We start from the raw sequence: 457,999 nt of genomic DNA, 5'->3' as shown, positions 1-457,999 counted from the left end.
CCTTGCCGTACCACATGGCGAACACGCCTTCGACGGTACGCTCCGGGTCCGCTTCCACGCGCTGCGTGCCGAGCACGGCCGTGCCGCCCAGTTCCTCGTTGATGGCGGGCAGGAAGCGCACATCGGCGGCTTCGAGCAGTTTCTTCGCCTTCCACGCCTGCTGATCGACCATGCCGAGCGGCGAGCCGCGATAGCCGCTGATGAAGCCCGCTGTATTCAGCCCGTGCGCGCGGTCGAGCGCGCGCTGCATGAGCGGCAGACGGATCAGCGCCTGAGTGCCGGTGAGGAAGATGCGGCCGCGCGTGGCGGTGAGATTGTCGGTGAGTTTGTAATCGGCGAGGGGCGGCGTGGAAGGCGAGTCGCCGAAAGCGGGGCGCGCAGTCATGGGGGGAGTCTCCGTTTTTTTGCTTACGCGTCGTTCGATGCGTTGGAGACTCTATTTTTTCTCGCCAATGACGGAAATTTTTTGCTAACTGACCTGGTGCGCCACCTGTTCGCGCGACAGGCTGCCCACGTTCCGCTAATTTTGAGAGAGATTTCCCTGGGCGTAGTGCCGGGGCCGCCTGAATGGATCAGATCACGCGCGGCCCATAAGGCTTCGTGTCCTCGAATGCCACTACATCGTGAAAGCGCGTGTAGTCCATCACGCTGGTGCCGTCTGTGTCGGTCATCAGGTCGACGTAACGGTAATGCCAGCGGATCTCGGCGTCGGTCCAGATGTGGCGCGCCTGCATGGTCTGGGCGGTGGACTCGTCCGAGCCTTCGATCACCATATGCAGCGACGCGTGCTGGCGCGCGAGCGATTCGGCGGTGGCGCCGTACAGCGGGCTCGATTCGTCGATTACGTGCATCAGATTCCAGCCGAGCGTGAAAAGCGGATGCTCCGCGCGCACGAGATCGAGGTCGTAGATGCGCCGGGCCGTGTAGCCGTCGGAGGTGGTTTCGATGCGGATCAGGCGCAGTTTTGCGTAGGCTTCGGCGATCACGTTCTGGCGCGCGTTGGCGGCGCGCACCATCAGCGTCATGCGCCCTTCGAGCGGGTGCACGACCGCCTGGCGGGCAAACCAGATCTTCGCGCGCGGTCGCGAGAAGCGCGCGAACACCAGCCCCGTGGCCAACGCGACGCCCGACATGCCGACGAAGATTTCGAGCGTGGCGACCAGGTGCGCGTAGACGGTTTGCGGATGCATGTCGCCGTAGCCGACCGTCGCGAGCGTTTCGACGCTGAAGAAGAACGCACCCATGAAGCCGTGCGGAAACTGGTTGGCGATGGGCGCGGTGCCCAGTTGGTAGAGGCACGCGAACAGCGCATTGAGGACCATGAACAGGCCGGCCAGCGAGGCGAAGAACGTGGACCAGCGCATCGTCAGCGCGAAGTGATAGAAGTCGCGCCAGGTCTGCACCGGCATCCCGTAGACGAACACATCGCGCGAGCCGACGCGGACCTTGCGCGCGCCGCGCGGGCGGGCATTGGCGGACGCTCTGGAGGCGGGATTCGGGAGCGTGTCCGAGGAGGCTTCGGCGGGTGCGTCGGATGGCGCGGTGGTGGGGGCGGGTGATCGGGCTTCAGCGGCGCAGTGTTCGCGCGCACCGCGCTCCGGCGTGTCGGATGTCATGGCAGTCCTGCTGCGGGGTCGAATGCCCGCAAGCGTAGCAATGCCGGTCAAGCGGGACAAGCGCACGCGCGCACAGCCTTGCCGTGCGGCATCGGGACGTGGTTTTTTACTGCGTTGGCGCGACTTTTATGCAGCGCTGGCGCTCATCACGGAAACGCGCGGGGCCTGGGAATGCCCGCGCCGTGATTGATATCGGCGATGGCCTGGCGGCGCGCCGCGTCGATCGCCTCGGCGCTCTGCGGAAAGCCGCTGCTGCCGCCGATCGTGATCCACGGCTGGACGGGCTTGTCGCGATGCGTGATCTGATATTCGGCGTCCCAGCGCGCACCCTGTAGTTCGAGCGGATGAACGTGAATGGCGTAGACGCCGTAGAGGAAAAGTTGCTCGGTCATGATGGCCTCCTGACCGTGGTTGCCTGACTTCGCCGCGCGCCGGATGGGCTGATCGTTGATCGTGTGGCGCCGGACCGGCGCGAGGGACAGGGTCGCCGCCCCGCGCGCGCATACAGGAAGTACTGCGAGGAAGTAACTGCGGCGTGAGCCTTAAAGCTCCAGTTCGCCGAGAAGGCGATGCGCCAGCGCCTTGGCTTCCTCCAGCGCTTCTTCGGGCGTGCCCGAGGCCGCATCGACTTCGTAGAGGGCGTTTTCAAGCTCCTCGCCGTCGTCGCGTGCCAGCGAGACCATGCCCTGATACTGGCCGGCGTTCATCGGTCGCACCGAGGCGACTGCCGTGTAGATCCCCTTCGTGTAGCTGACGTCTTCCATAGCCTGCTCCTCGCGCAAGGAAAACTTATGCTAGCACGTTGATCGCGCGGCTGCGGGGCACGCCCGTGACGCTGGCGCGGCGCTTTCGTGTCAGCAACGTCCGCGCACGGCGCGCGCCCGTACAACCCGCGAATGCGGTTCAATCCGCGATCAAGGCGACGACTTCGTCGAGCGTCGGCGAATGCGCGCCGGGCCGGCGACATGCGGCCGCGCCCGCTGCGAGGGCGAACGCCAGGTGCTGCGGCCAGCTGCGCTGCGGCGTGCTCATCAGGCTGAACAGCAGCCCGCCGATGGACGCGTCGCCCGCGCCCACGGTGTCGGCGACTTCGACGCGCGGCGGCGCGGCCTCGAACATCTCGTCGCCCACGTAGAGCGTCGCGGCCTGCGCGCCGCGCGTGACCAGCAGCGTCGCGGCCGGGTTCAGCGCGCGCATCGCCGCGATGGCTTGCGGCTCGCTCCTGTCGGCGAACAGCATACGCAGGTCTTCGTCGGAGACCTTGATGAGGTCGGCGAGCGCGGCCATGCGGTGCAGGATCGGCTCGTAGCCGTGCGCCATCAGGTTGCGGTAGTTCGGGTCGAAGCTGATCTTCACGTCTTGCGCGCGCAGGTCGGCTGCGAGCGTCGCGAGGGTTTCGCCCAGCGGTTGACGCACGAGGCTGATGCAGCCGAAGTGCGCCCACTTCGCGTGCGCGCGCCAGCCTTCGGGCAGCTTCGCGGGATCGAAGGCGAGATCGGCGCTGTTGTCGCCGATGAAGTAGTACGCGGGCGGATGCGTCTGATGCACGATCGCGAGCAGCGGCGCGCGCTCGACGCGCTGCATGAAACGCATGTCGAGACCGGCGGCGACGCTCGCGTTCCAGAGTTCGTCGGAGAAGTTGTCGGTGCCGAGCGCACCCGCGCAGGCCGTGGGCAGGCCCAGCCGCGCGACCGCGCGCGCGACATTCCAGCCCGCGCCGCCGGGATGGGCGCGCCAGTGCGAGTCCGTGCCGGGGACGCCGGAAGTGCCTTCGGGCGCTGCGCCGCGCACGAGATCGGTGAGGATGTCGCCCGCCGAGATGAACGCGGGAAAGCCGGACGAGAAGTCGGGGCCAGTGCTGCAGGTGCTCATCGCTTGATCCTTCGCTGTTTGCCTTCGCTACCGGGTTTGCTGCCAGGTTTGCTGTGGGTTTGCTGATTGTGTCGATGGCTCAGGCGCCGTCGGTGCCGTTCGCGCGAGCCTCGGGCTCAGTCGCGGCTTCACGCCCGATCACCGGCGCCATGCCGCGTCCCGGCAGCGCGTTGAGCGCCTCGTAGCATGCGCCCATCGTGTGATAGTCGGTCTTGCCCGCGGGGCTTTTCTCGTCGCTGTACTTGCGGTTGTCGCAGGTGAGGATGCGATACCACGCGCCATAGCGATGATCGACGAAATGCGCCCAGCTATAACGCCAGATCTCGTCATACCAGTCCCAGAAACGCTCGTTGCCGGTGCGCTTGCCGAGCAGCGCGGCCGTCGCGAAGGTTTCGGCCTGCACCCAGAAGTATTTGTCGTGATCGCAGACCGTGCCGTCCGGGCCGAAGCCGTAGTAGAGGCCGCCGTGATCGTTGTCCCAGGCGCGCGCCATGGCGGCGTCGAACAGTTCGATCGCGCGCGGCAGCAGCCACGGCAGCGGACGATGGCGTTCGAGGATCAGCAGCAGCTTCGCCCATTCGGTCTGATGGCCCGGCTGGAAGCCCCACGGACGGAAGATGTTCGAGCTGTCCTCTTCGTTGTAGTGCCAGTCCACCGACCAGTCGGCGTGAAAGTGTTCCCACACCAGACCCTGCGAGAGCTTCGCCTGGCGCAGCGTGATGTTCGACGCGACGCGCTCCGCGCGGTCGAGATAGACGAGGTGGCCGCTTGCCTCATAGGCCGCGAGCAGCGCCTCCGTCGTGTGCATGTTGGCGTTCTGGCCGCGATAGCCGGACACGACCCAGTCCGCGCTCGCTTCGTCGGCGTAGAGGCCCGCCGCGCCGTCCCAGAAGCGGTGCTCCATCAGCTCGAAGGTCGCGCCGATCATCGGCCGCGCTTCCTCGATGCCGGCCATCGCCGCGTGCGAGTACGCGAGCAGCACGAAGGCGAGGCCGTAGCAGTGGCGCGTGGCGTCGAGCGTGCGCTTCTTGCCGTCGCGCCAGTCGATCTCCCAGTCGTAGCCCTGATGCTGCGGGTCCCAGTGCGCCTCGCGCAGGAACTGCAGGCCGTGGCGCGCGTATTCGAGATGCTGCGGATCGCCGGATTCGCGATACGCCATCGCGTAGTTGAAGACAAAGCGGCAACTGCTTACCAGATGGCGCGAATGCGCGTTGTAGACCGAGCCGTCGTCGCGGAAGTAGTGGAAGAAGCCGCCCGAGGCGTCGTACACGTTGGGCGCGTAGAAGCGCAGCGTGTCCTCGACATGGCCGAGCAGGAACGCGCGGTCGCGAAAGCTCGCGACCGCGGGCGCGCCGTTGGCAACTGCGGTGCTGGCGCTGTCGTTGGCGTGTTGGGTGTCGATGGGCTTCGTCATGGTGTTCTCAGGTTGACTGGGCTTGGGTGGCGAGCGCTTGCAGGGTGGCGGCGCTCGCGTTGGCATCGTCTGGATTCGCGGCGGTGCTCGCGCGTGCGATCAGCCGCACGGGCAGCACGATCTCCGGCGTCGCGGGCGTTTCTTCGAGCAGCAGTTCCACGCCGCGCCGCCCGAGCGCTTCCTTGTCGACGGCAATCGTCGAAAGCGCCGGCGCGGCATGGGAGGCGCCCGCGATGTCGTCGAAGCCGATGATCGCCACGTCCTCGGGCACGCGCAGGCCGTTGGCCAGGCACACGCGCAGGGCGGCGAGCGCGGCGGCGTCGTTGTAGGCGAACACGGCGTCGGGCGGCGCATCGCCGCGCGCCCGCGCCGCGTCGAGCAGGCGTTGCATCGCCTGCGCCGCGCCGGTGTCGGGATCGAGGCCGCCGTCGATGGTCGTTTCGAGCGACGGATCGAACAGCAGCCCGGCTTCGAAGAAGGCGCGCCGGTAACCGAGCGCGCGCTGCGCGATGCTGTAGTGCGCGAGCGACCCGCCGATGAACGCCACGCGCCGCCGTCCCATGCCGAACAGATGGCGCATGGCGAGCGCGGCGCCCGCGGCGTTGTCGATATTCACCGAGCGCAGGCCGGCCGCCCAGAGGTCGATCAGCACGAGCGGACGTTGCAGCGCGACCAGCGCACCCAGGGTTTCCGGCTCGACGAAACCTGCCACGGCGATTGCATCGGGCGCGTGCAGGCGCAGTTGCTGGATGGTGTCGTCGGCGGGGCCGGCGGTGAGCAGCGCGGGCACGATGGCGTGCTCGCGGCAGGCTTCCTCGACGCCATGCAGGACGTGCGAGAAGAACGGGCTGGCGGAAAAATTGTTGTGCTGACGATGCAGCAGGAAGGTGAGGCGGCGAATGCGCTGGCGCAGTTGCGCGCTGTCATAGCCGAGCGAGCGCGCGATTTCGACGATGCGCGTGCGCGTGGCCTCGGAAAGGCCGGGCTGGTTTTTGAGCGCGCGGGAGACCGTGCCGATCGACACGTTGGCCGCCTGCGCGACGTCGCGAATGGTTGTCCCCATGGTTCCTGTTCTTGCCTGCAAGCGTCATGGTCAGCTTTGCGGCGATTGTATAGTAAAAACATGGGAGAACAACGTTGTGTCAGGCTATAAAGCCCCAGTAAATACCCGTAAATGCGTAGATAAACGTAAATTTACTTGTTTAGTAAAAGCAGATAAACAGGACCGCCGGGAACGCGGTTTGCGCGACGAGTCGAGTCATCTTTCGAACCGTACGGGGGCATCATGCTCGGCACCTTGCTTCTGGTTATTCTGATCCTGCTGCTGATCGGCGCTTTTCCTGCCTGGCCTCACAGCCGCTCATGGGGCTACGCGCCATCCGGCACGCTCGGGGTCGTCGTCATCGTCGTGGTCGTGCTCGTGTTGATGGGGACCATCTAGCGGCACAGGCCATGGCTCGCGGTGGAGAACGAAAAAGGCCGGCGCGAAGTGGTTCGCGCCGGCCTTTTTGGTGCGTGCGGCTGCGGCGTTATTCGTGCGTCTCGCGTGCAAACGTGGTTGTCGCGGCTGTCGCGGGAATCGTGTGAATCGTGGGAATTGCGAGCTGCGCCTCGGCGTAGACCTCGCCGTGCGAGCGGGCGGGCAGCAATTGCGCGCTCTCGCGGCCGTCGATCACCACGAGTCCCGTCGCCTCCTGTTTGGCGCGGCGCTTGGCGATGGCGGCCAGCGACGCGATCGCTTCGCTGCGGTGCTGCGCGCCTTCGCCCGCCGCGATGCGCACGCAGCCGATCGCCATCGTCACGAAGCCGAAGAAGGTCGGATTACCGTGGCGGTCCTCGCCGTGGATGCCGCCCGCGAGCCGGTCGGCGCTCGCGTAAAAGCGCAGCGCCTGGGCGTTGAACGTTTCGATGGCGTGGCTCGCGCGCTCGTGCCACGTCTCGCTCTGGAACAGGATCAGGAAATCGTCGCCGCCGACGTGGCCGAGAAAGTCGCGCGTCGGGTCGCACGCGTCGGCCAATACTTGGGCTGCGAGCTTCAGCACCTCGTCGCCCTGCCAGTAGCCGTACTGATCGTTGAACGGCTTGAACTGGTTGAGATCGACGTAGCACGCGTGAAAGCCCGAGTCGTGCGACAGCAGCCGCTCGATATGCGAGCTGATCGGGATATTGCCGGGTAAAAACGTGAGCGGATTCGCGTATCGCGCCGCCTGGATGCGCACCTCGGTGACCGCGCGCACGAGACTCTCGCCGGTGCCGAGTCCCGCGTAACGGCCGTTGTCGGTGATGACGAAACCATCGGCCAGATAGCGTTGATCGTCGCTGGCGAGCAGCGCAGCCATCTGCTCGACGCTCATCGATTGTTCGATCAGCACCGGCTGCGCGTTGGCGAATTGCAGACAGGCCTTCTTGCCGAACAACTCGCGGTGATAGGGCAGCGCGTAGCGGTCCATGAACGCGCGCCGGTTGATGAGCGCAACGGGCGTTTCGCCCTCGACGACGGCCACCGCATGCAGATCGGGCATCCGGGTGAAGAGGTCGAGCACGTCGTTATTGGTCGCGCGGCGCGGCAGCGCGGGCGCATTCACCTTCATCTTCTGCGCCGGCGCGCCGCCGCCCGGACTCGCGCCGCTGTTGCGCGTGAGCTCGGGAAACACCGCGATGTGCTGCGCGCTGATCGCGGCGCGCGTGCGCTCGTCGAGCTTGCGCGGCGGCTGCGCGTCGGGGCGGCCCAGGAAGAAGCCCTGGCCGCTTTCGATGCCCATGTCGCGCAGCACCAGCAGATCGGCCTCGTTTTCGATGCCTTCGGCCACCAGCCGCGCGCCGCTCGCCTGGGCGAAATGCTGCATGGCGCGCACGGCTTCGAACTTGAGCGCGCTGTTGGCGATGTCCTGGATGAAGAAGCGATCGATCTTCACGACGTCGGGCTGCAACTGCACCCACACGTTCATGCTGGCATTGGCGCTGCCGTAATCGTCGAGCGCGAATTGCGCGCCCGCTGCGCGCAAGGCCGCGACCACCGGCGCGAAATTGCGCAGATCGGCGATGGCGCTTTGCTCGGTCAGCTCGATCACGATGCGATGGGCGTCGATGCGCGCGAACAGTGTTTCGACGCCCATGCTGGCCAACTGGCCCAGCGCGCTCGCGCTGAAGTTCAGGAACAGCTTGCCGTTGCAGCCGAGCTGCGTGAAGGCGTCGATGCAGACTTCGGCGGCGGCGTGTTCGAGCGCGATGGCGCAGCCTGCCTCGGCGGCATGCGCGAACAGCGCGGCGGGCGACTCGAGCGGCGAGCCGGCCGGACCGCGAATGAGTCCCTCATAACCGAGGATCGCACTATCGTCGAAATCGACGATCGGCTGGAAAACGGCGCGCAACTGGCGTTGAGCGATCAATGCCTCGATGCTGGTCGAGAGCGGGGCGCCACCGGCGATCGTTGGGGCGGGCGGCGTGGACGCGCGTGCTGACATGGGTAGAGCCAGGATGGCTTTAACGACGGGAATATCGGCAGCAGGTTCGGACAATTAAATGAACTTTTAATGACACTTCGAGGAAAAGCGATGCGGGTTGGGTAGGCCAACGTTTGCGCGATGGTCTGTTGTTGTTTGTAGGTGTTCTACAAACGGGAGACCGACGGGAGGCGGGGGAAAGCCCGAAGCGGCGAGGGTTGCCGTTCGATGCGCAAAAGCGGGGTGAGGCGGGGCAGGCGCGAGCGGGGAACGGTGTAGAACCGGTCCCCCGCGAGCGATGTGGGTTGCGCGAAGCCTTATCTGCGCCCCGCCGCCGCCGCGCCGCGCTCGCCGCCATTGAGCGATTCGTCGCCTGCATCGGCGGCGCGTTCCGCGCTCATGTCGCGCGCGCCCCAGCGCTGCGCGAGCGCCGCGCACACCATCAACTGGATCTGGTGGAACAACATGAGCGGCAGCACGACCGCGCCCACGGCGTTCGACGCGAAGATCACCTTCGCCATCGGCACGCCGGCCGCGAGGCTCTTCTTGGAGCCGCAGAAAATGATCGTGATCTGATCGGCGCGCGAGAAGCCGAGCTTCCTGCTCGTGAAGATCGTGATACCCAGCGCGAGCGCGAGCAACACCGCGTTGACGATCAGCAGGCCGCCCAGCGCCGCGAGCGGCGTGTGATGCCACAGGCCTTCGTTGATCGCTTCGGAAAACGCGCCGTACACCACGAACAGGATCGAGCCCTGATCGACGAATTTGAGCACGCCGCGGTTGCGCTCGATCCAGCCGCCGATCACCGGCCGCAGCAATTGACCCGCGACGAACGGCACGAGCAGTTGCAGCACGATGTTCCAGACCGTGTGCCATGCCGAGCCGCCGCCGGCCGTCTGGCTCGTCACCACCAGACTCACGAGCGCGGGCGTGACGAAGATGCCGATCAGGCTCGACGCCGAGGCGCTGCACACGGCTGCGGGCACGTTGCCGCGCGCGATCGAGGTGAAGGCGATCGACGACTGGACGGTCGAAGGCAGGGTGCAGAGGAACAGCACGCCCATATAGAGCGCGGGCGTGACGAGCGGCGAGAGCACCGGCTTGAGCGCCAGCCCGAGCACCGGAAACAGGATGAAGGTGCTCGCCAGCACGACGAGATGCAGCCGCCAGTGCGTGGCGCCCGCCACGATCGCTTCGCGCGAGAGCTTGGCGCCGTGCAGGAAGAACAGCAGCCCCACGGCGATATTGGTGAGCCAGTTGAACGCGGTGGCGGCCTGGCCGTGCACCGGCAGCAGGCTCGCGAGAATCACGGTGCCGACGAGGCAGAGCGTGAAGTTATCGGGCAGGAATTTCGGACGTGCCATCGGACAATCTCAAGTGCGCGTGTCGGCGCCTGGCGGTGCGCGTCGTGGAACGCCACACTGCGGGTCATCGGGAAGCCCCGTGGGAACCCTATTGTCGGCGCAAGCTCATTGAAAAAGCAAATTCATTCGAAACATCGATTAATGAGCGCCGCGCATGATGGGGCGGATATCGCGAGGCGTCACTGCGGCCGGTCGATTACCGTTTGTTCGCCCGGTCGTCGTGCAAAAGACCGCTTCTCAAGTACGACGAAACAGGCGCATCGCGATGCGCCAGGAGGCCGCGCCATGACAGGCCCAACACGGCTCGAAAGAGCACGAAACAGGCCCGTCCGACAACCCTCCAAAACCCGAAAAATCGTGCAGTAACATGGTGTTACAACCCTTCCGAGGGCATAACATTTTTTGGCTCGACACCCTGGGCGGGCGCCCATAAATTACCGTCAAGGAACCTGTGCAGACCGTTGTGGTGGCAATCGTTACGCATTGAGGCGCACGTTTTCCGGGAACTGGCCCGCCATGGCCCGAATGGCGGGTGGTCATGCGGATCGTCGGGCAGGTGATCGACACAATGCGCGCAGGGTTGTTACGGATGGGACAGTGGATGTTGGGGGCCGGTTTCGCGGTCCTCTGCGCGCTCGCCCATGCCCAGCCCTCGTTTGCGTCTCATGGCGGCGGCTTTCACGGCGGCGGCGGTGGTTTTGGACGCGCGCCGATGATGCGCGAGTCGTCGCCCATGCGCTGGGGCGGCGGTGGCCATTTCGGCGGCGGCACGCAGGCTGGCGCGAGCAACCGTCGCAACAGCATCGCACCGATGCGCGTGGCCGACCAGGGCGGCTGGCGCGAGCGCGGCGCCTCCGGCGGCCGTCAGGCGGAGCGCCACGAAACGCCCGGCTTCAGCAGCAACCCTTATGGCAATGGCTTCGGCGGCTATCGCGGTCCGATCCAGCCGGTGAGCGCGGAGGCGCGTCAAGTGCCGCATCCGCCTGCCGATTCGCCGGTGCGCACGGGTTCCATTCGCGAAGACGTCGCACGCTATAACGAAGAGCGCGGCGCATTGCGGCCCTTCACGCGCGGTGGCGGTGACGTGCCGCGTCCGCCGATGCCTTCGCCGTATCGCAACTAACTGACCCGCGCGTCAAGCGCGGGCCAAGCCCTTCCCACGCAATGCTGCACCGCAGCGCGTTTGCCCATTCGCCGCGAATCGCTCTCGACTTCGCGCTCTAGCAGCCTCTTTCCCCGCCTTTTCCTGCGACGCGCCCCGGCGTCACTCCGCCGCTCAAAAACCGCCTGATTGGCTCGTTGCTCGCCGGGAGCCATTTTTCGCTTTCAGACTGACGCGTGGATACCACACTTTTTTGGAAATCACTCGTCATACAGAACCCTTTCGTCATCAAATCCTGACTTCGCTGTGGCGGCGCGTCAACGGCCTCGCCATTTTGCGCGAAAGCCGGGCAGAAGCCCCGCCCATGCGGGCCACGAGCCCCACGTCGTTCGTGTTGCGTCGCAGCAAAACGGGCTGCGGAATCGCCTGCTACAGATTTTGTGGACAACAAACTAATCGGGCCGATATACCGGCGATAACAGCCGATATTTTTGTCCATAAAAATGGTTCGCGAAGATGGTTCCGCCCAGAACGGCCACGCCTGCGAACGACGAAAAAACAAACGGTTTGCGCGAGCGCCACAGCCGCCAGTCACACCTTTTTTGACAAAGACAGGAGAACCCATGAATACAGCCGTCAGCCGCGCGCTGCGCTCCCCGCTGCGTACGTCTCTCAAGGCCGGCGCCATCGCCGCCGTGCTCGCCGCCGCTTCTTCGTCGGCCTTCGCGCAGTCGAGCGTGCAGCTTTACGGTCAGGTCGACGAGTGGGTCGGCGCCACGCGCTTTCCGGGCAGCCAGACCGCATGGAATGTCGGCGGCGGTGGGATGTCGACGTCCTACTGGGGCTTGAAGGGCTCCGAGGATCTGGGCGGCGGCTACAAGGCCATCTTCACGCTGGAGAGCTTCTTCCGCGCGCAGAACGGCCAGTACGGGCGCTTCCAGGGCGATACCTTCTTCGCGCGTAACTCGTACGTGGGTATCGAATCGCCCTACGGTACGGTGACGGCGGGCCGCCTGACGACGCAGCTGTTCGTGTCGACGATCCTGTTCAACCCGTTCATCGATTCGTACACCTTCTCGCCGATGGTGTACCACGTGTATCTGGGCCTCTCGACCTTCCCGACCTACACCACCGACCAGGGCGTGGTGGGCGACTCGGGCTGGAACAACGCGGTCCAGTACTCGACGCCGAATTTCAACGGGCTGTCCGGCTCGGTGATGTATGCGCTCGGCAACCAGGCGGGCGAAAACGGCCAGAAGAAGTGGAGCGCCCAGGCGCTGTACTTCCACGGCCCGTTCGCGGCGACGGCGGTTTATCAGTACGTGAACTTCAACAACTCACCGGGCGACATCGGCAGCATCGTGAGCGGCAACGCGACCATCGTGGGTCTGCGCAGCCAGGGCGTCGCGCAAGTCGGCCTGTCGTACGACCTGAAGTACGTGAAGTTCTTCGGCCAGTACATGTACACGAACAACAACAGCGACATCAACAGCTGGCACGTCAACACGGCGCAAGGCGGCGTGTCGGTGCCGGTCGGTCCGGGCACGGTGATGGCCTCGTACGCGTATTCGCGTGACAGCGGCGGCCTGAATCAGACGCACAACACGGCGGCCGTCGGTTACGACTACCCGCTCTCGAAGCGCACCGACCTCTACGCGGCGTACATGTACGACCACTACGACAACATGTCGACGGGCATGACCTACGGCGTGGGCGTGCGCGCGAAGTTCTAAACGCGCATTGCGGCTTCGCCCATGCAAAACCCCGTGCTGCTCGCAGCGCGGGGTTTTTCTTTTATGCGCCTCAAAGGCATCGAGTGAAAGGCGAAGCAAGGCGCGCAGCTGCCCGTTTGGCTACCAGCAATTGATAAAGCGCGCACAATGACGCCGATTGTTTCCTGAATCCGATGTACCGATAAGAGCGAAGAGCAGCGCGATGGATACCCTCGTCAGCATGAAAGTTTTCCGGCAGGTGGTGGAAGCGGGGAGCTTCGTCGCGGCGGCCGAACGGATGGGCATGTCGGCGGCCATGGCCAGCAAGCACGTGATGCACCTCGAACAGCAACTCGGCGCGCGTCTGTTGAACCGCACGACGCGCCGCGTCGCGCCCACCGAAGCCGGCCGCGAGTACTACGAGCGCGTCGCCCAGGCGCTCACCGAACTCGACGAAGCCGGCCAGGCCGTCGGCGCCGCGAGCGTGGTGCCGCAAGGGCGGCTGCGCGTGTCGTCGCTGACGGCTTTCGGCCTGCGCCACGTGATGGGCGCCGTGGCCGACTATGCGGCGGACTTCCCGCAGGTGACCGTCGATATCACGCTGTCGGACCGTGTGGTCGAACTGATCGACGAAGGCTTCGATGTGGCGATCCGCGCTTCGCCTTCAGGGTTGAAGTCGTCGTCGCTGATCGCGCGGCCGCTGGTCACCGCCCATATCGTGCTGTGCGCCGCGCCGGAATATCTGCGCCGCCACGGCGTACCGAAGTCGGTCGCCGACCTCGCGAACCACAAGTTCGTGCATTACGCGGGGGCTTCGGCGGCCGAACTCGCGCCGTTCCTGGAAGCCGGCGCGCGTCCGAAGCCCGGCGGCAACCTGATCGTCAATCACCTCGAAGCGTTGCGCGTGGTGGTGCTGCAGGGCGGCGGGCTGTCGATGCTCGGCACGGAAGTGGTCGGCGAGGATATCGCCGAAGGCCGTCTCGTGCCGCTGCTCGTCGACGCGCTGCCGCCGCGCGAGCTGCCCATCTACGCCGTCTATGCGAGCCGCCGTCACCTGTCGGCGAAGGTGCGCTCGTTCGTGGACTTTCTTGCCGCGCGCTTTGGCGAGCGCGCGCTCTGGCCGAACGCCGACGAGATCCGTGCGCTGGCGGCAAGGGCCGCGCAGCGCGGCAAGCCTTAAGCATGGGCTGCACTCAGCGCGCGATTCCCAGCTTCGCTTTCGCCTCGTCGTATTCGCTCTTCAGGCGTGCGACCAGTTCCGCGACCGAGGGCACGTCGTCCATCAGGCCGACGCCCTGGCCCGCGCCCCAGATGTCTTTCCAGGCCTTGGCCTTGTCGCCGCCGAAGTTCATCGACGATTTGTCCGACTCGGGCAGCGCGTCCGGGTCGAGGCCCGCGTTGACGATGCTCTCGCGGATGTAATTGCCGTGCACGCCCGTGAAGAGGTTCGTATAGACGATGTCGGCGGCCTTGGCGCCCAGGATCGCGTGCTTGTAGCCCTCGACGGCGTGCGCCTCCTGAGTGGCGATGAAGCGTGTGCCCATGTAGGCGAGATCGGCGCCCATCGCCTGGGCGGCGAGGATCGAGCCGCCGTTGGCGATCGCACCCGACAGCACGATCGGCCCGTCGAAGATGCGCCGCACTTCGCCCACCAGTGCGAACGGCGAGGTCGTGCCCGCATGGCCGCCCGCGCCCGCCGCGACGAGAATCAGACCGTCCACGCCGGCTTCCAGCGCCTTACCCGCATGGCGCAGGTTGATGACGTCGTGCAGCACGATGCCGCCATAACTGTGCACCGCGTCGAGCAGTTCCTTCGGCGGCGCGCGCAGGCTGGTGATGAAGATCGGCACGCGATGCTGCACGCACACGCGGATGTCGTGCTCCAGACGCGCATTCGACTGATGGACGATCTGGTTCACGGCAATCGGCCCGATCGTGGCGTGCGGATTCGCGGCCTTGTGCGCGGCCAGTTGCTCCTGGATCTGCGTGAGCCATTCGTCGAGCAGTTCGGCGGGGCGCGCGTTGAGCGCCGGGAACGAACCGACGATCCCCGCCTTGCACTGCGCGAGCACGAGCTCGGGGTAGCTCACGATGAACATCGGCGAGGCGACGACGGGCAGGCTCAGGTTCTGCAGGACGGCGGGCAAGGCCATAGGGGTGTCTCCTTGGGTGCGCGGGTTCCGCTCATACGCGGGCATCAGGTGGGGCGCCGGTCTTGATCGGGATAGATCTTGCTTGATGTACGTCAGGTTTCGTCTGATTCGCTTGAACGAAAATGACTTCGAAACGGTCGTTCGATTATAGGCACGGCGTAGGAAGGGTACCGCCCATCTGACATTCGAGGGAGTGCTCGGTTTCTAGCGCTATGGGCCCCAAACCACGGTTTGCGCTCGCGCGGGCCTCATACAATGGCAGCAGACCAACAGGGACAAGAGAGAGACAAATCATGCCGTTCGAGGGATACACGCCTTTCACCGTCCGCACCGCGGGCGGCGTCGAAATCAACGGGATGCGCGGCGGCGAAGGCCCGCCGCTGCTGCTCCTGCATGGCCATCCGCAGACGCACATGATCTGGCATCGCTGCGCGCCGGATCTGGCGAAGCACTTCACCGTGATCGCCACCGACCTGCGCGGCTACGGCGACTCGTCGAAACCGCCGAGCGACGTCACCCACGCCGCCTACTCGAAACGCGCGATGGCCGCCGATCAGGTCGAGGTCATGCGCCACTTCGGCTTCGAGCGCTTTCTGGTCTGCGCGCACGATCGCGGCGCGCGCGTGGCGCACCGCATGGCGCTCGATCACGCGGATGCCGTCGAGCGGCTGATGCTGCTCGACATCGCGCCCACGCTCGCCATGTACGAGCAGACCGACCGCGAATTCGCCACGCTGTATTTCCACTGGTTCCTGCTGATCCAGCCCGAGCCGCTGCCCGAAGCGCTGATCGGCGCCAATCCCGACGCTTATATCGAGCGCGTGATGGGCAGCCGTCACGCGGGTCTCGCGCCGTTCGCCCCGAAGGCGCTGGGCGCATACCGCGCGGCGCTGCGCCAGCCGGGCGCCGTGCATGCGATGTGCGAGGACTACCGCGCGTCCGCGACGATCGACCTCGAACACGATCGCGCCGACATCGAACGCGGCCACAAGGTCGGCTGTCCGCTGCGCGTGCTGTGGGGCGAGCATGGCGTGATCCAGCGCTGCTTCGACCCGCTCGCCGAATGGCGCAAGGTCGCGCGCGACGTGAGCGGCCGCGCGCTGCCGTGCGGGCACTACATCCCCGAGGAAGCGAACGAAGCGCTCGTCACCGAAATGCTGGCATTCTTCGAGGCGACCGAGCGCTAGGCAGGCCGCCTTAAGTGCCATTCGGCGAGCTTTACGCGAGCGGCGGCAGGCGGCGCGGCACCGGCGTCGATTTGACGATGGCGGTGCTGGTCTCCGCGCGTTCGGTGACCTTGGTGAGAATTTCGTCGAGCTGTTCGATCGAATGCAGATAGAGGCGGGCGATGAAGCAGTCGTCGCCCGTCACCTTGTCGCATTCGATGAATTCCGGGATACGGCGCAACATCTCCTCCACCAGATGCAACTGGCCCGGCAGCGGCTTCACGCGCACGATCGCCTGCAGCGTATAGCCGAGCGCGCGCGGATCGATGCGCACCGTATAGCCGCCGATCACGCCCTGGGCTTCGAGCCGGCGCAGCCGCTCCGACGTGCTGGGCGCCGACAGCCCGACCTGACGCGCCAGATCGCTTACGCTCGTGCGCGCATCTTCGGCGAGCGCCGCGAGCAGCGCGCGATCGATCCCGTCGAGCGGCGCAGGCGCGGGCGTGTTCACGCCATTCGGACGCTTGTTCATGATTTCACTCATCATCAGGAAAGTTCGCCTTCGATTTTAAGGCGATGAAAGGTTCTCGCCTTCCGTTAAGCATGTATTCCTCGACGCGCATTCAGTAAACTAATTCGCAGGTTCTTTCGAGGAAACACTCATGGCTTCCCCAGAAGTGCGTCGCGGTGCGGTAGAGATGACCGTCGCGATGCTGATGTCCGGCACCATCGGCTGGCTCGTGGTCGCGTCGAAGCAACCGGCGCTCAACGTCGTGTTCATGCGCTGCGTGCTCGGCGGCGCCACGCTCGCGCTGGTGTGCGCGGCGCTGGGCCTGTACCGCCGCGCGCTGTTGCCGTGGCGCACGCTCGGTCTCGCGGTGCTGGGGGGCGCGGCCATCGTCGCGAACTGGGTGCTGCTGTTCGCGGCCTATTCGCGCGCGTCGATTTCGATGGCCACGGCCGTCTACAACACGCAGCCGTTCATGCTCGTGGGTCTCGGCGCGCTGCTGCTGCGCGAGCGCGTGAGCGCGTCCACGGTCGTGTGGCTGGCGCTGGCCTTTGTCGGCCTGGTCGGCGTGGTCGAGGTGCCGCCCGCCGTGCTCGCGGTGCCGGGCGAGTATCTGATCGGCGTGGCCTGTGCGGCGGGCGCGGCGTTGCTCTATGCGATTTCGGCGATCATCACGCGGCATCTGAAGGGCACGCCGCCGCATCTGCTGGCCCTCGTGCAGCTGGCCTTCGGCGCGCTCGCGCTGGCGCCGTTCGTGCGCTACGGCACGCTGCCCGACACGCCCGTGCATTGGGCGCAGATCGTCACGCTCGGCATCGTGCATACGGGCGTGATGTACGTGCTGCTGTATGGCGCGATCCAGAAGCTGCCCACGGCGATGACGGGCGCGCTCTCGTTCATCTATCCGGTGATGGCGATCCTGGTGGACCGGTTCGCGTTCGGCCAGCGGCTCGCGTGGATTCAGGTGGCGGGCGCGGCGCTCATCCTGGTCGCGGCGGCGGGCGTGAACCTGGGCTGGCGGATCGTGCCGCAGCGGGAGAAAGCGCGCGCGGTTTGACATCGGCGCGGGGCGGGGCGTGAGGCGGTGCGCCCAGGCGCGCGGTTCGGAGAGTGCCCGCATAATGTCGCGGATCGCATTTACAACCCTCGCCAACGCTTGCCAACGCTTTATCCGCCCATCCCGCCCGCGCATGCCCACATCTGAAATCAGCCGCGACGAAGCCGAACTCATCCGCGCCAAACGGCGCGCGCTCCTCCTGCTGATCGCGGCCGCCGTGGTGTTCGTCGTCACGGCGCTGTCGCCGCCGGGCGTCATCGTCGACGGCATCAAGGCCGTGAGCGAAGCCTCGATGGTCGGCGCGCTGGCCGACTGGTTCGCCGTGGTCGCGCTGTTCCGGCGCGTGCCGATTCCCTTCGTGTCCGCGCGCACGGGCGTGATTCCGCGCAACAAGGACCGCATCGCCGACGAGCTCGCCGTGTTCGTGCAGGAGAAGTTCCTCGACGTGAATTCGCTGGTGGGCTTGATCCGCCGCCACGATCCGGTCGAGCGGCTGTCCGGCTGGCTCACCGCGCCGCAGAACGCGCAGCGCCTGGGCGACTACGCGGTGCGGATGATGTCGGGGCTGCTCGGCCTCACCGACGACGCGCGCATTCAGGCCTTTATCCGCGACGGCTTGCACGCGGCGCTCGACAAGGTCGATCTTTCGAAGTCGGCGGGCGCGATCCTCGACACGCTCACGAAGGACGGCCGCCATCAGGAACTGCTCGACCGCATGCTCGATCAACTCGGCCTGCTGCTGGCCGAGGAGAGCACGCGCGCGTTCGTGGCGACGCGCATCGTCGATGGCCTCAAGGGCGAGTTTCCGAAGACCGAGCGCTATCTGCCTTCCGAATGGCTAGGCGACAAAGGCGCGCGCGTGCTGGAGAGCGCCGTGAGCCGTCTGCTGCTGCAGGTGAGCGAGGATCGCGAACATCATCTGCGTCAGAAGTTCGACGAGGTGATGCAGAAGCTGATCCTCCAGTTGAAGAGCGATCCGGCGTTTCTGCGCAAGGGCGAGGAGCTAAAGGCGAGCCTGCGCGCCGGTAGCGCGCTCAACGACTACACGCGCGAACTGTGGGACAGTCTGCGCACATGGCTGCGCGACGACCTCGACCGGCCCGATTCGACGCTGCATGCGAAAGTCGCGGCGACTGGGCAATGGCTGGGCCAGGCGCTGGCCGCCGATGCCGATTTGCGCGCCTCGCTCAACGGCCATCTGGAAGACGCCGCGCGCGCGATGGCGCCGGAGTTTTCACGCTATCTGACGCATCACATCCGCGACACGGTGCGCAACTGGGACACGCGCGAGACGGCGCGCCTCATCGAATTGAAGATCGGCAAGGACCTGCAGGAAATCCGCGTAAACGGCACGGTGATTGGCGGCACGATCGGGCTTGGGCTGTATCTGTGCTCGCATCTGTTCGAATGGTTGCGCCTGCAACTCGGCGGGTGATTGGTCGTGTGACAGGGCGTGTGACAGGTCGATGACCGCAGCGCACATAGCTTCGGATCGCGAAGCAATTCTGGCGCGGCCGAAGGCTGTTTTTGCGGGGATTTTCAGGCCGCGCGTTGTGGCCGGTTTGTAGGGAAATCACCAATGCGATGCACAATCCCGCACGAGTATGATCGGCTCGAACGTTTGATCACGTCAGAGCAAGATACTCTCGCTCGTCCTCGAAAAGGGACGAGCGTTTTTTTTGGTGCATGCTCAGGTTGCGTTAGCCGGCGCTTCGATGCCGTCCTCGCGCAGGACGAGCGCACCGCTTTTCGCCAGTTCGCCGGTTAGCTCGCGCAGCAGCGCGGGCCACGCGCTCTCGGGCGCGAGTTGCCGCGCCGCCGCGTGCAGCACGGCGGCATTGGCGAGCATGGCCTCCAGCGCCGCGAAACGCAGTGCGCGCACTTCCAGCAGCTTGAAGACGATCAGCACCTTGAGCGCATTTTTCGCGTTGCGCGCGGGATCGGCGCGCAGCCAGGCCAGGCGCGAATAGGCGCGTTCCAGCGCCGCGCCGACGTTAGCGAACGGCGCGCCGTGACCCGGAATGACCGTCGCTACATCCCGCTGCGCGATGGCGTCGAGCACAGCCTGTTGCTCCGCGAAACCGCTTTCTCCTTCGAGTTCAGGGAAAATCACGCCGAAGCCATGCTCCCAGAGCGCGTCGGCGCTGATGAGCACGCGCGGCTCGCTCGCGTAGAGCATCAGCGAATCGGGATCGTGGCCCGGCGCGCCGATCACCTCCCAGTCGAAGCCGCCCAGTTTCAGGCGCTGGCCCGGCGCGAGCGTGCCGGTGAACGCGAAGCGCTCGCACGTCTGCCCAGTCGCGCGGAAGGTGAGCCGCGCTTCGTCCCATTCGCGCACGGCGGATTCGCTGGCGGCGGGAATCAGGGTTTCGCACGACCATTGCGATTGCAGTTGCGCGTTGCCGCCGCAATGATCCGAATGCAAATGCGTGTTGACGATGGTATCGAGCGTGCGGCCCGCGAGCGCATGCTGCACGAGCGCGACCGTTTGCGCGGCGTGCGTGGCATAGCCCGTATCGACGAGCGCGCTGCGGTCTTCATCGACCAGCAGGATGTTGTTCGACGACAGCCAGCCGCGCTCGAACACGCGTATCGATGCAGGTAATGCGATGGCGGCCGCGTCGCTCACGATGTCGAATCCTTTGCGGCTTCGGCGGCAGGCTTCGGCATCACGAGTATCGTCGAGTGGCCCACGATCAGCGTGTCGCCGTGCTGGTTCTTCGCCGTCCCTTCGAGCTTCACGAGATCGCCGTTAAGGCTTGATTTCCAGTACGCATCCACGACGCGCCATTCGAACGTCAGCACGTCATGCGCGCGCGCGGCGCGTTTGAGCTTCATATCGAATTCGAGGCCGAGCGGCTGCGTGTTCTGCGAAAAATGCGTCGCGATCATCGCCATGAAATGCGCGGTGGGCTGCGTGCCCGAGGCGATCAAACCGCCGAAGCGGCTTTGCGCGGCGTAGGCGTCGTCGTGATGCAGCGGGTTGAGATCGTTCACGAGCGTCGCGAACGATTTCACCGAATCGGGCGAGAGCGCCAGCGTGGCCGCAAACGTCTCGCCGATCTTCACGATGCGGGCGGGCGCGGTCATGCTGCGTCTCCCTGTTTCGTTGTGAAAGCAACGTTTTGTGAATCACGCAACGCCAGCCATTGCGCGTGGCGGATTTCGATTGCGTCCCACACCGCGTGCTTCGCTTCGTCGTCAAACGTGGACCACGACGCGATTTCGTCGATCGTGCGCAGACACCCTTCGCACAGGCCACTGGCCTCGTTCATGCGGCACACGTTGATGCAGGGAGAAGGCGTGTTCATGCCGTCGTCAGACTTCACGCAGCGCGACATCCACGACCGGCGCGCCGGTCATCGCCGCGAGTTCCTGCGGCGACAGATTGAACACCGCATGGGGATGACCCGCCGCCGCCCACAGGCTGTCGAGCGCGAACAGATCGGCGTCGATCAGCGTGACCGGGCGGGTGGCATGGCCGATCGGGCACACGCCGCCGATCGCGTAGCCGGTCATCTCGCGCACGAATTTCGCATCGGCGCGGCCGATTTCGCCGACGTGCGCCTCGACCTTCTTCTCGTCCACGCGGTTCGCGCCGCTGGCGATCACGAGCACGGGCGCGTCGTCCTTGCGGCGGCGAAACAGGATCGACTTGGCGATCTGCGCGACTTCGCAGCCCAGGCCCGCAGCCGCTTCCGCCGAGGTCTTGCCGGTCTCGGGCAGCAGCACGACCGGCTTCGCATGGCCCTGTTCGCGCAGCAGCAACGCGACGCGGCGCGCGGAGTCGGGCAGGGCTTCGATGCCGTCTTTTTCGGAATTGATGAGGGTATCTGTCATGTCTTTGTATTCCTTCGTACTACGGATCGTATCCGTTTCATGCACAGGCGGCGGCGCTCTGTTTGGCAAGCAGCGCCTTGCCCGCGCGCGAAACGTTGGTGCGGCCGATCGCACGCGAAATGAAATCGCCGGCGGCAACCACCTGGCCGAGATCGACGCCCGTATGAATGCCGAGGCCGTTCAGCAGATACAGCACGTCTTCGGTCGCGACGTTGCCGGTTGCGCCCTTCGCATAGGGGCAGCCGCCCAGACCCGCCACCGACGCGTGAAAGATCGCGATGCCTTCTTCGAGCGCGGCGTAGATGTTCGCGAGCGCCTGGCCGTAGGTGTCGTGGAAGTGGCCCGAAAGACGCTCGCGCGGGAACACCTTCAGCACGGCGTCGAATACTTCGTGCACGCGCTTCGCGGTGCCCACGCCGATGGTGTCGGCGATATCGATCTCGTCGCAGCCGAGCGCGGCGAAGCGCTGCACCACGTCCACTACCGACTCCACCGCCACCTCGCCCTGATACGGACAGCCGAACGAGCACGACACGCTGCCGCGAATGCGCACGCCATTGGCCTTCGCCGCTTCGGCCACCGGTGCGAAACGTTCGATGCTTTCGGCGATCGAGCAGTTGATGTTCTTCTGCGAGAACGCTTCGCTCGCGGCGCCGAAGATCACGATTTCGTCGGCGCGCGCGGCGAGTGCGCCTTCGAAGCCGCGCAGATTCGGCGTGAGCGCCGAATAGATCGCGCCTTCGCGGCGCGCGATGCCGTCCATGACCTGCGCGCCATCGGCCATTTGCGGAACCCATTTCGGCGAGACGAACGACGCCGCTTCGATATTCGCGAAGCCTGCCTGCGTGAGACGGTCGATCAGTTCGATCTTCACGTGAGTGGGCACGAATTCCTTTTCGTTTTGCAGACCGTCGCGCGGGCCGACTTCAACGATCTTGACCGCGCCGGGTAGGGTGTTTGATGCCATCTTCGTCTCCTGATTTTGTCTTTTCCTGATTTTTCCCGAGGCAAACCCGCGCTCAATAGCCGCGCTTGATGTGCACGACGCCGCTCACGGTTTCACCGCGCGCGAGCGTCTCGATCTTGTCCGCGATCTGCGAGACCGCTTCGTCGCGCAGCGTGAGCGCCGAGCTATGCGGCGTGATCGTGATGCGCGGCTCTTGCCAGAACGGATGGGCGGGCGGCAGTGGCTCGGTGCGGAACACGTCGAGCGTGGCCGCCGCGAGCGTGCCGGTCGCCAGCGCGTCGAGCAGGTCCTGTTCGACCAGATGCGTGCCGCGTGCGACGTTGACGACATACGCGCCGCGCGCGAGCTTGCCGAAGGTGGCCGCGTCGAGCACGTCCTCCGTATCGGGCGTGGCGGGCAGCAGGTTCACGAGCACTTTCACGTCGTCGAGAAAGGCATCGAATTGTGGACTGCGCAATTCGCCCGAGAAAGTTTCGATGCCTTCGATCGCTTTCGCGCTGCGCGAAAACCCGCGCACCGGCACGCCGAGCGAGGCCACGGCGCGCGCGACTCGCGCGCCCAGCACGCCCAGGCCGAGCACGCCGACCGTAAAGGTTTCGAGCGGATGCGGCGCGAGCACATGCCATTCGCTGCGCGCCTGCTGCCGCGCGTAGTCGTCGAAGCGGCGCAGATAGCGCAGCACCGCGTATTGCACGTATTCGGCCATCTGCGGCGCCATGCCCGAATCTTCGAGACGCACGAGCAGCGCATCTTGCGGCAGCGTGCCGGGATGCTCGCGTTCCAGCGCGAGGATCGCATCGACGCCCGCGCCCAGGTTGAAGATCGCACGCAGCCCGCGGGGCGCGGCGAACATCTCGCGCGGCGGATGCCAGACGACGGCGAAATCGGCGGGGGCGGTGTCGCCGGGCTGCCATTCGCGCAGTTCGGCGTCGGGCAGGGCGCGCGTGAGGGCGGCGAGCCAGGCGGAAGCATCGGACTGCGGGAGCCAGAACAGAATTTTCATCGTGATACGTTTTCCTCGAAATCGCCGCTTGAGGTGGCTTGATGTGGCCTGAGGTGGCGATAGGGCGAATTGACGCGAATGAGTCCCCGGATCCGTCACATTCTACTTTTTCGTGCCCGAAGCCGCCGCGCTTTCTCGGTGAAAGCCGAATCCACCACGCCCCGCACCGCACCATCGCGGGGCCGCGAAAAAGCTAAGCAAAAAAAATTGGTTCGGCGCGCGCGCGGTGCAGATCACAATCGCTCCACGATCCGTCGAAGCGAGGAAAAAATCATGCTTTCGTGCGCACAATCACGTTGGCCGCCGAGACTCGTCACCGTGCCGGGCCTGCACGGCAGCGACGGGGCGCATTGGCAAAGCTGGCTGGAGCGCCAGTTCGCGCGCTCGCTGCGCGTCGAACAGGACGATTGGGATGCGCCCGATCTGGCGGTATGGAGCCGCTCGCTCGCGCAATTGCTCGCGCGCGAACGCGGGCCGTTCCTGCTCGCGGCGCACAGCTTCGGCTGCCTCGTGACGGCTTACGCGCTGCAACAGGGCTTGTTGAGCGCCGACGTGGCGGGCGTGCTGTTCGTCGCGCCCGCGAGCCCGGAGAAGTTTCGCTTTGCGGGACCGTTCGAGCCTCGCCGCCTGAGTGTGCCGTCGATCCTGATCGGCAGCGAAACGGACCCGTGGATGTCGCTCGACGGCGCGCAGCGTCTCTCGCAACAACTGGGCAGCGCGTTCGTGAATCTCGGCGATGCGGGTCACATCAACACGGCGGCAGGTTTCGGGCCGTGGCCGCGCGCGAAGTATTTCGTCGATACGCTCGTGCATTGCGAGGCGCCGCGCCGGTTGCGCGACGAGGACGACGCAGCCGGTGCCGACGACTCCGATGCAGGCGTTGCGCACACTAACACTATCGAGGCGCGACTGAAATACGCCTGATTTTCAGCGGGCGTTTCGTGCTGCTTTCGTGCTTTGGCGCTTTAGCGTTCAGTGAGCGCGCGCGTTACGCAGCAATCGCGCGGTATGCAGCGCGATCATGCCTTCCTCGTCGGTGCGCACCGCAAACACCGGCACACGGCTGTCACGCGCGGACACGCGCTCCTTGCCGGCATCGTTGGCCTGCGTGTCCAGCACGATGCCGAATAGCGGCGCAAGCCGCTCGCACGCCTGCGCACGAATCTGCGGTGAGTGCTCGCCGATACCGGCAGTAAACACCAGCGCATCCAGCCCGCCCAGCACCACGGCGAGCTTACCCACTTCCTGCGCGATCCGGTACGTGTAGTAGTCGATCGCAAGCTTCGCCTGCGCGCTGTCGCTTGCCAGCAGCTCGCGCATGTCGCTGCTCACGCCGGACAGGCCCTTGAGTCCCGAGTCGTGATACAGCAGCTTCTGGATCTCGTCGTGGCCCATGCCGCGCTCCATCATCCACAGCACCGCGCCCGCATCGAGCGCGCCGCAACGCGTGCCCATCGGCAGGCCGTCGAGCGCGGTCAGCCCCATGGTCGTCTCCACGCTCTTGCCGTCTTTCATGGCGCACAGGCTCGCGCCGTTGCCCAGATGCGCGACCACCACGCGCCCGCGCGCGATATCGGGCGCGACTTCGTGCAGATGATGCGCGATGTACTCGTACGAGAGGCCATGAAAGCCGTAGCGGCGGATGCCTTCCTCGTAGTAGTGATACGGCAGCGCGAAGAGCTGCGCCATGACATCGTTGCCCGTGTGAAACGCCGTGTCGAAGCAGGCCACCTGCGGCAGCTCGGGCGCGGCGATGCGCACCGCGCGGATCGCCGCGAGATTGTGCGGCTGATGCAGCGGCGCAAGCGGCGTGAGCGCGTCGAGTTCGGCGATCACCTGGTCGTCGATGAGGGTGGCGTCCTTGAAGTGCGCGCCGCCATGCACGACGCGATGGCCGATCGCGGCGGGCGGCGTATCGCGCAGACCCACGGCGAGCACGAGGCGCAGCAGGCGGAACGCGGCGTCGTGATCGGCGACCTGAGCGACGGGAAACTTCTCGTCGACGATCAGGCGGCCGTCGGCCATATGCGCTTCCACACGCGGCGCCACGCCGATGCCCTCGATCTGGCCGCCCGCGCCGTGTATCGCCCGCGCGCCGCTCGCCACATTCGGATCGTCGATCACGCGATACACCGAGCACTTGATGCTCGACGAACCGGCGTTGACGACCAGCACGATCTGGCCTTCGCCGTTGTGGTGAGCCGCGTGCGAGGGGGCCACGCTCGTATCGACGCTCATTTACAGCACCTCCGCGTTCTGGCGCGCGCGACGCGCATGCGCGAGCAGCACGGCGATCGCGCAACTGCCGATGCGTGAGCGCACGGTATCGGCGCGGCTCGTGAGGATGATGGGCACGCGCGCGCCCAGCACGATGCCCGCGGCTCCCGCGCCCGCGAGAAAGGTCAGTTGCTTGGCGAGCATGTTGCCCGCTTCGAGGTCGGGCACGAGCAGGATGTCGGGGTCGCCCGCGACCGGCGAATGGATGCCCTTGATGCGCGCGGCCTCGGCGCTGATGGCGTTGTCGAAGGCCAGCGGACCGTCGAGCAGGCCGCCCGTGATCTGGCCGCGATCGGCCATCTTGCACAGCGCGGCGGCGTCGATCGTCGAGGGCATCTTGTCGGAGACCGTTTCGACCGCCGCAAGGATCGCCACCTTCGGCGTGGCAATGCCGAGCGCCTGCACGAGATCGATCGCATTGCGCACGATATCGGCCTTGTCGGCGAGCTTGGGGAAGATGTTGACGGCGGCGTCGGTGATGAAAAGCGGCTTGTGATACCTCGGCACGTCCATCGCGAACACATGCGAAAGGCGTCGTTCCGTGCGCAGGCCGTTCGTGCCGGACGCCACTTCGTGCAGCAGTTCGTCGGTGTGCAGGCTGCCCTTCATGAGCAGTTCGGCTTCGCCCGATCGCACCGCGAGCACGGCGCGCGCGGCGGCCGCATGGCTGTGCGGCGCATCGACGATCACCACGTTGTCGAGCGAGAGATTCGCTTCCTGCGCGACCGAGCGGATTTTGCCTTCCGGGCCGACGAGGATCGGTGCGATCAGGCCGAGATTGGCGGCGTCGATCGCGCCCGTGAGCGACGACACGTCGCAGGGATGGGCGACGGCCGTGGGCACGGGCGCAAGACCCGCGCAGCGCGTCAGCAGGATCGAGTACTTGTCGGGCGTTGCAGTCATTTCAGGCTCCACGCAATGCATGTTCGAACGCGAATGTGACGACGGCCTGGGCCACGCCTGAGAGCACGCGGGGCCGCACTTCGGCGCGGTCATGCTGCGCCGCGCAAAGCGCCAATAGTGTAGTCCAGCCCGCCTCGCCCAGCGCCGAAAGTGCGCGGCGGCCGTTGTCCACATGCGTGACGCATGATTGCGCGCAGGTCTCGCGGGGGCCATGCTACAAAGCGTCGCGCGCGTCGACAGGCTTCTGTCACGCCGCATTCACGGCGCGGCGCGATCATGCATTGCTCATGATCCCGCAGTGCGATCCGGCCCGCCTTGACTTTCGGCGAGGCGCTGCCTAGATTGGACTTTTGCAGTGCAGCATGACTGCCGCGTGCGCTCGCCTGTGTTTTGACTGGCTGCGCGACGCGCGCCCCGTTAAAGGAGATTCGTGTCGTGGCAGTTTCCGCCCTTTCGCCCGCTTCCTCGTCTGCAACTTCGTCCACCGCTTCGCCCGCCACTGCGGCGGCTTCCGCTGCGGCCTCGCCGTTCTGGCCCCTCTGGCCGCTTTCGTCTTTCCCCGCCTTTCAGACGCTTCCACCTTTCCAGCCCATCGCCGATGCGTTCGCCGAATCGGCCGAAGCCGCGCAGTCCGCGCTGAGCAACGTGCTCGGCAATGCGTGGCAGACGGCGATCTCGCAGGCCTCGGGATTCAGCGGTTTCGCGCCGACGTGCGAAGCCACGGCGGGGGCCAGCCTGCCCGCCGCGCCGAAACTGCCCGATGCCGCGCCCGCCGCGATCCAGCCGCTGTTCGACTACCTGTTCGACGCGTGGCAGCGCAGTGTGCTGTTTCTCGACGTGCTGCGCGAGCGCGGCAACCAGACGTATATCCACGAAAAAGCGGGTATGCCGCCGGTGCTCGCGTTCGACTACGACGTGATCGTCGATGGCCGCGAACTCGAGGATCCGTGCAATTACGCACTCCTGCGCATCAAGCCCGAAGAGGGCGTGCAGACCGATGCGCGTATGCGTCCGTTCGTCGTGATCGATCCGCGCGCGGGGCACGGCCCCGGCATCGCGGGCTTCAAGATGGACAGCGAGGTGGGCATCGCGCTGCGCAAGGGGCACCCTTGCTACTTCGTGACCTTCTTCCCCGTGCCGACCGAAACGCAGACGATCGAGTCGGTCGGCAAGGCCGAAGCCGTGTTCCTGCGCAAGGTGCGTGAACTGCACGCCGACGCGGACGGTCTGCCGTTCGTGATCGGCAACTGCCAGGGCGGCTGGGCGGCAGCGCTGCTCGCGGCGTCCGCGCCTTCGCTGGTTGGCCCGCTGATGCTGGCAGGCTCGCCGCTTTCGTATTGGGCCGGCGTGCGCGGCAAGAACCCCATGCGTTATTCGGGCGGCTTGCTGGGCGGTTCCTGGGCGTCGTCGCTGGCCGCCGATCTGGGCGATGGCCACTTCGACGGCGCGTATCTGGTGCAGAACTTCGAGAATCTGAATCCCGCCAACACGTTCTGGGGCAAGCTCTACAACCTCTACGCGCGCGTCGATACGGAGCGCGAGCGCTTCCTCGAATTCGAGCGCTGGTGGGGCGGCCATTTCCAGCTCAATCGGGCGGAAATCGACTGGATCGTGCAGAACCTGTTCGTCGGCAATCACCTCACGCGCAACGAGGTGTACGCGAAGAATGCGCGCGCGCCGGTGGATCTGCGCAACATCCGCACGCCGATCATCGTGCTGGCGTCGTGGGGCGACAACATCACGCCGCCGCAACAGGCGCTCAACTGGATTCCCGATCTGTACGCGAGCGTCGATGAAATCGTCGCCAACGAACAGGTGATCGTCTATTGCCTGCACGACAAGGTGGGACATCTGGGCATTTTCGTATCGGCGAGCGTGGCGAATAAGGAGCACACCGAACTATTTTCGGCGCTCGATCTGATCGACGTGCTGCCGCCGGGACTCTACGAAGCGAAGATCACCGACTCGACGCCGGACGCGGGCCGTCTTGAAGCGCTCGAAGGGCGTTACGAGATCCGCTTCGAGCGCCGCACGATCGACGACGTGCTCGCGCTCGACGATGGGCGGGACGACGAGCAGCCGTTCGAAGTCGTGCGCCGTTTCGCCGAGAACAACCAGCGTCTCTACGATCTGTTTGTTTCGCCGATCGTGCGGGGATCGAGCAACGCGCTCACGGCGCATGTGCTGCGCGAGACGCATCCGTCGCGCGTGGAGCGCAGCGTGTTCAGCGATGCCAATCCGGTGCTGGGCGTGTTGCCCGCCGTCGCCGATGCGGTGCGCGCGCATCGCAAGCCCGCCGCGCCGGACAATCCGTTCACGCTGATCGAAAAGCAGGTGTCGGCGAGCATCGAGGGCGCGTGGGACGCGTACCGCGATGCGCGCGACGCATGGGGCGAACGCACCTTCTACAGCCTCTACACGGCGCCGTGGGTGCAGGCGTGGGTGGGCGTCGCGCCCAATTCGCCGCTCGATCCGATCGCGCCGCCGCTCACGGCGCTGCGCAAGGAACTCGCGCAGACGCGTCTGCGCGCGGCGCGCGCGCATTTGCAGGACGGCACGCTGCTCGATGCGTTCATGCGCATCCTGGCCTACCTCGCCGACGAAATGCACGTCGTACAGTACCGTCCGTTCCAGCGCATGCGTGAGCTGGGCCGCGAATATCTGGGCGAGAACCAGCCGAGCATTGCCGAACTCAAGGAAGCGGCGCGCCGTCAGGGGGCGATCGTGCAGCTCGATGCGCAAGCGGCGATCGAAGCGCTGCCGGGTCTCGTGCCGGACGCGCGCACGCGCCGCACGCTGCTGGCCGTGGTGTATCAGGTGGCGACCGCGCAGGAGCCGCTCGAAGGCGAACGCGCCGAGCGTTTTGCCGAAGTGCAGCGTGTGCTGGGCGTCGAGCCTGGCAGCGAGAAGGAAGCGCTGCCGCCGCCCCCTGGAAGCGGCGGTGCGGGGAGCGCCGGGGGCAGCGAAGGCGGCAAGTCGGGCGCGGGTTCCCAGGGCGCTGCGCCGGCTTCGGCGTCCACGGCTTCTGCCGCGCACGTCGATGCGCCTGCCGCACCGTCGCGCACTCGCACGCGCGCACCAACCGCGACGGCCACCGCGGCCGAACCCCCCGCGCCCGCAGTGGTGGAGAAGCCCAGGCGCGCGGCTCGTCCGGCCCCGAAGGTGAAGGCGGCCGCAGCGGCGGCAGCGCACGCGGTCGCGGCGCCCGAACCGAAGGCGCCTGCGACGAAAGCATCCGCCGCACGCGGCGCGCGCACGACCAGCGCACCGTCGGCCACGCGCACGGCGCGTCCTGCGGCAGCGCGTCGCCGGGCTTCGCGCGCGGGGGATTAAGCGAAACGACGAGCAGTACGACGATGCATCGCGCGAGGTGGCTGGCACACGCAAGCCGCCTCGCGTTTTTCGTCTGGTTGCCAGCACAACCACCCACCGTCAACGAGGTAAGCCATGCAGACTGCTCCCGACCGACCCCTCGCCGGTATGCGCGCGCTCGTGACCGGCGTGGCAAACGCCGAATCGATCGCCTACGGCTGCGCGCGCGCGTTCGCCGAACTGGGCGCGGAACTCGCGCTCACCTATCTGAACGACAAGGCCAGGCCCTACGTCGAGCCGCTTGCGAAGGAACTCGGCGCCACGCTGCTGTTGCCGCTGAACGTCGAAGACGACGCGCAACTCGATGCCGTATTCGACGCGTTGCGCGAACAATGGGGCACGCTCGACATCATGCTGCACTCGATCGCCTACGCGCCGAAAGCCGATCTGCAGGGCGGTCTGCTCGATTCGTCGGCGCAAGGCTTTGCGTATGCGATGGATGTGTCGTGCCATTCATTCATTCGGATGGCTAAACGATCCGTGCCGCTGATGAAAAACGGCGGCACGTTGTTCGCGATGAGCTATGACGGCGCGAATCGCGTCGTGCCGAACTACAACCTGATGGGACCAGTGAAGGCGGCGCTGGAAGCTTCATGCCGCTATCTGGCCTATGAACTTGGGCCGCGTGGCATCCGCGTGCATGCGGTGTCGCCGGGGCCGCTCAAGACGCGCGCGGCGTCCGGTCTACCCGATTTCGACCGCATGCTGGCCGATGCCGTCGAGCGCGCGCCGCTCGGCGAACTGGTCGACATCATGGACGTCGGCTACGCGACCGCGTACCTGGCGACGCGCTACGCACGCCGCCTGACCGGCAATACGGTCTACATCGACGGCGGCGCGCACATCATGTCGTAGCGCGCTTGGGTAACGCTTTAGCGCGTTGCCTGCTTGCTAGCGGCGATAGCCGTAGTCGTCATGGCGATCGTCCCAGCGGCGCTCGCCTCCCCAGCGTCGATCGTTCCAATGGCGCTCCTGCCATTGATGCTCGCGCCAGCGATGTTCTTCCCGGCGGCGATCGTCGTGCTAGTCCACATCGGTCGGGCCATAAGCCGGCGCAGGCGCGGCGATGAGTTTCCTGTTCATTCGGCCTCCTGGCGTTCGATGAATGGACGGCTCCAATCTAGCGTGTGCCGGCACGCTTTAAATTACGAATCTGAAACAACGATCTCGACTTGAAGCAATTCAGTAAGGGGCTGATTGCCGCTCCGAATACCGGAAAATTCAGAAAAGAGCCGTATTCATGGGGCTTAAAGAGGAAAACTCCGAAAGGGTCTGCGCCGTTGATGCGATGCAAAATTTTGCGCAATACCGCAGCGCGTTACGTTCCGCTTTCGTACGGAAATCGCAATAATCCGTAAATAAGCGTAATAAGCTGCGAGTCAGATGTAACCTATGTAACGATCAAAGAACCTAGACTCGCGCTTTACTGTGGTGCAAGGCAGCCAGCCTCGCGCCCTTGCAAGGCAGAGCAATGATCATCGAAGGCAACGCCCTCCGTTCGTCGCCCACCCGCGCCGAAACGGAAAATGTTGCGCGAGCAACTATTTCGCCGGGCAGGCGTGCCGGCAATACATTTTTCAAGCTGCTGTACCGCTATACGCATACGCGCGCGTGGCGCCACAACGAACGCCTCGCGCATGGCGTGACGCTTGAACGCGACGAGGCGGGGCGGCTTGCCGGCATGCGCATTCGCGGGCAGCGTCTCCCGGCTGTGAATCGCCTGCCGATCTCACAGCCCGAAAGCGGCAATGCATCGCGCGAATTCCACGAATTCCACGAATGCCATCTGATCGCCACCGGTCCCTCCGTCAATCACATCGACTACCGTGCGCTGCCGATGCAGCACGTACTCGGCGTGAATGGCGCGATCGCGCTGGCCGCCAGGCAAGGCGTGCGCTTCGATTACTACTGCATCGTCGATACAGGCTTTGTGCGCAATCGGCCCGATCTGGTCGAGCGCGTAATCGGCGAGCCGCTTACGCTGTTCGCCACGCCCCTCGTTCTCTGGCATATCGCTGAGCGCTTCGGCATCGAGCGCATTCGCTGCCGCGTGTTCATCCTCGACGACATGCTGTTTCCCGCCGGACGCCGTGCGTCCGGGCAACGCGAATTGCGTGCGCTTGACGATGCGCACGCGCTCGCGCTGTTCGATGCGCCGCAGCCGCTCGGCTTCAGTCTCGACTTGCGGCGCGGTGTTTTCGATGGCCGCACCGTTGCCTATGCGGGCTTGCAGGTGCTCGCGGCGCTGGGTTTCAAGCGGCTCTATCTGCATGGCGTCGATTTGAGCGCGGCAAAGTGCACGCCGCGTTTCTACGAATCGGCGCTCGACATGCAGCCGAGCTATCTGGACGAAAACTTCGCGGACTTCATCGAGCCGTCGTTTCGCCATGCCGCCGTGTTGCTCGCGCGACGCGGCATCGACGTGCGCAATCTGTCGCTGGATAGCGCGCTTGGCGAGGACATTTTCCCGAAGCTGCGCTGGCAGTCGCTCAAGCGCGACGCCGCGCGTGCGAAGGTAAGCGCAAGCGTGCGCGAGCCGGCGCGCGAATCCGCACTGGCGTTTGCCTGATCGCCATGCGGGTCGTCCATGTTTCGAATACGCCGGTGGCGGGCAGCCCCGGCAACATCGTCGCCGCGCTCAACCGGCATACCGACATCGAAGCGCGTCATGTCGTGTTCAACGCGCAGGCTTATGGCACGCGCACCTTCGCCGTCGATATCGACTGGCGCACGCAGCGCGTGGAAGCGCTGGCCGTCATCGATGCCGCCGACGTCGTTCATCTGCATCAGCACTTCTCCATCGACGAAACCTTCGGCGCCGACATGGCGCGCCGTATCGGCGGGCGCAAGCTGATCCGCCAATACCACTCCGCGCCCGCGTTGTGGGCGAAGCACGATCGCGAACTGCTCACGCGCATCGTCACCGATCCGGTGCCGCAACTCGTGATTGCGCAAGGGCCGGAGCGCTACTATCCGCTCGCGCGCGTGGTGCCGAATATCGTGCCGATCCACGACGAGCGCTATCGGAACGCCCCGGAGGCCGACGATGGTCCGCCCATCGTCGTCTATGCGCCGAGCGGGCGCGCGAGCGCCTGGAAGACGCGCTGGGAGACCAAGGGCGCGCCGCAGACGCTCGCGCTGCTGCGGCGCTTCGAGCGCAAGGGGCTGTGCCGCGTGCGCACGATCATGAACACGCCGCACGACGAATGCCTGCGTTTGAAGCAGGGCGCGGCGCTGGCCGTCGACGAATGCGTGACCGGCAACTATCACTTGAGCGGTCTCGAATCGCTGGCGCAGGGCAAGCCTGTGGTCGGCCATCTCGATGCTCGCGTGCAGGCGCAATTGCGCGCGCTCACGGGCGCCGTGGAGCTGCCATGGGTGGATGTGAGGCTGGAAGAGGCCGAGCCCGTCCTGCACGCGCTGCTCGCCGATAAACGCCTGCGCGAGGAAATCGGTCAGGCGTCGCGCCGCTGGATGGAGGCGCACTACGACGATGCCACGCTCGTCGAGCATTATCGGCGCGCGTATTTCGATCTGTTCGAAGCGCCCGGGAGCTTCGGCGTGCCGCGTTTTCGCTCTCATGCGGAGCAGTGGCGCGCTGTGGCGCTGCACGATCACGCGTGGGACGTGCGCCGGCGCGCGGGCACGCCATGGTGGCGTCAGGCCGCCGACGCGTTCAAGCGCGCGGTGAAGGGCACGCAGGCGCGCCCGTAAAAGTAAAAAAGCCGGGGTATGCCCCGGCTTTTTGCATTCGGCGATGCGGGGCTTACTGCACCGTCACCGCGCCGAAGTTCTGGCGTCCGAACGGACTCACCTGATAGCCGTTCACATTGGTGCGTGTGATGGCCGAGGCGGTCGGATAGCCGAGCGGAATCCACAGCGCCTGATCGTGAATGATCTTCTGCGCGGCGTCGTAGAGCTTCGCGCGTTTGGCCTGATCGGCGGTGGTTTTGCCTTCGGTGATCAGCTTGTCGAGCTGCGGGTCGCAGAAGCGCGCGAAGTTGATGCCCGACTGCACCGCGTTGCAGCTAAAGAGCGGCGAGAGATAGTTATCCGGATCGCCGTTGTCGCCGGCCCAGCCCATGAAGAGCGTGTCGTGCTGGCCCTGCTTGGCCTCCTTGATCAACTCGCCCCATTCGATCACCTTGATGTCCGCCTTCACGCCGATCTTCGCGAAATCGGCCTGCAGCAGTTCGGCGCCCGCGCGCGGGTTCGGATTGAGCACGCTGCCGTTCGGACGAACCCAGATCGTCGTCGCGAAGCCGTTGGGCACGCCTGCTTCGGCGAGCAGTTGCTTCGCCTTCGCGATGTCATGCGGATACGGCTGGATGGACTTGTCGTAGCCCCAGGTCGTGGGCGGCCACGGATTGGTCGCGGGCGTGGCCGTGTTGTCGAACACCGTCTTCAGATACGTCGTGCGATCGAACGCGAGGTTCAGCGCCTGGCGCACCTTCGGATTGTCGAGCGGCTTCTTCTGCGTGTTGAGCGCGACGAAGGCGGTCATGAAGGCCGGCGTCTGCACGACCTTGAGCGATTTGTCGGCACGGGCGTCGGCCACGTCCTGAGGCTTGGGCGACAGCGCGATCTGGCATTCGCCGGCCTTGACCTTCTGCGCGCGCACGGCGGCGTCGGGCGTGATCGCGTAGATGAGGCGCTCGACCTTGGGCTTGGGTCCCCAGTAGGTCGGGTTCACGTCGTAGCGGATCACGGCGTCCTTCGTATAGCTCTTGAGCGCGAAGGGGCCGGTGCCCACGGGTTTGGCGTTCAGGTCGACCTGCTTGCCGGCCTTGAGCAACTGATCGGCGTACTCGGCCGAGTAGATCGACGCGAAGCCCATCGACAGGATCGGCAGGAAGGTCGCGTTCGGCTCGTTGAGTTCGAACCTGACCGTGTTCGCATCGACCCTGGTGACCGATTTGACGAGCTTGGCCAGGCCCATCGACTGCGCGTGCGGGAAGCCGCTCGCGCCCGCCACTTTGTGCCACGGGTTGTTGTCGTCGAGCATGCGGCCGAAGGTGAAGACCACATCGTCGGCGTTCAGCGTGCGCGTGGGCTTGAACCATTCGGTGGTCTGGAACTGCACGTTCGGACGCAGATGGAAGGTGTAGGAGAGGCCGTCGGCGCTCACGTCCCACGATTGCGCGAGCGCGGGCACGACCTTCTTCTGCGGCTCGTCGTAAGCGACGAGCGAATTGAAGATCACGTCGGCGGATGCGTTGGTCGTCACGAGCGAGTTGAATTGCACGATGTCGAAGCCGTCCGGGCTCGATTCCGTGCAGACCGTGAGCGGTTTCGCGAGCGCGGGCGTGGCCGCGCAGGCGAGCGCCGCGCAGAGCGCGGCGGCGAGCACGGAAGCGGGCGAGGTGAAGCGCATGGGATCTCCGTTGGTCCGGTATGCCGGGGTTGTGGCAAAGGTGGGCGGTCGAAGGGCCTCTGGGCGCGCAGGCGGTGTCAGCGCGCCACGCGGGGCCCGATCGGGGAAAGCTTATCGAAGGGAAATTGCCCAGACAACAAATTAATCCGCATACCCATATGGGGTGCAATCTGGCGGGGCGATGCAGGAAGAGAGTGATGCGCGGCGCATGGGGAAAGCGCCGCGCGAGATCAAGGCTGGATCAGTGCTCGGCCGCGCGCGGCTTGCGCGGCGCGCGCTCGAATGCGCGGTCGTAGAGCCAGCGCGGCAGGGCGCCCAGCAGCGTGGCGACCACGCGCATCGGCCACGGGAACACCGCGAAGGTGGTGCCGCGTGCGATCGCATCGGCGCTGGCTGCGGCGAAGCGGTCCGCGTCCATCAGGAAGGGCATGCGGTACGGGTTCTTCGCCGTCATCGGCGTGCGGATGTAGCCGGGCGCGATCGTGACGACGGGCACGTTGAACGGCCGCATCTCGACGCGCAAGGCTTCGAGATAGGCGAACGCCGCCGCCTTCGAGGCGCTGTACGCGCCCGAGCCCGGCAGCCCGCGCACGCCCGCCACGCTCGCGATGCCCACCAGCGTGCCGCGCTTCGCCTCGGCCATCGCCTGCGCGAACGGCTCGAAGGTGGCGACCATGCCGAAGTAATTGGTGTCCATCACGTCGCGGAAGGTGGCGAGATCGCCATGACCGGTGAGCGCGCCGCGGCTCACGCCCGCATTGGCGATCACCACGTCGGGCATGCCGTGCTCCGCCACGAAGGCATGCGCTGCGGCGGCGAGCGCATCGGCGTCGCGCACGTCGGCGCAATAGAGCGAGATGGGATGCTGCGGATGGGACTGGCGGAACGCCTCAAGCGCGTCCGTGCGGCGTGCGACCAGTCCGAGGATGGCGCCGCGCCGCACGTATTCGGCGGCGAGGGCGGCGCCGATGCCGCTCGACGCGCCGGTGATGAAGACCTTCAAGGGTTGTGTCATACCGGCGCGCGCGCTCACATCTTCTTCGCGCGGATCTGCGAAATGATGTAGTCCATCACCTGCAGCGTGGCCGGATCGGCCTTGTCTTCGGAAACCTGCATCAGCGCCGGGCCGGTTTCATACTTGCCCTGGATCGCGATGGTCGGCACGCCGTCGATCTTGTAGGCGTCGAGCAGACCCTTGTCGCGTTGCAGCGCGCTTTGCGTCGAGAACGAGTTGTACGCGTCCATGTACTTCTTCGGATCGACGCCCTGCGTGGCGAGGAACTTCGCCTGGTCTTCCGGCGTGAGCAGGTAGTTCTTGTTGACGTGGATCTCATGGAACACGGCCGGCGTGAGCTTCTGCGCGAGGCCCAGCGCGTCGAGCGCGTAATACATCTTCGAATGCGGGATGAAGTCGTCGCGGAACGCCACCGGCACGCGCTTGAACACGATGTCCGGGCCTTGTTTGGCGATCCAGCTTTCGAGGAACGGATCCAGCGCGTTGCAGTGCGGGCAGCCGTACCAGAAGAACTCGACCACTTCGATCTTGCCCGCGGGCACGTCGAGCGGCTGGGCTTGCTTGAGGACCGTGTATTCCTTGCCCGCGACGGGCGCGGTGGGCGATGCGTGCGCCGCGCCGGCGAGCATCGAGAGCGAGAGCACAAGCGTTCCGAGAAGTCGTTTCATAGCGTGTTATTCCAGTGAACGGGACCGGCGGCGACCGGCCAGGCAACGCCGGCGCGCGGCGTGCGAGTGTTGCGGTTTGTGACGGACGCGCGTGCTGCGCGCGCCGCCTGCATGGCGCGATGGATTTCGCGCCGAATTTTCGCGCTTGGTTTTCGCGCTGAGTTTTCGCGATTACTGCTTCGTGAAACGGATGACGGCAGTGTCGATCCCGGCGTCTGACAGACGCTGACGGGTCGAGTTCATATCGTCGAATTTCGAGAACGGCCCGATGCGCACGCGGAAGTAGGTGACACCGCCCGCGTCACGCTGCGTGACCTTCGACTCGAAACCCTGGAACGCCAGACGCGCGCGCTGCTGCTCGGCATCGCCCGAAGTCTTGTACGCGCCCACTTGCAGGAAGTAGCCGGTGTTGGCGTCGCCGGCCGTCGGTGCGGCCGAACCCGGCTGCGCGGGCCTGGCGGCGGGCGGCGTGGCGGCGCTCGGGGCGTTGGACGACTTCAGCGGCTGGTTATTGGCGAACTGCTGGAGCGCCTGGTTCGCCTGACTGGACGGTTGCGGCTGCGGCTTCTTCGCGATGGTCGTGCCGTTGTCGCCGGTGGACGGCTTCGGTGCGACGGCGACGCCGTTGTTCGCCGCGTTGTTCGTCGGGTTATTCGCGACGTTGCCGTTGTCGCCGGCATTGCCTGCATTACCCGCAGGCGGCACTTCGACGATCTGCGGCTCTTCGAGCATCCCCGACGACTGCGACTGGTTCGTGGTCTGGCCCGGCGCCGTGTTGGGCGGCGTGCTTTGCGCGGCCTGCGGCGTCACCGGCTGACCCGGCGACTTGCCCTGCAGCGGGCGATTCGGATCGTACTGCTCGCTTTGGCTCGCGTCCGAAGCGGCCGGCGGCGCAACCTTCGAGACGAACGGCGTGGGCGAGCGCGTGATGTAGAGCGCCACGACCACCGCGATCGCAAGGCCGACAATCAGGCCCAGCACGACACCGAGAAACGTGCCCCCGGACTGTTTCGACTGCTGTTTTGTAGTGCGGCGCGCTTTTGCAATCGGTTGTGCCATCGTCTGAATCACCTGCAAACAAGAGTATTCCGGAACGGCGCGCCCTGGCGGGCACGCCCCAAACATGTCGTCATGCGTTTTGGACGGAGCGCCCGCGCGACGGCTGCCGCGCGGGCCGGGCCTGGGGACCTGAGGGTCCGCGGGCCGTTTTACATGCGCTCGGGAGCCGAGACGCCGATCATGGCGAGGCCGTTCGCCAGCACCTGGCGCGTGGCCGCGAGCAGCGCGACGCGCGCATCACGCACGGGGGCATCGTCCACGAGAACGCGTTCGGCATTGTAGAACGAGTGGAATTCAGCCGCGAGTTCGCGCAGGTAGAAGGCGACCGCGTGCGGCGCGAGTTCCGTAGCGGCATGGGTGAGCATGTCGGGGTACTCGCCGAGCTTCGCGATGAGCGCCAGCGCCCGCTCGCTCGACAGCGGCGAGAGATCGACCGTCGGCAGCGCGGCGAGGTTGCCGCCGTGCTTGCCCTGCCAGTCGCCGAGAATCGACGAGATACGCGCGTGCGCGTACTGCACGTAGTACACGGGGTTTTCGTCGTTCTGCTTGAGCGCGAGGTCGATGTCGAACACGAATTCGGTGTCGGCCTTGCGCGAGATGAGGAAGAAGCGCACGGCGTCGCGGCCGCGGCGCACGGTCGCTTCGTCGAGCTGGTCCGGCGCGACTTCGCTGCCGGCGGGGCTTACATCGGCGCCGCCCGACCATTCGATCAGGTCGCGCACCGTCACGTAGCTACCCGCGCGCTTGGAAATCTTCACTTCCTGGCCGTCGCGCATCACCGTGACCATCTTGTGCAGCACGTAGTCGGGATAGCCCTTCGGGATGCCCACGCCGAGCGCCTGCAGACCGGCGCGCACGCGCGCGATGGTGCCGTGGTGGTCCGAGCCCTGGACGTTGATGACCTTGGTGAAGCCGCGTTCCCACTTGGTGACGTGGTAGGCGACGTCCGGCAGGAAGTACGTGTAGGTGCCGTCGGACTTGCGCATCACGCGGTCCTTGTCGTCGCCGTAGTCGGTGGTCTTGAGCCACAGCGCGCCGTCCTGCTCGTAGGTCTGGCCCGAGGCGACCAGCGCCTCGACGGTCTTCTCGACACGGCCTTCCGAATACAGCGACGATTCGAGGTAGTAGCGGTCGAACTTCACGCCGAACGCCTGCAGATCCAGATCCTGCTCGTGACGCAGATAGGCCACGGCGAAACGGCGGATCGATTCGAGGTCCTCGGGGTCCTTCGCGCCCGTGACGGGTTCGCCGTCCTTGGCCGCGACGGTTTCGCCCGCGAGGTAGTCGCGCGCGATATCGGCGATGTATTCGCCGTTATAGGCGGCTTCCGGCCAGCCCGCGTCGCCCGGCTTCAGGCCGCGCGCGCGCGCCTGGGTCGAGACGGCGAGGTTGCCGATCTGCACGCCCGCGTCGTTGTAGTAGAACTCGCGGTGCACGCCCCAGCCCTGCGAGGCCAGCACATTCGAGATGGCGTCGCCGAGCGCGGCCTGACGGCCGTGGCCGACGTGCAGCGGACCCGTGGGGTTGGCCGAGACGAACTCGACCAACACGTGCTTGCCCGCGTCGCGCTGCGACTGGCCGAACGCGGCGCCTTCGGCGAACACGGCGTTCAGCACGTTGCGCTTCGCCTGCGCGGACAGGCGCAGGTTGATGAAGCCGGGGCCGGCGACTTCGGCATCGGCGATCAGGCCGGCTGCGGCGGGCAGCGCCTTCACGGTGTCGACGATCTGCTGGGCCAGCGCGCGCGGATTGGCGCGCAGCGGCTTGGCGAGCTGCATCGCCACGTTGCAGGCCACGTCGCCGTGCGCGGCGACCTTCGGACGCTCCAGCGCGATGGCGGGCATGACGAATGCGGCTTCGGTGGCGCCGTCGGTGGCCTTCGCCACTTGGGCGACGGCGTCGGCGAGCAGAGTCTCCAGGGTGTGTTTCTGTGCGGGCAGCATGCTTGTTGCAGGTCCTGTGCGGGTAGTTTGGGTGCGGGGCCGCCCGCGTAGTCGCGGGGCCGGCGCGGGCCATCGAATTTGGGTGAGGGCGGGGCTTGCCGGGTCTTTCAACCGTCCGCAGCGTGCGCCTGCAACGCGCCGTTGGGGCGTCTGCGGTGGCGCTACGGCGTGCCGGACGGGCGTGCCGCGCCCTGCGGGTAATTCCGTTCAGACGGATTTTAGCAGGTGCTAATATGTGAAATGAGAAGCCCGGCAAGCGCGGCCGCCCGGCTCCTTCAAGCATTGGGCTCACCGGATGCACGACAGCCCGCATCGGCGGCTCGTGCGAATGTTCCGGTTGCGACGCGCTTAACCTAAAAAATCAAAAGGGAACAGTCATGCTGATTACTTTCAAATGCCACGCGTCGCCCGATGTTTTGATGCTGGATAGTCTCGCTCAATATCTCCTCGGCATTATCGGCAAGCGGCTGGGCGAGCGCGGCGTCATCACGCATGAAGAACTCGACGGCGCCATCAGCAAGCTCGAATCGGCCATCGCCGTCGACAAGAAAGATCGCTCCGAGCACGAAGGCCACTTCCACGAAGGCGAGGAAGGGCGCGAGCACCACGAATTGCCGCCGGGCCTCGCCCAGCGCGCGTTTCCGTTTCTCGACATGCTGCGCGCGGCGAGGAAGGAAGACAACGACATCGTCTGGGGCGTCTGACGCACCCGGCGCCGCAGCAAGCGCATCAAAGCAAAGAGCCCGCACAATCTGCGGGCTCTTTGCTTTTGCGGCCTGATGCAACGCCGGCGTAGCGCTTACTGGCTGGCGGCGGTCGGTTCCGCCGTGTCTGCGGCCGAAGCGGCGCCCTTCTTGACCTTCTTTTTCTTCGGCTTCTTCACGTGCTTTTCGGTGGGCGCCGAATACGACGACACCGCGCTCGACTCGTGCGGCGCTGCGGCCGGCTGCGCGAACGACGGCTGCGCGAGAGCGGCGACGCCGAAGGCGGTCAACATCAACATCAGCTTCTTCATACGATTGTTCTCCGTCGAGGTTGCTTCGATCTGGTTTTTTAAGGACTTGCTGATGAGCGAGCCGGCGCGGCGCCGGGCGATGCCTGCCGCGTTTGGCCGTGGGTGATGCGCGGCCATCTTACAAAGCCGAAAAATTCCGTGCGCGAAATATTCAGGCTATCGCTTTGCGTATGTCGGGCCGCAGCAACGATGCGCGGCCCGAGCGCGTGACATAGCCGCGCGGCGTTAAAGCCGTTAAAGCAGCGGCGCGAGCGCGCGGCGCGCGTCGTCGGCGGAAAGCGCCATGCGCGTGGCGAAATCGGCAAGCTGATCCTGGCCGATCTTGCCGACCGAGAAATACGTGCTGTCCGGATGCGCGAGATAGAAGCCCGAGACGCTCGCCGCCGGCAGCATCGCCAGCGATTCGGTCACGCTCATGCCGATCTCGGTGGCCTGCAGCACGTCGAACATGTCGCGCTTGACGAGGTGATCCGGGCAGGCGGGATAGCCCGGCGCCGGCCGGATGCCCGCGTACCTCTCGGCGATCAACGCGTCGTTGTCGAGCGTTTCGGCGGCCGCGTAGCCCCACAGATCGCGGCGCACGCGCGCGTGCAGCGCTTCGGCGAAGGCCTCCGCGAAACGGTCGGCCAGCGCCTTGAGCATGATCGCGCTGTAGTCGTCGTGATCCTTCTCGAACTGCGCTTCCTTCACATCGACGCCGATGCCCGCCGTGACCGCGAACATGCCGATGTAGTCGGCCTTGCCCGAATCCTTCGGCGCGATGAAGTCGGCCAGACAGCGGTTCGGGCGCATCACGCCGTCGACCACCGGACGCACCGACTGCTGACGCAGATTGCGCCAGGTCATCGCGACTTCCGTGCGCGATTCGTCGGTGTAGATCTCGATGTCGTCGTCGTTGACGGTGTTGGCGGGCAACAGCGAAATCACGCCGTTGGCCTGCAGCCAGCGGCCCTGGATCAGGCGCGAGAGCATCGACTTGGCGTCGGAGAACACCTTGCGCGCCGATTCGCCGACGATCTCGTCGTTGAGAATCTGCGGATACGGGCCCGCGAGATCCCACGTCTGGAAGAACGGGCCCCAGTCGATGTACTGCGCGAGGTCGTTCAGATCGTAGTTCCTGAACACGCGGCGGCCGATGAACTTCGGCTTCACCGGCTCGAAACCGCTCCAGTCGATCTTCGTCTTGTTGGCGCGCGCTTCTTCGAGCGTCACCATCGGCTGCGCCTTCTTGTTGGCGTGCTGGTCGCGGATGCGCTCGTAATCGCTCTTGAGTTCGTCGATGTACTTCGTCGCGCCTTCGTCGGACAAGAGGCTGGACGCCACCGACACCGAACGCGACGCGTCCGGCACATACACCACCGGGCCTTCGTAGTTCGGCGCGATCTTCACGGCCGTGTGCACGCGCGAGGTGGTCGCGCCGCCGATCAAGAGCGGAATCTTCTTCACGCGGAAGTAGTCGTCGCGCTGCATTTCGGAGGCCACATAGGCCATCTCTTCGAGCGACGGCGTAATCAGCCCCGACAGGCCGATGATGTCCGCGCCCTCGACCTTTGCCTTGGCGAGGATCTCGTTGCACGGGACCATCACGCCCATGTTGACGACTTCGAAGTTATTGCACTGGAGCACGACCGACACGATGTTCTTGCCGATGTCGTGCACGTCGCCCTTCACCGTCGCAATGACGATCTTGCCTTTCGCGCGCACGTCGGCGCCCGATTCGGCGAGCAGGCGCTTTTCTTCCTCGATGAACGGAATCAGGTGGGCCACGGCCTGCTTCATCACGCGCGCCGACTTCACCACCTGCGGCAGGAACATCTTGCCCTGCCCGAACAGGTCGCCGACGACGTTCATGCCGTCCATCAGCGGGCCTTCGATTACGTTGATCGGGCGGCCGCCGCCGCCCATGATCTTCGCGCGCGCTTCTTCGGTGTCTTCGACGATGAAGTTGGTGATGCCGTGCACGAGCGCGTGCGCCAGACGCTTTTCGACGTCCTGATTGCGCCACTCCAGGTTCTCTTCCTTCTTCGCCGCGCCGGTCTTGAACTTGTCGGCGATTTCGAGCAGACGGTCGGTCGCGTCGTCGCGGCGGTTGAGCACCACGTCTTCCACGCGCTCGCGCAGTTCCGCGTCGAGATCGGCGTACACGCCCAACTGCCCCGCGTTGACGATGCCCATGTCCATGCCCGCCTGAATGGCGTGGTAGAGGAACACGGTATGGATCGCCTCGCGCACCGGATCATTGCCGCGGAACGAGAACGACACGTTCGACACGCCGCCGCTGATCTTCGCGTGCGGCAGGTTCTGTTTGATCCAGCGCGTGGCCTCGATGAAGTCCACCGCGTAGTTGTTGTGCTCCTCGATGCCCGTGGCGACCGCGAAGATGTTCGGGTCGAAGATGATGTCCTCGGGCGCAAAGCCTACCTCGTTCACGAGCACGTCATACGAGCGCTTGCAGATTTCGGTTTTGCGCTCGAAGGTGTCCGCCTGGCCTTTCTCGTCGAAGGCCATCACGACAGCGGCCGCGCCGTAGCGCCGGATCAGCTTCGCGTGATGGATGAACGGCTCGCGGCCTTCCTTGAGCGAGATCGAGTTGACGATGGCCTTGCCCTGCACGCACTGCAGCCCTGCCTCGATCACGTCCCACTTCGACGAGTCGATCATGATCGGCACGCGCGCGATGTCGGGTTCCGAGGCGATCAGATTCATGAAGCGCACCATCGCCGCCTTCGAATCGAGCATCGCCTCGTCCATGTTGATGTCGATGATCTGCGCGCCGTTCTCGACCTGCTGGCGCGCGACCGCGAGCGCCTCGTCGAACTGGCCGTTGAGGATCATGCGCGCGAACGCCTTCGAGCCGGTCACGTTGGTGCGCTCGCCGACGTTGATGAAGAGCGTGCCTTCGTTGACGTTGAAGGGTTCGAGGCCGGAAAGGCGCAGGGTATGGTCAGTCATGGTCGTGAAGGTGCGTCAAAGGGGTTGCAGGGCGGTCAGCTTGTCGAACCATTGGCCGAAGTGTGGACAGGCCGCACGAATGGCGGGAAGTCCGATTCGCCTGGCGATGACCGGGCCGTGCGTCTTCTTTTTGTACGGTGGGTTAAGCAAACTCGTCAAACGTTTCGATGGTGCGGTGACTGGCGAATCGTTGATGTGCTCGGGAGTTTCATAACGGCTGCGAATATCTTCGAGTGCGCGATCGTGCCGCGTCCACAGTGGATTCGCCTCACAGATCTTGCGAACGTCTGTAAACAACAGCGCTTCAAATTCATGAGGCTGCACATGCGGGATGAAGCGCTCGCGCCGGCAGCCGGTGTGGGACACGATGTCATCTGACAGGCGCCGTTCGATACGCGCGGCCCGCGTCGCCGGGTCTTGATGTCTGGATTCGACGAATTCCGGAAATGTCGGCCCGAGCGCATAAAGGTCGAACAACGTACTCACGTAGGTGTCGCCGCGCTGCGCGAGTATTTCCCTGAGGTTCAGCCTCACCCGGTCGAGGTTGAGCGCTCCGCCGCGGCCTGTCCGCGAGGTCTTGACCGGCTGCGCATGAGCGAATATGCCTCGCGCCCCGAGTTCGGGCGCCAGGACTTCGCGGACGAATACTTCCTCGGTTTGCCCTTCGCCGAGAATGACGAGATCCACCATTACGCGGGCCTCCCGCCAAGTACGTTCATTTCCCACAGTTCGCCGAGCGAATAGCTGTCCAGCCAGGAACCCAGTTCTGCTTCGCTCAAACGCCGGAACCGGGATGCATGGTCGATGCGATCCACGACTATCACGTCCTCGGGCTGGAGAGCGCTCAACAATTCGACGGATTGGGTCGCGACGATCAATTGTGTCTGTTCGGCGGCGAGTTCGAGCAAATCGGCAAGAATGTTGATCGCGAATGGATGTAGCCCGAGCTCCGGCTCGTCGAGCAGGATGACAGGTGGCATCAGCGCGACGGGTTGCTGGAGCAATGTCGCCAGGCAGATGAAACGCAGCGTACCGTCGGACAACACGTGCGCCTTGAACGGGGTGTCCGGATTACCCTTTTCGAGCCATTCGAGTTCGACGGTTTCGGGACAGTCTTCACGGTAAACAAAGTCTTCAAAGAACGGCGCAATCAACTGGATCGAGTCGACGATCATCCGGTAGTGACCTTTGTGCTGTTCGCGCAGCATGCGCAGGAATGGCGCAAGGTTGGATGCGTCGCTTTTCAGGCGCAGATTGTCGTTTGTCGGGTGGACCTGTTTGACTTTCGCCGATTCACTGGTGTCGTGGAAGTGATAGACGCGCAGGCGATCGATAGGCGGAAGCTGATCGATCAGGTATTCATGCGCGGCTGGGTCGATCGCCAGTCCGGCACTTCGCCACCTGTTCAGCAATTCGTCGGGGTTCGCAAGCCACGATTCTTCACTCGCGCGATTGCGCAGGCTTGTGCTCTCGCCGTAGCCAACGCTTTCTTCGTCGAAGATCAGCCGGTTATCCGACGTGGGATCGAGCTTGAAGAAATAGCTGCCTGCATGGCCCGCGAAGTTCAGCGCGCCTTCCATGTGCGATGTGCGCTTTCGCCCGTAATGCAGCAGCGCGTCCGGGCCGCCCTGTTTGGCGACATATAGCTGAAAGCGCTGTTGCGACATCTCGGCCAACATCCGGAAAAAGCCGATGAAGTTCGATTTTCCCGAGCCATTGGCCCCGATGAGCACGTTCAGATTGCGCAACTCGAACTCGCGCAGTTCGCGTATGGATTTGTATCCAGCGATCGTGAGTTTCGAGATGGCAAGCATGGTCAGTTTCCCTTGCACGGCGCGTAACACAAGTGTTCTCCACTAGCATGGTCACGCGCCCATTGTGTCTCCTGGCCGAACCTTTATCGCTTGGCCAGATGGCCAACGATGCAGGCTCGCCAGGTCACGCCGCGTCGCGATACTGTCCCGGCCAGCGGCGCGGCTTGATCGTTTCGAGCGCCTTGGCGATGGCGGCGATGTGCTCGGGCGTCGTGCCGCAGCAGCCGCCCGCCACGTTCACGAGGCCGGCGCTCGCGAATTCCTTGAGCAGCGCCGAGGTATCGGCGGGCGTTTCGTCGAAGCCGGTGTCGCTCATCGGGTTCGGCAGGCCCGCGTTCGGGTAGCACGAGACGTAGGTATCGCAGAGCTTGGCGAGTTCGGCGATGTACGGGCGCATCAGCGCCGCGCCCAGCGCGCAGTTCAGGCCGAACGTGAGCGGCTTCGCGTGGCGCAGCGAATTCCAGAAGGCCTCGACGGTCTGGCCCGAGAGAATGCGGCCCGAGGCGTCGGTGACCGTGCCCGAGATCATGATCGGCAGGTTCTCGCCGGTATCCTCGAACAGCTGGTCGAGCGCGAACAGCGCGGCCTTGGCGTTGAGCGTGTCGAAGATCGTCTCGACGAGGAACAGGTCGCAGCCGCCGTCCATCAGCGCCTTGGCCTGCTCGTAATAGGCGCGGCGCAGTTCCTCGAAGGTGACGTTGCGCGCGCCCGGATCGTTCACGTCCGGCGAGATGCTCGCGGTCTTCGGCGTCGGGCCGATCGCGCCGGCCGCGAAGCGCGGCTTGTCCGGCGTCGAGTATTTGTCGCACGCGGCGCGCGCGAGCTTTGCCGATTCGATGTTCATCTCGACGGCAAGCTCGCCCATGCCGTAGTCGTCCTGGGCCACCGTGGTCGCGCCGAACGTATTGGTCTCGATGATGTCGGCGCCCGCGGCCAGATACTGCTCGTGGATCTCGCTGATGATCTGCGGCTGCGTGAGCGAGAGCAGTTCGTTATTGCCCTTGATGTCGCGCCCGTAGTCCTTGAAGCGCTCGCCCCGATAGGCGGCTTCGTCGAGCTTGTAGCGCTGGATCATGGTCCCCATCGCACCGTCGAGGATCACGATGCGCGAGGCAAGCAGCGCGGGCAGCGAGGCTGCGCGCGTGTACGGCGTGGCGCGAGGAGGCGTAGCGTGTTCGGCGGGCTGGTTCATGGGTGGCGGGCGCGCGTGAGCGCCGGTCGAGCTGGGAAACCCAATATTGTATCCGCAGCCGGGTTGCGCCGCTGGCGCGGGCGCGGCCGTTGCGCCCCGGCGCAACATCCGGTGCGGCCAAAAGAAAGCCCCGCTCGGCGCGTGGCCTCACGGGGCTTTCTGCGGGGATTTCCTTCAGCGGGCGCCGCCATGGATCCGGCGGAGCGGCTTTACTGCAATTTCACTGCATGAGCGTGGGAGCCGTCATGCTGCGCGGGCCGCCACGTGTCAGTGCAGCACGACGGGTTGCTGCATGAGACTGTCGAACTGTCCGAGGAATTCGTCCACCTCGTCGAGCGACTGATCCTCGTCCATCAGCTTTTGCACGTCTTCGCGAAAACGTGCCGCCATCACGCCGTCGATAAACAACTCGCGGCGCGCATTTTTGTCGACGATTTCATAGCCGCCCGAGCGCATGGCGACGTGACCGTCCTGCGGGGGAAACTCGACAACGCAATAGTTCGGACTGTTGTAGATCATCTGCATGGCGACACTCCTTTTTCCTGTGCTCCCTCACTGCTTATGTCGATACATGGAGCGTTCGATCTGGAATTCAAGGGGTGGGTCCCGCATCACCTCTTTTCGGACTGCTCTCCCTCTACTTCCCATCTTTGATGCCTGCTTCCCGGAAACTTCCCGGAAACGATCGATAGAACTACGGATGCAACTCCTGGGCCTGCTGGCGTAAAAACGTTTCGAGCAACGCCGCGAAGCCATGCGAGTCTTCTACCGGGGCCAGATGCGCCGCATCGACGATTTCGAAACGCGCATCGGGAATCGCATGGGCGAGCGCCTCGGTGAGCGCGGGCGGCGTGCCGCTATCGTGGCGTCCCGCGACGGCGAGCGTGGGCACGCGCAATTGCGCGAGTCGTTCGTGAACGTCGAAGTCGCGCAGGGCTTCGCAGGCGCGCGCGTAGCCTTCTGAAGGTGTCCGTAATAAAACGTCACAGATGCGTGCGACGGTATCGCGATGGGTGCGGCGGAAGTCTGGCGTGAACCAGCGCGCCATCGTCACGTCGGCCAGTGCGCCCAGGCCTTCGCGGCGCACGAGCGCGGCGCGTTCGTTCCAGGTTTCGCGCGCGTCGGGCGAGGTGCGGCTCGCGGTGTCGCAAAGCGTGAGCGAAAGCACGCGCGAGCGCGAAGGGTGAGCCGATGCGCCCGCATGATCCAGCGCGAACTGCTGCGCGATCATGCCGCCCATCGACATGCCGACGAGATGCGTCTTCTCGATGTCTTTCGCGTCGAGCAGGGCGGTGAGATCGGCGGAAAGTTCCTTGAAGCCGAAGGCGGTATTCGATACGGCGCTCGCGCCGTGACCGCGCACGTCGTAGCGCAATACGCGAAAACGATGCCGGAAATGACCCGCGAGCGTGTCCCACACGGAGAGGTCGCCGCCCAGCTGATGAATGAAGGTTAGCGCCGGACCGCCGCTGCGGTCTTCGAAGACGTAGCGCGTATCGATGCCATTGACAGTCGCTTGCATGCGTTCCTCCTTGGCCGGTGCGGTCGGGAGTCAGGCTGGTTGCGAGGTACTGCGTGGACGTCGTACGGCTTTTCGCAAGCCGCGCGCCTGAAAGGCACAAAGGGGTGATTCGCGTGGCCGGATGCGCCGGTGCAGCGCGCGGATCGAGCCTCCCTTCGAACGCTTTCCTCTGTTGTTTCTTGTGCTCGTCTCGGGCCGCGCGCGCATTCGATGCAGTTCGGATGCAGGGCGCTTATATGATTTCCAGTATGCGCCATTTCGCGCGAACGTGCGGCTAGAAAGGCCGGTTTTGTGGCCTGCACGCGGATTCGTTGTGCGTGTGTGTGCGGGAGGGCGCTTAAGGGTGTAGCGGGGCGTCGGCGGGCAGCTCGGCAGGGTTCTCTGGGGCGGCCGTGGAGGGGGCCGCAGGCGCGCTTGATTCAGACGATTGGTCGGCAGGCGGCGGCGTTTGTGCCGGTGCGGAAGGAGTTGGTGCGCTTGAAGTATCCGGAGCACCCGAAACATCCGGAGCTTTGGGCACGCTCAACGCGCCGTGCCATAGCAGTTCGACTTCGGTGCCGTTCGGCTCGGTTTGCACGAGGCGCACCGGCAGCCAGCCGAGCGAGGGCGCGAGCCACACGTCGATGCGGCGCTTGTCGCCGTCGTGGCGCGGCAGTCGCATGAAGTGACGCGCGCTCACGTAGCCGCGATCCGTGCTCACGGTTTCGTCGCCGATGGTGGTGATGGGCCAGGTCTCGCCGCTGTCGTTGTCGGCGACGTAGAACTCGCGCGTGACGCCCGGTTTATAGGTGTCGGGGTCGCCGCGCACGAGGCTCGCGAGCTGCATCACCATGCTGAAGCGATCCTGTGCGCCATCGGGCAGCGCAAGCGAATTCGGCGTGCGCGTGAAGATGATCTGCTTGAGATTGCGATTGAAGACCGTGAAGTCCTCGGGCCGGTGGCCGCGCTTTTCGATGTATTGATCCGGCGCGAGTCCGAAGGCATCGACATGCCCGCGGCTCGTCCAGCTAAAAGCCCCGACAAAGGGCAGCGGAATCGACACCACCATTTCGTAGTGCTGGCCATCGCTCTTCCAGTGGATCGTGCCCGGCGCGTTGCGCGCGCCGTTGAAGAAGGTGTCGTATTCGAGTTCGCCCGACGGCGGGACCTGGAATTTGACGCCGTGCGAGGCCTGCGCCGCCTGCGCGGACGGGGTGTTGCCGTTGCCGGGCGCGGCGGCCTGGGCGGCCCCGCTCGCGCCGCCCGATGCGCTTGCGGACGACGCCGAGGCATCGGACGCGACGGGGCTCGACGCAGCGTCTTCAGGCGCGGCGGCAGTCTTGGGATGCGCTTCGGGCAGCGCGAGCGCCTGGAGCGTGTGCGGCGGGCTGGGGGCCCGTTTGGAGTGAGCCGGCGGGGCAGGGTTTGGCGCGGGTTTTGCGGCAGGCGCGGCGGGTTTGGCCTGCTGCTCGATACGTTCGGGCTTGAGCAGGCGGACCTGTACGGGCACGTGCGCGGGCGTGACCGGCTGCGCCGTGTGGTGCCGCTCGAACCATTGCGCCGCGAGCCAGTGCAGCACCGTTACCAGAACGAACACGGCCACCCAGCGCCACGCGTGGGAGCGGCGGGAGAGTGTGGCGGCGTTACGGTCGGTGGCGGAGGTGGGCATCGTTCCCGGTCGGGTCATGTTGAAATGCGGGCCAGACGTTACTGTGACACGTCGGGCATATCCACTGCAGAAAGCGCGAGCGGGTCTGCAGGCCGATCAGCGCTCCGCGGGGCTGTACCCCAATTCGTACGAGAGCTTGCGCGCGCATTCGCGCAAGGCCGTGTCGACGGCGCCGTTCCAGCCGCTCTCGAATGCGCCTTCATGCCCCAGCGCGATCAGCCCCAGCGCGAGTTCGCCGCTCGCGTCGAACACCGGCGTGCAGAACGCGTGGATGGTCGGCAGCAACATGCCTTCCACGCGCGCCGCGCCGCGCTCACGCACCTCGGCGAGCGCGGCTTCGAGCGCCTCGGCGCTGCGCGGCGTCGCGCCCCACGAGTAATGCTGCGCGCTGCCCAGCTCGCGCTCGATCATCGGCGCGGTCTTGCTGCGCGGCAGATAAGCAGCGAACAGCAGGCCCGTCGCGGAGCTGAGCATCGGCATGACGTCGCCGAGCTTGAGCGACGCCTTGGCCGGATGGCTCGATTCCATCCAGTGCACCACGGTCGGCCCCTGGTTGCCCCACACGGCGATGCCCACGGTGATGTCGAGCGCGTCGCGCAATTCGGCGAGCGCGATGCGCGCAAGCTTCACGCCGTCCACGCGTGCGAGACGCGCCAGGCCCAATTGCAGCGCGAAGCCGCCCAGTTCGTAGCGGCCCGATACGGGGTCCTGCGCCACCACGCCCAGGCGCAGAAAGCTCACCAGATAGCGATGCGCCTTCGCAGGGCTCATGCCCGCGCGCTGCGCGAGGTCGCGCAGCATCATGGCGCGCGGCTCGTTGGTGAGCACGTCGAGCAGGCGAAAGCCCACCTCGATCGACTGAATGCCCGAGCGCAGCTTTTCTTCGCCGCCGTCGTTGACACTTTCTTGAGCGTCGTTGGCCTCGTCGGGATCCAGGCTTTCTTCGACGGAAGCGTCGGCGGAACGGGACGATGGGGCAGAGCGGGTAGACGGCGGCATAAAGAGCGTTCGGGAGAGCGGTTGGGTTTTGAAATTCGCGAAGTTCGGCCTGGGCGCGCTCCTTCCCTTGGGCCGCGCCGATTCACCATCGTAGAATACATTTCCTCTATCGTCATCCACGCCTCAATCCATGAAACTCGCCACGCTGAAGGACGGCACCCGCGACGGCCAACTGATCGTCGTTTCCCGCGACCTGCGCAGCGCCGCCATCGCCGATGCGATCGCGCCCACATTGCAGCGCGTGCTCGACGACTGGCGCTTCTATGCGCCGCAACTGCTCGATCTGTACGACGCGCTCAATCAGGGCCGCGCGCGCCATACCTTCAGCTTCGATGCGCGCGACTGCATGGCGCCGCTGCCGCGCGCCTATCAGTGGGCCGACGGCTCGGCTTACGTGAATCACGTCGAACTCGTGCGCCGCGCGCGCGGCGCCGACATGCCGCCCGAGTTCTGGACCGATCCGCTCATGTACCAGGGCGGCAGCGACGACTTCATCGGCCCGACCGACGACATCGTGTGCGGGTCGGAAGCGTTCGGCATCGACTTCGAGGCGGAAGTGGCCGTCATCACCGGCGACGTGCCGATGGGCGCGAACGCCGACGAAGCGCTCAAGGCCGTGCGCCTCGTCGCGCTGGCCAACGACGTGTCGCTGCGCAACCTGATTCCCGCCGAACTGGCCAAGGGCTTCGGCTTCTTCCAGAGCAAACCGGCGACGTCGTTCGCGCCGGTCGTCGTGACGCCCGATGAACTGGGCGAGCACTGGCGCGAAGGCCGCGTACATCTGCCGATGCTGGTCTACTGGAACGGCAAGAAAGTGGGCCAGCCCGACGCGGGCACGGACATGGTGTTCCACTTCGGTCAACTGATCGCGCACGCGGCGAAGACGCGCAATCTGCGTGCGGGCGCGATCGTGGGTTCAGGCACGGTGTCGAACAAGGACGCGAAGCGCGGCTATTGCTGCATCGCCGAAAAGCGCTGCCTCGAAACCATCGAGCACGGCGAGGCGAGCACGGAGTTCATGAAGTTCGGCGACAGTGTGAAGATCGAAATGCTCGACAGCGCGGGTCAGTCGATTTTCGGCGCGATCGATCAGGCCGTGGCGGCGCTGTCCGACGTGCAGTGAGCGGGTGGCGGGCGATTTATCGGCGGCATCGGCAATACGATCGGCGCAAAAGCGGCCTATAAGACAAATAGACAAATACGACAAGAAAGACAGGACACAGGAGACAGTGCCATGAACGATCCTTTTTACGCCCGCTATCACGCCCTGCGCGTGCGGCGCCACGAGCACGGCATCGTCGAGATCGTGATGAGCGGCGAGGGCGCCAACAAGAGCGGCCTCGCTACCGCCGACGCCAACATGCATCGCGAACTGGCGGAAATCTGGCGCGACGTGGACCGCGATCCGGACGCGCGCGTGGCCGTGATTCGCGGCGAGGGCAAGGGCTTTTCGGCGGGCGGCGATCTTGCGCTGGTGGAGGACATGGCCCTGCACTTCGACGTGCGCGCGCGCGTCTGGCGCGAGGCGCGCGACCTCGTCTACAACGTCATCAACTGCAGCAAGCCGATTGTTTCCGCGATGCATGGCCCGGCCGTGGGCGCGGGCCTGGTCGCGGGTCTGCTTGCCGATATCTCGATCGCCGCGAAGACCGCGCGCATCATCGACGGGCACACGCGCCTGGGCGTCGCGGCGGGCGATCATGCGGCGATCGTCTGGCCGTTGCTGTGCGGCATGGCGAAAGCGAAGTACTACCTGCTGCTCTGCGAACCCGTGAGCGGCGAGGAGGCGGAGCGCATCGGCCTCGTGTCGCTGGCCGTCGATGAAACCGATCTGCTGCCGAAGGCATTCGAGGTGGCGAAGCGTCTCGCGAGCGGCTCGCAGACGGCGCTGCGCTGGACCAAGTACGCGCTCAACAACTGGCTGCGCCAGGCGGGGCCGAATTTCGATACGTCGCTGGCGCTCGAATTCATGGGTTTTTCCGGGCCCGACGTGCGTGAAGGTGTGCAGTCGCTGCGCGAGCGGCGCGCGCCGGAGTTTCCGGGCGGCGATCCGTTCTGAACGCTGAATGCGCTTGCAGCAAATGCAGCGCAAATGAAGCACATGAGGCAGAACGCGCGTGAAGCGTGGGATCGCGCGGTATGATCGAAACGAGGCGTGCGTACGCCGCCCCCGTCCAACACTGATTGCATTGCGAGGGAGATTGGCATGACCGATTCAGCAGGCTCCGTACCGCCGTTCCCGGGCTTTCCCGGCTTTCCGCCCGCCGAAATGCTCGACCGCATGTGGGGGATGATGCGGCTTACGCCGTTTGGCAGCGCGTTCCCCGGCAGCGAGCCGGGCGCGGCGCAGGGACTCGGGCCGTCGCTGTCGATGATGTCCGACATGATGACGCCGCTCACCAATATCGAAGAACTCGACAAGCGCGTGACCGATCTGCGCGCCGTCGAGCAGTGGCTCAAGCTCAACCTCAACATGTTGCAGTCGGCGATCCAGGCGCTCGAAGTGCAGCGCGCGACGCTTTCGACGCTGCGCGCGTTCGGCGCGTTTGCGCAGTCGCAGATGGCCCCGCCGCCCGCGCACGAGGCGGCGCGGGCAACGCATTCGACTTCTTCTGAGCGCGAAAGCGCACAGGCAGGCGATGCCGATGCGTCGGCCGATGCGCCGCCGCCGGGCTTCGACGCATCGGCATGGTGGAACCTGCTGCAATCGCAGTTCAACCAGCTTGCGCAGTTCGCGATGGCGCAGCCCGCCGCAGCGGCTCAAGCGGCGCAGGCCGCAGCCGAGGCGGCAGCCGGCGCGGGCGAGTCCGCAGCGCAAGCCAAGCCCGCGGCGAAGCGCAGCGGTGGCGCGAGCGCCGGGGCGGCGGCAGGCAAGACGACGGCTGCGCGCGGCGCGAAGAAAACGCCCGCGCGCTCGGAGTAAGGCTCGCGTGCGCCGCGTGGGCGGCGGCGCACGAAGAACAGGCAGGAACAAACCGGAACAGGCAGGAACAAGCGGGGAGGTCGGCGCCATGCGGCTGGCACTCGTGATGATGGGCGGCGGCGCGCGCGCGGCCTACCAGGCCGGCGCGCTGCTCGCCCTCGCGGAACTTGCCGCGCAGGCCGAGCCCACGCGGCGCGCGATGCCGTTCACCGTGATCTGCGGGACCTCGGCGGGCGCGATCAATGCCACCTCCATCGCGAGTCACGCCGATCAGTTCCTGACTGGCGCCCAGCGCCTTGTCGAGGTCTGGGCGCATCTGTCCGCCGATCAGGTCTATCGCACCGACTGGCCCGGCATCGCGGCAGCGGGCGCGCGCTGGCTCGGCGCGCTGGCGTTCGGCTGGGCCACCTTCGGCATGACGGCGCGCCGCACGCCCCGCACGCTGTTCGACAACGCGCCGCTCGCGCACTTCCTTGCTCGCACGCTCGACTTTCACCGCATCGAGCAGATGCTCGACCGGCGCGTGCTGCACGCGCTCGCGGTGAGCGCGCTCAGCTATTCGTCCGGACGCCATCTCACTTTCTACCAGGCAAGCGAGCCGATCCGCGCGTGGCGCCGCGCGCAACGCACGGCACGCATGGTCGAACTCACGCCCGCGCATCTGCTGGCTTCGGCGGCGATTCCCTATGTGTTCCCCGCCGTGCGCCTCGAACTCGACGGTCATCACGAGTATTTCGGCGATGGCTCGATCCGGCAGATCGCGCCGCTTTCTCCGGCGATCCACTTCGGCGCCGAGCGCATCGTCGTGATCGGCGCCAGTGCGAGCGCGCCCGAAGTGGCGCATACCGATATCGACGCCTATCCGACGCTCGCGCAAGTGGGCCAGCAGGTGCTCGCGAGCGTGTTCCTCGACGCGCTGGGCGCCGACATCGAGCGCGTCGAGCACGTCAACCGCATGGTGCGGCACCTGCCGCACACGGTCGAACCGGAAAGCGGCTGGCGGCACGTCGACGTGCTGGCGATCGGCCCGAGCGAGCGCGTCGAACTGATCGCGGCACGCCATCTCGGGCAACTGCCGCTTTCGGTGCGGATGCTGCTGGGCGCGGTGGGCGGCAATCGCGCATCGGGCGCGGCATTTGCGAGCTATCTGTTATTCGAGCGCGCCTTCACGGGGGATCTGATCGAACTCGGTTATCGCGACACGCTAGCAAAAAGCGACACCCTTTTGACTTGGTTCAAAGAGCCGTCAGAGATGCGCGCGGGCGTGGCGCTGGGCCACCCGCAGGCGCCCCGGAACTGAAAGATCGCCGTGCTATCATCGTGTAAGGTTTATCCGACCGTCTCGTGGGCGTCAGGTTGTATTTGCGCATGCCGACCGACTCCCGAGGCGTTCCCCGTCTGCTTGCGGTCAAAGAGAGCCCGCGCGTGCGCTTACGCCGCGGCGGCCGACAGCAGCAGTCGAAAGAGGCGGGGGCGGCGAGGGTGCCGTGCCGCGACAATGTGTCGCGGCATGTGCGGGCGCCCCTCGCCGGGCAGTCCGTCAGGTCCGCCGCGTGCCACGCGGGCGGGGCGGTCAGACGGCGCGGGCGGCTCCCCGCGGATTTCAGGCAGCCGGGTTCCAGGCATGGTTGCAGCGACCCAGAACTCACCACGGCGCCTTCCATTCCGGCATGGCGGATTGCTGCTCGACAGGAAGTAATCTGTTTAGCGCCTGTGCAATTGCGTCCAGAGGGCCGGTTACCGCGTAAAATTAAATGCTTTTCGCCTGCCGGCCGCGTGAGGACACGCCGCCGCGGGCAGCACGCTACGAAGTTGTCATGCGCAGAACAGGGGCGGGACTATGAACACGATGCTTTATCCGGAACTTTACAAATCGCTCGAATCGGTCCGTTGGGACATGGAGAAGGATATTCCCTGGGACAAGTTCGACGGCTCGCTCCTGACCGACGAGCAGGCCGCGACCATCAAGATGAACGCGATCACCGAATGGTCGGCGCTGCCGGCCACGGAAATGTTCCTGCGCGACAACCATCATGACAGCGACTTTTCCGCCTTCATGAGCGTCTGGTTCTTCGAGGAACAGAAGCACTCGCTCGTGCTGATGGAGTACCTGCGCCGCTTCAAGCCGGAAATGGTGCCGACCGAAGAAGAACTGCACGCCGTGCGCTTCACGTTCGACCCGGCGCCGCCGCTCGAAACGCTGATGCTGCACTTCTGCGGCGAGATCCGCCTGAACCACTGGTATCGCCGTGCCGCCGAATGGCACACGGAGCCGGTCATCAAGGCCATCTACGAAACCATCTCGCGCGACGAAGCCCGTCATGGCGGCGCTTACCTGCGCTACATGAAGAAGGCGCTCAACAACGCCGGCGACGTGGCGCGCGCGGCATTCGCGAAGATCGGTGTCCTGATGGCTTCGGCGCGCCGTACCGAAAAGCCGCTGCATCCGACCAACCTGCACGTCAACCAGTCGCTGTTCCCGCGCGATACCATCCAGTCGCGCCTGCCGGACCCGGAATGGCTTGAGCGCTGGCTCGACGAGCAGATCCGCTTCGACGACGGCTGGGAGAAGAAGGTTGTCGAGCGTATCCTGCACAACCTGTCGATCCTGTTCGAGCGCACCTTCAGCACGGCGCAGGAACTGAACCGCTACCGCAAGGAAGTGGTGCTGCGTCTGCAGGCCGAACAGGGCGCGCAGCCGGCTTAAGTGCCGGCATGATCGCCACGCGCGTCCACGGCGGCGCGCGGCAGAATACCCACGAAGCTACCCGCAAAACGGCCCGGCACGCGCAAGCGTCCGGGCCGTTTTGCCGATCCGATTCACCTCTATCCGAGTCTCATCCGATGCCCGCATCCTTCGAACGCAAGATCACGACCCGCGACGCGCTCGCGCAACTGCGCGCCTCGCTGCCGGGTCCGGTGGTGTTCACCAATGGCGTCTTCGACATCCTGCATCGCGGCCACGTCACCTATCTCGCCGATGCAAAGGCGCTGGGCGCGACGCTCGTTGTCGGTGTGAACAGCGATGCGTCGGTGAAGATGCTTGGCAAGGGCGACGATCGTCCCATCAACAACGAGAACGACCGCATGGCGCTGCTGGCGGCGCTGGAAAGCGTGGACTGGGTAGTGCAGTTCACGGAGCGCACGCCGATCGAGCTGATCGAGGCCGTGCGTCCGGACATTCTGGTGAAGGGCGGCGACTACGACATGGACGCGCTGCCCGAGTCGGCGCTGGTGCGCGGCTGGGGCGGCAAGGCATTGGCGATCGCGTTCGAGCACGACCGCTCGACCACGAAGCTGCTGCAGAAGGTGCGCGCGCAACAGGACTGAGCGCGGGATTCACTGCCCGAACCGGCGCGCGTCCAGGCGCGCACCCGGGTTTTATCGCAGACGCTTACTGCGTGAGCGTGGTCGACTGGATGGCCGGGTCCGCGACCGGGCCGCCCACGATGGGCACGTCCGCCGATTCGGACGGCTTGATGGCCCGCACGATCAGGCCTTCTGGATGGATCTGGCGGCTCAGTTGTTTGCGATCGAGCGTGCCCGACGCGGGCAGCGGCCCGAACAGGCCGCGAATCGCCCCGAGGGCGAACAGATTGGCGAGAATCAGAATGGCGATCAGGCCGCGCAGCATCGTATGAAGCTCCGTCGATATCGTTATTGAGAGCGAGCGTGCCTTGGTACGCTCAGGATTGCATTGCGATTAGCGCCAGGCCCGCGAGGACCAGCGCATCGTGGCGAGTATGCGGCACCTTGAGCGCCGCTGTCGCTTCAGTGGCGGCTCCGCCGCTCACCACCAGCCGCACCGGCATTTTCCACGCATCCTGCAGATCGGCCCAGGCACGCTCGACGAGGCCCGCCTGGGCGAGCGCGCAGCCCGCCGCAATCGAGCGCTTCGTGTCGGTCGCGAAGAGCGGTGCGGTCTCGCTGCCGTGCGCGCCTTGCTGACGTTGCGCGGCGTCACCCAGCCCAGGCGCATTATGCGCGTCGAGCACGGGCAACTGCGCGGTGTGTTCGCCGAGCGAGCGCATCATCAGCGTCCAGCCCGGCGCGATCAGACCGCCGATGAAGGTGCCGTCGGCGCGCAGCGCTTCGAGCGTGGTCGCCGTGCCGAAAGTCGCGATCAACAGCGGTTCGCCGGGAAACGCCGCGCGCGCGCCGATCATGCCGGCCCAGCGGTCGCTGCCGAGCGCCTCGGGCGTCGTGTAGCCGTTGGTGACGCCGCATTGCTGTTGCGCCGAGCGGATCACCGTGCGCGCGAGGCCCGGCCAGTGGGCGTCGAGCGCGGCGTCGATACGCTGCGCGACGGCCGCGCCCGCCACGTTCGAGATCCACGCGCCGCCAGGCGTCGGCAGCGCCGCCCAATCCGCGAAATCGCGTGTTTCCGTGCTTGCCTGCGCGTGGGGTGCATCGGCATGATTCGCCGCGCCCGCAAAGAGGCGCGCGCCGTCGGCGGCGACGAGCGCCCACTTGATCCGGCTGTTGCCGGCGTCGATCAGAAGAAGCGGAGGAGCCCCGGCGGATCCAGCGTCCCGCGCGCCACTCATGCGCCGCCGCCCGCGAGCCTCAGCGAGACGTCGCCGGTTGCGACCGACTCGCGGCCATGCGGGGTATCGACGAGCAGTTGGCCGCGCTCATCCACGCCCACGGCCACGCCGCGCATCAATTCGGCGCCCTGTTCGTAGAGCGCGATTTCGCGGCCCGCATAGGCGTGACACGCGTTCCAGCGCGCCTGGAACGGCGCGAAGCCGTTGGCGCCAAAGCGCTCCAGCGCGCCTTCGAGCGCGTTGAGTTCGGCGGCCAGCACATCGGTGAGATTGGCGCCGGGCCACACGCGCGAGAGCGCGGTGGGCGTCGTGCCGGGCACCGGCGCGGCCTGTTGCGCCGTGGCGTCGGCGTTGAGCGCCTCCACCTTCTTTGCGAGCGCGTCCGCGCCGCGCACATTCGTGCCGATGCCGATCACCACCGCCGAAGCATCCGGCGTGCTCCACGCGCTTTCCACGAGGATCCCCACCAGCTTGTCGCCTTCGAGCAGCACATCGTTCGGCCATTTCAGCGCGATCTGGCCGGGCGCGGCCACGGGCAGCGTGCGCAGGCCGTCCACCAGCGCCGAACCGATCGCGAGACTCAAGCCCGCAAGCCCCTCGAGCGGGCGCGGCAATACGCAGGCGAGCGAGAACAGCAGCGCGTCGCCGGGCTGGGCGACCCAGCTGCGGCCGCGCCGGCCACGGCCGGCGGTCTGCAGATAGGCGACCCGCACGATCGGCCGCGCGAGCGCGTCGGCGCGACGCGGCAGCGCCTTGAGGCGCGCCATCAGGTCGGCGTTGGTCGAGCCGGTTTCCTCGACGATCTCGATGGGCCAGTCATTCGCCGCTGGGCCGAACAGCGTCACCGCGCGGTCGCGGTCGATGCGCCAGTCGTCGGCGCGCGGGGTCTCGGGGGACGTGGAGGTAGCGTTCATGGTGCGTATTGTAGTGGCTCGCCTGTGCTCTGACGGAAGCATTCCGCACGCAGGCAGCGGCGCTGGGGAGGGCCGCCCGCCGGCCCGCCTGGCGGCTCAAATCTGCTTGCTTTTATGCAATTCACAGCCAATCCACAAGCAGCCAACAGGAAATCCACAGAATCATCCACAGGCGGAGATTCAGGTACACGGCGAGTGCCCGCTGACTGTCTAATCGTTCCACATCGCGCCCACAGGCTGCCAACAGGTTATCCACATCATTGCCCACAGCCCTGCGCAGGCGAGCGCGGCGGTGCGCGTCGGGTGCGCGTCTCTACCGCCGAAACAGGGCGCGTTCGCTACAATGACTGATCATCTCTCCCCGCCCGAGCGCCCCGCCTTGACTCAAGAGACACCGCCCGGCCTCGATATCGCGGCCGGCAACCAGGGAAAAATCGTGCGCCTGTCCGGCCAGTGGACTGCGCTTGCGCTCGCGCGCGACCGCGAACAGGGCGGCGCGGTGCGCCGGCTGCGCGCGCTGGCCGGCGAGCGCATCGGCCAGTGGGATCTGTCGAACGTCGAGCGCATGGATCACGTGGGCGGCCAGGCGCTCTGGCGCTTCTGGGGCCACAAGCTGCCCGCCGATCTGGTCGCGCTCTCGGACACCCAGCGCGACATCTTCGAGCGCATCGCACTGCTCGATTCGGTGCGCGAGCCAGTCGAACGCGTGGTGCACGTCGATCCCGTCACGCAGCTCGGCCTCGGCATCTTTTCGTTCTGGGATCATCTGTACGGCGGCCTGTCGATGCTCGGGCGCGTGGTGCTCGATCTGCTCTTCATCCTGCGCAGGCCCAAGGCCACGCCGTGGGTGGAGATCTCGGCGAACGTCTATAACGCAGGGGCGCGCGCGTTGCCGATCACGGCGATGGTGGCGTTCCTGATCGGCATCGTGCTGTCGTATCTGTCCGCGCAGCAGCTTCGGCTCTTCGGCGCGAACCAGTTCATCGTCAACATCCTGGGCCTCGCGGTGATCCGCGAACTGGGTCCGGTGCTGGCGGCGATTCTCGTGGCCGGGCGCTCCGGCTCGGCGATCACGGCGCAGATCGGCGTGATGCGCGTGACCGAGGAACTCGACGCCATGCGCGTGATGGGCATCTCGCACGGGCTGCGCCTGATCCTGCCGCGCGTGATCGCGCTGGGCGTGGCCATGCCGCTGCTGGTGATCTGGACCGATATCATCGCGCTGCTCGGCGGCGCGCTCGCGGCCAAGGCCGTGCTCGGCATCGACATGTCGTGGTTTATCCGTTCGCTGCCGGGCGTGGTGCCGATCGCGAATCTCTGGATCGGCCTTGGCAAGGGGGTGGCGTTCGGCATGCTGGTGGGTATCGTCGGCTGTCACTTCGGCTTTCGGATCAAGGCGAATTCGCAGAGTCTCGGCGAAGGCACGACCACCTCGGTCGTGACCTCGATCACCATCGTGATCCTCGCCGACGCCGTGTTCGCCATCCTGTTCCAGAACGTGGGGCTGTCATGAGTACGTTGGGCGCGATGAGTACGGTCAGCACGACGGGCGCGATGAGCACGCCGCTCAGGAAAGCGGTGGAAGACCTGCCGTTGCCGGCCATCGGCGAGCCGATCATCGAGGTGCGCAATCTCACCAAACGCTATGGGCGCAACATCGTCCATCAGCATCTGAACCTGGATATCCGGCGCGGCGAGATCGTCACCATCGTGGGCGGCTCCGGGTCGGGCAAGACCACGCTCGTGCGCCAGATTCTCGGGCTGGAAAAGCCGACTTCCGGCACGATCAAGATGTTCGGCGAGGACATTGCGACGATCGAGCCGGAGCGCGCGCGCCTCATGCGCACGCGCACGGGCATGCTGTTCCAGCACGGCGCGCTGTTCTCGTCGCTGTCGGTGTTCGACAACATCGCGCAGCCGGTGCGCGAGCTTGGCAAGGTGCCTGCCGATCTGCTGCGCGAAATCGTGATGCTCAAGCTGGAGATGGTGGGCCTGCCGTGCAAGCACGCCTCCAAGATGCCGGCGGCGCTGTCGGGCGGCATGGTCAAGCGCGTGGGCCTGGCGCGCGCGATCGTGCTGGAGCCGGAGCTGCTGTTTCTCGACGAACCGACGGCGGGTCTCGACCCGCGCTCGTCGGACGAAGTGGTGGAACTGATCAGCACGCTGCACCGGGCGCTGGGCCTGACGGTCGTGCTCGTCACGCACGATCTGGACGCGATGGTCGCGCTGTCCACGCGCGTGGCCGTGCTGGCCGAGCGCAAGGTGCTGGTCGCCGCGCCCGTGGAGGAGGCGGCCTGCGTGGACGATCCGTTTATCCGCGAATACTTTCTGGGCATGCGCGGACGGCGCGCGCTGCAGGCGCTGCCGCCCGAGCGCCGCGCGAAACTGCCTGCGGCGGCGCTCGCGCCGGCGTCGGTCGGCGTGAAGCCATGTTGAACATGACGGGCGTGTTGAGCGTATTGAGTGTGTTGGGGCGGGGAGCGGCCGCAGCCATCGAAATAGCCGTCAACGAGGAAATCTGACGATGGAAAACAAACCGCATGCGTTCTGGGCCGGTCTCTTCACGATCGGCCTGCTGGCGGCGATCGCGCTGGCGGTCTTCTTCTTCAGCGCCGATCATCGGGTGCGCGTGCCCTACGACCTGATCTCGCACACCAGCGTGACGGGGCTTTATCCGGACGCGGCCGTGCGCTATCGCGGCATCGACGTGGGCAAGGTGCAGTCGATCCAGTTCGACGCGAACCATCCGGGCCAGATCCGCATCCGCGTGCTGATCGACCAGAAAGCGCCGATGACGCGCTCGACCTTCGGCACGCTCGCGCTCCAGGGCGTGACGGGCATCGCCTTCGTGCAACTCGACGATAACAATCTCGATCTTTCGCCGCTGCCGTCGTCGGACAAGAACATCGCCGAGATTCCGCTGCGCCCCGGTCTGCTCGACCAACTCCAGCGACGCGGCGACGCGCTGCTGCGCAAGCTCGACAATATCGCCAGCGACGTCGATCAGATGCTCAGCGAAGACAACCGCAAGCAGGTGATGGCGACCGTCGCGACCCTGCAGCAGGCCGCGAGCAGCGTGAACGTGCTCGCGCAGCAACTGCAGCCGACGACGCAGCGCCTGCCGGGCGCGGTCGCCGATCTGCAGAAGACGCTGCAATCGACCAACCAGCTCATCACCATGGTGAATCGCCCGGACGGCCCGTTCCAGGTCAACCTGAACAAGGCCGGCACGGCGGCGCAGCAGACGGGGCAGGCGCTGGCGTCGATCAACGAGTCGATTCAGGAGCTTTCCGCGCGCGTGGGCTACGACACGCTGCCGCGCGTCGATTCGCTGACCGACGATGTGCGCTCCGCGATGCGTTCGGTGGACCGTGCGGCGGGCACCTTCACGACCAGCCCGCGCAGTCTGCTGTTCGGCGGCGCGCCGCTGCCCGCGCCGGGGCCGGGCGAGCCGGGCTTTTCGTGGCCTGCGGGCGCGGCGGGAAAGTAGCCGTCGCCGGGCCGCAGCAACCCAGGCCGCAAGTCGCCATCCGCAGCACACAGCGCAGCACACAGAAGGAATCGTCATGTCACGCCAAGCCACTTCGTTACGCCCGCTTTTCAGCCTTGGCCGCGTCTTGCTGGCGGCGCTCGCCATCGGCGCTGTCGGCACGCTGGTCGCGGCGTGCGCGGGCAACCAGGCCGCGCTCTCGGATATCCGCTACGACCTCGGGCCGCTCGAAGCCCAGGCCGCGCCGCCCGGGTCGCCGTCGTTGCCGCCGCTCAAGATCCTTGAAGTGAGCGCGCCGCCGCCGCTCGATAACGACGGCATCCTCTATCGCATCAGCGGCGACGCCCAGCGCGAAAGCCGCTACGCCAACAGCCGCTGGACCATGTCGCCCGCGCGCCTGCTCACGCTGCGTCTGCGCACCTCGCTGTCCTCGCGCGCGACGGTGCTCTCGGGCGCCGACGCCGTGCCCGCGCCCATGCTCAAGGTCGAGCTGACCCAGTTCGAACAGGTGTTCGACAGTTCGACTTCCAGCTCCGGCGTGCTGGCCGCGCGCGCGACGCTCATGCAGGGCGGCAAGGTGATCGCGCAGCGCTCGTTTGTTGCGCGCGCCCCGGCTGGCTCGCCCGATGCGGCAGGCGGCGCAGCGGCGCTGCGCGCGGCAAGCGACGATTTCGCGGGCCAGGTCGGCGCGTGGCTGAGCGTGCAGTCGTTCGCCGGCACGCCTTGAGGTACGCCTTGCCCGCCGCGTGCGGCGGGCTGCGGCAAGAGCAGTGAAATGAGCGGCGACAGCGCTTCCCGTCCACCCCCCGATATTTCACCGAGCGGCGATCGCGAAGCCCGCGCGCCCGAGGTGCTGCCGCGCCACGCCTCCACGCTCTCGCGGCAGTCGTTGGCGCTTTACGCCGCGCTGATCGTCTACGGGTCCTGGTATCCGTTCTCGGGCTGGCGCTCGCTCGGCCTGGGGCCGTTTGCGTACCTTGGCGATCCCTTTCCGCGCTACTGGACCGCTTTCGACGTCATCACCAACGTGCTCGGCTATATGCCGTTCGGGGCGCTGGCGGTGCTCGCGGTATGGCCGCGCTGCCGTGGGCTGCGGGCGGTCGCGCTGGCGACGCTCGGCGGCACGCTGCTTTCAAGCGTCATGGAGGCGGTGCAGACGTATTTGCCCACGCGCGTCGCCTCGAATCTCGATCTCGCCACCAATGCGTTCGGCGCGCTGCTCGGCGCGGCGCTGGCGGCGCCGTTCACGGGCGCGCTGCTGGAGCGCGGCTTCCTGCGGCGGCTGCGCTTTCGCTGGTTCGAGCGCGATGCCGGAGCGCTGATGGTGCTGGCCGCGCTCTGGCCGTTCGCGACGATGTTTCCCGCGCCGCGCCTGTTCGGCATGGGCGACTGGCCGCGCGCGATCTGGCAGCGCTTCGACGCGTCGATGCAGGATGCCGTGCTCGCGTGGACGCCCGCCGGCTGGCATCTGCGCGTGTTGCCCGATGCGCTCGCCGCGCGCCTGCCCGAGAGCGACTGGGAAGCGCTCGTGACGATGCTGAATCTGTTCGGCGCGGCGGCCTTCGCCTCGCTGTCGATGCGCGAGCGCGCGCCGCGTGCGCGGCTCATCGTGCTGCTGCTCGCGGCCACGGTGGTGGTGAAGGCGGGCGCGACCTTCCTGCAGTCGCAAAGCGGCCTGCTGTTCGACTGGGCGACGCCGGGCGCGCTCGCGGGCCTCGTCTGGGGCACGCTCGCCGCTTTTCTGGCGCTGCGTCTGCCGCGCACGGCACGCGCGGCGGCGGCCACGGCGGCGCTGGCGGTCGCGCTCGTGCTGGTGAATCTGCTGCCTGTGAATCCCTATTTCGATGTCGTGCTGGCCGACTGGCGCCAGGGCCGCTATCTGCATTTCAACGGCCTGGCGCGCTGGCTCGCCTGGATCTGGCCGTGGGCCGCGCTCGGCTGGACGGCGTTTTCGCTCGAGCGCGCATGGCTCGCCCGGCGCGCGCGAACGCGGCAGGAATGAGGTTGCAACGAGGCCGCAACGGGACCAATGCAGCAAGCTGCAACGCCCGCGCCAGGCCGGGAACGATCGCGCCGCGCTCGTTATAATCGGCGACGTCCCTTCATTGACCTCTCTCTGACAGGCAGCCGCAGCATCGCGCAGGCCGCGCCGCGCGAGCCTGGTCGAGCTTGATCGACCTTGCGGCCAGACCCGTCCCCACCGGTACCCACGCCATGACCGATTCCTTCTACAAGCACCACGTCTTCTTCTGCCTGAACCAGCGCGATCCCGGCGCCGAGCGGCCGAGCTGCGCGAACTGCAACGCCCAGGCGATGCAGGAATACGCGAAAAAGCGCGTCAAGCAACTGGGCCTCGCGGGTCCGGGCCAGGTGCGCATCAACAAGGCGGGCTGCCTCGACCGCTGCGAGGAAGGCCCGGTCGTGGTGGTGTATCCCGAAGGCACCTGGTACACCTACATCGACGAAAGCGATATCGACGAGATCGTCGTTTCGCATCTGCAGAACGGCCAGGTGGTCGAGCGTCTGCTGATCGACCGCCAGGATGTCTGATCCTTGCTCAGCCCGCAAAACGTAAAAACCGCAGAACGATGAACGCACAAACCGAGAAGTTTCATATCGACGGTCCCGTCGGCAAGATCGAATGCGCACTCGACCGGCCGGACGCGGGCACGCCCGTGCGCGGCATCGCGCTCGTGGCGCACCCGCATCCGCTCTTTGGCGGCACGATGGACAACAAGGTCGCGCAGACGCTCGCGCGCACGCTCGTGCAACTGGGCTACGTGACGTATCGCTCGAATTTTCGCGGCGTGGGCACGACGGACGGCACGCACGACAACGGCATCGGCGAGCAGGACGATCTGCTCGAACTGCTCGGTTACATGCGCGCGCAGCCGGGGCAGGGCGACGTGCCGCTGGTGCTCGCGGGCTTTTCGTTCGGCACCTTCGTGCTCTCGCACGTCGCGAAGCGCTATCAGGAAGCAGGCGGCGAAATCGAGCGCATGGTGTTCGTCGGCACGGCGGCGAGCCGCTGGGAAGTCGCGCCCGTGCGCGAGGACACGCTCGTGATTCATGGCGAACTCGACGACACCGTGCCGATTCTCTCGGTGTACGAATGGGCGCGCGAGCAGGAATTGCCGATCGTCGTGATTCCGGGGGCGGAACACTTCCTGCACCGCAAACTGCACGTTCTCAAACGCATCATCGTCGACGCCTGGCGTTGAGCGTAGATAAACGTTGTTGCCGCCGCGCGCGCCTGCTGCAAGGCGCGCGTTTGCCGCGCGAAGGCGATCGTCAGAAATACCTTGAGAAAAAGTTGAGAAGCACACCGAAAAACACGAGCGGATAATTCGCGACGCGTGAAAAATGCACGACAGGTATGCGCAAACGTGCGGCTTCAACAAAAATCGCCCCTACGCGACGCGTATAATGAGCGCTCTTTTTGCGGCAGCCGCGCCCGTCTGGACTGAGTTCAGGCGCGTGAGCGAGGCGCCGCATTCCGGCTCACCCGACTGTGCGCCGCATGGCGCGCACCGTTCGTCCTGACCCCAATCCCGTCCGACCTGAACCTATGCGTTTTCTCTCCAACGGCCAACAGTCCTCTTTCGTTTCCCCTTCCATCGTTCGTACCCTCACGCTCGGCGCCACGCTGCTCGCGAGCGCATCGGCCTTCGCGCAGGTGCCGCCGCCCGCAGTGAACGCGCGCTCGTGGGTGCTCGTCGACGCGACCGCCAACCAGGTGCTCGCGTCGGGCAACGCTGACGAGCGTGTCGAACCCGCCTCGCTCACCAAGCTGATGACGGCGTACCTCACGTTCGAGGCGCTGCAGACCAAGAAGATCTCGATGGAGCAGATCGTCACGCCGAGCGAAGCCGTGCGCCGCGTGAAGACCGACGAATCGCGCATGTTCATCGAGGCGAACAAGCCGGTGTCCGTGCACGATCTCGTCTACGGCATGATCATCCAGTCGGGCAACGACGCGGCCATCGCGCTGGCCGAACTGGTCGGCGGCAGCGAGTCGAACTTCGTCAACATGATGAACGCCGAAGCGCAGAAGCTCGGCATGTCGCACACGCATTTCGCCGACGTGAACGGGATGCCCGACCCGAATCACTACACGACGGCCGGCGACCTCGCCACGCTGTCCGCGCGCCTGATTCGCGACTATCCCGAGTACTACAGCATCTTCTCGGTGAAGGAGTTCAAGTACAACAACATCAAGCAGCCGAACCGCAACCGCCTGCTGTGGATCGACCCGACGGTCGACGGTCTGAAGACCGGCCACACGCAAGCCGCGGGCTACTGCCTGATCGCATCGGCCAAGCGCCCGATGGCGGGCGGCGGCGATCGCCGTCTGGTCTCGGTGATGATGGGCGAGCAGAAAGAGCACGACCGGGTGCAGGACAGCCTGAAGATGCTCAACTACGGCTATAGCGCCTACGACACCACGCGCATCTACGGCGCGAACCAGGCCGTCGCCACGCCGCGCGTGTACAAGGGCGCGGCGGACAGCGTGAAGGTCGGCGTGAAGAAGGATCAATACGTGACGCTGCCGAAGGGCGCGGCCGACAAGGCCAAGCCGCAGGTCGAGATCACCAGCCCGCTGATCGCGCCGCTCGCGAACGGCCAGCAGGTCGGCACGGCGAAGTTCGTCGGCGCTGACGGCAAGGTGCTCGCGCAGTTCCCGCTGGTCGCGCTCGACGCCGTGCCGCAGGCCGGCATCGTGGGCCGCGTGTGGGATTCGCTGATGCTCATGTTCAACAAGAAGAAGTAATTCGCGAGCCACCCGACGCCCATGTCCCCGACTTCGACGACGAACGAAGCCGCCGAGCCCATCGTCTGGCTCAACGGCGAACTCACGCCGCTTTCCGAAGCGCGCGTGCCGGTGCTCGACCGCGGCTTTATCTTCGGCGACGGCATCTATGAGGTGGTGCCCGTCTATGTGCTCGAAGCCGGGGATGAGTCCGGTGCGCTGGAAAAGGTGCGCGTGCCGTTTCGCATCGCCCAGCATCTCGCGCGGCTCGCGCGCTCGCTCGACAAGGTGGGCATCGCCAATCCGTTTGACGAAGCGGGCTGGCGCGCGCTGATCGCGCGCGTGATCGAGGCGAACGAAGCGGCGGGGGCGCTCGCGCGCGATGCACATGCGAACGTCTATGTCCAGGTGACGCGCGGTGTCGCGAAGCGCGGCCACGCGTTTCCGGCCGGTATCACGCCCACGGTGTTCGTGATGGTCAATCCGCTCGTGATGCCCGGCGACGCGCAGCGCGCGGCGGGCGTGGCGTGCGTAACGGCCGAAGATCGCCGCTGGCTGAACTGCGATATCAAGGCGACTTCGCTGCTCGGCAATGTGCTGATGGCGCAGAACGCCGTCGAGCATGGCGTGTTCGAGACGATCCAGTTGCGCGACGGCTGGGTGACCGAGGCGTCGTCGTCGAACGTGTGGGTCGTGAAGGACGGCGCGCTCTACGCGCCGCCGCGCAGCAACAAGATTCTCGAAGGCATCCGCTATGGGCTGATCGAGGAGCTGGCGCTGGACTGCGGCCTGCGCTTCGAAGCGCGCGAGATCGACGAAGCGGCGCTGCGTGACGCCGACGAACTGCTGGTATCCTCGGCGACCAAGGAAATCTTGCCCGTGGTCGCGCTGGACGGCGCAGCGGTGGGCAACGGCAAACCGGGGCCGGTTTATGCCGCGCTCTACGAGGCGTATCAGCGTGCGAAAGCGCATGAGGCGCGTGCGGTGCGTGAAAGCCGGCGAGCCAGGCGAGCCAAGCTACAGGAAGTGGAAAAATGACTGCAACACAAGTGATCGGCGCTGGCGCCGAAGCCAGGGAATCGCTGATCGAATTCCCGTGCGATTTCCCCATCAAGGTGATGGGCAAGACGCATCCGGAATTCGAATCGACCATGATCGCGGTGCTGCGCGAATTCGACGGCGGTTTCGACGAAACGACCATCGAAAAGCGCCCGTCGAGCGGCGGCAACTACATCGGTCTCACGGTGACGGTGCGCACGACGAGCCAGGCGCATCTGGACGATATTTACCGCGCGCTCACCGGCCATCCGATGGTGAAGATCGTGCTGTAAAGACCGGCGCGAGGCGTCGAGTCGTGCAAAAAGGGTTGCTTCCGGGCAGCCCTTTTGTTTGCGCGGCGGTATCTAGACCGTATCGCCTTCGCTCGCGCGCAGGGCTGCTGCGGCGGCCGTCATCAGCGGCCCGGCTTCGCAGGCGTCCTCGTAGAGGCGCCTGAAACGCGCCACTTCGTCGAACACCCATGCGCGGAACGTCTGCACGCGCTCGGTCTGCAGGCGCTGCGGCGTGCTGATGAAGTAGTAGCGCCACGGGCTTGGCCCGTCGATGTCCTTGAACAGGCGCACGAGGCGCCCGCGCGTGATCTCGTGCATCGCGAGCGAGCGGCGCACGAGCGCGATGCCCTGGCCGTCCATCGCGGCCTGCAGCAGGTTCGACGAATCCTGGTAGAGCACGCCGCGCTTGGGCTCGGGCATGTCCTGCAGCCCAGCGGCGTCAAACCACGGCCGCCAGAGTTCGTCGTCGGAGCGCAAGAGCGGCAGCCTGGTCATTTCACGCGGGTCCGCAGGCAGCTTGCCGTCGCGGAAATCGGGCGAGCAGGCCGGGAAGAAGATTTCGTCGAGCAGCAGTTCGGCGTGGAGGCCCGGATAGTGGCCGTAGCCGAAGCGGATCGCCACGTCCACGTCGTCGCGCGCGAAATCGGTGAGCGAATTGGTGGACTGCAGTTCGACGTCCCACTGCGGATGGGCTTCGATGAAACGGCCGATGCGCGGCGTCACCCAGCGCGCCGCGAACGACGAGAGCATCGACACGACCAGGCGCCGGTCGCGGTCGCCCGCGCGGATTTCCTGGGTGGCGTGCGCAAGCTGGCCGAGCGCGTCGCGCACCTGGCCCGCGTAGCGGCGGCCCGTGTCGGTCAGGCGCACGCGCTTGCCGTCGCGCGCGAACAGCGCCACGCCGAGTTCGGCTTCGAGCGCGCGAATCTGGTGGCTCACCGCGCCGTGGGTGACGAAAAGCTCGTCGGCGGCACGCGAAAAGCTCTCGTGGCGAGCGGCGGCTTCGAAGGCCTTGAGGGCGTTCAGCGCTGGAAGTGTGCGCAGGTCCATCGTACTTTTTCTCACATAGCCGTGAAAAATGATCGTTTTGTCCGATCCCTTGTGTTGTCTACGATTGTAGCCATCGGAGCAGGGCATTCGGAGGCTGAAATGAGAGAAATTTCTTCAGATATCACGTTCGAAGTCGAGGCAAATCAAGTCGCATCGGTGCGCGTGTCGCGCAGCACCCGGCTGACGGTGCGCTGCGGCGCGGTATGGGTCACGCGCAGCGACGATACCGCCGACTACTGGCTGGAGCCGGGCCATACGCTGCGTCTGCGGCGCGGCGAGCGTCTGTGGATCGGCGCGGAGCAGGGCACGGCGGCCTGGGTGGCGTTCGCGACGCCTTCGCGCATCGGCGAGCGCGCGCTCGACTGGGCCGCGCGGCAGGCTGCGCGTGTCGGGTTTCATGCGGGCGACGGCTGGCGTACGGTCTGACCTTGCGTACAAGCATCGCCTGGCACAAGGGCGGGCGCTCACCGGACGGAGCGCCCGTTTCGCTTTTCGCGACATGCGCAAGATACTTTGGGTCGCAGACCCCTCGGCGCGCTTGTCCCGAATTGGGTAAACTCCGGAAATCATGTGCGCCACACCGGTTTCATCCCCGCTTAATCACTCCGACCCCGTCACTGCGCCGATCGCAGAACCGATCGTCCTGCGCTGGCGCGGCACCGAGCCTTACCCGATCAGTTTCGACGCCATGCGCGCGTTCACCGCGCAACGCGACGCGAACACGCCCGACGAAATCTGGCTGGTCGAGCATCCGGGCGTTTTCACGCTCGGCCAGGCCGGCAAGCCCGAGCATCTGCTGATCGCCAACAGCGGCATCCCGCTCGTGCAGATCGACCGTGGCGGCCAGATCACGTATCACGGGCCGGGGCAGGTGGTGGCCTATCTGTTGCTCGATCTGCGCCGCCGGAAGCTGATGGTGCGCGAGCTTGTCACGCTCATCGAGCAGGCCGTGATCGAAACACTGGCGGCGTATAATCTCGCCGGTGAGCGCAAGGACGGCGCGCCCGGCATTTACGTGCCAGATGACGCGCCTGGCGAGAGCGCGGCCCACCGTGGCGCCAAGGTCGCGGCGCTCGGCCTGAAGATCCGCAACGGCTGCAGTTACCACGGCGTGAGCCTGAACGTGTCGATGGATCTGAGCCCGTTCCTCGCGATCAATCCTTGCGGCTATGCGGGCCTTGAAACTGTCGATATGGCGACGCTCGGCGCACGCGCGACGTGGCGCGAAGCGGCGCAAACGCTCGCGGCGCGGCTCGAAGCGAACTTGGCTGCTCATGCCGCCGCGCTTGCCGCGAAGGACAGCGAGACGGTGCAGGCAGCGGCGCAAGCAACGGCGCGATCAACGCCGCAAGCAGAAACTCTTCAGGCAGCCGAAGCGGCTGTCGCAGACCCCGCGGCCGAAGCGGCCGCCGTGGACCCGGCCGCTCGCGCGGTCTGAAGGCGGGCAACCGCCACAACCGCAGGCTGGCGTTCCCCGGCGGCCTGACTGGATCGAAAGCATGACTGACGTGATTGCCAACCCCGCAACGAATTCCGCAGCGAATCCCGGTGCCGACGCCGTTCCCTACGACGCCACCGCGAAGCAGAAAGCGCAGGCCAAGACCGCGCGCATTCCCATCAAGATCATTCCCATCGAGAAGCTCAAGAAGCCCGACTGGATCCGCGTGAAGGCGGCCACGGGCAACTCGCGTTTCTACGAGATCAAGAACATTCTGCGCGAGCACAACCTGCATACGGTGTGCGAGGAAGCGAGCTGCCCGAACATCGGCGAATGCTTCGGCAAGGGCACGGCGACGTTCATGATCATGGGCGACAAGTGCACGCGCCGCTGCCCGTTCTGCGACGTGGGCCACGGCCGTCCCGATCCGCTCGATCCGGAAGAACCGGGCAACCTCGCGCGCACCATCGGCGCGCTGAAGCTCAAGTACGTCGTGATCACGAGCGTGGACCGCGACGACCTGCGTGACGGCGGCGCCGGCCACTTCGTCGAATGCATCCGCCAGGTGCGCGAGCATTCGCCGGAAACCCGCATCGAAATCCTCACGCCGGACTTCCGCGGCCGTCTGGACCGCGCGATCGGCATCCTCAACGCCGCGCCGCCGGACGTGATGAACCACAACCTCGAAACGGTGCCGCGCCTCTACAAGGAAGCGCGCCCGGGTTCGGATTACGCGCACTCGCTCAAACTGCTCAAGGACTTCAAGGCGCTGCATCCCGAAGTCGCGACCAAGTCGGGCCTGATGGTGGGTCTGGGCGAAACCGAGGAAGAAATCCTCCAGGTGATGCGCGACCTGCGCGCGCACGACGTCGACATGCTGACGATCGGCCAGTATCTCCAGCCTTCGGAACACCACCTGCCGGTGCGCTCGTACGTGCATCCCGATACCTTCAAGATGTACGAGGAAGAGGCGTACAAGATGGGCTTCACGCACGCGGCCGTTGGCGCGATGGTGCGTTCGAGCTATCACGCCGATCTGCAGGCGCACGGCGCGGGCGTGGTGTAACCCCGCTGCGTCTCGTTCGTCTCCTGAGAAAGCCCGCCTCGCGCGGGCTTTTTTGCGTCCGCTTTTGGGTCTGTCCTTCCGGATTCCCGGACGCATTCAATCCGCATTTCTGGAAATCCAGATTGGGCCTTGGCATGGCTCGCCCAAAAGCCTTGTAAATCAAGGCTGACGGGGCTTTGCGCCGCTGGCATCAACCTTGCAAATAAGAGCGCGCGGCCAACCCCCGGCCGCGACATAAAAAACAGCAGCGATGTATGGGACCGGAGTAAGCCGCTAAAGCGGCAATTCTGGTCCACAGGAGACAGCCGATGTCCGATTACCTCTGCCGGTTTCGCTGATTCCCCCCGTTTCGATCTGTCGCGGCATGGCGCTCGAAAAGCGCGGCCATCGGCTTAACTCATTGCAGGCACCCAAAGTGAAGAAACCTCTCCACAAAGTCCTCTACTTCCAGGTGATCGTGGCGATCGTCGTCGGCGTGGTTCTTGGCCATTACTGGCCGGCCATCGGCATCGACATGAAGCCGCTAGGCGACGCTTTCATCAAGCTCATCAAGATGGTGATCGGGCCGATCATCTTCTGTACCGTCGTGACCGGCATCGCCGGCATGGAGGACATGAAGAAGGTAGGCCGCGTGGGCGGCAAGGCGCTGCTCTACTTCGAGATCGTCTCGACCTTCGCGCTGCTGCTCGGCCTGATCGCCACGCACGTGCTCAAGCCGGGCGCGGGCTTCAACGTCGACGTGCGCACGCTCGACGCCAAGGCCGTGGCGAGCTACGCCGAAAAGGCGCACGGCCAGAGTTCGGTCGACTTCCTGATGCACATCATTCCGGACACGATCTTCTCGGCGTTCGCGCAGGGTGAGATCCTTCAGATCCTGCTCGTCGCGATGCTGTTCGGCGCGGTGCTCGCGCAACTGGGCGAGCGCGGCCGCGTGGTGACCGATCTGATCGACGGGCTTTCGGGCGTGCTGTTCGGCGTCGTCAAGATCGTCACGAAGCTGGCGCCGATCGGCGCGTTCGGCGCGATGGCCTTCACCATCGGCAAGTACGGCGTGGGCTCGCTCCTGCCGATGCTCAAGCTGATCGGCACGTTCTATCTGACCTCGATCGTGTTCGTGCTGGTCGTGCTGGGCGTGATCGCGCGCTTCGTCGGCTTCTCGATCATCCGCTTCGTTTCCTACATCAAGGAAGAGCTGCTGATCGTGCTGGGCACGAGTTCGTCGGAATCGGCGCTGCCGCAACTGATGCAGAAGCTCGAACGCCTGGGCTGCTCGCGCTCGGTGGTGGGCCTCGTGGTGCCGACCGGTTATTCGTTCAACCTCGACGGCACCAACATCTACATGACGATGGCGGTGCTGTTCATCGCCCAGGCGACCAACACCGACCTCACGTGGACGCAGCAGCTCACGCTGCTCGCGGTCACGATGCTGACCTCGAAGGGCGCCAGCGGCGTGACCGGCGCGGGCTTCATCACGCTGGCGGCGACGCTGGCCGTGGTGCCGACGATCCCGCTGTCGGGCATGGTGCTGATTCTCGGTATCGACCGTTTCATGAGCGAGTGCCGCGCGCTGACCAACATCGTCGGCAACGGCGTGGCGACGGTCGTGGTGTCGGCATGGGAGAAGGAACTCGATCGCAACAAGCTGCGCGCCGTGCTGGCGGGCGAGTCCGAAGCGGTGAAGGAAAGCGCGGGCGTGTAAGTCCGCGTGAGCGGGCGGCGCGCTGTGTGCCGCTCCGCTTCCAGGTTGCTGTACCGGTTGTACCTGCAGTAAGCGGCGCGAGCCGCTGGGCGGCGCGTTGTTCACCCCTGTCGATCCAGAGTTGGCGCTTTAGCGCCTTACTCTGGTCCCATGCAGGGCTGTCGATGCGTCGTCCGTTTCCTCCCCCGCATTCTCCGGCGTTCACCGCCTTCCACGATCGGCCGCCTCGCGCGGTATGCGTGTGCCACAATCCCATCCATCCCCGCTCGATCATCCGGAAGCCTCGCCCGTGACGCGCCGTCTCGTCCTGCTGTTTGCGCTCGCCATCGGGCTCGCACTCGTGTGCGCGCTCGCGTGGTCGCTCGCCTGGCAGACCGGCATCGACGCGCTGCGCCTGAACGCCGCCGTGCGCGGCGACCGCACGACCGCCGCGCTCAAGGGCACGCTGGAGCGCTACGAATCGCTGCCCTATCTGGTGGGCGCGCATCCGCTCGTGCAGGACGTGCTCGCCGATCCCAATCCCGAACGCGTCGCCGCGGCCAACCGCTATCTCGAAGACGTGAACCGCCACGCGCGCGCCACGACGACCTACATCATCCGCGCCGATGGCATTTGCATCGCGGCCAGCAACTGGCGCGGCGCGGACAGCTTCGTGGGCGTCGAATACCGCTTCCGGCCGTACTTCATCGAAGCGGCGAAGGGCGATGTCGGGCGTTTCTTCGGCATCGGCACGATCTCGCGCGATCCGGGCTACTACATCTCGCAGCCGGTGCGGCGCAACGGCCAGATCGTCGGCGTGGCGGTGGTGAAGCTCAATCTCGAATGGTTTCCGGGCTCGGACGCCTCCGAGCCGCTGCTCGTCACCGACGACCACGGCGTAATCTTTCTCTCTTCGGTGCCCGCGTGGAAGTACCGCACGGTGAGGCCGCTGCCGACCGACGTCGTGGCGTCGATCGACCAGACGCGCCAGTACGCGCGCCAGGACATCGCGCCGCTGCCCGCGAGCGTCGAGCGCGTGCTGGAGGGCGACGCCGATATCGTGCGCATCGGCAGCGGCTTGCGCGCGCCGCGCTATCTGGAGACGCGCCGCGCGCTGGGCGAACCCGACTGGCATCTGGTGACGATGTCGCCGGTCGCGCCGGTGCTCGACGCCGCGCGCAACGCCACCATCATGACGGGCTTCGGCTATGTGTCGCTGTGCCTGCTGGCGTTCTACTGGCGCATGCGCCGCGCGCGTGTGCGGGAAGTGGTGAAGAGCCGCGCGATGCTGCAAAAGGCCTACGCGATGCTCAACGACCGCGTGGCCGAGCGCACCGTCGATCTCTCGCAGGCCAACGAGCGCCTGCAACGCGAAGTCGCCGAGCGCACCCGCACCGAACAGGAGTTGCGCGCGACCCAGGACGAGTTGATCCAGGCGAGCAAGCTGGCCGCGCTCGGGCAGATGGCGGCGGGCATCACGCACGAGCTGAATCAGCCGCTCGCGGCGCTGCGCAGCTTCTCGGACAACACGCGCGTGTTTCTGGAGCGCGGCCAGTACGACGCGGCGCACGAGAACCTGGAGGCGATCGGCTCGCTCACGGAGCGCATGGGCAAGATCGTCAATCAGCTCAAGCTGTTCGTCGGGCGCGCGAAGCCGCGCGGACAGCGCTCGCCGGTGGCGCGCGCCGTGCGCAATGCGCTCGCGCTGCTCGGCAAGCGGCTCGAAGGCGTGCGCGTCGAACTCACGCTCACCGATGGCGACGCCGCGAGCACGGCGCTCGATCCGCATGGTGAGTATCCCGAACTGATTGCGCAATGTGACGATCTGCGCCTCGAACAGGTGCTCATCAATCTGATCGGCAATGCGCTCGACGCGGTGGCGGGCTTGCCTGCGCCATGCATCGTCATCGACGTGCGGGCGCAGCCGGCGACGCTGGAAATATCGGTGCGCGACAATGGACCGGGGATTCCCGCCGATGTCATGCCGCGCCTCTTCGAGCCGTTTTTCACGACGAAGGAAATGGGGCAGGGCCTGGGGCTGGGTCTCGCGATTTCCTCGTCGATCGCGCGCGACTGCGGCGGCGCGCTCACGGCGCACAATGCGGCTGACGGCGCGGTGTTCGTGCTGACGCTGCGGCGCTCGCGCGTGAATGCGGCGGCGGGCGATGTGACGGGAAACCGCGCGGGAAACCGCGCGGGCAACAACGCCGGCACTGCGGACGCGCCGCGCGCGTAGCTTTGACGCCGCGTTTTAAGCCGTATCGGCACAAAGAAACAAGGAAGACGGAACGAACATGGTCAGTCCAACGCCCGGCCGGGTGCTTTATATCGAGGACGACGAACTGGTGCGCCGAGCCGGCGTGCAGAGCCTGCAACTCGCGGGCCTCGATGCCACCGGCTACGCGAACGCCGAAGCCGCGCTGCCGCTGGTCGATGCAGGCTTTCCGGGCATCGTGGTGAGCGACATCCGCTTGCCGGGCATGAGCGGCCTGGACCTGCTTGCGCAGTGCCACGAGCGCGCGCCCGACGTGCCCGTGATCCTTGTCACCGGTCACGGCGATATCTCGATGGCCGTGCAGGCGATGCGCGACGGCGCCTACGACTTCATCGAAAAGCCCTTCGCTTCGGAGCGGTTGATCGAGACCGTGCGCCGCGCGCTTGAGCGCCGCACGCTGATACTCGAAAACCTCGCGCTGCGCCGCGAACTGGCGGGGCAGAACACGCTCGCGCCGCGCATCATCGGCAAGAGTCCGGCGATCGAGCAGGTGCGCCGGCTGATCGCGAACGTCGCGCCGACCGACGCGTCCGTGCTCATCAACGGCGACACGGGCGCGGGCAAGGAACTGATCGCGCGCAGTCTGCACGAGCTGTCGCCGCGCCGCGACAAGCCCTTCGTCGCGGTGAACTGCGGCGCGCTGCCCGAGCCGATGTTCGAGTCGGAGATGTTCGGCTACGAGCAGGGCGCCTTCACGGGCGCGGCCAAACGCCGGATCGGCAAGCTCGAACATGCGGCGGGCGGCACGCTCTTTCTCGACGAGATCGAGAGCATGCCGCTCGCGCTTCAGGTGAAGCTGCTGCGCGTGCTGCAGGACGGCGTGCTGGAGCGGCTGGGCTCGAATCAGCCGGTGCGGGTCGATCTGCGCGTGGTCGCGGCGGCCAAGGGCGACATGAACGAACACGTCGCGGCGGGCACGTTCCGGCGCGACCTGCTGTATCGGCTGAACGTGGTGACGATTGCACTGCCGCCGCTCGGCGAGCGTCGCGAGGATATCGTGCCGCTGTTCGAGCATTTTCTGCTGGACGCGGCGGTGCGCTACCAGCGGCCTGCGCCGCTCTTGACCGAGCGCGACCGCATGCGCCTCGCGCAGCGCGACTGGCCCGGCAATGTGCGCGAGCTGCGCAACGCGGCGGACCGTTATGTATTGGGGATTCCCGACGATGTCGCGCCGCCCTCGCAGGCTGGCGCGGACGATGCGCTGCCGCTCAAGGAGCGCGTCGAGCAGTACGAGCGCGCGCTGATCGCCGATGCCTTGCAGCAGACGCACGGCGCGGTCGCCCAGGCCGCCGAGCGCCTGCAGATGGCGAAGGCCACGCTGTACGAGAAGATCCGGCGTTATGGGCTGGTTGCGCGGCAGGACAGCGAAACGCGCGGGTGATGGCGGGCGGCGGCTCAAAAGCGAAAACGGCAGCGAAATTCGCTGCCGTTTTATCTTTGCGTGTTCCTGGATCGAATGCCGATCAGGTCGACAGCGCTTTCTTCAGCAGTTGATCGAGTTCCGCGAACTGCGGCTCGCCGACATAGCGCTTGAGGATCTTGCCGTTGCGATCGACCACGAAGGTCGTCGGCGTGAGCTGCACGTTGCCGAACTGCTTCGCAGCGGAACCGTCGTCCATCGCCACCTTGAAGGGCAACTGACGCGTCTGGGCGTAGTTGGCGACGTACATCGGCGCATCGTAGTTCATCGCCACCGCAACGAATTCCAGGCCATCGCCCTTGAAACGGTTATAGGTCTGGATCATCTGCGGCATTTCCTGCATGCAGGTCGCGCAGCTCGTCGCCCAGAAGTTGATCAGATAAACCTTGCCCTTGAGGTCGGCGGTCGATACCTTCTGGCCCGACAGCAGCGTGAAGGTCGCGTCGGGCACGCGCTGCTGGCTGCCGAAGAAGGCGAAGTAGCCGGCCACGGCGATGGCGACGACAACGATCGCCGCGGCGATCTTGCTGATCGTGCGTTTCGCGCCGGAGCGCGCTTGCGGGGAATTCTGCGATGCGGACATGGGTGAAGCCTCTGGCGCCGATGGGCGCGCAACGTTGCTGGTCTGGCGGAGCCAGTCTATCTCGCAATAGCTCGGGCGAACATTGTAGCGCCGAATTTCCCGGCATAGCGGTTGCGGCGGCACGCGCGGGCGCGAGCGCAGGATAATGGCCGGCGCTATCCCGCCTGTTCACGCGTGCTCACTATTGCGCCTCATTGACCGATCTCATGTTTATCGACGCCATTCGCTCGCGAATCCTGCCGACATCCTCGCGCTCGCTGGCCGCGAGCGCACTGCTCGCCGTGTTTTCCAGCGCACTCATCGCCTGCTCGCCGACTTACGACTGGCGCACGATCTCGAACAACGCAAACGGCTACAGCGTCGATATGCCCGCGAAGCCCGGCTCCGAGGCACGCAGTATCGACGTGGACGGCACGCCGATGCAGATGCACATGCAGACCGCCGAGGTGGGTGGCGCGGTGTTCGTGATCGGCACGCTCGACCTGCCCGATGCGCAACCGGCCACGCAGCAAAAGGCGCTCACGTTCCTGCGCGACGGCCTGGCGCGCAACGTCGGCGTGCCGCCGGACGCCCGCGCTGTGGCCGTACCGCTGGCGGCGGGCGGCAGCGTGCCGGGCTTCGACCTGGAACTCTCGGGCAAGGCCGGCGCGAAGGACGAAACGCGCACGATACACGCGCGCCTTGTGGCGAAGGGAGCGCACGCTTACCAGCTTGCGATCGTGGGGCGCGAACAGCCCGCTGTCGAGCAAGTCGATCAGTTCTTCCAATCGTTCAAACTGTATTGAGGAGAGCCGAGTGACTGCGCGCGGACGCATTGAATTGTTAAGCGTTTGCACGCCGAAGTGAAAGTGCTCCCCTGGGTTTACGAGCTATCTGCTGGATTTGATTGAGGGTTTACGGGTTACCCACAGGTCCTGTGGATAACTTTGTGGGTAAGACGGCGCCGATGCCCGCAAAAGGCCGTGCTGTGGGCTTTTTGTTAGTTTTGGCGGCTGCCTGACGCTTTTTGAAATGTATAAAAATCAATGACTTACGTTTTTGATTCCGGCGAAATGCGAATCGTGTCTCAAAACGCTGCCAATACAATGAAGTGTGCATAAGTCAAGTCTTGACTTCGATTTTTTGATCCTTCTGAAGGATGGAAGCGGCCGTGGCCGCACCGGCTATTTGCGTGCTCGGGCCGCTGGCGTGGACGCGTTGTCTTCCTGATTGATCCGCACTACTGATCGCTGAACGCGCGCCGATACTGCACCGCTTCAGCGACATGCGCCGCCTCGGGCATGGCGGCGCCCGCGAGGTCCGCGATCGTGCGCGCGACCTTGAGCGCGCGATAGTAGGCGCGCGCCGACCAGCCGAAGCGCTCGCCCGCTTCGCGCAACAGTGCTTCGCCTGCGTTATCCGGGCGGCAGACTTCGTCGGTTTCGCGGCCGCTCAGTTCGCGGTTGGTCTTGCCCTGGCGGGCGAGCTGGCGTTGGCGCGCCGCCGCCACGCGCGGGGCAATCGCCGCGCTCGGCTCGCCGGGCGTGGCGGCGCGCGAGGCCAGTTCGGCGGGCGGCAGCGCGGGCAGCTCGATCTGGATGTCGATACGGTCGAGCAGCGGCCCGGACAGCTTGCGCCGATACCGTGCCGCGCCTTCCGGCGTGCAGCGGCAGCGTCCCGACGGATCGCCGCGCCAGCCGCAGGGGCAGGGGTTCATGGCGGCAACGAGCTGGCACGCGGCGGGGAAGTCGGTTTGCCAGGCGGCGCGCGAAATGGTGATCGAGCCGGCTTCCAGAGGCTCGCGCAGCGTCTCCAGAACATGCCGATCGAATTCCGGCAACTCGTCGAGGAACAGGACGCCCAGATGCGCGAGCGTGATCTCACCGGGCTGAGGGGGATTTCGCCCGCCGATCAGCGCCGCCGCGCTCGACGAATGATGTGGCGCGCGAAACGGCCGACGCCGCCACTGTTGCGGCGAAAACCCAATCGCGCTGGCCGAAAGCAGCGCCGCGCTGGCAAGCGCTTCTTCGTCGCTCATCGGCGGCAGCAGGCCGGGCAGGCGCGCGGCGAGCATCGATTTGCCCGCGCCCGGCGGCCCGACCATCAGCAGATGGTGGCCGCCCGCCGCCGCGACTTCGAGCGCGCGGCGCGCGCCGCGCTGGCCGATCACGTCGGCCATGTCGGGCGACGGCGTCGAGCGTGTGGGATCGGGCGGATGCGCGCGCACGGGACTGAGGCGCGCATCCTCGGCGCGCGCGAGATGGCCGCAGAGCGCGCGCAGGTCGGTGACGGCGTAAACGTCCACGCCGGGGACGAGTGCAGCTTCGGCGGCGTTATCGGCGGGCAGGTACAGCTCGGGCGGTGGAGCCGGGGGATTGGCCAAATGCGCGGCCAAATCCGCGGACCCAGGCGCGGCCTCATGCGCGCGAGCCGTACCGCAGGCCATCGCGAACGCCCCGCGCATGGGCCGCACGGCGCCGGTGAGCGAAAGCTCGCCCGCGAACTCGCGCGTGGGCGTGAGCGATGCGGCGGGAATCTGCCCGCTCGCCGCGAGGATGCCAAGCGCGATCGGCAGATCAAAGCGCCCCGACTCCTTCGGCAGGTCTGCCGGAGCCAGGTTGACCGTGATGCGCCGAACCGGGAAGTCGAAGCCGCAGTTCGAGAGCGCGGCGCGTACGCGCTCGCGGCTTTCGCGGACTTCGAGGTCGGGCAGCCCGACGATGGCAAACGACGGTAGCCCGTTGGCGAGATGAACTTCGACGGTGACTTCGGGCGCGCGGCCAGCAGCCGGCGCGCGGCTTTTCACCACGGCAAGCGACATGGAAATCTCCGAAAGGCGGCGCATGCCTGAAGTTGTTTCTGCGGTTTTCCCGCAGCTTCCCGCATGCGCCAGGCTGGTGAAGCGCGTGCCCCTTTACGGTTCCATTGCTAAACCGTTACGGCTCGCTTGCCTTATGGAAAATAAAGGATGGTGAAATCAATCAGGAGGACTGGCCAGTCGAAGGTGCGGCAACCGGCAGTTTCTGTTCGAGTTCGGCGACGCGGCGCTCGAGTTCTTCCAGACGCGCACGCGTGCGCACCAGCACCTGCGTCTGCGCGTCGAATTCCTCGCGCGTGACGAGTTCGAGCTTCGAAAAGCCTTGCGAGAGCATGGCGCGCACGTTGCGCTCGACATCGCGCGCCGGCGAGTTCTGCAGGAGTTCGCTGACCTTCGAATGCAGATCGTTGAATACGTCGTTCGGTTGTTTCATTCGGTTTCCCCTTCGCTGCACAAAAAATGTGCAGATTTCGTTTCGACTGTGCCTCGACCCGGATCGTGATCGATCTTGGTGCGAGACCCGCGAAGTCCTCGATGCCCATGGGCGCAACTGGTGCGCGGCGCTCAAGCGCGAGCCGCGTGCCCGACGTGAAGCGCGTCCAGCGTGCCCGGCTGAGGTTCGCACGTGTGCTTCCCGGCCCGCCGCGCTTCGTTCTCACGCCTATCCGCGCGCATCTGAAGCGATCGTGCCGTGCCTTGATCGTTGAGAACACTCTAGCAACTCTAGCCTGGCCTCGCCACCGCTCACGGCCCACGCTGGCCGTTCGGCCAGGGGCTTGCGCGGCCCGCGCGGCGCGGACTTCGGCGTGCGGACCGGCATTGTCCACGGGATGCGCGCTTCGTGCATCGAACTTCGTCGCAAGCCCCGCAAGAAAGCCCGTCGATCCCGCCTCGATCAAATTGGCACGGGTGTTGCTAATAACCCCCCGCGCACCGAATAACGGCTGGCTCGCGGTGCGTCGGCGGGGCGAGACCCGCACCGCAGGCGCCCGTTGCAGAAGTGAATACGGGATGAAAGCAACCACAGCGAGGACTACATGAAACTGATTACAGCAATCATCAAGCCGTTCAAGCTCGATGAAGCGCGCGAGGCTCTTTCAGCCATCGGCGTGTCGGGGATCACGGTCACGGAAGTGAAGGGCTTCGGCCGTCAGAAGGGCCATACCGAGCTGTATCGCGGTGCGGAATACGTCGTCGACTTCCTGCCGAAGGTGAAGATCGAAGCGGCGGTGACCGACGACATCGTTGACCAGGCCATCGAATCGCTTGAGCGCGCGGCCCGCACCGGCAAGATCGGCGACGGCAAGATTTTCGTCACCCCCATCGAGCAAGTCATTCGTATCCGCACCGGCGAGACCGGCTCCGACGCCCTGTAACGACAAACAGCGACCAGGGGCCAGGGGGAAGCGCTAAAGCGCCGACGCTGGCCGACACAAAGAGACAAGAGGAAACCGAGATGCGCAAACTTTTGATGTCCTTGCTGATGGCCGGCTCGCTGCTGGCCGGCGGCATCGGCGCCGCCCTGGCGGACGATGCGTCCGCACCCGCCGCGGCATCCGCACCCGACGCATCGGCCGCAGTCACGGCCTTCGCGCCCGCAGCCGACGCTGCATCGGCACCGGCCGCCGCGCCTGCCGCCGCCGCAGCCAGCGCTCCGGCTGACGCATCGGCCGCCGCAGCAGCCGCCGCGCCCGCCGCACCGACCGCGCCGTTCTCGGTCGATTCGTCGAAGATCAACTCGGGCGATACCGCCTGGATGCTGACCTCCACCGCACTCGTCCTGTTCATGACGATTCCGGGCCTCGCGCTCTTCTACGGCGGCATGGTGCGCAAGAAGAACGTGCTCGCGACGCTCATGCAGAGCTTCGCCATCACCTGCGTCGTCACGGTGATCTGGACGGTGGTGGGCTACAGCCTCGCGTTCACGCCGGGCAACTCGTTCATCGGCGGCTTCTCGCGCGTCTTCCTCGAAGGCATGAACTACATCAAGGGCGACAAGGCGACCACGCTGACCGTGAGCCACCTGGCGACGACGATTCCGGAGACCGTGTACTTCGTCTATCAGATGACGTTCGCGATCATCACGCCGGCGCTCATCACGGGGGCGTTCGCAGACCGCATGAAGTTCTCGGCGATGCTGGTGTTCATGTCGCTCTGGTCGATCATTGTCTACTCGCCGATCGCCCACATGGTCTGGGAACCGACCGGCTGGCTGGCAAGCGCGGGCATCCTCGACTTCGCAGGCGGCACGGTGGTGCACATCAACGCCGGTATCGCGGGTCTCGTGTGCTGCCTCGTGCTGGGCAAGCGCATCGGTTATGGCCGCGAAGTCATGGCGCCGCACAACCTGGTTCTGACGCTGATCGGCGCGGCCATGCTGTGGGTGGGCTGGTTCGGCTTCAACGCGGGTTCGGCAGTCGCGGCTGACGGCCGTGCCGGCTTCGCGATGCTCACGACGCAGATCGCCACGGCTTGCGCGGCTCTCGGCTGGATGTTCGCGGAGTGGATCGCCAAGGGCAAGCCGTCGGTGCTCGGCATCGCTTCGGGCGCGGTCGCGGGTCTGGTTGCGGTGACGCCGGCTTCGGGTTTCGTCGGCGTGATGGGCGCGATCGTGATCGGCGTGGTGGCAGGCGTGGTCTGCTTCTGGTCGGCTACGTGGCTCAAGCACAAGTTCGGCTATGACGATTCGCTCGACGCATTCGGCGTGCACGGTATCGGCGGCATCATCGGCGCGATCCTGACCGGCGTGTTCGCGGTCAAGGACATCGGCGGCGCCGACGGCAACGTGGTCCTGCAGATCAAGGGCGTGCTCACGACCCTCATCTACAGCGGCGTGGTGAGCTTCATCCTGCTGAAGGTGATCGACATGGTGATGGGCCTGCGCGTCACGGAAGAAGAAGAACGCGAAGGTCTCGACGTGATTCTCCATGGCGAGCGCGTCGAATAAATGCGTGAGGTTGCACGGGGTGGCAACAGTGCAGTAGCGTAGTAGTGCAGTAGCAGTACTGGAGCACAGCGACTTGGGCCCGTCCTTATGGCGGGCCCTTTCTTTTTTGGGCGGGCGCGGGTGCGCGTGGGCGTGCGGCTTGCAAGGGGAATAATGCGCGCGCTCGGGCGTTACTTCGTTGACCCTTCAATTCGTGCGGCCCCATTGCATCTGACCGTGCGTGCGGTTCAGAATGGATATCCGATGTGGATAACGGGGGCAGTTCCGGCCATGCCGGGGCGAGCAGCGCCGGATCGGCGAGTAACCCTATGGAACGTAAGGGAAAACATCTTGTAATGGGCGCAATCGTCCCCAGTTAAGTTCCCGGTTTTCCTACAATCAACTAGCTTTTGTCCGCGAGTAATACCTTATGGTCCCGCATCTGGTTACGGCGTTGAACGGCCCGCTCCTCGAGCTGGAGCAGCGCATCCTCGACGCGACGCCGGCCATCGAGCGCTGGTTCCGTCTCGAATGGCAGGAACACACGCCGCCGTTTTACGCGTCGGTGGACCTGCGCAACGCGGGCTTCAAGCTCGCGCCGGTCGACACCAACCTCTTTCCCGGCGCCTTCCATTGCCTGCCGATGGAAGTGCTGCCGCTCGCCGTGCAGGCCGCCATGGCCGCCGTCGAGAAAATCTGTCCGGACGCCAAGAATCTGCTCGTGATCCCCGAGCAGCACACGCGCAACGCCTTCTACCTCGAAAACGTCGCGCGGCTGGCGACCATCATGCGTCAGGCGGGCCTGAACGTGCGTTTCGGCACCTTCGACGAGAACATCGCCGGGCCGGTCACGATCTCGCTGGCGGACGGCCAGAAGATCGTGCTCGAACCGCTGGAGCGCTCGCAGCGCCGCCTTGGCCTTAAGAACTTCGATCCGTGCTCGATTCTTCTGAACAACGATCTGTCGGGCGGCATCCCGCCGGTGCTCGAAAATCTGCACGAGCAATACCTGCTGCCGCCGCTGCACGCGGCCTGGGCGGTGCGCCGCAAATCCACGCACTTCTCCTGCTATGACGACGTGGCGAAGAAGTTCGCCAAGATGGTCGGCGTCGATCCGTGGATGATCAATCCGTACTTCGCGCACGTGGAAAACGTCGATTTCGAGGCGCGCACGGGCGAAGAGCAACTGGCCACGTCGATCGACGCGGTGCTCAAGAAGATCGCCAGGAAGTACCGCGAGTACGGCATCACCGAAAAGCCCTACGTGGTCATCAAGTCCGACGCCGGCACCGACGGCCGTGGCGTGATGACCGTGCACGACGCCTCCGAGGTCGCCGCACTCACCAAGCGCGAACGTGCGAAGATGTCGGCCACGAAGGACGGGCTGGAAGTGCGCGACGTCATCGTGCAGGAAGGCGTGTACACGTTCGAGCACATCGGCGACGAAGTGGCCGAGCCGGTGGTCTACATGATCGACCGCTACGTGGTGGGCGGCTTCTATCGCGCGCACGGCAGCCGCGAGCGCGACCAGAACCTGAACGCGCCGGGCATGCATTTCGTGCCGCTGGGCTTCGAGCACACGGCACTGCCCGATACGCGCGCCAAGCCTGGCGCCGCACCGCCGAACCGCTTCTACATGTACGGCGTGGTGGCGCGTCTGGGCCTGCTGGCGGCGTCGGTGGAGCTGGAGAAGACCGACCCCGAGGCGATCCAGGTCTAAGGCCCGATCGCCGCGATAACAACCTCTGCTGCGCCCGCCCCGAGCGGGCGCAGCCGTCATCAAGGCCGGAAAATTTCCGGCAAAACATCCAATTAGCTGCAGGGACGACATGGACATTCTCTTCATCGCCGATCCGCTCGAGCGGTTCAAGATCTACAAGGATTCGACCTACGCGATGATGGCCGAGGCCGCGAAGCGCGGTCACACGCTCTACGCGTGCGAGCCGCAGCACCTCGCCTGGGTGAACGGCCAGGTCGAAGCCGATGTGCGGCGCTTCGAGATCGTCGGCGACACTGCGGACCTGCATCGCGAAACGTGGTTCAAGGACACGCCCGATTCGCGCGCGCTGACCGGTTTCGACGCTGTCATCATGCGCAAGGACCCGCCCTTCGACATGGAGTACGTCACTTCGACGTGGCTGCTGGAGATCGCCGAACGCGCGGGCGCGAAGATCTTCAACAAGCCGCAGGCGATCCGCGATCACTCGGAAAAGCTCGCCATCGGCGAATTTGCCGAATTCGTCGCGCCCACGCTCGTCACCCGCGACGCCGCGCGTCTGCGCAAATTCCACGAAGAGCACCAGGACGTGATTCTCAAGCCGCTCGACGGCATGGGCGGCATGGGCGTGTTCCGCGTGAAGGCCGACGGCATGAACCTCGGCTCGATCATCGAGATGCTCAGTCATGACGGCGCGCGCAGCGTGATGGCGCAGAAGTTCATCCCCGAGATCAAGGCGGGCGACAAGCGCATTCTGCTGATCGGCGGCGAGCCGGTGCCGTATTCGCTCGCGCGCATCCCGCAGGGCAACGAGGTGCGCGGCAATCTGGCCGCGGGAGGTCTGGGCGTGGCGCAGCCGCTCACCGCGCGCGACCTGGAGATCGCCAGGACGCTGGGGCCGAAGCTGGTCGAGCGCGGGCTGCTGCTGGTGGGGCTCGATGCGATCGGCGACTGGCTCACCGAGGTCAACGTGACCAGCCCGACGTGCTTTCGCGAGATCATGGAGCAGACCGGCTTCGACGTGGCGGCGATGTTCATCGACGCGCTGGAGCGCGCGGCGGCCTGAATCTGGGCGCGCCAGCGCAACGTCGCGCCAAAAAACGGCTATAAATCGTTTGAGTAGTGCCTCGAAACGCGGCGGCGGGGCGCTTGATTCCTGCTGCCGCGCCGGCATCTTCTGGTTGTAAATGCGTGGGCGTGTGCTGCGAGGCACAAAACCTGCGCATTGGTAAGCGGAAACTAGAGGAAAACCGCGCGGCACACCGCGAGCAAAACTGCATGGTCGACACGAAAATGACCCTGCTACAATGCCGCGAGCCCGCGACTGGGTTTTGCGCTGCGACAGCATGAACGTTGCGGCACCGCAAAGCCCGGCGCATGTTCCGATCCTGATGGCCCACGGCTGGCCGCAGGTCGGCGCTGTCGGACGCGATCTTCGGAGATCGGCCCAAGGCATCAACCGAAGCCGTTATTTGTAGTCACGCTGACATGGCAGGGATTCTGATCATCGCTCACGCACCGCTCGCTACTGCGCTGCGCGAATGTATTGCCCATATCTACGGCGGTTGCCCGGCGCGCATCGGCGCGCTCGACGTGCTGCCCGACAGCGACCCCGCCGTGGTCGTCGCTCAGGCGAACGCCGAAATCGAGCGCCTGCGCGAGGAAAACGGGGCGCTCGTGCTGACCGACATGTTCGGCGCCACTCCTTCGAATATCGCCGCGCGCCTGGCCACGGTGCCTCAGGTGCGCGTGCTGGCGGGCGTCAATCTGCCGATGCTGGTGCGCGCGGTCTGCTACCGGGCCACGCCGCTCGACACGCTGGTGGAAAAGGCCTTGGCCGGCGCAAGCAAGGGCGTTCAGCCGATCGGCCCGAGCACGCCCCCGCCCAGCAACGATTGCGGCTGCGCGCCGACGCCCTGCGCCGAAGCGGCTTCCGAAGCCGTGGCCAAGGCGGCCGTGAGCGCCGCTGCCGCGAGCAGCGCCGCCCAGGCCGCGACGGGCACGACAGGCACGACAAGCAGCGCCAGTGCGCCGTCGGTGGCGCCGGCGCTGGCGTTCAAGCCTGCCGGCACGGCCTGAGACCGGGTCGGACCTGGACCCGGACCCGGCTTGGGCGCCTGTCAATCTGCAAGCTCCCGGCGCACGCTTACGCGTGTGTCCGAACGCCCAGCGTGCGCGTCTTGCGCGCGCGACGCACAATCCCACAGCATCACTTCTACACACAGCGCCTGGATCGACCTATGCTGCAACAAGAAACGACCATCGTGAACAAACTCGGCCTGCACGCGCGGGCGTCGGCGAAGCTGACGCAACTGGCGGGCAATTACCAGTCGGAAATCTGGATGAGCCGCAATGGCCGCCGGATCAACGCCAAAAGCATCATGGGCGTGATGATGCTGGCGGCGGGCATCGGCAGCACGGTGCTGATCGAAACCGAAGGCCCGGATGAGACCGACGCGATGAGCGCGCTGCTCAAGCTGATCGCCGACAAGTTCGGCGAAGGCCAGTAAGCACGCCATCGGCGTGTCGTGCGCCCGTTCCGATGGGCGACCGCCAGTTTGACCCGACGCCGCGTCTTGACGCGGCGTTTTCGTTGCCGGAACGAGGTGGTCGGATAAAGCATCGCAGCGCCGTGGAATTTATAATGAGAGGCGGGGTCAGAGAGAGCGCATTGCAGCGGTTTGCCGCGGCATCACATAACCAGAGGAGGTGCGCGTGCCGTTCACGCTGCATGGAATTCCCGTATCACGCGGTATCGCCATCGGGCGGGCGTATCTGATCGCGCCGGCCGCGCTCGACGTCGACCACTATCTGGTGGAACTCGCGCAGATCGACGACGAAATCGAGCGCTTTCGGGCCGCGCTCAAGCTCGTCGAGCAGGAGCTCGACACGCTGCGCGCCGACCTCGCCGCCGACGCGCCCAGCGAAATGGGCGCGTTCATCAGCGTTCACCTCATGATCCTGAACGACGTGATGCTCGTGCAGGAGACCATCGACCTCATCCGCACGCGCCGCTTCAACGTGGAGTGGGCGCTCACCGAACAGCTCGAACGCCTCTCAAAGCACTTCGACGATGTCGAGGACGAATACCTGCGCGAGCGCAAGGCCGATATCGAGCAGGTCGTCGAGCGCGTGCTCAAGGCGCTCGCGGGCGCGTCGCCGCCCGCGCTGCACGGCAGTTGCGACGAAATGATCGTGGTGGCGCACGACATCGCGCCCGCCGACATGCTGCAGTTCAAGGGGCAAACGTTCCAGGGCTTCGTCACCGATCTGGGCGGGCGCACCTCGCACACGGCGATCGTCGCGCGCAGCCTGGGCATTCCGGCCGCCGTGGGCGTGCAGCAGGCGAGCGCGCTGATCCGCCAGGACGATCTCATCATCGTGGACGGCGATCATGGCGTGGTGATCGTCGATCCCGCGCCCATCGTGCTGGAGGAGTACACCTACCGGCAAAGCGAGATGGCGCTCGAGCGGCGTAAGCTCCAGCGCCTGAAGTTCTCGCCCACGCAGACGCTGTGCGGCGCGAAGATCCAGCTTTACGCGAACATCGAACTGCCCGAGGACGCGCAGGCCGCGCTCGATTCGGGCGCGACGGGTGTGGGCCTGTTCCGCACCGAGTTCCTGTTCATGAACCACAAGCACCACTTGCCGGAAGAGGACGAGCAGTTCGAGGCTTACAGGCGCGCGGCGCAACTGATGAACGGCCTGCCCGTGACGATCCGCACGATCGACGTGGGCGCGGACAAGCCGCTCGATTCGATGGGCGGCGGCGACGGTTACGAGACCGCGGCGAACCCGGCGCTGGGCCTGCGTGCGATCCGCTGGAGCCTGTCCGAGCCGCAGATGTTCCTCACGCAGCTGCGCGCGATCCTGCGCGCCTCGGCGCTGGGCACGATCAAGATCCTGATTCCGATGCTCGCGCACGCGCAGCAGATCGACCAGACGCTCGATCTGATCCGCGAGGCGAAGCGCCAGCTCGACGATGCGGGTCTCGCCTACGACCCGAACGTGCAGGTGGGCGCGATGATCGAGATCCCGGCGGCGGCGCTGGCCTTGCCGATGTTCCTGCGGCGGCTGGACTTCCTCTCGATCGGCACCAACGACCTGATCCAGTACACGCTCGCGATCGACCGCGCCGACAACGCCGTGGCCGATCTCTACGATCCGCTGCATCCGGCCGTGCTCCAGCTCATCTCGCACACGCTGCGCGAGGCGAAGCGCGCGGGCGTGCCGGTGTCGGTGTGCGGCGAGATGGCGGGCGATCCGCAGCTTACGCGCCTGCTGCTGGGCATGGGGCTCACCGAGTTCTCGATGCATCCGAGCCAGTTGCTGGTGGTGAAGCAGGAGATCCTGCGCTCGCAGCTCAAGGCGCTGGAGAAGCCCGTGGCCGATGTGCTTGCGGCCTACGAGCCTGAGGAACTGGAAGCCGCGCTGGGGCGTCTGGTGCTGGCCTGAGCCAGCGCCCCATAGACGCATCGCGATGTAAAAAAGCCCCGGCGTGCCGGGGCTTTTTTATGCGTGGCGCTCGCCGCAGACGGGACAGTCGGGCTGGCGCGCGATGCGCATCGTGCTCCACTCCATGCGCAGCGAGTCGAGCATCATGAGCCGCCCGACCAGCGGCGTGCCGATGCCGCCGACCACACGCAGCGCCTCGGCCGCCTGCATCGCGCCGATGATGCCGACCGTCGGCGCGAACACGCCCATGGTCGAACACGCGACTTCCTCGAACGGTTGATCCTCGGGGAACACGCAGGCGTAGCAGGGCGAGGCCGGGTCGCGGAAATCGAAGGTGCTGATCTGGCCGTCGAAGCGCAGCGCCGCGCCCGACACGAGCGGTACGCCGTGCTTCACGCAGGCGCGGTTGATGGCGTGGCGGGTGGCGAAATTATCGGTGCAGTCGAGCACGACGCTCGCGCGCGGCACCTGCTCGTCGAGCCAGGCGTCGTCGATGCGCGCCTGCACGGCGTTCACCTTGACCTCGGGATTCAGGCGCGCGATGGCGTCGCGGCCCGACTCGACCTTCGCGCGGCCGATCGATGCCGTCTCGTGCATGATCTGCCGCTGCAGATTGGTGAGATCGACGGTGTCGTTATCGACGAGCGTGAGCGTGCCCACGCCCGAAGCCGCCAGATACATGGCCGCCGGCGAGCCCAGGCCGCCCGCGCCGATCACGAGCGCGTGCGCGTCGAGAAAGCGCTGCTGCGCCTCGATGCCGATCTCGTCGACGAGGATATGGCGGGAATAGCGGAGGAGTTGGTCGTCGTTCATCGCGTTGCGCACGGTGCTGGCGCTGCGATTGGGCCGGGAGGCCGTGACGCGCGCCGAAAGTACAGACTGCTCATTGTACCGGCGCTTGAGGGTTCGTCCTTGCGGCCCCTGGCGCGCGATGCGCAACGGGCCGCAAGGACGGGTACTACCCAGGCTTGCTTACTTCGCCGGAGCCGAGGCCGGAGCCGGCGTGGATGCGCCCGGCACGGCCGAGGCCGAAGGCTTCACGGCGATCGGCGCCGAAGCGGACGTAGGCGGCTTCGCTTGCGCGAGGCGGCGCTCCATCGGCGACTTCGATTCGGTCACCGGCTTGCCCTGGAGCTTGTTGAGCGCCTGCTGGAGCATGAAGTCGTCGTTCGAGCCGAACTCGACCGGCTTGCGGTCGCGATCCTTCTGGCGCTGTTCCGGCGTCTTCTTGTCGTTCTGCTCTTCGAGCTGACGCAGCATGTCCATGCGCTCCTGCTCGCGCAGATCCTGTTCCTTCTTCTCGTCCGGATCCTGCGTGTTCGCAAGGTGGTTCGAGTAGTCGACTTCGCGCGTGACGAGTGCGTCGTCCGGATCGCCATCGGCGTATTGATCGACCGCGACGTCAGGACGGATGCCCTTGTTCTGGATCGAGCGGCCGCTCGGCGTGTAGTAGTACGCCGTGGTCAGACGCAGTGCCGTGTCGGCCGTCATCGGACGCACCGTCTGCACCGAGCCCTTGCCGAACGTCGTCTTGCCGATGATGAGCGCACGCTTCTGGTCCTGCAGCGCGCCCGCCACGATTTCCGATGCCGACGCCGAATAAGCGTTGGTCAGCACGATCATCGGCACGGTCTTGAACTCGGCCGCTTCGCCCTTGAGCGGGTCGCCGTCGAACGAAGGCAGGCGGTAGTTCTCGTAGTTGTCGCGATAGACCTGCTTGGAGTCCGGGATCTGGCCGTTGGTCGAAACCACGACCGAATCCGCCGGCAGGAACGCGCCCGCGACGCCGACCGCGCTTTGCAGCAGACCGCCGCCGTTGTTGCGCAGGTCGAGGATGAGGCCCTTGAGGTTCGGCTCCTGACGCGCGATGTCCTGCAGCTTGGCCGCGAGGTCAGGCGTGGTGCGTTCCTGGAAGCTCGTGATGCGGATGTACGCGTAGCCCGGCGCCAGGATCTTCGACTTCACGCTCTGCACCTTGATGATGGCGCGCGTGATCGTGAGCGGGAAGGTGCGGTCGTCGGTCTTGCGGAAGATCGTCAGCGTGACCTTCGTGCCCGGGTCGCCGCGCATCTGCTTGACCGCCTGGTCGAGCGTCATGCCGCGCACGGGCTTGTCGTTGATGCGCGTGATGAGGTCGCCCGGACGGATGCCGGCGCGGAACGCGGGCGTGTCTTCGATAGGCGAGATCACCTTGATCAGGCCGTCTTCCGAGGAAATCTCGATGCCGAGGCCCGCGAAGCGGCCCTTGGTCTGTTCCTGGAGTTCCTGATAGTCGGTCTTGTCGAGATACGACGAGTGCGGGTCGAGGCTCGACACCATGCCCTTGATGGCGGCGGTGAGCAGCTTCTTGTCGTCGACCGGCGTGACGTACTCATGCTTGATCTGGCCGAACACTTCGGCGAAGAGCCGGAGCTGGTCGAGCGGCAGCGGCTCGATCACGGTTTGCTGGGTCTGCTGCGCCGAGGCGGAAATCTGCAGGGTGGCAAAGACGCCGGTCGCGAGGCCAGCAGCGATCAGGCCGATATTTTTAAGGTTCTTTCGCATAGAGATTGTTGCGTGCGGTCGAAAGGCGCGTGGCAGCGTCTAATGGAAAAGCGACGGACAAGTATAACTGCACACTCGGCCGCCCTGTGTATAAGGCGCGATGCAGGGGCGAACGTTGCGGGTTCGACAGTCGGAACGCCATCCAGTTCGCAAGGCGCGTGCCGCAAAGCCTTGCCGGGCGCGGGACTGGCGGGAGCGTGACGTGAAGCTGGCAGGTCTGCCAGATCGGGGCGCACAGAGGCGTGGAATCCGGATTCGAAGCGGGAGCGTGCGGGAAGGCGCAAGACGAACCCGCCGGCCCACGCGAATGCGAGGGCCGGCGGAGGGATGCGCGTCAGGAAAAGAAGGGCTTAGGCCTTCTTGCCCTGGTTCGCCACCGCGGCCTGAGCCTTGGCGATGGCGTCGGCGTCGCCCAGGTAGTAGTGCGTGATGGGCTTGAGGTTCTCGTCCAGTTCATAGACGAGCGGCACGCCGTTCGGAATGTTCAGGCCGACGATGTCGGTGTCCGAAATACCGTCGAGGTATTTCACCAGCGCGCGGATCGAGTTGCCGTGCGCGGCGATCACGATCTTCTTGCCTGCCTTGATGGCCGGGGCGATCGACTCGTTCCACAGCGGCAGCACGCGCGCGACGGTGTCCTTCAGGCATTCCGTGAGCGGCAGCTCTTCGCGCGGCACCTTGGCGTAACGCGGGTCGTTGTAGGCCGTGCGATCGTCCGTCGGCTCCAGTGCGGGCGGCGGCGTGTCGTAGCTGCGGCGCCAGACCAGCACCTGTTCGTCGCCGTATCTGGCGGCGGTTTCCGCCTTGTTCAGGCCCGAAAGCGCGCCGTAGTGGCGCTCGTTCAGACGCCACGAGTGGACGACCGGCAGGTACATCTGGTCCATCTGGTCCTGGACGTGCCAGAGCGTGCGGATCGCGCGCTTGAGCACCGAGGTGTAGGCGATGTCGAACGCGTAGCCGGACTCCTTGAGCAACTGGCCGGCCTGCTGGGCTTCGCGGTTGCCCTGTTCGGTCAGGTCGACGTCCACCCAGCCGGTGAAGCGGTTTTCCTTGTTCCAGGTCGATTCGCCGTGGCGGATAAGTACGAGTTTGTACATGTGGATGACGGTCGGTAGTGAGGGAAGCGGTAATCGGGGACGGGGAACGTCGGTGATACGGCTACTGGGCGTTCGCTGCCCGGTCCAGCAGGCTGCGCGCCCGGGCAAGGGGGCGTCAACCCTGCGACAAACGGTTATTTTATAATGAGCGGATTGTCTGAACTGGATTTCCCTCGATTTCTCTTTTTCCCGGCGGTTCATCCGTGACGTTCTTTACCAATTACATCAACCTTGTACTCATCGCGATCGTCCTCATCTCTGGAGGGTTGCTGCTGTGGCCGACGCTCAAACGCGGCGGCCGGGGCGGTGTTTCCGCCGCCGAGGCGACGCAGATGATCAATCGCCGCAACGCGGTGGTGATCGACGTGCGTTCGGCCGACGAATTCGCCAAGGGCCATCTGCCCGCTGCCCGCCACCTGCCGTTCGGCGAGTTGCAGGGCAAGGTCGCCCAGTTCGTCAAGAACAAGAGCAACCCGGTGTTGCTGGTCTGCCAGACGGGCCAGCAGTCGCACAAGGCCGCGAGCCTCGTGAAGGAAGCCGGTTTTTCCGAAGTCCACGTGCTGGACGGCGGCGTGAACGCCTGGCAGCAGGCCGGTATGCCGGTCGTGAAACAAGGAGGTTCGAAGTGAGCAAGGTTGTCATGTACAGCACCCAGGTGTGCCCGTATTGCCAGATGGCCGAGCGTCTTTTAAAGTCGCGCGGCGTCGAAAACATCGAAAAAGTGCTGATCGACCGGGATCCGGCGCGGCGCGAGGAAATGATGACGCGCACCGGCCGTCGCACGGTGCCGCAGGTTTTCATCGGCGAGACGCACGTGGGCGGTTACGATGACCTCTCCGCGCTCGATCGCGCCGGCGGCCTGATGCCGCTGCTCGAAGCGGCCGCTTGAGTTTTGCGCACGGCAGGGCGCTCGCGCGCGCTGCCCGGCGTGACGCCGCGTCGCGGCTGGCGCCGTGTTTTTTTCGCCCGTGCGGGCCAGTCAGGCGCGCGCGGGCTTGCTGTCGTTTGTTGCTGTCATTGCTGCTCATTGCGGCTGCGCAGCGGAGTTTCGACTTTGTCCGATTTCCGGCAGGGCGAAGCGCCGCGATACTGCGCAACTGCAACTTCATTTAATCAGGAAGCCAAACACCATGTCTGACGAGAATAACCAGCCGTTCTTCAACATCCAGCGCATCTACCTCAAGGACCTTTCGCTGGAGCAGCCGAACTCGCCGGCCATCTTCCTCGAACAGGACATGCCTTCCGTGGAAGTGGAAGTCGACGTCAAGGCCGAGCGCCTCGCGGAGTCGGTGTTCGAAATCCTCGTGACCGGCACGGTCACCGCGAAGGTCAAGGACAAGGTCGCTTTCCTGATCGAAGCCAAACAAGCGGGTATTTTCGACATCCGCAACATCCCGGCTGAACAGGTCGATCCGCTCGTCGGCATCGCCTGCCCGACGATCCTGTTCCCGTACCTGCGCTCGAACATCGCCGACGCGATCACGCGCGCCGGTTTCCCGCCGATCCACCTGGCCGAAATCAACTTCCAGGCGCTCTACGAGCAACGCCTGCAGCAGCTCGCGCAGCAACAAGGCGCAAGCAACGCCACGCATTGATCGACCGCTGAACCTCACAACCGGTGCGGAGTACTGGAATGAAAGTCGCCGTTCTCGGCGCCGGAGCGTGGGGCACCGCGCTGGCAGGGCATCTCGCCCAGGCGCATGACACGCTGTTATGGGCGCGCGATGGCGCGCTCATCGATACATTGCGCCAGACGCACGAGAACGCCCGCTATCTCGCGGGCGTCTCGCTGCCCCATACCCTCAAGTACGAAACCGATCTGGCCGCTGCGCTCGACCATGCTTCGGGCGACGCGGATCTCGTCGTGCTCGGCACGCCCGTCGCGGGCCTGCGCGGCATGTTGCGCACGATGCGCGACATGGGCCGCGTGCCCGCGCACTTCGTCTGGCTCTGCAAGGGCTTCGAGGCCGATTCGCAACTCATGCCGCATCAGGTGGTGGCGACCGAACTGCCCGGCCACGCGAGCAACGGCGTGCTGTCCGGCCCGAGCTTCGCGCGCGAAGTGAGCGAAGGCCTGCCCGTCGCGCTGACGATCGCGAGCGCCTCGGCCGACTGCCGCGAGCGCACGCTCGCCGCGTTCCATCATCGCGCGATGCGCATCTACACCGGCGACGACGTCGTGGGCGTGGAAGTGGGCGGTGCGGTCAAGAACGTGCTGGCGATCGCCACGGGTATCTCGGACGGCCTGGGTCTCGGCCTGAACGCGCGCGCCGCGCTCATCACGCGCGGGCTGGCGGAAATGACGCGGCTGGGCGTGACGCTCGGCGGACGCGCGGAAACCTTTACCGGTCTCACGGGCCTGGGCGACCTGATTCTCACCGCGACGGGCGATCTCTCGCGCAACCGCACCGTGGGCAAGCAGCTCGCGAGCGGGCGTACGCTCGACGATATCCTCGGCGCGCTTGGCCATGTGGCCGAAGGCGTGCGCTGCGCGCGCGCCGTGGCGGCGATCGCGCGCGCGCATCAGATCGACATGCCGATCACCGAGGCGGTATGCGCCGTGCTGTTCGATGGCGTGGCGCCGCGCGACGCGGTGAGCGCGCTGCTCAGGCGCGACGCGAAGGCGGAGTAGGGCGCGCTTCGGCTTTCGCCGCCGCTGCGCCCGGCAACAGCGCGTGACAACGCGTGACAGCGCAGGAGGCCCATCATGCTCACCGTCGGAAATTGCCGCATCGAAGCCGAAGTCGTCGACATCACGACTTTGGATGTGGATGCGATCGTGAACGCCGCCAATACGTCGCTGCTAGGCGGCGGTGGCGTGGATGGCGCGATTCATCGCGCCGCCGGCCCGGACCTGCTGCGCGAATGCCGCACGCTCAACGGCTGCCCGACCGGCGACGCCAAAATCACCGCCGGCTACGAACTCCCCGCAAAACACGTGATCCACACCGTCGGCCCCGTCTGGAACGGCGGCGCGCGCGACGAGGCGTTTCTGCTCGCCTCGTGCTACCGGCGCTCGCTGGCGGTGGCGCGCGAAGCGGGCGTGACGAGCATCGCGTTTCCCGCGATCAGTTGCGGCGTGTATCGCTTTCCGCCCGATGAGGCCGTGACGATTGCGCTCGCAACCGTTGTCGATGCGTTGCCCGCTTACCTCGCGCTCGAACGGGTGATCTTCGCCTGCTTCGACGATGCGATGCTCGCGCGTTACCAGGGCGAACTCGCCGCGTTTTGACGTGCTTTGAGGCGTCCGCGCGCCCTTATCGCTTATTCTCCGCCTTCGAACCCCGCCTGCCGCCACGCCTCGAACACCACCACCGCGACCGTGTTGGACAGATTCAGGCTGCGGTTGCCAGGCCGCATCGGCAGGCGCACGCGCTGTTCGGCCGCGAAACGATCGAGCACCGCGTCGGGCAGCCCGCGTGTCTCCGCGCCGAATACGAACCAGTCGCCGGGCAGGAACGCGTGATCGTGAAAACGGCCCGAACCGCGCGTGGTGAACGCGAACATGCGCGCCGGGTCAGGCGTTTCCTTCGCGAGGAACGCGTCCCAGTCGGGATGCACATTCATCTGCGCGTATTCGTGATAGTCGAGGCCGGCGCGGCGCAGCTTGGTGTCGTCGAGCGGAAAGCCGAGCGGCTCGATCAGATGCAGCCGTGCGCCCGTGTTGGCGCACAGGCGGATGACATTGCCGGTGTTCGGAGGAATCTCCGGTTCGACGAGAACGACGTTGAACATGACGATAAAAACCGTGAAGAGAACTGGATAACGAAAGAAGGACCGTCAGTCCTTCGGTGTGCGCAAGGCGACGAAATTCGTCACGCGACGCGCGCCCGCGGCCTTGAGCTTCTGCGCGAGCGCGTCGAGCGTCGCACCCGAAGTCATGACGTCGTCGACCACGCCGATGTGCAGGCCGCGCAGCGTGGGACCGCCATCCTTGAGCGCAAACGCGCGGCCCACATTGCGGCGGCGCGTGTCGCGATCGAGCCGCGCCTGCGCCGCCGTGTGCAGCGTGCGGCGCACGAGCGTGGCATCGGCGCGCGTGCCGAGCGCGCGGGCGAGCGGCTTCGCGATCTGCCACGCCTGGTTGTAGCCGCGCTCGACCAGGCGCTCGCGCGAGAGCGGCACCGGCACGATCAGCGTGGGCGCGTCGGCCGGATCGAGCAGGTCGTCGGCGGCGTGCGCCAGGCGCATCGCGAATTCTTCGCCTAGCCCAAGCCGCGCACGATACTTCAGTCCGCGTGCGAGCGCGTCGAGCGGCGCGCGGTAGTCCGCGAGCGCGATCGTCGCGTCGAAGGCGGGCGGTGCTTTCACGCAGGCGTCACATGGGTAGCGGCCCGCTCCATGCCCGCCACGCGTGCCGCGAGCGCTTGCGAGCGGCAGCGCGCAGACCGCGCAGCGCAGCCGCGCCTCGTTCCAGTACGCCGCATCGCAGGCCGCGCAGAGCAGCGAATTCATCCCCAGGCGCCGCCCGGAAAGCGCGCCGGATAGGCCTGCTCCTGCATTGCGCACCCCGCGCGAGCGTCGCGGCAAATTGCCGCATAATGGGCAGGCACTGGGTAGCAGATTCGGCAGCAGATCCGACAGCACTAACTGAACGAGCCGTGGCCAACGCGCCCGCCCGTCCTGCTTATCCCGATACGCGCGCATCGCCATGTGCTGGCAGGCGCGTCGCGGGACAGGCGACGGGGTGGACGTCGCTGAAGACGTCGAGGAATCCGACAGATCGGGCGGCAGCGGCATCGTAGGACGGCCCTGAACGGGCCCTAAGCGCGCGAGTGAACTGAAAGGATGGGAGTGAGCGAGTATACTTCGCAGACTTCGCCAATACGACCGACATGTCCCCGTCTCACCCCAGACCCGGCCGTCCGGCCTATGATCCGCGCTATCTGCAGCGGATTTTCGACCGCCGCGCGGCCACTTTCGACGACGTCGCGTTCCTGCCGCGTGAAATTGCTGAGCGCATGCGCGAGCGCCTCGAATACATCAAGGTAAGCCCTTCGTGCGTGCTCGACCTGGGCTGCGGCCCCGGTGCCGATCTCCCGGCGCTGCGCGAGCGCTTCCCCGAAGCGCCCGTGTTCGGCGCCGACCTCTCCTTCGCCATGCTCGAACGCGCCCGCGCACACGACTTGGGTGACACGAGCTGGCGACGCTTCCTTCCTGCCTCGATCGGACGCGCGCTCGGCTCGCGCGGGCCGCGCTTCGCACAGGCCGATTTCGCCGCGCTGCCGTTCGCGCATGGCGCGTTCGAGCTGCTGTGGTCGAACCTCGCCTTGCACTGGCATCCGCGTCCGGACCTCGTCTTCGGCGAATGGCAGCGTGTGCTCAAGGTGAATGGCCTGCTGATGTTCAGCACGCTCGGGCCGGACACGCTCAAGGAACTGCGCGGCGCGTACGCCGAAGTCGAGGCCGCGCACGGTGAGCCCATGCAGCCGCATGTAATCGATTTCGTCGATATGCACGACCTCGGCGACATGCTGGTGGAGAACGGCTTTGAGATTCCCGTGATGGATCAGGAAACGCTCACCGTCACCTACAAGACGCCGGAAAAGCTGCTCGCCGATGTGCGCCGCTGGGGCGCGTATCCGTTCGCGCGGGCTTTCGGCGCGAGCGATGAGGCCGCCCAGCCTGGCGCGTCGCGACGCCTTTACCGCGCGCTGCTGGCCGCGCTCGAGGCACGGCGACTGAGCGACGGACCGAACGCCGGCACGATCCCGCTCACCTTCGAGATCATCTACGGACATGCGTGGAAAGCCGTGCCGCGCACGACCGCCGAAGGCCACGGCATCGTGCGGATCGAAGATATCGGCCGAGGTTCGGCAAGGAATCGTTGACGTAATAAGGGGGCTTTCGTTATGCCTGAAATTAGCGCCTGAAAAGCCCTCGAAAATTTGTTGAAAAATCGCTGGAAGGCCCGTCCGTATTGGGTTTTCGGCCGATTGCACCTTGCTTGTGGGTGCCTGGGATCGCGCCTATAATGCGTCGGTCTGCAGGTGGTGGGGCGGGATGCTGATCCGCGCAACACCGTGGCGACTCCGGATGTCCCGCAGTTGTGCAAGGCGCAAAGCGGCGATAGTCTGAGGATGTTGCAGTGGGGGAAACGAGCGATGCAGACGTCTGATCTGCTGGCGAGTCCGGAGCCGGTCCTCAAGGACTGGACGATGAAGCGCAATTGTTCGGTTTCGCCCAGGCAATTCGTGTTGTTCTATTTGTCGCTGGCGCTGGTCTCCATCGCGATCGCCGTTCTGCTGTTGATCCACGGCGCCTGGTTGGTTTTGCCGTTCACTGGTATCGATCTGTTGGTCGTTGGGGGCGCCTTCGCCATCTATGCGCGCCATGCTGTCGATTACGAACGTATCAGGCTTTATCCGAACCGGCTGGTGATCGAGCAGATGAGCGCCGACGCGCTCACGCAGTTCGAATTCAATCCCCGCTGGGTCCGGGTCGAGCCGGGCGCCACCCCACGCGACCCGGTGCGTCTCGTGTCCCGCGGCCAGGCGGTCGCGGTCGGTTTGCATTTGCCGCAGTATCGGCGTGCGCAGTTCGCGCGGGAACTGCGCTCGTGGCTTGCGCGCGCGATTTGAATGGATGCGTGCCGTGAGCGAATCACGGTGCGGCGTGTGCGCCCCCCAGGGCGTGACCTGGTTGCAAAACCTTCCTGCGGGGTCGAGGGTTTGAATGGAAATTATGGGTAAGGAAGCTATGAAAACAATCAAGCGAGCCCTACAGGGCGTGCTGGCGTGCAGCGGACTTCTCGTCGCCGGCGCGGCACTCGCAGTCGGAGACAGTCCGGGCGGCCCAGCGGTCAACGAGATCAATCTCCAGCCGCCCGTCACGCGCATCGCAGAAGAGCTTTACGACCTCCATACGATGATGCTGATCCTATGCACGGTGATTTTCATCGGCGTATTCGGCGTCATGTTCTATTCGATTTTTGCGCATCGCAAATCGAAGGGCCATCAGGCTTCGCATTTCCACGAAAGCACGACCGTCGAAATCATCTGGACGATCGTGCCGTTCATCATCGTCGTGCTGATGGCGCTGCCGGCCACCAAGGCCGTCGTCGCAATGAAGGACACGTCCAACGCCGATCTCACCGTGAAGGTGACGGGCTATCAGTGGAAGTGGGGCTACGACTACGTGAAGGGGCCGGGCGAGGGCATCAGCTTTCTTTCGACGCTCACCACGCCGCGCGGCGAAGTGAACGGCCTCGCGCCGATCACGGATACGTATCTGCAGGAAGTCGATAACCCGCTGGTCGTGCCGGTCAACAAGAAGATCCGCGTGATCACGACGGCCAACGACGTGGTGCACTCGTGGTACGTGCCCGCGTTCGGCGTGAAGCAGGACGCGATTCCGGGCTTCGTGCGCGACACGTGGTTCAAGGCCGAGAAAGTGGGCACCTATCGCGGCTTCTGTACCGAACTCTGCGGCAAGGAGCACGCGTACATGCCGGTCGTGGTCGAAGTGCTCTCCGACGACGACTACGCGAAGTGGGTGAGCACGCAGAAGGCGAAGATGGCCGCGGCCAACGACGACCCGAACAAGACCTACACCCTGGCCGAGCTTAAAGAGCGCGGCGAGAAGGTCTACGCGTCGAATTGCGCGGTGTGCCACCAGCCGACCGGCAAGGGCGCGGGCGCATTCCCGGCGCTCGACGGCAGCAAGGTCGCCAACGGCCCGATCGCCGAGCACGTGAGCATCGTGCTCAAGGGCAAGAACGCGATGCCGTCATGGGCGCCCACGCTCAACGATGTCGAAATCGCTTCGGTCATCACCTTCGAGCGCAACGCTTGGGGCAACCATACGGGCGACATCCTGCAGCCGCGTCAGGTGGCCGACGCGCGCAACGGCAAGATGCCCGAAGGCGGCGGCACGACGGCTGCGGCGGGCGCGGATCAAGCCGCCTCCGGCGGTGCCGCGAGCGCACCTGCGGCTGCGGCAAGCGGCGCCGATCAGGCCTCGGGCGCGGCTCAAACGACGGCGTCGTTGCCGGCCAGCGTCTACTTTGAAGTGGGCAAGAGCACGCTGCCCGCCGACGCGAAGGACGCGATCCAGGCCGCCGCCGACTACGCGAAGGCACACCCCGACGCGAAGTTCACGCTGTCGGGCTACACCGACGCGAGCGGCAAGGCCGACGCCAACGCGGAACTGGCGAAGCACCGCGCGCAAGCCGTGCGCGACGCCCTCAAGGCCGCGGGCATCGCCGAAGATCACATCATCCTGAAGAAGCCGGAAACCGTCACCGGCGGCGCGGACGCGAAGGAAGCGCGCCGCGTGGAAATCGGCCCGGCTGCATAAAACCGCATCCTTTTGGGCCCACGCGGGCCACAAGCAGTCCATAACGAATTCGATAACAAGAAACTCGCAGTACGCTGTAAAAAAGCGGGCACGAGCAGCGGCGACGCAGAGCTTGCCAACACTGCAGTAAGAGACGCAAAGCAATTTGCTTCAGCAACTAAATTGCATGGGGCTAGAGTCAGGCGCTTAGGCGCCAACTCCGGCCGACAGGAGAAAGAGTCATGTCTAGCATCGGACACGATGTAGCTGGGGGGCACGGTCACGTGCATGGCGACCACGCCCACGCGACGCCGCACGGCTGGCGCCGCTGGCTGATGGCCACCAACCACAAGGACATCGGGACGCTGTACCTGCTGTTCTCGTTCGTGATGTTCCTGTCGGGCGGTGTGATGGCGCTAGCCATTCGCGCCGAGCTGTTCGAGCCGGGCCTGCAGATCATGCGCCCCGAGTTCTTCAACCAGCTCACCACGATGCACGGCCTGATCATGGTGTTCGGCGCGATCATGCCGGCCTTCGTGGGCTTCGCGAACTGGATGGTGCCGCTGCAGATCGGCGCATCGGACATGGCCTTCGCGCGCATGAACAACTTCAGCTTCTGGCTGCTGCCCGCCGCCGCCTGTCTGCTGGTCGGCTCGTTCTTCGCGCCGGGCGGCGCGACCGCCGCGGGCTGGACGCTCTACGCGCCGCTTTCCACGCAGATGGGTCCGGGCATGGACTTCGCGATCTTCGCGGTCCACATCATGGGCGCCTCGTCGATCATGGGCGGCATCAACATCGTCGTCACGATCCTGAACATGCGCGCACCGGGCATGACGCTCATGAAGATGCCGATGTTCGCGTGGACGTGGCTCATCACCGCCTATCTGCTGATCGCCGTGATGCCGGTTCTGGCGGGCGCGATCACGATGCTGCTGTTCGACCGTCACTTCGGCACGAGTTTCTTCAACGCGGCAGGCGGCGGCGACCCGGTCATGTACCAGCATATCTTCTGGTTCTTCGGCCACCCCGAGGTCTACATCATGATCTTGCCGGCGTTCGGGATCGTGTCGCAGGTGATTCCGGCGTTCTCGCGCAAGCCGCTGTTCGGCTATAGCTCGATGGTGTACGCCACGGCGTCGATCGCGATTCTCTCGTTCATGGTCTGGGCGCACCACATGTTCGCCACGGGCATGCCGGTCACGGGTCAGCTGTTCTTCATGTACGCGACGATGCTGATCGCGGTCCCGACGGGCGTGAAGGTGTTCAACTGGGTCGCCACGATGTGGCGCGGCTCGCTCAGCTTCGAGACGCCGATGCTGTGGGCCGTGGGCTTTCTGATCGTGTTCACGTTCGGCGGTCTGTCGGGTCTGATGCTCGCGATGGCGCCGCTCGACATCCAGTATCACGGGACTTACTTCGTGGTGGCGCACTTCCATTACGTGCTGGTGGCGGGGTCGTTATTCGCGCTGTTCTCCGGATGGTACTACTGGTCGCCGAAATGGACCGGCTGGATGTACAACGAGATGCGCGGCAAGATCCACTTCTGGTGCTCGCTGGTGTTCTTCAACGTCGCGTTCCTGCCGATGCACTTCGTGGGCCTCGCCGGGATGCCGCGCCGCTATGCCGACTATCCGGCCCAGTTCACCGACTGGAACCAGGTCATCACGATCGGCGCATTCGGGTTCGGGCTTTCTCAGGTGTACTTCCTGTTCTTCGTCGCGCTGCCTGCGTATCGCGGCGGCGGCGAGCTGGAAAAGGCCGGCGACAAGCCCTGGGATGGCGCGACCGGCCTCGAATGGACCGTGCCGAGCCCGGCGCCGTTCCACACCTTCGAAAATCCGCCGACGGTCGAATAAGACCCGCTCGACCTACGGTGTCCGGTCAATCGCTTGATGGACCGGACACGAACCGAAGCCACGCTGTTCACGCATGGAGCGATTCACGATGCAGGGAATCACGCAAATTGCGCCGGACAAGGAAGCCACGGCCAACCGCGCCGCTAACCGTACTGCAAGCATGACCCGCAACTCCCAGAAACGTCGCACGCCCGAGCAGATCCGTGCGGGCAATCTGCGGCTCGGTTTGATTTTGCTGGCGGTCGCCGCCGTGTTCTTTCTGGGCGCCGTCGTGAAGCAGGTGTATTTCGCCGGACCCTGACGCGCGGGCGTCGGGCAGGCACACTGTTCGAGGAAGTCCGATGTCGACGCAGCACGCACGTAGCGACCGCGCTTTCAACCGCTCGATGCTCATCAAGCTCGTGGTGGTGGCGCTCTTGATGTTCGGTTTCGGCTGGGCGCTGGTGCCGATGTATCGCGCGATCTGCGAAGTCACGGGCGTCAACAATCTCGTGCAGCGCGACACCACCGCACGCGAGGCGCGCAACACGCAGGTGGACATGACGCGCACCGTGTCGGTGGAGTTCGACGCGAACGCGCGCGGGCTGCTGGGTTTCAAGCCGGAGCAGAACAGTCTCGACGTGCATCCCGGCGAAGTCATGACCGTGATGTACGACATTTCGAACAACGAAGGACGCACCATCGACGCGCAGGCGATCCCGAGCTACGCACCGAAGCAGGCGACCGAGTACTTCCGCAAGATCGAGTGTTTCTGCTTCACGCAGCAGACCTTGCAGGCGAACGAGACGAAGCGCATGCCGGTGGTGTTCGTGATCGATCCGAAGCTGCCGAAGGACGTGAAGACGATTACCTTGTCGTACACCTTTTTCGAGCTGAACAAGCCGGCCGTGCCGCAGGCGCCGAAGCAGGCGGCCGGGGCGTGAGGCGCAACCCATGAACGACGAAAGATGAACGACGACAGCGGCGCAGGATCGGCGAAGGCGAAGAAAAGCAGCGTGCTGCAGCTGGTGAAGGCGGTGGCGTGGTCGTTTCTCGGCGTGCGCAAGCGCGCCGACCTCGAATCCGATGCCGCGCAGCTGAATCCGGTGGCGCTGATCGCGGCGGGGATCATCGGCGCGATTCTGTTCATCGTCGTGCTGCTGCTGATCGTGCATGCGGTAGTGAGGAAGTGAGCCGCCAACAATGAATAACGTAGAGACACCGGCTAGGTCCGGGAGCAACTGGAAACTGGAGAAACACGCATGAGCGGTCAAAACGATAGCCCGTACTACTTCGTACCGCACCCGTCGCGGCATCCGATCAGCGCGGCCATTGGCCTGCTGGTCATGCTGTCGTCGCTCGCGTCGTGGATCAACGGCGACTCGTGGGCGCCGATCGGCGTGGCGGCGGGTCTCTTGTGGGTGCTCTTCACGCTCTGGCACTGGTTCGGCGACGCGATCTCCGAATCCGAAGGCGGCATGTACGGCAAACGCGTGGACGTGTCGTATCGCTGGAGCATGAGCTGGTTCATCTTCTCCGAGGTGATGTTCTTCGGCGCGTTCTTCGGCGCATTGTTCTACGCGCGCCAGATCGCGCTGCATCAGCTCGGCAGCCTCGACTACAAGCTGATCTGGCCGGACTTTTCGGCGGTATGGCCCAACAACGGCCCGGCGGCGCTGGTTTCGCACTTCCGCTCGATGACGCCGTGGCCGGTGCCGACCATCAACACGGCGCTGCTGCTCTCGTCGGGCGCGACGCTCACGGTCTCGCACCATGCGCTGCGCGACAACCATCGCAAGAAGGCCATCGCATGGCTCGCGGGCACGCTGGTGCTGGGCTTCTGCTTCCTCTGCCTGCAAGCCTTCGAATACATTCACGCGTACAACGAACTGAATCTGACGCTCGCTTCGGGCATCTACGGTTCGACGTTCTTCCTGCTGACGGGCTTCCACGGCTTTCACGTGTTCCTCGGCGGCACGATGCTCGCGGTCGTGATGATCCGGCTGATTCGCGGACACTTCACGCCCGAGCATCACTTCGCGTTCGAAGGCGCGGCGTGGTACTGGCACTTCGTGGACGTGGTGTGGCTCGGTCTCTACGTGGTGGTGTACTGGCTGTAACGCGTGCGGCGCGCGCGTCTCGCGCGTCTTTTGTGCGCGGCGCGCCTGAAAACACGAAGGCGCCGCTCCGACATGGTCGGCGCGGCGCCTTGGTTTTTGCGGGTCCGGCGCGTGCGCCGAAGTTCGAAGCGGTAGCCTGGGATGGGGCGTCGATCAGCGGCCGAGCGGAATGCCCGTCGGCTGAATCCAGCCCATCCAGTGCGCGAACAGAATGAAGAGAAAGAGCGAGATGGAGAAGCCCACGCGCGTGGCAAGCGACCAGACCATTCGCTTGGTGCGGCCCCGGTCGTGCATCATGAAATAGAGCGCCGAGATCATGCTTGCGATGATCAACGCAAATGCAACGGGAACGAGTATGTGCATGAAGTTCACTGGATCGCGCATGTCTGAAAACGCCTGTCTCATTATCGCACCGCGCTACTCCACGCGGGGTTCGATCAGCCGTATGTGCCGCATCGGTCGTGCCCGATGAAGATACGCCTGGTTCCCGCGTTGCTGATCCTGATCGTGATGGCCGTGACGATACGGCTGGGTTTCTGGCAGCGCGATCGCGCCCACCAGAAGGAAGCGCTGCAGGCGCAAATTACGCAGTACGAAAACGCCAGTCCGCAAACCGTGGGTGCCGCGCGAGTCGCGCTCAAGGACATCGAGTTTCATCGCGTGCGCGCGAAAGGCACGTTTTTGCCTGCGCGCGTGGTGTATCTCGACAATCGTCCCTATAACGACCAGCCAGGCTTTTATGTGGTGATGCCGCTTAAACTGGACGATGGCGGGTACGTGCTGGTCAATCGCGGCTGGTTGCCGCGCAGCTTCGAGGAGCGCGAGCGGATCGCGCCCTATGCGACGCCGGCAGGATCGGTGGAAGTGGAGGGCATCGCGCGCGCGGATGCTTTGCGCGCTTTCGAGCTGGGTGCCGGCGGCTCTGCAGCGCACCAGAAGATACGGCAGAATCTCGGCGTCGCTTCCTACGCAGCGGAAACCGGCCTGCCGCTGCAGCCCTTCGTGATCCAGCAGACGGGGTTTGTTTCCACCTCGGCGCCGGCCTTCAAGGACGGTCTCGTGCGCGACTGGCCCGCGCCCGCCACGGACGTCGAGCGCAACATCGGCTACATGTTCCAGTGGTGGGGCATGGCCGCCGCGGCGCTGGGATTCGGTCTTTACGCGGCCCGTCGGGCTGCGACAAAAGAGCGCATGCAAGCCGGGCAGGAGCCGGGGCCGGTTCACAGCGCAAAGGACGCCTGACGATCGGATCGACGTCGGTGCATCGGCGCAAAATGGCACGCGTCGGCACATATCGGCACGGATGAGCGCGCTGCGAAACCGCGGCGCAGGGTCAACAGGAAGCGACAGAAACGAGGTTCACGCAGTGTCGACGCAATCTCCCCATAGTACGCATACCGCGCAGGTCTCCCGCAACGCGGCGCAACCCGGCGGCGCACCATCCGCACCCGCCGCACAACCCAAGGGTTCGTGGCGGCGCGGCCGCTGGATGCTATTCCTGATCGCGCTGATCTGCGGCGCGCCCATCGCCATTTCGTATTTCACGTACTACGTGATCAAGCCGAAGGGCGGCAGCACGAGCTACGGCACGCTGATCGAGCCGCAGCGCACGATTCCATCCTCGCTGATGGTGACCGGCGACGACGGCCGCGAAGTGCCGCTCGCCTCGCTGCGCGGACGCTGGCTCATGATCTCGGTCGATGGCGGCGCATGCGACGAAGCCTGTGTGCACAAGCTCTACTTCATGCGCCAGGTGCGCGCGACGCAGGGCGCGGAGCGCGAGCGTGTCGTGACCCTGTGGCTGCGCAGCGACGACGCCAATGTGCCCGCTGTGGTGCGCAGCGCCTATCCGGACACCCGCATGTTGCGCGCCGACGGCGCGGCCGTGGCCGCGTGGCTGCCCGCCACCGATACGACGAAAGACACCGACCACATCTATCTGGTCGATCCCAACGGCAACCTGATGATGCGTTTTCCCGACCATCCGGATCCGTCAAAGATCAAACAAGACGTGACTAAGCTCCTCAAGTGGTCCAGCATCGGCTAAGGTGCGCAGCGCGAGTTCTGACAGAAAAGAGTAAGAGAGATGTTTATCCTGGAGCTGGGCCTGATTGGCCTGTGCATCGCGTTGCTGCCGCTTTCGTGGGTGTGGGTCAAAGCCGACGACAACAAATTCCGTAAGCTCGTGTGGCTCACGACCTTCATGACGCTCGACCTGGTGATGTTCGGCGGCTTTACGCGTCTGACCGATTCGGGCCTCGGTTGCCCGGACTGGCCGGGCTGCTACGGCACGTCGTCGCCGTTCATCGCGCACGCGCAGATCGCCGCGGCGCATCTGGCTTTGCCGAGCGGCCCCGTGAGCATGTCGAAGGCGTGGATCGAGATGATTCACCGCTACTTCGCGATGGCGATCGGTGTCCTCATCATTGCGCAGATGGCCATTGCCTGGCGCGCGCGCATCAAGCGCCTGCCGCTGCATGTGTCGCCGTGGTGGCCCACGGCGCTGCTCGGCCTGATTCTCGTGCAGGGCATCTTCGGCGCGTGGACCGTGACGATGAAGCTGCAGCCGGTGATCGTCACGACGCACCTGCTGCTGGGCCTCACGCTGCTCGGCACGCTGGCATGGCTTGCCGCGCGCATGACGCCGCTGCCCGCGTATGAACCCGACGCGGCGCGCTGGCGCCTGGCCGCGGCTGCGGCGCTCGTGCTGCTGATCGTCCAGATCGCGCTGGGCGGCTGGGTGAGCACCAACTACGCCGTGCTTGCCTGTACCGACTTCCCGACCTGCAACGGCGCATGGATTCCGCCGATGGATTTCCATCACGGCTTTCACCTCTGGCGCGCGCTCGGCATGGACGGCAACGGCGATGTGATTACCCAGGATGCGCTCGTCGCGATTCATTGGACGCACCGCACGTTTGCCTTCGCCGTGATCGCTTATCTGGTATGGTTCGGCCTCAAAATGCGGCGCTATGCCTCGTTGCGCCGCCCCGCGAACTGGGTTCTGATCGTGATCGCAATCCAGTTTCTGACAGGACTTTCCAATATCGTCCTGCAATGGCCGCTGCCTGTCGCGGTGGCCCACAACGGTGGCGCGGCGATCCTGTTGCTTTTGCTCGTCGTGCTAAACTTTCGAATTGCTTGTAGCCGCCCCGGCCGCGCTGTTCTCCCTGCGCGCGACACCGCTGCGGTGTGATCCCGCCCTATGGAAAGTACAACCCTCCCCCAGTCACCCGGTAGCCGGATTTCGCAGTATCTCGCGCTCACCAAGCCCCGCGTGACTCAACTGGCCGTGTTCTGCGCGGTCATCGGCATGTTCCTCGCCGTGCCGGGCATGGTGCCCTGGAAGCAACTGATCGGCGGCACCGTCGGCATCTGGCTGACGGCAGGTGCGGCCTTCGCGATCAACTGTCTCGTCGAGCAAAAAGTCGATGCGCGTATGCGCCGCACCTCGTGGCGCCCCTCGGCACGCGGCGAGATCACCAGCGTGCAGATCCTGATTTTCTCCGCGGTGATCGGCGGCCTGGGCATGTGGGTGCTGTACACCTTCGCCAATCCGCTGACGATGTGGCTCACGGTTGCGACCTTCATCGGCTACGCGATCATCTACACGCTGCTGCTCAAGCCGGCCACGCCGCAGAACATCGTGATCGGCGGCGCCTCGGGCGCGATGCCGCCGGCGCTGGGCTGGGCGGCCGTCACCGGCCACGTGCCCGGCGACGCCTGGATTCTCGTGCTGATTATCTTCGTGTGGACGCCGCCGCATTTCTGGGCGCTCGCGCTGTATCGCCGCAAGGACTACGAAGCAGCCGGCCTGCCGATGCTGCCCAACACGCACGGCGAAAAGTACACGCGCCTGCATATCCTGCTGTATTCGGTGATCCTTTTCGCGGTCGCGCTGATGCCCTATATCTCGGGCATGAGCGGCGTACTGTATCTGGCGTCGAGCGTGCTGCTCGGCGCTGTCTTCCTCGCCTACGCGTGGAAGATCTATGTCGAGTACTCGGATGCCCTCGCGCGTGCGATGTTCCGTTACTCGATCATCTATCTCTCGCTGCTGTTCGTCGCGTTGCTCGTCGATCATTACGTGCATGCGCTCATCGGAGCGTGACACTATGAATCGACGCACGCTTGCGCGCTTCGCGCGCGCGACGGTGATCGCGCTTGCCACGGCGGGCGCGCTTGGCGCGACGCTCGGCCTCGAAGGCTGCGGCCAGCAGCCGCCGTCGTTCTCGAATCTCGACATCACCGGCAACACGCAGTTCGGCAACAACTTCTCGCTGCCGGATTCGAACGGCAAGACGCGCACGATGGCCGACTTCAAGGGCAAGGTCGTGGTGCTGTTCTTCGGCTACACGCATTGCCCGGACGTTTGCCCGACCACCATGGCGGAGCTTTCGCAGGCGCTTCAGCAACTGGGGCCCGATGCTGGCAAGCGCGTGCAGGTGATCTTCGTGAGCGTCGATCCCGAGCGTGATACGCCGCAGATCCTTGGCCAGTACGTCGCCGCCTTCAATCCCACCTTCATCGCGCTGCGCCCGGCCGACGACGCGCAGCTCAAGCAGGTGACGAAGGACTTCCGCGTGTATTACGCGAAGGTGCCCGGCAGCACGCCCGACGGCTACACGATGGACCACACCGCCGCGAGCTATGTGTTCGACACCACCGGCAAGCTGCGCCTGTTCGCGCGCGACGGGCAGGGCGTGACGCCCTGGGTGCACGATCTCAAGATACTGCTCGGCTCGAACGACGGCAATTAATCGACTTGATCCGGACGGCGCGGCTTCACGCAGGCCGTTCGAAAGCCCGATGCGCCACACTGGCGCGCGCCGGCATCCCCCGCAGGCATACCAGTATGCGATTTCTATATTTCGCGGGGCCGGTGCCATATGAGACCATTTATGTCTGCCTGCTGGCGGCACACAATGCGGCTCAGCGGCTCGACAACGTAATAAACAAGCAACAAGCGGGAACATCATCTCCATGCAGCGCAGAAATCTGATCAAAGCACTCCTCGCCGGCGTCGCCGCCACCACGCTCGCAGCCAGCTTCGGCGCGCGCGCTGACGACCAGGTCATCAAGGTCGGCACCGTGTCCGGCCCGGACGCCCAGGTGTGGGCCGTCGTCCAGAAGGTCGCGAAGCGCGAAGGCCTGAACGTCAAGGTCATCGAATTCAACGACTACGTGCAGCCGAACGCGGCGCTCGATTCGGGCGATCTCGACGCGAACAGCTTCCAGACCGGCCCGTACCTCGACAGCCAGATCAAGCAGCGCGGCTACAAGATCGTCAACGCCGGTCTCACGTACATCTCGCCGATCGGCGTGTACTCGAAGAAGTTCAAGTCGCTCGCAGCGCTGCCGCAAGGCGCGAAGATCGCGGTGCCGAACGATCCGTCGAACGAAAACCGTGCGCTGCTCGTGCTGCAAAGCAAGGGTGTGATCAAGCTGCGCGCAGGCGCGGGCACGAATGGCAACAACGCCACGCCGCTCGACGTCGCGGACAATCCGAAGAAGGTGAAGCTGGTCGAACTCGACGCCGCGCAACTGCCGCGCGCGCTGGGCGACGTGGACGCCGCCGTCATCAACACGAACTACGCGCTGGCCGCCGGCCTGCAGCCGACCAAGGACGCCATCGCCCTGGAAGACACGCACAGCCCATACGCCAACCTGATCGCCGTGCGCGCGCAGGACAAGGACAAGCCGTGGGTGAAGAAGCTGGTTGCCGCCTACCAGTCGGAAGACGTGCGCCAATACCTCAAGGACGAATTCAAGGGTTCGATGATCCCGTCGTTCTAAGCGTGTGACGTTGCGCGGCCGGTGTGCCGCGCGCCGTTATCGCCAGGCGAAAAAAAGCCGCTGCCATTTCGATGGAGCGGCTTTTTGTTTTTTGGGACGTGCCCGAGCCATTTACCGCAGCAATCGCTGCACGACCTCCATCGCGTTGATCAGCTCTTCCTGTTCGGCGGTGGTCAGCTTGCCGAGGCGGTCGGCCAAACCGCCGATCGCCGCATCCTTGAGCGACGCATAGGTGCTGCGGCCCGCCTCGGTCAGATAGATGAACGTGCGGCGTGCGTCGGCCTGCGAGGCGGAGCGCGCAATCAGATGACGGCGCGCGAAGCTCGCGAGAATGCGGCTCAGATAGCCTGAATCGAGCGCGAGCGTGCGCGCGAGCGTCGCGGACGTCTGCGTACCGACGCTGTCGAGCTCGCGCAGCACGCGGATCTCGGTCAGCGAAAACGGCGAGCTGGGCTGATCGTCCCGCTGTGCCCCGAGGAACGTTCGATAAAAGCGATTGAACTGCAGGACGGCTTCGGCGCGCCGTCTCGTGTCGGAATCATTCGACAAACTGGGTACCCGTGGTCAGTTCATTGATATTGGTCAAGTGCCACTATATGGGATGTCAGGGGCGCGCGATATTGTTGACTTTCTGAATCTTCGCATTGGTTCTACGCCGGTATCAAGCCGGGATTCCAAAGCGGGTTGGCTGGCGCTTGAGTGGTTGCGAAAAAAGAGCCCAAGTGGGCTGCGCCAGGGAAAATACCGATGCGAGTCAGGCAACCCGCAGAGCCTTATAAAATTTCTCAATTCATTGATTTATAAGGAATTTATAGGGATCTGAAAAGCGGCTTCGTCTGTGTTGACTGGTATTATTGTGGTTATATAATGGGCTCGCTTTCGCACCGGACCGACGCCACGCTGTTTTTGCCGCGTTTCTCGAAGATCTGTCCGGGCGCCTCCACGATCCGTCAAACCGCTGGCCGGAGTTCCATGGAAACCCGTTGGTCTGCCCTGATGCCCGATGCGCGCAACGTGACGCCGCTCTATCTGCAGCTGGCGCGCAACCTTGCCACGGCCATACATTGCGGCGTCTGGTCCGCAGGCGAGGCGCTGCCCTCGGAGCGCACGCTGTCGGATGCCATCGGCGTGTCGCGCATCACGGCGCGCAAGGCGATCGAGCTGCTCGTCGAGCAGGGCCTGATCCGGCGTGCGCGCGGCGCGGGCAGCTTCATCACGCCGCGCGTCGAAGACCCGCTTTCGCGTCTGACCGGTTTCACCAAAAGGATGGAGCAGCGCGGCTTCACGGCCGATTCGGTGTGGCTCGAGCGCCAGGTGCGCCCGGCGCGCCGCGAGGAAATCGTGCAGCTCGGCCTGTCGCCGGGCGCTGCGGTGTCGAGTCTGCGGCGTCTGCGCCGCGCCGACGGCATCGTGATGGCGGTGGAGCATTCGGCGCTGCCGGTGCCGATCGTGCCGGACCCGCAGGCGTTCGACGGCTCGCTCTATGCGTATCTGGAAACGCGCAACATGCCGGTCGTGCGCGCCTTGCAGCACTTTCGCGCCGTCAATGCGACCGGCGAAATCGCCGCGCTGATGGGCGTGGAGCCGCGCGCCGCGCTGCTCATGATCACGCGCGTGGGCTTTTCGCGCGACCAGCACGCCATCGAGCTGACCGACACGTATTGCCGCGACGGCTACTACGACTTCGTCGCGGAGTTGCGCCAATGAACGCAGCAACAAGGAAAGCGGTAAAAAGCGCGGTAAAAAGCGCGGCTCGCGGGAACGCCGGCGCGCGCCATGACTCTCTCATGCACGTCACCGTCAAGACTGACCGCGCGCAGGCCGTCGCCGCGCGCAATATCGGAAAAATCTCATGCTGAGCGGAAACATTCTCACCCCTGATGGCTGGATCAACGGCACGCTGACGTTCGAAAACGGACGCATCACGTCGATCGAGGGCGAGGCCACCGATCCGGCGAAGAACGACGCGCCCTACCTCCTGCCGGGCTTCATCGACCTGCACGTCCACGGCGGCGGCGGCGCCGACGTGATGGAAGCGGGCAACGCCATCGAAACGATCGCGCGCACCCATGCGCGCTACGGCACGACGAGCCTGCTCGCCACGACCATGACCGCGCCGCGCGACGAACTGATGAGCGTGGTCGCGGGTCTCGGCGACGTCGCACGCAAGCGCACGCCGGGCGGCGCGCGCGTGCTGGGCGTGCACCTGGAAGGGCCGTACATCAATCCGGGCAAGCTGGGCGCGCAACCCGACGCGGCGGTGTCCGCCGTGCTCGACGAAGTGCTCAAGTACCTGTCGATCGCGCCGATCCGCGTGGTCACCGTGGCGCCGGAAATCGCCGGCCATATCGAGATCATCGGCGAGATGGCGGCGCGCGGCGTGCGCGTGCAGATCGGCCATACGCTCGCGACCTACGACGACGCGGTGAGCGCGCTCAAGCACGGCGCGTGCGGCTTCACGCACCTCTTCAACGCGATGTCGCCGCTGCATCACCGCAATCCCGGCGTGGTCGGCGCGGCGCTCGCACATGCCGAATACGCCGAAATCATCCCCGATCTGCTGCACGTCCATCCGGGTGCGATCCGCGCCGCGCTGCGCGCGATTCCGCGTCTCTACGTGGTGACGGACAGCACCTCGGCGACCGGTATGCCCGACGGCGAATATCGCCTGGGCAGCCAGCACGTCACCAAATGCCTCGGCGGCGTGCGTCTCGCGGACGGCACGCTCGCGGGCAGCACGCTCACCATGGACCAGGCCTTGCGCAATCTCGTCTCGCTCGGCTTGCCGATCGCGGACGTATCCGCACGCCTGTCGCGCTACGCGGCCGATTACCTCGGCATCGAAGACCGGGGCCGCCTGCAGCGCGGCGCCTGGGCCGATGTCAACGTGTTCGACCGCGATCTGGCGCTTACCGCGACCTATGTCGAAGGAGAATCGCTTGTCGAATATGCTTAAAGAAGCGCTGGCCTCGGCCAGCGTCGTCGCCGCGCAACTCGCGGACACCTCGCGCGTCGAGGCGCTTGCGAGCGCGCTCGAAGCCAGTCCGCGCCACGTCGCGCTCACCGTCGCGCGCGGCAGCTCCGACCACGCCGCGAGCTATTTCGCCGCGCTCACCATGAGCCGCCTCGGCGTGCCGGTCGCCTCGCTGCCGATGTCGATCGCCACGCTCCAGCAGGCGCCTTTACGAGTAAGCGGCCAGTTCGCCCTTGCTTTTTCCCAATCAGGCAGGAGTCCTGATCTCGTGGCGACGATCAAGGCGCTGCGCGACGCGGGGGCGCTCACCGCAGCAATGGTCAACGTGGCCGATTCGCCGCTCGCCGTTGCCGCGGGCACCGAACTGCCGCTGCTCGCCGGCCCCGAACTGAGCGTGGCCGCCACCAAGAGCTATATCGCGATGCTGGCGATGTCGGCGCAACTGGTGGCGTTCTGGCAGCGCGACGCCGCGTTCCTCGACGCCGTGCGCGCGCTGCCGGACGCGCTCGATCGCGCGGGCGCGCTCGACTGGTCCAAGGCCGTCGACGAGTTGCGCGACGTGAAGCAGATGATCGTGATCGGCCGTGGCGCGGGTCTGGCGATCGCCCAGGAAGCCGCGCTCAAGCTCAAGGAAACCTCGGGCATCCAGGCCGAAGCGTTCTCTAGCGCCGAAGTGCGGCACGGCCCGATGGAGCTGATCGGCCACGACTATCCGCTGCTGGTGTTCGCGCCGCGCGGTCCGGAACAGGCCGGTCTCATCGAGCTGGCGCACGACATGCAAAAGCGCGGTGCGCGCGTGCTGCTCGCCGCACCCGCCGACGTTGCGGACGCCGCGCTGCCGCTGGTCGAAACCGCCGATGCGGCACTCGATCCGATCGGCGCGATTCTTTCGTTCTACGTGATGGCGGCGGGTCTTGCCGCTGCGCGCGGCCGCAACCCGGACGAGCCGCGCTACCTGAACAAAGTCACCGAAACCCACTAGATTGGAAAGCTGATGGAACGCATCCAGGAGTCTCGCCTGATGAACCCGGAAAATTTCGCCGAGGGCACTATCGCGCTGGTCGCGCCGCTCACCGGCCCGGTCGTGCCGCTCGCAGCGGTGCCCGATCCGGTGTTTTCGGAAGGCCTGTTCGGCGACGGCATCGGCATCGATCCGCTCGCGGGCAAGCTGCTGTCGCCTTGCGACGGCACGGTCATGCACCTCGCGCGCACCGGCCACGCCGTCACGCTGGAGACCGCCGAGGGCGCGCAGGTGCTCGTGCATATAGGCATCGATACGGTCGAGCTGGGCGGCAAGGGCTTTTCGCCCAAGGTCGAGCAGGGCGCGCAGGTGCGCCGCGGCGATCTGCTGATCGAATTCGATCTCGACGTCGTGGGGTGCGGGGCGCCAAGCCTCGTTTCGGTCGTCGCGGTGGCGAACTCCGATGCGTTCGAAGTGGTCCAGCGCGCGGGCGCCGGAAATGTGGAAGCGGGCAAGACGCCGCTGCTGGTGCTGCGCGCGCGCGACGGCGCGGCTCATACGGTGGGCGCGGCCGGCAGCGCGAATCTGGTGATGGACGAAGTGCGCCGTAGCGTGACGCTCACGCACGCGGGCGGCCTGCATGCGCGGCCTGCCGCGCGGGCGCGCGAAGCGGTGCGCGGCATCGATGCGCGCGTCGAAGTGCGTTTCGGCGAGCGCAAGGCGGCGATCGAAAGCGTGGTCGGCCTGCTGGGGCTGGGAGCGGGCGAAGGCGCGACGGTCGAACTCGTCGGCATGGGGCGCGAGGCGCAGAAGGCCGTCGATGCGGTGGCCAACGAGTTGCTGCGCGCCGCGCCCGGAGAAGGCGGTGAAGGCGGCGAAGCGCCTGCGCGGCAACTGTCGCCGGCTGCGGCTGCTTCTGCCTCTGCCTCTGTCTCTGTCTCGATTGCTCCCACGGCTACGACTTCCGTAACCGCCGCGCCGGGCACGCTCACGGGCGTGTGCGCCGCTCCGGGCGTGGCGGTCGGCAAGCTGGTGCGCTGGGACGACGCGGAACTCGCGCCGGCCGAACTCGCGAGCGGTCCCTCTGCGGCGGAAAGCCGTCTGCTCGACAAGGCCGTCGCGGCGGTGGACGCGGAACTCGATGCCTCCGTGCGTGCGGCGTCGCAGCGCGGCGCAATCGGTGAAGCGGGCATCTTCCAGATGCATCGCGTGCTGCTCGAAGATCCCACGCTGATCGATGCGGCGCGCGATCTCATCAGCCTTGGCAAGAGTGCGGGTTTTGCGTGGCGCGAGTCGATCCGCGCGCAGATCGCCGTGCTCGGCAAAGTGGACGATCCGCTGCTCGCCGAGCGTGCCGCCGATCTGCGCGACCTCGAAAAACGTGTGCTGCGCGCGCTCGCGCTCACCAGCGGAGCCACGAGCGCCGCGCCGCGCGAACTGCCCGACGAAGCCGTGCTGGCCGCCGACGAATTCACGCCTTCCGACCTCGCCACGCTCGACCGCAAGCGCGTCACCGCGCTTCTGATGGCGCGCGGCGGCGCGACTTCGCACGCGGCGATCATTGCGCGTCAGGCGGGCATTCCGGCGATCGTTGCGCTCGGCGACTCGCTGCACAAGATCGCCGAAGGCACCGAAGTGGTGGTGGACGCGGGCGCGGGCCGTCTGGCCTTCGCGCCGAGCGCCCAGGACATCGAACGCGCGCGCGCCGAAAAGCAGCGCCTCGCGGGCGTGCGCGAAGCGAACCGCCTGACCTCGCAGCAGGCCGCCGCCACGCGCGACGGTCATGCGATCGAAGTCGCCGCGAACATCGCGACGCTCGACGATGCGCGCACCGCGGTCGACAACGGCGCGGACGCCGTGGGTCTGCTGCGCACGGAGTTGATGTTCATCCACCGCCAGGCGGCGCCGACGGTCGAAGAGCATCGCCAGAGCTATCAGGCCATCGCGCAGGCGCTGGGCGGCCGCACGGCGATCATCCGCACGCTCGACGTGGGCGCGGACAAGGAAGTCGACTACCTCACGCTGCCGCCCGAGCCGAACCCCGCGCTCGGTCTGCGCGGCATCCGCCTCGCGCAGGTGCGCCCCGATCTGCTCGACGATCAATTGCGCGGCCTGCTTGCGGTCGAGCCGCTGGGCGCGATCCGCATCCTGCTGCCGATGGTCACCGACGTGGGCGAGCTGATCCGCCTGCGCGAGCGCATCGACCTGTTTGCAAAAGAAACGGGCCGCACGGGCCGCGTGGAAGTGGGCGTGATGATCGAAGTGCCGTCGGCGGCGCTGCTCGCCGACCAGCTCGCGCGTCACGCCGATTTCCTGTCGGTCGGCACCAACGATCTCACGCAGTACACGCTCGCGATGGACCGCTGCCAGCCCGATCTCGCGGCCCAGGCCGACGGCTTGCATCCGGCCGTGCTGCGCCTGATCGCCGTGGCGGTCGAAGGCGCGAGCAAGCACGGCAAATGGGTGGGCGTGTGCGGTGCGCTGGCGGGTGATCCGCTCGCGGTGCCGCTGCTCGTCGGCCTGGGGATCACGGAACTGTCGGTCGATCCGGTTTCCGTGCCGTCGATCAAGGCGCGCGTGCGCAATCTCGACTACAACCAGTGCCGCGAACGCGTGTTCGACATTCTCGCGCTCGAATCGGCGCAGGCCGTGCGCGCCGCAAGCCGCGCGCACTGGCCGCTCGATTGAGTCGCGCCATTTCGTCATTGATCGGCAAATCCGATCGCTAAATATCCTGATTAAAAGTCGTCAACACACCGGCGCGCGCAGCGATCGCGCGCCGGCTTCTCTCACCTCAATACGTCACGCAAGAGACAGGGACTGGAGGCAGTTCAATGGATGGCAATCCGTTTCTTAAAATTCAGAGCCTCGGCCGCGCGCTGATGCTCCCGATCGCGGTTCTGCCCGTCGCGGGCATTCTGCTGCGCTTCGGCCAGAGCGACATGCTCAACATCAAGATCATCGCCGACGCGGGCGGCGCGATCTTCGACAATCTTCCGCTGTTGTTCGCGATCGGCATCGCCGTGGGTTTCGCGAAGGACAATAACGGCGTGGCGGCGCTCGCGGGCGCACTCGGCTATCTGGTCGAAATCGCCGTGATGAAGGACATCAACGACAAGCTCAACATGGGCGTGCTGTCGGGCGTGGTGGCCGGGGTCGTCGCGGGCATGCTGTACAACCGCTTCAAGGACATCAAGCTGCCCGAGTTCCTGGCGTTCTTCGGCGGCAAGCGCTTCGTGCCGATCATTACCGGGCTCGTGTGTCTGGGGCTTGGCGTGATATTCGGCTACGCGTGGGGACCGGTGCAGGCCGTGATCGATTCGGCCGGCCACTGGCTCACCACGGCGGGCGCGATCGGCACCTTCGTCTATGGTCTGCTGAACCGTCTGCTGCTCGTGACGGGGCTGCATCACATCCTCAACTCGCTCGTGTGGTTCGTGTTCGGCACCTTTACGCCGGCGGGCGGCGCGCCGGTGACGGGCGACCTGCACCGCTTCTTCGCGGGCGACCCGACGGCGGGCGGCTTCATGGCCGGCTTCTTCCCGGTGATGATGTTCGGTCTGCCGGCGGCGTGTCTCGCGATGCTGCACGAGGCGCCCAAGGAAAAGCGTGCGATGGTCGGCGGCCTGCTGCTGTCGATGGCGCTCACCTCGTTCCTCACGGGCGTGACCGAGCCGATCGAATTCACCTTCATGTTCCTCGCGCCGGTGCTCTACGGCATCCACGCGGTTCTGACGGGGCTGTCGCTGGCGATCTGCTCGCTGCTGAACATCAAGCTCGGCTTCACGTTCTCGGCGGGCGCGATCGACTACTTCCTGAACTACGGGCTGTCGACGCATGGCTGGGAAGCGATTCCGCTCGGCGTGGTCTACGCGGTCGTGTACTACGGGCTGTTCCGCTTCTTCATCCGCCGCTTCAATCTGCCGACGCCGGGCCGCGAGGCTTCGGCTGGTGATACCGAGATCGCTTCGTCGATGTCGGGCGTGGCGGTGGCCGGTGGCGCGCCGGCTACGCGTGCTGCGCGTTATATCGATGCGCTCGGCGGCGCGGCCAACCTCAAGGTGGTCGATGCGTGCACGACGCGCCTGCGTCTGAACGTGGTGGACCCCGCGCATGTGTCGGAGCCTGCGCTCAAGGCGATCGGCGCGCGCGGCGTGCTCAAGCGCGGTGGTGAAAGCGTGCAGGTCATCATCGGGCCGGAGGCGGACATCATCGCCGACGAAATCCGTCGTGAAATCGCCAGTGGGCGTCCGGCTGCTGCGGCGGCTGCAGCCCCGGTCGCGGCTGCGGCTGTTGCGAGCGCGGCGCCTGCGCCTACGGCTACGGCGAACCAGGCCGGTCCGCTCGATCCCGATCCTTCGCGCTGGCTGTCGGTGCTGGGCGGCACGGCGAATGTCGTCTCGCTCGACGCCATCGCGGCCACGCGTCTGCGCGTGATCGTGCGCGATCCGTCGGCGGTCGATCGTGCGCGCCTGGGCACGCTGGACGTGGTGTGGGTGTCGACCGATACGCTGCACATCGTCGTGGGCAACGCGGCCCAACGTTACGCCGACGAGCTTTCCTTGCAATCGGCCTGAGCGCTCACCTGCTCATGAAAAAACCGGCGCTCGCGCCGGTTTTTTTATTGCCGCGCTGCGCCGCCGTGCTCAGTACAGCGAATTGCGCTTGTCCTCGACGGCTTCGACCGTCACCTTGCCGCGCATGATCCGATACGCCCACGTCGTATAGGCGAGCACGATCGGCAAGAAGATGATGACGGCGACCAGCATGATTTCGAGTGTCATCTTGCTGGAGGTGGAGTCCCACACGGTCAGGCTCGAACGCGGATCGAGCGAGGACGGCATGATGAATGGAAACATCGAAAATCCCGCCGTCAGGATCACGCCGACGATCAGCAGTGAAGTGGCGAGAAACGCCGTCTTCTCCAGCCGCGACCCCGCCACCGCGAATGCGATCACGCCGCCCACGATGCCCGCGATCGGCGCGATGCCCATCCACGGATAGAGCACGTAGTTGCTGATCCAGAGTCCCGTGCCCGGCTCGACGCTTTTCAGCAGCGGATTGGCGACGGTGTCGTAGGGCGCGGGGTTGGTGATCGCAAAGCCGCCAATCAGCGTCGCCACCAGCGCGCCCGCCACGATGAACAGCACCACCGCGATGCCCGACGTGATGCGCAGCGCCTTCGACGCGCGCGCGGCCACGACCCCATCGGTCTTCATCTTCACGAATGCCGCGCCGTGCGCGGTGAGCATCGTGAGGCTCACGAGGCCGCAGATCAGCGCGAACGGATTGAGCAGCGCCCAGAAGCTGCCGTAGTAGGTCACGCGCAGGTCGCTGTCGTACTGGAACGGCACGCCCTGGAGCAGATTGCCGAACGCCACGCCGAACACGAGCGCGGGCACGAAGCCGCCGATGAAGAGCGCCCAGTCCCACGCGCTGCGCCATTTTGGGTTGTCGCGCTTGCCGCGATAGTCGAAGCCCACGGGCCGGAAGAACAGCGCGAACAGCACGAGTAGCATCGCGAAGTAAAAGCCCGAGAACGACGCCGCATAGACTAGCGGCCAGGCGGCGAACATCGCGCCGCCCGCCGTGATGAGCCAGACCTGATTGCCTTCCCACGTCGCGCCGACCGTGTTGATGACGATGCGGCGCTCGGCGTCGGTCTTGCCGATGAAGGGCAGCAGCACGGCGGCGCCCATGTCGAAGCCGTCGGTGAGCGAAAAGCCGATCAGAAGCACGCCGATCAGCACCCACCAGATCACTTTGAGCGTTGCGTAGTCCATGGTGTGGTTCCTTGTGTGGCGTTGGCGCGCGTCACGCGATGCGGTTGCTGCTGGGCACCGCGGCCGACTGCTCGTGGAAATAGCGGCCCGTATGCAGCGCGGACGGCCCCAGGCGCGCGTACTTGAACATCAGCGTGATCTCGATGACGAAGAGCGCCGTGTAGAACACCACGAAACCCGCGAGGCTAAGCCAGACATCGCCGGGCGCGAGGCTCGACGCCGACAGATGCGTGGGCAGCACCTCGGCGATGGTCCACGGCTGGCGGCCCAGCTCGGCGACGACCCAGCCGAATTCGGCGGCGAGCCACGGCAGCGGAATCGCCCAGACCACCCAGTTGAGGAACCAGCGGCGGTTCGCCTTGAGCAGCGAGCGCTGTGCGCAGAACCAGAACGCCAGCACGAAGGTCGCGAGGAACAGCATGCCCAGACCCACCATCACGCGAAACGACCAGAACACGGGCGCGACGGGCGGGATCGAGTGTCTGGCGGCCGCCTTGATCTGCGCGGGCGTGGCGTCGACCACATTGGGTGCGAACTGCTTCACCAGCAGGCCGTAGCCCAGATCGGCCTTATGCGCGTCGAAGACGGCGCGCGTGTCGTTGTCGGCATCGCCTCGCTTCATCTTTTGCAGCGCGGCATAGGCAAGCATGCCGTTCTGGATGCGCACTTCGGCGCGGCCCATCAGATCGCGCAAGCCGATTACCGGCTCGTCGATCGAGCGCGTCGCGATGATGCCCATGAGATACGGAATACGGATCGCGTAGTCGGTGCGCTCTTCCTGCTGGTTAGGGATGCCGAACAGCGTGAACGGCGCGGGCGCGGGGGCGGTGTCCCATTCGGCCTCGATGGCGGCGAGCTTGATCTGCTGCACTTCACCTGTGCGGTAGCCCGATTCGTCGCCGAGCACGATCACGCAGAGCGTGGACGCGAGGCCAAAACCCGCGGCGATCGCGAAGGAGCGCAGCGCGAATTCGGTGTCGCGGCGGCGCAGCAGATACCACGATGAAATGCCGAGCACGAACATCGACGCCGTGACATAACCCGCCGATACCGTATGTACGAACTTCACCTGCGCGACGGGATTGAAGATCACCTGGAACAGGCTCGTCAGTTCCATGCGCATGGTTTCGTAGTTGAACGACGCGCCCACCGGGTTCTGCATCCAGCCATTGGCGATCAGAATCCACAGCGCCGACAGATTCGAGCCGAGCGCGACGAAGAACGTCGTGATCAGATGGCCGCCCTTCGTCATGCGGTTCCAGCCGAAGAAAAACAGGCCCACGAAGGTCGATTCGAGGAAGAACGCGGCCAGCCCTTCCACGGCGAGCGGCACCCCGAAGATGTCGCCCACGTAATGCGAGTAGTAAGACCAGTTGGTGCCGAACTGGAACTCCATCGTGAGGCCCGTGGTGACGCCCATCACGAAGTTGATCGCGAAGAGCTTGCCCCAGAACTGCGTCATGTCCTTGTAGATCTGTTTGCCGGTCATCACGTAGACCGACTCCATGATGACGAGCAGCCACGAGAGCCCGAGCGTGAGCGGCACGAACAGGAAGTGGTAGAGCGCGGTGACGCCGAATTGCAGGCGCGAGAGATCGACGGTTTCGCTAATGGGCATGGCGGTCCCCTTGTTCCACGTTCGGCGCGGTTGCGGTTGTCGTCGCTGTAGCAGCAGGCACGGACAGGATTGCCTGTGCGACGTCGGCGGGCCGCATGGTCATGTTTTCGGCTTGCGGGTGATTGAAGAACGCGTATTTCAGCGCCACCAGCAGCAGGAGTTTGAAGGCGAGGACAAGTGCGATGTCGCGGGCGAAAGTCGGGCCGCGCGCCCACCGGAGGATGCGCGCGCCGGGCAGGGCGCGAGCGCGTCGAGACTGGCCGGAGGTGGAAAGCATGGCGACGGATGGCTCCTTGCTGTGTCCTGTTTGCGGAGCCGCGCATCGGGATGATTCCGATTGCGCTTGCCCGGCTCTCCTTTTTATGACTTGGCACTACTAAAGCATCGCGACCTTAATGTTATAGGTCAGATTGACCGGTCGAATGTCAGGAAGCGTGGCGCCTTTGCCTGATCGGGGCGCCATCGTCGTGAAAATATCTTATGAGGGAACGGAAATCTGCGGTGCGAAATTGTGCGCGGAGGGTCGTGAAGCGCGCACCAAAGAAAAAGCCCCGCTCGGTGGGAGCGGGGCTTTGCCGTGACGGATCAGACCGTCAATGCATCAGAGGTGCGTCAGGCATACTCGGCCAGCGCGGTGCGCATCTTCTTCATCGCGCTTGCTTCGATCTGACGGATGCGCTCGGCGGACACGCCGAATTCGTCGGCCAGGTCATGCAGCGTCGAGCCGCCCGATCCGTCGTCCTCGACGTTCAGCCAGCGTGCCTCGATGATGCGGCGGCTGCGCGCGTCGAGCGCTTCAAGCGCACTGGCGATGCCGTCGGACTGCAGACGGTCGCGCGAACGGGCGGCCAGCACGGCGCTCGGCTCGTTATGCGAGTCGGCCAGCCAGGCGATCGGCGCGAACGATTCTTCGCCGTCGTCATTCTGGCTTTCGAGCGCGATGTCGGCACCCGACAGACGCGTTTCCATCTCGACGACTTCTTCGCGCTTGACGTTCAGTTCCTGCGCGAGGCCTTCGATCTCTTCCGGCGTGAACGACTGCAGGCCCTGCTTGTGGCTGCGCAGGTTGAAGAACAGCTTGCGTTGCGCCTTGGTCGTCGCGACCTTCACCATGCGCCAGTTGCGCAGGATGTATTCATGGATTTCGGCCTTGATCCAGTGCATGGCGTACGACACCAGACGTACGTTCTGCTCCGGGTCGAAGCGCTTCACGGCCTTCATCAGGCCAATGTTGCCTTCCTGGATCAGGTCGGCGTGCGGCAGGCCGTAGCCCAGATAATTGCGCGCAATCGAGACGACGAGACGCAGGTGCGACAGCACCAGGCGGCGCGCGCCTTCAAGATTGTTTTGCTCGCGGAACTCGGTCGCGAACTGGCGCTCCTCTTGCGGCGTCAACATCGGGATCCGGTTCACGGCCTGAATGTAGGCGTCGATGTTGCCCAGTTGGCCGGGCAGCATGGAAGCGTTCGCGAGCGCCAGTACACCCGAACCCCCGGCCTTGGCCGACGACGGGCTAAGCATATTCGGAAGGGTCATGGTCATTGCGTTGCTCACGTAGCGAACTCCTCAGGAATCTTGCAAAAGTCAGACTGCGACTCCACGGTGGATGTTAGCACTCTGAAACAGCGAGTGCTAATACTTGGAGTCTGTAGGGGCTTCATGGTTCCGCCTGTCCTATCGAAAATTTGTTTCAATAGATTTCGACGTAAATGCTGGCAGGCAAGCTGGGCGGGGCTTGCGACCCGGACTGGCCCGCCCACACCGGCGAGCCGAAGAAAGACTCTAGAACAAGACCGCTTCCAGCAGGGAAGCGATGAAGAAAAAGGGCTGGAATAACGGGGCTTCGAAGTGATGGTTGCCACGATTCTTATCGTAGCAATGCGGTCTTAATCGGGACTTAAATCCGGCCTTTAAATCAGGCCCGATTTTTTATCCGAAGACGCATTCAATAGACATCGGAACGGTCTGAAAGTGCGGCCCTGCGACATACCGGCGCGCTTTCGTTGTGCGCGTGTGCGCTTGCGTACTCATATGGGGGCGCTCGCTTTGATCGCAAGTATCCTTGCGCGAAATCCTGGTATAGATTTCAGCGATGCGCGTGCGCTAAATCTTCAGTGCGAGTCGGCGCAATGATGCTCACTCGCGTGCAAAAGGGGCTTGAGCAATGGCGGCAAAAGTAATCGATGCGATTCGCGGGCTGGAGCGCGAGCGGTTCCGCGCGATGGTGGACGGTGACGGTTCGTCGCTGGAGCAGCTTCTTTCGGATAGCGCGACGTTCGTGCACACGAACGGCAAGCGCGAGACCAAGCAGCAGTTCATCGATGCGATCACGGCGGGCCGCCGCCGTTATCGCCAGATCGAGATCCAGTCGCAGGACGTGTTGCCCGTCGGCCGCGAGACCTGCCTGATCTCGGGCCGCGCGCTGATCGAAATGGAAGCGAACAACGGCGCGCTGCTCTATCCCATTGCCTACACGGCGATCCAGACCCAGGAGGATGGCCACTGGCGTCTGGTTGCGTGGCAGGCGACGCGTTGCGCGATCGAGTGACGACCGGTAAGTCCACTCGCCGATTCCGCCAGTTAAGCGGATCGGGCGCACGCCAGCGGCCCGTTATGCCGCCGGCGCTCAACGGCGCCGCCTCCTTTACTGCAATTACTGCTGCTTCAAACTCTTGATCCGATTCAGCTCGATCAGGCCGCCACGCGGCGATCGATCTGCGTCCATGCCGCGCGATTGACCGCGCTGACTACAGCAGCCACGACCGCCTGAGCGGCGTCGTCCGCGACGCCCACGCCGTGCCGCAGCGCCTGGCCGCCCACGCGCGCGCCGACGAACACCGCCGTGCCGCCTGGCGCCGTGCGCGCGGTTTCATATGAAGTGATCTCGATGCTTTCGTCCGCCGCCGCCGCAATCGCCGCCGCGACCGCCTGTGCATGCGCTTCGTCGATAGCGGCGGCTGCGGGCAGCGCGACATCGCGGCCCTCGAAGCGCACGCGGCCCGCACCAACCTGTTGCGCCGGCCCTTGCGTTTCGAAGTACTCGCTCGCAAACAGCGCGCAGATGGCCTCGCCCGTGATTTCCTCGCCGGAGGTATCCGTGACCGTCTGCACGGCATGGCTAAATTCGATCTGCACACGGCGCGGCGGCGTGAATCCCATGCCGCGTTCGAGCAGATACGTCGCGCCGCCCTTGCCCGACTGGCTGTTCACGCGGATCACCGCGTCGTAGCTACGGCCCAGATCGGCGGGATCGATCGGGAGATACGGCACTTCCCACACGGCGTCCGGCTGCTGCACGGCCAGGCCCTTGCGGATCGCGTCCTGATGGGAACCCGAGAACGCCGTGAACACGAGGTCGCCTGCATACGGATGGCGCGGATGCACGGGAAGCTGATTGCAGCGCTCGACCAGGCGGCGCACCGCGTCGATATCGGAAAAGTCGAGGCCCGGATCGATGCCCTGGGTGTAGAGGTTCATCGCGAGCGTGACGAGATCGACGTTGCCGGTGCGCTCGCCATTGCCGAACAGGCAGCCTTCGATGCGATCCGCGCCCGCGAGCAACGCCATTTCGGCGGCGGCCACGGCGGTGCCGCGGTCGTTATGCGGATGCACCGAAAGCACGATGCTGTCGCGATACGCGAGGTTGCGATCCATCCACTCGATCTGGTCGGCGTAGACGTTGGGCATCGCCGCTTCGACGGTCGCCGGAAGATTCACGATCATCTTGTGATCGCGAGTCGGGCGCCACGTCTGGGCCACCGCATCGCAGACTTCGCGCGCGAAAGTCAGCTCCGTCATACTGAAGGTTTCGGGCGAATACTGGTAAATCCAGTGCGTTTGCGGATTTTTATCGGCGTGTTCGCGGATAATGCGCGTGCCTTCGACGGCGAGCGCCTTGACCTGATCCTTCGACTGACCGAACACGATCTTGCGGAACGACGGGCAGATCGCGTTGTAGAGGTGGACGATGGCGCGCGGCACGCCTTCGAGCGCCTCGAAGGTGCGCGCGATCAGTTCTTCACGCGACTGCACGAGCACTTCGATGGTCACGTCCTCGGGAATGCGCTTTTCGTCGATCAGCTTGCGCACGAAATCAAAGTCGGTCTGCGACGCGGACGGAAAGCCGACTTCGATTTCCTTGAAGCCGATCGCGACGAGCATTTCGAAAAACTCGGTTTTCTGCTCGATGCTCATCGGCTCGATCAGCGACTGGTTGCCGTCGCGCAGATCGGTGCTCATCCAGATCGGCGCGCGCTCGACCGTGCGCGTCGGCCATTTGCGGCCGTTCAAACGGATGGCGGGGAAGGGGCGATACTTCTCGGCGGGATTACGCAACATGACGAGCCTCGTTCTTCATGGTGTCGTTTGCGATGGCGGTCGGCAGCGGGCGGTTGGCGGGCTGGCGACGGAGCACGATGCGCGAAACTTCATGCGTACGGGCGGCAACCGCGGACGCGAAGAAGACGGCCACGGTGACGGCGGTAGCCGGCGCGGCGAAAGCGGACGTGAACGATGCCCATGCAACGTGCATTTTGACCTCGCGACTCGTCCGAACGATAAGCGGACGAATGCAGACGACAGGTTGTAGAGATACAGCGGATTTGGGGTACTGCGAGAACTGCTTTGGGAGGACCGCGGTGACCGGAGAGGGGGTCGTTGCGGCGCTACACCAGCTTTAGGCTAGGCGTAGCGATAGGGCCGATAGTAGGCCGTGGGCAATGCGGAGGGTGTTCGGGAAGGAACGCATTCGTCCAATGTAAATCAGGGCGGATGCATGTGTCAACAAAGAATTCGCAGATTTTCGGCGCGAAGATGCCTGAAGATGGCCGACGAAGCGCGCCGATGCGCCTGAGCGCATTGCTCGAGGCGCCCGCCCCGCACGGCTTTCGGCGAGTTGGGCGGCCCGTTTGCCTGACAGACGTTCAGCGTTTCGCGATGCGCTTGACCGTCTCGATCTGACGCGCGATGGCGTCGGGCACCGGGGCTTCGCCGCGCAGCACCGCTTCGATCCACGCCGAGGTCGTGGCCGCGTCGCGGCCTTCCGGCAGATCCACTTCGGGCGCATCGGGCGACGAGCGCTCCGGCTCGATCAGCGTTTCGCAGATGCCGTCGTGCAGCCAGTCGACCTGCACCTGGCGGCGCGTATCGGCGACCGCTTCGCCTTCGGTGCCGCGCGCGAGCAATGCGCCGCCGACCGCCGCATCCGGATGCGCCGCGAACAGTGCGCTCAGGCTATCGCGATAGGGCGGATGCGTGTAATTCACCAGGCGCAGGCCCGGCTGCTCGAACGGCTGGAGCAATTTCACCAGCGTGTGCGTGGAGTTGCGCACGCCCATGCGCCGGCGTAGCGAGAGCAGCCGCGCGACCTGAGGCGCGAGCGTTTCGATGGGCGCGAACGCCACGTTGCGCTCGGCGAGTTGCGCCTCGATTTCGGCGTGATCGTGCACGGCGGGACGGTTCAGCGCCGCGAAGATTTCGGCGCTCGTGACGCGGCCCGGGTCGGTGACGACGCCGTGCACCAGCGTCGGCACGCCTTCGCGCGCGAGCAGCAGCGCGAGCAGCGGCACGAGGTTCGGCTGCTTGCGCGCGCCGTTGTAGCTCGGAATCGATACCGGCCGGTACGCGCCATCGGCCACGACGAGCGGCGCGAACGACGCATGGGCGGCCGCGAGCATCGCGGCCAGTTCCTCGGCGGTTTCGCCCTTCAGGCGATAGGCGAGCAACACCGCGCCGAGTTCGAGTTCGGGCACCCGGCCGTCGAGCATGGCCGCGTAGAGCGCGTGCGTGTCTTCGGGCGACAGCGAGCGCGCACCATGCGGTCCGCGGCCGATTTCCTTGATGAAGCGGGCGCAGGAGAAGGTCTCGGTCGATTCGGGGGAGGCGGGGGCGTTCATGGCGGCGTGAGTGCGGAGCCGAGCGGTGCGCTGCTCCGTTCAATGGGGATGTAGGGGATGAAGGAAGTATCGCACGAGCCGCGCGGCCAGGCCCGACGCAGTAGGGGCGGGAACGACCGCAGCAGCGTCGCCGCCGCTTCTTCCCTGCCTGTCATGCGCTGTCATCGGCGTTGCCGTTGCGTGTTGCCGCCCGCGCGCCGCTGCGCGTTACACTCGTATGCTGCGCCTTGGCGCTCGCGCGATTCCCTCGTTGGCGTCCAGGCATCATCAAGAAGACGGAGATTTCGATGACTTACGTATTCGATCCGGCGCCGCTCGCCGCCGTGCCGGTTGCCGGCAGCGATGCGCGCTTTCCGGTGCGCCGCATCTACTGTGTTGGCCGCAATTACGAGGCGCATGCGCGCGAGATGGGCCACGATCCCAACCGCGAACCGCCGTTCTTCTTCGCCAAGCCCGCCGACGCCGTGCTCTACGTCGCGCCCGGCGCAACGGCGGAATTCCCGTATCCGGATCAATCGCAGAACGTGCATTTCGAGATGGAACTCGTTGCGGCGATCGGCAAGGGTGGCAAGAACATCCCCGTCGAAAGCGCGCTCGATCACGTGTTTGGCTATGCGCTCGGTCTCGACATGACGCGCCGCGATCTGCAGGCCGAAGCGAAAAAGCTCGGCCGTCCTTGGGACACGGCGAAGGGCTTCGATCATTCGGCGCCCATCGGCCCGATTCATCCGGTCGCGAAAGTGGGCCAGATCGCGAAGGGCGCGATCTGGCTGGAGGTGAATGGCGAAGAAAAGCAGCGCTCGGACATTTCGCAGCTGATCTGGCCGGTTGCCGACACGATCGCGTTCCTTTCAACGCTGTTCGAGCTGAAGGCCGGCGACCTGATCTACACGGGCACGCCCGAAGGCGTGGGCGCGATCAAGCGCGGCGATGTCATGACGGGCGGCGTGGACGGCCTGGGCGAATTCGCCGTGCGCGTGGTCTAAAAAATTAGACAGGAGCATGAGAGGAGCATGAAGCTTTACAGCTATTTCCGCAGTTCGGCCTCGTATCGCGTGCGTATTGCGCTGAATCTGAAGAATCTGCCCTATGAGTACGTGCCGGTGCATCTGGTGCGCGAGGGCGGCGAGCAACTGAAGCCCGAGTACCGCAAGATCAATCCCGATGCGATCGTGCCGACGCTCATCGACGACGACAACCGCGCGATCCAGCAATCGCTCGCGATCATCGAATACATCGAGGAGACGCACCCCGAGCCGCCGCTGCTGCCGAAGTCGCCCGCCGACCGCGCGCACGTGCGCTCGCTCGCGCTCCAGGTCGCGTGCGAAATCCACCCGATCGACAATCTGCGCGTGCTGAAGTACCTCAAGCACACGCTGGGCGTGGACGATGCGGCCAAGGACGCGTGGTATCGGCACTGGATCGAGAACGGCTTCGCGACGCTGGAAGAACGGCTCGCGAACGACCCGCGCACGGGCAAGCTCTGCTTTGGCGACACGCCGACGATTGCCGATCTATGCCTCGTGCCGCAGGTGTTCAACGCGAACCGCTTCAAGATCGACACGACGCGCTACCCGACGATCCAGCGTATCTGCGACTACGCCGCCCAGCTCGACGCGTTCGCGCGCGCGGCGCCGGGCGCACAGCCGGATGCGGAATAAGCGATCTTTCGCGTGAGATCGAAGTAAAAAGGGCGCCGTTCGTGAGAACGGCGCCCTTTGCGTTTTTTCGGCGCTTTTCAGCGGTTTCAGCACAATCGCGCAGCGGATCTAGCTGCCGAGCAGCGCATCCGCGAATTCCTCGGCGACGAACGGCTGCAGATCCTCGACCCTTTCGCCCACGCCGATGAAATACACCGGCACCGGGCGTTGGCGCGCGATCGCCGCCAGAATGCCGCCCTTCGCCGTGCCGTCGAGCTTGGTGACGATGAGACCCGTGAGGCCCAGCGCATCGTCGAAAGCCTTCACCTGGGTCAGCGCGTTCTGGCCCGTGTTGGCGTCGATCACCAGCAGCACTTCATGCGGCGCGCCATCGAAGGCCTTGCCGATCACGCGCTTGACCTTCTTCAACTCGTCCATCAGGTGCAACTGCGTCGGCAGGCGGCCGGCCGTATCGGCCATCACGACGTTGATGCCGCGCGCGCGCGCCGCGTTGACGGCGTCGAAGATCACCGCGGCCGGGTCGCCGCTTTCCTGCTGCACGACCGTCACGTTGTTGCGCTCGCCCCAGATCGTCAGCTGCTCGCGCGCGGCGGCGCGGAAGGTGTCGCCGGCGGCCAGCAGCACGCTCTGGTCGAAACTTTGCAGATGCTTGGCGAGCTTGCCGATGCTGGTGGTCTTGCCCGCGCCGTTGACGCCCGCGATCATCATCACGAGCGGCTGCGCGCGGCCCAGCATGAGCGAACGCTCAAGCGGCTTGAGCAGGTCGATGAGCAACTGGCGCAGCGCGGTTTTCACCTGTTGCGGGTCGGTCAGGCGTTCGGCGCGCACCTTCTGGCGCAGTGCTTCGAGCAGATACTCGGTGGCGTCCACGCCCGCGTCGGACATCAGCAGCGCCGTTTCCAGCTCTTCGTAGAGATCGTCGTCGATCTTCGCGTTGACGAAGATGCTCTGGATATTCGAACCGGTCTTCGACAAGCCCGAGCGCAGGCGCGAGAGCCAGGATTGCCTGGCGCTGGCGTCGGGAGCGGGCGGCGGGACGATTTCGACGCGGTCGAATTCGCTGTCGTCGATTGCACTGGCCTGCGGTGTCGCGGTGCGTACGGGTGTGGCTGGCTCGGCGGCTGCGGGCGCTTGCGGCGTATCGAGCGCCTCATCGGCATCGAGCGCTTCGTCCTGCGCGGCTTCGGCTGCGTCGTTTCCGGCGCCCTTCGAGCCCCGGAGTCGTTTGAAGAAACTGAACATGATCTGGTGTGGTGGGGTCGCGTTGCGGGTCTGACCGAGGGACGGTCATCGACGGCGAAGATGCGGGCAACGCCTGGAAAACACAGCATTTTATCAGGCGGCCCCGGGTGCGTCGCCGCGACGGGCCCGGAGCGTGCGCGGCTTCTGCGGTGTTCGAGGCGCGAGCCGCGCTGCGGCGTTCGCGTGCCCCTGTGGTAACGTTCGCGCAAAGGCGCACAAGCGCGCCCAACCGCATCCATTCATTCAGTCCGACCCGCATGGCCCGTTCATCCTCCCCGCGCCCACAAGGCGCCCGCCCGGCTCACGGTGCGCAGCCCGCAGCGAAGCCTGCTTCTAAACCCGCTTCTAAGCCCGCTTCTAAACCCGTCACCAGGTCCGCTGCAGGCGGCACGCACACGATCCGCATCATCGGCGGCGACTGGAAGCGCACGCCGCTGCCGGTGCTCAACCTCGACGGTCTGCGCCCCACGCCCGATCGCGTGCGTGAGACCCTGTTCAACTGGCTCGGCCAGCGCCTCGACGGTCAGCGTTGCCTGGATCTGTTCGCGGGCAGCGGCGCGCTCGGCTTTGAGGCCGCGTCGCGCGGCGCGGCCCGCGTCGTGATGGTCGAGCGCAGCGCGAAAGCGGTCGCCCAGTTGCGCGCCAACCAGACGCGGCTGGGCGCACGCATGATCGAGATCGCGGAAGCCGACGCGCTGCGCCTCGCCGCGAACCTGGCGCCAGGCTCGTTCGACGTGGTGTTCCTCGACCCGCCGTTTGGCGACAACGCGCTGCTCGTGCGCTCGCTCGAACTGGCCGCCCCGCTCGTCGCGCCCGACGGCTGGCTCTACGTGGAATCCGGCGAACCGGTCGACCCGGCCGCGCAGCCCGCGCTGGCGGGCTGGAGCGTGGTGCGCGAGGGTAAGGCGGGGGCGGTTCGCTATCATTTGCTGCAGCGCGAAAATGAGGAATAATGCGCGTTCGATAACGAAGCGGGCGGGCGCCATCCGGTGTCACGCAGGCAAATCGCGCATGCCGTAACCAGGCGTGGCAATGCGCCCCATTTCTGTTGAGAGAGGAGAAGCCTCATGGTAGTCGCCGTGTACCCCGGTACGTTCGATCCGCTCACGCGCGGTCACGAAGATCTCGTGCGGCGCGCGTCGAGCATTTTCGACACGCTGGTGGTCGGCGTGGCCGACAGCCGCAACAAGAAGCCGTTCTTCACGCTCGACGAGCGGCTCGAAATTGCCCACGAGGTGCTAGGCCATTACCCGAACGTGCAGGTAATGAGTTTCAAAGGGCTGCTCAAGGATTTTGTGCGCAGCAACAACGCGCGCGTGATCGTGCGCGGCCTGCGCGCGGTCTCAGATTTCGAGTACGAGTTTCAGATGGCGGGCATGAACCGTTATCTGTTGCCGGATGTCGAGACGATGTTCATGACGCCGTCGGATCAATACCAGTTCATTTCGGGAACGATCGTGCGCGAAATCGCCCAGTTGGGCGGCGATGTCAGCAAGTTCGTGTTTCCTTCGGTGGAAAAGCGTCTTCAGGACAAGGTTTCGGCGCTTAACAGCGCGGCGAAGCCCTGAGGCTTTCGCGGGTCGGCAAACGCGGGGGCGTGACGCTATAATGTATTGTTTTTGAAGGGAAAAGCGAGAGAAGTATGGCCCTGATGATTACCGACGAGTGCATCAATTGCGACGTCTGCGAGCCAGAGTGCCCGAACGACGCGATCTCGATGGGCCCGGAAATCTACGTGATCGACCCGAACAAGTGCACCGAATGCGTCGGCCATTTCGACGAGCCGCAGTGCATCCAGGTGTGTCCGGTGGAGTGCATCCCGAAGAATCCCGAGCACCTCGAAACGCAAGAGCAACTGCTGCAGAAGTACGAGACGCTGACGGCGGCGAAGAACGCCTGAAAGCCGCCGCACCGCAAACAAAAACGCGCCCGAGGGCGCGTTTTTTTATGGCCTGATGCACGCCACCCAAAGTCAGCCGACGATTGCCTTGAGCGCGGCGACGAGCGTGTCGCATTCGGCGTCGGTGCCGATCGAGATGCGCAGATGCTGGTTGATGCGCGGCGCGTTGAAATGGCGCACGAAGATTTCCTGTGCGCGTAGCTTCGCCGAAATGTCCGCCGCGTCGTGTGCCGGATGTTTCGCGAACACGAAGTTCGCCGCCGATGGCACGACCTCGAAGCCCAGCGCTTCGAGCGACGCCGTGAGGCGCGTGCGGCTCGCAATCACGCGCGCGCAGGTCGCTTCGAAGTAGTCGACATCGGCATAGGCAGCGGCGGCTGCCGCCTGGGCGAGGCGGTCGAGCGGATACGAGTTGAAGCTGTCCTTCACGCGGTTTAGCGCCTGGATCAGATCGGCGTGGCCGAACGCGAAGCCCACGCGCATGCCCGCGAGCGAGCGCGACTTCGACGTCGTGTGTACGACCAGCAGGTTCGGATAGCGGTCGATCAGCGCAATGGCCGATTGCGCGCCGAAATCCACATACGCCTCATCGACGATCACGACCGAATCCGGATTGCCCGCGATCAGGCGCTCGACTTCCGCGAGCGGCAGAACGTGGCCGGTGGGCGCGTTCGGGTTCGGGAAGATCACGCCGCCGTTCGGCGTGTTTTGCGCGAGGTAATCGTCCACGCGGATCTCGAAGCGATCGTCGAGCGGCACCGTGTTGAACTCGACCTCGTACAGGCGCGCGTAGGTCGGATAGAAGCTGTAGCTGATGTCGGGAAAGAGAATCGGCTTGTCGTGCTTGAGCAGCGCCTGGAATGCGTGCGCGAGCACTTCGTCGGAACCGTTGCCCACGAACACCTGGTCCGGGCGCAAGCCGTGATGCGCGGCCACCGTGGCGCGCAGGGCCTTCGCGAGCGGATCGGGATAACGGCGCAGCGATTCGCCGCTGCCGTCCGCGCCGGCCAGTTCCGCGCGGATCGCGTCGAGCACGCGCGGCGAGGGCGGGTAGGGGTTCTCGTTGGTGTTCAGCTTCACCGGATGCGCGAGCGCCGGCTGTTCGCCGGGCACGTAGGGCACGAGACGGTGGACGATGTCACTCCAGAAACGACTCAAGACGCTCTCCTTGCTTCGATATCACTGCGGCGCGGCCGTCAATTCAGCCGCGCCGCGCGTGGAAATCAGCCGTTGCGATGCAGCAGCATCACGGCGCGTTCGGTTTCGCCTTTCACGAAGGTGGGCATGATGGCGAGCGCGCGTTCGATCGACGCGTCGATCACGTCCTGTTCCTCGCGGCGCGGCGGCTTGAGCACGAAGTTCGCCACGTCCGGCTTGGCGCCGGCGCGCGCGCCTTCGGGAATCAGGTCGCGCGGATGGCCGATGCCGATGCGCAGACGCCAGTAATTCTGCGTCGACAGATGCGCGGAAATGTCCTTCAGCCCGTTGTGGCCGCCGCTGCCGCCGCCTAGCTTGAGCTTGACGGTGCCGGGCGCCAGATCGAGTTCGTCATGCGCGACGAGGATCTCGTCGGGCAGGATCTTGAAGAAGTTCGCGAGCGCGACGACCGACTGGCCCGAGCGGTTCATGTACGTCTGCGGTTCGAGCAGATGCACTTCTTCGCCGTAGAGGCGCGCCTTGGCGTAGTGGCCATGGAAACGGCGCTCGTCGCGCAGGGTGGTGCCGGCTTCGCGCGCGAGCTGGTCCACGAGCCAGAAGCCCGCGTTGTGGCGCGTCGCCGTGTATTCGGCGCCCGGATTGCCGAGCCCGACGATCAACCTGATCATGTGTGGTGTTCCGCTTGCATAAATCGCTAACCGATCCGCAAGTGTACGGAAGAGCCAGCGAAAGACTCGGAAAGCGTGCGAAAAAAAACCCGCCGGGGCGAACCGCGGCGGGTCACGTCGTCCGTTTTATTCAAACGGATCGAGAGGATCGGCTCCTCACGGCAGCTTACTCGGCTGCAGCGTCGCCTTCAGCAGCCGCTTGCGCGCCAGCCGGAACCGGTGCCGATGCGACGACCGGGTTTTCGGCTTCAACGTGCTGAACCAGCGTCACGCCTGCGGGCAGGGTGATGTCCTTGGCGTGCAGCGATTGGCCGGCTTCGATCTTCGCGAGGTCGACTTCGATGAATTCCGGCAGTTGGCCCGGCAGGCACTGAACTTCGATTTCAGCCAGAACGTGCGAGATGATCGCGCCACCCGTCTTCACAGCCGGGTTGGTTTCCTGGTTCATGAAGTGCAGGGGCACCTTCGTGTGGATCTTCTTGCTCGGATCGACGCGCTGGAAGTCCACGTGCAGCACGAGCTGACGGAACGGGTGGTATTGCACGTCGCGCAGCAGAACCTGTTGCGACTTGCCGGCCACTTCGAGTTCGAGGATCGACGAGTGGAAGGCTTCTTTCTTCAGGGCGTGCCACAGCGCGTTGTGATCGACTTCGATCAGTTGCGGCTCGGCGCCGACACCGTAAACGATGCCAGGGGTCTTGCCAGCGATGCGCAGGCGGCGGCTCGCACCCGTACCTTGCAGGTTACGCTCGAAAGCGATGACTTTCATGGTGTTCTCTTTTCAATGCACTGCCCGCGACCAGGCAGTAAATAAAACGGGGACCTTTGAGCAAATCATTTGCCAGAAGGCCCCCGACGATACAGCGCAGACCTTCGTCCGCCTGCGCTGATTACACACAAGGCGCGGCATCCTTGCGAATGCCGCGCCTTGTGCGCGAATCTCTTTAGCTTTCCGCGAACAGCGACATCACCGAGTCGCCGCGACGGATACGCGAGAACGTTTCTGCCAGCAGACCGGCGCTCGTGAGCGAGCGGATCTTCGGGCACGCACGGGCTTCTGCGCCCAGCGGGATCGTGTCGGTCACAACCAGTTCGTCCAGAGCCGAAGCGGCAATACGCTCGCCCGCGCCACCCGAGAGAACCGGGTGCGTGGCGTAAGCGAAGACCTGCTTCGCGCCGCGTTCCTTCAGCACTTGCGCTGCCTTGCAGAGCGTGCCGGCGGTGTCGACCATGTCGTCCATGATCACGCAGGTGCGGCCTTCGACTTCACCGATGATGTTCATCACTTCGGCGACGTTCGCCTTCGGACGACGCTTGTCGATGATCGCGAGATCGCAGCCCAGTTGCTTGGCGAGCGCGCGCGCGCGCACCACGCCGCCGACATCCGGCGAAACGACCAGCAGGTTCTCGTAGTTCTGCTTGCGCAGATCGCCGAGCAGCACGGGCGTAGCGTAGATGTTGTCGACGGGAATATCGAAGAAGCCCTGGATCTGGTCAGCGTGCAGATCCATCGTGATGATCCGCTCGACGCCCGCGATTTCCAGCATGTTCGCAATGACCTTCGCCGAGATGGCGACGCGCGCCGAACGGGGGCGGCGGTCTTGACGGGCATAACCGAAGTAGGGGATGGCTGCGGTGATCCGGCCAGCGGATGCGCGCTTGAGCGCATCGACCATGATCATCAGTTCCATCAGGTTGTCGTTGGTCGGAGCGCAGGTGGACTGCAGGACGAAGACGTCCTTGCCACGCACGTTTTCCTGGATTTCGACCTGGATTTCACCGTCGGAGAAGCGGCTAACCATAGCCTTGCCGAGGGGAATACCGAGGATCTTGACGACTTCCTGTGCAAGCGCGGGATTGGCGTTGCCAGTAAAAACCATCAGGCCGTCATGGCTGCTCATCATGCACCTGCTGCGGACTTTGGGGGGCGAGAGGAACTACTTGGGCGAACTACTTTGGAATTTTTGGCAGGGGAGGAAGGACTCGAACCCTCGCATGCCGGAATCAAAATCCGGTGCCTTAACCAACTTGGCGACTCCCCTACACTCAACTTCGAGCCTGACTGACCGGCAGAGCGATCAGCCACGCAAAACTATGACGCGAAAGCGAAGAGTGGATGCTTGTCCAGACTCGAGGTGACTGCACTTCTCCAGTTCGGCTGTTCCGCAAGCAGTTTGGCCTGAGCCGCTTCTGCTTCGTTCCGACTGGTGAATGCTGCGAAAACGCTTGCACCCGATCCGGTCATCCGCGCTGGGGCGACGTTGTTTGAAACTGCATCAAACCATCGCAACACCTGCGCTACTTCCGCGTATTTTCCTGCGACAACCGCTTGCATATCGTTATGACCGAAGCTGTCTGGCCATCCCTGCTGCGTTGCTTGCTGTGCAAGAAAGAATGCTATTGTGCAGTGCTGCGTGTCCCTTGTCAACAGCTTTTCTAAAAAAATTTCAGCGGTAGGGACATGAGCCTGCGGTGTCACCACCAGAAAGTGGCGCGCCGGCAATTCTACCGCCTGCAGCGCCTCTCCAACACCCTCGGCAAACGCATTTTTTCCGAACACGAAGAAGGGCACATCCGCGCCCAGCTTGAGCGCCAGCGCCTGCAATTCCTCGCGCTTCAGATTGAGCTTCCACAGACGGTTGAGCGCGAGCAGCGTGGTCGCCGCGTCGGAGCTGCCGCCGCCCAGGCCCGCGCCCATCGGCAGACGCTTTTCGATGTCGATCTCCACGCCTTGCTGCGTGCCCGTATGTTGCTTGAGCAGCGTGGCGGCGCGCACGGTGAGATCGTGCTCGGCGGGGACGCCGTCAACTTCGGTCGTGCGCGTGATGCGGCCATCCTGGCGACGCGTGAAATGCAGCGTGTCACCCCAATCGAGCAGCTGGAAAACCGTCTGCAGATTGTGATAGCCATCGGCACGGCGGCCTGTGATGTGGAGGAAGAGATTGAGTTTCGCGGGCGCGAGGCAGTCGCGCAGCGAGTCTTGAGTTTCGGTCATGTTGCGTGGCGCCCGGCGGGCGTTCGTCGATGCCGGCGCCGAGCGGGCGCGGATAGCATGCGACGCGCGCCGGGCGCGACTCCTGAATTGCTGGATTACTGGTCGAGCACGAGCTTGATCTGCAGCGGCGGATCTTCGCGCGTGAGGTTGACGCGTTTGACGCCGGTGGCCGGCGCGTCCGCGTAAGCGAGATAGTCGATGTCCCAGCCGTCCTGCTCGATCTTCGAGAGGCGCTGCGGGTTCTGCGGGTCGAACGTCGTATGCGCGCGCGAGTCGGGCGCCGCCGACGGCTGCAGCCAGTAGCGCAGCCCTTCGACCGGCAGCGCGAAGCCAAGCGCCTGCTGCATCAGCGTGCTGACGTTGTCGGCGGTGAGCGGCGGCTTGTTCGGCAGTTCGAGCGTGGCCTGTCCGGGCGCCGACGTCACAATGGCAAGCGTCTGCCCGAGCGGATTGAGCAGTTGCAGCGTCACGGCCGAATCGGCTTCGCGCAGATCGAAGTTGCCGTAGGCGTTGCGTTGCTGGCCGTTCTGGTCGTTGTACTGGATCGCGAAGCGCCCGTGATACGCGCGGCTCGTCTGCGTGGTCAGCGAGGTCGTGGCGCGCGCGGTGGACGGCTCGTGCGGCCCTTGCGTCGCGCAGCCCGCGAGCGCGAGCAGCGCGGCGGCCGCCACGCCCAGTGTCTGCAGACGAGTTTGCAAGCGATTCTGCAAGTGAAATTCAGCCATCAGATGTCGATCAAAGATCGTTGACCTGGAAGCGCTTGAGCGTCTTCAGGAGCGTGTCGTTGTCGGGTTCGAGCTTGCGCGCCTCGCGCCAGGCATCGCGCGCGCCGGTCTGGTCGCCGTTCTTCCACAGCACTTCGCCCAGGTGCGCGCCGATTTCCGCGTTCGGCTGCAGGCTGTAGGCCTTGCGCAGCAGCTTGATCGCATCGTCGTTGTCGCCCATGCGGTACTTGACCCAGCCCACGCTGTCCATGATGAACGCGTCGTCCGGTGCGAGCGACGAGGCTTTCTCGACCAGCCTGTCCGCTTCCGGCAGGCGCTGGTTGCGATCCGCGAGCGAATAGCCGAGGGCGTTATACGCCTGCGGATTGTCCGGTTGCGCCTTGATCAGCTTGCGCAGCTGCGCTTCCATGATTTCGTAATGGCCGTTCTTTTCGGCGGCCATCGAGTAGTCATAGGTGAGGTCGGGATCGTCCGGGAAATCGGCGGTGGCCTTGGCGAGGCGCGCCTCGGCTTCAGGGTAGCGCTTCGCGTCGAACAGGATCGCGGCGTCCGTGCGGGCGATCAGCGCCTGGTCGCGCGGGTCGTCGCTCTGGATGCTGGCGAGCTGACGGCGTGCGTCGTCGATCTTGCCCTGATGGTCGAGCATCTGCGCGCGCGTGATCTGCGCAGGCACGTACTGCTGGCTGCTCGGGCCGATCTTGCTGAGCCACGCCTGCGCGCCCGCATCGTCCTTCTGTTCGATCGCGAGCTGCGCGAGGTAGATGTAGGCCTGGCCGGCGTCCGCGCCCGGCGTCTTTTCCGCCTGTTGCGCGTACAACTGCAGGTACTTCTTCGCGTCGTCGTACTTCTTCTGCTGCACGTCGATGAGCGAGAGCGCCATCAGCGGCATCAGGTCCTTCGAATCGTTCTTGTGCAGGATCTCGAACTGCTTCTGCGCATCGTCCAGACGATCGGAGGCCAGATAGGTCTGCGCGAGCGCGAGGCGCCCATCACGCGACTTCGGATTGGCCTGCACGAATTTTTCGATCGCGGCGATGCCTTCCTTGCGCTCTTCCGGGCCCATCTGCGCGAGCATCAGCGCGGCGGGCAGGAAGTCGGGCTTGATCGCTAGCGCCTGTTCGAAGGACTTGCGCGCGCCGGGCACGTCGTCGGCCAGCAGTTGCTGACGGCCGATCGCGAGTTGCGCCTCGGGCCGGTTCATGTCGTTGGACAGCAGCGACTTGAGCACATCGAGGCCGCCCGAGCGGTTCGGGCCGCGCGAGAGCAGCAGTTGCAGCGAAAGGATCGCCTGGCCGCGGCTGTCGGCGGGCACGCGGGCCAGTTCGCGCGCGAGCAGCGGCTGCGCGTCGGCGGGCTTGCCGCCGAGCACGAGCAGCGACGCGTCGAGTTGCGCCGCGCGCTCCGAATCGGGCGCGTACTGCTGCCACAGCTGCACGGCGGTCAGCGCGTCAGTCGGGCTTTGCGCGGCGAGGGCGATTTCGGTCGCACGCTGCGCCATGCGCGGATCGTGCGTGTCGCGCGCGAGCGCGAGATAAGTCTGATAGGCGGGCGCCGGCTGATCGCGTTGCAACGCGACTTCGGCGGCGAGCACCTGGAAGACGATCTGGCTGGAGAGCGCGACGCTCGGCAGATCCTTCTGCTCGTCCGCGCTGGCGGGGCCGAAGGCGTCCGGCATCGTGACGGACGTGTCGTCCGGGTCGGCGGACGGGTCCTGCGCATACGCGCTCGAAGCGGTCAATGCCCAGGCCGCGAGTACGGCGGCGCCGAGCAGGCGACGGGGTCCGAACGCACGCAGTACCGAGGTGTTGCGCGGACGCGGCGCTGCTCCAGGCAGGCGCTTCGCAAACAGCTTTACGAAAGACAGTTCCATGGAATTCCGTCGAATGTTTCGGTCGATTGTAACGCGCTGGCTACAATACGCGCACGGCGATGACGCAAGTTACAGACCAGCCCGTATGGTTCCTGAAGGTTCCCGGAGCGTCACCGGATCGTCCCCCAATCGTTTCAGTTCAATCTCAGCAGCCGCCAGTCATGCCAGAACTGCCAGAAGTCGAAGTCACCCGCAGAGGCATCGAGCCATGGGTCGCGGGCCGCCGCGTCGAGCGCGTGGACGTGCGCAATGCGGCGCTGCGCTGGCCCGTGCCCGCCACGCTCGCCCGCACGCTACGTGGGCGCACGATTCGTTCCGTGGGTCGGCGCGGCAAATATCTGCTGTTCGAAGTCGATGAAGGCTGGTTCATCGTGCATCTTGGCATGACTGGGACGCTGCGGGTGTTACGTAATTTTCCAAAGCCGCCCGCTGCCGAAAAGCACGATCACGTCGACTGGCTGTTCGACGATTTCACGCTGCGCTACCGCGATCCGCGCCGCTTCGGCGCCGTGCTCTGGCACCCGCGGGAGGCCGGCGACGTGCTCGGCCATCCGCTGCTCGTGAACCTGGGCATCGAGCCATTTACGCCCGCTTTCGACGGCGCGCTGCTGTTTCGCGAGACTCGCGGGCGCAAGGTCGCCGTCAAGCAGGCGCTGCTCGCGGGCGATATCGTGGTGGGCGTGGGCAATATCTACGCGTCGGAAAGTCTTTTTCGCGCGGGGATCCGACCGACCACGCCCGCGGGCCGCGTCTCGCTCGCGCGCTACGAACTGCTCGCGGACGCCGTGCGCGCCGTGCTCGCCTCGGCGATCGAGAAGGGCGGCAGCACGTTGCGAGATTTCGTCGGCAGCAATGGCGAGAGCGGCTATTTCCAGCTCGAATACTTCGTCTACGACCGCGCGGGTCAGCCTTGCCGCGTTTGCGGCACGCCGATCAAACAGATCGTGCAGGGCCAGCGTTCCACCTATTTCTGTCCGCGCTGCCAGCGCTGACGGGCAAGCACTTCATGTATCTCTCGACCCCATCCTCCGACACGCTCACGAGCGCCGCGCGCCAGGCCGCGCTCAAGACCACTTATCCCGCGCCGCTGCTCGCGAGCTTCGCGCCGCGCCTGATCGCGTGGCAGCGCGAACACGGCCGCCACGATCTGCCGTGGCAGAACACGCGCGATGCGTACCGCATCTGGCTCTCGGAAATCATGCTGCAGCAGACCCAGGTTTCCACCGTGATTCCGTACTACGCGCGCTTTCTCGAGCGCTTTCCGACTGTCGAGGCGCTCGCAAACGCGCCTGTCGATGACGTGATGGCGTTGTGGGCCGGCCTTGGCTACTACACGCGCGCGCGCAATCTGTATCGCTGCGCGCAGGTGGTGGCCGGGCAGCACGGCGGCCAGTTTCCGCGCACGGTCGAAGGGCTCGCCGAGTTGCCGGGCATCGGCCGCTCGACGGCGGCGGCGATCGCCTCGTTCGCGTTCGGCGCGCGCGAGACGATTCTCGATGGCAACGTGAAGCGCGTGCTTGCGCGCGTGTTCGGCGTGGAGGGATTTCCGGGCGAAAAGCGCGTGGAAAACGGCATGTGGACGCTCGCGGAGTCGCTGGTGCCGGACGCGGCGGCAACCGACGCCGACGTTAGCGCCTACACGCAAGGCTTGATGGATCTGGGCGCGACACTCTGCACGCGCGGCAAGCCCGACTGCGAGCGTTGCCCGTTCGCGAGCGATTGCGTCGCGAAGACGACGAACCGTCAGCGTCAACTGCCCGCTTCGCGCCCGAAAAAGGCCGTGCCGACGCGCCGCACGTGGATGCTCGTGCTCATGGACGGTGATGCGGTGATGCTGGAAAAGCGCCCGCCTTCGGGCATCTGGGGCGGCTTGTGGAGTCTGCCCGAAGCCGCCGACGAGGCCGCGCTCGCGGCGCGCGCAGAAGGTTTTGGCGCCGATGTCGCGTCGGTGTCGCCGCTCGCGCCGCTTGCGCATACCTTCACGCACTTCAAGCTCGACATCGAGCCGCGCATTGCTGAACTTGCTGAACTTGCCGAACCCGGGCGCAAAGGCCGCGCGCTCGTGGCGCAGGATGCCGATACAGCGTGGGTTCCACTGCGCGAAATCGATGCCTATGGCGTGCCCGCGCCCGTGCGCAAGCTGCTCGACGGTCTGCGCGGTTCGCTGATCTGACGCGACGGCTTCGATGCAGCCGCGTCAGAGCAATTGATGCTGCTGCATATAGTGATGAACGATGTCGAGGCGCGCGCCGGCGTCGTTCAGCTCCATGAGCTTTTGGCGCGCGCGCAGCGCGATCGGCAGCACTTCGGCGAGGCGGTTGGAGACCCACGTGGGGTCGTCGAAGCGGAACGGCTCCGCGAACGGGACGCTGGCCGCATCGCGCTCGCGAATCGTCGCGATGATGCGCTCCAGCACTTCGGCGCAGGCGCCGAATCGCGCCAGATGCTCGCTGCCTTCGAGTGGAATGTCATCGGGCAGCGGCTCGGCCATGCCGACCAGCAGACCGTCGGGCTGCGCGCGATGCGATAGCAGCCTGAAGCGCCGCGTGCCCTGCGCGCGAATCAGCAGCATGCCGAACGTCTCCACATCGCACTGCTCGATTTCGGCGAGACAACCCACCGCTTCGGGCACAGAAGGCTCGTCGGGCAGCGCGACTTCGCCGCCGCTCTTGAGCAGGCACACGCCGAACGGCGTCTTTTCGCGCAGACATTCGCGCGCCATGTCCAGATAACGCGCTTCGAAGATCTTCAGCGGCAACAGGCCGCCGGGGAAGAGCACCGTATGCAGCGGAAAGAGCGGCAAATCGGCGAGCACGGCAGGAGTCGAGGACATGGCGCAACGCTTTCGGTTAAGGCCGCGCGGCGCGGCCGGTTAGGCGATCAGCCGGGACGATTCTCCAACGTCGAGGGGTGCATCGCGATGACGCACGATCACGTTCGACTCGCCCGCGAAGCGCGTGGCGAGCGTCTGGGCGATAAAGACCGAGCGATGCTGGCCGCCGGTGCAGCCGATCGCGACGGTCAGATAGCTGCGGTTGTCGGCGCGAAAATGCGGCAGCCACTTGGCCACGAACGCATGGATATCGTCGATCATTTCATGCACGGCCGGCTGCGCCTTGAGGAAGTCGATCACGGGCTGGTCGAGGCCGGTGAGAGGACGCAGGCGGGCGTCGTAATGCGGATTGGGCAGCGTACGGACGTCGAACACGAGGTCCGCGTCGAGCGGCACGCCGCGCTTGAAGCCGAACGATTCGAAGGTGAGCATCAGCGAGCCGCGCTCGCCTTCGACAAACACCTTGACCCACTGGCGCAGCGCGTTGGAACTCAGATTGCTGGTATCGACCTGATGGCCGAATTCGGCGAGATTGGCGACCAGCTCGCGCTCGTGCTCGATCGCTTCTTCCAGCGACTTCAGCATGCCCACGTTGGCGTCGTGCGCGGCGGAGCCTGACAGTGGATGGCGGCGGCGGGTTTCCGAGAAGCGCTGGATCAGCGACTGCGTGCTGGCGTTGAGGAACAGCACGCGCACGTCATGTTCGGGCGCGAGACCGCGGATCATCTCCGGCATGTCTTCGAACGAGGAACTCGAGCGCGCATCGATCGCAACCGCCAGACGCTCGTAACCGTCTTCGGAAAGATATTTCGCGAGTTGTGGCAGAAAACGCGGCGGCAGATTGTCGACACAGAAATAGCCGACGTCTTCGAGCGCGTTGAGCGCCACTGATTTGCCGGAACCCGAGATGCCGGTGATCAGGATGATACGCATGGGAAAGTCGATGAACCCGATTGGGTCATCATAGCATCCGATCTGCGCCCTCGCGATGACAGGAGGGCGCGGGGCCGCATGGCAGCGGCTCTGGAGCGGCCTTAGATCAGCTTGCCGGGAAACTGGCTGTCGGGGTCCTGCATGGCGAGGCGCTGGCGGTCCATGAAGTCGCGCAGCGTGTCGATGCCGCGCAGTTGCAGGATCGTGTTGCGCACGGCGGCTTCGACCAGCACCGCGAGGTTACGGCCCGCCGCCACCTGGATCGTGACCTTGCTGATGGGCAGGCCGAGCACATCGACGGTCTGGCTTTCCAGCGGCAGGCGCTGGAATTCGCCGTCGGGGCGGCGCACCAGTTGCACGATGAGCTTGAGCTTCATCTTCCGGCGCACGGCCGTTTCACCGAAGATCGTCTTGATGTCCAGCAGGCCGAGGCCGCGCACTTCGAGCAGATTCTGCAGCAGCGGCGGGCAGCGGCCTTCGACGAAATCGGGGCCCAGGCGCACGAAATCCACGGCGTCATCGGCCACCAGTCCGTGGCCACGGCTGATGAGTTCGAGACCGAGTTCGCTCTTGCCGAGACCCGAATCGCCCGTGAGCAGCACGCCCATGCCGAGAATGTCGAGGAACACGCCATGCAGCGTCGCGCGCGGCGCGAGAATGCGCGACATGTAGAGGCGCAGGCTGTCGATCACGGTGGCCGCCGACATCGGCGTGGTGAAAAGCGGTGTCGAGGAGCGCGTGCAGCGCAGGACCAGTTCGGGCGGCGCGGTCATGCCGTCGGCGACCACGAGGAACGGCGGCTCCAGCGCGATCAGTTCGGCCATGTGGCGCGAGCGGTCTTCGTCGGTCTGGCGCTGGTAGTAGTGCACCTCGGCGTCGCCGAGCACCTGAATGCGGTTCGGGTGAATCAGATTCAAGTGGCCGACGAGATCGGCGCTGGCCGTGGCCGTGGCGACCGTTTCAGCCGAAAAGCCGCGTTCCCAGCCTTCGTGCCCCGTCAGCCAGCTGAGCTTCAGCGTGGTGGCGTTGTCGTCGAAGATGCTTTGGGCGTTGATGCTGGACGTGTCCATGAGCCGGTGACTCCGCAGTGACTCGCTTGACTACTTCTTCAGTACTTCCACCGTATTAACGGCTACCGGTCTTGCCTGGTTGTCCCGTGTTTTCACCGATGAACCGCGCACGCCTATGCACAAGCGGCGCCAGGCGGTGCTCGCCAGGCCTTGAGCCTGGCGGGCGAACGCGCGCGCCGATGCGCCTGCACGCATTACATCAAGGTTGCCACTGGGTAAGCAGGCGATGCAACGTCTCGCGATCCTCTTCCGTGTGCAGGCGCTCGCGTGTTTCGCGATCCGACAGCAGTTGGGCGATCTCGGACAGGATTTCAAGATGCTGCTGCGTGGCCTGTTCGGGCACGAGCAGGAAGATGAGGAGCGAGACGGGCTGGCCGTCCGGCGCTTCGAAGGCGATCGGTTCGGCAAGGCGCACGAAGGCGGCGAGCGGCTGCTTCAGGCCCTTGATGCGGCCGTGCGGGATCGCCACGCCCTCACCGAGACCGGTGGAGCCGAGGCGCTCGCGCGCGAACAGATTGTCGGTAACCGTGCTGCGGGCAATGCCGTTCTGGTTTTCGAAGATCAGGCCAGCTTGTTCGAAGACGCGTTTCTTGCTGGTAACGGACAGGCCGACGACGACGTTCTCGATGGGAAGTATTTTGGCTAAACGATTCATGTTGGCAGGCGAAAACGTGGCCTGAAATGCTCCTCACCCCGGCAAACGATGCGGTGGATGCACGAGGCATACATGCCTTTGCGCACCTGACGATACGTGCGCGGCCGGCGCCTTGATGGCACAACCTGCGCGGAGCCGGGACCGTGGGGACGTGGTACCCCGAAAGCGACCAGTCCATTATAGATCAAGCGTACTGCCCGATGGTGCGATGCGCCAGGCATCGGCGCAACCCTTGTTGCGTGGTTGCACCTGCCAACACCGTTCGATGCCGAACGCGCGTGACAGGCTTCCATTAAAAAAGCCGCCCTGCGGGCGGCTGCGCTGGTGCGTTGCTTCAGGCAATCGAATCCACCTTGAATCGGGGCCGTATCTGGATTTCGTCCGGCCTGCAGCCCCGCAACGCTACTGCACCAACATCTTCATCGCATCATTGCGGCGGTAGTTCGACCTGAACTTGCGGCTGATGCTTGAGCGCTTCGTGCTGATGTCCCTGCACGCGGTCCTTGTGACGCACGACCTGGCGATCGAGCTTGTCGACCACGAGATCGATGGCGGCATACATGTCGCCATTGCAGCTCTCAACGAAGATGTCCTTGCCTTTCAGATGAAGGTTCACTTCAACCTTCTGTCTCTTGTCCTTTTCCTTGTGGTTGTCGACCGAGAGGACCACATTGCCATCGATGACCTGATCGAAATGCCTTAGCACCCTGTCCAGTTTGGTGATCACATATTCTCGCAACGCTGGCGTTACTTCGAGATGGTGTCCACTGATCTTCAGATTCATAGTGCTTCTCCAGGCTGATGGCCGCGTGACGCGTGAAGTGCGGCTGTGCCGGTCGACTGACTTGCCGAAGCGTGCGGCTCCCCGAAAGGCCTGCTACGAACGGCTAGCGCGGCCGGCCATTTCCGCCAACTGGCGTTGCGGCCGGAAAACGCCTGCTCCGTAAAGACCGGAACAGGCTCAAAGAGACTTGCGCAAATTGACGGCTGGAATCCTCAGCGCCTCGCGATACTTCGCGACGGTGCGTCGCGCAACCACGAAACCCTGTTCAGCCAGCAGTTCGGCTATGCGGCTATCCGAAAGAGGGGATTTGGTGTTCTCGGCTCCTATGAGTTGCTTGATGAGCGCGCGGATCGCGGTAGACGATGCTGCGCCTCCCGTGTCCGTCGATACGTGCGATCCGAAGAAGTACTTAAATTCAAGTGTCCCGAACGGAGTCAGCATGTATTTACCGGTTGTCACACGCGAGACAGTTGATTCGTGTAGGCCCAGCGTATCAGCAATCTCCCTCAAAACCAAGGGGCGCATGGCGATCTCGCCGTGGACGAAAAAGTTCTTCTGACGCTCGACGATAGCCTGCGCCACGCGCAGGATGGTTTCGAAGCGCTGCTGGATGTTCTTGATGAGCCAGCGCGCTTCCTGCAACTGTTGACGCAGCGAGCCGCTGCCCGGGTCGCCCCGGTTGTTGCGCAGGATATTCGCGTACAGATGATTGATGCGCAGCTTTGGCACCACTTCCGGATTCAGTTCTGCGAACCAGTTCTGTCCAGTCTTCTTCACCATGATGTCCGGCACCACGTAGTCGGCTTCGGCCTTGCCGTAAGCCGCGCCCGGGAACGGTTCGAGCGAGCGGATCATCATGTGCGCGTCGCGCAGTTCGTCGTCGCCGGTCTTCAGTTGCTTGCGCAAGCGAGTGAAGTCGCGCGCCGCGAGCAGCTCCAGATGGTTCGACACGATCTCCAGCGCGAGCGTGCGCGTGGGGGACGAATTGACGCGCAGCAGTTGCAGCTTGAGACACTCGGAGGCGGAACGCGCGCCTACGCCGGCCGGGTCGAAACTATGCAGCAATGCGAGTGCCGCGTTCAGTTCGTCGCCGTCGACGTCGAGTTCTTCGGGGATATCGGCAAGAATTTCCTCGCATGTCGTGCCGAGATAGCCGTCTTCGTCGAGCGATTCGATCAGGAACGTAATGAGCGCCCGATCGCGCGGGCTCGCGTTCGTTTCGCGCAACTGCGCCATCAGGTGATCGCGCAGCGTGGTGGTGGATTCGTGAATCTGCAGTGGCGGCAGATCGTCGTCGTCCGAGGCGTTGCCCGAGCGGCCGTAGTCGTCGAGATTCCATTGGCTGGAGTCGCCGTTCGCGTCGCCGCCAAGGCCGTTGTAGTCGTCCACGCCGCGCGGTTCGCCATCGCCGTTGTCGCTTTCGCTGCTCGACGAACTCGAGCCATTGCTTGCGCCCTGCATCGACTCCGGACCCGACGACTGCGGCGGCTGCGCGATGAGCGAGCCATCCGAGGCCACGCGCAGCGGGCTTGCGATCCAGTCGTCGTCGTTTTCGAGCAGCGGGTTCTGCGAGATCGCCGTGGCGACCTCCTGCTGCAGTTCGAGCGTCGACAACTGTAGCAGCCGGATGGACTGCTGCAGTTGTGGAGTGAGCGCAAGATGCTGCGAGAGGCGGAGTTGGAGGCTGGCTTTCATGGCAATGTGCGATTCATTGTAAAGAGTTTGCCACGCTCGCGATACCACGCGACATTCGCGAAAACGCGCGTGCCCCGCCTTGGTGCCGACGGGGCGATGGGGGCGAATTTGGTGCGCAAACAGCGGCGCGCAGACGATGCCGCCGACGCTGCGCGCGCGTGTCGCGCACACACGATAGCGCATCGCGCTCACACGCAACGGCGGGCGGACACAACGGAAAACTCGGGGAAGCGTGGGGCGCGAGGCAGACGGGCGCCCAAGGATACAGCCAGGATACGGAAAGATTCAGCCAGACCGGGTCCGGGCGCGTGCTGCGCCCGGATGGCTGTGTTACATGCGGAAGTGTTCGCCGAGATAGACGCGACGCACGCTTTCGTTTTCGATGATTTCGCCGGGCGCGCCGGCTGCGAGCACGCTGCCGTCGCTGATGATATAGGCGTGATCGCAGATGCCGAGCGTTTCACGTACGTTGTGGTCCGTGATGAGCACGCCGATGTTGCGCTGCTTCAGGAACTTCACGATCTTCTGGATTTCCAGCACGGCGATCGGGTCGACGCCCGCGAACGGTTCGTCGAGCAGAATGAAGCTCGGATCGGTGGCCAGCGCGCGCGCGATTTCCACGCGGCGGCGCTCGCCGCCCGACAGCGACAGCGCCGGGTTCTCGCGCAGATGCGCGATCTGGAGTTCGTCGAGCAAGGCTTCTGCGCGCGTCGTGATGACGTCTTTCGACAGGCGCTTGCCGTTCTCGTCCGTTTGCAGTTCGAGCACCGCGCGGATGTTCTCTTCGACGGTGAGCTTGCGGAACACCGACGCTTCCTGCGGCAGATACGACAGGCCCAGCGCCGCGCGCTTGTGGATCGGCAAGAGGCTGATGGACTGACCGTCGAGGTCGATCTCGCCCGCGTCGAGCGGCACAAGCCCCACGATCATGTAGAACGAGGTGGTCTTGCCCGCGCCGTTGGGGCCGAGCAGCCCGACCACTTCGCCGCTTTTCACGTCGAGCGAGACGTCCTTGACCACGGTGCGCGAGCCATAGCGCTTCTTGAGGTTGCGCACGACGAGCGAACTCGTCTTGCCCGCGGACGGGCGCTGATGGATGGGGGAGGCGGTGGCGATGTTCACTGTTGCGGCGCTTCCTGAAGCTTCGTGGAGGGCGCGAGCGTGGCCGAGGCGCCCGAGAGCGGCTGCACGCCGCCGTTGCGCGGCGACAGCATGGCGCGCACGCGGCCCTTCGGATTGCCCGGACCCGCGACGTCCGAACCCGACTTCGCGGTGTAGAAGTCGTTCTGGCCGTCATAGGTCACGACGCTGCCGTGGACCTGATCCATCACCGTGGACAGACCCTGCAGGCGGCGCACCGTGGCGCGCGTCGTGAGCGTGGTGAGGTCCTGCTTGCCGTCGTAGTCGATGCGCTCGGCCGTGCCGTCGACGTATTCGTCGAGGCCTTCGCGCTTCTGGCGGAAGTAGGCGAGGCTGGCGTCGGGCGTGCCCGGCGCGACCGTGCCGGTGGCGTACTGATAACCCTGCGGATCCTGCGTGACGACGAGCTTGTCGGACTTGATCAGGATCGTGCCCTTGGTGGCGACCACGTGACCGGTGAAGATGGTCTGCTGCTTGAGGTCGTCATAGGTCATGTTGTCCGCTTCGATGTTGAGCGGCTTGTCCTTGTCGGCGCGTTCGGCGTGTGCGGCCGGCGCGAAGCCCGCGAGCGGCAGCGCGAGGGCGAGCGCGCCCAGCGTGGCGAACGCGGCGCGGCGCCAGCGCTCGGCGCGCGGCAAACCGGACAAGAGACGGGGAAGCGAATCGTTCATGCAATCATGCCTTGCGTGGACGGCCCGGGGGATCAGGACGAGCCGCCGGAGTCAGCCGGGGCGATCGCGCCGCGGACGTTGCCGTAGAGCTGGATGACCCGGGTGACGTTGTTGTAGTTCATGCCGTTGGTGGCCGTCATGACCGACAGGCCGCGACGAAGTTTAACCGGCTTTTCGGTCAGGATCACATCGTCGTTCACCAGCACGCGGAAGTGCTCGGAATCAGCCTGCATCTCGGGATCGCCATAGCCGGCGGCGCGCAGGATGCGCGCGTTGTCGTACAGATTGACGATCGAGGCGTCCGAGTTGACCGTGCCGCGCTTGCCGGTGGCCGTGACGACCGGCTTGCCGGGCTGGAACGCGCGCACCGCGGGCATCGTGAGGTCGCTGTCCTGATCGTCCTCGTAATGCACCATATGGGTGGCGGTCAGGCGGTACTGGGTCGCGCCAGACTGATCGAGTTCCGAGACCGAGAAGTTGTCGGCGAAGTAATCGGGCGTATGCGTGAGCGGACGCGGCGCAGCCTCGTTCTCGTGCGGCTTGACGGCCTGGAACAGCCACCAGGTGAAGCCGGCGAGCAATGCCACGCAGACGATCGGAATCAGCGAGGTGAGGCGGAACTTCTGGTTCATCGATGCGCCCCGGCGTCGGGCGAACCGGCCGCGGTTTCAGCCGAGCAGGCGGCCGCGAGCATCGCGTCATAGTGGCCCTGGGCGCGCAGGATCAGGTCGGTGACTTCGCGCACGGCGCCGTGGCCGCCGGTGCGGTCGGTGACCCAGTGGGCGCGCGCGAGCACTTCCGTGTGCGCGTTGGCAGGCGCCGCGCCGAAGCCGCACTGGAGCATCACCGCGAGGTCGGGCCAGTCGTCGCCCATGTAGCCGCATTGCTCGGGCGTGACGCCGGTTTCGGCGAGCAGTTGCCTGAACGCGACGCGCTTGTCCTCGACGCCCTGATACAGATGCGTGATGCGCAGTTCCTTCGCGCGCACGGCGACGATCTCGGACTTGCGCCCGGTGATGATGGCCGTGTCGATGCCGGCTTCGCGCAGCAGCTTGGCGCCGTGGCCGTCGAGCGAATTGAAGTCTTTCATGGTGTCGCCCGCGCCGGTAAACAGCAGGCCGCCGTCGGTGAGTACGCCGTCGACGTCGAAAATCATCAGTCGCACGCGCGCCGCGCGCGCCTTCGCATCAAGCTCGGAAGCCGCCATCAGATCACCTTCTTGGAGAACAGGTCGTGCATGTTGAGTGCGCCGATGAGCACGCCTTCGGCGTCCACCACCAGCATCTGATTGATGCGGTGGCGCTCCATCAGTTCCACGGCTTCGACAGCAAGCTGGTCGGGACCGATCGAGCGCGGGCCGCGGGTCATGACTTCGGTGATCGGCAGATCGCGGAAATCGCCCACGCGCTCAAGCACGCGGCGCAGGTCGCCGTCGGTGAAGATGCCGGCCACGTGGTTGTCGGCGGTGACGATCGCCGTCATGCCCATGCGCCTGGCCGTGAGCTGCATGAGCGCGTCGCGCACCGTGGCGTCGTCGCGCACCTTCGGCACTGCGTCGCCGGTGCGCATCACGTCGCGCACGTAGGTCAGCAGGCGGCGGCCGAGCGCGCCGCCCGGATGCGAGCGCGCGAAGTCGTCGGCGCCGAAGCCGCGCGCGTCGAGCACCGCGACCGCGAGCGCGTCGGACAGCGCGAGCGCCGCCGTGGTGCTGGCGGTCGGTGCGAGATTGAGCGGGCAGGCTTCTTTTTCGACGCCGGCGTCCAGATGAATGTCCGAAAGCTTGCCGAGCGTCGATTGCGGCCGGTTGCCCGTCATGCCGATCAGCTTCGCGCCGATGCGCTTGACGAGCGGCAGGATCGCCACGAGTTCTTCGGATTCGCCGGAATTGGACAGGCCGATGAAAACGTCGTCGGCGGTTACCATGCCGAGGTCGCCGTGGCTCGCTTCGGCGGGATGCACGAAGAAGGCCGGAGTGCCCGTGGAGGCCAGCGTGGCCGCGAGCTTGCGCGCAATGTGGCCCGATTTGCCGATGCCGGAAACGACCACGCGTCCACGGCAACCAAGGATGAGATCGACCGCACCGACGAAGCTGTCGTCGAGCCGGTCGCGAAGTCCGCGCACGGCGTCGGCTTCGATGTCGAGCACGTCGCGAGCGAGCTTCAGCGCCCGGTCGCCATTGATTTTCGCTATCATCCGGGGAGTATAGCAAAGGCGTATGCACGCCGCGCCGGCGCCCCCAGCGGGCGCGGCCTGCGGCGTCACCCCCGGTGCCGCCCTGAGCGGTCCGCCCGGCGGCGCTCGCCGCCCGCCTGGCATTTTCCGCAGTCCCTCGCAGCACTTCCCAATTCGCATTGTTTGCGCCGATCATGGACCCGACCGGCGCGGGCAAAGATTTCCACTGCCGGCCATACGCATTTCGAGATGCGCTTTCGGCAACGCATAAAAGAACGAGGACGCTTCACACGATGATCTCCCCGCTGGAAATGACGTTGTTTCTGCTGCTCGCTTCGGTGGTGGGCGTCGTGCTGTTCCGTTACCTGAATCTGCCGCCGATGCTGGGCTATCTGACGGTCGGCATTCTGGTCGGTCCGCGCGCGCTCGGCATCGTGCCGAACACCGACGGCGCGCAGAACCTGGCGGAATTCGGCGTCGTGTTCCTGATGTTCTCGATCGGGCTGGAGTTTTCGCTCTCCAAGCTGCGCGCGATGCGGCGCGCCGTGTTCGGCCTGGGGCTTTCGCAGGTCGTGGGGACGATCGTGGTGGCGCTCGCGGTCGGCATGGCGCTGGAGCCGTGGGTGCATATCACGTGGCAGGCGTGCGTGGCGCTGGGCGGCGCGCTCGCCATGTCGTCGACGGCCATCGTCAGCAAGATGCTGGCGGAGCGGCTGGAGATCGAATCGGAGCATGGCCGCAATATTCTGGGCGTGCTGCTGTTCCAGGATCTGGCCGTGGTGCCGCTCCTGATCGTGATCGCGGCGTTCGGCGGTTCGTCGAAGTCGCTGATCGAGTCGCTCGGCATGGCCGCCGTCAAGATCGTGCTGGCGCTCGGCATTCTGCTGTTCGTCGGGCAGAAGTTCATGACGCGCTGGTTCAACGTAGTCGCGCGGCGGCGCTCGCAGGAGCTGTTCGTGCTCAACGTGCTGCTCGTGACGCTGGGCGCGGCCTTCATCACCGATAAATTCGGCCTGTCGCTGGCGCTGGGCGCATTCATCGCGGGCATGTTGATCGCCGAAACGCCCTACAGGCATCAGGTGGAAGAGGACATCAAGCCGTTTCGCGACGTGCTGCTGGGGCTGTTCTTCGTGACCACGGGCATGCTGCTCAACCCGCATGTGATCTGGCAGCATCCGTTCATGGTCGGCGCTTTCCTGATCGCGCCGATCGTGCTCAAGGCGGTGCTCATCACGGCGCTCACGCGCCTCTTTGGCGCGTCGCCGGGCGTCGCCATGCGCACGGGCCTGGGCCTCGCGCAGGCCGGCGAATTCGGCTTCGTGCTGCTGAACCTCATTCTGGACAAGCATCTCGTCGATCCCACGCTGCTGCAGGCGATTCTCGCGGCGATGCTGCTGTCGATGCTGGCCGCGCCGTTCCTGATCCAGAACGCCGACCGCATCGTGCTGCGCCTGTCCTCGACCGAATGGATGCAGCAGTCGCTGATGATGACGCGCATCGCCACGCAGAGCATCAAGCAAAGCGGCCACGTGATCGTCTGCGGCTATGGCCGCGCGGGGCAGAACCTGGCGCGCATGCTCGAATACGAGGGCCTCTCGTATGTCGCGCTCGATCTCGACCCGGACCGCGTGGCGGCGGCGGCGGCGGCGGGCGAGTCGGTGGTGTTCGGCGACGCGGCGCGGCGCGAATCGCTGGTCGCGGCGGGCATCCACCGGGCGGCTGCGGTGGCGATCACCTATGCGAACACGCAGTCGGCGTTTCGCGTGCTTCACCACGTCCACGAACTGGAGCCGACGCTGCCCGTGATCGTGCGCACCGTCGACGACGCCGATCTCGAACGCCTGCTGGCGGCGGGCGCGACCGAAGTGATTCCGGAGATCGTGGAAGGCAGCCTGATGCTGGCCTCGCACATGCTGGTGCTGATGGGCGTGCCGATGCGGCGGGTGGTGCGGCGCGTGGAGGAATTGCGCGACGAGCGCTACAGCCTGCTGCGCGGCTATTTCCACGGCACCGACGATGCCGGTGAGGACGGTCACGAGCAGGTGCGGCTACAATCCGTACCGGTCGATCCGCGCGCCGACGCCGTGGGCCGCACGCTGGCCGATCTGGGCCTGTTCGACCTCGGCGTGGAAGTGACGGCGATCCGCCGCCACGGCATCCGCGGCGTGGAGCCGGACCCCTCGACGAAGCTGCGCGAGGCCGACATCGTCGTGCTGCGCGGCCTGCCCGAGCAACTCGCGCTCGCCGAAGAGCGCCTGTCGCGCCACCGCAAGGCTGGAGCGGGCGCGGCGGCCTGAGCCTGACGGGGTTCTGCCCCGTTTTTCGGCCGCTGTCATCGCCGCTATCTTATTTCTGCCTTATTTCTGTTTTCACTCTTGCTACTACCCGGAGACATCATGTCCAACGCACCTGCGAACGCGAGCGCCGATCCTGCGCAGTTCGTACACAGCCTGATTCGCACGGTGCCCGACTGGCCTCAGCCGGGAGTGCAGTTCCGCGACATCACGCCGTTGATCGGCGACCCGAAGGGCCTGCGCGTGCTCATCGACCTGTTCGTCGAACGCTACGTGGGCATGAAGGTCGACTGCATCGCGGGCCTCGACGCGCGCGGCTTCATCATCGGGCCGATCGTCGCGTACGAGCTGAACGTGGGCTTCGTGCCGATCCGCAAGATCGGCAAGCTGCCGTACCGGACCGTGTCGGAAACCTACAAGCTCGAATACGGCGAATCGACCGTCGAGATCCACGAAGACGCCGTCCGCCAGGGGGAGCGCGTCGTGATCGTCGACGATCTGATCGCCACGGGCGGCACCATGCTTGCGGGCAAGCGCCTGCTGGAGCGCCTGGGCGCCACGGTGGTGGAGGGCGCGGCGATCATCGACCTGCCCGACCTGGGCGGCTCGAAGCTGCTCACCGAAGCGGGTCTGCCGCTTTTCACCATCACCTCGTTCGGCGGACATTGATCCCACGGAGGCTCTGAGGCCATGCCCAACTTCGCGCTCTTTCTCGCCACCTCGCTCGCCATCACGTTTGCGCCGGGCCCGGACAATCTCCAGGTGCTCGCGCGCGGCATCTCGCAGGGCCGCGCCGCCGGTCTCGTGGCCGCGCTTGGGTTTGCAGCGGGTGTGACGTTCCATACGACGCTGGCCGCGCTCGGCATTGCCGCCTTGCTGCGCTCGTCGCCGCTCGCGTTCCAGATCCTCAAGCTCGCGGGCGCCGCGTACCTGATCTGGATCGGCGTGAAGGCATTGCGCAGCCAGGGGCTGGCCGCAGCGGGCGAGCGCGCGCGCCAGCCGCTCTCGACGGTTTTTCGCCAGAGCGTGCTGGGCAACGTGATGAACCCGAAGGTGACGCTGTTCTTCGTGGTGTTCCTGCCGCAATTCATCAATACCCACGGCGATCAAAGCGTGACGCTGCAGATGCTCGAACTGGGCGTCGTGTTCATGCTGCAAACCGTCGTGGTGTTCTCGGTGTTCGGTCTGTGCGCGGGCGCCATCGGCGGCTGGCTCAAGCGCCGTCCGCGCGCGGGCGTCTGGCTCGACCGCCTCGCGGGCCTCACTTTCATCGCCATCGGCATGCGCATTGCACTGCGCGACTGACGCCCGATCGACCGATCGACGACCGGAGAGTTTCACAAGATGAGCTTGCCTTGCATCACCGACGCGCGCCGCTTCGACGCTAGCGCGCATCTGCCGTTTTATTTCGGCGACGAACGCGTGGGCTGGATTCGCCGCGCCGACGTCGCGCTGCTCGCGCGCTGGCCCGACGTGTTCAGGATCGTCGATGCCGGACCGGATGCGCGCGTGGCGCTTGCGGCGCAGTTCGACAACGTGACGGCGCGCAGCGCGGCGTTGGGATCGGTGATCGGCGCGCTGGCCGCCGAGGGCCGCATCCCGGGCTGGCGCAACGAAACCTACGCGATCCGCAACGCCTTCGATGCGCCGCCGCTCGCCTTTATCGAGCGCGCCGCCTCGCGCTTCTTCGGCACCCTGACCTACGCGGTGCATCTGAACGGCGTCGTAGAATATACGGCCAGCGAACCGCAGCTATGGATCGCGCGCCGCAGCGACACCAAGGCCACCGACCCCGGCATGCTCGACAACGTCGTGGCGGGGGGGATCGGCTGGGGGCTTGGTGTCGAAGCCACGCTCGCGAAGGAATGCTGGGAAGAGGCGGGCATCGCCGCCGAACTCGCCGCACGCGCGACGCCTGGCCGTACCGTGCATGTTCTGCAGTCGCTGCCCGAGGGCACCCAGGCCGAGCAGATCTTCGTCTACGACCTCGCGCTGCCCGACGATTTCGTGCCGCACAATCAGGACGGCGAAGTGGGCGAGCACCGCCTCGCGCGCATCGAAGAAGCCGCGCGCTGGATCGAGGAAGGCCGCATGACGGTCGATGCGAGTCTCGCGACGCTCGACCTGCTGCTGCGCCGCCAATGGATCGACGAAGACGCGTGCGAGGGCATTGCCGCGATCTTCGAACCACCGACGCTGTGAAAGGGCGCCGGATTTTTCACTAGCCTCAAGCCCTTTTGAATCACCAGGAAATGACGGGAGTTACCAAGGTCATGTCGACCGATCACAGCTTTATTCTCAACCTGTCGTGCGCCGACCGGCCGGGCATCGTGCATGCCGTGTCGGGTTTTCTGTTCGAGCGCGGCAGCAATATTCTCGACTCGGCCCAGTTCGGCGACAGCCACACGGGCGAGTTCTTCATGCGCGTGCACTTCCAGCAGGTGGGCGGCGACCCGGGCCTCGAAGGTCTGCGCGCGGCGTTCGCGCCGCTGGCCGACGAGTTCGGCATGCGCTGGGAGCTGCAGGACGCGAACGTGAAGCCGCGCGTGGTCATCATGGTGTCGAAGATCGGCCACTGCCTGAACGACCTGCTGTTCCGCTACCGCACCGGCCAGTTGCCGATTGAAATCCCCGCGATCATTTCGAATCACAAGGACTTCTATCAGCTGGCGGCGAGCTACAACATTCCGTTCCATCACTTCCCGCTGCTTGGCGGCACGGCGGCCGACAAGGCCGCGCAGGAAGCGCGCGTGCTCGACGTGGTGAACAACGAACGCGCCGATCTGGTGGTGCTCGCGCGCTACATGCAGATTCTCTCGCCGCAACTGTGCGAGGCGCTTGCCGGCCGCGCGATCAACATTCACCACTCGTTCCTGCCGAGCTTCAAGGGCGCGAAGCCGTACTACCAGGCGTTCGACCGCGGCGTGAAGCTGATCGGCGCAACGGCGCACTATGTGACGTCCGACCTCGACGAAGGCCCGATCATCGAGCAGGAAGTCGAGCGCGTGGATCACAACATGACGCCGGACCAGCTCACGGCGATCGGCCGCGACGTGGAGTGCGTGACGCTCGCGCGCGCGGTGAAATGGCATGTCGAGCACCGTATCCTGCTCAACGGGCACAAGACGGTGGTGTTCCGGTGATGTTTCGCTGATCTGGGCGCTGCGCAGTACCGACACAATGGCTCCGAAAAGGGGCCATTGTCTTTTGTCAGAGCATCGCCTAATAATGACTTGTTCACATAGTCATTATCGGCCTAGCATGGGTGATTCCGACAAACGCGCGAAGAGGATACGCATGGAAGCGCATCAGGTTTCCAAGACTGAATTCAAGGCGAAGGCGCTCGAATTCTTTCGTCAGGTCGAAGCTTCCGGCGAGAGCGTGGTCGTCACCGATCACGGTCGGCCGACACTGGAATTGCGGCCCTATCGCAACCTCGAACGCGACCCGCTCGACGTCCTGCGCGGTTCGGTCGTACGTTACGACGGGCCGACGGATCCCATTGAAGTCGACTGGGACGCGGCTCAGTGATCGTCCTCGATACGCACGCGCTCGTCTGGTGGGCCACCGGGGATAAGGAGTTGAGCCGCAAGGCTCGCGCGACGATCGAGCGCGAACTGGATGGCGGTCAGATCGTGGTTTCGGCAATTTCAGGCTGGGAAATCGCGATGCTCGTGCAGCGCGAAAAGCTCGTGCTGACGATGGATGTCGCGACCTGGCTTGCGACCGTAGCGGAGATCGAGGCCGTCCATTTCGTGCCCGTCGATGTGGAGATCGGTCTGAAGTCAGTCGATCTGCCGGGAGAGTTTCATAAGGACCCGGCAGACCGGATGATTGTCGCGACAGCGCGCAAGCTGGCCGCGCCGCTCGTGACGCGTGATGAAAAAATCCGCGCATACGCCCATGTCAAAACGATCTGGTGACGACTTCACCGGACAAAAAAATGGCCCCAAACGGGGCCATTTCTCATTTCTTATTTCCCATTGAGCGACGCGCTGTCTAAACCAGCCGCAGATAAATCAGCTCGCGCTTGATATACGCATAAAAGATGGGCGCGGCGATCACACCCTGGATGCCGAACGCGGCTTCCATCACCAGCATCGCCATCAGCAGTTCCCACGTGCGCGCCTCGATCTGGCCGCCCACGATGCGCGCGTTCAGGAAGTATTCGAGCTTGTGGATCACGATCAGAAACGCCAGCGCCGTCACGGCCGCCGGCAGGCTCACCGTCAGCGCGATGGCGACGATCAGCGTGTTCGAAATCAGATTGCCGATCACCGGCAAGAGGCCCACCACGAAAGTCACTACCACGAGCATCTTCGCGAGCGGCAGCGGCGCGTGGAACACCGGCAGCACGAGCAGCAGGAACAGGCCCGTGAACACCGTATTGATAGCCGAAATCTTCACCTGCGCGAACACGATGCGGCGAAACGCGTCCGCGAAGCGCGACACGCGCGCGACGAACGCGGTCGATAGCGGCAGCCGCGTGGCGTTCTTCTGCGCGCCGATGGCGATGATCGCGCCGATGATCATGCCGATCACGATATGCCCCAGGATGCGCGCGGCGTTCTTGCCGCCCTGGCCGAGCTGCGTGGCGTGCTCGTGCATCAGCGCGAGCGCCTTGAGCTTCATCTGCGCAACGTCCACCGGCAGGTAAGACGCGATGGCCTCGGGAATGCGCGCGCGCGCCTGATCGACGAAGGTCATCATCTGCGCCATGACCTTCTGCACGCTCGGCACGTCGTTCTCGAACTGCTCGATGACGCCTACCGTGAGTCCCGTGAGCACGCCCACGATCACGATCGACACCAGCACCACCGACAGCCAGCGCGCGCGGCTGCTGGACATGCGCCGCTCGATCAGCGGCGAAATGGTGTGCACCAGCTGATAGACGAGCATCCCCGCGAGCAGGGCGCCCAGCAGGTTCAGGTGCAGCACCGTCAGCATGCCGCCGAGCGCGGCCAGATAGCTGCCGATCTCCACCGCCGAGAGCTTCGGCAGGCTCATGTCGCTCGTGAGCCTGACGGGCCGCGGCCGCAGATCGCGCACCTGCTGCTTGTCGTCCGTCGTGTCGGTCGCTTCGTTGCGCTTGGCCATGTTGCGTGTATTCCGTGGGGGCGCGCGGCCCCCGTCCCGTTGTGTGCGCAGCCCGATTGAAGAAACTGCGTTGCTTATTTGCCCGACGCCGTGTCGAGCGCCGCAATCTTGCCGTTCGCGCGCTTGAGCAGCGGCGCGAGATAGCGGCCCGTGAAGCTCGCCTTCGACTTCGCCACCTGCTCCGGCGTGCCTTGCGCCACGATCTGGCCGCCGCCCGCGCCGCCTTCGGGGCCCATGTCCACGACCCAGTCGGCGGTTTTGATTACATCGAGATTATGCTCGATGATCACGACCGTATTGCCCTGATCGCGAAGTCGATGAATCACTTCGAGCAGCAGCGCGATATCGTGGAAGTGCAGACCCGTGGTCGGCTCGTCGAGAATGTAGAGCGTGCGGCCCGTGTCGCGCTTGGACAGCTCCAGCGACAGCTTCACGCGCTGCGCCTCGCCGCCCGACAGCGTGGTGGCCGACTGGCCCAGGCGGATATAGCCCAGGCCCACGTCCAGCAAGGTCTTGAGCTTGCGCGCCACCACCGGCACGGCCTTGAAGAACTCGTAGGCCTGTTCGACCGTCATGTCGAGCACTTCGCTGATGTTCCGGCCCTTGTACTGGATTTCCAGCGTCTCGCGGTTGTAGCGCTTGCCGTGGCAGACGTCGCAGGGCACGTAGACATCGGGCAGGAAGTGCATCTCCACCTTCAGCACGCCGTCGCCCTGGCAGCTTTCGCAACGCCCGCCCTTGACGTTGAACGAGAAGCGGCCCGACTCGTAGCCGCGCTCCTTGGCCGCCGGCACGCCCGCGAACAGTTCGCGGATGGGCGTGAAAAGGCCCGTATAGGTCGCCGGATTCGAGCGCGGCGTGCGGCCGATCGGTGACTGGTCGACGTTGATGACCTTGTCGAAATGCTCCAGGCCCTCGATCGCCTCGAACGGCGCCGGTTCCGCCGACGATCCATACAGATGCTGCGAGACCGCGTGGTACAGCGTGTCGTTGATGAGCGTGGACTTGCCCGAGCCGGACACGCCCGTCACGCAGGTCAAGAGGCCAACCGGCAGGTCGAGCGTGACGTGCTTGAGGTTGTTGCCGTAAGCCTCGACGATGCGCAGATGCCGTTCGTCGGCTTCCTTGCGCTCGTCCGGATAGTCGATGCGGCGCGCGCCCGACAGATATTGCCCGGTCATCGAAGCCGGATCGTTCTCCACCTGGCTGGGCGTACCTTCCGAAATCACCATGCCGCCATGGACGCCCGCGCCCGGCCCCATATCGACGACGTAATCCGCCATGCGGATCATGTCCTCGTCGTGCTCCACGACGATCACCGAATTGCCGAGGTCGCGCAGATGCTTGAGCGTGGAAATGAGGCGGTCGTTGTCGCGCTGATGCAGGCCGATCGACGGCTCGTCGAGCACGTACATCACGCCCGTGAGGCCCGAGCCGATCTGCGACGCCAGACGGATACGCTGGGCCTCGCCGCCCGAGAGCGTTTCGGCGCTGCGATCGAGCGAGAGGTAATCGAGGCCGACGTTATTCAGGAACATCAGCCGCGCGACGATTTCCTTGACCACCTTGTCGGCGATCTCGCGCTTGGCGCCTTCGAGGCGCAGCGTCTGGAAGTAGCCGAGCGAATCGCGCAGCGGCCAGCCGCTCACCTCGTAGATGGCGCGCGCGTCTTCATTCGAACCGATCCGCACAAAGCGCGCCTCGCGGCGCAGACGCGTGCCTTCGCAGTGCGGGCAGGCCTGGTTGTTCTGGTATTTGGAGAGTTCCTCGCGCACCGCGGCCGAATCGGTCTCGCGATAGCGGCGCTCCAGGTTCGGAATGATCCCTTCGAACACATGCTCGCGCACCGAGGTGCGGCCGCGCTCGTTGATGTACGAGAACGGGATTTCCTGCTTGCCCGAGCCATAGAGCAGGATCTTGCGCACTTTCTCCGGCAGGTCCTCGAACGCGGTGTCGATGTCGAAGTCGTAGAACACCGCCAGGCTTTGCAGCATCTGGAAGTAGAACTGGTTGCGCCGGTCCCAGCCCTTCACGGCGCCCGCCGCGAGCGACAGGGACGGATGCGCGACCACCCGCTTCGGATCGAAGAAGGTGATCTGGCCCAGGCCGTCGCACTCCGGGCACGCGCCCATCGGGTTGTTGAACGAGAACAGGCGCGGCTCCAGCTCCGGCAACGAGTACGAGCAGATCGGGCAGGCGAACTTCGAGCTGTACAGATGCTCCTTGTTCGTGTCCATTTCGAGCGCGACGGCGCGGCCTTCGGCTAGACGCAGCGCGGTCTCGAACGATTCCGCGAGGCGCTGCTTCATGTCCGGGCGCACCTTCAGGCGGTCCACCACCACGTCGATGGTGTGGCGCTCGCTCTTCTTGAGCTTGGGCAGCGACTCGACTTCGTAGATCTTCGCTTCGCCTTCGTTGGCCGTGCCGCCGCCCGAGCGCACGCGAAAGCGCACGAAACCCTGCGCCTGCATATCGTCGAAAAGCTCGGCGTGCTCGCCCTTGCGGTCCACGATCACGGGCGCGAGGATCATCAGCCGGGTCTCCTCGGGCAGCGCGAGCGCGGCGTCGACCATCTGCGAGACGCTTTGCGACTCCAGCGCGATCTCGTGATCCGGGCAGTAGGGCGTGCCCACGCGTGCGTAAAGAAGTCGCAGGTAGTCGTGGATTTCGGTGACCGTGCCGACCGTCGAACGCGGATTGTGCGAGGTGGCTTTCTGCTCGATGGAGATGGCCGGTGACAGACCCTCGATCAGGTCGACGTCGGGCTTCTCCATCAGCTGCAGGAACTGGCGCGCGTAGGCCGACAGGCTTTCCACGTAACGGCGCTGGCCTTCCGCGTAAAGCGTGTCGAAGGCCAGCGAGGACTTGCCCGAGCCCGACAGCCCGGTGATCACCACGAGCTTGTGGCGCGGCAGGTCCAGATTGACGTTCTTGAGGTTGTGGGTTCGGGCCCCACGGATACGGATCTGTTCCATGAACCTGCGGGAGAGAGGGAGGCTAAACCTGCTACTATAACGACTTTTCCAGACCGCCGTTACGGCTTGCTGACGGTCTTTGAAAGGGTCCTGACGTGCGCCTGACGCATCCCACGCGGACCCTGCAAGCGAACTGACAGCTCTTGCATGCGACCCAGGCCAACGTGCCGGGCCACGGTCGGCGCCGACGGCGCGCATGACCGGCGGGCAGCGGCGGCCTAATCACAATACGCTCCGATGTCCTCCAACTCTCCCGCTACATCATCACGCATGAGCGCGCCCGAAGTGCGCGCGACCGTGTCGCTTGCCGCGATCTTCGCGCTGCGCATGCTGGGCCTGTTCATGATCATGCCGGTGTTTTCGGTGTACGCGAAAACCATTCCCGGCGGCGACAACGTGCTGCTGGTCGGCATCGCGCTGGGCGCTTATGGCGTCACGCAGTCGCTTCTGTACATCTTCTACGGCTGGATCTCCGACAAGGTGGGGCGCAAGCCCGTGATCGCCGCCGGCCTCGTGATCTTCGCGATCGGCAGCTTTGTCGCGGCGGGCGCGCACGATATGACGTGGATCATCGTCGGCCGGGTGATCCAGGGCATGGGTGCGGTGTCGTCCGCCGTGCTCGCCTTCATCGCCGACCTGACCTCCGAGCAGAACCGCACCAAAGCCATGGCGATGGTGGGCGGCTCGATCGGCCTGTCCTTCGCGGTGGCGATCGTGGGCGCGCCCGTCGTGTTCCACTGGCTCGGCATGAGCGGCCTGTTCACGCTGGTGGGCGTGTTCTCGATCATCGCGGTCGGCGTGGTGCTGTGGGTGGTGCCCGATGCGCCCAAGCCCGTGCACGTGCGCGCGCCGTTTTCCGAAGTCCTGCACAACGTGGAACTGCTGCGCCTGAACTTCGGCGTGCTGGTGCTCCACGCCACGCAGACCGCGCTGTTCCTCGTCGTGCCGCGCCTGCTCGTGGATGCGGGTCTGCCGGTCGCGGCGCACTGGAAGATTTATCTGCCGGTGATGGGCCTGTCTTTCGTGCTGATGGTGCCTGCCATCATCGCGGCGGAGAAGAAGGGCAAGATGAAGGCGGTGGTGGTATCGGCCATTGGGCTTATCCTGATCGGCCAGCTTCTGCTCGGCTCGCTTGCGCATACCATTGCAATCGTGGCGGCCGTGCTTTTCGTGTACTTCCTCGGCTTCAATATTCTGGAGGCGTCGCAGCCTTCGCTGGTGTCGAAGCTCGCGCCGGGCACCCGCAAAGGCGCGGCCACGGGTGTTTACAACACGACGCAGTCGATCGGGCTGGCGCTTGGCGGCGTGGTGGGCGGCTGGATGCTCAAGCACGACGGCGCAAGCGCGGTGTTCTACACCTGCTCGGGGCTGGTGGCGTGCTGGCTTATAATCGCGGCCAATATGAAGACCCCGCCCAAACGCGCGGAGGCCAGGCAGGCATAAGCGCAGGCTTGACTGTATAGAAGCGAAAGCGCGCCCCATCGTGCAGTCAGGCGCGCTTCGTACTTAAACTCGCAGCAACACATTTCGCGGAGGCGGTCCGCGCCCGGCAGTCGCACAATGACTGCAACGCGTGCGTGAACCGCGCGGCCGCTCCTCGCAACTGAATCAACAGGAGAATTTCATGGCATCCGTGAACAAGGTGATCCTCGTCGGCAACCTCGGCGCCGAGCCGGAAGTGCGCTATCTGCCGAGCGGCGACGCCGTGGCGAACATCCGCCTCGCGACGACCGACCGCTACAAGGACAAGGCGTCCGGCGAGTTCAAGGAAATGACCGAATGGCATCGCGTGGCGTTCTTCGGCCGTCTGGCCGAAATCGTCTCGGAATACCTGAAGAAGGGTTCGTCGGTGTATATCGAAGGCCGCATCCGCACGCGCAAGTGGCAGGCGCAGGACGGCACCGACCGTTACTCGACGGAAATCGTCGCGGATCAAATGCAGATGCTGGGCGGCCGCAGCGGCGGCGCGCCGGCGGGCGGCGACATGGGCGACGACGGTGGCTACAGCAGCCGTGAAAGCGCCCCGCGCGGCGGTGGCCGTGCCTCGGGTGGCGCTGGCGGCGGCGCTCCGCGTTCGAGCGGTGGCGGCGCAAGCAGCGGCGGCGGCCGTCCGAGCGCGCCGGCTGGCGGCGGCTTCGACGAAATGGACGACGATATTCCGTTCTAGAAGCTACTTTGCGGTTTTTTTGTTGATAGAGGCCCGCTCTCCCCTTGGAGGCGGGCTTTTTCTTTACCCACACTTTGTTTTGTGTTTTAGTAGGGGTAGTGTCCAACTACTACTTGGTTAAAACGGTGGGTAGATGACGAGATTCGTTGCAAAGCGCGTCAGGTTTCGGAACGGAGAGCGCCACTCCGTCCTGAGCAGACCCGGGAGCCTTCCGGTCCATGAGGCTTCCCTCTATCTGGCCAAGTACCGCAAACGCGGTCGAGCTGCCAACACGATTCATGCTGTGTGCATGGTGCTGGCATTGTTGTACAGAGAGTTGGCCAAGACCGACATCAATTTGCTCGTGCGATTTCGCCAGGGTCGATTTCTGACGGTACCCGAGCTCAACCGGTTAGCCGAAGCGGCTCAATACCGGGTGGACGACCTGTCCTACGAAGACGCGGACGGCCCAGGTGATTCCAAAATCATTGATATCAGGCGAATCCGCATGCGTCGAAGCGCGGCAATCGTCGAAGTCAACGCGGTTGCCGTGGCCACTCAAGCCTCGCGGCTTCGATATATGGCGGATTTCCTGGATTTCCTGTCGACATATGTAGGTTCGACGCTGCCGGCGGTCCAGCGAAAGGAACTGGCGCTTGAAAGCGCGGGCGCGCTCAAGGCGTTTCTGGCGCAAGTGCCCAGAGTTTCCAGGCGCGCGAAGCTCGGTGCCCGGGAGGGCCTTTCCAAGGAAGACCAGGATCGGCTTCTCAAGGTGATTAATCCTGACTCGCCTGACAATCCGTGGCAGCGGGGTTTTGTCCGCCATCGGAACTGGCTCATTGTTGTGCTCCTGCTCGCTACTGGCATGCGTCGAGGCGAACTGCTGGGCCTCCAGATTCGGGACCTTGACCAGCGTCTGCCCAAGCTGCGCATCCTCCGACGGGCCGATGCAAGTGAGGATCCTCGCCGCATACAGCCAAACACGAAAACCAACGACCGAGAGGTCGAGTTGCGACCGGCCATTATGCGGGCCGTCTGGGGCTACATTAACGACCGCAGAAGGAAAATCAAGGCCGCTCGCAAGCACCCACAGCTCATCGTCGCAGATGACGGCCAGCCGTTGTCTTTGCAGAGCATCGACAAGATATTCCGTCAGCTTCGCGAGGCGTGCCCGGGCTTGCCCGTCACGCTGACGAGCCATGTAATGCGTCACACGTGGAACGAGCGCTTTTCTGAGCAAGCTGAACTGTTGGGGCTGACGGACGCCGTCGAAGAGAAGGCGCGCAATGAACAGCAAGGGTGGGCCGATAACTCGAAATCCGCTGCAACCTATACCCGCCGCCACGCCAGCCGTAAAGGTCGTGAACTCGCCCTGAAACTGCAAGAACAACTCGATGTCCCAGACAACTGAAATCCACTCATCCACCGCGCTTGTCATCCCGTTGTCCACGCGTGTTTTTACGCGCAGTGGGAGCAGCTTTGACCCACGAGAGGACGTCTGGGAGTGGGTCGATGGCCCGTTCAACGCGCGCATCGACTTTAGTCGGTACACCGGCAACTTCAAAGCGTTCGTACCTGCGCTCAAGCGAGCTCTGCTTCCCTTTGTGAAGGGGCACTCGTCCGCGCACGTCTTGAATCTAAATCAGGCGTTCTCCCACTTCACCGATGCCGTGCAGGCATGTCAGGAAGGGACGATTGGGGCGCAACATATTTCCAATTACGCGGCCAAACTGGGCGTTCACGAAATCGGGCGGCTCGGCACGCTAAACGGGCTGCTACAAAAATGGGTTGACCTCGGTCTGCCCGGGGTCGAGCCGGAGTGCGCTACGTACTTGCTGGAGCGGCGGAAGCCCGGCAACAAGAAGGGCGAAGCGGTCAGGACGCGGGATCCAGTCGCAGGGCCTCTGAGCGAGGAGGAGTACACCGCACTGCACTCGGCGGTCAACGCTGCCTATGGGCGTGGTGCATTAGCGTTGTGGACACTTCTGCTTGTTAGGCTGCTCCTGGCGTGCGGCGGCCGTATCTCTCAATATGCCTCACTCAAGCTATGCGACTTTGAGAGCTCCACGTCGGTGCTCAGCCTTCCGCAGGCCAAGACGGGTTTGGAGCACACGCGAAGCAGCTTTCTTCCATTTGACATCAGCCCACAGACTGGTCGGCTCATCACGGAGTACAAACGTGGCTTGCAGGCAGAGGGTTACGCCGACAACTCCGCCTTCTTCCCGCAGACCCTGGTTATGCCTCGAGGACCCCGCAAACAACTTCGGGCCGTTGACGACCTGTTTTACGGACATTGCACTCCGGAAGCGCTGTCGGGCCGGTTCAAGATCCTCATGGAGGACGTCGCACCACCAACTTCCCGCCTTGACTTTGCGCCGATGCCTCTGACGCCAAAGAGGTTTCGGTACACGTTTGGCACCCGGCTGGCCGAAGAGGGGGCAAGCAAAGTGCACATTGCGGAACGTCTGGGTCACGTGGACCTGCAGCAAGTGGATGTGTACGTCGCCGCCACCCCCAGGATCGTTGGGAACATTGACCGGACTATGGGACCTTTACTCATCCCGCTTGCCCAGGCGTTTAAAGGGCAAGTCGTGGAGGATGAGCAGCACGCCACTCACAAGGGAGCCTCAGGCAGCCGGATCATTGACTTCCGAGTTTCGAAGGACCCTGTAGGCAGTTGCGCTGGCAAGGGGAAAGGCTGTGCGCTCAACAAGCCGGTTGCCTGTTACGCGTGCTTCCGGTTCGAGCCGTGGCTCGACGCTCCGCACGAGAAGGTGCTTGCACGCCTGGAGTCTGAACGGGAAAACTGGTCGACTGACGACCGGATGGCGGCGGTGAACGATGAACCCATCCGGGCTGTCAAGGAGGTCATCGCGCTTTGCGCCCAGATTTGGCAGCAGCGGTCTGAACAGGAATCGGAGACTGCGTCTTGACCGCTCCAGTCCTCAACTTCACACCTCAGGCCGAACTGGAGCCTTTGGCTAACATCGAGGCCTTCATAGCGCTTTGTAGGGACTCGGACGTGCTGGGCGCCCGGAAGCAGTTTGATAAGAGCGTTTGGGATCTCGGATACTTTAAAGGACAGAACAAGGTAAATCGGGGTGTGTTCAGCACCCTAGAAGCGTGCCGAGAAGACAAGTCTGAGCCGAGCCTGCCCCAGCCGTTTCTGGATTTTGCGAAAGCGACTCTGGTCTACCTTCAAGACAAGCGGCCGGTGACGTCCCAAGCTCAGCGCATTGCCGCTCTTCGATGTCTTGAGGCAGCCTTGCGGGAGTCGAACAAGGGTTCGCGCCCCACGGCCATCGACGAAACGGTGCTCGATAGCGCGGTGGTCCTTGCGAGGCAGAAAGTCTCGCCGGCGGTGGCCTATCGGACGGCCGGGCAACTGCAAATCATCGCTGAGTTTATGTGTAAAAAGGAGTTCATTCGCCTTCGTCAACGATGGGTGCATGGATTCAAAAAGCCCCGGGAAATAGGGTCCTCACATGCCCGGAGCGCCTGGCTTACTGTGCCGTGATTCCATGGCCCTGATGCGCACGAACGAAATGCACTCGCAAAAGGCAACATACCTTTGTATGTTCAGTTGCGTTGATTACGGTGTTCTCACGAACCACTATGGGGCTCGCGAGGGGCGACTCTCCATTTTTGAGCGGTTCAAATACACAGAGGATGACGGCTCTCCCATCGAGCTTCAAAGTCATAACTTGCGCCATTACCTGAACATGCTGGCCCAGACGGGAGGGCTGAGCAGCGCCGAAATTGCCATCTTTTCCGGCCGAAAAGACGTAAAGCAGAACCGTGCCTACGACCATATGAGCTCAGATGAGGTTCAAGCTCCAATCAGTCAGGCCTTGAAGGGCGGGTTTACCAAAGAATTGGAACCTGTCTTTGGTTCCGGGCGCGATCTGTTTACGCGCAGCGAGTTCAAAGGCTTGGGACTCAGTGCGGCACATACGACGCAGTACGGGTGGTGTGCTCACGACTTCGCGAGCGAACCGTGCCAGATGTATCGCGATTGCATTAACTGCGAGGAGCAAGAATGTATTAAGGGAGAGGCGCAGAAAGAAGCGAACCTCCGGATGCTTAAGAGCGAGACCGAGTATCTGCTGGCGCAGGCTCGGGAAGCACTGAGCGAAGAGGAGTACGGCGCTGATACCTGGGTCAAGCACCAGTTGGTCACCCTCGAACGAGTCAACGCCCTCCTGTCGATTCTGGAGGACCCGGCGGTACCCGCCGGGGCGCGAATTCGGCTGGACGTGACCAACGCTCCGCTTATCACTAAGGACAATGTCCACCCTGTCAGGTTTATCACGACCACGCGGCGGAGGGCTCTATCATGAAAAAGAACCGGGCGCCGGACTTAACCGCCGAGCGGATTTCCGCAATCGTTGAAACGTTGGATGCGTGGAAGGGTAAGCTCACATGGGAGCTCTTGCTGGATGCAGTTGAGACGTCCACAGGTTACCGTTATTCCCGCTTCACGTTCGCCGAATATCCGGAGATTGCCAACGCCTTCTCGCTCAGGAAGGATGCCTTGCGCGGTACTTTGACACGTGAACGAAGCCAGCCTCGGGACGAGCGGGTTCGCGCGGCTCTGGCGCAGGCTGACCGCTACAAGGCAAAAGCCGAACGGCTGGAAGCGGAAAACCAACTGCTGACTGAGCAGTTCGTAACGTGGGCGATTAACGCCGAGCGCAAGGGTGTCACGATGGAGATGCTGAATGCCCCGCTCCCAAAGCCGGAGCGCGACCGGTCGAAAGGGGCCAGGTGATGGCGAGCGGGCGGCAGGTAGCAGACGAACGCGTAAATCTTAGAGCGCGAAGCCGTTCGGCACTGAAACGCCAAGGACTCGGTTATCGGGGATTCTGGACGCGTTGCCGCCGACCCATTCTCGTATTGAGATGCTATACGTGAGCGAGTTAGGCTCGTGCGGAAATTGACGTCTCGTCAATGAGTTGTTGTCGTTGCCGCTTACGCTCGGCGCGCCGATTTCTCGCAATCCTCCAGCAGCGATGCCGGGTCGACGCCCAGAGCGTCTGCGATACGCTCAATGTTGTAGATGGTCACGTTCTTTTCGCTGCGCTCCAGCATTCCAACATACGTACGATGGACGCCAGCCCTCTCGGCAAGGGCCTCTTGCGAGAGATCTAACTCGATGCGTTTTCGCCGAACATTAGCAGCGAATATGGCAACCAGGCGACATTGGGAGGAAGCAACGGACATCCATTGAATATCCGTCGTTGCATACTATGATTCTACATACTAAGATTAGCATTTTTGCGGTGCGCGCCAAGTGCGAGTCGTTCGGCACTCGTACTCATGGCAGACACCCAGCACACCCATGCTTTTGACTCAGACGACTTGGGAAGAAAAAAATCCCGTACGTCGAAAACTATTCAGCCCTTTCACCGCTTTTCGATGCGTGGCCGTCTCAAGCGAATCCCCTTGCTTCCTAATTCAGCACACCCGCGAGGACTTCAAAGAGGATCTGCCACCCGTCGCCACTTACCTTGTGACGAAGCCCGAGGACGCTCTCGAAGTAGTGTCGCAACTCGAAGGTGGGCACAGCCATGTCTATGCATTTCAGACTCAATTAATTGGGGACGAGCGGTGTGTCATGAGTGCGATTACAGATATCAAGAGCTATTGTGAAGACGGCATGACTTGGTTTTCATATGTGACCACAAATGGCACCGTTACTCCTTGCCTCCCGTGGCAGCCTCGTGCAAGTTCCGACCACCAATTGAAAGTTGAGTGGTCGTCAAAGCGATAGCTTGGAGTCAAAGACCGTGTCGGCGATCGAGTTCCGTGACGAACTGCTTGAAATGGGATGGCCAGACGATCTCTGGGTTGCCGAGCTGGTCGGCGAAGTGCCCGGCCCGGAAGCCACAACCTCTGCGATCCGGGCGCAAGCGAGCGGTGACCTGCTGGGAGTGTGGTCTGCGCCTCGGCATTGCTTCCTCTACCCTGACTTCCAGTTCGACCGCATGGGGGCAATACGAAAGGACGTTGCCGGACTCCTCGCGGTCCTGCCCAGCGAAGACGATCGCGGAGGCTGGAGGCGGACGTTCTGGCTCTATTCGCCGCATGCTTTGCTTGATGACCGGACGCCCGCCGAGACCTTTATTGACGATCCGGCGAGGGTGATCGCTGTTGCGCGAGAGGAATTTCTGGGCGACTGCGAGGCGACTTGGTGAGATTTCAACCAGCCCCTACGGGCCTGCGCTGCCGGCAGGATGGACAAAGGAGCGCAACATGACGACGATTGCACGGCGTCTTTTCCCACGCGCCCAGGATAGAGAGGCCCTCATCGCGCTGTCGGCAGTGTTGGCCGGGGCCATCGGGTCGATCGCCACGCTGGTCACCGTCGCCATGATGATGGCTGGGCGCTGAGCGCGAGCATTGCAAGGTAACGGCGAAAGCGGAACAGGTGACGCGACGTGTGAGTCGGTCCAGTGCCATGCGTAAGGCAATCTAGGTCCGATAGATAGTCCGGTCTGAATAATTCGCTTTCGGCGTGTCACAGCCGGACGTAATTTCCCCAGAAGTGTCGAAGCGAAATTCCCCAACCCTGCTCGGACGGTGATCAGCCGGTGATGTGATCGGATGAGCTCGTTCGAGGACGGCCCGGGCGCCGACGAATTGGTTCACCTTGCTGAAACAACTGGGCTTCAAGGGTGAGTGATCAGCGCCCCGACGCTAACAGGATGGAGCATCCAGATGTTTGAGGATGCTCTCTCCGATCACCTGTCCCAGACGAACCGGCACAGCGTTGCCTATCAGTCGCCCAACCGCCTTGATTTCAGCGGTGTCTCCCGGGGCGACGAAAGCGTAATTGCGTGGGAAAGTCTGCAGGAGTGCACCCTCCCGCAATGAGATCGCTCTGTCCTGTATAGGATGTCCAAATCGGCCGTTGCCGAATCCGAAGAATTGGGTGGTAATCGTCGGGGATGGCTTGTCCCATTCCATGCGTCCATACACGGAGGGAAAGCTTTGGCCCGACTCTTCCTTGTGGCAATCAGCGATGAGCTCTTCTGCCCAAGTCTTCCATGACCCTCCGGGAACGGACGCGCGAACCCGGGCGAGGTTCTTCTCGCTCAACCTGGAGCATGTATGCATCGCATCGTCATCGTGGGTTTCCCCCGCAGCCAATTCTGGCAACTGCCCGATGACATCCCTGACGGTGCGGCGTCGATCTTTGCGCGCGTCGCGATCGCGCAATCTGATGTCCCCAAGGCGCGAAGCAAGTAGGACGAGTCTCTTGCGGTCCTGAGGAATTCCATAATCGGTGCATGCGACGACCCGAACCGACACTTCGTATTCGGCGTCCTTGAGGATGCGCAAGAATCGTTTGAAGACGGCGTGCTGCCTGACCTTCGGAACGTTCTCCATCGTCACTATGTCGGGTAAAGTCTCCTCAATGATGCGGCCAAATTCGCCCAACATTGACCATCTTCGATCCGTGCTTTCTGTCTTCCCTAAGCTATAGCTTGAGAAAGGCTGACACGGCGCACATCCCGCCAGGATGGTGACTTCGGCCCCCTTGAACTGCGCAGCGATTTCGTCTCCGGTAATAGATGAAATGTCGCGTTCGTAAAAAACGGTGCCGCGGTTGTTTCTCTCATAAGGCCAGCGACATTTCGGGTCAAGGTCGTAGCCCGCTACGACTTTGATTCCGGCCTTCCGTAGACCATGGGTCAGGCCACCGGCGCCACAGAATAAATCTATCGCCACTGCGTTCATAAAATGACGGAATTTTTCATATTGTGAAATTTCTGCCAATTGGCGAGTTTGCTTTAACGAGATTTTACCGGCCTGGCGCATTCTGTCAGCAAGAATTCGGCGTTTATGTGCTGTCGGCGGATACCTCAGCCGACCGGCTGCGAAGTTCGCTCAACCAACGCCAACTGTCGAATACGACAATCATCGACTACGTCGTCCAAACGACTGGCTATCCTTGGTTTGTGTCGGTCAGGAGCCGTAGTATTCTCCATCTGATGTCGTGCTATCGGCATGCATGTGACAGGTCACTCTAATTGGCGTACGGAATATAAAGTCCTGCACTGCAATGCGAGAATAACGAACAAGGACTATGAAAATGCATGATGCATATCGGGGCGGCAGAGAACTTCTGGCAGATAGTCATCGATTGGTGCTCTCTCAGGCGTATCCGCATCGTGCGATCTCGTTAAGACGTCGGAGCGGGAAGAGTTCGAAGGCCTGGGGGAACTGTCGTGACTGAAGATTCGGTGCGCAAACATATCGTCGACCGTGCTGTCGACGCGCTCACGGCAGACTACGAACGTCAGGACGGGCACCTCGAAAGAAAGCAGGTTGATCGCACGCTCGAAAAAAGAGGACTGACAGTCACCGAGTGTCAAGTAGTTCTTGATCAGCTCGAACACGCTGGTATTCGTTTCGAAGATTCAGACGAGGAAGCGACCACATCCCTGCAACAGTTCGCCGAGGATGGAGAGCCCCGAGATAAAGGCGGCTCGACCACGCTAGTCGATCCCTACAAATTGGCAGGCGTCCATCGTAACGCCGCTGAGCTTCGACTTTTGACAGGACCAGAAGAGCTTGAGTTGGGTCGCGCCATCTCACTGGGTCAGCGTGCATCTGCAGAGCTGGGGAAGGGGGATTTGCCCACGGCGCTTCATGAGGCCATGATCACTAAGGGGCTTGATGCCCGAGCGCGGATGACACTAGCGAATCTGAGGCTTGTGGCACATGTTGCTCGGCCGTTCTTTCACATGTCAGATTTGAGCGAGGAAGATCTCATCCAAGAGGGCATTCTGGGGCTGATCCGGGCAGCCGAGAAGTTCGATCATACGCTTGGGCTAAAATTTTCGACTTATGCGACATGGTGGATTCGTCAAGCGGTCACTCGTGCGATCGCCGACCGTGGAGCGCCGATAAGGCTGCCCGCATATCTCACACTAGAGGTGCATCGCTACCGCCGAGCCCTTCGGCTCCTGCACAACGTCAATCCCGCACGTACCCCTAGCCTGACGGAGCTCGCGAACGAACTTGCTTGGCCTGTCGACCGGGTCGCGTTTGTCCAGCACTTGAGCGCGCTACAACCGACGTCACTTGAGGATTCGATCGCTAGTGCTCCAGACGCTCGCTTGGCGGACCTCGTTGCATCGGAAGAAGAGCGGCCGGACGAGACTGCCGAGCGCACCACGCTTCGAAAGGCTGTGGCAAACGCGGTTGCTGAGCTGTCGGACAACGAACGCCTGGTGCTTAACTTGAGATTCGGTCTCTTGGATGAGAGCGGCGGACGGACGCTTGAGGAGGTCGGGCAAGAGATGGGGCTTACACGGGAACGTGTGCGGCAGATACAGGCGAAGGCACTGAAGCGCTTGATAAGCTGTGCCCGACGACGCGAGAATCATTTCCTCCTTGCATATTGGCCCCCAGGGTGGCAGCCCGACCATGAATCGGTCGGCGAGGAAGGAGTGCCTCGCGAGGATAGCGGCAAGGTTGACAAAAATAAATCGCGGAAGTCCCGTCAAACGACGAGGCTGGAACCGCAACCATTTCCGAGAGAATTCAGATGGCTGAGATGACCGCATCGGAGGCGCAGACGCGCTTCGTTCGCTGGCTGTCGGACAAGATGACCGCGGCTGGACGGGGAGATGACGAGACGACGCTCGATGTCGAGCCGTCAGGTAAATTCTGGCTGGGAAGATTGCAGTCCGTTTCCGCCATGGCGAGTAGCAATCTAGGTGATCGGGCCGAGCGGCTCGAACCTTGTGCGCAGGGGATAAAGCTGCGTCCCGCCGACGACGGGCCGTGGCAGTTCTCGATCACCGGTAGTGTGAAGATCTGGATGCACGACAAGTCAACTCGGACTTGGGGCAAAACGGAGATTGCATCCGTAACACTCGCCATCTCGGTCGACCGTTCCCAGAATGGTTTGCGCATTGGTCGCGAGGAGTGGAGTTCTGAACTGGCACGGGTAACCGGTCGTGCAGGTCTCGAAGCATTCTTCGAGATCGAGATCGAAACTAGTCCGGACGAAAGGACCGTACTGGCTGTCACTCTCGTAAATGATTCGCCCAAGGACGCGCCGCCCTTTCGTGATACCCGGTTTTATGAGTGCACGCTCGAACTGGAAGGGATCGCCACGGAGCCCTTTGTGCTTGAAGCGCTGGAAGACTCGTTTCGCTACGATCGGCGCATACCGGCATACGGTATCAATTGTGGTGTTCGGCAAGAAGGAGGCAGGTTTGTCTGCGAAGACGAGGTCGCCGTCGACAAACAGCGCCCAGACTTCTGGAACGTGTCGGCAACTCCGCCGGATTGCAGCTTTCTAGCACTGGCGAAAGATCCGATTCTTCCAGCTGTCACTTTACTTGAACGCCTCTCCGACTGGGGAGAAGGCGAATGGTCACCGGCGGCCCTTGAGATGCGCCAGAGTGCCGAGGGTTGGGACGCGCGGATGCGCGAGAAAGCAAACGCCGGTGCGAAGGAGTTCGAAAATGAATGTCTTCGGATTCAGCGTGGCATCGAACTCCTTCGCAACGATGCCACGCTCGCTCGCGCGTTCCGGCTGATGAACCGGGCGATGCACCTGTCAGCCAACGGAAAATATTCGGCGTGGAGACCGTTCCAATTCGGGTTCCTGCTAGCTAACCTTGCATCCATCGTCGACGTGGCCAATGAGGTCGATATTGCAGACTTAGTCTGGTTTGCCACGGGGGGGGGAAAGACCGAAACATACTTGGGATTGCTGGTCACCGCTGCCCTGCACGACAGACTCACGGGCAAAGTGGACGGTGTGACCGCTTGGAGCCGCTTCCCGCTCCGCATGCTTTCGCTTCAGCAGACACAGCGATTCGCGGATGCCATGGCCGCCGCAGAATTGGTTCGACGCGAAGAGAAGATCGGGGGAACTCCGTTCGCGATGGGATTTTTCGTCGGAGAAGGCGCGACTCCGAACCGCATCGAACCCGATCCAAAACCTGGGAAGCCGGATCCAGATGACGACAACATGCCGGGGCGATATCAAGTCCTCGAGCGTTGCCCATTTTGCCACGAACGCACCCTGACGATGGCTTTCTCCCGTCGCGCATGGCGGCTGTATCATCATTGCACCAATGAAGCATGCACATGGCCGGAAGAGGCGCTTCCTATCTATGTCGTTGACGAGGAGATCTATCGCTTCCTGCCTACCGTTGTCGTGGGTACGTTAGATAAAGCAGCGTCCATTTCTTTTCAAGCCGCGATGCGTGGGCTCGTTGGTGCTCCGTTCGGAATCTGCTCGAAGCCCGGACACGGATACACATACGCGGTACGCTCTACGCGGAAGAATGGGTGCTTGGTTCCGGGCTGCCAGGCGGCTCCATCGGGACTGCCAATGGAGCCCGCGCGATATCCGCCATCGTTTAGGCTCCAGGACGAACTGCACCTTCTACGGGACAGCTTAGGGGCTGTTGACTCGCACTATGAGGCGCTGTACGACGCATTGCAGATCACTCTCGCGAATCGGAAACCCAAGATTCTCGCGTCTTCGGCGACGTTGACCGGCTACGAGAAGCAGGTCGACGTGCTCTACAGAAGGGTCGCGCGCGTATTTCCTGTGCCGCCGCCGCGAGCGGGCGCAGGCTTCTGGACCGCAGAATCGACGGAACTGATGCGGCGATTTATCGCGATAGCGCCCCGTGGGGTCACGGTCGAGTATACGGTCGACCGACTTCTCACCGAATTGCAGAAGTGCGTACGTCGTCTAGCCGATGATCCCAAACAAGCCTGCTTCGACGCAGGTGTGGACCCAAGCCATGCGAGGATGCTTCTGGATCTGTATGGCACAGACGTCGTCTATGGCAACACGCTCCGGGATTTGGAGGCGGTCGCCCGCTCAATTCCCACCCAGTTGCAGGCCTCGGGTCAGGTTCATACGGCATCCTTGACGGGCGGGACAGATTTCGCAGAAGTGCGTCAGACGCTTGAGCGGTTGCAAGCCCCCGAGGACAATTTTGACGACCGTCTACATGTATTGACCGCGTCGTCGATGATGTCCCACGGCGTCGACATCGATCGCCTGAATGTGATGGTGATGCTCGGCCTTCCTCTCGCTACCGCTGAATTCATTCAGGCGACGGCGCGTGTCGGCCGGCGGTACCCCGCTCTTGTCTTCGTGGTACACAAGATGGGGCGAGAGCGTGATGCGGGAATTTTCCGTTCCTTCCGGCAGTTCGTGCAGCAAGGCGACCGATTCGTGGAGCCCATCCCTGTCACCAGACGGAGCCGTCGGGTTCTTGAGCGGACCTTACCGGGGCTGGTTGCGGCAAGGCTTCTGGCTATCGAGGAGCCGCGGCTTCCCGACCCATTGACCACTGCTGCTGCGTTCAAGAGGCGGTTCGACGCGGGCGAGTACGACCCCGAGCAGGAATTCGAGAGTCTTGTGCAGTTGTTGGGCCTCGATAGCGGCCTTGATGCTCCTATGCGCTCAGATATCAGGGAATGGGTCGACGAACTTAGAAGAAATCTCGAGAGTCTGCCTTCGAACGCAACATGGGTTTCTGACGTATTTCCAAGCGAGGACGGCCCGATGCTTTCGCTGCGAGACGTCGAGAAAACTGTGCCGATTATCGGTCGCCGCGTTTAGGAGAAACCGTGAAAGAAAAGCGTAGCGCATCTCAAGTGCTTTTCGGCTATTTGCCGGAGCAGACCGTTGACCTCCAACATGGCGTATGGAAGATCAAGGATTGGCGTACTCCCCTCGTACGCAACGATATCGACGACGTGTCGTTGCGGGAGGCTATCAAGCGACAGGTCGCGCCTTGGCGCAATCAAGGTACGGACGGTGGCTTTTATGCAGCTCTCCAGTCTGGTGCGAAGATCGAGACGGTCACACTGGACATCGACAACGGGGTCGAGGTAGAGCCCTTCCCAAGGTCGTGGCGCTGTAATTTCTGTGGACGCCTGCACGATACTCCGGACGCGAACTGCAAATGCGGAAAGAAGGCGGCGAAAGGCCAGATGTTCTTCGTTGGCTACCACGAAACCTGTGGCGCTCTCAAAGCCCCGTCCATTCCGCGATGCTCCACACACAATGAAATCGCGGTGCAGTTTCCTGGCACAGCATCGGCAACGGAGATTCGCTTTTTCTGCCCTGTTTGCAATACGACCGTGCGTCAGGGGTTCGGCTTTGCAAAATGTTCGTGCGGGCAAGGAAGTCTTACGTATCAGCCGCATCGTGCCGCTTCCGTCTATACCCCGCGGGCGGTCGTGATTGTCAATCCGCCCTCCAAGGAGAAAATCCGTGCCGTAACGGAGGGCGGAGGTCCACCGAAAGCGCTCAAGTGGATCGTTGACGGCATGAAGACGAGGACTATGGAAGAGCAGCCCGCAACGCGGGAGTCACTGCGGCAAAGTTTGGCGTCCCAGGGCTTGCCACACGAGATGATTGAGCGAATGCTTGATTTAGCAGGACAGGCAGGCGGCTCAGCGGTTGAGGCTGATGTTCCGCTCCCAGACTCGTCGCGCGCGGATGCGGAGGCGCAGGCTGTCATCATTGCGCTCGCAATGAGTAACTCACGCGTGACAGTCGGAGATCTCGTCGATGGAAGTGATGCGCACCCCGAACTTGGTGATCTCTACCGCACCGAGTATCCGCGTGCAATGGCTGCGGCTCACGTTGAAGGCGTTGAACTTGTCGAGCGATTTCCGGTTCTGACAGGTCAGTTTGGCTATACGCGTGGCAAGCATGAGCCCGGTGCCACGAGACTAATGCCTTTCAGAAGCCGAAGCGGATACCGTGTCTATGCGGACATCGCCGAGACTGAGGCATTCTTCATCCGCCTCGATCCGATACGGGTTGCAACTTGGCTCGCGCAACGCGGCCATGTACTGCCGGAGTGGACCGATGCCCGCAGCGCTCGTGTAGCGATTTTGAAGTCCGCGACTCTGCCGGATGCGTGGTCGGCTCGCTCGCAAGATGTCGGCGCCGACCTGCTGGAGCTTGTGCACTCTTACACGCACCGGTTCCTTCGCATAGCCGCGACCTTTGCGGGTATCGACCGTAACGCGCTTTCCGAGCTGCTCGTGCCCCTCCATCTTGGATTCTTTGTCTATGCTGCGGCGCGTGGCGATTTCGTGCTGGGGGGACTGCAAGCCGTATTTGAGACTGAACTGCATCACCTGCTCAATGCGGTCGTACGAGAAGAGCGTCGTTGTCCGCTGGATCCGGGCTGCCGGGATACGGGGGGAGCGTGTGTGGCTTGCCTTCATGTCGGAGAACCCTCGTGCCGATACTTCAACCGGTACCTGACGCGCGATACCCTGTTTGGCCGGTCCGGATACCTGTCAGCTGAACTCTGAGGTCTCTCCGTTCGCGTCGAATCGTCGGAGTTGCGCGATTGTCTCGGCACTAGCGATCACCCAGAGGGCGGCTCTCGCGCGACTGAAACCGACATATAGCAATTCAAGTGCCGCTGTCACGTCCACAGCGGAGGACAGCGCGACGATCACGACTTCTCGCTCAAGGCCCTTGAACCTGTATATTGTTTCCGCGACGATGCCGAATTCGCCAGCTGCACAGAATGGCAGGTCTGCGACCATGCTCTCCCTTAGCTGTCGCACTATGTCACGCGAATCCGTTAGCACGGAGAGCTGATTTGGTGACAATCCTTCGCGGGTAAGGAGGTCATCTGCAGTGCGACGACAGAGGATAGCTATATCTGACGATCTTGTCGCAGCAAGGAAGGCAGGTGCAGGTCCGTCGACGCCACGATCATGTATCGTTTCACCAAAGATGCTCGCCACCAGCTTTGCGATCGGCCGCGTATTGCGACAGTTAACCGTCAGTTCGAAGGTAATGGCTTGCGATCGTGGCTCCCAGCTTCGCTGATAAAGGTCTTGGCGCGCGTCCGCGAATGCGTAGACTATTCCATCGGTCGAAACTGTCGCCTCGCAGGCGTCGAGCCAGTCTGGCGCGAAGTCCTGAGCCTCGTCAATAAGAAGCGCGTCGTAACGTTTATCGACGATTGTGGCAGCCTCCAGCAGGCGGGCCACAGCGGAACTGCGGTACCACTCATCATCGACGTTGCGAGGCATCGGCAGCTTCGCCGTGCGCATCCATTCGCGCACAAATCCGTGGAACGTGTGTACCTCGATATTGTGCTGCGGGAACAGGCTTGCGATCTCGCTGCGAAGTAGAGAATTGAAACAGAGCAATGCGACCCGGCGCCCTTCGCCGGCGAGCCTGCTCGCCTTGTCGACAGCCAGCACTGTCTTGCCAGTCCCGGCGGCACCAAGGATGATGGCGCGTCGGTGGCGACGCAGCCCGTTCAGCGTTTCGATCTGCTGCTGAGTTAGTTCGACGATACCCCGGTTCGCAGTCTCAAGCGCCTCGAGAAGCGGTGGAACAAGTGTCGCAGTAGGTGCAAGCAGGTCACTGATACGTGCGAGCTGCGCTAGAGTCATTTCGCCCGAAGCTGACCAGTATTGGAATAAGCGATCCAGTCCTGCGCCGATATCCGAGAGTCCGTTCTTGTCCACGACAAGTTGCTTGGGCGCGTTCATACCGAGAGTGCCAGTGAAGACGACGTCGGGAAAGACTACGCCATGCACTATGGGCACGCGCGAGAGGCTCGAGTCTATATCCTTGAGGTAAGCGATCAGCGCGTACTTCGAATCCTTCGCCTGCTCGAAAGGGTTCTTGATACTATGCTGGATGCCCTCGCGATCAGTCGAGTACCAACGCCCGTTTGCGACCTCGATTGCTCCACCCTTCACCTCGAGAATCGCTATGCCTTTCGTCGGGACGAGCACTATGAAATCGGCTTCGCCATCCGCCTGTTTGCCGCGACGAACACCTTGCCAAGCGACGGAATGCAGTATGACGATGTCATCGACACGGGCGAGCGCCTCTCGTACTTTCATTTCGGACCGAGGGGTGCGGGACGGCGGATTCGTAGGAAGGAGCTTCGACATTTTGGGATCGTCTTGGAGCGCTAGGTTTGCGGGCCGAGTCTTGGAAAGCGAGAAATCAGCATGTCTCCTTTCGTCATTCCAGGCAACAGAACGATACCCGTTCTTGAAGGACTTCGCACATGGTCGACAAACTGACCGCCGAACACCGGAGCGCGCTGATGAGATCGGTTCGACAGCGCGATACCTCCCCCGAGATGGCCGTACGACGTGCACTTCATAAGCTGGGGTACCGCTTCCGCTTGCACAGGAAGGACCTCCCTGGAACACCAGATGTAGTTCTTCCGCGCTACCGGCTAGCGATATTCGTACACGGATGCTTTTGGCATAGGCATCCAGGGTGCAAACTGGCAACAACCCCGACGAGCAACACCGGATATTGGTTGCCCAAGTTCGCCGCCAATGTCGCCAGAGACGCTCGCAAAGCCAAAGAGCTAAGGGAGCTTGGCTGGAGAGTGGAGACAGTTTGGGAGTGCGAGACGGATAGTTCATTTGAACTATCGCGGCGACTGCAGACGCTCATTGAGGGCGAGGACTTTGAGGCGAAATTCCGTTAATAAGCAGAGCACTTGGCAGAAAACATGAACTAGCTGTTGGAATCCGATCGCGGTTCATTCACTCCCGGAATCTCGCGATCACCGATCTTGAACCAGAGATTCTCAAAACGTAGGCGCAGTCCGGGCAAATCGATTGTCACAGGATATGGAGTGGAATTTGTGGAAACTAGTGCCTCCTCCGCGCGATGAACTTCGTGCATCTTCGAGATAACCCGCGTGGATGGCCCAATCTGTGTGCGTATTCGCAAGAACTGGGGCCATGAAGCGATCGTGAGATACGGACTGGTGACGGGGAATCCGTAACCGTGCGTGCGAGAGAGGTTTCTCGACACTGCGAATAGAAATAGCGACGTGATCCTTTGGGGGCCTTTCAGCTTCAGGCGCAGCGCCTTCGCGACGTCTTCCGGAGAATTCTCTTTAATCCATTCTTGGACACTCGCTGCCCAATTGTCTACCTCGGAAGCAAGATTGCTGGTTTTGCTTCTAAGTTCGCGAATGTCGTTCGTCGAATAGTCTTGCCACTTGAGTTGAAAAAGCGCGAGCTCGCCATTCGTCCTGTCGAAAACGGCAGCATCGATGTCGGTGAGGCGTTTGCCGGACTTCCGGAGCACTATGTTTCCGGGTACACAGGAATAACGATTCCCGCCGAAAACACCGTAGAGATCCGAACGGAACCATGCCTCGCGTGAGGCAGATATCGCATTGCGAGTCGACGAGTGCCGCCATTGCGATATTGTCTGGAAGGCGGAGAGGGGATTGCGCAGGAGCGACGAGATCGGCCTCAGCAACAACCCATTTCCCAGATCGATGAACATCGGCAGCAGTGGGGTGGATTCCTTGGCAAGGCGGGACAGGTCTTCCGACGTGATGGTGAACGCGTCCATGATTGCAACCACCTTGGTTCGAGGATGTCCCATGAGCTCACAAATCAGATGCACAAGCTCGTCTTTCGGCGTCCAGATGGTGAAGCTTTCGTTGAGACTGATGTCCGGAAAATGTCTAGGTGCGAGCGAGCCGAAGGCGACGTGCTTGAGAAAAATGCTCAATAGCAGTGTGGCAACTTGGACAAGGTCGATGCCCGAGAATTCCCCGAAATGCGTTTCGGGATGGATGCCGGCCGCATCGCGCAAATCCTTCATCAGATATGAAGCCTCGCGTGCGAAATGTTCGTCGATTTCGGGCGTCGTGCTGTACCCGATCATGGCTCCCCGTGAGACTTTCCAAGGTTCGATCAGCGGTACCATGAGCTTCTCGAGTTCGTCCCATGTATAGAGTGGCGATGGGCGTTTCTCTGTGCGAGTCATGAATGCCCCGCGAGCGTGCAGATTGTTATCGACATCATCCCGCTCTACGATCGCCCAGCCTTGAGGCGAGAGCCGGTCCCTCGTCCATTCAGCTTCGGCCTTGCGGAGAACTTCGAATTCGGTCTGGTCCATAAGCTGAATCGGTCCAGTTCCAGAGTCATGCAGCGACAATACTTCACCATCGTGACTAGCCAGTAGGAAGCCGTGTTGGATCATGTCTGCCGCGCGTCTTGTCAACGCGATCGCACCGAAGTTCCAGAGAATTTCAGTCGCCATCGCGTGGAGCTCTGCGGACCTTTTGGCCAGAGGTACTCGAAACGGATTGGTCTGGCGTTCAAGTAAATGGCTCGTCGCGAGGTTCATTCCCCACCGAAGAACGTCGAATTTATAGTTTGGGGCGTCGTCTTTCTTTCGGAGCGATTGCTGCGTGCTCCACGCGTCAAGTACTCGTTGGACCTCAAGAAAGACGATGAACTTTTCTTCGGCGCTCGATGGAAGTAGGGCCTCCAACCTAGCCAGCTCGTTGCTGGCGAATTCACGTAAGTAGTTCGGTATATCTCCGTGGTCCACTTTGCTTGCTCCGTGCGTTTTATGTGAATTGCACCTGGCCTAAGGATACTTCCCGCTGGACCAGCCGCGAGCTTGTATGTGTTTTTGTACCGTTTTGTCCGCGAGTGTAACTTTCGCCGTTGACTCCCCCCACCCCCTCTTGCCAAAGAGAGACATTGGCAGAATGAACGTCAAAACCAAAGAAGTGCCGCAAATACCCGCTACGCGGGCATTTGCGGGAAGGAAAAGCACTACCCACAAATTGTTACTTCGAGCCAGTTTTGCTCGGAAAATGCGCTTCTGGCTACATGTACCAACATTAATCGATGATGTGATGGCGCGATAGAGCCAATTTTATTGGCGACGGTCCACATACCAACACTTTTTAGTGTGGATAACCGTTCTAAGCGCCCACTCGCGCAACATCGTATCTAAAACGCCCTTGCAGCATTTGCCGCTGCGAGGGCGTTTTTCATTTCTGTCGCCGTTATTACCTCGTTGACATTTTGTCGTAAACCGTCAAAATGTCGTTCATGACGAAGCCAGCACAACCCGAACAGCAGCCCGAACAACAGCACGAAAACCAGCTCCTCCTGCGCGAGGGCCGCAAGATCGTCGAGGCGCTCGGCCAGACGCTCGCGCCGCTTGTCGAAGTCCTGCTGCACGATCTCACGACGCCGGAGCAATCGGTCGTCGCCATCGCGAACAATCTGTCGGGCCGCCAGATCGGTGACGCCGCGACGGAGATGGGGCTCGCCCGCATCACGGACCCCGACTTCCCCGATGTCGTCGCCAATTACCCGAATCGCTTCCCGGATGGCCGTCCGGTCAAGAGCACGTCCATCGGCCTGAAGAACAGCGCGGGCGAGTGCGTCGCCGCCATCTGCCTGAACATGGATGTGTCGCTGCTCGGCGCGGTCACGGCGGGACTCGGTCAGTTGATGCAGACCGGCGCCGCCGCGCCTGTCGCCGAAACCCTCGCGCCACACGCCAACGGCGAGGCGCGCGACACCATCCGCGCCGCGCTTGAGCGCTTTGCCGCCGCGCGCAACACCACGCCCATCGGCATGACGCTCGCGCAGCGTCGCGAAGCCGTGCGCGAACTGGCCGAAAGCGGCCACCTGAACCTGCGCCACGCGCTTGCCGAAGTCGCGCGCACGCTCGGCGTGGCACGCCCGACCGTCTATTCCTACCTGCCCAGCGAGCACCGACCATGAGCACCTTGCCGATCACCTTCGAAGACGTCGCCGCCGCGCACGAGCGCATTCGCGGCGTCGCGCACCGCACGCCTGTGATGACCTCGCGTACCGCGAACGCGCTCGCGGGCGCCGATCTGTTCTTCAAGTGCGAGAACTTCCAGCGCATGGGCGCGTTCAAGTTCCGCGGCGCCTACAACGCCATCGCGCAGTTCACGCCGGAGCAGAAAAAGGGTGGCGTGATCACGTTCTCGTCGGGCAATCATGCCCAGGCGATCGCGCTGTCGGCGCAACTGCTCGGCGTGAAGGCGGTGATCGTGATGCCGCACGACGCCCCCGCGGTGAAGGTCGAGGCGACGCGCGGCTACGGCGGCGAAGTCGTGTTCTACGACCGCTATACCGAAGACCGCGAAGCGCTCGGCAAGCGGCTGGCCGCTGAGCGCGGTCTCACGCTGATTCCGCCCTACGATCATCCGCATGTGATGGCGGGGCAGGGCACGGCGGCCAAGGAACTCATCGAGGAGGCGGGCGAACTTGACGTGCTGCTCGCGCCGCTGGGCGGCGGCGGGTTGCTGTCGGGTTGCGCGACGGCGGCGCACGGGCTTGCGCCGCGCTGCGCCGTGATCGGCGTGGAGCCAGAGGCGGGTAACGACGGCCAGCGCAGTTTCCAGACGGGCGAGATCGTCCACATCGACACGCCCAAAACGATCGCCGATGGCGCGCAGACGCAGCACCTCGGCAACTACACCTTTGCGGTGATCCGCGAGCGCGTGCAGGAGATCGTCACGGTGAGCGACGCCGAACTCGTCGAGACGATGAAGTTCTTCGCGAGCCGCATGAAGCTGGTGGTGGAACCGACCGGCTGCCTTGCCGCGGCGGCGGTTCTGCAACGCAAGGTCGATGTGCGCGGCAAGCGGGTCGGCATCGTCATTTCGGGCGGCAATGTCGATCTGCTGCGTTTCGCCGATCTGGTGAGCGCGAAGGCGTAATTCACGCGCCGCGCATCGTGTGACGACTCGCGGTCTGCTAGCCGAGCAGGGCCGCGAGCGCCTCGCGCGCATGACTCACCTGCGCGCTCTCGCCGGGCTGCCCCGGCAGCAGATGAAATTCCGCCGCCGGCAACGCCGGCAGGCCGAACGAAGCGGGGCAGGCCTCCACGCCATCGCCGATCGCCGACTCATTCAGACACGAAATCCCCAGGCCCGCCTTGAGCGCCAGTTGAAGCCCGGCGACGCCCGACGCCGAATGCGAAATCAGATAGGGCATGCGCGCGCGCTCCAGCAGCTTCACCACATAACGCTGCAACTGGCACGTCGAGGGCAGGAGCACCAGCGGCCACGGCGGCGCGAGCGCCGCATACTCGCGCAGCGTCTCGCGCGCGCCGACCCAGAGCAGCTTCTCGCGGCGGATCACCATGCTCTGGCGCGTGCCGGCATCGTCGCTGCGGGATGCCGCGCGGCGCGACGGCGCATCGACCATGCGCAGCGACAGGCCGATATCGAACACGTTGTCTTGCGCGCTTGCATCGATCACGGCGCTCGGCAGCACGGTCACATGCAGGCGCAGGCGCGGATGCTGGCTCGCGAAGCGCCGGATGATCGCGGCTACGTCGTGCGGCCGGTAGTAGTCGGTGATGGCGAGGCGCAGCTCGCCGTCGAGCGAGCGCCCGAGCATGTCGTCGAACGCGGCATCGCACATCGCGACGATGCGGCGTGCATGTTCCACCAGCTTCGCGCCCGCAGGCGTGGGCGCGACTCCTTGCTTGCTGCGCACGAATAGCGGCTGTCCGATGCGTTCTTCGAGCTTCTTCAACTGCTCGCTCACCGAGGACTGCGAAAGAAATACGCGCTCTGCGGCTCCCGATACGCTGCCTGCTTCCGTAACGGCGAGGAAAGTGCGCAATTGCGCGAGATCGAGACCGCGTGCGTTCATATCGATGCTATCCGTGTTGAAGGAGCGTGCTGCATAAGCGTGTTGCATGAGATGTTTCGGAAAATCCGATCACGTCGTTTGGATATTCCCGCTTTTCCGATGGATGGTGCGCCCTTAGCATGGCCGCAGTCAATGCATTTCTGGAGGCGGTCATGGCACACGTAAAGGGACGCCCGGTGTCGCATCGCTGGAAGGTGCTGGGCGTCGGCGTCGCAGCCAACGCGAGTTTTGCGGCGGCGTTTTCGGGGATTCCGGCGACGGCGGTATTTCTGCGCCCGGCCTACGGTATCGGTACGGGCGAACTGGGATTCGTGCTGGGGATGCTCGGGCTCGGCATCGTGTTGAGCGAATTGCCTTGGGGACTGCTAACGGATCGTTGGGGCGACCGGCGCGTGCTGCTGCTCGGATTGGCTTCGACGATGGCGGCGCTGCTGGCCATGGCGTTGTGGGGCGCGCCGTCCGCTGTCCACGTGCCGGGGCCGCACGCGCTGGCGGCGGGTTTTCTCGCGATCGGCCTGCTGGGCGGCAGCGTGAACGGTTCGAGCGGGCGGGCGGTGATGGCCTGGTTTGGGCCAAAGGAGCGAGGACTCGCCATGAGTATCAGGCAGACGGCGGTCCCCGGCGGCGCGGCGATCGGCGCGCTGCTGTTGCCCGCGCTCGCGTCCCATGCGGGGTTCGCGTGGGTATACGGTGCACTCGCGGCGATGTGTCTTCTTTCTGCAATCCTCACGATCATGTGGGTACGCGAGCCGGATGGGCCCGGCACCGAGGCAGTTTCGCCTCGATCGCAGGACTCGATGATGACCGCGGCCCCCGCTCGCTCGCCCTTGCGCCGTGCGCAGGTCTGGCGCATGGTCGGCGGCATCGCGGCGCTCTGCATGCCGCAGGTCGCGGTGATCACCTTCGCGAGCGTCTTCATGCACGATTTCGGCCATGCGGGCAGCGTGGCGACGGGCGCCGCGCTCGCAGCCGTCCAGATTGGCGCGGCGGTGGCACGCGTCTGGAGCGGGCGCTGGACCGACCTGCGCGGCAACCGCAATGCCTGGCTGCGTACCTGTGCGGCGCTGACCGCCGTGCTCTTCGTTCTGCTGGCCGTGGCGACGGCGCTGTGCGCGCACGCCGTCCGTCAGGAACTGACGCTGCCCTTGTTCGCTTTGATCGGGTTGTCCGTGTTGCTGGTGGCGGGGGGCATCGCGGCTTCGGCGTGGCATGGCGTGGCGTTCACCGAACTCGCGACGCTCGCGGGCCACGGCCGCGTGGGCAGCGCGCTCGCGATGGGCAATACGGGTGCCTTTATCGCCTTCTGGCTGGCGCCCTCCGTCATTCCGATGCTGCTCGCGGCCTTCGGTTGGCCGGCAGTGTGGCTCGCTGCTGCGGCGTGCGCGGCGCTTGCATGGCCCGCATTCGCACGCGCTGCGTCGAATCCTGCGCCCGCGGGCGCGTCGGCCGGGGCGCTTGCCCCGACCGTACGGCCAGCGGAACAGCGGGCGGGCAATAGCGCGGCGGCCTGAGCTTCGAAAATGAAGCATTGTCTGAAAGACGAATCGTCGAAATGAGAATTATGCGAATCTTATTTGTTTATTTCGCATAACTGATGGGGTTGTTGCGTTTGAGAGAGTCTTGATGATTAGGATATTTCCTATTCTGGCAATCTTTAATCGATGTTCAGATGGGGCTTTCAGAAGCGTTGCGTATCGAGCAACCACAAAATGGTGCGGCCTGGCTAACAGTCCGGGCACGCATCGGCCGATCCGATACCCCTACTACATCGAGAGAGAGCCCCCTTGAAGCTCAGAGTCGTCCTTGCTGACGATCATCCATTCGTATTGCTGGGCGTGCGTTCCGCGCTCGAAGCGGCGGGAGACATACAGGTCGTCGGCGAGGCTTCGGGTCCGCGCGCGCTTTTCACCACGCTCGAAAAGGTGTCGTGCGACATCGTCCTTACCGATCTCACGATGCCAGGCGAGCCCGGTGCGTCCGAAGACGGGTTGACCCTCGTGCGACGTCTGCGGCGGGACTGGCCGCAACTGCGCATCGTCGTGCTCACCAGCATTGCCAATGCCGCCATTCTGCGTGCGGTCATGAATACAGGTGTCACAGCGCTGATCCGCAAGAGCGAACCCATGGACGAACTCATGTCCGCCGTGCGCGGCGCGGGCAACGGGCTGCGGTACGTGAGCCGCGCTATCCTCGAAGAACTCGCGGCAGCGGGCACGGAGCGCGCCGACAGCACACGCGTGCCGCGTCTCTCGCCGCGCGAATCGGAGGTCATTCGTCAATTCGTACACGGTCGCACGATTACCGAGATCGCCCGCACTCTCGGCCGCGACGTCCGTACGGTGAGCCGCCAGAAACGCGACGCCATGGCGAAGCTCGGCGTGAGCAACGATGCAGGTCTGTTCGCCTTTGTGCGAGCTAACGGCATGCTATGAGCACCACGTCACCTCCTTCGGACGGCGTATGGCCGGCTCACCTGTTCTCCGCGCCCGGGCGCGAGAGCGGCGCGCGCGGCGCACCCGAAGCGCTCGATCCGGACGATGCGCAGCAGGCGCCGCCGTTGCGCCTTCTCGTAGCGGACGATCATCCTCTCGTGCTATTCGCGCTCGAAAACCTGATCGCCACGCAGCCCAACATGCGTATCGTCGCGCGCGCGCAGACCGTGGGGCAGCTTTTCGAGGAAGCCGCGCGGCACGTGTTCGATCTTGTCGTGATGGATCTGCACATGCCCGGCGATGGCCACGACGAGGGTCACGAAGCGATCCGCAGTTTTCAGCGCGAGCACGCGGGCAAGCCGCTCGTGGTGCTCACGATGGACGACGACGCCAGTGTGTTGCGCGATGCGCTCGAACTCAATGTCGAGGGCGTGCTAAGCAAGCGGGACCGCATCGACCTCATTCCGGTCGCGATTGCCTCAGCCATGGCGCGCGAGCAATACATCGGGCCGACGGTGCGCTATCTGCTCGAAAAGTCCGTGCGCGAGGAGCGGCACGCGCACGTGCACCGGGTTTTGACACGTCGGGAGTACGAAGTCATTTCGTACTACGCCACGGGCCTTGGTGTGACCGAGATCGCCAGGCTCCTCGAGCGCAGCGTCAAGACCATCAGCGCGCAGAAGTGCGCAGCCATGAAAAAGCTCGCGCTCACCAGCGACATCGAGCTATACCGGTTCGCGATCGAGTGTGGCGTCGTGCATGCCGACGCGCTCGAGTCATAGCGGGCGCGCAGATCCGCGGCAAGTCACTGCACGCGTAGCCGCATCGGCCAGATTCGGTCCTGCGTCTGTAGGGCGCGCTTCGCGTTTTTAAGAGTTCTCCTATCCAATCGGACAGTCCGCCCGAGCATAATTTTTAGCTCGACGCGCGAACTGCCGGTCATCGCAAATTTTCCGATCCCGTTTCCGACAAGGCTGCCGGCTCAGTAGCGGCTTGCGCGCTGCAACCGAAAGGGGACACAGGACAATGAAGCTCTGCGAGCGTTTGCTGGTCGAGGCCGCAGGCACGGCATGGCTCGTGTTCGTGGGCTGCGCGAGCACGGCGCTTAACGCGGGGGCGCTTGAGCAGGGCTGGAACGTCTTTGAAATGGCTGCCGCCTTCGGTCTCGCCCAGGCCGTCGCGGCCTACGCCTGCGGACGCACGTCGAGCGCTCACTTCAATCCCGCAGTCACAATCGGCTACGTGATTGCTGGCCGTTTTCGCACGCGCGACGTCGCGCCTTATATCGTCGCGCAGAACGTCGGCGCGCTCGTGGGCGCGGCACTCCTTGCCGCCGTGGCGAGCGGTCGGTCGGGCTTCGCCTTCGCGATCTCCGATTTCGGCAGCAACGGCTACGGTGGGCATTCGCCCTGTGAGTTCGCGCCTGCCGCCGTGTTCGCTGTCGAACTAATGATGACGTTCGCCTTCGCGCTGCTTCACCTCGTCATGTCGGCTTCGCCGCAACGGCGCGGCGCCGCGCCGGCCGCGCTCGGTGCGTGCCTCGCAGCGGCGTATCTGGTCGCGATTCCGGTCAGCAACGGCGGCATGAATCCGGCGCGCTCGACCGGACCCGCGCTTTTCGTCGGGGACTGGGCGCTCGATCAACTCTGGCTGTTCTGGGCCGCGCCTATGCTGGGCGGCATCGCTGCCGGCTTCTTCCTTCGTATTGTGCCGCGCTGCCGCGGCTGAGCCGCCACGCCCCGTCCATGAGCGCGCCGCGATCCGACATGTTAATGGCCTTCCTGCTCGCATTGCGCGATGCTGCGCGCGCGTGCGTGCTGGCCGGCGTGTTGTGCGGCGCACTGGCTGCGGGCCCCGGGTTCGCCGCTGCGATAACGGTTTCGCCCGAGTCGCAACACCCCGCGGCAGCTGCCGTGCCGTCCACGCTTGTCGTCGGTATCGTTGCGGGCGGCCGGCCGCCGCTCGAAGTCCCCGCCGGCAACACGGTGGACGGCTTCGGCGCCGATTATCTGCGTCTGCTGCTTGGCCCGCACGTTCGGCTGGCGACGCGCGTCTATCCGGACATGAGCGCGCTGCTCGCGGGCGCGTGCGCGGGCGAAATCGATATTGTGCTGAGCGTCACGCGCTCGCCGCAGCGCGAACGCTGTCTCGCCTTTTCCGCACCCTATCTGAGCGGCGATAGCGCTTTCGTCACGCGCGCGGGCAATGAAGCGCTCGCGATCACCGAGCCGCGCCTCGCGCGTGCGCGCATCGCCGTCGAGCACGGCTATATGCTCGAAGCGGTCCTGCGCAAGCGCTTTGCGCAAGCCGAAATCGTGGTGTTTCCCGACACCAGCGCCGCTTTGCTTGCGGTTGCCCGGGACAGGGCCGACGTCTATGCCGGTTTCGCGCCGGTCGTGCGTTACCAGCTGTCTCTCGCCGCTAATCGCGGGCTGCGCGTCGCCTTCGAAGAGGGCTTTACGACGCGCGAGCTGGGCTTTGGCGTGCCGCTGGCCAGAACGGCGCTGCGTGACCAGTTGAATGTCGCCGCTGGCGGCGTGCGCCCGGCCGCTGTCGCCGCGCTGCGTGGGCGCTGGTTCGGCAGCGGTAGCGGTGAGACGCGCAACGAAGGCCCGCGCGCTTCGCCGTTCGTTATCGATGCCGCCGACCGCGCGTGGCTGCGCTCCTTGCCGCCGCTGAAGGTGGGCTTCGATCCGGGCTGGCTGCCGTTCAGTTACGGGGGCCAGCGCGGCCAGGCCGCAGGCATGGCGAACGACTATCTCAACTATCTGAGCCGCACGCTCGGTGTCGCGTTCGACCGCGTGCCCATCGCGAACTGGCTGGATGCCGACGCGGTCTTCCGGCGCGGCGGCCTGACGATGCTCGCGACGGCGGAAGGCGACGGCGGCTTGCCCGTCGGCACGCTCTACACGCAGCCCTTCGAGCACTATCCGCTCGTGATCGTGGGCCGCCGCGACGAGCCAATGTCGCGCAGTCCGCGCGATCTCGCCGATCGTCGTATCGTGCTGGCGCCACATGCGCCATCGGCGCAGCGGTTGTTCGGCGACGCCCAGCCGGTGCGCACCGAGCGCGCCGCGACGCTTGAGGCGGGACTGGCGCAGGTCGAGCGCGGCGACGCCGATCTGCTGGTGGGCGACGCCGCCGCGCTCGACGGTCCGCTGAGCCGGCAATATCTGGAGTCGCTCAAGGTAGTGGGGGCGCTGGGCACCGATGCCTCCACGGTTTTTGCGGTGCGCGGTGATCTTGCTCCGCTCAAGGGGCTGATCGATCGCGCGCTCGATGCGATGCCGCCCATCGAGCAGCAGGAAATCCGCAACCGATGGACCGCAGCAGCCGTCGAGCGCTCCAGTGGATGGAGCATGAATGCGCTGCGCCTGTTGCCGTTCGTGATCGCATTCGGCGTGGTGCTGCTCGTGACGCTGCGTGCCTATGTGCTGTTGCAGCGCGAGATGCGCGGGCGCCGCCGTGCGGAGCGGGTGCTCGCCAGGCAGGTCGAGTTGCAGGACACGATGACGGAAATGATTCCGTATCCGCTTGGCGCACGCGATCTCGAAAACCGCTACCTGGCGGTCAACCGCGCTTACGAGGAGATGACCGGTCTGCCGCGCGGCGAGGTACTGGGCCGCACCGGCGCGGATGTGGTCGCATGGGGCAAGGAAATCAGCCGCCGCGTCGATGCGCTTTACGCGAAGACGGTCGAAGATGGCGAAAGCCAGCGCGTGGAATTCGTGTTCGACGAGGCAGACGGGCCTGGCGCGCGGGAGGGCGGCCGCCGGCACGGCATTTTCTGGACGCGGCTGTGTCGCGACGCACGCGATGAGCCATTCTGCGTGCTCGGCACGATGATCGACATCACCGACATTCGCCGTGCCGAAATGCGCGCGCGTGCGTCCGAGCGGCTGCTCTCGGACGTCACGCATTCGCTGCCCGCGATCGTGTTCCAGCTGCAACGCGGACGCGACGGACAGTACACCTTCCCTTTCCTCGGCGGCGATACGCAGCGCCTCGTCGGAGAAGCGGCTGCGCAACTCATGCGTACTAGCGTGCTCGATCTCGCGCGCGTGCATCGCTGCGACCGTGCCCGGCTCGCGGCGTCGCTCGAACGATCGGCTCGCCTGCTCTTGCCGGTCAACGCCGAATTCCGCTTTCACGGCGCCAGCGGGCTGCTCTGGGTGCGCGCGGAATTCGTGCCGCGCTGCAAGGAGGACGGCGCCGTGGTCTGGAGCGGCTATGCGGTGGACGCCAATGTCGAACATACCCGCGCCGACGATCTGTCGCGCGCACGCGATCTGGCGGAAGCGGCCTCACGCGCGAAAGACGAGTTCTTTGCGATGATGAGCCACGAAATCCGTACGCCGATGAACGGCGTGCTCGGTCTCGTGGAGGTGCTGGAGCGCACGCCGCTCAATCCCGACCAGATATCCATAGTCGGCATGGTGCACGAATCGGCGGGTGCGCTGCTGCAGATTCTCGACGATCTGCTCGACTATTCGAAGATCCAGGCGGGACGGCTTGTAATCGGCTCGGAGCCGTTCGCCGTGCGCGAACTGGTCGATAACGCCGTGGGGCTGCTCGCGGGGCGCGCGCACGAAAAGGGACTCAAGGTGCGCGTGGATGTCGGCGCGGAAGTGGCCGCGCATCTGCGCGGCGACAGTGTGCGGCTGCGGCAGATTCTCTTCAACCTGCTTAGCAATGCGATCAAATTCACTCCACATGGCCAGGTCAGTGTGAGTGTGTCGGCGAGCGCGGCGGCCGGACGGGATGGGGTACCGCGCCAGCGCGTGTCGATTTCGGTGACCGATACGGGTATCGGCATCGCACCGCAGGCGCAGGCGCAGCTCTTCGAGCCTTTCGTGCAGGCGGAAACGTCGACGACACGGCGCTTCGGCGGTACGGGTCTGGGCCTGACAATCTGCCGCAAGCTCGCGTCGCTGATGGGCGGCACGCTCGAACTGCACAGCGAAGTCAACCACGGTACTTGCCTGACGCTCCATGTCGAATTGCCCGTGGAGGCCCAGTCTGGTCACGCGAACGGCCTGCACGGCAAGCGCGCGCTCGTGCTGTGCAACGACGCGCCGGTGGCCGACGCGTTGATGCACTTTGGCGTGGCGCTCGGCATGAGGATATCGTGCGCGCGGCCGGGGCGATCGAGGCAAGCGGGGCAACATGCGCTGCGCAAGCTGGCTCAGCAAGGCGGCGTTGACCTCGTGTTCGCATCCGAGGCGCTGGCGGGCGAACTCGATGATCTCGGCGTGCCGGTCATCCGCCTGACTGAAACCCCCAAGCCCAGCGGCTACCGGGTGGCGGAGAGCGGCGTGCGCGTGAGCGTCAACCCGCTGTCCTGGCATGGGCTCGGCGCGGCCTGTGCGATGGCGATCACCGGTCTGCCCGCGACGGCGGCGCGCCCCGCGTTGTCCACCGAAACCGCGCTGGCCGCGCCCGATCGCGACAAGGAATGCGCGGCGGGCCGCCTGATCCTGGTCGCCGAGGATCATCCCGTGAATCAGGAGCTGATGCGCCATCAGCTTGCGCTGCTCGGCTTTGCCTGCGACGTGGTCGCCGACGGCGCGCAGGCGCTTGAGGCGCTAAAGCGTTCGCGCTACGGATGCCTCATCACCGATTGCCATATGCCGAACGTGTCGGGTTACGACCTCGCGCGGCGGGTGCGCGAGATCGAGGCGGCGTGCGCACGGGGCAAAGGCGAGGCCAACCCGCAGCACAACGCGGTGCGCTTGCCGATTCTCGGCATTACGGCGAACACCGCACCCGAGAACATGCGTCTGTGCCGGGAGTCCGGCATGGACGACTGTCTGATCAAGCCCACTCGATTCGCAACGTTGCGCGAGCATCTCGCGCGCTGGTTCGGCGCGGAGGGAGGGCATCGTGCGGCGCAGGAGCGTGCGGCGCCGTATGCGCAAGAAGGGCAAGAAGGGCGCGAGGCTGGAAAGAGTACGGGCACGGGCGCAGGGGATGCGAGCAACGGCACGCGTGCGGGCGAGGCCGATCTGCTCGATCTCGCGCACATGATCCAGGTCTGGGGAAGCGAGGCGACGGTGAAGACGCTGCTAGGCTCATTCGTGAGCGCGGTGCGCGACGATCTGAACGTGCTGCCGGAACTGCTCGAAAATGTCGATGTCGGGCGGCTGCGCGAGTGGCATCATCGGCTCGCGGGTGCCGTGGGCGTGCTGCATTACCCGGCGCTGCTCGCCGTGCTGGAAACCTATCGCCGTCATATGAACAGTCACACGCAGCAGCAGCTTCGCGAAGAAGGCCTGGTGTTGATGCGTACGTGTCACGTCATGCTCGATGGGATCGAACAACAGGCTGCACTGCTGGCCTGACCGACGGCCTTTGGCGTTCGCGAAAATCCGATGATGTTTGGAATATGACGCGAAACTGGCAGCTCTGTCAGAAAGGGAAAAGCTCGTGCCCGATGCGGCAGCAACAGGCGAAAAAAAACGCGGCCGAAGCCGCGTTCAAGCTTGGAGACCCTTCGATGAAGAGTCACTTCTCGCAAGACGAAGCATAGTTGGGGAGCCGCAAAAAATCGAGATAAAAACCATCAATTAACTATTACACGATGTGTCGATAATCGCCTGCTGAGCTACTTCGTTCTGCCGAAACCAGCCGACCGTGAAATCGACGAACGAGCGTGTTTTTGCCGGCACGTGACGTCGGCCTGGATACACGAGCGAGAGTTCCTTGTCGGCGTCACGGATTGCATAGTCAGCCAGCACGCGTACGAGCGCGCCCGCGGCGAGATCGGCGCCCACCTGGTTCGCCGGCAGAATCGTGATGCCCATCCCCGCGAGTGCCGCCTGGCGCAACATCACCGAATTGTTGACCGCGTAGGCGGGATCGATCAGTACCGGTACGCGCATGCCGCTCGCATCGTCGAAATGCCATTCGTTGCCGTGGATATCGGCTGACGGCGCGAGCAAGGTGTGGCGCGCGAGCTCGGCCGGATGCGCGGGCGCGCGATGCAAGTCGAGGTAGGCCGGCGACGCCACGGCGACGGGCGCTACGGTCACGAGCGGGCGACGGATCAGCGTGCCGCCGCTCACCTGGCGCGGCGCGACGATGCCCACGTCGAAGCCTTCTTCGATGAGATCGACAGGACGATGCAGCAGCGTGAGCGCAAGGCGAACCTGCGCGAACGACGCGAGGTATTGCTTGAGCAACGGCGTCAGGCCGTGTAGCGAGAACGATGCGTGCGCGACGAGACGCAGGGTGCCGGTGGGCACGGACACGCCATGCGTGATCCGCGTTTCGACGCGCTCAAGTTCCTCCAGCATCTGACGGCACGCCTGGGCGTAGGCGCAGCCTGCTTCGGTTAGCGAAATGCTGCGCGTATTGCGATTGATGAGGCGTGTATTGAGATGCGCCTCCAGCAACGCGATGTAACGCGTGACCACCGCGTTCGACATCTTTAGGGCCGCGGCGGCGCGCCCAAACGAGCCGTTATCGGCGACGCTTACGAATACCCGCATCGCCTGAAGCTGATTCATGGTCTTGGGACGCGTCAACATGGATTGCGGTGGCGCGGGCGCGCGGTTCTTCTGAAAAGGGATGAGGCTCGCATGGTCGACCATGCGAGCGATGCCGGATCGTACCGATACGCATAGCCCTGCGGAATGGGACTGATCCGAATCCGCGGCTTGTCCCGTATTGATCGTGTTGCCTGGTGACAACGCTATATCGGGATACGGATTCATCCAGGTTGTCGCGCGTGAAATTGAGATTGAGCGGACACGTTGCCCATCAAGCGATTGCGGGACCAAACGGGGCAGCGTTTGATTTTTTCGAAAAGCCTTTTGTGCTGGCGTGGGATGGCTGCCTTGAAAGTGACGCCAATAAACTTCGGTTTGCAAATTAATCCGGCGCCATTGTTGCGGCGTAAGGGGACAAAGCGGGCCGGCACGCCGTCGGCGAAATCGTCACCAATGCCGAAAGGTTTTAAACGAAGGAATCACCATGAAAAAGAATCTGGCTATCGCGGCCGTCGTTGCCGCGACTTTCGCTTCGGCGTCGTACGCTCAAAGCAGCGTGACGCTCTACGGTATCGTCGATACCGGTTTCACCTACACGACCAACGTTCAAGGCAAGGCCAACTACGCCGTGACGAGCGGCAACGTTCAGGCGAGCCGTTGGGGCCTGCGCGGCGTTGAGGATCTCGGCGGCGGCCTGAAGACGATCTTCACCCTCGAAAGCGGCTTCAACGTCGCGAACGGCCAGCAGAATGGCGGCCTGTTCAATCGTCAGTCGTTCGTGGGCCTGACGCAGGAACAGTACGGCACGCTGACGCTCGGCCGCCAGTTCGACTCGATGATGGACTACGTCGTGCCGATGACGGCAGTGGGCAGCTGGGGCGGCACCTACACGGCGCACATGCTCGACAACGACGACCTGAACGGCACGTTCTCGCTGAACAACTCGATCAAGTACGCCAGCCCGAATCTGTCGGGCTTCAAGTTCGGCGGCATGTATGCGTTCTCGAACCAGGCTGGCGGTTTCGCGATGAACCGCGCGTATAGCGCCGGTATGAGCTACGACTACGCAGGCCTGCGCCTTGGCGCCGCCTACACGCAGATCAACGGCGTGAATGCGAATGGCAGCGGCTCGGTTCAGGGTTCGCCGCTGGCCAACACGTTCGGCGGCACGAACGACCGTCAGCGGAACTGGGGCGCGGGCGCAAGCTACGCTTACGGTCCGATGATCGGCGGTGTCGTGTTCACGCAGTCGCGTCTGAACGACTCGTTCGGCAATTCCGTGCGCTTCAACAACATCGAAGCCAACCTGCGCTACAACCTCACGCCGGCTCTTGGCATCGGCGCGATGTACACGTACACGAACGCTAACGGCGGTGTCATCAACGCAGGCACCAACAGCAACTCGGCTCACTGGAACCAGTTCGGTCTGCAAGCCGACTACGCACTCTCGAAGCGCACCGACGTGTACCTCGAAGGCGTCGGCGTGTGGGGCGCGGGCCAGAATGCGGCAGGCATCACGCAGGTGGGCTACCAGGGTTCGGATAACTTCTCGGGCTCGAAGAACCAGGGCATCGTCACGACGGGTATCCGTCACCGCTTCTGATTCGAACGCTTTCAGTCCACGGATGTCGGCGGTCCGGCAACGTATCGGGCCGCCTACGTAGGCGGGTAGCAAAGTAGAAGGTAGTACTTGGGTTCAGAGCGCCGTTCGCGGCGCTCTTTTTTTGCCTGCGATTTCCTTTCGTCGTGCCGTCATCGGCAATGACGCTGCGAACGTCATCGGCGGATTTGCTCTAGCATGTGGCTACGCGACTGCGGCCCGGGATGGCTTTCGGTTTCCTCTGGTGCAGCGCGTCACAACAAAGGAGAAATCCCATGAAAGCGCTTCGCCCTCTTCAGTTCGCTCTCGCTCTCTGTGTTCTCGCCTCGGGCACCGCTTTTGCCGATACCGTCGCGCTGAAGGCCGATCTCGAACCTTCCAGCGAAGTGCCGCCGCGTGTCAGTCACGGCCACGGCATGCTCAACGCCACGTTCGATACGTCCAGCAAATCGCTGAACTGGACCGTTACTTACGAAGGCCTGTCGACTCCGGCGACGGCCGCGCACTTCCACGGTCCCGCGCCGGTCGGCCAGAACGCCGGCGTGCAGGTGCCGATTCCCAAGGGCGAGCTTGCCAGCCCGATCAAGGGCAGCGCCACGCTCACCGACAAACAGGTCACCGATCTGATGGCCGGGCAGTGGTACTTCAACGTTCACACGCAACAGAATCCGTCGGGCGAGATCCGCGGTCAGGTATTGCCTGCGAATTGATGCGACCGTGAAATGACTATCAAATGACTGCCTGATCGACTGCACACGCGCACTGTCATGAGTCTGCAAAGCCGCTTCATCTGCTGGTGGCTGCGTCGCCGCTTTCTGCCGGTGACGCGCCGTCCTCTCGACGTCGCGCGCACGCGTGCGGCTACGGAAAAGCGCGTGTGGCTGCCGCAGGTGCCCGCAGGCTGGCAACTGCGCGAGCAGTATGAGGGCGGCGATATCCCGCTGCGCGGCGAATGGCTCGTGCGCGAGGGTGGGGCGCCGCGCACGATTCTCTATCTGCACGGTGGCGGCTACTACTTTTGTTCGCCGAGGACGCACCGCGCGATCACCTATGGTCTCGCCACGCGCGCCGATGCCGATGTCTTCTCGCTCGATTACCGGCTCGCGCCCGAACATCCCTTTCCGGCGGCGCTCGACGATGCGCTCGCGGCCTACCGGCGCCTACTCGCCGACGGCGTGCGTGCCGACTCGCTCGTGATCGCGGGCGATTCGGCGGGCGGCGGTCTGGCGCTGGCGACGCTGCTGGCGTTGCGCGATGCCGGCGACAAGCTGCCCGCCGGCGCGCTGCTGTATTCGCCGTGGACCGACCTGGCCGTGACCGGCGCGTCGATCCGCGACAACGATGGTCGCGATCCGATGTTCAGCGGCGACGTGTTTGCGCGCGTCGCCGCGCTTTATCTCGGCGAGGCCGGCGCGACGCGCGCGACGGACCCTTATGTCTCGCCGTTCTATGCCGATTTCCAGCGCTTGCCGCCGCTCTTCATGCTGGCGGGCAGCACCGAGACGCTGCTCGACGACACGCGGCGCGTCGCTGAGCGTGCGCGAGCGTCAGGTGTGAACGTCGAATGCGAAATCGCGCGCGGTCTGCCGCATATCTGGCCGATCTATGCGCCGTTCATGCCCGAAGCTCGCCGCTCGCTCGACGATTCGGCGCGCTTCGTCCAACGCGTGACGACGATCGACACGACCGCGCGCGCGCAGAAAACGGCGCCGTCAGGCGCAGCGTCATCCCCGCCCCCCGCTCAATCGAGCGAGACCTCGATCTCGCCGTAAGCCGCGCGCACGACGGCCTCGCCATAGCGGCGTTCGAGCCGTCGCACGGTGAAGTGGCCGTGCGCGACGTTCTGGAAGTGGTCGATGAACACGGTGTTCACCATCGCCCCAAGCACCGCGCCGATCGCCGGGATCGATTTCGCCGCGACCTGCTCGCTGACCTGCACCGAAAATCGCGCGGCCACGGTCTGCATCAGCTTGAGGAGCGCCGCCGAGCCATGCGCGGCGAAGCCCTTGGTCGCCATCTCGGACGAGGCTTTCGACACCGCCTGGGCCAGCGCACCGCGCACCACGAAGTAGCCGAAGTCGGCTTCGTCGTCGGAGGCGGAGCGCCCGCCCATGCCGAAGACGGTGAGGCACTGGAGCTGGGCGTCGGCGTTCGCGATGTCTTCGCCCTCGCTGCGCGCGATGTCGCAGATCGAGCGGAACATCAGCGTCGTCGTCACCGGCAATTCGACGGGCAGCGCGAAGAGACCGAACGCGCCGCCCGCCGCGCCCGTGGTCGCGACCGCGAATTTGTGGAGCAGATTGCTGGGCTTCGCGGGCACGACGGCCGCGAGCGCGCTCTCGCCCGGCTTGCCGAGCGTCTTGAGCGCGAGCTGAAGGCACTTGCGCAGGGCAGCCTGGGTGGCGTCGTTGACCTTGTCGTTGGCGACGGCGGGCAGTTTCGCGATCAGCTTTTCGACCGGCGCACCGACGATGGCGGCCAGTTTCATGCCGAGCGGCGGGGTTTCCAGTTCGTGTTTGGCACGCTTGAGCGCGGCGAGATCGGCTTCGGAAAAATCGCTGAATGACGCCATAAGTCTCCCGGAAGACGGTGCGGCGAACGCCGCTCGACCCCCAGTTTATCGAGGATCGGACATGCTAAACTGTGAATCCTTTGACGTGTCAATCGTTGCGGGATCAAAAAAATGGCCGTTCATACCGCCGCCCACCACTCTAGCGGCCAGGTGCTGCCGTTCCGGGAGTCGCTGCTGGCGATGCTCGGCGTGTCGTTCGTGACCATGCTGGTCGCGCTCGACCAGACTGTCGTGGGCACCGCGCTGCCCACTATCGTCGCCGAACTGCGCGGCTTCGAACTCTACGCGTGGGTCGCCACGTCCTATCTGCTCACCTCGGTTATTACCGTCCCCATTTTCGGCAGGCTCGGCGATTATTACGGCCGCAAGCCCTTCGTGATCGCGTCGATCGTCGTGTTCACGGGCGCTTCGGTGCTGTGCGGCGCGGCCAACAGCATGATGTTCCTCGTGATCGCGCGCGGTCTGCAGGGCATCGGCGGCGGCATGCTGGTGGGCACCGCGTTCGCCTGCATCCCCGATCTCTTCCCCGATTCGGTCGTGCGCCTGCGCTGGCAGGTGCTGATGAGTTCGGCATTTGGCATCGCCAATGCGGTCGGGCCTTCGCTCGGCGGCTTTCTCACGCAGTACTACGGCTGGCGCTCGGTGTTCTATGTGAACCTGCCTGTCGGCCTGATTTCGCTCTTTTTCGTGTGGCGCTATCTGCCGCATCTGCGCCACATCGCGCACAAGGAGCGCATGCGGCTGGACTGGCCCGGTGCGCTGCTGATCGCCGTGACGCTCGGCAGCCTGCAGCTTTTCGTCGAGCGTTTGCCGCAGCATGGCGTGACGCTGGCGGCGCTCGGGCTGCTCGCACTGGCCGCCGCGTCCGCCTGGGCGCTGTGGCACTGGGAGCGGCGCTGCCCGCAGGCGATTCTGCCCGTCGATATGTTCCGCAACGCCAGCCTCAACGCGCTCTTCACGCTCGCGGTGCTCGGCGGCTTCACGATGTTTTCGCTGCTGTTCTACGCGCCGCTGCTGTTCCAGGGCGGCTTCGGCATGTCGCCGAACGAGGCGGGCGTGGTCATCACGCCGCTGGTGGTGTTCATCACGATCGGCAGCATTGCGAACGGGCGCATCGTGTCGCGCATCCGCAATCCGAATCGGATGCTCTACATCGGCTTCGCGATGCTTGCTTTCGCGTGCTTTGCGGTCGCGCTCGCGTCGCACAACACACCGCGCGGGCTGCTGATGGCGGTGATGATCGTGGGCGGCCTTGGCCTGGGTTTCGTGATGCCCAATCTGACCGTGTTCGCGCAACAAACTGCGGGCCGCGAGCATCTGGGCATCGCCACGGCGCTGCTGCAATCGCTGCGCATGATCGGCGGGATGATCGGCACGGCGCTGACCGGCACGCTCGTCACGCAGCTTTATTCGAGCGGCGTGCACAAGGCGCTCGACGCCGATGGCGCGCTGCACTGGTTCACGCAACTCGCCGATCCGCAGATTCTCATCAACCGCAACGCCCAGAGCGCACTGGTCGGCGAACTCGCGAAGGCCGGGCACCACGGCGCGCCGCTGCTCGAAGCCGCGCGCGAGGCGCTGGTGGGCGCGATCCATCTGGGTATCGCGGTCGCGGCGGCGGTGGCGCTGGTGTCGGTCTGGCAGGCGCGGCGCGTGCCGCTCATCAAGCTACACCGCAAGGTCGAGCCGGTCATTCACGCCGATTGAGCGCCCGCCGAACACAATCCGGGAATCGGCGAAATCAGCGAAATCAGGCAGGAAAACACAGCATGGAAGCACAGGACCGCATCGCCATCATGCAGCAATTCGGACGCACTTATCGTGCGTTCATGTCGGCGTTCGAGGCGCAGGTGGGCCATCCGCTGCCACGTTGGCGCATTCTGCTGGCGTTGCACGAGCAGGAGGGCGCGTCTTCGCAGAAGCGCCTTGTCGAGCGTCTGCGCGTGGACCCCGGCGCGCTCACGCGGCAGTTGAAGCCGCTGGAGTCGCTGGGCTGGATCGCGCGCAGCGCCGACGAGCGCGACAACCGCATCACCAACGTGAAGCTGACAGCCGCCGGGCGCGAGGTCGTCGAAGCGGGCCTGCCGCGCCGCAACGACTTCCTGCGCGTGGCGATGTCGCTGCCCGACGATGCGCTCACTGCGCTGTCGAGCGCGCTGCGCATGATGGAGGAGCGCATTGGCGTAGCGGCGGCGCAGACCGCAGATGCGGGTTCCGCTACCACCGCCACCGATTGAAACGCAGAACGATCAGAAGAACGTTTCGATCACTTCCGTCACGCGATATTCGCCATCGACCATCAGCACCTGACGCCACTTGTCGAAGGTGAGGCAAGGATGCGAGATGTCGAAACCGATCATGTCGCCGACCTGAATATCCGCCCCGGCGGGAATCTGCAGATAGGCGTGCTGATCCATCATCTGGAACACTTGCCAGCCTTCCTGGGCGTCGATCTCGCGCGGCGTGCCGTGGACTTCGCCGTCGCGCGCCGGACGATAGTGGCGCGACGGTTCCGGAAAGCCCGCGTCGAAAGCCGCATCGCGCTTGCCGAAGCCGATGATCGCGCGCCCCGGTTCCGGAATCGACTGGACATACGCCCATAGCTGCAGCGCGGGCAACAACGCCACGCCCATTTCGCGCGCGACCGGATTGCGCGTGAGGATGTCCGACTGCGCCTTCTTGTAGACGCCCACGTCATGCGTGAGATAGCAGCCGGGGCGCAGCACGACGTCGATCGTGCCGGCCTTCGCGGCCTGGGCGAATTCCTCGGCGACGATGTCGTACCACGCCGACCCAGCCCCCGACAGCAGCGCCGGAGCACGCGAGAAGCGGCCCGCCGCGGCAAGTTCCTCGGTCACATTGAGCGCGTCGCGCAGAAAGGTGCGCACTTCGCTTTCTTCCTTGAGCACGCCTTCGTAAATCTCCACGCCCGCAAGCCTGAGCGAATCCGGATAGCGCTCGATGGCTTCGAGCACGGCGCGGCGCGTTTGCGCGTCACGCACGCCGGTGCGCCCGCGCGGCACGCCCAGTTCGAGCAGCACTTCGAGCGTGCGGTTGGCGGCGCGGAAGAATTCGCCCAGTTGCTCGACGCCTTCCACCGAATCGACCAGGCAGAAGAATTCGAAGTCGGCGTCGCTGAGGAGTTCCGCGATGATCGCCATGTTGCGGCGGCCCACGAGCTGGTTGGCCATCAGCACGCGCGAGATGCCGCCGCGGTACGCGGCGCGCGTCTGATGCGCGGTGGCCAGCGTGATGCCCCATGCGCCGGCGTCCATCTGGCGGCGAAAGAGCTGCGGCGCCATTGTCGTCTTGCCGTGCGGCGCGAGTTTCACGCCGTAGCGCGTGACGAACTCCTGCATCCACTTGAGGTTGTGTTCGACGCGATCCGCATACAGGACGGCGGCGGGCAGGCTCACGTCCTCGGCGAGCAGATTCCATTCCAGACGCCCGGCGTCGGCCAGCGGCACGCTCGCGCCTGGCACGTTGCCGAGGCCCTTGCTATTCGGGTCGATTGTCGCGCTCTGATAGTTTGTAACTTTCATTTCCGTTCGCTCCATATTCTCCATAACGCCTGATATTACGGTACAGACAGCTTGAGGCGTTGACTCGGAGATAGTACACAAAGTACCATCTCCGCGTGAAATGTTATTTATTAACAGGCGGACGCTCATACTCCCCGCAGTCCATTCCGAATCTTGCCCGACTTCCATGAATTCCGCCGCCGAGTCTGATCGATTCACCGGCCGTTTCGATATCGTGGCGCGTATCGCGCAATGCGTGCCGGATCTACGTCCGGCCGAGCGCGACGTCGCCGCCTTGATCCTCGACGACCTGGCCGCCGCCGCGCGCGCGAGCATCGGCGAGCTGGCGCAGCGCGCGGGCGTGAGCGTGGCGTCCGTGACGCGTTTCGCCAAGACCGTCGGTTGTCAGGATGTGCGCGAACTCAAGCTGCGCCTGGCCCAGGCGGCGGCGGTCGGCGAGCGCTTCCTGCGCGCGGTGCCTGCCGGCAAAGCCGTTAAGGCGGGCAAGAACGAAACGGGGGAGAGCAAGGGCAGCAAGGGCAAGCGCCGCAAACAGCGCGCGGACGATGCCGCCGCAGCGGACGATCTCACGACGGCCGACGCATCGCTGCCCACGCGCGTGTACGAGGAAATCCACGGCGCGCTCGCGCGCAATCACGAACTGCTGCGTCAGGCGCCGTTCGCCGCCGCCGCCGCCGCCCTTCGCGAAGCGCGCATGATCTATGTGTTCGGCATGGGCGGCGGCTCCAGCGCGCTCGCCGACGAAATGCGCTATCGGCTCGTGCGGCTCGGGCGTCCGGTCGCGTCGTACCAGGACAGCCTGCTGCAGCGCATGGTCGCGAGCACGCTCACGCCTGACTGCGTGGTCGTGGCGTTGTCCGTGACAGGACGCGTGCCTGAACTGCTCGACGCCTGCCGTATCGCGCGCGACTACGGCGCGAAGCTGGTCGCGCTGACCGCGCCCGCGTCGCCGCTGGCCGCGCTGGCCGACTGGCTCGTGCCGATCGTCGCGAGCGAGACCGATTTCATCTACAAGCCCTCGTCGTCGCGTTACGCGATGATGATGGCACTCGACGTACTCGTCACCGAACTCGCCTTATCGCAGCCGGAGCAAAGCCGTGAATTGTTGCGCCGCATGAAACACACGCTCGACGCGCATCGCGGCACCGCCGGGCGTGGCGGCGAGCGCCAGCCGCTAGGCGACTGACCGGCCACCTGATTTCACAATTGGCGAGGCGAACGAGTACATTCGCCGAATACATTCGACTACCCGCCTGGGATCGACAGGAGACCCTGATATGCATTCGCATCCCGAAGTCGCCGACACCCTGATCGTCGGCGCCATGCTTTATGACGGCACCGGCGCGCCGCCCGTCGAACGCGACGTGGCGCTGCGCGACGGGCGCATCGTCGCCATCGGCAATCTTTCGAACTGGCTTGCCGAGGAAGTGATCGAAGCCGACGGCCGCGCGCTCGCGCCCGGTTTCATCGACGTGCACACGCACGACGACACGCACGTGATCCGCGCGCCGCAAATGCTGCCCAAGATCAGCCAGGGCGTGACGACGGTGATCGTCGGCAATTGCGGCATCAGCGCGTCGCCGGTCTCGCTCAAGGGCGAGCCGCCCGATCCGATGAATCTGCTCGGCGCGCGCGATGCGTTCCAGTACCCGACTTTCGCAGCCTATGTGGAGGCCGTGAACGCAGCGAAACCGGCCGTGAACGTGGGTGCGCTGATCGGCCATACGGCGCTGCGCAACAATCATCTCGACGATCTCAAGCGCGCGGCCAGCAGCGCGGAGATCGAGGCGATGCGCGCGCAGCTTGAAGAAGCGCTCGTGAACGGCGCGCTCGGGTTATCGACGGGCCTGGCTTATGGATCGGCCTATGAGGCTTCCACCGAGGAAGTCGCCACGCTGGCCGAACCGCTTGCGCTTGCCGGCGCGCTCTACACGACGCACATGCGCACCGAATTCGAAGCGATTCTGGAAGCGATGGACGAGGCGTATCACATCGGCAAGCACGCGCGCGTGCCGGTGGTGATCTCGCATCTGAAATGCGCGGGGCCGTCGAACTGGGGGCGCAGCACGGAGGTGCTGGCCTCGCTCGACGGCGCGCGCAAGTATCAGCCGGTGGGCTGCGACTGCTATCCGTATAGCCGCAGCTCGTCGACGCTCGATCTGAAGCAGGTGACGGGCGATATCGACATCACGATTACATGGTCCACGCCGCATCCCGAGCAGGCGGGCAAGCTCATCAAGGATATCGCCGCCGAATGGGGCGTCTCGCAGCAGGAAGCGGGCAAGCGGCTGCAGCCGGCGGGCGCGGTCTATCACAACATGTCCGAGGACGACGTGCGCCGCATCCTCTCGCATCCGGCGACGATGGTGGGATCGGACGGATTGCCGAACGATCCGCTGCCGCATCCGCGTTTGTGGGGCGCGTTTCCGCGCGTGCTGGGCCACTACGCGCGCGATGCGCAACTGCTGCCGCTCGAAGAGGCGGTGCGCAAGATGACCGGGCTGTCGGCGCGGCGCTTTGGCCTCGCGCAGCGCGGCGAAGTGCACGTGGGCTGGCACGCCGACCTCGTGATGTTCGATCCCCTGAAGGTGCGCGATTGCGCGACCTTCGACAAGCCGCAGCAGGTGGCGGAGGGCATTGACGCCGTGTGGGTGAACGGCGTGCTGTCGTATCGCGATGGCCAGCCCACGGGCGAGCGCGCGGGCCACTTCGTCGCGCGCGGGCCGCGTGACGCGAACGCCGACGCCGCGGCTTTTTAACGACTGAATTTCGACCCTCGGCGCGCGCTCGCGTGAGCACACCGACGCGCGCCGCACGAACCCAAAGGAGCAAACGATGAAACGATATGGAGTGGAAGGCGGCAAGGGCCAGGGCGGTCAACACCTGCCGTTCGCGCGCGCGGTGGAAGCCGACGGCTGGCTGTTCGTCTCGGGCCAGACGCCGATGGAAAACGGTGAAGTGATCAACGGCGGCATCGTCGAGCAGTCGCACAAGACCATCCAGAACGTGTTCGCCATTCTCAAGGAAGCGGGCTACGGCCCGGAGCACGTCGTACGCTGCGGCGTGTGGCTCGACGATGCGCGCGACTTCCAGTCCTTCAACAAGGTGTTCCGCGAGTACTTCGGCGATCATCCGCCCGCGCGCGCCTGCGTGCAGTCGAGCATGGTCATCGACTGTAAGGTGGAAGTCGATTGCGTCGCGTACAAGGCGCCGGCAGGGAAGTAAAGCGCCTCTCGCGCGTTGTATGAGTGGCTGAAGAGCGGCTGCCCGGTTACCGGGTGGCCGCTTTTTTATTGCTGTCGTCGCCATGAGGGCCACGCGGCGTGATGCGCAGTTCGATCTTCATACCGGCCGCGACCGCCATGTTGATGAGCGCATCGAGCGAAAACAGGTCGATCTTGCCGCGCATGAGGTCGGACACACGCGGCTGCGTAACGCCGAATAGTGCGGCGGCCTGTGCCTGCGTCATCTCGTGGCGCTTGATGTGCTCTTCGAGCGCGATCATGAGATCGCAGCGCAGCGTCATATTCTGCGAGGCTTCGGGGGTGTCTTCGATGGCGTCCCAGACGTTGTCGAAGGATTGGGTCTTCATCGCTATGGCTCCGGTTTGTTATGTGTGGTCGTTATCCCTGAGGGCGGCGCGATAACGCTGCCTGGCCAGGGAAAGGTCAGCGAATGCCGTCTTTTCTGTCTTCTTCCTGAAGCAGTGCAGCACCACGGGCGACATCGCGGATATTGGCGACGTAGAGCACGCGGAACGCACCGCGTTCATCGCGGATACGGATTTCCCGCGCACCGGGCGCGACCGGGTTCATCGGTTTCCAGTCGTGCGGCTCCAGGCCGTGCTGCACGCGGCGCAACTGACGACCGGCTTCGCGCCGCGCTGTTTCAGGGAACGCCTTGAGGTCGGCCAGCGCGCCGGTGCAGAACATCAATGGCTTCAGTCGATCGAGGTTATACAAAATTTTATATGCCCTCCAGAGATTTGAGCGGACCCCGCGTCTAGCGGGGATGACATGGCTCAACTCTCTGCAAGGACGGGCGATCGCGCCCTCGATTCCATCAAACCTGCCGCAGCGCTATCCATTCGGACAAGGCCAATATTCCCAATATATGAGCGACCCAATCACATATTGGATATCCCGGAAAAACCGCCCTACAATCCGATCCATCGGAGATGACGTGCATCGCAGTCCAGAACAACGCCCGTCAACGTCGGCCAAACCTAAAGAAAAACCCGCAGTCGCGCCCTGAATGCGCTCCAGCGGGAAAACCGGAGACGTTTGCCATGTTCCAGCCCGCGAAGTGCGCGGCCTCGTGCCGTCCGCCGTCCCGCGCGAATGCGCGCCGCCGCACCCCGAACCATGGCCCGCGCGCCGTCGTCTGACGCCGCGCGTTCATCTCCCGTCTTCTTCCAGATCGACCTCGCCATGAACAAAGCGATGTCCCCGAATCTCGCCGAACGCCTTGACGGCGTCGACGCCGCAAAAGTCGTCGACCTGCCCCAAACTGCGCAGGCGCAAATCAAGGCGCAACCCAAGGCCCACGCCGCCGGCGACGAAATCGTCGGTTTGCCCGGCACGCTGCTCGACGGCTCGTCGCAGGCCGGCACGCAGACGCTCTTGCGCGGCCTCGCCATCCTCGAAGCCGCCGCCGCGGGCGTGCGCGATCTGCGCTCGTTCGGCGCCGTGCTCGGCACCACGCGCAGCACCACGCACCGGCTCGTGTCGAGCCTCGTGCAGGCGCGCTATCTGCGGCAGGTGCAGGGCGGCTACCTGCTTGGCCCGAAGCTGATCGAACTCGGCACCATCGCGCTCGAACAGATGCCGCTCACGGCGGTCGCGCGCACGCATCTCGAAGCGCTCGCGAATGCCACGCTCGACACGATCCACCTCGGCGTGCGCGACGGCGACGACGTGCTTTACATCGACAAGATTCCCGGCCAGCGCGGCCTGGAGATGCGCTCGCGCGTGGGGCATCGCATGCCGCTCGCGTCGACCGGCATCGGCAAGGCGATGATGCTCGACCTCGCGCCGCAGTCCTGGCGCGATCTGTTCGAAGCGTCGCGGCGCACGCTCGCGGGCGTGAGCTTCCGTCCCGATCACAGCCTCGACCCCGACACCTTCCTCAAGCGCATGGCCACCTATTCGGCGGGCGGCTATACGTTCGATCTTGAGGAAAACGAAATTTCGATCCGCTGCGTGGCGGCGCCGGTGCGCGATGCGTCCGGCGCGATCGTCGCGGCGCTGTCGGTGGCGAGCACGATTCCCTATATGCCGCTCGAACGTATGGACGAATTGATTCCGGTCGTGCAGCGCGAGGCGCGCGCGATCTCGCAGGAACTCGGCTGGCGGGCGCCGCAGCCCGCCACGCGCAGGATTCGCCGATGACCGGCCGCACGACAGAACAGCACATGGAACACGGCAAACAGGGTGATGCGGCGCTGATCGCGCTCGATTGGGGCACGACGTCGCTGCGCGCGTATCTCTTCGATGCGGCGGGCAAGGTGCTCGACACGCGTGTCTCGACGGCAGGGATCATGAATCTGCCGGTGCCCGCCGAAGAGGGCGGCTTCGACGCGGCCTTCGAGGAAGCGTGCGGCATGTGGCTCGCCGCTGCGCCGTCGCTGCCGGTGCTGGCTGCCGGGATGGTCGGCAGCGCGCAGGGCTGGGTGCAGGCGCCATATGTGGAAACGCCCGCGGGCGAAGACGCGCTCGTGGCCGGCATCGTCAAGGTGCGCGCGGCGAGCGGCGCGAACATCGCCGTGGTGCCGGGCGTGCTGGAGCCGGGCGCGCTGCCGAACGTGATGCGCGGCGAGGAAACGCAGATTTTTGGCGCGCTGGGTGCTCAGGAGGAACGGGAAACCGCCCTGATCGGCCTGCCCGGCACGCACGCCAAATGGGTCGTGGTGGAAGGCGCGCGCATCGCACGCTTCTATACCTTCATGACGGGCGAGGTCTACGCGGCGCTCAAGGCGCACACGATCCTCGGCCGCACGATGAAGCATCCGGCCGCGCCGGACACGGCCGCGTTCCTGCGCGGCGTGATGGTGGCGCGCGAACATGGCAGCGCGGGATTGCTCGCGACCGCGTTCAGCACGCGCACGCTGGGCCTCACCGATCAACTGGCCGCCGACGAACAGCCCGACTATCTCTCGGGTCTCGTGATCGGCCATGAGCTGGCCGGACTCGAAGCCGTGCTGGCACGCCGCGACGTCGCGCTCGCAGCCTGCGCGCCCCAACTGATTGGCGCCGATGCCTTGTGCGAGCGCTATCGGCTCGCGCTGGCCCAGTTCGGCTGCACCGCCGCGCAGATCGTGCGCGAGGCGACCGAGCGCGGCCTCTGGCGCATCGCGGTGCGCGCGGGCCTCGTCGGCGCGGCGGTTTGAGCACGCCTTGAACACACGCAAACCACAGGACACGCACATGCAACCCGAACTGAACCTGCCCGCTCCGTACACGCCTCACGCTGGCTTCGTGGCCGCGTTCGCCGCGTGCCGGATGGTCGCGATCGTGCGCGGCATCAAGCCCGCCGAAGCCGCCGAGCATGGCCGGGCGATCTACGAGGCGGGCTTCCGGCTCATCGAGGTGCCGCTCAATTCGCCGTCGCCGCTGGAGAGCATTGCGGCGCTGCGCGCGACGCTGCCCGCCGACGCCTTGATCGGCGCGGGCACCGTGCTCACGCCCCAGCGCGTGCGCGACGTGAAGGCCGCGGGCGGCGAACTGATCGTGATGCCGCACGCGGATACCGAAGTGATCCTCGCCGCGAAGCTGCAAGGCCTCGCCTGCGTGCCCGGCGTCGCCACGCCGACCGAAGCGTTCGCTGCGCTCAAGCACGGCGCGGACGGCCTGAAGATGTTCCCCGCCGAGCAGCTTGGCCCTGAAGTGACGAAGGCCTGGCGCGCCGTGATTCCTTCGGTCGTGCCGCTCTTGCCGGTGGGCGGCGTGAAGCCCGACAACATGGGGCCGCAACTGGCGGCGGGCGCGAGCGGCTTCGGTCTGGGATCGGCGCTGTACAAGCCTGGCCAGGATGTCGCCGCGACGCGCGCCAATGCGCTCGCGTTTATCGCGGGCTGGCATGAGACGGTGCGTGCGCAGGGAGTGAAAGCGTGAACCGCCTGACGGACAAGGTCGCACTCGTGACCGGCGCGGGACGCGGCATAGGCGCTGCGATCGCGCGCGCGTTCGCCGCCGAGGGCGCGGCGGTCGTGCTCGCCGAACTCGACATCGCCACGGCGCAGGCCACGGCGCGCGAGATCGCCGGTGCTATCGGCAACGCCAAAGTGCTCGCCGTGCAGACCGACGTTACGCAGTCGGCCTCGGTGCAGGCGGCCGTGAGCGAAGCACAAAAAGCGTTCGGGCCGGTCGACGTGCTTGTGAACAATGCCGGCATCAACGTGTTCGCCGATCCGCTCACGATGACCGACGACGACTGGCGGCGCTGTTTCGCCGTCGATCTGGACGGCGTGTGGAACGGCTGCCGCGCCGTGCTGCCGGGCATGATCGAGCGCCGCGCGGGCAGCATCGTCAACATCGCCTCGACGCACGCGTTCCAGATCATTCCGGGCTGCTTTCCGTACCCGGTCGCCAAGCATGGCGTGATCGGCCTCACGCGCGCGCTCGGCATCGAATACGCGCCGAAGAACGTGCGCGTGAATGCGATCGCGCCGGGCTACATCGAAACGCAGCTCACGCACGACTGGTGGAACGCGCAGCCCGACCCTGAAGCGGCGCGCCGCGCGACGCTCGAATTGCCGCCGATGAAGCGCATCGGCAAGCCCGAGGAAGTGGCGATGACGGCGGTGTTCCTCGCGTCGGACGAAGCGCCGTTCATCAACGCCAGTTGCATCACGATCGACGGCGGGCGCACGGCGCTGCATCACGAATAAGGCCGTAACGAAGTAGAGCGCAGTAAAAAAGCAGTAATAAAAAAGCAGCACGAAGGCAATGCAAGGTAGCAAGACAACGCATCACTTTCGCCGCGGCGCTGGCCGCGCGCGGGCGAAGGCAGAACAAGCGGCCGTTACCCTTCCCGTGACTGAAGAAGACAGGAGACTGACACCATGCAACGCAGGATTTTCCTCACGCTGATCGCTGCGGCGACCACCGCTGTGCTCGCTCATGCGCCCGTCGCGCAAGCCGCCGATCCGGTGAAGATCGGCTTTCTCGTCAAGCAGCCCGAAGAACCGTGGTTCCAGGACGAATGGAAGTTCGCCGAAGCCGCCGCGAAGGAAAAGGGCTTCACGCTGGTGAAGATCGGTGCGCCTTCGGGCGAGAAGGTGATGAGCGCGATCGACAACCTGGCCGCGCAAAAGGCCCAGGGTTTCATCATCTGCACGCCTGACGTCAAGCTCGGGCCGGGCATCGTCGCCAAGGCCAAGGCCGACAACCTCAAGATGATGACGGTGGACGACCGCCTCGTGGACGGCGCGGGCAAGCCGATCGAAGCGGTGCCGCACATGGGCATCTCGGCGTACAACATCGGCAAGCAGGTGGGTGACGGCATCGCCGCCGAAATCAAGAAGCGCGGCTGGGACATGAAGGACGTCGGCGCGATCGACGTGACCTACGAACAGCTGCCGACCGCGCATGACCGCACGTCGGGCGCGACCGACGCGCTGGTGGCCGCGGGCTTCCCGAAGGCGAACATCGTGATGGCGCCGCAGGCGAAGACCGATACGGAAAACGCCTTCAACGCCGCCAACATCGCGCTCACCAAGAACCCGCAGTACAAGCACTGGGTCGCCTATGGCCTGAACGACGAAGCCGTGCTCGGCGCCGTGCGCGCAGCGGAAGGCCGCGGCTTCAAGGCCGACAACATGATCGGCATCGGCATCGGCGGCTCGGATTCGGCGCTCAACGAGTTCAAGAAGCCGCAGCCGACGGGCTTCTACGGCACCGTCATCATCAGCCCGAAGCGTCACGGCGAAGAAACGTCGGACCTGATGTACGCATGGATCACGCAAGGCAAGGAACCGCCGAAGCTCACGCTGACGACGGGCATGCTGGCCACGCGCGACAACGTGGAAAGCGTGCGTCAGCAGATGGGCCTCGCTTCGAAGTAAGCGCGCGATAGCGGTTGTTTTCAGGTGTTTCCCGCTGCGGGGCGGTCGCAAGACCGAGGGTTTTGCAGACCGTGCCCGCAGCGCATCGAATGAGAGGAAACCGAAGTGTCAGCGACACTGCGTTTTGACAATATCGGCAAGGTGTTCCCAGGCGTGCGTGCGCTCGACGGCGTGTCGTTCGACGTGAACGCGGGCGAAGTGCATGGCCTGATGGGCGAGAACGGCGCGGGCAAATCGACGCTGCTGAAGATTCTGGGCGGCGAATATCAGCCCGATTCGGGCCGCATCCTGATGGACGGCAACGAAGTGAAGTTCGCCGATGCGGCGGCTTCGATCGGCGCGGGCGTCGCCGTGATTCACCAGGAACTGCAGTACGTGCCGGATCTGACCGTCGCGGAAAACCTGTTGCTCGGCGCGTTGCCCAATGCGCTCGGCTGGGTCAAGCGCGGCGAGGCGCGCAAGTTCGTGCGCGAACGTCTCACCGCGATGGGCGTGGATCTCGATCCCGCCGCGAAGCTGCGCAAGCTGTCCATCGCTCAGCGCCAGATGGTGGAAATCTGCAAGGCGCTGCTGCGCAACGCGCGCGTGATCGCGCTCGACGAGCCGACCAGCTCGCTCTCGCACCGCGAGACCGAAGTGCTGTTCAAGCTCGTGCGCGAACTGCGCGCCGACAATCGCGCGCTCATCTACATCTCGCACCGCATGGACGAGATCTACGAGCTGTGCAACGCGTGCACGATCTTTCGCGACGGCCGCAAGGTCGCGTCGCACGACAAGCTCGAAGAGGTGAAGCGCGAAACGCTCGTGGCCGAAATGGTGGGCCGCGAGATCAGCGACATCTACAACTATTCGCCGCGCGCGCATGGCAAGGTGCGTTTCGCGGTGCGTGGCGTCGAAGGACACCCGCTCAGCGAGGCGGCCAGCTTCGAGGTGAAGGCGGGCGAGATCGTCGGCTTTTTCGGCCTCGTGGGCGCGGGCCGCAGCGAGCTGATGCAACTGATCTATGGCACGCACAAGCGGCGCGCCGGCGAGATCGAACTCGACGGCAAGACGATTCGCGTGAAGAGCGCGAGCGACGCGATTCGCCACGGCATCGTGCTGTGCCCGGAAGACCGCAAGGAGCAGGGCATCGTTGCGATGGCAACGGTCTCGGAGAACATCAACATCAGCTGCCGCCGGCACTTCCTGCGCGCGGGCATCTTCCTCGACCGCAAGAAGGAAGCGGAAACGGCGGATCGCTTCATCAAGCTGCTGAAGATCAAGACGCCGAGCCGCCGCCAGAAAATCCGCTTTCTCTCGGGCGGCAACCAGCAAAAAGCGATTCTGTCGCGCTGGCTCGCCGAACCGGATCTGAAAGTGGTGATTCTGGACGAGCCGACGCGCGGCATCGATGTGGGCGCAAAGCACGAGATTTACAACGTGATCTACCAGCTTGCCGAACGCGGCTGCGCGATCGTAATGGTGTCGTCGGAGTTGCCGGAAGTGCTCGGCGTGTCGGATCGCATCGTCGTGATGCGCGAAGGCCGGATTTCGGGCGAATTGCCGCGCAGCGCGGCGAGCGAACATACGGTGCTTGACCTTGCGCTGCCAAAGCGCACGCAGGCCAGGGCCGCATGAGTGGACGGGGAGGAGTGACTGAAATGCAAGCAAGAGAAAACCTGGCGGCCGAGTCCGCCAACAGCGCCGCGAAGAACGTCGCGGACGCGCTGATTCCGAGTTCCACCGACAAGCAGAAGTGGTGGCAGCAGATCACCGAATACAGCCTGATCGTGATTTTCGCGGTCATGTTCATCGTGATGTCGCTGACCGTCGATCACTTCTTCTCGATCGAGAACATGCTGGGCCTCGCGCTGTCGGTCTCGCAGATCGGCATGGTGGCCTGCACGATGATGTTCTGTCTCGCCTCGCGCGACTTCGACCTGTCGGTCGGATCAACGGTGGCGTTCGCGGGCGTGCTCTGCGCGATGGTGCTCAACGCGACCAACAACACCTTCATCGCCATCGTCGCGGCGGTGGCGGCGGGCGCGGCGATCGGCTTCGTGAACGGCGCGGTGATCGCGTATCTGCGCATCAACGCGCTGATCACCACGCTCGCCACGATGGAAATCGTGCGCGGTCTGGGCTTCATCGTCTCGCATGGTCAGGCCGTGGGCGTGTCGTCGGATACGTTCATCGCCATGGGCACCGTGGCGTTCTTCGGCGTGCAACTGCCGATCTGGGTGACGCTGTTCTGCTTCATCGCGTTTGGCGTGATGCTCAATCAGACCGTGTACGGGCGCAATACGCTCGCCATCGGCGGCAATCCGGAAGCGTCGCGCCTGGCCGGTATCAAGGTCGAGCGCACTCGCGTGTGGATCTTCCTGATCCAGGGCGCGGTGACGGCGCTGGCGGGCGTGATTCTCGCCGCGCGTATCACCTCGGGCCAGCCGAATGCGGCGGAAGGCTTCGAGCTGAACGTGATTTCCGCGTGCGTGCTGGGCGGCGTGTCGCTGCTGGGCGGGCGCGCGACGATCTCGGGCGTGGTGATCGGCGTGCTGATCATGGGCACGGTCGAGAACGTGATGAACCTGCTCAATATCGACGCGTTCTATCAGTACCTCGTGCGCGGCGCGATCCTGCTCGCGGCGGTGCTGCTCGACCAGTTGAAGAACCGCGGTGCACGCGATTAAAAACCGCGATTCATTCCACAAGGAAGCTGCCATGTCGTCTCCCGCCAACGCCAGCGAGCATCACGCGCACGAAAGCTACGCGCGCTATCCGAGCCTGACGGATCGCGTCGTCCTCATCACGGGCGGCGCGACCGGCATCGGCGCGTCGTTCGTCGAGCACTTCGCGGCGCAGGGCGCGCGCGTCGCGTTCTTCGACATCGACACGACGGCTGGCGTGGCGCTCGCCGATGAGCTGGGCGACTCGCGCCACAAGCCGCTGTTCGCGAGCGTCGATCTCACCGATATCGCCGCCTTGCGCGCCGCGATCGCCGACGTGAAGGCGGCGCTCGGCCCCATCGAAGTGCTGGTGAACAACGCCGCGAACGACAAGCGCCACACGCTCGCCGACGTCACGCCGGAGTTCTTCGACGCGGGCATCGCCGTGAACGTGCGCCATCAATTGTTCGCGGCGCAGGCCGTGGCCGAGGACATGAAGGCCGCCAGACGCGGCTCGATCATCAATCTCGGGTCGATTAGCTGGAGGCTCAAGAACAGCGACTATCCGGTCTATGTGATGAGCAAGTCGGCGGTGCAGGGGCTCACGAGCGGACTCGCGAAGGACCTGGGGCAATACGGCATCCGCGTGAATTCGCTCTTGCCGGGCTGGGTGATGACGGACAAGCAGCGGCGCCTGTGGCTCACCGACGAAGGGCGCGAAAATATCAAGCGCGGCCAGTGTATCGACGCGGAACTGCTGCCCGAAGATCTCGCGCGCATGGCACTCTTTCTCGCCGCCGACGACAGCCGCATGATCACCGCGCAGGAGATCGTCGTGGACGGAGGCTGGGCATGAGCGCGCAACAGGACGGCGTCGCCGAATTGCTCGTCCACGCGAAAAACACGCTTGGCGAAGGCGCGACGTGGTGCTCGCGCAGCGCGCGGCTCTACTGGAACGATATCGAAGGCGCGAGCCTCTCTCGCTACGACAGCGCGGACGGCTCGCTCCGCACCTGGCCGATGCCCGAGCGCCTGGCGTGCTTCGCGCTATGCGAAGACCCGAACCGGCTGCTGATCGGGCTGGCTTCGCGCCTCGCCTTCTTCGATCTGGAAACGGGCGAGATCACGCCGATCGTCGACGTCGAACCCGATCTGCCCACGCGCCTGAACGACGGCCGCTGTGACCGCCAGGGCCGCTTCGTGTTCGGCACCAAGTACGAGCGCAAGCCGTTCGAGAAGATCGGCGGCTTTTATCGGCTCAATCACGATCTCTCGCTGGAGAAGCTGCCGCTGCCCGTGGCGGCGATTTCCAACAGCATCGCCTTCAGCCCGGACGGCGCGATCATGTATTACGCCGATTCGTTGACACGCGAGATTCGCGCCTGCGACTACGGCGCCGACGGAACGATTGCAAACGATCGCCTGTTCGTGCGCGTGCCGGACCATGAAGGCGAGCCGGACGGCTCGACCGTCGATAGCGAAGGCGGCCTCTGGAACGCGCAATGGGCTGGCGAATGCGTGGTGCGTTACGGCCCGGATGGCGTGGAAACCGAGCGCGTAAAGATTCCCACGACGCAGCCAAGCTGCGTTACGCTCGGCGGAGCGCGTCTGACAGCGCTTTATGTGACGAGCGCGCGCGATGGTCTGGATGACGAAGCACTCGCGCGCGAACCCCACGCAGGCGGCGTGTTCGTGGCGCAGACGGGCCGCGTGGGGCTGGCGGAACCGCTCTTTCAGGGCAGGCCGCCGAAGGCCTGAACGGGCGACGCAGGGCCGCCGTCACCCCCATCGCCGGCGCGAATGCCGGCGTCGGCGTTGTAGTCAGGCAACAGTCGAGCAGTCGTGCGCTCAGCGTAGTGCGCTCAGGGTAGTGCGTTCAGTTTTGCCAGTACGAATCAAGGAAGGGTGAACACAAGAAGCGGTTGCGATACCACGCGGGCAACGGATGCACTAGAATCCTGCCCCCGCGTGGACGACAAGCCGCCCGTGCGCCGCCTGCGAGGGCGGCAATCATTCATGCCTCTCGAGGAGCCGCTCATGAGCGTCGCGAATTCCGCTGTGCGTCAAACTGCTCGTTCCCGTACTTCTTCCGCCGCCGCTTCATCGCTTGCGCCGCAACCCGCCGCGGCCGGCACGCCCGCCGCCGCGCGGCGCGCGCGGCTCGAAGCCGCCACGCATCCGGTGATGCCGGGGCCGAGCACGTCGGCGGTCGCAATCGGCGCGGCCGGCACCAGCGACGTCCCCTGCGTGACGCTCACCAACGCTTATTTGAGACTCGACGTGGCGCCGCAACTGGGCGGCGGCATCACGCGCTTCGACTGGCGCAGCGAAGGCGTGCTCGAACCCGTGTTCCGCCGCTGCGAACAGGTGAGCGCGCGCATGGACCCGAACGAGCTGGCGTGCTACCCGCTGCTGCCGTATTCGAACCGCATCGGCGCGGGACGCTTTCACTTCGGCGGACGCGACATCGAGGTGCCGCGCAACCGCGCGGGCGAGCCGCTGCCGATTCACGGCGACGGCTGGCTCGCACCATGGAGCATCGAGAGCGCCGATCGTGAACGTGTGCGCCTCGTGCTCGATCGCAACGACGGCGAACCATACGCCTACCGCGCGGTGCTGACCTATGCGCTCGACGGCGCGACGCTCGCGATGACGCTCGAAGTCGAGAACACGGGCCGCGAGCCGCTGCCATTCGGCTTGGGCATGCATCCGTTCCTCGCGCGCGACGCGAGCACCGAGCTTTCCGCGCCCGCAAGCGGCCTGTGGCTTTCGGGCGACGACTGGCTGCCGCTGCGTCACGTCCCCGCGCCGGCTGCGTGGCAGTTCGGCGTGGCCTATCCGCTGCCGGATCAACTGGTGAATCACGCATTCAGCGGCTGGAGCGGGCGCGCGGCGGTGGTGTGGGAGCGCCGCCGGCTGTCGCTGTCGATCTGCGCCGACACCGACTATTACGTGCTCTACACGCCGCCAGGCCAAGACTTCTTCTGCTTCGAGCCGGTCGATCATCCGATCAATGCCGTGAACCTGGCAGGCGGCGGCGGGGCGCATGGGATGACCGTTCTGGCGCACGGCGAGCGGCTCGTGCGGCGCTTTGCGTTCTCCGTGGAGCGCATGGACATGCGTGCGGCGGCCGGCCCGCACCGCGCCGGAGCGCGCAGCCGGGCGGGCGGGCGCGGCGGCAAGGGCGCCCGCGCGCGGCTGTAAGCGCGCCGATGGACATGCGTGCGGCGCCCGGCTTCGTCGGGCCTCGCGCGGCGCCGCAACCGGGGCGGGTAAAATACGGACCGTTTTCCCTTCTACGGGCCGCCTGCGGCCCCCCATCATGACCTCCTTCTCCCAGTCCCTTTCGGCCGCCTGGCAGCGCACCGGCTCGCTGCTGTGCGTCGGCCTCGACCCCGAACCGACGAAATTTCCGGCCGCGCTCGCCGGCCGCAGCGACGCGATCTTCGAGTTTTGCCGCGATATCGTCGATGCCACGGCGCCTTACGCGTGCTCGTTCAAGCCGCAGATCGCCTACTTCGCCGCGCATCGCGCCGAGGACCAGCTCGAAGCGCTGATCGCCCATATCCACGAGAAACACCCTGGCCTGCCCGTGATCCTCGACGCCAAGCGCGGCGATATCGGCAGCACGGCGGAGCAATACGCACGCGAGGCGTTCGAACGCTTCAAGGCGGATGCCGTCACCGTGAATCCGTACATGGGCTTCGACTCGATCGAACCGTGGCTCGCGCACGCGGGCAAGGGCGTGATCGTCCTGTGCCGCACGTCGAATCCCGGCGGCTCGGATCTGCAATTCCTCACCGTCGATGGCAAGCCGCTCTATCAGATCGTCGCTTCGCTCGCGGCGCAGAAGTGGAACGCGAGCGGTGAACTCGGCCTTGTGGTGGGCGCGACGTTTCCTAAGGAGATCGAAACGGTTCGCCAGATTGTTGGCGACATGCCGCTGCTGATTCCCGGTATCGGCGCGCAAGGCGGCGACGTGGAAGCGACCGTGAAGGCGGGCCGCACCGCGAACGGCACGGGCATGCTCATCAACTCGTCGCGCGCGATCATCTACGCGAGCAAGGGCGACGACTACGCGCAGGCGGCTGCAACGGCTGCTCAGAGCACGCGCGATACGATCAACAAGTATCGCTGACAGTGTCACGGCCTTGCTGTCGAGCCGGCGAGTCTCGCAAGGCATCGGCACGCAAGCGCTGGATCACGATGCGCTGCCGCCCGGCATCCGTTTGTTTCCCGGCGATGACCGGCGGCGCGCTCCATATTCAGGATGGCTGAAGCGCCCGCCGCCGGCATTGAGAATCGACTTCGTGTTTTGTTCCTGGCGCGATTGGGCCAATGCGCGCCTTTATCCGACGAGAAAATCGCAACGCAAAAATTGCGCAGCGCCTCTGAGCGCGCAATGCGGCGGCATCGGCGTTGACAATCCTGTCTTTATATTCGCTCGGGCGATGTTCAGAAAATTACGAAATCTCTTTAGATTTCGTCAAGAAACACGCGTAATTTAAGATTAATCTTAAATTGATGTCGAAAAAACACCGCCTTAAACTTGGTTAAATGCTTAGTGGAGCAAGATAACTAAGAATTTTCCTATTCTTCCTCCCCCTCCACCTCACTAAGATTGGCTCCCATCCTCCATCTTCCTTGGGATATTCGAGTCCTCGCCATCCCTTCTTGAGCCACGCACGCGGGCTCGTGACGGGGATCGTAGGGTGCGTTTCCGAACGTCGGCTTTCTCCGTGAGAGGGCCGCTCTTGCAGATCACTGTTCCAAGGCGGTGCTTTATGGAGTATGGCCAGATTGCCCGCTTTGCCGTAGCCGTGCTGTGTCCTGACCGGAACGGATTCGAAGTTCTCCGATTTCGCTAGCGACTGCCCAAGCCTACAGTTTTGATGTGCGGACCGGATTCCAGATCCGGGCGCCGCTCAGGCATGCCACAGCGCATCGCATTACCCATGCGATGAACATCCCGGAGATCTGAAGTTACCGGGAATATTAGTTGGGAATACGAACTATATGAGAAGCCGAGATACCCGATTCAACGGGTATCCGGTTCGCTTTCTTGCAAAAAATCGCGACCTTCTCCGAATCGAGTCGCGGTCATGATCTTAATTGAGGAAATTGATGAATAAGACCTATCGCGTTGTCTGGAATGAGACGACTGGAACCTGGATGGCCGCATCCGAGCTGGCCAAGGGCAAGAAGAAGAGCAGCAAGCTTTCGGTAGTCGCCGCGGCCGCACTCTCGCTTTCGGCTATTGGCACCGCGCACGCGAACTACAACGCCGGGACGGGATCGTCCGCCATCAGTTCAACAAACCCCACTCTCTCCGGCCTCCGTCCAGACGGCACTACCACGCCCAACGTTACGTTTCAGGCGACGGCGGTAGGCGATTATGCGGTTGCGGGTAACAGTTCGGTCAACGGCTCCACGGCGTTCGGCAGCTACGCGAACGCATTGGACTATTACACCACTGCGCTCGGCATGGGCGCCACCGCCTCTTCCGTCGGCGCGACTGCCATCGGCGAGTTGTCGCTCGCGGCGGGACAGTACTCGACTGCGCTCGGGCGTTTCTCCGCTGCGGACGGCTCAAATTCGTTCGCGTTCGGCAATATGTCTTACGCCAGCACGGCGGCGGCGTATGGCGTTGCCTTGGGTGCATCCAGTACGGTGACGGCGGCCAATGCGGTGGCGATCGGCAACGGCGCGGTGTCGACTGTGTCGAACTCGGTGGCGCTGGGCAGCGGCGCGACCGCGGCAACGGCGGTGGGCACGGCCAGCGGCGTGATCGGCGGCACGAACTACACCTACGCCGGCACGAACCCGACGGGCACGGTGAGCGTGGGCACGGCAGGCGCCGAGCGCACGATTACCAACGTGGCGGCGGGTCAGGTGACGGCTGCGAGCACGGATGCGGTGAACGGTTCGCAACTCTTTGCGGCCGACTCGCAGATCACGGCGACCAACCAGGCCGTGACGAACGTCACCAACACGGTGAACAACATCACCAACGGCGGCGGGATCAAGTATTTCCATACCAACTCGACGGCGGCGGATTCGGTGGCGGCGGGTGTGAACTCGACGGCGATTGGCGCCGCCGCGACGGCGGGCGGCGCAAACGACATTGCGATGGGCAGCGGCGCCACCACGACGGCTGGCGCAACCAATTCGTCAGGCGCGATCGCGATCGGCATGGGTGCGACCGCTTACGGTTCCAATCAAATAAGCCCCGGTGCGAACGTCGCAATGGGCCAGGGAGCGGTTGCAGGTTTGGCCGACATGACGACCTCCCAGGCGACGGCAATTGGTACGGCCGCTACCGCGTCCAACTGGGAAGCCACGGCGCTGGGCTTCAAGGCTCAAGCCACGGGCATCTATTCCGACGCGCTGGGCGACTCGTCCGTCGCTAGCGCCAACTATGCGAATGCTGTCGGTTCCTATGCCACGGCTAGCCAGCAAGGCGCGACTGCGGTTGGCTTTAAAGCAAACGCCAACGCGACAAACGCGGTGGCTCTCGGCAACGGCGCGAACGCTTCGGTGTCGAACTCGGTGGCGCTGGGCAATGGCGCGACCACGGCAGCGGCAGTGGGCACGGCCAGCGGCGTGATCGGCGGCACGACGTACACCTACGCTGGCGCGAACCCGACGGGCACGGTAAGCGTGGGCACGGCAGGCGCCGAGCGCACCATCACCAACGTGGCGGCAGGCCGTGTGACGGCTACCAGCACGGATGCGGTGAACGGTTCGCAACTCTTTGCGGCCGACTCGCAGATCACGGCCAACACGAGCAGCATCACCACGCTCCAGGGCAACGTGACGACCATCAACGGTCAGATCACGAGCATCCAGGGTTCGATCACGAACATCAACGGTCAACTGGCCAATACGGTTCAGTACGACTCGTCGGCGCACACCTCGATCACGCTGGGCGGTTCGGGCTCGACCTCGACGGTGGTGATCCATAACGTGGCTCCGGGCACACTGAGTTCGACGAGCACGGACGCGGTCAATGGTTCGCAGCTGTATGCGACCAACCAGAACGTGTCGAACGTCACCAACACGGTGAACAACATCACCAACGGCGGCGGGATCAAGTACTTCCACACGACCTCGACGCTGGGTGATTCGTCGGCGACGGGCGCGAACAGCACGGCCATCGGCCCGGTGGCGACGGCAACCGGCGCCAACAGCATTGCCATGGGCAATGGTGCGACGGCGAACAATAGCGACGATATCGCGATTGGCGCTGGCGCCTCCGCAACGGGGAACGCATCGCAGATCGGCATGGCGATGGGCTGGAACGCGCTCGCCAGCAATGGTGGCGAAGCGCTGGGTTCGTCCGCGACGGCGAGCGGCGCGAACAGCACGGCGCTGGGCCAGGCTGCGGTGGCTTCGAACACGAACTCGATCGCACTGGGCAACGGCGCGAACGCTTCGGTGGCGAACTCGGTGGCGCTGGGCAATGGCGCGACCACGGCAGCGGCAGTGGGCACGGCCAGCGGCGTGATCGGCGGCACGACGTACACCTACGCTGGCACGAACCCGACGGGCACGGTAAGCGTGGGCACGGCAGGCGCCGAGCGCACCATCACCAACGTGGCGGCGGGCCGTGTGACGGCTACGAGCACGGATGCGGTGAACGGTTCGGAACTCTATGCGACGAACACCCAGGTCACGGCCAACACGAGCAGCATCACCACGCTCCAGGGCAACGTGACGACCCTCAACGGTCAGATCACGAGCATCCAGGGTTCGATCACGAACATCAATGGTCAACTGGCCAATGCGGTGACGTACGACTCGTCGGCGCACACCTCGATCACGCTGGGCGGCACGGGTTCGACCTCGACGGTCGTGATCCATAACGTGGCCCCGGGCGCACTGAGCGCGACGAGCACGGATGCGGTCAATGGTTCGCAGCTGTATGCGACCAACCAGAACGTGTCGAACGTCACGAACACGGTGAACAACATCACCAACGGCGGCGGGATCAAGTACTTCCACACGAACTCGACGCTGGGTGACTCGTCGGCGACGGGTGCGAACAGCACGGCCATTGGTCCGGTGGCGACGGCTACGCAATCGAACTCGATCGCAATCGGTAACGGCGCGGTGTCGAACGTGTCGAACTCGGTGGCGCTGGGCAACGGTGCGACCACGGCAGCGGCAGTGGGCACGGCCAGCGGCGTGATCGGCGGCACGACGTACACCTACGCCGGCACGAACCCGACGGGCACGGTAAGCGTGGGTACGGCAGGCGCCGAGCGCACCATCACCAACGTGGCGGCGGGCCGTGTGACGGCTACGAGCACGGATGCGGTGAACGGTTCGGAACTCTACGCGACGAACACCCAGGTCACGGCCAATACGAACGCGATCTCGAACATCGCCGGTCAGATCACGAACATCAACGGCCAGGTGCAAGATGCGGTGCTGTATGACTCGTCGGCGCACACTTCGGTGACGCTGGGCGGCGTTGGTGCAAGCACGGCAGTCGCGCTGCACAACGTCGCGGCTGGTGCAGTGAACGCATCGAGTTTCGACGCGGTGAACGGTTCGCAGCTGTACAACCTGGCCAGCTCCGACGCCTCGGCGCTCGGCGGCGGTTCGACGGTGAACAGCAACGGTTCGATCTCGAACCCGACGTATGTGGTTGGCGGCAAGACGTTCAACAACGTCGGCGGCGCGATCACCAACCTGGACGGTTCGATCACGAGCATCAACAGCCAGATCACGAACATGAACGGTCAGCTGCAAGATGCGGTCATGTACGACTCGTCGGCGCACACCTCGGTGACGCTGGGCGGTTCGGGTTCGACCAAGGCAGTCGCGCTGCATAACGTGGCGGCTGGTGCAGTGAACGCATCGAGCTTCGACGCAGTGAACGGTTCGCAGCTGTACAACCTGGCCAGCTCCGACGCAGCGGCAATCGGCGGTGGCTCGACGGTGAACCCGAACGGCACGATCTCGAACCCGACGTTCGTGATCAACGGTGGCACGTTCACCAACGTGGCCGGCGCGATCACCAACCTGGATGGCCGTGTGACGCAAAACACGACCGATATCACGAACCTGACGAACAACATCAACAACGGCACGATCGGTCTGGTGCAGCAAGCCACGCCGACGAGCACGGTGACGGTTGCGAAGGCTACGGGCGGTACGCTCGTCGACTTCACGGGCACGGCGGGCACGCGCAAGCTGACCGGCGTTTCGGCAGGCGATGTGACGGCTTCGAGCGTGGATGCGGTGAACGGTTCGCAGCTCTACGCACTGGCCAGCTCGACGGCTGATTCGATGGGCGGCGGCTCGACGGTGAACCCGAACGGTTCGATCTCGAACCCGACGTATGTCATCGGCGGCAAGACGTTCAACAACGCAGGGTCGGCATTCACGGAGATCTCGGGCGACATCACGAACATCAACGGTCAGTTGCAGGATGCGGTGATGTATGACTCGTCGGCGCACGCTTCGGTGACGCTGGGCGGCGTGGGTGCAAGCACGGCAGTCGCGCTGCATAACGTGGCGGCTGGTGCAGTGAACGCATCGAGCTTCGACGCGGTGAACGGTTCGCAGCTGTACAACCTGGCCAGCTCCGACGCAGCGGCAATCGGCGGTGGCTCGACGGTGAACCCGAACGGCACGATCTCGAACCCGACGTTCGTGATCAACGGCGGCAGCACGTACACCAACGTGGCCGGCGCGATCACCAACCTGGACGGCCGTGTGACGCAAAACACGTCGGACATCCAGAACATCACCAACAACATCAACAACGGCACGATTGGCCTCGTCCAGCAGGATCAGACGACGCGCAACATCACCGTTGCGAAGGACACGGACGGCACGATCGTGGACTTCACGGGCACGGCGGGCACGCGCAAGCTGACCGGCGTTTCGGCAGGCGATGTGACGGCTTCGAGCGTTGACGCGGTGAACGGTTCGCAACTCTACGCACTGGGCAGCTCGACGGCTGACGCGCTGGGCGGCGGCTCGACGGTGAACGGCGACGGCTCGATCTCGAACCCGACGTACAACATCGGCGGCGACACGTTCAACAATGTTGGCGGCGCGTTGACGAACCTGGACGGCCGTGTGACGCAAAACACGACCGACATCACGAACCTGACGAACAACATCAACAACGGCACGGTTGGTCTGGTGCAGCAGGATCCGGACACGCTCGACATCACGGTTGCGAAGAACACGGGCGGCAACCTCGTGGACTTCACGGGCACGGCAGGTCCGCGTGTTCTGACCGGTGTGGCGAATGGTGCGGTGAACGCGACGAGCGTGCAGGCAGTGAACGGCTCGCAGCTGTACGCGGTCTCCAGCTCGACGGCTAGCGCGCTGGGTGGTGGTTCGACGGTGAACACCGACGGCACGATCTCGGCTCCGACGTATGTCGTCAACGGCGGCACGTACAACAACGTGGGCGACGCGATCTCGAACATCTCCGGCTCGGTCCAGAACCTGACGGACAACGCGGTGATGTACGACTCGTCGGCGAAGGACTCGATCACGCTGGGCGGTTCCGGTTCGACGACGGCTGTCGCGATCCACAACGTGGCGAACGGTGTCGTCAACGCGACGAGCACGGACGCCGTGAATGGCTCGCAACTGTACGACCTCCAGTCGCAGATCGACACGGTGAATAACATCGCCCAAAACGCAACCGACCCGATGTTCTCGGCGCAGGGCGACCGCAATACCGAAGCGGCGCAGTCGACGGGTACGCATTCGACGGCAGGCGGCGCGAACGCGGTGGCAAGCGGCAGCCAGTCGGTCGCGATGGGCGCAAGCTCGACCGCGAGCGGCAGCCAGTCGACGGCGATCGGCGCGAACGCAACGGCAACGGCGAACAACGCCGTGGCGCTGGGCCAGGGCTCGGTGGCGGATCGTGACAACACGGTGTCGGTGGGCTCGGCGGGCAATGAACGCCAGGTCACCAACGTCGCGGCTGGCACGGCCGGTACCGACGCGGTCAACGTCGACCAGTTGAACGATGCGGTAAGCAACGCTTCGAGCAACGCGGTTCAGCAAGCGACGCAGCAAGCCAACGCCTACACGAACCAGCAGATCGGCGTGGTGCGCAAGCAGATGAACGTGCTGGGCGCAACGGCGATGGCGGCTTCCTCGCTGCTCCCGAATGCACGCTCGGAAGGCAACTTCCAGATGAGCGTGGCGGCGGGTACCTACGGCGGCGAAAGCGCGCTGGCACTCGGTGCGAACTGGTACGTGTCGGATCGCGTGCTGGTGAACGCTCACGTGTCGCATGCGACGAGCAACGCGGGTAGCACCGGCGTCTCGGTTGGCGCGACGATCGGCTTCTGATCGACCGCGACCCAAGCCCGCCACGGGAAACCGTGGCGGGCACGGAGAAACTCATGAAGAAAACTTTGATATGCGGCGCACTGCTGGCCGCGCTGACGAGCGCCCAGGCGTTCGCCAGCGTGGGCAGCGACGCCGAGGCGACGATGCCTGCCGCCCAGAAGATCGCCGATCCCTACCAGCGCGGTCTGGCCGAAGGCTGGCTCGAAATCGCCGAGCGTCAGGACAGCCACGTGCTGGTGTCGAGCGTCTACAACGACGCGGCGGCCAAGGCGCTGAACAATGGCCGTCATTTCATCAACGGCAGCGTGCCGTTTCAACCGATCTACGGCCAGAAGAACTGGCCGCCGGTCGAGACACGCGAGAAGTGGGTGAAGGCGCTGCAGGAAATCGAGCGCACGAACCAGCGCGCTTCGCAGTCGCCGTGCCGCGGCGAGGATGCGGGCCGTCTTGCCGCGCTGACCGACGAGGCCTGGAAGGAGCAGGACGAAACGCATGGCACGCATTGGGTGCACGGCTGGGAAAGCATCGAGCGCGCGCAGAAGCTTGCGCAGAAGGTGAACGCCGACCTCGACAAATGCGTGCCACCCGTGGCCGCGCCTGTCGTTCCGGTGGTCGTGGCGCCGGTGCTCGCGAAGCCGGTGAGCTTGTCCGCCGACGCGCTGTTCGATTTCGACAGCGCCGTGCTCAAGCCCGAAGGTCAACGCGAAGTCGCACTGCTCGCGCAACAGGTCCGCGATTCGGGCGTGAAGATGCGCGTGTTGAAGATCGATGGCTACACGGATCGATTCGGCTCCGCGGCGCACAACAAGACGTTGTCGCTGCAACGCGCCCAATCGGTCAGGAAGGCGCTCGAAGCGCAAGGCGTAACGGCCGATCGTTTCGAAATCAACGGCCTTGGCGCGGCCGCGCCCGTGAAGCTTTGTGCGGGCAAGAAGGCGACGCCCGCCGTGGTCGCTTGTCTCGCGCCCAACCGGCGCGTGGAGATTTCCGCGAAATAAGCGGAAAACGCAGGTCCCGGAGCAATAAGGACCTGCGCGCGGCCCATCCGGGCCGCAACAAGTAGTAGGGGTTGACGGCGTGCCGATCGTTAGATGGGCGCGCCGTTTTTTTATCGGCGAGTTTTGAGATGGATTGCGCCGCTCATGCTTTCACTGCGTTTTCTTCACTGCGGCAGGTTTGGCGAAGAGTTCGAGGATCGCTCGATGGAGCGGGAACTGCGCGGCGAGCTTTTCGGTATCGGCGATTTCGAACTCGCTGAATTCGAAGCCCGGCGCCACCGTGCAGCCCACGAGGGCATAGGCCGAGGGATCGCAGCAACGCGCCGCGAACCAGTGGCCGGCGGGCACCACGGCCTGGAATACCGTGCCCGGATGATCGAGCGCGTGGCCGAGCTTGCGCGTGGAGAGCACGCCGCGCTCGTCGATCGAATGGATTTCGATGGGCGCGCCCGCGTAGAAGTGCCAGAGTTCGTCGGAGCGAATGCGATGCCAGGAGGAATAGGCGCCGTCCGCGAGCAGGAAGTAGATGGCGGTGGAGGCGGCGCGCGTGCCGTCGGTGTCGGGCGCGCCGTCACGGCGCACGAACTTGTCGCTGCGGTAGGTTTCGCTGTAGTAGCCGCCTTCGGGGTGCGGCTCCAGCCCGAAGCGGCGGATCAGTTCTTCGACAGCGGCGTTGGCGTTGACCATGGCATCGGCTCCGTGTAGCGGTTCGGCCAGGGCGCAACGCGCCTGACTTCAGCGTTGCGCCTGACCTCAGCGTTCCTGTTTCTCGATGAGCGCGAGCAGCCCGCGCAGCGCGTGCGCGGCGGCCTGCACGCGGATCTGTTCGCGGTCGCCCTTGAAGACGAGCGTTTCCACGCTCGTGTGCAGCCGGTTGCTCCAGCCGAACGACACCATGCCGACCGGCTTTTCCGGCGTGCCGCCGCCCGGCCCCGCGATGCCCGTGATGGCGAGCGAAACTTGTGCCCGGCTGTTGCGCAGCGCGCCTTCGGCCATGGCGCGCGCGACCGGTTCGCTCACGGCGCCGTGTTTTTCGATCAGCTCGGCCGGCACGCCGATCATCTCGGTCTTCGCCTGGTTCGAATAGGTGACGAAGCCGCGCTCGAACCAGCCGCTGCTGCCGGAAATATCGGTGACGGCCGTGGCGACCATGCCGCCGGTACAGGACTCGGCGGTGGCGAGCATGATGCGGGCGTCGCGCAGCTTGTTGCCGGCGCGGATGGCGAGTTGATGGACGACGGAATCGGTAGGCATGGCGGTGGGCAATGGAAGGTAGCGGCTCAGACGGACATGCGCCAGAGCGCGATCACGAGCAGCGTGAAAAACGCGGCGATGAGGTCGTCGATCATGATGCCGAAGCCGTTCTTGAAGCGTCGATCGATATAGCGGATCGGCGGCGGCTTGACCATATCGAAGAAGCGGAAGATCACGAAGGCCCAGAGTTTGCCGACGAAGCCGATGGGCGTAATCATCAGCAGCACGAGCCAGAACGCGATGATCTCGTCCCAGACGATGGGCGACGGATCGTCGGCGCGCAGCCTTTTCGCGGTGTAGCTGGTGATGCCGACGCCGGCGAGGAAACCGCCGATGATGAGCAAGCCCCAGTCGAGCACGCTGATATAGCGGTTGAGGACTTCGAACGACGCCCACGCGAACAGCGTGCCGGCCGTGCCGGGCGCGAGCCGCGACAAACCCGCGCCGAAGCCCAGCGAAATGATGTGCAGCGGATGCGCGAGCATGAAAGGCGCATCGGCGCGGCGCGGGCCTTTGGCTGCGCGTGGGGCCGGTGCGCGGGTCGCGGCAGGCTGGCTGGCCGTCCCGAGTTCGTCGGCGGGCGAGGGCGTTGGGTCAGTCGGCATGGAAGTGGTCGAAACCTTGCAGCGTCAGGTTGAGCGGCGCACCGGTGCCGTCGCGCCACGCGATGATCGGCTGCGTCGACGGCAGCGCCTGGGCGTCGGGAGCGTTTATTGTACCGATGCGCGTGACCCGCACACCGGCCTGTTGCGCCGCCGCCGCGACCGCTTCGCGCCGCTGCGGCGCGGCGGTGAAGCAAAGCTCGTAGTCGTCGCCGCCCGCAAGCGCGCATTGCAGTTGCAGCTCGCGTGGCAGACGCGCGAGCGCCTCTGAAACGGGCAGCGCATCCACGTCGATGGTGGCGTTCACGCGCGAGCGCACGAGGATATGGCGCAGGTCGCCCGCCAGTCCGTCCGAGATGTCGAGCGCCGCGCGCGCCACGCCGCGCAGCGCGAGGCCAAGCGCCACGCGCGGCTGCGGATATTCGAGCGCCGCGCGAAAGTACGCGGCGTCTGCGGCGTCCATCGGCGCGTGCGGCCATTCCTCGCGCAGGAAGGCGAGGCCCGCGCGCGCGTCGCCGGGCGTGCCGGACACCCAGATATCGTCGCCGGGCTGCGCCGCATCGCGCCGCAGCGCGAGATCCTGCCGCACCGTGCCGAACACCGTGAGGCACAGGTTCAGCGGGCCGGCCGTGGTGTCGCCGCCCATCAGCTCGCAATCGTGACGGTCGGCCAGTTCGAACATGCCGGCGCTGAATGCTTCGAGCCAGCGCTCCTCGGGCCTGGGCAACGCGAACGCGAGCGTGAAGCCCAGCGGTTGCGCGCCCATCGCGGCGAGATCGGACAGATTGACGGCGAGCGCCTTGTGGCCGAGCGCGTGGGGATCGACATCGGGGAAAAAATGGCGGCCTTCGACCAGCATGTCGGTGGAGACAGCCAGCATTTCGCCGGCGGCGGGCGCGATGAGCGCGCAATCGTCGCCAATGCCGAGCGCGGCGCGGCGCGTGTTCGCGCGGGCGCGTTGGGCGAAGTATCGGTCGATCAGGGAGAACTCGGAAAGCATGACGAAAGGTGACGATGACGGTGAATTCGGGTGCGGCGTTGCCCGCAACCCGGTCGCGGCAGTTGCACCCGAACTGAAAGGAATGCCTTTGAAGAATGGCGCTACAATCGGTCGGATCCGCGTTCGAACTGTCATTCTAATCCGCACCCACCGCCCTGCCTCCCATGTCGAATTCGAATCCCGCCACGAACAAGCTGCGCGAAGCCGCCCTCGATTACCACGAGTTCCCGACGCCCGGGAAGATCGCCATCGCGCCGACCAAGCAGATGATCAACCAGCGCGATCTTTCGCTCGCGTACTCGCCGGGCGTTGCGTTCGCGTGCGAGGCGATCGTCGAGAATCCGCTCAACGCGGCGCGCTTCACGGCGCGCAGCAACCTCGTCGGCGTCGTCTCGAACGGCACGGCGGTGCTGGGCCTCGGCAACATCGGGCCGCTGGCCTCCAAGCCGGTGATGGAAGGCAAGGCGGTGCTGTTCAAGAAGTTCGCCGGCATCGACGTGTTCGATATCGAGCTGAACGAGACCGACCCGCACAAGCTGGTCGATGTGATCGCCGCGCTCGAACCGACCTTCGGCGGCATCAATCTGGAAGACATCAAGGCGCCCGAGTGCTTCATCGTCGAACGTGAAGCGCGCAAGCGCATGAAGATTCCGGTCTTCCACGACGACCAGCACGGCACGGCCATCGTCGTGGCGGCGGCGTTCACCAACGGCCTGAAGGTCGTCGGCAAGGACATCAAGCAGGTGAAGCTGGTCGCGTCCGGCGCGGGCGCGGCGGCGCTGGCGTGTCTGGATCTGCTCGTGGATCTCGGCCTGCCGCTAGAGAACATCTACGTGAGCGACCTCGCGGGCGTGGTCTACAAGGGCCGCACCGAACTGATGGACCCGGACAAAGAGCGCTTCGCACGCGAAACCGACGCGCGCACGCTCGCGGAAGTGATCGAAGGCGCCGATATTTTCCTGGGGCTGTCCGCGGGCGGCGTGCTCAAGCAGGACATGGTCAAGCGGATGGCGCCGAAGCCGCTGATCCTGGCGCTTGCCAACCCGACGCCGGAAATCCTGCCGGAACTCGCGCTCGAAGTGCGCCCGGACGCCGTGCTCGCGACCGGCCGCACGGACTATCCGAACCAGGTGAACAACGTTCTGTGCTTCCCGTTCATCTTCCGCGGCGCGCTCGACGTGGGCGCGACCACGATCACGCGCGAAATGGAAATCGCCGCCGTGAACGCGATCGCGGAGCTGGCGCGCCAGGAGCAGAGCGACGTCGTGGCCACGGCCTACGGCATCCAGGATCTGCAGTTCGGGCCTGAATACCTGATTCCGAAGCCCTTCGATCCGCGTCTGATCGTGAAGATCGCGCCAGCCGTCGCCAAGGCGGCGATGGATGCGGGCGTCGCCACGCGTCCGATCGAGGACATGGACGCCTACGAGCAGCATCTGCAGCAGTTCGTCTATCACAGCGGCACCACCATGAAGCCGATCTTCCAGATCGCGCGCGCCGTGGAGCCGGAGAAGAAGCGCATCGTGTTCGCCGAAGGCGAGGAAGAGCGCATCCTGCGCGCGGTGCAGATCGTCGTCGACGAAAACCTCGCGCGCCCGATCCTGATCGGCCGCCCGGCGGTGATCGAGCAGCGCATCGCGCGCTGCGGCCTGCGCCTGGTCGCGGGTCAGGACTACACGGTCGTCAACACGGATCACGACGAGCGCTATCGCGAGTTCTGGCAGAGCTACGCGAAACTGATGGCGCGCAAGGGCATCACGGCGCAGATGGCGAAGCTCGAAATGCGCCGCCGCACCACGCTGATCGGCGCGATGCTGGTGGAAAAGGGCGAGGCCGACGGCATGATTTGCGGCACGGTCAGCACGACGCACCGCCATTTGCACTTCATCGACCAGATCATCGGCAAGAAGGAAGGCTGCAAGGTCTATGGCGCGATGAACGCGCTGGTGCTGCCGAACCGCCAGATTTTCGTGGTCGATACGCACGTGAACGTCGACCCGACGCCCGAACAGCTCGCCGAAATCACGATCATGGCGGCGGAAGAAGTGCGCCGCTTCGGCATCGAACCGAAGATCGCGCTGTGCTCGCATTCGAACTTCGGTTCGAGCAATGCGCCTTCGGCGCAGAAGATGCGCGATCTGCTGGTGATCCTTCAGGAGCGCGCGCCGGATCTGCAGGTCGACGGCGAAATGCACGGCGACGTCGCGCTCGACGCAACCCTGCGTCGCGAGGTCCTGCCGGAATCGACGCTCGAAGGCGAAGCGAATCTGCTGGTGATGCCGAATATCGACGCCGCCAATATCTCGTACAACCTGCTGAAGACGGCGGCGGGCAACAACATCGCCATCGGGCCGATCCTGCTGGGCGCGGCCAAGCCGGTGCACGTGCTGACGGCGTCGGCGACGGTGCGCCGCATCGTCAACATGACGGCGCTGCTGGTCGCGGATGTGAACGCGACGCGCTAAGGCGTTTGAAGTGTTTGAGGTGTTTGAGGTGTTTTGAGGCCCGAGGCGGTGCAACGCCGCCCCCGTTTTTCCGTGCTTCGTCTGCGAATCCCCGCCGATGGCTGATCAGGCCGTCGGCGGGCGTCCCCCTGAGGCGCCTTGCGGCCCTTTTTTCGCTTGTAAAAACTACCTGATTGCCGGTTGCGCGCCGTCAAGCCTCCTGTGCGGCTGCCGTGCCGTGATTGCTTCCAGGTGGCATTAGCGATACCCTTACACCTTTCATGGTCGTCGAATGTGTGATCCGGTAACCGGGAATCCGTAGATGGTACAGATAGGACTGCCTGACGAAACGACTGGAGAAACAGCCGCGCGGGCAGGCCACGCAATCTGCGGGAATCTCCTCGCAAGTCTTTGTTCCATAAGATTTTCTGGCGAGTCGTCCCGGCGCGTTCTGCGCGTCGCATCGGGCGTCTTTCTGGCGGCGACGTTAGCCGTTTCGCAGGTTGCCACGGCGCGCACGCACGCGCCGGAGGATGGCGGCGCAGCCAGCGGCACCGTGAGCATGGGTGAGTTGCCTCGCGAGGCGGTCGACACGCTCGGCTTGATCGGCACAGGCGGTCCTTACCCTTTCGAGAAAGATGGCGTCGTATTCGGCAATTATGAGCGCCAATTGCCCAAACATCGGCGCGGCTACTATCACGAGTACACGGTGCCCACACCCGCGGCGCGCAATCGGGGTGCACGGCGCATCGTCTGCGGCGGTCCGCCAAGGCGGACCGATAATTGCTATTACACCGACGACCACTACGCCAGTTTCAGGCGAATTGTTGAATGACACCGGGAAGAGCGGCATGAGCGATAACACTTACGCGCACGACCCCCGGGTCGCGAGCGATCTGTTCGCGTCCGGCGAGGGCAACCTGTTCCAGCGCGTCATGCAGATGAAGCATGACGACCAGCAGCGCGACGCTGCGCAGGCGGGCGAGACGCATTCATCGAACGAGGAGGCCATGAGCCTGTTTGCGAGCGTCAGGCCGAACATCGTCCAGTCGATTCGCGCGTTCCGCGTGCAGGAACTCGCCGACGAAGCGCAGCGGCTACAGGAGCATTTCCTCTATGCGTTCTGCGCGAACGCGCTGACCAAGCAGGAAGTGCTGGAAACGATCGCCACATCGTTTCTGTTTCCGAAGCATTTCGGCAAGAACTACGATGGCTTGTACGACTGCCTGACCGATATGGTGCAGAAGGCCGGCGAACAGCCCGGCTTCGTGGTGGTGCTCGAAGGCCTGCCGATCGCGCAGAAGTTCGACAAGGACGGTCGCGAGACGCTGCTCGACGTATTCCGCGAAGCTTCGGAGTACTGGGCCGAGCGCAAGGTGCCGTTCCGCGTCTTTTATTCGTTCGCCTGAAGAAAAGTCGATAACGTCGCATTCCTGCGACAAAAACACACAGGCCCGCCGGTCGTCACGACCGGCGGGCCTTGTCATTTTTACCTGTCAGCGCGCCGTTGGCTTTCTGCGGATGGCAACGCGCGGCGGATTACCAGCCGCCCCAGCGCGCGGCCAGCGCCGACAGCACGGCGATGCCCGCCGTCTCCGTGCGCAGCACGCGCGGGCCGAGTCCCACGGCGACGAAGCCGTGATCGAGTGCGGCCGCTTCTTCGGGCGACGAAAAACCGCCCTCCGGGCCGACCAGCACCGTGACCTCGCCGAGCGGCGGGGTATTGGGCAGCGTGGCGAATGAGACGTTTGCGCGCGGCGAGAGCAGCACGCGCAGTTCGCCGTCGCCCGGCGTCTTGGGCAGGGAGCCTAGCCACGTGCCGATCTCGCGCGTGGGCGCGACTTCGGGCATGCGGTTGCGTCCGCACTGTTCGCACGACGCCTGCACGATGCGCTGCCAGTGCGCCTGGCGGCGTATCGCGCGCTCGCCCGAAAGGCGCACGACGCTGCGCGAGGTGGTGAGCGGCACGAAGCTCGTCGCGCCAAGCTCGACGGCCTTTTCGATCAGCCAGTCCATCTTGTCGCTGCCGGCGATGCCTTGGGCGAGCGTGAGCCGGTAGGGCGGTTCGGTTTCGACATCGCGGAACGGCCCGACGCGCACCTGGGTGTCGCGGCGCTCCATCGAGATGATTTCGGCGCTGAATTCTCCGCCCACGCCGTTGAACAGCACGACCGTGTCGCCGGGCTGCAGGCGCAGCACCTGGACGTGTCGCGTGACTTCGTCGGGGAGGGTGAAGACGTCGCCGGACTGCAAAGAATTGCCGACGAAAAAGCGGGGCATAAGACAGGTTCTCATTGCTTCATGACAGATGGCGAGCAAGCGCCCAACGGTAACCGTCGAGGTCTTCGACCTGAGCGAAACGGTCACCCCAGAACTGGTCCTGCGGCTCGCTCAACGATTTCGCGCCGGCGTCGAGCGCCCGCGCATATACCGCGTCGACGTTGTCGACGTAAAGATAAAAGGACTGGGGGGCGATCGCGTCCGAGCTCCTCGGCGTGCGTGCCGTCGAACCGAAAGCGCCCTCCGGCGCAAACATCACGATCAGTTGATCGTGGTAGGTCATTTCCACGTGCATCACCGCGCCGTCGTCCTCCACGCTATCGCGTACCGCAAAGCCGAAGGCCGCCTCGAAGAAAGCAATCGCGGCGCGCGCGTCGCGCACCGTCAGATACGGCGTCAGCCACGGCACGCCTGCGGGGCGGGGTGGGGTCATCGAGCTCTCCAGATTCGGTTACGGGCAGGCGGGTTGTCAGCTGGATGCCGAATTGGCGGGCACGCAAACAAATGTAACGAACCCGCCGATTCTGCAATGTTGCGCATCCTAAAGCTGTAGGAATTCACCTAATTTATCGCGGAACATTCGCGGCGCAGCGAGAAGTGTCGCATGCAGCCGCGCATCGTAAAAGCGCAGGCCCTCAAGCTCGCGCTCGAACATGCGGACGGCCAGCATGGCCTCCGACTGCGCGGCCGGGTCGAGATGGTCACTTGCCACGGCCATTAGCCAGGGCGATCCGTAGAGCGGCACCCAGGCGCTCAAGGGTCGGACGTTCGCAAATGTCGCGCGCAAGCCGTCGAGCAGCGCGCCCACGCGCGCCGTGTGATGCAGGGGCGAGCCCAGGTGCAGCGAAATGAGGGCGTCTTCGCTCATGATGCGTTTGAGCGCGCGATAGAAGGGCGGCGTGTACAGGCCTGCGGCGGGCGAATCGGGTGGCGTCAGGTCGAACACCACCAGATCGAACGGCAACGCGTTATCGGACGTCTGTGTCCGCGCGACGAAATCGGCGGCATCGCCGATCACTAACTCCACGCGCGGATCGTCGAACGCGCCGCCGCGCACCTGCGGCAGGTAATCGCCGGTCAGGCGCACGACCTCGGCGTCCAGTTCGGCGACCACGATGCGCTCGATGCCCGGATGGCGCAGCAACTGGCGCGCTGCGCCGCCGTCGCCGCCGCCCAGCACGAGCGCCGCGCGCGGCGCGGGGTGGGTCAGTGCGGCCACGTGCGTCATGCACTCGTGATAGATGAACTCGTCGCCCGCGGACGTCATCGGGCGGCCGTCCAGCGTGAACAGGCAGCCGAGCTGCAGCGTGTCCCAGACCTCGATGTGCTGCCATGCCGAATCGACGCTGGCCAGCAGGCGTGCGCCGGGAAAGCCGTAGACGGCGTCGGCGCCAGGGTGAAAGAGGAGCGGGGCGGTCAAGGCGGTAAAGGGGAGCGAAGGGAGAGTGTGCCGCCGTCGTGTGGCCGGGCTTCAAGGCAATTCAGGCCTCCAAAGCCAGCGGATCGACACGAAAAGCGGGGCGATCACGCATTATACGGACGCCTGGATACACGGCTTCCCGCGCGCCTGGAGCGGTTGGCGCGCGGTTGGGTTTCGTCGGCGCCTGTCGGCGCTTTCCTGCGCGGGCCAGGCCTCGGAGCCAGGGAAAAGCCGCATGTTCTGTTAGAATGTCGCCCTTTGCAGCCCTGTCCGTTTGCTCTGGCCGTTTCGCGTCTTCCTGGCGCCGCATCGCGCGCCGGAGCACGTATTTGCCGAGCTTCCGGAACCGCCCGCTGCTGTGCGCCCGCCGTTTTGATCCGTGCTTTGATCTGATCAATTCCGCCCGCCCACGCCGCTTTTTGCACTCGTTCCTCCGGACTCGACATGACGACTTCGTCTTCCGCCTCCCCCGCCACCACCAAGTTGATGGCCAACGCGATCCGCGCGCTGTCCATGGACGCCGTTCAGCAAGCGAATTCCGGTCACCCCGGCATGCCCATGGGCATGGCCGAGATCGCCGTCGCGCTGTGGGCGCGCCATCTGCGCCACAATCCGACGAACCCGCACTGGAACGACCGCGACCGCTTCGTGCTGTCGAACGGCCACGGCTCGATGCTGCTGTATTCGTTGCTGCATCTGACCGGCTACGACCTGCCGATCGAAGAGCTGAAGAATTTCCGCCAGATGCACTCGAAGACGCCGGGCCACCCGGAATTCGGCATCACGCCGGGCGTCGAAACCACCACCGGCCCGCTCGGCCAGGGTCTGGCGAACGCGGTCGGCATGGCGCTGGCCGAAGCGCTGCTCGCCGCCGAGTTCAACAAGACCGACGCGAAGATTGTCGATCACCACACCTATGTGTTCCTCGGCGACGGCTGCCTGATGGAAGGCATCTCGCACGAAGCCTGTTCGCTCGCCGGCACGCTCAAGCTGAACAAGCTGATCGCGCTCTACGACGACAACGGCATCTCGATCGACGGTCACGTCGAGCACTGGTTCCACGACGACACCCCGAAGCGCTTCGAAGCCTACGGCTGGAACGTGATCGCGGATGTGAACGGCCATGACGTCGACGCGGTCGACGCCGCCATCGCGAAGGCAAAGGCTTCGGACAAGCCGACGCTGATCTGCTGCAAGACGCAGATCGGCCACGGCGCGCCGACCAAGGCCGGCGGCCACGACGTGCACGGCGCGCCGCTGGGCGCGGAAGAAATCGGCAAGTGGCGCGAGGCAGCGGGCTGGAAGTGGGAGCCCTTCGTCGTGCCGCAGGAAGTCTACGCAGACTGGGATTCGAAGGCCACGGGCGCGAAGCTCGAAGCCGAATGGAACGAATCGTTCGGCGCGTACAAGTCGAAGTACCCGCAACAAGCCGAAGAATTCGAGCGCCGCATGGCCGGCAAGCTGCCCGCCGACTGGGCGCAGAAGGCCGCTGAAATCATCGCGGGCGCGGATTCGCGCAAGGAAACCGTTGCCACGCGCAAGGCGTCGCAGCAGGCCATCGAAGGCCTCGCCGCCGCGCTGCCGGAACTGCTGGGCGGTTCGGCCGACCTGACCGGCTCGAACCTGACCAACTGGAAGGCCTCGAAGCCCGTGCGCGCCGCCAAGGCTGGCGAAGCCGGCATCGAGTGGGGCAACCACATCAACTACGGCGTGCGTGAATTCGGGATGAGCGCCGCGCTCAACGGCATCACGCTGCACGGCGGCTACAAGGCGTTCGGCGGCACCTTCCTGACGTTCTCGGACTACAGCCGCAACGCGCTGCGCGTGGCCGCACTGATGAAGTGCCCGTCGATCTTCGTGTTCACGCACGACTCGATTGGCCTGGGCGAAGACGGCCCGACGCACCAGTCGATCGAACAGGTGCCGAGCCTGCGTCTGATCCCGAACATGACGCTCTGGCGTCCGGCCGACACGGTTGAAACGGCGGTGGCCTGGACCGAGTCGATCGCGCATCACGGCCCGTCGAGCCTGATCTTCAGCCGTCAGAACCTGCAGTTCAACGAGCGCACGGACGCGCAGATCGCCAACATCGCCAAGGGCGGCTACGTTCTGAAGGACTGGAACGACGACATTCCGAGCCGCAAGATCATCCTGATCGCGACGGGTTCGGAGGTCGAGCTGGCGGTGAAGGCCGTCGAGGCGCTGCAGCGCGAAGGTATCGGCGCCCGCGTGGTGTCCATGCCGTCGACCAACGTGTTCGACCGCCAGGACGCCGAGTACAAGGAGCGCGTGCTGCCCAGGGGCGTGCGCCGCGTGGCGATCGAAGCGGCGCAGGGCGACTTCTGGCGCAAGTACGTGGGTCTCGAAGGCGGCGTGGTCAGCATCGACACCTTCGGCGAATCGGCTCCGGCGGGCGTGCTGTTCAAGCACTTCGGCTTCACGGTCGAAAACGTCGTCGCGACGGCCAAGGCCGCGCTCGACAACTAAGCATGACCTCGACGGGCTCGCCTTCTGGCGGGCCCGTTTGCCGTGTACGCCCGCGCGCTGTGAATCCGGTTGCCACAAGCAACCGGGTAGCCGGGCAGGGCGGAGCACGGCGCTGTATCAGAATTTTTTACCATCAGGAGATAAACCATGACCATTCGCGTCGCAATCAACGGCTACGGCCGTATCGGCCGCAACACGCTTCGCGCCCTCTACGAGAACGGCAAGAAGCACGACATCCAGATCGTCGCGATCAACGACCTGGGTGACGCGAAGACCAATGCGCATCTGACGCAGTACGACACGGCACACGGCAAGTTCCCGGGCGAAGTGACGGTTGACGGCGACTACCTCGTCGTCAACGGCGACCGCATCCGCGTGCTGGCCAACCGCAACCCGGCAGAACTGCCGTGGGGCGAGCTGGGCGTCGACATCGTGTTCGAATGCACGGGTTTCTTCACGACCAAGGAAAAGGCGAGCGCCCACCTGAAGGGCGGCGCGAAGAAGGTCATCATCTCGGCGCCGGGCGGTAAGGACGTCGATGCGACCATCGTCTACGGCGTGAACCACAATGTCCTGAAGGCAACGGACACGGTCATCTCGAACGCATCGTGCACGACGAACTGCCTGGCGCCGCTCGTCAAGCCGCTGAACGACAAGATCGGCCTGGAAACCGGCCTGATGACGACGATCCACGCTTACACGAACGACCAGGTTCTGACGGACGTGTACCACGAAGACCTGCGCCGCGCGCGCTCGGCCACGCACAGCCAGATCCCGACGAAGACGGGCGCGGCTTCCGCTGTCGGCCTCGTGCTGCCGGAACTGAACGGCAAGCTGGACGGCTACGCGATTCGCGTGCCGACCATCAACGTGTCGATCGTTGACCTGTCGTTCATCGCCAAGCGCGACACGACGGTCGAAGAAGTCAACGCCATCATGAAGGAAGCGTCGGAAGGCGCGCTCAAGGGCATCCTGGGCTACAACGAAGCACCGCTGGTGTCGGTCGACTTCAACCACAACCCGGCATCGTCGACGTTCGACGCCACGCTGACCAAGGTCTCGGGCCGTCTGGTCAAGGTGTCGAGCTGGTACGACAACGAGTGGGGCTTCTCGAACCGCATGCTGGACACGGCGGTTGCCTTCGCGAACGCGAAGTAAGCTGGCTTAGCTCCATGTACGAAAAAACCGCCTCTTGGGGCGGTTTTTTCTTGTGGGAGCTTTTCTTTCAGCAGATTACCGGTACAGGGTCGTACCGGTGCGCCTCGTTTTTTAGTGCTTGCGGTGCGGGCAGTTTTCCTTCGTGCAGGCGCCGTACAGCGCGAGCGCGTGTTCCTGCAGCTTGAAGCCGCGCTCGTTGGCGATCATCTGCTGGCGCTTTTCGATTTCCGGGTCGAAGAATTCCTCGACCAGGCCGCAATCGAGGCACACCAGATGGTCGTGGTGGCTGCCTTCGTTGAGTTCGAAGACGGCTTTGCCGGATTCGAAGTTGCTGCGGGTGAGCAGGCCCGCCTGCTCGAACTGCGTGAGAACCCGATAGACCGTGGCGAGGCCGATGTCCAGCTCCTCGTTCAGCAGGTTGCGGTACACGTCTTCCGCGGTGAGGTGACGCACGGGGCTATGCTGAAAAATCTCCAGGATCTTGAGGCGCGGTAAGGTCGCCTTCAGACCGATATTCTTGAGATCGGTTGGATTGGTCATGACGATAAGTCCCTGGAGTACAATGCTGGGTTCTTATGTTAATGCGTTTTTGCCGTTACGGGCATCTTCGGCAGAACTTCGAACGAACTTCTACAGAACACGCGCGGCTTGGCAAAAAGCCCGCACGGTGAGGGAAATGATTCCAGAATTCACTATGATCGGCCGGCGCATGCATGGCGGCCGCCTGGCGTGCACCCTGCTGGCTGCGGCCGCGTTCGCGGCGCTCGCCGGTTGCTCCACTTACGACAGCCTGACGCAGCGCGTCGCCCAGAGCATCACGCCGTATCGGATTACGATCGTTCAGGGCAACTTCGTTTCGGCGGAAGCCGCGGCCCAGATGAAGGTGGGCATGTCGCGCGCGGACGTCAAGCAACTGCTCGGCACGCCGCTGCTGGCCGACATGTTCCACGCGAACCGCTGGGACTACGTCTTCTACTTCAAGCGCGGCTCGACCGCCGTGGTCCAGCAACGCGACTTCGTCGTGATGTTCGACGGCGATCGCGTGTCGAGCTGGTCGGGCGGCGAAGATCTGCCGTCCAACCTCGAACTGCTCGCCGAAATCGATGGCGACAAGCTGGGCAAGAAGTACAAGGCCGCTGCCGCTGCGTCGGGCGCTGTCGCGGCTTCTGCGCCGCAGGCGGGCGCTGCTGGCATCACCGTTCCCGATACGGCGCGCACGCCGTCGTCGGAACTCGGCACGGCCACTTCGCAACTGCCGCAGGACCCGAACGCGCAGGCCGCCGCCGCTGCGAACCGCGCGACGGATGCCGTGCAGACGCCGTCGGGCCTGACGCCGTCGGTGCGCGCAGGTACGCCGACCTCCTCGGCGCTGCCGCCGAACGTGGGCACGATGCCCGCGCAGGTCCAGCTGCACCGCGCACCGCCGCCGCAGATCCAGGGCGTGCCGCAGCCGAACCCGGTCGGCCCGACCGCAGGTGCGCAAGGCACCGGCGACTCCAGCGCCGCCGTGCTGCCGCCGTCGCGCAATTCGCCGCTCACCGCGCCGCCGCAGGTGCCGGCTTCGGGCGCGACGGGCAACTAAGGATCGCAGGCACCGGTTCCGGCAGAAGCGCCAGAATGGGCTTCGTCCGGAATCGGCGCGGACCGCGCCTTCCGGGGCCGGGCGTCTTGCGCCGGGCCTTCCCGGACTTTTTACTCGGCGGCTTCGGGCCGCCGTGTTCGTTTTTGGCGTCAATTGAGCGCCTGTAGCGTCTATCCTTGGCAGCATCTATCTCGAATGTCCGTCTGAAGGACACGTCTCGTGAGCAGGGCTGCCGGCCTCATCTTCGCAGGAACAGTCATGAAAATCGCAATCGCCGGAGCGTCGGGCCGCATGGGCCGTATGCTCATCGAAACCGTTCTGAATTCGCCTGATGTCACGCTTTCGGGCGCGCTGGCGCGCAAGGGTTCGGCCGCCATCGGCCAGGATGCGGGCGCCTTCCTCGGCAAGGACACGGGCGTGCGCATCACCGACGATATCGAGCAGGTCTTCGCCCAAAGCGACTGCTTGATCGACTTCACGCGCCCCGAAGGCACGCTCGCGCACCTCGAAGCCGCCCAGCGCCACGGCGTGAAGGTGGTGATCGGCACCACCGGCTTTGACGCGCAGCAGAAGGCGCAGCTCGGCGCCGCCGCGCAGAAGGTGGGCATCGTGTTTGCGGCCAACATGAGCGTGGGCGTGAACGTGACGCTCAAGCTGCTCGAATACGCCGCGCAGTTCTTCGACAAGGGCTACGACATCGAGATCATCGAAGCGCACCATCGCCACAAGGTCGATGCTCCCTCGGGCACGGCGCTGGCGATGGGCGAAGCCGTGGCGCACGCGCTCGGCCGCAATCTCGACGAGTGCGCCGTGTACGGCCGCGAAGGCGTGACCGGCGAGCGCGATCCGTCGACGATCGGGTTTTCGGCGATTCGTGGCGGCGATATTGTGGGCGACCATACGGTACTGTTCGCCGGTATCGGCGAGCGTGTCGAAATCACGCACAAATCGTCGAGCCGCCTGTCGTACGCGCAGGGCAGCGTGCGTGCGGCGCTGTTCCTGCAGGACAAGGCGAACGGCCTGTACGATATGCAGGACGTGCTCGGTCTGCGCTGATTGTGCTGATTGCGCTGGGCACACGGCCTGGGCCTGGCGACGCCAGGCCGGCCACGCGGCGCGCGCCGCGACATCATCACGCGAGGTCCGATGGCAGCGAGTAACGGAGTCATCCACTATCTCCAGACGAGCGATGCCGTCACGCACGCGGTTGCGTGGGTGCTGCTGGCCATGTCGGTCGCGAGCTGGTGTTTTCTGATCGTGAAAAGCTGGGTGCTCGTGCGCGCGAAGCGCCAGGGGCCGCGCGCCGTGGCGCGGTTCTGGCAGGCGCATTCGCTCGCGGAGGGCGTAAGCGCGATGCGCGCGATTGACCGCGAGCGCGTGTTCTTGCCGCTTGCGCAAGCCGCATTGGCGGTCGTCGAAACCGACACGGCGGGCGCGCTGCTCGCGCGAGTCGAGCGCGGCGAGCGCGTGCTGCGCGCCTTGCGCGGCGCGCTCCAGGCATCGCAGCGGCGGCTCGAATTCGGCCAGGTGCTGCTGGCTTCGGTGGGCAGCACGGCGCCGTTCGTCGGCCTGCTCGGCACGGTCTGGGGCATTTATCACGCGCTCGGCAGCATCGCCGCGAGCGGTCAGGCCATGATCGAAAACGTCGCCGGGCCGGTGGGCGAGGCGCTCATCATGACGGCCTTCGGTCTGGTCGTCGCGATTCCGGCGGTGCTCGCCTACAACATTCTCGGCCGGCTTGCGCGCCAGATCGGCGACGATCTCGACGGTTTCGCGCATGATCTGCACGCGTGGGCGTGTGCGCCCGAAGAAGGCGCCGGGCGTCGTGATGCTTCGCCCCGCGAACTCCAGCAGCCCGCGCGCGGCGAAGGCGTGACGCGCGCCGGCGCGCTCTAAACGGCAAGGGGAGCGAGCGATGGCGTTCGGCGGACTCGAAAAGAAGCGCGATTCGGCGCCGATGGCCGAAATCAACATGACGCCGCTGATCGACGTCATGCTCGTGCTGCTCGTCATCTTCATCATCACCGCGCCGCTGTTCACGCACGCGATCCGGCTCGATTTGCCGAAGGTCGCCGCCGATGCCGTGCAGCAGACGCCGCAAACCGTCACCCTGTCCATCGACGCCGCGGGCAAGGTGTACTGGAACGCCCAGCCGGTTTCGCTCGACGAGCTGCGCAAGCGCTTCACCGACGCAGGCAAGCAGCCCGAGGCGCAGCAGCCCGAGCTGCAACTGCGCGCCGCGCGCGAGACGCGCTACGACGTCATCGCCCAGGTGATGGGCGCCGCGCAGCAGGCGGGGCTCGCGCGTCTTGGCTTCGTCACCGAGCCGCCGCCTGCCGCCCAGCATTAAGCGCCTGACACTCCTCCGCGCCGCGCCCACAATCCCGCCATTCGAAAAGCCAGCGGAAAGCGCGGCCAAGTCAACGGTATAATCAGCGTTTCCCTGTAAAAACGGGGCCCTGCCCGCGTCGCGTCCGATGATCGTCAGAACATCGCGCGCCGCCGGCCCGGTGCGACAGACGCCAGAAGGCGCCGCCCGCATGCCGCCGAAGGCCCGTTTCAGCCGAATCTGCGTTTTCCCATCCACACCATGCTCGAAAAATACGTTCCCTCCGACGTCGAATCCGCCGCGCAAGGCGAATGGCGTGCCAGCGACGCTTACCGGACGGCCGAAAAAGCCGACAAGCCCAAGTTCTACTGCGTCTCGATGCTGCCGTATCCGTCGGGCAAGCTGCACATGGGCCACGTGCGGAACTACACGATCAATGACGTGATGTACCGCTATCTGCGCATGAACGGCTACAACACGCTCATGCCGATGGGCTGGGACGCGTTCGGCATGCCCGCCGAAAACGCGGCGATGGCCAACAACGTGCCGCCGGCCAAGTGGACGTACGACAACATCGAGTACATGAAGGGCCAGATGCAGTCGATGGGTCTCGCGATCGACTGGTCGCGCGAAATCGCCACCTGCAAGCCCGACTACTACAAGTGGAACCAGTGGTTCTTCCTGAAGATGCTCGAAAAGGGCATCGCCTACAAGAAGACCGGCACGGTGAACTGGGACCCGGTCGATCAGACCGTGCTCGCCAACGAGCAGGTGATCGACGGGCGCGGCTGGCGCTCGGGCGCGCTGGTGGAAAAGCGCGAAATCCCGATGTACTACCTGCGCATCACGCAGTACGCCGATGAGTTGCTGAACGACCTCGACGGCCTCGGCTGGCCGGAGCGCGTCAAGATCATGCAGCAGAACTGGATCGGCAAGAGCTTCGGCGTGAACTTCGGCTTCCCGTACGAACTCGACGGCGAGAAGAAGCTGCTGCGCGTGTTCACCACGCGCGCCGACACGATCATGGGCGTGACCTTCTGCGCGATCGCGGCCGAGCATCCGCTCGCCACGCGCCTCGCGCAGGACAAGCCGGAACTGCTGCCGTTCATCGACGAATGCAAGCGCGGCGGCGTGGCGGAAGCCGACGTCGCAACGATGGAAAAGAAGGGCGTGCCCACCGGCTTCACCGTCACGCACCCGGTCACGGGCGAGCAGGTGCCGGTGTGGATCGGCAACTACGTGCTGATGAGCTATGGCGAAGGCGCCGTGATGGGCGTGCCGGGTCATGACGAACGCGACTTCGCGTTCGCAAAAAAATACGATCTGCCGATCAAGCAGGTGATCGCGGTGGAAGGCGAAACCTACTCGCTCGACGGCTGGCAGGAATGGTACGGCGACAAGGAACGCGCGGTCACCGTCAACAGCGGCAAGTACGATGGCCTGAGCTACACGGCGGCGGTCGATGCGGTTGCGGCTGACCTGAAGGCGCAAGGCTACGGCGACAAGCAGGTGACGTGGCGTCTGCGCGACTGGGGCATCTCGCGCCAGCGCTACTGGGGCACGCCGATCCCGATCATCCACTGCCCGAGCTGCGGCGACGTGCCGGTGCCGGAAAAAGACCTGCCGGTCGTGCTGCCGGAAGACCTCGTGCCGGACGGCACGGGCAACCCGCTCGCGAAGTCGGAAGCGTTCTTGAACTGCAAGTGCCCGACCTGCGGCGCCGACGCGAAGCGCGAGACCGACACGATGGACACCTTCGTCGACTCGTCGTGGTACTTCTACCGCTACGCCGCGCCGGATGCGCAGAACATGGTCGACGAGCGCACCGACTACTGGATGCCGATGGACCAGTACATCGGCGGCATCGAACACGCGATTCTTCACCTGCTGTATTCGCGTTTCTGGGCGAAGGTTTCGCGCGACCTCGGCCTCGTGAAATTCGGCGAGCCGGCGAAGAACCTGCTCACGCAGGGCATGGTGCTCAACGAAACCTTCTACCGCGAAGACGCGTCGGGCAAGAAGACCTGGTACAACCCGGCCGACGTGACCGTCGCGCACGACGACAAAGGCCGCCCGGTCGGCGCCACGCTCAACAGCGATGGCCAGCCGGTGGTGCTCGGCGGCGTCGAGAAGATGTCGAAGTCGAAGAACAACGGCGTCGATCCGCAGGTGCTGATCGACCTGTACGGCGCGGACACCGCGCGTCTGTTCACGATGTTCGCCGCACCGCCCGAGCAGCAGCTCGAATGGTCGGGCGCGGGCGTGGAAGGCGCGAGCCGCTTCCTGCGTCGCGTCTGGTCGTTCGGCTATGCGAACGCCGAAGCGATCAAATCGCGCGCCTCGTTCGATGCGGCCACGGTCACGGACGTCGAAAAGACGCTGCGCCGCGAAGTCTATGGCGTGCTCAAGCAAGCCGACTTCGACTATCAGCGTCTGCAATACAACACCGTCGTGTCGGCGGCGATGAAGATGCTCAACGCCATCGACGGTGCGAAGGAAGCGGGCGCGGGTGTCAAGCGCGAGACCTTCGGCGTGCTGCTGCGCGTGCTGTATCCGGTCGTGCCGCATCTGACGTTCGAACTGTGGAAAGCGCTGGGTTACGCCGACGAATTCGGCACGCTGCTCGACGCGCCGTGGCCGAAGGTCGACGAAAAGGCGCTGGAGCAGTCCGAGATCGAACTCGTGCTGCAGGTGAACGGCAAGGTGCGCGGCGCCGTGACGGTCGCCAAGGATGCGCCGAAGGACGTGATCGAAGCCGCTGCGCTGGCGCACGAGATGTTCGTCAAGTTCGCGGAAGGCCGCGCGCCGAAGAAGATCATCGTCGTGCCGGGCCGCCTCGTGAACGTCGTGGTCTGATCGCGTCAGATCCGTATCTGATGTGCTCGAAGTGTTGTACGGGCGGCGCGGCGCGGGTTTTCGGACCACGCCGCGCCGCCGTTCCGAATCTGTCGCGAACCAGGGAGTCCATGTGATTCGCAGATCGTTCCTGTTGATGGCGAGCAGTGCGCTGATGCTTTCGGCATGCGGCTTCCAGTTGCGTGGGGAGCAGAACTACGCGTTCAAGCGCCTCGCCATTGTCGGCGCACCGGCGCCCGTGAGCGCGCGCCTCACGCGCATGATCGAAGGCGGCAGCGATTCGGTGGTGGTCAGTTCCGCCTCGAACGCCGACGCCGTGCTGCACGTATCCGAGTCCCGCAGTTTCAGCACGCTCACGCTGAGCTCGCTGGGCGAGGTCGAGGAGTACCAGGTCAACTATTCGCTGAATTACGCGCTGACGGCGGCGGACGGTTCGCCGTTGATCCAGCCGAGCACGATTGCGCTCAATCGCGCGATGACGTATAGCGACCAGTACTCCACGGCGAAGGTGAGCGAATCCAATCTGCTGTTCGCGGACATGCAGAACGACGCGGTCGACCAGCTTACGCGCCGCCTCGGGATCCTGAAGACGCTGCATCCGAACCCGGATCAGGTGGTGCCGGGCGTCGCGCCGCGCGCGCCGCTGCCGCCGCCGCCGCTGTGATGCGCGGCGCGGTTTTGCTCGCGGTTTTCCTTTAAGTTTTCTCTAAAGCGCACGCCATGCAACTGCGACTGGACGCACTTGAGCCGCATCTCGCCCGCGGGATGGCCGGCCTGTACGTCGTCTACGGCGACGAGCATTTGCTCGCCCAGGAGGCGTGCGACCGCATCCGGGCGAGCGCGCGCGCGGCCGGCTTCACCGACCGCTCGGTCTTCACGGTCGAGCGCGGTTTCGACTGGAGCGCGCTGCTGGGCGCGAGCCAGTCGATGTCGCTGTTCGGCGACCGCCAACTGGTGGAGTTGCGCATTCCGTCCGGCAAGCCGGGCAAGGAAGGCGCCGATGCGTTGAAGACGCTCGCGGCATCGGCCAAAGCCTCGGCGAACCCTGACGTGCTCACGCTCGTCACGTTGCCGCGCCTCGACGCGGCCACGCAGAAATCGGCGTGGTTCACGGCGCTCTCGGATAGCGGCGCGGCGATCAAGATCGATTCGGTCGAGCGCACCGCGCTGCCGAACTGGATCGGCCAGCGACTCGCGCAGCAAGGGCAGCGTGTGGCGCCGGGCGAGGATGGCCGGCGCGCGTTGCAGTTCGTCGCGGAGCGCGTGGAGGGCAATCTGCTCGCCGCGCATCAGGAAATCCAGAAGCTCGGCCTACTGTACCCGCAAGGCGTGCTGAGCTTCGAGCAGATCCACGACGCCGTGCTCAACGTGGCGCGTTACGACGTGTTCAAGCTCAACGAAGCCATGCTGACCGGCGATGTCGGCCGCCTTACGCGAATGCTCGACGGCCTGGACGGCGAGGGCGAGGCCGCCGTGCTGGTGCTGTGGGCCGTCGTCGAAGAAGTCCGCACGCTGCTGCGCATCAAACGCGGCGTCGCGGCGGGCAAGCCGCTTGCCGTGCTGTTGCGCGAGAACCGTGTCTGGGGGCCGCGCGAGCGCCTGATCGGACCGGCGCTTGCGCGTCTGAGCGAGGCGACGCTCGAGCGCGGACTCGCGCTGGCGGCGCGCCTCGACCGGCAGGTCAAGGGGCTGTCGGGGCAAGCGCGCGCCGACTGGCGCAATGCGCTGCCGCCCGACGCCTGGGATGGCCTTTTCGAACTCGCCATGACCGTGGCCGCGCCGCGCGACGCGCTTGCCGCTGGGCGTGCGACCGCGCGTTCCGCTGCGGGCGCTGGCGTCGCACCCGGACGTGCCCAGCCAGGCGGTCCTGGCGCTCCGGCCGGTCCAGCGGCTGCCGCTGCGGCCGCCGCCCGACCGCGCACCGCAGGGCCGGGACGCAGGCCAGGCTAGCTTCACGCTCGCCTCGGACCGCACTTCCGACACCTGCTTCCGCTCAAGCGCGCATGCGCCAGGCCGCGCCCAGCAAAGCCGGCGCGCTGGCCTTAAAATCGACCTAACCAGAACCGAGCCGCCTCGCCGGGCCAATCAAGCCTCGTGCCGGGCACGCCGCATCACGACAGAGACCATGGATATCGACCAGTACATGACCGACCTCGGCCGCCGCGCCCGCAAGGCTTCGCGCGCGATGGCCCGGGCCACGACGGCTTCGAAGAACGCCGCGCTCGAAGCGGTGGCGCAGGCCATCGAACGCGAGACGCAGCAGCTCAAAGACGCGAACGCCCGCGATCTTGCGCGCGCAAAGGAGAAGGGTCACGACGCGGCGTTCATCGACCGCCTGACGCTCTCGGACAAGGCGCTCAAGACGATGGTGGAAGGGCTGCGCCAGGTCGCGGCGCTGGCTGACCCGATCGGCGAGATCAGCAACCTCAAGTTCCGCCCGAGCGGCATCCAGGTGGGCCAGATGCGCGTGCCGCTGGGCGTGATCGGCATCATCTACGAATCGCGCCCGAACGTGACGATCGATGCGGCGGCGCTGTGCCTGAAGTCGGGCAACGCCACCATTCTGCGCGGCGGCTCCGAGGCGCTCGAATGCAACACGGCGCTGGCGACGCTGATCGGCGAAGGGCTGGCGGCGGCGGGCCTGCCGCAGGACGCGGTGCAGGTGGTCGAGACGGCCGACCGCGCGGCGGTGGGCAAGCTCATCACCATGACGGAATTCGTCGACGTGATCGTGCCGCGCGGCGGCAAGAGCCTGATCGAGCGCCTGATCGCCGAAGCGCGCGTGCCGATGATCAAGCACCTCGATGGCATCTGCCACGTGTATGTGGACGATCGTGCGGATCTCGCCAAGGCGCTGACCGTGTGCGACAACGCCAAGACGCACCGCTACGGCACCTGCAACACGATGGAAACGCTGCTGGTCGCGCGTGGCATCGCGCATGACGTGCTGCCGCCGTTGGGCCGCCTTTATCGCGATAAGGGCGTGGAACTGCGCGTGGACGCCGCTGCGCGCTCGATCCTCGCGGATGCGAACGTTGGCCCGCTCGTGGACGCCACGGAAGAGGACTGGCACACCGAATATCTCGCGCCCGTGCTGGCGATCAAGGTGGTGGACAATCTCGACCAGGCCGTCGAGCACATCAATCACTATGGCTCGCACCACACGGACGCCATCGTCACCGAAGACCACGACCGCGCGATGCGCTTCCTGCGCGAAGTGGATTCGGCGAGCGTGATGGTGAACGCCTCGACGCGCTTCGCGGACGGCTTCGAATTCGGCCTGGGCGCGGAGATCGGCATCTCGAACGACAAGCTGCACGCACGCGGCCCGGTGGGGCTCGACGGTCTGACTTCGCTCAAGTACGTGGTGCTGGGACACGGCGAAGGCCGTCAATAAGACGCCGGCCGGGGCGGTGCGTTCCGGTGCGCGCCGCCTGACTGCTCATTCGTTCTCAAGAAGAAAAACAATGTCGATGCTCTGGGTCAAGACGTTTCACATCGTACTGATCGCCTCGTGGTTCGCGGGTCTGTTCTATCTGCCGCGCATCTTCGTGAATCTCGCCATGGAAACCGAGCCGGCGGCCGTCAAGCGGCTGCTCATCATGGCGCGCAAGCTTTATCGCTTCATGACGATGATCGCGGTGCCCGCGCTGCTGTGCGGGCTGTGGCTGTGGCTCGTGGTGGGGATCGGGCGCGGCCAGGGGTGGATTCACGCGAAGGTGGGCGTGGTGGTGCTGCTGATCGGCTACCACGCCTATTGCGGACGCCTGCTGCGAACGTTCGAGCGCGGCGAGAACCGCCGCTCCGACAAGTGGTATCGCATGTTCAACGAGCTGCCCGTGCTGGGCATGCTGGCCGCCGTGGCGCTGGCCGTCATCAAGCCGTTCTGATTCCCGCCTGATTTTTCCGCATTCCGGGCCGCTCAGGCCCGAACGTTGCCCGCGCCCTTGCGAAGCATGCGGGCAGCGGCGACCCTCCATCCGTCCTCGCGCTTCACGAATACATCGGTGAAGCGGTATTCGATCGTCTTGTAGCCCGTTGCGGGTGTGTACCGGTTGATGCCGGTCACCACGGCGACGTCGTCGAGCACCTGTACGCGCACGTTTTCCAATACCTGGGAGCCGCCGGGCGGCAGCGCGGCGGCGGCCAGCAGATCCCGCTTGCTGCGGCGCACGTCGCCCGGAAATACTTCGAAGAACTTATCGTCGAGCAGGTCGTTGAGCACCGGGCGGTCGCCGGTTGCGGCCGCCTGGGTCCACTGATGCTCGAGTAACTCGATTTGAAGGCTTTCGGAAATGACGCCGGGCGAAGCGGGCTTCGACGCGGCAAAAGCGGAAGTCGCGAGAAGGCTGGCGACGGCGAGGATCAAGAGACGGTTCATCACGTTTCCTTGTTGTGACGGTGAAGGCGAAAGGCCTGGCGGCAAGGAAACGGATTGGGGGGCGATAGAAGTGGCACCGGCGCGAAGGGCATATGCGCGGCGCGAGGATGTGCGTTACGGCCTGGGTGGGGTGTAGAGCCTCAGCCCTGTGTCAGCGTTTCCCGACGATGAAATTCTATTTGGCTGACTTCCCTGAAGGAATAGGACAAGTCGCAAAACGAAGGAGAGGGGGGGAGTGGTTTTAACCCAACATTTACGGTCTGATTTTCTGTCGCGGCGAGAACGTCAAGACGCCCAAAAATCGAGGAAAAAATACGGGTGGGTGGTGTTGAAGATATTGGTCGTGAATGAGGTAATAAATGTCGGCTTGCGAATTATTTGTATGAATGTCTAATCTTTCGCGTAGGAATTCATGAGTATTTTAGTAATAAGGCCTGTGTATTAATGGGATTGAGCAGGTTATTTAGTTTTCGTTCTTAATTAAGCCGGAGAGAATTGAGAATTTCAGTATATCGCATGAAGCGCGGTAGAGGCAGCGGGATCGCATCGTCGCAAGCTGCGCTCATTGTCGCGGTTTTGTTTAAGAGTTCTCTTATGTTGCTTGTAGCGCCCGATTAATAGAGTGCCAAGTGTCATCGCATATTGGTTCGATTAATTCTGTCAGCTTTCTCTCATGCTGGCTGAGCCGATTTCAGTTGCGTTGTTGATGCAGGCGGCCAGGTCAATAGCACCGCCTCGGTAATTGTTTCGTCACTCGTATTTAATCAGGGCAAGTAATGAACAAGACATATCGATCAGTCTGGAACGAGTCCACGGGGACTTGGGTTGCCGCGCAGGAGAATGCGCGGGGGCGTGGGAAGAAGACCGCGAAAACACTTGTGACGAGCGGGGCGCTTTTGGCCACAGGTATGGGTCTCCTGGCATTTGCTCCGTCCGCCATGGCGGGTGTGTACGCCTGCAACTCGAGCGGCGGGAACGGTTATGGCACGGGGCTGTGGCCTCAGTCTACTGCCGGCACGTACAGTGGCTCGATTGGCAATTGCCAATCCGGAAACGCCAGCGGCGTAATCCTCGACGAGGCGGTGAACAGTTGGCCGGTTGCAGGCCAGGCGGCGATTTATGTCGGCTCTTCTGTGTCGAATGCAACAGGCGTGGTTACGCTCCTGGGGCCATCCGGCATCAATCTGACTGGCGCGACCCTGACCAGCGGTCTCGCCACGTTCACGGCGGGTGCCAACCTGTCGGGCACGAAGATCACTTCGCTTGCGAACGGGACTGTGTCGGCTGCCAGCACGGACGCGGTGAACGGTTCGCAGCTCTATGACGTCACGAATAAGGGCACCAAGTACTTCCATACGAACTCGACCCTGGCCGACTCGTCCGCGACGGGCGCAAACAGCACGGCGGTCGGCCCCCAGGCCATTGCAGCGGGTGCCAATTCGATCGGTATGGGGCCGAGCGCGGCTGCGGGCGGCGACTATTCTGCGGCGATCGGCAATGCGGCTTCGACCTCGGGCCTTGGTGATACGGCGTTGGGCGCCTCATCGAAGGCGGCTGGCGGTGGCGCGTTTGCAACCGCAGTGGGTTCGTGGGCGCAAGCGGGCGCGGCGGGCGCGACGGCGATTGGCGGTTATGCGAACGCAAGCGCAGCCGGCGCTACGGCGGTGGGCGACCACGCGCAGGCAACGACGCCGAATTCGGTGGCGCTGGGCAATAACGCGGTGACTGGGACGGCGGTAAAGGTCCCGGACTATGTGATCAGGGGTGTCGATTACACGTTCGAGGGTTCTCAGCCCACTGGCGTCGTGAGCGTGGGTGCGCCTGGCGCGGAACGTCAGATCACGAACGTCGCGGCAGGTCAGGTGAGCGCACAAAGCACGGATGCCGTAAACGGCTCGCAGCTTTTTGCGACGACTCAGGCGCTGGAGAATCTGACGGGATTTACCACCAACGCAGTGAGCTACGACGATAGCAGCAAGAAAACGCTAACGCTTGCTGGTGATGGCGGTACGACCCTCACCAATCTGGCGCCGGGCGCGGTGTCGTCCACCAGCACCGACGCCGTCAACGGTTCGCAGCTTTACCAGGCGACCACGACCATCAACAACACGCTGACCACCGCGGGGTGGGGAGCGCAGGCAGCATCCGCCGATCCGGGCCATCACGAGATGGGTGGCTTTATCATCGATGCGAACGGCAACGTCAGCAATCCTGCGGTGCTCTACGTTCCGAATACGACCGGCACGGCGAATCCGCAGATCGTGCTCGATCCAGGCCAAGGCAATAGCGCCTACTTTGTGAACGGCGACCGCGCGCAAGGCTATTTGCCGAAGGGCACGGTTATCAGCAATGTGGCGGATGGTGTTCAGGATACCGATGCGGCCAACGTTGGCCAGGTTGCCGATATGATTGCATCGCAACTTCCCGGCAACCAACCTGTGCAGGCGCCCCGTCCGCTGATGGCGGCCAGGTTGCTGGGCGCTTCACAGGGGTCGGGCGTTGATCTTTCGACGGCGAATGGTTTGCCATACAAGACCGCAGCGTATTACTCGCAGGTACGAGGGACCGGTAACGCCAGCGGCTCCACGTCTCCAACCGATGTGGCGCGTGCGAACGGAGCCGGCAGCATCGCCATTGGCTCGAACACGGAAGCGGACGCTGGCGGCAGCACCGCCGTAGGCATCCAGTCCCTCGCAACCGCGAACGATTCGGTGGCGCTGGGTTCGGGGTCCGTGGCGAATGTGGCAAATACGATTTCGGTGGGCAGTGACGGTACGGCGACGCGTGCCGTGGTCAACCCCGACGGTAGCACGAGCTATGTGTCAAGTCAGGCCAATACGCGCCGCGTCGTGAACATGGCCGCAGGTCAAAACGACACCGATGCGGTGAACGTCGCGCAACTCAAGGGCGTAACGAATGCGCTGGGCGGTGGCGCTACTGTGAACGCCGACGGCTCGATTACAGCGCCGTCCTACGCGGTGGCCGGCGGTACGTTCAGCGATGTCGGCAAGGCTCTCGCTGCCATGGACATCACTACGGGCGCGCTCTCCAACAGCGCCGTGAAATACGACACGTCGATGCACGACAAGGTGACGCTGGGCGGCACGGGTGCGACTACGCAAGTGAAGCTGACGAACGTTGCCGCGGCAGACATCAGCAACGCCTCGAGTACCGACGCGGTGAACGGTGGGCAACTGTTCGCGACGAACCAGAACGTGTCGAGCCTTGCTGGGGCGGTGACTACCATCCAGGGCGACGTGACGAACCTGTATGGCAAGGTTGCGGATTCGGTGCTTTACGACTCGTCGGCGCATAACAAGGTGACGCTGGGTGGGGCGCAGGCAACGGCGCCTGTCGTGTTGACGAACGTGGCCGCTGGCGCGCTGAACGCATCGAGCGCCGACGCGGTGAACGGTGCACAGCTGTATGCGCTGGGTGCGACGACCGACTCGTCGGGCAACGTGACCAACGCGTTCGTTACCTATGACGACACATCGAAGGCGAAGGTGACGCTCGGCGGCGCGGGTGCGACCACTCCGACGCTCCTGACGAACGTTGCCTCGGGAGACATCAGCAACGCTTCGAGTACCGATGCGGTGAACGGTGGGCAACTGTTCGCGACGAACCAGAACGTGTCGAGCCTTGCTGGGGCGGTGACTACCATCCAGGGCGATGTGACGAACCTGTATGGCAAGGTCGCGGATTCGGTACTTTACGACTCGTCAGCGCATAACAAGGTGACGCTGGGTGGGGCGCAGGCAACGGCGCCTGTCGTGTTGACGAACGTGGCCGCTGGCGCGCTGAACGCATCGAGCGCCGACGCAGTGAACGGTGCACAACTGTATGCGCTGGGTGCGACGACCGACTCGTCGGGCAACGTGACCAACGCGTTCGTTACCTATGACGACACATCGAAGGCGAAGGTGACGCTCGGCGGCGCGGGTGCGACCACTCCGACGCTCCTGACGAACGTTGCCTCGGGAAACATCAGCAACGCTTCGAGCACCGACGCGGTGAACGGTGGGCAACTGTTCGCGACGAACCAGAACGTGTCGAGCCTTGCTGGGGCGGTGACGACCATCCAGGGCGATGTGACGAACCTGTATGGCAAGGTTGCGGATTCGGTGCTTTACGACTCGTCGACTCACAACTCGGTGACCTTGGGTGGGCTTGATTCGACTGTGCCGGTGGCGTTGCACAATGTTGCGAGCGGTTTGACGGCGAACGACGCCGTGAACGTGAGCCAATTGACGTCCGCCGGCTTCCAGGTTGACCCTTCCACGGGAAGCGTGCTGAACAAGGCCGTTACATATGACGAAGGCTCCATTGCCTCCGGCTCACCCACCGTTACGCTGGATCCTGGCACCGGTAACAGCATCTACTATCGCAACAGTAACCGCGACGATGGTTTGCTGCCCAAGGGTACCGTAATCAGCAACGTGGCAAGCGGTATCCAGGACACGGATGCGGCTAACGTTGGCCAGGTGTGGGATATCCTGAACGGTCAGGACAATACCCAGGCCACAGTCAACGTGATGGCGCCCCAGGGATTGCTCAGGTCACCGTCTGGCGCTCTGCTGGGGGCGTCGGCGGGTTCGGGCGTTGATCTCTCGACTGCAAATGGCGCGCCGTACAAGACGGCAGCGTATTACTCGCAGGTACGGGGTACGGGCAATGCCGTGGGCTCGACGTCCCCAACCGACGTAGCGCGCGCGAACGGTGCCGGTAGCATTGCAATCGGCTCGAACACCGAAGCGGACGGCGGCGGAAGCACGGCAGTGGGCGTTCAGTCGCTGTCGACGGCGAACGACGCGGTTGCGCTGGGCTCGGGTTCGGTGGCGAACCTGGCGAACACGGTTTCTGTGGGTAGCGACGGCACCGCAACGCGTACGGTGATCAATCCGGACAACAGCGCAACGATCGTGCAGAGCCAGGCCAACACGCGTCGGATCGTCAACATGGCGGCAGGTCAGGCAGACAACGACGCCGTTAACGTATCTCAGCTCAAGGGCGTGACGGCGGCGCTGGGTGGCAATGCCAGCGTGAACGCGGACGGCTCGATTGCGGCGCCGGTCTATGACGTGGCAGGTGGTAACTATTCGGACGTGGGCTCCGCACTGACGGCGTTGAATGAGAAGCAAGGAGGTTCGCCCGACGCGGTCGTGTACGACACCTCGGCACACGACAAGCTGACACTGGGTGGCACGCAGGCAAAGGCGCCTGTCACATTGACGAATGTGGCCGCGGGCGATATCAGCAATGCATCGAGCACCGACGCGGTGAATGGCGGGCAACTGTTCGCGACGAACCAGAACGTGTCGAGTCTTGCTGGGGCGGTGACGACCATCCAGGGCGATGTGACGAACCTGTATGGCAAGGTTGCGGATTCGGTGCTTTACGACTCGTCGGCACACGACTCAGTGACCTTCGGTAACGCCGGTACGCCGGTCGCGCTCCACAACATCGCGCCGGGTGCGGTGAGCGGATCGAGCAACGATGCGGTAAACGGCTCGCAGCTCTATGGCCTGGCTTCCAGTACCGCGAAGGCGTTGGGTGGTTCGACTGGCGTGAACGCGGACGGCACAATCGGCGTGCCGACCTATGATCTCTCGGGTCATACGTACAACGACGTTGGGTCGGCGCTCGTAGCCGTCATGGATGTCGCGAAGGGTGGCGGCGCAGATGCAGTCGCGTATGACACGCCGGTACACGATAAGGTGACGCTCGGCGGGACGCAGGCAACGGCGCCTGTCGCGTTGACGAACGTGGCGAACGGCGCGGTGAGCGCGTCGAGTGTCGATGCGGTGAACGGTGCGCAGTTGTATGCGCTTGGGGCGACGACTAATCCGTCGGGCAATATCACCAATGCATTCGTCGCCTATGACGACACGTCGAAGGCAACGGTAACGCTGGGTGCCGCGGGTGCGACCACACAGACGCTCCTGACGAATGTGGCCGCGGGCAATATCAGCAATGCATCGAGCACCGATGCGGTGAATGGCGGGCAACTGTTCGCTACGAACCAGAACGTGTCGGATCTCGCGGGTGCAGTCACCAACTTCGCTGGCGACGTGACGAACCTTTACGGCAAGGTCGCGGACGCGGTGCTGTACGACTCGTCGGCGCACGACTCAGTGACCTTCGGTAACGTCGGTACGCCGGTCGCGCTCCACAACGTCGCGTCGGGTGCGGTGAACGGATCGAGCAACGATGCGGTAAACGGCTCGCAGCTCTATGGTCTGGCTTCCAGCATGGCGTCGGCGTTGGGTGGCAAGTCGTCGGTCAATACGAATGGCACGATCACGGCGCCCACCTATGTCGTGCAAGGCAACCCTTATAACGACGTTGGTTCGGCGCTCGCTGCGGTTGTAGCCTATGCCGGTAGCGGTTCCGTGGATGCGGTGATGTACGATTCGACGACGCACACCAAGATCACGCTGGGCGGTTCCGTTGCGACTAGCGCGGTTCAGTTGACGAATCTCGCGAATGCCACGCAGGCAAGCGATGCTGTCAACCTCGCACAGCTCGAGGCGATGGGGGCAAACGTCGACGGCTCGGGTAACGTGACTAATGCGTTCGTTGCGTACGACGATTCGTCCAAGGCCTCGGTGACATTCGGCGGCGTGGGTACGACCAATGGCGTGGTGCTGCACAACGTCGCTGCCGGCGCGCAGGATCTGGATGCCGTCAACGTCGCGCAGTTGAAGGCCGCAGGCTTGAACGTCGACACATCGGGTAACGTGCTGAACGCCTTCGTCGCCTACGACGACACCTCGAAGTCGTCGATCACACTCGGCGGTGTAGGTACGTCCAGCCTGGTCGCGCTGCATAATGTGGCGAACGGATCGGCGGCTAACGATGCGGTGAACGTCGCCCAACTTCAGGCGATGGGCGCGGTTATCGACCCCTCGGGTAACGTGACCAATGCGTTCGTTACGTACGACGACTCGACGAAGAGTTCCATCACGTTTGGCGGTGTAGGTGCGTCCACGCCGGTCAAGCTGCATAACGTTGCTGCCGGTGCCATTTCGTCGACCAGTACCGACGCCGTGAATGGTGCGCAGGCTTACAACATGGCAGCAAGCACGGCCAGCGCATTGGGCGGGGGTTCGACGGTGCAGGCTGACGGTTCGATCTCGACGCCAACGTACAACATTGGAGGCACAAGCTTCAACAATGTGGGTGGTGCGCTCACGAACCTCGACGGCCGGGTCTCGACTATCGAGACCACGGTGACGAACATCGCGGGCTCGGTGGCCAATGCAGTCCAGTACGACTCGTCGGCCCATGACAAGGTCACGCTGGGTGGCACGGACTCCTCGTCGCAGGTCAAGCTCACCAATCTGCAGGACGCTGATCTGACTGCCACGAGCACGGATGCCGTGACGGGCGAGCAGTTGTACGCGACGAACCAGAACGTTACCAACCTGACCCAGTCGGTTCAGAACATCACGAACAATGGTTCGCAGTACCTCTCGACCAATACGACGAGTGGTGCGGCTTCGGCAACCGGGGCTGGCACGATCGCAGTGGGCGGTGGGGCGGCGGCGTCGGGTACCAACTCGACGGCCATTGGCGAAAAGGCTGCGGCCACGGGCAACAACTCGGTCGCGCTGGGTGCAAACTCGGTCGCGAACGAGGACAACACCGTGTCCGTCGGCTCGCAAGGCAACGAGCGCCGCATTACCAATGTGGCGAACGGCGTCAACCCGACCGATGCGGCAAACGTGGGTCAGCTCCAGAGCGGTTTGAACTCGCTCCAGACCGGCATGAACTCCGTGGCGCGTAACGCCTACAGCGGCGTCGCGGCGGCGACTGCACTCACCATGATCCCGGATGTCGATGCAAACAAGACCATCGCGGTGGGTGTCGGTACCGCCAACTTCCAGGGCTACCAGGCCACGGCGTTAGGTGTGTCGGCGCGCGTGACCCAGAACCTGAAGGTCAAGATGGGTGCGGGTTACAGCACGAGCGGGGGCGCTACGTGGGGCGGTGGCATGTCGTACCAGTGGTAATCGCCTGATGGCGGAAGCGGTGCAGTCTGGCCGCTTCCTGCAGGCGTTCTTCAGTCTACGTTCGGCCTCGCGGCTCGAACGCCAAAGCGGGCTCCCTCTGGGCGCCCGCTTTTTTATTGCGCGGCTGATCGATTACACCGCGACATGCGCCGCCGTTCGTCATCCATTCGGATCGAGTCTGCGCTTTGCGATGATGTCTTTCGCGTCGGCGAGCTTTTCAGCCAGTTCGGGCCCGCGCTGTAGCGCCACGCCCACAGCCAGGATGTCGCCAATGGCGAGATGCGAGGTGCGCGAGGTCATCGGCGAAAAGACGTCGGTGTCTTCATCGACGTTGGCATGCAGGCCCACACTCGCGAGCCGCGCGAGCGGCGAGGTGCCATGGGTGATGGCGACGACTTTCGCACCGCGATCAAGCGCAGTGCGCGCCGCGTCCACCACATCGCGCGTGCGTCCAGTATTTGAGATGGCGACGACGACGTCGCCGGGTCCGAGCAGCGCTGCTGACATCAGGAAGGTGTGCGGGTCCGAGTAGGCGACGCTCGGCATGCCTAGCCGGAAGAACTTGTGTTGCATGTCCTGCGCCGCGATGCCCGAGCCGCCCGCGCCGTAGAACTCGATGCGCGAGGCGCGCGCGAGCAGGGTGATGGCGGCGCCCAGCGCATCGGTGGAGAGATTGTTGCGCACCTGTATGAGGGCGCCGATGGTGCGTTCGAGCACTTTGGCCGCGACGCCCGGCACGGGTTCGTCGGGCCGCACGTCCCGATAGACGGCGGGCAGTTCGCTTGGCAGATCGCTGGCCACAGCCTGTGCGAGGCGGATCTTGAACTCGCGAAAGCCGGAGAACCCGAGCGCATGGCAGAAGCGCGCGATGGTCGGTTGACTCACGCCCGCGCGTTGCGCGACTTCGGTCATCGAAAGGTCGAGCAGTTCGCGCGGCGCTTCGACGATGTAATCGGCGAGCTTGCGCTCGGATGGGCGCAATTGCTCGCGAATGGCTTTCACCTGGGACAGCAGCATCAGGAAACTCGCACTATGCTGGAAGATCCGTGGACTATAGCGGATCGGTGGCGATGTACAAAAACTACAAGAATCGGTTTCGCAAAGCAATCCGGGTTTTGCATAGATCCGCCACTGTGCTTTAGGTAAAGGCTTTTGAAGCATTTGCAACACTCCGAACCAGGGCAAAACCGGGATTGCGATCGTGTAGTTTTTCTACTAACATCGCGCCATCGCTGACTGGACCGCGTGATGTGTCCCCGAGCGTCCCCGCGAGATAAAAAGGAAGGAGATTCGATGGTTTCCCCGCATTCGCAATTGATGAAGGTCACGCAGCGCGTGATCGAGCGCAGCAAGCCGACCCGCGAGGCCTATCTCGCGCGCATCGCTGCGGCCCAGGATCGTTTCCCGGTGCGCGGCGCGCTCTCCTGCGCCAATCTCGCGCACGGTTTCGCCGGTCTCGAAGGGCGCGACAAGTTCGCCATCAAGGCGATCCGCGAACCGAACATCGGCATCGTCTCGTCCTATAACGAGATGCTCTCGGCGCACGCGCCCTACAAGGATTTCCCCGAGATCATCAAGAAGGCCGCCCGCGAAGGCGGCGGCGTCGCGCAGTTCGCGGGCGGCGTGCCGGCGATGTGCGATGGCGTCACGCAGGGCAACGCGGGCATGGAGCTGTCGCTGTTCTCGCGCGAGGTGATCGCGATGAGCACGGCGGTCGCGCTGACACACAATATGTTCGACGCGGCGCTGTGCCTCGGCGTGTGCGACAAGATCGTGCCGGGCCTGTTGATCGGCGCGCTGCAGTTCGGCCATCTGCCGACCATCTTCGTGCCCGCCGGCCCGATGACCACGGGTATCTCGAACGACGACAAGGCCAAGGTGCGCCAGCAGTTCGCGACCGGCCAGTGCGGACGTGAAGCGTTGCTCGAATCCGAAGCCGCCGCGTACCACGGTCACGGCACCTGCACGTTCTACGGCACGGCCAACAGCAATCAAATGTTGATGGAAGTCATGGGCCTGCATTTGCCGGGCTCGGCGTTCATCCATCCGCATACGCCGCTGCGCGACGAACTCACCGCTGCCGCCGCGCGCCGCGTGCTCGAACTGACGGTCGAACGCGGCAACTACACGCCGATCGGCCATGTGGTCGATGAAAAGGCCGTGATCAACGGCATCGTCGCGTTGATGGCCACGGGCGGCTCGACCAATCACACGCTGCACCTCGTGGCGATGGCCCGCGCGGCGGGCATCCTGATCGACTGGAACGATTTCGACGAGCTTTCGGCGTCGGTGCCGCTGCTCGCGCGCGTCTATCCGAACGGCAAGGCCGACGTGAATCATTTCCACGCGGCGGGCGGCATCGCCTTCCTCGTGCGTGAACTGCTCGATGGCGGCCTGCTGCACGAAGACGTCAAGACCGTGGCGGGCGAAGGCCTGCGCCACTACGCGCAGGAACCGAAACTGCTCGACGGCAAGCTCACGTGGGTGCCGGCGGTGGAGAAGAGCGCCGATCTCGCGGTGCTGCGTCCGCTGCCCGAGCCGTTCCAGCCGGACGGCGGTTTGCGCCTGATGCAGGGGCGTCTGGGCCGTGGCGTCATCAAGATTTCGGCGGTCGCGCCCAATCACCGCACGGTGCGCGCGCCGGCGATCGTGTTCGATTCGCAGGAAGCCGTGCAGGAAGCCTTCGATCGCGGCGAGCTTGAACGCGATTTCGTGGCCGTCGTGCGCTTCCAGGGCGCGCGCGCCAATGGTATGCCGGAGCTGCATCGCCTTACGCCGCTGCTTGGCGTGCTGCAGGACAAGGGATTTCACGTGGCGCTCGTGACGGACGGACGCATGTCGGGCGCGTCGGGCAAGGTGCCCGCCGTGATCCACGTGTCGCCGGAAACGCTGCTGCACGGCCCGATCGGCAAAGTGCGCGATGGCGATACGATCGTGATCGATGCCGTAGCCGGTGTGCTCGACGTCGAAGTGGACGATGCCGAATGGGACGCGCGCCCGGTCGCGCTGCCCGCGCATCAGGAAAGCAACGAAGTGGGCTTCGGCCGAGAGCTGTTTGGCGTGTTCCGCGCCGCGGCGGCGCCGGCGGAACTGGGTGCGACGGTGTTCGGCCCGCTGGTCGGCGAGGTCCATGCGCCGTCGGCTTCGACCGTCACCCCCGCAGCGCACGCAGCCCACGCGACGAACTGAATTCATCATCAAGGAGCCTGAACATGGCAACAAACACGGTGGCCGACATTGTCCGCCTCGGCCCGGTGATCCCGGTGCTGGCATTCGAAACGCCCGAGCAGGGCGAGCACGTCTCGCGCGCGCTGCACGCGGGCGGCGTCAAGGTGCTGGAAATCACGCTGCGCACGGCGGCGGGCCTTGAGGCGATCGAGCGCGCGGCGCAGATCGCACCGGATATCGTCGTCGGCGTGGGCACGATCACGAAGCCCGAGCACTGCGCGCTGGCGAAGAAAGCCGGCGCCCAGTTCGGCGTTTCGCCGGGGCTGACGCGCGAGATCCATCAGGCTTCGCTCGACGCGGGCCTGCCGCTGCTGCCGGGCGTGATGACGCCGACCGACATCATCGTCGCGATGGAACTCGGCTACGAGATCGTCAAGTTCTTCCCGGCGGTCCCGGCCGGCGGCCTGAACATGCTGCAGGCGTTCCACGGCCCGTTCCCGACGCTCAAGTTCTGCCCGACGGGCGGCATCAGCGCCGAAACCGCCACGAACTTCCTCGCGCTGCCGAACGTGGTCTGCGTGGGCGGTTCGTGGCTCACGCCGAAGGCCGCGCTCGCCAACCAGGATTGGGCCGAAGTGACGCGCCTCGCGCGCGCCGCGAGCGAGCTGTCGCGTCCGGTGCGCTGATTGCCGGGCACATCGAGCACGCCGCGCTGACCCGGCAAGCGTTCGCGCCCCGAATTTAGCGCGCCGAATCAGTGCTTTAGCGCCGATACGCAATACGAGCCGCGCAGGCCGCGCCCATTGGGCGTGAGGCCTGCGCGGCTCGCTCGTCTTTCGAGCAGACAACGCCGAAAGCCGTTATAACCTCTACAATCTCGGCCCGGCGACGGCCGACCCCTTCCGCCCGGAGCGCATCGAGCGTCGCCGCGTGGCCGCGGAAGGGAATGAACAACTACCTGGAGAGGAGCCTCATGGGAGTGGCCCACGGCAGCTCGCTGCTGATTTACGCGCTCGTCGCGATTGCTGCGTTGATCTTCATGATCACGCGCCTGAAGGTTTATCCGTTTCTCGTCCTGATCATCGTTTCGCTGCTGCTGGGCCTTGCCAGCGGCATGCCGATGGATCAGATCGTCAAGTCGTTCGAGACCGGCAACGGCAACACGCTCGGCCACATCGCAATCGTGGTGGGTCTGGGCACGATGCTCGGCAAGATGATGGCCGAGTCGGGCGGCGCCGAGCGCATCGCCACCACGCTGATCCGCTGGTTCGGCGAGAAGAACATTCACTGGGCGATGATGTGCGTCGCCGTGATCGTCGGCTTGCCGGTGTTCTTCGAAGTCGGCTTCGTGCTGCTGATTCCGATCGCGTTCAACGTCGCCAAGCGTACCGGCAAGTCGCTGCTGCTGATCGGCCTGCCGATGGTCGCGGGTCTGTCGGTCGTGCACGGTCTGATTCCGCCGCACCCGGCCGCGCTGCTGGCCGTGCAGGCGTATCACGCCGATATCGGCCGGACCATTGCCTATGGTCTGATCGTCGGCATCCCGACGGCGATCGTCGCCGGTCCGCTGTTCGCGCTCTTTATTCATCGCCACATCAAACTGCCGGAAAACAATCCACTGTCTGCGCAATTCGTGAGCAAGGCCGAACCGAAGCCCGATAGCGAACTGCCGGGCTTCGGCGTCACGCTCTTCACGATCCTGCTGCCCGTGATCCTGATGCTGATCGGCTCGTGGGCCGATCTGGTCTTCACGCCGAAGACGCTGCCGAACAGCCTGTTGCACTTCATCGGCACCTCGGATGTCGCGCTGCTGATCGCGGTGCTGGTAAGCTTCTGGACCTTCGGCGCGTCGCGCGGTTTCAACCGCGAGCAGATCCAGAAGTTCTGCGGCGACTGTCTCGCGCCGATCGCCGGCATCACGCTGATCGTTGGCGCAGGCGGCGGGTTTGGCCGCGTGCTGATGGACAGCGGCGTGTCGAAGCAGATCGTCGATCTCGCGCAGACGGCGCATCTGTCCCCGCTGCTGCTGGGCTGGCTGGTGGCCGCGCTGATCCGTCTCGCGACGGGTTCGGCGACGGTGGCGATGACGACGGCCTGCGGCATCGTCGCGCCCATCGCCACGGCGGCAGGTGTGACCGTGCAGCCTGAATTGCTCGTGCTGGCCACGGGTTCGGGTTCGCTGATCTTCTCGCACGTCAACGACGGCGGTTTCTGGCTGATCAAGGAATATTTCGGCATGACCGTGGGTCAGACGTTCAAGACCTGGTCGCTGCTGGAGACCATCATTTCGCTGCTGGGCCTCGGACTGACGTTCGCGCTCTCGGCAGTGGTGTAACAGGTAATGGAGCAGTAGAGATGATTCTGATTGCAATGGGCGTGTCGGGCGCCGGCAAGACGCGCATCGGCGAGATGCTGGCCGAGCGCCTCAAGTGCACCTTCACCGACGGCGACGCTTTTCACAGCGAAGCCAACAAGAAGAAGATGCACGACGGCATTCCCCTGACCGACGACGACCGCTGGCCCTGGCTGCGCACGATCCGCGTGGCGATCGAGGAAAAGCAGCGCGCGCACGAGACGGCCGTGTTCACGTGCTCGTCGCTCAAGCGCTCGTATCGCGACATCCTGCGCGGCGGCGACCATGACGTGTGCTTCGTCTATCTGAAGGGCTCGTACGAAGTGCTGCACGAGCGCCTGGCCACCCGCACGGGCCACTTCTTCGATCCGTCGCTGCTGCAAAGCCAGCTCGACACGCTCGAAGCGCCGGGCACGGACGAAGCGATCATCGTGAGCATCGAGCTTACGCCCGAGCAGATCGTCGACGATGTGCTCAAGCAACTGGAAGCGCGTCGCGTGGGCTGATCGCCCGGTCGCGCTCTCAAGGACAGAAAAGCCCCGGCTGCGTGCCGGGGCTTTTTGCTTTCTGGCGCCTCAGAACGAGTGAGTGATGCCGACGTGCGCAAGCAACTGCGATTGCGTCGACGAATTGCCGTTCGGATAGGTCGCCGCCGTCGCGCCTTCGCCGGATGCCTTCTGATACGTGAGCGTCACCTGCACCTGCGTGCGCTTGGAGAGCGAGTACAGATTGCCCGCCTCGATCGAGTTCCAGTGGTCGCCGCCCATGCGCGAATACGTGTAGTTGAGGGTGAGCGCTTCGGCCGCCGTGAAGCGGTAGAGCAAACCCACGTCCTGATTCTGCATGTGCGTCGAGGCGCTGGCACCCTTGATGTCGGTGCGCGTGTAGAGCGCATTGGCCAGAAGCGCGTCGGTGATCTTGTAGGTCGCGCCGATGCCCAGGTTGTTCACCTCGTTCGACTGGAACGTCTTCGTGGCCGAGAGCGTCTGGCCGAGGAAACTCGTGAAGCCAAAATAGGTGTACAGGTCGAGCACGCGCTGCTTCGTCGTCATGTAGGTGACGCCGGCGGAGAGCGGCCCGTTGTCGTAGCTCAGATAGCCGCCGCTCGTGTGGCCGGTCGCGTCCGAACCCGTGAAGCCGTACATGGCGCCCGCATGGAAGCCGTAGAAGTCCGGGCTGCGGTATTTCACGGCGTTCTCGATCTGATAGCCGTTGGTGAGGCTGTCGAGGTTGCCCGCGTGGAACGCATACAGGTTGCGATTCCAGAAGGCGTTCGAATAGCGGATCGCCACATCGTCCATCAGATCGGACTGACGGCCGAACGTGAGTGTGCCGTACGGCGTTTCCAGGCCCACATAGGCGTTGCGGTCGAACAGCGTGTTCGACTTGATGAGGTTGCCCGTGTTGATGTTGAAGCCGCTTTCGAGCATGAAGATGGCCCGGTAACCGCCGCCGAGATCCTCCTTGCCCGTGAAGCCCCAGCGCGTGGGCGAACCGATGCCCGACGCCGTGCCGAAAGACGAACCGCCTTTCTTGTTGTTGATGTAGGTGAGCCCGGAATCGACCTGTCCCCAAAGCGTGACCGAACTCTGCGCCTGGGCGAGCGAGCTGACCAGCAAGCCGCAGCCCGCGAGAAAAAGCGTTTTTTTCATGTTGTTAACCGTGGAGGCGCGAGCGCAGCCCGCCGAAAAGCAGCCGGCTGAACTCACATTGACCATAGGTGGACGTTTTGTTTTTATTTGGACTTGTTTCGGCCAAATCATAGAAGCGTCTTTTGCGCTTTATCAAGTAAAAAATTAATTTTTCTAGACTTGACCGGCTGTTTCCTGAGTCATAGGATCGCCATCCATGGTTTTAGTTAACCACTAATGGTTGATCGGCTCGCGTCCGTCCTTGCCGATTTCCCCATCCGTTCCCCCTGCATGGAGAGAGACACCGTGGCCGCCACACGAACCACCCGCGTGCGATACCTGATGCTGTTCCTGGTGTTCGTCGGGACCGTCATCAACTACGTGGACCGCGCCAACCTGTCGGTGGCCGCGCCGCTGCTCAAGCACGAATTCGGCCTCGGGCCGGTCGAGATCGGCGTGCTGTTTTCCGCCTATGCGTGGACCTATGTGATCGCCAATATTCCCGGCGGTTGGGTCGTCGATCGCTTCGGCTCGCGCGCCATGTACGCGCTGGCCGTGCTGGTCTGGTCGGCGTTCACGCTCGCGCAGGGCTTCGCCGGGCGTTTCGCGACGATCTTCGGCCTGCGCCTGGGCGTAGGCGTGGCCGAGGCGCCGACGTTCCCCGTCAACAATCGCGTCGTGTCGATCTGGTTCACGCAGCGCGAGCGGGGCACCGCCACGAGCGTCTATCTGGTCGGCCAGTACATCGGCATGGCGGCGCTCACGCCGGCGCTGTTCTGGGTCGCGCACGCCTTCGGCTGGCGCGCGATCTTCTGGGCGACAGGGGCGGTCGGCATCGTCTGGGCGGGCGTGTGGTATCTGCTTTATCGAGACCCTGAGCAGTGCTCGTGGGTGAGCGAGGCCGAGCTTGCGTATATCCGCAACGGCGGCGCGCTGGTCGGCTCGAACCAGGCGGGCGCGGCGAAAGCGCAGCCGCAGAAGTTTCCGTGGCGCAAGCTCGCCACCGTGTTCCGCAACCGCCAGATCATCGCGATCTGCATGGGCAAGTTCGCGTCGCTCTCGTCGCTGTACTTCTTCCTGACGTGGTTTCCGAGCTACCTCATCACCGAGCGCCACATGACCGTGCTGAAGGCGGGCGGCATGACCGCGGTGCCGTTCATCGCGGCGTCGATCGGCGTGGTGGCGGGCGGCACGCTGTCCGACTTTCTGCTGCGCCGCGGCGCGAGCGTGGGCGCCGCGCGCAAGACGCCGATCATCACCGGCCTGCTGCTCGTGCCGACCATGACGCTTTCCCTGCTCACCGACAGCAACGCCGTGGTGATCGCCATCATGTCGTTCGCGTTCTTCGCGCAGGGCGTGGCCTCGGCGTCGTGGTCGCTGATCGGCGATATCGCCCCGAAGAGCATGATCGGCATCACGGGCGGGGCGGTGAACTTCGCGGGCAACCTCTCTGGTATCGTTACGCCCATCGCGATCGGCTTCATCCTGCGCGAGACCGGTTCGTTCGGCTGGGCGCTCGGGCTCATCAGCGTGTTCGCCGTGATGGGCGCGCTGGCCTACACCTTCCTGCTCGGCGAAGTGAAGCGCATCGACATCGGCGACGAGGCCGTGGCGGACCTGCCGGGCGCGGCTTCCCGCCCCGGCGCCGAACGCCATGAAGCCACGCCTTCCACGCAGGACTGAGTCCGCGTGCTTGCCACCACACAGGTTTATGTCCGACTACAACGAGACCGCCCCCGACAGCGACGAGACCTATCTCGTGCCCGCGCTTGAGCGCGGGTTGCGCATTCTCGAGCTGTTCCGCCATCAGGATCCGGTGCTCACGCCGAACGCCATCGCGCAGCGCCTGAACCTGCCGCGCACGACGGCGATCCGTCTCGTGCAGACGCTGCAGTCGCTCGGCTATCTGGAACGCGCGAACCGCGACCGCGACTATCGTCTCGGGCCGCGCGTGATGAAGCTCGGCTTCGAATATCTGAATTCGCTCGCGCTGACCGACATCGGCACGCCCGTGATCGAACGTCTGCGCGACGATACGGGGTGCGCAAGCCATCTGGTGGTGCGCGACGGGCGCGACGTGGTGTTCGTCGCCAAGGCCTGGACGCACGACAACACGCTCAGCACGATCAAGGTGAACGTAGGCACGCGCATTCCGGCTCATGCTTCGGTGCACGGCCACGTGCTGCTCGGCGACTTCAGCGAAGCCGATATCGGCAAGCTGTTTCCCGAGCCGATGCTGCCCACCTATACGCCATACACGCCGCGCAGCGCGACCGAAGTCTACGAGCGCGCGCAGAAGTACGCGGCGGAGGGCTGCGCGGTGAGCGAATCGTCGTTCGAGCCGGGGATTTCGGTGGTGAGCGCGCCGGTGCGCGACAGTTCGGGCCTCATTGCGGCGGCAGTTACCCTGACCGTGGCACGGCCGTTCCTTGAAAAGACGATGGTTGCGGCGGGACTCGTGGACCGCGTGAAGGCGGCGGCGAAGGATCTGTCAGAGCGACTGTGCTTCTACGCAGAGGAAGAGCGCGCGAAGGAATGAGGTCTGCGCGCGGCCGATGCGTGCAAACACAAAAAAGGCGCGCCGTTCATCGCGAACGGCGCGCCTTTTCGCTTTTTTCCGCCTCTTCATCGGGCGGCGACGCTTACGCGATGCGCTTGGCCAGCTCCGCCGCCTTGCCGGTGTACGACGCGGGCGTCATTTCCATCAGACGCTGCTTCGCTTCTTCGGGAATCGCGAGGCCCGTCACGAAGGTCTGCAGCGCTTCGCGCGTGATGCCCTTGCCGCGTGTGAGTTCCTTCAACTGCTCGTACGGGTTTTCGATGCCGTAACGGCGCATGACGGTCTGCACCGGCTCGGCCAGCACTTCCCACGTGGCGTCGAGGTCTTCGTTCAGGCGCTGCGGATTCACTTCGAGCTTGTCCAGACCTCGGATCAGCGCATCGTACGAAAGCAGCGAATAGCCGAGCGCGACGCCGATATTGCGCAGCACCGTCGAGTCGGTCAGGTCGCGCTGCCAGCGCGAAACCGGCAGCTTGTCGGCGAGGTGGCGCAGCGTTGCGTTGGCAAGGCCAAGGTTGCCTTCCGAGTTTTCGAAGTCGATCGGGTTGACCTTGTGCGGCATGGTCGACGAGCCGATTTCGCCGGCCTTGGTCTTCTGCTTGAAGTAGCCGAGCGAGATGTAGCCCCACACGTCGCGGTCGAGGTCGAGCAGGATCGTGTTCGCGCGCGCGATGGCGTCGAACAGTTCGGCCATGTAATCGTGCGGCTCGATCTGGATGGTGTACGGGTTGAAGGTCAGCTTCAGGCGCTGTTCGACGACTTCCTTCGAGAACGCTTCCCAGTCGAATTCCGGATACGCCGACAGATGCGCGTTGAAGTTGCCGACCGCGCCGTTCATCTTGCCGAGCAGTTCGACCTTCTCGATACGCTGGATCGCGCGCGCGAGGCGCGCCGCGACGTTGGCGATTTCCTTGCCGAGCGTCGTGGGGCTGGCGGGCTGGCCGTGCGTGCGCGAGAGCATCGGCTGGTCGGCGTGCGTGTGCGCGAGCTTCACAAGACGCTCGTAGACCGAGCGCAGCGCCGGCAGGATCACGTGTTCGCGCGCGCCGGCGATCATCAGGCCGTGCGACGTGTTGTTGATGTCTTCCGAGGTGCAGGCGAAGTGGATGAACTCGCTTGCGCGCTCCAGCTCCGGCTGGCCCTTCACCGATTCCTTGAGCCAGTATTCGACGGCCTTCACGTCATGGTTCGTCACGCGCTCGATGTCCTTGATGCGCGCGGCGTCGTGCGCCGTGAAGTTCTCGGCGAGCTTGAGCAGGAACTGCTCCGACGCTTCCGAGAAACGCGGCACTTCCGCGAAGCCGGCTTGCGACAGCGCGATCAGCCAGTGGATTTCCACGGTCACGCGGTTGCGCATGAACGCGGCTTCCGAGAGCCAGTCGCGCAGGGCTTCGGTTTTCGAGGCGTAGCGGCCATCGAGTGGGGAGAGCGCGTTGAGCGCGAAGAGGGTATCGGGACGGGTGTCGGACATGATGGGGACGTAACGGGTGACGTTACGATCAGAAAGGAACCGGGGGGAGCCGACTATTTTATCACCACGCTGACAGCGCCCGGGCGGCAATCCGGGCGCAGGCCGCAGTTAGCGTAGGGCCGGGGATGGCGCGGTTTTCGGACTCATCTGACAGACTTCAGAGGGAAGCGGCGATACCGTTGGAAGGTCGGCAGCGTTGGCTGCTTTCCGTCTGGCGATCCGCATGAACTACGATTCCGCTTCTTCTTCTGTGTCCGATGCCTCCATGCTCGTCGAAGCCGGTCTTGCCGAGCATCGCGAGGGCCGCACTGACGCCGCGCACGCGCTCTACCAGCGTGCGCTCGCCTGCGATCCGGGTTGCGCTGCGGCGCTGCACTATCTGGGCGTGCTCGCCATGGGCCGCGACGATCTCGCAGGCGCGGCGTCGCTCATGGACCGGGCGCTTGCGCTCGCGCCTCGCGACGCCGAATGCCTGAGCAACCGTGGCGTCGCGGCTGCGCGCCTGAACGATCAGTCCGGCGCGGCGGTATTCCAGCGCAAGGCCATCGAGCAGGCGCCCGGTTTCGCGAATGCGCACAACAATCTCGGCAACGCGCTGATGGAACTCGCGGACCTCGCGGGCGCCCAGCATCACTATCGCCAGGCGCGCGCGCTGGACCCGCAATCGGCGCATTTCGCCTTCAACCTGGGTCGCGCGCTCGAAAAGGCGAACCGCCCCGACGAGGCCATCGCGCAATATCGCGAGGCGCGCGCCCTCGGCGCGGACGACACGCCCACACTCATGTCGCTCGGCAGGCTGCTGCGGGCCGCGAAGGAGCCGGCCCAAGCCGCGGTCTGCTTCGAGCGCGTCGTCGCACGCGAGCCGGACAACGCGAGTGCGCATTTCGAACTGGGCTACGTCTATGACGCCATGCATCGCTACGAGGAGGCGATCCCGCTCTATCAGCGCGCGGCGCAACTGCAGCCCTATGCGGCGGGCGCAGTGAACAATCTTGCCTTCGCCTACACGGCGCTTGCGCGCTATGACGAAGCGGAAGTCCACTACCGACGCGCGCTGGAACTCAACCCCGGTCTGCCCGAGTCGCAATTCCAGCTCGGCATGCTGCTGTTGCGCCGCGAAGCGTACGCCGAAGGCTGGCCGCTGTTCGAGAACCGCAAGACCACTTCGGTCGGCAGGCCCAACTATCGCAAGCTCCCGTGCGCCGAATGGCAAGGCGAGCCGCTTGCAGGCAAGCGCCTGCTGATCGCGCGCGAGCAGGGCGTGGGCGACCAGATCCAGTTCGTGCGCTACGCGGGCCTTGCCGCCGCGATGGGCGCGCGCGTCGATGCGTGGGTCGCGCCGGAACTGGCGTCGCTCGCGGCGACGGTGCCGGGCGTCGCGCGCGTGCTCGACGCCGCGCCCAGTGACGAGGTCATCGCCGCGAATTACGACTACTGGTGCGACGTGATGAGCCTGCCGCGGAAGTTTCCGGGCCGGCCGATCTACGCCGCCACGCCCTACATGCACGCCGATGCGGCGCAAGCAGGCGCCTGGCGCGAGCGGGTGGCAACGCTTTCGCCTGGTGCGCACCGGCGTATCGGCCTCGTGTGGGCCGGCAATCCGCGCCATCACTTCGACGCGTTCCGCTCGGTGCCGCTCACGACCTTGCTGCCGCTCGCCGCGCTCGAAGGCAACAGCTGGTTCGCGATCCAGAAAGGGCCGGGCGCGACCCAGCTCGCCGATGTGGCGGGCCGCTGGCCTCTGCATGCAATCGGCGACGAACTGCACGATTTCGCCAGTACGGCCGCGCTGATCGAAAACCTCGATCTCGTTATCACCGTCGATACCTCGGTTGCGCATCTCGCGGGCGCGCTGGGCAAGCCGGTCTGGGTGTTGCTGGCCGCGCAGCCCGACTGGCGCTGGGGCATGGGGCGCGAGGATTCGGTCTGGTATCCGTCGGCGCGCGTGTTCCGGCAGACCACGCTCGGCGACTGGAGCGGCGTGCTGGCGGCGTTGCAACAGGCGTTGAGCGAAACGGCGAAGTAACTGACCGGAATGCGTGGCCAGAATGCGTTCGCTGTCAGAAATCCGCCGCACCTGCTCCAGGCCGCCGCGCGCGGGCCTAGAATGCGGACTTCTCATCCGCTCCCTGGTCCCGCATGGAACTCAAATGGCTCGAAGACTTCGTTTCGCTCGCGGAAACGCATAGTTTCAGCCGCTCCGCCGAGCTGCGCCACGTCACCCAGCCGGCGTTCTCGCGCCGCATCCAGGCGCTCGAAGGGTGGCTCGGCACCGAACTGATCGATCGTTCGGTTTATCCGACGCGTCTGACATCGGCGGGCCAGGTGTTCTACGAGCAGGCGCTCGCGATGCTGTCGCAGTTCCACGAGGCGCGCACCGTGCTGCGCGGCCACACGGCCACGCCCGAGGCGACCATCGAATTCGCGGTGCCGCACACGCTCTCGCTCACGTACTTTCCGCGCTGGCTTCAGCGCGTCGAGGCGAAGCTCGGCCGCATCCACACGCGTTTGCGTGCGCTCAACGTCCACGACGCCGTGCTGTCGCTGGTGGAGGGCGGCTGCGACCTCGTGATGGGCTATCACCACCCGAGCCATCCGGTGACGCTCGATCCGGCGCGTTACGACACGCTTACGCTCGGCATCGAATCGATCAGCCCGTATTCGGCGCCGCAGCGCGCGGGCCGCGCGCGCTACACGTTGCCGGGCACGCCCGACGCGCCCACCCCTTACCTTTCCTACACGCCGAACGCCTATCTTGGCCGCATGACCGAGGTGATCGTCGCCAATGCGCCGACGCGGCTCTATCTGGACCGCGTCTATGAAACCGACATGGCCGAAGGCCTCAAGGCGATGACGCAGGCCGGGCACGGCATCGCGTTCCTCCCGCACAGCGCCGTGGAGGAAGCCGTCGCGCAGGGCAAGCTGATCCGGCTCGACCGTGGCACGCGCGGCGCGCCCGAAGGCCAGTTCACGCTCGACATGGAGATTCGCCTGTATCGCGACAAGCTCGCCTCGCAGGGCGACGACGCCCGCGAAGCGCTCGTGCGCGCGCTCTGGGACGCCGTGAGCAAGGAAATCGCGCTCGGTTAATTCGAGCCGAACGCCCTATCGGCAAGATATGGATGCGAGAGCAGGCATGGCGGCGCAAGCTGCCGTGCCTGTTTTTCATTGGCGCACTGCTGTTTTGCGCGTCCCGTAACAATCGTTGCGGCGTGTTGCCGCAGCCGCCCGATCCCCGCCTAAGCCCGCCAATCCTGGATTCCCGCGACACGTTCTTTCGAATTTTCCAAGGTTATGCACGAAAAGCATAACGTGATGAACAAACGGCATTGGCGTTCGGGTGGGCGTTTTCTGACAATTGCACCCACTTGTTCGATCGCTTGGAGCGTTCATGTCTTCCCAATCGCAGTCTGCAGTGTCTTCGGTTCCTTCCTACCTTCACGCCGACGCGCTCGGTCCGTGGGGCAACTATCTCCGTCAGGTGGATCGCGTCGCGCCGTACCTCGGCCCGCTGTCGCGCTGGCTCGAAACGCTCAAGCGTCCGAAGCGGATTCTGATCGTCGATTGCCCGATCGAACTCGATAACGGCACCGTTGCCCACTTCGAAGGCTACCGCGTGCAGCACAACGTTTCGCGTGGTCCCGGCAAGGGCGGCGTGCGTTATCACCAGGACGTTACGTTGTCCGAAGTGATGGCGCTGTCCGCGTGGATGTCGGTGAAGAACGCTGCCGTGAACGTGCCGTACGGCGGTGCGAAGGGCGGTATCCGTGTCGATCCGCGCACGCTCTCGCGTGGTGAGCTTGAGCGCCTGACGCGCCGCTACACCAGCGAAATCGGCATCATCATCGGACCGAACACCGACATTCCCGCGCCGGACGTCAACACGAACGAGCAGATCATGGCGTGGATGATGGACACGTACTCCATGAACCAGGGCCAGACGTCCACGGGTGTCGTGACCGGCAAGCCGATCTCGCTGGGCGGCTCGCTCGGCCGTCGCGAAGCCACGGGCCGCGGCGTGTTCGTGGTCGGTTGCGAAGCCGCGCGCCGCAAGGGTCTGTCGATCGAAGGCGCACGCATTGCCGTGCAGGGTTTCGGTAACGTCGGCGGCATCGCTGCGCGTCTGTTCCAGGAAGCCGGCTCGAAGCTCGTCGCGGTGCAGGACCACACCGGCTCGCTCTACAAGTCCACGGGTATCGACGCCGACGCGTTGCTTGAGCATGTGGCAAAGACGGGCGGCGTGGCAGGCTTCGCCGGCGCCGACATGCTCGGCAACGACGAATTCTGGACCATCGAAACCGACATCCTGATCCCGGCCGCGCTGGAAAACCAGATCACGGAACACAACGCCGGCAAGATCCGCACGAAGATCATCGTCGAAGGCGCGAACGGCCCGACCACGACGGCGGCCGACGACATCCTGCACGACAAGGGCATCCTCGTGATTCCGGACGTGGTGGCGAACGCGGGCGGCGTGACCGTTTCGTACTTCGAGTGGGTGCAGGACTTCTCTAGCTTCTTCTGGACCGAAGGCGAAATCAACGAACGACTGGAGCGCGTGATGCGCGAAGCGTTCACGGCGGTCTGGCAAGTGTCGAGCGAGCAGGGCGTGTCGATGCGTACCGCGGCGTTTATCGTGGCCTGTAAGCGCATCCTGATGGCGCGCGAAATGCGCGGTCTGTACCCCTGATCGATGGCGGCGCGCCAATGGCGCGTCGAGTCATCGCAAAGCGGTAAAAATTGCGCCGCCGGCTTGTCCGCGGCGGCTGACGGGCGGTCCCCACAAGGGGCCGCCCGTTTTTGCATTGGCACTGTGAAAAACGTATGAAAACGGCTGGGAAGAGGGCGTTTTCATGTGCCGCGCAAGCCTGTTTCAAAGCGCCTTGTGCGTGCCTGCAACGCCAGGGTCGGCCTTTATTCTTTCAATATAATTACTTTGCTACACTGCCCCCGATCCATGCCAAGAAGGAGATCACAGATGAAATTCAAAAAGGCCGCGCTCGTTCTCGCCACCCTCGGACTGGTCGCCGTCGGTGCACACGCGCAGGACTCGGGGACGCTCAAAAAGATCAAGGACACCGGCGTCATCTCGCTGGGCCACCGCGAATCGTCGATTCCGTTTTCGTACTATGACGACAAGCAGAATGTGATCGGCTATTCGCAGGACTTCGCGATGAAGATCGTCGAGGCGGTCAAGCAGAAGCTGAACATGCCGAACCTCAAGGTCAAGATGGTGCCGATCACGTCGCAGAACCGCATTCCGCTCGTGCAGAACGGCACGATCGACATCGAATGCGGCTCGACCACGAACAACGCCGAGCGCCAGCAGCAAGCCGCCTTCACGAACACGATCTTCGTGATCGGCACGCGCCTGATGACGAAGAAAGATTCGGGCATCAAGGATTTCGCCGACCTCAAGGGCAAGACCGTCGTGACGACGGCGGGCACCACGTCGGAGCGTCTGCTGCGCAAGATGAACCAGGACAAGAACCTGGGCATGAACATCATCAGCGCGAAGGATCACGGCGAGTCGTTCATGACGCTCTCCTCGGGCCGCGCGGTGGCATTCATGATGGACGACGCGCTGCTCGCGGGCGAGCGCGCCAAGTCGAACAACCCGGGCGATTTCGTGATCGTCGGCACGGCGCAATCGCGTGAAGCGTACGGCTGCATGCTGCGCAAGAACGACCCCGAGTTCAAGAAGGTCGCCGACGACGCAATCGCCAAGGTCGAAACCTCGGGCGAAGCCGACGCGATCTACAAGAAGTGGTTCGAATCGCCGATTCCGCCGAAGGGTCTCAACCTGAACTTCCCGGAAAGCGACGACATGAAGGCGCTCTACAAGAGCCCGAACGACAAGGCTATCGACTGATTCAGGCCTTAAAAACCTGATCAGCGTGTAAAACAGGACGGAAGAAGCGGGCGCAGAAGCGACGCTTCTTCCGTTCTTTTTGTTGGAGTCTCTTCATGTCCTATCACTGGAACTGGGGCATTCTGCTCAGCCCGGTCTCGACGGGCGAACCGACCACTTACCTTGGCTGGCTGATTTCGGGCCTCTGGGTGACGGTGTCGGTGTCGCTGTGCGCGTGGGTGATCGCGCTCATCGTCGGCTCGTTCTTCGGTGTGCTGCGCACGGTGCCGAACCGTTTCCTCGCGGGCGTCGGCACGGTGTACGTGGCGATCTTCCGCAACATCCCGCTCATCGCGCAGTTCTTCATCTGGTACTTCGTGCTGCCCGAACTCGTGCCGCCATCGCTCGGCAATGCGTTCAAGCAACTGCCGCCGGGGGTGCAGTTCTTTTCGGCGTCGGTGATCTGTCTGGGCCTCTTCACGGCGGCGCGCGTGTGCGAGCAGGTGCGCTCGGGCATCAACGCGCTGCCGCGCGGCCAGCGCGCCGCCGGGTTTGCGATGGGCTTGACGCAGTGGCAGACGTATCGCTACGTACTCCTGCCGGTTGCGTACCGCATCATCGTGCCGCCGCTCACGTCCGAATTCCTGAACATCTTCAAGAACTCGGCGGTGGCGTCCACCATCGGTCTGCTCGATCTGTCCGCGCAGGCGCGTCAGCTCGTGGACTACACGGCGCAAACCTATGAGTCGTTCATTGCGGTCACGCTCGCCTACGTGCTGATCAATCTGATCGTCATGACGCTGATGCGCTGGGTCGAAGCGAAGACCCGGTTGCCCGGCTATATCGGAGGCAAGTGATGCATCATTTCGACTGGAGCGGCATTCCGGGCGCGCTGCCGACGTTGTGGACCGGCGCCATCGTCACCTTCAAGATCACGGTTTGCGCGATCGTCGTCGGGATTCTGTGGGGCACGCTGCTCGCGCTCATGCGGCTGTCGGGCGTGAAGCCGCTCGAATGGTTCGCCAAGGGCTACGTCACGGTGTTCCGCTCGATCCCGCTCGTGATGGTTCTGCTGTGGTTCTTCCTGATCGTGCCGCAGGTGCTGCAAAATCTGCTCGGTCTGTCGGCCGATATCGACATTCGCCTCGCTTCCGCGATGATCGCGTTCTCGCTGTTCGAGGCCGCGTATTATTCGGAGATCATTCGCGCGGGCATTCAGGCGGTGCCGCGCGGGCAGGTCAACGCGTCGTTCGCGCTCGGTATGCGTTATGGTCAGGCGATGCAGTACGTGGTGCTGCCGCAGGCGTTTCGCGCGATGGTGCCGCTGTTGCTCACGCAGGCCATCGTGCTCTTTCAGGACACGTCGCTCGTCTACGTCATCAGTCTCGCCGACTTTTTCCGCACGGCCACCAATGTGGGCGATCGTGACGGAACGATGGTCGAGATGGTACTGTTCGCGGGCGCATGCTATTTCGTGATCTGCGTGATCGCGTCGAGCCTTGTGAAAGGACTTCAGAAAAAGGTCGCAAGATGATTTCAATCAAGAACGTTTCGAAGTGGTACGGCCAGTTCCAGGTGCTGACCGACTGCACGACGGAAGTGAAGAAGGGAGAAGTGGTGGTGGTGTGCGGGCCGTCGGGCTCGGGCAAGTCCACGCTCATCAAGACCGTCAACGGACTGGAGCCGTTCCAGCAGGGCGAGATTCTCGTGAACGGCGAGTCGGTGGGCGACAAGCGCACCAATCTCTCGAAGCTGCGCGCGAAGGTGGGCATGGTGTTCCAGCACTTCGAGCTGTTTCCGCACCTGTCGATCACCGAAAATCTCACGCTCGCGCAGATCAAGGTGCTGGGCCGCAGCAAGGACGAGGCCACGCAAAAGGGCTTGAAGCTGCTTGATCGCGTTGGCCTGCGCGCGCACGCGGACAAATTCCCCGGCCAGCTGTCGGGCGGTCAGCAGCAGCGCGTGGCGATTGCGCGCGCGCTGTCGATGGACCCGGTCGCAATGCTGTTCGACGAACCCACATCGGCGCTCGATCCCGAGATGATCAACGAAGTGCTCGACGTGATGGTGGAACTGGCCCAGGAAGGCATGACCATGATGTGCGTGACGCACGAAATGGGCTTTGCGAAGAAAGTCGCGCATCGCGTGATCTTCATGGACAAGGGCGCCATCGTCGAAGACGACCGCAAGGATGACTTCTTCGCCAATCCGAAGTCGGACCGCGCCAAGGATTTTCTCGCGAAGATCCTGCACTGAGGCCACGCCGCGTTCTCCGGAACGTGGCGCAGGCAACGAAAAAGCCGCGCAGCCCATTGGGCTTGCGCGGCTTTTTTATCGGCGGAGTAGGCGGCTTATTCGCCCCAGCTCTGCAAGGCGGCGACGGCTTCCGGATCAACTTCGCCCGGCTGCTGCGCGCACGGCGAAATGCGCGATGCGCTCGCGGACGCGTCCAGCGTCGGGTTCTTCAGCTTGTCGAGCACCTTCTGCGGCACCGGCACGCGAGTCTGCGCGATCACCTCGCCGTGCTGGAACATCAGCAGGTCGCCGGGGGCGAAGCGGGTCCAGACTTCGTTGTCGGTGAGCGGAGCCGTGGCGATCACGGCCACGCGGTCTTCAGGCGTGGTGTATTTCGCGAAGTCGATCGACACGTCGGCGTCCACCAGATGCGCGGTCGAAAACGGCCAGCGGCGCACCAGATAGTGCAGATGGGTCGAGCAGTGCGCGAACAGCGCCTGGCCGTTCGACATCAGGAAATTGAACACGCCGAACTGCGTGATCTCGCGCGTGAGCGTTTCGAGCGCGGCGAACAGTTCATCGAGCGGCGGCTGCGAGCCCGGAAATGCCTTGCGCAAGCCTTGCAGCAGCAGGCAGAAGGCGCGCTCGCTGTCGGTGGTGCCGACCGGCTGATAGACGTCGGTGAGGACCGGATTGAAGTCCTGCAGGTCGCCGTTGTGCGCGAAGATCCAGTGGCGGCCCCAGAGTTCGCGCTGGAACGGATGGCTGTTTTCGAGCGAGCAGCCGCCCTGGGTGGCTTTGCGGATATGGGCGATGGTGTTGCGCGACTTGATCGGATAGCGCTTGACCATCTCGGCGATGGGCGAGCGGGCCGACGCCTCGTTGTCGATGAAGAGGCGGCAGGCCTTGTCCTCGAAGAACGCGATCCCCCAGCCGTCGGCGTGGTGATCGGTGGCGCCGCCGCGCGCCGCGAATCCAGTGAAGGAGAACGTGACGTCCGTCGGCGCGGCGCAGTTCATTCCGAGAAGTTGGCACATGGCGCGTGTCTGATGCTGTGATACCGCGGGTGACGCCGGGCCGAAACTGGCCCAAGGCTGACAGCGTGACCCGGTACAATGATGATTTTCCAAGCATATCATCGGGCTGCGGCGCGCCAATACGAAATTTGTCGGATGCTTTCCCGCCCTGCGCGAAAGCGTCGCCGGTCAAACGTGCGCGCCGGGGTTGGCGCGAGTTCGGCGGGCCACTGGCTGTCGTGTGCGCGCGACGCCTCGTCACGCTGCGCTGCCCCCGCTTTTGCCCGCTGGTTGCCTTGTTGTCGATCCCACCGCGCATCACGTATCAGACTAGCCATGAACGCTTCCACCCCCACGACTCTTACGCTCGCCCGCCCCGACGACTGGCACCTGCACGTGCGCGACGGCGCGATGCTCGCGGCGGTCCTGCCGCACACCGCGCGCCAGTTCGGCCGCGCGATCATCATGCCGAACCTGAAGCCGCCGGTCACCACGACCGAACAGGCCGCTGCGTACCGCGAGCGCATCCTCGCGGCGCTGCCCGCAGGCGTGAAGTTCGAGCCGCTGATGACGCTCTATCTCACCGACAACACGCCGGCCGACGAAATCCGCCGTGCGAAGGCAAGCGGCTTCGTGCATGGCGTGAAGCTGTATCCGGCGGGCGCGACCACCAATTCCGACGCGGGCGTGACGGACATCCGCAAGTGCGCGAAGGCGCTGGAAGCGATGCAGGAAGTGGGCATGCCGCTGCTCGTGCACGGCGAAGTCACGAGTCCGGACATCGACCTGTTCGATCGCGAGAAGGTCTTCATCGACCGCGTGATGACGCCGCTGCGCCGCGACTTCCCGGGCCTGAAGGTGGTGTTCGAACACATCACGACCAAGGACGCCGTCGATTACATCCGCGCCGATAACGCCGCTCCCGGCCTGCTGGGTGCGACCATCACGGCGCATCACCTGCTGTACAACCGCAACGCGATCTTCCTCGGCGGTATCCGTCCGCATTACTACTGTCTGCCGGTGCTCAAGCGCGAGACGCATCGCGTGGCGCTGGTCGAGGCGGCGACGTCGGGCGACGCTCGCTTCTTCCTCGGCACCGATAGCGCGCCGCACGCAAAGGGCCTGAAGGAGCACGCCTGCGGCTGCGCGGGCTGCTACACGGCGCTGCACGCGCTGGAGCTTTATGCCGAAGCGTTCGACAACGCGGGCGCGCTCGACAAGCTGGAAGGCTTCGCGAGCTTCTTCGGCGCGGACTTCTACGGCCTGCCGCGCAGCGCCGAAACGGTCACGCTGCGCCGCGAAGACTGGACGCTGCCGGCGGAAGTCGAAGCGGGCGGCGTGCCCGTCGTGCCGCTGCGTGGCGGCGAGACGATCGGCTGGAAGCTGGATTGAGCATAGCGATGCCCGGCGCAGTGACGCCCGGTGTAGCGACGTCCGGCGTGGCGACGCCCGGCGTGGCGACGCCCGGCGTGGCGACGCCCGAAGCGATCGAAGCGAGCGCATCCATGCAGCCGAAGTCGCCGCGCCGGAGCCTGCCCGAAGGCAGTTTCGCCGATATCGACTGGGCGCACCCGTGGTTCGCCCAGCACGAAGCGCGCGGACGTCGCTGGCAGCAGGCCGCGCTGGCGGGTTACGCGCGCTATCTGCAAGAACTGAACGCCGATGCACGCGCGGCCGGCCACCGCACGGGCCGCGGCCAGGCGCTCGGCTTCATCGCGCAGGACGATCTGCCGGAAGGCGCATCCTACGAAGGGCACATCGCCGCGACGGGCGGGGTGCCCACGCGCCACAACCTGCATGACTTCTTCAACGCGCTGCACTGGTTCGCGTTTCCGCGCATCAAGGCGACGCTCAACGCGCGTCAGGCCGATGCGATCGACGTGCTGGGCGTAGGCCCGACGCGCGGCGGCGTGCGCGACGCGCTCACGCTGTTCGACGAAAACGCCGTGCTGTTCGCGAGCGCCGATCCTGCGCTCACGCAGGCGCTGCGCGACTTCGACTGGCGCGCGCTGTTCGTCGCGGGGCGCACGAAGTGGGATTGCGCCTGCGAAGTACGCATGTTCGGTCACGCGCTGCTCGAAAAATTGATCGCGCCCTATGTCGCGTGCACGGCGCACGCCTGGGTGGTCGACGTCCCCGAAATCTACTTCGCGTGGCCGCGCGCGCAGCGCAACACGTATCTGGACGAAGTGGTGAGCACGAGCCTCGCCGCCGACGGCAACCTGAGCGGCCGCAGCTTCGCACCGCTGCCGGTGCTGGGCATTCCGGGCTGGTGGGCGGCCAACGAAGATCCTTCGTTCTACGACGACACCTCGGTGTTTCGTCCGGGGCGCCGTCAGCGCCCACGCTGAAGGCGTGCTAATATCGCGCCTCGCAAAGCAGGCCAGGCAGTCGCGGCCCCGAGACTTCGGTCGAGGGGGCGAGGAAAGTCCGGACTCCACAGGGCAGGGTGATGGCTAACGGCCATCCGTGGCGACACGCGGAACAGGGCAACAGAGAACAGACCGCCGATGGCCCGATTTCGGTCGGGATCAGGTAAGGGTGAAACGGTGCGGTAAGAGCGCACCGCGTCTGCGGTGACGTAGACGGCACGGTAACCTCCACCCGGAGCAATTCCAAGTAGGCAGGCGCGCATCTTCGGGATGCAGGATGGGGCCCCCATTTCGTCTGCGGGTAGGAAGCTTGAGCGCGTCAGCAATGGCGCGCCTAGAGGAATGGCTGCCACGCGCGGCGCGTTTTCGGACGCGGCGTGTGCACAGAATCCGGCTTATCGGCCTGCTTTGCAGCCTCATTCATGCAAAAAGCCGGCGCGGTTCATCAAGAACCGCGCCGGCTTTTTCTTTTGCTGCGGGTCTTACGCCGCGACGATCTCGAACGTATGCGTGATCTCGGCGGTCTTGCCGATCATGATCGACGCCGAGCAGTACTTGTCGTGCGACAGGTTGATCGCGCGCTCGACGGTGGCCGGGTTCAGGTTCTTGCCCGTCACGGTGAAGTGGAAGTGGATCTTCGTGAAGACCTTGGGATCTTCGCTCGCGCGTTCGGCCTTGAGCGTCACGTTGCAGCCGCTCACTTCCTGACGGCTCTTCTTCAGGATCAGCACCACGTCATAAGCCGTGCAGCCGCCGGTGCCAAGCAGCACCATTTCCATCGGACGCGGTGCGAGGTTATGACCGCCGCCTTCCGGGGCGCCGTCCATGTTGACCAGGTGGCCGCTGCCCGTTTCGGCGGCGAAAGCCATGCCATCCTGACCCATCCAGCTCACTTTGCATTCCATGCGTTTGCCCCTGCGCAAATTATCTCGATTCAGCCGGCATTGTAGCCCGCGTCCTACTGGTATGTCCGGGGGGACATGGCGCATGCCGATCATGCGATTTGCTTGAATGTTGCGACGCGATAGCGCGCGCGCAAGGCTATTTCCCTCTGGCAATTAGGGGTTTCGCTCTAGTCGAAAGATGCGTATTCACGATGGGGTGGATGTAATGCGATGATTTGTAAGGATAATTTTGTGATGCACGAGAAATTTCATCGTTTCACATTATGGTTTTCACTTTCACGATGCAAATTCTCTTGCGTCGCACAAGGCCGATCGGTATAGTTATCCCCATTGGTTGTCGTGCTTCACGACACCTCAGCATGTCTCCTCCACCCTCCTCCAAAGAGTGGATTAAGCCCGAGCAAACGCGCTTGGGCTTTTTTTCGTCCGCGTGTTTTTCGGCCCACGCGCGACCTGGCCGCAGAAATTTTGACGGCACTTCAAATTTCCCTTTATAATCTTAGGTTTCCCGCATCATGCCCGCGGGGAAGCTGGGTCATCTCGCGGATTACTGCGGGGGGGCCTGGACCAGGGAGAGCCTGCGCCGGCGCCAACGAGCGTCAACCTACAAGCAGGACCGAATCAGGGCACAAGTTATTTTTTGGATCGATCATGAAGACTTTTTCCGCCAAGGCACATGAAGTGCAGCGCGAATGGTACGTGATTGACGCGACGGATAAGGTTCTCGGCCGTGTCGCCAGCGAAGTGGCACGCCGTCTTCGCGGCAAGCACAAGCCTGAGTTCACCCCGCACGTCGACACTGGTGATTTCATCATCATCATCAACGCCGGCAAGCTGAAGGTCACGGGCAACAAGACGACCGACAAGAAGTACTACCGTCACTCGGGCTACCCGGGCGGTATCTACGAAACGACGTTTGGCAAGATGCAGGAACGCTTCCCGGGCCGCGCGCTCGAGAAGGCCGTGAAGGGCATGCTGCCGAAGGGCCCGCTGGGCTACGCGATGATCAAGAAGCTCAAGGTCTACGCAGACGCAACGCATCCGCACTCGGCTCAACAGCCGCAGGCGCTCGAGATCTAAGGGGAGCCCATATGATCGGTAACTGGAATTACGGTACGGGCCGCCGCAAGAGCGCAGTCGCTCGTGTCTTCATCAAGTCGGGCAAGGGCGATATCATCGTCAACGGTAAGCCCATCGCCGACTACTTCTCGCGCGAAACGTCGCTGATGATCGTGCGTCAACCGCTGGAACTCACGAACCACGGCACGACGTTCGACATCAAGGTGAACGTGACGGGCGGCGGCGAAACCGGCCAGGCCGGCGCAGTTCGCCACGGCATCACGCGCGCGCTGATGGACTACGACGCAACGCTGAAGCCGGAACTGTCGAAGGCTGGCTACGTTACGCGTGACGCACGTGAAGTGGAACGTAAGAAGGTCGGTTTCCACAAGGCACGTCGCCGCAAGCAGTTCTCGAAGCGTTAATCCCAGGATTCGCGCTTTGTGGTCCATGCGCTCCTCGCGGAGGCGCATGGCTGCTGCAAAAACCGCCTCGCGCAGGAATGCGCCGGGCGGTTTTTTCGTTTATGAGAAGCATCAACACGCGCCACTTGTTTGACTCATATTTGAGATGTGGGTCAAACAAGTGGCGAGAAACCCTTGATTTCCTGGGCTTAAGCACGATCTCAGGAACAGCCCTACAATAGCGGCTAGAAGCTTTTTTGGAGAGTTCGAATGAACGCTGTCACCGAGACCCCCGTGACTGAAATGCCCGGTCCCTTCGTTTTTACCGACGCAGCGGCTGACAAGGTCAAGCAACTGATCGACGAGGAAGGCAACCCGGAGCTGAAGCTGCGCGTGTTCGTGCAAGGCGGCGGCTGCTCGGGCTTCCAGTACGGATTCACGTTCGACGAAGCCGTCAACGAAGACGACACCGTGATGAACAAGAACGGCGTCCAGTTGTTGATCGACTCGATGAGCTACCAGTACCTGGTCGGCGCTGAGATCGATTACAAGGACGATCTGAATGGCGCGCAGTTCGTCATCAAGAACCCGAATGCCTCGACCACCTGCGGTTGCGGTTCGTCGTTCTCGGTCTGATCGCAACTGTCGATCCGGCAGGTAGTCAAAAAAAACGGGGCTTCGGCCCCGTTTTTATTTGCGCGCTGATTTGCTTCAGCGCGGATAGATCGCGCCCAGCACGCGTTCGCCCGCCGCGCCCGTGACCGCCGGCAGATTGCCGGGCTCGCGCGCCACGCAGCGCATCGCCAGCCAGGCGAAGGCGAGCGGTTCCACCTGCTGCGGCGGCACACCCAGCGCCTCGGTCGTCATGACCGGCACGCCCGCGACACCGCCCGTCTCCAGCGCCTTGTGCAACGCCTCCATCAGCACGCGATTGCGCGCGCCGCCGCCGCACACGTAGACCGCGCGGCAATCTCCCGCATGACGCTCGATCTCGCGCGCCACGCTGACAGCGGTGAGCGCGACGAGCGTGGCCTGCACATCGGCGGGCGTGAGCGACTCGAAGCCCTTCAACTTTTCGTCGAGCCACTGCGCATTGAACAGATCGCGCCCCGTGCTCTTGGGCGGCGGCTGCTCGAAGAACGGCTCGCCGAGCAGCGCGTTCAAGAGCGGCTGATGCAGATTGCCGCTCGCCGCGAACTGGCCGTTTTCGTCGTAAGGCTTGCCCAGATGGCGCTCGGCCCAGAGGTCGAGCAGCGCATTGGCCGGGCCGCAGTCGAAACCGCGCACCGCGCCGGTCGAACTCAGCACCGTGATATTGCTGATGCCGCCGAGATTGCAGACGACGCGCGTGTCTTCGTGCGAGCCGAACACCGTCGCATGGAAGGCTGGCACGAGCGGCGCGCCCTGGCCGCCCGAGGCGACGTCGCGGCTGCGGAAATCGGCGATCACGTCGATGTGCGCGAGTTCGGCGAGCAGCGCGGGGTTCTGGATCTGCACCGTGAAGCCCTTTTCGGGGCGATGACGGATGGTCTGGCCATGCGCGCCGATGGCACGCACTTCATCGGCGGACAGATTGCCCGCGCGCAGCAACTCGTGGCAGCAGACCGCGTAGCGCGCGGCGAGGGCGTTGCCCGCGAGCGAGGCGCGCTCGATTTCGTTTTCGCCGGGCTGTTGCAGCGAGAAGAGCGCTTCGCGCAAGCCCTGCGCGAAGCCGACGAAGGCCTCGGCCAGCACGACGGGCCGCTGTCCGTGCTCGAAACGCACGGCGATGCCGTCCACGCCGTCCATGCTGGTGCCGGACATCAGACCGAAATACACACCGTCGCCCCGGTGTGCGCTCTCATCTTTCTGTGCGTCGCGTGCCGCCACGTTGTGCTCCTTTCGTGAATGCGAGGAAGAAATTCCGACAAGGATTATCGGGGCAATGGCCATTCGGCGTAAGCCATCCGGCTAGTTGTGGCGCGCAGCGTGAAATGGGACGCTGACAGACATCGCTCCCGGCTGGGGAGACGCGGCGGTTGAGCAGGATCAATCCCTGGAATCGGATGGATTGACCTCGAAAGCGCCGGTTCGTATAGTGAGGCTATACACTACACAATCATCCCGGTCACTGCGAGCATCCTTCAATTCGCATTGTCTGGGGAACCATGATCAAGTCGTGGAAACACAAAGGCCTGCGGGATTTCTTCTTCACGGGCAGCAAGGCGGGCATCCGGCCCGATCACGTACCGCGGCTGCGGCGGCAACTGGCGCGGCTCGACGAGGCGCAGGCGCCGGAGGACATGAACGTAGCGGGCTGGCGTTGCCACGCGCTGGAAGGCAGTCTCGACGGCCATCACGCGGTCAGCGTGAGCGCCAACTGGCGGCTGACGTTCCTGTTCGAGCGCGGCAACGCATTGCTTGTCGATTACCACGACTATCACTGAATAAGAGGTGGCGACGATGAAGGACCCGAAGGTAACTCATGGTGATATCCGCATGCACAACCCGCCGCATCCGGGTGAAACACTGCGCGAAGACATCCTCCCTGAACTCGGCCTGACAGTGACCGACGCGGCAGCCCAACTGGGCGTCACGCGCGTTGCGCTCTCGCGCGTGCTCAACGGCCGGGCAGGGATTTCACCGGAAATGGCGCTGCGGCTCGAACAGTGGCTCGGCGCGGAAAACGGTGCGCGTGCCGATCTCTGGCTTGCACAGCAGGCGGCCTACGATCTCTGGCAGGTGCGCTCGAAGGGCTTGCCACGCGTGGAGCCGGTCGTGCGTGAATGATTGCCGGAGTGAGCAAGACTCGCCCAAACCTCGGCTCTGCGTGTCGAATCACGTAAAATCGCAGTCTAGACCCCAGACTTAACGACATCGAACCGATCGAAGCATGAGCACCGACTCCACTCCCCATAGCGCGGCGAAAGACGCCTTTCCGGTCACCGACGAAGTCCGTCACGCGCTCGCCGTCACGAAGCGCGGCGTCGACGAACTGCTGATCGAAGAAGAATTCCAGCAAAAGCTCGCGAAGAGCGCCGCCACCGGCAAGCCGCTGCGCATCAAGCTCGGCCTCGATCCGACCGCGCCCGACATCCACATCGGCCACACGGTCGTGCTCAACAAGATGCGGCAGTTGCAGGATCTCGGCCATACCGTGATCTTCCTGATCGGCGACTTCACCTCGCTGATCGGCGACCCGTCGGGCCGCAATGCCACGCGTCCGCCGCTCACGCGCGAGCAGATCGAATCGAACGCCAAGACCTATTTCGAGCAGGCCGCGCTCGTGCTCGACCGCGAAAAGACCGAGATCCGCTACAACAGCGAATGGTCGATGCCGCTCGGCGCCGACGGCATGATCAAGCTTGCGTCTCGCTACACGGTCGCACGCATTCTGGAGCGCGAGGACTTCACCAAGCGCTTCCAGGGCGGCGTGCCCATCTCGATCCACGAATTCCTCTATCCGCTGATGCAGGGTTATGACTCGGTCGCGCTCAATGCCGATCTCGAACTCGGCGGCACGGACCAGAAGTTCAACCTGCTCGTCGGCCGCGAACTGCAGAAGCAGTACGGCCAGGAACAGCAGTGCATTCTGACGATGCCGCTGCTCGAAGGCCTCGACGGCGTCGAAAAGATGTCGAAGTCCAAGCACAACTACGTCGGCATCAGCGAAAAGCCCAACGACATGTTCGGCAAGCTCATGTCCATCTCGGACACGCTGATGTGGCGTTACTTCACGCTGCTCTCGTTCCGTCCGATGGACGAGATCGAAGGCTTCAAGCGCGAGATCGAAGCGGGCCGCAATCCGCGCGATTTCAAGGTGCTGCTGGCGCAGGAAATCGTCGCGCGTTTTCACTCGCAGAACGACGCAGAACGCGCGCTCGAAGACTTCAATCACCGCGCCAAGGGCGGCGTGCCGGACGATATCCCCTCGGTCACGCTCGCGGGCGCGCCGCTCGCGATTGGCCAGTTGCTCAAGCAGGCGGGCCTCGTGCCGTCGACCAGCGAAGCGCTGCGCAACATCGAGCAGGGCGGCGTGAAGATCGACGGCGCAACCGTGTCCGACAAGGGCCTGAAAGTCGAAGCGGGCGAGTTCATCGTGCAGGTCGGCAAGCGTCGCTTCGCGCGCGTCACGCTCACCGCATGATCGCGCTGATCCAGCGCGTGCTGCGCGCGGACGTACGAGTGCAGGACCGCGTGACGGGGGCGATCGGCCAGGGGCTGCTCGCGCTCATCTGTGCCGAGCGTGGCGACACCGAGGCCAACGCGGACAAGCTGCTCGCGAAGCTGCTCGGCTATCGCGTGTTCAGCGACGCCGCGGGCAAGATGAATCTGCCGGTGCAGAACATCGACGGCAACGGCACGCCGGGCGGCCTGCTGCTGGTGTCGCAGTTCACGCTCGCGGCCGATACCAACAGCGGCCTGCGTCCGAGCTTCACGCCCGCAGCGCCCCCCGACGAAGGGCGGCGCCTGTTCGATTACTTTGTCGCCGCCGCGCGGGAGAAGCATCCCACGGTCGAAACCGGCGAATTCGGCGCGGACATGCAGGTGTCGCTCGTCAACGATGGGCCCGTCACGTTCTGGCTGCAAACATGACGACGCAAATCCTCTTCATCCGCCACGGCGAAACCGACTGGAACCGCATCAAGCGTATCCAGGGGCACATCGACATTCCGCTCGCGACGAGCGGCGTCGAGCAGGCGCAACGGCTTGGCGCGCGTTATGCGCAGGAGGCGCGCGATGGCGCCCGGCTCGATGCGATCTGGTCGAGCGATCTGATGCGCGCGCAACAAACTGCGCAGCCCATCGCGCAGGCGCTGGGCCTGACGGTTCAACTCACCGAAGGCCTGCGCGAGCGCAACTACGGCGCGTTCCAGGGTCACGACAGCGACGAGATCGCCGATCGTTTTCCCGACGAATACGCGCACTGGCAAACGCGCGATCCGGGCTTTGCGCCGCCCGATGGCGAATCGCAGCGCGAGCTTTATCATCGCGTGCTGCATGCGCTGGAGCCGATTCTCGCGAAGCATCCGCAAGGGCGCATCGCGTGTGTGGCGCACGGCGGCGTGCTCGACTGCATCTACCGTTTCGCCAATGGCATCGGGCTCGAAGCGCCGCGCGCCTGGCCGCTGCTCAACACGAGCGTGAACGTGGTCGATTTCGAGCGTGACGGCGCGCATACGAAGGCGCGCGTCGTCTCGTGGGGCGATGTCTCGCATCTGCCGGCCGCGAGCGCCGACGACGGCCTCAAGCGCACGCCCGAAACGGGCCGCTGAATCCGTCGTAGTTCTCCCTCTTCCATTGCATGCGCCGCGCTCCCATCCCGGGTCCGGCGCGCGCGTCAAGCTTTCTTCCTGTCGCTTGCTCACGTTGCGTCTTTGGCGCGACGACGCGTGGACGTTCAGCGAACACGCCTGCTACCATTCCTCCGACCTTTGCGCTTTGCCGCGCCGGTGGGGCCTCGCAGCGACTCTCGACGCGTGCGGGCGCCGGCCGTGCGTTGAAGAGGGACGCACGCGCACCACGCGCTGTCGGTGCGGCGAAGCCTGGGTTGCAGTCAAAAAAGCCGTTTCCAGAACAAGTTCCAGAAAAGCGCAGGAGATTTACCATGACGTTCAAGCTTCACAAGCTGTTGCCGGTGAGCGCCGCCGTGCTGGCGTTCGGCGCGATGTGCGCCAATGCGTCCGCTGACCAGGTCGTCAAGATCGGCCACGTGGGTCCGCTCACGGGCGGTTCGGCCCACCTCGGGAAGGACAACGAAAACGGCGCGCGCCTCGCCGTCGAAGAAATCAACGCGAAGGGCCTCACGATCGGCGGTCAGAAGATCACGCTCGTGCTCGACGCCCAGGACGACGCCGCCGACCCGCGCCAGGCCACCCAGGTCGCGCAAAAGCTCGTCGACGACAAGGTCGTGGCCGTGATCGGCCATCTGAACTCGGGTGCGTCGATCCCGGCTTCGAAGATCTATAGCGATGCGGGCATCGTGCAGATCTCGCCGTCGTCGACGAATCCGTCGTACACGCAGCAGAACTTCAAGACCACCTACCGCGTCGTGGCGACGGATGCCCAGCAAGGCCCGGCGCTCGCGAACTTTGCGGCGAAGAACCTGAACGTGAAGACCGTCGCCGTGGTCGACGATTCGACCGCTTACGGCCAGGGTCTCGCGAACGAATTCGAGAAGACCGCGAAGTCGCTCGGTCTGAAGGTCGTCTCGCACGACGCGACCAACGACAAGGCCGTCGATTTCCGCGCGATCCTCACCAAGATCAAGGGCGAAAACCCGGACGCCATCATGTACGGCGGCATGGACGCCACGGGCGGCCCGTTCGCCAAGCAGGCGAAGCAGCTCGGCCTGCGCGCGAAGGTGCTGGCGGGCGACGGCGTCTGCACGGAAAGCCTCGCGCAACTCGCGGGCACGGCTTCGGAGAACATCGTGTGCTCGCAGGCCGGCATGGCGCTCGAGCGCATGGACGGCGGCGCGGTGTTCTCGGCGAAGTACCAGAAGCGCTTTGGCCACGCGATCGAATTCGATGCGCCGTTCACCTATGACGCGGTCTACATCGTCGTCGATGCGATGAAGCGCGCGAACTCGACCGACCACGCGAAGATCCTCGCCGAAATCCCGAGTACCGACTACAAGGGCGTGATTGGCGAAACCGTGTTCGATTCGAAGGGCGATCTCAAGCACGGCGTAATCTCGCTCTACAACTACAAGGCAGGCAAGAAGACGCTGCTCGACGTGGTGAAGATGTAACGTTCCCGGACGTTGCAAACGAAACGGCCAGTGCGCGCGAGCGGCTGGCCGTTTTTCGTTGCGTGGACAACGTTCAGGTTGTCAGCGGCGCTCAGGAGGAGGGCGGCATCGCGGCGCGGCGGCGCGCGCGTTTCGATACGCCGTTCACCAGCGCCCAGCGCAGCACCGGCGCGACCGCGCGCATACCGGGCAGTACCACGGTGCGGCGCGCGAGCGCGAAGCGGTCGAAACCGAGCATCGCCTGCGCAAACGGCGGCAACAGGTCGATGCCCGCCTGGCGCATCAGCGCGCCCGCAGGACGCATGGCCGGACGGGGCGCGGGCGCTTCCATCAGCACGCGCACGACTTCGCGCGTGCGCTCGCTGGCGACCAGTTCGGGCTGCATCGCCTGCAGATAGGCGGCGATTTCGGCGCGCGAACGCGGCACGCTCGTCGCGCCGAGCCGCTGTGCGATCTGCGCGACTTCGGCGTAGTACTGGTCCTGCAACTCGCCCGGCAGCGCGGGATTCACGTAGCGCAGATACGCGGCCAGAAAGCTCGAAACCTCGGCGACGTGAACCCACGTGAGCAGCGCGGGATCGCTTGCGCGATACGGACGACCATCGGGCGCCGTGCCCGTCACGCCCAGGTGGATCGTCTTCACGCGCTCGATGAGCGCGAGGGCGTCGGCGCGGCTGCCGTAGGTCGTCCCCGCGATGAAGGTGGCCGTGCGACGCAGGCGGCCGAGAATGTCGGTGCGAAAGGTCGAATGGTCCCACACGCCCGCGAGCGCGAGCGGATGAAGCGCCTGCAGCAGCAGCGCGCTGATGCCGCCCGCCATCATGCCCGCGAAATCGGCGTGCACTTTCCAGCAGATCGCGTCAGGCCCGAACAGGCCCGGATCGCCCGGGGGATTCGAGTAGTCGAGCTTCGGGCCGCTGCCCGTGGTGAGATGCGTGACGCTTTCGGCGAGCGTCATGCGCAGGCGCTGCGCGAGCTGATCGGCGAGCCCTTTCGGTTCGGGAGCGTCGTGGCGGCGGCCTGCGTGATCGGACATGGTGGATTCTGGATTCGCTCGCGCTGCGATTAAGCGGGCCGCGCGGCTTATGCCTCGTTCGGGTCCCAGTCGCCGCCGGCAGAGGCGCCGTCGGGCACGGTCAGGCCGAAGTGGCGGTAGGTCATCTGCGTGGCCACGCGCCCGCGCGGCGTGCGTTGCAGGAAGCCCTGCTGGATCAGATAAGGCTCCAGCACGTCCTCGATGGTGTCGCGTTCCTCGCCGATCGCGGCGGCGAGGTTGTCCACGCCCACCGGGCCGCCGTCGAACTTGTACAGGATCGCTTCGAGCAGCTTGCGGTCCATCAGGTCGAAACCGACGGGATCGACGTCGAGCATACGCAGCGCCGCATCGGCCACCTGGGCGGTGATGTTGCCGTCGGCTTTGACCTCGGCGTAATCGCGCACGCGGCGCAGCAGACGGTTGGCGATACGCGGCGTGCCGCGCGCGCGGCGCGCGATTTCGAGCGCGCCATGGGGATCGATCTGCGCGCCCAGCAGCGCGGCGGAGCGCTGCACGATGCGCGACAACTCGCCCGCGTTGTAGAACTCAAGCCGCGACACGATACCGAAGCGGTCGCGCAGCGGGTTCGTGAGCATGCCCGCGCGCGTGGTCGCGCCGACCAGCGTGAACGGCTGCAGATCGAGCTTCACGCTGCGCGCGGCCGGTCCTTCGCCGATCATGATGTCGATCTGATAATCCTCGAGCGCCGGATACAGGATTTCCTCGACGACCGGCGAGAGCCGGTGGATTTCGTCGATGAACAGCACGTCGTTGGCTTCGAGATTGGTGAGCAGCGCGGCGAGGTCGCCCGCGCGTTCGAGCACGGGACCGGAGGTCTGACGCAGGTTGACCCCCATTTCGCGCGCGATGATGTGCGCGAGCGTGGTCTTGCCCAGACCCGGCGGGCCGAACAGCAGCACGTGGTCGAGCGGTTCGGAGCGGCGCCTGGCGGCTTCGATGAAGATTTCGAGCTGTCCGCGCACCTTTTCCTGGCCGACGTATTCGTCGAGCTGGCGCGGACGCAACGCGCGCTCGAACGCTTCTTCGCCGGACGAGGCGGGCGTGGGGGCAATCACGCGGTCGGCGCCAGCGCCCGATGCGCGATTCGCGGCGAGTTTGTCGGTTTCGATCATCCGCCGATTGTACCGCGCACCTGGCGCGCAGGACGCCGCCGTTTCTGGCCCTGCAACGCCTGCGGAATGGCGGTGCAACTAACTGCCAACCGAGCCCAGAGAGCCTCGGGCGCGCAGGCTACGCGCGCAGGCTTGCGGGCGGAAATCAGCCTTTGGAAAGGGTCTTGAGCGCGGCCTTGATGCCCTCGGAGACGCCCGCGCCGGCCGGCACGTTCTTGATCGCGGCGAGGCCCTCTTTCTCCGAATAACCGAGCGCGAGCAGCGCATTGAGGATGTCGTTCGCGTGGTCCGACGGCGACGCCGCCGCGGCCATCGCGCCCAGATCGGCGCCGAGCTTGCCCTTGAGTTCGAGCAGCAAACGCTCGGCCGTCTTCTTGCCGATGCCCGGCACGCGCGTGAGACGTGCCGAATCCTGCATCGTGATGGCCTGCGAGAGATCGCTCACGCTCATGCCCGACAGGATCGCCAGCGCCATGCGTGCGCCGATGCCGGTGATCTTGAGCAGCTCGCGAAACGTCGCACGTTCTTCCATGGTGGCGAAGCCGAACAGCAGATGCGCGTCTTCGCGCACGATCATCTGCGTGAGCAGCACGACGCGCTCGCCGCTGCCGGGCAGGTTGTAGAACGTGCTCATCGGCACATCGACTTCGTAGCCGACGCCGTTGCAGTCGATGAGCAGGTGCGGCGGGTTCTTTTCCAGCAATACGCCGGCAATGCGACCGATCATGGCAGGTTCAGTGATAAGGGAAAGCGGAGAGTGTAGCGGAGCGCGCGCAGCGCCAGGAGCCGGCCGTTCGGCCAGTCGATGCATCGGCCGCTGGTTCAACCGATAAGACGCCCGCGCCGCACGCGCATGCCTTTCTTCGCCAGCGCGGGCGCCAGGCCGCCGAGCGCGGCGAGCGTATCGCCGCTGTGCGCGTGGCAGATCGCCATGCCGAGCGCATCGGCGGCGTCGGTGCCGGGTATGCCGGTGAGGCTCAAGAGCCGCACGACCATCTGCTGCATCTGTTCCTTGGTCGCGCGCCCGTAGCCGACCACGGCCTGTTTCAGTTGCAGCGCGGTGTATTCGGCCACTGGCACGCCGCCGGAAACGAGGCCGCAGATCGCCGCGCCGCGCGCCTGGCCAAGCAGCAGCGTCGATTGCGGATTGACGTTGACGAAGACTTTTTCGATCGCGGCCTGATCGGGCGCGTGCTGGCGGATCAGCGTGGAAACGCCTTCGAAGATGGTGCCCAGACGCGAGGGCAGATCGGCATCGGCGGTGCGGATGACGCCGCTTGCGACATACGTGAGTTGATGGCCGTGACGCTCGATCACGCCAAAACCGGTCACGCGCAAGCCGGGGTCGATGCCGAGAATTCTCATGAAATGCGGGGAAAACGGGGTGTGCCGAGGGTGTGCCTGCGATGGTACAACGAACGGCGCGCTAGTCGCGAGCCTGCCATGTACTTTGGGGCACAAAGAAAAAGCCCGCTGGACAGCAGGTCCAGCGGGCTTTTACGAATAACGCGCGCCGATCAGTGACGGAAGTGGCGGATGCCGGTCATGACCATGGCGATGTTGTGCTCGTCGGCGGCGGCGATCACTTCGTCGTCGCGCATCGAGCCGCCCGGCTGGATCACGCAGGTCGCGCCCGCGTTGACCACGACGTCGAGGCCGTCACGGAACGGGAAGAACGCGTCCGACGCCACCGCCGAACCCGCGAGCTTGAGGCCCGCGTTTTCCGCCTTGATGCTGGCGATGCGCGCCGAGTCCACGCGGCTCATCTGGCCTGCGCCCACGCCCATCGTCATGCCGTTCGCGCAGAACACGATGGCGTTCGACTTCACGAACTTGGCGACGCGCCAGGCGAACAGCAGATCGTCCATTTCCTTCGGCGTCGGGTGACGCTTGGTCACGACGCGCAGTTCGTGCGGCTGCACGTTCTTCGAGTCGAGCGATTGCACCAGCAGACCGCCGCCCACGCGCTTCAGATCGAACGCGTTATGGCCTTCGCCCAAGGCGATTTCGAGCAGACGCACGTTTTGCTTCGCCGCGAACACGGCCTTGGCCGCATCCGAGAACGACGGGGCGATCAGGACTTCGACGAATTGCTTCGACACGGCTTGCGCCGCGGCTTCGTCGACTTCGCGGTTGAAGGCGATGATGCCGCCGAACGCCGAGGTCGGATCGGTCTGGAACGCCTTCGAATAGGCTTCCAGCGCGTTAGCGCCCACTGCCACGCCGCACGGGTTCGCGTGCTTGACGATCACGCAGGCGGGCACGTCGAAGGTCTTCACGCATTCCCACGCTGCGTCGGAGTCAGCGATGTTGTTGTACGAGAGTTCCTTGCCCTGAAGCTGCGTGTAGTTGGCGAGCGCGCCGGCGGGCGAGGCCAGATCGCGGTAGAACGCAGCGCTCTGGTGCGGGTTCTCGCCGTAACGCAGATCCTGGACCTTGTCGAACGCGAGATTGAGCGTGGCCGGGAACGCGTTGCGCGACTTGTGCTCGAGCGCTTCGGTCAGGCTCGTGAGGTAGTTCGTGATCGCGCCGTCGTACTGCGCGGTGTGCGCGAACACCTTGGTCGCGAGACGGAAGTTCGTCGCGTAGCCCACGTTGTTGCCGCTCGCGCGCATCTCTTCCAGCACCGTTGCGTAGTCGGCCGGGTCGACCACGACCGTCACGTCGCGATGGTTCTTCGCCGCCGAGCGCAGCATCGTCGGGCCGCCGATGTCGATGTTCTCGATCGCGTCTTCCAGCGAGCACTCTTCCTTCGAGATCGTCTGGACGAACGGGTAGAGGTTCACGACCAGCAGATCGATCGTCGGAATGTCGTGCTTTTCGAGCGCTGCCATGTGTTCCGGCAGGTCGCGGCGCGCGAGGATGCCGCCGTGGACCTTCGGGTGCAGCGTCTTCACGCGCCCATCGAGCATTTCCGGGAAGCCGGTGTAATCGGCCACTTCGGTCACGGGAAGGCCCGCGTCCGCGAGCAGTTTCGCGGTGCCGCCGGTCGAGAGGATCTTGACGCCGAGGTCCGACAGCGACTTCGCGAAGTCGACGATGCCCGACTTGTCGGAAACGGAGATGAGCGCTTGCTTGATCATGATGGGGGAGAGTTGCCGGGAGATCGAGGAAGGAGCGCGGGAAGTCCAGATAGGCGGCGGGCCGCGACGGCCGTTACAGCAGGCCGTGCTGCTGGAGCTTCTTGCGCAGCGTATTGCGGTTGATGCCGAGGTACTCGGCGGCCAGCGACTGATTGCCGCCGGCCTGCTCGAGCACCACCTCGAGCATCGGTTTTTCGACGCACGCCATCACCATTTCATAGACGTCGTGCGGATTACTGCCGTCGAGATCCTGGAAATAGACTCCCAGGCTGTCGCGGACGGATTGTTCGATATTGTGCTTGCTCATGCTGCCAGTCGATCGGTAGGTTCGCGCTCGCCTTGTGCGCCGTTCTCGTCGTCTTCGTAGACGAGGCGCTCGGAAACGGCCTTCTGCTCGTCGAAGAACTGATTGACGGCGGCGAGTTGTTCGCGTGTGGTGTCCAGCGTGTTCATGCGATGCCGGAACGCGTTGGCGCCGCAAAGGCCGCGAGTGTACCAGCCGATATGCTTGCGCGCAGTACGCACGCCCGTAAACTCGCCGTAAAACGCGTAGTGGTCCTCCAGATGCTCGTTCATGATCATCTGGATTTCGTCCACGCGCGGCGGCGGCAGCAACTCGCCGGTGGCGAGAAAATGCTCGATTTCGCGGAACAGCCACGGACGCCCCTGCGCCGCGCGGCCGATCATGATGGCGTCCGCGCCCGTGACGGCGAGCACGTGCCGCGCCTTCTGCGGCTTCGTGATGTCACCGTTGGCGACCACCGGAATGCGCGCGGCGGCCTTCACCGCGGCGATTGTTTCGTACTCCGCCTCGCCGTGATAGAGGTCGGCGCGCGTGCGGCCGTGCACGGTCAGCATGGCAATGCCGCTTTCCTCGGCGATGCGCGCGACGGTGAGCGCGTTGCGGTTGTCGCGGTCCCAGCCCGTGCGGATCTTCAGCGTGACGGGCACGGCATCTGGCCCCACACCCACGGCATCCACGACGGCCTTGACGATGCGCGCGACGAGCGGCTCGTTTTGCAGCAGTGCGGAACCGGCGGCCACGTTGCAGACCTTTTTGGCCGGGCAGCCCATGTTGATGTCGATGATCTGCGCGCCGTTTGCGACGTTATACCGCGCCGCCTCGGCCATCATGTCGGGGTCGGCGCCCGCGATCTGCACGGAAATCGGTTCGACCTCGCCCGCGTGATTGGCGCGGCGCATGGTCTTTTCGCTCTTCCAGAGCTGCGCGTTGGAGGCGACCATTTCCGACACGGCGTAGCCCGCGCCGAGGCGCTTGCACAACTGGCGGAACGGCCGATCCGTGACGCCCGCCATGGGGGCGACGAACAGGTTATTGCGCAGGGTGTGGCGGCCGATTGTGAACATGATGCGCGACAAAAGCGGCAGCGCGCCCGGCTGGCTCCGACGGGTGTCGAAGGCGGTGGCGCGGCTGCAACTCGAAATGGGGAAACGCGTATTTTAGCGTAAGCGAGATGTGAGGGCTTGAGTCGCGCACCCTGGTGTTGTTTGGGGCGGCGGTATGCACGAGTGCAGGATCGGCTGAAAAATAACCGACCCTCTTTTATCCCGACAGCCTGCGCTTCTTTCAGGCGCTGGCTTGCCAGTCCTCGATATGCAGTCCTTCGACGCGCGCAAACTCGCGCACGTTGTGTGTCACCAGCACCAACTGGCGAGCGCGCGCCTGGCCGGCGATGAGTGCATCGTACGGACCTATCGGCGTACCGGCCGCTGCGAGATACGCGCGGATTTCGCCGGCGTGCTGGGCGTCTTCTGTGTCGAACGAGACAATTTCGAACTGAAGTGCGCCGACGCGCGCCACATTTTCAACGGAGCGGTGGCTCTTGTAGGCGCCAAAATACAGTTCGTGCGCAACGATCGAAGGCAGCCCGAAGTCGCTGGGGGAATACTCGTGCAGGCGCCCCAAAACAGCCGAATCGCCTTTGAGAATTGCGATAACCGCGTTGGTGTCCAGCAGGAATTTCATTCGAACACGTCCAGGCCTGGCCGTGATTGTTCGCCTGGCTGTGTAGTCGCCTCTGTTTCGAAATCAGGATCGACGGGGCCGATTAAAGGTGTCAACCACGCCCAGTCGCTGGGGACGGGTTCCAGAATCACCGCAGCGCCGTGACGGCGAATCCGGACTTCCGCCGTGTCGAAGCGAAAATCCTTGGGTAGCCGAACGGCTTGCGAGCCACCATGCCTGAAGATTTTTGCGGTATCCATGGGCACCCCATTTCGTATCTACAAAAAATAGATATGCTACCGCAATTAGTATCCTTGTGCGCGTACCGGCCGACTAGCCCAATTGCTCCCGATCAACTGCGCTGCCCAAACATCATCTGCCGGGCGAGCGCCGACTTCACCGGCGGCACGAATTCGAGCGCTGTCAGCGCGAGGCCGCGCAGCGTCGCGAGTGCCGGGAAATCCACCGTGAACAGACGCGCGAGCGTGTCCGTCGCCCCGATCGTCATACGGCGGTCGAAGGCGCGGCGGCCCGCGAAATCGGCGAGCGCGAGCGGCGTCGCGCCGTGCTGGGCGAGGGCGTCGGCCAGTGCGTGCGCGTCGCGCAGGCCGAGATTCAGCCCCTGACCCGCCACCGGATGCAGCGTCTGCGCCGCGTTGCCGACCGCGGCGACGCGACCCTGCCCCGACACCAGCGTATCGAGCGCGTTCAAGCCGAGCGGGAACGCCGCGCGGCCCTGAATCTGCGTGAAGCGGCCCATGCGCGCGCCGAAGGCCGCGCCCAGTTCGGCGAGAAAATCGGCATCGGAGAGCGCCGCGCGGCGGGCGGCCTCGACCGGCGCCGAGCACCACACGAGCGCGAAATCGGCGTCGCGCGCGCCGCCCATCGGCAGCAGCGCGATCGGGCCTTCGTCGGTGAAGCGTTCCCAGGCGACATGCGCTTGCGGCGCCGATACGCTCACGATGCCCACCAGCGCCGTCTGTCCGTAATCGCGCGAGCGCTTTTGCGGACGTTGCGGCGCGGCTTGAGAGGCATCGCGATCGGCCTGGACTTGTGGCTGCGCATCGGCTTCAGGCGCCTGCACGCGATACAAACCGCCTTCCGCATTCACCAGAATGCGCGCGCGCAGCGTACGCGCGACGCCTGCGCTTTCCACCTGCAGCGTGACGCCGTCGTGCTCGACCACGGGTTCCTGCGCGTGCGTGTGATGGAGCCAATGCACGCTCGTGCCGCGCACGGCCTGCGCGAGCGATTGCACGATCGCGCCGTAACGCGCGACGTAACCGAGCGCGGGCAGGTCGTAATCGTGGCGATCGATCAGCGTGCGGCCGAAGTGGCCTCGCTGCGAAACGTGGATGCGTTCGATCGACGTCGCGTCCTGCGGCCACGCGAGCGCTTGCAGCAGCGTGCGGCTGCCTTGCGAAACGGCGATGGCGCGCGGGTCGCCCGCGCTGTCCTCGGGTTCGCGCGCGTCGATCAGTGCGACCGACAGCGCCGATGTCGCGCTGCGTTGCGCGAGCCAGCCCGCAAGCGCGAGCCCGACCGGCCCGGCGCCGACGATGATGACGTCATGGTCGAAAGAGGCGGGCGCGTTGTGCGCGCGGCCGTCTTCATGCACGGCCTGGCTGGCTGCATTTACTGCGTTCATGTCGCTGCGTTCGGTCCTGGATCGTTAGCTATTCGTGGCGTCGAGCGCGTGAGTCGAAAAGCGCTCACACGCCGCGTTGCGCGTCCTGCATCAGCGCTTCGATTTCGTCGGCGTTCACGGGCACGCCGCGCGTGATGAGCTCGCAACCGGTATCGGTGACGATGGCGTCGTCCTCGATCCGGATGCCGATATCCCAGTAGCGCTCCGGCACGTCTTCGGCGGCGCGGATGTAGAGGCCCGGCTCGATCGTGAGCGTCATGCCCGCGCGCAGCGTGCGCCACGGCGGCGGCGCATCGCTTTGTGCCTGCGATGCGTCGCGCTCGCGATAGTCGCCCACGTCATGCACATCCATGCCGAGCCAATGCCCTGTGCGATGCATGTAAAAACGCGCGTAGGCGCGTTCGGCGATCACGTCGTCCACGCCTGCGTAGCGCTGGCGATCGAGGATGCCGGTATCGAGCAGCCCTTGCGCGAGCACGCGAACGGCCGCGTCGTGCGGCGCTTCGAAATTCACCCCCGCGCGCGTGGCGTCCACGGCGGCCTGCTGGGCGGCCAGCACGATGTCGTAGATCTCGCGCTGCGCGCTCGTGAAGCGGCCGCTTGCGGGGAACGTGCGCGTGATGTCCGAGGCGTAGCCGTTCAGCTCGCACGCGGCGTCGATCAGGATCAGATCGCCGTCGCGCGCGACGGCGTTACCCGCCGGATAGTGCAGCACGCAGGCGTTCGCGCCCGCCGCGACGATCGAGCCGTAAGCGGGCGCCTGCGCGCCGTGCTTGCGGAACGTGTAGAGCAATTCGGCTTCGATTTCGTATTCACGCATACCGGGGCGGCACGACTGCATCGCGCGCACATGCGCGAGCGCCGAAATCTTCGCCGCACGGCGCATCGTGTCGAGTTCGTGCGCGTCTTTCACGAGCCGCATCTCGTCGAGCAGCGGCAGCAAATCGTAGGCGGCGGCGGGCGCGGTCACGCCGCTGCGTCCTTGCGCGCGCACCGTATCGATCCAGCCGCGCACCTGGGCGTCGAAACGCTCCGAGGCCGCGAGCGCATAGTGCAGCGCCGGGCGATTGGCGATCAGGCGCGGCATCTGGGTATCGAGATCGTCGAAGGGAAGCGCGGCGTCGAAACCGAACGCTTCGCGCGCGCCATCGGGACCGAAACGGAAGCCTTCCCACGTTTCGCGTTCGACGTTTTTCGCGCGGCAAAAGAGGATCGACGCGGGCTGGCTTTCGCCCGCGTTCGCATCGAGCACGAGCAGCGCCTCAGGCTCGGTGAAGCCGGTGAGGTAGTAGAAGTAGCTGTCGTGCCGGTAGGGATAGTCGGCGTCGCGATTGCGCATGACTTCGGGCGCCGTGGGCACCAGCGCCACGCCGCCGCCTTGCGCGCGCAGCGCGGCGAGCACGCGTTCGCGGCGCGCGCGATAGAGCGCTGCGCCGCCGTCGGGGCCGCGCAACGCAGCGGCGCCCGGCACGTCGGCGCCCGACGCATCGGCAGCCGCGCGCACAGCGGCCGAAGCGCTTTCCGTAAGGGTCGTGTCCATCGTGCGATTGTAGCGCCTGGCTGTGCGCGCTGCCCGCCGCCGAGCGAGCGTTCAACGTGCCGACCGACATGGCGCAAGCCTCGCCGCGCCACGCCCGATGTTGCATCGAGCCGACAGCGCAAGCCCAAACCTGCCGCCGAATTCACGCCCTGGAGCGGGCGACCCGTCAGAATTTGTCGATTACCACGTATACTTCCGCCGAATTCCAGAAAAGGCAGGTGCGATGAAACTTATCGGTTCGCTCGGGAGCCCGTATGTCCGCAAGGCGCGGATCATGCTCGCCGAAAAGAAAATCGACTACAAGCTGGTGCTTGAAAACGTGTGGGCCGCCGAAACGGCGATCCACGATTTCAACCCGCTCGGCAAGGTGCCGTGTCTCGTGATGGAGGACGGCGAAGCCGTGTTCGACTCGCGCGTGATCTGCGAATACGTGGACATGCTCTCGCCGGTCGGCAAGCTGATCCCGCAAGGCGGGCGCGAGCGCGTGGAAGTGCGGTGCTGGGAAGCGCTCGCCGACGGTATGCTCGACGCCGCCGTGCTGATTCGCGCGGAAGGCACGCAACGCACGCCCGAGCAGCAGTGCGAAGCATGGATCGAACGTCAGAATCGCAAGATTCACGAAGGTCTGAAAGCGATGGCCAAGGGTCTTGCGGGCAACGCGTGGTGCGCGGGCAACCGCTACACGCTCGCCGATATCGCGGTGGGTTGCGCGCTCGGCTATCTCGACTTCCGTCAGCCGGAGCTGGATTGGCGCGAGCTGCATCCGAATCTGGCGAAGCACTTCGAGAAGCTCATGCAGCGCGCGTCGTTCGCGGATACCGTGCCGCAGGCATGAGGTAAAAACCGTGCAAGCATGAAAAAAGCGCGCAGTTCAAAATGCGCGCTTTTTTTTCGTCCTCGAATTTCCGATGATGATTGCACATGCAACCATCATCGATACATCAGACGATTTTCTCTGCTGCGGGCGCGAACGAATCGCTGCGCGCCACCGGCCACCACTTCTCGTACAACTGGTAGCGATAGCGCGCTTCGAGCAGATCGCCCGGCTTCAGATACTTGAGCAGTTCCGACATCAGCTTCACTTCGTATGAGGAAACGCGCCGCACAATATGATGCGCGCGCAGATCGGCGGGGCTGTCGAGGCCCGCGGCCTGAATGATTTCCTGCAGCGCGTGCAGCGTGTTGCGATGGAAGTTGTAGACGCGCTCGCCCTTGTCGGGCACGTCGAGCGCGCGCTGGCGCACCGGATCCTGCGTCGCGACGCCCGTGGGGCAGCGGTCCGAATGGCACTTCTGCGCCTGGATGCAGCCCACCGCGAACATGAAGCCGCGTGCCGAATTGACCCAGTCCGCGCCGATCGCGAGCGTCTTGGCGATATCGAATGCGGTGATGATCTTGCCGCTCGCGCCGATCTTGATCTTGTCGCGCAGACCGATGCCGACGAGCGTGTTGTGCACGAGCAGCAGGCCTTCCTGCAGCGGCGTGCCGATGTGATCGGTGAACTCGATGGGCGCCGCGCCCGTGCCGCCTTCCGCGCCGTCCACGACGATGAAGTCAGGCAGGATGCCGGTTTCGAGCATGGCCTTGGCGATGCCGAAGAATTCCCACGGATGGCCGATACAGAGCTTGAAACCCGTGGGCTTGCCGCCCGACAGCTTGCGCAGGCGCTCGACGAATTCGAGCAGGCCGCGCGGCGTCGAAAATTCCGAATGACGCGCGGGCGAGACGCAGTCCTGGCCCATCGCAATGCCGCGCGTTTCCGCGATTTCCGGTGTGACCTTGGCCGCGAGCAGCATGCCGCCGTGGCCCGGCTTCGCGCCTTGCGAGAGCTTCACCTCGATCATCTTCACTTGCGGCTCGTTGGCGAGGCGCTGGAATTTGTCGGCGCTGAACGTGCCGTCGTCGTTGCGGCAGCCGAAGTAGCCCGAAGCGATTTCCCAGATGATGTCGCCGCCGTGCTCGCGGTGATACTTCGACATCGAGCCTTCGCCGGTGTCGTGCGCGAAGCCGCCTTTCTTCGCGCCCAGGTTCAGCGCGCGAATTGCGTTGGCCGACAGCGCGCCGAAGCTCATCGCCGAGACATTGAAGATCGACATCGAATAGGGCTGCGCGCGGCTCGCGCCGACCAGCACGCGGAAGTCGCTGCCGTTCAGTTTGGTGGGCGCGAGCGAATGGCTGATCCATTCATGGCCGATGGCCTTGACGTCGAGTTCGGTGCCGTAGGGGCGGCTGTCGACGACGTTCTTCGAGCGTTGATAGACCACGCTGCGTTGCACGAGCGAGAAGGGCTTTTCGTCGGTGTCGTCCTCGACGAAATACTGGCGGATTTCAGGCCGCACGAACTCGAACAGGAAACGCAGGTGGCCCCAGAGCGGGTAATTGCGCAGGATGGCGTGGCGCAACTGCGTCATGTCGTAGAGGCCGAGCGCGACGAATAGCGCGGGCACGATGGCGCAGTACCACGACAGATGATGGAACGCCGCTGCAATGACACAGGCCGCAAGCAGCAGCACCGCGCACCACATGGCGAGGTAACGTCGGGAAAACATTGGGGACTCCTCGTTCTCTTGATCCGCCGCGCGTGCACCGGTCAGGGCCGCGCGAACCGTGCCGCGCCCGGGTACGGCGCTGGCGTGCCCGAATGATGCCGCAAGTTTGTGAAACTGGCCGGGAAGCGGGCAGGATTTCGCGGGGCCGGAGCCGACGCCGCGCAAATGCGCTGAAGAAAACGTCGAGGAGAGCGAAAAGACAGAAGGGGAAACGCGCGGCGCAGGGCGCGCCGCGCGTGCGAGCTTACGCCTCGCTTGCGGATGCCGCCGCAGCCGGCTTGTTGGCGGCGAACTGCGGGGACTTCTTGCGCGGCGTGCGTTTCTTCTTTGGCGCGACGGGCGGCAGCACGGCCGGCACATGCGGTTCGAGCGTCGTCACGGCTTCGATGATGCCGCCGCCCAGGCACACTTCACCGTCGTACAGCACAGCCGACTGGCCCGGCGTGACGGCCCATTGCGCGTCGGGGAAATGCAGCGAGAACTGGCCTTCGCCGAATTCGCTGGCGCTGGCGAACGAGCAGGGCGCGTCCGCCTGGCGGTAACGCGTTTTCGCGCCGCAGTGGTGGCCCTCGGACGGCGGCTCGCCCGCGACCCAGCTCACGTTGCCCGCGCGCAGGTCATGCGCGAGCAGCCACGGATGATCGTGACCCTGCACCACATAAAGCGTATTGGTCTCGATGTTCTTGCCCGCGACAAACCACGGATCGCCGCTGCCGTCCTTGCTGCCGCCCAGACCGATGCCCTTGCGCTGTCCGAACGTGTAGAACGCGAGGCCGATGTGCTCGCCCACGACCTTGCCGTCGGGCGTCATCATCGGGCCGGGCTGGGTCGGCAGATAGCGGTTCAGGAAGTCGCGGAACGGCCGCTCGCCGATGAAGCAGATGCCCGTCGAATCCTTTTTCTTCGCGTTCGGCAGGCCGATCTGCTCGGCGATTTCACGCACTTTTGTCTTGGGGATTTCGCCGAGCGGGAACATCGTCTTCGACAACTGCGCCTGGTTCAGGCGGTGCAGGAAGTACGACTGATCCTTCGTGTGGTCGAGCGCCTTCAGGAGTTCGAAGCGGCCATTGCCTGCGTTCTGGCGCACGCGCGCGTAATGGCCCGTGGCGATGGTTTGCGCGCCCAGCGACATCGCGTGGTCCAGAAACGCCTTGAACTTGATCTCGGCGTTGCAGAGCACGTCCGGGTTCGGCGTGCGGCCCGCGGAATACTCGCGCAGGAACTCCGCGAACACGCGGTCCTTGTACTCGGCGGCGAAGTTCACCGCTTCGACGTCGATGCCGATCAGATCCGCGACCGACACCACGTCGATCCAGTCCTGGCGCGTCGAGCAGTATTCGCCGTCGTCGTCGTCTTCCCAGTTCTTCATGAAGAGGCCGACGACGTCGTAACCCTGCTCCTTGAGCAGCCACGCCGTCACCGACGAATCCACGCCGCCCGACATGCCTACCACCACTCGTTTTTTGCTCATCGTTTGCTGCCTGTCTGTTGCCCTGCTTTTGGACCCACCGCGGGTCCCACCGCATGTGTCTGCACGAAATCGAGCGGCACACGCTTGCCCGCGAGGTAATCGTCCACGCACTGCATCACGAGCGGCGTGCGATGCCGCTCGCTCGCGGCGCGCAATTCATCGGCGCTCATCCAGAGCGTGCGGACGATATCGGGATCGAGCGCGCGATTTTCGGCTTGAGCCGCGACGCTGCCGCAATACGTGAAGCGCAGATACGTCGTGCCCGATTCGCCCGGTTTGCCGAAGTGCGTCATGTACATGCCGACCAGCGCCTCGGGGGAAAACGCATAGGCGCTTTCTTCGAGCGTTTCGCGCACGACCGCGTCGTAAAGCGTCTCGCCGGCTTCCAGATGGCCGGCCGGCTGATTCAGACGCAAGCCCGCGCTCGTGTGTTCCTCGACGAGCAGAAAACGCCCGTCGCGCTCGATCACGGCGGCCACGGTGACGTGGGGAGTCCAGGTTTCATCGTTCATGGGCCGGTATTTTACCGGGACGCGACGGACGCTGCCGGGGGCCGGATCGCCGCTCGACCGTCCGGTCGGACGGCCCGCATTGTTGTGTGCAGTGCACAAAATGGGATAAATCCCGCTTCAAAGCCGTCGCTTCTTTCGGTTAAAGTGGTGCGTCGTTTGCCGTTGCATTGCCCGTTTCAGCCGTACTACGAACGTTGCAATAAGAGCCGGCGAGCCTCGTCGGCCATAACAGAAGAGATGCAGGCCGAGGAGGAAACAACGATGCATATCGGAGTGCCCGCGGAAACCCGGGCGAACGAAAGCCGCGTGGCCGCGACGCCGGAGACCGTCAAAAAGTACGTCGCGCAGGGCCATACGGTCACGATCCAGTCCGGTGCCGGAACCGGCGCCAGCTTTCCCGACGAGGCCTATGCGGCCGTTGGCGCGCAGATCGCCGACGCCGCCGCGGCCTTTGGCGCCGAGCTCGTCCTCAAGGTGCAATCGCCCAGCGTCAGCGAACTTGCGTTTATGAAACGCGGCGCGGTGCTGGCCGGCATGCTCGACCCATTCAATACGGATAACGCCCAGAAACTCGCCGAAGCGGGCCTGACCGCCTTCGCGCTCGAAGCCGCGCCGCGCACGACGCGCGCGCAAAGCCTCGACGTGCTGTCCTCGCAGGCCAATATCGCCGGCTACAAGGCGGTGCTGGTGGCGGCCAATCTCTATCCGCGCTTCATGCCGATGCTCATGACCGCCGCCGGCACCGTGAAGGCCGCGCGCGTGCTGATTCTCGGCGCGGGTGTCGCGGGTTTGCAGGCGATTGCGACGGCCAAGCGGCTTGGCGCGGTGATCGAGGCCTCCGATGTGCGCCCGGCGGTGAAGGAGCAGATCGAGTCGCTCGGCGCGAAGTTTCTCGACGTGCCGTATGAAACCGATGAGGAGCGCGAAGCAGCGGTAGGCGTAGGCGGTTACGCGCGGCCGATGCCGCCTTCGTGGCTTGCGCGGCAGTCGGCGCTCGTGCACGAACGCGCGCGCCAGGCCGACATCGTCATTTCGACCGCGCTGATTCCGGGCCGCGACGCGCCCACGCTGTTGCCATCCGAAACCGTGCAGGCCATGAAGCCGGGTTCGGTCGTGATCGACCTTGCGGCGGGACGCGGTCCCATTGCGGATCAGGCCACGGGACGGCGCGGCGGCAACTGCCCGCTCACCGTCGCCGACCAGGTGGTGACGCAGCACGGCGTGCAAATCTGCGGCTACACGAATCTGGCGTCGATGGTGGCCGCCGATGCGTCCTCGCTCTACGCGCGCAACCTGCTCGACTTCCTCAAGCTCATCGTCACGAAGGAAGGCGCGCTCAACATCGATCTCGCGGACGACATCGTCGCGGCCACGCTGCTGGCCCGTGACGGCGTCGTTACGCGCAAGACCTGAGAGGAGACCGGCAATGGAACTGATCAACCATACCGTCATCAACCTGATCATCTTCGTGCTGGCCGTGTACGTCGGCTATCACGTGGTCTGGAACGTCACGCCCGCGCTGCATACGCCGCTTATGGCCGTGACCAATGCGATTTCGGCGATCGTGATCGTCGGTGCGATGCTCGCCACGGGCTTGACCGTGGGCTTCGCCGGCAAGTTTTTCGGCACGCTGGCCGTGCTGCTCGCGGCCGTGAACGTGTTCGGCGGCTTTCTCGTCACGCGGCGGATGCTGGAGATGTTCCGCAAGAAAGAGCCGAAGAAGCTGGCTGCTACGGGCAATAAGGAGGGCGCGCGATGAGCATGAACGTCGTTACGCTGCTCTACCTGGTGGCGTCGGTCTGCTTCATCCAGGCGCTCAAGGGCTTGTCGAATCCGCGCAGCGCGCGCGCCGGCAATCTGTTCGGCATGGTCGGCATGGCCATCGCCATTCTTACGACGATTGCGCTGATCGTGAAGGAGTCCGCACAGTTTGGCTCGAATCTCGGGCTGGGGCTTGGGCTTTTGTTCGCTGCGCTGATTGTCGGCGGCGGCCTGGGCGCGTTTGTCGCCGCGCGCGTCGAGATGACCAAGATGCCCGAACTCGTCGCGGCCATGCACTCGCTGATCGGTCTGGCGGCGGTGTGCATCGCGTATGCGGTGGTGTCGGAACCGGCCGCATTTGGCCTCGTGGCCGAAGATGCGCCGTATCCGGGCTTCCTGCCCTATGGCAACCGCATCGAACTGTTCATCGGCACCTTCGTGGGCGCGATTACCTTCAGCGGCTCGGTGATCGCCTTCGGCAAGCTCTCGGGCAAGTACAAGTTCCGGCTCTTTCAGGGCGCGCCCGTGGTGTACGCAGGCCAGCATCTGATCAACCTGATGCTCGCGCTTGGCATGATCGGCTTCGGCATCCTGTTCTTCATCACGCAGTCGTGGCTGCCGTTCATCATCATGACGCTGATCGCGTTCGCGCTGGGCGTGCTCATCATCATCCCGATCGGCGGCGCGGACATGCCCGTCGTGGTGTCGATGCTGAACTCGTACTCGGGGTGGGCGGCGGCGGGCATCGGCTTTTCGCTGAACAACGCGATGCTGATCATCGCCGGCTCGCTGGTGGGTTCGTCGGGCGCGATCCTCTCGTACATCATGTGCCACGCGATGAACCGCTCGTTCTTCAACGTGCTGCTGGGCGGCTTTGGCGCGGAGGCGGGCGCGGCGGCCACGGGCAGCGCGCAGGAGCAGCGTCCGGTGAAATCGGGTTCCGCCGATGACGCGTCCTTCATGCTCGGCAACGCCGAATCGGTGGTGATCGTGCCGGGCTATGGCTTGGCCGTCGCGCGCGCGCAGCATGCGCTCAAGGAACTCACGGACAAGCTCGTCGAAAAGGGCGTGGACGTGCGTTACGCGATTCACCCGGTCGCGGGCCGGATGCCGGGCCACATGAACGTGCTGCTCGCCGAAGCCGAAGTGCCCTACGACATGGTCTACGAGATGGAGGACATCAACAACGAGTTCGGCCAGACCGACGTGGTGCTGGTGCTCGGCGCGAACGACGTGGTGAATCCGGCCGCGAAGAACGATCCGAAGTCGCCCATCGCCGGTATGCCGATCATCGAGGCGTACAAGGCGCGCACCATCATCGTCAACAAGCGCTCGATGGCGGCGGGCTATGCCGGTCTCGACAACGAACTCTTCTACATGGACAAGACCATGATGGTGTTCGGCGACGCGAAGAAGGTGATCGAGGATATGGTGAAGGCGGTGGAGTAAGCGGCGGCTTTCATGGCCTCATCGTTGCAAAAGTCCGCTGCAAAGCGGGCTTTTTTCATTGGCGCCGCGCGTGTCTTCAGCGCGACGGCGCGTTCACATGCCGCAGATAGTCCGCGAGCCGCCGGCCGCTCACGTCGGGAAACGGTTCGAGCACTTCGACGCCATTCATGCGCGCGATGTTGAAATTGCGGAAACCTTCGCGCATCTCGCACCATGCGCCGACCGTCCACTGCGCGCCCCAATAGACGAGACCGAGCGGCCAGACGCGCCGTTCGGTCTGCGCGCCGATGCGGTCGCAATACGCGAAACGCACCACGAGCCGCGAATCGACGGCGCGATGCAGCGCGTCCACTTTCTCCGAATAGGCCGGATCGACGTGATACGACGGCGCGAACACGGCGATGCGTTCGAGCACGGCGCGCTTGTCGGCGGGCATCGCGGCGGCGATCTTGGCAAGCGCGCCGCGCGCGCCGCCCGCGAGCGCGGCGCCGCCCCACGATTCGGCCATGCGCGCGCCCACGGCGAGCGCGGTGAGTTCGTCGGCGGTGAAGGTGAGCGGCGGGAGGCTCGCCGTGCGCGCGAGCCGGTAGCCGATGCCCGCTTCGCCTTCGATCGGCACGCCCGAAAGCTGCAGATCGCGCACGTCGCGGTAGACCGTGCGCGGCGACACGGCGAGCCATTCGGCAAGCTGCTGCGCGGTCGTGAGGCGGCGGCCACGCAGCAGCTCGGCGATCTGGAACAGGCGGTCGGCGCGACGGGTCATGTTGGGGCGGCGGGGTTGACGCGGGCGGATAGAAAAACGGAAAAAAGCGCGCGAGGCGTGTCGCGCGCCGTCAGCGCAGATGATAGCGCCGGGCGGGAACCCGGCAGCTGTATATGCCTGGATCAGCCTAGCTTGGCCGCGTGCAGCCCGACGCGGTTGCCTTCGGTGTCGATGAAAAAGCCGATATAGCCGTAGTTGTTCGGCAGTTCCAGCGCTGGCCCCTGACGCTTGCCGCCCGCCTTTTCGACACGGTCGAGCACGGCCGTGACCGACGGTTGCGCGTTCAGATACACGAGCACGCCTTTGGGGTCCGGCTTGGCGTCCTGCGGATTGAATACGATGCAGCCGCCGGTTTCGGTATCGGCGTGGCCGAAGATCGCCATCGGCACGCCGCCGACGACTTCGCGTTGCAGCGCGGTATCGAAAGCGGATTCATAGAAGCGGGCCGCGCGGTCGAGATCGTGCGCGGGGATTTCGAACCACGAGATGACGCGCGTAGTTTGGGAGGCCTGGGGGGCTTGGGACTGCTGGGGCGCTTCGAGCATTTCGGTGGACATGATGCACTCCTGGAGTGGCGACGGCGGATGCGTGCGGATACACGTTTGAATACCTTCGGATGGCGGCGGCTGGCGGGAAGCCTGGCCGCCGTCCCCGGCCGCGGTGTCGCGTGCGGCGTGGGGTAGAGGCAGTGTGCGGGGAGGCTGCTGACAGCGTGCTGTCAGTAGGTATGCGCCCGCTTTCGAAGTTTTTCGAGAGAGCCATGCGCGCGCATCTGTTGTAATCGGCGCATCCGATTCCCATGCCGGCATGTGTGCCGCTTCCACGCTCTTCATGTCTCCAAACGTTTCCATCATCACGCCCACCGCGAACCGCGAAGCGTTCCTGCCTCTCGTTGCGCGCTGCGTCGCGCGTCAGCAAGTCGACTGGGAGTGGCTCGTGCTCGACGACAGCCCGCAGCCGAGCGCCTTCATGCAGCAACTCGCGCGCAGCGACGCGCGCGTGCGCTACTACTGGTCGGAAGCGCCGATGACGATCGGCGCGAAGCGCAACTGGCTCGTGGCCGAATCGCGCGCCGACATCATTGCCCACTTCGACGACGATCACTACGCCAGCCACTATCTTTCCGGCATGACGCGGATGCTGCGCGAAAACGACGCCGCGCTCATGAAGCTGTCCACCTTCTGGATGTACGCGCCGCACACGCAGTTTCTCGGCTACATGGATCTGAATGCGCGCGTGGGGCTGCATTACGAGCTACGCGGCAAATCGGTGGGCACGGTGACGTTTCACGAGAAGATGCAGATCGGCGCCGATTTCATCCTCTTCTATGGCTTCGCCTACGTGTATCGCAAGGCGCTCTTCGACACGGCGCGCTACGACGATATGAATATCGGCGAGGACGAGAGCTTTATCCGGCGTGTGGTGGCGGCGGGCGCGAACGTGCTGGCCGCGGAGGATGCGCAGGCGAGCTGCCTGCATCTGATTCATCCGGCGTCGACGTCGCGCTGCTTTTCGCGCTACGCACTGCCGACGTTTCTGCTGCCGAAGTTGTTTCCGGAGTACGAAGGATATCCGCTGCCCGTCGAGCCTGACGGGGCGCGTGTCGGGCCCGCGCGCGTCTGATACGCGCGCGGCGGCGCCCTGATGCAGCCCTGAGCCGGGAAGGACTTAGCCCGGGTTGCTTTCGCCCGCGGCCGCGTCCTTCGCCGGACGCTGGCGCACGCTGCCCGCGATCAGATCGAAGCGGAACAGGCGGCATTCGAGCGCGCCATTGAAGAGCGGCGTCTTGGCGGCTTCGCGCAGGCGCAACTGGCCCGGGAGCTTGCGATCCGACGTGAGGAAGAACGCGCGCCAGCCGGTGAAGCGCTGCTTGAGCGCGTCGCCGAGCGCCTGGAAGAACTCCGCGTCGGGCGCGTCGGTGTGCGCACGGCGAAACGATTCCGGAGCGTCGTAGCCGTCGTCGTCACGCGGATTGCGTTCACGCAACTCGCCGCGCGCATTGCGGCCGCGCACCTCGATACGCTCGCCATACGGCGGATTGGCCACGAGGATGCCGTCGCCTTCGGCGGGCGGCGTCATGTTGCGCGCGTCGATCTGCTTGAGCGGCACGTTGCCCAGACCCGCGCGCGCGAAGTTGGCGCGCGCCTTCTCCAGCATGACGTCGGAGATGTCGCTGCCGAAAATCTGCAGATCCTTGGCACGGCTCATCGCCGTGTTGCGCGCCGTGTTGGCCTCGCTCTTCAGATGGCGCCATGCGGCCGTATCGGCCTGCTTCAGACGCTCGAAACCGAAGCTGCGCGACAGGCCCGGCGCGATGTCCATCGCGACCTGGCAGGCTTCGGCGAGGAAGGTGCCGGAACCGCACATCGGGTCATAGAGCGGTTGCTCGGGCGTCCAGTTGGTCAGACGCAGGATGCCGGCCGCGAGATTCTCGCGCAGCGGCGCCGCGCCCTTGTCCAGACGCCAGCCGCGCTTGAACAGCGGCTCGCCGGACGTATCGAGGTACAGCGTGCACTCGGTCGCGGTGAGGAAGGCGAAAATGCGCACATCGGGATACGCGGTATCGACGCTCGGACGCGAACCGGCCTTGTCGCGCATGCGGTCGCAGATGGCGTCCTTCACGCGCAGCGTGGCGAATTCGAGGCTGCGCAGCGGCGACTTGATCGCGGTGATGTCGATGCGGATCGTCTCGTTCGGCGAGAACCACTTCTCCCATTGCTGCTCGCGCGCGAGCGCGTAAATGTCCTGTTCGCCGCGATACGGACGCTGGGCGATCTTCAGGAGCACGCGGCTCGCGATGCGCGAATGCAGGTTCGCGGCCATGCCGCCGGCCCAGTTGCCGCGGAAATGCACGCCGCCGGGGACTTCGGCACCGACCTGGAGCGCGCCGGGCGGCAAACGCCGTTGCGCGGTCTCGGCCAGTTCGGCGGCGAGCGCGGCTTCAAGGCCACGTGGGCAGGGAGCAAAGAAATCGAAAGACATGAGGAGAGAGGTGACGCTGCGGGGGAAGGCGCTATTGTACGCGGGTTAGGGCGCGGGGCCGGGCGGTGTGCTGAGGGATCAGACGGATGCCTTCGAGCCGTGCAGTTCCAGCCCCAACGCCTTGACGACCTTGAGGATGGTGGCAAAGCTCGGATTGCCTTCGCTCGAAAGCGCTTTATACAGGCCTTCCCGGCTGATTCCGGCATCCCGCGCGACCTGCGCCATGCCTCGCGCACGGGCGATCACACCGAGTGAGTGCGCAATGAACGCAGGATCGTCGCCGCCTTCGCGCAGGCAGGCTTCGAAATAGTCGGCGATATCGTCCTCGGTTTGCAGATGCTCGGCCGAGTCCCAAGGGCGCGTTTTGATGGTCGTACGAGTCATGTTTGACTACTCCGTATCGAGATTCGCCAGCATGGCGTGCGCCGACTTGATGTCGCCTTCCTGGGTGGACTTGTCACCGCCGCAAAGGAGGACGACGAGCACCGCGCCACGCTGGACGTAATACACGCGGTAGCCGGGGCCGTGGTCGATGCGCATCTCGATGACCGGCGAGCCTGCCGAACGAGTGTCTCCCGGATTACCCAGAGTGAGACGATCAATGCGTGCCTGAATCCGGCGCTTCGCGATGCGGTCTTTCAGGTCAGCGAACCAGGCGTCAAAAACCTCCGTGGTCCGGATCGTGATGATGGGAGAAGTGTAGTCCATCGTCGAAAGGATGTGAACCATGGTTCACTGATTGCGAAGCATGGGGCAGTGCGATTTCGTTTTCTGCGCAGGCGCACTGGTGACAAACCGCCACGCTAACCCTTGTCCCGCAATTAGGCCTTAACGCCAGTCAATTGCATGCAAATTCGAAAAAACCTTTATCAACGTTGACTATTTTTGACTGGAGTCGGGTGTTATTTTCCTCACTCCGCCTCTCGAACCAGCGGCTTGATCTTCGGTCGGGGCTGCTGGCTGGCCTGCCACAGATCCCACTGGTTCTGCATGCCGAGCCACAGGTCCGTCGACGTGCCAAGCCACGCGGACAGGCGCAGCGCGATATTGGCCGTCACGCTGGCCTTGCCGTTGAGGAGATTCGACAGCGTCACGCGGTTGATCTGGAGCGCATTAGCTGCCTGCGTCACGGTCATGTCCGCTGGAATCCATTCGCGCAGTACCTCGCCGGGGTGCGGCGGGTTGTGCATTCTGCTGCTCATGCCTGGTCCTTTAGTGGTAGTCCTGATAATCGAGGAGGATTGCGTCGCCGCCTTCGAACGTGAAAGTGAGACGCCAGTTGCCGTTCACCCAGACGGCCCAGTGATCGCGCAGATCTCCGCGTAGCGCATGCAGACGCCAGGGCGGCGTGTTCATGTCTTGCGGGCCGTGCGCCAGATCGAGCGCACCCAGCAGAACACGCAGCTTGTCCGCGTGATGCGCCTGAATGCCTGCCTTGTTGCCGTCCAGAAAAAACGCTTGAAGACCTTTGTGCCGAAAGGTTTTGATCATGCGACTGTAGCCTATGTGACTACACGCGGCAAGCATGTTAAGTTTGCGTGCCACAGTGCAGAACTTCGAGGAACGCTCCATAAAAAAGCGGAGCGCGAGCGTTCCTCAGCGTCACATCAAGGCTCGCCGCACGCTTTGGGCAGCCTCAGAAGGCCCCTCATCGCTGGCCGTTCGGCATACAAAACCGCACGTTCAATTGTTGTCCTCACGCAACTCGCCGCGACGGATCGGCCAGACCAGCGCTATCGGGTGCCGCCTGACGCGCCGCCAGAAGGCGCGCATCAGCGGGCGCACGTCGCGGCGCCCAAGGTCGCGCGAGCGCAGCGCCATGTGCAGCGCGAGCGCGAAGCTCACCGTCACGTTGAGCACGGCCATGCTGGCGACGCCCGCGACGGCCCACCAGAGTTCGCCGCTTCCGAGCGTGCGTGTGCCGAGCACCCCCATCGCCACGCCGATCGAGCCGGCCGACAGCGTCACGTGCCGCACCTCGAAGTGGAACGCCACAGCCGACACGATCGCGGGCACCAGCCCGAGCATCATGCCGAGCACGAGATTGCCCCACACGCCCGCCGCGTTGACGCGGCAAAAGCGCGCCAGCCGTGCCGCGCCCGAGGCGCCCAGCGTCATGCGCAGGCGCCGGTTCCAGGCGAGCGCATCCTCGACGCGATGGAGTACGAACCAGTTGTCGGCCCAACCGGCGAACAGACTCGACGCCCACAGCAGCACACCCGTGAGCGCGGCGTAGAACGGCGTCGGCCCGAGCAGCGAGAACGACTGCAGCGTCGCGTGCGCCTTCGCGGGGGAGATCAGGTCGATGTGGAACAGCCAGCCGCACACGAGCTGGATCGCAAGACACGCCGGAAACACCAGCAGCACATTGCCGAGCACGGCCGCCGCCTGGGTGCGGATCAACGCCACCACCGACGAGACAAAACGCGCGCGGCCCGCCGCCACGTTCGCGCCGTCGAGCTCGCGCGCGAGCGTGGGCGCGGTCATCGCGGGCTGCTTGGTCGCGAGCGAGAAGTGGCAGAAATGCATCACGAGGAAGCTCACCGCGTAGTTGATGCCCGCGAACACGCCTTCGATCATCGACGGCAGATGCGCGCCTGTGACGCCGAACTTCACATACACCGTCACCGCCGTGACGAGGCCGCCGCCCGCCGCCATGCGCAGCATCGTGAGGTATTCGGCGCGATCGCGTGCGATGTAGTGCTCGCCGGTGTCGGCGGACAGCTCCACCACCTTGCGCGAGAGCAGCGCGAAGTTGCTGCGCAGCAGATGCGAAACGCTCTGACTGCGCTGGTTCGCGCGCACGAGATCGGCGACAAGGCGCGCCTGGGTCGGGGCGTCTTCGGCGGCCATCCAGGCGTCGAGCAGGCGCTCGGCGCGCACGATCCGCATGCGCATGCGTTCGACCTGGAACACCGTGTCCACACGCACGCCGTGCCGGTAGAGGTGCGCGAAGACGTCATCGGTGGCTTTGCGGCAGTCGTCGAGCAACAGCCGCAGCCAGCTCACCTCCTGCAGCAGGCGCGCGGGCTCGCCCGGATCGTTCGCGTCGCGGGCGTTCTCCACCGCGAGCAGCGCGCGCGTGAGGCGAAAGAACGGCAGCTTTTCGACTGCGACGCGCGCGTCGTCGCTGGACAGGCGGCTGCGCACGGTCGGCGACAGCCCCGTCGAGCTGATCTGGCAGGTCAGGTTGTGCAGCGCCGTGAGCAGGTCGAGCGAGAAGTCGCCCGGTAGTCGGGCGGCGGCAGCGTCCGAAGGTTCCGTTGCGCCCATGCCTTCGGCGAGCGCATGGACGGGCGCAGGCTCGGCGATCAACGCCTGCAGACGCTTGAGCAGATCGACGGGCAAGGTCGCGATCCACTCGGGATCGTAGGCCGCCGGGAACATCAGCGTGACCAGCGCGGCGAGGTCGCGGCGGTTGGGGGCGGGCGGGATCAGCTGGGCCTGCACGCGCTCGACCATCGCGCCCAGCAGGCCGGAATGCACCGGCATACCGGCGTCGCAGAGCAGCGAAATGCTGTCGCTCTCGCGCAGCAGCTTGCGCACCATCGCGCCCACGTTGGCTTTCCAGGCGGGGTTGCGATCGAGCACATGCAGCAGATAGCGCACGCGCACATGCTCGGGCGGCGTGCGCTGCGGGGCGTCGGATGGTGTGGAGGTCGCTTCGGCGTCGAGCTTGCCGCGCCGGTGGATCCAGTGCGCTAGCTCGACCAGCCAGTCGCTGCGTTCGGCATAAGGGGCATGGGCGTCGGCGCTGGCGAGCAGCGCGTCGAGCTGCTGTCCGGCGCTGCGCGAGGCGCGCCATTTTTTCCAGAGCGTCGTGATCGAACGAAACATACGATAGTGTCGGGCAGTGAGGCAATCCGACATTATCGCGGGCCGCGCGATTTGGGCTGCTGAAGGTGGGCAGCGTGCGGGATGCGAGGAGGGGAGCGGGCAGACGCGGCGCTCGTGGCGCCGCGTCGTTCCGGCAAGGCGGGAGCGCGCCTTAGCCGTCTTTAACCCTCCTTAGCCCGCCGAAGCGGCGGCGGGCACCATCTGCGGGCAGGCGATGCTGGCGGGCGCCTTCATCCGCACCGCGGATTTCGCGCCGCCCGTTGCGCCGCCTTTCGCGCTTGCCGGCGCGCTCGCCAGCGGGACGGCCGCCAGCGCGCGCACGCCGCTCGAAATCGCCTGCGACAGATCCGCTACGGCACGACGATGCCCGACCACCAGCGCGTCATACCCTTCGCCCACCGGCTCGTTGAGCACGCTGCGGCAGGTCATGACCGTCTGCGAATCGAGCGCGCGCACGCTCCACACCGCGTCGATCAGCGCATGGGAGCCTGGCCACGATTCGAAGCGCTGCACGTTCACGCTCACGCGATAGACCGGCACGTTGTCGGGATGCGGCGAGCCATAGACGTCGATGGTGTTCAACTGCTGCGTGAGATCGCCCGAGAGCGCGCGGCGGATCTCGTCGCCGGGCATCGAAGCCCAGCGCTCCTGCTCCAGCACCCGCACCTGCGTGGCGTCGGTCTGCACGACGAATTGCGCCTTCGCGACCTGCGGCGGCACGTCCACCGGGGCAAGCTCGATCAGCCACGCCGGGTTGCCGGCGCTGACAGCGGCGGCGGGGGCCGTGCGGGCCGCGTCGCCGGTCGGGCTCAGCGTATAGAAGCGGCTGCCGGGCGAGGCGCAGCCCGCGAGCGCCGCGGCGAGGACCAACGCAGGAAAGGCGGCGTGAAGCCCCAGGGGGAGCCGGCGAAACGTCATGGCTTGTCTCCTGATTTGCCGCGCAGCAGCGATTCGGGATGGCGCTCCAGGTAATCCGTGAGCGCGTTGAGCGACTGCAGGGTCCGCGTGAGTTCCTGCATGGCCTGATGCACGTCCGATTGCAGCGGCGAATCCTGCTGCAGCGTGGACTGCGCGGCGTTGAAGGTCTTCTGTGCTTCGCTGAGCGTGTCGCGCATCTGCGGCAGCACTTCGTCGTTCACTTTGCCGAACAGCTGGTTCGCGTTCTTGAGCGACTCGTTCAAATTGTTGCCGATCTTGTCGAACGGGATCTGATTGAGCTTCTTCGTGATATCGGCGACCTGCTGCTGCAGTTCCTCTAGCGAGTTCGGCACCGTCGGCAGCTCCATCGGGTCGCGGTCGAGATCCGCCTTCGCGGGACCGGCCTTCGGGAACACGTCGAGCGCGATATAAAGCTGGCCGGTCAGCAGATTGCCGGTGCGCAGCTGGCCGCGCAGCCCGCGCGCGACAAGACGCTTGATCAGCTCGTGGCTCTGCGGCGTATGCGGCGGCGGCGGCTCGCCCCGCGTGCGGCGCGACAGGCGCAGCGGATAGAGGTCCATCGTCACCGGCATCGTGAAGTTGTGCTCCTTCGGGTCGTACTCGATGCCGATGTCGGTCACCTGGCCGAGCACGATGCCGCGGAAGTCCACCGATGCGCCCACCGACAGGCCGCGCAGCGACTGGCTGAAATACATCACCACGCGCACCGGCGCGCCGTCCGGCTCGCGCATCGCTTCGCTCTCGTCGGAGGCGAGCGTGAAGGTGGCGCTGTCGGGCGCCTGCGGTCCCGTCGCCTGGCCAGGCGGCGCCTGGAAGGCGAGGCCGCCCGTCACGACGGTCGCGAGCGACTGCGTGTTGACCTTGATGCCGCTGGAATCGAGCTGCACGTCCACGCCGCTCGCATGCCACCAGCGCGTGTTGATGCCCACGTACTGGTCGTAGGGCGCGCTCACGAATACCTGCACGGTCACGCCCGTGCCGTCCTTGTCGAGCGAATAGCCCGTGACCTGACCGACCTGGATGCGGCGATAGAAGATCGGCGTGCCGATGTCGAGCGAGCCCAGGTTTTCGCTATGCAGCGTGTAGCGATGGCCTTTCTCGTCGATAGTCACGGCGGGCGGAGTTTCCAGGCCGATGAAGTCGCTCGCGGTCTCGTCCGAGCGGCCGGCGTCGGCGCCGATGTAGGAGCCGGACAGCAGCGTGCCGAGGCCCGAAACGCCGCTCGCGCCAATACGCGGGCGCACCACCCAGAAGCGGCTGTCCTTCTTGGCGAAGTTTTCGGCGTCCTTGGTGAGTTCGACGGTCACGAGCACGTGCGAGAGGTTCGGTGAGAGCTTGATGGCGCGCACCGAGCCGATATCGACGTCCTTGTACTTGACCTTGGTTTTGCCCGGTTCGAGACCTTCGGCGGTCATGAAGCTGATCGTGATGGTCGGGCCGCGCATGGCGACCGACTTCACCACGAGCGCGACGCCGATCAGCGCCGCGATGAGCGGCACGATCCAGACGAGCGACGGCAGCCAGCGCCTGGGCTTGACGATGTCCGGCTCGGGCAGGTCGGGCGGCAGCGAGCCGCCTGCGGAGCCACCGGTGGGCGGATTCGGTCCTTGCGGACTATTCATGGGGGCGATCCTGAGAGTGTTGCGTGGGTTGCTGCAGATGCTGCTGTTGATGTTTGTCTTCGTCCACGGGATCCCAGATGAGGCGCGGGTCGAATTGCATCGACGCCATCATCGTCAGGATCACGACCGAGCCGAATGCGATCGCGCCAGGCCCCGCCGTAATCACTGCAAGCGACTGAAAGCGTACCAGCGCGACGGTCAGCGTCACCACGAAGATGTCCAGCATCGACCAGCGGCCGATGAATTCGACCAGCCGGAAGAGCTTGGAGCGCTCGACCGGGCGCCACGTCGAGCGGCGCTGCGAGGTGAAGCAGAGCAGCGCGATGACGGTGAGCTTGAGCATCGGCACGAGAATACTGGCGATGAAGACGATCACCGCGAGCGGCGCGTCGCCCGAGGTCCAGAAGTAGACGACGCCGCTCATGATGGTGTCGTCCTCGTCGCCGACGAGCGAGGCCGTATGCATGACCGGCAGCAGGTTCGCCGGGATGTAGAGCAGCGCCGCCGCGATCAGCAGCGCCCAGGTGCGCATGAGGCTGTCGGGGTGGCGCAGGTGCAGCGGCGAGTTGCAGCGCCCGCAGCGCTGGTGCGCGGTTTGCCCGCCGCGCCCGGCTTTGGCGCGCGGTTGCAGATGGCCGCAGGCGTGGCAGGAAATAAGGCCGGCGTCGGTGGCGGTGATGTATTTCATCGGGATGCCTCGGTACGCGGGGTTTTCAGCGGGCGCTTCATCGCGGAGTCCAGCCCTTTGGGTCCGGCGTGCCTGGCTTGGGCGCGGGTTTTGGGGCCGAAGGATCGCGGATTTCAGGCTCGCCGACGGGGCGCTCCAGGCCATCGAGGCCGCCCAGCGTGGGCGGCACGCCGGGGTCGAGCAGTCCGTCCGGGTCGATGCCGGGGCCGTGCGGTTGGCTCCCGCCCGGACTCGACCCGCCGCGCCGCGGATGGCGCGCTTGACGTGCGCCCGCGCGCAGCGCGTCGGCGATATCCCAGAGCGTGCGCGAATCGAATGTCACGACCACGGTGAACATCAGCGTGAGCGCGCCGAACGCGAACAGCGCTGTTTCCGGGATCACGCGCGCGAGGCTCACCATCTTCACGATGGTGATGAGCACGCCCAGCATGAAGACTTCGAGCATCCCCCAGGGCCGCACGAACTGGATGGCGCGCAGCACCTGATTGAAGCCTGGCGGAATGAAGCCGCGCCGGATGGGCAGCAGCACGTAGAGCAGCGCGACCATCTCGGTGAGCGGAAAGAGGATGGTCGCGCAGAAGACCATCACCGCGACGATCTCCATGTCCTCGTGCCACAGCACCACGAGCGCGCCGAACAGGCTCGACTCGGACATGATGCCGTTGGCGTCAAGCTCGATGATAGGAAACGATTGGGCGATGATGAACGTGACGAGCGCGGCGACCGTCATCGCGCAGATGCGGTCGAGCTGCGCCGAGCTGCTTTGATAGAGCGTGGCGCCGCAACGCGAGCAACGCGCGGACTGGCGCCCGAGCAGGCGCGGCTTGCGGTAGAGCGCGTCGCATTCGTGACACGCGATCAGATTGTCCTGGGCCATGCGGTCAGATGACGCAAATCGACGTGAGCGGGGACGAGCAACAACGGCGCGGCTGGGTGCGGCTTAGGCGCCGGCCTTGCTGGCCATGTTACCAAAGGCGGCTGGCAGCGCGCGTTTGCTTCGTCGGGTAAAGGCGCGGCGATCCAGCAAGCCGCGCGCCCGTCAGGGCGGCCCGCCGAAGTGGCTCGACAACACGGCTCGACGACACGGCTCGACGGGTCGTGGAGTGTGCCACGTTTGCCGCGCCCGTGTATGCGAGCCCTGCAGACTGTCGGATCGAGCGAAAGCCGGCCGTGAAATTCCGCTGATCCCGGCGTCCAGACGGCCTCGTGCCCGTTTGCCGCCAGTCGGGCTATCTTTGCGTACTGGACGGCCGATTTTCGGCCTTACCTCCAGCGCGCCGTCGCGGCGCGCTCGTCATCACCACCACGTAGCGAAGAAAGGAGGCGTACTTGAACAATATCGTGTTGAGAAGCGTCATGACCGCCGGGGCCGCCGCGCTGTCGATCGCCGCTTCGCTCGCCCCGTCGATGGCGCAGGCCGCCGACACCTATCAGCTCGACCCCAGCCACACCTACCCGAGCTTCGAGGCCGATCACTTCGCCGGGCTTTCGGTGTGGCGCGGCAAGTTCACGAAGACCACGGGCACCGTCACGCTCGACCGCGCCGCGAAAACCGGCACGGTCGATGTGAGCATCGATCCGGCATCGGTCCAGACCGGCAATGCCGAACTCGACAAGCATCTGCGCAGCGACGAGTTCTTCGACGTCGCGAAATTTCCCACGGCCACCTACAAGGGCACGCAGATCGTGTTCGACGGCGACACGCCGAAAGAAGTCGTGGGCACGCTCACGCTGCATGGCGTGACGAAGCCGCTGAAGCTGGAAATCGAATCGTTCAAGTGCATGCCGCACCCGATGCTCAAGCGCGAGGTCTGCGGCGTGGAGGCCGAAGCCGAGTTCGATCGCGACGACTTCGGCATGGAGATGGGCAAGAAGTATGGCTTCAGCATGAAGACGAAGCTGCATATCCAGGCCGAGGGCATCAAGCAGTAAGCGCCGCGCGCGGACGAAAAAAAGCCGGCTCGCGAGCCGGCTTTTGTTTGCGACGCGGGTTGCGTCCTCAGGTGCGCTTAAACCTGCGCGCCCGCGTTCGGATCGTTCGGATCGAACTTGTCCTTCTTGTCCTTGATGAGGTCCTCGCGCTTCACGCCGAGCCACATCGAGAGGGACGCCGCCACGAACACCGACGAGTAGATACCGAACAGAATACCCACCGTCAGCGCCAGCGCGAAGTAATGCAGCGTCGGGCCGCCGAAGAAGAACATCGACAGCACCATCATTTCCGTACAGCCGTGGGTGATGATGGTTCGCGACATCGTGCTCGTGATCGCGTGGTTGATGACTTCCACGACGCTCATCTTGCGTTCGCGCCGGAAGGTCTCGCGAATCCGGTCGAAGATAACCACGGACTCGTTGACCGAATAGCCGAGTACCGCGAGCACCGCCGCGAGCACCGAGAGCGAGAACTCCCACTGGAAGAACGCGAAGAAGCCCAGGATGATCACCACGTCGTGCAGGTTGGCGATCACGCCGGCCACGGCGTATTTCCACTCGAAGCGGAACGACAAATAGATGATGATGCCGGCCACCACGCAGGCGAGCGCGAGCAGGCCATCCGTGGCGAGTTCCTTGCCGACCTGCGGGCCGACGAACTCCACGCGCTGCAACTGAACCTGCGGTTCGGCCGCCTTGAGCGTGCCCATCACCTGATCGCTCTGTTGCGCCGAGCTAAGCCCCTGCTTGATCGGCAGACGGATCAGCACGTCGCGCGAAGTGCCGAAGTTCTGCACCTGGGCATCGCTGTAACCGATCTTCGCAAGCGAGTCGCGCACCGGTTCGAGCGGCACCGCCTGCGGGTACTGCACTTCGATGACCGTGCCGCCCGTGAATTCGATCGACAGGTGCAGACCGCGGTGGAACAGGAAGAACACCGCCGCGATGAACGTAATGAAGGAGATCGCGTTGAAGATCAACGCGTGCTTCATGAACGGGATGTCCTTGCGGATGCGGAAAAATTCCATTTTCTAGTCTCTCCGTATCAGCGGGGCGAACCCGTGTTGTCGGGGCTGCTGGGGTCGTTGCGGCGGCGCACCGTCGGCTTCGCACGCACGGCACCCTTGGCGCCGGCCTTCGCGGCTTGACGCTTGACGGCGTTCGAGGCGAGCGCGCGGCCCGTATCGGTGTCCGCATCGTCGGCGCTCAGCGCGGGGGCGCCGGCGGCTTCGGGTTCCGGACGCCACACCTGGCCGACCGCCAGCGACTTGAGCTTCTTCTTGCCGCCGTACCAGAGGTTCACGAGACCGCGCGAGAAGAACACGGCCGAGAACATCGAGGTCAGGATGCCGATACAGTGCACGATCGCGAAGCCGCGCACCGGGCCCGAACCGAACGCGAGCAGCGCCAGACCGGCGATGAGCGTGGTCACGTTCGAGTCGAGAATCGTCGCCCAGGCGTGCGCGTAGCCGTTCTGGATCGCCAGTTGCGGCGGCGCGCCGTTGCGCAGCTCTTCACGCACGCGCTCGTTGATGAGCACGTTCGCGTCGATCGCCATACCGAGCGCAAGCGCGATGGCGGCGATGCCCGGCAGCGTCAGCGTGGCCTGCATCATCGACAGCACGGCGACGAGCAGCAACAGGTTCACCGACAGGCCGATCATCGAGATCAGACCGAACAGCATGTAGTACACGAGCATGAACACGGCGATCGCGGCGAAGCCATAGACCACCGAGTCGAAACCCTTGCGGATGTTGTCCGCGCCCAGGCTCGGGCCGACCGTGCGTTCTTCGATGATGTCCATCGGCGCGGCGAGCGAACCGGCGCGCAGCAGCAGCGCGAGGTCGGTTGCGGCCTGGGCCGTGGGTTGCCCCGTGATCTGGAAGCGGTCGCCCAGTTCCGACTGGATGGTCGCCACCGTCAGCACTTCGCCCTTGCCCTTCTCGAACAGCACCATCGCCATCGGCTTGCCGATGTTGTCGCGCGACACCTGAGCCACGGCGCGGCCGCCGGCCGAGTCGAGGCGGATGTTGACCGAGGGACGCTGATGCTCGTCGAAGCCCGCCGACGCGTCGATGATGCGGTCGCCGGTGAAGATCACCTGCTTGCGCAGCAGCACCGGCGCGGCGTTGCCTTGCGTGAAGAGTTCGTCGCCCGGCGGCACGGGGTCGCCCGGATTCGGATGCAGACCGTTCGGGTCGGCAAGGCGCGCTTCGAGCGTCGCCGTGCGGCCGATGATGTCCTTCGCCTTCGCGGTGTCCTGCACGCCCGGCAGTTCGACCACGATGCGGTCGTCGCCTTGCTGCTGGATCACGGGCTCGGACACGCCCAGTTCGTTCACGCGGTTATGCAGCGTCTGGATGTTCTGCTTGAGCGCGGCGTCCTGCACGGCCTTCTTGACCGCCGGCGTGAACGTGCCGACCAGCTGCACGCCGCCTTCAGGATTGTTTTGCGTGGACCACGAGAGTTCGCTCACGCCACCCGAGCCGGACAGCACCTTGCTGGCGGCATCGGCCACGGCCGGATCGGCGAAATTGATCACCACCGTCTGGCCGACGCGGTTCACGCCGCCGTCACGGATGGTCTTGTCGCGCAGGATCGAGCGTGCGTCCGAAGCGTCGGAATCGAGCTTCTTGTTGAGCGCGCCGTTCATGTCCACCTGGAGCAGGAAGTGCACGCCGCCGCGCAGGTCCAGACCGAGGTACATCGGCAGCGCGTGCAGCGCCGTCAGCCAGTGCGGCGAGGCGCTCTGCAGGTTCAGCGCGACGATGTACTGCGGATCGGTCGGGTCGGCGTTGAGCGCGTGGTTCAGCGCGTCCTTAAGACGCAGCTGCGTGTCGGTGTCGGCCACGCGCACGCGGATATTCGCGTTCATCGACGAGTTGTCGAAGGTGACGTCGTCGGCCTTGATGTTGGCGGCGGTGACCGCTGCCTCGACCTGCGCGAGCGTGCCGGAGTCCAGCTTCACGGTCGCTTTACCGCTCGACACCTGGACCGCGGGCGCTTCGCCGAAGAAATTGGGCAATGTGTACACGAGGCCGATGGCGAGCGCCACGACCATCACGACATATTTCCAGAGGGGATAACGGTTCATTGGTTGGCCCAACGGGGGAGGGGAGTTGCCATCTCGATGCGCGCGCGTCCGGCGAGGCCTTCGTGCCGCCCGCTCTGGGTGCAATCAGGGGCCGGGCCGGACGCGCAAGGCTGCAGGGTTAGCTGCGGCCTGAAGTGATCGATCGTCTCGCGCTTACAGCGACTTGATCGTGCCCTTCGGCAGGATGGTCGTAACCGACGACTTCTGCACGGTGACTTCCGTGCCGTCGGCGATTTCGACGCCCACGTAGGCTTCATTGACCTTGGTGACCTTGCCGACGATGCCGCCGCTGATGATGACTTCGTCGCCCTTGGCCATGGCGGCGAGCATGTTGCGGTGTTCCTTCTGGCGCTTCATCTGCGGACGGATCATGATGAAGTACAGCACGGCGAACATCAGAATCAGCGGCAGGAAGCTCATGAGGCTCGATTCTGCGCCGCCCGCTGCGGGTGCTGCGAAGGCATTGGTAATAAACGACACGTTGGTCTCTCCGTTTATACGATCGGTACGATCAATAGATACGATCAAAAGCGAGCCGGTTATTCTACCACCGGCGACTAACGCGACGATGGCGCCAAATGGGCTTTCCGATCAAGCTGTTAGCCGCTTTGCCCGCTTGCGCGAGTCCAGCGGGCGTAGCCCTCGACGGTCGGCCGCGCATGGCGCGCGGTCGTTGCGAAAGGTAATTGTAAAGTGTGACGGGTTTAACGGTGGCGCGCCATCGGAAAAGCTCGAAAGCCTGCTGGCGCGCACCTCGATCCCCACTTCGCTGCTTCAATCCACCCCGCGTGCGCGGTTTTCGGCGAAACGCTGACGGAAGGCCGTGAAGGTCTTCGTCTCGATCGACTCGCGGATGTCGCTCATCAGCTCCAGGTAGTAGTGCAGGTTGTGGATCGTGTTGAGCTGCGCACCGAGGATTTCGCCTACGCGGTGCAGGTGATGCAGATAGCCGCGCGTGAAGTGGCGGCAGGTGTAGCAGCCGCACTGCTCGTCGAGCGGGCGCAGCGAGTTCTTGTGCGTGGCGTTGCGGATCTTGATGTCGCCAAAGCGCGTGAAGATCCAGCCGTTGCGCGCGTTGCGCGTGGGCATCACGCAGTCGAACATGTCGACGCCCGCGGCCACGCCCGCCACCAGATCTTCCGGCGTGCCCACGCCCATCAGGTAGTGCGGCTTGTCGGCGGGCAGCTTCGGCGCGATGTGCTGCAGCACGCGCATCATGTCTTCCTTCGGTTCGCCCACCGAAAGACCGCCGATCGCGTAGCCGTGGAACGGCATCTGCGAAAGGCCGGCCAGCGATTCGTCGCGCAGATCCTCGAACATGCCGCCCTGGACGATGCCGAAGAGCGCGTTCGGGTTGCCGAGGCGGTTGAATTCGTCGATCGAGCGCTGCGCCCAGCGCATCGACATGCGCATGGAGTCGGCGGCTTCCTGGTGCGTGGTCGGCACGCCGTTGGTCGCGTAGGGCGTGCATTCGTCGAACTGCATGACGATGTCCGAGTTCAGCACCTTCTGGATCTGCATCGACACTTCGGGCGAGAGGAACAGCTTGTCGCCGTTCACGGGCGAGGCGAAGCGCACGCCGTCTTCCGAGATCTTGCGCAGGTCGCCGAGCGAGAACACCTGGAAGCCGCCCGAATCCGTGAGGATGGGCCGGTTCCAGCCCATGAAGCGGTGCAGGCCGCCGTGCGCCTCGATCGTTTCCAGGCCGGGGCGCAGCCACAGGTGGAAGGTGTTGCCGAGGATGATCTGCGCCTTCATTTCCTCCAGCTCGCGCGGCTGGGTGGCCTTCACGGTGCCGTAGGTGCCCACGGGCATGAAGATCGGCGTTTCGACCACGCCATGATTGAGCGTGACGCGGCCCCGGCGCGCGAGGCCGTCGGTGCCGAGCAGTTCGAATTTCAGGCCGTTTTGCGGGCGCTCGCCTAGATAAGTGCCGTGTTCGGCGCATGCGTTGTTTGGCTGACCGTCGGTCATGCGGTGGACTCCTGTGCAACCGGAAAACAGTCCGGCGCAGATGGTGAAACGTGGTGAAACGCCGCCGCGCTTTTTTGCTCTCGCGCGGCGGCTGGGAAAGGTTGGGGCTGCTTAAGCTGCGATCAAGCCTTGAGCGCGTCTTCGATGCGCGTGAGCAGCATCGCGTCGCCGTAGCTGAAAAAGCGATAACGCTCTTCGATTGCGTGCCGGTACGCGGCGCGAATGGTTTCGATGCCGGCAAAGGCGGAAACCAGCATCAGCAGCGTCGATTTCGGCAAATGGAAGTTCGTGACCAGACGATCGACCACGCGGAATCGATAACCCGGCGTGATGAAGATATCGGTTTCCGCCTGGGTGGCCGCGAGCGGACGGTTTTCTTTCGCGGCGTCGCGCGCGGCGGCTTCGAGCGCGCGCATCGAGGTCGTGCCCACGGCGATCACGCGGCCGCCGCGCGCGCGCGTGGCGGCGATCTTGTCGACGAGCGATTGCGGCAGTTGATACCACTCGCTGTGCATCTTGTGCTCGGCGATATTTTCCACGCGCACCGGCTGGAACGTGCCCGCGCCGACGTGCAGCGTGAGCGTCGCGCGCTCGACGCCCATGGCGTCGAGTTTCGCCAGCAGCGCGTCGTCGAAGTGCAGGCCCGCCGTGGGCGCGGCCACCGCGCCCGGGTTCTGCGCGAACACCGTTTGATAGCGCGTTTCGTCGCTCGCGTCGGCATCATGCGTGATGTAGGGCGGCAGCGGCAGACGGCCGTGTTGCTCGATCAGCGTGAGGCAGTCGTCGGGGAAGTGCAGTGTGTAGAACGGATCGACGCGTTCGCCCACCGTGACGTCGAACGCATCGGCCAGGCGCAGCACCGTGCCGGGGCCGGGACTCTTGCTCGCGCGGATCTGCGCGAGCGCCGTGCGCGCGCCGGTCAGGCGCTCGACCAGCACCTCGATCTTGCCGCCGCTGGCCTTCTGGCCGAAGAAACGCGCCTTCAGAACCTTGGTATCGTTGAAGACGAGCAGATCGCCCGGCGCGATGCACGCGGGCAAGTCGGCGAAGGTGCGGTCGGTCAGCCGCGCGGGCTGCACGGCGTTGTCGACCACCAGGAGACGGCTCGCGCTGCGCTCGGGCAGGGCGGTTTGCGCGATCAGCGCTTCGGGAAGATCGAAATCGAAATCGGAAAGCTTGAACATACGGCCTGATGAAGCAATGAGGCGGAAACAGTGAGGCGCCGACGAGGCGGCGCGCGGCGGTGAGGGCAGCGCAGGGACGGCGTGCCACGCAGGAGTCAACCCGCGCGCTCGTGCCCCAATCGCGCCCCAAAAAGCGCCTCGTTGTCGGCCCGCGCGCGTTGAAACGCTATGATTGCGGGGACGCGTGGCGACGCGGCCTGCGATTGCAGGCGGTCGTGGCTATGCGCCGTGCCTCACCGGAAAGCCGATATTGTACTTGCGAAGCTGCTCATGCCCTCGTCCGTTAGCCGAATGATGTCCGAACCCGATTCCGCGAGCGTCTCCGACGACCCGGCGCGTGACGCGCAATACGACGAGACGCCGGACGCGAGCGCGCCGCGCAGGCGCGCGGGCGCGAAGAAAACGGCCGCCAAAGCTGCTGAAAAAGCCGCCGCAAAAACCGCTGAAAAAACGGACGCCAAAGACAAGCCCAAGCTCACCAAAACCGCCGACCGTCTCGCCAAACTGGGTCTGCACAGCGCCATCGATCTCGTGCTGCATCTGCCGATGCGCTACGAGGACGAAACCACGCTCACGCCCATCGGCGAACTGCTGCCCGGCGGCGTCGAGCAGACCGAGGGCGTGGTGTTCGACAACGAAGTCGCTTATCGCCCGCGCCGCCAGCTGGTCGTCAAACTGCGCGACCACAACGGCGACGAACTGCATCTGCGCTTTCTGAACTTCTACGGCTCGCAAGTCGCGCAGATGGCCGTGGGCAAGCGTCTGCGCGTGCGCGGCGACGTGCGCGGCGGCTTTTTCGGGCTGGAGATGGTGCATCCGGCCGTGAAGGTCGTCGAAGGCGATGCGCCGCTGCCGCAGGCGCTCACGCCGGTCTATCCGTCGACGGCGGGCGTGAGCCAGGCGTATCTGCGCAAGGCCATCGACAATGCGCTCGAACGCGCCCATCTGCCCGAGTTGCTGCCGGAGCCGGTCGCGCAGGAGTTCCTGGCGCCGCTCAACGTGCCTGGCCTCATGGATGCGGTGAGGACGCTGCACCATCCGCCCATCGACGCCGATCAGAACGCGTTGATCGACGGCACGCATCCGGCCTGGACACGTATCAAGTTCGACGAGCTGCTGGCGCAGCAGCTCTCGCTCAAGCGCGCGCACGAAGAGCGCCGCACGCGCGCGGCTCCTGCGATGGCGCGTCATGTCGCGGGCCGCAAGAGCGAGGAGACGCTGCTCGCGCGCTTGCGCGAAGCCTTGCCGTTCAAGCTCACGAACGCACAGGAACGCGTGGTCGGCGAAATCGCGCAGGATCTCGAAGCGCCGCATCCGATGCAGCGTCTGCTGCAAGGCGACGTGGGCAGCGGCAAGACCGTGGTGGCGGCGCTCGCCGCCGCGCAGGCTATCGACGCCGGTTATCAGGCCGCGCTCATGGCGCCCACCGAAATCCTCGCCGAACAGCACGCGCGCAAGCTGCGCGGCTGGCTCGAACCGCTCGGCGTGCAGGTGGCGTGGCTCTCGGGCAGCCTCAAGGCGAAGGAAAAGCGCGCCGCGCTGGAAGCGGCGGCGCTGGGCACCGCGAAGCTCGTGATCGGCACGCACGCGATTATTCAGGACGCCGTGGAATTCGCGCGGCTGGGCCTCGTGATCGTCGATGAACAACATCGCTTTGGCGTCGAGCAGCGGCTCGCGCTGCGCGCCAAGGCGCAGAACGCGAAGTCGCCGGACGAAACGAAGCGCGAATTCCAGCCGCATCAACTGATGATGACCGCGACGCCGATCCCGCGCACGCTCGCGATGACGTATTACGCGGATCTCGAAGTCTCCACCATCGACGAGCTGCCGCCGGGCCGCACGCCGATTCTCACCAAGCTCGTCTCCGACGCGCGCCGCGAGGAAGTGATCGCGCGGGTGCGCGCGGCGGCGCTTACGGGCCGTCAGGTGTACTGGGTCTGCCCGCTGATCGAGGAAAGCGAGACGCTGCAATTGCAGACCGCCGTGGAGACCTGGGAGACGCTCGTGGCCGCGTTGCCGGAGCTATCCGTGGGACTCGTGCATGGGCGGCTGGCCTCGGCGGACAAGGCGGCCGTCATGGACGCGTTCTCGCGCAACGAAGTGCAGTTGCTGGTGGCGACCACGGTGATCGAGGTGGGCGTGGACGTGCCCAATGCGTCGCTGATGGTGATCGAGCATGCGGAGCGCTTTGGCCTTGCGCAGTTGCACCAGTTGCGCGGGCGGGTGGGGCGCGGCAGCGCGGCGTCGGTTTGCCTGCTGCTGTACACCGGGCCGCTGTCGCTCACGGGGCGCCAGCGTTTGCAGACCATGCGCGAAACCACCGACGGCTTCGAGATCGCGCGCAAGGATCTGGAAATTCGCGGCCCCGGCGAGTTTCTGGGCGCGCGGCAGTCGGGCGCGGCGATGCTGCGCTTCGCGAACCTCGAAAACGACGCCTGGCTGATCGAGCCGGCGCGCGAAGCGGCCGAGCGGCTGCTGCACGAATATCCGCACGTCGTCACGCAGCATCTGAACCGCTGGCTTGGCGCACGCGAGCAATATCTGAAGGCGTAAGCCAAAACAAATCTTCGCCCGCACCAACTATTGCTGCGCCCGATGCATCGCGCACGGAACCTGTGCGCTTTCCCGCCGTCTGACCCTGCTCATGATCGCGCCCCCGATAGGGGCGTTGATTATTGGCGAATCGCCGCCATAGGTGTATAAGTACAAACTATTGATTCACCACTTTTGATTGGTCCCCAATGAAATGACGCTCACTGAACTGAAATACATCGTCGCGGTTGCCCGCGAGCGCCACTTCGGACGGGCCGCCGAAGCCTGCTTCGTGAGCCAGCCGACCCTGTCGGTGGCCATCAAGAAACTCGAAGACGAACTGAATGTGCAGATTTTCGAGCGCGGCACGAGCGAAGTGAGCGTGACGCCCATCGGCGAGCAGATCGTCACGCAGGCGCAGCGCGTACTCGAACAGACGCTCGCGATCAAGGAAATCGCCAAGCAGGGCAAGGACCCGCTGGTCGGGCCGCTGCGTCTGGGCGTGATCTACACGATCGGGCCGTACCTGTTGCCCACGCTCGTCAAGCAGATGATCAAGCGCGTCCCGCAGATGCCGCTGATGCTGCAGGAGAACTACACGCTCAAGCTGATCGAGTTGCTCAAGCAGGGCGAAATCGACGTGGCCATCATGGCGCTGCCGTTCGCCGAAACCGGCCTCACGCTGCGTCCGCTCTACGACGAACCGTTCGTCGTGGCGCTGCCTTCGGGCCACGTCTGGGAAAAGCGCGACAAGATCGATCCGGAAGATCTCAAGCAGGAAACCATGCTGCTGCTCGGCAGCGGCCATTGCTTCCGCGATCACGTGCTGGGCGTATGCCCGGAACTGATGCGCTTCTCGCAGAACGCGGACGGTATCCAGAAGACTTTCGAGGGATCGTCGCTGGAGACCATTCGCCATATGGTGGCGAGCGGCGTCGGCATCACGGTGCTGCCGCGTATGTCGGTGACCGAAGTGAAGCCGCACGCGGGCGGTGTCGATTCGGGATTGTTGTCCTACGTGCCGTTCGACGAGCCGGTGCCCGACCGCCGCGTGGTGCTGGCGTGGCGCAAGAGCTTCACGCGCATGCCGGCGATCGAGGCGATCGTCGACGCGATCAATGCCTGCGACTTGCCCGGCGTGAAGAAGATCGAAGCATCCGTCGAGGCCGTTTGACCCGCCTGTAGTTGGGATTCGTAGTTTCCCGCGCCGCGCTTCATGCGCGGCGCGCTGCTTTTCCGATGCGGCGCTCGCCCGCGTTTTCCTTCGCACTTGTCTTGGCCCATAGCCGGATAGAGCCGCCGATAGGCGCCGCCTATATGATAGATTTTATGAATTAAATAATGTTACTTAATAGTTTGTGATAAAGTCATTCCATGACAACGCAGGAACCGCAAGGAGCACGATCATGACCAGAACGATGACGATGACACTCAAGGCCGTGGGCACGGGTCGCGGCGCCGACATGGCGCGCTCGCGAGCACAAGGCACCCAGATCGTGCGCCGCGTGGTCGGCTTTGCAATCCTGTCGAGCGGCTTCGTCGCGCTTGTCACGCAAGTGCTGGCTCATCTCGCCGGACATTGATCTCCGTGGGAGTGTGGGGCCGCATGGCCCTGTTTTCCGGAATTTATAAGATAGACTTCAACCCGATCGGGCGTTCGCGAGCCGTTACCGGCATCGGCGCGGTGACGTGGGTGTTGCATCGTCCCGGATGGGTAGTCTCACTGCTACGAAAGGAGTCGTCATGGCCAAAAAATCTGCTGTGCAGCACGTGAATATCGGCATCGCCGACAAGGATCGCAAGAAGATCGCTGACGGTCTCTCGCACCTGCTCGCGGACACGTACACGCTGTATCTGAAGACGCACAACTTCCACTGGAACGTCACGGGGCCGATGTTCAACACGCTCCATCTGATGTTCGAGACGCAGTACAACGAACTGGCGCTCGCCGTGGACGCCATCGCCGAGCGTATCCGCGCGCTGGGCGTGCATGCGCCGGGCACCTACAAGGATTTCGCGCGGCTCTCGTCGATCCCCGAAGCGGACGGCGTGCCGGCTGCCGAAGACATGATCCGTCAGTTGGTGGAAGGTCAGGAAGCCGTGGTGCGCACTGCGCGCGCGATCTTCCCGGCAACCGAAGCCGCCCACGACGAGCCGACCGCCGACCTGCTCACGCAGCGTATGCAGACGCATGAAAAAACGGCGTGGATGCTGCGCTCGATGCTGGCTTGAGCGTCGCCTGAGCGCTGCTTGAGTCGTGCCGAAATGAAAAGCCCGCTGGCTGGCCCAGCGGGCTTTTTGCTTTCGATTGCGCCCGATTTCCGCGCGGCGCCCGGGTGAGGCTGGCGGCGGCCTGCGGCACGCGTGGCCTACAATAGCGCCATCGTCCTTGCCGTCTTTTCTGCCTTATCGCCCCGAACATGTTCGCCCGACTTCCGCTCTATCTGCGGCTCGTCCGCATGGACAAGCCGATCGGCAGCCTGCTGCTGCTGTGGCCGACGCTCAACGCGCTGTGGATCGCCTCGAACGGCCATCCGTCGTTTTCCCTGCTGGTGATCTTTACGCTGGGCACGGTGCTGATGCGCTCGGCGGGCTGCGCGATCAACGATTACGCGGACCGCGATTTCGACCGCCACGTCAAGCGCACGGCCGAACGGCCCATCACCTCGGGCCGTATCCGCGCCTGGGAAGCGGTGGCGATTGCCGCGGGCCTCGCCATCGTGTCGTTCCTGCTGATCCTGCCGCTGAACGCGCTCACGAAGCAGTTGTCGGTGGTGGCGCTGTTCGTGGCGGCGTCGTATCCGTTCACCAAGCGCTTTTTCGCGATTCCGCAGGCGTATCTGGGCATCGCGTTCGGCTTCGGCATTCCGATGGCGTTCGCGGCCATTCAGGATCAGGTGCCGATGCTCGCGTGGATCATGCTGATCGCGAACGTGTTCTGGTCGGTGGCCTACGACACCGAATACGCGATGGTCGATCGCGACGACGACATCAAGATCGGCATCCGCACTTCGGCGCTCACGTTTGGCCGCTTCGACGTGCTCGCGATCATGCTCTGCTATGCGTTCACGCTCGGCATCTACGTGTGGGTGGGCGTCACGCAGCAATTCGGCCTGCTTTATTGGCTTGGCTGGGCGGCGGCCGTGGGCTGCGCGATCTATCACTACACGCTCATCAAAAACCGCGAGCGCATGTCGTGCTTCGCCGCGTTCCGCCACAACAACTGGCTGGGCGGCGCGCTCTTCGTCGGTATCGCCGCGCATTACGTGGTGGCGGGCATGTAAGCCAGGCCCTTGCATTGGCAGCAGACGTAAAAAAAGCGCCGGTTTCGATCAACCCGGCGCTTTTTTCATGCACACAGCGCTGACTTACTGCGCGCCGAACTCCTTGCCCATTTCCTTCGCGCGCGCATCGGCTGCGAGCGCGCCGCGCACGATCGCGTCCTTGATGCCCGAAGCGTCGAACGAGGCGAGCGCCGCCGCCGTCGTGCCACCCTTGGACGTCACGCGCTCGCGCAGCACCGCGGGCGGCTCGTCCGAATTCAACGCCAGTTGCGCTGCGCCCGTGAAGGTGGCGATGGCGAGCGCGCGGCCCTGCTGCTCGTCCATGCCGAGCTGGCGCGCGGCTTCTTCGAGCGCTTCGATGAAATAGAACACGTAGGCCGGGCCGCTGCCCGAGATCGCGGTGACCGCGTCGATCTTGCCTTCATCGTCGAACCACACCGTCTGGCCGACCGCGCCCAGCACGTTCGACGCGAGTTCGCGGCCCGCCGCATCCACGCCGCTGCTCGCGACCAGGCCCGTTGCGCCCATGCCGATCAGCGCAGGCGTGTTGGGCATCGTGCGCACGACGCGCGCGTGGCCGCCGAGCCAGCGCGACAGGTCGTCGATACGGATGCCGGCCATGATGCTGATCACCACCTGATGCGCGCCCAGGTGCGGGGCGAGGCCTTGCGCGACGGCTTTGGCGATCTGCGGTTTGACGGCGATCAGGATCGCGTCATAGGCCGCGAGCGCGTTGTCCGCGGCCACGCCCGTTTGCACGCCGAACTGGTCGGCGGTGCGCTTGCGGGCGTCCTCGTTCGGGTCGATCGCATAGAGATTCGCGGCCGGAACGCCCTTGCGGATAAGGCCGCCGATGAGTGCGGCGGCCATGTTGCCGCCGCCGATGAAGGCAATTTTCATGGTGATGGAGTGCGTCAGTGAATCAGTGAGAGTAATCGCGTGCGCCGAAGATCGCGGTGCCGACGCGCACGATGGTGGCGCCTTCGAGCACGGCGGCTTCGAGATCCGCCGACATGCCCATCGAGAGCGTGTCGAGCGCGAGGCCGTCGGCGCGCAGCGCGTCGAACAGCTCGCGCAGGCGGCGATGCGGCGCGCGTTGCGCGTCGAGCGTGGGCGCAGGTTCGGGAATCGACATCAGCCCGCGCAGGCGCAGGTTGGGGAGCGCGGCAATGGCGTGAGCGATCTGCGCGGCTTCCTCGGGCGCGACGCCGCTCTTCGAGTCTTCGCCGCTTACGTTGACCTGCAGGCAGACGTTGAGCGGCGCCCTGTCCGCCGGGCGCTGTTCGGACAGGCGTTGCGCGATCTTCAGGCGGTCGACCGAATGCACCCAGTCGAAACGCTCCGCCACGGGGCGCGTCTTGTTCGACTGCAGTGGCCCGATGAAATGCCATTCGAGGCTCGCGCGCAGATCGGCGAGCGTCTCGATCTTGTCCACGGCTTCCTGCACGTAGTTCTCGCCGAATGCGCGCTGGCCCGCCGCGTGCGCGGCGCGCACATCGTCGGCCGGGAAGGTTTTCGACACCGCGAGGAGCGCGACGGATTCCGGCGCGCGATCCGCATTGCGGGCGGCGGCGGCAATGCGTTGACGAACGGCTTCGAGGTGTTGGGCGAGATCGGTCATGGGAATTCCGGCCGGCCGCGCTGCGCTGCCCGCGGCCGCGCTCTGGGTTAGGCGCACTGAAAACGAACGAGGCCAATTATACGGACTGCGTGAGGCGCAAGGCATCGGCCAAAAGGCATAGGCCGAATGGCCGACTACCGGCGCGCGCGGCGATTCGTCAAGCTCTGGATATTACCGGCGAGTGGCGGAGCTGCCGCCCAGCCGGATTCCTTCTCTCGTCAATTCGCCGCCAGCATATGCTCCACCAGTTCGATCCAGTGCGTGACCGGAATCTTCGTGCCGCTTTGCAGATGCGCGATGCAGCCGATATTCGCCGACACGATCAGTTGCGGTTCCAGCGCCTTGAGCCGCTCCACCTTCTGGTTGCGCAGCGTGTAGGACAGGCGCGGCTGCGTGATCGAATAGGTGCCGGCGGAGCCGCAGCACAAGTGGCTGTCAGCGGGCAGGCGCACGTCCAGACCCAGTGCGCCCAGTACCTTTTCCACGCCGCCGCGCAATTGCTGGCCGTGCTGCAACGTGCAGGGCGGGTGATACGCAACCGTGTGGATGCCGCGTCGACGCGTGGCGGCGATCAACCGCTCCTCGAAGGCGGGCAGGATCTCGCTGAGATCGCGCGTAAGGCTCGCGATGCGCTGCGCCTTGCTCGCATAGGCCGGGTCGTTGCGCAGAAGGTGCGCGTATTCCTTGACCGTCGCGCCGCAGCCCGAGGCGTTCATCACGATCGCTTCGGCGCCTTGCTCGACATAGGGCCACCAGGCGTCGATATTGGCGCGCACGTCGTCGAGCGCGTCGTCGGCATAGCCCATGTGCAGCCGGATCGCGCCGCAGCAGCCCGCCTGCGGCGCGACAAGGGTTTCGATGCCGAGCGCGTCGAGCACGCGCGCCGTGGCCGTGTTGATATTCGGCATCATCGAAGGCTGCACGCAGCCCGCGAGCATCAGCATCTTGCGTGCGTGCTTCGCGGTCGGCCACGCGAGCGGACGTTGGCGCACCGGCACCTTGTCGCGCAGGCGGCGCGGCAGCAGCACGCGCATCTGCTGTGCCACGCGCATGGCGGGCGAGAACAGCATGCGGCGCGGCAGGAAGCCCGCCAGGAAGCGGCGGATCAGGCGCTGGCGCAGCGGGCGCGGCACCATTTGCTCGGCATGTTTGCGACCGATTTCCACGAGCCGCCCATATTGCACGCCGGACGGGCAGGTGGTCTCGCAACTGCGGCAGGTGAGGCAGCGGTCCAGATGCGTGAGCGTGCTCTTCGTCACGGGCGCGCCTTCCACCATCTGTTTCATCAGATAGATGCGCCCGCGCGGGCCGTCGAGTTCGTCGCCGAGCAACTGATAGGTCGGGCAGGTCGCGGTGCAAAAGCCGCAATGCACGCACTTGCGCAGGATCGCGTCGGCTTCGTCGCCGTCGGGAGTGTTGCGAATGAAGTCCGCGAGGTTCGTCTGCATCGCCGCGTGAAGGTCTGGTCAGAAGTCGGAATACAGGCGGCCGCGATTGAAGATGCGGGCCGGGTCGAACGCGGCTTTCAGGCCGCGATGGATCTTCATGAGCGGTGCGGGCAGCGGCGTGAACACGCCCGCGCTGCGGTCGTAGGCGCGGCCGGTGCGGAACAGGGTGGCGTGGCCGCCGGCCTGCTTGGCGGTGATGCGCACGGTCTGCGCATCGGTTTCGGTGATCCACCAGCGCTGCGCGCCGCCCCATTCCATCAACTGCGCGCCGGGCAGTTGCAGCGGCTCGGCGATCGAGGGCAGTGCGAGGCGCCAGAGCGCGGCATCGGGCGCGATCGAGGCAAAAAACGGATCGCTCTGTTCGCGCAGACCGGCCCAGAAACGCTCGGCTTCCACCGCATCGACGACTTCGCCGCCCAGCGACGTGCGCGCGGCTTTCACGCCTGCCTCGGCGCCCGCGAGGCGCACGGCGAGCGTGCCGTTGCGCCAGGCGCTGGCCGTGATCGGCAGCGGGCGGCCGCCCCATTCGTTGAGCTTGCGCACGGCGTCGGTGCCGTTCATGTCGAAGCGCAGCGTGGTTTCCGCCTGCGGCACCGGCAGGACTTTCACGGACAGCTCCAGAATCAGCCCGAGTGTGCCGAGCGAACCGGCCAGCAGGCGCGAAACGTCGTAGCCCGCGACGTTCTTCACGACCTGGCCGCCGAAGTGCAGCACCGCGCCGTGCCCGTTCATGATGACGGCGCCCAGCACGAAGTCGCGCGCGGCGCCCGCGCTCGCGCGGCGCGGTCCGGCGAGGCCCGCCGCGATGCAGCCGCCGAAGGTGGCCTGCGGGCCGAAGTGGGGCGGCTCGAACGCCAGCATCTGGCCGTGCGTGGCGAGCGCATGTTCGATTTCGAGAAGCGGCGTGCCGGCGCGCGCCGTGATTACCAGTTCGGCCGGGTCGTAAGCGATGATGCCCCGATGCGCGCGCGTATCGAGCACCTCGCCTTCGAGCGTCTGGCCGTACCAGTCCTTGGTGCCGCCGCCACGTATGCGCAATGGCTTGCCGTCGGCGCTTGCGGCGCGGATGCGCTCGGACCAGGCCGCGACGATGTCGTCCTCTTGCATGATTTCCATGCTTCCCATGGCGCGCTTCTTAACGCGGTTGTCGTTGTCGTTCGTCCGATTGTACTGACGCGCCCCTTCCTGACAACCCGGGGCAGGCCCGCATGGCGGCGCGCGCCGCAAGCGGGCGGTGCGCCGTGTCAGGCGACGCGTCACACCGCGCGTTATGCAAAACGCAACGCGCGGCGCGATGGGGGGCAGAACAGAAGCGTCGATCAGAAGCGCCGATCAGAAGCGCGGCAGCTCGGGATGCGGCAGCAGGTTGCCGCGCACGTGCATGCGGCCGTACTCGGCACAGCGCGCACGGGTGGGAATGCCCTTGTCGGGATTGAGCAGCCTGGCCGGGTCGAAGGCGTGTTTCACGGCATGGAACGCGTCACGCTCCTCGGGCGAGAACTGTACGCACATCGAATTGATCTTTTCGATGCCTACGCCATGTTCGCCCGTGACCGTGCCGCCCAGTTCGACGCAGGTTTCGAGAATGTCCGAGCCGAACGCCTCGGCGCGGTGCCATTCGTCGGCGTCGCTGCCGTTGAAGAGAATCAGCGGATGCATGTTGCCGTCGCCCGCGTGGAACACGTTGATGCAGCGCAGCCGGTACTGCTGCTCCATCTCGTGGATGCGCGCGAGCAGCGGCCCGATCGCGCGGCGCGGCACCGTGCCGTCCATGCAGTAATAGTCGGGCGAAATGCGGCCCGCGGCCGGAAACGCGTTCTTGCGCCCGGACCAGAAGCGCAGGCGTTCTTCCTCGGTGCGCGAGATCTGGATGCGCGTCGCGCCGTGCTCGCGCAGCACGGCGGTCGTGCGGGCGATTTCGTCGGCGACTTCCTCGGGCGTGCCGTCGGCTTCGCACAGCAGGATCGCGGCGGCATCGAGGTCGTAGCCCGCGTTGACGAACTCCTCGACCGCGCGGGTGGCCGGCTTGTCCATCATTTCGAGGCCCGCCGGAATGATGCCCGAGGCGATGATGCCCGCCACCGCGTCGCCGCCTTTCACGACGTCGTCGAAGCTCGCCATGATGACCTGCGCGGTCTGCGGGCGCGGAATCAGCTTGACGGTGACCTCGGTGACGATCGCGAACATGCCTTCGCTGCCGATCATCACGGCGAGCAGGTCGAGGCCGGGCGCATCGGGCGCGAGCGAGCCGAATTCGACGATCTCGCCGTCCATGGTCACTGCGCGCACGCGCAGCACGTTATGCACGGTGAGGCCGTATTTGAGGCAGTGCACGCCGCCCGAGTTTTCGGACACGTTGCCGCCGATCGTGCAGGCGATCTGCGAGGAAGGATCGGGCGCGTAGTAGAGCCCATAGGGTGCGGCCGCCTCGGAAACGGCGAGGTTGCGCACACCGGGCTGCACGGTAGCCGTGCGCGCGTAGGGATCGACTTCGAGAATGCGCCGAAAGCGCGCCAGCGAAAGCACGATGCCGTGGCGGATCGGCATTGCGCCGCCCGACAGGCCGGTGCCCGCGCCGCGCGGCACGACTGGCACGTCCAGACGCCGGCAGATCTGCACGATGCGCTGCACCTGCGATTCGGTTTCCGGCAGCGCGACCGCGAGCGGCAAGCGGCGATACGCGGCCAGCCCGTCGCACTCGTAGGCGACCGTGTCTTCCTCGCGATGCAGCAGGCAATGGGCGGGCAGCACGGCCATCAGCGCCTGCACGACTTCGCGCTGACGCTGCGCGAGGGCTTCGGGCGTGAGTTCGGGGGCCGCATTGGGCGTCACATTATTCGCTGCGGTTTTTGGATCGGGCAGATTCGCGTCCGGTGCGTTCATGTCTCCTCCTCGTTGGATGTTCCCGGATCAGGCAGCCCAGCTGAAAATCTTGCCCGGGTTCATGAGGTTATGCGGATCGAGCGCGTGCTTGATGGCGCGCATGGTGTCGATCGCGTCCGCGCCGTGTTCCTCGACGAGGAAGCCCATCTTGTGCAGGCCCACGCCGTGCTCGCCCGTGCAGGTGCCGTCCATGCGGATCGCGCGCTGCACGATGCGGTGATTCAGGCGCTCGGCTTCGTCGATTTCCTCGGGCTTGTCCGGATCGATCAGGATGGCTACGTGGAAATTGCCGTCGCCCACATGGCCGACGATCGGGCAGGGCAGCGGCGACGCCTTCAGATCGGCCTCGGTTTCCACGACGCATTCGGCCAGCCGCGAGATCGGCACGCAGACATCGGTTGTCACCGCGCGGCAGCCGGGCCGCAGTTGCAGCATCGCGAAGTAAGCGCTATGGCGCGCGTTCCACAAACGGCTGCGGTCCTCGGGACGCGTGGCCCATTCGAAGCCTTCGCCGCCGTTTTGTGCCGCGATCTCCTGTACGAGCTGAGCCTGTTCGGCGACGCCCGCTTCGGTGCCGTGGAACTCGAAAAAGAGCGTGTGCTTTTCGCGCAGCGTCAGGTTCGAATGCTTGTTGATCGCGCGCACCGCGAGCGCGTCGATGAACTCCACGCGCGCGATCGGCACGCCGATCTGGATGGTTTCGATCACGCTGCGCACGGCTTCGGCCATCGAAGGAAACGCGCAGATCGCCGCCGACACCGCTTCCGGCTGCGGATAGAGCCGCACCGTGATTTCGGTGATGATGCCCAGCGTCCCCTCGGAGCCCACGAAAAGCCGCGTGAGGTCGTAGCCGGCCGACGACTTGCGCGCGCGCGTGCCGGTCTTGATGACGCGCCCGTCCGCGAGCACGGCACTCAGGCCCAGCACGTTCTCGCGCATCGTGCCGTAGCGTACGGCGTTGGTGCCCGAGGCGCGCGTCGCCGACATGCCGCCGATGCTCGCGTCCGCACCCGGATCGATCGGGAAGAACAGGCCCGTGTCGCGCAGTGCTTCGTTGAGCTGCTTGCGCGAGATGCCCGGCTCGACCGTCACGGTCAGGTCTTCCGCGTTGATCGAGAGCACCCGGTTCATCTGCGAAAGGTCGATCGAGACGCCGCCCTGCACGGCCAGCAGATGGCCTTCGAGCGAGGAGCCGTTGCCATAGGGGATGATCGGCACGCCATGCTGGGCGCACAGTTTCACGATGGTCTGGACTTCCGCGGTGTTCTGCGCGTAGACGACGGCATCGGGCAGTTGCGGATCGAAACGCGATTCGTCGCGTCCATGATGGGCGCGCATGGCTTCGGAGGTGGAGACGCGCTCGCCGAAGGCGCTGCGCAGACTGTCGAGGAGATCGGCGGGGAACGGGCGGCGTGCGGGATTGGCAATGGCCGGCGGCGCGGGATGATTCACGCGGGGTCTCCTTGTTGGACATGATCTTTGGCGCGATTCATTCTACGCTCAACGTTCTGGGCTGAGAGGCGGGGGCAGCCCGGAGGCGCCCGCTGATTTGCTGCACTGCATGATCCATGCTGCGCTCTTACGCGAGACAATTGCGCTTCTGGCTGTTTTGGGCTGGACCACGATTCTGGATTCTGGAGAGACACACCATGGGCAATCGCCTGAGCAAGATCGCCACGCGCACCGGCGACGACGGCACGACCGGCCTCGGTGACGGCAGCCGCGTGCGCAAGGACACGGCGCGCATCGCGGCAATCGGCGACGTCGACGAACTGAATTCGAACCTCGGCGTGCTGCTCTGCGAGACGCTGCCCGACGATGTGCGCGCCGCGCTCACCGCGATCCAGCACGATCTGTTCGATCTGGGCGGCGAGCTTTGCATGCCTGGCCACACCATCGTCACGGATGAACACCTCGCCCGGCTCGATGGCTGGCTCGACGATTACAACGCCACGCTGCCGCCGCTCAAGGAGTTCATTCTGCCTGGCGGCTCGCGCGCGGCGGCGCTCGCCCATGTCTGCCGCACGGTCTGCCGGCGCGCGGAGCGGGCCATCGTCGCGCTGGGTGCGGTGCCGGATGACAGCGCGCCGCTCGCGCAGACGCCGCGCCGTTATGTGAACCGCTTGTCCGATCTGCTGTTCGTGCTCGCGCGCGCGCTTAACCGCGCGGCTGGCGGCAGCGACGTGCTCTGGCGGCATGATCGTGGTCAGGCGGCTCAACTGGCTCAAGCGGCTCAAGCTCCCGAGCCATTCAGCAACGAATAAAAGGGCGCAATAGCGGCGCGGACGCCTTGGCGCGCCGCGCCACCCAGATCGCCGGGGTGCGACAAAATGCCCGGACAGCCTGCGCCTTTAAAGATGTATCTTTGGTGCATCTTTAACGAGGAGAAGCCACAATGACCGCGCTCACCGCCGACCAGATCGCCCGCGTCAAGGCCACCGCGCCCGTTTTCGCCGTGCATGGCACGACCATCACGAAGCATTTTTATCAGCGCATGTTCAATGCGCATCCGGAGCTGAAGAACCTCTTCAACCAGACACACCAGCAAAGCGGCAGCCAGCCCGAAACGCTGGCGCGCGCGGTCTACGCCTACGCGGCGAACATCGACAATCTGGGTGCGCTGGGCGGCGCGGTCACGCATATCGCGCACAAGCACGCCAGCCTGAACATCCGTCCGGAACACTATCCGATTGTCGGGCGGCATCTGCTCGGCGCGGTGGTCGACGTGCTCGGCGACGCCGTCGATCAGGCCACGCTCGACGCATGGACCGTGGCCTACGAGCAGCTCGCGCAAATCATGATCGGCGTGGAGGCGAAGCTCTATGAAGCGGCGCCGTGGAGCGGCTTCCGTCCGTTCAAGGTCATGCGCAAGCAGGTGGAAAGCGACGAAATCACCTCGTTCTATCTCGCCCCCGCCGACGGCGCGCCCGCGGGCGGCTTCGAGCCGGGCCAGTATGTGAGCGTGAAGCGCTTCGTGGACCAGCTCGGCGTCGATCAGCCGCGTCAGTACAGCCTGTCCGACGCGCCGCACGGCCGCTGGCTGCGCATCTCGGTCAAGCGCGAAGCAGGTGCCGCCGACGTGCAGCCGGGCCATGTGTCGAACCTGATGCACGATGGCGTCGAACAGGGCGCGATCGTCCACGTGAGCGCGCCGATGGGCGAATTCAAGCTCGATCGCCAGAAGAGCACGCCGGTCGTGCTGATCAGCGGCGGCGTCGGCATCACGCCGATGGCGTCGATGCTCGCGACGCTCATGGCCGAACGTAGCGAACGCCAGGTGACCTTCGTGCATGCCTGCCGCAATGGCCGCGTGCACGCCTTCCGCGACTGGCTGCGCCGCAGCGCGGCCGAGTACCCGAACCTCAAGCGCGCGGTGTTCTACGAAGCGGTGAGCGCAGAGGACCGCGTGGGCGCCGACTACGACTTCGAAGGCCGCGTGGATCTCGCACGCATCGAAGCCGACGTGATGCTGCCCGATGCCGATTACTACATCTGCGGCCCGGTCGCCTTCATGCGCGCGCAGCGCGAGGCGCTGGTCGCGCGCGGCGTGGAGCCGGCGCGCATCCACACCGAGATCTTCGGTTCGGGCATGCTCGACTGAAAACGCAGACGTAAAAAAGCCCGGCCAGTCGTCGAACTGGCCGGGCTTTTTACATCGTCAGGCGTTTGGCAAAAATCAGTTGCCGCTGCCGCGCGCAATGCGGCGCTGCTTGACGGCCTCGGCCAGCCCTTCGAGCACGCCGATGCTTTCGTCCCAGCCAATGCACGCATCGGTGACGCTCTGACCGTACGTCAGCTCGCAGCCTTCCTTCAGATCCTGGCGGCCCGCCACGAGGTGCGATTCCACCATCACGCCAACGATGCGCTCGTCGCCGCCCGCGATCTGGCGGCCGATATCGGCGCAGACGGGGATCTGGTTCTCATGCTTCTTCGAGCTGTTCGCGTGGCTCGCGTCGATCATCAGACGTGCGGCCAGGCCTGCCTTGCCGATGTCGTTGCACGCCGCGTTGACGCTTTCCGCGTCGTAGTTCGGCGTCTTGCCGCCGCGCAGGATCACGTGGCAGTCCTCGTTGCCGGCCGTCGAGACGATGGCCGAATGGCCACCCTTCGTCACCGACAGGAAATGGTGCGGCTGCGACGAGGCCTTGATCGCATCGACGGCGATCTTCACGTTGCCGTCCGTGCCGTTCTTGAAGCCGACCGGGCAGGAGAGGCCCGAGGCCAGCTCGCGGTGCACCTGCGATTCGGTCGTGCGCGCGCCGATCGCGCCCCACGAGACCAGATCGGCGATGTACTGCGGGCTGATCATGTCGAGGTATTCGGTGCCCGCCGGCAGGCCGAGTTCGTTGATCGCGACCAGCAGCTCGCGCGCGGTGCGCAGGCCGTCGTTGATCTTGAAGCTGTTGTCCATGAACGGGTCGTTGATGAGACCCTTCCAGCCCACCGTCGTGCGCGGCTTTTCGAAGTACACGCGCATCACGATTTCCAGCTCGTTGCTGAAGCGCTTGCGCTGTTCCACCAGCTTCTTCGCGTAGTCGATCGCCGCCTTCGTGTCGTGAATCGAGCAGGGGCCGATCACCACGACGAGGCGGTCGTCCATGCCGTGCAGGATGCGGTGCAGCGCGCGGCGCGATTCGAAGATCAGCGTGGAGGCGGCTTCCGAGCACGGGAATTCGCGGATCAGGTGTGCGGGCGGCGTGAGTTCCTTGAGCTCGCGGATGCGGACATCGTCGGTGTTGTGCGGGGGCATGTGGTTTTCTCCTGATCCTGTGTAGCGTGCTTCGCGTGGCGAAACGGCGGCAATCTGCTAGATGAAAGTGAGGCTCGTTGGGCTAATGACGAAAAAGCGACGAAAAAGCGGGACAAAAAAGCCGGACGAAAAAAAACCGCCAGACTTGGCTGGCGGTTTCTCGTGTATTCGGGGTCCTGCGCGTACTGCTAACCCTCTCGATCCGCCAGCGGTCTGAGATACCAAAAGAAGTAAAAATAAAACTTCGTGGCGAACATGGCGAAATCGGTTCGTTGCGTCGAAAAGGGTGATTGCCTTTATAACCCGGCCTTCTTCAGGCTGGCAAGCGGGTTAAGGCTAAAAAGCGGATTATCCGCGCAAATTCCTATTTTGATGCAGGAAGTCCGCGCGGTGATGCGGAAATTCCGCATCACCGCGCATGAGACCGACCTCTCAACCGTCCGTCAGACCGTGCCGCCGACCGTCATGCGGTCGATGCGCAGCGTCGGCTGGCCCACGCCCACCGGCACGCTCTGGCCCTCCTTGCCGCACACGCCCACGCCCGAGTCCAGGCGCATGTCGTTGCCGATCATGCTCACGTACTTGAGCGATTCCGGGCCGCTGCCGATCAGCGTCGCGCCCTTCACCGGGTAAGTGATCTTGCCGTCTTCGATCATGTAGGCCTCGGAGGCCGAGAACACGAACTTGCCGTTGGTGATGTCCACCTGACCGCCGCCGAAGTTCACCGCGTACAGCCCGTTCTTCACCGACGCGAGGATTTCCTGCGGGTCCTTGTCGCCGTTGAGCATGTAGGTGTTGGTCATGCGCGGCATCGGCAGGGCGGCGTAGGATTCGCGGCGCGCGTTGCCGGTCACGGGCATCTTCATCAGGCGCGCGTTGAGCGAGTCCTGGATATAGCCCTTGAGGATGCCGTCCTCGATCAGCGTCGTGCACTGCGTCGGGTTGCCTTCGTCGTCGATGTTGAGCGAGCCGCGACGGTTCGGCAGCGTGCCGTCGTCCACCACCGTGACGCCCTTGGCGGCCACGCGCTCGCCGATCTGGCCCGCGAACGCCGACGAACCCTTGCGGTTGAAGTCGCCTTCCAGGCCGTGGCCAATCGCCTCGTGCAGCAGCACGCCGGGCCAGCCCGGGCCGAGCACGACGGTCATCGCGCCGGCCGGGGCGGGGCGTGCTTCCAGATTCACGAGCGCCGCATGCACGGCGTCGTCCACGTACTTCGAGAGCACGTCGTCGGTGAAGTAGCCGTAGTCGTAACGGCCGCCACCGCCGCCATTGCCGATCTCGCGGCGGCCGTTCTGTTCGGCGATCACCGTGATCGAGACGCGCACGAGCGGGCGGATGTCGGCGGCGAGCGCCCCGTCGCTGCGCGCGACCAGCACGACATCGTATTCGCCCGCGAGCGCGGCCATCACCTGGGTGATGCGCGGGTCGCGGCTGCGCGCCATCTGTTCGATGCGTTCGAGCAGCTTGACCTTTTCGGTGGCGTCGAGCGAAGTGAGCGGATCGGACGGCAGATACAGATCGCGGCCCGCGATGCCCTTGAGCGAACTGGCCACCTGGATCTTCTGCTTGCCGCCGCCGGCCTTGGCGATCGAGCGCGTGGCGATGGCCGCCTGGCGGATCGCTTCGGGCGAGAGGTCGTCGGAATAGGCGAATGCGGTGCGCTCGCCGGACACGGCGCGCACGCCGACGCCCTGGTCGATGCTGAAACTGCCCGACTTGACGATGCCTTCCTCCAGGCTCCATGCCTCGCTGCGGGTGGCCTGGAAATAGAGATCGGCGTAGTCGACGCGGTGCGTGAAAATCTCGCCGAGCGTGCGCGTGAGCAGCGCCTCGTCGAGGCCGTAGGGCGCGAGGAGCACGTCCTTCGCGGTCGCCAGATTGCGGATGCCGGGTTCGATGATGTTCATGCGCTCAATATGGAAGTTTCGGATAGCGGATTCGGAGCAGATTCGGGCGCGGTGCGGCCAAATCAAGACGCCCTGGGTCGAGGGTTGTAGTGGTGTGCGTCAGTTGCAGTCCAGCACGCGATGCCGCCACGCGGGCAGGCTCGCGCGCACGGCGGCGATGCGTTCCAGGTCGATATCGCCGATGACGACGCCGGGGTTTTCGTCGAGCACATCGACGATTTCGCCCCACGGGTCGATCAACATGCTGTGGCCCCAGGTGCGGCGGCCGTTCTCGTGCGTGCCGCCTTGCGCGGCGGCCAGCACGTAGCACTGGTTTTCGACGGCGCGCGCGCGCAGCAGGATCTGCCAGTGGGCGCGGCCCGTGGTGTAGGTGAACGCGGACGGCACGACCATCAGCGCGCAATCACCCATGCGCCGGTACAGCTCGGGAAAGCGCAGATCGTAGCAGACCGACAGGCCCACACGGCCGAACGGCGCGTCGAAGGTGCGCACCTCGGTGCCGGGGCGGATCGTGCGCGCCTCGTCGAACGATTCAGCGCCTTTTTCGAAGTTGAACAGATGGATCTTGTCGTAGCGCGCGTGCTCGGCGCCGCTCGGATCGAACACGAGCGTGGTGTTGAGCACGCGGTTTTCTTCGGGCGCGCTCAGGGGCAGCGTGCCGCCGATGATCCAGACGTCATGGCGCCGCGCGGCATCGGCGAGAAACTGCTGGATCGGACCGTCGCCGTAAGCTTCGCGCACGGCGAGCTTGTCGCTGTCCTTGTGACCCATGAAGCAGAAGTATTCGGGTAGCAGCACGAGGCGCGCGCCGTCGGCGGCGGCCTCGGCGATCAGACGCTCCGCTTCGGCGAGATTGCGCGCGAGATCGGGCGTGCTGACCATCTGCAGCGCGGCGACCCGGAACGGCGTGACCGGGGCGGTGGGCGCAGTGGAAGAAGGGGTTTCGCTCATCGACGGCTCTTGTCTGGACGGAGGGTGGGGCCCGCAGCGGCAGAGCTGGGCGCTGCGTGAGTCGTGTCGGGAGCGCGCATTGGACGTGCCCATCGACGCTCACATGGCGATCTGGACCTCAATGCGCTGCCGCCGGAACCTGCGCGTCCATCTTACCCTGATCGCCATGCAGTCGCTCGACGTGCGGTTTGGCCCACGAACCGGTGATGGCGTAGTCGCGCGCGAAGGTCGTCTCGACCGTGTGCGAGAGCGCGAAGTCGCCGATCAGCGCGCCCAGCCCCAGCAGCGGATTGATGATCGCCGCGACGATCACGCCCGCGCCCGCGCTCACCGTCGGCACGGCATGCACACGCAGGTCCTGGGTCTCGTGCGCGAGGTCGACGCTGCCCGTCATCTGCGCGCGGCCCGGTGCGGTCACCAGCTTGAAGTCGTTGGTGCGGCCGATGCCGTTCTGGATCTGCGCGCTGCCCGTGACGCTCGTAAACGGCAGGCCTTCGCCGATCACGTCGCGGAAGTCCATGCTCGCGTAGCGCGCGAGGCTTTGCAGGCTCAGCACGCCCAGCAGCGTCGCCACGCCCTGGTGGATCTTGAGAATTTCGCCGTGGCGCAGGTCGAGTGCGAGGCTGCCGTTGAGCGTCGGGAAGTCGAGCTTGTTCGGGCCGCCGCGCCACTCCAGATTGCCGCTGAGCGTGCCCGAGCCGCCCTTGATCGCATGCGCGACGCCTGCGCGTTCGAGCAGATCGCCCGCGTCCTTGATGTCGAGATGGAAGTCGAGCGCGGTGCGGCGCGGCGTCTGCGCGGCGCCGCCGGCCGTGTCGGCGGGCGCGGATTCGTCGTCGATCGCGCGCCAGTTCTCGGTGGCGGTGAAGTGCCCGGCCGGATTGACGATGTCGAGCGTGTCGAGCTGCCAGACCGGCACGCCGTTCTCGTCGAAATTGTGAGCGTTGATCTGCAGGCGGCCGAAATCGCGTCCGCGCACGATCAGCTGGTTCACGACGAGGTCGATCGACGGCATGTTCTGCGCGGGCTGCGAGACGGCCTGGCCGAGCAGGTCGTTCTCGGTGGCGGCAGGGACGACGAGGCGTGCCAGGCGCGCCTCCAGCGTGCCGGGGGAGCCAGGCACCGCGCCCGGTTTCCACGAGACGTGGCCGGAGACCTGGTTCGAGGCGACGTTGGCCTGCCACTGGCTGGCGTCGCGCGACGCGCCGACGATCACGTTTTCCCAGTGGCGCTTGAGCAGCGTGAGCGTGCCGACGTGGACCGCGAAGCGCGACGGCACGTAGGACGCGAAGGCGCCGCCAGGCGCGAGCGGCGACGCTGCTGCGCCCGCGGGCGCTATCGTTTGCGCGGCGTTTTGTGACGCGTTTTGTGACGCGTTTTGTGACGCGTTTTGTGAAGCGGCTTGAGGTGAGGCTTGAGGCGCACCGGCGGTTGCGGCCGTCTGCGCAGCGCCCGGGGCGCTTGCCGTAGCAGCGGGGGTAGGCGCCGCCGCATTCGCCGCCGCCGTGCCGCGCAGTTCCTGCGCCACGCGCCGCCACGCATCGGCATCGAAAGAGGGCAGGTCGACGGCCGCCGTCACGCCTTCGGAGGGCAGATCGGCGGGCTTGTTCATGCCGATCGCACCGCGCACGACTTCGGGCACATGACCTGGATTGCGTCGCAGCACGTAGCGCGCCGCGAGCGGCCCGAGCGTCAGTTCGGCATGCTGGAACGCTGCTGCGTCGCTGGCCGACATCGGCGCCACAGGCGAAAGCGGATCGACGCCGGGGCCGGGCTGCAGCGCGAAGCGCAGCGGCATCGGCGTGCCGGCGCTCTTGCCGAACGGCGCGGGCAGGTCGATCGCCAGATCGGTCAGGTCGGAGCTGGCCTTCACGTCGGGCAGATGGCCGCGCGTGCCCGTCACGGAGAGCGAGTAAGGCGCCGCGCCCGAGAAGCGGCCGAGCACCGCCGCCGCCGTGCCGTGCAGGTTGAGCCCGCGCGCCGCATCCACGGCCACGTCGCCCGCGACGTTGACGTCGTAGCGCCCATCCTCGCGCATACCGCCGTTGGCGCGCAGATCGCCGCCGAGGAAGCGCCCCGTCAGGTGATCCACCTGGGCGCTGCGATTGGTGAAGCGCACCCGGCCGTTGAGGTCCGACAGCGGCGGCACGTTATGCGCGGCGAGCGTGTTGTTCTCGAAGCCGATCGCGCCGGCCACCACCACCTTCGGCTTCGGCTTGCGCGGAATCGTGAGCTTGAGCGCGAGCGTGGCCGGTCCCTGCGCCTGCACCTTGGCCGTCGCGTGCTTCGACATCGCGCCGAGCGCGCTGTTATCGGCGTAATCGAGCAGATCGGCCAGCGGCCCGCGGCCCGCGCCTTCGATCACGAGATCGGAGCCCTTCACGCCCAGTTCGTCGATGCGCCCGCTTACGTCGTGCAGCACGAAGCGGCGGTAGTGGCCGTGCGCCACGTCGAAACGCAGCTTGTTTTCCGCGAGCTTGAAGGTCCCGTCGATGCCGTCGAACGCCGGCCAGACGTTGGGCGCTCCGTTGCGCATCTTCCTGGGCGGGAACGGCGACGGGTCGAAGCGCCCGTTCGCGAACGGCGCGACGATGCGGAATTGCCCCGCGCTCGGGTCGCGCGAGTAGGGGAACTGGGCGAGATCGCCGTGAATTTCGATGGTCGCGCCTTTCGAGAGGCCGGCTTGCAGTCCGTGGCCTAGATAGGTGCGCGTTTTCTCGCTGATGCTGGTCGGCAGATAGCGCGGGATCGCCTTGACCTGGGCCTGATCGAAGTGCGCCACGAGGTCGAGCGCGCCGCGTCCGTGGCCGGGGTTGCGGTAGTGCGCGGTCATCTTCGCGCGCGCGTCGGCGTTCTGCACGCCCAGCTCGGTCACCTCGACGTCGAACGCCTTGATCCGGTCGCCCGGCTGACGCTGCGCGGCCACGGTCCATCTGGCCGCGCCCCACAGGCGGTCAAAGCGCAGGCGCGGATCGTCGAACACGCCGGGCAGCGTGATGGCGGCGTCGGCGGTATCGAACTTGAGCGTGCCGTGCGACTCGTCGGCGTCGATGCGCCCCGAGAGGTTTTCGACGCCGGGCAGACCCGCGCGCGGGTGGTTGCGCGGCGTGAGGCCCGGCCCCGGCTCCTGGGCCGCGACGCTGAAGCCTTGCAGATCGCCGTTGAAGCGGTAGTGCAGCAGCGGCTCGGTGCTGGTGGTGCGCTGCTCGGCGGCGGCTTCGCCCGATTCGGGCCTGGCGCGCTCCATCGCCAGATCGTAGTTGGCCACGAGTCCGCGCGGATTGAAGCGCACGAGCGCGGTCTGCACCCGGCCCGGCAGCGGCAGACCGCGCATGAATTCAGCGAGGATGCCCAGGTCGATGCGATCGCCGCTGACCGAAATCAACTGGCCGGTTTGCAGGCTCTGCTGGCGGAAATGCGCGTCGAGGTGGGCGAAGGCGAGCGAGCGCGTGAGCGGCGTACCGTCGTCGAGCGGCGGCTGGCCGAGTTCGGCGCGGAAGGCGCGCAGTTGCAGCGTGTAGTCGCCGGGCGCGAGGCCCATGCGCCAGTTGAACTTCGCGACGGGCAGATCGAGGCGCGGCTGGGTCGGCTTCACGCGCAGCGCCACGTCGTCGCCGCTGAGCACGCCGTCGGCGGACACGATGCGGCCGCCCTCGAAGTTCGCCCAGATGGCGTTGTCGATGCGGCCTGCATAGGTTGTGATCGGCAGCGGAATGTAGCGCGCGAGCGTGGGCAGATCGACGGGGCCAGTCGATATATAGGCGCTGCCGCTCCAGGCGTTCGGCTTGCCCGCCGGCGCGAAGCGCGCGTGCCTGAACTGTGCGCGGAAGTCGAGCGGCCCGTGCAGCACGGTGCCTTCGGCGGGCGCCTGCAGCGCAATGTGGTGGTCGTAGCCGTCGTTGAGGATTGCGAGGCGGATGTTCGACAGGCGCAGCTCGGGCACGTCGCGCGTGGCGTCGCGCCAGCGCAGCGTGCCGCCGCGCAGCACGATCGCCTGCTGGCGCATCAGCCAGGTCGTGAAGGTGGCGTTGCCGGTATGGGCGCTCGGCACCGGCACGCCCGCGACGGTGAGCGTGCCGTCGTCCTCGCGCGCAATCGACACGTCGGGGTTCTCGACCACGACGCTGGAGAGCAGCGGCTCGAAAATCACGGCCGAGCGCCAGGCGACCGAGGCCGTGGCGTGCGGCACGTTGAGCGCGAGATTGCCGTGGCGGTCGCGGATCGTCAGGTTGGCGACGTCGATGCCGGGCTGGAAGCCCGACCAGTGCGGCGAGAGCTTGCCGATGCGAAAGTCGGCGTGGATTTTGTCGGAGACGAGCTTCTCGATACGCGGACGGAAATCGTCCACGTGGGGCAGCACGACATAGCGCAGCCCGAGCAGCAGCACGGCGACGATAAAGTAGAAGACGAGCGCGATGCACGCCAGTACGCGCAGCGTGTGGCGCAGTACCGGGTGATGATGTTGCGGGCCCGCGTCTGCGCTTTCCCGGCTGGCGTGTCCGGTATGAGGCGGGCCGGCGGGATCGTTACGCTCGGACATGCTGCGGCGGGTGGGGTATGGTAGCGTTGCGTTCTGACGACGAAATGTATCACACGGGGCCGTGGACACGGCCATCCGGGGAAGCCGGGATGGCTCGCGGCGGCGCGGCGCACGGCATCTCGCGCACGGAAAAACGGCCTGGCGGCATCCAGATCAAGAGCGTAGGCGCGTGTTGTCAGCCATGGCCGCCATCGACACACCTGCCGCGATGTATGCCGATCCGCCAGCCTGCCTTGCCTTCCACGCTCCGCGCTTTTTGCCCCGCTTTTTGCCTCGCCGTTTGCAGAATTACAGGTCGATTCACCCGCAGAGCCAGAGCTTTCATGACTGACATTCCTCTCCTGAGTTCCAGTTATTCGCGCTATGCGGCGCGCGTCTATGCCGCCCGTGCGGCGCTGGCCGCCGAGGTGGCGGCGCTCGCCGCCGCGCCGATCACGCGCGAGCGCATCGTCGCGCGTCTCGATGCGTTGTGCATGCAAGCAAGCGGCACGCCCAGCATTTCCGGCACTTCCAGCGCCCCGCTCACGCTCACCGACGAGCAACTGAAGAAGGCCTTGCGCCAGTTGCGTGCCGAAGTGATCTGCGCGGTGATGGAGCGCGACCTCGCCGGCAGCGCGGATGTGGGCGAAGTCACCGGCACCATGACCGATCTGGCCGAAGTCACGATCCAGCGCGCGCTGGCGGTCGTGAGCGCCGATCTCGAAACGCTGTTCGGCGAGCCGCGCGGCCCCAATGGCGAGCGCCTGACGCTCGGCGTGGTCGGCATGGGCAAGCTTGGCGGGCGCGAGCTGAATGTGTCGTCGGACATCGATCTGATCTTCGTCTATGAGGACGACGGCGAAACCACGGGCGCCCAGCGTTCGGCCATCGCCACCCAGGACTTCTTCACGCGCGTGGGCAAGCGCCTGATCGGCGCGCTCTCGGACGTGACGGCGGACGGCTTCGTGTTTCGCGTCGATATGCGCCTGCGCCCGAACGGCGACTCGGGGCCGCTCGTGTGCAGCCTCGGCATGCTCGAAGAGTATTTTTACGTGCAGGGCCGCGAGTGGGAGCGCTACGCGTGGATCAAGGGGCGGCTGGTTTCCGAAAGCGAGAGCGACAGCGCGCAGCGTCTGGCCACGCAGCTCGACTCACTGGTGAAGCCCTTCGTCTACCGCCGCTATCTGGACTTCGGCGTGATCAGCGCGATCCGCTCGCTGCATCTGCAGATTCGCCAGGAAGCGCAGCGCCGCGCCATGATGCGCCCCGACAAGGCCGACGACATCAAGCTCGGACGCGGCGGCATCCGCGAAATCGAATTCAGCGCCCAGGTGTTCCAGCTGATTCGTGGCGGTCAGGACGCGGGTTTTCGCGTGCGCCCGACGCTCGCCGTGCTCGGCTATGCGGCGGCGCGCGGGCTGATCGCGCCCGAGGTCTGCCACGACCTCACGCTCGCCTACAACTTCCTGCGCGAACTCGAACACCGCCTGCAATACCGCGACGATGCGCAGACGCACGCGATGCCCGTCGATGAAACCGAACGCGCGGCGCTCGCGCAGTCGATGGGCTATGCCGATTACGCGGCGCTGATGGCCGTGCTCGAAGCGCATCGCGAGAAGGTGGAGCGCCAGTTCGACCAGATTTTCTCCGACAAGGTGGGCGGCGAGAGCGGTTGCGGCGCGCCCGACGACGGCGTGGCCGCGTGGGTCTGGAGCAGCGCGCTCGGCGAAGAAGGCGCCGACGGCGACCTGCTCGCGCGCCTGACCGAACTCGGCATCGACGATCCTGCGCCGCTGCTCGCGCGTCTGCGCGGCCTGTGGCAATCGTCGCGTTACACGGGCCTGCCCGAGAAGAGCCGCGAGCGCTTCGACAACGTCGCCAAGCGCGCGCTCGAAGCGGCGCGCACGATGGAGCCGCGCGAGCGGCGCGGCGACACGCTCGCGCGCATGTTCGACCTGCTCGAAGCCGTGATCCGGCGTGGCGCGTATCTGGCGCTGCTCACCGAATACCCGGATGCGCTCAACCGCGTGCTCAAGGTGCTGGGCGCGTCGCGCTGGGCGGCGGGCTATCTGATCCGCCATCCGCAACTGCTCGACGAACTGCTCGACGACGAAGCGATTTCCTCGCCGTTCGACTGGCCCGAGTTCTCGCGCCTGCTGCGCGCGCGCCTTGCCGCGGCCTCAGATGTGGAGCAGCAGATGGATCTGCTGCGCCACGCGCATCAGGCCGAAGTGTTCCGCATCCTGCTCAACGACCTGGCCGGACGGCTATCGGTGGAGCATGTGAGCGACCGGCTTTCCGAGCTGGCCGACGCGGTGCTCGACGTCACCATCGAGATCGTCTGGAAGCACTTCGCCAAACGCCATCGCGAGGTGCCGCGCTTCGCCGCGATCGCGTACGGCAAGCTGGGCGGCAAGGAACTGGGCTACGCCTCGGACCTCGACATCATCTTCCTCTACGACGACGAGGACGAACGCGCCGCCGAGATCTACGCGGCGTTCGCGCGCCGCCTCATCACCTGGCTCACCACGGCAACGGGCGCGGGCACGCTGTTCGACGTCGATCTGCGCCTGCGGCCCAATGGCGAATCGGGCCTGCTCGTGACCGATCTCGACTCGTTCCGGCGCTATCAGCTGCGCGAGGGCGACGCGGCCAATACCGCGTGGGTGTGGGAGCATCAGGCGCTCACGCGCGCGCGCTTTTCGGCGGGCGACGCGGCCATCGGCAACGCCTTCGAGGCGATCCGCGTGCAGGTGCTGACGACGCCGCGCGATGCGGCGCCGCTCGCGCAGGAGATCGTCGAGATGCGCCAGCGCGTGGAGGACGGCCATCCGAACCGCACGGCGCTGTTCGATCTCAAGCACGATCGCGGCGGCATGGTCGATATCGAGTTCACGGTGCAGTACTGGGTGCTGCTGCACGCGGCGCAGGACCCGGAGCTGATCCGCAACACCGGCAATATCGCGCTTTTGCGCGAGGTGTCGCGCTTCGGGCTGATGAGCGAGGCGGAAGCCGATGCCGTGGGTTCGGCGTATCGGCTTTACCGCAAGCTTCAGCATCAACTGCGGCTGGACGGGATGGAGACCGCGCGCGTCGATCCGGCGCGCGTGGAAGGCGAGCGCGAGGTGGTGCTGGCGCTGTGGAAGCGGGTGTTTGGGGAGCGCGGCGGGGAGTGAGGCTCAGGGCTGTAAAAGCCTCTTCTCCAGCACGTCTTTCAGATTCCGGCGCGTATCGACGATCAGGTGGATGTAGATCATCGGATCGTCGATCTCGTAAATGATGCGGTTCATGCCGCTCACGACTTGCCGATAGTGAGGAGCGCCGATCTCAAGCAGTTCGGCGGGAATCTGGCCGCTGAGGGGAAACGCTTCGAGTTGCGCAACGTCGCGCTGGATTCGCGCGAACGTTTCGCGCCAGGTTTCACCACCAAAACGGTCAATGACGTAGCGCCGGACGTTATGTAGATCCGCGCGCGCAGCGGGCAGAAAAACGGCCTTCATGCGAGGCCGTTATCCTTGTCCAGTTGCTCCAGTTCCGCGAAGACCTCGTTCGCAGGCGTGACGCGACCGGCTTCGATATCTTTGCGTCCCAGCGTGAGGAGCTTCAGTAACGCCAGGGTTTGCTGCGTGTCTTCGTAGGCCTGGGCGTCCTGGACCACGACTTTGGCTTCGCCGTTCTGGGTGATCAGCATCGGCTCGCCGCTTTCGCTGATTTCGCGCACGACTTCCGCTGCGTGGCTCTTCAAATAGCTGATCGGCTTGACCTGGCTGGGTTTCATATCGGCTCCTTGTGACGGCAGGTCCAAATATAGACCCAAATTCGGACTGACGCCGCGCTGTATTCGGGCAGGATTGACCCGCTTCAAGCCGCCAACATCTCCTTAGCATGCCGCCTCGTGGTCGCGGTGATTTCCAGGCCGCCGAGCATACGCGCGACTTCCTCGACGCGGCCTGATTTGTCGAGCGGCGTCACCGCCGAGACCGTGCCGCCATTGCCGTCGCCGGCTTTCGCCACCTGCATATGCTGATCGCCGCGCGCCGCGACCTGCGGCAAGTGCGTGACGCACAACACCTGGCGCGAGCGCCCGAGCTGATGCAGCAGGCGTCCGACCACCTCCGCGACGCCGCCGCCGATACCCGTGTCCACTTCGTCGAAGATCAGCGTGGGCGTGGGGCTCGCGGCGCTTGCGATCACCGCGAGCGCCAGGCTGATACGCGCCAGTTCGCCGCCCGAGGCGATCTTCGCGAGCGGGCGCAGCGGCACGCCGGCGTGACCCGCGACGCGGAATTCGATCTGCTCCAGACCGTGCGCGCCGCCGATCGGCTCGCCGTTGCCGCTGTTGCCGCCCAGCGGCACCAGTGCGACTTCGAAGCTGCCGCCCGCCATCGACAATTCCTGCATACCCTGTGTGACCGCCGCGCCGAGCGCTTGCGCCGCGCCCGCGCGCGCCCTGGAAAGCTGACGCGCTTCGACGAGATAGGCTTCGTGCGCCTTGTCGGCGGCGGCGCGCAGCGCGTCGAGATCGGACGCGGCATCGAGCAGCGCCAGTTGCTGGCGGCGCGAGGCGTGCTCGGTGGGCAGCGCTTCCGGTTGCAGGCGGAATTTGCGCGACGCCGAATGCAGCGCGTCGAGACGCTTTTCGACCTGGGCCAGCCGGTTCGGATCGAGTTCGAGCCGCTGCGCATAGTGCGAAAGCGAGTAGGCGGCTTCCTGAAGCTGGATCGCGGCCGGTTCGAGCGCGGCGAGCGCGTCGCCGAGCGCGCCATCGACTTCGGCAAGATCGCGCAGTTTCGAGACGATCGAATTCAGATGCGAAATCATCGCCTCGTCGGATTCGGAGAGCGCCGCGAGCGCGCCTTGCACGCCCTCGATCAGGTTCGCCGAATTCGACAGCCGCGTGTGCTCGGCGCTCACTTCTTCCCATTCGCCGGGCTGCGGCGCGAGCTTGTCGAGTTCGGCGAGTTGCCAGGCGAGGCGCTCGCGTTCGAGCTGCAGTTCGCGATCGCGCGATTGCGCGGTCTGCACGGCATAGCGCGCATCGCGCGCGTCGCGCCAGGCGCGCGTGACGCGTGCGGCCAGATCGAGCAGGCCCGCGTGCGTGTCGAACAGTTCGCGCTGGGCGTCCGGGCGCATCAGCAATTGATGCGCGTGCTGACCGTGAATGTCGACAAGCCGCTCGCCGATATCGCGCAACTGGGCGAGCGTCGCCGGCGTGCCGTTGATGAAGGCGCGTGAGCGCCCGCTGCTGTCGACCACGCGGCGCAGGATCACGCCGTTCTCGGCGTCGCTGTTGGCGAGCGCCTGCTCTTCGAGCCAGGACGCGACGTGCGGCGGCGCATCGAATTCGGCGGTGATGTCGGCGCGGCTCTCGCCCGCGCGCACCACGCCCGCATCGGCGCGCGCGCCCAGCGTGAGCGCGAGGGCGTCGATCAGGATCGACTTGCCGGCGCCGGTCTCACCGGAAAACACGGTGAAGCCGCTGTCGAATTCGAGGTCGAGCGCGGCGACGATCACGAAGTCGCGAATCGAGAGATGACGGAGCATGGCGTCTTGAATCTGGCGGATGGCGATGGCGCCGGTTCGATGGTTCGTTGCTTGAATTGAATGGTCGCGGGTGCGGCCGGCGCGTCCCGCGTCTCCATCCGTGCGTCAGTCGTGCGTCAGTCGTGCGGATCGGGCGACAGGTTTTGCAGCGCGGGCGGCTCGTTCCAGTGCAGCTTCTGGCGCAGCGTCCGGTAATAGCTGTAGCCGACCGGATGCAGGAAGGGCACCGTATGGCGCGAGCGGCGCACCTCGATCACGTCGTTGAGTTCGACCGCCGTGAACGACTGCATGTCGAAATTCACGTTGACGTCGCGGCCCGCGACGATCTGGATGCTCACCTTGCAGTCGTCGGGCAGCACGATCGGGCGGTTCGAGAGCGCGTGCGGCGCGATCGGCACGAGCACGATGCCTTGCAGCTGCGGATGCAGGATCGGCCCTTGCGACGACAGCGCATAGGCGGTCGAGCCCGTGGGCGTCGCGACGATCAGGCCGTCCGAGCGCTGGTTGTACATGAAGCGGCCATCCACATGGACGCGCAGTTCCGCCATGCCGGAGAAGCCGCTGCGGTTCACGACCACGTCGTTGAAGGCGAGCGCATGGTAGATCGGGTCGCCGTCGCGCATGATGCGCGATTCGAGCAGCGAGCGCTCCTCGCGCTCGAAGCTGCCCGCGAGCAGTTGCGGCACGATCTCCTGCATGTGGGAGAACGGGATGTCGGTGATGAAGCCCAGACGGCCGTGGTTGATGCCGATGAGCGGCGTGCGGTAGGGCGCGAGCTGGCGGCCGATGCCCAGCATCGTGCCGTCGCCGCCGAGCACCACGGCCACGTCCGCGCGCGCGCCGATTTCGGCGGGCTGGAGCGTGGGATAGCCGCTTACGCCGATCTCCTGGGCGGTCTGCGCTTCGAACACGACGTCGAAGCCGCGCTGGGAGATGGTCTGGGCGAGCGCCGTCAGCGGCTCGCCGATGCCCTGCGTATTGCTGCGCCCGACGAGCGCAACCGTTTTGAACTGGCTCTGGATCTTCTGGATCTGCATGCCCGCATTACACCATAGTCAGTGCGTGAAAAGAACCTGTCGCCCGCGCTCTCCCGCATCGGGCGTGGGCCTGGCCGCTCCTGGACAGAAGCCGGTGACACCGCGTTGACATCCGTGTGACCCGCAGATGAACCCGATGCACGCCGCGACGCTGCCGCCACGGATGTCAAGCCGCAGGTGAAGCGCCGCCGCCCGTGCCCGCGCGCGCGCTCGCCGCCAACCCGGCATTAGGCTAGAATTTTCAGTCATGCTAGATCCCCGCGCACAAACCCTCCTCAAAACGCTGATCGAGCGCTACATCGCCGAAGGTCAGCCGGTCGGCTCGCGCACGCTGTCGCGTTACTCCGGGCTCGAACTGAGCCCGGCGACGATCCGCAACGTGATGTCCGACCTGGAGGAACTGGGGCTGGTCTCCAGCCCCCACACCTCTGCGGGGCGCGTGCCCACGCCGCGCGGCTACCGTCTGTTCGTCGACACCATGCTGACCGTCGAGTCGTCCGCCGACGAGGACGCGCTCACGCGCGCGGTCAAGACCACGCTGCGCCCCGGCGAGCCGCAGAAGGTGGTGGCGGCGGCGGCCAGCGTCCTGTCGAACCTCTCGCAGTTCGCGGGCGTGGTGCTCACGCCGCGCCGCAGCCACGTGTTCAAGCAGATCGAGTTCATGCGCCTGTCGGACAAGCGCATCCTGCTGATCATCGTGACGCCCGAAGGCGACGTGCAGAACCGCATCATGGCGACCCAGCGCGATTTCACGCCTTCCGAGCTGATCGAAGCCTCCAATTACATCAACGCGCATTTCGCGGGTCTCTCCTTCGACGACGTGCGCCGCCGCTTGCGTGAGGAAATCGACGCCCTGCGCGGCGACATGACCAGCCTCATGCACGCGGCCGTGACCGCCAGCACCGAGGAATCCGATACCGGCGAGAACGTGCTCATTTCCGGCGAGCGCAATCTGCTCGAAGTGGCCGATCTGTCGTCCGACATGGCGCGCCTGCGCAAGCTCTTCGACGTGTTCGACCAGAAGACCAGCCTGCTGCAACTGCTGGACGTGTCGAGCCATGCCCAGGGCGTGCAGATCTTCATCGGCGGCGAGTCGCAACTCGTGCCGATCGAGGAAATGAGCGTGGTGACCGCCCCGTACGAAGTCAACGGCAAGATCGTCGGCACGCTGGGCGTGATCGGCCCGACCCGCATGGCGTACAACCGCGTGATTCCGATCGTCGACATCACCGCGCGCCTGCTCTCGCTCACGCTCAGCCAGGGCTGAGCTTTCCCGCTCGCCTGCCTGCATCATCGCCCGCAGCGGCGCGCCGCGCCATTGGCCGAATGGCCAGCGCGGGCAGTGCAGGCCCGACCGCTATAATGCGCACTTGTGCAACCGTTGCCGCGCCTCGCGCGTGGCGCCCCTGATCGCCTATGCGTTTCGACCTCGAGCGGCCCCTGCAGTCCGCTGTCGCGCATCGTGTCGCGGTGCTGCTCATCAATCTCGGCACGCCCGACGCGCCCACGCCGCGCGCCGTGCGGCGTTATCTCGCGCAGTTTCTGTCCGATCCGCGCGTGGTCGAGATTCCCGCGCCCATCTGGCAGGTGATCCTGCGCACGCTGATCCTGCCGCTGCGCGGCCGCTCGTCGGCGAGGAAATATGCTGCGGTCTGGACGCCCGAGGGCTCGCCGCTGCGCGTGCACACGCAGAAGCAGACCGATGGCCTGCGCCATCTGCTACAGATCAACGACTACACCGTGCTCGTCGATTACGCGATGCGCTACGGCACGCCCGATATTCCCGCGATCCTCAATCAGCTCAAGCTCTCGGGCGCGGAGCGCATCCTGCTCGTGCCGATGTATCCGCAGTATTCCGCCTCGACCACGGCGACGGCTTTTGACGCCGCGTTTGCTGCACTGCGGCGCATGCGCAATCAGCCGGAAATCCGCACGGTGCGCTCGTACCATGACCATCCGGCCTATATCGGCGCGCTCGCGGCGCAGGTGCAGCAATACTGGCAGGCGCATGGCCGTCCCGATTTCGCGTCCGGCGACCGCCTCGTGCTGAGCTTTCATGGCGTGCCGAGCCGCACGCTCGATCTCGGCGATCCGTACCACGATCAGTGTCAGCAGACTGGGTCACTGCTCATGCACGCGCTGGGTCTCTCGACGGTCGAATGCCGCGTGACGTTCCAGTCGCGCTTCGGGCGCGCGCAGTGGTTGCAGCCCTACACGGCGCCCACGCTCAAGGAACTCGGACAGGGCGGCGTGCGCCGCGCCGATGTGTTCTGCCCCGGTTTTACGGCGGACTGTCTCGAAACCATCGAGGAAATCGGCATGGAAGTGCGCGACGAATTCCTGCACGGCGGCGGCAAGGAATTCCATCGCATTCCGTGCCTGAACAGCGCGTCGGCGTGGATCGCGGCGCTGGGCGAGATCGTCGCGCAGAACCTGCAAGGCTGGCCGGTGCAGGCGAGCGCGCATGCGGGTGCGCCGGCCTGATCGGCTTGATCGCGGCGCAAGGAATGTCAGCAGGAAGTCACGATGAACTACAAGATCTCGACCGAACCCGGCGCGCGTCTGCGCATCGACAAATGGCTCTGGGCGGCGCGTTTCTTCAAGACCCGCTCGCTTGCCGCGGATGCCGTCGGCAAAGGGCACGTGCGCATCGGCGGCGAGGCGGTCAAGGCGTCGAAGGACGTGCGGGTGGGCGATCGCGTCGAAATCGAGATCGATCACGTGCGCTGGGAAGTGGATGTGCTGGGGATCTGCGAAACACGCGGCCCCGCGAGCATCGCGCAGACGCTTTACGCGGAAACCGAAGCGGGGCGCGGCGCGCGTGCGGCGGAACAGGAGCGGCGCAGGCTATTTCGCGAGCCGGCCTCCGCGTTGCACGGCAGGCCGACCAAGCGCGATCGACGCACTATCGACAAACTTTCGCGTGAGGATTGAAGAGCGCTTCCATCGTGGCGTGCACGCCACCATATTCCGTGGTGTTGTCGTTCACGGCGCCCGACATACATATGGTGGTGGTTCCGGCGATGAGTACCAGAGCGACCACCGAGATGGCAAAGGTCAGTTTCACGGTACTCCCCAAGGGATCGCTGCAAAACGGCCAATCGAATGGCCCATTTTGCGATGCGTGAGGGCCGGGTCGGTGGGGTGCCGAAAGCTCCGGGTAAACACCCCGGGAGCAGCACCTGTTCTTGAGTTTAGGTCAGCCGTGCGACGCACTCAATCCGATTCTTTCCGCGCTGCGGTAATGGTTGTAACCGGCGGTTTCGGCGCTTTGAGCTTTGTCTAAAAAAGCGCCCCGAAGCCCTTGAAACATGCGATCCGGCACCCATGTGCTGTCGCAATGTAAGAAGCATCTGTCGCGCTGGCGCAACGCGTCGCCGGGCAGAAGGATCGGATGATCCGCGCTTCGTTCCCTTTTTACTATTCAACGACGTTCAGCGACATGGAAAACACGCAAGAGAACCCGACGAGCCAGAACCCCACGCCCGCGGACGAGGCGTCGCAGGCCGCTGCCAGCGCCCAGCAACAGGAGGGCGTTGCTGCCCCGGCACCGGAAGGCGCGGACGCCGCGCTCGCCGAAGCCCAGGCGAAGATCGCCGAGCTGCAGGACGCGTTCATGCGCGCCAAGGCCGAGACGGAAAACGTCCGCCGCCGCGCGCAGGAAGACGTCACCAAGGCGCACAAATTCGCGATCGAAAGCTTCGCCGAGCACCTGCTGCCGGTGGTGGACAGCCTCGAAGCCGCGCTCGCGCACGGCTCGGACGATCTGGCCAAGGTCAACGAAGGCGTCGAACTCACGCTCAAGCAGCTCTCCGGCGCGCTGGAGAAGGGCAAGGTCGTCGCGATCAACCCGGTCGGCGAGAAGTTCGATCCGCACCGCCATCAGGCGATCTCGATGGTGCCGTCCGAGCAGGACGCCAATACCGTCGTTTCCGTGCTGCAAAAGGGCTATGTGATCGCCGAGCGCGTGCTGCGTCCCGCGCTGGTCACGGTGTCCGCGCCGAAGTAACCCGCCTGAGCGGCCCGGCTGAACAAGCCGGCTGCACCAGCGGCCCGGATCGGCCGATAACTGCCGTAACCGGAAGCACCGGATATCGCTTCGAATATCGCTTCAAACGGCCTTCATGAAAGGCATTCGAAAGCGAAAGGTGGCGCATTTCCCCGAATATCGCGAAAATGCGCCGCCCGGTGGAAAAAAACGAAAAAAACGAAAAAAACTATCGAACGCATAGCCCGAAGCTCTTGAAAACGCCGGCTTGGCACTTATTTGGGCAGCAGTTCTGAATTTATTGCAGCGTCACGCCCGGCTTGCGAAAAGCGGCGTACGCACAGCGGATCAAAATTGGAGAATTGAGAAAAATGGGCAAAATCATCGGTATCGACCTTGGCACCACGAACTCGTGCGTGGCGCTGATGGAAGGCAATCAGGTCAAAGTGATCGAGAACTCGGAAGGCGCCCGCACGACGCCGTCGATCATCGCCTACATGGACGACAATGAAGTGCTGGTCGGCGCGCCGGCCAAGCGCCAGTCGGTCACGAACCCGCGCAACACGCTGTACGCGGTCAAGCGCCTGATCGGCCGCCGCTTCGACGAAAAGGAAGTGCAGAAGGACATCAACCTGATGCCCTATCAGATCGTCAAGCACGACAACGGCGACGCATGGGTTGCCGCGCACGGCCAGAACCTCGCGCCGTCGCAGGTTTCGGCTGAAGTGCTGCGCAAGATGAAGAAGACCGCTGAAGACTACCTCGGCGAGCCGGTCACGGAAGCCGTGATCACGGTTCCCGCGTACTTCAACGACAGCCAGCGTCAAGCCACCAAGGACGCCGGCCGCATCGCGGGTCTGGAAGTCAAGCGCATCATCAACGAGCCGACCGCAGCCGCACTGGCTTTCGGCCTGGACAAGGCCGCCGAAGGTGACCGCAAGATTGCCGTGTTCGACCTGGGCGGCGGCACGTTCGACATCTCGATCATCGAAATCGCGGATGTGGACGGCGAAATGCAGTTCGAAGTGCTCTCGACCAACGGCGACACGTTCCTTGGCGGCGAAGACTTCGACCAGCGCATCATCGATTACATCATTGGCGAGTTCAAGAAGGAGCAGGGCGTCGATCTGTCGAAGGACGTGCTCGCGCTGCAACGCCTGAAGGAAGCCGCTGAAAAGGCCAAGATCGAACTGTCGTCGGGCCAGCAGACCGAAATCAACCTGCCGTACATCACGGCGGACGCCTCGGGTCCGAAGCACTTGAACCTGAAGATCACGCGCGCCAAGCTGGAAGCGCTGGTCGAAGACCTGATCGAGCGCACCATCGAGCCGTGCCGCGTGGCGATCAAGGACGCAGGCGTGAAGGTCGGCGACATCGACGACGTGATCCTCGTCGGCGGCCAGACGCGTATGCCGAAGGTGCAGGAGAAGGTCAAGGAATTCTTCGGCAAGGACCCGCGCCGTGACGTGAACCCGGACGAAGCCGTGGCCGTTGGCGCCGCGATTCAAGGTCAGGTTCTGTCGGGCGACCGCAAGGACGTGCTGCTTCTCGACGTGACCCCGCTGTCGCTCGGTATCGAGACGCTCGGCGGCGTGATGACGAAGATGATCAACAAGAACACCACGATCCCGACCAAGCACTCGCAGGTCTACTCGACGGCTGACGACAGCCAGTCGGCCGTGACGATCAAGGTGTTCCAGGGCGAACGCGAAATGGCAGCCGGCAACAAGCTGCTGGGCGAGTTCAACCTCGAAGGCATCCCGCCCGCACCGCGCGGCGTGCCGCAGATCGAAGTGAGCTTCGACATCGACGCGAACGGCATTCTGCACGTCGGCGCGAAGGACAAGGCGACCGGCAAGGAAAACCGCATCACGATCAAGGCGAACTCGGGTCTGTCGGAAGCCGAAATCGAGAAGATGGTGAAGGACGCCGAAGCGAACGCGGAAGAAGATCACCGTCTGCGTGAGCTGGCCGATGCGCGCAACCAGGGCGATGCGCTGGTGCACAGCACGAAGAAGGCCGTGGCCGAATACGGCGACAAGATCGACGCGTCCGAAAAGGACAAGATCGAAGCGTCGCTGAAGGAACTCGAAGACACGCTGAAGGACACGTCGGCTGACAAGGCGACGATCGAAGCGAAGGTCGAGGCGCTGTCGGCCGCGTCGCAGAAGCTCGGCGAAAAGATGTACGCCGACATGCAGGCGCAGCAGGCAGGTGCAGCGGGCGCGGCAGGTGCGGCTGGTGCAGGCGCGGCCGGTGCCGAACAAGGCGCGCAGAACCACGCCGACGACGTGGTCGACGCCGAGTTCAAGGAAGTCAAGAAGGACTAAGCGTCTGCCCGCTCAGGCTGCAACCTCAAGGTTGCAGCCTGAGCGGCAAAGACGGCAGCCGCCGCATCGGTTACGATGCGCTCTGCATTGCAGCGCCTGGCGGGCCTTCACGGCTCTCCGGGCACATTTGTTTTATGGAGGCCGTTCTTTTTCAGGGGCCGCAAGCGCAGCAAAAACGCGTGCGCGGGGTTCAAAAGGAACGGCTAACGGGTCACGAGATCCAGCATTCAAGAGGAGCCGGCGTGCGCGCAGCGTGTGCCCGGCGTTGAACCGATATGGCGAAACGGGATTACTACGAGGTTCTGGGCGTCGCGAAGAACGCGAGCGACGACGAAATCAAGAAGGCGTATCGCAAGCTGGCGATGAAGTATCACCCCGACCGCAATCCGGACAACAAGGATGCGGAAGAGCATTTCAAGGAGGCCAAAGAGGCCTATGAAATGCTGTCGGACTCGCAAAAGCGCGCGGCTTACGACCAGTACGGCCACGCGGGCGTCGATCCCAACATGGGCGGCGCGGGTGCGCAGGGCTTTGGCGGTTTCGCGGATGCCTTCGGCGACATCTTTGGCGATATCTTCGGCCAGGCCGCGGGTGGCCGTGGCGGCCAGCGCAGCGGTCCGCAGGTGTATCGCGGCGCGGATCTGCGCTACAGCATGGAAATCACGCTGGAGCAGGCGGCGCACGGTTACGAAACGCAGATCCGCGTGCCGGGCTGGAGCAGTTGCGAAGTCTGTCACGGCTCGGGCGCGAAGCCCGGCACCAAGCCGGAAACCTGCCCGACCTGTCACGGTTCGGGTTCGGTGCGCATGTCGCAGGGCTTTTTCAGCATCCAGCAGACTTGCCCGAAGTGCCACGGCACCGGTTCGTACATCCCCGAGCCCTGCACGTCCTGCCATGGCGCGGGCAAGGTGAAGGAAACCAAGACGCTGGAAGTGAAGATTCCGGCGGGCATCGACGACGGTATGCGTATCCGCTCGGCCGGCAACGGGGAGCCTGGCATCAACGGCGGCCCCTCGGGCGATCTGTACGTCGAAATCCACATCAAGCAGCACGCGGTTTTCGAGCGCGACGGCGACGATCTGCACTGCCAGATGCCGATTCCGTTCTCCACCGCCGCGCTTGGCGGCGAGATCGAAGTGCCCACGCTGGCGGGCCGTGCGACTTTCCCGGTGCCCGAAGGCACGCAGTCGGGCAAGACCTTCCGTCTGCGCGGCAAGGGCATCAAGGGTCTGCGTTCGAGCATCGCGGGCGATCTGTACGTGCACGTCCAGGTGGAAACGCCGGTCAAGCTCACCGAGCATCAGCGCGAACTGCTTCAGCAGTTCGAGAAGTCGCTCGTGGAAGGCGGCGCGCGCCATAGCCCGCAGAGCAAGAGCTGGTTCGACCGCGTCAAGAGCTTCTTCGATTGATGCGCGGTTTTGAGGGCGCGCGGGTCGTTTCATGCGTCCAGTGCGCCTCGGACCGCTGGCAGTACAGGTAGTCACACAATGGCAGTCAATCCAGGTGGCGCGGTGTTCGCGCTGCTCGACGATGGCGACTCGACGGCGGCGAGCCGTTCGAGCCGCCTTTTTACGGGCTTCGTGCGGGAACTGGCGTGCGAGCGCCCGGCCGATCTCGACGCGGTATGCGCGCAGGTGCGTGACGCGCAGAATGCGGGGCTGCATAGCCTCGTGCTCGGCGACTACGACTTCGCGCGCGCGCTCGTGCTCGGCAAGCTCATCAAGCCCAGCGCCATTGCTTCACCCGGTTCGTCCATTGAAACGCAGCCCGGCCACGCCGCGCTGCGTTTTTTATTGTTCGAACGCTGCGAAAAGCTCTCGCGCGACGAAGCCGATGCCTGGCTCGCCACGCGCGAAGGCAGCGAGACGCCGCATCCGGCCGGCATCGCGGGCGTGACGATGGGCGTCGATCGTGAGCGCTTCGAGCGCGATATCGGCGCGGTGCAGGACGCGCTGCGCATCGGCGACTCGTACCAGATCAACTACACGTACCGGTTCGGCTTCGAGGCGTTCGGCTCGCCGCTGGCGCTCTATCGCCGTCTGCGCGAGCGCCAGCGGGTGCGCTATGGCGCGCTTATCGCGCTGCCGGACGATCGCTGGGTGCTGTCGTGCTCGCCGGAACTCTTCGTCGAAAAGCACGGCGAAACGTTGCGCGCGAAACCGATGAAGGGCACGGCGGCGCGCTGGGCCGATCCCGCCGAGGACGCCGCTGCCGCGCAGTTCCTTGCCAACGATCCCAAGAATCGCGCCGAAAACGTGATGATCGTCGATCTGCTGCGCAACGATATCTCGCGCGTGGCACGCACGGGCACGGTGCGCGTGCCGGCGCTCTTCAGCGTCGAGCCGTATGCGTCGGTGTGGCAGATGACGTCGACGGTCGAAGCGAAGCTGCGCGAAGGCACGACCTTCGCTGACGCGATGCGCGCGCTGTTTCCCTGCGGCTCGATCACGGGCGCGCCCAAGCACCGCACGATGGAGCTGATCGACGCGCTGGAGCATGGGCCGCGCGGCCTGTACACGGGCACGATCGGCTGGCTCGACGCGGCGCGCGATGGCGAAGCGTGCGGCGACTTCTGCCTTTCGGTGGTGATTCGCACGCTGACGCTCGATGCCGCAGTGGGCGGTCTGCGTCGCGGCGAGATGGGCGTGGGCGCGGGCATCGTGCTCGACAGCGTGGCCGCCGACGAATATGAGGAGATGCGTTTGAAAGCCCGTTTCCTGACCGGGGCCGATCCCGGCATCGAACTGTTCGAAACGATGTACGCGACGCGCGCGCAGGGCGTGCGGCACCTCGAACGCCATCTCGTGCGTCTCGCGTCGAGTGCCGCGTGGCTCGGTTTTCCGTGCGATGTCGATGCCTTGCGTGAGCGTCTTGCGCAAGCGTGCGCGCAATGGCCGGAAGATGACGCACCGCATCGCGTGCGCGTCGCGCTCGCCAAAAGCGGGGAGATCGCGCTGACGTCGGCGCCGCTCGCGCCGTTGGCGCACGACAGCGTCGGCGTGCTGCTCGCGCCGGATCATGGTTTCGCGCCGGTTGAGTCCGCTGATGCGCTGCTGCTGCGCAAGTCCACGCGCCGCGCCGAATTCGACCGCGCGTGGCGCGAGGCCGAAACGCAGGGCGCCTTCGACATGCTGTTCTTCAACGAGCGGGGCGAGCTGACCGAAGGCGGACGCTCGAACGTGTTCGTGAAGCTCGACGGGCAGTGGTGGACGCCGCCGCTTGCGTCGGGCGTGCTGCCCGGTGTGATGCGCGGGGTGCTGCTCGATGACGAAGCGCTCGGCGCAAAGGAGCGCGTGCTGACGCGCCGCGACGTGCTCGAAGCGCAGGCGCTGATGCTCACCAACGCGTTGCGCGGGGCGGTGCCCGCGAAGCTAATGTAACGGTGCGTCGCACCCGTAAAGGCCCAAAGAAAAAGCGCGTGCCGTAAAAGGTCACGCGCTTTTTCACATCGGCATGAAGCGGCTGGCTTCAGAACCCGTGTTCGGGGCCCGGGAACGTGCCTTCCTTCACCGCCGTCACATAGGCGCGCACGGCCGATTCGATATTCGGCTGGCCTTGCATGAAGTCCTTCACGAAGCGCGGACGCTTGCCGGGGAAAATGCCCAGCATGTCGTGCAGCACCAGCACCTGGCCCGAGCAGTCCAGCCCTGCGCCGATACCGATGGTCGGAATGCGCAACTGCTTCGTGACTTCCGCGCCCAGCGCCGAGGGCACGGCCTCGATCACGACGAGCTGCGCGCCCGCGTCCTGCAGCACGAGCGCGTCGCGCACGAGCTGGGCCGCTGCGGCATCGGTCTTGCCCTGCACCTTGAAGCCGCCGAACGCGTGCACCGACTGGGGCGTGAGGCCGATGTGCGCGCACACCGGCACCGCGCGCTCGACCAGCATCTTCACGGTGGGCGCGAGCCATTCGCCGCCCTCGATCTTGACCATCTGCGCGCCCGCGCGCATGAGCTTCACGGCGCTGGCGAAGGCTTCCTCGGGCGTGCCGAAGGTGCCGAACGGCAGATCGGCGACGATCAGCGCCTTGGGTTGCGCGCGCGCCACCGACGCCGTGTGATAGGCGATGTCGTCGAGCGTGACGGGCAGGGTCGTCGTGTGGCCCTGGAGCACGTTGCCGAGCGAGTCGCCGATCAGCACGGTATCGACGCCCGCGCGGTCGCACAGCGCGGAGAAACTGGCGTCGTAGCACGTGAGCATGGCAATCTTCTCGCCGGCGTCGCGCATGGTCTGGAGCTTGGGCACGGTGACCGCGCTGCGGCTCGTTTCCTGCAGGTAAGTCATGGGGAAATCCTGGGGTGATCCTTGTGAGATCCGTTAAGGATGGAGAAACCGGATGGACGCCGCCTGACCAGGCCTCGCGAGGCTCAGAGCGACGTGCCCTTGACGAACGATTCCTTGCGCCCGCGCATCGTTTCGATACGCTCGGCGATCAGCGCAAGGTCCTCGTCTGAGTCGAGCGGATTCAGATTTTCGACGCCGACTGTCAATACCGGCGCGCGGTCGTAATGATAGAAAAATTCGTTGTAGCTGTCGCACAACCCACGCAGGAAAGCGTCGGAGATGTGCTGCTCCACCGGCACCGCGCGCTTCTGGATGCGCGCGAACAGCGCTTCGGGACTGGCCTGAAGGTAGACGACCAGATCGGGCGCGGGTGCCTGCACGGGCAGGCGCGCGGCGAGCGCGCGATAGAGCGGCAACTCGTCCTCGGACAGCGTCAGGCGGGCGAACACGTCGTTGCGCTCGGCGAGGAAGTTGGTCACGAGCGGCGCGCCCGCGCTGCGGCGCGCGGCCACTTCGTGCGACAGGCGCTCGCGCTGCAGCGCGACGGCAAGCTGCGCGGCCAGTGCGTGGTGCGAGGCGTCGCGGTAGAAGCGTTCGAGAAAGGGGTTGTCGGCGTGCGACTCGATCAGCGTCTGCATCGACCAGCGCTCGGCCAGACGGCTGGCGAGCACGGTCTTGCCCGCGCCTATTGGCCCTTCGATCGCGATGTAGTCGAGCGCGGGCCGCGCGGCGCGTGCGGTGACGATCGGCAGGGGTGTGTTCATTGGCAGCCGCCGGCTTTCTTGCCGCCATCGTCGCTGGCGTTGCCTTGTGCTTCGATGCTATCGGGCGTGGAGGGCGCCGTGCCCAGACACGCGCACAGCGGGCGCAACTTCTCGATGCGCTGATCGGCGACGCCAGGCAGGAACGCACTCACCGCACCCTGACCGGGAATGACGAGCTGCGCATCGATTTCGGCGAGCGGCGCGAGCACGAACGCGCGGCCCGTCATGCGCGGATGCGGCACGGTCAGGTCGGGATCGTCGATCACGGCGTCGCCGAACATCAGGACGTCGATGTCGAGCGTGCGCGGCGCGTTGCGAAAAGGGCGTTCGCGGCCGAAATGATGCTCGATCCGCTGGCACAGACCGAGCAGATCGTGCGCCGTGAGGCACGTTTCGAGTTTCACGACACAGTTGAAATAGTCGTCGCCGCCCGCGTCGATCGGCGCGGTGCGGTACAGACTCGATTTGGCGACCACGGTAATGGTGTGCTGTTGCGCGAGACACACCACCGCGTCTTTGAGGGTCTGGCGCGCATCCCCCAGATTTGCGCCGATTCCCAGCCAGGCAACCGTCATGGCTTCACTTCCTGCGGCTATCGTTGCAAAGGCGCCTGCGAGGCGCCCGCACTACGCGCTGCGCCTCTCATGGCGTCAGTCCTCGTACGGGCCGTCGTCGCCCCCGTCATGCGCGGAATCCGCGCCAGCGCCTTCGTCACCGGCGGCGCCGGTTGCGGCTTCGCCCGCCTTGCGGCTCTTCGCACCGCCACGGCGGCGGCGCTTGCGCGGCGAGCGCTCCCTGCTGCCGCCGGCGGCCAGCAGCGTTTCGCGCGCGGTGAGATCGCCGCTGATGAAGTCGGTCCACCACTGGCCCACTTCGGCGTCGAGCTCGCCCGATTCGCAGCGCAGCAGGAGGAAATCATACCCCGCTCTGAAGCGCGGGTGTTCCAGCAGCTTGATCGCGCTGCGGCCGCGTTTTTCGAGGCGCAACTGCAAGCCCCAGATCTCGCGCATATCGGACGAGAAGCGGCGATGGATCGCGAGCTTTTCGGTCTGTGCGTCGATCACGTCGTCCATCGCGCGACCCAGCGCCGGCACCGGGAAGTCGCCCTCGGCCGTGTACTGCGTCAGGCGTTGCTGAACGTCGTGCCACAGCAGCGTGGCGAACAGGAAGCCCGGCGACACCGGCTTGCCGGCGCGCACGCGCGCATCGGTATTCGACAGCGCGAGCGTGATGAAGCGCTCGCCCTGCGGCTGTTCCAGCACCACGTCGAGCAGCGGCAGCAGGCCGTGATGCAGGCCTTCCTTGCGCAGCCAGCGCAGGCATTCGAGCGCGTGACCCGAAAGCAGCAGCTTGAGCATCTCGTCGAACAGACGCGCCGCCGGCACGTTGTTGATGAGATCGGCCATTTCCACGATGGGCGCGCGCGTGTGCTCCTCGATTTCGAAGCCGAGCTTGGCCGCGAAACGCACCACGCGCAGCATGCGCACCGGGTCTTCGCGATAGCGCGTGGCCGGGTCGCCGATCATGCGCAGCAGGCGCGCGCGCATGTCGGCCATGCCGTTGTGGTAATCCAGCACGGTCTGCGTGGCCGGATCGTAGTACATCGCGTTGATCGTGAAGTCGCGGCGCGTGGCGTCTTCGTGCTGCTCGCCCCAGACGTTGTCGCGCAGCACGCGGCCGCTTGCGTCGACGTGATGGGTCTTGCGGTCGAGTTCGTCGCGGCGCATGCGTTTGACCGGCGCGGCGCTGGGCGCGGCGGCGGGCGGCGCATCCACCAGCGCGCGGAAAGTCGAGACTTCGATGATTTCCTGGCCGAACTGCACGTGCACGATCTGGAAACGCCGGCCGATGATGCGCGCGCGGCGGAACAGCTTCTGCACCTGGTCGGGCGTGGCGTCGGTGGCGACGTCGAAATCCTTGGGCGCGACGCCGAGCAGCAGATCGCGCACCGCGCCGCCGACGATGAACGCGCGAAAGCCGGCTTGCTGCAGGCCTTCGGTCACGCGCACGGCGTTGCGGGAAATCAGCGACGGGTCGATGCCGTGCACGTCGGCGGACAGGATCACGGGCGTGGTGGGGTCGGCCGCGCCCTTTTGCGCGCCGCGCGGCTTGGCTTCCTTCTTGACCGTGACGGTTTTGCGGCGCGCCCGGGTGGCGGTGCCGACGGCGGCGTCGCCGTCATGCTGGGCCGCTGCGCGGGTTGGGTCGCCGGATTCGCCTTGCGTTTCAAGGGCTTCGGCGTCGTCCTGGCCGAACAGCTTGCGGATGAATTTCTTGATCACGATGCCTGGAACAAATCGAGGATGCGCCAGCCTGCTTTTTGCGCGTGGGCGCGCAGGGTGTCGTCGGGGTTGGTCGCGATCGGGTCGGTGACTTTTTCGAGCAGCGGGATGTCGTTGTGCGAGTCGCTATAGAAGTAGCTGCGATCGAAGTCCGACCAGGTCTTGCCGAGCGAGGCAAGCCAGGCTTCGACGCGCGTGATCTTGCCTTCGCGAAAGCTCGGCGTGCCCGTCGGGCGGCCGGTGAAAGCCGAGGCCGGATGGCCGTCCACGGTTTCGACTTCGCAGGCGATCAGTTTGTCCACGCCGAAGGCTTCGCCGATGGGCGCCGTGATGAATTCGTTGGTCGCCGTGACCATGCAGACGAGGTCGCCCGCGGCCTTGTGCTCGCGCACGAGTTCGATCGCGACCGGCAGCATGGCCGGTTTGATGACTTCGTGCATGTACTGGTCGTGCCAGGCCTTGAGCTGCTCGCGCGAATGCTTCGCGAGCGGCGTGAGGGCGGCGACGAGGTACGCGTTGATGTCGAGCGTGCCGGCCTTGTACTGGCCGTAGAAGTAGTCGTTCTGCTCGGTGAAGCGCTCGGCGTCCACGAGGCCGAGCTTCACCATGAAGCGGCCCCATTCGTGGTCGCTGTCGGTGGGGATCAGCGTGTGATCGAGATCGAAGAGTGCGAGATTAGCCATGGGCGCTCATTTTACTTGAAGCGGGTGAAGCCGTTGCCGCTGCCAGCGTCGGCCGGCGGGGCGGGCTGCGTGTTGGGCTGCGGGTCGGACTGTGAAGCGGGTTCGTCGGGCGCGGCGGCCTTTGGGGAGCCATCGGGCGCGGCGGGGTCCGGCATGGCGGGCGATGCAGGGTCGGCCTGGGCGTCCGGCTGCGGTCCGGCCGCGGCGGGTGGCCGGTTCGGGGCGTTCGGATCATTCGGATCATGCGGATCGACGGGCACGGCGGGCGGATCGAGATCGCCGTTCAGTTCGCCGGTCATTTCGTTGCTGACATCGGCTTCGACTTCGCCTTGCAGCTCCGTGCCCAGCTCGCGATGGACGACGTCGCGGAATTTAACCCCGAGTTCGCCGTCGACATTGTCGGTCGGCGGCTCGAAGGGCTTGTCGCCCAGCGGCTCGCGCGCCTGCTGGGCCGGGGGTTTCGGCGCTTCGTAAGCCGGATCGGATGCGTCCTGCTCCAGCGTCTCCTGGGGCGGGAACAATTCAAGCTCGACGGCCGCCGGGGTCGCATCGGGCGCGGGAGCCGCACCGCCTTCGGCCTGCTCTTCGCCGATGACGTTGGTGATATCGGCGGGATCGGCGCTTTCCGCCTCTTCAGGCTGCAACGCGAACAGCGCGGTGTCGTCGCCCGCGAGCGCTTCGGGACTCAGCGGCCCTTCACCGTTGGCGAGCATGGTGCGCAACAGCGGCAGCGTCACCGCGCGCTTTTGCTCCAGCGAGAAGCGGTCGAGCGCGTCGAGCAGGCGCATCAGGCTCGGCATATCGCGGCGGAAGTGCGTGAGCAGATAGGCCGGCACGTCGTCGGCGAGATTGATGCCGCGCTCGCGCGCCGCCTGCTTGAGCACGGCGGCCTTGCCCGCGTCCGAGAGCGGCGCGAGATGGAACACGAGACCCCAGCCCAGCCGCGTGCGCAGATCCTCGCGCACCGCGAGCCCCATCGGCGGCGCGTTGCCGGTGGCGACGAGCGCCGTGGCCGGATGCGAGCGCACCTCGTTGAAGAGATTGAAGAGCGCGATCTGCTGCGCGCCCGAGAGCGCATCGCAGTCGTCCACGGCGTAGATCGTCACGCGCGGATCGAACGTGAAGGCGGCGAGGCCGCTTTGCGGTCCGAGATAGCGCACATGACCCGGCGGCGCTTCGAAGGCGAGCGAGCGCAACAGATGCGAGCGGCCATTGCCCGGCTCGCCCCAGACGTAGAACGTGCGGTCGGCCTTCGGATCGACGCCCGCGGCGAGTGCGGCGTCCAGCCCGCGCAGGCGCGCGACCAGCTCCGCATTGGCGCCGGTGTGGAAGTTGTCGAAGGTCGATGGCGGCGGAGTGCCGAGATCGAGCGTTAGCTGTCGCTGCACGGTATGTCTGGCCGAAGTCCCGGGTCTCTCAGTGTCTGCCTGTCTGCTCGTCGTGTGCTCGGTGGCGGCTCAATTGCGGTAGAGCGCGCTGGCGAGATAGCTGCGCCGCAGCTCGCGCAGCGCGATCGAGAGGATCGCGCTGGCCGGCAGCGCAAGCAGCACGCCGAAGAAGCCGAACAGTTGCCCGAAGGCGAGCAACGCGAAAATCACCGCGAGCGGATGCAGGCCGATGCGCTCGCCCACGAGGCGCGGCGTGAGGAAAAAGCCCTCGAGCACCTGGCCCACGCCGTAGATCAGCGCCACCGCGCCGAAACCATACCAGCTACCGAACTGCAGCAGTGCGGCGACGAGCGCGAGCACGAGGCCCGTCGCATAGCCCAGATACGGAATCAGCACCGCGAGGCCCGTGAACACGCCCACCGGCAGCGCGACCTCGAAGCCCGCGATCGACAGCGCGATTGCGTAGAACGCCGCGAGGATCGCCATCACCAGCAACTGCCCGCGCAGATATTGCGCCAGCATGCGATCCATCTCGCCGGCCAGCTCCATGGTGCGCGCGAACCAGCGGCGCGGCACGAAGGTCTGCATGCGCGAAAGCATCGCGTTCCAGTCGTAGAGCAGATAGAACAGCACGAGCGGCACCAGCACGGCGTTCGAGACGACCTCGATCGCCACGTTGCTGCTGGTGCGAATCGACGTCCACGCGTAGAGCGCGATGGTCTGCGCGCTGCCTTCCATGCGGCTCGTGATCATGTCGCGCAGGCTCTGGAAATCGAGCATGTCGTCGCTCACGCCGAGAAACCTCAGCTTGGGCTGCAGCCAGTCGTGCAGATGCGTGATCATCGCGGGCACCTGCTGCTTGAGCTGCGGCCCTTCCTTCTGGATCACGGCGAGCAGCAGCACCACCAGCATCGTCACGACCAGCGCGAAAAACAGCATCATCGTGAGTGCGGCGAGGCCGCGCGGCACGCGCCGGCGCACGAGCCACGCCACGCCCGGCTGCAGCACGTAAGCGAGCAGGCCGCCGAGCAGAAAGGGCGTGAGCACGGGCCGCAGCAGCCACAGCACGATGCCGAAGGCGAGCGCAAGCGCGGCCCAGATGAAGGCCTGACGTTGATACGGCGTGAAAATCGGAGTGTTCTGCGACAAAACCAGGTTTCCGTTTGTAGGGTGAGGCGGGATGGCGAAGTCGTGCGCGAGCGGTCTTTTTGCCCATTATTCGCGCGTCTTGCGCCTTGTCTCCTGCCCGTTCCGGGCGCGCCGCGCCGCGCTCATCCGCCCATTCGCGTCCCGCTTGCATCCTGTTTGCGGCTCGCCTGCGCCAGGCGCGTATCAAAATACTCACCCTGGGCGCGGCGGCGGGGCGCCGTCAATCGGTTAAAATCGCATTTTACCGACCTTCTGGCGCTTCCCCATGAATGAACCGAAATCCGGCCCCGCTAATTCCCAACAAGGCCTCTCCTACCGCGACGCCGGCGTGGACATGGTCGCGGGCGATGCGCTCGTCGATCGCATCAAGCCTTTTGCGAAAAAGACCCTGCGCGAAGGCGTGATGGGCGGTATCGGCGGATTCGGCGCGCTCTTCGAAGTGCCGAAGAAGTACAAGGAGCCCGTGCTGGTTTCGGGCACCGACGGCGTGGGCACGAAGCTGCGCCTCGCGTTTCATCTGAACAAACACGATACGGTCGGCCAGGATCTCGTCGCGATGAGCGTCAACGACATCCTCGTGCAGGGCGCCGAGCCGCTGTTCTTCCTCGATTACTTCGCCTGCGGCAAGCTGGACGTCGATACGGCGGCCACGGTCGTGCAGGGCATCGCGCAAGGTTGCGAGCTCTCGGGCTGCGCGCTGATCGGCGGTGAGACGGCGGAAATGCCGGGCATGTACCCGGACGGCGAATACGACCTCGCGGGCTTCGCGGTCGGCGCGGTGGAAAAGAGCAAGATCATCGACGGCAGCACGATCGCCCCGGGCGACGTGGTGCTGGGCCTCGCGTCGAGCGGCATCCACTCGAACGGCTTCTCGCTCGTGCGCAAGATCATCGAGCGCGCGAACCCGGACATGAACGCCGACTTCGACGGCCGCACGCTGGCCGACGCCCTGATGGCGCCCACGCGCATCTACGTGAAGCCGCTGCTCAAGCTGATGGAAACCATCACCGTGAAGGGCATGGCGCACATCACCGGCGGCGGTCTGGTCGAAAACATTCCGCGCGTGCTGCGTGAAGGCCTCACGGCTGAACTGAACCATGCCGCATGGCCGCTGCCGCCGCTGTTCTCGTGGCTGCAGAAGGAAGGCGGCGTCGCCGACGCGGAAATGCATCGCGTGTTCAACTGCGGCATCGGCATGGCCGTGGTCGTGGCGGCCGATCAGGCCGATGCCGCCGCCGCGCTGCTGGCGGCCGCGGGCGAGCAGGTCTGGAAGATCGGCTTCGTGCGCGAAAGCAAGGAAGGCGAAGCGCAGACCGTGGTGGTCTAAGCCCGGCGCGTTCCTTCGCAAAAAAGCCCGCCAACCGGCGGGCTTTTTCTTTAGGCGCGACGTTCAAGCGGCAACGCGCGTCAGAGCACCGTGCGCACGTGCCAAAGCTCCGGAAACAGCACGACGTCGAGCATCTTGCGCAGATACGGCGCGCCATTGGTGCCACCCGTGCCCTGCTTGAAGCCGATGATGCGCTCCACCGTCGTCACGTGGCGAAAGCGCCACTGGCGGAACGCGTCTTCCAGATCGACGAGTTCTTCGGCCATTTCGTACAGATCCCAGTGCTTCGAGGGATTGCGATAAATCTCCAGCCACGCCGCTTCCACCGTGGCGTCGTGCTCCGTCGCCTGGCTCCAGTCGCGCGCGAGACGCTCGGGCGCGATCGCAAAGCCGCGCCGCGCGAGCAGGCGGATCACCTCGTCGTAGAACGACGGCGCTTCGAGCGTCGCCTTCACCTGCGCGTGAATCTCGGGCCGATGTTCGTGCGGCTTGAGCATCTGCGCGTTCTTGTTGCCGAGCAGGAACTCGATCATGCGGTACTGATACGACTGGAAGCCCGACGACGCGCCCAGATACGGCCGCATCGCCGTGTATTCGGACGGCGTGAGCGTCGAAAGCACGCTCCACGCCTGCACCAGTTGCTCCAGAATGCGCGAGACGCGCGCGAGCTGCTTGAACGCGGGCGGCAGTTCGTCGCGATGCACGTTGGCGAGCGCCGCGCGCAGCTCGTACAGCGCGAGTTTCATCCACAGCTCGCTGGTCTGATGCTGGACGATGAACAGCATCTCGTTGTGATCGGGCGAGAGCGGATGCTGCGCATTGAGCACCGAATCCAGCCCAAGGTAATCGCCGTAGCTCATCGACTTCGAAAAGTCGAGCTGCGCGTCGTGCCAGCCGTCGCCTTGTTCCGCTGCTGCTGCGGGCGCCTGCGTGTGAGCCGCCGCCGCGCCCGCGCCGTGGCCGAACGGACAGCCGCCGCGCGGCGCGTCCTTCGGTGCACTGGCGTCCTCGGGCACGCCCGGAATCTGCATGTGGTCGTTCATCGCGCGCTCCTCAGGTCACCGCGCCGCGTGCGGCGAATTCGGGCTTGCGCCAGTACTCGGTCGCGAGCACGTCGCGCAGCGTTTCCACCGCGTCCCAGACATCCACATAACGCACGTAAAGCGGCGTAAAGCCGAAGCGCAGCACGCGCGGCTCACGATAGTCGCCGATCACGCCGCGCGCGATCAGCGCCTGCATCACTTCATAGCCATGGGGATGCTCGAAACTCACGTGCGAGCCGCGCCGCGCATGTTCGCGCGGCGTGACGAGCGTGAGGTCGAACTCCTTGCAGCGCGTCTCGACCAGTTCGATGAAGAGATCGGTGAGCGCGAGCGACTTGCGGCGGATCGCCTGCATGTCGGTTTGCAGGAACACGTCGAGGCCGCATTCGACCAGCGCCATCGAGACAATCGGCTGCGTGCCGCACAGATAGCGGCCGATGCCGTCGTCGGGCCGGTATTGCGGATTCATTTCGAACGGCGACTTGTGGCCCCACCAGCCCGACAGCGGCTGCGAGAACGTGTTCTGGTTGCGTTTGGGCACCCACACGAAGCCCGGCGAGCCGGGGCTGCCGTTCAGATACTTGTACGTGCAGCCGACCGCGTAATCGGCGTTCACGCCGTTCAGGTCGACCGGCACCGCGCCCGCCGAATGCGCCAGATCCCAGAGCGCGAGCGCGCCTTGCGCGTGGATGTGTTCGGTGAGCGCGCGCATGTCGTGCATCTCGCCGGTGCGGTAGTTCACGTGCGTGATCATCGCCACGGCCACGTCGTCGCGGATCGCGGCGGGCAGCTCGGACGGATCGTCCACGAGGCGCAGCTCGTAACCGCGATCGAGTTGCTCGATCAGACCCTGCGCGATGTAGAGATCGCTAGGGAAATTCGAGCGCTCGGAGACGATCACGCGGCGCTTCGGATCGCGCGCGTTCTGCACGCGCAGCGCGGCGGACAGCGCCTTGAAGAGATTGATCGAGATGGTGTCGGTCACGACCACTTCGTCCTCGGCCGCGCCGATCAGCGGGGCGAGCTTGTTGCCCAGACGCCGCGGCAGCGCGAACCAGCCAGCCGTGTTCCAGCTGCGGATCAGGCCTTCGCCCCATTCGCCGCCGATCACGGCCTGGGCGCGCGCGGCGCTGGCCTGCGGCGGCACGCCGAGCGAGTTGCCGTCCAGATAAATGGTTTCGGGGGCGAGCGTGAATTGTTCGCGCAGCGCCGCGAGCGGGTCGGCGCGGTCGGCGGCCAGGGCTTCGTTACGGTCGTTCATGTCGATGGGGAGTCGTGAAGGTGTCTCGGGCGATTGCGGTGCAATCGGTGTTTTCTGGTGTGTGTGTCTTATTGGGGCAGCGCGCGCAGCACGGCGCGCACGGGGCTGGCGTCGAGCGTCGCGAATTTCAGCGGCAGCGCGATCAGCTCGTAGTCGCCGGGCGCGATGGCGTCGAGCACGACGCCTTCGAGAATCGCCATGCGATGCGCGCGGATGCGGTGATGCGCGTCCATCGTCTTCGACTCCTGCGGGTCGAGCGACGGCGTATCGATGCCGATCAGGCGCACACCATGCGCCGCGAGCAGATCGATCGTCGCGGGCGCCACGGCGCAGAACGCGCTATCCCAGCGATCCTGCGGCGCTTGCGCGTAAGTGCGCAACAGCACGCGCGGCGGGATGCCGTCGAGCGCGTTTTCGACATGCTCGGGCAGCACTAAAGGCGTCGCGCCCACGCAATGAATCACGCGGCACGCGCCGATATACGTATCGAGCGGCACATCGCCGATGGGCGCGCCTTCGGCGTCGTAGTGCAGCGGCGCGTCGGTGTGCGCGCCGGTGTGCGGCGAGAGCGTCACGCGCGCCACATTGACCGGCGAGCCGGCCTCCATGCGCCAGACACGCTCGACGCTTACGCTCGTATCGCCGGGCCAGACGGGCGTTGCAGGATGGATCGGCGGGGAAATATCCCAGAGGGTGTTCATCTCGATGACAGAAGTGTGCGGGTATTTTTCGAATGATAGGCAACCCTCTGCGAAATGTGCTTGCGAAAAAAACGCCGTACGCTACAGTTCTTGGCACATAATTTGTTACAAGACGGGAACGGAGACCAAATATGAACGCTATCTCGCTCGACGCAACCGATTGCCGGATTCTCGCCGTGCTCCAGAACGAGGGCCGCATCAGCAACCTCGATCTGGCCGAACGTATTTCGCTGTCGCCGTCCGCGTGTCTGCGGCGGCTGCGCCTGCTCGAAGAGCAGGGCGTGGTCGAGCGCTATCGCGCCAGTCTGAACCGGGAGATTCTCGGCTTCGAGATGGAAGCCTTTGTGCAGGTCTCGATGCGCAACGACCAGGAAAGCTGGCACGAGCGCTTTGTCACGGCGCTGCGCGACTGGCCCGAAGTGGTGGGCGCTTACGTGGTGACGGGGGAGACGCACTATCTGCTGCGCGTGCTCGCGCACAACCTCAAGCACTACTCGGATTTCGTGCTCAACAAGCTGTACAAGGCGCCGGGCGTGATGGACATCCGCTCGAACATCGTGCTCACGACGCTCAAGGTCGAGGCGGGCGTGCCCGTCGATCTGATCGCGCAGCGCGGCGAGCCGAAGGCGAACTGAGGCTGAAGTCGAGGCGGGGGCTGCCCGGCGCGTGCGCCGGGCCGGTGAACATCAAAGCACGATCAAAGCACGATCAAAGCGGTTCGATCTGGTGAAACCCGCCGCCGTGGAACACGAGCGGCGACGCCTGATCGAGATCCTCGCGCACGCCGCAGCGCTCCACTTCGCCCACGAAGATGACGTGATCGCCTTCGTCGTAGCGGCTGCGGTTATGGCATTCGAACCAGGCGATGGCGCCGTCGAGCACCGGCATGCCGCTGTCGCCGGCCGCGTGCGAGACGCCTTCGAAACGGTCGCCCTTGACGGTCGCGAAGCGCTTGCACAGATCGAGCTGCGACGCGGCGAGCACATTCACCACATAATGGCTGTTGCTGCGGAACACGGGCATCGACGCCGAGCGCGTGGCGAGGCTCCAGAGCACGAGCGGCGGATCGAGCGACACCGAGTTGAACGAACTGGCGGTAATGCCGATGAGCTGGCCGTCGGGCGCGCGCGTCGTGATGACCGTCACGCCGGTCGCGAACTGGCCGAGCGCGCGGCGGAATGCGGCGGCGTCGAAGTTGGGCGGGCTGGCGCGGCGGGTCATGGCTGCACGCCCTCAATCGATGCGGAAGTCGGAATAATCATGTGGAATTTCGGCGAATTGCCCCAATTTTAGCGAAAAGCGGCGGGCGACTGGGTTTAGACCCACTCGCGCAGCGGTTACCGCCTGGTTGCGCCGATTTGTGCCGATTGTGCGCACGGCGCGTCCGCCATTGTCAAAGGAGAGTTGAGCATGAGTCAGACGATCGAAACGGCCACCCTGGGCGGCGGATGTTTCTGGTGCCTCGAAGCAGTCTATCTGCGTGTGGAAGGCGTGGTGGCGGTGGAGTCGGGCTATGCGGGCGGCCAGACCGTCAATCCGACCTATGAGCAGGTCTGCGACGGCGCGACGGGCCACGCCGAAGTCGTAAAGGTCGATTTCGACCCCGCGAAGATCAGCTATCGCGAGATCCTCGACATCTTCTTCGCGATTCACGATCCGACCCAGTTGAACCGTCAGGGCAATGATGTCGGCACGCAGTATCGCTCGGTGATCTTCACGCATTCGCCGGAACAGGGCGCAATCGCTGAACAGGCGATCCGCGAGCTGGCGGCCGAAGGCGTCTATGACGGCAAGATCGTCACCCAGGTGCTGCCGCTCGACGGCAACTACTTTCCCGCCGAGGCGTATCACCAGAACTACTTCGCGCAGCATCCGGATCAGGGCTATTGCGCCTTCGTGGTCGCGCCGAAGGTGGCGAAGTTCCGCCAGAAGTTCGCGCATCGGCTCAAGGCTTGAGCCTGGCGTAGACGCGCTCAGGTGAGCGCAACGGCAGGGGCGGTTCGAGGGATCGAACCGCCCCTGCTTCATTTCATGACGCAGATTCCCGGGCTTCAGTGCGCAGGCGCGCCATTTCCCCGGCGATAGCGATCCCGAGCTTCTGGCACGTGAGCGGCGCCGATCCTTCCGCCTTGTTATTGGTCGTGATGAGCACGGGTTGGCCCGCGATCGCATAGCGGGCGGCCAGTTCGGCGAGCGTGTCGCGCGTGTGCGGGTCTTCGTCGACGAGCTTGTCGAATGGTTCATAGCGCGCCTTGGCCTGCTCGTACTTGAAGCCGCTGTGCAGGCTCCAGCGCACGATCAGCGGTCCGGCGGGCGCTTCGCCGTCCATCAGCGCGAGCGCCGCCGCCTGGCGCAGCGGGTCGGGCATACGCGCGTGCAGGCCGACGCAGTAGCGCACTCCCGCCGCGCGCAGCGCGCGCACGAAACGCGGCGTGAGCAGGATGCCGTCGCGGATCTCGACGGCGTAGCAGGTCGCGTCGCCGGGCGCGGCGTCGTCGGTGGCGTCTTCGGCGGGCTTCGGCAGCGGCTGAAGCGGCGGCAGCGCGGCCAGGAAGGCCGATAGCCGCTCGACGAACACGGCCGGATCGGCGAGCAGTTGATCGGGCAGCGGCGGAAACTGGAACACGAGCGCGCCCGCCTTCCTGCCGAGGCCCGCGAGGCACGGCTCGACGAATTCGCGCGCGGCAAGCTCGGCGTTCAGAAAGCACGGGTTGGCCGAGACCGGCTCGCCGCGATCGCCGCGCACGCTGGCGTCGGTGATGAGCGCGGGCGCTTTGACGATGAAGCGGAAATGATCCGGCACCTGTTGCGCGTAGCGCAGATAGTCGGTCACGCTGAGCGGCGCGTAGAACGAGCGGTCGATGCTCACCGAGCGCAATAGCGGATGCGCGCCATAGGCCGCGAGTCCGTCGCGCGCGAGCTTCGAGTTGCTGTAGTCGTCGCCATAGACGATGCCGTTCCAGCCCGGAAACGACCACGACGAGGTGCCCAGCCGCACGCCGGCGGGCAGATCGGCGGCCAGGTCGAGCACGTCCTGCGTAGGGGCGGCGGGCAGCACGCCACGCGCGCGGCGTCTGGGGGCGGGAGAATCGGGGGATTCCGGCGTGTCCGTTGGGCTGTCGGCGGTTTCTGAATCGGCTTCCGGCGACTGGCCGCGTGCGGCGCGCCTGGGCGGCGGCTCAGGCGGCACGAAGCCGAACAGATCGGTCTGGGCGGTCTGGGCTTTCTCCGGGCGCTCGACAGGCGCGGCGCGTCGGGCGGGCGCGCGCGTCACACTGCGCGAGGCGGGCCGCGCTGAAGCCTCGCCATCATGGTCCAGCGCCCCGAAAAGGCCGTCGTCGCGTTCGTTCATCCAGGTATCAAAGTGGCGAGTGAGGCGCCCGGTCAGAAAAAGCAGGAAAAAGCCGCCCGCCTCACCCGCGACGGGCACATCAAAGCGGCTTCTCGTACATATAGCGGCGCGACCACGGCAGCGTCGTCGCGCTGCGGCCGGCCTTGCGGCAGACGATCTGGTAAATCGACACGTCGTCGTGCTCGAACGCGTAGGCGCAGCCCGCCAGGTAGACGCGCCAGATGCGGAACTTCTCGTCGTCGACGAGCTTTTTCGCTTCTTCGGCACGCGCCTCGAAGTTATCGGCCCAGAGGTCGAGCGTGTGCGCATAGTGACGGCGCAGGCTTTCCACGTCAACCGCCTCCAGCCCGCCGCGCTGCGCCGCTTCCAGCGCCAGGCTGATATGCGGCAGCTCGCCGTCGGGGAACACGTAGCGGTCGATGAACTCGCCGCCGCCCAGCGCCGTCTCGCCGCTTTCGGCATCCGACGAGGTGATGCCATGGTTCATGGCGATGCCGTCGTCGGCAAGCAGCTCGCGCACTTTCGTGAAGTAGCCGGGCAGATTCTTGCGCCCGACGTGCTCGAACATGCCCACGCTCGTGATGCGGTCGAACTGGCCTTGAACGTCGCGATAGTCCTGCAGGCGGATCTCGATGCGATCTTCGAGTCCCGCGTCCTTCACGCGCTGCGTGGCCAGATCGAACTGGTTCTGCGAGAGCGTCACGCCCACGCAGCGCGCGCCGAATTTTTGCGCCGCGCGCAGCACGAGCGCCCCCCAGCCACAGCCGATGTCGAGCAGCGTCTGGCCTTCCTTGAGCTGGATCTTGGTGAGGATGTGATCGATCTTCTTGAGCTGGGCGGTGGCGAGATCTTCATCGCCGTTCTCGAAGTACGCGCACGAATAGACCATGTTCTCGTCGAGCCAGAGCTTGTAGAACTCGTTCGAGACGTCGTAGTGGTACTGGATGGCCTTTTTGTCGGTGCTCTTCGAGTGCGTGAAGTAGCGGCGCACGCGCGCGAGCTTGCTGGCGCTCGTGACGGTGCTGCGCGCGAGCGAGTAGCTGATGTTGATGATGTCGGCGACCTTGCCTTCGATGTCGATCTTGCCCTTCACATAGGCCTCGCCGAGATTGTCGAGGCTCGGTTCGAGCAGAAGCGGCAGCGCCGACGCGCTATTGACCTTCAGCGTGACCTGCGGCGCGGCGAAGTGGCCGAAATCGTATTGCTGGCCGCTCCAGAGTACGAGCCGCGCGGGCAGATCGGCCTTGTTGCGCACTTCGTCGACCCACTGTGCGAGTTTTTTCTCCCAGAACATGCGTTTCTCTCCGTGTCGATTGAACGGCTCAAGCCGAGGAAAGACAAAAGCGAATTGCGATGCGTAGTACCGGACAAACACGAGGCAAAGCGGACTGGCGCGCCGTCATACCGCCTCGAACCGCAGAGGGCGGCGCGCCCGGCGGGCACGCCGCTCGATCAGGATCAGGGGGCGAGCCGTTCGATGCGCCACGCGGCGCCGGCTTGCGCGCTGTCGCGCGTGTAGCGGATGCGGTCATGCAGGCGCGACGGGCGGCCTTGCCAGAACTCGATGGCGTCCGGCACGACGCGGTAGCCGCCCCAGTGCGGCGGGCGCGGCGGCGCATCGCCGTACTGGGCGCTGATTTCGCGCTCGCGAGCTTCGAGCTGCGCACGGCTGTCGATCACCGTGCTCTGCTCCGACGCCCACGCACCGATGCGCGAGCCGAGCGGACGCGACTGATAGTAGGCGTCGCTTTCCGCATCGCTGGTTTTCTCGACGCGGCCTTCGATACGCACCTGGCGTTCGAGTTCGATCCAGTGGAACAGCAGGGCGGCGTGCGGCCTGGCCGCCAGTTCGCGGCCCTTGCGGCTGTCGTAGTTGGTGAAGAACACGAAGCCGCGCTCGTCCACGCCCTTGATCAGCAGGATGCGCGCGGCCGGACGGCCTTCGGCATCGACGGTCGCGACGGTCATCGCATTGGGCTCGGGCAACTGCGCGTCGAGCGCCTGGGCGAACCAGGTCTGGAACTGGCGGATCGGATCGGCGTCGACGTCGGTGGCGTCGAGCGAGCCGAGCGAGTAATTCTTGCGGAGATCGGCGAGGGAGGTCATGTTTTATGCAGACGCTTCAGTGCGGACGAGTATAACCAGAAATAACCGGAAGGCGGGGCCGGATGCCGCGGCCGCGCAGCCCGGTCCGGAGCACAGCCCGATCGCGCGCGATCAGGCAAAATACGGGTCTTCCCAGGACCGTGACAATACGCAATCGGTCCGCTTTCGCGCATTCGATTTTCTACCGTCATGTCCAGTACACCGCTTTCCACTTCGACCGCCTCGTTCCCATCTGCGGCCGAACCCGCCGATCTTACCGCGCCGCACGCGCACGAGGTTGCCGACCGGGCGCGCCGCTTCGGCGGCGTGGCGCGGCTTTACGGCGCACCCGCGCTCGACGCGTTCGAGCGCGCGCATGTCGCGGTGATCGGCATCGGCGGGGTGGGCTCGTGGGTCGCGGAGGCGCTCGCGCGCAGCGCGATCGGCACGCTCACGCTGATCGACCTCGACAACGTGGCCGAGAGCAACACCAACCGCCAGATCCACGCGCTCGACGGCAACTACGGCAAGCCCAAGGTCGAGGCGATGGCCGAGCGCATCAAGCTGATCGATCCGGACTGCGACGTGCGGCTCGTGGAGGATTTCGTCGAGCCGTCGAACTTCGACGCGCTGCTGGGCAGCGGCTTCGACTACGTGGTGGATGCGATCGACAGCGTGCGGACCAAGACCGCGCTGATCGCCTGGTGCGTCGAGCATCGCGTGCCGCTCATCACCGTGGGCGGCGCGGGCGGGCAACTGGACCCGACGCGCATCCGCATCGACGATCTCGCGCTCACCATCCAGGATCCGCTGCTCTCCAAGGTGCGCGGGCAACTGCGCAAGCATCACGGCTTCCCGCGCGGCCCGAAGGCGCGCTTCAAGGTGAGTGCGGTGTATTCGGATGAACCGCTGATCTACCCGGAAGCGGCGGTGTGCGACGTCGATAGCGAGGCCGAGCACGTCACGACCTCGCCCGGCCATCACGGTCCGGTGGGGCTGAATTGCGCGGGGTTTGGCTCGAGCGTGTGCGTGACCGCGAGTTTTGGTTTTGCCGCGGCGGCCTATGTGCTGCGCACGCTGGCGCATCAGGCGAATACGCGCTGAGGCGTGCCGGCGCGCTTCTGGTACTAACGGTCGCGCGCCGTGCATGAAGTTTGATCTCGCAAAGCGTTTGATGCTTCGGAGTTCTGCATTATTCGCGAAAAGGGCGAAGGTGCCGTTGTAGCATCGCGTGACGCGCTGAAACTTCCTTCGCAGGCGTGCGAATCTTTCGATCCAGGTTGTTGCGTTCGACCAGGCTTAAGCAATGGCACGCCATGTCTACAATTTATTCGTCCGGGTGTTGATCTACTTGCTGCCGTTCTGGCTGGCGGGTTTTGAGTACACGGTGCATCAGTCGCTGAAAGAACACGACCCGGAGGCTTTTCTCGCGCCTGCGTTGATGCTTGGCGCCATCGCCTTGCTCATGCCGCTTTGTCTGGCGCGCAAGGAACCGCATCGCCGTGAATCGTGGCTCGTACGGTTCAAGTATCGCTGCGATATTGTTCTGGTCGCGGTTGCCGCCGCGCTCGCGCTGTTCGGCATGCCGCTATGGCACCAGTTCCTGGGTGTCTCACTCGGCGCGACTTTCGAGGGATGGCCAGCCTTGGCACTATTCGGATGGACGGCTGTGAAGTCGGATTCGATGGTCTATTATTTTTCCGCCGTTGGTTTAAGCGAACTCAAGCGGTTGACGGCATGATGACGAATCTTTTCCTGAATTTTTCGCAGAACTACGGCGTGCTGATCATCGCCGCCATTACCTTCTGCATCGTGCAGGCGCTCTCGTACTTGTTCCGGCAGCATGTTGCGACGGTTGAGCGTCGTGCATCGGTGATTCATGTGCCGGCGCGCGCAGGAACGCAGATGCTCGTGCGCGAGGAACTCGATCGCAGCTTCAAGGAGCTTGCGGCTGCCATGCGCAAACGGGAAGCGGTGAACAAAGCGGCGCGCGGCAAGTTGCAGGCGCGGTTCAAGGGACGCGCTGCTTCTGCGAGCTACGGCGCGCAATCGGCGGCGTACGTCGGCAGCCTGAGGCATGGTCGCAAGACCCGCCTCGGCTGAACGCGCTTCCAGGCCCGTCCAGAAAAAAAGCCCGCGATTTTCGCGGGCTTTCTACTTTGGCCGGGGTCGACTGGCTCGGTTCAGGGCTCAGTTCAGCGTCGCGCTGAGCTTGCGCCGCCATTCGCTCACCAGTTGCGGCTGATGCTCGGCCAGATCGAACACGGACAGCATGGTCTTGCGGCCGATGTCGTCGCGGAACGTACGGTCGCGCTTCACGATCTCCAGCAAATGCTCCAGCGCACCGGCGTACTTGCGCCGCGCGATCAGCGCGCTCGCCAGGTCGAAGCGCGCGTCGAGATCGTCGGGATGCGCGCTCACCTGCGTTTCCAGTGCGTCGGTCGGCGGCAGGTCGGCGGCGGCGTCCAGTGCGTCCAGACGGGTCTTGAGCGCGTTGAAGCGCGCGTCGATGCCCTGTGTGGTCTTGGGCGAAAGCAACTCGACTTCCTTGTGCGCCTCGTCGGCGCGGTTGTCGGCGAGCAGCAGTTCGATCAAATCCATGCGCGCTTCGTCGAAGCCCGGATCGTAGGCAAGCGCGGCTTGCAGCGCTTCGTAGGCGTCCTCGCGGCGGCCCTCGGCGAGCGCTTGCTGGGCCGCGGCGCGCGCGGCTTCGGCCGAATCCGGGATCAGGCGGTCGAGAAACGCACGCAGCTGGCCTTCCGGCAGCACGCCGATGAACTGGTCCACAGCCTGACGATCCGCGAAAGCGACGACGTGCGGAATGCTACGCACCTGAAAGTGCGCGGCCAGTTCCTGGTTTTCATCGACGTTCACCTTCACGAGCTTCCATTTGCCCGCGTATTCGGCCTCGAGCTTTTCCAGCATCGGGCCCAGCGTCTTGCACGGGCCGCACCACGGCGCCCAGAAGTCGACCAGCACGGGCGCGAGCGCCGACGCCTCGATCACGTCCTTTTCAAATGTGGCCAGAGTGGTATCCATTGCGTCCTCGTTAGGAAAATTCCGTCTTGCGCGGAGATGGGGGCGAAACGCCGTGCTTCAATGTGCCGTCAGTACAACGTCAGTGCGCGGGCTTTTTCTCGGGCAACGGAATCCATTCGGTCTCGCCGGGCACCTGCCCCATTTCCTGGCGCGTCCATGCGGCCTTCGCCGCCTCGATCTTCTCGCGCGAACTGGCGACGAAATTCCATTCGATGAAGCGCTCGCCTTCCAGCTTTTCGCCGCCCAGCAGCATCACGCGCGCCCCCTTCGTGCTGGCGAGCGTGACGGTTTCACCGGGCACCAGCACGGCCATGGTGTGCTGTTCGAGCGGTGTGCCGTCGATCGCGAAATCGCCTTCGACGAGATACACGCCGCGCTCCTCGTGCTCGGCGTCGAGCGCGATCGCGCTGCCCGGCGCGAAATCGGCAGCTACGTAAAGCGTGCCGGAGAAAGTCTTGACCGGCGCCGTGGCGCCGAACGCCGTGCCCGCGATCACGCACATCGACACGCCGTTGCGCTCGACCTTCGGCAGCGTGGCGGCTTCGTGGTGGAAGAACGAGGGATCGGTGTCTTCGTGTTCGAGCGGGAGCGCCACCCAGGTCTGGATGCCGTGCATCGTGAGGCCGGTGGCGCGGTTTTCGTCGGGCGTGCGCTCCGAATGGACGATGCCGCGTCCCGCCGTCATCCAGTTGACGTCGCCGGGCAGAATCTTCTGATGCGAGCCGAGGGAGTCGCGGTGCATCAGCGCGCCTTCGTACAGATAGGTGACGGTGGCCAGTCCGATATGCGGATGCGGGCGCACATCGACGCCCGCGCCGGGCGCGAGCGCCGCCGGACCCATGTGGTCGAAAAAGATGAACGGCCCGACGAGGCGCGCGGCCATCGCGGGCAGCACGCGGCGCACGTAGAGATTGCCGATATCACGCTGATGAGGCTTGAGGACCGCTTTGATCGATGAGGACATGGACGCTTCCTTGATGAACCGGACGGTATGAAGGCGAATGTGGGGCGCTGACGGTGCGCGAGCGCTGGCGCGAATGACGTAATGAACAGGCGTCGCGCGGACAGGCGCCCATTCTAACGCCCGCTCCGACAGCGTGCGGTTAAGCCCGTGTCGGGCCGCGCCCGGCGCGTGAGCGACGCAACCGCTAAACTGACGGATTCGACAGAACAATAACCGGAGCTGGGGATGTCGCCGAAGGATTTGTTGCTCGCGCTGGTCGTCGTCCTCGCGTGGGGCGTGAATTTCGTCGTGATCAAGGTGGGGTTGCATGGCGTGCCGCCGCTGCTGCTCGGCGCGCTGCGCTTCGCTCTGGCCGCGTTCCCGGCGGTGCTGTTCGTGAAACGTCCGAAGTTGCCGCTGCGCTGGCTGTTCGCCTATGGCGCGACCATCTCGTTCGGGCAGTTCGCGTTCCTCTTCACGGCGATGTATGTGGGCATGCCCGCAGGCCTGGCCTCGGTCGTGCTGCAGGCGCAGGCATTTTTCACGCTGGTGTTCGCGGCGTTTTTCCTCGGCGAGCGCTTTCGCGCGCAGAACGTGATCGGCCTCTTGATCGCGGCGGGCGGGCTGGCGCTGATCGGGCTGCAATCGACGGGCTCGGGTGGCGCCGGCGCGCAGGCCATGACGGTCGCGGGCTTCGTGCTCACGCTCTGCGCGGCCTGCATGTGGGCGCTCGGCAATATCGTCACGAAGAAGGTCGGCAAGATCGATCTGGTCGGCCTCGTGGTCTGGGCGAGCCTGATTCCGCCGCTGCCGTTCTTCATGCTCTCGTACTTCATGGAAGGGCCGCAGCGCATCGAGACGGCGCTCACCGGCATCGGCATGCCGTCGATTGGCGCGATCGTCTATCTGGCGTTTATCGCGACGATCCTCGGCTACAGCCTTTGGAGCCGCTTGCTCTCGAAGTATCCGGCCAGCCAGGTGGCGCCGTTCTCGCTGCTCGTGCCGATTGTCGGTCTGGCTTCGGCGGCGCTGTTTCTCGACGAGCGTCTGAGCGCCGCGCAGGTGGGCGGCGCCGCGCTCGTGATGGCGGGCCTCGTCGTCAATGTGTTCGGCGGCTGGGTGAAGCAGCGGTTTGCGGCTGCGCGCACCTAAGCCCGCCTCGCCATGAAAAACGCCGCGCATCCAGCAGGGTGCGCGGCGTTTTTTGCGTAAGCGGCGGGCGCGCGCTTACGTCATGCGGTTCTTCGCCAGCGGAGGATTGGCCGCGAAATAGCGCTTGATGCCCTTGAGAATCGCGCTGGCCATCTTGTCGCGATAAGCGTCGTCGTTGAGCCTCGACTCTTCCTCGGGATTGCTGATGAAGGCCGTCTCCACGAGGATCGACGGGATGTCGGGCGCCTTGAGCACCGCAAAACCCGCCTGCTCGACCGAGCCCTTGTGCAGATGGTTGATCTCGCCGACTTCGTTCAACACGAAGTTGCCGTAGCGCATTGAATCGCGAATCTGCGCAGTCGTGGACATGTCGAAGAGCGCGCGGTTCACGGCGGCGTCCGCCGTCTGCACGCTGATGCCGCCGATCTGGTCCGACGAGTTTTCCTTGTTCGCCATCCAGCGCGCGGCCGCGCTCGACGCGCCGTGCTCCGACAGCGCGAACACCGACGAGCCACGCGCGGAAGGCGTCGTGAAGGCGTCGGCGTGGATCGACACGAACAGGTCCGCGCCCACGCGGCGGGCCTTCTGCACGCGCACATTGAGCGGCACGAAGAAGTCGGCGTCGCGCGTCATCATCGAGCGCATATTGGGCTGGGCGTCGATCTTCGCGCGCAGCTTCTTCGCGATGTCGAGCGCGACGTGCTTCTCGTAGGTGCCGCCGCTGCCGATCGCGCCGGGGTCCTCGCCGCCGTGGCCCGGGTCGATTGCCACGGTCAGCAGGCGCGTGGTGCCGCCCTTGTTCGACTTCGGCGCGGTGAAGCCGTAGTTGTCGTCGTCCTTGCCGCTGTCCTTGCCCGAATCGTCGCCATTGTTCTGGGCGATGACGGGGGGCTTCGGCGCGGGCCTGGGCTTTGCGATGACGGGCGGCACCGGCGGCACGGACGGCGTGGGCCGCACGGCGGGCGAGGGTGCGCCGTCGTTCTGCGCATAACGGTCGAAGAAGGCTTCGCTGTTGTCGTGCGCGGGCGGCGTGTTGGGACTGGCCAGCGTGGAGGGCGGCGGCGGCGCGCTGTCACGCATCGCCTGATGGGCGTCGAGTTGCTGCTGCTTGTGCTCGGTCTGCGCGAGCAGATCCATCAGCGGATCGGGCGCGACGGCCGGGTAGAGGTCGAACACGAGCCGGTACTTGTACGAGCCGACCGGCTGCAGCGTGAACACCTGCGGCTTCACCGATCCCTTCAGGTCGAACACCATGCGCACGACGTGCGGCTGATATTGCCCGACGCGCACGGCCTGGATCTGCGGATCGTTCGGCGTGATCTTGGAGACAAGGTTCTTCAGCGCATCGTCGAGATCGAGCCCGCTCAGATCGACCACGAGCCGGTCGGGGCTTTGCAGCAGCGTTTGCGTGGTGGTGAGCGGCTGATCCGATTCGATGGTGACGCGCGTGTAGTCGCGCGCGGGCCACACCCGCACGCCCATCACCGAACTTGCCAACGCAAGGCGCGGCGCCGCGGCGGCAAGACCCAGCACCAGCGACGACGCGCCCGCCTTCAGGATCTGCCGGCGCCGCCAGTTGTGCGTGGCGGTCGCGGCCGATTCGATCGAGCGGAACGGTTTGATTAACATCTTTCTAGACATGCCTTTCCTGATGCGCTGTATGCGTACGCGGTGAGCACGCGGCCTTCGCCGTGCTCACCGGGTTCGAGCTGGAACACGAGATCCGGCACGCCGAGCAGGCCCCCCGCGCGTTGCGGCCATTCGACGAGACAGACCGCACCTTGCGCGAAATATTCGCGAAAGCCGGCGTCGGCCCATTCGGCCGGGTCGCTGAAACGATACAGATCGAAGTGATAGAGCTGGAGTTCCCCGCCTGCATCGCCGGGGTGTACCGTGTAAGGCTCGACGAGCGTGTAGGTGGGGCTGCGCACGCGGCCCGCATGGCCGAGCGCGCGCAGCGCGGCGCGTACGAGCGAGGTCTTGCCCGCACCCAGATCGCCGAGCAACTGGACATGCAGGCCCGCGAACCCGGGCGTGGGCGAGGCCGTCTGGCTGGATTGCCGCGTGCGCAGCGCTTCGAGCGCGTGCGCAAAGCGTGCGCCGAACGCATCGGTGGCGGTTTCGTCCGCGAGCTCGAAGCGGCGTTCGAGCAGAACGGGAACGGCGGGCAAGCTCGCGTGGTGCTGTTCGGGCGTGTCGGGCATTCTCGTAAAATGGCGTGATGAACCCCTTGCTTTCCCCCTCGAACGAGGCGCGCACATTGAACGCAGCGACCGCCTCGAATCCGTCGAACACGGCGTCGAATCTGGCGTCGGGCGCTGGTGCGGCGGCTCGCGAGCCAGCCGCTCCACTCGACGAAGCGGCGCTGGCCGCGCTCGCGGCGCGTATCCGCGCATGGGGGCGGGAGCTTGGGTTCGGTGCGATCGGTATCAGCGATACCGACCTGTCCCATGCCGAGGCGGGACTCGCCGCATGGCTCGAAGCGGGCTGCCACGGCGAGATGGATTATATGGCCAAACATGGCATGAAACGCGCGCGGCCAGCCGCGCTTGTGGCCGGTACGCGACGTGTCATCACGGCCCGCATGGCGTATTTACCGGCCGCGACGCTCGATGGCGGGCCGCACGCGAATGCATCGGGAAAGACGCCCGAAACGCCTGAAACGCCCGAAAGCCCGTCGCAAGACTGGCGCCGCCGCGAACATGCGCGCCTCGCCGACCCGCACGCCGCCGTCGTGTCGATCTATGCGCGCGGCCGCGACTATCACAAGGTCATGCGCGCGCGCCTGCAGCAGCTCGCCGAGCGTATCGAGGCGGAAATCGGCGCCTTCGGGTTTCGCGTCTTCACCGACTCCGCGCCCGTGCTCGAAGTGGAACTCGCGCAGAAAGCCGGCATCGGCTGGCGCGGCAAGCACACGCTGCTGTTGCAACGCGACGCGGGATCGCTGTTTTTCCTCGGCGAGATTTACGTCGATATCCCCTTGCCGACCGACGCCGACGATCCGGCTTCCGCCGCGCCCGAAACGCCGGGCGCGCATTGCGGCAGTTGCACGCGCTGCATCGATGCTTGCCCGACCGGCGCCATTACCGGGCCGTATCGCGTCGATGCGCGGCGCTGCATTTCCTATCTGACGATCGAACTCAAGGGCAGCATTCCGCTGGAGATGCGCGAGCAGATCGGCAATCGCGTCTATGGCTGCGACGACTGCCAGCTCGTGTGTCCGTGGAACAAGTTCGCGCAGGCCGCGCCGGTAGCCGATTTCGACGTGCGTCACGGGCTCGACCGCGCGAGTCTGGTCGAATTGTTCGGCTGGAGCGCGGCGCAGTTCGACGAGCGCATGCAGGGCAGCGCGATCCGGCGTATCGGTTACGAGAGCTGGTTGCGCAACATCGCCGTGGCGATGGGCAATGCGCTGCGCAATGCGAGTGCCCACGATGCGCCCGAGCGGCGCGAAGCGATAGTGGCGGCGCTGCGCGAACGCGCGCATGACGAATCGGCGATTGTGCGCGAACATGTGACGTGGGCGCTCGAAGCGGCCTGATCCGGCGAACCGAACCCATGCATGGAGAGCTGTGATGATGAAGGCATCGGCATCGTATTCACTGTGGGACGACGCGCAAGACGCGGCGATGCGCGAAGCGGCGCATGTGCCGTTGGCCGCGCCGAAGAAGCCCGAGCGCGCGCCCAGCGCGCAGGCGCTGCGCAAGATCGCGCCGCGCAACTACAACGCCGTGATCGACGCGCCGTTCGGCAAGGTCGGCATCGTCACGGGCGAGGATGGCGTGCGCGACATCGTTTATCTGCCGGGCGACACGCCGGGTTTCGCACCGGATTCGGCGCTGGCCGAACGCGCCGCCGCGCAGATCGCGCGCTATCTCGGCGATGCGGCAGCGCCCTTCGATCTGCCGCTCGCGCCGCTCGGCACGGATTTCCAGCGCCGGGTGTGGGACGGGATCTGCGCGATTGGCCTCGGCAGCGTGCTGACCTACGGCGAACTGGCGAAGCGCGTGGGCACCATTAACGCGCGTGCGGTGGGGCAGGCCTGCGGCTCGAACTATTTTCCGATCGTGATTCCTTGTCATCGCGTGGTATCGGCGAGCAGCATCGGCGGCTTTTCGCACCATGGCGGCGACGGGTTTTTCCGCGATGTGAAGCGCTGGCTGCTCGCGCACGAAGGCGTCACGATCCGCTGAGCGCCGCGCCGCCACAAGCGGCCAGAGGCGGCCACAAGCGGCCACACGCCGCGCAAGACGAAAACGACATGAACGATCAGCACGAGATACACGAAGACGACACGCCCGACGACGCGCCCGACGACGCGCTCGACGACGATTCCGCGGACGAACCCGACGCCAGTTTTGCGGACGAGCCGGGCGAAGACGTAGAAGACGCCGCGCTCACACCCGCCGCCACGCAGGCGCTCGCCGCGAGCCAACTCGCCATCGACACGTTCTGCGACGCCATGTGGCTCGAACACAATCTTTCGCGCAACACGCTCGACGCCTACCGGCGCGATCTGAGCCTGTTCGCGCAATGGCTGGCCCGCTCGCGCGAGCACGGACTCGACGCGGTGCAGGAGGCCGACCTGATCGGCTACAGCGCGCGCCGCAAGGACGATAAATCGACCTCGGCGAACCGCCGTCTTTCGGTGTTTCGCCGCTACTACGGCTGGGCGCTGCGCGAGCAGCGCGTGAGCGCGGACCCGACCGTGCGCATCCGCTCGGCGAAACAGGCGCCGCGCTTTCCCACGACGCTCACCGAAGCGCAGGTCGAGGCGCTGCTCGGCGCGCCCGATGTCGCCACGCCGCTGGGCCTGCGCGATCGCACCATGCTCGAACTGATGTACGCGAGCGGCCTGCGCGTGACCGAACTCGTCACGCTCAAGACCGTCGAGGTGGGCCTGAACGAAGGCGTGGTGCGCGTGCTCGGCAAGGGCTCGAAGGAGCGGCTGATTCCGTTCGGCGAGGAGGCGTCGGCGTGGATCACGCGTTATCTGCGCGAATCGCGGCCCGCGCTGCTCGGCGCGCGCACGAGCGACGCGCTGTTCGTCACCGCGCGCGCCGAGGGCATGACGCGCCAGCAGTTCTGGCACATCATCAAGCGCCACGCGTTGCATGCGGGCGTGCACGCGCCGCTTTCGCCGCACACGCTGCGTCACGCCTTCGCGACGCACCTGCTCAATCACGGCGCGGACCTGCGCGTGGTGCAACTGCTGCTCGGCCATAGCGATATTTCGACCACGCAGATCTACACGCACGTCGCGCGCGAGCGCCTGCGTCTGCTGCACGCGCAGCATCATCCGCGCGGGTAGTGTGCGATAAGGCGCTTGCCCGGCGCGCACGCGGACCACGGCTCACGCCGTCGGGCATTAAAATGCGCGCCATGAGCAAATCGAAACACGTCTCCGAAACGCCCGCCACGCAGATGCTGCGCCGCGCGGGCGTCGCCTTCGGCGAGCATCCCTACGAGTACGTCGAGCATGGCGGCACGGAAGAATCCGCGCGCCAGCTTGGCGTGGACGAACACTGCGTCGTCAAGACGCTCGTGATGGAGGACGAGCGCGCCAGGCCGCTGATCGTCCTCATGCACGGCGACCGCAAGGTGTCGACCAAAAACCTGGCGCGGCAGATCGGCGCGAAGAGCGTCGAGCCCTGCAAGCCCGAAGTCGCGAACCGCCATTCGGGCTATCTCGTGGGCGGCACGTCGCCGTTCGGCACGAAGAAGGCGATGCCGGTCTATGTCGAATCGACGATCCTCGAACTCGACCGCATCTGGCTCAACGGCGGCAAGCGTGGTTACCTCGTGAGCCTCGCGCCCGCCGTGCTTACCACGCTGCTGGGCGCGAAGCCGGTGCAGTGCGCGAACGCCGATTGAGGCAATGAAGCAGGCTATGAAGCAGGCGATGAAACCGTCCGCGCAGCGCTAGTTCGGTCCCTGGTTTCCCTGGGTTTGCACCGTATCGCGCGGATCGAGGGCGAAACGCCGCGCATGCTTCGGTAGAATGGGCGCCTTCGCGCGCCGCGCTGCGTTCCGCTTTCTTCCTCTTCTGTCGGGTTTCGTGCATGTACAACCTGTTAGTCGCCGTCGCCGCCTATCTGATCGGCTCGGTTTCGTTCGCCGTGATCGTGAGCGCCGTCATGGGCCTCGACGATCCGCGCTCTTACGGCTCCGGCAATCCGGGCGCGACCAACGTGCTGCGCAGCGGCAACAAAAAGGCCGCCATCCTTACGCTGATCGGCGACGCCTTCAAGGGCTGGCTCGCCGTCTGGCTGGCGGCGTACTTCGGGCCGCGCTTCGGTCTGAGCGAAACCGCCGTGGCGCTGGCCGCCATCGCCGTGTTCCTCGGCCATCTCTATCCGGTTTTCTTCCGCTTTCAGGGCGGCAAGGGCGTGGCGACCGCGGCGGGTGTGCTGCTCGCCGTGAATCCCGTGCTCGGCGGCCTGACGCTGCTCACCTGGCTGATCGTCGCGTTCTTCACGCGCTATTCGTCGCTGGCGGCGCTCGCGGCTGCGGTGTTCGCGCCGCTCTTCGACGTGTTCATGTTCGGCGCGCATGTCATGGCGCTGGCGATCCTCGCCATGAGCGTGCTGCTGTTCTGGCGACACCGCGCCAATATCGCCAAGCTGATGAACGGCACCGAAAGCCGGATCGGCGATAAAAAGAAGGCCGCCGCCGCGAGCAAGTAAGCGCCGCGCGGCGAGTCTTTCGGCTCAACCGATTGCCCCTCTAACGGCCCGCTATTCGTGCGGGCCGTTTTGCTTTTTCCTTTCGATTTATCTGTTCATACCCCGATAAACCCTACTCAAGTTGTGCCCTGTGGAAGCCGTAAACGCGAGTATCGATTACGCATCTCATGGCAAGTCTTACGGTTCAGCAGTCTGGTTCAAACCCATTCCACACGGCGCTTCCCCACCATGTTTTCCACCATTCGCGCGCGCATCGTTGCGCTATGCGTCGTCATCGTCGTCGCGGCGCTTGCGGCTAATACCGCGCTCGACTATTTCGTTGCGAACTCGCACAACAAGGATTCGATCGACGCGACGCTGACCGCGGTCGAGAACAGCCATGCAGAAGGCATCGGCGACTGGGTCGCGACCCATGCGCAGATGATCGAATCGCTGCAGGACGCCGTGCTGCAACCCGATCCCGTGCCGATGCTCAAGCAGATCGCGACGGCGGGCGGCTTCACCAACGTCTATGTGGGTTACGCCGACAAGACCGCGAAGTTCTCGGACCCGACCGGCATTCCGCCCGATTACGACCCGACCGGCCGCCCCTGGTACAAGCAGGCCGTGGCGGCGGGCAAGGGCGTGGTGACGCCGCCTTACGTCGATGTGGGCACCGGCAAGCTGGTGGTGGCGTTCGCGACGCCCGTGATCCGCGACGGTCAGGTCAAGGGCGTGATTTCCGGCGATGTGGCGATGGACAGCGTGATCGCCAACGTGCGCTCGATCCATCCGACGCCGGCGAGCTTCGGCATGTTGGTCGACAGCGCTGGCGAAATCGTCGCGCACGACGACGCCAAGCTCACGCTCAAGCCCGTCACCGACGTCGCGCCGACGCTTTCGGGCGACAAGCTGGCGACGCTGTTCGCGTCCGTCCGGCCGATGCCTGTCGACGTGAACGGCGACGTCAAGCTCATGCGCGCGCAGGCGATCGCGGGCACCGACTGGCGCGTGATCGTCGCGTTCGACCGCGCCGACGCGCTGGCGGGCATGCACTCGCTGCTGATGGTGTCGCTGATCACGCTGGTGGTGATCGCGGTGGTGGCGGCGCTGGTGGTGGGCGCGGCGACCTCGGTGTCGTTCAAGCGTCTGTCCAGCGTGCGCGACGCGATGGATGCCATCAGCGCGGGCGAGGGCGATCTCACGCAGCGCCTGCCGGTCACCGGCAACGACGAAGTCGCGCAGATCGCGCGTTCGTTCAACGGCTTCATGGACAAATTGCGCGACGTGATGCGCCATATCCGCGACGCGAGCCAGTCCGTGCGTACCGCGAGCGACGAAATCGCCGCGGGCAACGTCGATCTGTCGGGCCGCACCGAATCGGCGGCGGCGAGCCTCGAACAAACCGCGGCCTCGATGGAGGAAATCACGGCGACGGTCGCGCAATCGGCCAACGCGGCCCAGCAGGCCGACATCACGGCGAATTCGGCATCGACGGTGGCCTCGCGCGGCGGCGCCGTGATCAACGACGTGGTCGACACGATGGGCGCGATCGAGCAGGCGTCGGTGAAGATCGCCGACATCATCGGCGTGATCGACGGCATCGCGTTCCAGACCAACATCCTCGCGCTCAACGCCGCCGTGGAAGCGGCGCGCGCGGGCGAGCAGGGGCGCGGCTTCGCGGTGGTCGCGGGCGAAGTGCGCAGCCTCGCGCAGCGTAGCGCGCAGGCGGCGCGCGAGATCAAGGCGCTGATCGAATCGACGGTGGCGAGCGTGAACTCCGGCTCGCAACTCGTGCGCCGCGCGGGCGAAACGATGGACGAGATCGTGGCGAACGTCTCGAACGTGACGACCATTATTTCGGAAGTGACGAACGCGGCGGGTGAGCAGACGCGCGGCATTCAGGAGGTCAACCGCGCGGTGAGCCAGCTCGACGAGATGGTGCAGCAGAACGCGGCGCTGGTCGAACAATCGACGGCGGCTGCCGCCGCGCTGCGCAGCCAGGCGGCGAATCTCGCGGATGCCGTGGGGCAGTTCAAGCTCGATTGACGGGCTTTTCGAGGGCTATCAAGATTGGAAGAACGGCGCTGCGGCGCCGTTTTTTTTCGCCTGTTGTGGGAATGGGCTTACGCCGTCTGGCCGAGGTTTCAGCGGACGAGCAGGCGCTTATGCTGGGCTTCGTTCGCGTTCGTCCTTGGGTCTTGTTCCAGCGCAAATAAAGGCGGTGGAAGTGCCGAAGCATGACGCTCCAGCAACCCGACATTCGGTTATTTTCGAAGCCCCAATGCCCACACTGCTGCGTGTACTCGGCGCTCGCGTGATGATTTTCTCGGCCGATCATCCTCCCGCGCATATTCATGTCGAGGGGCCGCAAGGCTCATGTGTGTTCAATCTCAATTGCCCCGATGGACCATTGATGCCGCGTGGCCGCGCAAGCCTGGACGATCGCGCACTCGAACGTCTTGCCAGAGCGATCAAGCCCGAGATTGGCCGCTTGTGCCTGGAATGGCTGGAAATCAACAAACGGAGAAATGCATCATGGCCATGTTCAGCCGTGAAGAACTCGCAGCCGCTACCAAAGCGGGAGAGAAAATTCCGGTCGCGGTTGCCGCGCGCTACAACCGCACGGACCGCAAACTCGAAATCTCGTTCGCGCACGGCGTAGATATCGCGGTGCCCATCGCGCTTATTCAGGAATTCCACCTGATGCCGAAGTGGCCTACGCCGTGGCAGCTAGCGAAGACAGAAATCTGGGGAGCGGGATGGTCGATCTACTTCCCGCGTCTGGACGAAGCGGTGTGGGCGCCGGGGCTGCTCAACGGCCTCTACGGCTCGAAGATCTGGATGGAGGAATTGACCTGCGCGACCGCGTCCCTCAGGTCGCGCGCGCGGGCGAAGATCAGGCGCACCAACAGTCGCAGGGCGCGCCGTGCGTGCAGGAAGCCCGGCAAGCCGCTGGAGAAAGGCGAGGTGATGATGCCGCTCGCCGCGACGGGCGCGTAAGTCCCGACGCAACAAAGCGGCGCGCGGCCAGATCAGTCGCGGAAGTTGTTGAAGTCGAGCGGTGTATCGGTCACGTCCTTGCGCAGCATGGCGATCACGCTTTGCAGGTCGTCGCGCTTCGTGCCGGTCACGCGCACGGCGTCGCCCTGGATGCTCGCCTGGACCTTGATCTTGCTGTCCTTGACGAGGCGCACGATCTTCTTGGCGAGGTCGCCCGAGACGCCTTTCTTCACGGTGATGACCTGCTTGACCTTGTCTCCACCGATCTTTTCGATCTTGCCGTAGTCGAGGAAGCGCACATCCACATTGCGCTTGGCCATTTTCGAGATCAGCACGTCCTTCACCTGGCCCAGCTTGAAGTCGTCGTCGGCGAACGCGGTCAGTTCGCGTTCCTTTTGCTCGACGCGCGCATCCGAGCCCTTGAAGTCGAAGCGCGTGGAGATCTCCTTGTTGGATTGCTCGATCGCGTTCTTCACTTCGATCATGTTGGCTTCGCTGACGACGTCAAACGATGGCATTGCTTTCTCCCAAAGGTGCGAGTGCCGTGGCGTCGAACCGCTGAAGCGGTTACAAGACGCGCCGCGCACTCGCTATAATCACGGACCGCGCCATTTTACCGGCGCAGCCGTGTTTGCCCAAGGCTGCGCGGCGCGTACCGCTTCACGCCACCGGCATTTTTCCCTGCGCTTTCCGCCCCTTTTTTCCGATGTCCGCCTCCCTCGCGTCCACCGCTACGTCTCCCGTCTGGTTCGCCGCCGGCTATCCGCTGCGCGCGCATAACACCTTCGGCTTCGACGTGCGCGCGCGCGTCGCCTGCCGCATCGAGCAGGAAGCCGACCTGATGAAGGCGCTGGGCGACCCGCGCGCGGCCGGTCTGCCCACGCTCGTGCTCGGCGGCGGCAGCAATGTCGTGCTCACGCGCGACTTCGACGGACTCGTGCTGCTCGTCGCGCTGACGGGCAAGCGCGTGGTCCACGAGGACGACGACGCCTGGTACGTGGAAGCCGCAGCCGGCGAGAACTGGCACGATTTCGTGGCGTGGACGCTCGAAGCGGACATGCCGGGTCTCGAAAACCTTGCGCTGATCCCAGGCACGGTCGGCGCCGCGCCGATCCAGAACATCGGCGCCTACGGTCTGGAAATGGCCGAACGCTGCGCACGCGTGCGCGCGATCGAACTCGCCACCGGTACGGCGTATGAATTCGACGCCGCCGATTGCGGCTTTGGCTATCGCGACAGCTTCTTCAAGCGCGAAGGGCGCGATCGTTTCGTGATCGCTTCGGTGACCTTCCGCTTGCCGAAGGCATGGCGCGCCAACGCTGGCTATGCCGATCTCGCGCGCGAACTCGCGCAGCGCGGCCTGACGCAAGCCCGGCACGCGCGCGACGTGTTCGATGCGGTCGTGGCCGTGCGCCGCGCCAAGCTGCCCGACCCGCTCGTGCTCGGCAACGCGGGCAGTTTCTTCAAGAATCCGGTGATCGAGGCGGGGCAGTTCGACGCGCTGGTCTTGCGTGAGCCGCAGGTGGTCTCGTATCCGCAGGCCGATGGCCGGTTCAAGCTCGCGGCGGGCTGGCTGATCGACCAGTGCGGCTGGAAGGGACGGGCGCTTGGCGCTGCGGCCGTGCATGAGCGTCAGGCGCTCGTGCTCGTGAATCGCGGCGGCGCGTGCGGCACCGATATTCTCGATCTGGCCCGCGCAATTCAGGCCGACGTGCTGGCGCGCTTCGGCGTGGAACTGGAGCAGGAGCCGATCAGCCTCTAGTTAGACGGCAGACCGTCTCGCCCGCTATCCAACGCCGCGCCCGCAAGCGCGGCGTTTTGCTTTTCAGGCCGCGCTGTTCTGCGTGGCGAACACCGGCCCCTGCACGAAGCGCACGTCGTACTGCTGCAAGAGTTCAAATTGTGCGAGATCCATCACGCGATTGAAAATCAGCGGAATGCGCAGCCGCGCCGCGTAGCTCACAAGCGGCTTGACCATCGAATCGCGTAGCGCCGAACTCGCATCCATCTTCACGAAGTCGAGCCGCGCCATATCCGACACCGACAGGATCTGCCCCGCATTGGGCAGATTGCCCGCCACCTTGAAGCCATAGCGCTGATAACTCTTCGTCAGATAGCCGACGAAGGTGCGATGCGCAACCGCCGCCGCGGGCAATTCGATCACGACGCGCCCCGGATTGAGCCCGAACGACACCAGCACGTTAGAAAAATGGCGCCCATGATCGTATTTCACGCTCTTGAGCAGACGCTCGTGCACGCGCAGGAACAAAAGACCGTGCTGCTGCGAGCCGAGAAAGTTGATCGTATGGAGCGCCCGCACGCAGCGGTCGAGCGCCACGAGTTCCGGGTCGTCGAGCGTATCGGAGAAGGGATCGAAGGGCGCGATCTTGCCGCCTTCGTCGCGCAGCGTCACCGCCTGAAAACCCAGTTCGTCGCCGAAACGCGCAGCCGATGTCAAATCGGCCGTGAGCGACTGCACGCCGCCGTGCACGCTGATGTCGTAGATCGGCTCGTAGGCGCTCAGCATTTCCACGCCGCGACGGCTCGCGATGGCTTCGGCGTGATGCGCGCCGGTCCCCATCGCCAGATGCTCGCCGAGAAAAGGATGACTGGCGGAGCGGGCAACAAGCTCGGGAATGGTCGGAGCGATCATGACGCGAAGAAGGGAAACAGGAGTCAGAAATCAGGAAAGAAAAACACAGGACGCGGCCACGGGGCCGCATGGCTTGATGGTAGCAGCCCCGGACGCCATGGCATGCACTGATTGGTGATAACGATATCCACGCGCGCAGGCTTGCCAGGCTTGGCGCGACCGTAAAACCGCGCGCTCCCAGGGTTTACGTGAAATTTCACTAATCATAATCCGTTTTACTATTCGTAAATGTGACGGCGCTGACGCCTGAGGTTGTCGGCGTGCCGCGATTCCGTAGAGAACATGGAGAGACAGTGATGAACGCACCCTTGCCCGACGTGCCGCAGGCGCCTCACGCGCTGCGCGCGGGCGCTCAGGGCCATGATGGTTACCTGAATGGCTACCTGAGCGGCTTCGCCAACGAATTCGCGACCGAGGCGCTGCCAGGCGCCTTGCCCGCCGGCCAGAACTCGCCGCAGCGTTGCGCCTACGGCCTCTACGCCGAGCAGTTGTCGGGCACGGCTTTCACGGCGCCGCGCTCGCACAACCGCCGCTCGTGGCTCTACCGCATTCGTCCGGGCGCGGTGCATCAACCGTTCACGCCGCTCGCGGCGAAGGCGAACGGCGAGGGCGCACGCCTCGTCGCCGATTTCGGCGATGTGCCGCCCACGCCGCCCAACCAGTTGCGCTGGGACGCGCTGCCGATGCCGCTCGCGCCGACCGATTTCATCGACGGCTGGGTGACGATGGCGGGCAATGGCTCGGCGGCGTCGATGAGCGGCTGCGCGATTCATCTGTACGCGGCCAACCGCTCGATGCAGGACCGTTTCTTCTACAACACCGACGGCGAACTGCTGATCGTCCCGCAGCAGGGGCGGCTGTCGATTGCGACGGAGATGGGCAAGCTCGACATCGAGCCGTTCGAGATCGCCGTGATTCCGCGCGGCGTGCGCTTCGCGGTCGATCTGTCCGATGGCGAGGCGCGCGGCTATATCTGCGAGAACTTCGGCGCGCTGCTGCGTCTGCCGGACCTGGGCGTGATCGGCTCGAACGGACTGGCGAACCCGCGCGATTTCCTCACGCCGGTCGCGGCCTATGAAGACCGCGAAGGGCAGTTCGAACTCGTCACGAAACTCAATGGCGAACTCTGGCGCGCGGACATCGGCCATTCGCCGCTCGACGTGGTGGCGTGGCACGGCAACTATGCGCCCTACAAGTACGACCTGCGCCGCTACAACACCATCGGTTCGATCAGCTACGACCATCCGGACCCGTCGATCTTCCTTGTGCTGCATTCGCCGACGGACACGCCGGGCGTCGATTCGATCGACTTCGTGATCTTTCCGCCGCGCTGGCTGGCGGCCGAGAACACCTTCCGTCCGCCCTGGTATCACCGCAACGTGGCGAGCGAATTCATGGGCCTCGTGCATGGCGTCTACGACGCCAAGGCCGAGGGCTTCGTGCCGGGCGGCGCGAGCCTGCACAACTGCATGTCGGGTCACGGCCCGGATGCCGAGACCTTCGAGAAGGCCTCGAACGCCGATACGAGCAAGCCGCATAAGGTCGGCGACACGATGGCGTTCATGTTCGAAACCCGCACGCTGATTCGCCCGACGCGCTACGCGCTCGAAACGAGCCAGTTGCAGGCGCATTACTACGAGTGCTGGCAAGGCCTCAAGAAACACTTCAATCCGGAGCAGCGATGAACAACCCCAACAACCGCGATCTGCAGGCGACGCTCGATGCGCAGCGCAAAAGCTGGATCGACAGCGCGAACGACGCGGCTTGCGATTTCCCGATCCAGAATCTGCCGTTCGGCGTGTTCAGCACCGCGCAACAGGCGAATGCGCGCGTGGGCGTGGCGATCGGCGATCGGGTCGTGGATCTGGCCGCGCTGCATGACGCGGGACTGCTGAACCTGCCTGCCCGGACGCGCGAGAACGTGTTTGCGCGCGCGGCGTTGAACGACTTCATCGCGCTTGGCCGCGACGCGTGGCGCAGCGTGCGTGTGCAGCTTTCGTCGCTGCTCGCGAAGGACACCGCCACGTTGCGCGATGACGCTGCGCTGCGCGCGCGTGCGTTGGTGAAGCTCGCCGATGCGACGCTGCATCTGCCTGTGGAGATTCCTGGCTATACGGACTTTTATTCCTCGAAAGAGCACGCGACCAATGTGGGATCGATGTTTCGGGATCCGAAGAATGCGCTGTTGCCGAACTGGTCTGAGATGCCGATCGGCTACAACGGCCGTGCATCGTCGGTGGTGGTGAGCGGCACGCCGGTGCGTCGTCCCAACGGTCAACTGAAGCTGCCTGAGCAGGAGCGTCCGGTGTTCGGCGCGTGCCGCAAGCTCGATATCGAACTGGAGACGGGGTTTATCGTCGGGCGCGGTAATGCGCTGGGCGAACCGATTGCCTGTGAGGACGCCGAGGCGCATATCTTCGGCATGGTGCTGCTCAACGACTGGAGTGCGCGTGATATTCAGCAATGGGAATATGTGCCGCTTGGGCCGTTCAATGCCAAGACCTTCGCGACGACGATTTCGCCGTGGATCGTGACGTTGGATGCGCTGGAGCCGTTCCGGGTCGCGCAGCCGGTGCAGGAGCCGCAGCCGCTGGAGTATCTGCGTCACGCGGGGAATCATGGGTTTGATATCGCCCTGGAGGTGTTGTTGCGGCCCGAGGGCGCTGATGAGGCGACTACGATTGCGCGGACCAACTTCCGGCATATGTACTGGACGATGGCGCAGCAGCTTGCGCATCACACCGTTGCTGGCTGTAACACGCGTGTGGGCGATCTGATGGGATCGGGGACGATCTCCGGGCCGACGCCTGATTCGTTCGGGAGTCTGCTTGAGCTTACGTGGAACGGGAAGAATCCGCTGGCGCTGAAGAACGGCGGGACGCGCGGGTTCATTGAGGATGGCGATGAGCTGACGCTTGCCGGGTGGTGTCAGGGGGAGGGGTATCGGGTTGGGTTCGGTGAGTGTGTTGGCAAGATCTTGCCGGCGTTGCGTTGATTTGAGGTGGGCGGAGGAACACCGTTGGCATTTCCTTGTTTTCTTGTCGGTATGCCAGTGTTGCCCCTGTGCGGGGCGGCACCTACTTTTCTTTGCCGCGGCAAAGAAAAGTAGGCAAAAGAAAGCCGCTCACACCGCCAGTGTGACGCCGTTCACCACTCGCCCACCAGCGGAGTGGTGACTGGGCAGCGCCCGCACCACGCGTCGTACAACAGAGTGGAGACGCCCGCCCATCCGGGGGCGCTGCGCGCCCCGTGGGGCATAACAAAAACCCGTGGTTTGCGGGCGTTCGCATTCGATGAAAGGTTAGAAGTACTATTGGTTTCCCATGCAGACCCGACCGCTGCGCGCGAAGCGAGCAGCGGGATGAATGAGTCCTTTGTCACTTCGTTGGGTGGTGCGAGAGCCGAGCAATGCCCAGTCACCACTCCGCAAGAAGGTTAGTGGTGGACTGCGTCACACTGGCGGTGTGAGCGGTTTTCTTTGCCTACTTTCTTTGCCGCCGCAAAGAAAGTAGGTGCCGCCCCGCACAGGGGCAACGCTGGCATACCGACACGAACTCAAGGAAAGGCCAAAGAAAGACGCCAAAGAAAATCCAAAGCGCCCCACAGACCTTAAGCCCGCGCGATCCCCCGCCCCCGTTCCCACCGCAAAGCCCCAAGAAACACAAGCGCACAAGCAAACAGCACCCACAGCATGGAATCACGCCCAGCGTGCTGCATCAACGCCCCGGTAACAATAGGCCCACCAAAACTAGCAGCGCTCCACGAAGCACTAACAAGCGCACTAGCGGAAACCAGCGCGACCCCTTCAAACCGCTCCCCACAAGCCACAATGGCAAGCGTATAAATCGACCCCGCCGCAGCCCCCAGCACGAACAGCAAGGGCCAGCGTAGCCAGGGCATCTCAACAACAAAAGGCAGCAGCGGCAAAAGCGCCGCCACGACCACCCCCATCAGCGCATGCACGCGTTCGCGCCCGAGCCTGTCGGCGAGCCAGCCGATCGGAAACTGCATCGTCGTGTCACCCAGCAGCACAACCGAAGCAAACAGCACCGCCTCCTCGCTCCCGATCCCATGACCGATAGCAAAAAGCGGCAGCAACGACAACGCGAGCGTATCGAACAGCGCAAAGAACCCGGTAGCGATGATGAGCGCAGGCATCCTGGGCAGCACATGCCGCCAGCTCCCATGCGGCTCATGCAGATCGGAGGTATGCGGACTTGAGCGAATCGCGGCCAGCATCGGCAATGCGACCAGAAAAATCGCCCCGCAGATCGCAAAACGCCCCGCCGTATAGTCCGCGATCTGGCTCACCAGCACCGGACCCGACATCTGGAACAGCGTGAAGGTCGTCGCATAGATCGCAACCACGCGGCCACGGTTGGAATCGTCGGCGAGTTCGTTGACCCATGCCTCGCCGATCGTGAAGAGCAGCATCAGCGCCGCGCCGCAGATCATGCGCAGCCAACCCCACACCCACAGGTTCGCACCGCACTGCATGAGCGCCGTGGCGATGGCGACAGCCAGCACGGAACCGACGATCACCTGGCGCGAGCCAAAGCGCGCGGCGATCCACGCGGTCATCGGCACGACGATGAGTCCGCCCAGCGCTTGGGCGGCGGTGAGCAGGCCGACTATGGTTGCGCCATAGCCGGCGTCGGTCAGGGCGAGGGCGGTGAGCGGCAGGGTCGCGCCGGAGCCCAGGCCGACCACGGCCACGCTCAGGATCAGCGCGAGGAAATCGCGGGTGAGGACGGTTTTCATCGGGCGCAATGCTACACGTCCGTTACTACGCCCGTGCGGAAAAAGCCGTGTTGCGGGTCAGATCGCGGAGGTCGGGCCGCTCACGGCGGTGCGGCGGCGCGCGCGCCGGTCGAGTTGCGCCGATACGAATGTCAGCCCGAGCGCGGCCAGCGCCATCAGCAAACCCACCCACGGCAGCGTCGTGAGCGCGGCGCCCGAGCCGATCGCCACGCCGCCGATCCACGCGCCGCCCGCATTGCCGAGGTTGAACGCGCCCTGATTGAGCGTCGAGGCAAGATTGGGGGCATCGCTTGCGCGGTCGACGATCAGCATCTGCAGCGGCGGCACGATCGCGAACGCCAGAATGCCCCACACGAAGATCGTCGCACTCGCCATGATCGGGTCGTGCATGGTCGCCGAGAATACCGCGAGCACCACGCCGATCATTGCGAGGAACACCAGCAGCGAGCGCATCAGTTTCCAGTCCGCGAGCTTGCCGCCCAGCGTGCTGCCCACCGTCAGGCCGAGGCCGAACAGCAGCAGCACGAAGGTGACTTCGTGCGGCGAGAAGCCGGTGACGTCTTCCAGAATCGGTGTGATGTAGGTGAAGACCGAGAACAGGCTCGCCGACGCCAGCACGCTGATGCCCAGCACCATCAGCACCTGCGGGTTCTTGAGGACGCTGAATTCGTGCACGAGGCTCGCCTTCTGCATGTCGATGTGCCTGGGCAGGCAGATCTGCAGCGCGAGCGCGGCGACGAGGCCAATCGCCGTCACGGCCCAGAAGGTGGTGCGCCAGCCGGCAAGCTGGCCGAGCGCGGTGCCCAGCGGCACGCCCAGCACGTTGGCGAGCGTGAGGCCGGTGAACATCAGCGCGATCGCCTGGGCGCGCCGGTTGGGTGCGACCAGGCCCGCCGCCACCACCGAGCCGATGCCGAAGAACGCGCCATGGCAGAACGCCGTGACGATGCGCGCGGCCATCAGGATCGAATAGTTGGGCGCGAGCGCGCACAGCAGATTGCCGACGATAAAGATGCCGATCAGGCGCATGAGCGCCGCCTTGCGCGGCACGTTCGCGATGGCGATGGCGACGATGGGCGCGCCGATCGTCACGCCAAGCGCATAGGCCGACACGAGCATGCCTGTCGCCGGAATCGACACGGAAAGGTCGCGCGCCACATCGGGCAACAGGCCCATGATGACGAATTCGGTGGTACCGATACCAAACGCGGCGACGGCAAGGGCAAGAAGGGGCAGGGGCATGGCTGTGTGGCTGGCGTGATCGGACGAGATCGGGGGAGATCCTGTGCGCGCAGGGGCGGCGCAGGAGTCAACCCGGAATTGTACTGAAATGCGCCGCGTGGCATGCGGCACCTTTTCTTGCGTTCTTCTTACGCAACACCGCCTCGCAGCCGGTTGCCTTGACGATTTCTTCAGGTTACGTCCATGGTGCGCGGCGCGACGGGGCCGCACCATGCGTCCACGAACCTGCCTGTGTCCGCCGCCCGGAACGGGCCTCGTCCGCACCGCGCATGGCGGCCGCCTCGCATGCGCTTCAATTTCCAGGAGCGATGACATGAACACGCTAAATACCGTACGCATCGCGGTGGCCTGCTCGGCCGCCTTGTTCGCAGGACTCGCGCTGGCCGATTCGCCGTCCGATCAATCGCAGGGCGCGCCGTCGGCATCGCAGGACGTGGGCGGCATGCCCATGACCAACAGCGCCTCTGGCGCGCCGCAATCGCTCACGCTCACGCACGCGCAGGTCTATCAGGATCTGGTGCGCTCGGAGCAATCGGGTGAACGGGACCGTTTGAACAACGACATCTACCACGGCAATTAAGGCGCCGCGCGCAAAGGAGGCCGTCGAATGCCCGGCCGGTGCGCAGCCTCGCCGCCCCGCCGCGGTAGCATCGGGGCCGGGTGAATACAGTCAATGCGCCCGGCCTTCGCCGATCAGCTGCTCGATTTTTCTCATGCGTCCGCCCGGCCGATAGGGCTGGAACCACGGATTCATACGCAATTCGCACAGGCGCGCGCTGCGTTCGGCAAGCGCGGCGTCGAGCCAGTGGAACATCTCGTCGGGCTGCGCGAGGCGCGCGTAGATTTCGGCGATCAGGAGCGGCGAGGTGTACTGGCTGCGGTGTCTGGCCAGCAGATCGTCGCGATACCAGTGCAGCACCGCGTCGTAGCCGCCTGCGTCCCATTGCGCGCGGATCGTCGCCGCGCGCGCATGCAGATTGCAGCGCACCAGCGCCTCTACGGTCGCGTCCACGGCCTGCGCGTAGAGCTTCCTCACTTCGAAGGCCGTCGCGAGCACCTGATAGGCGAGCGGCGAATAATCCATGTGGCCCGGCGAGAGATAGTCGCTCACCACCTCTTCGTGACGGCCCGACAGAATCATGCCGAAGGCGCGCGAGCCCTGGAACGCCAGCGGGTCGATGCGCTCGGCGCGCGCCATTTCGACTTCGCCTTCCGCGCGCCGGCCCGCCGACAGCAAGAGCCGCGCATACAGTCGATGCGCCTCCGGGTAGCTCGGATTGCGCCGCAGCGCCTCCTTGAAGCCCGCCTCGGCGCGCGCCCAGTCCCATTCGAAAAAGTAGCGCACGGCGGCGAGCGCGTGATGTGCCTCGGGCAGATCGGGGTCGAGTTCGAGCGCGCTGTGCGCGAGCGCCCGTGCGATCGGCCAGCCGTCGTCGGGCGAGAACATCCCGTGCACGACCGACGCGCCGTAGTAATTCGACAAGCCCGCATAGCCCAGCGCGTAGTTCGGGTCGCGTTCGAGCGCGGTTTCGAAATAGCCGCGGCTGCGCGCGAAGTCTTCTCCGTCGATGCCGTGATGCGCGCAGAACGCCGCATCGAAATGCACGCGCCGATACCAGAAGTAGCGCCCGCGCACATAGGCGTCGTGCGCGGCGGGATCGACGGGCAGGCGCCGCGCGAGCCGCGAGCGCTGCTGCTCCGAAAGCGTCGTGGCGAGATCCTGCGCCAGCGCGGTCGCGACTTCCTTGAGCATGTCGAGCGCGCCCGGCGAGACCGGCTCGTGCGCGCGGCTCCAGATCTGCACTTCGTCGGCACAGCGGATCAGGCGCGTGAGGATGCGCGCACGCGGCCCCTCGCGCGAGAGCGAACCTTCGAGCACATAGTCGAGCTTGAGTTCGCGCGCGATCTCGCCGATGCCCTTGGCGGTATCGCGATAACGCGCCGCCGTCGTGCGCGCGATCAGGCGCAGCCGATCCGGGCCGAGCGCGCCGAGCGTGGCCGAAATTTCATCGGCGAGCGCGCTGCACAGGCATTCCTGATTGCCGTCGCCGGTGAGGTTTGCAAACGGCAGCACCAGCACGCGCACGGCGCTGTGCGAGCGTGGCGTTTCGCTGGGATCGATGGCGTCGGCGCTGGCCGTGCTCACGAAATTCGCACCATCGAGCCGATAGCCTTTGCCCTTCACGGTCACGAGATGGCGCGGTTTGAGCGGATCGTCGGCGAGCGCGATGCGGATTTTGCGGATCGCCGTGTTGATGCCGTTTTCGGTGTCGCGGTAGGGATTGCCATGCCACAGGCGATCGACGATGTCGGCGCGCGAGATCAGCTCGCCGTGACGCGACGCGAGCAGGATCAGCAGATCCATGGGCAGGCGTTCGAGCCGGATTTGCTCACCGGCGCGGCGGAGCTGGTAGCGCTCGACGTCGAGTTCGAAGTCCGCAAAGCGGATGATTCGATCCGTCGGCATGGGAGATCCCCTGATGCGGCATCATGGGTTGCGGGCGCGGCGGCGTCGTGTCCGGGGGAAGCCCCTTCGAGGTACGGATCGCGCAGAGACGCGGGCGGCGCGGGCAGTGCTGGCGGTGCGGTGTTGCTGTTCTTGCGGCGTTTGCATTCAAATCATCTGACAGTCTCGGTGAGTCTGTCAGATTTAATCTAGCGGCTCGCGCGGCTGCGTTCAAGCGATTAAGCATCAACCATCGAACGATTCGCCGTGACGCCCCGCGCCCGACGCGAAACGCGCGGCCATCGCGAGGCCTTCGTCCATCACCGCGCGATAACCCCCGGCGCCTTCGCGGCGCAGGGCTTCGGCCAGATCGGCCAGCGTACTGTTGTCAAACGCCGAGCGCCGGTCCGCGAGCAGCGCCGCCTGGGGAAAGCCCGCAAGCTGTGCGGCCAGGGCTTCGGCTTCGGCGCGCGCCGTGCCAGGCGCGACGACGCGGTTCGCCAGCCCGAAGGCCAGCGCTTCCTGCGCATCGATCGCGCGCCCCGTGAGGATCAGGTCGAGCGCACGCGACAGGCCGATGAGACGCGGCAGACGCACCGTGCCGCCGTCGATGAGCGGCACGCCCACGCGGCGGCAGAACACGCCCATGACCGCGTTCTGTTCGATCACGCGCAGATCGCAGAACAACGCGAGTTCCAGCCCGCCCGCGACGGCATATCCTGAAATAGCGGCGATGACGGGCTTGCTGAGCATCATGCGTGTCGGGCCGAGTGGTCCCGGGCCGTTGCCGTCGGCGTGGATCTCGTTGCGGCGCGACTCGTCGTTCAACGCGCCGAGATCGGCGCCCGAGCAGAAGGTGCCGCCCGCGCCGAACAGCACGCCCGTGCGCCAATGCGCATTCGATTCGAAACGTGCGAACGCGGCGTGAAGCGCGTCGGCGACGGTGCGGTCGATTGCATTGCGCCGGGCGGGGCGATCGAGCACGATGGTCGCCCGATGTCCGCGCGATTCGATACGCACGTGGGCGCCGAATGTTTCGATACACTGGTCATCGGAGGTGTCGTCGGCGGTGTCGGCAGTGTCGGTAGTGTCCATTGGCGGCTTCCCGGATAAACCCACACCGCGCATATTCACGTAGCATAGGTCACGAAATAGTCACGAATCCCTCGTAGCTTAGGCCGCTTTTCCTCCCTGCGAGAGGCGCCTTATTTGCATGCCGAAGACGTCCATGTCCATGCCCCCCGAGATGCCTTCGATTCCCTCGCCGCCGCGCGAGGCGGCCAGCGGCCCGTTTTGGGTCGTGCCCTTGCCTGCTCATCAGGCGTACGACCATGTGCGCTTCAAGCGCGTCTTCGCGACCGACGGGACGCGTCACGAAGTGGTGCTCGTCGATCTCCAGAAGTTGCTGCTGTGCGCCGACCGCGACGACACCGACTATGTGCTCAAGCCTGTCGATGACTGGCACGCGGGCAAGGTGCGCGGCATCCGCGAGTTTCTCGATCCGCGCAACGAGCGCGTGCCGCAAATGCCCTATGTGACGATCACCAAACGGCGCGCGGGTGGTCTGGCCGGTTGGCTCGGCGTGGCGCACGTGGGCGTGGTGGCGTTTCGCAACGGCCAGCATCGCGCGCGCTATCTCGCGTGGGCGGGGGCGGTGTGGTTGCCGGTGGAAGTGCACGAGCGCGAAGCGCCGCTGCTGCGCGAGTTATGCGGCGCGGCGGGCGAGGACGATGCGCCGCCCGACGCCGTGGAGCACGCGCCTTGACCGTTGCCGTCGAGCGCATGAAGAAAAGGGCGCTCGCGCGCCCTCACGTACACCCTCGATACGACGTTGCCTAACCATGCATCAGCATATGTGGGCCTGATGCCACCGTGCCCGCAGCAAGCATCGTGCGGGCACCGTGGGGCACCGACGCCGGCTTTGCTTCGCACGTCTGTTGAAAATGCTCGATGGTGTAATCGACGAAGCGCAGCGTTTTTGCGGGCAGATACTGGCGGCGCGGATAGACAATGGCCATGCTCGCCTGCGCGTCCTCGATCTCGTAGTCCTGCAATAACCGCACGAGCGTGCCGGCGGCCAGGTCGTCGGCGACCAGCGGCGCGGGCACGATCGCCACGCCCATGCCCGCCAGCGCCGCAAGCCGCACCATCAGCATGTTGTTGACCGCGTAGCCGGGTTGCAGCGTGACCTGCTGCGCGCTTTCGCCTGGCCGCGCGAATAGCCAGCTCGCGCTGCGCTCCTCGGGCGGCAGCGTCACGGCGGCGTGCTGCTCCAGCTGTTCGGGCGTGCGCGGCTCGCCGTGCTCGGCCAGCCACGCAGGCGATGCGCACGGCACGAAAGCCGTGGTGCCGAGCGCATGTTCGACAAACTCGCCGCCACGCGTGGCGCAAGCCGCGACGATGCCGACATCGAAGCCGTCTTCGAGCAGCTCGGTTGGTTTCTCGGCCAGCGTCAGCCGCACGTTCACACGCGGATAAAGCCGGCGGAAACCGTCGATGAGCGGCGTGAGCGTGCCCAGCGACAGCGCGCCCGCGGCCATCACGCGCAGCGTGCCACTTGGCTCGCGCTCGGTGTGCGCGAGCGAGTCTTCCAGGTGATCGAGTTCCTCCAGCACGCTCTTGCAGCCTTCGAGATAGCGCAGGCCTGCTTCGGTCAGCGAAAGGTTGCGCGTGGTGCGGTTGATGAGACGCGTATGCAGATGGGCTTCGAGCATGGCGATCGAGCGGGTGACGAGCGCATTCGAGACGTCGAGTTGCTGGGCGGCGCGGCGAAAGCTCTGCGATTCCGCAACCCTGACGAAGACGCGCATGGCGTGTATCTGGTTCATCGAATTCGCCTCGTATGCTGGTGCATGTGCCGGTTGAAGGGGCATTACGCGGGCTTTTTCCGGTCAATTCCGGATATCCAATGTAACGCGACTTCCTGATGAGCGAGCAGCGATCGTGCACGAAAATAATATTGACAGTCGTTGGGAATTACAATATTTATCTCAGGCGGCAGGCCTGTTTCGTGTTTGTTAAAAGTTCATGAGCGGCTGGCATGAGAATTGAAAGAGACGTTTTTGCCACCTTTTCAAGGTCGCTAAAAGATATGTCAGATTCGCATCGGATTAACCTGTATGAAGCGGTGTATGAAGCGGGGAAATAAATTTCCCCCAGCCGCTGTGCACCTTCACGACAGGGCTTCCCGTAGTCTGCTATTTTGTGGCGCGGAATACGTTTGCTTTCAATCCTCGGTCAGTTGCAGTACAGGACGGCTTCACACTTTTAACATAAGCGATGGATAAAGGCGGTTTTGGGATTTATTGCGCATTGCGCAAATAAGCGGCGAGTTGCGGTATAGAGACATGCATGCTAAACGCATGTTTCTTTTAAGCGCATTTGGGAAAACCAAAACGTAAATCGGCAGACCTGACATGATCGTCGAATTGCTGAAGTCGCAACCCGAGATTGCCCTGTTCGTGAGTCTCGCACTCGGTTATCTAATTGGTTCAATTCGCTTTGGACCGATATCGCTGGGCGGCGTGTGCGGCACGCTGATCGTTGCGCTCGTGCTCGGCCAGACGGGCGCGCGCATCGCTCCCGATCTCAAGAACGTGGCGTTTGCGCTGTTCATCTTCGCGCTCGGCTTCACGGGCGGCCCGCAGTTCTTTGCGAATGTGGGGCGCGGCTGGCGCTACGGACTGCTATCGATTGTCGAGATCGTCTCCGTCATGGCGCTCGTCATGATCGCGGTCGTGCTGATGAAGCTCGACGCGGGCACCGCAGCCGGGCTGCTCGCGGGCGCGGCCACGGAATCCGCCGTGATCGGCACCGCGTCGGAGGCCATCGCGCGGCTCGGCCTGAGCGAGGCCCAGGTGAGCGCGATGCAGGCCCACATCGTCACGGCCTATAGCGTGAGTTACCTGTTTGGCCTCATCACCATCGTGCTGTTCACGAGCCAGATCGCGCCGCTCATCATGCGCGTGAATCTGCGCGAGGAGGCCGCGCGCCTCTTTCGCAAGCTCGGCGGCGACGGCGTGCTCGACGAAGGCCAGCGCCTCGCGCTGCAGCCGCTCGTGGGCCGCGCGTTCGACGTGGGGCCGGCCGCGGGCACGCAGGTCGGCGCGTTCGAGGCGCGCTTCGGCAACAACATCACGATCGAGCGCGTGCTGCGCGAGCAGCGCCAGATCGACGCCGACGCGCAGTTCGCGCTGCGCTCCGGCGACATCGTGTTCATCGCCGGGCGGCGCGAATCGATGGTCGAGGCGTCGGCGCAGCTCGGCGCCGAAGTCTCCGGCGAGGGCTTCACGAAGCTGCTCGCGCAGCGCGTGGACGTGATGCTCACGCGTCGCGAAGCCAACGGCCTCACGCTCGCGCAACTGCGCGAGCGCGCCACACCCGAGGACGGACGCGGCATCTACGTGAGTGCGATCACGCGGCTCGACGCCACGGTGCCCGCGCTGCCCGGCACGGTGGTTCATCGCGGCGACGTGCTCACGCTGCTGGGCGCGCCGACGGACGTGGCGCGCGGCGCGAAGCGCCTGGGTTACGTGATCCAGCAGACCCAGAAAACCGACTTCGTCTATCTGGGCCTGGGCGTGCTGGTCGGCATGATGATCGGGCGTTTCGGCGTGAATGTGGGCGGTGTGGCGCTCGTGCTCGGCACGGGCGGCGGCTGCCTGCTTTCCGGTCTTTTCTTCGGCTGGCTGTGCTCGCATTTTCCCGTGGTCGGCTCGCTGCCCTCGGCGGCGGCGCAGGTGCTCAAGGACTTCGGCCTTGCCACCTTCATCGCGGCCGTGGGCCTGTCGGCCGGACCCGACGCCATCAAGCTCGTGCGCGAGTACGGCCTCGCGCTGCCGCTCGCCGGCATCCTGATGGTGCTGATTCCGGGCCTTCTGTCTCTCTGGATCGGGCGAATGTTTCTCAAGCTCGAAGCGCCGATGCTGCTCGGCGCGATTGCAGGTCAGCAGTGCAGCACGCCGGCGATCAGTGCGCTCGTTGGCGTCACCGGCAATTCGACGCCCGTGATCGGCTACACGATCACCTATGCGCTGTCGAATATCTTGTTGCCGCTCATGGGGCCCGTGGTGGTCGGGCTCGCGACGAAGTTCGGCTGACGCGGCGCTGGACCGCGCAGCCAGCCTCTTGGGGCGGCAGCAGCGCATCACACCTACCAATGCGAGGGCACGATGGAATGGCTACATGACATCTTTCACAAATCCCCGGAAATTGCCTTGTTTCTGTCGCTGGCCGTCGGTTACTGGATCGGCCAGATCAACTTCGGCAAATTCCAGCTAGGCGGCGTGGGCGGGTCGCTGCTCGCCGCCGTCGTGGTCAGCCAGGTGGGCGTGACGATCGATAACGGCGTGAAATCGGTGATGTTCGCCGTCTTCATCTATGCCGTGGGTTACGACTCGGGGCCGGGCTTCTTCAACTCGCTCAACCGCAAGACGCTGCGCGAAATCGCCATGGCGGTCTTCATGGCGCTCGCGGGCCTTTTCACGGTGCTGGTGTGCGCAAAGCTCTTTCACCTCAACAAGGGCCTCGCCGCCGGTCTCGCCGCGGGCGGCATGACGCAGTCGGCCATTATCGGCACCGCCGGCGACGCCATCGCGCGTCTGGGACTGCCGGCCGACCAGGTCAAGGCGATGCAGGCCGATGTCGCGATCGGCTACGCCGTGACCTACGTGTTCGGCTCGCTCGGCGCGATCATCGTCTGCGTGAACATCCTGCCGAAGTTCATGGGGCGCAGCCTCAAGGACGCCTCGCTCGATGCCGAACGCGAAATGGCGGGTGGCGGCGCTTCGTCGGGACCGGGCCAGGTGACGGCGCTGCCGGAACTGTTCGGGCGCGTGTTCCGCGTGGAGGCCGCGGCGGGCAAGACCGTCAAGCAGCTCGAAACGGCGGAGCACGATTTAGTCGCCATCGAGAAGATCCGCCGCGCGGGCAAGATCCTCGACTCGACGCCTGACTTCGTGCTCAGCCGCGACGACATCGTGCTGGTCGTGGGCCGCCGCGAGCAGATGGTCGAAGTGGGCGCGCTGATCGGGCCGGAAGTGCCGGATTCGGGCGGCATGAGCCTCGTGATGCAGACGCGCCAGCTCGTCTTCACGAAGAAGGGCATGAACCATACGACGATCGCCGAGGTGCGCAAGAACGTCGATCACGACATGCGCCACGGCGTCTACATCGAGAAGATCGAGCGCGCGGGCCAGCCGGTGCCGGTGCTGCCGCAAACGCAGCTCGAACACGGCGACGTCATCACGATTTACGGCACGGCAACGGACACCAAACGCGCGGTCCAGGAAGCCGGTTATGAGCTGGCGTGGAGCAACAAGACCGACTTCATCTACATGGGCGTGGGCCTCGTGCTGGGTCTGCTGGTCGGTCTGATCGTCGTGAACGTGGCGGGCATTCCGCTCACGCTCGGCTCGGGCGGCGGCTGCCTGCTCGCGGGTCTGCTGTTCGGCTGGATGCGCGGCAAGCATCCGATGTACGGCGTGATGCCGCCGGCCGCCTCGCAACTGCTCAAGGACTTCGGGCTGGCGGCCTTCGTCGCGGTGGTGGGGCTGAACTCGGGGCTGCAGGCGGTGGTGACGGTCAAGCAGAGCGGCATCACGATCTTCCTGCTCGGCGTGGTGGTGACGATCGTGCCGCTGATCCTCACGATGCTGTTTGGCCGCTACGTGCTGAAGTACAACAACGCGGCGATTCTCGCGGGCGCGCTGTCCGGCTCGCGCAGTGCGAACCCGGCGTTCGGCGGCATTCTCGACAAGGCCGAGAGTGCCGTGCCGACGGTGCCGTTCGCCATCACCTACGCGATCGCGAACGTGCTGCTCACGCTGCTCGGGCCGCTCGTGGTCGGTCTTGCATGAGATGAAGTCAACGCGGGCCGCGCGTGCCGTTCCGGCGCGCAGGCCCGCTGGAATGGGTCGAAACGCGTGCCGGCTGTTTGCGCGGCGAATGGCGCCCAGGCGCGGATAGCGGCGGCACGCTCAATGTCTTCTCACTGGAGAGCATCATGGCAAAAGGTAAAGGCAACGGTAACGGCACGAAGGAAAAGAGTGGCCTCGACGCACTTAGCCCGTTCGAGCTCAAGGACGAACTCATCAAGGCAGCGGGCGGCGGCGCGACCGAGCGTCCGGCCAATCTTGCGATGCTCAATGCCGGCCGCGGCAACCCCAACTTCCTCGCGACGATTCCGCGCCACGGCTTCTGGCAACTGGGCCTTTTCGCGATGCGCGAATCGGAGCGCTCTTTCTCGTACATGCCCGAAGGCGTGGGCGGCTTTCCGCAGCGTGCCGGCATCGTCGAGCGCTTCGACCAGTTCCTGCGTGAGAACAAGGGCCAGCCCGGCATCGATTTCATCGGCGGCGCGGTCTCGTATGTGCGCGACCAGCTCGGTCTGTCGGCGGGCGACTTCCTCTATGAGATGTGCGAAGGCATCCTGGCCTGTAACTATCCGGTGCCGGACCGCATGCTCAAGCTGTCCGAAATCATCGTGGGCCAGTATCTGCGCCGCGAGATGATCGGCAAGCATCCGTTCGTCGGCGAGTTCGACGTGTTCGCGGTCGAAGGCGGCACCGCGGCCATGACGTACATCTTCAACACGATGCGCGAGAATTTCCTGATCAAGGCGGGCGACACCATCGCGCTGGGCATGCCGATCTTCACGCCGTACATCGAGATTCCCGAACTCAACGACTATCAGCTCAACGTCGTGCATCTGGACGCCACCGTCGAGAACAACTGGCAGTACTCGAAGAAGGAACTCGACAAGCTGCGCGACCCGAAGGTGAAGGCGTTCTTCCTGGTCAACCCGAGCAATCCGCCGTCGGTGAAGATCGACGATGAAAGCCTCGAATACATCGCCGAGATCATCAAGGAGCGCCCGGACCTCATCCTGCTGACCGACGACGTGTACGGCACCTTCGCCGACAACTTCGTGTCGCTCTTCGCGCTCGCGCCGAAGAACACGATTCTTGTGTATTCCTATTCGAAATACTTTGGGGCCACCGGCTGGCGTCTGGGCGCGATCGCCACGCATCGCGACAATGTGCTCGACGCCACGCTCGCGAAGCTGCCGAAGGAAGAGAAGAAGATCCTGCACAAGCGCTACGAGTCGATCACGACCGAGCCGGACAAGCTCAAGTTCATCGACCGTCTGGTGGCCGACAGCCGCACCGTCGCGCTCAATCACACGGCGGGTCTATCGACGCCGCAGCAGGTGCAGATGGTGCTGTTCTCGCTGTTCTCGCTGATGGATACGCCGGACGCCTACAAGAACGCGCTCAAGCGCCTGATCCGCAGCCGCAAGCGCGCGCTCTACGAGGAGATGGGCATTGCCGTCGATGCGAGCGATCCGAACCAGGTCGATTACTACACGATCATCGACATGGAGTATCTGGGCGAGAAACGCTTTGGCCGCGAGTTCGTCGACTGGCTGCTCAAGCAGGTCCAGCCCAACGAACTGCTGTTCCGGCTCGCCGCCGAAGCCCGCGTCGTGCTGCTGCCGGGCAAGGGCTTCGGCACCGCGCATCCGTCGGGCCGCGTGTCGCTCGCGAACCTGAACGAAGCGGACTATCGCAAGATCGGCCGCGCGATGCGCAAGCTCAGCGAGGAATACGTCCAGCGCTATAACGAGGAAACCGGCAAGAAGATCGACCCGAGCGCGGTGAAGAAGTAGGGAAGGACGATAAGCCTGCGTGGCGGCGTTTGACGCGCCGCCGCGCGGGAGAGGACGAACCGCATCGGGCGTTGCCCGGTGCGGTTTTTTATTGCACTTTTACTGCGCGTCGGACGTAACCGGCTGCGCGAGCGCCGCTTCGCGCACGCTCCTGCGATGCAGCGACACGGAAAGCGCCACGGCGGACGCGGCGGCGATGGCGGCGAACAGGAACACCGAAGCGTAGCCGAACACATTCGCCACATAGCCGGCCAGCGGCCCGGTGATGCCGAGCGACAGATCGAGGAACACCGAATATGCGGACAGCGCCGCGCCGCGGCTCGCCGCCGGCACGAGGCCGACAGCCTCCACGCCGAGCGCCGGGAACACCAGCGCAAAGCCGAAGCCCGTGAGCGCCGCGCCGACTAGCGCGACGTGCGGCGTGGGCGAGAGCCACAGCAGCAGCAGGCCCGCGCACTCGCACGAGAACGAGGCGATGGCCACGCGGAAGCCGCCAAAGGTCTTGATCGTATTCGCGAACAGCAGACGCGCGCCGATGAACATCAGGCCGAATATCGTCAGCGAGAACGCCGCGTTAGGCCAATGGCGCGCCGCGTAAAAGAGCGTGATGAAAGTGGCGATCGAGCCGAAGCCCGCCGAGCCGAGCGCGAGACCCAGGCCATGCGGCAGTACGCGCATGAACACGCTGCGATACGACATGCGCTCGCCGTGCACGAGCGGCACCGGCGCGATCGGGCGCGCGAGCCAGAAGCCGAGCGCGGCCAGCGCGATCATCGACACGCCGAGCATCCAGTAGCCAAGGTAATGCGCCATTTCCACCCCGAGCGGCGCCCCGAGCGCGAGCGCGCCATAGGTGGCGATGCCGTTCCACGAGATCACCTTGGCGTTGTGCGCGGTGCCCACGCGGCCGATGCCCCAGAGGATCGCGCCGGTGCCGCACAGGCTTTCGCCGCAGCCGAGCAACAGGCGGCTCGCGATCAACAGCGTGAGCGACAGGCCGGGCCAATGATCGACGAGCGTGGCGAGCAGCAGCATGACGCCGCTCGCGCCGCAGATCGTCAGGCCGATGCTGACGGTCTTCTTCGGCCCGAGCGTGTCCGCCGAACGGCCGGCGAGCGCGCGCGAACACAGCGTCGCGATGTACTGCACGCTGATGGCCGCGCCCGCGACGACGGTGCTGAAACCGAGGTCGTTGTGGACGTAGCCTGGCAGCACGGCGAGCGGAATGCCGATCGTCAGATAGCAGATGAAGGTGAAAAAGACGACCGGAATGATCTGCATGGTCGTCGACAACCCGGTGCGCGGGGGCGCCAAATCAGCGGACATGGGGAAAACGCGGATGGATAACGGCGGGAAAGGCGCAATTGTCCCATGGAACCGGTTCTTATGCAGGCGTTGAAAAAGCCGTCCGTTGGGCACATCCCACGGTTCTCGTGCGCGTAGACGGCACGCGTGGCACGTAACCGGCCTGTCAACAGGCGGACATCCGCGTGGGCGCAAATGGGCGGAGTTGGGCACGGGTTCGCCGGAATTGATGCGCGGCGGGTATGGACTACGCTCAATGAAAGGAGCGCTGCCATATTCTTGCGCACTGTCCGAACGCCGTTTTTGTCGCATTCGAGCGAAATTGTGCAATGTGAGTGCAAACCGGTCATCGCGCCATAAGCCCCGCACCACGCCGAAGCATCGATTTATCGCCGCGACGATATATCCCCCATGTACTTGCTGCTATGGGATCTCAATATTGGCGGTGATAGTTTTCGAATCGTCCACTGAAAGAATGCGCGGCGCGCGCCGTGAACCCCCGCGAAGCTTTTCCCGCGCGCCGCAGAAACACGACGAGACAGACATCATGAGTGAGCCGATCCGCTTCTATCACCGCAACGCGATTCGCGAAGTCAGCGACGCGGGCGTCACCCGCAGCGTTCTCCAGTATCTGCGCGAAGACGCGCGCTGCACCGGCACCAAGGAGGGCTGTGCCGAAGGCGACTGCGGCGCGTGCACGGTCGTGGTCGGCGAGCGCAATGCCGAAGGCGGCGTGAGCTTCAAGGCCGTCAACGCCTGCATCCAGTTCCTGCCGACGCTCGACGGCAAGGCGCTTTTCACCGTCGAAGACCTGCGCCAGCCCGACGGCTCGCTGCATCCCGTGCAGCAGGCGATGGTCGATTGTCACGGCTCGCAATGCGGCTTCTGCACGCCGGGTTTCGTGATGTCGATGTGGGCGCTTTACGAAAAGCACGGGCATGAGCACGGCGCCGCTCAAGGCGGCGGTTGCGCAGGCAAAAGCGCCTGCAGCGTGCCTTCGCGCGACGCCATCGCCAACGCGCTCACCGGCAACCTGTGCCGCTGCACCGGCTATCGGCCGATCCTCGACGCCGCCGAGCAGATGTTCAAGCTCGATGGCCCGAAAGCGCCCGTCGATGTGAAGGCGCTTGGCGAAGTGCTTGCGACGATCGAGCGCAAGGACACCTTCCACTACGAGCACAAGGGCCAGCAATTCGACGCGCCGCGTACCGTCGAAGCGCTCGCCGCCATCAAGGAGGCGCGCCCGGACACACGCATTCTCGCGGGCAGCACCGATATCGGCCTGTGGGTCACCAAGCAGATGCGCGAACTGGGCAACATCGTCTATGTCGGCCAGATCGACGCGATGCGCGAGATCCAGGTGAGCGACGCGTTCATCGAAATCGGCGCGAGCGTGACGGTGGAGCGCGCTTATGCGGAACTCGCGAAGCACTATCCCGAACTCGAAGAGATGTGGCTGCGCTTCGCCTCGCTGCCGATCCGCAATGCCGGCACGATCGGCGGCAACGTCGCGAACGGCTCGCCGATCGGCGACTCGATGCCGGGCCTGATCGCGCTGGGCGCGCGCGTGGTCGTGCGCGGCGGCGACGTCGAGCGCGAAATGCCGCTCGAAGACCTCTATCTGGCTTATCAGAAGAAGGACATGGCCGAACACGAATTCGTGCTTGCGCTGAAAGTGCCGACGCGCACCGGCGCGCGCGCGAACCTCAAGTTCCGCACCTACAAGGTGTCCAAGCGCTTCGACTCGGATATTTCGGCGGTGTGCGCCGCGTTTGCTTTTATCGCCGATGGCGATACGGTCCGCGAGCCGCGCATCGCCTTCGGCGGCATGGCCGCGACGCCCAGGCGCGCGACGCATACCGAAGCCGTGCTGGCCGACGCGCAATGGCACGAAGCCACGGCGCAGGCCGCGATGATCGCAATGGGCAACGACTACGCGCCGCTCTCGGATATGCGCGCGACCAGCGACTATCGGCTCGAAGCTGCCAAGAACACGCTTTACCGTTTCTGGCTGGAAACGCGTCCGCACGATCCGCTCGCGCCGCAGGCGTTGAACGTGCGCGCGGTGGCGGCGGAAACCGCCTGAAAACCCAGGAAACGGAAGCAGTACGCAAGAGATACGGAGAACTAAACCATGAACCAGCAAGCCGAACCGTTCCTGGAAGAAGCCAAGGCGCGCGAACCTTTCGCCCAGGTGCACGTCTCGCGCCCGCATGAATCCGCGCATCTGCACGTGAGCGGACGCGCCACCTATACCGACGACATTCCGACCGTGGCCGGCACGCTGCATGCCGCGCTCGGGTTGTCGCAGAAGCCGCATGCGCGCATCGTCTCGATGGATCTCGCGAAAGTGCGCGCGACGCCGGGCGTCGTGGCCGTGCTCACCGCCGAGGACATTCCCGGCGTCAACGACTGCGGCCCGATCATCCACGACGACCCCGTGCTGGCCGACGGCATCGTGCAATTCGTGGGGCAGCCGATGTTCATCGTCGTGGCGACCTCACACGATACGGCGCGCCTCGCCGCGCGCCGCGCCGACGTGCAGTACGAAGAACTCCCGCCGATCCTCACGGCGCAGCAGGCGCGCGCCGCGAATCAATCGGTGCTGCCGCCGATGAAGCTCGCGCGCGGCGAAGCGTCCACGCGCGCCGCACGCGCCGCGCATCGCCATGAAGGCGAGATGCTGCTGGGCGGCCAGGAGCAGTTCTATCTGGAAGGGCAGATCGCCTACGCGGTACCGAAGGACGACGACGGCATGCATGTCTGGTGCTCGACGCAGCACCCGAGCGAAATGCAGCATCTGGTCGCGCACGTGCTGGGCGTGGCCTCGCACAATGTTTTGGTGGAATGCCGGCGCATGGGCGGCGGTTTCGGCGGCAAGGAATCGCAGTCGGGCATCTTCGCGTGCTGCGCGGCGCTCGCCGCGTGGAAGCTGCTGTGCCCCGTGAAGCTGCGCCCGGACCGTGACGACGACATGATGATCACGGGCAAGCGGCACGACTTCCACTACACCTACGAAGTGGGCTACGACGATCAAGGCACGATCGAAGGCGTGAGCGTCGATATGACCTCGCGCTGCGGTTTCTCGGCGGATCTGTCCGGCCCTGTGATGACGCGCGCGGTCTGCCACTTCGACAACGCCTACTGGCTGCCCGACGTGTCGATCTCGGGCTTCTGCGGCAAGACCAATACGCAGTCGAACACGGCGTTTCGTGGCTTCGGCGGCCCGCAAGGCGCGTTCGCGATCGAATACATCATGGACGATGTGGCGCGCTCGCTCGGCCTCGATCCGCTCGACGTGCGCCTGCGCAATCTGTACGGCAAGACCGAGAACAACGAGACGCCCTACGGCCAGACCATCGAAGACAATGTGATCCGCGAGTTGATGGACGAGCTGGTGGAAAGCTGCGGCTATCGCAAGCGCCGCGCCGCGATCCGCGAATTCAACGCGAAGAACGAAGTGCTCAAGAAGGGCATCGCGATTACGCCGGTGAAATTCGGCATCGCGTTCAACGTCACGCACTTCAACCAGGCTGGCGCGCTGGTGCACATCTACACCGATGGTTCCGTGCTAGTGAATCACGGCGGCACCGAAATGGGCCAGGGCCTCAACACCAAGGTCGCGCAGGTCGTCGCGCATGAGCTTGGCATCGAATTCGGCCGGGTGCGCGTCACGGCCACGGACACGAGCAAGGTCGCCAATACCTCGGCGACGGCAGCTTCGACGGGCAGCGACCTGAACGGCAAGGCCGCGCAGGACGCCGCGCGCCAGTTGCGCGAGCGGCTCGCCTCGCTCGCGGCCACGACGTGGGGCAAGGGCCGTGTCAGCGCGGCGGACGTGCGCTTCGCCAACGACTGCGCGATCGTCGGCGACGAAGTCGTGCCGTTCGGCACGCTGGTGCAGAAGGCCTATCTTGCGCGCGTGCAACTCTGGTCGGACGGCTTCTACGCCACGCCCAAGCTCTACTGGGATCAGGCGACGCTGCGCGGGCGGCCGTTCTACTACTACTCGTACGGCGCGGCGGTGTCGGAAGTCGTGATCGATACGCTCACGGGCGAAATGCGCGTGCTGCGCGCCGATGCGCTGCACGACGTGGGCGCGTCGCTCAATCCCGCGCTCGACGTGGGGCAGGTGGAAGGCGGCTTCATTCAGGGCATGGGCTGGCTCACCACGGAAGAACTCTGGTGGAAGCCGGACGGCAAGCTGATGACGCACGCGCCGTCCACCTACAAGATCCCGACCGTGAATGACACGCCGCCCGAATTCAGCGTGAAGCTCTTCAACAACCGTAACGCCGAGGACAGCATCCACCGTTCGAAGGCCGTGGGCGAGCCGCCGCTGCTGCTGCCGTTCTCGGTGTTCTTCGCGATCCGCGACGCCGTCGCGAGCGTGGCCGACTACCGCTTCAATCCGCCGATGAACGCCCCCGCGACCGCCGAGGAAATCCTTAAAGGCGTGCGCGCGGTACGCACGATGGCGCGCGGTTGAGACCAGGTCGAACGAGAGGAGCGGGATATGCCAGGTCATCCGGATCATTGCGTGAACGTCGATAAAACCGGCCGTGTCGTGATCGGCCGCCGCAGCACGCCGGTGCCGCAGTACGGGCCGATGCACGTCGTGCTGTTCGGCGCGGGGCATGTGGGGCACGCGCTGGTGACGCTGCTCGGCATGCTGCCGTGCGTCGTGCAGTGGGTGGACGAGCGCGACGAGCTGTTCCCCGACGAAGTGCCGGCGAACGTGCAGGTCGAAGCGACCGACACGCCCGCCGCGATCGTCGATGAAGCGCCGCCCGGCACGTACTTCATCGTGATGACGCACAACCATGCGCTCGATTTCGAGTTGTCGGAGCACATCATGCGTCGGCGCGATTTCGCGTGGTTCGGACTGATCGGTTCGCAGACCAAGCGCGTGAAATTCGAGCGGCGCCTGGTCGAGCGTGGCGTGGCGGCGGAACGTATGGAAGAGATCACTTGCCCGATCGGCGTGAGGGGAATCGTGGACAAGGCGCCGTCGTCGATCGCCGTGGCGGTGGCGGCGCAGTTGATGCAGATGCGGGTGAAGTTGCCGAACGAAGTGCATCGCGAGGCATTCGCACAGGCGTAATCGATTCGAAAGAGCACAAAGCACGCGATAGACGCGTGAATGTAGCAAGCGCATCAATTTGCTTTTGGACCTCGCAGCAGCTTCAATGAATTGGGCGGCCTACGTGCCGCCCAATATGTTTTGTGCTGCTGCATGACGGTAAAAGAGGTCAAACATGAAAGTCCTGCTCGCAAGCCTTGCGGTCGCGCTCCCCGCGCTCGCCTCTTCGCCGGCCTTTGCCGACGGCGCCACGCCGCTCACGCGCGACGAACTCCAGCAACTGCTGCCGGGCGCGCAGATCGAGATCACCTACGAGGACGGCTCGACGACGCTGTGGAAAGACGCCAGCGACGGTAGCGTCGAAGCGGTCTGGAGTTCCGGCTTCATGACGTCGAAGCATCACACGCATCTCGGTACCGGCACCTGGAAAATATCCGACGACGGACAGTTCTGCAGCCATGTGGACTGGCGCAAGGACGTCACCGACTGGTGCCGCTCAGTCGTCAAGACCGGCGATGGTGACTTCGTGCTAGCGGGTCAGCCCGAATGGAAAATGAAGGTGTCGAAGTAGCTCAGCAAGCGTCGCGCTGAGCCAGGATTTTCCATCGATTCGGTATCCGAATGATTCGGCGTGGAATCAGGCCTCTTCCTGCGTCGATGCAGAAACCGCCTGCGCGCCCGGTTTGCTACGCGTGCCGCTCGCACGCTTGCCGCCGCGCACCGTCAACGACGCCGACACGCCTTCGATCAGATCGCGCAGCCAGTGCACGTCGCTCGGCCGGTCCGGTTGCGGATGCCACATCTGATAGCAGCGAATGCGCGGAAATGCGAACGGCGGCTCGGCGACGGCGATCGGCAGCAGCCCTGCGTAGTGCGTCGCGAAGCGCCGCGTCGTGGTGAAGATCAGATCGGATTGCAGCAGCACCTGCGGCACAAGGCCGAAGTAGGGCAGCGTCGCGACGATGTGCCGGTGCGCGCGCGCCTTCGCGAAGCCGATATCGACAGGGCTGGCGTTCGCGCCGGTATAAGGCGTGGGCGCGAGGTGCGCCGCCGCCAGGTAAGCCTCGCGCGTGAGCGGCCCGCGCGCGAGCGGATGCTCGGCGCGCATCATGCAGACGATGCGGTCCGTGAACAGGTCGCTGCGCGCGAAACGCGCGTCCGGCTTCGGCCAGTTGCCGATCACGATGTCAAGCTCGCCCGCCTCCAGCGCGCCGTAGTGGTCGAGCGTGGGCGACAGCGACAGGATCTCCAGCCGGGCCGCCGGTGCCGCCTCCCGAAACCAGGCGATCAGCGTCGGCATGAAGAAGTCGTTGAGGTAATCGGGTGCGGCCACGCGGAAGGTGCGCTTCGAGCGCTCCGGGTCGAAGTCGCCGTGCGGCGTGGCGACGAAATCGACGTCGCGCAGCACGCGCTGGGCGTGCGCGAGCAGCGACTCGCCATATTCGGTCGGCACCATGCCGGACTTGCCGCGCACGAGGATGGGGTCGCCGAGGATCTCGCGCAGCCGCCGCAGTGCCGTGCTGATGGCCGGCTGGGTCTGGTTCAGCCGCAGCGCGGCCTGCGTGACGCTGCGCTCGACCAGCAGCGTGCGCAGCACGCGCACGAGCCAGATGTCGAGGGAAAGGGCAGTGTCGTCCATGTGATGCAAAGGCGTGGGGGCTTGAAATCCGGCTCTGGAGGCCGCGTGGGGAGCGGCTGCCGTGCTGCGCGCGCACGGCTTCAGGCATAACCTTATGCCGCCACGCGCCCGGCCGCCATAGGGTGCGCCCTATGGCGGGCATCAGTTGCGCCGCCGAGGGTCGCGCCTGACGCAGATTCGGACTGGCCTTAAGCGGTTTCCGGCTTGACCAGCCCCGAGGGCAGCGTGCTGATGCGCTTGACCTCGCGCGAGTCGAGCCAGTTCGGCGAGCGCGCGACGTAGAGCACCATCGGCAGCGCGTCCTCGCCCCAGAAGAGCTGTTTGTTCATCCAGAAGGTCGGCACGCCGAATACACCCATCGAGATCGCATCGTTGGTGTAGCGGCGCAGTTGCGCGCGCACCGCTTCCTCTTCGATCAGCGCCTCGCCGTGCGCGATGCCCACGCGCTCGCACAACTGCTCGAAGCCTTCGTCGCTCGACGGGTCGCGGCCCTCGCGCCAGATGAAACGGAAGATCTCGCGCACGCAGGCGAATTCGCCGCCCGCGGCGATTGCCAGCAGCATCGGCTTGACCGAGTCGAACGGATGCGCGGGCGGCATCTTCAGCGGAATGCCGAGCTGTTCGGCGCGAAAGAGCGCATGGCGATAGGTGAAGATGCGCTTGGCGGGAACCGCGCCGCCATACGGCGTGCCCCAATGACGGTAGAGGTCGCTGAGCAGAACCGGCGTCGGCACGAAGTCGAAGCCCGGCCACTTGTCGTACTGCTCCAGCAGCAGGTACGAGAACGGCGACACGAAGTCGTAGAACCAGGCCGGCTGGTTGGCGTCGATGCCGCGGATCATGCTGTTCCTCCGAGATGGGCTTCATGCGGACCGCACCGGCGGCCCGTCGTTCGAGTATCGATCGTATTCGGTTCTGCGTGCTGCTTTTTTACCTCGGGACTTTCCTCACGTGCCCGCCCCGGCCTTTGTCCTGCCTGGGCGCGGCTTGCGGGTTCGTCGGCATCCGGGGCTGTTCAGTCCTGGGCGCTGCCTTTGCCTTGCGCTTCATGCGCTTCGTCCGCTTTGTCCGCTTCGTCGCGCGTCGCTTCGAGCTTCTCGCGCACGGCCAGCAGCCGCTCGCGCACGAAGCCGATATGTTCGCGCAGCACGTAAAACTGCCCCGCATAAGCGAGCGGCATCTTCATGCCGTTCACCGACTCCTCGATCTTGTCGAGCTGGCGCATGAGCGAGCGGCGCTCTTCGGGCGAATTGTCGGCGAGCGCGGCGCGCTCCAGCGCAATGAGCGAACCGTACCAGCGGTAGATCCGCGATTTTACCCGCCAGGCGTAGAGCCCAGGCACGAGACGCAGCCCCGGAATCAGCACGACGATGATCGGCACGAGCACGACGAGCAAGCGGTCGGCGAGACTCGCCAGCCAGAACGGCAGCAGCCGATAGAGGAAGCTCTTGCCCGATTTGTAGTAGCGTGCGGCATCGTCGCTGATCGGGAAGTCCTGCGCGCGCGGCGCGGGGAATTCGCCCGCGCGCTGCAGCAGCGTCGAGCGCCCGTGGACTTCCTTGGCCGCTTCGATGAGCAGGTCGGAGAGCGCCGGATGCAGCGAGTCGCGCGCGACCAGTTCGGCCGTCGGCGCGATGAAGTGCAGGGGCGCGGCGGGCAGGTTGCGCCCGAAGTCGAACGCGCCCATCGGGATCGTGATCGCCGTGAGGTAGGGGAAGCGGCGCGCATAGGCGTCGGCCTGGGCGAAGTCGAAAAAGCGCACACCCGGCATACGCATGAGGCGGCCCATGACCGGCGGCTGCGCGGAATCGCCCGCGAGAAACGCCACGTCGATCTTGCCCGCCACGAGCGCACGCGCGGCGTCGTCGCCGGACAGCGGCAGCAGTTGGGTCTTGCCGTCCGGCTCGATGCCGTTGGCCTTGAGCAGCGCGAGCGCGAGTTCGCGCGTGCCGCTGCCTTGCGCGCCGATGGCGACGCGCTCGCCTTCGAATTGCGACAGACGCGTGACGGGCGGCCCGTGATAGAACACCGCGAGCGGCACATAAGCCACGCTGCCCAGCGAGACCAGTCCCTCGGGCACCTTGCTCGAGAGACCGTCCTGCACGAACGCGACATCGACATGCGAGGCCGGGTCGGACAGGCGCGCGAGATTCTGCGCCGAGCCTTCCGATTCGAGCACGTTCAGCGTGATGTTGTTGCGCGCGAGGATCGTCTTGTACTTCTGCGCGGCGCTCCAGAAGGTGCTGCCCTTGGGGCCGGCGCTCATCGTCAGGGTGCTGGGCGGCGCGGGCTGGATCAGCCGCACGGCGAGCCAGATGGCCGCCACGCTCACCAGCAGGATGGGGCCGAACGAGACGGCCAGGTCGCGCCACGAAATCGCCACGAAGCGTGCGACGAGACGGGCAGGAGGTTTGCGGCCGGAGGGGGACTTCATCGGGCAGTGGTGGGCCTCGGGAGGTTCGGGTCTTGCGGCGGCGGATCGTCCGGGCGTGTCTGGCGATCGCTAACCGATCGCTAGCGATTGGCGCCTCGCGGGCGCGCTGCGCGCCGCCGCCGGTGCAGGGGCGATGTGTCATGAGTGCGTCGTGCGCCCGCCGCCTGCCGATGTTACATGAGAATGGCGGCCGCAGCGCCATGCGGCGAGGCGTGGCGCGCACGCCGCGTCGGCCCCTAAATCCTTTGCGCTTGCGCGCCGCCCAGGCTAAATTGTGAGTCGCTGCGGCGCGCTCAGGCGCTCCGCCCGAAATCCAGCACAGAGTCGAATCGATCGACCGCGACTATGACAAGCAAGCACACAGAAGCTTGATAGCAATCGACGCAGGCGTATTGCCTCGCGCAACCCGATCCTTGCCTCTCGCCTCAGCGTGTCCTGACCATGGCAGTGTCGCTACGTCTTGACGCGCGCATGCGCTCGCATGCCTGCCCGTGGGTGTCGTACCGAAGCCGTCAGACTGGGCCGGACGGGCCACTTCGTCCAGCCACAGGAAGAGGCGGTCCATTTTCGCCACGTGGCCAGGCCATGAGCGAAGCAACGTGTGAAGCAACAACGCGATAGCAATAAGGAGAAAACATGAAATCGGTCGCTTTTCTGAAGACTCTGGCCGCTGCGGCCTGCGTGACGGTCGCATGCAGCGTGTATGCGCAGGGCAATTCGGCGGCGAGCGCCGCGGCCACGACGTCGGCGGCCCCGGCGCCGTCCGCCAAGAAGGTTGACCGCAAGCTCGGTTATACCGTGCGCAAGGCGCTCTCGAAGGCCCAGGGCCTCGACGTGTCGAACATCACCGTGCGTTCGCGCTCGGGCGCCGTCACGCTGACCGGCACGGTGCCGGATCAGGGTCAGATCGACCAGGCAGGCCAGGTCGCGCAAGGCGTGGCAGGCGTGAAGTCGGTCGCGAACAAGCTGACGGTCATGCAGCAATAAATGCAGCCGTAATCGGCCGCGAGCCGCCTCGCTTCGGCGAGGCGCGCGAAGTACCGCGAGAACAGGCCCCGGCGCGTAACCGGGGCCTGTTTTTTTCGGACAATCTGCACGGGCAATGGCGGATGTGCGGCATTAAATGTGGACTGACACACAGCTTTCGCGTGTTTGGGGGTATACCTTGGAATCATGCAGACCCCATGAGTCGCTTGTGGCTCCTTGCCGGACACTGTCATGACCATTCATACCTATGCCGACTTGCCGCTCGTCGATCGCGCAGCCTTCGAACTGGCCTGTGCGCGGCACGGCTTCGCTCCAATCCACTTCAACGTGAGCGGCGAAGCCGATCCCGATGATCCCGAGCATGGCGAATTGCTGATCGTGCGGCGCGGCGCGTGGGCCCAGGCCTACCGTATCGACGCGCGCGGCCAGTGGCTGCGCCAGTTCGAGACCGATCTGAACGGCCGCTTCTTCAGCCGCGCGCCTTACGCCTGAGCCGCAGGGCCGCACGGGCGGGAAAATAACGGGGAAAGACGCGCGGCGGCATGGCCGCGCGGGTGGAGGGTATGCCTGCCCGCGATCGGACCGCGGACCGGATCAAGCCAGCACGAGTCGCACGCCCACGAGCGTGAGCGTCGCGGCGAGCAGCATGCGCAGCAGTTTCTCCGGCGCGCGCGAGGACAGCATGCTGCCGATGGCGATACCGGGCAGCGAGCCGCACAGCAGCGAAAGCAGCATCGACCAGTCGATCGAGCCAAGCAGCCAGTGCCCGGCGCCCGCAAGCAGCGTCAGCGGCACCGCATGGGCGACATCGGAGCCGACGATGCGTACCGTCGGCAGCGCCGGATAAAGCAGCAGCAACACCGTCACGCCGATCGCCCCCGCGCCCACCGAGGTCAGCGACACCAGCGCGCCCAGAATCGCCCCCGTGAGTATCGTGAAGAGCAGCGTGCGCGTTTCGCTCGGGCCGTGGCGATGGCGCGCCGCGAAGGCGGCCAGCTGAGGCCGGAATAGCAGGGCGACCGCCGTGATCAGCAGCGCCGCGCCCAGCACCGCCTGGATCAGATGCCCGGCGCGCGGCGTGTCCATGCCGTAGCGATGCAGCAGTATCAGCGTTATGGTGGCCGCCGGTACGCTGCCGGCCGCAAGGCGCAGCGTCACGCGCCAGTCCACCGACCCCTTGAGCCCGTGCACCAGCGTGCCCGCCGACTTCGTCGCGGCCGCATAGAGCAGGTCGGTGCCGACGGCGGTGGCGGGGTGGACGTTGAAGAGCAGCACGAGGATCGGCGTCATCAGCGAGCCGCCACCCACGCCAGTCAGGCCGACCAGGAAGCCGACCGCGAGGCCGGACAGCGAATAGAGCGGTTCGATATGAGGTAGGTGCATCGCGGCGGCGCGGATCGGCGAAAGTCCGCTATTGTCGCAAAACCGGCGCTCGGGCGCTGGGATGGACGAAATCTTCCTGAAATTCTGTGCTACGGTTTTGTCCCGCACCGATGCCTCCGACCGTGGTGACGGCCGAATCCGCCGGCACGATCGGCGTCAATCGCGTGTCAATCGCGTGCCAATCTCGCATCAATCCAACCCGAACGCCTATGAATTCCGGCATCGCCTACGCCCTGTCCGCCTTCGTGATGTGGGGCCTCTTTCCGATCTACTTCAAGACGCTCCACCGGATCCCCGCCCTCGAAATGCTCGCGCATCGCATGGCGTGGTCGCTCGTGTTCATCGTCGGCGTGCTGGTCGTGCGGCATCACTGGAACTGGCTGCGGCCCGCGCTGCGCGACCGGCGGCTGGTCGCGCGCTTCGCGGCGAGCGCCGTGCTGCTCTCGGCCAACTGGGGCATCTATATCTGGGCCGTCAACGCCGGGCATATCGTCGAGGCGAGTCTTGGCTACTTCATCAATCCGCTCATCAACGTGGTGTTCGGCTATGCGTTCCTGCGCGAGCGGCTGCGGCCCCTGCAATGGTGCGCGGTGGCGATCGCGGCGCTGGGCGTGGCCTGGCTGACCTGGCAGAACGGCGCGCCGCCGTGGATCAGCCTTGCGCTCGCGGCGACCTTCGGCGGCTATGGGCTCTTGCGCAAGACCGCGAAGCTGGGCGCGCTCGAAGGGCTGACGCTCGAAACCGTGCTGCTGTTTCCCGTGGCGCTCGTTTATCTGACGGCGATCGGTCTCGCGGGCGCGAGCCATTTCTCTCATGCGTCGCTCGGCGTGCAGTTGCTGCTGGCCGCGGCCGGGCCGGTCACGGCCGTGCCGCTCCTGATGTTCGCGGCGGCCGCGCGGCGCATTCCGTTGTCGATGCTCGGGCTGATCCAGTACGTCACGCCCACGCTGCAACTGCTCACGGGCGTGCTGATCTACGGCGAGCCGTTCGGATCGGTGCGCCTGATCGGCTATGGCGCGATCTGGGTCGCGCTCGCGCTCTATTCGCTCGAAGGGCTGCGGGGCACGCTGGCTGCGGCGCGGGCCGCCCGCTCGGCGCGCGTCGCCGGTTGAAGAAGCGGCGGGCCTACGCGCTCGCGTCCAGGCTGGCCGATGCGGCACGCGTATGCGACGATGTGCCGGACGACATCAGAACATAAGCCACGGAGACACCCGCGCATGAGTAACGAAGCCCTCCATCGATTCGAAGAGGCGTTCGCGCCGCGCATCGCCGCGAAACTCGCAGGCCATTTCGGGCCGACGGTGCAGGTCGATGTCGTGCCCCATGCGGGGCATGGCCACCCCACGCGCGTGCGCCTGCGTGGCGAGCCGGGCGAGGCGCGGCATCCCTATGCGTATGCGCTGAATGTCTCGCTGACCTGGGACATCGACGAGATCGAGCGTCTCATGGAACCCGGCGGCGAGGCGCGTTTCGCGCACTACCTGGAAGCGACGGTGCGCAAGATGGCGTCGTGGGAAACGGCGCGCCCCGTGGACTTCGCCACGCGCACGCAGGGCGAGCCGGAGATTTTGATCGGCGGGCTGGATTTCGAAGGTTGAAGCAGACTCAAACGATGTTTGAGGCCACGAGCGCGTGGACGGCCTTCACGGCCATGCCCACCGCGACGCAGCCCGCGAACACCGCAAACGACTGCTGCAGGCGCGCGCCGCTCACATGGCGCGCGAAGCCGCGGCCCACGAGCATCCCGGCTAGCGCGCCCGCCGCGAACGGCAGCGCATCGAGCCAGAGCATATGACCGCTCGCCGCCGAAGCTGCCACGCCCGCCGTCGATACGAGCGCGATCACGGCGAGCGACGTGGCGACGATGCCCTGCATCGGAATATCGGAGGCGCGCTTGAGTGCCGGCACGATCACGAAGCCGCCGCCCACGCCGAGCAACCCCGAGAGAAACCCGGCCATCGCACCTGAAAGCGCGAGCGCCCGCGCGCAGGGCGCGGTCCAGTCGAGTTTGCCGCGTTCGAGATTGAGGCGGCAGGGCAGGTCGGAGGGGTAGGGTTCGGCGCCGCCGTGGAGGTCGTTGGCCGTGCCGGCGGGCTGGCGAAACATGCGCCACGCCACGCGTGTGAGCACCAGCGCGAACACCAGCATGAGCGGCGCATCCGGCACGCGATGCGCCACCCACAACCCGGCGGGCGAGATCACCGCGCCGGCAGAGGCCATCAGCGCGGCGGCCTTGTAGCGCACCTTGCCTTCGCGCAGCGCGAGCAGCGCGCCGATGCCCGCCGCAAGCGCCACCGCGAAAAGCCCGATGGGCGCGGCCTGCGCCACGCTCAAGCCCAGCCCGAACACCAGCAGCGGCACCGCGACGATGGCGCCGCCCGCGCCCGTCAGCGCCAGAATCAGCCCGACGACCGAGCCGAGCGCGGTGCTCACGAACAGGGCGGTGTCCATCGCGGCGTCTCCCTTTTATCGTTATCGACTCAGCCTTGCGCGTCGCTGGCCGTTGCGCCCGTGAACCACTCGCGGCCCTTGAGCATGCCGCTCCAGTAAAAGCGCGGCAGGAAGCTGGCCTTGAGGAACCACATCAGGCGGCGCGGGCGCGTCGGGTCGAGCGGGAAGGTCGGCAGCAGCTTGCCGCCGTAGCCGAACTCGGCCAGCAGGACCTTGCCTTTTTCGACCGTGAGCGGGCACGAGCCATAGCCGTCGTAGCGGTAGCGCATTTCAGCGTGAGCGCGCGCGGCCAGCAGGTTTTCGGCGACGATCACGGCCTGCTTGCGCGCCGCCGCGCCTGTCTTGGCATTGGGCGCCGAGCACACGTCGCCCAGCGAAAACACATTGGGCCAGCGCGGATGCTGGAGCGTGGCGTGATCGACTTCGCACCAGCCGGCCGCATCGGCCAGATCGCTTTCGCGGATGAAGTCGGGCGCGACCTGCGGTGGCACCACATGGATCATGTCGAAGCGCTTGTCGACGCGCGTGACGTTGCCATCGGCGTCCTTCACTTCGAAGGTGGCCTTGCGCGCGGGGCCGTCGATGGCGACCAGGTTCGAGCTGAATTCGAGCTGGGCGTTGTAGCGCTTCACATACGCCATGAGCGGCGGCACGAAGGTCGGCACGCCGAACAGCACGGCGCCCGCCAGATCGAATTCCACCTTCACCTTCGGCAGCACGCCGCGCTTCATCCAGTGGTCGCAGGCGAGATACATGGCCTTCTGCGGCGCGCCCGCGCATTTGATCGGCATGGCGGGCTGCGTGAAGAGCGCGGTGCCGCCCTGCATCTTTTGCACGAGTTCCCACGTGTAGGGCGCGAGGTCGTAGCGGTAATTCGAGGTCACGCCGTTCTTGCCGAGCGTGTCCTGAAGCCCGGCGATCCGCTCCCACGCGAGCCGCAGCCCAGGCGCCACGATCAACTGCTTGTAGGCGACGCTCTCGCCGTTCGTGAGGCGCACGAGATTCTGCGCGGGGTCGACGCGCTCAGCGCCGGCGCGAATCCACGTCGCGCCTTGCGGCATCACGCTCGCCATCGGGCGGCGCGTCTTTTTCACGTCGAAAGCGCCGCCGCCCACGAGCGTCCAGGCGGGCTGGTAGTCGTGGTGATCGTTCGGCTCGACGATGGCGATGCGCAGATTGCGCTGGCGGCGCAGCAGGCTCGCCGTCGCGCTGATGCCCGCCGTTCCGCCGCCGATCACGACGACGTCCCACGGCTCGGCATGGCTGGCGGCTTTTGCGCTGGACGCGCTGGCCAGGCTCGAAGCGGCGAGCGGCGCTGCCACGGCGCTCGCCTGCGCGAACTGCCAGAGATTGGTCGCGCGGTTGCCGGTGCGGCAGTAAGCGAGCACGGGCGCGGGCAGATCGGCGAGCCGTTGCGCGAATTGCGCGATATCGTCGGCGCCGATCTTGCCGGGCGTGACCGGCAGATACGCGAACTGCAGGCCGAGTTGTTCGGCGGCCGCGCGGATGTCGCTCGACGCGGGCTGCGCCGGGCCGCCTTCGCCATCCGGCCGGTTGCAGATGACCGAACGGAAGCCCGCGGCCGCGATGGCGGCGAGATCGGCGGGCGTGATCTGGTCGGCGCTCGCGAAGCGCGAGTCGTGTTGCACGATTTGCATGGGCTCGAATGCTCCTGGTATGGCTGAGTGAATGGCGGCGGCGGTGCTCAGGCCGGACGGGCTTTAAGTCGGCCGCAATACAGGCTGGAGAGCGTCTGCATCACCTGGACGACTTCGTTGCCCGCGAGGCGGTAGTAGATGTACTTGCCTTCGCGGCGCGTCTCGACGAGGCCTTCCTCGCGCAGCACGCCCAGGTGCTGCGACAGACTGGGCTGATGCACGCCGACAAGCGCTTCAAGCTCGCCGACGTTGCGCTCGCCTTCGACAAGCTGGCAGAGCAGCAGCAGACGGTCTTCGTGTGCGAGCGCCTTGAGCAGCGCGCAGCACTTTTCGGCGGATTCGCGCAGCGCGGCGAGCGCATCGGGCGTGATAGGGGCGTTCATAGGCGGCGATGGGTCAGACGACAGGAGGGGATGCGCGACATCATGGAACGACTGACAGTCTGTTGACAAACATTATATCGATTCATAATATGTGTTTCAATAGAACAAGCGAACAAGCGCCGCATGGAGTTGCCGATGTCCGATCACACCACCGTCCCGTCAGCCGAAGCCGCCACCACCGCCACCGCCACCGCCGCTATCGTCGAGCCGTTCTTCGATCCGGTTACGTCCACCGTCACCTACGTCGTGCACTCGGGACGCGGCTCGGCGTGTGCGATCGTCGATCCGGTGCTGGACTACGATCCGAAGTCGGGCCGCACGTCCACGGAATCGGCGCAGCGCGTGATCGCCTTCGTGCGCGAATACGGTCTCACGGTTCAGTGGCTGCTGGAGACGCACGCGCACGCCGATCATCTTTCGGCGGCGCCGTTTCTCAAGCAGCAGCTGGGCGGCAAGATCGCGATCGGCGAGCACATTCGCATGGTGCAAGGCGTGTTCGGCAAGGTCTTCAATCTGGGCGGCACGCTGGCCGGCGACGGCAGCGAGTTCGACCATCTGTTCGCCGACGAGGAAACCTTTCACGTCGGTCCGCTCGCGGCGCGCGCGATGCATGTGCCCGGTCATACGCCCGCCGATCTCGCCTACCAGATCGGCGACGCTGTGTTCGTGGGCGACACGCTGTTCATGCCCGATGTCGGGTCGGCGCGTTGCGATTTTCCGGGCGGCGACGCGCACACGCTGTATCGATCGGTGCGCAAGCTGCTCGATCTGCCGGGGCAGACGCGGCTTTTCATGTGCCACGACTATCCGCCGGAGTCGCGCGGCCCGCGCTTCCAGAGCACGGTCAGCGCGCAGCGCGAGAGCAACATCCACCTGAACGACAGCGTGAGCGAAGACGCCTTCGTGCAGATGCGCAGCGCGCGCGACCGCACGCTGGCGATGCCGAACCTGATTCTGCCGTCGATCCAGGTGAACATCCGCGCAGGCCGCTTGCCCGAACCGGAGGACAATGGCGTGCGCTACCTGAAGATTCCGCTCGACGCGCTTTGATCGAGCCGTCGATCATGCGTCGGGCGCGCGATTGTTGCCCTGATGCAGATCAGCGCCTGTCACCGCAACGGCCTGCCTTCGCGCAGGCCGTTCGTCTTTTGCGCAGGCGACCCGATCCGGCTTTGTCCGAAATTCGAAAGCATCTGTCCACTCGACTGTCTGCCGACACTCTAGACTGGCTTCATATCGCAACCCGACCTAGCGGAGTCCACCATGAAAGCCATCCAGTTCAAGACCTTCGGCAAGCCTGACGTCCTCGAACTCGTCGATCTGCCCACGCCCGCGCCCGCCGAGGGCCATGCGCTCGTACAGGTGAAAAGCGCGTCGGTGAACCCGAGCGACGTGAAGAACGTTTCGGGCCACTTCGATCACACGGTCCTGCCGCGCGTGCCGGGCCGCGACTTCAGCGGCGTGGTGGCCGCAGGCCCCGACGAGTGGATCGGCGCCGAAGTCTGGGGCACGGGCGGCGACATCGGCTTCACGCGCGACGGCACGCACGCGGAATTCATCGAGATTCCGGCGGCGGCGCTCGCGCGCAAGCCGCGCGCGCTCACGCACGCGCAGGCCGCGTCGATCGGCGTGAATTTCGTGGTGGGGTGGCTGGGCACCGTCGATTACGCGCAACTGGCGGCGGGCGAAACGATCGCCGTGATCGGCGTGTCGGGCGGCGTGGGCGGGGCGGTCACGCAGATCGCCAAGGCGCGCGGCGCGCGTGTGATCGGCGTCGGGCGCGAGGCGCCGGATGCGGATTCGCCGGCGGCTCGCCTGATCGACGCCTTCGTGCCGATGGACGGCGACACCGCCGCCAAAGTGCGCGAACTCACGGGCGGCGCGGGCGCGGACGTGGTCTATGACGCGGTGGGCGGCGTGGCGTTCGAACTGGCGCTGTCGCTCGTCAAGCGGCGTGGGCGCGTGGTCGAGATCAGCGCCACGGGCAAGCGCCGCGTGGAGTTCGATCTGATCGACTTCTATCACAACGAGACGCAATTGCTAGGCGCCGACAGCGCGAAGCTCGGTGTCGCCGAAGCCGCGCCGATCATGCGCGCGCTGGCCGAGGCCTTCGATGCGGGCAAGTTCGCCGCGCCCGTGGTCGCCGGGCGTTTCCCGCTCGAACGTGCGCAGGACGCCTATGCGGCCGTTGCGGCGGGCACGCGCGGGCGCGTCGTCATCGACATCGCCTGAACCGGTTTCGAATTCGGGAGTCCGTCATGAAGGCTTATCTGGTTTCGTTCGCCGTGGGCACCCTCGCGGGCCTGCTTTACAGCGTGCTCGACGTGAAATCGCCCGCGCCGCCCACCATCGCGCTGATCGGCCTGCTGGGCATGCTCGCGGGCGAGCATGCCATCGGCTTCGTGCGCACCTGCATCGCGCATCTGGCGGGGTGATTTTGCGGTTCAGATCTGCGCGCGCACCAGCCGCTCCGGGAAGTGCGTGCGCAGCGTGCGCGCGTCGAGCAGCGCGAGATCCTTGTCGAGTTCCAGCGTGACGAGGCTCTTCGTCTGCGCGTCCAGCGCCTTGCGCAGCACGCCGAGGAAGGCGGGCGGCGCGGCGAGCACGAGCGTGCCGTAGCGGCCATCGCTGCGGGCCTTGGCGAGCGTGGTGGCGACCTGCGCGGCGAACACCGTGGATTCGTGCTCGTGGTGGGCGGTATCGGGATCGCTCGACTGGCGGCCCGCGGCCGAGCGCTCGGTACGGCCCGAGCGGTCGCTGACGAGGCTCTGTTCAGGCACGCGGCTTTCCGGATGGAGCAGCGTTTCGATCTCCTCGATGGCGCCCAGCGGATTTTCGGTCGTGAAAATGCGCGCAGTCACGCGGTTAGCGACGACGACCCAGATCGACTTCGACATGCTTGCCTCCCTGCCAGTGCTCCAGCCGAACGCAACGAAATTCGCTGCCGAAGCGATGAGTGGACTCGCGCGGCGCAGTGCGGCGCGAATATCAAGGGTAGCGCTTTCGCGCCCGACGGCGGTGCAGGGTGCACGAACTTTTTGGCCGGAACGGCGGCGACTGCCGCGCGCAAAAAAGGGCGCGAGCCATTGAAAAGCAGAAGGGCCGCTCGCGCACGGTGCGGGAGCGGCCCTGGTGGCGTCAGGCGAAGCGAACTGACGGATGCCTGGCTACGAACTTATCTGGCTGGGGGCTTACTTCGCCTTGTCGGCCGAATTGGTGATGGCGTTGCCGCCCTTCGAGATATCTTCGCCCGCGCCGGCAATCGTGTTGCACGCAGCGAGCGTGACGGCAAAGAGGGCAAGGGCAAACGCAAGGTAACGCTTCATGTGGCTCATATCGGCTCTCCTTTTGATGGAATCCCCAGCAACGAACTCAACGAATACATCGAAAACCCGCCTGATGCCCACCATCAGGCGCTGTCATCGGGTCGATTGTACGCGTGAACCGGGGCCACATGCGCCGGCGTGCCGACGGCCCTCAAGTCCGCCGATGCTTGCGCACCACGAGCCACTTGGGCGAGCGAAACCGCACGATGCTCACGTAAAGCCACACGTAAGTGAGCGCAAACACCACCACGAAGCAGAACAGATGCAGCGTGTGACGCCAGAACAGGGTGGCCGGAATCACCGCGATCAGGCACAGCAGCCAGAGATACGGCGAGGTGAGCGAATTGCGGCGCGTCAGCTCGCGTGCGGTGCGCGCGCCGACGGCCCAGCGCATCAGCCGCTTGTAGACGAGCATGTGCAGGTGCACGCCGTCGGGGATGCCCGGCGACATGCCGCGCACGAACTTCTTCCGGTAGATCGAAAAACAGGTCTCGAAGATCGGGTACATGAACAGCAGCACCGGATACCACGCCGAGACATCGCGATTGCGCATCACCAGCAGGATCGACAGCTCGGCCAGCATGAAGCCGATGAAGTACGCGCCGCCGTCGCCGAGAAAGATCAGGCCGGCCGGGAAGTTCCACATGAAGAAGCCCAGCACCGCGCCCATCATGATGAACGATGCCGAGAGCACGACCGGATCGTGGACCTGGAAGGCCACGTAGGCGAGCGAGGCGAACATCATGAACGCGACCATCGAGGCGAGGCCGTTGAAGCCGTCGATGATGTTGATCGCATTGGCGAGCGCCGCGACGGCGAGCACGGTGATGACGCAGGAAATCGCCGCATACGAGAGCAGGAAATCCAGCGGCGGCACGCTGATGCGCGTGACCGCGATGCCCAGCAGAAAATACGCGAGCGCGGCGGCCGCCATGGTGCAGATCAGGCGCGCGAGCGGAGAAACCTTCTTGGTCAGATCCTCGACGAGACCCGCGGCAAAAGCGGGCAGCCCGCACGCGACGATGCCGAGAATGCCGCCCGAAACCGCCGGATACGCGCCATGCAACTGCGCCGCGGCGACGATCAGCCCGACCAGGATGCCCGCGCCGCCGATGCGCGGCACCGGACGCGCGTGAAATTTCTGCACGCCCGCCAGGTCGGAATCGACGGAAAACCTTTCATGCAGATGCGCATAACGCACGATCAGCAGCGTGACCAGCAGTGAGACGATGAAGCCGAGTGCGAAACTAAGCATGAAAGGTAAACGCAGGGCGCAAAAGGGGAATGCGGGATTATACAAAGGCGGCGGGGCGCGCCTGGGCGTGTCCTTCAAGGTGCATGATTGCCGTGCCGGAAATGTTCGGACAGGGCCGCGTTCCGGCCGCGATTTCGAGCCGTCTGGCCCGCATGATAGTATGGCCGCCCGCGCCGCCACGAATGCCGCTACAGCGCTCTTGCGGCCGCGTCAACTTACACGTTCCCAGCGACGATAACTACGCCGCAGCGTCCATCGCGTGCGCATTTCAGAGCCGATGAATCAGGATAACGAACACGCCGATCAGGCATCACGCGAAGAGCGGGCAGCGCACGATGCCGCGCGTCCGCTGGTTTCGATGCTGCTGATCACGTACAACCAGGCCGGTGTGATCGCCGACGCCATCGCAGGCGCGCTCGCGCAGACGTATTCGCCGCTCGAAATCCTGATCTCCGACGATTGCTCGACCGACGGCACGTGGGCCGCCGTCGAAGCCGCCACACGCGACTATCGCGGCCCGCATCGCCTCGTGCTCAACCGCAACGAACGCAATGCGGGCATCACCGCGCATCTTTCGCAGCTTGCGGCGATGAGTCATGGCGAACTGCTCATCGTCGCGGCGGGCGACGATGTCTCCGTGCCCGAGCGCTGCGCGCGTCTGGTCGAATGCTGGAATGGGCTCGGGCGACGCGTGGATCTGATCGCCTCCGACCTCGTGGAGATCGACAGCGCGTCGCCGGATGCTGGCCGCATCGCGCCGACCGATCTCGGCCAGTACCGCCATTTCGACGACTGGGAGCGCGAGCGTCCGTGGGTCGTCGGCGCTTCGCACGCGTGGTCGCGGCGGCTGTTCGAGCGCTTCGGGCCGATGCTGCCCGGCGCCATGGCCGAAGACCAGATCATGACGTTTCGCGCGGTCATGACGGGCGGCGCGTACAGCCTGCGCGAGCCGCTGGTGCGCTATCGGCGCGGTGGTTTGTCGGGCAAGAAGCGCTATCGCACCGTCGAGCAGTTTGTCGCGCGCGTGAAGCTCACGACGGCGTTCGGGCTGGCCGAATCGGAACAGTTTCAGCGCGATGCGCAGATTGCGGGCGTTAGCGACGAAATGCGTGCGCTGCTCGTGCCCAAACTCGCGCGCGAGCATTACGCGCGCGATGTGTTCGCGAAGGCAGGGCTGGGTACGAAGCTCGGCCTGTTGCTGGGCGCCAAAGGCGTCAAATTGGGTTTCAAGCTGCGCATGTTTCTTTATGCAGCGTTTCCTTGCGTGTATCGGCCGTTCTTTGCGCTGCGCAATCTCGTGAAGAGTCGATAAGGCTGCGTTCAACGGCCCGTTTTTATGCCGGTTGTCACGTCGAGCAGGATGACGTGGTCGGGCACATCCAGCGTCATCTTCAGCGGCGCATCGACGCGCATCTGCGGATCGGCGGAAACCGTCGGATCGTAGAGCGCGACGCTGCGCATCGCGTGATCGAATTCCACCTGCACTTTTACGCCGCCCGCATTGAGCGGTTTGCCCGTTGCACGGTCCCAGAACGGCACTTCGTTCCAGAGCGCGAGCAGGGAGTGGCCGTCGGCCCTTGAGAGCAGGAGGCTGCGCCCGGAAACGGGCATCCCGCTCAACGTATAGGATGGCGAATTATTATTCGATGGACCCGATGGCGTGGCCCGCAGGATCGCCGTGAGATTGCGGATCGTGCTGGCGGCAGGCTTGGGCGTATGGTCGTTGCGGAACAGGCCGAAGTGCATACCGTTGTCGGTATTTTGCGGATCGGGCTTTTCGTCGAGCAGTTCGTAAATATACGTGCGAGTCACGCCAAGCCGCGCCGCCGAGAACAAGCCGTTGAGCACGCCCTTCGCTTGCGTTGCTTCATCCACGCCTACATATATCCAGCCTGATTGCGGAATCGTGAAGTAGCCAAATTCGGTCATCACGATAGGCAGTCCATACTTTCTCGCCGCGTCTGCCGCCCACGCGATCCACGCCGGACCGCTCCCATTCGATGCGGGCTGGTCGCCGTTCTGCGGATACGCGTGCTGATTGGCGAAATCGGCGCTGCCCGCACGCGTCTCGACATGCTGAAGATTGAAGCCGGTCAGATCATAGACCGGCACGCCTGCGAGTGCCTTGTTGCCGTGCACGTGCGCGTAGAGCGCGCGTTGCGAGTCGAGCGCCGCCGCCTCGCCCGTGCGGCCCTGATAGCTCATGTGGAAATTATCGATCTCGTTGTAGCCTTCCACGGCAGCGATGCTGCCGGGCGCGGCGGCGGCAAGACGGTCGAGTTGCCTGAGCGAATCGTCGAGTTCGCCGTGGACCACGAGATTGAACTTGATGCCGCGCTGCGCGAGCGCGAGATAGGTAGAAAACGGAAAATTATTTGCTGGCGTGCCTTCGCGCACGTGATGGACGCCGAGCCACACGAGATCGTCGGCGACCTTGCGTGCGTCGGCGTAGGCGCCGTCCGTGTAGGTGATGTGGATATTGACGGCGATGGAGTCGAGAAAAGCGCTCGTGCTCATCGCGCGAACTTCCTTGCCTGGAAGTGCGTCGGCGGCGCACGCCGGCAATGGCTGCGCGGCGATCAGGACGGCAGCGAGCATTGCGCGCAGCGTCGCGCGTGCGATCAGGCCTGGCCGGTTCATTGGCCTTGCGCCCAACGCCGCGTGTAGTTACGCATCGACGCGACGAGGCCGAGCACGCGTGCGCACGCTTGCGGTTCCGTGCGCGCCGACCACGCGAGCGCCAGCACGGTGAGGCCGATCCACGTTGCGACGCTAACGAACGTGAGCGGCGCTAAAGCCAGCGTCGCGCCGAACGCGGCCATCACGATCAACGCGGGCACTGCGAGCAGGCGCGCCGCGCCCGCGCGGCCCACGTCCAGACGCGCGGCATGAAATAGCAACACGCCGTCGAGCAGGCAGCGCGCGCTCCATGCAAGCGCCGCGCCCAGCACGCCGAAGCTGTGCATCGCCCACCAGAGCAGCGCGAAGAAAGGCAACATTTCGTAGGCCTGAAAACGCGCGACGATGCCGGGACGCCCGGTCGCCTGCAGATGGCAAGCCGCGATCGATGCGAGCGAGTTGATCCAGATGCCCAGCAGGATCGCCTCGCCCACGGACATGGCGTGCAACGCGAATTCCTGGCCGACCCAAAGCGTGAGAAACGGATGCATGAGGAACATGCCGAACACGGTCATCGGCGTGAGCGCGGCGGCGAGGCCGCGAATCGTGTTCGCGGAGAGTTCGGCGGCGTGCACGGGGTCGAGCGAGGAGAGCCGTGGAAACAGCGTGCGTGTGAGCACGCTCGGCAGGAGCTTGATGCGCCCGGCCAGATTGAACGGCACCTGATACCAGGTGACGGCCTGCGGCCCGAGCGCGCTGCCGATCATGAGGCGGTCGGCGGTTTCGAGCAGCGGCTGCGCCAGGCTCGTGACGCTGATCCACGCGCCGTACGACAGCAATTTGCCCACCAGTTCGCGACGGGGGCCACCCGCGAAACGCAGCGGAAAAATGCGCCAGACCACCGCGGCGTTCAGCGTGAGCGCGGCAATGCCCGCGACGAGCGTCCCATACACGAGATAGTTCAGGCTTGCCCCGAACAGCAGCGCCGCGCCCAGCGGTACGAGTTGATAGAGCAGCGTGACGGGCATTTGCACGGCATTGAGCGCGCCGAAGCGCTCGCGCCCGATCATCGCGCCGTTGAACACGCTGATGAGATTCGAGAGCGGCACGAGACAGGCCACGCAGGGAAGCGCAGGCATGAGTTCCGCCGTGAGCGCCGGCCCCATGTCGAAGTGGCCGATCAGCGCGCGCAACAGCCCGTAAAGCAGTACGCCGCCCGTGATGCCGAGCGCGGCGTTAACGACCAGCGCGGTCCACAGGACCGATTCGCGTTCGGCGGGCGTGGCTTCGGAAAGCTGGGCGATGCGGTTCGACGTCGCCGACGACAGCCCCAGATCGAGAAAGCCGAAATACCCCTGCACCATCCAGACGATCGCGAGCACGCCATAGCGCGCAGCGCCAATGTGCTGCAGATAGATGGGCGTCGTGACGAACGCAATCAGCATCGGCAGGATGCTGCCGACGAAGTTGAACGTCGCGCTGCGTTTGAGGCTGGGCCTGGCGATCATGATGCGTCCATCGCGCCGTGGGCGCGGTTCCGGGCGCGATCGGGTCGCGCTGTTATGGTCGTGCGGTCCTGAGCGCGCCGGCGCGCCGCGTCGCATGCGGTTGGAGCATACGGGCACGTGCGCGCCGACGACGCGTGAAGCCATTCTGGACTCGCGATGCAGGTGAGTTTGTGCGTCGGCGCACGGAGCGGCGCGAGGCTTGAAATTAAATTCCCCTTACGCCGTATTTCATGGCCACATGACGCGCGATCCCTGAGCCGAACCTTGAGCAAAGAGGCATTCCATGAACGCTGTCGTTTTCGAAGGCGCGTTTGGCTGGCTGCATCCCGCCGATGGCCGCACAGGTGTCGTGCTTTGCAATCCGTTCGGCTATGACGCGCTTTGCACGCATCGCGGCTGGCGCAAGCTGGCCGAGCGTCTCGCCGCTGCGGGACTGCCTACGCTGCGCTTTGACTATCCGGGCACCGGCGACGCCGCCGGCATGGAAGACGATCCGGGCCGCGTAGAGGCGTGGATAGAGAGTATCGGCGCGGCCGTGCGCCACCTGCGCGCGTGGACGGGCGTCACGCGCGTTGCGCTCGTGGGCCTGCGTCTGGGCGCGACGCTCGCCGCCGCAGCAGCGCAACGTCATGGCAATATCGACGATCTCGTGCTGCTCGCGCCGCCTGTCACCGGACGCCGTTATATCCGCGAATTGCGCGCTCATCGGCAAGGCTGGCTCAGTACGTCGGCGGGCATGGGCGCGGTGCCCATCGCTGACGATGCGGCCTATGTCGAAGCCTTCGGCTTTGGCCTGCATGGCGACGATATCGCTACGCTGTCCGCCGTCGATCTGATGCGCGCGAAAGAGGCGCCCGCGCGGCGCGTGCTGCTGCTCGATTCGAGCGGCTCGAATCTGGCGGCCTCGCTTGCTGCGCACTATACGTCGCTTGGGGCGCAGGTCGAGCAGGGCGGCTTCGAGGAATCGGACCGCTTTTTTCTCGAAGCGCTTTATAGCGAGGAGCCGATCGATGCCTTCTCGCGCGTGTGTGCGTGGCTCGCACAGGACCTTCAATTCGCGCCGAAGGACGCGCGGCGCGTACCCATTGACGCGCAACCCTATCTGCGTCTCGAACGCGAGGGCGCGACAGAGCGGCCCGTTCGCTTCGACCATTGTTTCGGCATCCATTGCGAACCCGACATGCCGCAGCCAGGCGCGCCCGCCGTGCTGCTCATCAATACCGGCGCGGCCCATCACATCGGCGATGGACGTATTGCTGTGTTGCTTGCACGTCGGCTTGCGCAGCAAGGCATCGCGTCGCTGCGCATGGATATCGGTGGTCTTGGCGACGCGCAGCCGCCTGCCCCCGAAGTCAACCTCGACATGCTTTATTCGACCGCGCTGCGCGACGACGCGGCCAGCGGCGCGGACTGGCTCGCGGCGCGCGGCCACGCGCGCATCGCCGCGTTCGGCGTCTGTGGCGGCGCATTCGTGAGTCTGCACGTGAGCGGGCTGCATCCGAACATCTTCGCCGCGTACGGCGTGAATCTGCAGAAGTTCACGTGGGACGGCGCGGCGCGCTCGCCAGGCGAGCAGCGCATGGTGTCGTCGAAGACCTATCTGCACGCCGTATTCAGCGCCGACAAATGGAAGCGCGCGCTGCGCGGCCAGACCGATAGCAACCCGTTGCGTATCGCCGCCGTGCTTGCCAAACGTGTTGCGCGCCGCGCGTTGCGTGTGGGCACGCAGGCCGTCGCGCGCGGCATGGGGCGGCCCGTCGCGGCCAACGAGGCATGTGTGCTGCTCCACGCCATCGACGCGAAAAAGGTGCAGTTGCGCCTCGTGTACGGCGAATACGATAGCGGTCTCGAAGAGGCGCGTTTGCAACTGGGCGCTTCGTTCGCCGCGCTCAAGGCCGTGCCGAACGTGCGTGCATTGACGCTGCCGGGCCTCGATCACGCGCTCTTCACGCGCGAGGCGCGTAACGCGGTGATGGCCGATTTCGAAGCCTGGTTGTGCGCGGAATCGATGCGCGAAGCGGTTTCTTCGCCTGCTTTTTCAGAGAGCCGCACGGGCGCGATGATCGGACCGTTGGCCGGAGCGTAGCTAAAAACGTTGCGCAAACAACAACCTCCCGTATTCGGGCGGTCTTCAATTGCGCGGACGATAAAACACACTCAACGATAAAACACCGCCGCCGACGCATTGATCGCACGCACTTCGCCATCGGGCGCGCGATCGTCGATATTGGTGTTCGCATCGAGCGGCACCAGATCGATCGTCACAGGCCGACCCGGCGCAAGATGAAACCAGTCGCGGCGCGCGCGGTAGTGCGCATCGGCGATATGCACGCAACGCGCGAAGCGGTGCGCCTCAATCACCAGTTGCCAGCCGTGCTCCGCGCGCAGAGGCGTCGCCACGATGCCCAGATCATGGCGCTCCAGCGCGCGCCGATCGGGCAGATGAAACGCCTCCGAGACCACCGCGCCGCTCGCGGAGTCGCGCAGCGTGACGATGGTGACGTCATGCGCGCGCGGCCCGAAGCGGTACGCATGTGTGAAATCGAAGAAGCGCTCGAGCAGATCGGCGGCGCTCACGCGCTGCACGCTGCGCGGCGCGAGCTCGACCGCGCGCGTGGCTTGCGCGACGCTCACCGCCCCGTCGCGCAGGCAGACCAGTTCTAGCTGCAAGGCCAGCGTGTCGGCGCGTTCGTTGATAAGGTGGATGTCGAGCCCGTTGAGACCTTCGTCGGTCATGACGACCTGTACGGGATTGAGCACCTGGGCGAGCGCGTGCCAAGCACTCTTGGGCCGCCCGCCCGCGTCGATGGTGCCCCAGCCCGCGCCCGCGCGCAGGTCCTGCAACTGCCACACAAGCCCGCCGCCGCACGACGATCCCGCGCGCCGCCATTCGCTGAACACGTCGATCATCAGTTCGGCGACCACGGCGCGCGAAAGGTCCAGATACCGCTGAGGATCTTCGTAGCGCACAGCAGTGGGCTCGATGCCGAACAGCGCGCGCACGTAATGATCGCGCACGTCGTCGAAATCCCAACCCGCGCCGGGGTCGCGTGGCACCGCCGTTTTCCAGCGCGGATCGTGTGCGTGGATCGTGCCGAGTGCGTCGTGCAGCGTCGCATCGTCCGGCACATTGGCAAATGCAAGGCACTCCGAAGCAAATCGCACCTGTGAGCGGCGCACGTCGTCAAGCGGGCGCTGATAGGCGCTCACGCCGTAGTAGTGCGTGACGCCCGTGCGCGTCGAGAACGGCCACGTGCCGCCCGACGGCGAATTCGGCACGTAAGGCACATCGGGCCGCTCGTGCGCGACGATGCCAGGCAATTGCTGCGTGAAAAGCGGCTGCTCGCGCATTTCGGGCGGGAGGCCAAACATCGCGCCTTGCTGGTCGGCCTCGCTGCCGCCGCATAGCACGGCGAGCGCCGCATAGCGGCGCGTGCGCGAGAGAAACTGCGTGGCTTCGGTTTCGACGGCGGCGGTGAAGGCCGCATCGGTCGGATAATCGAAATTGGCGAACGCGAAGTCTTGCCACACGAGGATGCCGTAAGCGTCGGCGAGCCGGTAGAACGCATCCGACTCGTAGACCATCGTGCCGCCCACGCGGATCATGTTCATGCCCGCATCGCGCGTGAGCGCGAAGGTGTGTTCGAGTTGCGCCTCGCTGCCCGCAAGCGTGACGAGATCGGCGCTGGTCCAGCACGCGCCGCGACAGAATACGGGCGTGCCGTTGATGCGCAGCGCGAAGCCCGCGCCGTCGCTCGCATTCAGATTGCGATCGACTTCGATGCTGCGAAAACCGACCTCGCCAAGTGCAATCGTGCGCTGCGCGAGTCGCAGCGCGAGCGCGTGACGCGTGGGTTTACCGTGCGTATGCGGCCACCAGCGCTCGACGTTCGGCACGCGAAGCGTGCCGCGTAGCGTATGCGCGTCTTGCCAGGAGAGTGCGGTTTCCACATCGGCACACTGCAGCGTTGCTTGTTGCGCATCGTCGTGTGCGCGCACGAAGCGCAGCGCCACATCTACGATGCCATCGTCGCCGTCCAACGTCGTTGCGATATCGACGTCGCGCAACGCATCGGGCGCATCGCCGAGCACTTCGATGGGCCGCCACGGCCCCGCCGCGTGCACCGACGGACACCAGCCCGGCATATGGCCGAGCAGGGTCGTGCGCACGTTACGCAGCGTAGGCGGCGACACGAGACGCGGACGCCAGCGCGCGCGCGTGCGCCGCGCGCCGAGTGCCGCGTCGAGCGAACGAAAACAGAGCGCGAGCGTTGTCGTGCCGTGCAATTCGACTTCGACGTCATGCGCGACGAACATTGAATCCGATTCGAGCAGCAGCGTATCGTCGAGCCAGACTTCGGCAATTGAAGCGAGTCCCTGCAGGCGCAGACGCCGCGTGCCATGGCCCGTGAGTGTCGTGCGGTACCAGTGATCCTGCGCGGCGAAGGGCGGTGCGCGTTCGACGTCGAGCTTGCCCGCCGCGCGCCACGCGGAGGCAATCGTGCCGGGCACCGGCGCGTCGAGCCAATCGGAGGCGTTAGTCGTCGCGTCGAGCGCGGAGGGCGTCGAACACGCACCAGCAAACGTCGATACACAACGCCATTGCGCATCCAGCGGCACGGGCCACAAGCTATCTTCGGATTGCGCGGACGAAATGATAGACGCGACAGACGCGGGCGCGCCTTGCGGCACGTCCGCGCCCAGTTCGTTCGAATCGTTGGGCAGATTACGCACGCGTTGTCCCCCGGCGGACGTCGTCAATAATCAAACTTCAAGCCATCAGCGCGGCCAGTGGCCCCAGCGTCTGCGCGTAGTTCGCTTCCAGCACGTCGAAGCAATCGTCGCAGGTGTCGCGGCGATTGCGCGCCATCGCGCGCACGAGGCGGAACTGCATCACCATCGCCTCGGAGGCCACCTTCTGCGCTGCCGTTGCGATCTCATGCGGCACGGCCACACCGTTCGCGTCGAGCCACAGCAGATACTTCGAAAGAAACTCGAAGTTCGCGCCAAGCTGACGCATCAGGTTGAACGAGTACGGATGAAAAAACTTCTCGCCGCGTTCGAGCAGCATGTCGAGCTGGGCCGGAAATGCCGTGCGCCATTCGGTAACCGGATTGCGCGTGGGGCGGCGCAAAAGATGCGCGCGCAACAATTCGGCGGAGCCGTGCGCGAGCGCGTTGCCTTCGAGCGGCGCGCGCACCCGCTTGGCGAATTCCACATACGGAAAGAGCAGATCGGCCTGTCCATCGAAGCGCGGCAGCTTGCGGAACACGCCGTCGTAGTCCTCGCCGTCGAGCGTGTGATAGCCCGTGTTGTGGAAATAGCCGAGCCGTTTGCCCGCCGGATCGATGAAGTCGATACCCACGCTGGTCTTCGGATGCTCGCGGCGGTACGACGTCGCGCGCGTGTTCGGCAGATAAAAGCCATCCACCTCGACGAGCACGGTATGTCCGCGCTGCGTCTGCGCGAGCACGCGGTCTTCCAGGGAGTCGTAGATCGCCAGCTCCGTCACCTGGGTGCCGTAGAGCCGTTCGATGTCTTCGAGCGGAAACTTGAAGAACGTGAACTGATCGCCCTCGAAGTCCTGCGTCACCGTGAAGGCGAGCGCCGCGCGCGGATCGAAACCCATGCCGTGCAGCAGTTCGATCCACAGATCGACGTAGCAGTTGGTTTCCACCCACACGCGCTCGCCCTGGTGCAGCGCATGCGATTCGTGCCTGCGCGGATTGGCCGGGGCGCCGACTTCGGTGACCGCGGCGTTGGCGGTCGGCGCGTTCATACGCCCGTCTCCGCGAGGCCGCGTTGAATGCGCGCCTGAGTGTCGCCCCACAGCAGCGCGCGCACGTCGTCGGGCCATGCATTGACGTCGAGGCCATGATGACGGAACAGTGCGAGCGTGATGCGCTCCATGCCGAAGCCGACGCAGCCCGTGTGCGCGGTCGAGCCGTCCTCGCATTCGATCTTCCAGATGCCGCCGAAATGGTCCATGTGATAGTTGAACGACAGGCACGCCGTCTTGCTATCGGGATTCGCGACGGGAATCAGCAGTTCGAACTTGAGCGCCTGGGCGCGCTGGCTGTCGGCGACGATCTTGCCGCCACGCCCAAAGAACGGATCGTTGGCGAGATCGACATCGACCGGCAGCGCGAGCAACGACACCAGCAGCGAGCCGCGATCGATCCACATCTGGCGGAACGCCATCACTTGCTCGGGGTTGCCAAGGCGCACGTACTCGCGCTGGCGGAACATCTGCATACGCGCGGGATCGAGCGAGGGCTCGTGACGGAAGCAGTACGACAGCACGTCGATGGTGCGGCCGTTGGCGGGCAGCGGGCCGCGCCTGGCCATCACCGGATAGATCGGGTAGCAGGCCGCCGGCGTAAGCACCACGCGCGTGGGCTTTTGCTGCTCCATCCAGGCCGTATCGCGGTCGTCGTCGCTCTTTTCCATCGCGTCGTCGAGACAGCGCAGCAGACGCATCTGGCCCGACTCGTTGCCGCAGAACGAATGGATCGTGCCGGCCAGTTGCGGGAAGTTCTTCAGATACTCGCTGTCCTCGAAGTCGGTGCGGCGCATTGCCGGGGGAAAGCGAAGTACTTCGGGGTCCTGATCGGATCCCAGATGCGTGATCGCCACGTTCAGTCGATCGACCACGTCCTCGAATACCTGGCTGCGGCCATAGAGGCCGTTTTCGCCGGTGTCGATCAGCAGGCCGCTTGCGATCAGCTCATCGCGGAAGGTCGGCGCGGGCGTGTCATTGCCAGCGGCGGCCTGCAGGGCGGCGGTTTCGGTCATCGTGTTCATGTCAGGCTCTCCCCGGGCCGGTCGGCCGCTGCGCGAGCAAGAGGCTCGCGGTGTTCTGGGCGATACGGTCGTTGTTGATCATGAGCGGCGCCGAGTGCAGGTCGCGCAGATGGCGGCCCACGCTGTATTCGGTGCCGTTCTTGTAGCCAGCCATGCCGCAGATCATCAGCACTTCCTGGACGACGAGCAGCGCCGTCGCGGAGATGCTGGTCTTGAGCGTGTTCATGTCCGACGCGTAATGCAGTTGCGCGGAAAGCGGCGTGTCGGCGTCGCGCCCCGCCGCGCGAGCGAGATGCGCGGCGTGCGCCGCATCGAGCGCCACCTTCAGGCGTGCCTGCATCATCTGCAGCAGGCCCACGGCTTCGGCCAGGCGCATGCCCGCAGGAGGCACCGACCCGGGTTTGGCACGCGCCTGGGCGCGGAAGAACGCCTTGGCGCGATTGACCGCGTCGCTCGCCACGCCGGTCCACACGGCGGCCCATAGCGTGTGCGAGACGGGCAGCATGGTCTGGTCGGCGATCTCGGCGAAGGGCGTGGGCAGGATCTGTTCCGCGCCGCCTTGCGCGACGAGCCGGAAGCCCTCGCTGCAAGTGCCGCGCATGCCCATCGAATCCCATGTGCCGCGCTTTTCCAGTTCGAGGTCACCGAGCAGCGTGACGATCAGCACCTGATCGGAGGCCGGCGATTCGGCGGTGCGCCGCGCGGTGACGAGGATGCCGTCCGCGTGCGCGCCATACGAGATCGTCGGCGCCATCTTCTCGATGTTGAAGCGCCCGTCCTTCACGTCGACCGCGCAGGCGCTCGTGCGCATGCTGCCGCCGATGTTTTCCTCGGACGTCGCCGATGCGAGCAGCCATTGCTGTTCGACGAGCTGCGTGAGCACGTCCTGATGCCAGGGCATGTCCGCGCCGTGATCGAGAATGCAGGCGACCTGGATCTGATGCATCGCGTAGATCATCGCGGTGGACGCGCAGCCGTGCGCGAGCGTCTCGCTGAGCGTGGCGATTTCCGCGAGCGACAGTCCCGGGCCGCCGAAGCGCGGCGGCACCATCACGGAAAGCAGTTGCTCGGCCTTGAGCGCGTCGAAGGCTTCGACCGGAAAGCGTGCGTTGCGGTCCACGTGATCGGCGTACTGCGCGGCGATCGCCGCGACGCGTTGTGCCGCCTCGCGCCAGCGCGCGCCCGTGTCGATTACATGGGAATCCGAACTATCTGCATGAGCGGCGTCGGCTATCGCGCGACGTTCCGGCTCGACGGCGGCGTCGGTGAGCGGGGCGTTCATGCTGCCGCCTTCGCCTGTTGCAGCTCGGTCACGGCGGCGGCAAGCGAGTCGATGCTCGAAAAGAGGCGCCGCGTGAGCATGCGGTCGGGGATTTCGATGCCGAATTCATCCTCCACCGCGAGCATCAAATGCACGGTCGCCAGAGAAGAAAGGCCCGCGGCGTAGAGGTCGGCGTCGTCGGCCAGCGTGTCGGCCGGCACATCGAGACGGGCCGATTCGGAAAGAATGCGTCGCAGTGCGTTTTTCATGGAAAGGTGCCCCCACATGTGAATAGCGCTTCGGTTCGTGCGCGGTTTCGACGGTCCATGCCTCGCGCCTGGGCCACGCGGCATCTGCCCGTATTTAACGGACTGCCGGGTGTCAGCGTCAGTGCGGCAGCGCACCCAGGAGCGGTTTCGCCACGCATTGGGCGTGCTGTCCGCGATATCTGCGATTGCATTGCCGACCAGCGTGAGATTGCGCTCAAAGCGCCCCGAAAGTGTGTGTGCGCCCGTACAGATGCGGCGAATGCGCTGCGATCTAATGAGCGCCATGCCCGTCGCCGCGGGCCGTGAGCGCCCTGTGTGCCCTGTGTGCCTTGTGCGCCGCACCGCAGGCTGCCTGGCGTGCACCGTGCAGGACGCGCGCAAGAGGTGAGCCGCAGCAATATGACTCGCACACGCCGCTTGACTCATTCCGTTCGTGCTTGCGCCGCTTCGGCCGCTTCACGACCCCCGGGTTTTCCAAACCTCTCTGGAGAGGCGTAATGGACATGCATCTGCCGCTTGATCAGATCAACCAGCGAGCGTGGACGACGCGCGACGCGTTCCGCGAATTCACCCTCGACAAGGCATGGACTGACGCGGGCGAAGAGGCGGCGTTTGCACGAGTCGCGCAGGAATGTCGCGGCCAGCCCTTGCTCGATATCGGCATTGGTGCGGGACGGACCGTGCCGCTCATGATGCACATGTCGTCCGACTATACGGGCATCGACTACACCGCCGTTCTGCTGGAACAATCGCGTGCGCGTTTTCCCGGTGTCGATTTGCGTCATATGGATGCGCGCGATATGGCGGCTTTCCCCGACGATCATTACGCGCTCACGGCGTTTAGCTGGAACGGTATCGACTGCGTGGAGTACGCGGACCGCGAACGCATCCTGCGCGAAATGCATCGCGTGACGCGTCCTGGCGGCCTCGTGCTGTTTTCTACGCACAATCGCGGCGGCCCCGGTTTTAACGAAACGCCCTGGCAACTGTTGCCGCGTCCGTGCGTGAACCCGCTGCGCTTTGGTTGGCGCACGCTGCGCGCCGCGCGACTGATGCCGATGGCGATCTGGAACTATCGGCGTAATGCGCGTCTGCATCGTGATTTCGAGGGCTATTCGATCCGCACGGCGGCCGCGCATTACTTCGGCATTGTGATTGTGTACACCACGCTGCCCGAGCAGCGTCGCCAACTGGAGTCGATGGGCTTCGAAGTGGAAGCGGTGTACGGCAGTTGCGAGGGCGATCTGATCGGCCGCGAACAGACGACGAGCGACGCGTGGTGGCTGCATTTCATTGCGCGCAAGGTGCGGTGAATGCGGGTTGTCCGCGCAACGCACAGCCGCGCATAGAGGGAGATCGACCATGAACGCACGCGGACTCGCAATGAGCGAAGCGGTGGCACGGGAAGAACAGCAGGTGGAAGTCACCGCGCCGCCGCGTTTCGACGAGCGGCGTTTGCGCACGGCGCTCGGGTGTTTTGCCACGGGCGTCGTGGTGATCTCGACGGGCAGTGGCGAAACGCTGCACGCGATGACGGCCAATGCGTTCATGTCGGGGTCGCTGCGTCCGCCGCTCGTGGTGGTGTCGGTGGGGCATCGCGCGCGCATGCACGAGCGCCTCATGTGCGCGGAGCGCTTCGGCGTGAGCGTGCTTTCGGACGAACAGGAGCCGCATAGCCGCCATTTCGCGGGCGAGCCGCAAAGCTGGCTCGCGCCGCGTTTCACCGAGGTCGATGGCCTTGACGGCGTCGCATTGCTGGAGAGCGCCGTGGCGCGCTTTGCTTTGCGTATGAGCGATCGCCATGCGTGCGGCGATCACACGCTGTTCGTGGGCGAGGTATTGGCTTTTTCACTCGACGAACGTGCGCCGCTGGTGTTCTTCGGCGGGCATTATGCGGGCGTGGCGAGCGGCCGCTAGACGCGCTTTATACGCTACCGTAAATACGCTCCCATCAAAACGCGCGACGTGCATGGCACGCCGCGCGTTTTTTCTTTCGACGATTGAGGCGATCGCGACGAGTGCTACGGCGGCTACGGCGTAGAAAGCAAAACGCGCCGACCAGGGCTTCGCCCGGCCGGCGCGTTCGGCATGTCTGCCTGCAATATCAGATCGCCAGCATCATGCACACACCACAGAGCGCGATCACA

Annotated in this window: 410 protein-coding genes, 1 tRNA gene, 1 other RNA gene and 3 pseudogenes (2 of these 415 cut by a window edge); 225 read left to right on the top strand and 190 right to left on the bottom strand. The window is 65.0% G+C overall.

Annotation, left to right across the window (positions count from 1 at the left end; genetic code table 11):
- The 7 genes from B0G62_RS03810 to B0G62_RS03780 all read right to left on the bottom strand — a co-directional run.
- On the bottom strand, positions 1–385 hold the start of the coding sequence (locus B0G62_RS03810) for an indolepyruvate ferredoxin oxidoreductase family protein (protein ID WP_103702619.1). The gene continues 3,260 nt to the left of window position 1, outside the view; only the first 385 of its 3,645 coding nucleotides appear in the window; the start codon lies at positions 383–385; the stop codon falls past the left edge of the window.
- A gap of 187 nt (positions 386–572) precedes the next feature.
- Positions 573–1,616: an ion channel gene (locus B0G62_RS03805; RefSeq protein WP_103702617.1), complete on the bottom strand. Its 1,044-nt coding sequence runs from the start codon at positions 1,614–1,616 to the stop codon at positions 573–575.
- Between the two features lie 146 nt (positions 1,617–1,762).
- Complete coding sequence (locus tag B0G62_RS03800) at positions 1,763–2,008, bottom strand: hypothetical protein (protein WP_103702615.1); 246 nt, start codon at positions 2,006–2,008, stop codon at positions 1,763–1,765.
- 150 nt (positions 2,009–2,158) lie between these two features.
- On the bottom strand, positions 2,159–2,380 hold the full coding sequence (locus tag B0G62_RS03795) for a hypothetical protein (protein ID WP_103702613.1): 222 nt from the start codon (positions 2,378–2,380) through the stop codon (positions 2,159–2,161).
- A 139-nt stretch (positions 2,381–2,519) separates the two neighbouring features.
- The gene (locus B0G62_RS03790) at positions 2,520–3,488 is read right to left on the bottom strand and encodes a carbohydrate kinase family protein (protein ID WP_103702611.1); all 969 of its coding nucleotides are present in this window, start codon (positions 3,486–3,488) and stop codon (positions 2,520–2,522) included.
- Positions 3,489–3,567: 79 nt separating this feature from the next.
- Positions 3,568–4,902 (bottom strand): AGE family epimerase/isomerase, encoded by a 1,335-nt coding sequence (locus B0G62_RS03785; protein WP_244193096.1) that lies wholly within the window; start codon positions 4,900–4,902, stop codon positions 3,568–3,570.
- 7 nt (positions 4,903–4,909) lie between these two features.
- On the bottom strand, positions 4,910–5,965 hold the full coding sequence (locus B0G62_RS03780; RefSeq protein WP_103702609.1) for a LacI family DNA-binding transcriptional regulator: 1,056 nt from the start codon (positions 5,963–5,965) through the stop codon (positions 4,910–4,912).
- Between the two features lie 222 nt (positions 5,966–6,187).
- Between B0G62_RS03780 and B0G62_RS03775 the strand changes: the two genes are divergently transcribed.
- On the top strand, positions 6,188–6,343 hold the full coding sequence (locus B0G62_RS03775) for a DUF3309 family protein (protein WP_103702607.1): 156 nt from the start codon (positions 6,188–6,190) through the stop codon (positions 6,341–6,343).
- 88 nt (positions 6,344–6,431) lie between these two features.
- Here the strand turns inward: B0G62_RS03775 and B0G62_RS03770 are convergent, their stop codons facing one another.
- On the bottom strand, positions 6,432–8,366 hold the full coding sequence (locus tag B0G62_RS03770) for a GGDEF domain-containing protein (RefSeq protein WP_103702605.1): 1,935 nt from the start codon (positions 8,364–8,366) through the stop codon (positions 6,432–6,434).
- A 296-nt stretch (positions 8,367–8,662) separates the two neighbouring features.
- Complete coding sequence (locus B0G62_RS03765) at positions 8,663–9,709, bottom strand: bile acid:sodium symporter family protein (RefSeq protein WP_103702603.1); 1,047 nt, start codon at positions 9,707–9,709, stop codon at positions 8,663–8,665.
- Positions 9,710–10,247: 538 nt separating this feature from the next.
- Here B0G62_RS03765 and B0G62_RS03760 point away from each other — a divergent pair.
- From B0G62_RS03760 to B0G62_RS03750, 3 genes are all read left to right on the top strand, one after another.
- Entirely contained in the window at positions 10,248–10,832 is a 585-nt protein-coding gene (locus tag B0G62_RS03760) for a hypothetical protein (protein WP_244193095.1), read from the top strand.
- Between the two features lie 602 nt (positions 10,833–11,434).
- Positions 11,435–12,544: a porin gene (locus B0G62_RS03755; RefSeq protein WP_103702599.1), complete on the top strand. Its 1,110-nt coding sequence runs from the start codon at positions 11,435–11,437 to the stop codon at positions 12,542–12,544.
- A gap of 202 nt (positions 12,545–12,746) precedes the next feature.
- Positions 12,747–13,703: a LysR family transcriptional regulator gene (locus tag B0G62_RS03750; protein ID WP_103702597.1), complete on the top strand. Its 957-nt coding sequence runs from the start codon at positions 12,747–12,749 to the stop codon at positions 13,701–13,703.
- A gap of 13 nt (positions 13,704–13,716) precedes the next feature.
- Here B0G62_RS03750 and B0G62_RS03745 read toward each other — a convergent pair whose 3' ends face one another.
- On the bottom strand, positions 13,717–14,676 hold the full coding sequence (locus B0G62_RS03745; RefSeq protein WP_103702595.1) for an NAD(P)H-dependent flavin oxidoreductase: 960 nt from the start codon (positions 14,674–14,676) through the stop codon (positions 13,717–13,719).
- Between the two features lie 293 nt (positions 14,677–14,969).
- Here B0G62_RS03745 and B0G62_RS03740 point away from each other — a divergent pair, with 293 nt between their 5' ends.
- Positions 14,970–15,863, top strand: coding sequence for an alpha/beta fold hydrolase (locus B0G62_RS03740; RefSeq protein ID WP_103702593.1), 894 nt, complete (start codon positions 14,970–14,972; stop codon positions 15,861–15,863).
- 31 nt (positions 15,864–15,894) lie between these two features.
- On the opposite strand, the gene B0G62_RS03735 is transcribed toward B0G62_RS03740, so the two are convergent.
- Positions 15,895–16,374, bottom strand: a complete 480-nt coding sequence (locus tag B0G62_RS03735) for an Lrp/AsnC family transcriptional regulator (RefSeq protein ID WP_103702963.1) — start codon at positions 16,372–16,374, stop codon at positions 15,895–15,897.
- A gap of 130 nt (positions 16,375–16,504) precedes the next feature.
- Between B0G62_RS03735 and B0G62_RS03730 the strand changes: the two genes are divergently transcribed.
- Both B0G62_RS03730 and B0G62_RS03725 read left to right on the top strand, forming a co-directional pair.
- Complete coding sequence (locus B0G62_RS03730) at positions 16,505–17,407, top strand: DMT family transporter (protein WP_103702591.1); 903 nt, start codon at positions 16,505–16,507, stop codon at positions 17,405–17,407.
- 133 nt (positions 17,408–17,540) lie between these two features.
- A complete protein-coding gene (locus B0G62_RS03725) occupies positions 17,541–18,842 on the top strand; it encodes a DUF445 domain-containing protein (RefSeq protein ID WP_103702589.1) in 1,302 nt (433 codons plus the stop codon).
- A 255-nt stretch (positions 18,843–19,097) separates the two neighbouring features.
- On the opposite strand, the gene B0G62_RS03720 is transcribed toward B0G62_RS03725, so the two are convergent.
- Genes B0G62_RS03720 through B0G62_RS03695 form a run of 6 tightly spaced genes read right to left on the bottom strand, consistent with a single transcriptional unit; the run spans position 19,098 to position 23,217 of the window.
- Entirely contained in the window at positions 19,098–20,036 is a 939-nt protein-coding gene (locus B0G62_RS03720; protein ID WP_244193094.1) for an MBL fold metallo-hydrolase, read from the bottom strand.
- The gene (locus tag B0G62_RS03715) at positions 20,033–20,497 is read right to left on the bottom strand and encodes a MaoC family dehydratase (protein ID WP_103702587.1); all 465 of its coding nucleotides are present in this window, start codon (positions 20,495–20,497) and stop codon (positions 20,033–20,035) included. Before B0G62_RS03715 ends, B0G62_RS03720 begins: the two co-directional genes overlap by 4 nt.
- The gene (locus tag B0G62_RS03710) at positions 20,494–20,748 is read right to left on the bottom strand and encodes a DUF1289 domain-containing protein (protein ID WP_103702959.1); all 255 of its coding nucleotides are present in this window, start codon (positions 20,746–20,748) and stop codon (positions 20,494–20,496) included. Before B0G62_RS03710 ends, B0G62_RS03715 begins: the two co-directional genes overlap by 4 nt.
- Complete coding sequence (locus B0G62_RS03705) at positions 20,726–21,247, bottom strand: YbaK/EbsC family protein (protein ID WP_103702585.1); 522 nt, start codon at positions 21,245–21,247, stop codon at positions 20,726–20,728. The genes B0G62_RS03710 and B0G62_RS03705 overlap by 23 nt, the downstream gene beginning before the upstream one ends.
- A 37-nt stretch (positions 21,248–21,284) precedes the next feature.
- Positions 21,285–22,214, bottom strand: a complete 930-nt coding sequence (locus B0G62_RS03700; RefSeq protein WP_103702583.1) for a hydroxymethylglutaryl-CoA lyase — start codon at positions 22,212–22,214, stop codon at positions 21,285–21,287.
- A 52-nt stretch (positions 22,215–22,266) separates the two neighbouring features.
- On the bottom strand, positions 22,267–23,217 hold the full coding sequence (locus B0G62_RS03695) for a 2-hydroxyacid dehydrogenase (protein ID WP_103702581.1): 951 nt from the start codon (positions 23,215–23,217) through the stop codon (positions 22,267–22,269).
- Between the two features lie 273 nt (positions 23,218–23,490).
- Here B0G62_RS03695 and B0G62_RS03690 point away from each other — a divergent pair, with 273 nt between their 5' ends.
- Complete coding sequence (locus B0G62_RS03690; RefSeq protein WP_103702579.1) at positions 23,491–24,141, top strand: RBBP9/YdeN family alpha/beta hydrolase; 651 nt, start codon at positions 23,491–23,493, stop codon at positions 24,139–24,141.
- Between the two features lie 48 nt (positions 24,142–24,189).
- Here B0G62_RS03690 and B0G62_RS03685 read toward each other — a convergent pair whose 3' ends face one another.
- On the bottom strand, positions 24,190–25,455 hold the full coding sequence (locus B0G62_RS03685; protein WP_103702577.1) for an acetate/propionate family kinase: 1,266 nt from the start codon (positions 25,453–25,455) through the stop codon (positions 24,190–24,192).
- A complete protein-coding gene (locus B0G62_RS03680; RefSeq protein ID WP_103702575.1) occupies positions 25,456–26,418 on the bottom strand; it encodes a phosphate acetyltransferase in 963 nt (320 codons plus the stop codon).
- A 414-nt stretch (positions 26,419–26,832) separates the two neighbouring features.
- Between B0G62_RS03680 and B0G62_RS03675 the strand changes: the two genes are divergently transcribed.
- From B0G62_RS03675 to B0G62_RS03660, 4 genes are all read left to right on the top strand, one after another.
- Positions 26,833–29,730 (top strand): DUF3141 domain-containing protein, encoded by a 2,898-nt coding sequence (locus B0G62_RS03675; RefSeq protein ID WP_322789221.1) that lies wholly within the window; start codon positions 26,833–26,835, stop codon positions 29,728–29,730.
- Positions 29,731–29,844: 114 nt separating this feature from the next.
- Positions 29,845–30,624, top strand: a complete 780-nt coding sequence (fabI, locus tag B0G62_RS03670) for an enoyl-ACP reductase FabI (protein ID WP_103702573.1) — start codon at positions 29,845–29,847, stop codon at positions 30,622–30,624.
- Between the two features lie 616 nt (positions 30,625–31,240).
- Entirely contained in the window at positions 31,241–32,338 is a 1,098-nt protein-coding gene (locus tag B0G62_RS03665; protein ID WP_103702571.1) for a hypothetical protein, read from the top strand.
- 5 nt (positions 32,339–32,343) lie between these two features.
- A complete protein-coding gene (locus B0G62_RS03660; protein ID WP_103702569.1) occupies positions 32,344–33,483 on the top strand; it encodes a glycosyltransferase family protein in 1,140 nt (379 codons plus the stop codon).
- Positions 33,484–33,535: 52 nt separating this feature from the next.
- Here B0G62_RS03660 and B0G62_RS03655 read toward each other — a convergent pair whose 3' ends face one another.
- From B0G62_RS03655 to argS, 5 genes are all read right to left on the bottom strand, one after another.
- Positions 33,536–35,143 carry an ABC transporter substrate-binding protein gene (locus B0G62_RS03655; protein ID WP_103702567.1) on the bottom strand — a complete coding sequence of 536 codons (1,608 nt, stop codon included), beginning with the start codon at positions 35,141–35,143 and terminating at the stop codon, positions 33,536–33,538.
- A 241-nt stretch (positions 35,144–35,384) separates the two neighbouring features.
- Positions 35,385–36,158 (bottom strand): SDR family oxidoreductase, encoded by a 774-nt coding sequence (locus B0G62_RS03650; protein ID WP_103702956.1) that lies wholly within the window; start codon positions 36,156–36,158, stop codon positions 35,385–35,387.
- A 14-nt stretch (positions 36,159–36,172) separates the two neighbouring features.
- Entirely contained in the window at positions 36,173–36,826 is a 654-nt protein-coding gene (locus B0G62_RS03645; RefSeq protein WP_103702565.1) for a thiol:disulfide interchange protein DsbA/DsbL, read from the bottom strand.
- Between the two features lie 171 nt (positions 36,827–36,997).
- Complete coding sequence (locus B0G62_RS03640) at positions 36,998–37,903, bottom strand: SPOR domain-containing protein (protein WP_103702563.1); 906 nt, start codon at positions 37,901–37,903, stop codon at positions 36,998–37,000.
- A 131-nt stretch (positions 37,904–38,034) separates the two neighbouring features.
- Positions 38,035–39,828, bottom strand: a complete 1,794-nt coding sequence (gene argS, locus B0G62_RS03635) for an arginine--tRNA ligase (protein WP_103702561.1) — start codon at positions 39,826–39,828, stop codon at positions 38,035–38,037.
- A 377-nt stretch (positions 39,829–40,205) separates the two neighbouring features.
- Between argS and B0G62_RS03630 the strand changes: the two genes are divergently transcribed.
- Complete coding sequence (locus B0G62_RS03630) at positions 40,206–40,532, top strand: DUF1840 domain-containing protein (RefSeq protein ID WP_103702559.1); 327 nt, start codon at positions 40,206–40,208, stop codon at positions 40,530–40,532.
- A 95-nt stretch (positions 40,533–40,627) separates the two neighbouring features.
- Here B0G62_RS03630 and B0G62_RS03625 read toward each other — a convergent pair whose 3' ends face one another.
- The 9 genes from B0G62_RS03625 to B0G62_RS03585 form a co-directional block, all read right to left on the bottom strand.
- A complete protein-coding gene (locus B0G62_RS03625) occupies positions 40,628–40,843 on the bottom strand; it encodes an acid-shock protein (RefSeq protein WP_103702954.1) in 216 nt (71 codons plus the stop codon).
- Between the two features lie 234 nt (positions 40,844–41,077).
- Positions 41,078–43,795 (bottom strand): methionine synthase, encoded by a 2,718-nt coding sequence (gene metH, locus B0G62_RS03620; RefSeq protein WP_167401175.1) that lies wholly within the window; start codon positions 43,793–43,795, stop codon positions 41,078–41,080.
- A gap of 15 nt (positions 43,796–43,810) precedes the next feature.
- Complete coding sequence (locus B0G62_RS03615) at positions 43,811–44,485, bottom strand: DUF4276 family protein (RefSeq protein ID WP_103702557.1); 675 nt, start codon at positions 44,483–44,485, stop codon at positions 43,811–43,813.
- Positions 44,485–45,609: an AAA family ATPase gene (locus B0G62_RS03610; protein WP_103702556.1), complete on the bottom strand. Its 1,125-nt coding sequence runs from the start codon at positions 45,607–45,609 to the stop codon at positions 44,485–44,487. The genes B0G62_RS03615 and B0G62_RS03610 overlap by 1 nt, the downstream gene beginning before the upstream one ends.
- 124 nt (positions 45,610–45,733) lie before the next feature.
- Complete coding sequence (locus B0G62_RS03605; protein ID WP_103702554.1) at positions 45,734–46,801, bottom strand: homocysteine S-methyltransferase family protein; 1,068 nt, start codon at positions 46,799–46,801, stop codon at positions 45,734–45,736.
- Positions 46,802–47,068: 267 nt separating this feature from the next.
- A complete protein-coding gene (locus B0G62_RS03600; protein ID WP_027815766.1) occupies positions 47,069–47,326 on the bottom strand; it encodes a BTH_I0359 family protein in 258 nt (85 codons plus the stop codon).
- A 169-nt stretch (positions 47,327–47,495) separates the two neighbouring features.
- Positions 47,496–48,323, bottom strand: a complete 828-nt coding sequence (locus tag B0G62_RS03595; RefSeq protein WP_103702552.1) for an alpha/beta fold hydrolase — start codon at positions 48,321–48,323, stop codon at positions 47,496–47,498.
- 337 nt (positions 48,324–48,660) lie between these two features.
- A complete protein-coding gene (locus B0G62_RS03590; protein ID WP_244193092.1) occupies positions 48,661–49,989 on the bottom strand; it encodes a DUF3108 domain-containing protein in 1,329 nt (442 codons plus the stop codon).
- A gap of 78 nt (positions 49,990–50,067) precedes the next feature.
- Positions 50,068–50,970: an IclR family transcriptional regulator gene (locus tag B0G62_RS03585; RefSeq protein ID WP_103702548.1), complete on the bottom strand. Its 903-nt coding sequence runs from the start codon at positions 50,968–50,970 to the stop codon at positions 50,068–50,070.
- A 130-nt stretch (positions 50,971–51,100) separates the two neighbouring features.
- Between B0G62_RS03585 and B0G62_RS03580 the strand changes: the two genes are divergently transcribed.
- The 6 genes from B0G62_RS03580 to rfaE2 all read left to right on the top strand — a co-directional run bounded on the left by B0G62_RS03580 (position 51,101) and on the right by rfaE2 (position 57,223).
- On the top strand, positions 51,101–52,093 hold the full coding sequence (locus B0G62_RS03580; RefSeq protein WP_103702546.1) for a fumarylacetoacetate hydrolase family protein: 993 nt from the start codon (positions 51,101–51,103) through the stop codon (positions 52,091–52,093).
- Between the two features lie 111 nt (positions 52,094–52,204).
- Positions 52,205–53,029: an enoyl-CoA hydratase/isomerase family protein gene (locus tag B0G62_RS03575; protein ID WP_103702544.1), complete on the top strand. Its 825-nt coding sequence runs from the start codon at positions 52,205–52,207 to the stop codon at positions 53,027–53,029.
- 147 nt (positions 53,030–53,176) lie between these two features.
- Positions 53,177–53,893 (top strand): PhaM family polyhydroxyalkanoate granule multifunctional regulatory protein, encoded by a 717-nt coding sequence (locus tag B0G62_RS03570; RefSeq protein WP_103702542.1) that lies wholly within the window; start codon positions 53,177–53,179, stop codon positions 53,891–53,893.
- Between the two features lie 88 nt (positions 53,894–53,981).
- Positions 53,982–55,193, top strand: coding sequence for a patatin-like phospholipase family protein (locus tag B0G62_RS03565; protein WP_103702540.1), 1,212 nt, complete (start codon positions 53,982–53,984; stop codon positions 55,191–55,193).
- 540 nt (positions 55,194–55,733) lie between these two features.
- A complete protein-coding gene (locus tag B0G62_RS03560; RefSeq protein WP_103702538.1) occupies positions 55,734–56,600 on the top strand; it encodes a ferritin family protein in 867 nt (288 codons plus the stop codon).
- Positions 56,601–56,737: 137 nt separating this feature from the next.
- The gene (gene rfaE2, locus B0G62_RS03555; protein ID WP_103702536.1) at positions 56,738–57,223 is read left to right on the top strand and encodes a D-glycero-beta-D-manno-heptose 1-phosphate adenylyltransferase; all 486 of its coding nucleotides are present in this window, start codon (positions 56,738–56,740) and stop codon (positions 57,221–57,223) included.
- A 64-nt stretch (positions 57,224–57,287) separates the two neighbouring features.
- Here rfaE2 and B0G62_RS03550 read toward each other — a convergent pair whose 3' ends face one another.
- Genes B0G62_RS03550 through B0G62_RS03540 form a run of 3 tightly spaced genes read right to left on the bottom strand, consistent with a single transcriptional unit; the run spans position 57,288 to position 59,354 of the window.
- The gene (locus tag B0G62_RS03550; RefSeq protein ID WP_103702534.1) at positions 57,288–57,527 is read right to left on the bottom strand and encodes a hypothetical protein; all 240 of its coding nucleotides are present in this window, start codon (positions 57,525–57,527) and stop codon (positions 57,288–57,290) included.
- 52 nt (positions 57,528–57,579) lie between these two features.
- The gene (locus B0G62_RS03545) at positions 57,580–58,440 is read right to left on the bottom strand and encodes a type III pantothenate kinase (protein ID WP_103702532.1); all 861 of its coding nucleotides are present in this window, start codon (positions 58,438–58,440) and stop codon (positions 57,580–57,582) included.
- Positions 58,437–59,354, bottom strand: coding sequence for a biotin--[acetyl-CoA-carboxylase] ligase (locus B0G62_RS03540; protein ID WP_103702530.1), 918 nt, complete (start codon positions 59,352–59,354; stop codon positions 58,437–58,439). The genes B0G62_RS03545 and B0G62_RS03540 overlap by 4 nt, the downstream gene beginning before the upstream one ends.
- A gap of 379 nt (positions 59,355–59,733) precedes the next feature.
- Here B0G62_RS03540 and B0G62_RS03535 point away from each other — a divergent pair, with 379 nt between their 5' ends.
- The 10 genes from B0G62_RS03535 (at position 59,734) to B0G62_RS03490 (ending at position 68,925) form a co-directional block, all read left to right on the top strand.
- Positions 59,734–60,867 carry an MlaE family ABC transporter permease gene (locus tag B0G62_RS03535; protein WP_103702528.1) on the top strand — a complete coding sequence of 378 codons (1,134 nt, stop codon included), beginning with the start codon at positions 59,734–59,736 and terminating at the stop codon, positions 60,865–60,867.
- The gene (locus B0G62_RS03530; protein ID WP_407671101.1) at positions 60,864–61,790 is read left to right on the top strand and encodes an ABC transporter ATP-binding protein; all 927 of its coding nucleotides are present in this window, start codon (positions 60,864–60,866) and stop codon (positions 61,788–61,790) included. Before B0G62_RS03535 ends, B0G62_RS03530 begins: the two co-directional genes overlap by 4 nt.
- An 88-nt stretch (positions 61,791–61,878) precedes the next feature.
- Positions 61,879–62,844 carry an MlaD family protein gene (locus tag B0G62_RS03525; protein WP_103702526.1) on the top strand — a complete coding sequence of 322 codons (966 nt, stop codon included), beginning with the start codon at positions 61,879–61,881 and terminating at the stop codon, positions 62,842–62,844.
- A gap of 76 nt (positions 62,845–62,920) precedes the next feature.
- Positions 62,921–63,571, top strand: a complete 651-nt coding sequence (locus B0G62_RS03520; RefSeq protein ID WP_103702524.1) for an ABC-type transport auxiliary lipoprotein family protein — start codon at positions 62,921–62,923, stop codon at positions 63,569–63,571.
- Between the two features lie 48 nt (positions 63,572–63,619).
- Positions 63,620–64,846: a VanZ family protein gene (locus tag B0G62_RS03515; protein ID WP_103702522.1), complete on the top strand. Its 1,227-nt coding sequence runs from the start codon at positions 63,620–63,622 to the stop codon at positions 64,844–64,846.
- Between the two features lie 212 nt (positions 64,847–65,058).
- A complete protein-coding gene (locus B0G62_RS03510) occupies positions 65,059–65,394 on the top strand; it encodes a (2Fe-2S) ferredoxin domain-containing protein (RefSeq protein WP_103702520.1) in 336 nt (111 codons plus the stop codon).
- A 38-nt stretch (positions 65,395–65,432) separates the two neighbouring features.
- Positions 65,433–66,065, top strand: coding sequence for an alpha/beta hydrolase (locus B0G62_RS03505; protein WP_103702518.1), 633 nt, complete (start codon positions 65,433–65,435; stop codon positions 66,063–66,065).
- Between the two features lie 347 nt (positions 66,066–66,412).
- Positions 66,413–67,615 carry a D-alanyl-D-alanine carboxypeptidase family protein gene (locus B0G62_RS03500; protein WP_103702516.1) on the top strand — a complete coding sequence of 401 codons (1,203 nt, stop codon included), beginning with the start codon at positions 66,413–66,415 and terminating at the stop codon, positions 67,613–67,615.
- Positions 67,616–67,636: 21 nt separating this feature from the next.
- Positions 67,637–68,632 carry a D-amino acid aminotransferase gene (locus B0G62_RS03495; protein ID WP_103702514.1) on the top strand — a complete coding sequence of 332 codons (996 nt, stop codon included), beginning with the start codon at positions 67,637–67,639 and terminating at the stop codon, positions 68,630–68,632.
- Complete coding sequence (locus tag B0G62_RS03490; protein WP_103702512.1) at positions 68,629–68,925, top strand: DUF493 family protein; 297 nt, start codon at positions 68,629–68,631, stop codon at positions 68,923–68,925. The genes B0G62_RS03495 and B0G62_RS03490 overlap by 4 nt, the downstream gene beginning before the upstream one ends.
- Positions 68,926–68,997: 72 nt before the next feature.
- On the opposite strand, the gene B0G62_RS03485 is transcribed toward B0G62_RS03490, so the two are convergent.
- Positions 68,998–69,975 (bottom strand): transcriptional regulator GcvA, encoded by a 978-nt coding sequence (locus B0G62_RS03485; RefSeq protein WP_103702510.1) that lies wholly within the window; start codon positions 69,973–69,975, stop codon positions 68,998–69,000.
- Between the two features lie 99 nt (positions 69,976–70,074).
- On the opposite strand from B0G62_RS03485, the gene B0G62_RS03480 reads away from it, so the two are divergent.
- From B0G62_RS03480 to B0G62_RS03455, 6 genes are all read left to right on the top strand, one after another.
- The gene (locus tag B0G62_RS03480; protein WP_103702508.1) at positions 70,075–70,401 is read left to right on the top strand and encodes a DUF2917 domain-containing protein; all 327 of its coding nucleotides are present in this window, start codon (positions 70,075–70,077) and stop codon (positions 70,399–70,401) included.
- 142 nt (positions 70,402–70,543) lie between these two features.
- Positions 70,544–71,413 (top strand): lipoyl(octanoyl) transferase LipB, encoded by an 870-nt coding sequence (gene lipB, locus B0G62_RS03475; protein ID WP_103702506.1) that lies wholly within the window; start codon positions 70,544–70,546, stop codon positions 71,411–71,413.
- 61 nt (positions 71,414–71,474) lie between these two features.
- Entirely contained in the window at positions 71,475–72,479 is a 1,005-nt protein-coding gene (gene lipA, locus B0G62_RS03470; protein WP_103702504.1) for a lipoyl synthase, read from the top strand.
- A 364-nt stretch (positions 72,480–72,843) separates the two neighbouring features.
- Complete coding sequence (locus B0G62_RS03465; protein WP_103702502.1) at positions 72,844–74,178, top strand: dicarboxylate/amino acid:cation symporter; 1,335 nt, start codon at positions 72,844–72,846, stop codon at positions 74,176–74,178.
- A gap of 235 nt (positions 74,179–74,413) precedes the next feature.
- Positions 74,414–76,393: a sensor histidine kinase gene (locus B0G62_RS03460; protein WP_103702501.1), complete on the top strand. Its 1,980-nt coding sequence runs from the start codon at positions 74,414–74,416 to the stop codon at positions 76,391–76,393.
- A 58-nt stretch (positions 76,394–76,451) separates the two neighbouring features.
- A complete protein-coding gene (locus B0G62_RS03455) occupies positions 76,452–77,813 on the top strand; it encodes a sigma-54-dependent transcriptional regulator (protein ID WP_103702499.1) in 1,362 nt (453 codons plus the stop codon).
- Between the two features lie 82 nt (positions 77,814–77,895).
- On the opposite strand, the gene B0G62_RS03450 is transcribed toward B0G62_RS03455, so the two are convergent.
- Positions 77,896–78,435, bottom strand: a complete 540-nt coding sequence (locus B0G62_RS03450; RefSeq protein WP_103702497.1) for a TlpA disulfide reductase family protein — start codon at positions 78,433–78,435, stop codon at positions 77,896–77,898.
- A gap of 206 nt (positions 78,436–78,641) precedes the next feature.
- On the opposite strand from B0G62_RS03450, the gene B0G62_RS03445 reads away from it, so the two are divergent.
- Positions 78,642–79,220: a hypothetical protein gene (locus B0G62_RS03445; RefSeq protein ID WP_244193089.1), complete on the top strand. Its 579-nt coding sequence runs from the start codon at positions 78,642–78,644 to the stop codon at positions 79,218–79,220.
- A gap of 434 nt (positions 79,221–79,654) precedes the next feature.
- Here the strand turns inward: B0G62_RS03445 and B0G62_RS03440 are convergent, their stop codons facing one another.
- On the bottom strand, positions 79,655–81,235 hold the full coding sequence (locus B0G62_RS03440; protein ID WP_103702945.1) for a YifB family Mg chelatase-like AAA ATPase: 1,581 nt from the start codon (positions 81,233–81,235) through the stop codon (positions 79,655–79,657).
- Between the two features lie 160 nt (positions 81,236–81,395).
- Positions 81,396–81,665: an accessory factor UbiK family protein gene (locus B0G62_RS03435; protein ID WP_103702495.1), complete on the bottom strand. Its 270-nt coding sequence runs from the start codon at positions 81,663–81,665 to the stop codon at positions 81,396–81,398.
- Between the two features lie 604 nt (positions 81,666–82,269).
- On the opposite strand from B0G62_RS03435, the gene B0G62_RS03430 reads away from it, so the two are divergent.
- The 7 genes from B0G62_RS03430 to ptsP (B0G62_RS03400) all read left to right on the top strand — a co-directional run bounded on the left by B0G62_RS03430 (position 82,270) and on the right by ptsP (B0G62_RS03400) (position 90,330).
- Positions 82,270–82,608, top strand: a complete 339-nt coding sequence (locus tag B0G62_RS03430; RefSeq protein WP_103702493.1) for a P-II family nitrogen regulator — start codon at positions 82,270–82,272, stop codon at positions 82,606–82,608.
- An 80-nt stretch (positions 82,609–82,688) separates the two neighbouring features.
- Complete coding sequence (locus B0G62_RS03425; RefSeq protein WP_103702491.1) at positions 82,689–84,179, top strand: ammonium transporter; 1,491 nt, start codon at positions 82,689–82,691, stop codon at positions 84,177–84,179.
- A 409-nt stretch (positions 84,180–84,588) separates the two neighbouring features.
- On the top strand, positions 84,589–85,878 hold the full coding sequence (gene gshA, locus B0G62_RS03420) for a glutamate--cysteine ligase (protein WP_103702489.1): 1,290 nt from the start codon (positions 84,589–84,591) through the stop codon (positions 85,876–85,878).
- Positions 85,879–85,987: 109 nt separating this feature from the next.
- Entirely contained in the window at positions 85,988–86,941 is a 954-nt protein-coding gene (gene gshB, locus B0G62_RS03415; protein WP_103702487.1) for a glutathione synthase, read from the top strand.
- 422 nt (positions 86,942–87,363) lie between these two features.
- Positions 87,364–87,954: a PTS sugar transporter subunit IIA gene (locus B0G62_RS03410; protein ID WP_244193088.1), complete on the top strand. Its 591-nt coding sequence runs from the start codon at positions 87,364–87,366 to the stop codon at positions 87,952–87,954.
- A 161-nt stretch (positions 87,955–88,115) separates the two neighbouring features.
- Positions 88,116–88,385, top strand: a complete 270-nt coding sequence (locus B0G62_RS03405) for an HPr family phosphocarrier protein (RefSeq protein WP_027815733.1) — start codon at positions 88,116–88,118, stop codon at positions 88,383–88,385.
- Positions 88,386–88,590: 205 nt separating this feature from the next.
- Positions 88,591–90,330, top strand: coding sequence for a phosphoenolpyruvate--protein phosphotransferase (gene ptsP, locus B0G62_RS03400; RefSeq protein ID WP_103702943.1), 1,740 nt, complete (start codon positions 88,591–88,593; stop codon positions 90,328–90,330).
- Between the two features lie 57 nt (positions 90,331–90,387).
- Here the strand turns inward: ptsP (B0G62_RS03400) and B0G62_RS03395 are convergent, their stop codons facing one another.
- The 3 genes from B0G62_RS03395 to gpmA form a co-directional block, all read right to left on the bottom strand.
- The gene (locus B0G62_RS03395) at positions 90,388–91,143 is read right to left on the bottom strand and encodes a HesA/MoeB/ThiF family protein (protein ID WP_103702941.1); all 756 of its coding nucleotides are present in this window, start codon (positions 91,141–91,143) and stop codon (positions 90,388–90,390) included.
- Positions 91,144–91,302: 159 nt separating this feature from the next.
- Positions 91,303–92,874, bottom strand: a complete 1,572-nt coding sequence (locus B0G62_RS03390; RefSeq protein ID WP_103702485.1) for a S41 family peptidase — start codon at positions 92,872–92,874, stop codon at positions 91,303–91,305.
- Between the two features lie 350 nt (positions 92,875–93,224).
- Positions 93,225–93,971, bottom strand: coding sequence for a 2,3-diphosphoglycerate-dependent phosphoglycerate mutase (gene gpmA / locus B0G62_RS03385; protein WP_103702483.1), 747 nt, complete (start codon positions 93,969–93,971; stop codon positions 93,225–93,227).
- Positions 93,972–94,174: 203 nt separating this feature from the next.
- On the opposite strand from gpmA, the gene B0G62_RS03380 reads away from it, so the two are divergent.
- The 5 genes from B0G62_RS03380 (at position 94,175) to B0G62_RS03360 (ending at position 97,203) form a co-directional block, all read left to right on the top strand.
- Positions 94,175–94,600, top strand: a complete 426-nt coding sequence (locus B0G62_RS03380) for a rhodanese-like domain-containing protein (protein ID WP_103702481.1) — start codon at positions 94,175–94,177, stop codon at positions 94,598–94,600.
- Complete coding sequence (grxC, locus tag B0G62_RS03375) at positions 94,597–94,860, top strand: glutaredoxin 3 (protein ID WP_103702479.1); 264 nt, start codon at positions 94,597–94,599, stop codon at positions 94,858–94,860. The genes B0G62_RS03380 and grxC overlap by 4 nt, the downstream gene beginning before the upstream one ends.
- Before the next feature lie 241 nt (positions 94,861–95,101).
- Positions 95,102–95,566, top strand: a complete 465-nt coding sequence (secB, locus tag B0G62_RS03370) for a protein-export chaperone SecB (protein WP_103702477.1) — start codon at positions 95,102–95,104, stop codon at positions 95,564–95,566.
- Between the two features lie 38 nt (positions 95,567–95,604).
- Positions 95,605–96,603, top strand: coding sequence for an NAD(P)H-dependent glycerol-3-phosphate dehydrogenase (locus B0G62_RS03365; RefSeq protein ID WP_103702475.1), 999 nt, complete (start codon positions 95,605–95,607; stop codon positions 96,601–96,603).
- Between the two features lie 75 nt (positions 96,604–96,678).
- Positions 96,679–97,203: an O-acetyl-ADP-ribose deacetylase gene (locus B0G62_RS03360; protein ID WP_103702473.1), complete on the top strand. Its 525-nt coding sequence runs from the start codon at positions 96,679–96,681 to the stop codon at positions 97,201–97,203.
- A 32-nt stretch (positions 97,204–97,235) separates the two neighbouring features.
- Here B0G62_RS03360 and trmL read toward each other — a convergent pair whose 3' ends face one another.
- On the bottom strand, positions 97,236–97,706 hold the full coding sequence (gene trmL / locus B0G62_RS03355; RefSeq protein ID WP_103702471.1) for a tRNA (uridine(34)/cytosine(34)/5-carboxymethylaminomethyluridine(34)-2'-O)-methyltransferase TrmL: 471 nt from the start codon (positions 97,704–97,706) through the stop codon (positions 97,236–97,238).
- 45 nt (positions 97,707–97,751) lie between these two features.
- Positions 97,752–98,618 carry a ComF family protein gene (locus B0G62_RS03350; RefSeq protein WP_407671099.1) on the bottom strand — a complete coding sequence of 289 codons (867 nt, stop codon included), beginning with the start codon at positions 98,616–98,618 and terminating at the stop codon, positions 97,752–97,754.
- 188 nt (positions 98,619–98,806) lie between these two features.
- On the opposite strand from B0G62_RS03350, the gene B0G62_RS03345 reads away from it, so the two are divergent.
- From B0G62_RS03345 to B0G62_RS03310, 8 genes are all read left to right on the top strand, one after another.
- Entirely contained in the window at positions 98,807–99,802 is a 996-nt protein-coding gene (locus B0G62_RS03345) for a methyltransferase domain-containing protein (RefSeq protein ID WP_103702467.1), read from the top strand.
- A gap of 273 nt (positions 99,803–100,075) precedes the next feature.
- Entirely contained in the window at positions 100,076–100,552 is a 477-nt protein-coding gene (locus B0G62_RS03340) for a DUF2244 domain-containing protein (protein ID WP_103702465.1), read from the top strand.
- A 94-nt stretch (positions 100,553–100,646) separates the two neighbouring features.
- Positions 100,647–102,269, top strand: coding sequence for a cytochrome c oxidase subunit II (gene coxB / locus B0G62_RS03335; RefSeq protein ID WP_103702463.1), 1,623 nt, complete (start codon positions 100,647–100,649; stop codon positions 102,267–102,269).
- A gap of 221 nt (positions 102,270–102,490) precedes the next feature.
- Positions 102,491–104,104 (top strand): cytochrome c oxidase subunit I, encoded by a 1,614-nt coding sequence (ctaD, locus tag B0G62_RS03330; RefSeq protein ID WP_103702461.1) that lies wholly within the window; start codon positions 102,491–102,493, stop codon positions 104,102–104,104.
- 160 nt (positions 104,105–104,264) lie between these two features.
- Positions 104,265–104,405 carry a cytochrome oxidase small assembly protein gene (locus B0G62_RS03325; RefSeq protein WP_103702939.1) on the top strand — a complete coding sequence of 47 codons (141 nt, stop codon included), beginning with the start codon at positions 104,265–104,267 and terminating at the stop codon, positions 104,403–104,405.
- A 40-nt stretch (positions 104,406–104,445) separates the two neighbouring features.
- Positions 104,446–105,027: a cytochrome c oxidase assembly protein gene (locus B0G62_RS03320; protein WP_103702459.1), complete on the top strand. Its 582-nt coding sequence runs from the start codon at positions 104,446–104,448 to the stop codon at positions 105,025–105,027.
- A 24-nt stretch (positions 105,028–105,051) separates the two neighbouring features.
- A complete protein-coding gene (locus tag B0G62_RS03315; protein ID WP_103702457.1) occupies positions 105,052–105,276 on the top strand; it encodes a DUF2970 domain-containing protein in 225 nt (74 codons plus the stop codon).
- A gap of 69 nt (positions 105,277–105,345) precedes the next feature.
- Positions 105,346–106,203: a cytochrome c oxidase subunit 3 gene (locus tag B0G62_RS03310; protein WP_103702455.1), complete on the top strand. Its 858-nt coding sequence runs from the start codon at positions 105,346–105,348 to the stop codon at positions 106,201–106,203.
- A 153-nt stretch (positions 106,204–106,356) separates the two neighbouring features.
- Here B0G62_RS03310 and B0G62_RS03305 read toward each other — a convergent pair whose 3' ends face one another.
- Positions 106,357–106,566: a twin transmembrane helix small protein gene (locus tag B0G62_RS03305; RefSeq protein ID WP_103702937.1), complete on the bottom strand. Its 210-nt coding sequence runs from the start codon at positions 106,564–106,566 to the stop codon at positions 106,357–106,359.
- Positions 106,567–106,671: 105 nt separating this feature from the next.
- Between B0G62_RS03305 and B0G62_RS03300 the strand changes: the two genes are divergently transcribed.
- The 6 genes from B0G62_RS03300 to B0G62_RS03275 all read left to right on the top strand — a co-directional run bounded on the left by B0G62_RS03300 (position 106,672) and on the right by B0G62_RS03275 (position 111,999).
- Positions 106,672–107,445, top strand: a complete 774-nt coding sequence (locus tag B0G62_RS03300) for an SURF1 family protein (protein WP_103702453.1) — start codon at positions 106,672–106,674, stop codon at positions 107,443–107,445.
- Positions 107,446–107,569: 124 nt separating this feature from the next.
- A complete protein-coding gene (locus B0G62_RS03295) occupies positions 107,570–108,250 on the top strand; it encodes an SCO family protein (RefSeq protein WP_244193086.1) in 681 nt (226 codons plus the stop codon).
- 39 nt (positions 108,251–108,289) lie between these two features.
- On the top strand, positions 108,290–109,399 hold the full coding sequence (locus B0G62_RS03290; RefSeq protein WP_103702451.1) for a COX15/CtaA family protein: 1,110 nt from the start codon (positions 108,290–108,292) through the stop codon (positions 109,397–109,399).
- Between the two features lie 9 nt (positions 109,400–109,408).
- Positions 109,409–110,314, top strand: a complete 906-nt coding sequence (gene cyoE, locus B0G62_RS03285; RefSeq protein ID WP_103702449.1) for a heme o synthase — start codon at positions 109,409–109,411, stop codon at positions 110,312–110,314.
- Between the two features lie 4 nt (positions 110,315–110,318).
- Entirely contained in the window at positions 110,319–110,963 is a 645-nt protein-coding gene (locus B0G62_RS03280) for an SCO family protein (protein ID WP_103702447.1), read from the top strand.
- Between the two features lie 223 nt (positions 110,964–111,186).
- A complete protein-coding gene (locus B0G62_RS03275) occupies positions 111,187–111,999 on the top strand; it encodes a MetQ/NlpA family ABC transporter substrate-binding protein (protein WP_103702445.1) in 813 nt (270 codons plus the stop codon).
- Positions 112,000–112,110: 111 nt separating this feature from the next.
- Here B0G62_RS03275 and B0G62_RS03270 read toward each other — a convergent pair whose 3' ends face one another.
- Entirely contained in the window at positions 112,111–112,548 is a 438-nt protein-coding gene (locus B0G62_RS03270; RefSeq protein ID WP_103702443.1) for a MarR family winged helix-turn-helix transcriptional regulator, read from the bottom strand.
- Here B0G62_RS03270 and B0G62_RS31540 point away from each other — a divergent pair.
- The 7 genes from B0G62_RS31540 to nagE all read left to right on the top strand — a co-directional run bounded on the left by B0G62_RS31540 (position 112,529) and on the right by nagE (position 120,511).
- Positions 112,529–112,822 carry a hypothetical protein gene (locus tag B0G62_RS31540; protein ID WP_167401174.1) on the top strand — a complete coding sequence of 98 codons (294 nt, stop codon included), beginning with the start codon at positions 112,529–112,531 and terminating at the stop codon, positions 112,820–112,822. The genes B0G62_RS03270 and B0G62_RS31540 overlap by 20 nt on opposite strands.
- A gap of 149 nt (positions 112,823–112,971) precedes the next feature.
- Positions 112,972–113,706: a GntR family transcriptional regulator gene (locus B0G62_RS03265; RefSeq protein ID WP_103702934.1), complete on the top strand. Its 735-nt coding sequence runs from the start codon at positions 112,972–112,974 to the stop codon at positions 113,704–113,706.
- Positions 113,703–113,858: a hypothetical protein gene (locus B0G62_RS31535; RefSeq protein WP_167401173.1), complete on the top strand. Its 156-nt coding sequence runs from the start codon at positions 113,703–113,705 to the stop codon at positions 113,856–113,858. Before B0G62_RS03265 ends, B0G62_RS31535 begins: the two co-directional genes overlap by 4 nt.
- On the top strand, positions 113,852–114,955 hold the full coding sequence (gene nagA, locus B0G62_RS03260; protein WP_103702441.1) for an N-acetylglucosamine-6-phosphate deacetylase: 1,104 nt from the start codon (positions 113,852–113,854) through the stop codon (positions 114,953–114,955). Before B0G62_RS31535 ends, nagA begins: the two co-directional genes overlap by 7 nt.
- Positions 114,948–115,955: an SIS domain-containing protein gene (locus B0G62_RS03255; RefSeq protein WP_103702440.1), complete on the top strand. Its 1,008-nt coding sequence runs from the start codon at positions 114,948–114,950 to the stop codon at positions 115,953–115,955. The genes nagA and B0G62_RS03255 overlap by 8 nt, the downstream gene beginning before the upstream one ends.
- Positions 115,956–115,967: 12 nt before the next feature.
- A complete protein-coding gene (gene ptsP, locus B0G62_RS03250) occupies positions 115,968–118,622 on the top strand; it encodes a phosphoenolpyruvate--protein phosphotransferase (RefSeq protein WP_103702437.1) in 2,655 nt (884 codons plus the stop codon).
- A gap of 146 nt (positions 118,623–118,768) precedes the next feature.
- Positions 118,769–120,511, top strand: a complete 1,743-nt coding sequence (gene nagE / locus B0G62_RS03245) for an N-acetylglucosamine-specific PTS transporter subunit IIBC (protein ID WP_103702435.1) — start codon at positions 118,769–118,771, stop codon at positions 120,509–120,511.
- A 69-nt stretch (positions 120,512–120,580) separates the two neighbouring features.
- Here the strand turns inward: nagE and cydB are convergent, their stop codons facing one another.
- The 4 genes from cydB to rpoH form a co-directional block, all read right to left on the bottom strand.
- Positions 120,581–121,717 carry a cytochrome d ubiquinol oxidase subunit II gene (gene cydB / locus B0G62_RS03240; protein WP_103702433.1) on the bottom strand — a complete coding sequence of 379 codons (1,137 nt, stop codon included), beginning with the start codon at positions 121,715–121,717 and terminating at the stop codon, positions 120,581–120,583.
- A gap of 31 nt (positions 121,718–121,748) precedes the next feature.
- Positions 121,749–123,335, bottom strand: coding sequence for a cytochrome ubiquinol oxidase subunit I (locus tag B0G62_RS03235; protein ID WP_103702431.1), 1,587 nt, complete (start codon positions 123,333–123,335; stop codon positions 121,749–121,751).
- Positions 123,325–123,612, bottom strand: coding sequence for a cytochrome oxidase putative small subunit CydP (gene cydP, locus B0G62_RS03230; RefSeq protein ID WP_103702429.1), 288 nt, complete (start codon positions 123,610–123,612; stop codon positions 123,325–123,327). The genes B0G62_RS03235 and cydP overlap by 11 nt, the downstream gene beginning before the upstream one ends.
- 335 nt (positions 123,613–123,947) lie before the next feature.
- Positions 123,948–124,889, bottom strand: coding sequence for an RNA polymerase sigma factor RpoH (rpoH, locus tag B0G62_RS03225; protein ID WP_103702427.1), 942 nt, complete (start codon positions 124,887–124,889; stop codon positions 123,948–123,950).
- Positions 124,890–125,499: 610 nt separating this feature from the next.
- Between rpoH and B0G62_RS03220 the strand changes: the two genes are divergently transcribed.
- Complete coding sequence (locus B0G62_RS03220; RefSeq protein ID WP_027815699.1) at positions 125,500–125,883, top strand: nuclear transport factor 2 family protein; 384 nt, start codon at positions 125,500–125,502, stop codon at positions 125,881–125,883.
- 143 nt (positions 125,884–126,026) lie between these two features.
- Here B0G62_RS03220 and leuA read toward each other — a convergent pair whose 3' ends face one another.
- Complete coding sequence (gene leuA / locus B0G62_RS03215; protein WP_103702425.1) at positions 126,027–127,673, bottom strand: 2-isopropylmalate synthase; 1,647 nt, start codon at positions 127,671–127,673, stop codon at positions 126,027–126,029.
- A 584-nt stretch (positions 127,674–128,257) separates the two neighbouring features.
- The gene (gene ybiB / locus B0G62_RS03205; protein ID WP_103702421.1) at positions 128,258–129,229 is read right to left on the bottom strand and encodes a DNA-binding protein YbiB; all 972 of its coding nucleotides are present in this window, start codon (positions 129,227–129,229) and stop codon (positions 128,258–128,260) included.
- Positions 129,230–129,516: 287 nt separating this feature from the next.
- Between ybiB and B0G62_RS03200 the strand changes: the two genes are divergently transcribed.
- Positions 129,517–130,215, top strand: a complete 699-nt coding sequence (locus B0G62_RS03200; protein WP_103702420.1) for a fumarylacetoacetate hydrolase family protein — start codon at positions 129,517–129,519, stop codon at positions 130,213–130,215.
- Positions 130,216–130,242: 27 nt separating this feature from the next.
- Positions 130,243–130,890 carry a maleylacetoacetate isomerase gene (maiA, locus tag B0G62_RS03195; protein ID WP_103702418.1) on the top strand — a complete coding sequence of 216 codons (648 nt, stop codon included), beginning with the start codon at positions 130,243–130,245 and terminating at the stop codon, positions 130,888–130,890.
- Positions 130,891–130,998: 108 nt separating this feature from the next.
- On the opposite strand, the gene ftsY is transcribed toward maiA, so the two are convergent.
- Entirely contained in the window at positions 130,999–132,132 is a 1,134-nt protein-coding gene (gene ftsY, locus B0G62_RS03190; protein ID WP_103702417.1) for a signal recognition particle-docking protein FtsY, read from the bottom strand.
- Between the two features lie 257 nt (positions 132,133–132,389).
- Between ftsY and rsmD the strand changes: the two genes are divergently transcribed.
- From rsmD to B0G62_RS03175, 3 genes are all read left to right on the top strand, one after another.
- On the top strand, positions 132,390–133,085 hold the full coding sequence (gene rsmD, locus B0G62_RS03185) for a 16S rRNA (guanine(966)-N(2))-methyltransferase RsmD (protein ID WP_103702415.1): 696 nt from the start codon (positions 132,390–132,392) through the stop codon (positions 133,083–133,085).
- Positions 133,086–133,199: 114 nt separating this feature from the next.
- Complete coding sequence (coaD, locus tag B0G62_RS03180; protein ID WP_103702413.1) at positions 133,200–133,700, top strand: pantetheine-phosphate adenylyltransferase; 501 nt, start codon at positions 133,200–133,202, stop codon at positions 133,698–133,700.
- 74 nt (positions 133,701–133,774) lie between these two features.
- A complete protein-coding gene (locus tag B0G62_RS03175) occupies positions 133,775–134,032 on the top strand; it encodes a YfhL family 4Fe-4S dicluster ferredoxin (protein WP_103702411.1) in 258 nt (85 codons plus the stop codon).
- A 72-nt stretch (positions 134,033–134,104) separates the two neighbouring features.
- On the opposite strand, the gene hisC is transcribed toward B0G62_RS03175, so the two are convergent.
- From hisC to B0G62_RS03135, 8 genes are all read right to left on the bottom strand, one after another.
- Positions 134,105–135,190, bottom strand: a complete 1,086-nt coding sequence (gene hisC / locus B0G62_RS03170) for a histidinol-phosphate transaminase (protein WP_103702409.1) — start codon at positions 135,188–135,190, stop codon at positions 134,105–134,107.
- Positions 135,191–135,255: 65 nt separating this feature from the next.
- Complete coding sequence (gene pth, locus B0G62_RS03165) at positions 135,256–135,858, bottom strand: aminoacyl-tRNA hydrolase (RefSeq protein WP_103702407.1); 603 nt, start codon at positions 135,856–135,858, stop codon at positions 135,256–135,258.
- Between the two features lie 166 nt (positions 135,859–136,024).
- Positions 136,025–136,627: a 50S ribosomal protein L25/general stress protein Ctc gene (locus tag B0G62_RS03160; RefSeq protein WP_103702405.1), complete on the bottom strand. Its 603-nt coding sequence runs from the start codon at positions 136,625–136,627 to the stop codon at positions 136,025–136,027.
- 175 nt (positions 136,628–136,802) lie between these two features.
- Entirely contained in the window at positions 136,803–137,759 is a 957-nt protein-coding gene (locus tag B0G62_RS03155; RefSeq protein WP_103702403.1) for a ribose-phosphate pyrophosphokinase, read from the bottom strand.
- A gap of 64 nt (positions 137,760–137,823) precedes the next feature.
- Positions 137,824–137,900: transfer RNA gene (locus B0G62_RS03150), tRNA-Gln, on the bottom strand.
- 50 nt (positions 137,901–137,950) lie between these two features.
- The gene (ispE, locus tag B0G62_RS03145; protein ID WP_103702401.1) at positions 137,951–138,853 is read right to left on the bottom strand and encodes a 4-(cytidine 5'-diphospho)-2-C-methyl-D-erythritol kinase; all 903 of its coding nucleotides are present in this window, start codon (positions 138,851–138,853) and stop codon (positions 137,951–137,953) included.
- 95 nt (positions 138,854–138,948) lie between these two features.
- Positions 138,949–139,551, bottom strand: coding sequence for a lipoprotein insertase outer membrane protein LolB (gene lolB / locus B0G62_RS03140; protein WP_244193085.1), 603 nt, complete (start codon positions 139,549–139,551; stop codon positions 138,949–138,951).
- A gap of 37 nt (positions 139,552–139,588) precedes the next feature.
- Positions 139,589–141,448: a tetratricopeptide repeat protein gene (locus B0G62_RS03135; RefSeq protein WP_103702397.1), complete on the bottom strand. Its 1,860-nt coding sequence runs from the start codon at positions 141,446–141,448 to the stop codon at positions 139,589–139,591.
- Between the two features lie 161 nt (positions 141,449–141,609).
- Here B0G62_RS03135 and mutM point away from each other — a divergent pair, with 161 nt between their 5' ends.
- Together mutM and mutY are read left to right on the top strand one after the other, a co-directional pair.
- Positions 141,610–142,440, top strand: a complete 831-nt coding sequence (gene mutM, locus B0G62_RS03130; RefSeq protein WP_103702395.1) for a bifunctional DNA-formamidopyrimidine glycosylase/DNA-(apurinic or apyrimidinic site) lyase — start codon at positions 141,610–141,612, stop codon at positions 142,438–142,440.
- Positions 142,441–142,454: 14 nt separating this feature from the next.
- Positions 142,455–143,621, top strand: a complete 1,167-nt coding sequence (gene mutY / locus B0G62_RS03125; RefSeq protein WP_103702393.1) for an A/G-specific adenine glycosylase — start codon at positions 142,455–142,457, stop codon at positions 143,619–143,621.
- Positions 143,622–143,645: 24 nt separating this feature from the next.
- Here the strand turns inward: mutY and B0G62_RS03120 are convergent, their stop codons facing one another.
- The 11 genes from B0G62_RS03120 to kdsD form a co-directional block, all read right to left on the bottom strand.
- Positions 143,646–144,281, bottom strand: coding sequence for an LON peptidase substrate-binding domain-containing protein (locus tag B0G62_RS03120; protein ID WP_103702391.1), 636 nt, complete (start codon positions 144,279–144,281; stop codon positions 143,646–143,648).
- 39 nt (positions 144,282–144,320) lie between these two features.
- A complete protein-coding gene (gene rapZ, locus B0G62_RS03115; RefSeq protein ID WP_103702389.1) occupies positions 144,321–145,214 on the bottom strand; it encodes an RNase adapter RapZ in 894 nt (297 codons plus the stop codon).
- Positions 145,215–145,315: 101 nt separating this feature from the next.
- The gene (gene hprK, locus B0G62_RS03110; RefSeq protein ID WP_027815678.1) at positions 145,316–146,284 is read right to left on the bottom strand and encodes an HPr(Ser) kinase/phosphatase; all 969 of its coding nucleotides are present in this window, start codon (positions 146,282–146,284) and stop codon (positions 145,316–145,318) included.
- A 199-nt stretch (positions 146,285–146,483) separates the two neighbouring features.
- Positions 146,484–146,939 (bottom strand): PTS IIA-like nitrogen regulatory protein PtsN, encoded by a 456-nt coding sequence (gene ptsN, locus B0G62_RS03105; protein WP_027815677.1) that lies wholly within the window; start codon positions 146,937–146,939, stop codon positions 146,484–146,486.
- A gap of 427 nt (positions 146,940–147,366) precedes the next feature.
- Positions 147,367–147,723, bottom strand: coding sequence for a ribosome hibernation-promoting factor, HPF/YfiA family (gene hpf / locus B0G62_RS03100; protein ID WP_103702387.1), 357 nt, complete (start codon positions 147,721–147,723; stop codon positions 147,367–147,369).
- Between the two features lie 177 nt (positions 147,724–147,900).
- The gene (locus B0G62_RS03095) at positions 147,901–149,418 is read right to left on the bottom strand and encodes an RNA polymerase factor sigma-54 (protein ID WP_103702932.1); all 1,518 of its coding nucleotides are present in this window, start codon (positions 149,416–149,418) and stop codon (positions 147,901–147,903) included.
- Positions 149,419–149,748: 330 nt separating this feature from the next.
- On the bottom strand, positions 149,749–150,516 hold the full coding sequence (gene lptB, locus B0G62_RS03090) for an LPS export ABC transporter ATP-binding protein (RefSeq protein ID WP_103702930.1): 768 nt from the start codon (positions 150,514–150,516) through the stop codon (positions 149,749–149,751).
- 20 nt (positions 150,517–150,536) lie between these two features.
- Positions 150,537–151,229, bottom strand: a complete 693-nt coding sequence (lptA, locus tag B0G62_RS03085) for a lipopolysaccharide transport periplasmic protein LptA (RefSeq protein WP_103702385.1) — start codon at positions 151,227–151,229, stop codon at positions 150,537–150,539.
- A gap of 32 nt (positions 151,230–151,261) precedes the next feature.
- On the bottom strand, positions 151,262–151,861 hold the full coding sequence (lptC, locus tag B0G62_RS03080; RefSeq protein WP_103702383.1) for an LPS export ABC transporter periplasmic protein LptC: 600 nt from the start codon (positions 151,859–151,861) through the stop codon (positions 151,262–151,264).
- The gene (locus B0G62_RS03075; RefSeq protein WP_103702381.1) at positions 151,858–152,436 is read right to left on the bottom strand and encodes a KdsC family phosphatase; all 579 of its coding nucleotides are present in this window, start codon (positions 152,434–152,436) and stop codon (positions 151,858–151,860) included. Before B0G62_RS03075 ends, lptC begins: the two co-directional genes overlap by 4 nt.
- Positions 152,436–153,422 (bottom strand): arabinose 5-phosphate isomerase KdsD, encoded by a 987-nt coding sequence (kdsD, locus tag B0G62_RS03070; RefSeq protein WP_103702379.1) that lies wholly within the window; start codon positions 153,420–153,422, stop codon positions 152,436–152,438. The genes B0G62_RS03075 and kdsD overlap by 1 nt, the downstream gene beginning before the upstream one ends.
- A gap of 272 nt (positions 153,423–153,694) precedes the next feature.
- Here kdsD and B0G62_RS03065 point away from each other — a divergent pair, with 272 nt between their 5' ends.
- The 7 genes from B0G62_RS03065 (at position 153,695) to B0G62_RS03035 (ending at position 159,618) form a co-directional block, all read left to right on the top strand.
- Positions 153,695–155,698, top strand: coding sequence for a monovalent cation:proton antiporter family protein (locus B0G62_RS03065; RefSeq protein WP_103702377.1), 2,004 nt, complete (start codon positions 153,695–153,697; stop codon positions 155,696–155,698).
- Between the two features lie 99 nt (positions 155,699–155,797).
- Complete coding sequence (locus B0G62_RS03060; RefSeq protein WP_103702375.1) at positions 155,798–156,364, top strand: adenine phosphoribosyltransferase; 567 nt, start codon at positions 155,798–155,800, stop codon at positions 156,362–156,364.
- Between the two features lie 21 nt (positions 156,365–156,385).
- Positions 156,386–157,000 (top strand): LysE family translocator, encoded by a 615-nt coding sequence (locus B0G62_RS03055; protein ID WP_103702373.1) that lies wholly within the window; start codon positions 156,386–156,388, stop codon positions 156,998–157,000.
- A gap of 39 nt (positions 157,001–157,039) precedes the next feature.
- Positions 157,040–157,897 carry an NUDIX hydrolase gene (locus B0G62_RS03050; RefSeq protein ID WP_103702371.1) on the top strand — a complete coding sequence of 286 codons (858 nt, stop codon included), beginning with the start codon at positions 157,040–157,042 and terminating at the stop codon, positions 157,895–157,897.
- Positions 157,898–157,968: 71 nt separating this feature from the next.
- Complete coding sequence (gene purU, locus B0G62_RS03045; RefSeq protein WP_103702369.1) at positions 157,969–158,838, top strand: formyltetrahydrofolate deformylase; 870 nt, start codon at positions 157,969–157,971, stop codon at positions 158,836–158,838.
- Between the two features lie 154 nt (positions 158,839–158,992).
- The gene (locus tag B0G62_RS03040) at positions 158,993–159,226 is read left to right on the top strand and encodes a type II toxin-antitoxin system Phd/YefM family antitoxin (RefSeq protein ID WP_103702367.1); all 234 of its coding nucleotides are present in this window, start codon (positions 158,993–158,995) and stop codon (positions 159,224–159,226) included.
- The gene (locus B0G62_RS03035) at positions 159,223–159,618 is read left to right on the top strand and encodes a type II toxin-antitoxin system VapC family toxin (protein ID WP_103702365.1); all 396 of its coding nucleotides are present in this window, start codon (positions 159,223–159,225) and stop codon (positions 159,616–159,618) included. The genes B0G62_RS03040 and B0G62_RS03035 overlap by 4 nt, the downstream gene beginning before the upstream one ends.
- Positions 159,619–159,694: 76 nt before the next feature.
- Here the strand turns inward: B0G62_RS03035 and B0G62_RS03030 are convergent, their stop codons facing one another.
- Positions 159,695–160,792, bottom strand: a complete 1,098-nt coding sequence (locus B0G62_RS03030) for an AI-2E family transporter (protein WP_103702363.1) — start codon at positions 160,790–160,792, stop codon at positions 159,695–159,697.
- Between the two features lie 74 nt (positions 160,793–160,866).
- Positions 160,867–163,767, bottom strand: coding sequence for an excinuclease ABC subunit UvrA (uvrA, locus tag B0G62_RS03025; RefSeq protein WP_103702361.1), 2,901 nt, complete (start codon positions 163,765–163,767; stop codon positions 160,867–160,869).
- A gap of 270 nt (positions 163,768–164,037) precedes the next feature.
- Here uvrA and B0G62_RS03020 point away from each other — a divergent pair, with 270 nt between their 5' ends.
- From B0G62_RS03020 to B0G62_RS02995, 7 genes are all read left to right on the top strand, one after another.
- On the top strand, positions 164,038–165,210 hold the full coding sequence (locus B0G62_RS03020) for an MFS transporter (protein ID WP_103702359.1): 1,173 nt from the start codon (positions 164,038–164,040) through the stop codon (positions 165,208–165,210).
- A 181-nt stretch (positions 165,211–165,391) separates the two neighbouring features.
- Entirely contained in the window at positions 165,392–165,934 is a 543-nt protein-coding gene (locus B0G62_RS03015; RefSeq protein WP_103702358.1) for a single-stranded DNA-binding protein, read from the top strand.
- Positions 165,935–166,223: 289 nt separating this feature from the next.
- Positions 166,224–167,324: a tyrosine-type recombinase/integrase gene (locus B0G62_RS03010; protein WP_244193084.1), complete on the top strand. Its 1,101-nt coding sequence runs from the start codon at positions 166,224–166,226 to the stop codon at positions 167,322–167,324.
- The gene (locus tag B0G62_RS03005) at positions 167,308–168,846 is read left to right on the top strand and encodes a site-specific integrase (protein ID WP_103702354.1); all 1,539 of its coding nucleotides are present in this window, start codon (positions 167,308–167,310) and stop codon (positions 168,844–168,846) included. The genes B0G62_RS03010 and B0G62_RS03005 overlap by 17 nt, the downstream gene beginning before the upstream one ends.
- Positions 168,843–169,430, top strand: coding sequence for a hypothetical protein (locus B0G62_RS32050; protein WP_244193083.1), 588 nt, complete (start codon positions 168,843–168,845; stop codon positions 169,428–169,430). Before B0G62_RS03005 ends, B0G62_RS32050 begins: the two co-directional genes overlap by 4 nt.
- Positions 169,431–169,434: 4 nt before the next feature.
- The gene (locus B0G62_RS32045; RefSeq protein ID WP_244193082.1) at positions 169,435–170,253 is read left to right on the top strand and encodes a hypothetical protein; all 819 of its coding nucleotides are present in this window, start codon (positions 169,435–169,437) and stop codon (positions 170,251–170,253) included.
- A complete protein-coding gene (locus tag B0G62_RS02995) occupies positions 170,250–170,684 on the top strand; it encodes a hypothetical protein (RefSeq protein WP_103702352.1) in 435 nt (144 codons plus the stop codon). Before B0G62_RS32045 ends, B0G62_RS02995 begins: the two co-directional genes overlap by 4 nt.
- A 200-nt stretch (positions 170,685–170,884) precedes the next feature.
- Here the strand turns inward: B0G62_RS02995 and B0G62_RS02990 are convergent, their stop codons facing one another.
- Positions 170,885–171,136, bottom strand: a complete 252-nt coding sequence (locus tag B0G62_RS02990) for a helix-turn-helix domain-containing protein (RefSeq protein WP_103702350.1) — start codon at positions 171,134–171,136, stop codon at positions 170,885–170,887.
- 566 nt (positions 171,137–171,702) lie between these two features.
- Here B0G62_RS02990 and B0G62_RS02985 point away from each other — a divergent pair.
- Entirely contained in the window at positions 171,703–172,110 is a 408-nt protein-coding gene (locus B0G62_RS02985; protein ID WP_244193081.1) for a hypothetical protein, read from the top strand.
- A 58-nt stretch (positions 172,111–172,168) separates the two neighbouring features.
- Entirely contained in the window at positions 172,169–172,306 is a 138-nt protein-coding gene (locus tag B0G62_RS31530) for a hypothetical protein (RefSeq protein ID WP_167401172.1), read from the top strand.
- Between the two features lie 306 nt (positions 172,307–172,612).
- Here B0G62_RS31530 and B0G62_RS02980 read toward each other — a convergent pair whose 3' ends face one another.
- Positions 172,613–173,737 (bottom strand): DNA cytosine methyltransferase, encoded by a 1,125-nt coding sequence (locus B0G62_RS02980; RefSeq protein WP_244193080.1) that lies wholly within the window; start codon positions 173,735–173,737, stop codon positions 172,613–172,615.
- 410 nt (positions 173,738–174,147) lie between these two features.
- Between B0G62_RS02980 and B0G62_RS02975 the strand changes: the two genes are divergently transcribed.
- From B0G62_RS02975 to B0G62_RS02965, 3 genes are read left to right on the top strand one after another with little or no spacing between them, the layout of a single operon-like run.
- On the top strand, positions 174,148–175,485 hold the full coding sequence (locus tag B0G62_RS02975) for a sigma-70 family RNA polymerase sigma factor (protein WP_146055192.1): 1,338 nt from the start codon (positions 174,148–174,150) through the stop codon (positions 175,483–175,485).
- Positions 175,473–178,529, top strand: coding sequence for a helicase-related protein (locus B0G62_RS02970; protein ID WP_103702342.1), 3,057 nt, complete (start codon positions 175,473–175,475; stop codon positions 178,527–178,529). Before B0G62_RS02975 ends, B0G62_RS02970 begins: the two co-directional genes overlap by 13 nt.
- Before the next feature lie 8 nt (positions 178,530–178,537).
- A complete protein-coding gene (locus B0G62_RS02965) occupies positions 178,538–180,244 on the top strand; it encodes a hypothetical protein (protein WP_103702340.1) in 1,707 nt (568 codons plus the stop codon).
- Here the strand turns inward: B0G62_RS02965 and B0G62_RS02960 are convergent.
- On the bottom strand, positions 180,230–181,858 hold the full coding sequence (locus B0G62_RS02960; protein ID WP_103702337.1) for an NERD domain-containing protein: 1,629 nt from the start codon (positions 181,856–181,858) through the stop codon (positions 180,230–180,232). The two genes, B0G62_RS02965 and B0G62_RS02960, sit on opposite strands and share 15 nt — an antisense overlap.
- 119 nt (positions 181,859–181,977) lie before the next feature.
- Here B0G62_RS02960 and B0G62_RS02955 point away from each other — a divergent pair, with 119 nt between their 5' ends.
- Positions 181,978–182,412 (top strand): very short patch repair endonuclease, encoded by a 435-nt coding sequence (locus B0G62_RS02955; protein WP_103702335.1) that lies wholly within the window; start codon positions 181,978–181,980, stop codon positions 182,410–182,412.
- Between the two features lie 29 nt (positions 182,413–182,441).
- On the opposite strand, the gene B0G62_RS02950 is transcribed toward B0G62_RS02955, so the two are convergent.
- Positions 182,442–184,286, bottom strand: coding sequence for a hypothetical protein (locus tag B0G62_RS02950; protein WP_103702333.1), 1,845 nt, complete (start codon positions 184,284–184,286; stop codon positions 182,442–182,444).
- A 512-nt stretch (positions 184,287–184,798) separates the two neighbouring features.
- Here B0G62_RS02950 and B0G62_RS02945 point away from each other — a divergent pair.
- Positions 184,799–185,482 (top strand): helix-turn-helix transcriptional regulator, encoded by a 684-nt coding sequence (locus tag B0G62_RS02945; protein ID WP_103702928.1) that lies wholly within the window; start codon positions 184,799–184,801, stop codon positions 185,480–185,482.
- Positions 185,479–186,450 (top strand): threo-3-hydroxy-L-aspartate ammonia-lyase, encoded by a 972-nt coding sequence (locus B0G62_RS02940; protein WP_103702331.1) that lies wholly within the window; start codon positions 185,479–185,481, stop codon positions 186,448–186,450. The genes B0G62_RS02945 and B0G62_RS02940 overlap by 4 nt, the downstream gene beginning before the upstream one ends.
- Positions 186,451–186,487: 37 nt before the next feature.
- Here B0G62_RS02940 and B0G62_RS02935 read toward each other — a convergent pair whose 3' ends face one another.
- The gene (locus B0G62_RS02935) at positions 186,488–187,393 is read right to left on the bottom strand and encodes a LysR family transcriptional regulator (protein ID WP_103702926.1); all 906 of its coding nucleotides are present in this window, start codon (positions 187,391–187,393) and stop codon (positions 186,488–186,490) included.
- 152 nt (positions 187,394–187,545) lie between these two features.
- Between B0G62_RS02935 and B0G62_RS02930 the strand changes: the two genes are divergently transcribed.
- The 5 genes from B0G62_RS02930 (at position 187,546) to B0G62_RS02910 (ending at position 196,166) form a co-directional block, all read left to right on the top strand.
- Positions 187,546–188,904: an MFS transporter gene (locus B0G62_RS02930; protein ID WP_103702924.1), complete on the top strand. Its 1,359-nt coding sequence runs from the start codon at positions 187,546–187,548 to the stop codon at positions 188,902–188,904.
- 273 nt (positions 188,905–189,177) lie between these two features.
- A complete protein-coding gene (locus tag B0G62_RS02925; protein WP_103702329.1) occupies positions 189,178–189,825 on the top strand; it encodes a response regulator in 648 nt (215 codons plus the stop codon).
- A complete protein-coding gene (locus tag B0G62_RS02920; protein ID WP_103702327.1) occupies positions 189,822–190,607 on the top strand; it encodes a response regulator in 786 nt (261 codons plus the stop codon). The genes B0G62_RS02925 and B0G62_RS02920 overlap by 4 nt, the downstream gene beginning before the upstream one ends.
- Positions 190,608–190,851: 244 nt before the next feature.
- Positions 190,852–191,553: an aquaporin gene (locus tag B0G62_RS02915; protein ID WP_103702325.1), complete on the top strand. Its 702-nt coding sequence runs from the start codon at positions 190,852–190,854 to the stop codon at positions 191,551–191,553.
- A gap of 38 nt (positions 191,554–191,591) precedes the next feature.
- Positions 191,592–196,166 (top strand): ATP-binding protein, encoded by a 4,575-nt coding sequence (locus B0G62_RS02910; RefSeq protein WP_103702323.1) that lies wholly within the window; start codon positions 191,592–191,594, stop codon positions 196,164–196,166.
- Between the two features lie 225 nt (positions 196,167–196,391).
- On the opposite strand, the gene B0G62_RS02905 is transcribed toward B0G62_RS02910, so the two are convergent.
- The gene (locus B0G62_RS02905) at positions 196,392–197,333 is read right to left on the bottom strand and encodes a LysR family transcriptional regulator (protein ID WP_103702922.1); all 942 of its coding nucleotides are present in this window, start codon (positions 197,331–197,333) and stop codon (positions 196,392–196,394) included.
- Between the two features lie 466 nt (positions 197,334–197,799).
- On the opposite strand from B0G62_RS02905, the gene B0G62_RS02900 reads away from it, so the two are divergent.
- From B0G62_RS02900 to B0G62_RS02890, 3 genes are all read left to right on the top strand, one after another.
- The gene (locus tag B0G62_RS02900) at positions 197,800–198,918 is read left to right on the top strand and encodes a porin (RefSeq protein ID WP_103702321.1); all 1,119 of its coding nucleotides are present in this window, start codon (positions 197,800–197,802) and stop codon (positions 198,916–198,918) included.
- A 272-nt stretch (positions 198,919–199,190) separates the two neighbouring features.
- Positions 199,191–199,625 (top strand): CHRD domain-containing protein, encoded by a 435-nt coding sequence (locus tag B0G62_RS02895; RefSeq protein ID WP_103702319.1) that lies wholly within the window; start codon positions 199,191–199,193, stop codon positions 199,623–199,625.
- A gap of 57 nt (positions 199,626–199,682) precedes the next feature.
- On the top strand, positions 199,683–200,687 hold the full coding sequence (locus B0G62_RS02890) for an alpha/beta hydrolase fold domain-containing protein (protein WP_103702317.1): 1,005 nt from the start codon (positions 199,683–199,685) through the stop codon (positions 200,685–200,687).
- On the opposite strand, the gene B0G62_RS02885 is transcribed toward B0G62_RS02890, so the two are convergent.
- A complete protein-coding gene (locus B0G62_RS02885; protein ID WP_103702315.1) occupies positions 200,657–201,487 on the bottom strand; it encodes an EcsC family protein in 831 nt (276 codons plus the stop codon). The genes B0G62_RS02890 and B0G62_RS02885 overlap by 31 nt on opposite strands.
- Positions 201,488–201,598: 111 nt before the next feature.
- Between B0G62_RS02885 and B0G62_RS02880 the strand changes: the two genes are divergently transcribed.
- Positions 201,599–203,194 carry an MDR family MFS transporter gene (locus tag B0G62_RS02880; RefSeq protein WP_103702313.1) on the top strand — a complete coding sequence of 532 codons (1,596 nt, stop codon included), beginning with the start codon at positions 201,599–201,601 and terminating at the stop codon, positions 203,192–203,194.
- Between the two features lie 62 nt (positions 203,195–203,256).
- Entirely contained in the window at positions 203,257–203,724 is a 468-nt protein-coding gene (locus B0G62_RS02875; RefSeq protein WP_103702311.1) for a MarR family winged helix-turn-helix transcriptional regulator, read from the top strand.
- A 12-nt stretch (positions 203,725–203,736) separates the two neighbouring features.
- On the opposite strand, the gene B0G62_RS02870 is transcribed toward B0G62_RS02875, so the two are convergent.
- On the bottom strand, positions 203,737–205,029 hold the full coding sequence (locus B0G62_RS02870) for an amino acid deaminase (protein ID WP_103702309.1): 1,293 nt from the start codon (positions 205,027–205,029) through the stop codon (positions 203,737–203,739).
- 166 nt (positions 205,030–205,195) lie between these two features.
- On the opposite strand from B0G62_RS02870, the gene B0G62_RS02865 reads away from it, so the two are divergent.
- From B0G62_RS02865 to B0G62_RS02855, 3 genes are all read left to right on the top strand, one after another.
- Positions 205,196–206,215, top strand: a complete 1,020-nt coding sequence (locus B0G62_RS02865; protein ID WP_103702307.1) for a MurR/RpiR family transcriptional regulator — start codon at positions 205,196–205,198, stop codon at positions 206,213–206,215.
- A 91-nt stretch (positions 206,216–206,306) separates the two neighbouring features.
- Positions 206,307–207,788: an N-acyl-D-amino-acid deacylase family protein gene (locus tag B0G62_RS02860; RefSeq protein WP_103702305.1), complete on the top strand. Its 1,482-nt coding sequence runs from the start codon at positions 206,307–206,309 to the stop codon at positions 207,786–207,788.
- A 76-nt stretch (positions 207,789–207,864) separates the two neighbouring features.
- On the top strand, positions 207,865–208,254 hold the full coding sequence (locus B0G62_RS02855) for a RidA family protein (RefSeq protein ID WP_027815644.1): 390 nt from the start codon (positions 207,865–207,867) through the stop codon (positions 208,252–208,254).
- A gap of 46 nt (positions 208,255–208,300) precedes the next feature.
- On the opposite strand, the gene B0G62_RS02850 is transcribed toward B0G62_RS02855, so the two are convergent.
- From B0G62_RS02850 to B0G62_RS02845, 3 genes are read right to left on the bottom strand one after another with little or no spacing between them, the layout of a single operon-like run.
- The gene (locus B0G62_RS02850; protein WP_103702303.1) at positions 208,301–208,621 is read right to left on the bottom strand and encodes a helix-turn-helix domain-containing protein; all 321 of its coding nucleotides are present in this window, start codon (positions 208,619–208,621) and stop codon (positions 208,301–208,303) included.
- A gap of 18 nt (positions 208,622–208,639) precedes the next feature.
- Entirely contained in the window at positions 208,640–208,744 is a 105-nt protein-coding gene (locus B0G62_RS32615) for a hypothetical protein (protein ID WP_407671107.1), read from the bottom strand.
- Complete coding sequence (locus tag B0G62_RS02845; RefSeq protein ID WP_407671097.1) at positions 208,698–208,991, bottom strand: type II toxin-antitoxin system RelE/ParE family toxin; 294 nt, start codon at positions 208,989–208,991, stop codon at positions 208,698–208,700. Before B0G62_RS02845 ends, B0G62_RS32615 begins: the two co-directional genes overlap by 47 nt.
- A 468-nt stretch (positions 208,992–209,459) precedes the next feature.
- On the opposite strand from B0G62_RS02845, the gene B0G62_RS02840 reads away from it, so the two are divergent.
- The 13 genes from B0G62_RS02840 to B0G62_RS02780 all read left to right on the top strand — a co-directional run bounded on the left by B0G62_RS02840 (position 209,460) and on the right by B0G62_RS02780 (position 229,070).
- On the top strand, positions 209,460–210,419 hold the full coding sequence (locus B0G62_RS02840) for an IclR family transcriptional regulator (RefSeq protein WP_103702920.1): 960 nt from the start codon (positions 209,460–209,462) through the stop codon (positions 210,417–210,419).
- Complete coding sequence (locus B0G62_RS02835; protein WP_103702301.1) at positions 210,416–211,417, top strand: 2-dehydro-3-deoxygalactonokinase; 1,002 nt, start codon at positions 210,416–210,418, stop codon at positions 211,415–211,417. The genes B0G62_RS02840 and B0G62_RS02835 overlap by 4 nt, the downstream gene beginning before the upstream one ends.
- A gap of 37 nt (positions 211,418–211,454) precedes the next feature.
- Positions 211,455–212,141: a 2-dehydro-3-deoxy-6-phosphogalactonate aldolase gene (locus tag B0G62_RS02830; RefSeq protein ID WP_103702299.1), complete on the top strand. Its 687-nt coding sequence runs from the start codon at positions 211,455–211,457 to the stop codon at positions 212,139–212,141.
- The gene (locus B0G62_RS02825) at positions 212,138–212,917 is read left to right on the top strand and encodes an SDR family oxidoreductase (protein WP_103702297.1); all 780 of its coding nucleotides are present in this window, start codon (positions 212,138–212,140) and stop codon (positions 212,915–212,917) included. The genes B0G62_RS02830 and B0G62_RS02825 overlap by 4 nt, the downstream gene beginning before the upstream one ends.
- A gap of 174 nt (positions 212,918–213,091) precedes the next feature.
- Positions 213,092–214,093, top strand: coding sequence for an arabinose ABC transporter substrate-binding protein (locus tag B0G62_RS02820; protein WP_103702295.1), 1,002 nt, complete (start codon positions 213,092–213,094; stop codon positions 214,091–214,093).
- Positions 214,094–214,198: 105 nt separating this feature from the next.
- Positions 214,199–215,710, top strand: a complete 1,512-nt coding sequence (gene araG / locus B0G62_RS02815) for an L-arabinose ABC transporter ATP-binding protein AraG (RefSeq protein WP_103702293.1) — start codon at positions 214,199–214,201, stop codon at positions 215,708–215,710.
- 23 nt (positions 215,711–215,733) lie between these two features.
- Positions 215,734–216,762 carry an L-arabinose ABC transporter permease AraH gene (gene araH, locus B0G62_RS02810; RefSeq protein ID WP_103702291.1) on the top strand — a complete coding sequence of 343 codons (1,029 nt, stop codon included), beginning with the start codon at positions 215,734–215,736 and terminating at the stop codon, positions 216,760–216,762.
- A 31-nt stretch (positions 216,763–216,793) separates the two neighbouring features.
- Positions 216,794–217,594 carry an SDR family NAD(P)-dependent oxidoreductase gene (locus B0G62_RS02805; RefSeq protein ID WP_103702289.1) on the top strand — a complete coding sequence of 267 codons (801 nt, stop codon included), beginning with the start codon at positions 216,794–216,796 and terminating at the stop codon, positions 217,592–217,594.
- Complete coding sequence (locus B0G62_RS02800) at positions 217,591–218,496, top strand: SMP-30/gluconolactonase/LRE family protein (RefSeq protein ID WP_103702287.1); 906 nt, start codon at positions 217,591–217,593, stop codon at positions 218,494–218,496. The genes B0G62_RS02805 and B0G62_RS02800 overlap by 4 nt, the downstream gene beginning before the upstream one ends.
- Positions 218,497–218,775: 279 nt before the next feature.
- Positions 218,776–219,942, top strand: coding sequence for an aldose 1-epimerase (locus B0G62_RS02795; protein ID WP_103702285.1), 1,167 nt, complete (start codon positions 218,776–218,778; stop codon positions 219,940–219,942).
- A 118-nt stretch (positions 219,943–220,060) separates the two neighbouring features.
- The gene (gene pyrF, locus B0G62_RS02790; RefSeq protein ID WP_103702283.1) at positions 220,061–220,876 is read left to right on the top strand and encodes an orotidine-5'-phosphate decarboxylase; all 816 of its coding nucleotides are present in this window, start codon (positions 220,061–220,063) and stop codon (positions 220,874–220,876) included.
- Between the two features lie 986 nt (positions 220,877–221,862).
- Positions 221,863–228,072 (top strand): ESPR-type extended signal peptide-containing protein, encoded by a 6,210-nt coding sequence (locus tag B0G62_RS02785; protein WP_103702281.1) that lies wholly within the window; start codon positions 221,863–221,865, stop codon positions 228,070–228,072.
- Between the two features lie 53 nt (positions 228,073–228,125).
- Positions 228,126–229,070, top strand: coding sequence for an OmpA family protein (locus tag B0G62_RS02780; RefSeq protein ID WP_103702279.1), 945 nt, complete (start codon positions 228,126–228,128; stop codon positions 229,068–229,070).
- Between the two features lie 150 nt (positions 229,071–229,220).
- Here B0G62_RS02780 and B0G62_RS02775 read toward each other — a convergent pair whose 3' ends face one another.
- The 4 genes from B0G62_RS02775 to thiL all read right to left on the bottom strand — a co-directional run bounded on the left by B0G62_RS02775 (position 229,221) and on the right by thiL (position 231,926).
- A complete protein-coding gene (locus B0G62_RS02775; RefSeq protein WP_103702277.1) occupies positions 229,221–229,757 on the bottom strand; it encodes a cupin domain-containing protein in 537 nt (178 codons plus the stop codon).
- Positions 229,758–229,823: 66 nt separating this feature from the next.
- Positions 229,824–230,324, bottom strand: a complete 501-nt coding sequence (locus tag B0G62_RS02770; RefSeq protein ID WP_103702275.1) for a CinA family protein — start codon at positions 230,322–230,324, stop codon at positions 229,824–229,826.
- A gap of 26 nt (positions 230,325–230,350) precedes the next feature.
- Complete coding sequence (locus B0G62_RS02765) at positions 230,351–230,929, bottom strand: phosphatidylglycerophosphatase A family protein (RefSeq protein ID WP_103702273.1); 579 nt, start codon at positions 230,927–230,929, stop codon at positions 230,351–230,353.
- Positions 230,919–231,926, bottom strand: a complete 1,008-nt coding sequence (gene thiL, locus B0G62_RS02760; RefSeq protein WP_103702271.1) for a thiamine-phosphate kinase — start codon at positions 231,924–231,926, stop codon at positions 230,919–230,921. The genes B0G62_RS02765 and thiL overlap by 11 nt, the downstream gene beginning before the upstream one ends.
- A gap of 164 nt (positions 231,927–232,090) precedes the next feature.
- Here thiL and B0G62_RS02755 point away from each other — a divergent pair, with 164 nt between their 5' ends.
- The 3 genes from B0G62_RS02755 to B0G62_RS02745 all read left to right on the top strand — a co-directional run bounded on the left by B0G62_RS02755 (position 232,091) and on the right by B0G62_RS02745 (position 235,779).
- The gene (locus B0G62_RS02755; protein ID WP_103702269.1) at positions 232,091–234,391 is read left to right on the top strand and encodes an NADP-dependent malic enzyme; all 2,301 of its coding nucleotides are present in this window, start codon (positions 232,091–232,093) and stop codon (positions 234,389–234,391) included.
- Between the two features lie 301 nt (positions 234,392–234,692).
- Positions 234,693–235,205 carry a ribonuclease gene (locus B0G62_RS32610; protein WP_407671095.1) on the top strand — a complete coding sequence of 171 codons (513 nt, stop codon included), beginning with the start codon at positions 234,693–234,695 and terminating at the stop codon, positions 235,203–235,205.
- A gap of 16 nt (positions 235,206–235,221) precedes the next feature.
- On the top strand, positions 235,222–235,779 hold the full coding sequence (locus B0G62_RS02745) for a barstar family protein (RefSeq protein ID WP_103702267.1): 558 nt from the start codon (positions 235,222–235,224) through the stop codon (positions 235,777–235,779).
- Between the two features lie 130 nt (positions 235,780–235,909).
- Here B0G62_RS02745 and B0G62_RS02740 read toward each other — a convergent pair whose 3' ends face one another.
- From B0G62_RS02740 to speE, 3 genes are all read right to left on the bottom strand, one after another.
- Entirely contained in the window at positions 235,910–236,650 is a 741-nt protein-coding gene (locus tag B0G62_RS02740; protein WP_103702265.1) for a 16S rRNA (uracil(1498)-N(3))-methyltransferase, read from the bottom strand.
- Between the two features lie 19 nt (positions 236,651–236,669).
- Positions 236,670–237,083, bottom strand: coding sequence for a VOC family protein (locus B0G62_RS02735; protein ID WP_103702263.1), 414 nt, complete (start codon positions 237,081–237,083; stop codon positions 236,670–236,672).
- A 108-nt stretch (positions 237,084–237,191) separates the two neighbouring features.
- Positions 237,192–238,070 carry a polyamine aminopropyltransferase gene (gene speE, locus B0G62_RS02730; protein ID WP_103702261.1) on the bottom strand — a complete coding sequence of 293 codons (879 nt, stop codon included), beginning with the start codon at positions 238,068–238,070 and terminating at the stop codon, positions 237,192–237,194.
- Between the two features lie 444 nt (positions 238,071–238,514).
- Here speE and tkt point away from each other — a divergent pair, with 444 nt between their 5' ends.
- Both tkt and gap read left to right on the top strand, forming a co-directional pair.
- Entirely contained in the window at positions 238,515–240,557 is a 2,043-nt protein-coding gene (gene tkt / locus B0G62_RS02725; protein ID WP_103702259.1) for a transketolase, read from the top strand.
- Positions 240,558–240,704: 147 nt separating this feature from the next.
- A complete protein-coding gene (gene gap / locus B0G62_RS02720; RefSeq protein ID WP_103702257.1) occupies positions 240,705–241,715 on the top strand; it encodes a type I glyceraldehyde-3-phosphate dehydrogenase in 1,011 nt (336 codons plus the stop codon).
- A gap of 111 nt (positions 241,716–241,826) precedes the next feature.
- Here the strand turns inward: gap and fur are convergent, their stop codons facing one another.
- Positions 241,827–242,255 (bottom strand): ferric iron uptake transcriptional regulator, encoded by a 429-nt coding sequence (gene fur, locus B0G62_RS02715; RefSeq protein ID WP_103702255.1) that lies wholly within the window; start codon positions 242,253–242,255, stop codon positions 241,827–241,829.
- A 136-nt stretch (positions 242,256–242,391) separates the two neighbouring features.
- Here fur and B0G62_RS02710 point away from each other — a divergent pair, with 136 nt between their 5' ends.
- The 9 genes from B0G62_RS02710 to B0G62_RS02670 all read left to right on the top strand — a co-directional run bounded on the left by B0G62_RS02710 (position 242,392) and on the right by B0G62_RS02670 (position 252,372).
- A complete protein-coding gene (locus B0G62_RS02710; RefSeq protein WP_103702253.1) occupies positions 242,392–243,297 on the top strand; it encodes an outer membrane protein assembly factor BamE domain-containing protein in 906 nt (301 codons plus the stop codon).
- Between the two features lie 258 nt (positions 243,298–243,555).
- Positions 243,556–244,353, top strand: coding sequence for a 4-hydroxy-tetrahydrodipicolinate reductase (gene dapB / locus B0G62_RS02705; protein ID WP_103702251.1), 798 nt, complete (start codon positions 243,556–243,558; stop codon positions 244,351–244,353).
- A gap of 90 nt (positions 244,354–244,443) precedes the next feature.
- Complete coding sequence (locus tag B0G62_RS02700) at positions 244,444–245,193, top strand: MotA/TolQ/ExbB proton channel family protein (protein ID WP_103702249.1); 750 nt, start codon at positions 244,444–244,446, stop codon at positions 245,191–245,193.
- Between the two features lie 19 nt (positions 245,194–245,212).
- Positions 245,213–245,647: an ExbD/TolR family protein gene (locus tag B0G62_RS02695; protein ID WP_103702247.1), complete on the top strand. Its 435-nt coding sequence runs from the start codon at positions 245,213–245,215 to the stop codon at positions 245,645–245,647.
- Positions 245,648–245,887: 240 nt separating this feature from the next.
- On the top strand, positions 245,888–248,482 hold the full coding sequence (gene leuS, locus B0G62_RS02690) for a leucine--tRNA ligase (protein ID WP_103702245.1): 2,595 nt from the start codon (positions 245,888–245,890) through the stop codon (positions 248,480–248,482).
- Between the two features lie 112 nt (positions 248,483–248,594).
- The gene (locus tag B0G62_RS02685; RefSeq protein ID WP_103702917.1) at positions 248,595–249,146 is read left to right on the top strand and encodes an LPS-assembly lipoprotein LptE; all 552 of its coding nucleotides are present in this window, start codon (positions 248,595–248,597) and stop codon (positions 249,144–249,146) included.
- A 56-nt stretch (positions 249,147–249,202) separates the two neighbouring features.
- Positions 249,203–250,432, top strand: coding sequence for a DNA polymerase III subunit delta (gene holA, locus B0G62_RS02680; RefSeq protein ID WP_103702243.1), 1,230 nt, complete (start codon positions 249,203–249,205; stop codon positions 250,430–250,432).
- A 175-nt stretch (positions 250,433–250,607) separates the two neighbouring features.
- Positions 250,608–251,879 (top strand): glutamate-5-semialdehyde dehydrogenase, encoded by a 1,272-nt coding sequence (locus B0G62_RS02675; RefSeq protein ID WP_103702241.1) that lies wholly within the window; start codon positions 250,608–250,610, stop codon positions 251,877–251,879.
- A 70-nt stretch (positions 251,880–251,949) separates the two neighbouring features.
- Positions 251,950–252,372 (top strand): CopD family protein, encoded by a 423-nt coding sequence (locus tag B0G62_RS02670; RefSeq protein WP_103702240.1) that lies wholly within the window; start codon positions 251,950–251,952, stop codon positions 252,370–252,372.
- Positions 252,373–252,404: 32 nt separating this feature from the next.
- Here B0G62_RS02670 and B0G62_RS02665 read toward each other — a convergent pair whose 3' ends face one another.
- Positions 252,405–252,851 (bottom strand): nuclear transport factor 2 family protein, encoded by a 447-nt coding sequence (locus B0G62_RS02665; RefSeq protein ID WP_167401170.1) that lies wholly within the window; start codon positions 252,849–252,851, stop codon positions 252,405–252,407.
- 788 nt (positions 252,852–253,639) lie between these two features.
- Between B0G62_RS02665 and B0G62_RS32605 the strand changes: the two are divergent.
- Positions 253,640–253,774, top strand: a pseudogene (locus B0G62_RS32605) (ESPR domain-containing protein); the annotation flags it as partial.
- A gap of 240 nt (positions 253,775–254,014) precedes the next feature.
- Positions 254,015–260,878 carry a YadA-like family protein gene (locus B0G62_RS02660; protein WP_244193078.1) on the top strand — a complete coding sequence of 2,288 codons (6,864 nt, stop codon included), beginning with the start codon at positions 254,015–254,017 and terminating at the stop codon, positions 260,876–260,878.
- Between the two features lie 159 nt (positions 260,879–261,037).
- On the opposite strand, the gene B0G62_RS02655 is transcribed toward B0G62_RS02660, so the two are convergent.
- Positions 261,038–261,895 (bottom strand): MurR/RpiR family transcriptional regulator, encoded by an 858-nt coding sequence (locus B0G62_RS02655; RefSeq protein WP_103702234.1) that lies wholly within the window; start codon positions 261,893–261,895, stop codon positions 261,038–261,040.
- Positions 261,896–262,171: 276 nt separating this feature from the next.
- Between B0G62_RS02655 and edd the strand changes: the two genes are divergently transcribed.
- The 4 genes from edd to B0G62_RS02635 all read left to right on the top strand — a co-directional run bounded on the left by edd (position 262,172) and on the right by B0G62_RS02635 (position 266,905).
- The gene (gene edd, locus B0G62_RS02650; protein WP_103702232.1) at positions 262,172–264,067 is read left to right on the top strand and encodes a phosphogluconate dehydratase; all 1,896 of its coding nucleotides are present in this window, start codon (positions 262,172–262,174) and stop codon (positions 264,065–264,067) included.
- 23 nt (positions 264,068–264,090) lie between these two features.
- A complete protein-coding gene (gene eda / locus B0G62_RS02645) occupies positions 264,091–264,732 on the top strand; it encodes a bifunctional 4-hydroxy-2-oxoglutarate aldolase/2-dehydro-3-deoxy-phosphogluconate aldolase (protein WP_103702230.1) in 642 nt (213 codons plus the stop codon).
- A 287-nt stretch (positions 264,733–265,019) separates the two neighbouring features.
- Positions 265,020–266,381: a GntP family permease gene (locus tag B0G62_RS02640; RefSeq protein WP_103702228.1), complete on the top strand. Its 1,362-nt coding sequence runs from the start codon at positions 265,020–265,022 to the stop codon at positions 266,379–266,381.
- A 20-nt stretch (positions 266,382–266,401) separates the two neighbouring features.
- The gene (locus tag B0G62_RS02635) at positions 266,402–266,905 is read left to right on the top strand and encodes a gluconokinase (RefSeq protein WP_103702226.1); all 504 of its coding nucleotides are present in this window, start codon (positions 266,402–266,404) and stop codon (positions 266,903–266,905) included.
- A gap of 69 nt (positions 266,906–266,974) precedes the next feature.
- Here B0G62_RS02635 and B0G62_RS02630 read toward each other — a convergent pair whose 3' ends face one another.
- On the bottom strand, positions 266,975–268,051 hold the full coding sequence (locus B0G62_RS02630) for a porin (protein ID WP_244193077.1): 1,077 nt from the start codon (positions 268,049–268,051) through the stop codon (positions 266,975–266,977).
- 270 nt (positions 268,052–268,321) lie between these two features.
- On the opposite strand from B0G62_RS02630, the gene B0G62_RS02625 reads away from it, so the two are divergent.
- Positions 268,322–269,713, top strand: a complete 1,392-nt coding sequence (locus B0G62_RS02625; RefSeq protein WP_407671094.1) for an MFS transporter — start codon at positions 268,322–268,324, stop codon at positions 269,711–269,713.
- A 28-nt stretch (positions 269,714–269,741) separates the two neighbouring features.
- Complete coding sequence (locus B0G62_RS02620) at positions 269,742–270,569, top strand: IclR family transcriptional regulator (RefSeq protein ID WP_103702219.1); 828 nt, start codon at positions 269,742–269,744, stop codon at positions 270,567–270,569.
- Between the two features lie 103 nt (positions 270,570–270,672).
- Here the strand turns inward: B0G62_RS02620 and purB are convergent, their stop codons facing one another.
- The gene (gene purB / locus B0G62_RS02615; protein ID WP_103702217.1) at positions 270,673–272,061 is read right to left on the bottom strand and encodes an adenylosuccinate lyase; all 1,389 of its coding nucleotides are present in this window, start codon (positions 272,059–272,061) and stop codon (positions 270,673–270,675) included.
- A 196-nt stretch (positions 272,062–272,257) separates the two neighbouring features.
- Between purB and B0G62_RS02610 the strand changes: the two genes are divergently transcribed.
- From B0G62_RS02610 to B0G62_RS02580, 7 genes are all read left to right on the top strand, one after another.
- Positions 272,258–274,087: a tetratricopeptide repeat protein gene (locus tag B0G62_RS02610; protein ID WP_341865955.1), complete on the top strand. Its 1,830-nt coding sequence runs from the start codon at positions 272,258–272,260 to the stop codon at positions 274,085–274,087.
- Positions 274,088–274,200: 113 nt separating this feature from the next.
- On the top strand, positions 274,201–275,151 hold the full coding sequence (locus B0G62_RS02605) for a LysR family transcriptional regulator (protein WP_103702213.1): 951 nt from the start codon (positions 274,201–274,203) through the stop codon (positions 275,149–275,151).
- A gap of 301 nt (positions 275,152–275,452) precedes the next feature.
- Positions 275,453–276,751, top strand: coding sequence for a Glu/Leu/Phe/Val family dehydrogenase (locus B0G62_RS02600; protein ID WP_103702211.1), 1,299 nt, complete (start codon positions 275,453–275,455; stop codon positions 276,749–276,751).
- Between the two features lie 288 nt (positions 276,752–277,039).
- The gene (locus B0G62_RS02595; RefSeq protein ID WP_103702209.1) at positions 277,040–277,933 is read left to right on the top strand and encodes a glutamate/aspartate ABC transporter substrate-binding protein; all 894 of its coding nucleotides are present in this window, start codon (positions 277,040–277,042) and stop codon (positions 277,931–277,933) included.
- 95 nt (positions 277,934–278,028) lie between these two features.
- Positions 278,029–278,769, top strand: coding sequence for an amino acid ABC transporter permease (locus tag B0G62_RS02590; RefSeq protein ID WP_103702207.1), 741 nt, complete (start codon positions 278,029–278,031; stop codon positions 278,767–278,769).
- The gene (gene gltK / locus B0G62_RS02585) at positions 278,769–279,446 is read left to right on the top strand and encodes a glutamate/aspartate ABC transporter permease GltK (RefSeq protein ID WP_103702205.1); all 678 of its coding nucleotides are present in this window, start codon (positions 278,769–278,771) and stop codon (positions 279,444–279,446) included. The genes B0G62_RS02590 and gltK overlap by 1 nt, the downstream gene beginning before the upstream one ends.
- Entirely contained in the window at positions 279,443–280,168 is a 726-nt protein-coding gene (locus tag B0G62_RS02580) for an amino acid ABC transporter ATP-binding protein (RefSeq protein WP_103702204.1), read from the top strand. The genes gltK and B0G62_RS02580 overlap by 4 nt, the downstream gene beginning before the upstream one ends.
- 95 nt (positions 280,169–280,263) lie before the next feature.
- Here B0G62_RS02580 and B0G62_RS02575 read toward each other — a convergent pair whose 3' ends face one another.
- Complete coding sequence (locus B0G62_RS02575) at positions 280,264–281,184, bottom strand: class II glutamine amidotransferase (protein ID WP_103702202.1); 921 nt, start codon at positions 281,182–281,184, stop codon at positions 280,264–280,266.
- A gap of 315 nt (positions 281,185–281,499) precedes the next feature.
- On the opposite strand from B0G62_RS02575, the gene pyrC reads away from it, so the two are divergent.
- The 3 genes from pyrC to rnpB all read left to right on the top strand — a co-directional run bounded on the left by pyrC (position 281,500) and on the right by rnpB (position 283,949).
- Positions 281,500–282,555 (top strand): dihydroorotase, encoded by a 1,056-nt coding sequence (gene pyrC / locus B0G62_RS02570; protein ID WP_103702199.1) that lies wholly within the window; start codon positions 281,500–281,502, stop codon positions 282,553–282,555.
- A gap of 8 nt (positions 282,556–282,563) precedes the next feature.
- Positions 282,564–283,514, top strand: a complete 951-nt coding sequence (locus B0G62_RS02565) for a DUF3025 domain-containing protein (RefSeq protein WP_407671092.1) — start codon at positions 282,564–282,566, stop codon at positions 283,512–283,514.
- Between the two features lie 24 nt (positions 283,515–283,538).
- An RNA gene (gene rnpB / locus B0G62_RS02560) (RNase P RNA component class A) lies at positions 283,539–283,949 on the top strand.
- Between the two features lie 68 nt (positions 283,950–284,017).
- Here the strand turns inward: rnpB and B0G62_RS02555 are convergent.
- Positions 284,018–284,440: an OsmC family protein gene (locus tag B0G62_RS02555; RefSeq protein WP_103702197.1), complete on the bottom strand. Its 423-nt coding sequence runs from the start codon at positions 284,438–284,440 to the stop codon at positions 284,018–284,020.
- Between the two features lie 651 nt (positions 284,441–285,091).
- On the opposite strand from B0G62_RS02555, the gene rplM reads away from it, so the two are divergent.
- The 3 genes from rplM (at position 285,092) to erpA (ending at position 286,539) form a co-directional block, all read left to right on the top strand.
- Positions 285,092–285,520 (top strand): 50S ribosomal protein L13, encoded by a 429-nt coding sequence (gene rplM, locus B0G62_RS02550; RefSeq protein ID WP_027816869.1) that lies wholly within the window; start codon positions 285,092–285,094, stop codon positions 285,518–285,520.
- Between the two features lie 11 nt (positions 285,521–285,531).
- A complete protein-coding gene (rpsI, locus tag B0G62_RS02545; RefSeq protein ID WP_103702195.1) occupies positions 285,532–285,924 on the top strand; it encodes a 30S ribosomal protein S9 in 393 nt (130 codons plus the stop codon).
- 249 nt (positions 285,925–286,173) lie between these two features.
- Positions 286,174–286,539 carry an iron-sulfur cluster insertion protein ErpA gene (erpA, locus tag B0G62_RS02540; RefSeq protein WP_103702193.1) on the top strand — a complete coding sequence of 122 codons (366 nt, stop codon included), beginning with the start codon at positions 286,174–286,176 and terminating at the stop codon, positions 286,537–286,539.
- Positions 286,540–286,614: 75 nt separating this feature from the next.
- On the opposite strand, the gene B0G62_RS02535 is transcribed toward erpA, so the two are convergent.
- On the bottom strand, positions 286,615–287,772 hold the full coding sequence (locus B0G62_RS02535) for an anhydro-N-acetylmuramic acid kinase (RefSeq protein ID WP_279629735.1): 1,158 nt from the start codon (positions 287,770–287,772) through the stop codon (positions 286,615–286,617).
- Positions 287,773–288,050: 278 nt separating this feature from the next.
- Here B0G62_RS02535 and B0G62_RS02530 point away from each other — a divergent pair, with 278 nt between their 5' ends.
- The 6 genes from B0G62_RS02530 to B0G62_RS02505 all read left to right on the top strand — a co-directional run bounded on the left by B0G62_RS02530 (position 288,051) and on the right by B0G62_RS02505 (position 292,636).
- Positions 288,051–288,329 carry a type II toxin-antitoxin system RelE/ParE family toxin gene (locus B0G62_RS02530; RefSeq protein WP_103702189.1) on the top strand — a complete coding sequence of 93 codons (279 nt, stop codon included), beginning with the start codon at positions 288,051–288,053 and terminating at the stop codon, positions 288,327–288,329.
- 16 nt (positions 288,330–288,345) lie between these two features.
- On the top strand, positions 288,346–288,672 hold the full coding sequence (locus B0G62_RS02525; RefSeq protein WP_103702913.1) for a HigA family addiction module antitoxin: 327 nt from the start codon (positions 288,346–288,348) through the stop codon (positions 288,670–288,672).
- A 103-nt stretch (positions 288,673–288,775) separates the two neighbouring features.
- Entirely contained in the window at positions 288,776–290,029 is a 1,254-nt protein-coding gene (gene tyrS / locus B0G62_RS02520) for a tyrosine--tRNA ligase (protein ID WP_103702187.1), read from the top strand.
- A complete protein-coding gene (dtd, locus tag B0G62_RS02515) occupies positions 290,026–290,478 on the top strand; it encodes a D-aminoacyl-tRNA deacylase (protein WP_103702185.1) in 453 nt (150 codons plus the stop codon). The genes tyrS and dtd overlap by 4 nt, the downstream gene beginning before the upstream one ends.
- Positions 290,475–291,158 (top strand): histidine phosphatase family protein, encoded by a 684-nt coding sequence (locus B0G62_RS02510; RefSeq protein WP_103702183.1) that lies wholly within the window; start codon positions 290,475–290,477, stop codon positions 291,156–291,158. Before dtd ends, B0G62_RS02510 begins: the two co-directional genes overlap by 4 nt.
- Before the next feature lie 332 nt (positions 291,159–291,490).
- On the top strand, positions 291,491–292,636 hold the full coding sequence (locus tag B0G62_RS02505) for a branched-chain amino acid ABC transporter substrate-binding protein (protein ID WP_103702181.1): 1,146 nt from the start codon (positions 291,491–291,493) through the stop codon (positions 292,634–292,636).
- Between the two features lie 91 nt (positions 292,637–292,727).
- Here the strand turns inward: B0G62_RS02505 and B0G62_RS02500 are convergent, their stop codons facing one another.
- The 11 genes from B0G62_RS02500 to B0G62_RS02450 form a co-directional block, all read right to left on the bottom strand.
- Positions 292,728–293,672 carry an oxygenase MpaB family protein gene (locus B0G62_RS02500; RefSeq protein ID WP_103702179.1) on the bottom strand — a complete coding sequence of 315 codons (945 nt, stop codon included), beginning with the start codon at positions 293,670–293,672 and terminating at the stop codon, positions 292,728–292,730.
- 47 nt (positions 293,673–293,719) lie between these two features.
- On the bottom strand, positions 293,720–294,805 hold the full coding sequence (gene ruvB, locus B0G62_RS02495) for a Holliday junction branch migration DNA helicase RuvB (protein WP_103702177.1): 1,086 nt from the start codon (positions 294,803–294,805) through the stop codon (positions 293,720–293,722).
- A gap of 145 nt (positions 294,806–294,950) precedes the next feature.
- A complete protein-coding gene (ruvA, locus tag B0G62_RS02490) occupies positions 294,951–295,532 on the bottom strand; it encodes a Holliday junction branch migration protein RuvA (RefSeq protein WP_103702175.1) in 582 nt (193 codons plus the stop codon).
- A gap of 95 nt (positions 295,533–295,627) precedes the next feature.
- Positions 295,628–296,170, bottom strand: a complete 543-nt coding sequence (gene ruvC, locus B0G62_RS02485; protein ID WP_103702173.1) for a crossover junction endodeoxyribonuclease RuvC — start codon at positions 296,168–296,170, stop codon at positions 295,628–295,630.
- Positions 296,171–296,322: 152 nt separating this feature from the next.
- Positions 296,323–297,888, bottom strand: coding sequence for a bifunctional phosphoribosylaminoimidazolecarboxamide formyltransferase/IMP cyclohydrolase (gene purH, locus B0G62_RS02480; RefSeq protein WP_103702171.1), 1,566 nt, complete (start codon positions 297,886–297,888; stop codon positions 296,323–296,325).
- A 73-nt stretch (positions 297,889–297,961) separates the two neighbouring features.
- Entirely contained in the window at positions 297,962–298,195 is a 234-nt protein-coding gene (locus tag B0G62_RS02475) for a Fis family transcriptional regulator (protein ID WP_027816854.1), read from the bottom strand.
- Positions 298,192–299,256, bottom strand: a complete 1,065-nt coding sequence (gene dusB / locus B0G62_RS02470) for a tRNA dihydrouridine synthase DusB (protein WP_103702169.1) — start codon at positions 299,254–299,256, stop codon at positions 298,192–298,194. The genes B0G62_RS02475 and dusB overlap by 4 nt, the downstream gene beginning before the upstream one ends.
- Positions 299,257–299,476: 220 nt before the next feature.
- Positions 299,477–299,875, bottom strand: coding sequence for a type II toxin-antitoxin system VapC family toxin (locus B0G62_RS02465; RefSeq protein WP_103702167.1), 399 nt, complete (start codon positions 299,873–299,875; stop codon positions 299,477–299,479).
- Positions 299,872–300,114 (bottom strand): antitoxin, encoded by a 243-nt coding sequence (locus B0G62_RS02460; RefSeq protein WP_103702165.1) that lies wholly within the window; start codon positions 300,112–300,114, stop codon positions 299,872–299,874. Before B0G62_RS02460 ends, B0G62_RS02465 begins: the two co-directional genes overlap by 4 nt.
- Before the next feature lie 92 nt (positions 300,115–300,206).
- Complete coding sequence (locus B0G62_RS02455) at positions 300,207–301,502, bottom strand: UbiH/UbiF/VisC/COQ6 family ubiquinone biosynthesis hydroxylase (protein WP_103702163.1); 1,296 nt, start codon at positions 301,500–301,502, stop codon at positions 300,207–300,209.
- 64 nt (positions 301,503–301,566) lie between these two features.
- Entirely contained in the window at positions 301,567–303,042 is a 1,476-nt protein-coding gene (locus B0G62_RS02450; protein WP_103702161.1) for an aminopeptidase P N-terminal domain-containing protein, read from the bottom strand.
- 223 nt (positions 303,043–303,265) lie between these two features.
- On the opposite strand from B0G62_RS02450, the gene B0G62_RS02445 reads away from it, so the two are divergent.
- Positions 303,266–303,877 (top strand): glutathione S-transferase, encoded by a 612-nt coding sequence (locus B0G62_RS02445; protein WP_103702159.1) that lies wholly within the window; start codon positions 303,266–303,268, stop codon positions 303,875–303,877.
- A gap of 106 nt (positions 303,878–303,983) precedes the next feature.
- Here the strand turns inward: B0G62_RS02445 and B0G62_RS02440 are convergent, their stop codons facing one another.
- The 3 genes from B0G62_RS02440 to B0G62_RS02430 form a co-directional block, all read right to left on the bottom strand.
- Positions 303,984–305,591: an FMN-binding glutamate synthase family protein gene (locus B0G62_RS02440; protein WP_103702157.1), complete on the bottom strand. Its 1,608-nt coding sequence runs from the start codon at positions 305,589–305,591 to the stop codon at positions 303,984–303,986.
- Positions 305,592–305,835: 244 nt separating this feature from the next.
- Positions 305,836–307,062 carry a tRNA 2-thiouridine(34) synthase MnmA gene (mnmA, locus tag B0G62_RS02435; protein WP_103702155.1) on the bottom strand — a complete coding sequence of 409 codons (1,227 nt, stop codon included), beginning with the start codon at positions 307,060–307,062 and terminating at the stop codon, positions 305,836–305,838.
- Positions 307,059–307,574, bottom strand: coding sequence for an NUDIX hydrolase (locus tag B0G62_RS02430; RefSeq protein ID WP_103702153.1), 516 nt, complete (start codon positions 307,572–307,574; stop codon positions 307,059–307,061). Before B0G62_RS02430 ends, mnmA begins: the two co-directional genes overlap by 4 nt.
- Before the next feature lie 261 nt (positions 307,575–307,835).
- Here B0G62_RS02430 and B0G62_RS02425 point away from each other — a divergent pair, with 261 nt between their 5' ends.
- The 3 genes from B0G62_RS02425 to B0G62_RS02415 are packed head-to-tail and all read left to right on the top strand — an operon-like array spanning position 307,836 to position 310,784.
- Entirely contained in the window at positions 307,836–308,987 is a 1,152-nt protein-coding gene (locus tag B0G62_RS02425) for a Re/Si-specific NAD(P)(+) transhydrogenase subunit alpha (protein ID WP_103702151.1), read from the top strand.
- Between the two features lie 13 nt (positions 308,988–309,000).
- Positions 309,001–309,333, top strand: a complete 333-nt coding sequence (locus tag B0G62_RS02420; RefSeq protein WP_103702149.1) for an NAD(P) transhydrogenase subunit alpha part 2 — start codon at positions 309,001–309,003, stop codon at positions 309,331–309,333.
- Positions 309,330–310,784 (top strand): NAD(P)(+) transhydrogenase (Re/Si-specific) subunit beta, encoded by a 1,455-nt coding sequence (locus B0G62_RS02415; protein WP_103702147.1) that lies wholly within the window; start codon positions 309,330–309,332, stop codon positions 310,782–310,784. Before B0G62_RS02420 ends, B0G62_RS02415 begins: the two co-directional genes overlap by 4 nt.
- Positions 310,785–310,860: 76 nt before the next feature.
- Here B0G62_RS02415 and B0G62_RS02410 read toward each other — a convergent pair whose 3' ends face one another.
- Together B0G62_RS02410 and B0G62_RS02405 are read right to left on the bottom strand one after the other, a co-directional pair.
- The gene (locus B0G62_RS02410; RefSeq protein WP_103702145.1) at positions 310,861–311,547 is read right to left on the bottom strand and encodes a helix-turn-helix transcriptional regulator; all 687 of its coding nucleotides are present in this window, start codon (positions 311,545–311,547) and stop codon (positions 310,861–310,863) included.
- 122 nt (positions 311,548–311,669) lie between these two features.
- Positions 311,670–312,092 carry a VOC family protein gene (locus B0G62_RS02405; protein ID WP_103702911.1) on the bottom strand — a complete coding sequence of 141 codons (423 nt, stop codon included), beginning with the start codon at positions 312,090–312,092 and terminating at the stop codon, positions 311,670–311,672.
- Positions 312,093–312,378: 286 nt separating this feature from the next.
- Between B0G62_RS02405 and B0G62_RS02400 the strand changes: the two genes are divergently transcribed.
- Entirely contained in the window at positions 312,379–313,170 is a 792-nt protein-coding gene (locus B0G62_RS02400; protein ID WP_103702143.1) for a glycosyltransferase family 2 protein, read from the top strand.
- 45 nt (positions 313,171–313,215) lie between these two features.
- On the opposite strand, the gene B0G62_RS02395 is transcribed toward B0G62_RS02400, so the two are convergent.
- The 10 genes from B0G62_RS02395 to B0G62_RS02350 all read right to left on the bottom strand — a co-directional run bounded on the left by B0G62_RS02395 (position 313,216) and on the right by B0G62_RS02350 (position 322,492).
- A complete protein-coding gene (locus B0G62_RS02395) occupies positions 313,216–314,529 on the bottom strand; it encodes a THUMP domain-containing class I SAM-dependent RNA methyltransferase (protein WP_103702141.1) in 1,314 nt (437 codons plus the stop codon).
- Positions 314,530–314,607: 78 nt separating this feature from the next.
- Complete coding sequence (locus B0G62_RS02390) at positions 314,608–314,913, bottom strand: addiction module antidote protein (protein ID WP_103702139.1); 306 nt, start codon at positions 314,911–314,913, stop codon at positions 314,608–314,610.
- A 6-nt stretch (positions 314,914–314,919) separates the two neighbouring features.
- Complete coding sequence (locus tag B0G62_RS02385; RefSeq protein WP_244193075.1) at positions 314,920–315,258, bottom strand: type II toxin-antitoxin system RelE/ParE family toxin; 339 nt, start codon at positions 315,256–315,258, stop codon at positions 314,920–314,922.
- A 182-nt stretch (positions 315,259–315,440) separates the two neighbouring features.
- A complete protein-coding gene (locus B0G62_RS02380) occupies positions 315,441–315,731 on the bottom strand; it encodes a HigA family addiction module antitoxin (RefSeq protein ID WP_103702137.1) in 291 nt (96 codons plus the stop codon).
- Between the two features lie 10 nt (positions 315,732–315,741).
- Positions 315,742–316,020, bottom strand: coding sequence for a type II toxin-antitoxin system RelE/ParE family toxin (locus B0G62_RS02375; RefSeq protein WP_103702135.1), 279 nt, complete (start codon positions 316,018–316,020; stop codon positions 315,742–315,744).
- 192 nt (positions 316,021–316,212) lie between these two features.
- The gene (locus B0G62_RS02370; RefSeq protein ID WP_103702133.1) at positions 316,213–318,366 is read right to left on the bottom strand and encodes a site-specific recombinase; all 2,154 of its coding nucleotides are present in this window, start codon (positions 318,364–318,366) and stop codon (positions 316,213–316,215) included.
- Positions 318,367–318,537: 171 nt separating this feature from the next.
- Positions 318,538–319,284: a PqiC family protein gene (locus B0G62_RS02365; protein ID WP_103702131.1), complete on the bottom strand. Its 747-nt coding sequence runs from the start codon at positions 319,282–319,284 to the stop codon at positions 318,538–318,540.
- The gene (locus B0G62_RS02360) at positions 319,281–320,927 is read right to left on the bottom strand and encodes a PqiB family protein (RefSeq protein ID WP_103702129.1); all 1,647 of its coding nucleotides are present in this window, start codon (positions 320,925–320,927) and stop codon (positions 319,281–319,283) included. Before B0G62_RS02360 ends, B0G62_RS02365 begins: the two co-directional genes overlap by 4 nt.
- On the bottom strand, positions 320,920–321,615 hold the full coding sequence (locus tag B0G62_RS02355) for a paraquat-inducible protein A (protein WP_103702127.1): 696 nt from the start codon (positions 321,613–321,615) through the stop codon (positions 320,920–320,922). Before B0G62_RS02355 ends, B0G62_RS02360 begins: the two co-directional genes overlap by 8 nt.
- Positions 321,616–321,652: 37 nt before the next feature.
- The gene (locus B0G62_RS02350) at positions 321,653–322,492 is read right to left on the bottom strand and encodes a paraquat-inducible protein A (protein WP_244193074.1); all 840 of its coding nucleotides are present in this window, start codon (positions 322,490–322,492) and stop codon (positions 321,653–321,655) included.
- A 479-nt stretch (positions 322,493–322,971) separates the two neighbouring features.
- Between B0G62_RS02350 and B0G62_RS02345 the strand changes: the two genes are divergently transcribed.
- Positions 322,972–323,547 carry a YceI family protein gene (locus B0G62_RS02345; protein WP_103702125.1) on the top strand — a complete coding sequence of 192 codons (576 nt, stop codon included), beginning with the start codon at positions 322,972–322,974 and terminating at the stop codon, positions 323,545–323,547.
- A gap of 77 nt (positions 323,548–323,624) precedes the next feature.
- On the opposite strand, the gene secF is transcribed toward B0G62_RS02345, so the two are convergent.
- The 5 genes from secF to queA form a co-directional block, all read right to left on the bottom strand.
- Positions 323,625–324,575, bottom strand: coding sequence for a protein translocase subunit SecF (secF, locus tag B0G62_RS02340; protein WP_103702122.1), 951 nt, complete (start codon positions 324,573–324,575; stop codon positions 323,625–323,627).
- A 17-nt stretch (positions 324,576–324,592) separates the two neighbouring features.
- Entirely contained in the window at positions 324,593–326,641 is a 2,049-nt protein-coding gene (gene secD / locus B0G62_RS02335; RefSeq protein ID WP_103702120.1) for a protein translocase subunit SecD, read from the bottom strand.
- 153 nt (positions 326,642–326,794) lie between these two features.
- Complete coding sequence (yajC, locus tag B0G62_RS02330) at positions 326,795–327,121, bottom strand: preprotein translocase subunit YajC (RefSeq protein ID WP_103702118.1); 327 nt, start codon at positions 327,119–327,121, stop codon at positions 326,795–326,797.
- Between the two features lie 294 nt (positions 327,122–327,415).
- A complete protein-coding gene (tgt, locus tag B0G62_RS02325) occupies positions 327,416–328,615 on the bottom strand; it encodes a tRNA guanosine(34) transglycosylase Tgt (protein ID WP_103702116.1) in 1,200 nt (399 codons plus the stop codon).
- 122 nt (positions 328,616–328,737) lie between these two features.
- Positions 328,738–329,799: a tRNA preQ1(34) S-adenosylmethionine ribosyltransferase-isomerase QueA gene (gene queA / locus B0G62_RS02320; protein ID WP_103702115.1), complete on the bottom strand. Its 1,062-nt coding sequence runs from the start codon at positions 329,797–329,799 to the stop codon at positions 328,738–328,740.
- Positions 329,800–330,093: 294 nt separating this feature from the next.
- Here queA and recG point away from each other — a divergent pair, with 294 nt between their 5' ends.
- The 5 genes from recG to ubiA all read left to right on the top strand — a co-directional run bounded on the left by recG (position 330,094) and on the right by ubiA (position 335,615).
- Complete coding sequence (gene recG / locus B0G62_RS02315) at positions 330,094–332,352, top strand: ATP-dependent DNA helicase RecG (RefSeq protein ID WP_244193109.1); 2,259 nt, start codon at positions 330,094–330,096, stop codon at positions 332,350–332,352.
- A gap of 193 nt (positions 332,353–332,545) precedes the next feature.
- Positions 332,546–333,505 carry a hydrogen peroxide-inducible genes activator gene (locus B0G62_RS02310; RefSeq protein WP_103702111.1) on the top strand — a complete coding sequence of 320 codons (960 nt, stop codon included), beginning with the start codon at positions 332,546–332,548 and terminating at the stop codon, positions 333,503–333,505.
- 232 nt (positions 333,506–333,737) lie between these two features.
- Positions 333,738–333,914, top strand: coding sequence for a hypothetical protein (locus B0G62_RS31525; protein ID WP_167401169.1), 177 nt, complete (start codon positions 333,738–333,740; stop codon positions 333,912–333,914).
- 160 nt (positions 333,915–334,074) lie between these two features.
- Positions 334,075–334,563: a Dps family protein gene (locus tag B0G62_RS02305; RefSeq protein WP_103702109.1), complete on the top strand. Its 489-nt coding sequence runs from the start codon at positions 334,075–334,077 to the stop codon at positions 334,561–334,563.
- 188 nt (positions 334,564–334,751) lie between these two features.
- Positions 334,752–335,615 (top strand): 4-hydroxybenzoate octaprenyltransferase, encoded by an 864-nt coding sequence (gene ubiA / locus B0G62_RS02300; protein ID WP_103702107.1) that lies wholly within the window; start codon positions 334,752–334,754, stop codon positions 335,613–335,615.
- Between the two features lie 84 nt (positions 335,616–335,699).
- Here the strand turns inward: ubiA and proC are convergent, their stop codons facing one another.
- The 6 genes from proC to B0G62_RS02270 form a co-directional block, all read right to left on the bottom strand.
- The gene (gene proC, locus B0G62_RS02295) at positions 335,700–336,515 is read right to left on the bottom strand and encodes a pyrroline-5-carboxylate reductase (protein ID WP_103702105.1); all 816 of its coding nucleotides are present in this window, start codon (positions 336,513–336,515) and stop codon (positions 335,700–335,702) included.
- A gap of 22 nt (positions 336,516–336,537) precedes the next feature.
- Positions 336,538–337,236, bottom strand: coding sequence for a YggS family pyridoxal phosphate-dependent enzyme (locus B0G62_RS02290; RefSeq protein ID WP_103702103.1), 699 nt, complete (start codon positions 337,234–337,236; stop codon positions 336,538–336,540).
- Positions 337,237–337,454: 218 nt separating this feature from the next.
- Positions 337,455–338,684, bottom strand: coding sequence for a glycolate oxidase subunit GlcF (glcF, locus tag B0G62_RS02285; RefSeq protein ID WP_103702101.1), 1,230 nt, complete (start codon positions 338,682–338,684; stop codon positions 337,455–337,457).
- Positions 338,685–338,702: 18 nt separating this feature from the next.
- Positions 338,703–339,791: a glycolate oxidase subunit GlcE gene (gene glcE / locus B0G62_RS02280; protein WP_103702906.1), complete on the bottom strand. Its 1,089-nt coding sequence runs from the start codon at positions 339,789–339,791 to the stop codon at positions 338,703–338,705.
- A gap of 225 nt (positions 339,792–340,016) precedes the next feature.
- On the bottom strand, positions 340,017–341,567 hold the full coding sequence (locus B0G62_RS02275; protein ID WP_103702099.1) for an FAD-linked oxidase C-terminal domain-containing protein: 1,551 nt from the start codon (positions 341,565–341,567) through the stop codon (positions 340,017–340,019).
- Between the two features lie 27 nt (positions 341,568–341,594).
- On the bottom strand, positions 341,595–343,019 hold the full coding sequence (locus B0G62_RS02270) for an FAD-binding oxidoreductase (protein ID WP_103702097.1): 1,425 nt from the start codon (positions 343,017–343,019) through the stop codon (positions 341,595–341,597).
- 197 nt (positions 343,020–343,216) lie between these two features.
- On the opposite strand from B0G62_RS02270, the gene B0G62_RS02265 reads away from it, so the two are divergent.
- Together B0G62_RS02265 and hmpA are read left to right on the top strand one after the other, a co-directional pair.
- Positions 343,217–343,831 (top strand): cob(I)yrinic acid a,c-diamide adenosyltransferase, encoded by a 615-nt coding sequence (locus B0G62_RS02265; RefSeq protein WP_103702096.1) that lies wholly within the window; start codon positions 343,217–343,219, stop codon positions 343,829–343,831.
- A 131-nt stretch (positions 343,832–343,962) separates the two neighbouring features.
- Positions 343,963–345,168, top strand: coding sequence for an NO-inducible flavohemoprotein (hmpA, locus tag B0G62_RS02260; protein WP_103702094.1), 1,206 nt, complete (start codon positions 343,963–343,965; stop codon positions 345,166–345,168).
- Positions 345,169–345,243: 75 nt separating this feature from the next.
- Here hmpA and aroG read toward each other — a convergent pair whose 3' ends face one another.
- The 4 genes from aroG to B0G62_RS02240 form a co-directional block, all read right to left on the bottom strand.
- Positions 345,244–346,317, bottom strand: coding sequence for a 3-deoxy-7-phosphoheptulonate synthase AroG (aroG, locus tag B0G62_RS02255; RefSeq protein ID WP_103702092.1), 1,074 nt, complete (start codon positions 346,315–346,317; stop codon positions 345,244–345,246).
- A 443-nt stretch (positions 346,318–346,760) separates the two neighbouring features.
- Positions 346,761–348,227 (bottom strand): metalloprotease TldD, encoded by a 1,467-nt coding sequence (tldD, locus tag B0G62_RS02250; RefSeq protein ID WP_103702090.1) that lies wholly within the window; start codon positions 348,225–348,227, stop codon positions 346,761–346,763.
- A 99-nt stretch (positions 348,228–348,326) separates the two neighbouring features.
- Positions 348,327–349,178, bottom strand: coding sequence for a carbon-nitrogen hydrolase family protein (locus B0G62_RS02245; protein WP_103702088.1), 852 nt, complete (start codon positions 349,176–349,178; stop codon positions 348,327–348,329).
- Between the two features lie 118 nt (positions 349,179–349,296).
- A complete protein-coding gene (locus tag B0G62_RS02240; RefSeq protein WP_103702086.1) occupies positions 349,297–353,718 on the bottom strand; it encodes a YhdP family phospholipid transporter in 4,422 nt (1,473 codons plus the stop codon).
- Positions 353,719–354,041: 323 nt separating this feature from the next.
- Between B0G62_RS02240 and glnE the strand changes: the two genes are divergently transcribed.
- On the top strand, positions 354,042–356,873 hold the full coding sequence (gene glnE, locus B0G62_RS02235) for a bifunctional [glutamate--ammonia ligase]-adenylyl-L-tyrosine phosphorylase/[glutamate--ammonia-ligase] adenylyltransferase (RefSeq protein WP_103702084.1): 2,832 nt from the start codon (positions 354,042–354,044) through the stop codon (positions 356,871–356,873).
- 3 nt (positions 356,874–356,876) lie between these two features.
- Here glnE and B0G62_RS02230 read toward each other — a convergent pair whose 3' ends face one another.
- The 4 genes from B0G62_RS02230 to B0G62_RS02215 all read right to left on the bottom strand — a co-directional run bounded on the left by B0G62_RS02230 (position 356,877) and on the right by B0G62_RS02215 (position 360,278).
- Positions 356,877–357,197 (bottom strand): type II toxin-antitoxin system RelE/ParE family toxin, encoded by a 321-nt coding sequence (locus B0G62_RS02230; protein ID WP_103702082.1) that lies wholly within the window; start codon positions 357,195–357,197, stop codon positions 356,877–356,879.
- The gene (locus tag B0G62_RS02225; protein ID WP_103702080.1) at positions 357,194–357,475 is read right to left on the bottom strand and encodes a type II toxin-antitoxin system Phd/YefM family antitoxin; all 282 of its coding nucleotides are present in this window, start codon (positions 357,473–357,475) and stop codon (positions 357,194–357,196) included. Before B0G62_RS02225 ends, B0G62_RS02230 begins: the two co-directional genes overlap by 4 nt.
- A gap of 83 nt (positions 357,476–357,558) precedes the next feature.
- Complete coding sequence (recN, locus tag B0G62_RS02220) at positions 357,559–359,241, bottom strand: DNA repair protein RecN (protein ID WP_103702078.1); 1,683 nt, start codon at positions 359,239–359,241, stop codon at positions 357,559–357,561.
- A gap of 116 nt (positions 359,242–359,357) precedes the next feature.
- Positions 359,358–360,278, bottom strand: coding sequence for an NAD kinase (locus B0G62_RS02215; protein ID WP_103702076.1), 921 nt, complete (start codon positions 360,276–360,278; stop codon positions 359,358–359,360).
- A gap of 247 nt (positions 360,279–360,525) precedes the next feature.
- Here B0G62_RS02215 and hrcA point away from each other — a divergent pair, with 247 nt between their 5' ends.
- From hrcA to pabB, 7 genes are all read left to right on the top strand, one after another.
- Positions 360,526–361,545, top strand: coding sequence for a heat-inducible transcriptional repressor HrcA (hrcA, locus tag B0G62_RS02210; protein ID WP_103702074.1), 1,020 nt, complete (start codon positions 360,526–360,528; stop codon positions 361,543–361,545).
- A gap of 149 nt (positions 361,546–361,694) precedes the next feature.
- Positions 361,695–362,762, top strand: coding sequence for a ferrochelatase (gene hemH / locus B0G62_RS02205; protein ID WP_103702072.1), 1,068 nt, complete (start codon positions 361,695–361,697; stop codon positions 362,760–362,762).
- Positions 362,763–362,804: 42 nt separating this feature from the next.
- Positions 362,805–363,212 (top strand): RNA-binding S4 domain-containing protein, encoded by a 408-nt coding sequence (locus tag B0G62_RS02200; RefSeq protein ID WP_103702070.1) that lies wholly within the window; start codon positions 362,805–362,807, stop codon positions 363,210–363,212.
- 508 nt (positions 363,213–363,720) lie between these two features.
- Positions 363,721–364,287 carry a nucleotide exchange factor GrpE gene (gene grpE, locus B0G62_RS02195; protein WP_103702904.1) on the top strand — a complete coding sequence of 189 codons (567 nt, stop codon included), beginning with the start codon at positions 363,721–363,723 and terminating at the stop codon, positions 364,285–364,287.
- Positions 364,288–364,637: 350 nt separating this feature from the next.
- Positions 364,638–366,596 carry a molecular chaperone DnaK gene (gene dnaK, locus B0G62_RS02190; RefSeq protein ID WP_103702068.1) on the top strand — a complete coding sequence of 653 codons (1,959 nt, stop codon included), beginning with the start codon at positions 364,638–364,640 and terminating at the stop codon, positions 366,594–366,596.
- 275 nt (positions 366,597–366,871) lie between these two features.
- Positions 366,872–368,005 carry a molecular chaperone DnaJ gene (dnaJ, locus tag B0G62_RS02185; RefSeq protein ID WP_103702066.1) on the top strand — a complete coding sequence of 378 codons (1,134 nt, stop codon included), beginning with the start codon at positions 366,872–366,874 and terminating at the stop codon, positions 368,003–368,005.
- Between the two features lie 78 nt (positions 368,006–368,083).
- A complete protein-coding gene (gene pabB / locus B0G62_RS02180; RefSeq protein WP_103702064.1) occupies positions 368,084–369,976 on the top strand; it encodes an aminodeoxychorismate synthase component I in 1,893 nt (630 codons plus the stop codon).
- Between the two features lie 88 nt (positions 369,977–370,064).
- On the opposite strand, the gene panB is transcribed toward pabB, so the two are convergent.
- The 7 genes and pseudogenes from panB to B0G62_RS02145 all read right to left on the bottom strand — a co-directional run bounded on the left by panB (position 370,065) and on the right by B0G62_RS02145 (position 377,146).
- Positions 370,065–370,880 (bottom strand): 3-methyl-2-oxobutanoate hydroxymethyltransferase, encoded by an 816-nt coding sequence (gene panB, locus B0G62_RS02175; RefSeq protein WP_103702062.1) that lies wholly within the window; start codon positions 370,878–370,880, stop codon positions 370,065–370,067.
- A gap of 83 nt (positions 370,881–370,963) precedes the next feature.
- The gene (locus B0G62_RS02170; protein ID WP_103702060.1) at positions 370,964–371,644 is read right to left on the bottom strand and encodes a deoxynucleoside kinase; all 681 of its coding nucleotides are present in this window, start codon (positions 371,642–371,644) and stop codon (positions 370,964–370,966) included.
- Entirely contained in the window at positions 371,641–372,219 is a 579-nt protein-coding gene (gene folK / locus B0G62_RS02165; RefSeq protein ID WP_103702058.1) for a 2-amino-4-hydroxy-6-hydroxymethyldihydropteridine diphosphokinase, read from the bottom strand. The genes B0G62_RS02170 and folK overlap by 4 nt, the downstream gene beginning before the upstream one ends.
- Before the next feature lie 75 nt (positions 372,220–372,294).
- Positions 372,295–373,926 (bottom strand): polynucleotide adenylyltransferase PcnB, encoded by a 1,632-nt coding sequence (gene pcnB / locus B0G62_RS02160; protein WP_103702056.1) that lies wholly within the window; start codon positions 373,924–373,926, stop codon positions 372,295–372,297.
- Positions 373,923–374,609 carry a histidinol-phosphatase gene (locus tag B0G62_RS02155; protein ID WP_103702054.1) on the bottom strand — a complete coding sequence of 229 codons (687 nt, stop codon included), beginning with the start codon at positions 374,607–374,609 and terminating at the stop codon, positions 373,923–373,925. The genes pcnB and B0G62_RS02155 overlap by 4 nt, the downstream gene beginning before the upstream one ends.
- Positions 374,610–375,304: 695 nt before the next feature.
- Positions 375,305–375,997 (bottom strand): annotated as a pseudogene (gene hda, locus B0G62_RS02150) (DnaA regulatory inactivator Hda); the annotation flags it as partial.
- 69 nt (positions 375,998–376,066) lie between these two features.
- Entirely contained in the window at positions 376,067–377,146 is a 1,080-nt protein-coding gene (locus B0G62_RS02145; protein ID WP_103702052.1) for an AI-2E family transporter, read from the bottom strand.
- Between the two features lie 265 nt (positions 377,147–377,411).
- On the opposite strand from B0G62_RS02145, the gene purM reads away from it, so the two are divergent.
- Positions 377,412–378,473: a phosphoribosylformylglycinamidine cyclo-ligase gene (gene purM / locus B0G62_RS02140; protein ID WP_103702050.1), complete on the top strand. Its 1,062-nt coding sequence runs from the start codon at positions 377,412–377,414 to the stop codon at positions 378,471–378,473.
- Between the two features lie 80 nt (positions 378,474–378,553).
- Here purM and kynA read toward each other — a convergent pair whose 3' ends face one another.
- The 3 genes from kynA to kynB all read right to left on the bottom strand — a co-directional run bounded on the left by kynA (position 378,554) and on the right by kynB (position 381,478).
- The gene (gene kynA, locus B0G62_RS02135; RefSeq protein ID WP_103702048.1) at positions 378,554–379,516 is read right to left on the bottom strand and encodes a tryptophan 2,3-dioxygenase; all 963 of its coding nucleotides are present in this window, start codon (positions 379,514–379,516) and stop codon (positions 378,554–378,556) included.
- 10 nt (positions 379,517–379,526) lie between these two features.
- On the bottom strand, positions 379,527–380,777 hold the full coding sequence (gene kynU / locus B0G62_RS02130; protein WP_103702046.1) for a kynureninase: 1,251 nt from the start codon (positions 380,775–380,777) through the stop codon (positions 379,527–379,529).
- Positions 380,778–380,845: 68 nt separating this feature from the next.
- The gene (kynB, locus tag B0G62_RS02125; RefSeq protein WP_103702044.1) at positions 380,846–381,478 is read right to left on the bottom strand and encodes an arylformamidase; all 633 of its coding nucleotides are present in this window, start codon (positions 381,476–381,478) and stop codon (positions 380,846–380,848) included.
- A gap of 131 nt (positions 381,479–381,609) precedes the next feature.
- Between kynB and B0G62_RS02120 the strand changes: the two genes are divergently transcribed.
- Positions 381,610–382,113: an Lrp/AsnC family transcriptional regulator gene (locus tag B0G62_RS02120; RefSeq protein WP_103702042.1), complete on the top strand. Its 504-nt coding sequence runs from the start codon at positions 381,610–381,612 to the stop codon at positions 382,111–382,113.
- A gap of 73 nt (positions 382,114–382,186) precedes the next feature.
- Here B0G62_RS02120 and B0G62_RS02115 read toward each other — a convergent pair whose 3' ends face one another.
- Entirely contained in the window at positions 382,187–382,699 is a 513-nt protein-coding gene (locus B0G62_RS02115) for a flavin reductase family protein (protein WP_027816790.1), read from the bottom strand.
- 189 nt (positions 382,700–382,888) lie between these two features.
- Between B0G62_RS02115 and msrA the strand changes: the two genes are divergently transcribed.
- The gene (gene msrA / locus B0G62_RS02110) at positions 382,889–383,434 is read left to right on the top strand and encodes a peptide-methionine (S)-S-oxide reductase MsrA (protein ID WP_103702040.1); all 546 of its coding nucleotides are present in this window, start codon (positions 382,889–382,891) and stop codon (positions 383,432–383,434) included.
- A gap of 73 nt (positions 383,435–383,507) precedes the next feature.
- Here msrA and B0G62_RS02105 read toward each other — a convergent pair whose 3' ends face one another.
- From B0G62_RS02105 to pdxH, 3 genes are all read right to left on the bottom strand, one after another.
- Positions 383,508–384,830 (bottom strand): DUF72 domain-containing protein, encoded by a 1,323-nt coding sequence (locus tag B0G62_RS02105; protein ID WP_103702902.1) that lies wholly within the window; start codon positions 384,828–384,830, stop codon positions 383,508–383,510.
- Between the two features lie 79 nt (positions 384,831–384,909).
- Positions 384,910–386,124, bottom strand: coding sequence for an SAM-dependent methyltransferase (locus tag B0G62_RS02100; protein WP_103702038.1), 1,215 nt, complete (start codon positions 386,122–386,124; stop codon positions 384,910–384,912).
- Positions 386,125–386,288: 164 nt separating this feature from the next.
- Entirely contained in the window at positions 386,289–386,936 is a 648-nt protein-coding gene (gene pdxH, locus B0G62_RS02095; protein ID WP_103702036.1) for a pyridoxamine 5'-phosphate oxidase, read from the bottom strand.
- Between the two features lie 189 nt (positions 386,937–387,125).
- Between pdxH and tcdA the strand changes: the two genes are divergently transcribed.
- From tcdA to B0G62_RS02080, 3 genes are all read left to right on the top strand, one after another.
- Positions 387,126–388,019 (top strand): tRNA cyclic N6-threonylcarbamoyladenosine(37) synthase TcdA, encoded by an 894-nt coding sequence (gene tcdA / locus B0G62_RS02090; protein WP_244193073.1) that lies wholly within the window; start codon positions 387,126–387,128, stop codon positions 388,017–388,019.
- Positions 388,020–388,221: 202 nt separating this feature from the next.
- Positions 388,222–388,656 (top strand): hypothetical protein, encoded by a 435-nt coding sequence (locus B0G62_RS02085; RefSeq protein WP_103702034.1) that lies wholly within the window; start codon positions 388,222–388,224, stop codon positions 388,654–388,656.
- Complete coding sequence (locus B0G62_RS02080; RefSeq protein ID WP_167401168.1) at positions 388,575–389,018, top strand: hypothetical protein; 444 nt, start codon at positions 388,575–388,577, stop codon at positions 389,016–389,018. Before B0G62_RS02085 ends, B0G62_RS02080 begins: the two co-directional genes overlap by 82 nt.
- A gap of 87 nt (positions 389,019–389,105) precedes the next feature.
- On the opposite strand, the gene trxA is transcribed toward B0G62_RS02080, so the two are convergent.
- Together trxA and B0G62_RS02070 are read right to left on the bottom strand one after the other, a co-directional pair.
- The gene (trxA, locus tag B0G62_RS02075) at positions 389,106–389,954 is read right to left on the bottom strand and encodes a thioredoxin (protein WP_103702030.1); all 849 of its coding nucleotides are present in this window, start codon (positions 389,952–389,954) and stop codon (positions 389,106–389,108) included.
- 79 nt (positions 389,955–390,033) lie between these two features.
- A complete protein-coding gene (locus B0G62_RS02070; RefSeq protein ID WP_103702028.1) occupies positions 390,034–390,918 on the bottom strand; it encodes a pirin family protein in 885 nt (294 codons plus the stop codon).
- A gap of 225 nt (positions 390,919–391,143) precedes the next feature.
- Here B0G62_RS02070 and B0G62_RS02065 point away from each other — a divergent pair, with 225 nt between their 5' ends.
- Positions 391,144–392,049 (top strand): EamA family transporter, encoded by a 906-nt coding sequence (locus tag B0G62_RS02065; RefSeq protein WP_103702026.1) that lies wholly within the window; start codon positions 391,144–391,146, stop codon positions 392,047–392,049.
- Between the two features lie 75 nt (positions 392,050–392,124).
- On the opposite strand, the gene B0G62_RS02060 is transcribed toward B0G62_RS02065, so the two are convergent.
- Together B0G62_RS02060 and tsaE are read right to left on the bottom strand one after the other, a co-directional pair.
- Positions 392,125–393,690 (bottom strand): N-acetylmuramoyl-L-alanine amidase, encoded by a 1,566-nt coding sequence (locus B0G62_RS02060; RefSeq protein ID WP_103702024.1) that lies wholly within the window; start codon positions 393,688–393,690, stop codon positions 392,125–392,127.
- Positions 393,672–394,253: a tRNA (adenosine(37)-N6)-threonylcarbamoyltransferase complex ATPase subunit type 1 TsaE gene (tsaE, locus tag B0G62_RS02055; protein WP_103702900.1), complete on the bottom strand. Its 582-nt coding sequence runs from the start codon at positions 394,251–394,253 to the stop codon at positions 393,672–393,674. The genes B0G62_RS02060 and tsaE overlap by 19 nt, the downstream gene beginning before the upstream one ends.
- 56 nt (positions 394,254–394,309) lie before the next feature.
- Here tsaE and queG point away from each other — a divergent pair, with 56 nt between their 5' ends.
- The 8 genes and pseudogenes from queG to B0G62_RS32040 all read left to right on the top strand — a co-directional run bounded on the left by queG (position 394,310) and on the right by B0G62_RS32040 (position 401,717).
- Positions 394,310–395,590, top strand: a complete 1,281-nt coding sequence (queG, locus tag B0G62_RS02050) for a tRNA epoxyqueuosine(34) reductase QueG (protein ID WP_407671091.1) — start codon at positions 394,310–394,312, stop codon at positions 395,588–395,590.
- Positions 395,591–395,756: 166 nt separating this feature from the next.
- Positions 395,757–396,242: a methylated-DNA--[protein]-cysteine S-methyltransferase gene (locus B0G62_RS02045; RefSeq protein ID WP_244193107.1), complete on the top strand. Its 486-nt coding sequence runs from the start codon at positions 395,757–395,759 to the stop codon at positions 396,240–396,242.
- Between the two features lie 68 nt (positions 396,243–396,310).
- Positions 396,311–397,360, top strand: coding sequence for a site-specific tyrosine recombinase XerD (gene xerD / locus B0G62_RS02040; protein ID WP_103702020.1), 1,050 nt, complete (start codon positions 396,311–396,313; stop codon positions 397,358–397,360).
- Between the two features lie 71 nt (positions 397,361–397,431).
- Positions 397,432–397,923 (top strand): Cys-tRNA(Pro) deacylase, encoded by a 492-nt coding sequence (gene ybaK / locus B0G62_RS02035; RefSeq protein ID WP_103702896.1) that lies wholly within the window; start codon positions 397,432–397,434, stop codon positions 397,921–397,923.
- Between the two features lie 188 nt (positions 397,924–398,111).
- Complete coding sequence (plsY, locus tag B0G62_RS02030) at positions 398,112–398,735, top strand: glycerol-3-phosphate 1-O-acyltransferase PlsY (protein ID WP_103702018.1); 624 nt, start codon at positions 398,112–398,114, stop codon at positions 398,733–398,735.
- A gap of 228 nt (positions 398,736–398,963) precedes the next feature.
- A complete protein-coding gene (locus tag B0G62_RS02025; protein ID WP_103702016.1) occupies positions 398,964–400,763 on the top strand; it encodes a methyl-accepting chemotaxis protein in 1,800 nt (599 codons plus the stop codon).
- Positions 400,735–401,181, top strand: a pseudogene (locus B0G62_RS32600) (DUF4160 domain-containing protein); the annotation flags it as partial. The gene B0G62_RS02025 and the pseudogene B0G62_RS32600, both read left to right, overlap by 29 nt.
- Before the next feature lie 71 nt (positions 401,182–401,252).
- Positions 401,253–401,717 (top strand): DUF2442 domain-containing protein, encoded by a 465-nt coding sequence (locus tag B0G62_RS32040; protein WP_244193072.1) that lies wholly within the window; start codon positions 401,253–401,255, stop codon positions 401,715–401,717.
- A gap of 32 nt (positions 401,718–401,749) precedes the next feature.
- Here the strand turns inward: B0G62_RS32040 and B0G62_RS02010 are convergent, their stop codons facing one another.
- Complete coding sequence (locus B0G62_RS02010; protein ID WP_103702011.1) at positions 401,750–402,235, bottom strand: YajQ family cyclic di-GMP-binding protein; 486 nt, start codon at positions 402,233–402,235, stop codon at positions 401,750–401,752.
- Between the two features lie 188 nt (positions 402,236–402,423).
- On the opposite strand from B0G62_RS02010, the gene murB reads away from it, so the two are divergent.
- Entirely contained in the window at positions 402,424–403,479 is a 1,056-nt protein-coding gene (gene murB / locus B0G62_RS02005) for a UDP-N-acetylmuramate dehydrogenase (RefSeq protein ID WP_103702009.1), read from the top strand.
- 63 nt (positions 403,480–403,542) lie between these two features.
- Here the strand turns inward: murB and B0G62_RS02000 are convergent, their stop codons facing one another.
- Positions 403,543–404,370: an EAL domain-containing protein gene (locus B0G62_RS02000; RefSeq protein WP_103702007.1), complete on the bottom strand. Its 828-nt coding sequence runs from the start codon at positions 404,368–404,370 to the stop codon at positions 403,543–403,545.
- A 296-nt stretch (positions 404,371–404,666) separates the two neighbouring features.
- Between B0G62_RS02000 and hmgA the strand changes: the two genes are divergently transcribed.
- Complete coding sequence (gene hmgA, locus B0G62_RS01995; protein ID WP_103702005.1) at positions 404,667–406,055, top strand: homogentisate 1,2-dioxygenase; 1,389 nt, start codon at positions 404,667–404,669, stop codon at positions 406,053–406,055.
- On the top strand, positions 406,052–407,365 hold the full coding sequence (fahA, locus tag B0G62_RS01990; RefSeq protein ID WP_167401167.1) for a fumarylacetoacetase: 1,314 nt from the start codon (positions 406,052–406,054) through the stop codon (positions 407,363–407,365). The genes hmgA and fahA overlap by 4 nt, the downstream gene beginning before the upstream one ends.
- A gap of 614 nt (positions 407,366–407,979) precedes the next feature.
- Here the strand turns inward: fahA and B0G62_RS01985 are convergent.
- Together B0G62_RS01985 and B0G62_RS01980 are read right to left on the bottom strand one after the other, a co-directional pair.
- Positions 407,980–409,131 (bottom strand): MFS transporter, encoded by a 1,152-nt coding sequence (locus tag B0G62_RS01985; protein ID WP_103702000.1) that lies wholly within the window; start codon positions 409,129–409,131, stop codon positions 407,980–407,982.
- 57 nt (positions 409,132–409,188) lie between these two features.
- Positions 409,189–410,373 carry an MFS transporter gene (locus tag B0G62_RS01980; protein WP_103701998.1) on the bottom strand — a complete coding sequence of 395 codons (1,185 nt, stop codon included), beginning with the start codon at positions 410,371–410,373 and terminating at the stop codon, positions 409,189–409,191.
- 313 nt (positions 410,374–410,686) lie between these two features.
- Between B0G62_RS01980 and B0G62_RS01975 the strand changes: the two genes are divergently transcribed.
- Entirely contained in the window at positions 410,687–410,953 is a 267-nt protein-coding gene (locus B0G62_RS01975; protein WP_103701996.1) for a DUF4148 domain-containing protein, read from the top strand.
- 90 nt (positions 410,954–411,043) lie between these two features.
- Here B0G62_RS01975 and B0G62_RS01970 read toward each other — a convergent pair whose 3' ends face one another.
- Entirely contained in the window at positions 411,044–412,840 is a 1,797-nt protein-coding gene (locus tag B0G62_RS01970; RefSeq protein WP_103701994.1) for a winged helix-turn-helix domain-containing protein, read from the bottom strand.
- 225 nt (positions 412,841–413,065) lie between these two features.
- Positions 413,066–413,914: a crotonase/enoyl-CoA hydratase family protein gene (locus B0G62_RS01965; protein WP_103701992.1), complete on the bottom strand. Its 849-nt coding sequence runs from the start codon at positions 413,912–413,914 to the stop codon at positions 413,066–413,068.
- Positions 413,915–414,053: 139 nt separating this feature from the next.
- Here B0G62_RS01965 and B0G62_RS01960 point away from each other — a divergent pair, with 139 nt between their 5' ends.
- Positions 414,054–414,584: a plasmid fertility inhibition factor family protein gene (locus tag B0G62_RS01960; protein WP_244193106.1), complete on the top strand. Its 531-nt coding sequence runs from the start codon at positions 414,054–414,056 to the stop codon at positions 414,582–414,584.
- Between the two features lie 70 nt (positions 414,585–414,654).
- On the opposite strand, the gene B0G62_RS01955 is transcribed toward B0G62_RS01960, so the two are convergent.
- Positions 414,655–415,647, bottom strand: a complete 993-nt coding sequence (locus tag B0G62_RS01955; RefSeq protein ID WP_103701990.1) for a LysR family transcriptional regulator — start codon at positions 415,645–415,647, stop codon at positions 414,655–414,657.
- Between the two features lie 588 nt (positions 415,648–416,235).
- On the opposite strand from B0G62_RS01955, the gene aspT (B0G62_RS01950) reads away from it, so the two are divergent.
- The 3 genes from aspT (B0G62_RS01950) (at position 416,236) to B0G62_RS01940 (ending at position 421,487) form a co-directional block, all read left to right on the top strand.
- Entirely contained in the window at positions 416,236–417,918 is a 1,683-nt protein-coding gene (gene aspT / locus B0G62_RS01950; RefSeq protein WP_103701988.1) for an aspartate-alanine antiporter, read from the top strand.
- Between the two features lie 72 nt (positions 417,919–417,990).
- A complete protein-coding gene (gene aspT, locus B0G62_RS01945) occupies positions 417,991–419,676 on the top strand; it encodes an aspartate-alanine antiporter (RefSeq protein ID WP_103701986.1) in 1,686 nt (561 codons plus the stop codon).
- 146 nt (positions 419,677–419,822) lie between these two features.
- Positions 419,823–421,487: a bifunctional aspartate transaminase/aspartate 4-decarboxylase gene (locus B0G62_RS01940; protein WP_103702891.1), complete on the top strand. Its 1,665-nt coding sequence runs from the start codon at positions 419,823–419,825 to the stop codon at positions 421,485–421,487.
- 99 nt (positions 421,488–421,586) lie between these two features.
- Here B0G62_RS01940 and B0G62_RS01935 read toward each other — a convergent pair whose 3' ends face one another.
- A complete protein-coding gene (locus tag B0G62_RS01935) occupies positions 421,587–422,813 on the bottom strand; it encodes an MFS transporter (RefSeq protein WP_103701984.1) in 1,227 nt (408 codons plus the stop codon).
- A gap of 526 nt (positions 422,814–423,339) precedes the next feature.
- Between B0G62_RS01935 and xdhA the strand changes: the two genes are divergently transcribed.
- From xdhA to B0G62_RS01915, 4 genes are all read left to right on the top strand, one after another.
- Positions 423,340–424,878: a xanthine dehydrogenase small subunit gene (xdhA, locus tag B0G62_RS01930; RefSeq protein ID WP_103701982.1), complete on the top strand. Its 1,539-nt coding sequence runs from the start codon at positions 423,340–423,342 to the stop codon at positions 424,876–424,878.
- 48 nt (positions 424,879–424,926) lie between these two features.
- Complete coding sequence (xdhB, locus tag B0G62_RS01925; RefSeq protein ID WP_103701980.1) at positions 424,927–427,281, top strand: xanthine dehydrogenase molybdopterin binding subunit; 2,355 nt, start codon at positions 424,927–424,929, stop codon at positions 427,279–427,281.
- 27 nt (positions 427,282–427,308) lie between these two features.
- On the top strand, positions 427,309–427,896 hold the full coding sequence (gene xdhC, locus B0G62_RS01920) for a xanthine dehydrogenase accessory protein XdhC (protein ID WP_103701978.1): 588 nt from the start codon (positions 427,309–427,311) through the stop codon (positions 427,894–427,896).
- Between the two features lie 154 nt (positions 427,897–428,050).
- Complete coding sequence (locus tag B0G62_RS01915) at positions 428,051–428,446, top strand: DUF995 domain-containing protein (protein ID WP_103701976.1); 396 nt, start codon at positions 428,051–428,053, stop codon at positions 428,444–428,446.
- 66 nt (positions 428,447–428,512) lie between these two features.
- On the opposite strand, the gene B0G62_RS01910 is transcribed toward B0G62_RS01915, so the two are convergent.
- The 3 genes from B0G62_RS01910 to B0G62_RS01900 all read right to left on the bottom strand — a co-directional run bounded on the left by B0G62_RS01910 (position 428,513) and on the right by B0G62_RS01900 (position 431,948).
- Complete coding sequence (locus B0G62_RS01910) at positions 428,513–429,514, bottom strand: LysR family transcriptional regulator (RefSeq protein ID WP_103701974.1); 1,002 nt, start codon at positions 429,512–429,514, stop codon at positions 428,513–428,515.
- 188 nt (positions 429,515–429,702) lie between these two features.
- Entirely contained in the window at positions 429,703–430,356 is a 654-nt protein-coding gene (locus tag B0G62_RS01905) for a 2-hydroxychromene-2-carboxylate isomerase (protein WP_103701972.1), read from the bottom strand.
- A gap of 173 nt (positions 430,357–430,529) precedes the next feature.
- The gene (locus B0G62_RS01900) at positions 430,530–431,948 is read right to left on the bottom strand and encodes a TAXI family TRAP transporter solute-binding subunit (protein WP_103701971.1); all 1,419 of its coding nucleotides are present in this window, start codon (positions 431,946–431,948) and stop codon (positions 430,530–430,532) included.
- A gap of 636 nt (positions 431,949–432,584) precedes the next feature.
- Here B0G62_RS01900 and B0G62_RS01895 point away from each other — a divergent pair.
- Positions 432,585–432,935, top strand: a complete 351-nt coding sequence (locus tag B0G62_RS01895; RefSeq protein ID WP_103701969.1) for a BON domain-containing protein — start codon at positions 432,585–432,587, stop codon at positions 432,933–432,935.
- 231 nt (positions 432,936–433,166) lie between these two features.
- Positions 433,167–433,427 carry a hypothetical protein gene (locus tag B0G62_RS01890; RefSeq protein WP_103701967.1) on the top strand — a complete coding sequence of 87 codons (261 nt, stop codon included), beginning with the start codon at positions 433,167–433,169 and terminating at the stop codon, positions 433,425–433,427.
- A 102-nt stretch (positions 433,428–433,529) separates the two neighbouring features.
- Here B0G62_RS01890 and B0G62_RS01885 read toward each other — a convergent pair whose 3' ends face one another.
- Positions 433,530–434,318: a sulfite exporter TauE/SafE family protein gene (locus B0G62_RS01885; RefSeq protein ID WP_103701966.1), complete on the bottom strand. Its 789-nt coding sequence runs from the start codon at positions 434,316–434,318 to the stop codon at positions 433,530–433,532.
- A 209-nt stretch (positions 434,319–434,527) separates the two neighbouring features.
- Between B0G62_RS01885 and rarD the strand changes: the two genes are divergently transcribed.
- Both rarD and B0G62_RS01875 read left to right on the top strand, forming a co-directional pair.
- Complete coding sequence (gene rarD / locus B0G62_RS01880; protein ID WP_103701963.1) at positions 434,528–435,430, top strand: EamA family transporter RarD; 903 nt, start codon at positions 434,528–434,530, stop codon at positions 435,428–435,430.
- Between the two features lie 105 nt (positions 435,431–435,535).
- A complete protein-coding gene (locus B0G62_RS01875) occupies positions 435,536–435,916 on the top strand; it encodes a DUF5594 family protein (protein ID WP_103701961.1) in 381 nt (126 codons plus the stop codon).
- A gap of 7 nt (positions 435,917–435,923) precedes the next feature.
- Here the strand turns inward: B0G62_RS01875 and B0G62_RS01870 are convergent, their stop codons facing one another.
- Genes B0G62_RS01870 through B0G62_RS01860 form a run of 3 tightly spaced genes read right to left on the bottom strand, consistent with a single transcriptional unit; the run spans position 435,924 to position 438,810 of the window.
- On the bottom strand, positions 435,924–436,769 hold the full coding sequence (locus tag B0G62_RS01870; protein ID WP_103701959.1) for a sulfite exporter TauE/SafE family protein: 846 nt from the start codon (positions 436,767–436,769) through the stop codon (positions 435,924–435,926).
- Positions 436,770–436,798: 29 nt separating this feature from the next.
- Positions 436,799–438,427 (bottom strand): bifunctional protein tyrosine phosphatase family protein/NAD(P)/FAD-dependent oxidoreductase, encoded by a 1,629-nt coding sequence (locus B0G62_RS01865; RefSeq protein WP_103701957.1) that lies wholly within the window; start codon positions 438,425–438,427, stop codon positions 436,799–436,801.
- Between the two features lie 47 nt (positions 438,428–438,474).
- The gene (locus tag B0G62_RS01860) at positions 438,475–438,810 is read right to left on the bottom strand and encodes an ArsR/SmtB family transcription factor (protein WP_103701955.1); all 336 of its coding nucleotides are present in this window, start codon (positions 438,808–438,810) and stop codon (positions 438,475–438,477) included.
- Positions 438,811–438,945: 135 nt separating this feature from the next.
- Between B0G62_RS01860 and B0G62_RS01855 the strand changes: the two genes are divergently transcribed.
- The 3 genes from B0G62_RS01855 (at position 438,946) to B0G62_RS01845 (ending at position 441,245) form a co-directional block, all read left to right on the top strand.
- Positions 438,946–439,860 (top strand): MBL fold metallo-hydrolase, encoded by a 915-nt coding sequence (locus tag B0G62_RS01855; RefSeq protein WP_103701953.1) that lies wholly within the window; start codon positions 438,946–438,948, stop codon positions 439,858–439,860.
- A 213-nt stretch (positions 439,861–440,073) separates the two neighbouring features.
- Positions 440,074–441,042: a quinone oxidoreductase family protein gene (locus B0G62_RS01850; protein ID WP_103701951.1), complete on the top strand. Its 969-nt coding sequence runs from the start codon at positions 440,074–440,076 to the stop codon at positions 441,040–441,042.
- Positions 441,043–441,068: 26 nt separating this feature from the next.
- Complete coding sequence (locus tag B0G62_RS01845; protein ID WP_103701949.1) at positions 441,069–441,245, top strand: DUF1427 family protein; 177 nt, start codon at positions 441,069–441,071, stop codon at positions 441,243–441,245.
- A gap of 9 nt (positions 441,246–441,254) precedes the next feature.
- Here B0G62_RS01845 and B0G62_RS01840 read toward each other — a convergent pair whose 3' ends face one another.
- The 3 genes from B0G62_RS01840 to B0G62_RS01830 form a co-directional block, all read right to left on the bottom strand.
- Entirely contained in the window at positions 441,255–441,707 is a 453-nt protein-coding gene (locus tag B0G62_RS01840; protein ID WP_103701947.1) for a host attachment protein, read from the bottom strand.
- 294 nt (positions 441,708–442,001) lie between these two features.
- On the bottom strand, positions 442,002–442,136 hold the full coding sequence (locus tag B0G62_RS01835) for an entericidin A/B family lipoprotein (RefSeq protein WP_027816744.1): 135 nt from the start codon (positions 442,134–442,136) through the stop codon (positions 442,002–442,004).
- A gap of 151 nt (positions 442,137–442,287) precedes the next feature.
- Positions 442,288–443,391, bottom strand: a complete 1,104-nt coding sequence (locus tag B0G62_RS01830; protein WP_103701945.1) for an MraY family glycosyltransferase — start codon at positions 443,389–443,391, stop codon at positions 442,288–442,290.
- A gap of 277 nt (positions 443,392–443,668) precedes the next feature.
- Between B0G62_RS01830 and B0G62_RS01825 the strand changes: the two genes are divergently transcribed.
- Entirely contained in the window at positions 443,669–444,703 is a 1,035-nt protein-coding gene (locus tag B0G62_RS01825; protein ID WP_103701944.1) for a glycosyltransferase family 2 protein, read from the top strand.
- 8 nt (positions 444,704–444,711) lie between these two features.
- On the opposite strand, the gene B0G62_RS01820 is transcribed toward B0G62_RS01825, so the two are convergent.
- Both B0G62_RS01820 and B0G62_RS01815 read right to left on the bottom strand, forming a co-directional pair.
- On the bottom strand, positions 444,712–446,031 hold the full coding sequence (locus B0G62_RS01820; protein WP_244193071.1) for a glycoside hydrolase 5 family protein: 1,320 nt from the start codon (positions 446,029–446,031) through the stop codon (positions 444,712–444,714).
- Positions 446,028–447,518, bottom strand: a complete 1,491-nt coding sequence (locus B0G62_RS01815; protein WP_167401166.1) for a flippase — start codon at positions 447,516–447,518, stop codon at positions 446,028–446,030. Before B0G62_RS01815 ends, B0G62_RS01820 begins: the two co-directional genes overlap by 4 nt.
- 283 nt (positions 447,519–447,801) lie before the next feature.
- On the opposite strand from B0G62_RS01815, the gene B0G62_RS01810 reads away from it, so the two are divergent.
- The gene (locus B0G62_RS01810; protein ID WP_103701940.1) at positions 447,802–449,604 is read left to right on the top strand and encodes an alpha/beta hydrolase; all 1,803 of its coding nucleotides are present in this window, start codon (positions 447,802–447,804) and stop codon (positions 449,602–449,604) included.
- Between the two features lie 71 nt (positions 449,605–449,675).
- Here B0G62_RS01810 and B0G62_RS01805 read toward each other — a convergent pair whose 3' ends face one another.
- The 5 genes from B0G62_RS01805 to B0G62_RS01785 form a co-directional block, all read right to left on the bottom strand.
- On the bottom strand, positions 449,676–452,210 hold the full coding sequence (locus B0G62_RS01805) for a glycosyl hydrolase 2 galactose-binding domain-containing protein (protein ID WP_244193105.1): 2,535 nt from the start codon (positions 452,208–452,210) through the stop codon (positions 449,676–449,678).
- Positions 452,211–452,289: 79 nt separating this feature from the next.
- Complete coding sequence (locus B0G62_RS01800) at positions 452,290–453,297, bottom strand: DUF1839 family protein (RefSeq protein WP_103701938.1); 1,008 nt, start codon at positions 453,295–453,297, stop codon at positions 452,290–452,292.
- A complete protein-coding gene (locus B0G62_RS01795; RefSeq protein ID WP_103701936.1) occupies positions 453,294–454,322 on the bottom strand; it encodes an amino acid--[acyl-carrier-protein] ligase in 1,029 nt (342 codons plus the stop codon). Before B0G62_RS01795 ends, B0G62_RS01800 begins: the two co-directional genes overlap by 4 nt.
- Position 454,323: 1 nt before the next feature.
- On the bottom strand, positions 454,324–455,604 hold the full coding sequence (locus B0G62_RS01790; RefSeq protein ID WP_103701934.1) for an acyl-CoA dehydrogenase family protein: 1,281 nt from the start codon (positions 455,602–455,604) through the stop codon (positions 454,324–454,326).
- The gene (locus B0G62_RS01785) at positions 455,601–455,852 is read right to left on the bottom strand and encodes an acyl carrier protein (RefSeq protein ID WP_103701932.1); all 252 of its coding nucleotides are present in this window, start codon (positions 455,850–455,852) and stop codon (positions 455,601–455,603) included. The genes B0G62_RS01790 and B0G62_RS01785 overlap by 4 nt, the downstream gene beginning before the upstream one ends.
- A 497-nt stretch (positions 455,853–456,349) precedes the next feature.
- On the opposite strand from B0G62_RS01785, the gene B0G62_RS01780 reads away from it, so the two are divergent.
- A complete protein-coding gene (locus B0G62_RS01780; protein ID WP_103701930.1) occupies positions 456,350–457,165 on the top strand; it encodes a class I SAM-dependent methyltransferase in 816 nt (271 codons plus the stop codon).
- A 70-nt stretch (positions 457,166–457,235) separates the two neighbouring features.
- Positions 457,236–457,769: a flavin reductase family protein gene (locus B0G62_RS01775; RefSeq protein ID WP_103702885.1), complete on the top strand. Its 534-nt coding sequence runs from the start codon at positions 457,236–457,238 to the stop codon at positions 457,767–457,769.
- A gap of 187 nt (positions 457,770–457,956) precedes the next feature.
- Here the strand turns inward: B0G62_RS01775 and B0G62_RS01770 are convergent, their stop codons facing one another.
- Positions 457,957–457,999: the 3' end of a UbiA family prenyltransferase gene (locus B0G62_RS01770; protein ID WP_103701928.1), read on the bottom strand. It continues 1,379 nt past the right edge of the window; 43 of the gene's 1,422 nt are visible here — the last part of the coding sequence; its start codon lies beyond the right edge, outside the window; its stop codon occupies positions 457,957–457,959.

Origin of the sequence: Paraburkholderia eburnea (assembly GCF_002917095.1) — a bacterium.
In the GTDB taxonomy this organism is placed as follows: Bacteria; Pseudomonadota; Gammaproteobacteria; order Burkholderiales; family Burkholderiaceae; genus Paraburkholderia; species Paraburkholderia eburnea.
This window is presented reverse-complemented; position numbering and strand designations above follow the sequence as displayed.

Bases quoted from the DNA above. Each gene is read 5' to 3' on its own strand.
- B0G62_RS03805 (WP_103702617.1), bottom strand. From the start codon at position 1,616: ATGACATCCGACACGCCGGAGCGCGGTGCGCGCGAACACTGCGCCGCT.
- B0G62_RS03800 (WP_103702615.1), bottom strand. From the start codon at position 2,008: ATGACCGAGCAACTTTTCCTCTACGGCGTCTACGCCATTCACGTTCAT.
- B0G62_RS03795 (WP_103702613.1), bottom strand. From the start codon at position 2,380: ATGGAAGACGTCAGCTACACGAAGGGGATCTACACGGCAGTCGCCTCG.
- B0G62_RS03790 (WP_103702611.1), bottom strand. From the start codon at position 3,488: ATGAGCACCTGCAGCACTGGCCCCGACTTCTCGTCCGGCTTTCCCGCG.
- B0G62_RS03785 (WP_244193096.1), bottom strand. From the start codon at position 4,902: ATGACGAAGCCCATCGACACCCAACACGCCAACGACAGCGCCAGCACC.
- B0G62_RS03780 (WP_103702609.1), bottom strand. From the start codon at position 5,965: ATGGGGACAACCATTCGCGACGTCGCGCAGGCGGCCAACGTGTCGATC.
- B0G62_RS03775 (WP_103702607.1), top strand. From the start codon at position 6,188: ATGCTCGGCACCTTGCTTCTGGTTATTCTGATCCTGCTGCTGATCGGC.
- B0G62_RS03770 (WP_103702605.1), bottom strand. From the start codon at position 8,366: ATGTCAGCACGCGCGTCCACGCCGCCCGCCCCAACGATCGCCGGTGGC.
- B0G62_RS03765 (WP_103702603.1), bottom strand. From the start codon at position 9,709: ATGGCACGTCCGAAATTCCTGCCCGATAACTTCACGCTCTGCCTCGTC.
- B0G62_RS03760 (WP_244193095.1), top strand. From the start codon at position 10,248: ATGCGGATCGTCGGGCAGGTGATCGACACAATGCGCGCAGGGTTGTTA.
- B0G62_RS03755 (WP_103702599.1), top strand. From the start codon at position 11,435: ATGAATACAGCCGTCAGCCGCGCGCTGCGCTCCCCGCTGCGTACGTCT.
- B0G62_RS03750 (WP_103702597.1), top strand. From the start codon at position 12,747: ATGGATACCCTCGTCAGCATGAAAGTTTTCCGGCAGGTGGTGGAAGCG.
- B0G62_RS03745 (WP_103702595.1), bottom strand. From the start codon at position 14,676: ATGGCCTTGCCCGCCGTCCTGCAGAACCTGAGCCTGCCCGTCGTCGCC.
- B0G62_RS03740 (WP_103702593.1), top strand. From the start codon at position 14,970: ATGCCGTTCGAGGGATACACGCCTTTCACCGTCCGCACCGCGGGCGGC.
- B0G62_RS03735 (WP_103702963.1), bottom strand. From the start codon at position 16,374: ATGAACAAGCGTCCGAATGGCGTGAACACGCCCGCGCCTGCGCCGCTC.
- B0G62_RS03730 (WP_103702591.1), top strand. From the start codon at position 16,505: ATGGCTTCCCCAGAAGTGCGTCGCGGTGCGGTAGAGATGACCGTCGCG.
- B0G62_RS03725 (WP_103702589.1), top strand. From the start codon at position 17,541: ATGCCCACATCTGAAATCAGCCGCGACGAAGCCGAACTCATCCGCGCC.
- B0G62_RS03715 (WP_103702587.1), bottom strand. From the start codon at position 20,497: ATGACCGCGCCCGCCCGCATCGTGAAGATCGGCGAGACGTTTGCGGCC.
- B0G62_RS03710 (WP_103702959.1), bottom strand. From the start codon at position 20,748: ATGTCGCGCTGCGTGAAGTCTGACGACGGCATGAACACGCCTTCTCCC.
- B0G62_RS03705 (WP_103702585.1), bottom strand. From the start codon at position 21,247: ATGACAGATACCCTCATCAATTCCGAAAAAGACGGCATCGAAGCCCTG.
- B0G62_RS03700 (WP_103702583.1), bottom strand. From the start codon at position 22,214: ATGGCATCAAACACCCTACCCGGCGCGGTCAAGATCGTTGAAGTCGGC.
- B0G62_RS03695 (WP_103702581.1), bottom strand. From the start codon at position 23,217: ATGAAAATTCTGTTCTGGCTCCCGCAGTCCGATGCTTCCGCCTGGCTC.
- B0G62_RS03690 (WP_103702579.1), top strand. From the start codon at position 23,491: ATGCTTTCGTGCGCACAATCACGTTGGCCGCCGAGACTCGTCACCGTG.
- B0G62_RS03685 (WP_103702577.1), bottom strand. From the start codon at position 25,455: ATGAGCGTCGATACGAGCGTGGCCCCCTCGCACGCGGCTCACCACAAC.
- B0G62_RS03680 (WP_103702575.1), bottom strand. From the start codon at position 26,418: ATGCATTGCGTGGAGCCTGAAATGACTGCAACGCCCGACAAGTACTCG.
- fabI (WP_103702573.1), top strand. From the start codon at position 29,845: ATGCAGACTGCTCCCGACCGACCCCTCGCCGGTATGCGCGCGCTCGTG.
- B0G62_RS03665 (WP_103702571.1), top strand. From the start codon at position 31,241: ATGATCATCGAAGGCAACGCCCTCCGTTCGTCGCCCACCCGCGCCGAA.
- B0G62_RS03660 (WP_103702569.1), top strand. From the start codon at position 32,344: ATGCGGGTCGTCCATGTTTCGAATACGCCGGTGGCGGGCAGCCCCGGC.
- B0G62_RS03655 (WP_103702567.1), bottom strand. From the start codon at position 35,143: ATGCGCTTCACCTCGCCCGCTTCCGTGCTCGCCGCCGCGCTCTGCGCG.
- B0G62_RS03650 (WP_103702956.1), bottom strand. From the start codon at position 36,158: ATGACACAACCCTTGAAGGTCTTCATCACCGGCGCGTCGAGCGGCATC.
- B0G62_RS03645 (WP_103702565.1), bottom strand. From the start codon at position 36,826: ATGAAACGACTTCTCGGAACGCTTGTGCTCTCGCTCTCGATGCTCGCC.
- argS (WP_103702561.1), bottom strand. From the start codon at position 39,828: ATGCTGCCCGCACAGAAACACACCCTGGAGACTCTGCTCGCCGACGCC.
- B0G62_RS03630 (WP_103702559.1), top strand. From the start codon at position 40,206: ATGCTGATTACTTTCAAATGCCACGCGTCGCCCGATGTTTTGATGCTG.
- B0G62_RS03625 (WP_103702954.1), bottom strand. From the start codon at position 40,843: ATGAAGAAGCTGATGTTGATGTTGACCGCCTTCGGCGTCGCCGCTCTC.
- metH (WP_167401175.1), bottom strand. From the start codon at position 43,795: ATGACTGACCATACCCTGCGCCTTTCCGGCCTCGAACCCTTCAACGTC.
- B0G62_RS03615 (WP_103702557.1), bottom strand. From the start codon at position 44,485: ATGGTGGATCTCGTCATTCTCGGCGAAGGGCAAACCGAGGAAGTATTC.
- B0G62_RS03610 (WP_103702556.1), bottom strand. From the start codon at position 45,609: ATGCTTGCCATCTCGAAACTCACGATCGCTGGATACAAATCCATACGC.
- B0G62_RS03605 (WP_103702554.1), bottom strand. From the start codon at position 46,801: ATGAACCAGCCCGCCGAACACGCTACGCCTCCTCGCGCCACGCCGTAC.
- B0G62_RS03600 (WP_027815766.1), bottom strand. From the start codon at position 47,326: ATGCAGATGATCTACAACAGTCCGAACTATTGCGTTGTCGAGTTTCCC.
- B0G62_RS03595 (WP_103702552.1), bottom strand. From the start codon at position 48,323: ATGCAAGCGACTGTCAATGGCATCGATACGCGCTACGTCTTCGAAGAC.
- B0G62_RS03590 (WP_244193092.1), bottom strand. From the start codon at position 49,989: ATGACCCGACCGGGAACGATGCCCACCTCCGCCACCGACCGTAACGCC.
- B0G62_RS03585 (WP_103702548.1), bottom strand. From the start codon at position 50,970: ATGCCGCCGTCTACCCGCTCTGCCCCATCGTCCCGTTCCGCCGACGCT.
- B0G62_RS03580 (WP_103702546.1), top strand. From the start codon at position 51,101: ATGAAACTCGCCACGCTGAAGGACGGCACCCGCGACGGCCAACTGATC.
- B0G62_RS03575 (WP_103702544.1), top strand. From the start codon at position 52,205: ATGAACGATCCTTTTTACGCCCGCTATCACGCCCTGCGCGTGCGGCGC.
- B0G62_RS03570 (WP_103702542.1), top strand. From the start codon at position 53,177: ATGACCGATTCAGCAGGCTCCGTACCGCCGTTCCCGGGCTTTCCCGGC.
- B0G62_RS03565 (WP_103702540.1), top strand. From the start codon at position 53,982: ATGCGGCTGGCACTCGTGATGATGGGCGGCGGCGCGCGCGCGGCCTAC.
- B0G62_RS03560 (WP_103702538.1), top strand. From the start codon at position 55,734: ATGAACACGATGCTTTATCCGGAACTTTACAAATCGCTCGAATCGGTC.
- rfaE2 (WP_103702536.1), top strand. From the start codon at position 56,738: ATGCCCGCATCCTTCGAACGCAAGATCACGACCCGCGACGCGCTCGCG.
- B0G62_RS03550 (WP_103702534.1), bottom strand. From the start codon at position 57,527: ATGCTGCGCGGCCTGATCGCCATTCTGATTCTCGCCAATCTGTTCGCC.
- B0G62_RS03545 (WP_103702532.1), bottom strand. From the start codon at position 58,440: ATGAGTGGCGCGCGGGACGCTGGATCCGCCGGGGCTCCTCCGCTTCTT.
- B0G62_RS03540 (WP_103702530.1), bottom strand. From the start codon at position 59,354: ATGAACGCTACCTCCACGTCCCCCGAGACCCCGCGCGCCGACGACTGG.
- B0G62_RS03530 (WP_407671101.1), top strand. From the start codon at position 60,864: ATGAGTACGTTGGGCGCGATGAGTACGGTCAGCACGACGGGCGCGATG.
- B0G62_RS03525 (WP_103702526.1), top strand. From the start codon at position 61,879: ATGGAAAACAAACCGCATGCGTTCTGGGCCGGTCTCTTCACGATCGGC.
- B0G62_RS03520 (WP_103702524.1), top strand. From the start codon at position 62,921: ATGTCACGCCAAGCCACTTCGTTACGCCCGCTTTTCAGCCTTGGCCGC.
- B0G62_RS03515 (WP_103702522.1), top strand. From the start codon at position 63,620: ATGAGCGGCGACAGCGCTTCCCGTCCACCCCCCGATATTTCACCGAGC.
- B0G62_RS03510 (WP_103702520.1), top strand. From the start codon at position 65,059: ATGACCGATTCCTTCTACAAGCACCACGTCTTCTTCTGCCTGAACCAG.
- B0G62_RS03505 (WP_103702518.1), top strand. From the start codon at position 65,433: ATGAACGCACAAACCGAGAAGTTTCATATCGACGGTCCCGTCGGCAAG.
- B0G62_RS03500 (WP_103702516.1), top strand. From the start codon at position 66,413: ATGCGTTTTCTCTCCAACGGCCAACAGTCCTCTTTCGTTTCCCCTTCC.
- B0G62_RS03495 (WP_103702514.1), top strand. From the start codon at position 67,637: ATGTCCCCGACTTCGACGACGAACGAAGCCGCCGAGCCCATCGTCTGG.
- B0G62_RS03490 (WP_103702512.1), top strand. From the start codon at position 68,629: ATGACTGCAACACAAGTGATCGGCGCTGGCGCCGAAGCCAGGGAATCG.
- B0G62_RS03485 (WP_103702510.1), bottom strand. From the start codon at position 69,975: ATGGACCTGCGCACACTTCCAGCGCTGAACGCCCTCAAGGCCTTCGAA.
- B0G62_RS03480 (WP_103702508.1), top strand. From the start codon at position 70,075: ATGAGAGAAATTTCTTCAGATATCACGTTCGAAGTCGAGGCAAATCAA.
- lipB (WP_103702506.1), top strand. From the start codon at position 70,544: ATGTGCGCCACACCGGTTTCATCCCCGCTTAATCACTCCGACCCCGTC.
- lipA (WP_103702504.1), top strand. From the start codon at position 71,475: ATGACTGACGTGATTGCCAACCCCGCAACGAATTCCGCAGCGAATCCC.
- B0G62_RS03465 (WP_103702502.1), top strand. From the start codon at position 72,844: ATGGCGCTCGAAAAGCGCGGCCATCGGCTTAACTCATTGCAGGCACCC.
- B0G62_RS03460 (WP_103702501.1), top strand. From the start codon at position 74,414: ATGCGTGTGCCACAATCCCATCCATCCCCGCTCGATCATCCGGAAGCC.
- B0G62_RS03455 (WP_103702499.1), top strand. From the start codon at position 76,452: ATGGTCAGTCCAACGCCCGGCCGGGTGCTTTATATCGAGGACGACGAA.
- B0G62_RS03450 (WP_103702497.1), bottom strand. From the start codon at position 78,435: ATGTCCGCATCGCAGAATTCCCCGCAAGCGCGCTCCGGCGCGAAACGC.
- B0G62_RS03445 (WP_244193089.1), top strand. From the start codon at position 78,642: ATGTTTATCGACGCCATTCGCTCGCGAATCCTGCCGACATCCTCGCGC.
- B0G62_RS03440 (WP_103702945.1), bottom strand. From the start codon at position 81,235: ATGTCGCTTGCCGTGGTGAAAAGCCGCGCGCCGGCTGCTGGCCGCGCG.
- B0G62_RS03435 (WP_103702495.1), bottom strand. From the start codon at position 81,665: ATGAAACAACCGAACGACGTATTCAACGATCTGCATTCGAAGGTCAGC.
- B0G62_RS03430 (WP_103702493.1), top strand. From the start codon at position 82,270: ATGAAACTGATTACAGCAATCATCAAGCCGTTCAAGCTCGATGAAGCG.
- B0G62_RS03425 (WP_103702491.1), top strand. From the start codon at position 82,689: ATGCGCAAACTTTTGATGTCCTTGCTGATGGCCGGCTCGCTGCTGGCC.
- gshA (WP_103702489.1), top strand. From the start codon at position 84,589: ATGGTCCCGCATCTGGTTACGGCGTTGAACGGCCCGCTCCTCGAGCTG.
- gshB (WP_103702487.1), top strand. From the start codon at position 85,988: ATGGACATTCTCTTCATCGCCGATCCGCTCGAGCGGTTCAAGATCTAC.
- B0G62_RS03410 (WP_244193088.1), top strand. From the start codon at position 87,364: ATGGCAGGGATTCTGATCATCGCTCACGCACCGCTCGCTACTGCGCTG.
- B0G62_RS03405 (WP_027815733.1), top strand. From the start codon at position 88,116: ATGCTGCAACAAGAAACGACCATCGTGAACAAACTCGGCCTGCACGCG.
- B0G62_RS03395 (WP_103702941.1), bottom strand. From the start codon at position 91,143: ATGAACGACGACCAACTCCTCCGCTATTCCCGCCATATCCTCGTCGAC.
- B0G62_RS03390 (WP_103702485.1), bottom strand. From the start codon at position 92,874: ATGCGAAAGAACCTTAAAAATATCGGCCTGATCGCTGCTGGCCTCGCG.
- gpmA (WP_103702483.1), bottom strand. From the start codon at position 93,971: ATGTACAAACTCGTACTTATCCGCCACGGCGAATCGACCTGGAACAAG.
- secB (WP_103702477.1), top strand. From the start codon at position 95,102: ATGTCTGACGAGAATAACCAGCCGTTCTTCAACATCCAGCGCATCTAC.
- B0G62_RS03365 (WP_103702475.1), top strand. From the start codon at position 95,605: ATGAAAGTCGCCGTTCTCGGCGCCGGAGCGTGGGGCACCGCGCTGGCA.
- B0G62_RS03360 (WP_103702473.1), top strand. From the start codon at position 96,679: ATGCTCACCGTCGGAAATTGCCGCATCGAAGCCGAAGTCGTCGACATC.
- trmL (WP_103702471.1), bottom strand. From the start codon at position 97,706: ATGTTCAACGTCGTTCTCGTCGAACCGGAGATTCCTCCGAACACCGGC.
- B0G62_RS03350 (WP_407671099.1), bottom strand. From the start codon at position 98,618: ATGCGCGCGTATCGGGATAAGCAGGACGGGCGGGCGCGTTGGCCACGG.
- B0G62_RS03345 (WP_103702467.1), top strand. From the start codon at position 98,807: ATGTCCCCGTCTCACCCCAGACCCGGCCGTCCGGCCTATGATCCGCGC.
- B0G62_RS03340 (WP_103702465.1), top strand. From the start codon at position 100,076: ATGCAGACGTCTGATCTGCTGGCGAGTCCGGAGCCGGTCCTCAAGGAC.
- coxB (WP_103702463.1), top strand. From the start codon at position 100,647: ATGGAAATTATGGGTAAGGAAGCTATGAAAACAATCAAGCGAGCCCTA.
- ctaD (WP_103702461.1), top strand. From the start codon at position 102,491: ATGTCTAGCATCGGACACGATGTAGCTGGGGGGCACGGTCACGTGCAT.
- B0G62_RS03325 (WP_103702939.1), top strand. From the start codon at position 104,265: ATGACCCGCAACTCCCAGAAACGTCGCACGCCCGAGCAGATCCGTGCG.
- B0G62_RS03320 (WP_103702459.1), top strand. From the start codon at position 104,446: ATGTCGACGCAGCACGCACGTAGCGACCGCGCTTTCAACCGCTCGATG.
- B0G62_RS03315 (WP_103702457.1), top strand. From the start codon at position 105,052: ATGAACGACGACAGCGGCGCAGGATCGGCGAAGGCGAAGAAAAGCAGC.
- B0G62_RS03310 (WP_103702455.1), top strand. From the start codon at position 105,346: ATGAGCGGTCAAAACGATAGCCCGTACTACTTCGTACCGCACCCGTCG.
- B0G62_RS03305 (WP_103702937.1), bottom strand. From the start codon at position 106,566: ATGCACATACTCGTTCCCGTTGCATTTGCGTTGATCATCGCAAGCATG.
- B0G62_RS03300 (WP_103702453.1), top strand. From the start codon at position 106,672: ATGAAGATACGCCTGGTTCCCGCGTTGCTGATCCTGATCGTGATGGCC.
- B0G62_RS03290 (WP_103702451.1), top strand. From the start codon at position 108,290: ATGTTTATCCTGGAGCTGGGCCTGATTGGCCTGTGCATCGCGTTGCTG.
- cyoE (WP_103702449.1), top strand. From the start codon at position 109,409: ATGGAAAGTACAACCCTCCCCCAGTCACCCGGTAGCCGGATTTCGCAG.
- B0G62_RS03280 (WP_103702447.1), top strand. From the start codon at position 110,319: ATGAATCGACGCACGCTTGCGCGCTTCGCGCGCGCGACGGTGATCGCG.
- B0G62_RS03275 (WP_103702445.1), top strand. From the start codon at position 111,187: ATGCAGCGCAGAAATCTGATCAAAGCACTCCTCGCCGGCGTCGCCGCC.
- B0G62_RS03265 (WP_103702934.1), top strand. From the start codon at position 112,972: ATGGAAACCCGTTGGTCTGCCCTGATGCCCGATGCGCGCAACGTGACG.
- B0G62_RS31535 (WP_167401173.1), top strand. From the start codon at position 113,703: ATGAACGCAGCAACAAGGAAAGCGGTAAAAAGCGCGGTAAAAAGCGCG.
- nagA (WP_103702441.1), top strand. From the start codon at position 113,852: ATGCTGAGCGGAAACATTCTCACCCCTGATGGCTGGATCAACGGCACG.
- B0G62_RS03255 (WP_103702440.1), top strand. From the start codon at position 114,948: ATGCTTAAAGAAGCGCTGGCCTCGGCCAGCGTCGTCGCCGCGCAACTC.
- ptsP (WP_103702437.1), top strand. From the start codon at position 115,968: ATGGAACGCATCCAGGAGTCTCGCCTGATGAACCCGGAAAATTTCGCC.
- nagE (WP_103702435.1), top strand. From the start codon at position 118,769: ATGGATGGCAATCCGTTTCTTAAAATTCAGAGCCTCGGCCGCGCGCTG.
- cydB (WP_103702433.1), bottom strand. From the start codon at position 121,717: ATGGACTACGCAACGCTCAAAGTGATCTGGTGGGTGCTGATCGGCGTG.
- B0G62_RS03235 (WP_103702431.1), bottom strand. From the start codon at position 123,335: ATGCCCATTAGCGAAACCGTCGATCTCTCGCGCCTGCAATTCGGCGTC.
- cydP (WP_103702429.1), bottom strand. From the start codon at position 123,612: ATGCTTTCCACCTCCGGCCAGTCTCGACGCGCTCGCGCCCTGCCCGGC.
- B0G62_RS03220 (WP_027815699.1), top strand. From the start codon at position 125,500: ATGGCGGCAAAAGTAATCGATGCGATTCGCGGGCTGGAGCGCGAGCGG.
- leuA (WP_103702425.1), bottom strand. From the start codon at position 127,673: ATGTTGCGTAATCCCGCCGAGAAGTATCGCCCCTTCCCCGCCATCCGT.
- ybiB (WP_103702421.1), bottom strand. From the start codon at position 129,229: ATGAACGCCCCCGCCTCCCCCGAATCGACCGAGACCTTCTCCTGCGCC.
- B0G62_RS03200 (WP_103702420.1), top strand. From the start codon at position 129,517: ATGACTTACGTATTCGATCCGGCGCCGCTCGCCGCCGTGCCGGTTGCC.
- maiA (WP_103702418.1), top strand. From the start codon at position 130,243: ATGAAGCTTTACAGCTATTTCCGCAGTTCGGCCTCGTATCGCGTGCGT.
- ftsY (WP_103702417.1), bottom strand. From the start codon at position 132,132: ATGTTCAGTTTCTTCAAACGACTCCGGGGCTCGAAGGGCGCCGGAAAC.
- rsmD (WP_103702415.1), top strand. From the start codon at position 132,390: ATGGCCCGTTCATCCTCCCCGCGCCCACAAGGCGCCCGCCCGGCTCAC.
- coaD (WP_103702413.1), top strand. From the start codon at position 133,200: ATGGTAGTCGCCGTGTACCCCGGTACGTTCGATCCGCTCACGCGCGGT.
- B0G62_RS03175 (WP_103702411.1), top strand. From the start codon at position 133,775: ATGGCCCTGATGATTACCGACGAGTGCATCAATTGCGACGTCTGCGAG.
- pth (WP_103702407.1), bottom strand. From the start codon at position 135,858: ATGATCAGGTTGATCGTCGGGCTCGGCAATCCGGGCGCCGAATACACG.
- B0G62_RS03160 (WP_103702405.1), bottom strand. From the start codon at position 136,627: ATGAAAGTCATCGCTTTCGAGCGTAACCTGCAAGGTACGGGTGCGAGC.
- B0G62_RS03155 (WP_103702403.1), bottom strand. From the start codon at position 137,759: ATGAGCAGCCATGACGGCCTGATGGTTTTTACTGGCAACGCCAATCCC.
- ispE (WP_103702401.1), bottom strand. From the start codon at position 138,853: ATGACCGAAACTCAAGACTCGCTGCGCGACTGCCTCGCGCCCGCGAAA.
- B0G62_RS03135 (WP_103702397.1), bottom strand. From the start codon at position 141,448: ATGGAACTGTCTTTCGTAAAGCTGTTTGCGAAGCGCCTGCCTGGAGCA.
- mutM (WP_103702395.1), top strand. From the start codon at position 141,610: ATGCCAGAACTGCCAGAAGTCGAAGTCACCCGCAGAGGCATCGAGCCA.
- mutY (WP_103702393.1), top strand. From the start codon at position 142,455: ATGTATCTCTCGACCCCATCCTCCGACACGCTCACGAGCGCCGCGCGC.
- B0G62_RS03120 (WP_103702391.1), bottom strand. From the start codon at position 144,281: ATGTCCTCGACTCCTGCCGTGCTCGCCGATTTGCCGCTCTTTCCGCTG.
- rapZ (WP_103702389.1), bottom strand. From the start codon at position 145,214: ATGCGTATCATCCTGATCACCGGCATCTCGGGTTCCGGCAAATCAGTG.
- hprK (WP_027815678.1), bottom strand. From the start codon at position 146,284: ATGGACACGTCCAGCATCAACGCCCAAAGCATCTTCGACGACAACGCC.
- ptsN (WP_027815677.1), bottom strand. From the start codon at position 146,939: ATGAATCGTTTAGCCAAAATACTTCCCATCGAGAACGTCGTCGTCGGC.
- hpf (WP_103702387.1), bottom strand. From the start codon at position 147,723: ATGAATCTGAAGATCAGTGGACACCATCTCGAAGTAACGCCAGCGTTG.
- B0G62_RS03095 (WP_103702932.1), bottom strand. From the start codon at position 149,418: ATGAAAGCCAGCCTCCAACTCCGCCTCTCGCAGCATCTTGCGCTCACT.
- lptA (WP_103702385.1), bottom strand. From the start codon at position 151,229: ATGAACGATTCGCTTCCCCGTCTCTTGTCCGGTTTGCCGCGCGCCGAG.
- lptC (WP_103702383.1), bottom strand. From the start codon at position 151,861: ATGAACCAGAAGTTCCGCCTCACCTCGCTGATTCCGATCGTCTGCGTG.
- B0G62_RS03075 (WP_103702381.1), bottom strand. From the start codon at position 152,436: ATGGCGGCTTCCGAGCTTGATGCGAAGGCGCGCGCGGCGCGCGTGCGA.
- kdsD (WP_103702379.1), bottom strand. From the start codon at position 153,422: ATGATAGCGAAAATCAATGGCGACCGGGCGCTGAAGCTCGCTCGCGAC.
- B0G62_RS03065 (WP_103702377.1), top strand. From the start codon at position 153,695: ATGATCTCCCCGCTGGAAATGACGTTGTTTCTGCTGCTCGCTTCGGTG.
- B0G62_RS03060 (WP_103702375.1), top strand. From the start codon at position 155,798: ATGTCCAACGCACCTGCGAACGCGAGCGCCGATCCTGCGCAGTTCGTA.
- B0G62_RS03055 (WP_103702373.1), top strand. From the start codon at position 156,386: ATGCCCAACTTCGCGCTCTTTCTCGCCACCTCGCTCGCCATCACGTTT.
- B0G62_RS03050 (WP_103702371.1), top strand. From the start codon at position 157,040: ATGAGCTTGCCTTGCATCACCGACGCGCGCCGCTTCGACGCTAGCGCG.
- purU (WP_103702369.1), top strand. From the start codon at position 157,969: ATGTCGACCGATCACAGCTTTATTCTCAACCTGTCGTGCGCCGACCGG.
- B0G62_RS03040 (WP_103702367.1), top strand. From the start codon at position 158,993: ATGGAAGCGCATCAGGTTTCCAAGACTGAATTCAAGGCGAAGGCGCTC.
- B0G62_RS03030 (WP_103702363.1), bottom strand. From the start codon at position 160,792: ATGGCCAAGCGCAACGAAGCGACCGACACGACGGACGACAAGCAGCAG.
- uvrA (WP_103702361.1), bottom strand. From the start codon at position 163,767: ATGGAACAGATCCGTATCCGTGGGGCCCGAACCCACAACCTCAAGAAC.
- B0G62_RS03020 (WP_103702359.1), top strand. From the start codon at position 164,038: ATGAGCGCGCCCGAAGTGCGCGCGACCGTGTCGCTTGCCGCGATCTTC.
- B0G62_RS03015 (WP_103702358.1), top strand. From the start codon at position 165,392: ATGGCATCCGTGAACAAGGTGATCCTCGTCGGCAACCTCGGCGCCGAG.
- B0G62_RS03010 (WP_244193084.1), top strand. From the start codon at position 166,224: ATGGTGCTGGCATTGTTGTACAGAGAGTTGGCCAAGACCGACATCAAT.
- B0G62_RS03005 (WP_103702354.1), top strand. From the start codon at position 167,308: ATGTCCCAGACAACTGAAATCCACTCATCCACCGCGCTTGTCATCCCG.
- B0G62_RS32045 (WP_244193082.1), top strand. From the start codon at position 169,435: ATGGCCCTGATGCGCACGAACGAAATGCACTCGCAAAAGGCAACATAC.
- B0G62_RS02995 (WP_103702352.1), top strand. From the start codon at position 170,250: ATGAAAAAGAACCGGGCGCCGGACTTAACCGCCGAGCGGATTTCCGCA.
- B0G62_RS02990 (WP_103702350.1), bottom strand. From the start codon at position 171,136: ATGTCCGTTGCTTCCTCCCAATGTCGCCTGGTTGCCATATTCGCTGCT.
- B0G62_RS31530 (WP_167401172.1), top strand. From the start codon at position 172,169: ATGACGACGATTGCACGGCGTCTTTTCCCACGCGCCCAGGATAGAGAG.
- B0G62_RS02980 (WP_244193080.1), bottom strand. From the start codon at position 173,737: ATGCGCCAGGCCGGTAAAATCTCGTTAAAGCAAACTCGCCAATTGGCA.
- B0G62_RS02970 (WP_103702342.1), top strand. From the start codon at position 175,473: ATGGCTGAGATGACCGCATCGGAGGCGCAGACGCGCTTCGTTCGCTGG.
- B0G62_RS02960 (WP_103702337.1), bottom strand. From the start codon at position 181,858: ATGTCGAAGCTCCTTCCTACGAATCCGCCGTCCCGCACCCCTCGGTCC.
- B0G62_RS02955 (WP_103702335.1), top strand. From the start codon at position 181,978: ATGGTCGACAAACTGACCGCCGAACACCGGAGCGCGCTGATGAGATCG.
- B0G62_RS02945 (WP_103702928.1), top strand. From the start codon at position 184,799: ATGACGAAGCCAGCACAACCCGAACAGCAGCCCGAACAACAGCACGAA.
- B0G62_RS02940 (WP_103702331.1), top strand. From the start codon at position 185,479: ATGAGCACCTTGCCGATCACCTTCGAAGACGTCGCCGCCGCGCACGAG.
- B0G62_RS02935 (WP_103702926.1), bottom strand. From the start codon at position 187,393: ATGAACGCACGCGGTCTCGATCTCGCGCAATTGCGCACTTTCCTCGCC.
- B0G62_RS02930 (WP_103702924.1), top strand. From the start codon at position 187,546: ATGGCACACGTAAAGGGACGCCCGGTGTCGCATCGCTGGAAGGTGCTG.
- B0G62_RS02920 (WP_103702327.1), top strand. From the start codon at position 189,822: ATGAGCACCACGTCACCTCCTTCGGACGGCGTATGGCCGGCTCACCTG.
- B0G62_RS02915 (WP_103702325.1), top strand. From the start codon at position 190,852: ATGAAGCTCTGCGAGCGTTTGCTGGTCGAGGCCGCAGGCACGGCATGG.
- B0G62_RS02910 (WP_103702323.1), top strand. From the start codon at position 191,592: ATGTTAATGGCCTTCCTGCTCGCATTGCGCGATGCTGCGCGCGCGTGC.
- B0G62_RS02905 (WP_103702922.1), bottom strand. From the start codon at position 197,333: ATGAATCAGCTTCAGGCGATGCGGGTATTCGTAAGCGTCGCCGATAAC.
- B0G62_RS02900 (WP_103702321.1), top strand. From the start codon at position 197,800: ATGAAAAAGAATCTGGCTATCGCGGCCGTCGTTGCCGCGACTTTCGCT.
- B0G62_RS02895 (WP_103702319.1), top strand. From the start codon at position 199,191: ATGAAAGCGCTTCGCCCTCTTCAGTTCGCTCTCGCTCTCTGTGTTCTC.
- B0G62_RS02890 (WP_103702317.1), top strand. From the start codon at position 199,683: ATGAGTCTGCAAAGCCGCTTCATCTGCTGGTGGCTGCGTCGCCGCTTT.
- B0G62_RS02885 (WP_103702315.1), bottom strand. From the start codon at position 201,487: ATGGCGTCATTCAGCGATTTTTCCGAAGCCGATCTCGCCGCGCTCAAG.
- B0G62_RS02880 (WP_103702313.1), top strand. From the start codon at position 201,599: ATGGCCGTTCATACCGCCGCCCACCACTCTAGCGGCCAGGTGCTGCCG.
- B0G62_RS02875 (WP_103702311.1), top strand. From the start codon at position 203,257: ATGGAAGCACAGGACCGCATCGCCATCATGCAGCAATTCGGACGCACT.
- B0G62_RS02870 (WP_103702309.1), bottom strand. From the start codon at position 205,029: ATGAAAGTTACAAACTATCAGAGCGCGACAATCGACCCGAATAGCAAG.
- B0G62_RS02865 (WP_103702307.1), top strand. From the start codon at position 205,196: ATGAATTCCGCCGCCGAGTCTGATCGATTCACCGGCCGTTTCGATATC.
- B0G62_RS02860 (WP_103702305.1), top strand. From the start codon at position 206,307: ATGCATTCGCATCCCGAAGTCGCCGACACCCTGATCGTCGGCGCCATG.
- B0G62_RS02855 (WP_027815644.1), top strand. From the start codon at position 207,865: ATGAAACGATATGGAGTGGAAGGCGGCAAGGGCCAGGGCGGTCAACAC.
- B0G62_RS02850 (WP_103702303.1), bottom strand. From the start codon at position 208,621: ATGAAGACCCAATCCTTCGACAACGTCTGGGACGCCATCGAAGACACC.
- B0G62_RS02840 (WP_103702920.1), top strand. From the start codon at position 209,460: ATGAACAAAGCGATGTCCCCGAATCTCGCCGAACGCCTTGACGGCGTC.
- B0G62_RS02835 (WP_103702301.1), top strand. From the start codon at position 210,416: ATGACCGGCCGCACGACAGAACAGCACATGGAACACGGCAAACAGGGT.
- B0G62_RS02830 (WP_103702299.1), top strand. From the start codon at position 211,455: ATGCAACCCGAACTGAACCTGCCCGCTCCGTACACGCCTCACGCTGGC.
- B0G62_RS02820 (WP_103702295.1), top strand. From the start codon at position 213,092: ATGCAACGCAGGATTTTCCTCACGCTGATCGCTGCGGCGACCACCGCT.
- araH (WP_103702291.1), top strand. From the start codon at position 215,734: ATGCAAGCAAGAGAAAACCTGGCGGCCGAGTCCGCCAACAGCGCCGCG.
- B0G62_RS02805 (WP_103702289.1), top strand. From the start codon at position 216,794: ATGTCGTCTCCCGCCAACGCCAGCGAGCATCACGCGCACGAAAGCTAC.
- B0G62_RS02800 (WP_103702287.1), top strand. From the start codon at position 217,591: ATGAGCGCGCAACAGGACGGCGTCGCCGAATTGCTCGTCCACGCGAAA.
- B0G62_RS02795 (WP_103702285.1), top strand. From the start codon at position 218,776: ATGAGCGTCGCGAATTCCGCTGTGCGTCAAACTGCTCGTTCCCGTACT.
- pyrF (WP_103702283.1), top strand. From the start codon at position 220,061: ATGACCTCCTTCTCCCAGTCCCTTTCGGCCGCCTGGCAGCGCACCGGC.
- B0G62_RS02785 (WP_103702281.1), top strand. From the start codon at position 221,863: ATGAATAAGACCTATCGCGTTGTCTGGAATGAGACGACTGGAACCTGG.
- B0G62_RS02780 (WP_103702279.1), top strand. From the start codon at position 228,126: ATGAAGAAAACTTTGATATGCGGCGCACTGCTGGCCGCGCTGACGAGC.
- B0G62_RS02775 (WP_103702277.1), bottom strand. From the start codon at position 229,757: ATGGTCAACGCCAACGCCGCTGTCGAAGAACTGATCCGCCGCTTCGGG.
- B0G62_RS02770 (WP_103702275.1), bottom strand. From the start codon at position 230,324: ATGCCTACCGATTCCGTCGTCCATCAACTCGCCATCCGCGCCGGCAAC.
- B0G62_RS02765 (WP_103702273.1), bottom strand. From the start codon at position 230,929: ATGCCGACTGACCCAACGCCCTCGCCCGCCGACGAACTCGGGACGGCC.
- thiL (WP_103702271.1), bottom strand. From the start codon at position 231,926: ATGCTTTCCGAGTTCTCCCTGATCGACCGATACTTCGCCCAACGCGCC.
- B0G62_RS02755 (WP_103702269.1), top strand. From the start codon at position 232,091: ATGTCGAATTCGAATCCCGCCACGAACAAGCTGCGCGAAGCCGCCCTC.
- B0G62_RS32610 (WP_407671095.1), top strand. From the start codon at position 234,693: ATGGTACAGATAGGACTGCCTGACGAAACGACTGGAGAAACAGCCGCG.
- B0G62_RS02745 (WP_103702267.1), top strand. From the start codon at position 235,222: ATGAGCGATAACACTTACGCGCACGACCCCCGGGTCGCGAGCGATCTG.
- B0G62_RS02740 (WP_103702265.1), bottom strand. From the start codon at position 236,650: ATGCCCCGCTTTTTCGTCGGCAATTCTTTGCAGTCCGGCGACGTCTTC.
- B0G62_RS02735 (WP_103702263.1), bottom strand. From the start codon at position 237,083: ATGACCCCACCCCGCCCCGCAGGCGTGCCGTGGCTGACGCCGTATCTG.
- tkt (WP_103702259.1), top strand. From the start codon at position 238,515: ATGACGACTTCGTCTTCCGCCTCCCCCGCCACCACCAAGTTGATGGCC.
- gap (WP_103702257.1), top strand. From the start codon at position 240,705: ATGACCATTCGCGTCGCAATCAACGGCTACGGCCGTATCGGCCGCAAC.
- fur (WP_103702255.1), bottom strand. From the start codon at position 242,255: ATGACCAATCCAACCGATCTCAAGAATATCGGTCTGAAGGCGACCTTA.
- B0G62_RS02710 (WP_103702253.1), top strand. From the start codon at position 242,392: ATGATTCCAGAATTCACTATGATCGGCCGGCGCATGCATGGCGGCCGC.
- dapB (WP_103702251.1), top strand. From the start codon at position 243,556: ATGAAAATCGCAATCGCCGGAGCGTCGGGCCGCATGGGCCGTATGCTC.
- B0G62_RS02700 (WP_103702249.1), top strand. From the start codon at position 244,444: ATGGCAGCGAGTAACGGAGTCATCCACTATCTCCAGACGAGCGATGCC.
- B0G62_RS02695 (WP_103702247.1), top strand. From the start codon at position 245,213: ATGGCGTTCGGCGGACTCGAAAAGAAGCGCGATTCGGCGCCGATGGCC.
- leuS (WP_103702245.1), top strand. From the start codon at position 245,888: ATGCTCGAAAAATACGTTCCCTCCGACGTCGAATCCGCCGCGCAAGGC.
- holA (WP_103702243.1), top strand. From the start codon at position 249,203: ATGCAACTGCGACTGGACGCACTTGAGCCGCATCTCGCCCGCGGGATG.
- B0G62_RS02675 (WP_103702241.1), top strand. From the start codon at position 250,608: ATGGATATCGACCAGTACATGACCGACCTCGGCCGCCGCGCCCGCAAG.
- B0G62_RS02670 (WP_103702240.1), top strand. From the start codon at position 251,950: ATGTCGATGCTCTGGGTCAAGACGTTTCACATCGTACTGATCGCCTCG.
- B0G62_RS02655 (WP_103702234.1), bottom strand. From the start codon at position 261,895: ATGCTGCTGTCCCAGGTGAAAGCCATTCGCGAGCAATTGCGCCCATCC.
- edd (WP_103702232.1), top strand. From the start codon at position 262,172: ATGGTTTCCCCGCATTCGCAATTGATGAAGGTCACGCAGCGCGTGATC.
- eda (WP_103702230.1), top strand. From the start codon at position 264,091: ATGGCAACAAACACGGTGGCCGACATTGTCCGCCTCGGCCCGGTGATC.
- B0G62_RS02640 (WP_103702228.1), top strand. From the start codon at position 265,020: ATGGGAGTGGCCCACGGCAGCTCGCTGCTGATTTACGCGCTCGTCGCG.
- B0G62_RS02635 (WP_103702226.1), top strand. From the start codon at position 266,402: ATGATTCTGATTGCAATGGGCGTGTCGGGCGCCGGCAAGACGCGCATC.
- B0G62_RS02630 (WP_244193077.1), bottom strand. From the start codon at position 268,051: ATGAAAAAAACGCTTTTTCTCGCGGGCTGCGGCTTGCTGGTCAGCTCG.
- B0G62_RS02625 (WP_407671094.1), top strand. From the start codon at position 268,322: ATGGAGAGAGACACCGTGGCCGCCACACGAACCACCCGCGTGCGATAC.
- B0G62_RS02620 (WP_103702219.1), top strand. From the start codon at position 269,742: ATGTCCGACTACAACGAGACCGCCCCCGACAGCGACGAGACCTATCTC.
- purB (WP_103702217.1), bottom strand. From the start codon at position 272,061: ATGTCCGACACCCGTCCCGATACCCTCTTCGCGCTCAACGCGCTCTCC.
- B0G62_RS02605 (WP_103702213.1), top strand. From the start codon at position 274,201: ATGGAACTCAAATGGCTCGAAGACTTCGTTTCGCTCGCGGAAACGCAT.
- B0G62_RS02600 (WP_103702211.1), top strand. From the start codon at position 275,453: ATGTCTTCCCAATCGCAGTCTGCAGTGTCTTCGGTTCCTTCCTACCTT.
- B0G62_RS02595 (WP_103702209.1), top strand. From the start codon at position 277,040: ATGAAATTCAAAAAGGCCGCGCTCGTTCTCGCCACCCTCGGACTGGTC.
- B0G62_RS02590 (WP_103702207.1), top strand. From the start codon at position 278,029: ATGTCCTATCACTGGAACTGGGGCATTCTGCTCAGCCCGGTCTCGACG.
- gltK (WP_103702205.1), top strand. From the start codon at position 278,769: ATGCATCATTTCGACTGGAGCGGCATTCCGGGCGCGCTGCCGACGTTG.
- B0G62_RS02580 (WP_103702204.1), top strand. From the start codon at position 279,443: ATGATTTCAATCAAGAACGTTTCGAAGTGGTACGGCCAGTTCCAGGTG.
- B0G62_RS02575 (WP_103702202.1), bottom strand. From the start codon at position 281,184: ATGTGCCAACTTCTCGGAATGAACTGCGCCGCGCCGACGGACGTCACG.
- pyrC (WP_103702199.1), top strand. From the start codon at position 281,500: ATGAACGCTTCCACCCCCACGACTCTTACGCTCGCCCGCCCCGACGAC.
- B0G62_RS02565 (WP_407671092.1), top strand. From the start codon at position 282,564: ATGCCCGGCGCAGTGACGCCCGGTGTAGCGACGTCCGGCGTGGCGACG.
- B0G62_RS02555 (WP_103702197.1), bottom strand. From the start codon at position 284,440: ATGGAATGCAAAGTGAGCTGGATGGGTCAGGATGGCATGGCTTTCGCC.
- rplM (WP_027816869.1), top strand. From the start codon at position 285,092: ATGAAGACTTTTTCCGCCAAGGCACATGAAGTGCAGCGCGAATGGTAC.
- rpsI (WP_103702195.1), top strand. From the start codon at position 285,532: ATGATCGGTAACTGGAATTACGGTACGGGCCGCCGCAAGAGCGCAGTC.
- erpA (WP_103702193.1), top strand. From the start codon at position 286,174: ATGAACGCTGTCACCGAGACCCCCGTGACTGAAATGCCCGGTCCCTTC.
- B0G62_RS02530 (WP_103702189.1), top strand. From the start codon at position 288,051: ATGATCAAGTCGTGGAAACACAAAGGCCTGCGGGATTTCTTCTTCACG.
- B0G62_RS02525 (WP_103702913.1), top strand. From the start codon at position 288,346: ATGAAGGACCCGAAGGTAACTCATGGTGATATCCGCATGCACAACCCG.
- tyrS (WP_103702187.1), top strand. From the start codon at position 288,776: ATGAGCACCGACTCCACTCCCCATAGCGCGGCGAAAGACGCCTTTCCG.
- dtd (WP_103702185.1), top strand. From the start codon at position 290,026: ATGATCGCGCTGATCCAGCGCGTGCTGCGCGCGGACGTACGAGTGCAG.
- B0G62_RS02510 (WP_103702183.1), top strand. From the start codon at position 290,475: ATGACGACGCAAATCCTCTTCATCCGCCACGGCGAAACCGACTGGAAC.
- B0G62_RS02505 (WP_103702181.1), top strand. From the start codon at position 291,491: ATGACGTTCAAGCTTCACAAGCTGTTGCCGGTGAGCGCCGCCGTGCTG.
- B0G62_RS02500 (WP_103702179.1), bottom strand. From the start codon at position 293,672: ATGTCCGATCACGCAGGCCGCCGCCACGACGCTCCCGAACCGAAAGGG.
- ruvB (WP_103702177.1), bottom strand. From the start codon at position 294,805: ATGATCGAAACCGACAAACTCGCCGCGAATCGCGCATCGGGCGCTGGC.
- ruvA (WP_103702175.1), bottom strand. From the start codon at position 295,532: ATGATCGGTCGCATTGCCGGCGTATTGCTGGAAAAGAACCCGCCGCAC.
- ruvC (WP_103702173.1), bottom strand. From the start codon at position 296,170: ATGAGAATTCTCGGCATCGACCCCGGCTTGCGCGTGACCGGTTTTGGC.
- purH (WP_103702171.1), bottom strand. From the start codon at position 297,888: ATGATCAAGCAAGCGCTCATCTCCGTTTCCGACAAGTCGGGCATCGTC.
- B0G62_RS02475 (WP_027816854.1), bottom strand. From the start codon at position 298,195: ATGAGCAAGCACAATATCGAACAATCCGTCCGCGACAGCCTGGGAGTC.
- dusB (WP_103702169.1), bottom strand. From the start codon at position 299,256: ATGTTCACAATCGGCCGCCACACCCTGCGCAATAACCTGTTCGTCGCC.
- B0G62_RS02465 (WP_103702167.1), bottom strand. From the start codon at position 299,875: ATGAAATTCCTGCTGGACACCAACGCGGTTATCGCAATTCTCAAAGGC.
- B0G62_RS02460 (WP_103702165.1), bottom strand. From the start codon at position 300,114: ATGGATACCGCAAAAATCTTCAGGCATGGTGGCTCGCAAGCCGTTCGG.
- B0G62_RS02455 (WP_103702163.1), bottom strand. From the start codon at position 301,502: ATGAACGCAGTAAATGCAGCCAGCCAGGCCGTGCATGAAGACGGCCGC.
- B0G62_RS02450 (WP_103702161.1), bottom strand. From the start codon at position 303,042: ATGGACACGACCCTTACGGAAAGCGCTTCGGCCGCTGTGCGCGCGGCT.
- B0G62_RS02445 (WP_103702159.1), top strand. From the start codon at position 303,266: ATGAAACTTATCGGTTCGCTCGGGAGCCCGTATGTCCGCAAGGCGCGG.
- B0G62_RS02440 (WP_103702157.1), bottom strand. From the start codon at position 305,591: ATGTTTTCCCGACGTTACCTCGCCATGTGGTGCGCGGTGCTGCTGCTT.
- mnmA (WP_103702155.1), bottom strand. From the start codon at position 307,062: ATGAGCAAAAAACGAGTGGTGGTAGGCATGTCGGGCGGCGTGGATTCG.
- B0G62_RS02430 (WP_103702153.1), bottom strand. From the start codon at position 307,574: ATGAACGATGAAACCTGGACTCCCCACGTCACCGTGGCCGCCGTGATC.
- B0G62_RS02425 (WP_103702151.1), top strand. From the start codon at position 307,836: ATGCATATCGGAGTGCCCGCGGAAACCCGGGCGAACGAAAGCCGCGTG.
- B0G62_RS02420 (WP_103702149.1), top strand. From the start codon at position 309,001: ATGGAACTGATCAACCATACCGTCATCAACCTGATCATCTTCGTGCTG.
- B0G62_RS02415 (WP_103702147.1), top strand. From the start codon at position 309,330: ATGAGCATGAACGTCGTTACGCTGCTCTACCTGGTGGCGTCGGTCTGC.
- B0G62_RS02410 (WP_103702145.1), bottom strand. From the start codon at position 311,547: ATGACCCGTCGCGCCGACCGCCTGTTCCAGATCGCCGAGCTGCTGCGT.
- B0G62_RS02405 (WP_103702911.1), bottom strand. From the start codon at position 312,092: ATGCTCGAAGCGCCCCAGCAGTCCCAAGCCCCCCAGGCCTCCCAAACT.
- B0G62_RS02400 (WP_103702143.1), top strand. From the start codon at position 312,379: ATGTCTCCAAACGTTTCCATCATCACGCCCACCGCGAACCGCGAAGCG.
- B0G62_RS02395 (WP_103702141.1), bottom strand. From the start codon at position 314,529: ATGTCTTTCGATTTCTTTGCTCCCTGCCCACGTGGCCTTGAAGCCGCG.
- B0G62_RS02390 (WP_103702139.1), bottom strand. From the start codon at position 314,913: ATGACTCGTACGACCATCAAAACGCGCCCTTGGGACTCGGCCGAGCAT.
- B0G62_RS02385 (WP_244193075.1), bottom strand. From the start codon at position 315,258: ATGGTTCACATCCTTTCGACGATGGACTACACTTCTCCCATCATCACG.
- B0G62_RS02380 (WP_103702137.1), bottom strand. From the start codon at position 315,731: ATGAGCAGCAGAATGCACAACCCGCCGCACCCCGGCGAGGTACTGCGC.
- B0G62_RS02375 (WP_103702135.1), bottom strand. From the start codon at position 316,020: ATGATCAAAACCTTTCGGCACAAAGGTCTTCAAGCGTTTTTTCTGGAC.
- B0G62_RS02370 (WP_103702133.1), bottom strand. From the start codon at position 318,366: ATGTTTCGTTCGATCACGACGCTCTGGAAAAAATGGCGCGCCTCGCGC.
- B0G62_RS02365 (WP_103702131.1), bottom strand. From the start codon at position 319,284: ATGACGTTTCGCCGGCTCCCCCTGGGGCTTCACGCCGCCTTTCCTGCG.
- B0G62_RS02360 (WP_103702129.1), bottom strand. From the start codon at position 320,927: ATGAATAGTCCGCAAGGACCGAATCCGCCCACCGGTGGCTCCGCAGGC.
- B0G62_RS02355 (WP_103702127.1), bottom strand. From the start codon at position 321,615: ATGAAATACATCACCGCCACCGACGCCGGCCTTATTTCCTGCCACGCC.
- B0G62_RS02350 (WP_244193074.1), bottom strand. From the start codon at position 322,492: ATGGCCCAGGACAATCTGATCGCGTGTCACGAATGCGACGCGCTCTAC.
- B0G62_RS02345 (WP_103702125.1), top strand. From the start codon at position 322,972: ATGACCGCCGGGGCCGCCGCGCTGTCGATCGCCGCTTCGCTCGCCCCG.
- secF (WP_103702122.1), bottom strand. From the start codon at position 324,575: ATGGAATTTTTCCGCATCCGCAAGGACATCCCGTTCATGAAGCACGCG.
- secD (WP_103702120.1), bottom strand. From the start codon at position 326,641: ATGAACCGTTATCCCCTCTGGAAATATGTCGTGATGGTCGTGGCGCTC.
- tgt (WP_103702116.1), bottom strand. From the start codon at position 328,615: ATGACCGACGGTCAGCCAAACAACGCATGCGCCGAACACGGCACTTAT.
- queA (WP_103702115.1), bottom strand. From the start codon at position 329,799: ATGTTCAAGCTTTCCGATTTCGATTTCGATCTTCCCGAAGCGCTGATC.
- recG (WP_244193109.1), top strand. From the start codon at position 330,094: ATGTCCGAACCCGATTCCGCGAGCGTCTCCGACGACCCGGCGCGTGAC.
- B0G62_RS02310 (WP_103702111.1), top strand. From the start codon at position 332,546: ATGACGCTCACTGAACTGAAATACATCGTCGCGGTTGCCCGCGAGCGC.
- B0G62_RS31525 (WP_167401169.1), top strand. From the start codon at position 333,738: ATGACCAGAACGATGACGATGACACTCAAGGCCGTGGGCACGGGTCGC.
- B0G62_RS02305 (WP_103702109.1), top strand. From the start codon at position 334,075: ATGGCCAAAAAATCTGCTGTGCAGCACGTGAATATCGGCATCGCCGAC.
- ubiA (WP_103702107.1), top strand. From the start codon at position 334,752: ATGTTCGCCCGACTTCCGCTCTATCTGCGGCTCGTCCGCATGGACAAG.
- proC (WP_103702105.1), bottom strand. From the start codon at position 336,515: ATGAAAATTGCCTTCATCGGCGGCGGCAACATGGCCGCCGCACTCATC.
- B0G62_RS02290 (WP_103702103.1), bottom strand. From the start codon at position 337,236: ATGACCGATCTCGCCCAACACCTCGAAGCCGTTCGTCAACGCATTGCC.
- glcF (WP_103702101.1), bottom strand. From the start codon at position 338,684: ATGCAGACGAACCTCGCGGACTTCATTCGCAACACTCCCGACGGCGAC.
- glcE (WP_103702906.1), bottom strand. From the start codon at position 339,791: ATGCAAGAGGACGACATCGTCGCGGCCTGGTCCGAGCGCATCCGCGCC.
- B0G62_RS02275 (WP_103702099.1), bottom strand. From the start codon at position 341,567: ATGAACGCACCGGACGCGAATCTGCCCGATCCAAAAACCGCAGCGAAT.
- B0G62_RS02265 (WP_103702096.1), top strand. From the start codon at position 343,217: ATGGGCAATCGCCTGAGCAAGATCGCCACGCGCACCGGCGACGACGGC.
- hmpA (WP_103702094.1), top strand. From the start codon at position 343,963: ATGACCGCGCTCACCGCCGACCAGATCGCCCGCGTCAAGGCCACCGCG.
- aroG (WP_103702092.1), bottom strand. From the start codon at position 346,317: ATGCCCCCGCACAACACCGACGATGTCCGCATCCGCGAGCTCAAGGAA.
- tldD (WP_103702090.1), bottom strand. From the start codon at position 348,227: ATGAACATCATCGAACCCGGCATCCGCAATCTGGCGACCGCGAAGGAC.
- B0G62_RS02245 (WP_103702088.1), bottom strand. From the start codon at position 349,178: ATGAGCGAAACCCCTTCTTCCACTGCGCCCACCGCCCCGGTCACGCCG.
- B0G62_RS02240 (WP_103702086.1), bottom strand. From the start codon at position 353,718: ATGTCCGAGCGTAACGATCCCGCCGGCCCGCCTCATACCGGACACGCC.
- glnE (WP_103702084.1), top strand. From the start codon at position 354,042: ATGACTGACATTCCTCTCCTGAGTTCCAGTTATTCGCGCTATGCGGCG.
- B0G62_RS02230 (WP_103702082.1), bottom strand. From the start codon at position 357,197: ATGAAGGCCGTTTTTCTGCCCGCTGCGCGCGCGGATCTACATAACGTC.
- B0G62_RS02225 (WP_103702080.1), bottom strand. From the start codon at position 357,475: ATGAAACCCAGCCAGGTCAAGCCGATCAGCTATTTGAAGAGCCACGCA.
- recN (WP_103702078.1), bottom strand. From the start codon at position 359,241: ATGCTCCGTCATCTCTCGATTCGCGACTTCGTGATCGTCGCCGCGCTC.
- B0G62_RS02215 (WP_103702076.1), bottom strand. From the start codon at position 360,278: ATGCAGATCCAGAAGATCCAGAGCCAGTTCAAAACGGTTGCGCTCGTC.
- hrcA (WP_103702074.1), top strand. From the start codon at position 360,526: ATGCTAGATCCCCGCGCACAAACCCTCCTCAAAACGCTGATCGAGCGC.
- hemH (WP_103702072.1), top strand. From the start codon at position 361,695: ATGCGTTTCGACCTCGAGCGGCCCCTGCAGTCCGCTGTCGCGCATCGT.
- B0G62_RS02200 (WP_103702070.1), top strand. From the start codon at position 362,805: ATGAACTACAAGATCTCGACCGAACCCGGCGCGCGTCTGCGCATCGAC.
- grpE (WP_103702904.1), top strand. From the start codon at position 363,721: ATGGAAAACACGCAAGAGAACCCGACGAGCCAGAACCCCACGCCCGCG.
- dnaK (WP_103702068.1), top strand. From the start codon at position 364,638: ATGGGCAAAATCATCGGTATCGACCTTGGCACCACGAACTCGTGCGTG.
- dnaJ (WP_103702066.1), top strand. From the start codon at position 366,872: ATGGCGAAACGGGATTACTACGAGGTTCTGGGCGTCGCGAAGAACGCG.
- pabB (WP_103702064.1), top strand. From the start codon at position 368,084: ATGGCAGTCAATCCAGGTGGCGCGGTGTTCGCGCTGCTCGACGATGGC.
- panB (WP_103702062.1), bottom strand. From the start codon at position 370,880: ATGACTTACCTGCAGGAAACGAGCCGCAGCGCGGTCACCGTGCCCAAG.
- B0G62_RS02170 (WP_103702060.1), bottom strand. From the start codon at position 371,644: ATGAACACACCCCTGCCGATCGTCACCGCACGCGCCGCGCGGCCCGCG.
- folK (WP_103702058.1), bottom strand. From the start codon at position 372,219: ATGACGGTTGCCTGGCTGGGAATCGGCGCAAATCTGGGGGATGCGCGC.
- B0G62_RS02155 (WP_103702054.1), bottom strand. From the start codon at position 374,609: ATGGCTAATCTCGCACTCTTCGATCTCGATCACACGCTGATCCCCACC.
- purM (WP_103702050.1), top strand. From the start codon at position 377,412: ATGAATGAACCGAAATCCGGCCCCGCTAATTCCCAACAAGGCCTCTCC.
- kynA (WP_103702048.1), bottom strand. From the start codon at position 379,516: ATGAACGACCACATGCAGATTCCGGGCGTGCCCGAGGACGCCAGTGCA.
- kynU (WP_103702046.1), bottom strand. From the start codon at position 380,777: ATGAACGACCGTAACGAAGCCCTGGCCGCCGACCGCGCCGACCCGCTC.
- kynB (WP_103702044.1), bottom strand. From the start codon at position 381,478: ATGAACACCCTCTGGGATATTTCCCCGCCGATCCATCCTGCAACGCCC.
- B0G62_RS02120 (WP_103702042.1), top strand. From the start codon at position 381,610: ATGAACGCTATCTCGCTCGACGCAACCGATTGCCGGATTCTCGCCGTG.
- B0G62_RS02115 (WP_027816790.1), bottom strand. From the start codon at position 382,699: ATGACCCGCCGCGCCAGCCCGCCCAACTTCGACGCCGCCGCATTCCGC.
- msrA (WP_103702040.1), top strand. From the start codon at position 382,889: ATGAGTCAGACGATCGAAACGGCCACCCTGGGCGGCGGATGTTTCTGG.
- B0G62_RS02105 (WP_103702902.1), bottom strand. From the start codon at position 384,830: ATGAACGAACGCGACGACGGCCTTTTCGGGGCGCTGGACCATGATGGC.
- B0G62_RS02100 (WP_103702038.1), bottom strand. From the start codon at position 386,124: ATGTTCTGGGAGAAAAAACTCGCACAGTGGGTCGACGAAGTGCGCAAC.
- pdxH (WP_103702036.1), bottom strand. From the start codon at position 386,936: ATGACCTCCCTCGCCGATCTCCGCAAGAATTACTCGCTCGGCTCGCTC.
- tcdA (WP_244193073.1), top strand. From the start codon at position 387,126: ATGTCCAGTACACCGCTTTCCACTTCGACCGCCTCGTTCCCATCTGCG.
- B0G62_RS02085 (WP_103702034.1), top strand. From the start codon at position 388,222: ATGGCACGCCATGTCTACAATTTATTCGTCCGGGTGTTGATCTACTTG.
- B0G62_RS02080 (WP_167401168.1), top strand. From the start codon at position 388,575: ATGGACGGCTGTGAAGTCGGATTCGATGGTCTATTATTTTTCCGCCGT.
- trxA (WP_103702030.1), bottom strand. From the start codon at position 389,954: ATGGATACCACTCTGGCCACATTTGAAAAGGACGTGATCGAGGCGTCG.
- B0G62_RS02070 (WP_103702028.1), bottom strand. From the start codon at position 390,918: ATGTCCTCATCGATCAAAGCGGTCCTCAAGCCTCATCAGCGTGATATC.
- B0G62_RS02065 (WP_103702026.1), top strand. From the start codon at position 391,144: ATGTCGCCGAAGGATTTGTTGCTCGCGCTGGTCGTCGTCCTCGCGTGG.
- B0G62_RS02060 (WP_103702024.1), bottom strand. From the start codon at position 393,690: ATGTCTAGAAAGATGTTAATCAAACCGTTCCGCTCGATCGAATCGGCC.
- tsaE (WP_103702900.1), bottom strand. From the start codon at position 394,253: ATGCCCGACACGCCCGAACAGCACCACGCGAGCTTGCCCGCCGTTCCC.
- xerD (WP_103702020.1), top strand. From the start codon at position 396,311: ATGAACGATCAGCACGAGATACACGAAGACGACACGCCCGACGACGCG.
- ybaK (WP_103702896.1), top strand. From the start codon at position 397,432: ATGAGCAAATCGAAACACGTCTCCGAAACGCCCGCCACGCAGATGCTG.
- plsY (WP_103702018.1), top strand. From the start codon at position 398,112: ATGTACAACCTGTTAGTCGCCGTCGCCGCCTATCTGATCGGCTCGGTT.
- B0G62_RS02025 (WP_103702016.1), top strand. From the start codon at position 398,964: ATGTTTTCCACCATTCGCGCGCGCATCGTTGCGCTATGCGTCGTCATC.
- B0G62_RS32040 (WP_244193072.1), top strand. From the start codon at position 401,253: ATGGCCATGTTCAGCCGTGAAGAACTCGCAGCCGCTACCAAAGCGGGA.
- B0G62_RS02010 (WP_103702011.1), bottom strand. From the start codon at position 402,235: ATGCCATCGTTTGACGTCGTCAGCGAAGCCAACATGATCGAAGTGAAG.
- murB (WP_103702009.1), top strand. From the start codon at position 402,424: ATGTCCGCCTCCCTCGCGTCCACCGCTACGTCTCCCGTCTGGTTCGCC.
- B0G62_RS02000 (WP_103702007.1), bottom strand. From the start codon at position 404,370: ATGATCGCTCCGACCATTCCCGAGCTTGTTGCCCGCTCCGCCAGTCAT.
- hmgA (WP_103702005.1), top strand. From the start codon at position 404,667: ATGAACGCACCCTTGCCCGACGTGCCGCAGGCGCCTCACGCGCTGCGC.
- fahA (WP_167401167.1), top strand. From the start codon at position 406,052: ATGAACAACCCCAACAACCGCGATCTGCAGGCGACGCTCGATGCGCAG.
- B0G62_RS01985 (WP_103702000.1), bottom strand. From the start codon at position 409,131: ATGAAAACCGTCCTCACCCGCGATTTCCTCGCGCTGATCCTGAGCGTG.
- B0G62_RS01980 (WP_103701998.1), bottom strand. From the start codon at position 410,373: ATGCCCCTGCCCCTTCTTGCCCTTGCCGTCGCCGCGTTTGGTATCGGT.
- B0G62_RS01975 (WP_103701996.1), top strand. From the start codon at position 410,687: ATGAACACGCTAAATACCGTACGCATCGCGGTGGCCTGCTCGGCCGCC.
- B0G62_RS01970 (WP_103701994.1), bottom strand. From the start codon at position 412,840: ATGCCGACGGATCGAATCATCCGCTTTGCGGACTTCGAACTCGACGTC.
- B0G62_RS01965 (WP_103701992.1), bottom strand. From the start codon at position 413,914: ATGGACACTACCGACACTGCCGACACCGCCGACGACACCTCCGATGAC.
- B0G62_RS01960 (WP_244193106.1), top strand. From the start codon at position 414,054: ATGCCCCCCGAGATGCCTTCGATTCCCTCGCCGCCGCGCGAGGCGGCC.
- B0G62_RS01955 (WP_103701990.1), bottom strand. From the start codon at position 415,647: ATGAACCAGATACACGCCATGCGCGTCTTCGTCAGGGTTGCGGAATCG.
- aspT (WP_103701988.1), top strand. From the start codon at position 416,236: ATGATCGTCGAATTGCTGAAGTCGCAACCCGAGATTGCCCTGTTCGTG.
- aspT (WP_103701986.1), top strand. From the start codon at position 417,991: ATGGAATGGCTACATGACATCTTTCACAAATCCCCGGAAATTGCCTTG.
- B0G62_RS01940 (WP_103702891.1), top strand. From the start codon at position 419,823: ATGGCAAAAGGTAAAGGCAACGGTAACGGCACGAAGGAAAAGAGTGGC.
- B0G62_RS01935 (WP_103701984.1), bottom strand. From the start codon at position 422,813: ATGTCCGCTGATTTGGCGCCCCCGCGCACCGGGTTGTCGACGACCATG.
- xdhA (WP_103701982.1), top strand. From the start codon at position 423,340: ATGAGTGAGCCGATCCGCTTCTATCACCGCAACGCGATTCGCGAAGTC.
- xdhB (WP_103701980.1), top strand. From the start codon at position 424,927: ATGAACCAGCAAGCCGAACCGTTCCTGGAAGAAGCCAAGGCGCGCGAA.
- xdhC (WP_103701978.1), top strand. From the start codon at position 427,309: ATGCCAGGTCATCCGGATCATTGCGTGAACGTCGATAAAACCGGCCGT.
- B0G62_RS01915 (WP_103701976.1), top strand. From the start codon at position 428,051: ATGAAAGTCCTGCTCGCAAGCCTTGCGGTCGCGCTCCCCGCGCTCGCC.
- B0G62_RS01910 (WP_103701974.1), bottom strand. From the start codon at position 429,514: ATGGACGACACTGCCCTTTCCCTCGACATCTGGCTCGTGCGCGTGCTG.
- B0G62_RS01905 (WP_103701972.1), bottom strand. From the start codon at position 430,356: ATGATCCGCGGCATCGACGCCAACCAGCCGGCCTGGTTCTACGACTTC.
- B0G62_RS01900 (WP_103701971.1), bottom strand. From the start codon at position 431,948: ATGAAGTCCCCCTCCGGCCGCAAACCTCCTGCCCGTCTCGTCGCACGC.
- B0G62_RS01895 (WP_103701969.1), top strand. From the start codon at position 432,585: ATGAAATCGGTCGCTTTTCTGAAGACTCTGGCCGCTGCGGCCTGCGTG.
- B0G62_RS01890 (WP_103701967.1), top strand. From the start codon at position 433,167: ATGACCATTCATACCTATGCCGACTTGCCGCTCGTCGATCGCGCAGCC.
- B0G62_RS01885 (WP_103701966.1), bottom strand. From the start codon at position 434,318: ATGCACCTACCTCATATCGAACCGCTCTATTCGCTGTCCGGCCTCGCG.
- rarD (WP_103701963.1), top strand. From the start codon at position 434,528: ATGAATTCCGGCATCGCCTACGCCCTGTCCGCCTTCGTGATGTGGGGC.
- B0G62_RS01875 (WP_103701961.1), top strand. From the start codon at position 435,536: ATGAGTAACGAAGCCCTCCATCGATTCGAAGAGGCGTTCGCGCCGCGC.
- B0G62_RS01870 (WP_103701959.1), bottom strand. From the start codon at position 436,769: ATGGACACCGCCCTGTTCGTGAGCACCGCGCTCGGCTCGGTCGTCGGG.
- B0G62_RS01865 (WP_103701957.1), bottom strand. From the start codon at position 438,427: ATGCAAATCGTGCAACACGACTCGCGCTTCGCGAGCGCCGACCAGATC.
- B0G62_RS01860 (WP_103701955.1), bottom strand. From the start codon at position 438,810: ATGAACGCCCCTATCACGCCCGATGCGCTCGCCGCGCTGCGCGAATCC.
- B0G62_RS01855 (WP_103701953.1), top strand. From the start codon at position 438,946: ATGTCCGATCACACCACCGTCCCGTCAGCCGAAGCCGCCACCACCGCC.
- B0G62_RS01850 (WP_103701951.1), top strand. From the start codon at position 440,074: ATGAAAGCCATCCAGTTCAAGACCTTCGGCAAGCCTGACGTCCTCGAA.
- B0G62_RS01845 (WP_103701949.1), top strand. From the start codon at position 441,069: ATGAAGGCTTATCTGGTTTCGTTCGCCGTGGGCACCCTCGCGGGCCTG.
- B0G62_RS01840 (WP_103701947.1), bottom strand. From the start codon at position 441,707: ATGTCGAAGTCGATCTGGGTCGTCGTCGCTAACCGCGTGACTGCGCGC.
- B0G62_RS01835 (WP_027816744.1), bottom strand. From the start codon at position 442,136: ATGAAGCGTTACCTTGCGTTTGCCCTTGCCCTCTTTGCCGTCACGCTC.
- B0G62_RS01830 (WP_103701945.1), bottom strand. From the start codon at position 443,391: ATGCTTAGTTTCGCACTCGGCTTCATCGTCTCACTGCTGGTCACGCTG.
- B0G62_RS01825 (WP_103701944.1), top strand. From the start codon at position 443,669: ATGAATCAGGATAACGAACACGCCGATCAGGCATCACGCGAAGAGCGG.
- B0G62_RS01820 (WP_244193071.1), bottom strand. From the start codon at position 446,031: ATGAACCGGCCAGGCCTGATCGCACGCGCGACGCTGCGCGCAATGCTC.
- B0G62_RS01815 (WP_167401166.1), bottom strand. From the start codon at position 447,518: ATGATCGCCAGGCCCAGCCTCAAACGCAGCGCGACGTTCAACTTCGTC.
- B0G62_RS01810 (WP_103701940.1), top strand. From the start codon at position 447,802: ATGAACGCTGTCGTTTTCGAAGGCGCGTTTGGCTGGCTGCATCCCGCC.
- B0G62_RS01800 (WP_103701938.1), bottom strand. From the start codon at position 453,297: ATGAACGCGCCGACCGCCAACGCCGCGGTCACCGAAGTCGGCGCCCCG.
- B0G62_RS01795 (WP_103701936.1), bottom strand. From the start codon at position 454,322: ATGAACACGATGACCGAAACCGCCGCCCTGCAGGCCGCCGCTGGCAAT.
- B0G62_RS01790 (WP_103701934.1), bottom strand. From the start codon at position 455,604: ATGAACGCCCCGCTCACCGACGCCGCCGTCGAGCCGGAACGTCGCGCG.
- B0G62_RS01785 (WP_103701932.1), bottom strand. From the start codon at position 455,852: ATGAAAAACGCACTGCGACGCATTCTTTCCGAATCGGCCCGTCTCGAT.
- B0G62_RS01780 (WP_103701930.1), top strand. From the start codon at position 456,350: ATGGACATGCATCTGCCGCTTGATCAGATCAACCAGCGAGCGTGGACG.
- B0G62_RS01775 (WP_103702885.1), top strand. From the start codon at position 457,236: ATGAGCGAAGCGGTGGCACGGGAAGAACAGCAGGTGGAAGTCACCGCG.